Source organism: Variovorax sp. P4_B11, assembly GCF_056402355.1.
Map to the genome: position 1 here is coordinate 1 of NZ_JBFUHO010000003.1, position 337,586 is coordinate 337,586.

A 337,586-nucleotide genomic window follows, 5' to 3' on the forward strand; every position below is an offset into this window, starting at 1 on the left:
GGAGATCGAATCGGCGCTGGTGGCCAAGACCGACCTGGTGGCCGAGGCGGCGGTGGTGGGCCGGCCCGACGACCTGACCGGCGAGGCGGTCTGCGCCTTCGTCGTCCTGAAGCGCGGCCGCCCGGCCAGCGACGAGGAAGCGCGCAAGATCGCGGCCGAGCTGCGCAATTGGGTGGCGAAGGAGATCGGCCCCATTGCAAAACCGAAAGATATCCGCTTCGGAGAGAATCTTCCGAAGACACGCAGCGGCAAGATCATGCGTCGGCTGCTGCGCTCGATCGCCAAGGGCGAGGCCATCACGCAGGACACGTCGACCCTGGAGAACCCCGCGATCCTCGAACAATTGGGACAAGGATACTGACGACTCCTACCGGGCGGAGAGAGGAGCAGACCGCCGCCTCGATGCAGCGGCTCGCGAACATCATGGCCAGATCAGCCCACGATATCCGCGCCGCGCTCCGCCAGCAGCGCACGAAGGAAGGACCGATGGCAATGCGCCTCGTCCTCGCAGTAGCAGCCGACCGAGAACGCGCTCTGGTGCGACAGCGCGGCCAGCAGGTCCAGGCTGCGGCTGGCGTCGGCCTCGGCCATCTCGCTCTTGTACTTGCGCCCGAAGGCGGCCCATTGCGCGGGCACGCCCGATGCCACGGCGGCCTGCGCCTGCTTCATGGTTTCGACCGAGGGCGCCAGGTTCGGGTACCAGACGTCGTACCAGTTCTGCGAAGCGAACTCCGCTTTGGGGACGCCGCGCGGCGGCCGGCGAACCGTGCCGATGCGCAGGCCCTCGTCGGGCGCGCGCTCGCTGCCGAGGCGAACGATGCGGATGGCCATTTTCTTTTCCTCTCCTTTGACAATCAGGTGCCCACGATACCGCCATCCTGCCGCCGGACGACCACCGTCGCCGAGCGTGGCCGCGCGCTGCCGGGCACGGTGCCGTCGGGCCAGGCGCTGTTCGGCGTGCCGCTCGCGCCTTCGCGCGTCTCGCCCGGGTGCTGGATGTTGACGAACAGGCTGCGCCGGTCCGGGGTCAGCACGCAGCCCGTGATCTCGCAGCCGCTCGGGCCGACCAGGAAGCGCTTGATGACGCCGCTGGCCGGGTCGGCGCAGAGCATCTGGTTGTTGCCGAAGGCGGCCATCGGCGCCTTGCCGATCGCGCTCCCGCTCATGTCGGTCTGGATCCACAGCAGGCCGCCGCTGTCGAAATGCAGTCCGTCGGGGCAGCCGAAAGCGTCGGCGCCGGCGCTCGGGTAGCGCGCGCCGGCGCCCGGCACGGCGGGGTCGCCGGCCAGCACGAAATGGTCCCAGGCGAAGCCGGTGCTGGCGGCGTCGCGGCCGTCCTCGCGCCAGCGCAGGATGCCGCCGAAGACGTTGTCCGCGCGCGGGTTGGCGGCGTCTACCGGCGGCATGCCGGGCCGGCCGCGCGAGGCATTGTGGGTCAGCGTGGCGTAGACGTCGCCGCCCCTGGGGTCGACCGCGATCCATTCGGGCCGGTCCATCCGGGTCGCGCCGACGATGTCGGCCGCCCGCCGTGCATGGATCAGCACCTCGGCCTGGCCGGCGAAGCCGCTCGCGGCATCGACGCCGCCCAGGCCGTGCCGCAGTTCGAGCCATTGCCCGCGGCCGCCGTCGTCGTAGCGCGCCACGTACAGCGTGCCCTCGTCGAGCAGGTGGCGGTTGGCGGCCCGCGCGGCGGCATCGTTGCCGGGCCGCACCTTGTCGCGGCTCACGAACTTGTAGATGTACTCGAAGTTCGAGTCGTCGCCCATGTAGACCGCGAGCCGGCCGCCCTTCGTCAGCCTGCAGGTGGCGCTCTCCTGGGCCTTGCGGCCGAGCGCGGTGCGCTTGACCGGCGTGGACGCCGGATCGAAGGGGTCGATCTCGACCACCCAGCCGAAGCGGTTCGATTCGTTAGGATGCTTCGCGAGATCGAAGCGATCGTCGACGCGCCAGTAATCGACCCAGGATCCAGTGGCCAGGCCGTAGCGGCGCTGCGCCGCGGTGGCCTGCGCCAGCGCATCCTTCGGCGCGCCGAAGTAGACGTGGAAGTTCTCCTCGCAGCTCAGGTAGGTGCCCCAGGGCGTGACGCCCATGGCGCAGTTGGCGAAGGTGCCTGCCACATGCTCGCCGGCCGGGTCGGCCGCGGTGCGCAGCAGCGGGCTGCCCCTTGCAGGACCCGACAGGCGCATCGGCGTCTGCCCGTGGATGCGGCGGGCAAAGCGCGAGGGCAGCACCTGGCGCCAGCCCGATGCCGTGAGTTCGACCTCGATCACCGAGACACCCATCGCGTGCAGCGACTTGCGGGCCTTGTCGAGGGTCAGGGGCCTGGCGCCGTCCGGGTGCAGCAGCTGCTCGTCGGTGTACTCGTGGTTCATCACCAGCAGGCCGCGATCGGCGCGGCCGTCGAGCGTGAAGAAATGCATGCCGTCGTGGTGCATGCCGGCCTGCAGCGCCTGGTCGGCGGCGCTGTTCGATGCGTCGGGCGCGAAGGCCGGCATGGCGCCTGCGACGCCGGTCGGCGAGCCCCAGGGGTAGAGCACCTGCGCCTCGTAGCCGGGCGGCACCGTGACGGCATCGCGCAGCGTCGCTGGCACGGCGCCGAAACCCAGGCGCTCGTCGCCGGCTGGTCGCGCGCGGGCCTCGCCCAGCAGGGCGACGACGGCGGCAGCGGCCCCGGATCGAAGGAACTGGCGGCGGGCGATCGGCATGGTGGGTACTGTTGACTGGGCGACAGCGCCATCATCGCCGAGCATCGATACTGACTGCCACCGAACCTGAACCGAACACCAGGAGACATCCGTGAACGAACGCATCGAATCCATCCGCCACGCCGACGGCGTGGTCGAACTGCACATGGCGCGCGCCGACAAGATGAACGCGCTCGACCCGGCCATGTTCGACGCCCTGATCGACGCCGGCAGCCGCCTGCGCGATGACCCGGCCGTGCGCGCAGTGGTGCTGGCCGGCCGCGGCAAGGCCTTCTGCGCCGGGCTCGACATGAAATCCTTCGAGCGCATGGGGCAGGGCGCTGCCGGCTCGGTGCTCGGCGCCGGGGCCGCCGGCGCCGACATCTTGGCGCGCACCCACGGCATCGCCAACGCGGCGCAGCAGGTGGCCATGGTCTGGCGCCAGGTGCCGGTGCCGGTGATCGCCGCGGTGCATGGCGTGGCCTTCGGCGGCGGCTTCCAGGTGGCGCTCGGCGCCGACGTGCGGCTGGTCGCGCCGGACACCAAGATGTCGGTGATGGAGATCAAGTGGGGCCTGGTGCCCGACATGGGCGGCATCGTGCTGATGCGCGAACTGGCGCGCGACGACGTGGTGCGCGATGTGACTTTCACGGGGCGCATCTTCTCGGGCGAGGAGGCCGTGACGCTCGGCTTCGCGACGCGTGTCGCGGCCGATCCGTTGGCCGAGGCGCTGGCGATGGCGCACGAGATCGCGCAGAAGAACCCCGACGCGATCCGCGCCGGCAAGCGGCTGCTCAATGCGGCGATGGTGCCGGGTGCGGCCGAGCTGCTGCTGGCCGAGTCGCGCGAGCAGAAGGCCCTGATCGGCAGCCCGAACCAGACCGAGGCCGTGCGTGCGAATGTCGAGCGGCGGTCGCCGCGGTTCGGCGACGTGCCGCCGGCGGGCTGAGGCCGCGGCTCAGAGGCCGCGGAAATTCAGCCATTCGTGGGTCGGCGCGCGCTCGCTCACGAGGCCGTTGACCGCATGCTCGGGATCGCGGTGGCCGATCGACATGCCGCAGAACAGCATCCGCTCGGCCGGCAGGTCGATCGCCGCGCCGACGGTTCTGGGGTAGATCGCCCAGCATTCCTGCGCGCAGCTGTCGAGGCCCTCGCCGCGCAGCAGCAGCATCACGGTCTGCAGGTACATGCCCAGGTCCGACCATTGAGGTGGTCCCATGCTGCGATCGACCGAGCAGAACAGCGCCAGCGGGGCGCCGAAAAAATCGAAGTTGCGGGAGAACCAGCGGCGCCGCGCCACCTTGTCCTCGCGCGGAATGCCGAGCCGCGCATACATCGCCTCGCCGACCTGGAAGCGCCGGTCGCGCCAGGGCGCACGCAGGGCCGGCGGGTAGACGTCGTACTCGGTCGGCTCGGTTTCGCCGCCCTGGGCCAGCTTCTCGCGCATGCGCGCCCTCAGCGCCGCGAGCGCGTCGCCCGCGAGCACGTCGATGTGCCAGGGCTGCAGGTTGCCGCCCGAGGGCGCGCGCGCGGCCAGGATCAGTACCCGGCGGAGGGTCTCGCCGTCGACCGGCGTCGGCAGGAAGGCGCGGGTGGAGTGGCGGCTGGCGACGGCTTCCTGGATCTGCATGGCGTTCGATGCGGAGTGGGTCGGGCGAGTTTAAGCAGGGCGTCAGGCGCAGGCGGCATACTCTCGCCGTGCCCATGCATCTACTTCATCGTTTGGCAGCGGAAGAACTGCCTGTCGCCGTCGCCGGAGGCGCGGACGTCGACGCCGTGCGCGTGCTCAGCATGGCCGGGCACGTCAGGGCGACGATTCCCAAGCCGCTGCGGACGCTGGACGGCTACCAGCAGCCGCCGGCCATGGTCAACGAGATCACTTCGCTGGGCCGCACCATGCTGAAGCGCTTTCCGATTCGCTAGCAGCCGTGCGTCATCCACACTGAAGCGGCAGGCGAAGGCTTGAAGACCACAGTCGAAGAATTGCAGGCGTTCGCCGCCGTCGTCGATGGCGGCTCGATCACCGCCGCGGCCGAGCAGCTCGGCCAGACCGTCTCGGGCATCAGCCGGGCGCTGGGACGGCTGGAACGCAAGCTGGCCACCACCCTGCTGCGGCGGACCACGCGCCGGCTCGAGCTCACCGAAGAGGGCCGGGCCTTCCTGGCGCATGCGCGCGCCATCCTGATCGCGATTGACGACGCCGAGGAGCAGATGGCGGCGCGGCGCGAGAAGCCCGCCGGGCGGTTGCGCGTCAATGCCGCGTCGCCTTTCATGCTGCATGCCATCGTGCCGCTGGTGCCGGCGTTCCGCCTCGCCTATCCGCAGATCGCGCTCGAACTCGACAGCGACGAACTCAACATCGACCTGCTCGAGCGCCGTACCGACATCGCGATCCGCATCGGCGCGCTGCGCGATTCGACGCTGCACGCGCGCCCGATCGCCACCAGCCGGCTGCGGGTGCTGGCCAGCCCGGCCTACATCGCCGCGCACGGCCGGCCGAAGAGCCTGGCGGCCCTGGCGCGCCATACGCTGCTGGGCTTCACGCAACCCGAGTCGCTCAACCGCTGGCCGTTGCGCGGGCCGCACGGAGACGAATGGCCGATCGCGCCGGCGCTCACCGCATCGAGCGGCGAGACCTTGCGCCAGCTGGCGCTCGCGGGTGCGGGCATCGTCTGCCTGGCCGACTTCATGACCGCCGCCGACTGCGCCCGCGGCGACCTGGTGCAACTGCTGACCCGGGATACGGTGGAGGTGCGACAGCCGATCAACGCGGTGTACTACCGCAACACCCAGCTGTCGGCGCGGATCACGTGCTTTCTCGACTTCATCGCAGAGCGCCTGGGTTGAGGCGAGTCTCCTGGAAAACCCTGTATGAAATAAATCCAATCGTCTGAAAAAAAGACAACCTCATTGTTCTCATTTCAGTCGAAGCGATTGATTTTGAAGCGGATTTCCTCGAAACAGGGGCTCGGCGCGGATGGCATGAACTGTGCAAGTTCCAGCCATCGTTTTCAGGAGGTCTCGCCATGGATCCACGCAACCCTGCCTTTGCCGCCGCTTCGGACTCGATTCTCGACGCCGACATCGCGGTCTTGCGGCTGTGCGACCGCACCACCAATCTGCTGCGCGTCAATGAACTCAACACCGTCCGCGACCTGGTCCGGCTGCCGGCCCGCAAGCTGTTCGCGCTGTCGCGGCTGGGCCGCAATTCGCTGCGCGAGATCGTCGACAGCATCGACCGCCAAGGGCTGCGACTGGCGGATTAGATGATTGATTGCCCGACGGCCCGAGGGCCCGACGGCCCGGCGGTGAAGTGGAGCGGCTTCGGCGGCCGAGGCCTCAGCGACCCTGGTTGAGGCGCTCGAGGCCCTGCTCGGTCAGGAACTTGCCGCCTTGCCTGTCGCAGCCGACGAGGCCGTTCGACAGCAGGCGTTCGGAGACGCTGATCGAATCGGTGGGCGAGCGCCGCGTGCGGGCTTCCTGCAGGGCCTGCAGCGTGCGCCATTGTTCTTCATTGAGCTGAATCTTCTTGACCAAGTGGACCTCCTTCGACGCGCGCAAGTGTGGCGCAATCGGCGGCTCGCTTCCTCCCCATTACAGACGAGGCACGAAGCTGGTAAAACGGCACCCGACCTCGAATGAAACCAGCGTCCCACTCCTTTTCCTCCTCGTCGGCGCCGAAGCGCCCGATCCGCTTCGCGGCAACCCTGATCGTCCTGCGCGATGGCGCTGCCGGCCTCGAAGTGCTGATGCTGCGCCGGGCCGAAAAGGAGGGTGACCAGAACAGCGGCGCCAGCGTTTTCCCGGGCGGCGGCGTCGATCCCCAGGATCTCCTGCTGCATGCATGCTGCGCCGGGCTCGACGACGCCGCGGCCAGCCGGCGGCTGGCGCTGCCGGCCGGTGGCCTCGACTTCTACGTGGCGGCGGTCCGCGAGTGCTTCGAGGAGGCCGGCCTGTTGTTCGCCAGCGGTGCCGATGGGCGCCCGGTCGCCCTCGACCACCTGGCCGACGACGAGCTCTCGGCGCTGCGCACGGCCACGGAGGAGGGCGCCGAATCGCTGCGCGGGCTCTGCGACCGGCAGGGCTGGCGGCTGGCCGTCGACCGGCTGGCCTATTTCGCCCACTGGCTCACGCCGCCCGGCATGCCGCGGCGCTTCGACACCCGCTTCTTCGTCGCGCTGGCTCCGACCGGGCAGCAGGCCCGCCCCGACGGACGCGAAACGGTGGAGCACCTCTGGCTGCGGCCGGCCGAGGCCCTCGATCCGGCGCGCGGGTTGCGGCTCATGAACGTGCAACGCCGGATCCTGCAGCAGCTCGAGGCCTTCGACAGCGCCGAGGCCTGCCTGGCGCATGCCCGGGGGGTGCAGCAGATCCCGCTGGTCATGCCGCGCCGCGCGATGGCCGGGGACGGGCTGCAGGCCGTGAACCCCGACGAGCCGGCCTATGCGGAGATTGCCCGCATCGATCCGGACGGCGAGGGCCACGGCCGCTGCGAGTTGGCCGACGGGCTCGCGATGTTCCTGTCGCCACGGGTGCTGCGGGTCACCGCGCGCCGGGCCGGCGCACTGGTCAATGGCTACCTGGTCGGCGGCGACCGCAACGAGTGGGCGCTGATCGATTTCGAACCCGGCGACGAGCGGCATCGGTCCTTGTTGCTGGCGTCGGCGCCGGGCCCCGTGCGCTGGGCGCTGTCTCTGGACGCGATGCCGCCGGCCGGGAGCGACTGCATCGACCTCGGCGGCTGCAGGTTGCGCGCGCTGCCCCACGGCTTCCTGCTGGAAGAAGAAAGGATGCTGTTCGTCGCCGGGACGGCGCCGATGCCGGCCCTCGGCGGCGTCGACGTCGACGTCGAATGGCTGGCGCCGCGCAGCGGCTTCCTGCTGCGCGCTTGAGCGCATTCAGGCCGCGTTCTGGATCACGGCCATGATGTTGCCTTCGCTGTCCTTGAACCAGGCCGCCCTGGCGCCGCCCTGGGCCACGATGCCGTTGGCATCCTTGCCCGGCATGTCGTAGTCCTCGAAGACCACGCCGCGCGCCTTCAGTTCGACGACCTCGCGCTCGATGTCTTCGACCTGCCAGAAGGCCTGGCTGGCTTGCGACGTACCGGCGTTCGGGGTCGGATACAGGAAGCAGCCGGTGCCGCCGGCGAAGGCGTAGTGCACGCCCCCGGCGATCTCGGCCTGGGGCTTGAAGCCCAGCGTGTCCTCGTAGAAGCGGCGCGCCCGAGCCAGGTCACGGGCGGGAATGTAGGCGTACATGGGGGATTGCTGCAGCATCGATGTCTCCTTCGCGGGAATCACGTGCAATGGCGCGGCGGACAGGAATCGAACCCGTAACCCCCAGCTTAGAAGGCTGGTGCTCTATCCGGTTGAGCTACCGCCGCGCAGGAAAAAAGAGAATCGCGACCGGCGTGCGAACGCACGCGGGTGCGAGGATCGCGATTCTACGGTGGCTGCGAACCGGCGCTGGGCGCCGAGGTATCCCTCCGGCGCCGTTTGCCCGATGATCGGGCCAGCGCGCTCGCTGCGGTCCGCACCGTGGCCGCGACCCGGCGAAGCGTTGCTTCGCCCAGCTGGAGGCCCGCCATGGATACGTCTGGTTCTGACGCGATGTTCGCCGGCTCGATCCCGGAGCTGTACGACACCCGCCTGGTGCCGCTGATATTCGCGCCCTGCGCGGTCGATCTCGCGCGCCGGGCGGCGGCGCTGGCACCGCTTCGCGTGCTCGAGACGGCCGCCGGCACCGGCGTCGTCACCCGCGAATTGGCGAAGGTCTTGCCGCCAGCGGTCGAGCTGGTCGCGACCGACCTGAACCCGCCGATGCTGGCGCGCGCGGCTGCGGTTGGCGCCGCGCGTCCGGTGATCTGGCAGCAGGCGGACGCCATGCACCTGCCCTTCGACGACGCCGGATTCGATCTCGTGGTCTGCCAGTTCGGGGTCATGTTCTTTCCCGACAAGGCGGGCGCCTTCGCCGAGGCGCGGCGGGTACTTCGGCCCGGCGGTGCGCTGCTGTTCAATGTCTGGGACCGGATCGAGGAGAACGAGTTCGCGCAGGAGATCACTGCCGCGCTCGGCGCGCTCTACCCCGCAGATCCGCCACGGTTCCTGGCGCGCACGCCGCACGGCTACTTCGACCGCCAGGCGATCGCGCGCGATCTGTCCGACGCGGGCTTCATCGTGGCACCGGTGTTCGAGACCGTGACGGCGTGCAGTCGCGCCGCGTCGCCGCTGGGGCCGGCCATCGCCTACTGCCAGGGAACGCCGCTGCGCAACGAGATCGAGGCCCGCTCGCCGGACGGTCTTGGTGCTGCCACCACGGCGTGCGCGCAAGCCCTGGCGAAGCGCTTCGGCACCGGGGCGGTCGAGGGGAAGATCCAGGCCCATGTGGTGCTCGCGAGAATCTGAAGGGCGGCGGCCGGGCCCCGCAACGCAAAATGCCGGTAGCGACCTAAGTCACTACCGGCATTCACTTTTTCTTGGTCGGGGCGAAAGGATTCGAACCTTCGACCCTCTGGTCCCAAACCAGATGCGCTACCAGGCTGCGCTACACCCCGACGAGCCTTCTATTCTAACCTGCGAATCGGGGGCGAGCCGGTGGGCCCGCCTCATCGACGCTGATATTGCGTGTTGCCGAACAAGACCTCACGCTCCTTGTCGCCCGTGATCGGCTGCCGCAGGTCGGCCAGCACCTTGACGCCGCGCTGCACCGCCGGCCGCGCGGCGATCGCGTCGAACCATCGCTTGAGGTGCGGGTAGTCGGTGAGGACGATGCCCTGGTTCTCCCAGCTGCGCAGCCACGGAAAGATCGCGATGTCGGCGATCGAATAGCTCTTGCCGGCGATGAACTTGCTGCTCGACAGCTGCTTGTCGATCACGCCATAGAGGCGCCTGGCCTCGTTGCTGTAGCGGTCGATGGCGTAGCCGATCTTCTCGGGCGCATAGATGCGGAAGTGGTGCGCCTGGCCGAGCATCGGGCCGACGCTGCCCATCTGGAACATCAGCCACTGGAGCACCTCGTAGCGCTCGCGGTCGCCGGTCGGCAGGAGCTTGCCGGTCTTGCCGGCCAGGTAGACCAGGATTGCGCCCGACTCGAAGAGCGAGATCGGCTTGCCGTCCGGTCCGTCGGGATCGGTGATGGCCGGAATCTTGTTGTTCGGGCTGATCTTCAGGAAGGCGGGATCGAACTGGTCGCCCTTGCCGATGTTGACCGGATGGGCGCGGTAGGGGAGGCCGCACTCCTCCAGCATGATGTGAACCTTGTGGCCGTTGGGCGTGGGCCAGGAATAGACGTCGATGGGAGCTTTGGTCATGTCCGAGGAATCCAGGAGGGTGAACGAAAGGCCGGCCAGCATAGCCCCGGCCGCAATTTCGTGCAGGCGGACCCTGGCTTCGGCCTGCCCGACCTGGCGCCCGCGCGCATGGCACCCCGTCCGGTCCTCGCCCGGCTCCAGCTTTCCTTGCGAACGCGCGTCTCAGGCCGTTGTCGCGGTCGGCGCCAGGTGCTGATGGATCAGCGCGACGACCGCGGCGCCTTCGCCGATGGCGCCGCCGACCCGCTTGACCGAGCCCGAGCGCACGTCGCCGACCGCGAACACGCCGGGCACGCTGGACTCGAGCGCGGCCGCGGTCTTGGCCGGAAAGCCGCCGCGCGCCGCCTGTCCCGTGAGCACGAAGCCGTGCTTGTCGAGGGCGACGCCGCAGCCCTCTAGCCAGTCGGTCTCGGGCACCGCGCCGATGAAGAGGAAGATGTTGCGTGCCGGGCAGTCTTCCAGCTGGCCGCTGCGCCGGTCGCGCCAGGTCGCGCCGTTCAGGCCGCTGCCCGGCTCGCCGTGGAGCGCCACCAGCTCGGTGTACGGATGCAGCTCGATGTTGTTGCTGGCCTCGATGCGGTCGATCAGGTAGCGCGACATGGTCGCGGCCAGCGAGGGGCCGCGCACCAGCACGTTCACCTTGGCGGCATGCTGGGACAGGAACACCGCGGCCTGGCCGGCCGAGTTGCCGCCGCCCACCAGCGCCACCTCCTGCCGGGAGCACAGCTTGGCTTCCAGTGCCGAGGCCCAGTACCAGATGCCTCGGCCCTCGAAATCGGACAGCCGCGGCACCTCGGGCCGGCGGTAGCGCGCACCGCTGGCGATCACCAGCGTCCTCGACTTCAGGCGCCGGCCGTCGGTCAGCCGCACGGAGAGTTCTCCCCGCGTTTCGGCGGCCGTGCAGTCGAGCGATTCGACCTGCGCCGGGATCAGCATCTCGACGCCGAACTTCTGCGCCTGCACGTAGGCGCGGCCGGCCAGCGCGCCGCCCGAGATGCCGGTCGGGAAGCCCAGGTAGTTCTCGATCCGCGCGCTGGCGCCGGCCTGGCCGCCGAAGGAGCGGCAGTCGACCACGAGTACGCGCAGGCCCTCGGAGGCCGCATAGACCGCGGTCGCCAGGCCGGCCGGTCCGGCGCCGACCACCAGGACGTCGAACAGGTCGTCGTGCGCGATGCTGTCGACCATGCCCAGGCAGCGCGCCAGCGCGTGCTCGGTGGGATTCGGCATCACGGTGCCGTCGGGGCAGACCACCAGCAGCTCGGCTTCGCCGTACTGCTCGAGCAGCGCGGCAGCATCGACGTCCCGCGTGGCGTCGACCACCTGGTAGGGATGGCCGTTGCGGCCCAGGAAATTCTGCAGCCGCAGCACCTCGGCCGATTGCGGCGGCCCGATCAGCACCGGCCCGCTGGCACCCGATTCGATCAGCGCCACGCGGCGCAGGATCATCGCCCGCACCAGCCGCTCGCCCAGGTCGGCCTCGGCGATGATCAGCGCCCGCAGCTGGTCCGGCGGCACCAGCAGGGTCTCGACGTCTTCCTCGGCGTGGCCGTCGACCAGGGCCGGCCGGCCCGAGAGCTGGGCGACCTCTGCCAGGAACTGGCCCGGCCCCTGGTGCTCGATCGGCACCACGTGGCCGAGGCCGTCGCGCTGGGTGATCGCCACCACGCCCTCGAGTACCACGAACATCCCCGGCCCGGGCTCGCCGGCGCGGAACAGGCAGTCGCCGCGCGCGTAGCGCCGCACGCTGCCGAAGCGCCGGATGCGCCCGATGTCCGCGGCGCTCAGCACCGGAAACATCTGGTGGCGGCGGGTCTCGACTTCGATTCTTGTTTCGGTGGCCATCACAACTCCATGGAACGCATCTGCGGCATTAAACGCCGAAGCGGGCGAGACCGCGTGCCGTCATGCAATTGACTCCGAACCGACATGCCCGCTTCATCGCCGGTGACCAGACTGCGTCCGCAGAAAGGCTCCCCATGAAAGAACTGCCCACGCCGACTTTCCCGTTCTCCCAGCTGGGCCTGCGCGGCGCCCTGTGGCCCGTGCCCGACCCGGCACGCGGACCCGATGCAATACCCGTGCCTCGCGCGCCGACCGGCGCCGCCGACGCCGCCGGCGGCATCAGCGTGAGCTGGGCCCGCCATCAGGACGAGGTGCGCGCCGCCCAGCGCCTGCGCTACGAGGTGTTCGCGGGCGAAATGGGCGCGCGGCTGGCGACGCCGGTCGCCGGCCATGACGTCGATCTCTTCGACGACTTCTGCGAGCACCTGCTGGTGCGCGACGGCGCCAGCGGCCAGGTGATCGGCACCTACCGGGTGCTGACGCCGGCCCAGGCCCGGCGCGTCGGCAGCACCTACAGCGACATCGAGTTCGACCTGACCCGGCTGCGCGACCTGCGCGAGCGCATGGTCGAGCTGGGCCGCAGCTGCGTGCATGCCGATCATCGCCAGGGTGGCGTGATCCTGGCGCTGTGGGGCGCACTGGCCGGCTTCATGGCCCGCAACAAGCTCGACACCATGATCGGCTGCGCCAGCATCCCGATGTGGCACCACGGCGTGACCAGCGGCGACGCCGCAGCCAGCATCTGGCGCCAGCTGTCGGCGACGCACATGGCGCCGATCCAGTACCAGGTGCAGCCGCGGCTGCCGCTGCCGGTGCACCAGCTCGATGAGGCGCTCGAGGTCGAGCCGCCGGCGCTGATCAAGGGCTATCTCCGGCTTGGCGCCAAGGTGCTGGGCCCGCCGGCCTGGGATCCGGACTTCAACACCGCCGACCTGCCCATGCTGATGCGCATCGACGAACTGCCGCCCCGCTACAGGCGGCACTTCTCGGCACGCTGAGCGCGCGTGTCCGGTCGGGATTCCGTCACGCAACCGTCACAAAAATGTCATGTTCGTCCTCGACACTGGCATGCTGCGATCGTTGAGCATTCCTGCGACGGTTGTTACAGAATCCTTCTTCATGCCGCTAGCCACTTCCGAGACCACGCCTGTTATTGCCGAAGCCGAAGCTCCCCTGACCCTGCTCGATCGGGACCATGCGATCCTGGCCTTCAACGAGCGCGTGCTCGACTGGGCCTATCGCGCCGAGGTGCCGCTGATCGAGCGGCTGCGCTACCTCAGCATCGTGTCCGCCAACCTCGACGAATTCTTCGAGGTGCGGGCCGCGCCGCATCTGGCGGCAGGCGTGGCCGGCGAGCAGAAGGGCAGCTATACGGTCGAGTCCTTCGAGCGTCTCGCCGAGGCGGCCCATACGCTGGTGGGGCGCCAGTACGCGCTCTACAACGACGGCCTGATCCCGGCCTTCGCCGGCGTGGGAATCCACATCATCTCGCACGGCGAGCGCAATGCGGCCCAGCGCAAATGGGTGCATGAGTATTTCGAGCGCGAGGTTCGCCCGCTCCTGATCCCGGTCGGTCTCGATCCGGCCCATCCCTTTCCGCAGGTCGCCAACAAGTCGCTCAACTTCATCGTCCGGCTGGGTGGCAAGGACGCCTTCGGCCGCGAGAATCCGATCGCGATCCTGAAGGTTCCGCGCGTGCTGCCGCGGGTGATCCGCCTGCCGGCCAAGCTGTCGGGAGGCAAGACGCTCTTCATCGCGCTGTCCAGCGTGGTGCGGGCCCATCTGTCGAGCATGTTCCCGGGCCGCGAGGTGGGCGAGTTCTCCCAGTTCCGTGTGACGCGCCATTCCGACCTGGCGGTCGACGAGGAAGACGTGCGCAATCTGCGCACCGCGCTGCGCCAGGGCCTGCAGCACCGCCACTTCGGCCAGGCCGTCCGGCTCGAGGTGTCGGCCAGCTGTGCCGAGTCGCTGGCGAGCTTCCTGCTGGCGCAGTTCGAGCTGCCGCCGCAGGCGCTCTACCGCGTGCACGGCCCGGTCAACCTGGCGCGCCTGACGCAGCTGATCGACCTGCTCGACGAGCCGCAGCTGCGGTTTCCGCCGTACCTGCCGTCCTATCCGATCACGCTGTCGCCGGGCCAGTCCTTCTTCGACCGGCTGCAGCGCGGCGACGTGCTGATCCACCAGCCCTTCGAGAGCTTCGCCGGCGTGCTGGCCTTCCTGCGTGAAGCGGTGCAGGACCCCCAGGTGCTGGCGATCAAGCAGACCATCTACCGCACCGGCACCGATTCGGAGCTGATGGACCTGCTGCGCGAGGCCGTCCGACGCGGCAAGGAAGTGACGGTGGTGGTGGAGCTCAAGGCGCGCTTCGACGAAGAGGCCAACATCAACTGGGCCGAGATGCTCGAGTCGATCGGCGTCCAGGTGGTCTACGGCGTGGTCGGCCTGAAGACGCACGCCAAGATGCTGCTGGTGACGCGCCGCGAGGGCAAGCGCATGCAGCGTTACGGCCATTTGTCGACCGGCAACTACAACCCGCGCACCGCCGCGCTCTACACCGACATCAGCCACCTCACGGCCGACCCGCTGCTGACTTCCGACATGGAGGCGGTGTTCGTCCACCTGGCGGGCCAGAGCCGGCTGCCGAAGCTGCATCGCATGTGGCTGGCGCCCTTCGACCTGCACCGCAACCTGATTGCGCGCATCGATGCGCTCGGCGCCGCGGCGGCGGCCGGCGAAACCGCCCGCATCGTCGTCAAGATGAACGCGCTGACCGACGAGGCGCTGGTCGCCGCACTGGTTCGCGCGGGAAGGGCCGGCGTCAAGATCGATCTCATCGTGCGCGGCGCCTGCACCCTGCCGGCCCGGGTGCCGGGCCTGACCGACAACATCCGCGTGCGCTCGGTGATCGGCCGCTTTCTCGAGCACTCGCGGGTCTTCTATTTCCGCCACGGCGCAGACGAGGCGCTGTACCTGTCGAGCGCCGACTGGATGAACCGCAACATGCTGCGGCGCATCGAACTGGCCTGGCCGGTGACCGACCCGGTGCTGCGCCAGAGGCTCATCGACGAGTGCCTGGTGGCCTACCTGCACGATGGCCGGGACGCCTGGGACCTCGGCGCCGATGGTGCCTACCACCGGGTCGACCAGGACACGCATGCGGGCGAGGAGGGCGCGTCGCGGGCCATCGAGGTCCATGGCGCCCAGACCGCGCTCATGAACCGCTACGCATCGCGCGGGAGCAGCCGCGCGGTATCACTGGACTGAACCATGGACCTCATTTTCTGGCGCCATGCCGAGGCGGAAGACTGGACCGAAGGCTGCGACGACCTGCAGCGCTCGCTGACCGCCCGCGGCGAGAAGCAGGCCAAGCGGATGGCCGCCTGGCTCGACCGGCAACTGCCCGAGGGCACCCGCATCGTCTGCAGCCCGGCACGGCGCTGCGAGCAGACGGTGCAGGCGCTCGGGCGCAAGTTCAAGATGCGCGCCGAACTCGCGCCCGACACCACGCCCGACGCGCTGCTGGAGGCCGCCGGCTGGCCGAACGGGAAGTCGGTGGTGCTGATGGTCGGCCACCAGCCTTCATTCGGCCAGGCGATCTCGCGGCTGCTGGGGCTGCAGCAGGACAGCTGCCCGGTGCGCAAGGGCGCCGTCTGGTGGGTCCGCACGCGCGAGCGCGACGGCGACGTGCAGACCGTGCTGGTGACCGTGCAGGCGCCCGAGCTTCTGTAGCGTCGTCGGGGCGCAAGGCCCCTCAGAATCCCGCGAGCTCGACCCGCCACGGGGTCTTTTGCCAGGCCAGCACTTCTTCGCGCAACAGGTGCGCGGACTGCGGGAACAGGGCCGACCAGTCGGGCCGGCAGCCGATGACGAAGCGCCGCGCATCGGGGCGTTCGAGCGTGAAGCCCTGCAGGTCCGGGTCGCGGCGCGCGTGACAGAGGATCACGGCCAGCCGCAAGGCGACCAGCTGCGCGACGAAAGCCTCGTCGTCCAGGGCGCCTTCCAGTTTGCGCAGCTTGCCGCGATGCCCCAGCACCAGCTGGCTCAGCGCGTGCATCTCGTTGACCGCGAAGCCGGGTGCATCGGCGTTGTCCAGGATGTAGGCGCCGTGCTTGTGGTATTCGCTGTGGGAGATCTGGGCCCCGATCTCGTGCAGTTGCGCGGCCCAGCCCAGCTTGCGCAGCGCCCGGCCGGCGCGGCTGGTGGTGCTGCCGCCGCGCGCCGCCGGATTCAGCTGCACGTAGAGCGAGGCCGCGGTCTCGCCGACCCGCTTGACCTGGGTGGCATCGACCGGGAAGCGGTTTGCGAGCCGGGCCACGGTGGCGGTGCGCAGGTCGGCCACGGTGTCGTCGCGCTCCAGCAATTCATACAGCACGCCGTGGCGCAGTGCGCCCTGGGCGACCCGCATCTCCTCGATCTCGAGCAGGTCGAAAACCGCGCGCAACACGCTGACGCCGCCGCCGATCACCGCCTTGCGGTCTTCCCGCATGCCCTCGATGCGCAGCCGGTCGGCGCTGCCGGCCCGCAGCAGGCGATCGACCAGCCAGTCGAGGCCATCGCGCGTGATCAGGCCGGGCTCGTTGCCGGCCGCGGCCAGCACGTCGCCGACGGCGCCGATGGTGCCCGAGGCGCCGTACGCGACGTCCCAGCGGTCGGGCACGTAGGTGCCCAGGGCGTCGTCGAGCACCGCCTTGGCCGCCACCTCGGCGGCCTGGAAGGCCGACGGGGTGAACAGCCCCTGCTGGAAATGCTTCATCGACCAGGCGACGCTGCCGACCCGGTAGGACTCCATGACCTCGGCCTCGAGCGCGTGGCCGATGATCATCTCGGTCGAGCGGCCGCCGATGTCCACCACCAGCCGCCGCTCGCGGTTCGACGCATCGGTATGCGGCAGGGTGTGGGCCACGCCCTGATAGATCAGCCGGGCCTCCTCGCGGCCCGTGATGACGTCGATGCCGAAGCCCAGCACGGTGCGCGCGCGCAGCAGGAACTCGTCACGGTTGCGTGCTTCGCGCAGGGTCTGCGTGGCCACCGCTCGGACCTGGGAGCGGTCGAAGCCCGCCAGCCGCTCGCCGAATCGGGCCAGGGCGTCCCAGCCGCGCTGCATCGCCTCCGGCGTCAGGTTGCGGGCGCTGTCGAGACCGTTGCCCTGGCGGACGGTTTCCTTGAGGTATTCGGTGCGATGGATCTGGCCATGGTCGACCTGGCCGATCTCGAGCCGGTAGCTGTTCGAGCCGAGATCGACCGCGGCGAGGCGGGTTCCGTTTTTCATAAAGGGTTGGCGGTGTCGGGGCCCGATCGTAGCCGGGCAGGGTGGCAAGGCTAGGTGGACCGTGTGACGAATATGTGACAGCGACATGCCGGCAGCTGTCGCAACGGACGGTTTTCCCTCTGTACGAGGGTGTCACGACCTTGTCACACAAGCTTTCTAGAGTCGTTGCCAAGCCCCCCGAGGGGTCCTTGTTGCAGTTCAAAGGAAGCACATGAAAACGACGTTCAAATTCGCAGCCGCCGGCCTGATCGCCGCGGCCTTCGCCCAGGCTCCGGCGCTGGCCCAGGAAACCGCCACCGGGGCCGGCGCCAGCTTTCCGGCGCCGCTGTACTCGAAGTGGGCCGCCGATTTCAACAAGGCCACCGGCGCGAAGATCAACTACCAGTCGGTCGGCTCGGGCGCCGGCATCAAGCAGATCGATGCCAAGACGGTCGACTTCGGCGCCTCCGACATGCCGCTGTCCGACGACGAACTCAAGAGCAAGGGCCTGATCCAGTTCCCGACCGTCATCGGCGGCGTGATCCCGGTGGTCAACATCCAGGGCATCAAGCCCGGCGAGCTCAAGCTCAGCGGCCCCGTCATCGCCGACATCTACCTCGGCAAGATCACCAAGTGGAACGATCCGGCGATCAAGGCGCTGAACGGTTCGCTGGCGCTGCCGGATGCCGCCATCGCGCCGGTGCGCCGCGCCGACGGTTCTGGCACCACCTTCCTGTTCACCAACTACCTGAGCAAGGTCAACCCGGACTGGAAGGCCAAGGTCGGCGACGGCACCGCGGTCAACTGGCCCACCGGCGCGGGCGGCAAGGGCAACGAGGGCGTCGCGGCCTTCGTGAACCGGCTGCCGAACTCGATCGGCTATGTGGAGTACGCGTACGTCAAGCAGAACAAGATGACCTACGCCCAGATGCAGAACCAGGCCGGCAACTTCGTTTCGCCGGACGACGACGCCTTCAAGGCCGCGGCGGCCGGCGCCGACTGGTCGAAGAGCTTCTACCAGGTGCTGACCAACCAGCCGGGCAAGGATGCGTGGCCGATCACCGGCGCCACCTTCATCCTGATGCACAAGGCGCAGGACAAGCCGGCCCAGGCCACGACCACGCTGAAGTTCTTCGACTGGGCCTACAAGAACGGCGACAAGACCGCCGGCGAGCTCGACTACGTGCCGATGCCCGACAAGGTCAAGGGCGCGATCGCCACCGCCTGGGGCGAGATCAAGGACGCCTCGGGCAAGCCCGTCGCGATCAAGTAAGGCAACTCGGCGCGTATGAGCACACCGCTTGATCGCGCGCCGACTCCGGAGCGACACGTGTCATCCACATTCCCCGCCAGCGCCACGCCGCTCGAGCGCTCGCCCGAGCGCGCCCGTACCCAGGCCGGACCGCCGCCGGCCAAGCGGCCGCGCAGCGGCCCCACCACCGACCGCCTGTTCGGCTGGGCCGCCAAGGGTGCCGCGCTGCTGACGCTCGCGATGCTGATCGGCATCCTGCTGTCGCTGCTGTACGGTGCCTGGCCCGCCATTTCCAAGTTCGGACTCGGCTTCCTCACCAGCAGCGTCTGGGACCCGGTGCAGGACCAGTACGGCGGCCTGGTGATGATCTACGGCACGCTGGCCACCTCGCTGATCGCGCTGCTGATCGCGGTGCCGGTGAGCTTCGGCATCGCGTTGTTCCTGACCGAGATGTCGCCGGCCTGGCTCAAGCGGCCGCTCGGCACCGCGATCGAACTGTTGGCGGCGGTGCCGTCGATCGTCTACGGCATGTGGGGCCTGCTGGTGTTCGGCCCGATCCTCTCGACCTACGTGCAGCAGCCGTTGCAGAAGCTGTTCGAGGGCGTGCCTTACCTGGGCGCGCTGGTGGCGGGCCCGCCGGTGGGCATCGGCATCCTGTCGGCCGGCATCATCCTGGCGATCATGATCATCCCGTTCATCGCCTCGGTGATGCGCGACGTCTTCGAGGTCACGCCGCCGCTGCTCAAGGAGTCGGCCTACGGCCTCGGCTCCACCACCTGGGAAGTGGTGTCGAAGGTGGTGCTGCCCTATACCAAGGCCGGCGTCATCGGCGGCATCATGCTCGGCCTCGGCCGGGCGCTGGGCGAGACCATGGCGGTCACTTTCGTGATCGGCAACACCAACCAGCTCAATTCGCTGTCGGTCTTCGAACCGGCCAACAGCATCACCTCGGTACTGGCGAACGAGTTCGCCGAAGCCGGCGCCGGCCTGCACCAGGCCTCGCTGATGTACCTCGGCCTGGTACTGTTCTTCATCACCTTCGTGGTGCTGTCGCTGTCCAAGCTGCTGCTGCAGCGCATGAAGAAGAGCGAGGGCACCAAGTCATGACCACCACCGCGGAACGCCTCCTGAACGCCAAGACGCTGGACGAGACGCGCGCGGCCCGCTTCGCCGGCCGCAAGCGGGTCAACTTCATCGCACTGACCCTGTCGCTGGCGGCCATGGCCTTCGGCGTCTTCTGGCTGGTGTGGATCCTCTGGGAAACGCTGCGCCTGGGCGTCGGCGGCCTGGCGCTGAGCACCCTGACCGAGATGACGCCGCCGCCGAACGAGGCCGGCGGCATCGCCAACGCGATCTTCGGCTCGCTCGTGATGGTGCTGATGGCCACCTTCGTCGGCACGCCGATCGGGATCATGGCCGGTATCTACCTGGCGGAATACAACCCCAAGGGCTGGCTCTCGACCCTCGTGCGCTTCGTCAACGACATCCTGCTGTCGGCGCCCTCGATCGTGATCGGGCTGTTCGTCTATGCCGTCGTGGTGGCCTACTTCAAGTCCTTCTCGGGCCTGGCCGGCGCCCTGGCGCTGGCGCTGATCGTGATCCCGGTGGTGATCCGCACCACCGAGAACATGCTGCAGCTGGTGCCGCCGGGCCTGCGCGAAGCGGCCTACGCGCTGGGCGCGCCGAAGTGGAAGGTGATCCTCAGCATCACGCTGCGCGCCGCACGCGCCGGGGTGGTCACGGGGGTGCTGCTGGCCGTGGCCCGCATCGCCGGCGAGACCGCGCCGCTGCTGTTCACCGCGCTCAGCAACCAGTTCTGGACCTCCGACGTCACGCAGCCGATGGCCAGCCTGCCGGTGACCATCTTCAAGTTCGCGATGAGCCCGTACGAGAACTGGCAACAGCTGGCCTGGGCCGGCGTGTTCCTGATCACGGTCGCGGTGCTGGCACTCAACATCCTCGCGCGGGTTCTCACGCGCAACAAGCTCTGAAACACATCATGCCTACCTCTCTCGCACAGCCGACGCGTTCGAAGATCTCGGTCAAGGACCTGAATTTCTACTACGGCAAGTTCCACGCGCTCAAGGGCATCAATCTCGAGATTCCCGAGAACAAGGTGACGGCCTTCATCGGTCCGTCGGGCTGCGGCAAGTCGACCCTGCTGCGCACCTTCAACCGCATGTTCGAGCTCTATCCCGAGCAGCGCGCCGAGGGCACCATCGCGCTCGACGGCGAGAACCTGCTGACCTCCAAGCAGGACGTGGCGCTGATTCGCGCCAAGGTCGGCATGGTGTTCCAGAAGCCGACCCCGTTCCCGATGTCGATCTATGACAACATCGCCTTCGGCGTGAAGCTGTTCGAGAACCTCAGCGCCTCGGAAATGGACGACCGGGTCGAATGGGCGCTCAAGAAGGCGGCGCTCTGGACCGAAGTGCGCGACAAGCTGCAGCAAAGCGGCTCCGGGCTCTCGGGCGGCCAGCAGCAGCGCCTGTGCATCGCCCGCGGCATCGCGATCAAGCCCGAAGTGCTGCTGCTCGACGAACCCTGCTCGGCACTCGACCCGATCTCGACGGCGAAAATCGAGGAGTTGATTGCCGAGCTCAAAAGCGAGTACACCGTGGTCATCGTGACGCACAACATGCAGCAGGCGGCGCGCTGCAGCGACTACACCGCCTACATGTACCTGGGCGACCTGATCGAGTTCGGCGCCACCGAGGACCTGTTCTTCAAGCCGAAGCGCAAGGAGACCGAGGACTACATCACCGGCCGTTTCGGCTAAGGGGACAGACATGACCGAAAAGCATCTTTCCAGCCAGTTCGACAGTGAACTCAACACCGTGTCTTCGCGGGTGATGGAACTCGGCGGCATGGTCGAGGCCCAGATCCACCAGGCGGTCTATGCGCTGCAGGAGTTCGACGCCGACGCGGCCGAGCGGGTCGCCGAGACCGAGCACCGCGTCAACGCGATGGAGATCGAGATCGACCGCGAGCTGTCGTCGATCATCGCCCGCCGCCAGCCGACTGCGCGCGACCTGCGCCTCCTGATCGCGATTTCCAAGACCACCGCCAACCTGGAGCGCGTGGGCGACGAGGCCAACAAGATCGCGCGCATGGTCAAGTCGATCATCGAAAGCGGATCGGCCCGTGCGCTGCCCTCGACCGAGCTGCGGATCGCCGCCGACCTGGCCTCGGGTCTGCTGCGCAAGGCGCTCGACGCCTTCGCGCGGCTGGACACCGCGGCCGCGCTGTCGATCCTCAAGGACGACGACTTGATCGACAAGGAGTTCGACGGCTTCGTGCGCAAGCTGGTCACCTACATGATGGAAGACCCGCGCAAGATCTCCGCCAGCCTCGACCTGCTGTTCCTCGCCAAGGCGATCGAGCGCATCGGCGACCACGCCAAGAACATCGCCGAGTTCATCATCTACATCGTCAAGGGTGCCGATGTGCGGCACACTTCGATGGAAGCCATCGAGTCGGCATTGCAGTGACCGGCCAGCACTGAATTCATGAAGAAACCAAGGATCCTGATCGTCGAGGACGAGTCCTCGATCGCCGAGCTGATCGCCGTCAACCTGCGCCACAACGGCTTCGAGCCGATCTGGGCCGAGGACGGCGCGGCGGCGCAGCGCGAGATCGACGCCTTCCTGCCCGACCTGGTGCTGCTCGACTGGATGCTGCCGGGCCAGAGCGGCCTGCAACTGGCGCGCCACTGGCGCAAGGACTCGCGCACCAAGGCGATCCCGATCCTGATGCTGACCGCGCGCGGCGACGAGCCCGACAAGGTGGCCGGGCTCGACGCCGGCGCCGACGACTACATCACCAAACCCTTTTCGACGCAGGAGATGCTGGCGCGGATCCGTGCCGTGCTGCGCCGCCGGGCGCCGGAAGCCGCCGCCGAGCGGGTCGAGATCGGCGAACTGGTGCTCGACACCGCGACCCACCGCGTCACCTGGCAGGGCGCGCCGCTGAAGGTGGGGCCGACCGAATTCAAGCTGCTGGGCTTCCTGATGCGGCACGCAGAGCGCGTCCACAGCCGCGCCCAGCTGCTCGACAAGGTGTGGGGCGACCACGTCTACATCGAGGAGCGCACGGTCGACGTGCACGTCAAGCGCTTGCGCGAGTCGCTCGGCGCCGCCGCGCCGATGGTCGAGACCGTGCGCGGCGCCGGCTACCGGCTGACCGTCCAGGCGACCGTCTGAGAGTCCACCGCGCCACTGGCCCGGCCGGCTTCGACCGGGCGGGATAATCGTCCGGCATGCCGCTCCGTATCGCCACTTTCCTCACGGCTTCCGCCCTTGGCGGTGGCCTTGCCACGGCATTGCTGAGTTGGCACTACGCCTGGCTCGGCGCCTGGCTCGGCGCGCTCTTGTGGCTGCTGCTCGATGCCTGGCGAGCCCAGCGGCTGCTCAATGTGCTGCGCAGCGATGCCGCAGGGCTGCCCTCGCGCGGCCCGGGCGTCTGGGGCGAACTGTCCGAGCGCATCCGCAAGCTGCTGCGCGAGCGCGAGCAACAGACCCGCCAGGCCGAGGACCGGCTGCAGGAATTCCTTGCCGCCATCCAGGCGTCGCCGAACGGCGTCGTGCTGCTCGACGAGCACGGCCGCATCGAATGGTGCAACCAGACCGCCGCCGGGCAGTTCGGCATCGACGCCGAGCGCGACCTGCTGCAGCACATGGCGAACCTGGTGCGCGACCCGGCCTTCGTCGCCTACCTGGCGTCCTGGAACTACAGCCGCGACGTCGTGATCGATGCCCAGGGGCCGGCGCAGCGCAGCCATCCGGCGCGGCTGTCGGTGCAGGTGCATCCCTATGCCGGCAACCGGCGCATGCTGCTGACGCGCGACATCACCTCCCTCGAGCAGGCCGAGGCGATGCGGCGCGACTTCGTCGCCAACGTCTCGCACGAGATCCGCACGCCGCTCACCGTGCTGGCCGGCTTCGTCGAAACGCTGCAGAACCTGCCGCTCGACGCCAAGGAGCGCGCCCGCTATCTCGGCCTGATGGCGCAGCAGTCCCATCGGATGGAGACCCTGGTCAACGACCTCCTGACGCTCTCGCGGCTGGAGGGCAGCGCGGCCCCGCCGGCCAACCGCTGGACCCGCATGCGGGCCCTGATGGCGCAGTGCGAGGACGAGGGCAGGGGGCTGTCGAGCCGCCTGAGCTCGCAGGGCCACCGGCTGTCGTTCACGCTGGAGTCCGACTCGGAGATCGCCGGCGCGCCGACCGAGCTGCAAAGCGCGATGTCGAATCTCGTGAGCAATGCCATCCGCTACACGCCCGGCGGGGGCGAAGTCGCCGTCAGCTGGCGCCTGTTGCCCGACGGACGGGGCGAGTACGCGGTGCGCGACAGCGGCCCGGGCATCGCCGCCGAGCACCTGCCGCGCCTGACCGAGCGCTTCTACCGCATCGACCGCAGCCGCTCGCGCGAGACCGGCGGCACCGGCCTCGGCCTGGCGATCGTCAAGCACATCGCGCAGCGCCACGGCACCGAGCTGCGCATCGAGAGCACGCCCGGCAAGGGCTCGCGTTTTGCGCTCGTGTTTCCCGTGTCGCGGCTGCGGCAGGCCTCGCCGCTCAGCGTCGTCGCCTGAGGCCCCCACGCTCGTCACTTCGTGTGCTCGCTGCCCCCCGAGGGGGCACAGACCGCCTTGGGGCGGCCCGGCGCCGGTCTGAGCGTGGACAGCAGCAAGGCGATGAACAGGGCGGCGGTGAAAGCCAATGCCAGCGCGCCCATGAGCCAGAAGGCCAGCGGCGATTGCATCGCCGTCCAGGTCCCGATGCCGCGATAGGCCAGCAGGTAGCCGCCACCGAGCCCCACGCCCCACAGCAGGGCGCAGTAGAGCGCCAGCGGCGCCACGGTGACGCGGTAGCAGCGCAGCACGAAGACGCTCAGCGTCTGCAGGGCGTCTGCGAAATGATAGAGCGCGGTCGCCAGCAGCAGCGTCGCGCCGAGCGCCTCCACCGCCGGGTTGCCCGTATAGATGCCGGCGAGCTGCCAGCGCAGCACCGCCATGCCGCCTGCGATCAGCAGGGCGAAGCACACGGTCAGCTCGAAGCCCCGCCGGCAGGCGCGCCGCGCCAGCGCGGCCTGATCGGCGCCGAGCCAGAAGCTGACGCGCGCGCTGGTCGCGATCGACAGCGACAGCGGCGTCATGTAGGCGACGGCCGTGAGGTTGGCGGCGATCTGGTGCGCGGCCGAGGCCGCAGTCCCCAGGCGCGCGATGAACAGCGCCATCAAGGTGAACGAGGTCACTTCCACCAGCACCGACAGGCCGGCGGGCACGCCGAGCCGCGCAAACTGGCGCAGCTGCCGCCAGTCGGGCGGCTCGATCCGTTGCCAGAAGCGGTAGCCGGTGTAGAACGGGTCGCCGCGCAGCAGCCAGACGGCGGCTCCGAGCATCGTGTAGTTGACCGCCAGCGTGGCCCAGCCGCAGCCGACCAGCCCCATCGCCGGCAGCCCGGCGCCGCCGAAGGTGAACCAGATCGACAGCGGCAGCTTCAGGCCCAGCGACGCCAATTGCAGCCAGGTCACGAGCTGCGGCTTGCCCAGGCTCTGGTTGAGGGTGCTGAAGAGGCGGAACAGCAGCGCCGGCGCCAGCGCGAAGGCCAGCACCTGCAGGTAGGCTTCGACGGCGTCGCGCATCGCCGGCGGCACCTCGGTCCAGCGCAGCAGCGGCGCCGGGAACAACAGCAGCGCCATGCCGAGCGCGATGGCCCCGGCGCAGAGGTAGAGCGACTGCCGCACCGAGCGGCCGACCTCGGAGGTGCGCCGGGCGCCATGGAGTTCGGCCCACACCGGCAGCAGCGCCTGCAGCCCGCCCATCAGCGAGACGTAGACGCTGATGAAGATCGCCGAGCCGACCGACAAGGCCGCCAGCGCGCCTTCGGCATAGCGGCCGGCCACGATCGTGTCGGTGACGCCGAAGGCCATCACCGCGAGCTGGCCGACCAGCACCGTCGCGGCGTGGCGTGCGATCACCCGCCGCTCGCTAGGCACCGCCGGGCCGCTCCCACGGCTAGCCACCGTTGGGCGCGATGCGTTGGTAGAGCAGCAGGTCGTCGCTCGGGCTGGTGGGGCGACGCAGCGTGCCGATCAGGCGCCAGCCCTCGAGGTTCACGATGTTGTGCAGCCGCGCGATCGCGTCGGGGCTCACCAGCAGCCAGGGGCAGACCGGCTCGGTCCCGAGCGAACGCAGCTTGAAATTGCCGTGGTGGCGCAGCGCCGCGACGTGGGGCCGGCTGAGGGCGAGCTCGGAGATGCACTCGGGCTGGCCGATCTTGTCGGCGATTGCACTCACCTGGGGCCCATAGCTGCGCGCGTAGTCGAGCAGCGGCAGCCACAGCGTCATCAGCAGCATCCAGCACAGCGCGGCGCCGCCGGCCGGCAGCACCAGCGTTTTCCAGAGCGCGGCGCGATGGCGCCCGGTGCGCCAGCGCACCAGCCAGGCCCAGGCCAGGGTCGCGGTCAGCGCGAAGACGAAGGCCGTGGCGGAGAAATGAGGAACGAAGCCGGGCGCGAGCTTGGCGACGTTGGCCGCCGGCTTGGCCGGCACGCCGGTTTGCATCGCGACCCACATGACCCAGATGATGATGGCGAAACCGGTGAAGAACAGCAGCGTGAACCAGTCGATCAAGGCCGCCACGCTGCGCCGCAAGGTCGGCAGCGCGAAGGCGGCCAGCGTCGCGAAGGCCGGCAGGCCGAGCAGCAGGGAGCGCTCGGAGAAGTCCGTGGTCCAGGTGGCCAGCAGCGGCATCAGCGCGAACCACAGCGGCAGCGCCACGTGGCGCGCCAGCAGTTGGCGGCGCCAGCGCCAGAGGGTCCAGACAGCCAGCGGCCAGGTCGGCCAGGTGAACCACAGCAGCAGCTTGGCCTGGCTGCGCACGTCGGCGATCAGGCGCGTGTGGGGGTCGCTGCCGGGGAGGTCGATCTTCCACTGGAAGAGGCCGAGCCCGGCGGCGAGCGCAGCGACCAGCAGGGTCGCGCCGAGCACGGCGGCAATGGCCCCGAAGCTGTAGGTCGGTTCGGATTCGGAGGCTTCTTCGGCGCGGTGGCCCCAGCGCTCTGCTGCCAGAAGCCCGACGCAGCCAAGGCCCAGTCCGAGGCCGACCGTCGGACCGCCCGACAGCGTCAGGCCGACGCTGCCGATCAGCAGCGCGATGAAGGCGCCGACGCGGTGATAGGGCAGCGCCGCGACGCCGTAGAACAGCTGCGAGGCGAAGAACAGCTGGGCCAGTGCCGGGGTGGTTTCATGGCCCAGCTGCGCCAGGCCCAGCGAGGCGATCAGCGCCAGCACGGCGCCATCGGCGATGGCTCGGGCATAGTCGGTCGGCCGCGCCTCGCCGCCGAAGGCAAAAGCCACCGGCTGCGCGCGCGGGGTGCGCGCCAGGTAGTAGGCGGCGTACCAGGTGGCGCTGAAGGTGCCCCACAGCAGCAGCGCGAAGGCGATGCGCACCGCGAGGTCGGGGTTCATCCAGGCCGGCGCGATCTTGATCGCCCAGGCGCCGATCCAGTAGGGCAGCAGCGCAGCTGTCTCGGGCCTCAGGCTGAGCAACATCGGATCCAGCCAGCGCGCGATGCCGCCGCCAGCTTGTGCCAGCTCGGCCATGAAGCCGAAGGCTGCGATGTCGGCACTCTTCCAGGGCCCGCGCCCCACCAGCCCCGGCATCAGGTAGGCGGCGCAGAGCAGCAGCAACGCGATCCGCGGCAGGCGGCGCACGGCGCTCTGGGCAACGATCGCTGGCGTCGGCTGGTTCAAGGGGCGGGTTTGCGTGGGAGGGAGCGAAAGCAAAAAAAGGGCAGCGCGGTAAACCGGGCTGCCCTCGACGCGGAAGCGCCCGCCTTACTTGGAGGCGGCGCCGGTGGTCTTGCCGAAGCGGTTGCGGAACTTCTCGACGCGGCCACCCATGTTGTCGACCGACTTTTGCGTGCCGGTGTAGAAGGGGTGCGACTCGCTCGAGGTATCGAGCTTGAAGAGAGGCAGTTCGCGACCGTCGTCGGTCTTGCCCATTTCCTTGGTGTTCGCGCACGAACGGGTCACGAACTTGAAGCCGTTCGACAGGTCGACGAACAGAACTTCGCGGTAGTTGGGGTGAATGCCTGCTTTAGCCATGATCATTTCCTTGTGGGTCGATGCGAGAGCCACAGCGGGACACAACGTCCACGCAGCACTTTTCGCTAAGCCCTCAATTATCGCATACTGGGCCGTTTCAGCGCCAGAGGCCCGATCACCATGCCCATTCCCACCCTGAAAGCCGGCCTGGTCGGCTACGGATTCGCTGGCCAGACCTTCCACGCACCGGTGCTGTCGGCGGTTCCGGGGCTCGTCCTGGGCGCCGTGGCGAGTTCCCAGCCGAACAAGGTCCACGCCGACTGGCCCGGTGTTCCCGTGGTCCCGGACGTCGAGGCGCTGTTGCGCCGCGGCGACATCGACCTGGTGGTGGTGGCCGCGCCGAACGCGCAGCACCATCCGCTGGCCCGGGCGGCGCTGGAGGCCGGCAAGCACGTGGTGGTCGACAAGCCCTTCACGCTCGACGCGGCCCAGGCCCGTGATCTGACCGCGCTGGCGAAACGCCAGGGCCGGCTGCTGTCGGTCTACCAGAACCGGCGCTTCGACTCGGACTTCCTGAGCCTGCGCGGCCTGCTGGCAGGCCGCCAGCTCGGACGCCCGGTGTACTTCGAGTCGCATTTCGACCGCTTCCGGCCGCAGGTGCGCGAGCGCTGGCGCGAGCAACCGGTGCCCGGCGCGGGGCTGTGGGGCGACCTCGGCGCGCACCTGGTCGACCAGGCGCTGCAGCTCTTCGGCCGCCCCGACACGCTGCAGCTGGACACCGCGGCGCTGCGCGAGCGCGCGCTGGTCGAGGACTATTTCCATGCCGTGCTGCGCTACCAGAGCGGCGAGCATGCGCCCTTGCGGGTGGTGCTGCATGCGACCACGCTGGCGGCCTTTCCGGCGCCGCGCTTCATCGTCCACGGCACGCGAGGCAGCTATCTCAAGCGTGGCGTCGATCCACAGGAAGACGCGCTGCGCGCCGGCGGCAGGCCCGGCGATGCGCAGTGGGGCGCCGATCCGGTCGATGGCGAACTCACGCTGGTCGGCCTCGATGGCCGCGCGCAGACGCAGAAGCTGCCCACGCGGGCAGGCGACTACGTGAGCTACTACGCGGCAGTGCGCGATGCGATCTTGGAGAGGGGCCCGAATCCGGTCACGCCGGAGCAGGCGGTCGAGCTGATGGAACTGCTCGACCTGGGTCGCCAGAGCGCGGCGGAAGGCCGGGCCCTGGCGGCGCGCTGACGAGGTGTCGGCGCGCTGAAGGCGATTCTTCGTGGTACTTGGTCCGCCGCCGGGCCGCCCCAAGGCGGACCGCGCCCCCTCGGGGGGCAGCGAGTACACGAAGTGACCGAGCGTAGGGGCTCAACCTCCGCGACGCATCATGTCGAAGAACTCGACATTGGTCTTGGTCGCCTTCATGTTCTTGAGCATGAGCTCCATCGACTCGATCTCGTCCATGTTGTACATGAGCTGGCGAAGGATGCGGGTCTTCTGGAGGATCTCGGGTGCCAGCAGCAGTTCTTCGCGGCGGGTGCCGCTGCGGTTGAGCTGGATCGAGGGGAACACGCGCTTCTCGTAGAGCCGGCGGTCGAGGTGGATTTCGGAGTTGCCGGTGCCCTTGAACTCTTCGAAGATCACTTCGTCCATGCGGCTGCCGGTGTCGATCAGCGCGGTGCCGATGATGGTCAGCGAGCCGCCTTCTTCCACGTTGCGCGCGGCGCCCAGGAAACGCTTGGGACGCTGCAGCGCATTGGAGTCGACGCCGCCGGTCAGCACCTTGCCCGAGGAGGGCACGACGTTGTTGTAGGCGCGGGCCAGGCGGGTGATCGAGTCGAGCAGGATCACGACATCCTTCTTGAGCTCGACCAGGCGCTTGGCGCGTTCGATCACCATCTCGGCGACGTGCACGTGGCGCGCGGCGGGCTCGTCGAAGGTCGAGGCAATCACCTCGCCCTTCACGGTGCGCTGCATCTCGGTCACTTCTTCGGGCCGCTCGTCCACCAGCAGCACCATCATGTGCACTTCGGGGTAGTTGGCGCTGATCGCGTGCGCGATGTGCTGCATCATCACCGTCTTGCCGCTCTTGGGCGGGGCCACGAGCAGGGCACGCTGGCCCTTGCCGATCGGCGCGATGATGTCGATGATCCGGCCGGTGATGTTCTCTTCGCCCTTGAAGCCGTCGCGCTCGAGCTTCATCTGCTCCTTCGGGAACAGCGGCGTCAGGTTCTCGAACATCACCTTGTGCTTGTTGTTCTCGGGCAGCCCGTCGTTGACCTTGTCGAGCTTGGTCAGTGCGAAGTAGCGCTCCCCGTCCTTGGGCGTGCGCACCTCGCCTTCGATCATGTCGCCGGTGTGCAGGTTGAAGCGGCGCACCTGGCTCGGCGAGATGTAGATGTCGTCGGTGCTGGCGGTGAAGCTGGTGTCGGGGCTGCGCAGGAAGCCGAAGCCGTCCGGCAGGATCTCGAGCACGCCGTCGGCGAAGACCTGCTCGCCGGCCTTGGCGCGCTTCTTGATGATCGCGAACATCAGCTCCTGCTTGCGCATGCGGCCGACGTTTTCGATCTCAAGGGCTTCGGCCTGCTTGAGGACTTCGGACACGTGGAGTGCCTTGAGTTCGTTTAAGTGCATGGAATGACCCCGTGAGGGGAAATCGGTCTGGAACCAGGAGGGGGAGGTTTGGTGAGAGGCGAGAGATGCCTCACAAACCGGGGAACTCGAACCGGGTCCCTGGGAGGGCCGGTGATCTGCGGGAGATTATGACAGGAAAATCGGCGGCTGCCGGCGCATTGCGCGCGGGCAGCCGGAGAAGGCTTCAGGCGAGTTGCTGATCGATGAAGGCCGTGAGTTGCGCCTTGCTCATCGCGCCGACCTTGGTGGCGGCAAGCTGGCCGTCCTTGAACAGCATCAGGGTCGGGATGCCGCGGATGCCGAACTTGGCCGGGATGTCGCGGTTCTCGTCGACGTTCATCTTGGCGATCTGGAGCTTGCCCTCGTAGGTGTTGGACACCTCGTCGAGGATCGGCGCGATCATCTTGCAGGGCCCACACCATTCGGCCCAGTAGTCGACCAGAACGGGCTTGCCGGACTTGAGCACGTCGGCTTCGAAGGAGGAGTCGGAGATGTGTTTGATGAGGTCGCTGGCCATGGAGTTGTGTCCTTCTGCGCGGAGAGTTTTGGGTGCTGCCAAAGTGCAGGTCATTGTGACAGAAACCAAGTAGCGACGTGGTCGGCGCGGAAGCTATGGCATCGATAGCCAAAGCGGTGACACTCGACGCATGAATCAGACAAGAAAAGTGGCGGTGGTCGGTGGCGGTCCTGCCGGATTGATGGCGGCCGAAGTGCTGGCCGCCGAAGGCGTCGAGGTGCATCTCTACGACGCCATGCCCTCGGTCGGGCGCAAGTTCCTGCTCGCCGGGCGCGGCGGTCTCAACCTCACGCATTCCGAACCCTTCGAGCTCTTTGCCACTCGCTTCGGCGAGCGCAATGCGGCGCTCGCGCCGTTGCTGAAGGCCTTCGGTCCCGATCAACTGCGGGCCTGGGCGCACGGGCTGGGCATCGAGACCTTTGTGGGCACCTCGGGCCGTGTGTTCCCGAAGGACATGAAAGCCGCGCCGCTGCTGCGGGCCTGGCTGCATCGGCTGCGGCAGGCCGGCGTGCGCTTTCACATGCGCCATCGCTGGCTGGGTTGGCCGGACGCGGCGACGCCGGCCACCACGCTGCGCTTCGCTACGCCCGACGGCGAGGTCGCACAGGCGCACGACGCCGTCGTGCTGGCGCTCGGCGGCGCCAGCTGGTCGCGGCTGGGCTCCGATGGGGCCTGGGTGCCATGGGTGTCCGGTCGCGGCGTGGCGGTCGCGCCGCTGGTGCAGGCCAACTGCGGCTTCGACATCGGCTGGACACCGCATTTTGCGGAGCGCTTCGCAGGCATGCCCTTCAAGTCGGTGGCGATCGCATTCAGCGACGGGCACGGTCGCCGCTTCGCGCGCAAGGGCGAGTTCGTGGCAACCGCGACTGGCGTCGAAGGCAGCCTGATCTACGCGGCCTCGGCCTTGCTGCGCGACGAGATCGCGGCGCGCGGCTGCGCCATCCTGATGCTCGACCTGCTGCCCGATCGCAGCGCCGAGCAAGTGCGCGCCGCGGTGATGCATCCGCGCGGCGCACGTTCGCAGGCGAGTCATCTGAAGAGCCGCCTCGGCCTCGAGGGCATCAAGGCCGGCGTGTTGCACGAGGTGCTGACACGCGAGGAGATGCACGCTGCCGAGAAGCTGGCCGAGACCATCAAGGCGGTGCCGCTGCGCCTCTCGGCGGCGCGGCCGATCGACGAGGCCATCAGCACCGGCGGCGGCGTGCGCTTCGACGCGCTCGACGACCGGCTGATGGCCGTGGCGCTGCCGGACGTCTTCTTCGCCGGCGAGATGCTCGACTGGGAGGCGCCGACCGGGGGCTATCTGTTGACCGCCTCGATGGCGAGCGGCGCGGCCGCCGCGCGCGGCGCGCTGGAGCGTCTGAAGTAGGGCGCCGGCCTGGTTCGGCTCATGGCCGGCCGAGCCAATGGCGCGCGGTGGTGGCGACGACCTGTGCGGCCCGGGCCTTGACCTGCGACGCCGGTGCCGGCTCGCGGGCGGCGGGAAACGGCCAGGACGAACGCCTCTCGACCCGGGGCCGAGGCTCGAACGGCAGCACCCGGCCAGCGTTGGACGAGGGCGTGAGGAGGGTCATGGGTCTCGCCTTGGTCTTGTGATGGGATGATGCTCAGTTTACTCGAAACACTGTATGAAAATACAGTCAATCGAGCCCGTGATGCGCAGCCATCGCCTTAAGCCTGCCCTCAGCGAGTTCACCGAAGCTCGGGGCATGTCTACGCTTCGTTGCAATTTGCCCGGCCTGGGCGCCTCCAGCGCCAGGGCCCTTCGCTGGCCACCGTCCGGATCAGGTCCGGCGCGGATGATGCCGTCCATTCCGGCCCCCTTCACCCGCAGTCAGGTCGACAGGGTCCTCGAACTGGAGCAGGTCCGGCGGGAAACGCCGACCGGCGCCGCGCTCCTGCTGCAAGCGTGGATGCCCGCCCACTTCTCCGAGGCCCAAGCCGAGTGCGTCACGCGGATGCTGGGCCTCGACGCCAAGGATCTGCGCGCCACCCTGGCCGATGCCCTGGCGCCTGGTTCGCGGTGCGACCGCCTGACAGCATGAGTTCGAACCGCTCGACCACGGCCGCAGACCTGCTGGCGAATGGCGTTCGCGCGCAGGCGCAGGCCACGGCCCTGAGCCCGCAGATCTTGAACGCCTGCAAGCGTGCCGCGCGCGCCCTGACCGCGTACCTGGGCACTTGCGGCGAGCCGCCGCTGAGTTTTCCGCAGGTGAACCTGATCCGTGCCATGTACCTGGCCGAGACGGCGACGGGTCGCCCGTTGCGCAACGCCGATCAGGTCATGGGCGCGGTGGCCCGGTTCTTCATGCCGATGCAGATGGAATTCGCGGTCGAGCTGTTGACCGAAAGCCTCGAGGGCGAGGCGGGCGAAGGCTGGGCCATCCTGGACGAACTCGAGGTCATCGCCGCCGAGATGCTGCGCGCCGGCTGATGCGAGGCGGGTCCGCCAGGACGACGCCGCGCCGGGTGGAGATCGTGTTTTCCGCTCGTCGGTCCAGCCCTTGCCTCTGCTGGCGAAGCGCGTAGCATGCGCCGGGTCGCCCCTCGGTGAAGTCCCTTGCCGTCCTGCGCAAGGCCCCGCTCCATCATGCTGCGCTGCCGGCCAACGACGGGCAAGCCATTTCGCTGGGTGCGATCTCGGTCGACGGCAGGCGGCCGCGTCGGCCAGAGGCAGTTGGCACGGGCCGCCTACTTCAGCTCGAAGGAGGGTGACATGATCACCTACGTTGGCTTGATGAGCTTCACGGACAAGGGCATTCAATCGGTCAAGGACACGACCAAACGGTCGGTCGCCGCCAAGGAGGCTGCGAAAAAGGCCGGAGTCACCATGCGGGAGCTGTACTGGACCATGGGCAAGTACGACCTCGTTTGCGTGCTCGAGGCAGAGGACGAACATGCATTGGCGGCGTTCAGCATCGCGACGGCCAGCCAGGGAAATGTGCGCATCAACTCGATGCGTGCGTATTCGAGCCAGGAGATGGACAAGATACTGGCCAAGCTCCCGTAGCTTTTCGGCGGACCTCAAGCGGCCCTCGTGGCGACGCTTGGGGTCTTCGCTCGAAGGTGGCCGATCGGCCCGAGTCCGCCATTGATGTGAGGTTGACGAGCCTTACCCCCGGCACTGGCTACGCAGTTAGGGCTGCTTGGTTCCCCACCTGACCCGGTTGGCCGCTTCACCATGCGGGGAGGCCCGTCAACTCGGGATTGTAGGCGACGGCGAGCACCCCGGCTTTTCACCAGACCATCAACGCGGTTTCGAGCGCCGCATCGGCATAGTAGAGACGCACGCCGATCTGGTAGTGGCGGTCCTTCTGCAGCCGCATGCTGACCTTGGCGTTGAGGTCGGTGCCGCTGTCGTCGGCGCCCGCGATCTGCACGTTGCCTTTCGGCGTGACCTCGAACAGCACCAGCACCGTGTCCGAGGTGCCGAAGGTGCCGACGTTGTAGGTTCGCGTGCGCGGCGGCGTGAAATCGAAGGTGCGGGTCTCGCCGGCCTTGAGCTTCAGCAGCTGCGACACCCCGACTTTCAATGCAGCGGACGTGGGCGCCCTGACGCCCGGGTAGGACTCCACCACCCAGGCCTTGTCCGCATAGGACAGGCCGCCCTTGGGTTGCAGGCCCGACTGGTATTTTTCCGGCGCGACGATCAGCCCGGCATCGAACTGGTACTCCATGACCGAATCCGGATCCCAGGTGGTGCCCTTGATCTCCGACGCCGGGATCTTGCGCAGGATGTTCCATTCGATCTGCGAATCTTCCCAGTTGTTCGGCGGCCCCCTGAAATAGGCCAGCACCGCCTCGCGGTTCCACGAGATGCCGGCGTTCGGGTTCTGGTGCTCGTGTTCCAGCCCGAGCGTGTGGCCGATCTCGTGCAGGGCGGTGTCGTGGCCGTAGGCGGTGGTCAGTGCCCAGCCGAAGTTCATGGTGCGCTCCTGTGGCGACTTGGTGTTGAGCACGTCGCGTCCCACGTAGGACCAGGCGCCGTCCTGAGGATCGAAGCCGATGCGCACCATGGCGTCCTCGGGCGCCTCGACGCGCCGGAAGCTGATGCCGACGCCGAGCTTGGCCCAGGCTTCGAAAGAGGTGTCGACAACGCCGATGTCTGCGGTGTTCCCCTGCCATGCCGAAGGCACGCCATCTCCGCGCTTGAAGCAGTAGTACGTGAGCTGGGTGCCGTTCACCCACTTCTTGCTCGCGGCGATGATGGCACGGGCGCGGCCGGCGGCGACGCCGATATCGAACTGCCGGATCGGCTGCACCGGCTGCGAGCAATAGCGTCGCGGGCCGACGGCTTCGGGCGGGCTGGATTTGCTGGGCGCGGCCGGACGGGCCGCCTTGCGGGTCGCAGTGGGCATGTCGGTCTCCTCGAGGTTTTTTCATGCTAGGCGCGGGCGGCGCGAAATCTATCTGCAGGATGGCCTAGGCCGGCAGCCGAGTCGATCGCCGCGTCGACCTAAAATGCGCCGATGGCCTATCTCGTGCTCGCTCGCAAACACCGTCCCCGAACCTTCAGCGAGATGGTGGGCCAGGAGCATGTCGTGCAAGCGCTCGAGAACGCGCTGACCTCGCAGCGGCTGCACCACGCCTACCTCTTCACCGGCACCCGCGGCGTCGGCAAGACCACCGTGTCGCGGATCCTGGCGAAGTCGCTCAACTGCCAGGGGCCCGACGGGCAGGGCGGCATCACGGCCACGCCGTGCGGCCTATGCCAGGCGTGCAAGGACATCGACGCCGGCCGCTTCGTCGACTACACCGAACTCGACGCCGCCTCCAACCGCGGCGTCGACGAGGTGCAGGCCCTGCTGGAGCAGGCGGTCTACAAGCCGGTGCAGGGCCGCTTCAAGGTCTTCATGATCGACGAAGTTCACATGCTCACCGGGCACGCGTTCAACGCGATGCTGAAGACGCTCGAGGAGCCGCCCGAATACCTCAAGTTCGTGCTGGCCACCACCGATCCGCAGAAGGTGCCGGTCACGGTGCTGTCGCGCTGCCTGCAGTTCAACCTGCGGCCGATGGCGCCCGAGACCGTGCTCGAACACCTCACGCAGGTGCTGCAGGCCGAAGCCGTGCCGGCCGAGCCGCCCGCGCTGCGCCTGATTTCGCGCGCCGCTCGCGGCTCGATGCGCGACGCCCTGTCGCTGACCGACCAGGCGATCGCCTTCGGCAACGGCGAGCTGCTCGAGACCGGCGTGCGGCAGATGCTCGGCAGCGTCGACCGCGGCCATGTGTTCCGGCTGATCGAGGCGCTTGCGCAGGGCGATGGCAAGACGGTGGTCGAGACCTCCGAGGGGCTGCGCCGCGATGGTTTGTCGGCCGCCTCCACGCTGGAGGAAATGAGCACCGTGCTGCAGGCCATGGCGGTGCTGCAGGCCGTGCCCTCGCGGGCCGAGTCGCGCGACGCGGCCGATCCCGACGCGGCCGAGACCGCGCGCCTCGCGGCGCTGCTGCCGGCCGACGAGACCCAGTTGCTCTACAGCCTCTGCCTGCATGGCCGGGGCGAGCTCGGCCTGGCGCCCGACGAGTACGCGGCGCTCACGATGGTGCTGCTGCGCCTGCTGGCCTTCAAGCCCGCCGGCGCAGCCGGAGCGGAAAAAAAAACTCTGAATGAGGCTGGGCGCGCGGTTGCCGATGCGCCCCGGGCCGCGCCACCTGCCGAATCGCCCCCGCGACCCGTCGTGGCCGCCGAGCGCGCGCCGGCCCCGGTGCCTGCCGCATCGGTGGCAGCTGCCGCATCGCATGCGCCGCCCGGCCAGCGCCTGCCGGTGGTCGAGGCGCCTTCGTTGAGCGCGGCGCCGCCACCGAGGCCCGCGCCCGCCGCCGGCCCCGCGCCGGCACCGGCGAGGGTGATGGCGATGCCGGTGAGGGTGCAGCCGCCGCCAGGCGCCCGCGAGGCCGAATCCTCCGCGCCCTTGGCGCCTATACCGCCGAGCGAGGAGGGCGATTTCTGGTACGCCACCGTGACACAGATGGTGGTGGCCGAGGCCATCAGCGCGCTGGCGCGCGAGCTTGCGCTGCAATCGCAGCTGGTGGCGCGCGATGTCGACCAGTGGCTGCTGCGCGTCGAGCGCGAGTCGCTCAACCAGACCAGCAGCCGCGAGAAGCTGCAGGCCGCGTTGGCGGCCATGGGCCATGGCGTCAGAATCGCGATCGAGATCGGTGCCGTGGCCGACAGTCCGGCCCGGCGCAACAAGCAGGCGGCCGACGAGCGCCAGCGTGTCGCCGAGGAAGCGATCCGCAACGACCCCGAGGTGCAGTCGATGATGCGCGACTGGGACGCGAAGATCGTTCCGGGTACGCTGCGGCCCGCTTGATACCTTGCGGGACAGACCAAGAAACTGCGCAGCAGTTTTTGCTCTGTCCTCAACTGACTAGAACCTTGCGGGACAGACCAAGAAACTGCACAGCAGTTTTTGCTCTGTCCTCGACTGACTGATACCTTGCGGGACAGACCAAGAAACTGCGCAGCAGTTTTTGCTCTGTCCTCAACTGACTAAACTCCTTATTTCAACGATCGACAGGATCCACATGTTCAACAAAGGACAACTGGCCGGCCTCATGAAGCAGGCGCAGGCAATGCAGGACAACCTCAAGAAGGCCCAGGAAGAACTGGCCACCATCGAGGTCGAGGGTGAATCCGGCGCCGGGCTGGTCAAGGTCGTGATGACCTGCAAGCACGACGTCAAGCGGATCACCATCGATCCCAGCCTGCTGGCCGACGACAAGGACATGCTCGAGGACCTGGTGGCCGCCGCCTTCAATGCCGCCGTGCGCAAGGCCGAGGAAACCAGCGAGCAGAAGATGGGCAAGCTGACAGCCGGCATGCCTGGCCTGCCGCCCGGCATGAAGCTGCCGTTCTGAGCTTTCATCGGCCCTCGATGGCGGATTCCAGTTCGCTCGAAGCGCTGGTCGAAGCACTGCGCCGATTGCCCGGCGTCGGCGCCAAGTCGGCCTCGCGCATGGCCTTCCACATGCTGCAGCACGATCGCGAAGGCCTCCAGAAGCTCGCGCGCGCGTTGCAGCAGGCGGCCGCCAACGTGCGCCACTGCGAGCGCTGCAACACCTTCACCGAAGGCGTGGTCTGCAGCGTTTGCCAGGATGCGCGGCGCGACGCCAGCAAGCTCTGCGTGGTGGAGACGCCGGCCGACCAGGCTGCGCTCGAGCGCACCGGCGTGTTCCGCGGCTACTACTTCGTGCTGATGGGCAAGCTGAGCCCGCTCGACGGCATCGGGCCGAACGACATCGGACTCGCGAAGCTGTTCGAGCGCGCGCTCGACGGCACCGTGAGCGAGGTGATCCTCGCCACCAATTTCACTGCCGAGGGCGAGGCCACGGCCCATGTGATCGGCGATGCGCTCAAGCAGCGCGGGCTTTCGGTGACGCGGCTCGCGCGCGGCGTGCCGGCCGGCAGCGAGCTCGAATACGTCGACCTCGGCACCATCGCCCACGCGTTGGTGGACCGCCGCTGACCACATAGCCTGGCGGCCGCCTATGTGCTGCTGCGCATCGTCTGTGTCGCGCTGTACATCGCGGATCGCAGTTCGCTGCGCAGTGCGGTCTGGGCCCTCGGCTTCCTGGTGAACATCGCGATCCTGTTCTCCGGTCGATAGCGGCCTTCGTGTTTACGTAAAAACCCGCACGGGATGTTCCCGATGCAGGGGCAAGGGGGCGCCCCTAAGCTCGATTCGAATCACACGACAGAGAGCCCGAAGGTCCCACTCATGCTCAATCGCCGCACCTTCACCGTCGCCGCTGCGCTCGGCGCGGCTGCCATCGGGGTGCCGCTGGTCTACGGCCAGCCGAAGCTCGAGAAGTCCAAGGTTTCGATCGCGGTCGGCGGCAAGGCCGCGTTCTACTACCTCCCGCTCACGATCTCCGAGCAGCTCGGCTATTTCAAGGCCGAGGGGCTCGATGTCGAGATCTCCGATTTCTCGGGTGGCGCACGCGCACTGCAGGCGGTCGTCGGCGGCTCGGCCGACGTCTGCTCCGGGGCCTTCGAGCACACCATCAACCTGCAGGCCAAGAACCAGTTCTTCCAGGCCTTCGTGCTCCAGGGCCGCGCACCGCAGATCGCGATCGGGGTGTCGACCAAGAACATGCCCGCCTACGCGGGCATCGCCGACCTCAAAGGCCGCAAGATCGGTGTCTCGGCGCCGGGCTCCTCGACCAACATGGTGGTCAACCTGGTGCTGTCGCGCGGCGGCCTGAAGGCCAGCGACGTGAGCTTCATCGGCGTCGGCGTCGCCGCCGGCGCACTCACCGCGTTGCGCTCGGGCCAGATCGATGCGATCAGCAACACCGATCCCGTGATGACCATGCTCGAACAGAAGGGCGACGTGAAGATCATCAGCGACACCCGCACGCTCAAGGGCACGCAGGAGGTGTTCGGTGGACTGATGCCGGCCGCCTGCCTCTATGCCTCGTCGGAATTCATCCAGAAAAATCCGAACACCTGCCAGGCGCTCGCCAACGCCATCGTCCATGGCCTCAAGTGGCTGCAGACCGCCGGGCCGGGCGACATCATCAAGACCGTGCCCGAGACCTATCTGCTGGGCGACCGGGCCTTGTACCTCGCGTCATTCGACAAGGTGCGCGAAGCGATCGCCATCGATGGACTGGTGCCGGCCGATGGTCCCAAGACCGCACTCAACGCCATCGCGAGTTTCGATTCCTCGGTCAAGGCCGACAAGATCGATCTCGCCAAGCTCTATACCAACGACTTTGCGCGGCGCGCCAAGGACAGGTTCAAAGCCTGACCGCGGTGTCTCTGCAACCCGGCCTCGGCCGGGTTTTTTCTTTCAAGCCCATGGCCGACCACGCGCTCGAACTGATCGATATCCAATGCACCTTCCGCTCGAAGGACGACCACGGCCAGCGCTACACGGCGGTGGCCGACACCACGCTTCGGATCGGCGAGGGCGAGTTCGTCTCGGTGGTCGGTCCGACCGGCTGCGGCAAGTCGACGCTGTTGAACGTCGGCGCCGGCCTGCTCGAACCGTCGTCGGGCAGGGTGCGGGTGTTCGGCGAGCCGCTCTCGGGCATCAACACGCGCGCCGGCTACATGTTCCAGAGCGAGGCGCTGTTGCCTTGGCGCAGTACGTTCGACAACGTGATGCTGGGCTTGCAATACCGCGGCGTGTCTGATGCCGAGGCCGGGGCGCAGGCCGGGCAATGGCTGTCGCGGGTCGGGCTCTCCGGTTTCGGCGATCGCTATCCGCACCAGCTCTCGGGCGGCATGCGCAAGCGCGCCGCGCTGGCCCAGGTGCTGGCCCTGGATCCGGACATCATCCTGATGGACGAACCCTTCAGCGCACTCGACATACAGACGCGCCAGTTGATGGAGAACGAGGTGCTGGCGCTTTGGGCGGCGAAAAAGAAGGCGGTGCTGTTCATCACGCACGACCTCGACGAGGCGATTGCGATGAGCGATCGCGTGGTGGTTCTGTCGGCCGGGCCGGCCACGCATCCGATCGGCGAATTCGTGATCGATCTCGAACGCCCGCGTGACGTGGCCGAGATTCGCACGCATCCACGCTTCGTGGAGCTTCACACGCAGATCTGGAATGTGCTGCGCGACGAGGTGCTCAAGGGCTACGCGCAGCAACTGAAGAAGGTGGTGGAATGAACTCGCCCCCAGGTTGCCCGCACTTCGTGTCGGGCGCCCACCCCCTACCGGGGGCAACACCAGCGGACTGGCGAAGCCAGATCCGCGGTGTTTCACGAACGGGCCTGGCTGCGTCGGGCGGTGAATACGGGTGCAGTGTTTGTTCTTCGGCTGCGCGCAGCGCGCCTGTTGGTGGGCAGTCGCGGAACCGGCTTCGCCGGGCCGCTGACTGCGCCCCCGGCAGGGGGTGGGCGCCCGGACACGAAGTGCCGGGCAACCTGGGGGCGAGATGAATCTCCGACCCAGCGAAAGCAACGCGCGCTTCTGGCAGATGGCCGTGCTGATCGTGCTGCTGGTGGCCTGGCACGCTGCCTCGCGCAACCCGCAATTCGCCTTCTTTCTCGGTGAACCAATCGAGGTCGCGGGCCGCATCTGGAGCTGGTTCATGCCGTTCGCGATCCCGCCCAACCGGCTGTTCCCGGAGGGCCTGGCGGGCAACGCCGACATCTATCTCCACCTCGCAACCACGCTGCTCGAGACCGTGCTGGCCTTCGTGATCGGCACTGTGCTGGGCCTGGCCTGCGGCCTCTGGCTGGCGCTGGCGCCGACCGCGAGCCTGGTCTTCGACCCCTACATCAAGGCGGCGAACTCGATGCCGCGCGTGATCCTGGCGCCGATCTTCGCGCTCTGGTTCGGCCTCGGCATCTGGAGCAAGGTGGCGCTGGCGGTCACGCTGGTCTTCTTCATCGTCTTCTTCAATGTCTACCAGGGCGTGCGCGAAGTGAGCCCGGTGGTGCTGGCGAACGCGCGCATGCTCGGCGCCAGCCAGCGGCAGCTGCTGCGCACCGTGTACCTGCCGAGTGCGACCAGCTGGGTGTTCTCCAGCCTTCACACCTCGGTGGGGCTGGCGTTCGTGGGTGCGGTGGTCGGCGAGTACCTGGGTTCGGCGCGCGGCGTCGGCTACCTGATCCTGCAGGCCGAAGGCACCTTCGATGTCAACACGGTGTTCGCCGGCATCGTGGTGCTCACCGCCTTCGCGCTGCTGCTCGACGCCATCGTCGGCGTGCTCGAGAAGCGGCTCATGAAGTGGCAGCCGCGCAGCGGCGAGACCGAGAAGCTCTGAGCCCGCCGGGCGGGGGGCCGTCAGTGCTTCTTCTTCTTCGAAGGCGTGCCGCCGCGCGGCTCGCGCGCGACCTGCTTGCTGCTCGACGTCTTCGTCGTCGCCTTGGCAGGCACGGTCGTGGCCGCGGCCGCGTGGGCGCGGCTGTTGCCGGAACCCACACTGGCGGTCCGCGAGGCGCGCACGGGCAGGAACACCACCACCTCGTAGCCGCGCTGGAAGGTGTGGTTCGCCTTGACGTCGTTCCATTCGGCGACGCTGGCCGGGCTCAGCTTGTAGCGCCGGGCGATGCTGGCGACGCTGTCCAGGCGGCCGGCCTTGACCACGGTGCGGCGGGTCACGATCTCGGGCTGGAAGCTCAGCTGTCCGGTGTCTGCAACCACCGCCGCGACGTCTTCCTGGACCCGGGCGCTGCGCGGGACGATCAGTGTCGAGCCGGCCTTGATCAGCATTCGCGGCGGCACGTTGTTGACCGCGCGGAGGTCGGCCTCGCTCATTCCCGAGCGCTGCGCCGCATCGGCCACCGTCATGGTCGAGGGCACGGTCCAGGCGGTCCAGCTGGCGTACTGGCCCTGGCTGTAGGCCTCGAAGTTGCGCTGGAAGACCGCGGCGTTGTCCCAGGGCAGCAGGATCTCGGGCGTGCCCGCGGCCAGCAGCACCGGCTTGTGGGCCGAGGGATTGAGGGCGCGGAAGTCCTCGACCTGCACGTCGGCCAGCTTGGCCGCCAAGGCGACGTCGAGGTCGCGCTTGAGCGTGACGGTCTGGAAATAGGGGTGGTTGGCGATCAGCGGCAGGTCGACGTTGAAGCGCGCCGGATCGGCGACGATGTTCTTGACCGCCTGCAGCTTCGGCACGTAGAGCCGCGTTTCGGCCGGCATCGAGATGTCGCTGTAGGTGGCGGGCAGGCCGGCCCGCTGGTTCTTGGCGATGGCCTTGCCGACGTTGCCTTCGCCCCAGTTGTAGGCGGCCAGCGCGAGTTGCCAGTCGCCGAACATGCCATAGAGCCGCTGCAGGTAGTCGAGCGCCGCGCGGGTCGAGGCCACGACATCGCGCCGGTCGTCGCGGAAGATGTTCTGCTTCAGGTCGTAGTCGGTGCCGGTGGCCGGCATGAACTGCCACATGCCGGCGGCGCGCGCGCTCGACACGGCCTGCGGATTGAAGGCGCTCTCGATGTAGGGCAGCAGCGCGATCTCGGTCGGCATGTCGCGGCGTTCGAGTTCCTCGACGATGTGGAAGATGTAGCGGTTCGAGCGCTCGGTCATGCGCTGGATGTAGTCGGGCCGGCTGGCATACCACTGCTCGCGGTCTCGCACGAGCTCGCTGTCGAGGTTCGGCATCTTGAAGCCGCGGCGGATGCGATCCCACATGTCGGTGGGCGGGGCCAGCGTGACCACGGGCCGGGACTTGGTGTCGCCCGAGGTGATCGGCTTCAGGCTGCCACCCGGATACACCGGCGAGGCGCTGCCCGGCGATGAACCGGTGCCGGTGGCACAGCCCGCGAGGAACAAGGAGCCCGCGAGGCAGGCGGCTAGCAGGAATTTCATCGAAAGTCGTTCTTCCATTGGCGCAGCGCGGCGAACACTTCGGCGGGCGCCGCTGGTGCGGGCAGGCCGGCGTGAGCGTGGACCGCCCGGCTGACAGTGGCTTCGCGGCTGCGAAGAAAAGGATTGATCAGGCGCTCGATTGCCAGCTGCGAGGGCAGCGTGGGCTCGCCGCGCGCGCGCAATGCTTCGCAGTGCGCCGTGTACTGAGTGAGATCCGGGTTGCCGGGTTCCACGCTTTGCGCAAATCTCAGGTTAGCAAGTGTGTATTCGTGGCCGCAGCAGACGCGGGTATCGCCAGGCAGCGCCGCCAGGGCCTCGAGCGAGGCCAGCATCTGCGCCGGCGTGCCTTCGAACAGGCGTCCGCAGCCGCCCGAGAACAGGGTGTCGCCGCAGAACAGCAGCGGTGCCAGTTCGGCGGCCGCGGCGTTGCGCGGATCGGCCGGCAGGAAGTAGGCGATGTGGCCTGCGGTGTGGCCGGGAATGTCGATCACTTCGAAGCGCAGGCCCAGCGCTTCGGCGTGGCCGCCCTCGGCGAGGGGCGTGTACGGCTCGGGAATGCGCTCGCGGGCGGGGCCGAAGACCTTCGCGCCGGTCGCCGCGTGCAGCGCCGCCACGCCGCCGGTGTGATCGGCGTGGTGGTGCGTGACTAGAATCGCGGCCAGCTGCAGATTCCGGCGTCCGAGCGCATCGAACACGGGCCCGGCGTCCCCTGGGTCGACCACGATCGCGTGGTACCCATCCTGCAGCATCCAGATGTAGTTGTCGGCGAAGGCGGGCAGCGGAACGAGGGTCATGAGCGGTCAAATTATAGGTTTGCACGATTGGTTCGAGACCCCCCCGGGGCGCTATCTGCTGGCCTGGGAGCAGGCCCAGTTCGACCAGGCCGTGGCCGACATCTTCGGCTATCACGCGCTGCAGCTGGGCCTCGGCGAGGTGCAGGCGCTGCGCGCCAATCGCATGCCGCACCGGTGGCTGGCGCTGTCCGATCCGGCCCAGGCCGGTRCCGCGGCGCTGTTGACGGACTTCTCGGCCCTGCCTTTTCCGGCCGCCAGCCTCGACCTGGTGGTGCTGCCGCACGCGCTCGAACTCAGTCCCGATCCCCACGCGACCCTGCGCGAGGTCGAGCGGGTGCTGGTGCCCGAGGGCCGGGTCGTCATCTGCGGCCTGAACCCGGCCAGCCTCTGGGGCATGCGGCAGCGGCGGGCCCATCTGTACCGGCGACTCGGTTTCGGCGAGTTGTTCCTGCCCGAGGCCGGTGAATTCATCGGCCACCGGCGCATGCGCGACTGGCTGCGGCTGCTGAGCTTCGAAGTCGAGTCGGGCCGCTTCGGCGTCTACCGGCCGGCGGTCCGCAGCGACGCCTGGCTGGAGCGCTGCCGCTGGTTCGACGCGGCTGGCGAGCGCTGGTGGCCGATCTTCGGCGCCGTCTATTTCCTGGTGGCGGTGAAGAGGGTGCGTGGGCTGCGGCTGCTGAGCGCCGACTGGCGCCGTGCCGCCTCGCGCGCCAGTGCGCCGGTGCCGATTGCCGGCAAGATGCACCGGGGGCGCGACAATGGCGGCCAGCTAGAAGAAGGAAGCGGTTTTTGAACGAAGTACAGATCTACACCGACGGTGCCTGCAAGGGCAACCCCGGTCCCGGCGGCTGGGGCGCATGGCTCAAGTCGGGCGCCACCGAGAAAGAGCTTTTCGGCGGCGAACTCAACACCACCAACAACCGCATGGAACTGCAGGCGGTGATCGAGGGCCTCGGTGCGCTGAAGCGCCCGTGCAAGGTCGTCCTCTACCTGGACAGCCAATACGTGCGGATGGGCATCACCGAGTGGATCCGGGGCTGGAAGGCCAAGGGCTGGCGCACCTCGACCAAGCAGCCGGTGAAGAACGTCGAGCTCTGGCAGCAACTCGACAAGCTGGTGGCCGAAGGCGGCCACCAGATCGAATGGCGCTGGGTCAAGGGCCACTCGGGCGACCCGGGCAACGAGCGCGCGGATGCCCTCGCGAACAAGGGTGTTGACCGGGCACTTGGCAGGCTCTGAATTCCCTTCGCGAATCACCGCAGAACCGGCTTTGCCGGGCTGCTGGTGTTGCCCCCGGTAGGGGGTGGGCGGCTCACGAAGTGAGCCAACCTGGGGGGGGGTCATGCTCGCCCATCCGGGTCCGGAACAGCAGGTCGTCGGTGACCCGCAGGCGGCGGCTCATCTCGCGGGCGATGTTCATCTGGATCAGCGCGAACTGCTCGACATCGCGCTCGAACAGCCGGTACAGGTTCGCCGACGACAGCTCGATCGCGACGCAGTCGGCCTCGGCGCGGACCGAGGCGCTGCGCGGGAACAGGTCGAGCAGCGCCATTTCGCCGAAACAGTCGCCTTGCCCCAGGCGGCTCAGCAGCAGCTCGTGGGAGCGCCAGCTCTTGGACACGGTCACGCTGCCGGATTCGAGCACGAACATGCCGTGGCCCGGCTCGCCTTCGCGGAAGAAATAGCCCCCGCACGGCATTTCGATCACCGGCGCCGCCGCCAGCAGGAATTCGATGGTCTGCGCGCCGATGGCGCCGAAGATCGGCATCTGCTGCATCAGTTCGATTCTGGACGCTGCCATGCGCAACTCCCGTGATGCCCGAGGCGGGCCCAGACCTTACACCACGCCGTCGAAGATCATCACGTCGACCGGGTCGCCCGGCGCCACATTCGCCTGGTCGTGGTGCAGCACCACGAGGCCGTTGGCCTCGACCATCGAGCTCAGCACGCCCGAGCCCTGGTTGCCGGCGATGCGGACCTGGGGCAACGCGCCCGCCACCTGATCGACCCGCCCGCGCTGGTATTCGGTGCGCCCGGGCTTCTTTCGGATCGCCTCCACGCTGGTGGCACGCAGCAGCGGCGGCGGCGCAGCGCAGGCGGCGTTGCAGCCCATCATCTTCAGCAGCGCAGGGCGCACGAAGGCCAGGAAGGTGACCATCACCGCGACTGGATTGCCCGGGAGCCCGAACAGCACCGCCGGCCCGCGGCGATCGTCCGGCGCCGGGATCAGGCCGACCGCCATCGGCCGTCCGGGCCGCATGGCGACGCGCCAGAACGCCATGTCGCCGAGCCGCTGCATGACGGCGCGGGTGTGGTCGGCTTCGCCGACGCTGACGCCGCCGCTGGTGATGATCGCATCGGCCCCGGCGGCCGCGCGGCGCAGCGCCGATTCGAGCGCCGCCGGATCGTCCCGCACCAGGCCGAGGTCGATCACCTCGCAACCCAGCCGCGTGAGCAGGCCGAACACGGTGTAGCGGTTGCTGTCGTAGACCGCGCCTTCGCGTGGCAGCTCGCCCAGGCTCAGGATCTCGTCGCCGGTGGAGAAGTACGCCACGCGCAGGCGCCGCAGCACCGGCACCATCGGCAGGCCGAGGCTGGCGACCATGCCGAGCGCGGCCGGCGTGACGATCTGGCCGCGCCGCAGCGCCGGCTGACCCTGCATCAGGTCTTCGCCGGCGAAGCGGCGGTTGTCGCCGCGCCGCAGCGCCTTGGCGGGGAAGCTCACGCGATCGTCCTCGACCGTGCAGAACTCCTGAGGGATCACGGTGTCGAGGCCGGCCGGCATCACCGCGCCGGTCATGATCTTGAGTGCGTCGCCGGCGCCCAGCGTGCCGTGCCAGGCGGCACCGGCCAGGGCCGTCCCGACCACGCGAAGCGTCAGCGTGGCGTCGCCGGCCGCATCGAGCTGAGCGCCGTCGAAGGCGAAACCATCCATCGCCGAGTTGTCGTGCGGCGGCACGCTGACCGGCGAGACGATGTCCTCGGCCAGCACCCGCCCGAGCGCATCGCGCAGGGCCAGGCGCTCGACCTGGGTGACGATGGCGGGCTCGGTCAATTGCGCCAGGAAAGCCTGCACGGCATCGACGCCGAGGGCCTTGGGGTCGTAACCCGCCAACGCGGCGGCGATTTCGGCGATTCGGCTCATGGCAGGAAGGGAATCAGGAGCGCTGGCGTTCGAGACCGCGGAGCTCGGCCAGCGTGTTGGCGTTGAAGAACGCGTTGGAGGCATCGCCCGGCTGGTCGAAGGGCACCAGCACGGTGCGGTGCTGGCCGGTCCACTTGTCGATCTTGCGGCCGCCGTCCTGGGTGAAGCGCACCAGGCTTTCGAGCAGCGTGGCGCGCAGCAGGCAGAACACCGGCTGCGGGTGCAGCACCGGCGCGGTGTCCGGCGGGTCGGCGGCCTCGGGCGCGCTGACCATCGCGATGTCGGCGTCCTCGGCGGCCATGGCGGCCGCCAGGCGGCTTGCAAGGTCGAGCGGGAACAGCGGCGTGTCGCAGGGCACGGTGAGCAGGTAGGGGGTCTCGCAGCGTTCGAGCCCGGTCAGGAAGCCGGCCAGCGGGCCCGCGTAGTCGGCCAGGCCATCCGGCCAGACCGGCACGCCGAAGGATTCATAGGCGGCCAGGTTGCGGTTGGCATTCACCATCACTTCGCCGACCTGCATGCCCAGCCGCAGCACCGCATGCATCGCGAGCGGCGTGCCGTTGAAGTTCTGCAGGCCCTTGTCGACCCCGCCCATGCGTGAGCCGCGCCCCCCGGCGAGCACGAGGCCGGTGATTTCGCTGGCGGTGATCACGGTCGGGGCGCTCATCCGCCGATGTAGCTCATCTCGACCCGGCGCGGCGCGCCGGCATCGGTGTCGGGGACGCGCAGCGCACGCAGTTCGGAATAGCGGTCGCCGCGGCCCTGCCAGATGTGGCCGAGCGCGGAGGCGATCTGCGCGTCGTCGGCGTCGCCGCGCAGCAGCGGGCGCAGGTCGTGGCCCTGGCTCGCGAAGAGGCACAGGTAGAGCTTGCCTTCGGTCGACAGGCGTGCCCGGCTGCAATCGTGGCAGAAGGCCTGGGTGACGCTGCTGATGACGCCGATTTCGCCGCCGCCGTCCGCATAGGCCCAGCGCTGCGCGGTTTCGCCGGCGGTGGTGGCTTCCAGGGGCAGGAGCGGGTGCTCGGCGGCGACGCGGCTCACCACGTCGGCCGACGGCAGCACCTCGTCCATGCGCCAGCCGTTGGTGGCGCCGACGTCCATGTACTCGATGAAGCGCAGCACCACGCCGGTGCCGCGGAAATGGCGCGCCATCGGCAGGATTTCCTGCTCGTTGGTGCCGCGCTTGACCACCATGTTGACCTTGATCGGGCCCAGGCCCGCGGCTTTCGCGGCTTCGATCCCGGCCAGTACCTCGGCGACCGGGAAGTCGACGTCGTTCATGCGGCGAAATACCGTGTCGTCGAGGCCGTCGAGGCTCACGGTGACGCGCTGCAGGCCAGCGGCCTTCAGCGCCTGGGCCTTGCGGGTGAGCAGGGAGCCGTTGGTGGTCAGCGTGAGGTCCAGCGGCTGGCCGTCCGGGGTGCGCAGTGCCGCCAGCTGCTCGATCAGGATCTCGAGGTTCTTGCGCAGCAGCGGCTCGCCGCCGGTGAGCCGGATCTTGCGCACGCCGTGGCTGGCGAAAAGGCGTGCCAGCCGGGTGATCTCCTCGAAGCTCAGCAGCGCGCTGTGCGGCAGGTACTGGTGGTCCTTGTCGAACACTTCCTTCGGCATGCAGTAGCTGCAGCGGAAGTTGCAGCGGTCGGTCACGCTGATGCGCAGGTCCGTCAGCGGCCGGGCCAGCCGGTCGAGCAGCATGCCCGTGGCGGGCACGCCGGTTCCGACCGGGGGCACGCGGGGCGCGCGACCGATGTCGGAGAGTTTGACGACGTGCTGCTGGTTCATGGGAGAAGTGAATTTAACCCATCACCTGGACCGATATCCTCGCAAGGCCTCTGGGACCCCGGCCCTGCCGGCGATGGATGTGTCCTTGACGCGCACGGGTGCCTCCTGAAAGAAGGTGCGTCCGGGCGGAGTGTCGGCCCGGCGTTCGGGGTCAGCCGTGCTTGACGGCCACGGTCTTGAGGGTGGTGAAACCGTACAGCGCCTCGAAGCCTTTCTCGCGGCCGTAGCCCGAGGATTTGACGCCGCCGAAGGGCAGTTCGACGCCGCCGCCGGCGCCGTAGTTGTTGATGAACACCTGGCCGCTCCTGACGCGCTTGGCCATCCGGAACTGGCGCCCGCCGTCGTTCGTCCAGATGCCGGCGACCAGCCCGAACTGCGTCGCATTGGCCAGTGCCACGGCTTCGTCCTCGTCGCGGAAGGCCATCGCGGCCAGCACCGGACCGAACACTTCCTCCTGCGCCAGCCGGTGGTCCACCGGGACGTCGCGCAGCAGCGTGGGCGCCTGGTAGAAGCCGGCCTCGGGGGCCTCGTCGACCACCACGCCCTGCGCCACCATCGGGATGCCCGCAACCTGTGCGTCCGACAGGAAGTCCCAGACGCGCTGCTGCTGGGTCTGCCGGATCAGCGGACCGACGTCCAGGTCCATCGCGGCGGGACCGACGCGCAGCGCCTCGAAGGCATGGCCGAGCCGCTGCAGCAGCGGTTCGTAGATGGCCTGGTCGATCAACACGCGCGAGCCGGCCGAGCAGGTCTGGCCGGCGTTCTGCACGATGGCGTTGATCAGCACCGGAATCGCCGCGCTCAGGTCGGCATCGGCGAACACGATCTGGGGGCTCTTGCCGCCGAGTTCGAGCGTCACCGGGCAATGGCGTTCGGCCGCCACCTGCTGGATCAGCGTGCCCACCTTGGGGCTGCCGGTGAAGCTGATGTGGTCGATGCCCGGGTGCCGCGCCAGCGCGTCGCCGACCTCGTGACCATAGCCGGTCACGATGTTCAGCGCGCCGGGCGGGAAGCCGGCCTCGGCCGCCAACTGGGCGACCCGGATCAACGACAGGCAGGCGTCCTCGGACGGCTTGACCACGCAGACGTTGCCGGCGGCCAGGGCGCCGCCGACGCTGCGCCCGAAGATCTGCATCGGGTAGTTCCACGGAATGATGTGGCCCGTGACGCCGTGCGGCTCGCGCCAGGTGAAGACGCTGTAGCCGTCCTGGTAGGGGAGGGTTTCGCCATGCAGCTTGTCGCAGGCACCGGCGTAGAACTCGAAGTAGCGCACCAGCGCCACGGCATCGGCGCGGGCCTGCTTGACCGGCTTGCCGCAGTCGCGCTGCTCGATCAGCGCCAGCTCGTCGGCATGCTCGGCGATCTTCTGCGACAGCTTGTAGAGCAGCCGGCCGCGTTCGGCCGCGCTGACTTTGTGCCAGCCGGTCTCGAAGCAATGGCGCGCGGCCCGCACCGCGGCGTCGATGTCGGCGGCATTGCCGCGCTGCAGCTCGTCGAAGGGCTGGCCGTCGGACGGGTCGATCACCGGCAGCGTGCGGCCGGACGAGGAAGCAACGTTTTCGTTGCCGATGTAGTTGAATTGCATGGGGCGAAATCTTAAGGCGCCTGGCGGATCGGCGGATCGGCGGGGCCTCAGGGTCGCAGCGCCATCGTCGCCGGCAGGCGCGTCCAGGGCAGGTCCGCGGGGTCGGCGGCCATCGGTCCGGGCGCCTTGGCGACCAGGATCCGGCTGGCGATCGGCGCGAAGTCGGCGCGGAAATGCACCGAGCTCTTGGCGACCAGCAGCTTCATGGCCTCGGGCTCGATGCCGAGGAAGCGGAACAGTTCGCGGTCGAGCATCTGGCTCTTGCCGCTGGCCACGGCTACCCGCACGCCGTCGATCTCGAGGCAGGCGCTCGGGCCCAGGCAGAGCACGCCGCCGTGCGACATCGGCCCCTTGAGAGCGACCTGGCCGTCGCTGAGCGCGCGCACGGTGAAACGGCCCCGGACGACCGGATCGCTGCGCTGGCCGCCCCAGGTGGGCACCTCGGCGCCGAGATGGATGTCGAGCTCGGCACCGACGCCGGCCGCATGCGCGGCGGCGGCTGCTGCGGGGTCGAACATCAGGCCGAGTGCCACGCGGCCGGGAAAGCGCTGGCCGGCGCGCTCGGCCAGCAAGGCGCGCAGCATGCCGGTGGTGTTGCTGTCGCTGCCCGCGCCCGGGTTGTCCTGGGTGTCGGCAATGACCACCGGCCGATCGGCGCCTTCGGCGATGGACAGCGCTTGCGCGACCGCATCGCGGGGCGACAGGACCTCGAGCCGCCATTGCGAGCGCGGATGGTCGATGCGTGCGAACAGCGTCTCGACGGCGGCATCGGCGGCGTCGCCGTAACCCCACACCACCGGTCCGCACTCGGCGATGTCGGCGGCCGGGAAGCCGGTGGCGAAACTCAGCACCGTGCCGTGTCCTGCATCGAGCTCGCGCAGCAGTTGGTAGACCGAGGCCGCAGGCTCGACCATCGTGCATTGCACGTTGAGCGGCAGCAGGAATGCGAGCCGCCGCACCTGCAGCGGTTCGCGCGCGCCGCGGGCGATGCGGCGCGCCAGCAGTTGCGCGGCCAGCCGTCCGGTGTCGGCCGAGTCCACGTGCGGGTAGGTTCGGTAGGCCACCAGCGCATCGGCCTCGTCGAGCATGCGCCGGGTCACGTTGGCGTGCAGGTCGAGGCTGGCGACGATCGGCACGGCGGCGCCGACGATCGCCCGGATCCGCCCGAGCAATTCGCCTTCGAGGTCATCCAGGTGCTCGGCCACGGCCGCGCCGTGCAGGTCGAGGAAGACGGCGTGAACGCCGCCGTGCGCGAGCGCCTTCGACAGGTCCTCGACGATGACGCCCGCGATGCGTTCGAAGGCCTCCTGGGTGACGTGTGCCGAAGGGGTCGCACCGGCCCAGGCCGAAGGCAAGAGAGCCCATCCGCGCTCGCGCGCTGCGTCGATGAAGCCGCCGATCGGGATGTTCCGCCCGGCGTAGGCATCGATGATTTCGGGGCCGCGGCGGTAGGGCGGAAAGGCCTCGCCGCGCTGGAAGGCGGCCCAATCGGCCTTGCTGGGGGCGAAGGTGTTGGTCTCGTGCTGGAAACCGGCGATGAAGACGTTCAAGTTCGCTCCTGGAAAATGGGCTCAGCGCGAAGCCGCCGGCTTCGGCAGCGCCCGCAGCGCGTTCAGCATGCGCTCGACGTGCTTGTCCGGATTGAGGTTCTGGTAGAAGTAGGCGACCTTGCCGTTGGGGGCGATCACGTACGACAGGCGATTGGCGAAATCCGGCCGTGTCTGCATCAGGGCGTCGAAGCCCTCGATCACGGTCTTCGACTCGTCGGAGGCCACCGGGAAGCGGCTTTGGCAAGCCCTGACCGAGAACTTCGACAGCGTGTCGATGTCGTCGGCCGACACGCCGATCACCGTGGCGCCGAGGGCGGCGAACTGGTCGATGGCTTCGGCGAAGGCGTGGGCCTCGATCGAGCAGTCGCGAGAATCCGCGGCCGGGAAGAAGTACAGCACCACCGGCCCCTTGGCGAGCGCATCGGCCAGCGAATAGCGGAAGGTCTTGCCGCCCAGCGCCGCGGTGGCGATGAACTTCGGCGCCGGGTCGCCGATGTCGAGTGCGGCATGGGCGGGCGCGGTCAGGACCGCGGCCACGGCAATGAAAGCTGCGCGCACGGCGATCGAGTGCATCATCATGTAACTCCGGGTGGAAGCGTTTCGAATTCTAGGACTGCACGCCGTGTGGCGCCGCTTCGGCCTCCGTCCGTCGTCAAGGAGGAACACGACATGAAGATTGCCCTGGACCGCTGGATACGCCTGGCGCTGGCTTGCGCAGGCATCGCCCTGCTGGCTGCCTGCGGCTCGCTGCCGATTTCCCGCGACCGGCCGGCCGACTACGCCGCGGCGCCGGACCGCTCGACCCGGCTGGCAAAGATCGTCGCCGATTCGACGCCGCCCGACGAGCATTCCGGCTTCCGGCTGATGCCGCTGGGCGTCTATTCGCTCGATGCGCGGATCCAGCTCGCCCAGCGGGCCCAGCAGTCGCTGGTGGTGCAGTACTACCAGCTCGAAAACGACGCCACCGGGCGGCTCCTGATGCGCGCGCTGCGCGAGGCGGCGTCGCGCGGGGTCAAGGTGCGGGTGCTGGTGGACGACCTCTACACCGTCAAGAGCCAGCAGCCGCTGCTGGCACTGGCGCAGACGCCGAACGTGGAGGTGCGCCTGTTCAATCCCTTCTGCTGCGGCCGGGATGGATTTCTCTCGCGCTTCGTCGCGTCGCCGCAGGACATCGGGCGGCTCAACCATCGGATGCACAACAAGCTGTTCATCGCCGACGGCGTGGTGGCGGTGGTCGGCGGGCGCAACATCGCGGACGAGTATTTCGTCCTCAGCGAGGCGCAGAACTTCATCGACATGGATGCGCTGGTGGTCGGCAAGGTGGTGGCCGAGCTCGAGGCGATCTTCGACCAGTACTGGAACGCCGAGCAGGTCTGGCCGATCGACCAGATCGTACGCGGCCCGGGCGGCCGCAGGCCCGGGCCCGACGAGTTCGACGCCTGGATCGGCATGCGTTCGCCGCCCCCGAAAATCGTCTTGCCGCCCTCGGACGTGCTCGGCTACGGTCCGATCGCCGAGGAGCTGGACGGCGGACGCATGGGGCTGCTGTGGGGCGAGGCGCATGCCATCGCCGATCCGCCGACCAAGCCGGCCACCATGAGCGCCGACGAGGCGCTCGCCACCAGCGTGACGATGAAGGTCTGGACCCTGCTGCTCGATGCGAGGACCGAAGTGGACCTGACCTCGCCCTACCTGGTGCCCGGCGAGAAGGGGATGGCCGCGTTCGAGGACCTGTCGCGGCGCAAGGTCAAGCTGACGCTGCTCACCAATTCGCTGGCCGCCAACGACGAGCCGCTGGTCCACACCGGCTACGCCCGCTACCGCGAGCGCCTGCTGGCCAGCGGTGCCGACCTCTACGAACTGAGCCCCGCGCGCACCACGGCCAACAAGCGCTTCGACATGTTCGGCAACTCGCTCGGCCGGCTGCACGCCAAGACGGCGGCCATCGACCGGCGGCGGATCTTCATCGGATCGATGAACCTGGACCCGCGCTCGGCGACCCAGAACACGGAAATGGGCGTGGTGGTCGACAGCCCCCAGCTGGCGCGCGAGATGCTGCGGGTGATCAGCATCAGCAAGCTGCAGAACTCCTACCGGTTGCGGCTGGACAAGCGCACCGGCGCGCTCGAGTGGCTCACCACCGACGGTGAAAAGGAGATGATCCTGACCTCGGAGCCCGAATCCGGCTTTTTCAAGCGCTTCTACAACTCCCTGATCGCCCCGATCGTGCCGGAGATGCTGCTGTAGGCTCGGGGGATGGTCCATTTCCGCTCTTGCAATCCGCCGCCGCCGCCCCACATGCCGTGCATGAACGCTACCCACACCCCCGCGCACAAGGCCGACCTGGCCGTGACGCATGTCCTGGCCCAGCTCCTTGAGCGGCTGGAGCACAGCGCCGTGCCGGTAGGCCCCGAGCAATACCGGTCGGTGGTGATGCACCTGGTCGATCAGTTCCGAGATTCCGAGCCGGGCTTCGAGCTGGGCAAGCTTCTGGATGCCTATCCAGCCGCGTCGCAACTCTACGAAAACCTCAATTACCAGCACGCCGGCCTCTGCCGCTCGGCGCTCGACGCTTCGCTGGCGGCCGAGCTGGCCGCGAGGAAGGCGATCGAGCGTGCCATGCGTGCCACCGGCCCGGACGCCACCCATGAGTAAGAGCGAGGTGAAGACTGCGGTCGTGGCCGACGGGCTGCGCTACAAGGCCAAGGCGCCGGGTTCCCCGTTTCGTGCCTCGGCCTCGTTCAGCGGGGCGACCATGTCCTGCTTCATGTGCGGGAAGCATCGCGTGCGCTCGCAGATGCGCACCCGGCAGCTGCTGGGCAAGTCGCAGACGGTGTGCGCACCGTCCTGCAAGGCGCTCGACGAACTGATGGAAGCCTCCGGCGCGACCTGAGATCGCGCGCTTCTTCGGCTATCGCTGCAGAGCATTCAATTGATTGAATCTATTTAATACTTCGTGTTGCCTATCCATTGAGGGCAATTCGAACTACAGTTAGAAACAATTGGTGGAAGTGATTTCGCTAATACCTAAGTTCTAATTAAGTAGATTCAATGATCCCAATGAAGACCATTGCCTGTCATCGGTCGAATCCGGGTCGAATGCATGCGAAAGGACGGCCCTTGTGAGCCAACCGCGTCACGTCATCATGCAGGTCGTCAAGCGCTCGGGTGGCGCGACGCACCATGTGGAGTTCTGCATCGACGACAACTTCGCCGAGCGTTTGCGGCAATTGCGCTCGCTGGTTCCGCCGCTCAATGCGCTCAACAAGCAGCGCGACCTGGTGATCGACAAGGTGCGGGTCCGGCTGCCGACCGCCATCTGGCGCTGCGGCGGCGACATCGACAGTTCGGTCGAGGGCTCGTGCATCGTGATCGCCGCCGAAGGCTTCTTCAATTGCGGTGCCAAGGACCGCAAGACGAAGGAAAAGCTGGTCACCTACACCTTCTCGATCTCGCGGCTGATCGAGCTGCACATGGAGCGGCCGGCGGGCGAGACCTTCTACATCCGCGATGGCATCTTCACCAACGACGAGCCGGCCGAATCCGCAGCGGGCCGCTGGGTCGCCTCGCTGCACGAACTGGAAGAAATGCGCGTGCCCGAGGCACCGTCCGATTTCGACACTTTGCAGGGCGTGCCGCTGCGCAGCGAGCAAGGCGCGCTGCCGTCGCAGCGCATCAGCCTGAACTGAACGCAGTGCGCCGGACGGCGCCGAGCTCAGGCGCCGCTACTGCAGCTTCACTTCGACCCGGCGCGCCTCGGCCGGCGCCCCGTCGGCCTGGGTCTGGGTGGGCTTGGCGAGCTCGACCTTGTCTTCGGGGACGCCGGCGATCTTGAGCGCCGCGCCCACCGCGATCGCGCGCTGCTTGGCGAGCTCGGCGTTCTTCTCGGGGTCGCCGCTGGCGTCGTGATAGCCGCTCACCAGCACGCGGCCGCCGCTCTGCACGGATTTCACGATGTCGGCCAGCGCGGCGCTGGAACCGGCGGGGACTTCGGCGCTGTTGATGGCGAAGTAGAACTTGACCACACCACCCTCGGTCTTGATCGCCGTGCCGGTGTCGGCTGCGGCCACTGCTGCCGCGGCAGGTGCCGCAGCAGCGGGTGCCGTGGCCGGTGCGGCCGGCGCTGCCGGTGCGCTGACCGGGGGCGGGGCCACGGCCGGTGCCGTCATCGCGCCCGCGTCGCCGGCATGGAACTTGACCACCAGCGGCACGATCAGCAGGGCCACGATGTTGATGATCTTGATCAGCGGATTCACCGCCGGGCCGGCCGTGTCCTTGTAGGGATCGCCCACCGTGTCGCCGGTGACGGCCGCCTTGTGCGCTTCGGAGCCCTTGCCGCCGTGGTGCCCGTCCTCGATGTACTTCTTGGCGTTGTCCCAGGCGCCGCCGCCGGTGCACATCGAGATGGCGACGAACAGTCCGGTCACGATGGTGCCCATCAGCAGGCCGCCCAGCGCCTTCGGTCCGAGTAGCAGGCCGACCACGATCGGCACCACCACCGGCAGCAGCGAGGGGATCATCATTTCCTTGATCGCCGCGCCGGTCAGCATGCTCACGGCGCGGCCGTACTCGGGCTTGCCGGTGCCTTCCATGATGCCCGGGATCTCGCGGAACTGCCTGCGCACTTCCTCCACCACCGAGCCGGCAGCGCGGCCGACGGCCTCCATGGCCATGGCGCCGAAGAGGTAGGGGATCAAGCCGCCGATGAAGAGGCCGACGATCACCATCGGGTCGCTCAGGTTGAAGCTGATGTTGAGCCCGTAGCTCTCGAGCTTGTGGGTGTAGTCGGCGAACAGCACCAAGGCGGCGAGGCCGGCCGACCCGATCGCGTAGCCCTTGGTCACGGCCTTGGTGGTGTTGCCCACCGCGTCCAGCGGGTCGGTGACGGCGCGCACGCTGGCCGGCAGTTCGGACATCTCGGCGATGCCGCCGGCGTTGTCGGTGATCGGGCCGTAGGCGTCGAGCGCGACCACGATGCCGGCCATGCTCAGCATGGACGTTGCCGCCACGGCAATGCCGTAGAGGCCCGCCAGCGTATAGGAGGCCAGGATCGCGATGCAGACGCAGATCACCGGCCAGGCGGTGGAACGCATCGAAACGCCCAGGCCGGCGATGATGTTGGTTCCATGGCCCGTGGTCGAGGCCTGCGCGATGTGCTGCACCGGCTTGTACTGGGTGCCGGTGTAGAACTCGGTGATCCAGACCAGCGCCGCCGTGAGTGCCAGGCCGACGAAGCAGGCGCCGAACAGCTTGATCTGGCTGCCGCTGGCGGCGATCGCGTTGTCGGGAATCAGCCAGCTGGTCACGAACCAGAAGGCGATCAGCGACAGCAGGCCCGCCACCGCCAGCCCCTTGTAGAGCGCCGGCATCACGTTGACCATGCCCGGCGAAGCCTTGACGAAGAAGCAGCCGATGATCGACGCGATGATCGACACGGCGCCCAGCGCCAGCGGATACAGCACCGCGTTGACCGGCGCCGCCGCGACCATCAGCGCGCCCAGCACCATGGTGGCGATCAGCGTCACGGCGTAGGTCTCGAACAGGTCGGCCGCCATGCCGGCGCAGTCGCCGACGTTGTCGCCCACGTTGTCGGCGATCACCGCCGGGTTGCGCGGATCGTCCTCGGGGATGCCGGCCTCGACTTTGCCCACCAGGTCGGCGCCGACATCGGCGCCCTTGGTGAAGATGCCGCCGCCCAGGCGCGCGAAGATCGAGATCAGCGAGGAGCCGAAAGCGAAGCCGATCAGTGGATTCAGCAAGCTCGCGAGGCTCTTGTCCGGCGTCAGCTGGCCGTTGCCGGCGAGGAACCAGTAGAAGACCGAGACCCCGAGCAGGCCGAGGCCGACCACCAGCATGCCGGTGATGGCGCCGCCGCGGAAGGCGACGTCGAGTGCCGGGCCGATGCCCTGGGTCGCGGCCTGCGCGGTGCGCACGTTGGCGCGTACCGAGACGTTCATGCCGATGAAGCCGCAGGCGCCCGACAACACCGCGCCGATCACGAAGCCGATGGCCGTGGTGGCGTCGAGGAAGACAGCGATCAGGATCGCCAGCACCAGGCCGACCACCGCGATGGTGCGGTATTGCTTGGCGAGGTAGGCCGCCGCGCCGGTCTGGATCGCGGCCGCGATCTCCTGCATTCGGGCGTTGCCCGGGTCTTTCGAAAGTATCCAGCTGCGCGCCCAGAAGCCATACGCCACGGCCACCAGGCCGCAGACGATGGCCAGGACGATAGGGGTGTTGCCAGTCATGCCTTGCTTCTCCAGTCGTTCGTTGTAACTAGTGGAGACGAAAGCCAGACCCTGTGCGCAACGCGTACGGGACAGAGCTTCCGCCGCGTTGCTTCCTCGAAGCCCCGATGCCGCGAAGGGCAGGGACCGATTGGCCAACGGCGGCAATTTACAGGCAAAAACGCGTTTGTGTGCGACTGTGCTGTGACATGGAAAGTAAACTTCGGGTTTGTCCGCATCCCGATAACACTTTCAACTACTTCAAAGACAGACCATGTCCCTCGGCCAAGTTTCCCCTGGTAAAGACGCCCCCGAAGCCTTCAATGTCGTCATCGAGATCCCGATGAACGCCGACCCGATCAAGTACGAGGTCGACAAGGAATCGGGCGCGATCTTCGTCGACCGCTTCATGACCACCGCGATGCACTACCCGACCAACTACGGCTACGTGCCGCAGACGCTGTCGGGCGACGGCGACCCGGTCGACGTGCTGGTGATCACGCCCTGGGCACTGGTGCCGGGCGTGGTGGTGCCTTGCCGGCCGATCGGCATCCTGATGATGGAAGACGAGGCTGGCATCGACGGCAAGGTGCTGGCCGTGCCGACGACCAAGGTGTTGCCGATCTACAGCCACTGGAAGACGGTGGAAGACGTGAACCAGATGCGCCTGAAGGCCATCACGCATTTCTTCGAGCACTACAAGGACCTGGAAGCCGGCAAGTGGGTCAAGGTGCTGGGCTGGGAAGGCATCGATGCCGCCAAGAAGGAAATCATGGACGGCATCGCGAATTTCAAGAAGTAGTCGCTGCCGCAATGAACGACGCCTCGCGGTGATTTCCGCGAGGCGTTTTTCATTGGGGTTCGGCGTGGCGGAACGGACTGCGTTCGCCCAGGTGGTCGAGGTAGTTCTCGATGCCGGCGCCCTCGCGCTCGAGGAAGCGTTCCACCGCGTCGGCGAAGGCGGGATGCGCCAGCCAGTGCGCGCTGGTGGTGCGCACCGGCATCAGCGCGCGGGCCATCTTGTGCTCGCCCTGCGCGCCGCCTTCGAAGCGTCCGACACCATGTTCGATGCACCACTGCAGCGGCTGGTAGTAGCAGGCCTCGAAATGGAGGCAGTCGACGCGCTCGAGCGCGCCCCAATAGCGGCCGTAGGCAATCAGCGGCGCCGGCGAGTCGTCGGCGCCGCCGAGGCCGGCGGACAGCGCGATGAGGCTGCATGCGATCGGCTTGCCTTCGCGCTCGGCCACGAACAGCAGCCAGGCTTCGGGCATGCCGGCCGCCATGCGATGGAAGAAGTCGCGGTTCAGGTAGGGCGGATTGCCATGTTCGCGGTAGGTGCGGGCGTAGCAGCGATAGAAGAAATCCCAATCGGCCTCGCGGATGTCGGCGCCGCGCGACCAGCGGAACGTGACGCCCGCGTCATGCACCTTGCGGCGTTCCTGGCGGATCTTCTTGCGCTTGTCGTGCGCGAGGCTGGCGAGAAAGGCGTCGAAGTTCGGCCATCCGGTTCCGCCGCCGGGCCGCCCCGAGGCGGAACGCGCCCCCTCGGGGGGCAGCGAGGACACGCCAGTGCCGAGCGTGGGGGCCATGGTTCCGCCGCCGGGCCGCCCCAAGGCGGAACGCGCCCCCTCGGGGGGCAGCGAGGACACGCCAGTGCCGAGCGTGGGGGCCATGTTGTTCCAATGGAATTGCACGGTGTGGCGCAGCATCAGGCCGGCTTCGGAACAAGCCGCGATGTCCTCGTCGGCGCCGAACAGCAGGTGCAGCGAGGACAGTTCTTCTTCCTTGCACCAGGCGACCACGGCCTGCACCAGCAGGGTGCGGCTTTCGGCGTCGCGCGCCAGCAGGCGGGCCCCCGGCACAGGCGTGAAGGGCACCGCGCAAACCGCCTTCGGGTAGTAGGCCAGCCCATGCTGTTCGTAGGCGTTGGCCCAGGCCCAGTCGAAGACGTACTCGCCGTAGGAATGGTCCTTGATGTAAAGCGGGCAGGCCCCCATCAGCCGCTTCCCGTGCCACAGCGTGATGAACTGCGGCGTCCAGCCGCTGGCCGGCGAGGCGCTGCCGCTGGCGTCGAGCGCGGCCAGGTAGGCGTGGCGCATGAAGGGGGAGGGCGCGGGCTGGAGGGCCAGCAGCTCGTCCCAGGCGGCGGCGTCGATCTCGGACGGCGAACGGTGGATGCGGACGATCGGGGTGGTCAAGGGCGTGGGAGTCAGCGCTTGCCGGGTCCGAAGGACTCGGCGATGGTGATGCCGCCGAGTACCAGGGCCAACGCGAGCGCATGGTAGGCGGACAGCGGCTCGCCGAGGATCACGACAGCCAGCAGCGGCCCGAAGATCGGCACCAGGTTGAGGAACAGGCCGGCTCTCGCCGGGCCGATCGCGCCCACCGCCCGGATGAAGAAGATCTGCGAGACGAAGCTCGGCAGCAGGCCGATGAAGACGATCAGCGCGATGCCGGTGGCTGTCGGCATGAAGAACTGACCCATCGCCACTTCCGCCGCCAGCAGCGGCAGCGAGGTCAGGGCCGCAACCCCCGCGGTGGCGGCGAAGAAGACGATCGCCGGCACTTGCGGCCGGTTGCGCAGGCCAAGCGCATAGCCCGCATACAGCAGGCAGGCCACCACCATCCAGACGTCGCCGACATTGAAGGCGAGGTCGGCCAGCAGCGCGAATTGCCCGCGCGATGCGACGACCACGATACCGGCCAGCGTCAGCAACACGCCGGCGAGCTGCAGCGCACCGATCCGGCTGCGAAAGAAGATGAAGCTGCCGACCAGCACCAGCACCGGAATGGTGCCCTGGATGATCGCGATGTTGATCGCCGTGGTGTGGTGCGCCGCTGCGTAGAAGAGGGCGTTGAAACCGGTGAAGCCGAGCATGCCCATCAGTGTGATGAACAGCCAGGACGGCCGCAGGGCGCGCCAGTGGGCCGCGATCTCGCGACGCGAGCTCAGGGCCAGCGCGGCGCAGCAGACGATCCAGCGCGAGCAGGTCAGCATCATCGGCGATACCTCGCCCACCGCCAGGCGGGCCGCCACGGCATTGGCGCCCCAGGTCAGGGTCGCCAGCACGAGCAGCAGGTAGGCCTGGCCCTGGGGCCGTGGCAGAACGTCGGTGAAGCTGTCGGAGGAGGAACCTGTGCGCATCGCCCACCGAGGGTACCAGCCCGCGTCGCCGCGCGTGGCATGCGTCCTGCAAGACATGCCTGGCGAAGGCCGATGACATAATCGTCCAGCCCTTTCCTGAACCTGACATGACCCTGAAACTCGCCATCGCGCAGCTCAATTTCGTGGTGGGCGATCTCGCCGGCAACGCCCGCAAGATCGTCGATGCGGCGCGCGACGCCTACGGCCAGGGCGCGCGCCTGTTGCTCACCCCCGAGCTGTCGATCTGCGGCTATGCGGCCGAGGACCTGTTCCTGCGTCCGGCCTTCGTTGCCGCCTGCGACGACGCGGTGCGCGCCGTGGCGGCCGAGCTGGCCGACCTCGACGGCATGGTGGTGGTGGTGGGGCATCCGACCGGCCGCAGCATTCGCAGCCGTTCGGTCGCGGTGCAGTTGCGCCACAACGCCGCCAGCGTGCTCAGCGAGGGCCGCATCCTCGATACCTACGCCAAGCGCGAACTGCCGAACTACCAGGTTTTCGACGAGCGCCGCTATTTCACGCCGGGCGAGGGCGTCTGCGTGTTCGAGGCCGGCGGCGTCTCGGTCGGCCTGCTGATCTGCGAGGACGCGTGGTTCGACACACCGGCCCAGCTTGCCAAGGACGCGGGCGCCGAGATCCTGGCGGTCATCAATGCCTCGCCCTTCCATGTCGGCAAGGAAGGCGAGCGCAGCGTGCGCATGGCGGAGCGCGCCAGGGCGGTCGAACTGCCGCTGGTCTACGCGCACCTGGTCGGCGGCCAGGACGAGGTGGTGTTCGATGGCGCCTCCTTCGCTCTCGAGGCCGACGGCACAGCCGCGCTGCAGGCGGAGAGCTTCAAGGAGCGGCTGGTGTTCGCGCAGCTCGAACGCCGGGCTTCCGGCGTTGGATTCGTGCACGGCGCCGCCGCAGTGGCGCCGCCGCGCGAGGCCGAGGCCCAGCTCTGGGACGCGCTGGTGGTGGGCGTGCGCGACTACATCGGCAAGAACGGCTTTCCGGGCGCGATCCTCGGCTTGTCCGGTGGCATCGATTCGGCCCTGGTGCTCGCGATCGCGGTCGACGCGCTCGGCAAGGACCGGGTCCGCGCGGTCATGATGCCCTCGCCCTACACCGCGGACATCAGCTGGATCGATGCGCGCGAAATGGCCAAGCGGCTCGGCGTGCGCTATGACGAGATCTCGATCAAGCACACTTTCGAGTCGTTCCGGGGCGTGCTGGCGGAGGAATTCAAGGGCCTGGCCGAGGATGCGACCGAGGAGAACCTGCAGGCCCGCATCCGCGGCACGCTGCTGATGGCGCTGTCGAACAAGTTCGGATCGATCGTGCTGACCACCGGCAACAAGAGCGAGATGGCGACCGGCTACTGCACGCTGTACGGCGACATGGCGGGCGGCTTCGCGGTCATCAAGGACCTGCTGAAGACCACCGTGTTCGCACTGGCACGCTGGCGCAACGCCCACGATCCCTACGGTACCGGCGCCGAGCCGATCCCGGAGCGGATCATCACGCGGCCGCCCAGCGCCGAGCTGCGGCCCGACCAGACCGACCAGGACAGCCTGCCGCCCTACGACATCCTCGACGGCATCCTGGCCCGCTACATGGAAGACGACGAAGGCATCGACGAGATCATCGCGGCGGGCTACGAGCGCGCCGTGGTCGAGCGGGTGGCCCGCCTCATCAAGATCAACGAGTACAAAAGACGCCAGGCGCCGGTGGGTATCCGGGTGACCCATCGCAGTTTCGGCAAGGATTGGCGCTACCCTATCACCAGCAAATTCAACGACACCGCCGGAAGAAAGTCCCTATGAAGCAAATCACCGCCATCCTCAAACCGTTCAAGCTCGACGACGTGCGCGAGGCACTGGCCGAGGTCGGCGTCACCGGGCTCACCGTCACCGAGGTCAAGGGCTTCGGCCGCCAGAAGGGCCACACCGAGCTCTACCGCGGGGCCGAGTACGTGGTCGACTTCCTGCCGAAGATGCGCGTCGAGGTGGTGGTCAACGAGGCCGACGTCGAGCGCTGTGTCGATGCCATCGTGAGCGCGGCGCGCACCGGCAAGATCGGCGACGGCAAGATCTTCGTCACGAATGTCGAGCGCGTGGTCCGCATCCGTACCGGCGAAGAGGACGAGGCGGCTGTATAGGGCTCGCCCCCAGGTTGCCCGGCACTTCGTGTCCGGGCGCCCACCCCCTTCCGGGGGCGACACCAGCGGCCCGGCGGAGCCGGTTCCGCGGTGTCTCACCAACGAGGGCCTGGCTGCGCCGGCCCTGCGTTCGTTGTTCGTTTACAGGACTTCTGCGAGCTTGTCGCCGCCGGGGTGACGCCTGGCCTCTTCGGCCAGGGCTTCGAGGAGCGCGGGGGCATCGGTGCCGCTGCGCACCAGGTCCATCTGCCAGTCGTTCATGAAGCCTTCGCGCACGCTGTGGGCCAGGAAAGCCAGCATGCCGTCGTAGTAGCCGCCGGCGTTCAGGATGCCGACCGGCTTGTCGTGGTAGCCGAGCTGGCGCCAGGTCCAGATCTCGAACAGTTCCTCGAAGGTACCGATGCCGCCCGGCAGCGCCAGGAAAGCGTCGGCGCGCTCGCCCATCATGGCCTTGCGCTCGTGCATGGTGTCGACCACGTGCAGCTCGTCGCTCTGGCGATTTGCGAGTTCCTTGTCGACCAGGGCCTTCGGGATGATGCCGACCACGCGGCCGCCGGCGGCGCGCGTGGCCTCGGCCACGGTGCCCATCAGGCCGGAGCGGCCACCGCCATAGACCAGTTGGCCGCCGTGCTCGCCGATCCAGCGGCCAACCGCTTGCGCCACGGTCGTGAATTCGGGTCGCTCGCCGGGGCGCGAGCCGCAATAAACGCAAATCGAGAAATTGGAAGTCATGCCCCGATCATGCCGCGCCTAGATGACGCGTTGCCACAAGGCAGCTGTCCAGACGCCACCGCAGAGCAGGATGGACAGCAGCACCGCGGCGCTCCCGAGGTCCTTGGCGGTCTTCGACAGCGGATGCCATTCCGGGCCGATGCGGTCGATGGCATTCTCGATGGCGCTGTTGAGCAGCTCGACGATCAGCACCAGCATCACCGTGGAGATCAGCAGCGCCACTTCGACCCAGCTGCGGCCGACCCAGAAGGCGGCCGGGAGCATCACGACGGCGCAGATCACCTCTTCGCGGAAAGCGGCCTCGCGCCAGCCGGCGCGAAAGCCATTCAATGAGATCAGGGCGGCATGCCAGACACGGGTGAGGCCACGCCGCAAGGCCTGCGGGTTGGCCGGATCGGACCCGTTCATCGCCGGCTCATGGCTTTCGATGTGATCAGCCGGGTTCCGGCCCAGGCGTCATGCCAGAACTGGCGCTCCGGGTGGAAGCGGGCGAGCAGGGCCCAGACCGCGACCCAGCCGAGGACCAGCACTGCGGCTTCGCCGCCACCGAGCTTGAACGGCGCGATCAGGGCCAGCGGCGGCAGGAACCAGACCCAGCTCAGCAGATAGCGCGCCAGCGCGCGGCCCTGGCTCAGCGGCCGGCCTTGGAGGTCGACCACGCGGATGCCCCAGGTCTTCATCGCCAACGTCTGGCCTTTGGTCCAGAAGAAGACGAAATAGATGCCGAAGACGACAAAAAGGAAGGCTTGCAGCAAATGCCGGCGCGAGTCCATGGCGTCGCGCATCTGGCCCAGGGTGCTGAAAAGCCAGCCGGCGACGAACACCACCGCGAACAGCAGCATGCCTTCGTAGAGCCAGCAGGCCATGCGTCGCCAGAGGCCGGGCGTGGCGAGGGGCGAGGCGATGGGTTCTGCGGCCACGACCGGCTGCGGTCCGGCCTGGCCGGAGGAACGGGCTGCCATGCGTCGATCAGGGGGCCGAGGAGGGCTGCTCGCTCAGGCGAACCGGGGGCGTTGAAGCCAGGGGCGGTTCGGCGGCCGGTGCGTTCGTGGCGGGTGACGGCACTTGCGCCTCTGCGGACACGGGCGGCGGCGAGGGCGAGGGCGGCGCTGCCGGTGGGCGTGCGGCAGCCAGTGGAGCCGCCGGCGGCGGCGCGAGCTGGATGCGCGGCGTGTGTTGCGGATCGGACCCGACGGCGGGCGACGGCACCAGCTTCTGGGCCGGCACGGGCCGGATGGTGGCGGCTGCACCGGGCGACACGGTCGACGGGGCACGGGCCGCCAACCGGCTCTTTTCCTCGTCGCTGAGGGCCTGGTAAGCCTCCCATTTGGCCTTGCGCTCGTCGGCGGGCAGTCGCTTCGCATCGGCGAAATTGAGGCGAGCCTGGGCCCGTTCCCGATTGCTCAGCTTGGTCCACTCCTCCATGCGACTGTGCAGGATCTCCTGGTCTGCGGCTGACATCTCTGCGTAATCGCGCACGATCACCAGCCATTTGCGCTTATGAGGTTCGGTCAGCTCGTCCCAGGTCGACGCCAGCGGTGCCAGCGCGCGCTGCTGGCGGGTGCTCAACTCGCGCCATGCCGGCTTGGCGACCTTCGTCGTGGCCGGGCTCGGCGTCTTGGCGGGTGTTTGCGTCTCGGCGGACGCCGCGGCCGGGCTCCCGAGTCCTGCCAGCGTCAGCATGGCGGCGAGCCAGACGCCGGCCGCGGCTGCGCCGGCGCGTGCCGTACGCAGCGCCTGGGTGCAGGAGGAGGGAGAACGCAGCATTCGTGGCGGGGACTCAGGGCTCGGTTGCGTCGCTGGTCTTCAGGAATTGCGCGAAGCCAGGGTCGGTGTACGCGGCGGGCGGCAGGTCGTCGGTCAGCAGGGCCGAATCGACTTCCGCCAGTTCGTTGGTGCGGCGGTCCTCCTGGATCACGCTGATCGCCATCAGTCCCGCCACCAGCGCCACCAGCGGCAGCACCGAACCGATGCGGGTCCACCAGCCGCCGCCGAGCGCCGCTGCGCGGCCGCTGGACACCACCACCGGCGCCGGCCGGAGCTGCGGCACCGTCTTGCGGCGGGCTACCGCCTGCACCCGGGCCGCGCGCAGGCGCTCGCCGATCTCGTGCGGGAGTTCGACGTTGCCGGCAGACAGGCGCGCTGCGACCCGGCGACCGAATTGCTCTTCGAAGGCAACGGGGGTGCCTGGCGGGGCGGAGAATGTTGGTTTCATAGCGAAATTCCCTTGGCTTTGAGCGCCTTGCTCAAGGCATGAACGGCCCGCGAGCAATGGGTCTTGACGCTCCCTTCGGAGCATCCCATCGCGGCAGCCGTCTCGGCGACGTCCATTTCCTCCCAGTAACGCATCAGAAAGGCCTCGCGTTGACGCCCGGGCAGTGCGGCGATCTGTTCCTCGATCTCGCGGAAGACCTGGGCCCTCCGGGTACTGTCTTCGGCGCTCTCGCTCTCGCGTGTATCGGTCGGCGACTGGACATGCTCCAGCAGGTCGAAATCGCCGTCGTCGTCGATCGACTCGAAGTCGCTGAGGTTGGAGAACAGCGCCCGCCGCGTCTTCTGTCGTCGGAACCAGTCGAGCGTGCAGTTCGAAAGGATGCGCTGGAACAGCATCGGCAACTCATTGGCCGGCTTGTCACCGTAGTGTTCGGCCAGCTTCATCATGCTGTCCTGCACGATGTCGAGGGCCGCCTCCTCGTCCCGCACGTGGTAGACGGAACGCTTGAATGCCCGTCGTTCGACGCTCTTCAGGAAGTCGGAAAGTTCTTTTTCAGTGGCCAAGCGAATCTGGCGCCAAAAAAGTGCGCCGCGTGGGAAGTGTCTCTGGAAAGATGGTCTTTTTGTCGTCGCGAATTATGCCTCTGCGGTCGATGGGCCGTTTCCGGGGGCCATGGCGCCGTCTGCGCATGTCATAATCCGCCTTGCAAGTCAAAAGGCAAACGGGTCAAGGTCCGGCGGTATACAGATACGCCCATGGCTTTGGCCTCAAGTCCTGACGCGGCTTCACAAGAGCTGGCGAAGGGGCACCCAAGGTTTTTCGTTCCCGAAAAAACGCAAAGGTTCATCATGGAAATCTCGAAGGCGGAACTCGCTTCCGCAGCAGCCGCATCCGCAGGGATCGGCAATCAACCCCAAGAACTCATGGGCGCCGAAGTGCTGGTCAAGGCACTGCAGGCCGAAGGCGTCAAGTACGTCTGGGGCTACCCGGGTGGCGCGGTTCTCTATATCTACGACGCGTTCTACAAGCAGGACACCATCCAGCACGTGCTGGTGCGCCACGAACAGGCCGCTGTGCACGCGGCCGACGGCTACGCCCGGGCCACCGGCGATGTCGGCGTCGCGCTGGTCACCTCCGGGCCTGGCCTGACGAATGCCGTCACCGGTATTGCGACCGCCTACATGGATTCGATCCCGATGGTGATCATCTCGGGGCAGGTTCCGACCGCGGCGATCGGGCTCGATGCCTTCCAGGAATGCGACACTGTCGGCATCACGCGGCCGATCGTCAAGCACAACTTCCTCGTCAAGGATCCCAAGGACCTGGCGATGACGATGAAGAAGGCCTTCCACATCGCACGCACCGGCCGACCGGGTCCGGTGGTGGTCGACGTGCCGAAGGACGTTTCCTTCAAGAAGGTTCCCTACGCAGGCTATCCCGACAAGGTCGAGATGCGTTCGTACAACCCGGTGCGCAAGGGCCACGGCGGACAGATCCGCAAGGCGCTGCAGCTGCTGCTGACGGCGAAGCGGCCGTATATCTACACCGGCGGCGGCGTGCTGCTGAGCAACGCCACCAACGAGCTGCGCACCTTGGTCGACATGCTGGGCTACCCGGTCACCAACACGCTGATGGGCCTGGGCGCCTATCCGGCCAGCGACCGCAAGTTCCTCGGCATGCTCGGCATGCACGGCACCATCGAAGCCAACAACGCGATGCAGAACTGCGACGTGCTGCTGGCCGTGGGCGCGCGCTTCGACGACCGCGTGATCGGCAACCCGAAGCACTTCGCGCAGAACGAACGCAAGATCATCCACATCGACATCGACCCGTCGAGCATCTCGAAGCGCGTCAAGGTCGACATCCCGATCGTCGGCGACGTCAAGGACGTGCTGACGGAACTGATCTCGATGATCCGCGAGAGCACCATCCGGCCCGACGCCGGCGCGCTGGCCAGCTGGTGGCGCACCATCGAGGAGTGGCGCGGCAAGGACTGCCTCAAGTATGACCGCGGCAACAAGGACGTGATCAAGCCGCAGTACGTCGTCGAGACGCTGTGGAACATGACCAAGGACGCCGACACCTACATCACGTCCGACGTCGGCCAGCACCAGATGTGGGCCGCCCAGTACTACCGTTTCGACGAGCCGCGCCGCTGGATCAACTCGGGCGGCCTGGGCACCATGGGCGTGGGCATTCCGTACGCGATGGGCATCAAGCTGGCCAAGCCCGAATCCGAAGTGTTCTGCATCACGGGCGAAGGCTCGGTGCAGATGTGCATCCAGGAGCTTTCGACCTGCCTGCAGTACAACACGCCGATCAAGATCTGCTCGCTGAACAACCGCTACCTCGGCATGGTGCGGCAGTGGCAGGAGATCGAGTATTCGGGCCGCTACAGCCACAGCTACATGGACGCACTGCCGAATTTCGTCAAGCTGGCCGAGGCCTACGGCCACGTCGGCCTGCTGATCGAGCGACCGCAGGACGTGGAGCCGGCATTGCGCGAGGCGCGCAAGCTCAAGGATCGCACCGTGTTCATGGACTTCCGCACCGACCCGACCGAGAACGTGTTCCCGATGGTCAAGGCGGGCATGGGCATCACCGAGATGCTGCTGGGTTCCGAAGACCTCTAGCGCGAGCGAAAGCGAAGCCACAAGTCCCCGTGTCCGAAGGACCGGGTTTCAACCTTATTCGAGACGATTCAATCGCTTGTCGAGCCCGCGCATTACCGTGCACGGGGGAGGGCGGCGAAAAGAGGAGTCCTGCTGACATGAAACACATCATTGCCGTGCTGCTCGAGAACGAGCCCGGTGCACTCTCCCGCGTCGTCGGCCTGTTCTCGGCCCGCGGCTACAACATCGAATCGCTGACCGTCGCGCCGACCGAGGATGCAAGCCTGTCGCGCATGACGATCGTCACCGCCGGCTCGGACGACGTGATCGAGCAGATCACCAAGCACCTGAACCGGCTGATCGAGGTCGTCAAGGTCGTCGACCTGACCGAAGGCGCCTACACCGAGCGCGAGCTCATGATGGTGAAGGTGCGCGCGGTCGGCAAGGAGCGCGAAGAGATGATGCGGATGGCGGAAATCTTCCGCGGCCGCATCATCGACGTGACCGACAAGAGCTACACCATCGAGCTCACCGGCGACCACGGCAAGAACGACGCCTTCCTCGAAGCCATCGATCGCGGCGCGATCCTCGAGACCGTCCGCACCGGTGCCAGCGGCATCGGCCGCGGCGAGCGCGTCCTGCGCGTTTGACCCCTCTCATCCACACCCACCGAATCAACGAAGGAGCACTCTCATGAAAGTCTATTACGACAAGGACGCGGACCTCAGCCTGATCAAGGGCAAGACCGTCGCGATCATCGGCTACGGCAGCCAGGGCCATGCGCACGCGCAGAACCTCAACGACAGCGGCGTCAAGGTCGTCGTCGGCCTGCGCAAGGGCGGCGCTTCCTGGCCCAAGGTCGAGAAGGCCGGCCTCAAGGTCGCCGAAGTGGCCGACGCCGTGAAGTCCGCCGACGTGGTCATGATCCTGCTGCCCGACGAGCAGATCGCCAGCGTCTACAAGAACGACGTCGCGCCGAACATCAAGGAAGGCGCGTCGCTGGTCTTCGCGCACGGCTTCAACGTGCACTACGGTTTCGTGCAGCCGCGCGCCGACCTCGATGTCTGGATGGTGGCCCCGAAGGCGCCCGGCCACACGGTGCGCAGCACGTACGCCCAAGGCGGCGGCGTGCCGCACCTGATCGCCGTGCATGCCGACAAGAGCGGCAAGGCGCGCGACCTGGCGCTGTCCTACGCCACCGCCAACGGCGGCGGCAAGGCCGGCATCATCGAGACCAACTTCCGCGAAGAAACCGAGACCGACCTGTTCGGCGAACAGGCCGTGCTTTGCGGCGGTACCGTCGAGCTGATCAAGGCCGGTTTCGAGACGCTGGTGGAAGCCGGCTATGCGCCCGAAATGGCGTACTTCGAATGCCTGCACGAGCTCAAGCTGATCGTCGACCTGATCTATGAAGGCGGCATCGCCAACATGAACTACTCGATCTCGAACAACGCCGAGTACGGCGAGTACGTGACCGGCCCGCGCATCGTCACGGACGAGACCAAGAAGGTCATGAAGCAAGTACTGAAGGACATCCAGACCGGCGAATACGCCAAGAGCTTCGTGCTCGAGAACGCTGCCGGCGCGCCCACGCTGATCAGCCGCCGCCGCCTCAACGCCGAGCACCAGATCGAAGTGGTGGGCGAGAAGCTGCGGGCGATGATGCCGTGGATCAAGAAGAACAAGCTGGTCGACCAGACCCGCAACTGATCCGGATCGTTCCGACGCGACAAGGGCCACCACGCGGTGGCCCTTTTTCATGGAGCTGCGCATAGCGCCTGAACTACACTGCCACCGATGTCTTTTTTCGTCCGTCCTGCCCCGTACCCGAGTCCCTTCCGTGCTGGAGGCCGACCCCATGCATGACGACACGCTGCCCGACGATGCACCCATCCGCAAGCGCCGCAAGGGCATCTACATCCTGCCGAACCTGTTCACGCTGGCGGCGCTGTTCGGCGGCTTCTATTCGGTCGTGATGGCGATGAATGCGCGCTTCGACCTGGCAGCGCTCGGCGTCTTCGCCGCGATGATCCTCGACAGCCTCGACGGCCGCGTGGCCCGCATGACCAATACGCAGAGTGCCTTCGGCGAGCAGATGGATTCGCTGTCCGACATGGTGTCCTTCGGCGCCGCGCCGGCGCTGATCGCCTACGAATGGTCGCTCAAGGGCCTGGGCCGCTGGGGCTGGATCGCGGCCTTCGTCTACTGCGCCTGCGCGGCGCTGCGCCTGGCGCGCTTCAACGTCAACACCGGGGTGGTCGACAAGCGCTGGTTCCAGGGCCTGCCGTCGCCGGCCGCTGCGGCGCTGGTGGCCGGCTTCATCTGGCTGATGACCGAATGGGGCAAGCGCGGCGGCGAGGTGCTGTACCTCTCGTGGAACCAGATCACCTGGATCACCTTCGGCTTCACGCTGTATGCCGGGCTCTCGATGGTGACCAATGCGCCGTTCTACAGCTTCAAGGACGTCCAGATGAAGAAGAGCGTTCCCTTCGCGGTCATCGTGCTGATCGCGCTCGGCATCGCGGTGATCAACATCCATCCGCCGACCGTGCTGTTCGGTGTCTTCGTCGCCTACGGATTGAGCGGCTACGTGGTCTATGCCTGGCGCAAGGCCAAGGGCCAGCAGGTCAGCGTGATCAGCATCTCGACTGACGAGCCCGACGAACGCGGACTGCATAACTAGCTCGCCCCCAGGTTGGGCTCACTGCGTGTAGCCCGCCCACCCCCTACCGGGGGCAACACCGGCGGCCCGGCGAAGCCGGTTCCGCGGTGTTTCACGAACGGGCCTGGCTGCGCCGGCCACGACAAACGTCGCCGCTGCTTCGGCCTTTGGCGGCTGCGCGCAGCGCAGCACGCCTGTTGGTGGGCAGGCGCGGAACCGGCTTCGCCGGGCCGCTGCCTGCGCCCCCTGCAAGGGGGTGGGCGGCTACACGCAGTGAGCCAACCTGGGGGTGTGCTATATTCCTTTCTCCATGAACAAGATTTCGCTGGCCCTACTACTGATCCCCTTCGGGCGGAGACGGTAGAGCGCGCGCGCAAATCCCTCACCACGGCCCGTTCGCACCAGCAACGGGCCGTTTTGTTTGGGGTTGCTGGTGGACTCCCAACCACAGCGAGAAATCCAAGATGTTGAAGCAACCCGACCGCAAGTACCGCGCCTTCGCCCCGATCGCCTTGAAGAACCGCACCTGGCCCGACGCCGTGCTGACTCGCGCGCCGATCTGGCTGTCGACCGACCTGCGCGATGGCAACCAGGCGCTGGTGGAGCCGATGGACATCGCTCGCAAGATGAAGATGTTCGAGACGCTGGTGGCGATCGGCTTCAAGGAGATCGAGGTCGGCTTCCCCTCGGCCTCCCAGGTGGAGTTCGACTTCGTGCGCAAGCTGATCGAGGAAGACCGCATTCCCGACGACGTGACGATCCAGGTCCTGACGCAAGCCCGCGACCACCTTATCGAGCGCACCTTCGATGCCTTGCAAGGCGCGCCGCGCGCCATCGTCCATCTGTACAACGCCGTGGCGCCAATCATGCGGCGCGTTGTGCTCGGCATGGACGAGGACCAGATCGTCGAACTCGCGACCACGCATGCGCGCATGTTCAACGACTGTGCCGCGAAGCAGCCAGCCACCCAATGGACCTTCCAGTATTCGCCCGAGATGTTCTCGGGCACCGACCTCGCGTTCTCCAAGCGCGTGGTGGATTCGGTCACCGAAGTGTGGGCGCCGACGTCCGAGCGCAAGTGCATCGTCAACCTGCCGTCGACGGTCGAGCATTCGACGCCGAACATCTTCGCCGACATGGTCGAGTGGATGCACCGCCACCTCGCGCGCCGCGATTCGATCGTGCTGTCGGTGCACCCGCACAACGACCGCGGCACCGGCACCGCGGCCGGCGAATTCGCCTTGATGGCCGGGGCCGACCGCATCGAGGGCTGTCTGTTCGGCAACGGCGAGCGCACCGGCAACCTTGACCTCGTGAACGTCGCGCTCAACCTGTACACGCAGGGGGTGTCGCCCGAGCTCGACTTCTCGAACATCGACGAGATCCGGGCCACGGTCGAGCACTGCAACCAGTTGCCGGTCCATCCGCGCCACCCCTATGTCGGCGACCTGGTCTACACCTCGTTCTCGGGCTCGCACCAGGATGCGATCAGGAAGGCCTTCAGCGCCCGCAAGGACGGCGACATCTGGGACATGCCTTACCTGCCGATCGATCCGAAGGATGTTGGCCGCAGCTACGAAGCGGTGATCCGCGTCAACAGCCAGTCGGGCAAGGGCGGCATCGCCTACCTGCTCGAAAGCGAATTCGGGCTCGAACTGCCGCGCCGGCTGCAGATGGAATTCAGCCAGGCCGTGCAGCGCGTGATGGACGTCGCGGGCAAGGAGCTCACCGCGGCCGATCTCTATGCGCTGTTCGAGCGCGAATACGGCGTCCGCGAGGACAACGGCCCGCATCACCAGGTGCTCGAGGAGCAGGGGGAGGGCGCGGCCGCCACGGTGCTGCTGACCGCAAACCTGCCGTGGCAGGGCGACATTCGCCGCATCGAAGGCCGCGGCAACGGGCCGATCGACGCCTTCATCCATGCCCTGGCCGGCGCCACCGGACATGCGATCCGCGTGATCGACTACCACCAGCATGCGATCGGCGCCGGCGCCGATGCGCAGGCGGTGGCCTACCTCGAGCTGCGCGTCGACGAATCGATGACGCTGTTCGGGGTTGGCATCGACGCCAATATCATTTCCGCCTCGCTCAAGGCCATCGTTTCGGGGTTGACCCGGGCGCGGGCACGGGGCGCGCGCAGCGCACAATCCGTGGTTGCAGCCGCCTGAGGCGGCAGACGGGCGCGCCCCGTCGGGCGCATCCTCGACAAGGAGATCTCCGATGGCTGACAAACTGATCATTTTCGACACCACCCTGCGCGACGGCGAGCAGTCGCCCGGCGCCTCCATGACCAAGGACGAGAAGCTGCGCATCGCACGCCAGCTCGAGCGGCTGCGGGTGGACGTCATCGAGGCTGGCTTCCCGGCCAGCTCGAACGGCGACTTCGATGCCGTGAGTGCGATCGCCAGCGCGATCAAGGAGTCGACCGTGTGCGGCCTGTCGCGCGCCAACGACCGCGACATCTCGCGCGCGGCCGAGGCGCTCAAGGGGGCGGCCAACGCGCGCATCCACACCTTCATCGCGACCTCGCCGCTGCACATGGAGAAGAAGCTGCGCATGACGCCCGACGAGGTGTTCGAACAGGCGCGGCTGGCGGTGCGCTTCGCGCGCAACCTGGTGGCCGACGTCGAGTTCAGCCCCGAGGACGGCTACCGCAGCGATCCCGACTACCTGTGCCGGGTGCTCGAGGCCGTGATTCACGAGGGCGCCACCACGATCAACGTGCCGGACACCGTGGGCTATGCGGTTCCCGAGCTCTACGGCAACTTCATCAAGACCCTGCGTGAACGGATCCCGAACAGCGACAAGGCGATCTGGTCGGTGCATTGCCACAACGATCTGGGCATGGCGGTCGCCAATTCGCTGGCCGGCGTGAAGATCGGCGGCGCCCGGCAGGTCGAGTGCACCATCAACGGCCTGGGCGAGCGCGCCGGCAACTGCTCGCTCGAAGAGATCGTGATGGCGGTGAAGACCCGCAAGGACTATTTCGGCCTCGAGATGGGCATCGACACCCGCCATATCGTGGCCGCCAGCCGCATGGTGAGCCAGACCACCGGCTTCGTGGTGCAGCCCAACAAGGCGGTGGTCGGCGCCAATGCCTTCGCCCACGCGTCCGGCATCCACCAGGACGGCGTGCTCAAGGCGCGCGACACCTACGAGATCATGCGGGCCGAGGACGTGGGCTGGAGCGCCAACAAGATCGTGCTCGGCAAGCTCAGCGGCCGCAACGCCTTCAAGCAGCGCCTGCAGGACCTGGGCGTGACGATGGAGAGCGAGGCCGACATCAATGCCGCTTTCGCGCGCTTCAAGGAGCTGGCCGACAGAAAAAGCGAAATATTTGATGAAGACATCCTCGCGCTGGTCAGCGAAGGAGAGCTCTCGCACGTTGGTGAACGGTTCAGCTTTGTATCCTTGTCGCAACATAGTGAAACCGGTGAGCGGCCGCATGCCCGCATTGTCTTCACCGTGCAGGGCAAGGAGGTCACGGGCGAATCCGAGGGCAACGGGCCGGTGGATGCGTCCCTGAAGGCGATCGAGGCCCAGGTCAAGAGCGGGGCCGAGATGGTGCTCTACTCGGTCAATGCGATCAGCGGATCGACGGAGAGCCAGGGGGAAGTGACGGTGCGCTTGCAGAATGCCGGCCGCGTGGTGAACGGGGTCGGTGCCGATCCCGACATCGTGGTCGCGTCGGCAAAAGCGTACTTAAGTGCTCTCAACAAGTTGCAGAGCCAAGCTGAGAGAGTAGCTGCACAAGGTTAGGTTTTCCGTGCTCCTTGTATTCGATTTGAAGAAGAGGGTGCAAGTAACTGATATTGCGTGTCTTTTTCGATTTCGATACACTGCGGACACCTTTTTCGCCGCTGGAGAGTTTTTAATGTCTGAAGCCCGTTCCTACCGAGTTTCCAGCCAGCGGTTCCTTCCCGCCCTTCGCCTGGCCGCCGTGGTTCTTTGCGCCACGGCGTTTTTGTTGCCCGGCGCGCATGCTGCCGCGGCTTCGAAGAAGGGGGCAGGCACCAAGAAGGCTTCGGTGAGTTCAGACTCCAGCCCGAAGGCCTCTGCGGCGACGGCTTCGAAGCGCACGGCCTCCAAGCAGGTCGAAAAAGTTGACAAAGCCGACAAAGTTGTAACTGGTGGACGCAATGTGGTGGCGTCGATTCGCCAGAAGAACGGCAAGACGGTGGTGGCCGTGCAGCGGCGCTCGGTCGTTCGTGTGGCGGATGCCGCACCCGCGCGGCAATCCTTCGGCCAGATGGCCGGGCTGCACAGCACCGAGGATGCGCTCGACCTGAAGTCCAGCGTGGCGCTCGTGATCGACCAGGACACCCAGGAAGTGCTGTTCAGCAAGAACGACCATGCGGTGTTGCCGATCGCGTCGCTGACCAAGCTCATGACCGGGCTGCTGATCAGCGAGGCCAAGCTGCCCTCCGACGAACTGATCACCATCACCCAGGATGACATTGATACCGAGAAATTCAGCCGCTCGCGGCTTTATGTCGGCGCGACGCTGCCGCGGGGCGAGCTGCTGCATCTGGCGCTGATGTCGAGCGAAAACCGTGCGGCCCATGCGCTCGGTCGCACCTACCCCGGGGGACTGGCCACTTTTGTCAGCGTGATGAATGCCAAGGCCAAGATGCTCGGCATGAAGGACACCCGCTACGTCGAGCCGACCGGCCTGTCGAGCCGCAACCAGTCGAGCGCCCAGGACCTGGCCCTGCTGGTCAATGCCGCCTACGCCGACGCCACCGTGCGCCAGCTGTCGACCTCGCCCGAGTACCAGGTGGAAGTTGGAAACCGCACGCTGCAGTTCAACACGACGAACCGCCTCGTGAAGAGCCCGGATTGGGACATCGGGGTGCAGAAGACCGGTTACATCTCGGAGGCCGGCCAGTGCCTCGTCATGCAGGCCAAGATCGCCGGCCGCAAGCTGATCATGGTGTTCCTCGATTCCGCCGGCAAGTTCAGCCGCATCGGCGACGCCGAGCGCGTGCGCCGCTGGGTCGAGGCGACCCACATGGCCAATCCGGGTGGCGGCGTGCAGCAGGTGTACGCCCACGCAGCCAGCTGAGCTGGCCCCCACGCTCCCCCACTTCGTGTRGGTCGCTGCCCCCCGAGGGRGCCGCAGGCCGCCTTGGGGCGGCCCGGCGCCGGCCTGGCCCCCACGCTCCCCCACTTCGTGTGGGTCGCTGCCCCYCGAGGGGGCCGCAGGCCGCCTTGGGGCGTGACGTCAATTTCCGGTTGGTGGGCTGAAGTCTTAGGCGGCGGCGGGCTGGTCGGCCTTGTATCCCAGCGCGCCCGAGATCTCGTTGGCGGTGGCTTGCAGCTTCGGCAGCCAGCCCTCGTCGAGCCGGTCGGCCGGCGCCGAGATCGACAGACCCGCGACCAGCTTGCCCTGGTCGTCGTAGATGCCGGCGGCCATGCAGCGCACGCCGAGCTCGAGTTCCTCATTGTCGCGGGCGATGCCGTACTGGCGCGCCTTGGACAGCTCCCGCTCCAGTGCGGGCAGTTGCGTGATGCTGTTGCGCGTGTGGCCGGCCAGGCCGGTGCGCGTGGCGTAGCTTCGAATGCGCTGCGGTTCGTCGGCGGCGAGGAACAGCTTGCCGGTGGAGGTCAGGTGCAGTGGGGCGCGCCCGCCGATGGCCCGGACCACCTGCATCCCGGAACGTTCGCTGTAGGCGCGCTCGATGTAGACGATCTCGTCGCCCTGCCGCATGCTGAGGTTCACCGGCTGCTGGGTGAGCTTGTGCAACTCGCGCATCGGAGTCAGGGCCGCATCGCGGACGTTGAGCCGGCCCTTGACCAGATTGCCCAATTCGAGCAGGCGCATGCCCAGGCGGTAGCTGCCGGCCTCGGGGCGGTCGACGAATCGGCCCACCGCCAGGTCGTTGAGGATCCGGTGCGTGGTGGACGGATGCAAGCCCGTCTTCTCGCTGATTTCCTTGAGGGAGATCGCTTCTTCACGTGACGCCAGCACGTCGATGAGCGCGAACATTCGCTCGATGACCTGGATCACGGGCGTGGCGGGAACGTCTGATTGTGGTTTTCTCATGTGCAACACGGTGGGAGACCGGTCGCCATTTTACTTGGTGAAATGGGTTGGCGGCTGCCAGCGGCCGTCGATCAGCACTTCATGGGGTGCGTAGCGGGCCTTGTAGTTCATCTTGGAACTGCCTTCGATCCAGTAGCCGAGGTAGACGTGGGGCAGCGCGAGCTTGCGCGCCTGCTCGATCTGCCACAGCACGCTGTAGTTGCCATAGCCGGCACCCGGCTCGGGTTCATAGAAGGTGTAGACCGCCGACAGCCCGTCGTTCAGCACATCGAGGATCGAGACCATCTTGAGCGCACCGGCGCTGCCGTCGGCGAGTGTCTCGCGGAACTCCACCAGCCGCGAATTGACCCGGCTCTGCAGCAGGAACTGCGTGTACTGGTCGATGCTGTCGTGGTCCATGCCGCCACCCGCGTGGCGGCCGTTCTGGTAGCGCAGGTAGAGCTGGTAGTGCTCGGGCACGAAGCACAGCTTGAGCACCCGCGCCTGCAGGTTGCCATGGCGACTCAGGGCACGGCGCTGACTCCGGTTGGGCTTGAATTCGTTGGCCAGTACGCGCAGCGGCACGCAGGCGGTGCAGCCGTCGCAATAGGGCCGGTAGGTGAACATGCCGCTGCGCCGGAAGCCGCTCAGGACCAGGTCCGAATAGGCGTCGTTGTGGATCAGGTGGCTCGGCGTCGCGACTTGCGAGCGTGCCTGACGGTCCGGCAGGTAGCTGCACGGATAGGGGGCCGTAGCGTAGAACTGCAGCGTGTGGAGCGGGAGATCCTTGAGGTGCGTCACGTCGGGGTGGAGCTTCGCGCAGGCAGGAGTTCGCTCCAGTATACGGGCTCGAAGCGCCATTGAGGACCGCTCTCCCGCCTTGCGTGGGCGACGTGCGACACGAAGCGCGCCCGCGGCATTTCGCGGGCGCCGAGGCTGGCGAGATGGCTGGTCTTCTGCTGGCAGTCGATCATCGCGATGCCATGGCGGCGGCAGAACGCGACCAGCGCCGCCAGCGCGATCTTGGAGGCATCGGGGCGGCGCGTGAACATCGATTCGCCGAACACCGCGCGGCCGATGGCGACGCAATAGAGGCCGCCCGCGAGTTCGCCGTCGATCCAGGTCTCGACGCTGTGGGCATGGCCGGCGCGGTGCAGTGCGCGGTAGGCGGCCACCATCTCGGGCAGGATCCAGGTGCCGGACTGGCCGACGCGCGGCGCCTGCGAGCAGGCCGAGATCACGGCGGCGAAGCCGTGGTCGATGCGGATCTCGCAGGCCGGGGAGGCGCGGAACGCGGCCAGGGTCTTGCGCAGCGATCGGTGCAGCGTGAAATCGGCTGTCCGGAGGACCATGCGCGGATCGGGGCTCCACCAGAGGATCGGCTGGCCCTCGCTGAACCACGGAAAGATGCCGTTGCCGTAGGCCTGCAGCAGGCTGGCGACGTCGAGCCTTCCGCCGGCCGCCAGCAGGCCGGGCACGGGATCGGAGTCGCCCCAGGCCGACGCGGCTTCGGGCAGGGGGTCACCGGGATCGAGCCAGGGCAGTTGCATGGTCGGAGGTATACACGGCTTCGGGCAGAGTCGTTATGCGACAAGCCGAATGATCGCTAAAACCCTATAGTCGTTCCTGCGCCAGCGAAAAATGACCCGGACAAGAGCCAAAGGACCACGGTGACCACAGAAACGAACCCCCTGCGCTTCGGAAGCGGCCAGGCCGTCAGGCGGCTGGAAGACGAGAAACTGCTGGCCGGTGACGGCCGCTACACCGACGACGTCACGCCGCCTGGCCAGAGCTGGCTCTGCTTCGTGCGTTCCCCGTATCCGCACGCACGGCTGGCCTCGGTCGACACGTCGGCGGCCCTGGGGATGCCCGGCGTGCTCGGCATCTTCACCGGGGCCGACCTCGATCGAGCCGGCGTCAAGCCGATGCCCGGGGCCCCCTTCAAGCGTGCCGACGGCGGCGACTGCGCGACCCCCGCGCGCCGCGTGCTGGCGCTGGAGCGCGTGCGTTTTGTCGGCGAGCCGGTCGCCATCGTGGTCGCCGAGACGGCAGCGCAGGCCCGCGATGCGGCCGAGGCGGTCATGGTCGACTACGAAGAACTGCCGATGGTGGTCGACCTCGAGAGCGCGACCGCCGAAGGCGCGCCACTGATCTGCGACGAGGGCAACGGCAACATCGCGGCCGAGATGCGCCACGGCAGCGCCGAGGCGACCGCAGCCGCCTTCGCCAAGGCCAGCCACGTGGTCGCCCTCGACGTCGTCAACCAGCGGGTGGTCGCGCTCACGATCGAGCCGCGCACCGTGCTGGCCGAATTCGACGCGGCAACGGACCGGATCACGATCCGGATGAGCACGCAGATGCCTTCGGGCGTACGCGATTCCGTGTGCGACGCGATCGGCCTCGCGAAGGAAAAAGTGCGGGTGGTGGTGGGCGACGTGGGCGGCGGCTTCGGCATGAAGACCGGCGCCTATCCGGAGGACATCGCGGTCGCCTACGCCGCCCGAGCGCTCGGGCGCCCGGTGAAATGGGTGGCCGACCGCAGCGAGGAATTCCTCTCGACCTCCCATGGCCGCGACATCGAGGCGAACGCCGAACTCGCGCTCGACGCCCAGGGCAAGATCCTCGGCCTGCGCATCAAGACGCACGCCAATGTCGGCGCCTACGCGACCGCCACCGGGGTCGCGATCCAGCTGCTGATCGGCCCCTGGGTGCAGACCAGCGTCTACGACATCCAGACCATCGATTTCCATTTCAAGGCGGTGCTGACCAACACTGCCCCGACCGGTGCCTACCGCGGCGCCGGCCGGCCCGAGGCCATCTACACGATCGAGCGGCTGATGGACGAGGCGGCGCGCCAGACCGGCATCGACCGGATCGCGTTGCGCCGGCGCAACTTCATCAGCCCGGCCCAGATGCCGTTCAAGAACCCGATGCAGCAGGTCTACGACACCGGCAGCTTCGAGTCGGTCATGGACCAGGCGCTGGCACTGGCCGACTGGCAAGGCTTCGACGCCCGCGCGGCCGAATCGAAGCGCCGGGGCCGGATGCGCGGCCTCGGCATCGCCACCTTCCTCGAGTGGACCGGTGGCAACGTGTTCGAGGAGCGCGTGACCGTGGCGGTGCGCGCCGATGGCGTGATCGAGGTCTTCTCGGCCGTCAACGCGATGGGGCAGGGCATCGCGACCACCCTGGCGCAACTGGTGGTCGATGCCTTCGGCGTGCCGATCGAGCAGGTGCATATCGTGCTCGGCGACACCGACCGCGGCGACGGCTTCGGCAGCGCCGGTTCGCGCTCGCTGTTCACCGGCGGCTCGGCGGTCCGGGTGGGGGCCGAGCGCACCCTCGAGAAGGCCCGCGAACTCGCGGCCAAGGAACTCGAAGTGGCCGCCGCCGACATCGAATACGCCGCCGGCGTCTTCAAGGTCGCGGGCACCGATTTGAAGCTCGACCTGTTCACGCTGGCCGGCAAGCAGGCCGAACAGCAGATCTTCGTCGACTCGACCAGCACGGTGTCGGGGCCCACCTGGCCGAACGGCTGCCATATCACCGAGGTCGAGATCGATCCGCCGACCGGCGAGGTCAGCGTGCTGACCTATGCCTCGGTGAACGACGTCGGCCGGGTGGTCAACCCGCTGATCGTCCGCGGCCAGCTCGAGGGGGGGGCGGTGCAGGGCATCGGCCAGGCGCTGTGCGAGCGCGTGGTGTACGACCGCGAGACCGGCCAGCCGCTGACCGGCAGCCTGATGGACTACGCGGCGCCGCGCGCCGACATCGTCGCCACCATGTTCCGCATGGAGATGGACGAGTCGACGCCCTGCAAGAACAACCCGCTGGGCGTCAAGGGCGTCGGCGAGCTTGGCACCATCGGGGCCACGCCGGCGGTGGTGAACGCGGTCGCCGATGCGCTGGCGCGCAACGGCCTGGCCGGGCGCGCGCCGCACCTGGACATGCCGTTGACGCCGGACCGGGTCTGGCGGTTGATGCAGGCGCCGCCGGTCTAGTCAGTTGGGGACAGAGCAAAAACTGCTTCGCAGTTTCTTGGTCTGTCCCGCGACCTAGTCAGTTGAGGACAGAGCAAAAAACCGCTGCGCGGTTTCTTGGTCTGTCCCGCAAGGTCTAGAAACTCTCCATCGGCAGGCCGACATAGTTCTCGGCCAGCGAGGTCGAGGCGGCATGCGAGTGCACCAGGTAGTCGAGCTCGGCTTCCTGGATCTTCTGGCCGAAATCGCCGCTGTCCGGGAAGCGGTGCATCAGCGAAGTGAACCACCACGAAAAGCGCTCGGCCTTCCAGACCCGGCGCAGGCAGAGGTCGGAGTAGCGGTCGAGCGCCGAGGCCGACTTCTCGGTGTAGAAGATCTCCAGCGCGCGCGACAGGTAGCCGACGTCGGCGGTCGCCAGGTTCAAACCCTTGGCGCCGGTCGGCGGCACGATGTGGGCCGCGTCGCCGGCCAGGAACAGGCTGCCGAAGCGCATCGGCTCGGCCACGAAGCTGCGCAGCGGTGCGATGCTCTTCTCCAGCGAAGGCCCGGTCACGAGGTGTTCGCGCGCCTCGGGGTCGAGGCGCAGGCGCAGCTCGTTCCAGAACGCCTCGTCGCTCCAGTTCTCGACCTTCTCCTCGGTCGGCACCTGCACGTAATAGCGGCTGCGCTTTGCGCTGCGCATGCTGCACAGCGCAAAGCCGCGCGAGGTGTTGGCGTAGATCAGCTCGTGCGACAACGGCGGCACGTCGGCCAGTACGCCGAGCCAGCCGAAGGGATAGATCTTCTCGTAGGTGTGCAGCGCATCGGCCGGCACGCTGGCGCGGCTGACGCCGTGGTAGCCGTCGCAGCCGGCGATGAAGTCGCATTCGATCTCGTGCGTGGCGCCGTCCTTCTGGTAGCGCACGCGCGGCGAGGCGGTGTCGAAGTCGTGCAGGCTGACCGACGCGGCGCCGTAGATCGTGACGAGGCCTTCGGCTTCGCGGGCCTCCATCAGGTCGCGGGTGACCTCGGTCTGGCCATAGACCGTGACCTGCTTGCCGTCGGTCAGGCCATGCATGTCGATCCGGTGCCGGGCGCCCTTGAACAGCAGCTCGATGCCTCCGTGCGGCAGGCCCTCGGCCTTGGCGCGGGCGTCGACACCGGCACGGGCCAGCAGGTCCATCGTGATCTGCTCGAGCACGCCGGCACGGATGCGGCCCAGTACGTAGTCGCCGGTCTGGCGCTCGACGATGACGTTGTCGATGCCGGCCTTGTGCAGCAGCTGGCCGAGCAATAGGCCGGCGGGGCCTGCGCCGATGATGGCAACTTGTGTTCGCATGCGAGTCTCCTGGAGTTTGCGCAAGCGTAGGGCGCCTGTGCCGTTTTGGGGCAGCCGAATGGCACGCTGTGTGCGATCATGCAAGCAGTTGCGCGATGATCGCGCAAACAGTTTCGACCATGACCATCGCCAAACCAGACTTCATCGAGGGCATCGCCAAGGGCATGGCCGTGCTCGAGAGCTTCGACACCGAGCGCCAGCGGCTCAACGCCACCCTGGCCGCCGAGCGCGCCGGCCTGACGCGCGCCGCGGCCCGGCGCCACCTGCTGACCCTGGCGCACCTGGGCTACCTCGAAACCGACGGCAGCTACTTCTGGATGTCGCCCAAGGTGCTGCGCTTCTCGGGCAGCTACCTGGCTTCGTCGCGGCTGCCGCGGGCGCTGCAGCCGACCCTGAACCGGCTTGCCGCCCAGACCCAGGAATCGTTTTCCGCCGTGGTGCTCGATGGCGAGGAGGTGGTGATCGTCGCGCGCAGCGGCAGCTACGGCGCGCCGACGCGGGTGCTGGCCTACGGCCTGCATCTCGGGGCCCGGCTGCCGGCTCACGCGACGTCGACCGGCCGGGTGCTGCTGGCGGCGCTGAGCCCGACTCAGCTGACCGAGTGGTTCAAGGCCCGGCGGCTGTCGCGGCTCACGCCCCAGACCATCACCCAGGCGCGGGTGCTGCGCCAGCGGATCGTGCAGGCCCGCAAGGACGATTTCTGCTTCGCCAGCGAGGAGCACGAGCTCGGCGTGCAGGCGCTGGCCGTGCCGCTGCGCGACATGCAGGGACGCACCGTGGCGGCGCTCAACGTGGTGCTGTCCGGCGGCCGCTACCAGGAGGAGGCACTGCGCCGCGACCTGCTGCCGCTGCTGTTCGAAGCCGCCCGCGAGGTTCGTGCGCTCTTGTGAGTCGCTACCATCCGGACCAGTCCAACTGCGGATGACGGAACCATGCGACTGCTGCTGCTCGAAGACGACGTGATGATCGGCGAGGCCGTGCTCGACCTGCTGCGCGTGGAGCAGTACGCGGTCGACTGGGTCAAGGACGGCGATGCCGCCGACACCGCCCTGCGCACGCAGCAGTACGACCTGGTGCTGCTCGACCTCGGGGTGCCGCGCCGCGACGGGCTCGACGTGCTGCGCGCGCTGCGGGCCCGCAAGCAGCGCATGCCGGTGCTGATCGCCACCGCGCGCGACTCGGTGGCGCAGCGCATCGAGGGGCTCGATGCCGGCGCCGACGACTACGTGCTCAAGCCCTACGACCTCGACGAACTGCTGGCCCGCATCCGGGCGCTGCTGCGACGGGCCTCGGGTCGGGCCGAGCCGGTCTACGAGCACATGGGGGTGAGCGTCAATCCGGCCACCCGCGAAGTCACCGTGGCTGGCCAGCCGGTGATCCTGTCGGCGCGCGAATGGGCGGTGCTCGAGCCGCTGCTGGCCCGGCCCGGCATGGTGCTGTCGCGGGCCCAGCTCGAGGAGAAGCTCTACAGCTGGAAGGACGAGATCAGCAGCAATGCGGTCGAGGTCTACGTGCACGGGCTGCGCAAGAAGCTCGGCGCCGACCTGATCCGCAATGTGCGCGGGGTCGGCTACATGGTGCCCAAGGAATGAAGAGCGCAGCGCCGGGCCGCCCCGAGCAAGCTCGCGCCCCCTCGGGGGGCAGCGAGGACACGAAGTGCCGAGCGTGGGGGTCCAAGCGCGCAGCGCCGGGCCGCCCCGAGCAAGCTCGCGCCCCCTCGGGGGGCAGCGAGGACACGCAGTGCCGAGCGTGGGGGCTCTCGTGAAATCGCTCAGGGCGCGCCTGCTGTGGTTCCTGCTGGCGGCCATCGTGCTGGCGGCCGGCACCCAGGCCTTTGTCGCCTACCGCACGGTGCTGCAGGAGGCCGATGACATTTTCGACCACCACATGCAGCAGATGGCGCTGTCGCTGCGTGCCGGCCTGCCGCCCAGTTCCACGGTCGGCGGCCTCGGCGGCGGCGAGGAGAACTTCGAATTCATTGTCCAGGTCTGGACCCTGGACGGCATCCGGATCTTCGAGTCGGCGGCCCAGGCGGCACTGCCGCAGCGCGCGGTGCTGGGCTTCTCGAACGTGCAGGCGCGCGGCACCACCTACCGCGTGTTCTCGCTGGCGACCGGGGCGCTGGTGATCCAGGTGGCGCAGGACATGGCGGCGCGCCGCCGCATGGCGGGCACCCTGGCACTGCGCACCGTCGGGCCGATCGTGCTGGCGGCGCCGCTCCTGATGCTGGTGGTGTGGTGGGTGGTGAGCCGCTCGCTGGCGCCGGTCTCGCGGGTGCGCCGGCAGGTGGCGATCCGCCAGGCCGACGACCTGTCGCCGCTCAGCGAGTCCGAGCTGCCGGAGGAAGTGCGCCCGCTGGTGCACGAACTGAATCTGCTGTTCGTGCGGCTGCGGCAGGCCTTCGAGGCCCAGAAACACTTTGTCGCCGATGCGGCGCATGAACTGCGCTCGCCGCTGGCGGCGCTCAAGCTCCAGGTGCAGGGCCTGCAGCGGGCTTCCGACGATGCGACGCGCGAGCTCGCCGTGGCCCGGCTGGCAGCCGGCATCGACCGGGCGACCCGGCTGGTCGAGCAGATGCTGGCCCTGGCGCGCCATGAGGCCAGTGCGGCGGCCGGGGCGCGGCCGGAATCGGTCAGCCTGCCCGAGGTGGCGCGCCTGGCCATTTCCGACACCGTGGCCGCGGCCCAGTCGCGCGACATCGATATCGGCATCGCGCGGGCCGACCCGGCCACTGTGCAGGGCCAGCCCGAGGCGCTGCGCACGCTGTTGCGCAACCTGATCGACAACGCGGTCAAGTACACGCCTCCCGGTGGTCGCGTCGACATCGCCATCGCGGCTGGCGCGGGCGAGGTCGCACTCAGCGTGGACGACAGCGGACCCGGATTGCCCGAGAGCGAGCGCGAGCGGGTGCTCGATCGCTTCTACCGCGCCGGCGAAGCCCAGGCCCCCGGCAGCGGCCTGGGCCTGGCGATCGTCAAGTCGATCGCCGATCTCCACGGCGCCACCGTCGCCCTGGATCGCTCCCCCCTCGGCGGCCTGCGCGTGCAAGTGCGATTTGGGGGAGCTTTAAGCACTGCCTAAGCAACCGGCCCGACATTCCTTTCGTGCTCTCTTCCAACACTCGAAAGGATTCCTGATGAAAACCGGTTTGACCTCGCCCCGCGCGCTCGTGCTTTCGCTGGCCGCCGCCGGCGTGATCGGTGCCGTCGGCGCCGGCGCCTACACCAGCGCCCGTGCCGTGGCCGCGCCGCCGGCGCAGGCCATTGCCGTGGCCGGTTCCACCGCTCCCGTGGTGACCATGCCCGACTTCTCCACCATCACCGCCCGCGACGGCCAGGCGGTGGTCAACATCAGCGTCACGGGCACCACCAAGACCGCCGACGCGCAGGGCGGCCCCCAGATGGATCCGGACGATCCGATGTACGAGTTCTTCCGCCGCTTCGGCGGCGGCCAGGGCGGGCCGCGCGGCATGCAGCCGCAGCGCGAGACCCCGGTGCACGGCCAGGGCTCGGGCTTCATCCTGAGCGCCGACGGCATCATCCTGACCAACGCGCACGTGGTGAAGGACGCCAAGGAAGTCACGGTCAAGCTGACCGACCGCCGCGAATTCAGCGCCAAGGTGCTGGGCGCCGATCCGAAGACCGACGTCGCCGTGATCAAGATCGAGGCCAAGAACCTGCCGGTGCTGTCGGTGGGCAGCACCAAGGACCTGAAGGCCGGCGAATGGGTGCTGGCGATCGGCTCGCCTTTCGGCTTCGAGAACACGGTGACCGCGGGCGTCGTCAGCGCCAAGGGCCGTTCGCTGCCGGACGACGGCTACGTGCCCTTCATCCAGACCGACGTCGCGATCAACCCGGGCAACTCGGGCGGCCCGCTGCTCAACACGCGCGGCCAAGTGGTCGGCATCAACTCGCAGATCTACAGCCGCAGCGGCGGCTACCAGGGCGTGTCCTTCGCGATTCCGATCGAGGTCGCGATGCAGGTCAAGGACCAGATCGTCGCCACCGGCAAGGCCTCGCATGCCCGCCTCGGTGTCGCCGTGCAGGAAGTGAACCAGGCGTTTGCCGACTCGTTCAAGCTCGACAAGCCCGAGGGCGCACTGGTGTCGAACGTCGACAAGGGCGGACCGGCCGACCAGGCCGGCCTGCGGTCCGGCGACGTCATCCGCAAGGTCGATGGCGAACCCGTCGTCGCCTCGGGCGATCTGCCGGCGCTGATCGGCCAGAAGAAGCCCGGCAGCAAGATCACGCTCGAGATCTGGCGCCAGGGTGCCCGCGAGGAGATTTCCGCCAAGCTCGGCGATGCGGCCGAGAAGGGCACTGCCGTGGCCAAGAACGAGCAGGGCAGTGCCAACCAGGGCAAGCTCGGCCTCGCGCTGCGCCCCCTGCAGCCGCAGGAGCAGCGTGAGGCACAGGTCGACGGCGGCCTGCTGATCGCGGACGTCGGCGGCCCGGCGGCGATGGCCGGCGTGCAGACCGGCGACGTGCTGCTGGCCATCAACGGCACGCCGGCGAAGAGCATCGATCAGGTTCGCGAGGTGGTGGCCAAGGCCGACAAGTCGGTGGCCCTGCTGATCCAGCGCGACGGCAACAAGATCTTCGTGCCGGTGCGCCTCGGTTGAGGCGAGAGGGCCGCGGGACCGGCCGTTTGCGACTTAGTGCCGGTCTCGCGGCCCCTTCCTCAAAACAGCGTGCAATAGTGCCTTGGTATTCAAATTAACCCCGGGTAACAATAAGTACATTACTGATCGAAAGGTTTCCCGGTGGCACTTCGCGATATAGCGCTGACTGTTCTTGAACTGGAACCCAATGAATTCCATTGGGTCCTGATGGAGGCAGTCCAGGCCGAATCCGAGGACTGCCTGGGATTCCGGCCGATCGACTGTTCGACCCAGGGCGTGCCGGATTACTCGGAGGCCCTTATCCAGGGCGCCTCGGCACTTCGCGTGCTCCAGGGCCTCGCCCCTTTCGGCAAGCCGAAGACGCCGGTCGGCATCGGCGAAAGCGCCTCGGCCGACCTGCCCGAGGCGAGAACGGCAGCCTCGGGTTCCTCCGGCGACCAGGACTCCTGTCTCTTCACGACCGATCACTCGATCCTGTAGTTGCTGCAATCTGTCCTGCGGGCGCCTAGATGCTATGAAGGACTGCCCCGGGCGAGTCCTTCATAGCATCTAGCGTCCCTGGGCGTCGAAGTACATTGCCGTGACCGCGATGACCCGGGCCGCCTGCGAGCGGATCGTGCCTTGCTGCGACACGCCGCGCAGCACCAGCAGCGGCTGGGCCGGTGCGCCCCGGCAGGGGGCCAGGGATCTGCGATGCAAGCCGACCGCCGCGAACGGCAGCAGGAATCTGGCAGCGAGCGTCGTGGGATGTTGCATGATCTCGAAGTTACGCGGCCGCCGCGCTTTCGCCCATCTCTCCGAAGGAGGCTTGGCACCCCCAAAGCGACATAGACCGGAAGGGCGGCTGGCGCTTTCGGCGTCAACAAAGGAGAGGAAGGAACAATGACGAGACTGATCGTGCTGCAGAAGAATGGCTCGGCGAAGCAGGTCAACATGAGCCGCACGCCTTTCGTGGTCGGCCGTGCCGACAGCTGCGACCTGGTGCTGGACAATCCGCTCGTGAGCCGCTCCCACGCCGTGTTCGAGGCCGTGGGCGATGCGATGAACATCCGCGACCTTCAAAGCCACAACGGAACCTGCGTCAACGGCCAGCGGGTCGAAAATGCCGCCCTGTGCAGCGGCGATGAAATCAAGATCGGCGGCTGCCAGATCCGTTTCCTGGCGCAAGGCGGCCCGATCGCTCCGGCCGAGGCGCTCCGGCTGGTCACCGTGCCGGGCCGGCTGGCGGAAATCGACCTGCAACGACTCGGTGTCAAATCCTGATCGGAACCCTCCGAAGGATGGAAAACAAGGAACAAAGTCACAAGGCAGACACGCCGTTCGGCTGATTCCCGTTCGCACGTTGGTGGTGCAAAGTGGCGCTCCGACGATTCCGGGAGAACAGCATGGACTCAGAGGTCTTGACCCTTGGCGCATTGGCGATCCTGGTGGCCGGCGGCTGGCTGATCGATGTCCTCAGCCACCGGGAAGCGTCGCCGCTGCAGCGCCGGATGGTCCACCAGATCAAGAAGTCGGCCGACACGATTCGCGGCGCGCCGTTGCACCGACACTGACTGTCGACGTCCGGGAGGGACGCGGGACGGTTCGTTTTGAGTGAACAATAGCGTCCATGCCCATTCGCACCCTCGTCGGCCACCTCAAGATCTGCGATGGATTGATCCTCTGGGCCGACGACGACGCGCACACGCTGCTCGACTATCCGTCGGGCGCCCTCGCGGACATGCCCTTCAGCGACGTGCTGGCGCCGGCCGCGGCGCAGGCCGTGCAGTTGCCTGCGCGCGGCGCGGTCGATGGCCGCCGGGTCGTGTTGCGGGGCGGTCACGGGAACAGCATCCTGGCCGATGTGCGCGGCGAGCGGATGGAAGACCGCTGCGCGCTGTGGTCCTTCACGCTGACCGCGCGCGGCGTGCGCGGCGAGCGGCTCGATCTGCTGTCGCGGCATGACGCGCTGACGCGCTTGCCCAACCGAGTGCCTTCGGCCGACGAACTGACGCCGGCCCCGGTGCGCGATGGCGACCCCGAGCGCCTGCTGGCGGTCTGCTTGCTCGACCTCGACCGCTTCCGAGACGTCAACGACAACTTCGGCCCGCAAGGAGGCGACGCCGTGCTGCGCGAGGTGGCCCGCCGTCTCAAGGCCGCGGTGCCGCACGCTGCGAGCGTCGCCCGGGTCGGTGGCGACGAGTTCGCGCTGCTGCTGTTCGTCAACGACGCTGCGGATTGCGAGGCGCTGCTCGAGCAGATCCTGGCGCGGCTGGCGCATCCCTTCCGGCTGCAGGACCGCTCGGCGCGCCTGCGCACCAGCGTCGGCGTGTCGCTGATGCGCCGTGGCGAGCAGCCGACCGAAGTGATGCTCCAGCATGCGCAGCACGCGGTGTTCTTCGCCAAGCGGGCCGGCGGCAGCCAGGTTCATTTCTTCGACGCCGGCCATGCGCTCGAGGAACAGCAGGAACTGCAGATCCGACAGCGCATCCAGACCGGGCTGGCGAACCACGAGTTCCTGCTGGCCTACCAGCCCAAGGTGGACATGCGCTGCGGCCGGGTGATCGGCTTCGAGGCGCTGGTGCGCTGGCAGCATCCCGAGCGCGGGTTGCTGCAGCCCTCCGCCTTCGTGCCGATGATCGAGGATCACGAACTGGTGGAGCAGCTCGGCGACTGGGCCATCGGCGAGGCGGTGCGGCAGGCGGCCGAATGGCTGGCCGCGGGCATCAAGACCTCGGTCAGTGTCAACATCAGTCCGCGCCACCTGCTGCGGCCGGATTTCATCGAGCGGCTTTCCGTCCACCTGGGCCGCTTTCCGGCGCTGCACGAAGGCGTGCTGGAACTCGAGATCCTCGAGACCACCGCGATCAAGGACTTCGCGGCGGTGGCCGAATTCATCGGTGCCTGCAAGGCCCTGGGGGTACCGGTGGTGATGGACGACTTCGGCACCGGCTATTCATCGCTCACCTACCTTCGGCGCCTGCCCGTGGCCGCGCTCAAGCTCGACCAGTCCTTCGTGCGCGGCATGCTCGAAGACCCGGAGGACGAGGGCATCATCCGCGGCATCCTCGTGATGGCGCGCGCCTTCGGGCGCAAGACCATCGCCGAGGGCGTGGAGTCGGTGGCCCATGGCGATGCGCTGCTGGCGCTCGGCTGCACGCTCGGCCAGGGCTATGGCATCGCCAAGCCCTTGCCGGCTGCAGAGGTTCCCGCGTGGATCGCCGGATTCGAGCGTGCGCCGCCCTGGGGCAGGGCGGCGGATTGCGTGACCTGGCGACTTTCAGGCGAGTTGAGTGGCAGGGCATAGCAGCCTCCAATGGGTTTGCAGCTGCCCCGTGCGGCTGAACGCGAAGCGGCCATCGAGCCAGGCTTGTCCGAAAAGAAGCAGCATGCGCTCGTCGTAGGGTAGGGGCGTGGACGCCGGCTGCCCCGGTCCGCCGACGCGGGCGCGGACCCGCGCAAGCTCGGCGTCGAGTTGAGGCGTGGGGCCCTGTGCCTTCAGGTAGGGCAGCAGGGCGCCCGAAAAGCCGACCGGACCGGTGCCGCGCGTGGCGCCGGTTTCCGCGTCGACGAACTCCGCCATGGGCTTGTGTTGCTCCAGCAGCCGACGCGGTCCGAAGAGCGAATTGAGCAGCGGCTGGCGCGCCGGATCGGCGGCGTTGAGCATGCCGGCCCAGAGGTAGACGCGGATCGCGTCGTAGCTGCCGACCGCGCCTTTCTCGGGGTCGGCGACAAAGGACTTCTCGGTGGTCGACCAGGCGCACCAATCGGGCGCGAAGCCGTGCGGCGCGACCTCGGCCAGCATGCGCACCGTGTTGTCGGCGATCTCGCCCCAAGGACCCTTGCCGTCCTGCTGCTGGAAGCGGCGCAGCAATTGCAGCGGGAGGTAGCTCGGGTTGAGGCGCCAGGCCGGTCCCTTGGCGATCGCTCGGGGCCAGGGGAGCAGCATGCGGCCAAGCCCCGAGAGCGTCGCGACTTCTTCGCTCGCGGCCACTGTCAGGACGGCGCGGCCCAGGCTCTGGTAGCGCGGCTCGTTCCAGAGCCGGCCGGCTTCCAGCAGCGAATAGGCGATCCAGAGGTCCGCGTCCGAGGCCGGGTTGTCGTCGAGCACGCCCCAGCTGTCATCGGGCCGGCGGCCCCATTGCCAGGCCGGCAGGCGCTTGGCCAGGTTGCCCGCGGCCAGGTTCGTCTCGGTCCATTCGAGGATGCGGGCGAAGGCGGCGCGGTCGTTGTGGACCAGCGCGAAAAACAGGCCGTAGGACTGGCCTTCGGAAGTCGAATGCCGCTCTGGCGCGTCGGGATCGACGATGCGACCATCGGCCTGGAGGTGGCGCGCCGCGAAGGCGCTCCAGTCGGTTGCCGGCAGACAGGCCCCGTTGATCTGTTGCGCAGCGGCCGGCAGGGTCGATGCCAGCGGCATCAGCGCCAGGCCGGCGAGCCAGCGGCGACGGTCTATGGCGGTGGGATCGCGCGGGTCGGGCGAGGGAGTTCGTGTCATGGACGGGCCGATTTCGAGCTTGGTCAGCGTTTCCATGGCGAGATTCCGAGGCTGATATTCGATGAATGCTTGTCGATGATTCCGGTCATTGTGGGTTATTCGTCGATCCGGGCCGGCAACCGCGAGGACGCTGCGCGCGCGGACCTGGTCCTGGTGGCGGTCAACGGGTCGAAGCTGCCGGCGCCCTGATCGAGGAGCTCGGCTTCTTCGGGCTGGACCTCGGGTCCTTGGCGCCCGCCTGGGGCAGTTTCCTGGAGGCCCGCTGCCGAACCACAACCTGGTGAAGTTCGGCTGACCCTGCTATCCGCCGCGCTCCGCTTTCCGCCACGACCACGGCGGCACCGGCTGCGGATCTCGCCACAGTCCGGCGCGCCTGGCCTTCGCCTCGAACTCGGCGAATTCGTACTGCCCCCGCTCCTCGGGCGATTGATCGCCCGCATAGCTCCGGTACCACCATGCCATGCCGACGGTCACCATCGCCAGGCCGGCGTCGAGGGTCTTGGGGCCGTCGGGCGCCGATGCCGGCGCGACCATCACCTTGCAGACGCTGCGCGCGTACCGGTCGGTGCCGACGCAATCGAGCCGGGCCGATTTTCCGAACACCATGCCGGACAAGGCCTGCTTCGCGCGCATGCCGAAGGCCTGGCGCCTCTCCGGCGCGTCGATGCCCTGGAGGCGCACGTGGAGGGGGGCGCGGCCCTTGCGGCCAACGCAGCGGGCGGTAACGGTATCGCCGTCGACCACGCCGACGACCCTGCAGGATTCAGCGTGCTGCCCGGCCTGCGAGGCGATCGGGAAAAGAAGACAGAGGAGGGCGAGAAGGAGATGCATGCGCAGTGCGGTCGGCGGATTCGGGGAGGCACCGATATTAGTGTCTGCAGCCGAGCCAATGGCCCCGCGTGCGGGGGCTTCGCCTGGTTCCGCTCTTGGGATGAAGGGACGGAAGAGGCCGTGCTGCCCGGCTGACGCTCAGAGCGCGGCGGCAGCGATTTCAAGTTGCGTGAGGCGCCGGGCCATGCGGCCGACGAAGTTCTGCGTGACATGCGGCAAGACGCGCTGCGTCGGCACCAGGATGCCCACCTGCAGCTTGTTCAACGCCGGCAGTTCGAAGGGCCGCCAGAGCAGGTCCCCATGCCGGAGCTCTTCGATGAAGGCGATCTTCGAGAAGCAGGAAATGCCCTTGCCGCCCATGATCAGTCGCTTGAGCAGGGGGGTCGAGTTGCAGGTCGCGGCGGGCTCCATGTCGTCCCAGAAGGCGGCGAATTCGGCTGAAAGCGAGGCGCTCAGCACCGGGTGCGAGCTCGAGCGCAGGAACGGATATTTGGCGCAGTCCTTCAGCGACACGCTCGCGTGCTTCGACAGCGGATGCCCCGGCGGCATGACCACGCCGATCGGCAGGCTGGCCGTGGCGATCGCCTCGATGCCGCCGGGCAACCGGCTCACGAAGGTGAGTCCGACGTCGGCCTGGCCCGACATCACGAGTTGGGGAATCTCCATCGGCTGGGTCGAGGTGATGGTGTAGGTGACCGCAGGGAAGATCTGCAGGAACTCCTCGACCGCCGACGGCAGCAGTTCCTCGAAGAACGAGTCCATTGCCGCGACCTTGACGTGGCCCGTGCGTTCGCCCTTGAGCGCATCGAGCTCGGTGCGCATCACCTGGAACTGGTGCAGGGTCTCCTGCGCGTGCTTGAGCAGCCGTTCGCCGGCGGCATTGAGGCGCAGGCCATTGGGCAGGCGATCGAACAACTCGACGCCCAATTCGTCCTCGAGCTTGTGGATCTGCCGGTTGACGGCACTCGCCGCCACATAGAGCCGCTCGGAGGCCTTGCGGACCGAGCCGGCGCTCGCCACTTCGATGAAATACTTCAGAACGATGGCGTGCATCAGCCAGCCCTCCCGAAGGAGCCGGCGTCATCCCGCCGCCCGGGTGCTCGGTGCTTCCTGCGCGATGCGCGGATGGTCGCAGGCCAGGCGCCGTCCGTCGGCGCCGCCCGGTGAGCCCAGGGCGCTGATCTCGATGCCGAAGAACTCGCGGTTGATGGCCGTGTAGTGCTGTAGTTCGGGCGGCAGCCGAAACTCCTCGTAGATCGCCTCCGTGGGGCAGGCGGACACGCAAACGCCGCAGTCGATGCATTCATCCGGGTGAATGTACAGAGTACGCGCGCCCTCGTAGATGCAATCGACGGGACAGCACAGCACGCAGGCGCCATCCTTGCAGTCGATGCAGGCCGTGGTGATGACGTGGGCCATGGCCGTTGTTCGCGTCGGCGATGGCCGGCCTAGCGGCCCTGCCACTGGGGCTTGCGCTTCTGCTGGAACGCCAGCACGCCTTCGTCCGAGTCCTCGGACTGCAGCGCCGTCACCAGCGCCGGCAGGCGCATGCCGTGGGCCTGGGCCGGCGACATCGTGCCCGTGAGCCGCACCACCTGCTTGAGGGCCTTGAGCGACAGCGGCGCACAGGCCAGGATCTGCTGCACCCAGCGCTCGACGGCGCCGTCGAGCTCGGGGCGCGCCACGACTTCGTTGATCAACCCCATCTCGAGCGCGCGCCGCGCCTTGACCCGCTGCCCGGTCAGCATCATGGCCATGGCCTGGCGGTACGGGATCTGGCGCTGCAGCAGCAACATGCCGCCGTCCAGCGGCAGGCGCCCGACCAGCGGCTCGGGGAGGCCGAAGCTGGCGTCCTCGCAGGCCACCACCAGGTCGCAGCCCAGCACCATCTCGAAGCCACCGCCGAGCGCGAAGCCATTGACTCTCGCGATCACCGGCACGTTGAGCGTCTCGCGCAGCGCGATCCCGCCGAAGCCGCCGGGGCGCGATGCCGCCCAGTAGTCGACGCCCTTGAGGTTGGACGTGTTCTTGAGGTCGGCGCCGGCGCAGAACGAACGTTCGCCGGAACCGGTCAGCACCACGACGCGGATGTCGTCGCTGCGTTCGATGTCGTCCCAGATGCGCACCAGTTCGGCTTCGGTGGCGAGGTCGACCGCGTTGAGCACCTCCGGGCGGTCGATCGTGACCGTCGCCACGTGGTTCGCGACTTCGAAGAGAACGCTCATACGCCGGCCTCTTCGATCAAGGCACGCGCTTCGGCCAGCACCTCTTCGGTGTGTTGCCCGAGCTTCGGCGGCTCGCGCCGCAGGCCGGTCCGGGCGCCGGACATCTGGATCGGGCTGGCGATGAACTTCAGCGGCCGGCTGGCCGAGGCCTCGCCTTCGAGGATCATTTCGTTGTGCAGGGTCTGCGCATCGACCAGGGCCTCGCGCATGTCGCGCACCGGCGCCGAGAGCAGGTCCTGCGCCTCGAGCCGGGCCAGCCAATAGGCGCGCGTGTTGCTCGCGAAGCGCTCCCTGAAGATCGCATGCAGCTCGGCCTTGTGCCTGAACTGCGCGGCCAGGTCGACGAAGCGCTCGTCCTGCGAGAGGTCGTCGATTTCCAGCGCAGTGCAGATGTCGCGCAGCGGATTCGCCTTGAACGCGCCGACCAGCACCAGCGACCCGTCCTGCGTATCGAAGACGCCCGACAGCGGCATCGCGGCCCAGTTGACCTCCGAGTCCTCCATCATGATCATCGCGGCCTCCTGCATCTGCATCGACAGCATCGAGTCGTACAGCGAGACCGCGATCTTCTGGCCTTCGCCGCTGCGTTCGCGCTGCAGCAGCGCGAACAGGATGCCCTGCACCATGTGCATGCCGGCCGTGTAGTCGGCCAGCGCGGTCGGGTAGATCGAGATCGGCACCGCGGCGTCGGCGCGCCGCGCCATCACACCCGACAGCGCCTGGGCGAGCACGTCCTGGCCGCCCTTGTGCGCATAGGGGCCGGTCTCGCCGAAGCCCGTGCCCACGGCGTACACGATCCGCGGGTTGATGCGCCGGCAATCCTCGTAGCCCAGCCCCAGCCGCTCCATGACACCGGCGCGGAAGTTGTTGGTGACGACGTCGGCATCGGCGATCAGGGCCTTGACCAGGTCGACCTGGGCCGGGTCGCGCAAGTCGATCTCGACACTGCGCTTGTTCCGGTTCAGGCTGCAGAAGATCGGGTTGTCGTTGCCGGCGACCGGCGCGAAGGTCGAGCGGCTCAGGTCGCCCGCGCCCTTGCGCTCGATCTTGATCACGTCGGCGCCGTGGTCGGCCAGCATCTGCGTGCAGACCGGGCCCATCATGACTTGCGTGAAGTCGATCACGCGGATGCCGTGCAGCGGCAGGTGTTGGGTGATCGTGCTCATGCGGCCTCCGCGAACGAACGGGCGATGGCCGGGATGTCGGCATTCGGGCCCTTCTGGTCGCCGGGGTCGGCGCCCTGTGCGCGCAGCGTGCGCTGCAGCTTGCCGATGTCGACGTTGCGCACCGACACGCCCGCGTTCACTGCCAGCGCCGCGGCGACGCCAGTGGCCTCGCCCATCGCCATGCAGGGCGGGATCTCGCGCGAGACCTTCTGGGCCGCCGAGGTCGCCGAGTAGTGGCGGCCGGCCACCAGCAGGTTCTCCACGCTGCGGGGCAGCAGGGTGCGGTAGGGGTAGCAGTAGTCGCGCCCGCGCGCCACGCTGTCTTCGAAACGCACGCGGTGGGCCACGTCGTCCTTGGTCATCACGTACTCGCCTTCGAGCAGGCGCGTCTGGCGGATGCCGGTCTGGGGCGCCATGTCGATCATGTAGCAGTTGCGGAAGCCGGGGAGGCGGTCGCGCACGAACTCGATCACCTTGTGGATCGTGTTGCGGCCCTGCACCTCGGCGCGCGTCAGGTCGGCGACCTTCAGGCCGTCGAGCCCCGCCATGTGCGGGCAGTTGCACCAGACCACGCCCGGCAGCGGGGTCTTGAGCCACCAGTATTCCCAGGCGCCGCCCAGCAGGTGCTTGACCTCCCGGTCGATGGCCTGGAAGGCCTGCGGCTCCTCGTTCTCGAAGCGCTCGGCCTCGTCGGTGTCGACGCCGCCGAGGCGGAACACCGTGGTCACGATGTAGGCGCCGCTGGTATGCGGAGCGCCCGCCGAGGCCGCGACGTCGAGGTCGCCCGTGGCGTCGATGACCACCTTGCCGAGAATCGCCTCGCGACCACTCTTGGTCTCGCAGACCACGCCCTTGACCTGGCCGTCTTCGACCAGCGTGCGCGAGAACCACGAATGCAGGCGCAGCTCGATCCCGGCCTGCTGCACCATCTCGAGCGAGGCGCGCTTGAAGGCGTCCGGATCGAAGGCCGCGGCGAAGCAGATCGGATGCGGCTTCTCCTTGCTGTGGAAGTCGAAGGTGCCCCAGCGCTTCCAGCGCCGCACCGCGTCGGGCAGGCTGCCCCATTCGTGCTGCTTCGGGTACTCGGCCAGGCCGGTCGCGGCCATGCGCTCGATCATCTCGAGGCAGATGCCGCGCACCGAGATTTCCTGCAGGTGGCTGTCCCACATGTCGTCCAGCACCAGCACCATGCCGCCCGAGGCGAGGCCGCCGAGGTGGTTGTAGCGCTCCAGCAGCGTGACGCTCGCACCGTTGCGTGCAGCGGCGAGGGCCGCGGCCTGGCCGGCCGGCCCGCCACCGACCACCACCACATCCGATTCGGCTGCCACGCGAATGTCGTGCGCAGACTCATGCATCCAGTCGCCAATACGGCTCATAACGATTCTCCTGATTGAATTTCGAGGGGCGGCGGCGCGCTGGCCGCCGGGTCGCACTGCGAGGTGCGAGGTTCAGTGCGTGCTCTCCGGATGCCATCGGATGATCCAGCGCTCGGCCAGCGTGACCAGCAGGAAGAACAGGCCGGACAGGCTCGCGCTCATGACGATCGCGGCGTACAGCAGGGGCGAGTCGAAGTTGAAGGTGGCCTGGAGGATCATGGCGCCGATGCCGACCGTGGCACCCACCCATTCGCCGACCACCGCGCCGATCACGCACATCGATGCCGCGATGCGCAGGGCCGAGAACAGATAGGGCAGGGCGTTCAGCAACCGCAGGCGGAAGAAGATCTCCATCTTGCTCGCCGACAGCACGCGCATCAGCTCCATGGCCTGCGGATTGACCGATTCGAGGCCGCGCACCATGTTCACGAGCGTCGGGAAGAAGCACACCAGCGCCGCGATCGTGATCTTCGGCTCCATGCCATTGCCCATGATGAGCACCAGCACGGGGGCCTTGGCCACGAGCGGGACGGCATTGAACATCAGCACGACCGGAAAGAAGATGTCCTGCAGCGTCTTGTTGTGGACAAACACCGTGGCCACCGCGATCGCCGCGAGGTTGCCGATCAGGAAGCCGCCGGCCGCCTCGAGCGCCGTGGGGATCAGGTTGTCCAGCAGAACGGCGCGCTTGGCATAGAGCGTCTCGACGACCGCCCAGGGCGTCGGTGCGATGAAGGGCTTGACATCGAAGAGAACGATGACGGCCCACCACAACACGATCAGGCCGCCGATGCCGAGCGCCGGCAGGATGCGGCGGCGCCACAACCGGCGACGGCGTGCCGCCGCCCAGGCGAGGTATTCGGAGTCGGCCGGCATGACTGCCAGGCCGGGCACCGGCGTATCGATGGAACTGGTGGTCATGGCAGTCTCAGCAGGTTTCCAGCACGCGCCGCAGGTGGGCGGTGAGCCGGACGAATTCGGGTGTTTCGCGGATCTCGAGCGTCCGGTCCTCGGGCAGGTCGACCGGCACGATCTCGCGGACGCGGCCCGGGTTGGCCGCGAGCATCAACACGCGCTGGCCGAGGTAGGCCGCCTCGTGGATGCTGTGGGTGACGAACAGGATGGTCACGCCGGTGTCTTTCCAGACCCGGCGGATCTCCTCGTTGAGCCGGTCGCGCGTGATCTCGTCGAGCGCGCCGAAGGGCTCGTCCATCAGCAGGATCTTCGGATCGCTGGCCAGCGCGCGCGCGATCGACACGCGCTGGCGCTGGCCGCCCGACATCTCGTGGGGCCAGGCGTGCGCCCGGTCCTTGAGGCCGACCAGTTCGAGCAGTTCCTGCGGCGAACGGCGGCCCTTGCGGCTGGCGCCGCCACCCACCTGCAGCGGCAACTGGACGTTCTGCAGCGCCGTGCGCCACGGCAGCAGCGCCGCGTCCTGGAACACGAAGCCGATGTCGCGGTTCTTGCGCGCGGCCTGCGGCGAGGTGGAGAGCACATCGATCTTCCCGCGGCTCGGCGCCAGCAGGTCGGCCACCACGCGCAGGAAGGTCGACTTGCCGCAGCCCGAGGGGCCCAGCAGCGTCAGGAACTCGCCCTGCGCGACGTCGAGGTCCAGGCTCTTGATCGCGGTGACATCGCGGCGCTCGGTGAAGAAGCGCATGCCGATGTCGCGGCACGAGATCGCCGGCGCGGCGTTCAGTACGGCAGCCATGGCCTCAGGCCTTCATGCGGTAGGCGGCGGTCGACTTCAGTGCGTCGAGCCAGATGACGTCGTCCACCTTCGGCGTGCGCGCGGTGAACTGGCCGAGGTCCGAATACATCGAGATCTGCGCCTGCCAGACGGCGGGGTCCATCGCGCCCCAGCCCTGCGTCTGCGCGAGGCCGCCGAAGGCGTACTCGAGCATGACGTCGACCGCGACGCGCTCGTCCTCGCGCTTGAGGTTCGGATATTCCTTCACCAGCAGGTCGACCGCCTGGTCGCGGTTGGCCTTCACGTGCTGCCAGCCGCGCGATGTCGCACGCACGAAGGCATCGATGACCTTCGGCTGCGTCTCGAGCGTCTTGGTCGTCGCGTAGTAGGGCAGTGCATAGAGCTGCACGCCGCCGTCCCACAGCGTCAGGTCGGCGCGGTCCGGACCCAGTGCCTTGAGCGCCGTCGTGCTGGTGAGCCAGCCCGTGACCACGTCGACCTGGCCGGTCAGCAGCGGCGCCATGTCGGAACCGACGGTCATGACGGTGACGTCCTTCTCGGCGATCTTGTTCTTTGCCAGGAGTGCGCGCAGCAGGATGGCCGCGGTCGAGGGGATGCCGACCTTCTTGCCGACCAGGTCCGCGGGCTTGCGCACCGGATTCTTGGCCAGCGAGAAGAAGGTGAACGGATGTTTCTGCGCGCCGACGGCGAAGCACTTGATCGGCAGGCCCTGCGAGACCGCCAGCATCACCGAGGGGCTGGACGAAACCTGGCCCACCTCGTAGCGGCCCGAGGCCACGATGGCCACACCATCAATGTTCGGCCCGCCGGGCTGGATCGCGAACTCGATGCCTTCCTGGTCGTAGAAGCCCAGGCGCTTGGCCACCACTTCGCCGATCTGGTTGACGCCGGGGATCCACCCGAGCTGCATGTTGATGCGCGCCTTGCCCTGCGCGAGGGCGTCGATCGACAGCATGCCGCCGAACGAAAGGCCCCCGGCGATGAGCGAGGTCTTGAGAAGGCTTCGGCGACCGGGGTCCCGGAGATTGGCCATGGCAGATTCCTTTTTTGAATGCAACAGGATGAACGCGGAGACCTTGGCCCTGTGTGTGTCCACGTCATGTCGAGGGCCAGTGCAGGGAATACTAGGAGTCGCGAGCGTTGCCTCCAAGCATCGTTTTTCGTGCCGGGCTAGCTAAAAGTTAGGTCGCCAACCGCGCCGGTCATCGGCCGGAAAGTCGCAGTGAAGCGGTGCGAGAGGCGGCGCTCCACCCGCCTTGCTGGCGTCAGGATCGCGCTGCTAAGCTCGCGTCCGGCCCGCGACTGTCGGCCACGACTTGGACCCGGGTCTGTCTGTCCTCTGAAAGGAGCCCCGATGTTCGCTGGTCACCTGGGTGTCGGCTTGGCCTTGGGACGGGCCGAGCGACGGGTGAATGTGGGCGTGTTCATTGCAGCCGGGCTGCTTCTTGACGTGGTGTTGTGGCTCTTCGTGCTGCTGGGCTGGGAGTCCGTCACGCTGCCTGCCGACTTCGCCCGCACACACCAGGCGGCATTCGTGTTTCCCTGCTCGCATGGATTGTTGGCCGCCATCGGCTGGTCCGCCTTGGCGGGAGCGGCGGCCTTCGTCTCGTATGGGCGCCTCGGACCTTCGAAGATGCGCGTCGCCGTACTCGTTGCCGCGGCTGTCTTCTCGCATTGGCTCCTGGACGCCCTGGTTCACAGGCCCGAAATGCCCCTGGTCGGTGCCGATTCGGCGAAAGTGGGCGTTGGCCTTTGGCAGAACATGCCTGCAGCCCTGGTCGTCGAGGCCGCCATCGTGGTGCTCGGCCTTTGCCTGTTCATCCCTGGATGCCACTTGTCTCGCGGCAGGCGGGTCGCACTCACCGTGCTGTCGCTGGTCGTTCTCGTGTTCACGATCGTCGGCATGACGATGGCGCCGCCCCCGCCTTCTCCGCAGGCCATGGCGGCCAGTTCATGGGTGGTACTCGTCCTGGTTTGCGCGCTGGCAGGGTGGTTGGCGAGGCTGCCTCGAGGAGCGCCTGGATGAGCCCTGCGGGCAAGTCAATGGGCAGTGCGGAAGACTATCGTGGCTGGCGACCGTACGCGATGGACTGCACCACGCCCGAGCGCAGGTAGACGGTGGCCAGCATCTCGCCCGGTCCGCGCTCGTACAGCCACTCTTCGATCTGCTGGCACGGCACCACAGCGGATGCGAAAGGCTCGGGAACCACATTGAGCGTGCCGCCGTAGTACACGGGTGCACAGTAAGTATCGGTGAGCACCGGCTGACCGCACTTGTAGATGACCGACAGGCGGGAGTCACCCTCCGCGACGATGCCTCCAGCGCACCGCAGCGACTCCGCAGGTGCCAGGCATGGCAACCCGACCAAGACCGAAAGGCCCGCGAGCTTCAGAAGATTCATTGCCCTTCTTTCCATTGCGCCTTGCCATTTTGCGCCCCAGCCGCACCCGCTGCACTGCTCGCCGGGATATGCAGTGCAGCACGCTGGCGTGTGGGAGAAGAGGCACGGCGAGCTCGCATCGACCCGCAGGAGTCACTTCATTTACCCGTCGACGAAGAAGCTTCGGCATGCACCGCGGGTCGATGATGGTGCCTGCTCGCCATCTGGATTGCCGCGAAGACGCCGACCATCACCAGCGCCAGCAGCAGCCCGGCGGCGATGTCGGACGGAAAGTGCAGGCCGACGTAGATTCGCGCCCATCCGGTCGCCAAGGTCACTGCCATCAAGCCGGCACCCAGCTTTCGCAGACCCGGACGCAGAAGGCAGACCAGCGCGACCGTGAACATCACGCTCGCGTGCGCGCTGGGCATCGAGCCGCGGTCGCCGTGATGGACGTAGGCCGGACTCAAGCCGAGCATGAAGGGCCGTGGCGTGCCGAGCGCCTGGGCGATCGCGTGGGCGATGATGGCCATTGCGGCCGCGGCGACCAGTACGGCCATCAGGTAGCTGCGCTCGGACGGCCTGTGCCAGGCCGCCCATCCTGCAAGGACGACGCAAATCCAGGGGCCGCCGACCGCGATGGCCGACATCAGCGGCAGCAACCAGGCGATGGGGTGGTAGCCGGCGGCAATCCAGTCGAAAAGGGCGAGGTCGAGCGCCTTCATGCCGGCCTCCCGAAGCGGGGAGGCGGCGCGATGATGAATGTGAACACAACTGAACCTTTCGAGTCACGAAATGAAGAACCGGCCGCGCGGCGCGCAGCGGGCCTCGACGCCATCCCGGGCGTCGTGATTCAGTTCGGACAGGGCGGCGCAGTCTCGGGCGGCAGACGGTGCCAGGGGGCCGTGGGTGGGGGTGGCGAAGCCCCGCTGTTGTTGAGGGGCCGGTGGCGAGCGGCGCTCCGGAAAGCGCTCAGAAAGGGCGCGATCAACACCAGCAGCGGCAGCAGGAGCAGAACCAGGGTCAGCAGGTGGTCGATGCCTTGCTGGAACGCCTGTGGAAGATCGATGCTGGCGGCGGAAGGAACATAGACGGTGATCTCGACGTCGCCGGGAAGGCCGTCGTCGTCGGCCTCCAATTCGACCGACATGGCCGCGCTGTGAACGTGGATCTCGCCTTCGTCCTCGAGGCCATCGCGGGAGAAGTGGGCGCCGATCAGCGGCTGTGCGGCGACCAGCAACAGGCCGACGATGCACCACCACGTGCATTGCCTTGCAACCAGACCACGAATCCGAGCGAGCATCGCTTCACTCTATGTGGACCTTCATGACGGGAAGCTGAATAGCCGTGCCCGGGGTCTTTCGCCTGCACAACCCTGGGTGCCAACGCCCCCGGCGACCCGACAATCGCGATGCTGCAACTTCGAATGCGTCCATGCACCTCACGAACAACCGTTGGCGATCGATACCGGAGGCGCGCCATTCCATTGCCATCCTGATCGGTGGCGTCACCTTGCTGCGTTTGCTGCTGGCCGCCGTGCTGCCGCTGCTGCCTCAGGAGGCCTATTACTGGAGCTGGAGCCGGCACCTCGACTGGTCCTACTTCGATCATCCGCCGCTCACCACCTACAGCATCGCGATCACCACGGCGGTGTTCGGCCAGACTGCGTTCGCCATCAAGGCCGCGGCCGTGCTCTGGTCGCTGGGCTGGAACCTGATGTGGGTCCGGCTCATCCTCGACATGTACGCCGATCGTCGCCTGGCTTTCTGGTCGCTGGCCGCGCTCAACCTGAGCCTGCTGTACGAGGCCTACGGCGTGGGGCCGACGCCCGACGCTCCCTTGCTCTTTGCCTGGGTCGCAACGATCTGGTCCGTCTGGCGCCTGAGCGAGAGCGGCGATGGCCGGTGGTGGTTCGCTGCCGGCGCCTTCATGGGGCTGTCCTGGCTGGGCAAGTACGCCGGCGTGCTGCTGCTGCCTGTGGTGTTGCTGTACCTGCTGAGTTCTCGCGAACAGCGGCATTGGCTGCTGAAGCCGCAGCCTTATCTGGCCGTGCTGTTGGCCGGCCTCATCTTCATGCCGGCGATCTACTGGAACTCACAGCACGCGTGGGTGTCGTTCGCCTTCCAGAGCAGCCGGCGCCTCGGCGAACTGGGTGGGCTGAAGCCTCGCTACTTTCTTGGCTTGGTGGCGTCGCAGTTCCTGCTGCTGACGCCCTACCTGTTCGTCATGGCGATGGCGGTGCTGGGTCGCGGGGCGCGTGCGGCGTTGGCGGGCAAGCTCGACGACCGCGGCCGGCTGCTGCTGCTGAGCGGGGCGATTCCGATCGTGCTCTTCACTTTCATCAGCTTTCGTTCGCTGGTCAAGGTCAACTGGCTGGTGCCGGCCTTCTGGTCGCTGGTGATACTCGGCGTGCAGCACCTGCTCGCGCGCGAGGATGGCCAGAAGCGGCTGCTGCGCGGCCTGGCGAGCTCGGCCGCCGTCTTGCTGATCGCCGGCGTCGTGCTGACGGTGCCCAACTTCCCGCTGGCCGGCGACATGAACAACTGGAGCGGCATCGATCGGGCCGCGGCGCGAGTCGACCAGATCGGCGGCGCGTTGCGCGCCGAGGGCACGGAGACCTTCGTGTTCTCGCCGAACTACAAGATCAGCTCGTTGCTGCGCTTCTATCTGCCCGGCCAGCCGCGCACCTATGCGGAAGACATCTACGGCGAAGCGGCGCTGCAGTTCGACTACTTCCCGCTCACTACGCAATTGAAGGGCGCGACCGGTCTCTTCGTTTCGGACCAGGCCTGGTCTCCACTGGACAATGAACGACTGAAGTCGAGCTTCGACAGGATCGAGCTCGTGGACGTCATCGAGGCCAAGGCCTTCGGCAAGGTCGCGCGACGCATCGCGATCTATCGGGGCATCAACTACAAGGGTCATCCGCGTTGGCGCGCGGCGACAGAATGAAAAAGCCCGCTACCAAATTGGTAGCGGGCTTTCCAGGGGCCTTGCGGCTTTGATTGGCTCCTCGACCTGGGCTCGAACCAGGGACCTACGGATTAACAGTCCGGCGCTCTACCGACTGAGCTATCGAGGAACAAGCCTCGGATTATATATTCACCGGATGGGCCGAAATCGCGCACGCGCACCGGTCTCCCGGGAGACAGGCGAGGGTGCCAGAGCTGCTGGCGACCATCGAGGCCGAGACGAAAAAAAACGCGCCTGCATGGGCGCGTTCCTGGGAAGCATCCGAGTGGAGATCGGATGCAGAGCCGAAGCTCTTCTTGAGATTGCCGCTGTGAACAGTGTTCACAGCGGCTTGAGTTTGGCTCCTCGACCTGGGCTCGAACCAGGGACCTACGGATTAACAGTCCGGCGCTCTACCGACTGAGCTATCGAGGAACAAGCCTTAAATTATAGCGTGGTTTTTGGGGCTCTCCGGCTGCCGCCCGCCAAAGCGATATTTTTCTTCAGCCCGAGACATCAGGCGGCGCGCTTGCAGATCGCCATCAACCGCTGCGCCGCCACCTCGGGCTGCAGGTCGGCGACCAGCGCGCGCACCACGGCCACCGAACCGACGCCGGTCGCCAGCACCTCGGGCATGCGTTGCTCGTCGACGCCGCCGATGCCGACCTGCGGGTAGCCGCGCATGAGTCGCGCATACGCCGCCAGGCGCGCGACGCCTTGCGGCGCGGTGGCCATTCGCTTCAGCGTGGTCGGGTAGACCGCGCCCATGGCGATGTAGCTCGGGCTCGCGAGGTCGGCGCGCAGCATCTCCGCGTAGCCATGGGTGCTGACGCCAAGGCGAATGCCGGAGCCGCGGATAGTCTGCAGTTCCGCGGGCGTCAGGGCGTCGAGGTCTTCCTGCCCCAGGTGCAGCCCGTAGGCGCGCGCCGCGATGGCACTCTGCCAGTGGTCGTTGATGAACAGCAGGGCGCCGGTGCCGCGCACCGCCTCGACCGCCGCCTGCACCTCGCGATCGATGGCCGCCGCATCGTCCGACTTGAAGCGCAGCTGCACCGTCGGAACGCCCGCGCGCGCCATGCGGCCGACCCATTGCGCATCGGGCAGCACCGCATACAGGCCCAGCTTCTCGGGGCAGGGCGGAAAGGCGTCGTCGCGGCTTGTCGGTGGAAAGGGGCGCAGGCCGAAATCGGCCGGCGTGTCGGGCCAGGCCTCGGCGTCGAAGCGGCCGTTGCGCTCGGTCTGGGCGCGCCAGGCGCGTGCCAGGCATTCGGCATCGATGTCGATGAAACCCAGCGTCGCGCAGGCCTGCTTCGCGCCACGGTAGAGCGGGTCGTCCGACGAGAACGACGCGGCGGTGTTCGCCGTTTCGCCGAAGCGCGCGGCATGGGCCGCGACGATGGCCCGCGCGATGGCGGAAGCGTCGGTGATGGCAGTCATTGGGACCCCGCGTGATGCCAGAAGGGCGTGCCGAGCACCGGCGTGCTCGGCTGGGCCGAATCCTGCGCCGCCATGGCGCCCGCGTGGTGCGCGCTGCGGCCGGCCCGGACCGCATCGGCAAAGGCGCCGGCCATCGCGACCGGGTCCTGGGCCAGCGCCACCGCGGTGTTCAGCAGCACGCCGTCGTAGCCCCATTCCATGACCTGGCAGGCATGCGAAGGCAGGCCGAGCCCGGCATCGACCAGCAGCGGCACGGCGAGCCGTTCGCGCAGCACCTGCAGCGCGTAGGGGTTGACCGGCCCGCGCCCGGTGCCGATCGGCGCCGCCCAGGGCATGACGGCCTGGCAGCCGACATCGACCAGGCGCTGGCACAGCACCAGGTCCTCGGTGCAGTAGGGCAGCACCTGGAAGCCGTCGCGGATCAACTGCGAGGCGGCATCGACTAGGTTCAGCGTGTCGGGCTGCAGCGTGTAGTCGTCGCCGATCAGCTCGAGCTTGATCCAGGGCGTGTCGAACAGTTCGCGCGCCATCTGCGCCGTGGCGATCGCCTCCTGCACGCTGTGGCAGCCGGCCGTGTTGGGCAGCACCGGAACGCCGAGGCGGCGCAGCAGATCCCAGAAGCCGTTGTCGCTGCCCGATGCATTCGGCGTGGCGGTCTGGCGGCGCAGCGAGGCCGTCAGCATCGCGGGCCGCGCGCGCCGCACCGCCGCCTCGAGCACATCGGGCGACGGGTAGCGCGCGGTGCCGAGCAGCAGGCGGCTGTCGAAGTGCTGGCCGTAGAGGACGAGCGGGTCGTTGTCGGGCAGGGAGGTCATGGGATTTCCTTCAGCCGCCCGTCACGGGGCGGATCACTTCGATGCGGTCGTCGGCCTGCAGCACCTGCGAGCCGTAGTTGGAGCGCGGCACGAACTGCCGGTTGACGGCGACCGCGAACGGCGGCTTGGCATCGACGAGCACGAGCGCGTCCGCGAGCTTCGCGCCGGACGGCAGCGTGTGGGGGATGTCGTTGATCAGGAGGTTCATGGGTTCGATGCGAGGCCGAAACGGCCGGCGAGCGCAGAGCGGCCGGCCGCGAGCAATTCCATCGCCACATCGAGGATCGCCGGCGCGATCATGAAGCCGTGGCGATAGAGGCCGTTGATCTGCATCACCTGCGGGCGCAGTTGGCGCAGCGCCGGCAGGTTGTCGGGCAGGGTCGGGCGGCACTGGGTCGCGATCTCGACGATGCGCGCTTCCGCGAAGCCGCTGTGCACCGCGTAGGCCGCGCTCAGCAGCTCGAGCGTGGAGCGCACGCTGGCCGGCGACATGTCGTCCGATTCGATTTCGGTCGCGCCGATGACGAACAGCCGGTCGGGCTTGGGCGCGATGTAGATCGGATAGCGCGGATGCACCAGGCGGGTCGGCCGCCGCAGCGTCACTTCGGGGGCGTGGACGCGGATCACTTCGCCGCGCACGCCGCGCAGCGCGTTCCATTGCGGCCTGGCACCGAGGCCTCGGCAGTCGATCACCCGTTCGGGCTGGCCGGCCTCGCCGGGCGCGAAGTCGTCGACGGTGCGCGGCGCATGCCAGTGCAGGCGCACCCGGGGCAGCGCCTGCAGCGTGGCGAGCAGCGAGGCCAGCAAGGCGCGGTTGTCGAGCTGGCCCTCGTCGGGCAACAGCAGCGCCTGCGCGAAGCGCCGGCCCAGCGAAGGCTCGAGGGCCTCGATGCCGGCACCGTCGAGCGTCTGCATCGCGGGCAGCTCGGGCACCACCTCGCCGGTGTGCGCGAGCACGCGCTTGAGCCGCGCCGCCTCGGCCGCATCCTGCCGGTGCCACAGCACCAGCGTGCCTTCGCGCTGGAAGAACACCGGCAGCGCGAGCGAGGCGATCAGCGTCGGCCAGCGATCGAGCCCGTAATGGCCCATGCGGACCACCGACGCCGGTGCCACGGCCGATTCGGCCAGCGGCGCGAGCATCGCGGCGGCGACCCGGGCGGCGGCGCCCTCGGCGTCCGGGCCGCCGGCCTCGAACAGGTCGACCTCGCAGCCGGCTCGTGCCAGCGCCAGCGCCAGCAGGCGGCCCATGAGCCCGGCGCCGAGCACGGCGGCGGAGCGGAAAGGAAGTTCGGTGTGCGGGTTCATCGGGATCTCAGGCGGGGCCAGGGCGCGCGTGGCCCATAATTTTCAACATGACGACCACTGCATTCTCCCGCTACGCACGCGTGCTCTCGATCGCCGGCTCCGACAGCGGCGGCGGCGCCGGCATCCAGGCCGACCTGAAGACCTTCTCGGCGCTGGGCTGCTACGGGATGACCGCGATCACCGCGCTGACGGCGCAGAACACGCTCGGCGTGTCGGGCATCCACGGCGTGCCGCCGGCCTTCCTGAAGGCGCAGATCCAGGCGGTGGTCGAGGACATCGGCGTCGACGCGGTCAAGCTCGGCATGCTGCATGCGCCCGAGATCGTCGAGGTGGTGGCCTGGGCCATCGACCACTACAAGCTGCCCAACGTGGTGCTCGATCCGGTCATGGTCGCCACCAGCGGCGACCGGCTCATCGCGGCCGAGACGGTGGCCGTGCTGGTGCGCGAACTGTTCCCGCGGGCAGTGGTCGTCACGCCCAACCTGGACGAGGCCGCGCTGCTGATCGGCCATGCCATCGATGGCGTCGATGCGCTCGACGATGCGGCCACCGAGCTGCTCGCGCTCGGCGCCCATGCCGTCCTGCTCAAGGGCGGCCACCTGCCGGGCGACGACGTGGTCGACCTGCTGGCGGAGGCCGACGGCGAACGCCTGCGGCTTTCTTCCAACCGCATCCAGAGCCGTAACCTGCATGGCACGGGCTGCACGCTGTCGTCGGCCATCGCATCGCATCTGGCGCTCGGTTACGCGCTGCCCGAAGCGGTGGAACGCGCACGCGGCTACGTGGTCGCGGCCATGGCGGCCGGGGCGGACTTCAAGGTCGGTTCGGGTCACGGCCCCCTCAACCATGGCTTCGCGCCAGTGCCGAGCGTTCGCCTGCCGGCGCCGGACGCGTGAGCCAGACGCGGCCGGACTCGCCGAGCGGCGTCAGGGTCTCGTTGGCACCGGCCGAGCTCGTTTCATGGGTTGTGTTTGCCATCCATTTGCTCCCGTGCAAAGTGTTTGGCAGGTGGGCAAGGCCGGCAGCCCGACCGCCGCGCGAGACAACGTGGCGGCCGCCGGACCAGCTTCCCTGCGCGAGGATTGCCTCAAGACCCAAAGATAAACTTTGTGGTCCCTGGCGGTTCAGGGCGAGCGGTCCGACTTCCGCGTCACCTTGTCCCACCAGCAGGTTCAAAGGGTTTTCTCTCAGCCGGGCCGGCGAGCCGACACAGCACCCCTAGCGAATGGCCATTGTAGGCGGCACGGATGATCGAGGGCACGTGTTCAAGAAGCTGCGCGGCACGTTCGACCAGCGGCGCGCACCTGTACAGCAGCGAGCCCGAGAAGAACGGGTTGAGCTACTTCATGGATGCCGCGCAGTACCTTCGCCTGCCGTTCGCCCGGGTGGTGTGCGAGGCTGAGCTACGCTGGCCGCCGCCGAAGGTTCGCGGTCGTCGAGTGATGTAAATCATCGACCAGGTGCGCGTCGCCCGAGGGTACTTAAAAAATGAAAAGTAGTTTTTTTTCTGAAAAGAGAAACTTTCAGACAAATCTCATGGACGCACAGAATATGAATGGAGAAGCTTTGCCGGTCTAAAAAACTGGAGAAGAAGTGAATTCTTCTGTACGTTGGTTGTTCGCGGTCGCTTTGCTCTGCATGGCGAATTTGAGTAGCGCCGCCAATCTACCGCCGGGCTATTCTCTATATCCGGGTCAAGGAATCTATTCGGACGATCGCCAATATGTCCTCATCATGCAGGGTGATGGAAATCTTGTGTACTACAGGACTTCCGACTGGGCCGTCCGCTGGGCCTCCTACACCAATGGTAAGGGCGGGTATGTTGCTCCGATGCAGGGGGACGGAAATTTCGTCGCGTACAACAGTGGATGGGGCGCGCTTTGGAATGCAGCCACTCAAAATCATCCTGGCGCCTATCTCTCGGCCCAGAATGATGGCAATCTCGTAATTTACTGGAACGGGCAGGCGCTTTGGAATATCGGCCAGGACCCGGATTTGATTAAGCCGGAGCCGAGACAGGCGGGTGACGTGGTAGGCCGCACCCTCGCAAGCTTCGTTGCCTTTCCTGGGCATCTCGGTTTCTTCGATGGAGGCAACATCTATCAAGTGATGAATGAGCCGCAAGTCGTTCAGTATGTGACGGTCGATAACTTCAAGGCAACAGTGGCATATCAGGGGCCTACCGGTTACTGGGGTGCGGGCTATCCGAACATTCCAAATTACTATGTCAAGGGGTGCTTCGACACGGTTTGCTATAACACCGGTCAGGTGTGGAGCAGCCGTAGCGCTATGGTTATGCGCGCGTTCCAGACATGGCAACTGGGTGCCAAGTACACGCTGGTGTTCACGGCGACCCCCGCCCTGCCGAGAACAGCAACTGAGGGTGCGCAACAGGGCTTGTATCGCTGTGACACATACGTTCTCGATATCTATAGTATCTACAACGCTGGCGGTCAAACGGATATAAAAGGAAATCCAGTTCAGTCGATCGATGGGCTTCCTTCGTAAACTACACCTTGCGACAAACTGTCCTTCCGACAGTCGTGTTCCAGCTTCTAAAGACATACGCGGGATAAGCCAGATGAAAAAATTTCATTGGATACTGCTCGCCATATTTTGTGCAACCGGGGTAGCCTTTGCCCTTTATCGCAATGACCAGTCGCAGACCGACCTCTCAGCGACGAAGCAGTTTGGCGCTCCGTTCGCTGGCACGAGCGCCCCTCGGCCAGACGGCGCCGCCGAATATCAAACCAACGTAGCAATTGCGGCCTCAAAAATCGACGATCAGAATCCCTTGCGCTCCTATAAACCGATGCCGGGAATCGCTGGACGCATTGCGTTGGAGGAAATGTTCTCGAAGGGCATTCCCGCGACCCCTCAATCAGCAAGATTAGTCCTTGGGCTCTTGCACGGCGGTCAATTGAGTGACGAAGAAAAGATCGCAATGGTTTCCATTCTTTCCGCGATTCATAACCGGGAGAACACATCTGGCGCGAATCTGGAAATCGCGCTTGAATTGAAAAAACTCGCTGCCGATCCGAACAAGCAGATTGCAGCCTATGCCGCGACGGACTACGCAAGATTGGAATATCTGCCGGACACCGAGTACGTGTTGAAAGATGCCCTGAAAAGCGGCGCTTTAGACGCCGACTCGTATTTTCGCGAAATGGCACATCTAATCACCAGCGCGCCACCCGAGAAGCAAAAGGAGTTCCTGGCGGAAATTGGGGCGTCGAAGAATCCGCTCGCCTCCTCGATTCTGGCGAATGCGCTCAATAGCGGCCAGGACTTCAACGCCGCGCCGTTCCTGCAGTCTTCCGCCGACATGGCGAAGCTACTGCGAGACACCGAACCCCAATTTGACAATGCGGTCGGGAAGTTTGGGGGGGTGGATGGCTTGCGCTATAACGACTGGCTGCGCGCGAGCGCCGCCATCGAAAGCCAAAAGACCGGGCAAAGCATGGATGACATCATCGTCGCCAAGTTGAGCGAGCCGAGCACCGATGCGCGCAAGGTGCTGTCCTATCTGTCGTCACCCGAGGCGATGCCGTTGCTTGCGGAGGCGGCGCCAGATTCGCAGGTGCAGAAGTTGGCAGCGACTGCCCGGCTCCAGTCCAACCAGAACCCGGGCAACACCTACATGGCGCAACTCGCGGACCAGATCGAGGCGCGCATGACGAACCCGCCGCCTGCGGTCACCAAGCCCGTATTCACCCCGCCCACCGGGCCGGTGATGCCTCCAACGCTAACACCCCAAGCGCCGCAGACCATGCCTCGACGCTAGGGCTCACGCCAGTCTGATCAACCAAGAAAATGAAAGTCCGAGGTGCTCAACGCCTTGGGTTTTTCTGGCCTGCGGATGGCGGCATGTAGGAATAGAGGTTGACGGGATTGCCCTGAGCTACCACGCTTGAACTTTGTGTTGACGTTGCGTAGAGAAGGAGTTTCCATGACGCGCCAAGTCCCGTATCCCCATCCCGGCGAGATCCTTGCCGAGGAGTTTTTGAAGCCCGCCGGCATCACGGCGTACCGGCTCGCGAAGTCGATCCATGTGCCACTCACGCGCGTTGCCGCCATCTTGGACGGTGCGCGCGGAATTTCTGCCGATACCGCGTTGCGACTGTCACGCTTTTTCGGCCTGAGCGACTGTTTCTGGACGAACCTCCAGGCCGCATACGACACGGCGATGGCAAAGGATGAACTCGGCGACGAATTGGCGACGATCGAGCAATTCGATTTCGCTTGAACATTACCTCAGTCAGGTTCAAAGGGACTCTCTCAGCCGGCTTGCGACAGTCGGTCGCGGGCCGGCACCCCTAGCGTTGCTTCCGTCAGGCGAAGCAGCTTGGATTGTAGAGCCGGCGGCGGCCGGCGGTCGGCCCGGCGCTAGACGCCAAAGGTGCTCGCGGCAGGCGCCGTGCGCGGATCGTCGGGCGCGACCAGCGGCCCGATGAAGCGCCGAACCCCGATCGAGACCCCCCAGAACAGCGCCGTGATCAGGGCCGCCAAGGCCAGCCCGGCCGGGATGTCGAGCGGAAAATGCACGCCGACGTCGATGCGCGCCCAGCCCGTGACGCGCGCGATCGCGAAGACCGCCAGTCCCGCCCACCGCAGGCCGGGCCAGCATGAACACCGCGTTCATGCCAGGTTCAGGGTCGAAAGCCATGCGTGTGCAGGGCCACGCAAAGCGGATGCGGGGATCAATGCGCGACGCCGAGGAGCGTGTGCAGCCTGGTGCTGGTGGTCGTGTATTGCAGCGGAATCGCCTTGTCGGGAAACACGATGGCCGTCGCTCCCCAGGCCGCCAGGGTGGCTTCGTGGAAGCCGCAGACGATCAGCTTCTTCTTGCCGGGGTAGGTGTTGATGTCGCCGACGGCGAACACGCCGCGCTCCCGCGTCTCGTACTTCTCGGTGTCGACAGGAACCTGCTTGCGTTCGAGGGCGAGGCCCCAGTCGGCGATCGGTCCCAGGCGCGGCGAGATTCCGAGGCAGCCGACCAGGGTGTCGAAGGGCAGTGCCACGGTCTGGGCGTCCGGCGTCGCGACCCGGAGCTGCGTGTCGTCGAAGCCCACGGGCTGCCCGACCTGCAGGCGAATGGCGCCGGCCGCGATGCGCTCGCGCACCGCGGCGACGGTGGCCTCGTCGGCCTGGAAGACGTCGCGGCGGTGGAGCAGCGTGACGCTCTTCGCGAGCGGCGCCAGCGCCAGCGCGGTATCCAGCGCGGCGTCGTCGCCGCCATGCACGATCACCGATTGCCCGGCAAAGCGATCGAGTGCGTCCGGGTGGTAGAAGAGCTTCGAGCCTTCCAGGCTATCGATGCCGTCGACCGCGATCCGCCGGGGCACGAAAGCGCCGACACCGGCCGCGATGAAGACGGTCCTGCAGAGGAACGTGCTGCCGCGCGACGTGCCCAGCAGCAGCCGGCCGTCGTCCTGGCGCGCCAGCGTCGCGACCTGTTCGCCGAAATGGAATTGCGGCTTGAACGGCGCGATCTGCTGCAGCAGCGATTCGACCAGCCCGCGGCCGGTCGTCACGGGCGTGCCGGGAATGTCGTAGATCGGCTTGTCGCCATAGAGCGTGACGCATTGCCCGCCGGCCTGGGACTGGGCATCGACGATGTGGCAGGCGATTTCGAGCAGTCCGAGCTGAAAGGCCTGGAACAGCCCGACCGGGCCCGCGCCGATGATCAGCGCATCGGTTTCGATGGGGAGCGCGGCAGCCACTTCCCTCAGCGGATCAGCTCACCGATCTTGTCGGTCTTGTCTTTCCACTCTTCGGCATCAGGCAGCGCCGGCTTGCGCTTGGTGATGCTCTTCCAGCCGTCGGCCAGGGCCAGTTCGGCGTTGAGCTTGATGAAGGCCAGTTGATTCGCCGGCAGGTCCTCCTCGGCGTAGATCGCGTTGACCGGGCATTCGGGGATGCAGACCGCGCAGTCGATGCACTCGTCGGGGTCGATCACCAGCATGTTCGGCCCTTCACGGAAGCAGTCGACCGGACAGACGTCGACGCAATCGGTGTATTTGCAGCGGATGCAGGATTCGGAGACGACGTGGGTCATGGTCTTGGCTAACGGGAGGAATGATCGGGGAAACCCGGAATTTTAGGCCTTTGCGGCGGCGGGCCGCACCAGCACGGCGGCGGAGGTCCGGTGCGAGGCGGTATCGACCAAGATCAGCGAACCCAGGGCGCGCGATTGCGTGAAGGGCAGCACGGCCAGCGGCTGCTGCAGCGACAGCACGACGTCGCCGATCGCATTGGCCTCCAGTTGGTCGGTCGGCTCGGCGTCGAGGGTCGTGATGTTGACCCGGTCGACGATCCGCGCCACCTTGGCCTTGACCCAGCGATGGCCCTGCAGCGCCCAGTAGACCCGGCCGGCCACCAGCGGCTCGTCGTCGAGCCAGGCGACCGTGGCGGTGATCTCGCGCACCGGTTCGAAGGCGTCGGGCGCCAGCAGCCAGTCGCCGCGCGAGACGTCGAGTTCACGGTCGAGCACGATGCCGGCGCTGTGGCCCGCATGCACCGCCTTGGGCGCGCGCGTGTGGCTCAGCACCTGCGCCACGGTGGCGTGCTGGTTGCTCGGCAGCACCGTGATGCGCTGGCCGGGCTCGATGTGCCCGCTGGCGACCCGGCCCCAGAACACGCGGCGCCCGCGCGAGGTGTCGGCCGAGGCCGAGAACTTCTCGACCCACTGCACCGGGAAAGCGAAGGGAACGGCCTCGTCCTGCGCGGTGACCGGCAGTTGCTCGAGCAGTTCGAGCAGGCTCGGGCCTTGGTAGCCGGCCCAGGCGGGGTGGCGCGAAGCCACGTTCCAGCCCTTGAGCGCCGAGATCGGCACCGTGGCGGCGACCTGCACGCCGGCGGCTTCGGCAAAGTCCCTGAGCGCCGCCGAGATGCGCTCGAAGGCGAGCTCGGCATCGTCGATGGCATCGAGCTTGTTGACCGCGAAGACGATCGACTGGACGCGCAGCAGGTGGCACAGCAGCGTGTGGCGGCGGGTCTGCGGCAGCAGCTCGCGCTTGACCACTTCGCCATCGCCGACTTCGGCGGCCCAGGCCAGCTTGGTGGCGTCGACCAGCACCACGGCGGCGTCGGCGCTGGAGGCGGCCGTGACCATGTTGCGGGTGTATTGCTCGTGGCCCGGTGCGTCGCCGATCACGAACTTGCGATGGGCGGTCGAGAAATAGCGGTAGGCGACATCGATGGTGATGCCCTGCTCGCGCTCGGCCGAGAGGCCGTCGGTGAGCAGCGCGAGATCGGTCTCGCCGCCGCGCTGGACGCCGGCCAGCTGGTCCTGCAACACGGTCTTGCTGTCGACCAGCAGGCGGCCGATCAGCGTGCTCTTGCCGTCGTCGACGCTGCCGCAGGTGATGAAGCGCAGGGCGGCGCCGGTCTCGGCTTGCGGCTTGATGGAGGAAATCGTCGCGTTCATATTCGTTCTCCGCACGTGGCGCTGTCTTTTCGTGAAACACCGCGGAACCGGCTTTGCCGGGCCGCTGGTGTTGCCCCCGGCAGGGGGTGGGCGCCCGACACGAAGTGCGGGCAACCTGGGGGCGAGCTAAAAATACCCGTCTTTCTTGCGCTTTTCCATGGACGCTTCGGACGTCTTGTCGTCCATCCGCGTGGCACCGCGTTCGCTGACATCGGCGGCCAGCGTCTCGATCACCACGTCGCCGGCGTCGGCCGCGAGGCTGTCGACCGGGCAGGTGCAGGTGATGTCGCCGACGGTGCGGAAGCGCACGTCGCGCACTTCGACCTGCTCGCCGTCGCGCGGCGGCGTGAGTTCGGTCACCGGCACCAGCAGGCCGCGGCGCTCGACCACTTCGCGCTTGTGCGTGTAGTAGATCGAGGGCAGGGCGATATGCTCGCGCTCGATGTACTGCCAGACGTCGAGTTCGGTCCAGTTCGAGATCGGGAACACGCGGAAGTGCTCGCCCGGTGCCAGGCGGGTGTTGAACAGCGTCCACAACTCGGGCCGCTGGTCCTTCGGCTGCCATTGGCCGAAGCTGTCGCGGTGCGAGAAGATCCGTTCCTTGGCGCGCGCCTTTTCTTCGTCGCGGCGGGCGCCGCCGATCAGCGCGTCGAAGCGGAATTCCTCGATCGCCTCGAGCAGCGTGACCGACTGGTGCACGTTGCGCGATTCGCCCGGATGGGCGAGGCGCACCGTGCCGCGCTTCATCGAATCCTCGACGTTGCGCACGATCAGCTCGGCACCGAGCTCCTTGGCGCGGGCGTCGCGGAAGGCCGTCACTTCGGGGAAGTTGTGGCCGGTGTCGATCATCAGCAGCGGGTAGGGGATGCGGCCGATGCCGAAGGCCTTCTCGGCGCACTTCAGCAGCACCAGCGAATCCTTGCCGCCCGAGAACAGCAAGGTCGGCCGCTCGAACGAGGCCGCGACCTCGCGCAGGATGAAGATGGTTTCTTCCTCGAGCGCGTCGAGTTGCGTGTTGGACAGGCGCGAGAGCGACTGCGCGGTTTGCAGCAACAGCTCGGAATCGGTACGGGCGTTCATGGAATCGGGGCGCTCAGAGAATGGATCGGATGCGGCGTGGAACATCAGTGCGCGAGGTGCAGGCCGCATTCACGGCTGTCCTCGCCCTTGGTCGGATCCAGGTAGTCGAAGTTGTTGGGCAGGCCATGCGCCTGGCAATAGGCGTGCAGATCCTTCGACGACCAGTGCAGCAGCGGCGCGACCTTGATCAGGCCGTCGGGGTTGATGCTGACCGGCTCCATTTGTGCGCGCACGGCGGTGTCGGTGGCCCGCAGCGCGGTGAACCAGACCTGCGGCGCCATCTCGCGCAGGGCGCGCGCGAAGGGCTCCAGTTTCACCTCCTCGGTGAAGGCGGCGTGGCGCGGATCGTCGAGCGCCGGCGTCGGGCCTTCCACGGCTTCGCGATGCGCCCGCGAACGCCGAGGCACGAAAATGCGCAGATCCAGGTCCAGCAGCTTCGTCACCTCGTCGGCGAAGCGGTAGGTGGCGTCGGTGTTGTAGCCGTTGTCCATCCAGACCACGGGCACGTCGGGCTTCGCGCGCGTGACCATGTGCAGGATCACCGCCTCGAAGGGCCGGAAGTTGGTGGTGATGATCGCCGGCCGGCCCAGGCCGACGGCCCAGTCCACGAGGCCCTCGGCGTTGCGGCCGAACTTGGCGTTGATTTGTGCGAGATCGATGCTCATGGGGCGAGGTTTCCAGTGGGGGCAGGGGCGTGCCGACGGCCCGCTCAGGTACGCGTGAACAACGGCGTGGCTTGCACGGCGTCGCCTTGGTAGAACGCGGCGAAGCGGTCGAACTGGCGCTGGGCCGCGGAGGCGTCGACGCCTTCCCTCAGCACCGCGCTCGAAAAGCCCATGCGCTGCATCTGCACCAGCTGGTCGATCAGGACGTCGCCGGTGGCGCGGATGTCGCCCTTGAAACCGAGGCGCCGGCGCAGCAGGAAAGCCTGGCTGTAGGCGCGGCCGTCGGTGAACTTCGGGAACTCGAGGTCGATGCGATCGACGTCGTCGAGGCAGACCTCGATCGCCAGCGGATCGGCATCGTTGGTCAACTGCAGCACGTTCGGGTCGCCGTTGTCGACGTGGTCTTCGGCGGCGATGAGTGTCAGGGTGCGGGTCATGCGGCCACCTCGACCTTGAAGCGGGCGCCGTTGGCGGCGGCCTTGAAGGGTTCGATGCCGACCCGGCGCAGCGCGTCGATGAAGGTCTCGCCGGCTTCGCGGCTGTCGCGGTAGGTGTTGAGCACGGCCTCGATCACGTCCGGCACTTCGGCCGCCGAAAACGACGGGCCGACCACCTTGCCGGGCTGCGGCGCGCCGCTGAGCGCGGAGCCGTCGGAGCCGCCGAGCGTCACCTGGTACCACTCCTTGCCGTCCTTGTCGACGCCGAGGATGCCGATGTGACCGCTGTGGTGGTGGCCGCACGAGTTGATGCAGCCGCTGATGTGGAGGTCGATCTCGCCGAGGTCGTCGAGCTCGTCGAGGTCCTGGTAGCGCTCGGTGATCGCTTCGGCGATCGGGATCGAGCGCGCATTGGCCAGGGCGCAGAAGTCACCGCCGGGGCAGGCGATCATGTCGGTCAGCAGGTGCACGTTGGCGCTGGCGAAGCCGGCCTCGCGGGCGGCGAGCCACAGCGCGTGCAGGTCTTCGGCATGGACCCAGGGCAAGAGCAGGTTCTGGTCGTGGGTGACGCGAGCCTCGCCGGCGCTGAAGCGGTCGGCCAGGCGGGCGGCGGCGTCGAGCTGCTCGGCCGAGGCATCGCCGGGCGCCTGCAGGCGGCGCTTGAACGACAGCGTGACCGCGCGCAGCGCGGGGTTCTGGTGCGGCGCCACGTTGCGCTGCAGCCAGCGCGCGAACATCACGTCGTCGGCGGCCTGCGCGCGCAGGTCGGCGTCGGTGGCCTCGGCGCTGCGGAACACGCGGGTGGCGAGCGTCGGCGGCACGAAGGAGGCGCTCACGCGGTCGAGCTCGGCCTGCGTGATGGTGTGCGGCGCGCCGTCGTTCTCGATGACCTGCTGGTATTCGGCCTCGACGTCGTCGATGTAGCGCTGGCCCTCGGCCTTGACCAGGATCTTGATGCGCGCCTTGTAGATGTTGTCGCGCCGGCCGTAGCGGTTGTAGACCCGGATCACCGCCTCGAGGTAGTTCATGATCTGGTTCCACGGCAGGAACTCGCGCAGCACGGTGCCGATGATCGGCGTGCGGCCCATGCCGCCGCCCACCTGCACGCGGAAGCCCAGCTCGCCGGCTTCGTTCTTCAGCAGGTGCAGGCCGACGTCATGCCAGCCGGTGGCGGCGCGGTCTTCCTTCGAGCCTGTGATCGCGATCTTGAACTTGCGCGGCAGGAAGGCGAACTCGGGGTGCAGCGTGCTCCACTGGCGCATGATTTCCGCGAACGGGCGCGGGTCGGCGATCTCGTCGACCGCGATGCCGGCACGCTCGTCGCTCGTGATGTTGCGGATGCAGTTGCCGCTGGTCTGGATGCCGTGCATGTCGACCGTGGCCAGCAGGTCCATCACGTCGGCCGACTTGGCGAGCGGGATCCAGTTGTACTGGACGTTCTGGCGCGTCGTGAAGTGGGCGTAGTGGGTCGGCAGCTTGTGCGTGCCGAGCTTGCCCTGCGTCGCCAGCGCGTGCTTGTAGACCTCGGCCTCGGGCTCGTCGTACTCGCGGGCGATCTTCGCCAGCACGCGCAGCTGGCGGCTGGACAGTTCGCCATAGGGCACGGCCACGCGCAGCATCGGCGCGTAGCGCTGCACGTACCAGCCGTTCTGCAGCCGCAGCGGACGGAACTCGTCTTCGGCGAGCTTGCCGCTCTGCCAGCGCTCGAGCTGGTCGCGGAATTGCGCGGCACGCAGGTGCACGAACTGGCGGTCGAAATCTGTGTATTGGTACATCGTGTGTCAGTGGCTGGAAGGCGACGCGTCCACCGCCCGTCAAAGCGAGCGTGGAATGTAAAAGCCAGCCTTATGGAAACAAACTATTTTTTGGTTCGCGCCTTATGCGGATAAGCTTATTTGCCAGTCCCCATGCGGGTTGGCGGGCGATTCGAGGGCTTTTCCGGATAAGGCGGAACCGGTGGGGGAGCGCCGATTCTAGGAAAAGCCGGGTGTCGCGATGCATTGCTCGGCGCCTGCGGCTCCGGCGCAATCTGAAACGGATTGCAACTGAGCTTGTCGGATAGGGCCTAAGCCATATGGACCGCGGGCCGCGAAGGCCTTATCGTTTGCTAATACCTAAGTACTCCAAATGGCAAACGGGGAGTTGACGTGCATCGGTCGAAAAGAGGCGAGCTGGCGAAGCTGCGGGGCGAGATGGTGCGCCGCCGCCTGGCCGTGGCTGCCGCGCGCGAAGCATTGGTCGAGCAGCTCGGCGACTTCATGTGCGGGGGCGGAACGCCGCCGGAGCAGCAGGATGTGCGGGCGCTGGACCTGCTTTGCGAAGCCCTGGAGGAAGCCGAGGCCGCCTATGCGCGCCGCCTCGCAGCGCCCCCGGAGCCTCACTTCGCCGGCTTCCGGCACCGGGTGCGCTGAGCCGGCGGCTCAGAACGAGCCGACGGCCGAACCGATCACGATCACGGCCACCAGCGCGATCAGCGCACCCACGATGCCGACCATCACGATGTCGAAGTAGCTGTCGCGGTGCTTGGTGCCGCAGACCGCCAGCAAGGTGACGACCGCGCCGTTGTGCGGCAGGCTGTCGAGGGTGCCGGCACCGATCACTGCCACCCGGTGCATCAAGGCCGGATCGAGGCCCGTGGTGGCGGCCAGTTCCATGAAGGTGCCGCCCAGCGCGTCGAGTGCGATCGTCAGGCCGCCCGAGGCCGAGCCGGTGAGGGCGGCCAGGATGTTGGTCGACAGTGCCAGCGACACCAGCGGCCCGCCGCCGATGCCCAGCACCCATTCGCGGACGACCTCGAAGGCCGGCATCGCCGCCACCACCGCACCGAAGCCCACCAGGCTGGCGACACAGACCACCGGCAGCACCGAGGCATTGGCCCCGGCATCGACCGTGGCGCGCAGCGCGGGCAGGCGTTTCCAGTTCAGCGCCACCAGCACCGCCATCGCCGCGGCCAGCGCCACCAGCACTGCCCAGACGCCGCCGACGTTGGCCAGGCTGATGCTGCCGAAGCGGACGTCGGCGAGGTAATCGGTGTCCATGCGCGGCAGCACGACCAGCGCCATCAGCAGGTTGACCACCACCACCACCACCAGCGGCAGCAGCGCCACCACGATGCCGGGCTGGCCGCCGCTGTGCTGGCCATGCTGCACCTCGGCCGGGTCGAAGCTGCCGGCGGTGGTGGCGCGCTCGCGCACCATCGGATCTTCGGCGGCGTCGACGTGGGCGTCCGAATTCAGGATGCCGAAGCTCTCGCCGGCCGCGCGGGCCTTCGACTCCGCGCGCCGCAGCCACCACATGCCGAAGCCCAGCATGATGGCCGAGGCGATCACGCCGAGCCCCGGCGCCGCGAAGGCGGTGGTGCCGAAGAAGGGCATCGGGATCGCGTTCTGGATGGCCGGCGTTCCGGGCAGCGCCGACATCGTGAAGGTCGAGGTGCCCAGCGCGATCGCGGCCGGCATCAGGCGGGCCGGTATGTTGGCGGCGCGGAACAGGGCCTGTGCCATCGGCGCCAGCACGAAGAAGGCGACGAACAGGCTGACCCCGCCATAGGTGACCAGCGCGCCGGCCAGCACCACCGCCAGCATCGCCCGCTTCGGACCCAGCTTCTCGGTCATGAATTGGGCGATGGTCTGCACCGAGCCGCTGTCGTCCATCAGCTTGCCGAACACCGCACCCAGTAGGAACAGTGGGAAGAACTGGGCCAGGAAGCCGGCCGCCGACCCCATGAAGGTCTGGGTCCAGTGGGCCAGCAGCGGCTCGCCGGCGAACAGCGCGGCGATCATCGCCGCGGCCGGCGCCAGCACCAGCACGCTCCAGCCCCGGTAGGAGAGCCAGATCAGGAGGCCGAGGCCGAGGAAGATGCCTGCGAGTCCCATGGCTCAGACTCCTTCGAGGAGGGCGTCGAGATCGAGCGTCGAGCGCTTGCCGATGTCGCTCTGGTGGGCATCGAGGAAAGCCTGTGCCGAGCGCCGGCCTTCATCGCGCAGCTGGCACAGGAAGGGCCACTCCGAGATCATCTTCGACGAGGCGCCGAGCGCGAGCATGGCGTCGGTGGCGATGCGGTGGATGCGCATGCGGGCCCAGGCGGCGCCTTCGCCGCGTCCCGGATCGGCCACCTGGTGCAGCAGCGCGATCATGCGCAGTTCCTTCAGCAGCGGCGAGTTGAAGGACAGCTCGTTGAGGCGGTTGTTGATCTCGCTCGCGCTGCGTGGCACGCCGGCGCGTTCCACCGGATTGATCTGGATCAGGATGGTGTCGCTCGACTGGCATTCGCGGATCAGCGGCGTCATCGTCGGGTTGCCGGCATAGCCGCCGTCCCAGTACGGATCGCCTTCGATCTCGACCGCGTGGAACATGGTCGGCAGGCAGGCCGACGCCAGCAGCACGTCGGGCGTGAGTTCGGCGTTGCGAAAGACCCGTCCGCGGCCGGTGCGAACGTTGGTCGCAGTCACGAAGAGCTTGATCGGCGAAACCGTCAGGCGCTCGAAGTCGATCAGTTCGGCCAGGATGCCGCGCAGCGGATTCATGCCGCGCGGATTGAGATCGTAGGGCGACCACAGGCGCGTCGCCAGGTCGGCCGCCATGAAGGCCGGCGAATTGTCGAGCGTCCAGGTCCCGGTCAGCATGTCGATCCAGCTGCGCTTGAACGGGCTGTACTTGGCGGCATCGGAAACCCCGCGCCAGAAGGCGTCGAGCGACTCGCGGGCACCCTCGGCGCCGCCCACCGCATGGCCCGAGGCCAGGGCCGCGGCGTTCATGGCGCCGGCCGAGGTGCCCGAGATGCCCTCGAGGCGCAGCCAGGGCTCCTCGAGCAGGCGGTCGAGGACGCCCCAAGTGAAGGCGCCGTGCGAACCACCTCCCTGCAATGCGAGATCAATGGGAAAAGTCTTCAATCAGAACCTCCGATGGCGTAGCGAAGCCGCTGCCTGGCGAGAGTGTCCAGCCGCGCCGTGTCGGCACGGTGTCAGCTGCAAGAATTGCGCCCAGGCGGGCGCAGCGCACGACTTTAAGGGCGTGCTGGTCATTGCGGCAACGTCTTCGTTTGGCTTGCGCAAGCGCGCTTTTCGGCGCCTGAATCAGCGAACTGCAGCGCCAGGGATCGCGCGGAACCGGCTTCGCCGGGCCGCTGGTATCGCCCCTTGAGCGGGAGGCGCCGCAGGCGCTTCGGGGGAGCTTCAATTCAGTGCTCCACCACGTGATCGCGTGACCCGCGACGCATGAGACTGGCGCAGCCAAATGCCAGGGATACCGCGGAACCGGCTTTGCCGGGCCGCTGGTATCGCCCCCTCGAGGGGGCGGCGCCGCAGGCGCTTCGGGGGAGCTTCAATTCAGTCCGGCAGCCGGCGCACCACCACGGTCGCCTCCAGCCCTTCATAGGCCTCGGGGTCGCCGTACCAGCTGCCCGAGATCGGCGCCGCCAGGGCCGGATCGCGCGCCACGCCGACGCGGATCAGCTGCGAACTGGCCATCAGGTTGTTGGTGGGATCGAAGGCGACCCAGCCGGCGCCCGGCAGGTAGGCGTGAAGCCAGGCGTGCGTGCTGCCCGAGCCGGTGATCGCCTGCCCCGGCTCCGCTTCGCCGGTGTCGAGGGCGGCGTCGTAGAGATAGCCGGAGACGAAACGCGTCGCGACGCCGAGGCGGCGGGCGGCCTCCATCATGAGCAGCGCGTAGTCGCGGCAGCTGCCGCTGCCGAGCGTCAGCGTCTGCAGCGGCGTCTGGGTGCCTTCCTCGTCGCGCGCGGCGTAGCGCAGGCTCTGCCCGATGTGGGCGTTCATGCGCGTCAGCACGTCGCGCGTGCTGTTGGGCTGGTCGGTGTGCAGGAACTGGTGGGCCCAACGGATCAGCGTGCCGCCCGGATCGTCGTGGTGCGGGCGCAGGTAGTGTTCGAGGTCCAGCCGTTCCGCCAGCGAATAGGCGAAGGGCAGCACTTCCGCGGCGGGGTCCAGCGCCAGTTCGTCCGGCGGCGTCGGCACGTGCTCGATCGTGAACGAGCAGACGATGCGCAGCTCGGTCGCCTCGCCCATCGGCTGCACCAGCGCGACCGAGTTGGAGTGCGGGTCCTGGATCATCCGCACGTAGGCCTGCGGGCTGACCTGCAGATCGGTGGCGAGCACCCGCAGGTCGTGGCTGTCGCGCGGCCTGAACATCACGCGGTGCAGTCCGAAGGTGACGGGCGTCCTGTAGCGGTAGACGGTGGTGTGGGTGATGTCGTAGCGAATGGCCATGCGGCATTGTGGCCGCGCCGGCGTTCCGTCCTGTTTGGGGATGCATCCGACCGCGTTCGGAACTCCATGAGGGCGCCTTTGCGCCGTTCGGGCAGCAGCCGCTGCTGAAGGCCGTGCTGCTGCCTTTCGCGACGCTCGGGGGGTCGACCCTGCTCGACTACATGGCGCTGGCCAACCTTTGACCGGCCGCCCTGGCGCTGTCCAGCGTCCGCGCGAGCTTGACCGGCAGCGGCAAGGGTTCGCCGTGCCATTGGGCCGCCAGCAGCTCGGCACACAGGGCGGCGAAGCTGAGGCCACGCGAGCCGAGTGCGGTGCAGAGCCAGAGGCCGTCGGGCTGCCCGGGCCACAGCGGGCCGACCAGCGGGCGGCGGTCCGCCGAGGCGCAGCGCACGCCGGTCCAGGCGCGGGTCGCGCCGTCGTCGAACGCGCGGCCGAGCTGCACGGCGGCGTCGGGAAGCAGGCGGGCCAGGCGCGCGCGATTGAAGGCGGTGTCCTCGGCCCGCGGCCGGGCGTCGCGGCTGTCGCGGTCGAAGGTGGCACCGACGAACCACTCCAGCCCGCCGGCCGCAGGCACGCCGGCGATCAGATGGCCGTCGCCGTTCACCGGCGCCGCGGGCAGTCGCATGCCGTCCGTCATGCGGCCGCCCTCGACCTGGCCGCGCACGGCTTGCAGGGGGTAGGCGGGCGCCAGCGCATGGCTCTCGAAACCGGCGGCGATGACCACCCGGTCGGCCTCGGCCAGCTGCTGGCCGTCGGCGTCCCGCAGCGCCCATGGCGCCTGCCCGGTGCCCTGGCGCTCGATCCGGGCCACGCGGCAGCCGGTCCGTACGCGGATGCCGGGCTGCGCCAGCCAGGCCTCGACCAGCCGGGCCGGCCGCACCCAGCCGGCCCGCGCATGCCAGATGGCCGCCGAAGCGGCCGGCAGGCCCGACGCGCGGACCCGATCCGGGTCCGCATGCCACGATTCGTTGGGCCCCTCGGCCGACCAGTCGGCCGGCAGGCGATCGTCGCCGTCGGCCCGCCATTCGAGCACGCCGCTGGCGCGCCAGTCTTCACCTTCGACCAGCCACTGTTCCAACTGCTGCCAGGTGGCGCGGATGCCGGCGCGCGTCAGGCGCGAGAGCAGGGCGTCATCGGGCGACACATGCGGCGCCAGCAGCCCGGCCGGCAGGCTGGAGGCGCCGGCCGCCGGGCGTCCGGCGGCATCCAGCACCTCGACCTCCCAGCCCCTGCGTGCCAGGCTGGCCGCGACCGCAGCGCCGGCCAGGCCGGCGCCGATGACCGCGCAGCGGCGGCCCGGTGGCAGCGGCGCCGCCGCGGGGGCGCGCTGCCGCACCGCCCAGGCCGGCTCGAAGATGCCTTGCAGGCAGTCGCGCTTGGGCGGCAGTCCGGGTGCCCTGGTGAGCTGGAAGCCGTTCTGCGCCAGCGCATCGCAGACCGCGCGCGCGATCGTCCAGGTGGCGAGCCGCGTGCCGCGCCGGGCGAAGCGCGACACCGCCTTGAGCGTGTCGGGCGACCACATGGCTGGATTGCGCTGCGGGCTGAAACCGTCGAGGAAGATGCTGTCGGCCTCGAAACGCTGCGCACGCAGCATCGCCTGCACGTCGCCGATGCAGAGCGTGAGCAGCACCTTTCCTTGATCGAAAGCGAGGCGATGGAAGCCCGGCAGCAGGCCGTGCCACTGTGCCGCCAGCATCTCGGCCAGGGGATGCAACTCAGGATAGGCGCCGGCGGCGCGCAGCAGATCGTCGCGCGACACCGGGAAGGCCTCGATCGAAACAAAATGCAGCAGGCGCGGCCGCCGCGGGTCCTCGCGCCAGGCGCGCCAGACTGTCAGGAAATTGAGGCCGAAGCCGAATCCGGTTTCGAGAATCCGCCATTGCGGCTGCCCGGCCCAGGTGGCGGGCAGGCCGCAGCCGCCCAGGAACACGTGGCGGGCCTGCGCCGGCGCGCCGCTTTCGGAGTGGTAGATGTCATCGAAGCGCGCGCTGCGCGGGATGCCGTCGGCGCGCCAGGCTACGGGCTCGGCCATGGCACGCAAAGACCCGGAACTCAGGCTGCGGGCGGTGGCACGTAGCCCTGCGCGACGTCGGCGCCTTCGCCGAAGAAATGCTTTTCCATCTGCCGCGCCAGGTATTGCCGGGCCCGTGCATCGGCAAGGTTGAGGCGGTTCTCGTTGACCAGCATCGTCTGCTGCTTGAGCCAGGCGGCCCAGGCCTCCTTGCTGACGTTCTCCCACAGGCGCTTGCCGAGTTCGCCGGGGTAGGGCGGGAAGTCGAGGCCTTCGGCCTCTTTGCCGAGCTTGATGCACTGGACCATGCGTGCCATTTGGATGCCTTTGTGGGTGTCTTAGTTGATTTCGTTATTTAGAACTGAGAACTTGGTTGTTCTCGATTCCATATGCCGTATTCAGAATACGTGGCTTCAGCGTTATGCCTATTACGAGCACAAGACCATGAGCCTCCGTCGCGACTTTATCAAGCTTTCTCTCGGCGCCGCCGCCGCAGCCAGCATCGCCCTGACGGCAATGCCGTCGTTTGCCCAAGGCGTGACCTTGCTCAACGTCTCCTACGACCCGACGCGCGAGCTCTACGTCGACTACAACCAGGCCTTCGCCAAGTACTGGAAGGCCAAGACCGGCCAGGACGTGACGATCAAGCAGTCGCACGGCGGCTCGGGCAAGCAGGCGCGGTCGATCATCGACGGCATCGACGCCGACGTCGCGACCCTGGCGCTGGCCGGCGACACGGAGGCCCTCGTCACCCATGGCGGCCAGGTCAAGCCCGACTGGCAGAAGCGGCTGCCGCACAACTCGGCCCCCTACACCTCGACCATCGTCTTCCTCGTGAAGAAGGGCAATCCCAAGGGCCTGAAGGACTGGGACGACCTGGTCAAGCCCGGCGTGCAGGTGATCACGCCGAACCCCAAGACCTCGGGCGGCGCCCGGTGGAACTACCTGGCGGCCTGGGAATTCGCCAAGCGCAAGTACGGCGGCGACGACAAGGCCAAGGAATTCGTCGGCAAGCTCTACAGGAACGTGCCGGTGCTCGACGCTGGCGCCCGCGGCTCGACCATCACCTTCGTGCAGCGCGGCGTCGGCGACGTGCTGCTGGCCTGGGAGAACGAGGCCTTCCTGGCGCTGAAGGAATTCGGTCCCGACAAGTTCGACATCGTCGTGCCCTCGATCAGCATCCTGGCCGAGCCCACCGTGACCGTGGTCGACAAGGTGGTCGACAAGAAGGGCACCCGCGCCGTGGCCGAGGAATACCTGAAGTACCTGTACTCCGACGAAGGCCAGGACGTGGCGGGCCGCAACTACTACCGCCCGACCTCCGACAAGGCCAAGTCCAAGTACGCCAGCCAGTTCCCCAAGCTCACGTTGTTCACGATCGACGACGCCTTCGGCGGCTGGGCCAAGGCCGACAAGGCGCACTTCGCCGATGGCGGCTCCTTCGACCAGATCTACCTGGCGAAGCAGAAGTAACAGCAGGCAAGGTCAGCGATGTCCGTTCTCCTGATTGCCGGCAGTCCTTCCGCGCCCTCGCGTTCGGCGGTGCTGCTCGATGCGGTGGCGGCGCGGCTCGCCGCGCGCGCGGTGCCGGTCCAGCGGCTCGCGATCCGCGAACTGGCGGCGCATGCCCTGCTGCTTGGCGAGGCCTCGCACCCGTCGGTGCAGCATGCGGTCGAGCAACTGCAGCGCGCCGACGTGATCGTGATCGCCACCCCGGTCTACAAGGCCGCCTACAGCGGCGTGCTGAAGGTCTTCCTCGACCTGCTGCCGCAGTCGGCGCTCAAGGGCAAGACCGTGCTGCCGCTGGCCACCGGCGGCAGTCCGCACCATATGCTGGCGCTCGACTATGCGCTGCGCCCGGTGCTGCAATCGCTGGCGGCACGGCATATCCTGCCGGGCGTCTATGCCACCGATGGCCAGGTCACGCTGCAGCCCGAGGGCGCCTACCAGTTGCAGGCCGAACTCGCGCAGCGGCTCGACGACGCGGTCGAGACGCTGGCCAGCGAAGGCCTCAGGCTGCCGCCGGCCTGGGGCTTCGAGGCGGTCGACTTCTCGCGCGTGCGATGTAGCGTCTGAGCCGCCTGGCGTCCGTCGCGGCGCCGCCTCCCTTCCAGAACCCCGTTCCCGATTCGAAACGCCGCCCTTGCGGCGCGGGACTTCCTTTGCCCGAAAGAAACGCATCACCATGAACTCGCATTCATCGATTCGTCGACGGCTCCTTCAAGTCAGCGCCGCTGCGCTGGCGCTGCCGGCGCTTTCCGCCTTCGCCCAAGCCCCGGCGCGCACCCTGCGCATCGGCAATCAGAAGGGCAACCTGAGCCTGCTCAAGGGCCGCGGCACGCTCGAGAAACGCCTCGCACCGCTGGGCGTCAGCGTCAAGTGGACCGAGTTCACGGCCGGGCCGGTGCAACTCGAGGCGCTCAACGTCGGCTCGATCGACTTCGGCGACGTCGGCGAAGCGCCGCCGATCTTCGCGCAGGCCGCCGGTGCGCCGCTGGCCTACGTGGCGGCGACCGTGCCGCGGCCGCAGTCCGAGGCGGTGCTGGTGCCGAAGGCCTCAACGATCCAGTCGGTCAAGGACCTGAAGGGCAAGAAGGTCGCGCTCAACAAGGGCAGCAACGTCCATTATTTCCTGGTCAGGCTGCTCGAGAAGAACGGCCTGGCGTACGGCGATGTCAAGCTCATCTTCCTGCCGCCGGCCGATGCCCGTGCCGCCTTCGAGAAGGGCTCGATCGACGCCTGGGCGATCTGGGATCCGTTCCTGGCCGCGGCGCAGAAGACGCTCGACGCCAGGCTCCTTGCGGACGCCACCGGCGTGGTCGGCAACCGGGCCTTCTATTTCTCGTCGCTCGACTACGCGAGCAAGAACGTCGACGTGATCAAGGTCCTGATCGAGGAGCTCGACAAGGTCGACCAATGGGCCCAGGCCAACCGCGCAGCCTTCGCGGCCGAACTCGCGGGCCTGTGGGGCCTGCCGCAACCGGTGGTCGAGCTGTCGGTGTCGCGCACCCAGTTCGGAATCGGCCCGATCACCAAGGCGATCCTCGGCGAGCAGCAGCAGATCGCCGACGCCTTCCTTGCGCTCGGGCTGATCCCGAAGCAGATCAACCTGCTCGAAGCCGCCGTCTGAGGTGCCTCCTGAGACCTTGCGGGACAGATCAAGAAACTGCGCAGCAGTTTTTGCTCTGTCCTCAACTGATTGAGAATTCTCATGCAACTTTTTTGGTTCCTTCCCACGCACGGCGACAGCCGCTACCTCGGCACCACCGAGGGCGCGCGCCCGGTCGATCTCGCCTACCTGCAACAGATCGCCGGCGCGGCCGATTCGCTCGGCTATGAAGGCGTCCTGATCCCCACCGGCCGCTCGTGCGAGGACCCGTGGGTCATCGCGTCGAGCCTGATCGGCGCGACGCGGCGCCTCAAGTTCCTGGTCGCGGTGCGGCCCGGGCTGCACCAGCCCAGCCTGGCCGCGCGCATGGCGGCGACCTTCGACCGGCTCTCGGGCGGGCGGCTGCTGGTGAACCTGGTGACCGGCGGCGACCAGGGCGAACTCGAAGGCGATGGCGTGTCGCTCGGCCATGCCGAGCGCTACGAGCAATCGGCCGAGTTCATCCGCATCTGGCGCGAGATCATCGCCAGGAGCCACGACAACCAGAGCTTCGACTACGACGGCAAGCACCTGAGCGTGAAGGGCGCCAAGCTGTTGTTCCCGCCGACGCAGAAGCCGCACCCACCGGTGTGGTTCGGCGGCTCGTCGGCCGCGGCCCACGATCTTGCCGCCGAGCAGGTCGATGCCTACCTGACCTGGGGCGAGCCGCCGGCCGACGTGGCGAAGAAGATCGCCGACGTGCGCCAGCGCGCCGAGAAGTACGCAGACCCCCACGCTTCGCTGCCCCCCGAGGGGGCGCCCGCCGCCTTGGGGCGGCCCGGCGGCGCCGGCGGCAGGGCGCTGAAGTTCGGCATCCGGCTGCACGTGATCGTGCGCGAGACCGAGGACGAGGCGTGGCGCGCCGCCGAATCGCTGATCAGCCGGGTCGACGACGAGACCGTGATCCGTGCCCAGGCCGCCTTCGCGCGCATGGACTCCGAGGGCCAGCGGCGCATGGCCGCGCTGCATGCCGGCGGTGCCAGGCGGACGCGCGAAGAGCTCGAGATCAGCCCCAACCTGTGGGCCGGCGTCGGCCTGGTGCGCGGCGGCGCCGGCACGGCGCTGGTCGGCGATGCGAAGACCGTCGCGGCGCGCCTCGAGGCGTACGCCTCGCTCGGGATCGACAACTTCATCCTCTCGGGCTATCCGCATCTGGAAGAGTCCTATCGCTTCGCCGAACTGGTGTTCCCGCTGCTGCCGCGCAAGCAGCGTCCGGGCCTGCCGGGCCCGGTGCTGAGCGGTCCCTTCGGCGAAGTCGTCGCCAATCTCGACGCGCCCTCGCGGCTCGCCTCCCAGAGCTGAAAGACTCTCCATGAATCAACAAGTACAGGCCTTGCCGGTGGCAGCGCCCTCGCTGGCCGCGGCCAGGCGCTTCACGCTCGGCGTCGCCCGGCGACTGGTGCCGTGGCTGGTGCCCGTCGGGCTGATCGTCGCCTGGCAGATCGCCTCGTCGCTCGGCTGGCTGTCGACGCGGGTCTTGCCGGCCCCGGTCGACGTGGTGAAGGCCACGTGGCGGCTCACCGCTTCGGGCGAACTCTGGACCCATGTCAGGGTGAGCGCGGCGCGGGCGCTGACCGGACTGGCGATCGGCGGCGGGCTCGGACTCGCGCTCGGTCTCCTGACCGGCTCGGTGAAGGTGGCCGAGACGCTGCTCGACTCGACGCTGCAGATGGTGCGCAATATTCCTGCACTGGCGCTGATCCCGCTGGTGATCCTGTGGTTCGGCATCGACGAGTCGGCCAAGCTGTTCCTGATCTCGGTGTCGGTGTTCTTCCCGATCTATCTCAACACCTTCCACGGCATCCGCAACGTCGACCCGCAGCTGATCGAGATGGGGCGCACCTACGGACTGACGCGCTGGCAGCTCTACAAGGAAGTGATCCTGCCCGGCGCGATGTCCTCGATCCTGGTCGGCCTGCGCTTTTCGCTCGGCCTCATGTGGGTCATCCTGATCGTGGCCGAGACCATCTCGGCGCAGTCGGGTATCGGCTACCTCACGATGAATGCGCGCGAGTTCCTGCAGACCGACATCGTGCTGGTCGGCATCCTGCTGTACGCGCTACTCGGCAAGCTGGCCGACCTGCTGGCGCGCGGACTCGAGCGATGGTGGCTGCGCTGGCATCCGGCGTATGGAGCGGCCCAATGAGCGGCGGCGTGCGGCTCGACATCCGCGGCCTGTCGAAGCGCTATGGCGAGCGCGAAGTGCTGCGCAACACGCAACTGGCCATCGAACCCGGACAGTTCATCGCGATCGTGGGCCGCAGCGGCTGCGGCAAGAGCACCTTGCTGCGGCTGGTCGCGGGCCTCGAACAGGCCTCCGAGGGCGCGCTCTTCACCGACGGCAAGGCTGTCGACGGACTGCACGACGACACCCGGATCATGTTCCAGGAGGCGCGCCTGCTGCCATGGCGCCGGGTGATCGACAACGTCGCGCTGGGCCTGCCCGAAGCGGACCGCACCCGTGGCAGGGAGGTGCTGGCGCAGGTCGGCCTGGCCGAGCGCGGCGGCGAATGGCCGGCGCGCCTGTCGGGCGGCCAGCGCCAGCGGGTCGCGCTGGCCCGGGCGCTGGTGCACCAGCCGCGGCTGCTGCTGCTCGACGAGCCGCTGGGTGCGCTCGACGCGCTGACGCGCATCGAGATGCACCGGCTGATCGAGAGCCTGTGGCTGCGCCATCGCTTCACCGCGCTGCTGGTCACGCACGACGTGCAGGAGGCGGTGGCGCTGGCCGATCGCGTGGTCCTGATCGAGGACGGCCGGATCGCGCTCGACGAGAACATCGCGCTCGCCCGGCCGCGCTCGCAGGGCGACCCGGCCTTCGCGGCGATCGAGAAACGCATTCTCGACCGCGTGCTGCAGAAGCCCGACGCCACCGGGTCCGAGCCTGCCAACGACACCCGCTGGACCGACGGTCCGGCGCATGTGCTGCGCTGGGCGGTGTGAGTTCAATTTTTTTCAACCCGAAGGAGTTTTCATGTCCATCCAGGCCATCAACGTTCGCAACCAGTTCAAGGGCAAGGTGCGCGAGATCATTCGCGGCGACGTCGTCTCCGAAGTCGACGTCGAAACCGCGTGGGGCATCGTGACCTCGGTGATCACCACGCGCTCGGTCGACGAACTGCAGCTCAAGCCCGGCTCCGACGTCGTCGCGCTGGTGAAGTCGACGGAGGTGTCGATCGCGAAGCTGTGAGCCGGCGCTTGACCCTGGCGCGGTGGGGTTTTGTACGATGGTGCATGGTCGGTGCCCGGCCTCACCCTCGAAGGAAGCTCCATGCCCCCACTGGACGTCAGCGACATCGTCCGCGCCCTGCACCTTGCCCGTGACGAGTGGCGCGATTCGCAGCAGCGCTCGCGCGAGCCCGGCAGCCGCGAGTTCCCCTCGCGCGAGGCGCTGGCCGGGATCGTTGAATCGCTCAAGGGCGCGCTGTTCCCGATGCGCCTCGGGCCGCCCGAGCTGCGGCACGACAGCGAGGATTTCTATGTCGGCTACACGCTCGATTCGGCCCTGCAATCGCTGCGGGCCCAGGCCCGGCTCGAGCTGCTCTACACGGCACGCCATCAGCCGCGCGCGTCCGAGGACATCGAGGCGGAAGCGGCCACTGCGGTGCAGCAGTTCGCGACGGCGCTGCCGTCGATCCGGCGCCTGCTCGACGGCGACGTGCTGGCCGCCTTCCAGGGCGATCCGGCGGCGCGCAGCGTCGACGAGGTGCTGCTCTGCTACCCGGGCATCCTGGCCATGATTCACCACCGCCTTGGCCACCAGCTCTACGGGCTCGGCCTGCCGCTGCTGGCGCGCATCGTGGCCGAATTGGCCCATGGGCAGACCGGCATCGACATCCACCCGGGCGCGACGATCGACGCCGGCTTCTTCATCGACCACGGCACGGGCGTGGTGATCGGCGAGACGGCCGTGATCGGCAAGCGGGTGCGCATCTACCAGGCCGTGACGCTGGGTGCCAAGCGCTTTCCGACGGACGCCGAGGGCAACCTGCAGAAGGGGCTGCCGCGCCACCCGGTGGTCGAGGACGATGTCGTGATCTACGCCGGCGCGACCATTCTCGGGCGCGTCACGCTGGGCAAGGGCGCCACCATCGGCGGCAATGTCTGGATCACCGACGACGTGCCCCCCGGCGCCAACGTGTCGCAGGCCAGCCTGCAGAACGCGCCGCAGAGGCGCCGTGCCTGAGCTATCGTTTCCTTTTCCTCAACCCGTTTCAAGGAGTCTTCATGGCCCAGAAAAAGATTGCCGTCGTCATCGGCAGCCTGCGCAAGGATTCGCTGAACCGCAAGCTTGCGCTCGCGATCGCCCATCTCGCACCGGAGGACTTCACCTTCGAGCATGTGCGCATCGATGACCTTCCGCTCTACAACCAGGACGACGACGGCAACCAGGCGCCCTCGGTGCGGCGCCTGAAGACCGAGGTCGCCGCGGCGGACGGCCTGCTGTTCGTCACGCCCGAATACAACCGCTCGATTCCGGGCGTCCTCAAGAACGCGCTCGACAACGCCTCGCGGCCCTACGGCCAGAGCGCCTGGGCCGGCAAACCGGCGGGCGTGGTCGGTGTGTCGGTCGGCGCCGTCGGTACCGCCGTCGCGCAACAGCATTTGCGCGGCATCCTGGCCTACCTGGATGTGCCGGCGCTCGGCCAGCCCGAAGTCTTCCTGCAGAACAAGGAAGGCTTGTTCGACGACAAGGGCCACATCGCCGAGGGCAGCAAGCAGTTCCTGCAAGGCTGGGTCGACAAGTACGTGGCCTGGATCAAAGCACATTGAGCTCGCCCCCAGGTTGGGCTCACTGCGTGTAGCCCGCCCACCCCTGCCGGGGGCAACACCAGCGGCCCGGCGAAGCCGGTTCCGCAGTGTTTCACGAAGGGCCCGGCTTCGCGGGCGAAAAAAAAGCGGGTCGCGTCGAGCGACCCGCCTTGCGTCTACGCTCAGGCCGCCAGGGTGGCCTGGTCCTGGTTCGCGGCCTTGCCGGTCGTCGCGACAGCGATATCGGACCGTGCGGCGGTCAGCGCGGCAGACTTGGCCGCATCGCCCATCGCCACGCCTTCGGCGCGGACGATCCGCACGTCGGTGATGCCGAAGAAGCCGAAGACCACCTTGAGGTAGCTTTCCTGGTGTTCCATCGCCTGGCCGCCTTCGCTGGTCGAATACATGCCGCCGCGGGTCGAGGCCACGATCACCGTCTTGCCGCCGGCCAGGCCGACCGGCCCCTTGTCGGTGTACTTGAAGGTACGGCCGATCTGCGCCAAGCGGTCGATCCAGGCCTTCAGCTGGGTCGGCACCGTGAAGTTGTAGAGCGGGGCGCCCACGACGATCACGTCGGCGGCCAGGAACTGGCTCACGAGGCGCTCGGAGACTTCGTTCTCGCGGCGCTGCGCTTCGGTCGGTTCGGCCTGGACACCGACCTTGATGCCCATTGCATCGGCGCTGAAATGGTTGGGGGTGTCCACCGCGAGGTCGAGGTAGTCGACGGTCGTGTCCGGGTGGGCGCGGCGCCAGTCGGCCACGATTTCGGCGGTCAGTTGACGGGAGACGGAATTGGTTCCGAGGACGCTGGAATCGACGTGCAGGAGTTTCATGATCAATGCTTTCTTTGAAAGCGCCGGCACTGAAATCGGTCGGCGTGGGATGAATTCTATTTTTGTAGCGATTGATTGATAAGTCTGCAAAAATGGCTTAGTTCGTTCCAAAAATAGGACAGTGGCTCGATGCAAGATCTCAACGACATGGTGTTCTTTGCCGAAGTGGCCGAGCGAGGGGGCTTCGCGGCCGCCAGCCGGGCGCTCGGCATCCCGAAGTCCCGCCTGTCGCGCCGGGTGGCCGACCTCGAAGTGCAACTCGGCGTCCAGTTGATGCAGCGCAGCACCCGGCGCTTGTCGCTGACACCGGCCGGCGAGATCTACCTCAAGCACTGCGCTGCGATGCGCGATGCCGCGCAGGCGGCGTCCGAGGCGGTAGCGCAGATCCAGACCGAGCCGAGCGGCACCGTGCGGCTGAGTTGTCCGGTGACGCTGGCGCACAGCAGCGTCGGCCCGCTGCTGCCCGAGTTCATGCGGCGCTATCCGCAGGTCCGGGTCGAGATGCGGGTTCTGAACCGGCCGGTCGACCCGGTCGAGGAGGGCGTGGACCTGGCCCTGCGCGTGCGCCCGACGATCGAGGACAGCGCCACGCTGGTGGCCAAGAATTTCGGTGGCAGCCGCGGCATCCTGGTGGCGAGCCCCGACCTGCTGCAGCGCCAGGGACCGGTCTCGACGCCGGCGGATCTCGGCAGGCTCGACTCCGTCGCCATGTCGACCGGCGATGGCCGCGCCAACTGGCGGCTCGAAGGTCCCGGCGGCAAGGTGGTGGTCCACACCCACGCGCCACGCTATGTCGCCGACGACCTGCTGACGCTGAAGTTCGCGGTGGTCCAGGGCATCGGGGCGTCGGTGCTGCCGGACTACATGTGCCGCAGGGACATCAGCGCCGGCAAGCTGCTCGAGGTGCTGCCGGGCTGGGGACCGGAACCCGGCATCTGCCACGCCATGTTCCCCGCCCGGCGGGCCCTGGTGCCGGCGGTACGCCGATTGATCGACTTCCTGGCCGAGAACCTCGACGGGGCCGAACCGCACCACCTGGCGGAATAAGGCGCTTATGTCGAAAAACTCATAACCAAACAAGTAGATATTCGTTTGCGGTTTAAGCGATGGTTTGCAGAATGGCGGCCATGACCGGCTCTCCCATCACCTGCCCAGCGCGACTTCGCCGGGATCCCGCGCGTCATGCCGGCGCCGAGCGAGCGGGCGGCGCGTGAGCAGACCGACGATCATCATCGTTCCAGGCTGGCGTGATTCCGGACCCGGACACTGGCAGAGCCTGTGGGCCGAGCGCATGCAGGGCGCCGTGCGGGTGGTGCAGGACGACTGGATCACGCCGAGCCGCGCCGCCTGGGTGGCCACGCTCGAGAAACTGGTGCTCGAGAGCCCGCAGCCAGTGGTGATCGCTGCCCACAGCCTCGGCTGCATCGCGACCACGCACCTGCCGGAGGCGGCGGCCGCGCGCATCAGCGGCGCCTTGCTGGTGGCGCCGGCAGACCCCGAGCGGCGCGCCGTGCTGACCGATTTCGCGCCTGTGCCCTTCGCCCGGCTGCCGTACCGCAGCGTCGTGGTGGCGAGCAGCAACGACCCCTTCTGCCCGGTGCGGCTGGCCGGTGCCTATGCCCGCGCCTGGGGCAGCGAATTCGTTCGCATGCAGAATGCCGGCCACATCAACATCGAATCCGGACACGGCGACTGGCCCCTGGGCCTGGCGCTGCTGCAATCGCTGACGGACGAGCCGACCCCCCTGATGGCCGGCCACAAGAATCCAGAAACCTTGGCAACCCTATGACTTCCAGAATCAAGACCTTCTTCGCCGCCGTGGTCTTCGCCGCCAGCGGCGCGGCCTCTGCCCAGACGCTGCTCAATGCGTCGTACGACGTGGCGCGCGAGTTCTACAAGGACTACAACGCCGCTTTCGTCGCCAACTACAAGAAGACGACGGGCAAGGAGGTCAGGATCGACCAGTCGCATGGCGGCTCGAGCGCCCAGGCGCGGGCGGTGGCCGACGGCCTCGACGCCGATGTCGTGACGATGAACACCACGACCGACATCGATTTCCTGGCCAATGCCGGCGTGGTCGCCAAGGACTGGCCCAAGCGCTTCCCGTACAACGCATCGCCGACCACCTCGACGATGCTGTTCCTGACCCGCAACGGCAATCCGAAGGGCATCAAGGACTGGGACGACCTGATCAAGCCCGGCGTGCAGGTGGTGGTCGTGAATCCGAAGACCGGCGGCAACGGCCGCTACGCCTACCTGGCGGCCTGGGGCTACGTGAAGAAGAAGGGCGGCACCGACGCCCAGGCGGCCGAGTTCGTCGGCAAGCTGTTCAAGAACGTGCCGATCCTGGCCCGCGGCGGCCGTGATGCGACCACCGCCTTCCTGCAGCGCAACATCGGCGACGCGCTGATCACCTTCGAATCGGAAGTGGTCTCGATCGACCGCGAATTCGGCTCGGGCAAGGTGGATGCGGTGTACCCGTCGATCAGCATCCTGGCCGAGAACCCGGTCGCGATCGTCGAGCGCACGGTCAACAAGAAGGGCACCGGCGAACTCGCCAAGGCCTACCTCGACTACCTCTACTCGGAAGAGGCGCAGGAAATCGCCGCCAAGCATGCGCTGCGCCCGCGCTCGGAAGCGGTTCTCAAGAGGAACGCCGCGACCTTCAAGCCGCTGCAGCTGTTCACGGTGCAGGAATTGTTCGGCAGCCTGTCCGAAGCGCAGAAGGTGCACTTCAATGACGGTGGGCAGTTCGACAAGCTGTACACGCCTGGTGCGAAGTAAATGAGCGGTGCTGCTTCATCGGCGCTGTCGTCCGCGGCAGCGCCGCTGGCGTCCGGGGGCGGGCGCGGCGTGTCGCGGCGCGTGCTGCCGGGCTTCCACATCACGCTCGGCTACGCGGTGCTCTACCTGAGCCTGATCGTGCTGATCCCGCTGTCGGCGCTGGTCTTCAAGACCTTCACCATGAGCTGGGAGCAGTTCTGGGTGGCGGTCACGGCGCCACGCGTGATGGCCTCGTACCGGCTGACCTTCGGCGCCTCGCTGATCGCCGCGCTGGTCAACCTGGTGTTCGGGCTGCTCGTGGCCTGGGTGCTGGTGCGCTACAAGTTCCCGGGCAAGCGGATCGTCGACGCGCTGGTCGATCTGCCCTTTGCCCTGCCCACCGCCGTCGCCGGCATCTCGCTGACCGCGCTGCTGGCCGGCAACGGCTGGGTCGGCCAGTTCCTCGAGCCGCTGGGCATCAAGCTGGCCTTCACGCCCGCGGGCATCGTGATCGCCCTGATCTTCATCGGCCTGCCCTTCGTGGTGCGCACGGTGCAGCCGGTGCTCGAAGACACCGAGAAGGAGCTCGAGGAGGCCGCGACCAGCCTCGGCGCGACCCGGCTGCAGACCTTCACCAAGGTGATCCTGCCGTCGATCATGCCGGCGCTGCTGACCGGCTTCGCGATGGCCTTCGCGCGCGCGATCGGCGAGTACGGCTCGGTGATCTTCATCGCCGGCAACATGCCGATGATCTCGGAGATCACGCCCTTGATCATCATCGGCAAGCTGGAGCAGTACGACTTCGCGGGCGCCACCGCGGTCGCGCTGGTGATGCTGGTGATCTCCTTCGTGCTGCTGCTGGTGATCAACGGCCTGCAGGGCTGGAAGCGGCGCCGCTCGGAGGCCAGCCAATGAGCGCGGCTTCGAGAACCCTTCGCCGCGCCCAGGCCGGCACCACCGAGTCGGCCTGGGTCCGGCGCACGCTGATCGGCATCGCGCTGGCCTTCATGTTCCTGTTCCTGGTGCTGCCGTTGGCCGCGGTCGCGGCCGAGGCGCTGCGCAAGGGCTTCGGCGCCTACCTCGAAGCGCTCAAGGAGCCCGACGCCTGGGCCGCGATCCGCCTGACCCTGCTGACGGCCGCGATCGCGGTGCCGTTGAACCTGGTCTTCGGCATCGCCGCGGCCTGGGCCATCGCCAAGTTCGAGTTCCGCGGCAAGGCCGTCCTGACGACCCTGGTCGACCTGCCGTTCGCGGTCTCGCCGGTGGTGGCGGGCCTGATCTACGTGCTGGTGTTCGGCGCCCAGGGCTGGTTCGGGCCCTGGCTGCAGGCGCACGACATCAAGATCATCTTTGCCGTGCCCGGCATCGTGCTGGCCACCGTGTTCGTGACCTTCCCGTTCATCGCGCGCGAACTGATCCCGCTGATGCAGGCCCAGGGCACCGACGAAGAGCAGGCCGCCATCGTGCTCGGCGCGACCGGCTGGCAGACCTTCTGGCGTGTGACCTTGCCCAACATCAAGTGGGGCCTGCTGTACGGCGTGATCCTGTGCAATGCGCGCGCGATGGGCGAGTTCGGCGCGGTGTCGGTGGTCTCGGGCCACATCCGCGGCCAGACCAACACCATGCCGCTGCACGTCGAAGTGCTCTACAACGAATACCAGTCGGTGGCCGCCTTCGCGGTGGCCTCGCTGCTGGCCATCCTGGCGCTGGTCACGCTGGTGATCAAGTCGGTCATCGAATGGCGCCACGAGCGCGAGATGAAGGCGATCGCCGAGCTGCCGCCCGAGCGCCCGACGCCGGCGACCTGAGAAAGAGAAACCATGAGCATCGAAATCAGAAACGTCAGCAAGCAATTTGGCGATTTCCACGCCCTGCGCGATGTCAGCCTGGATGTGGCGTCGGGCGAGCTGGTCGCGCTGCTGGGCCCCTCGGGCTGCGGCAAGACCACGCTGCTGCGCATCATCGCGGGCCTCGAGACGGCCGGTGCCGGCAGCATCCTGTTCGCGGGCGAGGACACCACCGACGTGCATGTGCGCGAGCGACAGGTCGGCTTCGTCTTCCAGCACTACGCGCTGTTCCGCCACATGACGGTGTTCGAGAACGTGGCCTTCGGCCTGCGCGTCAAGCCGCGCGGCCTGCGCCCGAGCGAGGCGCAGATCAAGTCCAAGGTGCACGACCTGCTCAAGCTGGTGCAGCTGGACTGGCTGGCCGACCGCTATCCGGCGCAGCTGTCGGGCGGCCAGCGCCAGCGCATCGCGCTGGCCCGTGCGCTGGCGGTCGAACCCAAGGTGCTGCTGCTCGACGAGCCTTTCGGCGCGCTCGACGCCAAGGTGCGCAAGGAGTTGCGCCGCTGGCTGCGCCGGCTGCACGACGAGCTGCACGTGACCAGCATCTTCGTCACCCACGATCAGGAAGAGGCGCTTGAAGTGGCCGACCGCGTGGTGCTGATGAACAGCGGCCGCATCGAGCAGGTCGGCTCGCCGCAGCAGGTGTGGGACCATCCGGCCAGCCCCTTCGTCTACGGCTTCCTGGGCGACGTGAACCTGTTCCACGGCCGTTCACTCGAGGGCGAGGTTCAGGTCGAAGGCATTCGTCTCGACACCCGCGACCAGCAGGGGCTGCGCGACGGCAAGGCGCTGGCCTATGTGCGGCCGCACGACCTCAGCGTCGAGCGTTACGCGCCGGGCGCCAGCGGCATCGTTGCGACCCTGAGCCGGGCGATCGTGGTCGGACCGATCGCGCGGCTGGAACTCGAACCGGTCGAATCGAATCCAGATAATCCGGGCTCCGGAACCATCATCGAGGCGCAACTCCCTGCGCAACAGTTCCGGGACCTCGCATTGCGCGAGGGCGACAAGGTGGTCGCCACGCCGCGCAAAGCGAGGGTGTTCGTAGAGGATTGGGTTTCACCTTGAATGTGATCGACTGGTATTTCGGTGCGCCGCGGCGCGCCCTGGCTTTGATCAGCCTGGCTTGCATCGCGATGCTCGCCTTCGGCATGTACCTGCAGCACGTGGTCGGCCTCGAGCCGTGCCCGATGTGCGTCGTGCAGCGCTATGCGCTGGTGCTGGTGGCCGTCTTCACCGGGCTTGGCGCGGCCAGCGGCGGCAAGGCGTTGCGGGTCGTCGGCATCTTGCTGGCCGGGGTCGCGGCGCTGGGCGGCGCCTACACGGCGGCGAGCCAGAGCTGGCTCCAGTGGTACCCGCCCGAGGTCGTCTCGTGCGGCCGCGATATCTACGGAATGATCGAGACCTTTCCGCTGCAGCGCGCGCTGCCGATGATCTTCCGCGGCGCCGGCGACTGCTCGCAGGTCGACTGGACCTTCCTCGGCCTGTCGATCGCCAACTGGTCCTTCATCGCATTCGCCGTTTTCACCGTCCTGCTGCTGGTCCTGCTGTTCCGCCGCGCTCCAGCCCGGTCCGCCTTCAGAAGCGCATACTGACCGCCGCGGCCGCAGACGCCGGCGGCCGGCGCAGCCAGGCCCGTTGGTGAAACACCGCGGAACTGGCTCTGCCAGGCCGCTGGTGTTGCCCCCGGTAGGGGGTGGGCGCCCCGACACGAAGTGCGGGGCAACCTGGGGGCGAGCCTATAGCGGCAAGGTGTCGAAGGCCGCGTAAGCCGTTGCCAGCCAGGTCTTCACGCGCTGGCGCTCGAGCAGCCCGAGCGCGTGCGGGCCTTCGCGGTCGTTGACCGCCTTCCAGAAGCTCGTGTTGCGCGCGTCGATCTTGCGCATGCTGGCATCGTGCAGCCGGGGCAGGGCGATGACGCGGGCACCATGGACGGTCGCCTTGCTCAGAGACTGCGATGCGAGCAGCAGGCCGAAGTCGTTGCCGCGGCCGTAGTTCTGCACCACGATGTAGTTCGGCTGGTCGCCGAAGGTGTCGATCAGCGTCCCCAGCAGGTCGCTCGAATCCTTGCCGTCGTCGAGCACATGCCAGAAATTGACCGCCACCCCGAGTTCGGCGAAGACGTCGAACAGGTCGGATTCCTTGATCCAGCGCGACAGGGGGGCCAGCGTCTGGGCCGCCAGGTCGACGATCACGCTCTGCTGCGGGTTGGTTTCGAATCCGTTGACCACGGTGTCCAGACCCTCGAAGCTGTCGACCACCACCGGCGAGGCAAAGCCTTCATAGAAGCGGGTGAAAGAGCTGTGCGAACGGTCTGTGTCGAAGCCCACGAAGGGCCGGCTGTGGTCGATGAAGTGCTGCGCCAGGACCCGCGCCGTGACCGATTTGCCGACACCGCCTTTTTCGCCGCCGATGAAATTGATGGAGCTCATGAGGTTCCTGCCAGAGTGGGGTGAAAACTGCGAATCATTCTAGGGGGCCGGATTGCGCGCAGCGCCACGCGGCCGAGTCGCGGGAAAGCAGTTGGTTTGCACAATTTATTATGCAAATAGGAAAATTGCTCATTTAATAGATCAAAATTTGATTTTTGGCCCGGTATCGCACAAAATGCTTAGCATATGGAAGATATGCACAACATAGTGCGCATGACGACCTTGGCCAGCATCGGCGGATTCCTGCGCCAGGCGCGCAAGGATCGCGCCATGACCGTGTCGGAACTGGCGACCCGGGCTGGAATCTCCCGAAACACCCTGGGTGCACTGGAGGCAGGGCGGGGCAACGTCGAGCTGAACACGCTGCTGGCACTGCTCCGGTGCCTGGAACTCGAGATGCAGTTCCTTCCGCTGTCGGTGGCCGACCTGGCCCGATTCGGGGCCGACACCAAGCCCACGGGTCTGCAGGACGAGGTGAGCCGCCTGATGCAGACACCGCCGCGGCGGCGCCTGCCATGAGCGCCGCCCGGCCGCCCGAAGGCGCTCGCACCGCAGTGCGAAGCACGGAGGTTGCCTTATGAGCGCCGCCCGGCCGCCCGAAGGCGCTCGCACCGCAGTGCGAAGCACGGAGGTTGCCTTATGAGCGCCGCCCGGCCGCCCGAAGGCGCTCGCACCGCAGTGCGAAGCACGGAGGTTGCCTTATGAGCGTCGTCCGTTCGCTGCGCATCCGGCTTGGCAAGACCGACGTCGGCTCCCTGTTCGGACTCGACGACGGCCGGGTGTACTTCAGGTTCGACGATGCCTATGCGAAGAATCCGTCGCGACCCGTGCTGTCGCAGCTCTACGTGATGGCGCCGGCCACCGAGGGCAGCGCCGAAAGGGTGTCACACGCCCTTGCCGAGGCCGAGGCCGAGGCCGCCACGGTGGCCCAGTTGCTGGACCCGGCGCTCGACGTCAACCGCGGCGATGGCAAATTCGGTCTGCCGCCCTTCTTCCAGAACCTGCTGCCCGAAGGGCCGCTGCGCAAGCAGCTGATCGCCGACCTCGGCCTGCAGGTCGACGACGAACTGGGGCTGCTCGCGGCCTGTGGCGGCGACCTGCCGGGCGATGTCCGCGCAGACGCGGAAACACTCGACGAGCCGGCCCTGGGCCGATTGATCGGCCAGAGCCGCGACAGCTACGAAATGAGTTCCGGCCAGATCCCGACGCCGCAGCAGACCTCGATTTCGGGTGTCCAGCCCAAGGTGGCGCTGGTGGCGGGCGGCGGCCCGGGTCGCTATGTGATGCGTTCGAGGCAGTCGGACCGCAGGCATTTCATCGGCAAGCTGCCGGCCGGCGAATACGACCGGCTCCCCGAAGTGGAATTCAGCGCGCTGACGCTGGCGGCAGCGGCGGGCGTGAACACCTGCGAGTTCTCGCTCGAACCTTTGTCCGCGATTGCCGACCGGCTTCCCTATGCGCTGCAGAACGACGAGCGCAAGTTCCTGCTGGTGTCGCGTTTCGACCGCGACGCGCCCACCGACACGGGGCGCCTCCACATGGAGGATTTCGCCCAGGTCACGGGCACGCCGTCGGAATACAAGTACGCCGGCACCTACGCCGCGATCGGCCTGCTGCTCAAGCGCCGCTCGGCCAGGGGCGAGGCCGACGTGGCTGAGGTTCTGCGCCGCATCAAGGTCTCGGAGCTGCTGGGCAACTACGACGCGCATCTGAAGAACTTCAGCCTGATCTATCCGGCCGGGCAAGCCAGGCCCGAGCTGTCGAAAGCCTACGACATCGTTGCCTACGGTGCGTACTTCATGGGCTCGGGGCACGGCCTGAAGTTCTTCCCGCAGCAGGCACCGCGCACGCTGCTGACACCCAAGACGCTGCGCGAGCTCGCCAACATCTGGGACATTCCGGAAAAGCAGTTGCGCGAGGTGGTGGCGCACTGCGTCGACCGGGCGATGCGCAGCTGGCCAGGCCTGCTGCGCACGCTGCCGTTGTCCGCCGCGCATCGCGCGCGGCTGGTCGAGCACATCCAGGCCGACGCGAGTGTCGTGGCCTGGCGTCGGCGCCACCCGGACGCGGACGGGTTCGACCCCGCCCCCACGCTGCCTTGGGGCGGGCCGGCGCCGGCCTGATTAGGGCCTGTTCACACTATTTCCGGGGATCGCGTTGCCGGGCCAAGGGGCTGGATGCAAGGCGCCCGCGCGCAGCAAGGCTTTCGCCTTGCAAGCGSGGGCAACGCCGCAGACGGCCCCTTGGCCCGGCGACCCGCAGGCCTTCGCGACCCCGGAAATAGTGTGAACAGGCCCTACTTCGGCACCATCGAAAAGAACGGCCCGAGGCTCCCCAGGAACCAGTTCTGGCTGAAGTCGAGCGCGGCGCGGCGGTACCGCTCGTCGGCCTGCGCCGCCAGCAAGTCCAGCCGGGCCACCACCTTCGACAGTTCGCGGTCGACCAGCAGGTTGCGGCCGCGCTCGCTGATCTCGGTGGCCAGCAGCAGCGGCTGGCCGTCGGGGCCGGTCTTCGAGCCGATCAGCCAGAGCGAGATCTCGAAGTTGCGCGCCGCCCGGAAGCTGTTCTCGGCGCTGACCGCGTCGAGCATGTTCTGCTCCCAGGTGTTGCCGTTGGCCTGCTTGAGCAGCGCCGCCCAGCCGACCACCAGCGCCGCGACACGGTCGCCTTCGAAAGGCTTGGGCGCGGTCTCGAAAGCCAGCCGGATGGCGTCGATGCCGTAGGCGCCCTGCAGCTGGGGCAGCGGCGTGTTGTTCGAGATCGCGTCCCAGGTGCGCTGGATCGCCTCGTCGGCGCTGCCGCACCATTTGCGCCATTCGCGCGGGTTGCGGCGGTAGAGCGAGAGCTGCACCCGCCGCACCGACTGCAGGTTGTCGCGCAACGCGAGGTTGGCGATGCGATTGGCGCCGGTCTGGAGCCATTCCTTGTTGGCGTAGGGCTCGGCGCGATCGGTCGAGGCGCAGCCCGCCAGCGCCAGGACCGCCACCCCACCGCCGATGAGCCACGCGCGGCGGCCGAGGGGCGGGGAAGGAGGGGAAACGCGCATGGTCTGCACGTTATCATCCTCGCCTCAGGTGGCGGCTTGGCCTGGGGGTGTCAGCCGCCGGAATCTGCTTACAAATCAACACCTTGGCACCCAACCTTGGCAAAACAACTGGCTTAGGGCCGACCTGACGTGCGTCTCAATTCCATCAAGCTCTCGGGCTTCAAGTCTTTCGCCGAACCCACCAATTTCCTTCTGCCCGGCCAGCTGGTCGGGGTGGTCGGTCCCAACGGCTGCGGCAAGTCGAACATCATGGACGCCGTGCGCTGGGTGCTCGGCGAATCGCGTGCCTCCGAATTGCGCGGCGAGTCGATGCAGGACGTCATCTTCAACGGCACGACCACGCGCAAGCAGGCCAGCCGGTCGAGCGTCGAGCTGGTGTTCGACAACGCCGACCACCGGGCCGGCGGCCAGTGGGCCCAGTTCGCCGAGATCGCGGTCAAGCGGGTGCTGACGCGCGACGGCAATTCGAGCTACTACATCAACAATCAGCCGGTGCGCCGCCGCGACGTGCAGGACGTGTTCCTCGGCACCGGCCTCGGTCCGCGCGCCTACGCGATCATCGGCCAGGGCACCATCAGCCGGATCATCGAATCCAAGCCCGAGGAACTGCGCCTGTTCCTCGAGGAAGCCGCCGGCGTCTCGAAGTACAAGGAACGCCGCCGCGAGACCGAGAACCGGCTCGGCGACACGCGCGAGAACCTGACGCGCGTCGAGGACATCCTGCGCGAGCTCAACAGCAACCTCGAGCGGCTCGAGAAGCAGGCCGAGGTGGCGGCGCGCTACAACCAGCTGACCGGCGACGCGACGCGCAAGCAGCACCAGCTGTGGTTCCTGAAGCGCAGCGAAAGCGAGGCCGACCAGGCCAAGGTCAAGGCCGATGCCGAGAAGGCCATCAACGACCTCGAGTCGCGCACCGCCGACCTGCGCCACATCGAGGCCGAGCTCGAGACCATCCGCCAGGCCCACTACGCGGCCGGCGACCACGTCAACCAGGCCCAGGGCAAGCTGTACGAGGCCAGTGCCGAAGTCGGCCGGCTCGAGGGCGAGATCCGCTTCGTGGTCGAGGGCCGCCAGCGGGTCGAGCAGCGGTTGGTGCAGCTGCGCGAGCAGATGGCGCAATGGAACGCGCGCCGCGAGGATGCCGAAGCCGAGATCGAGACGCTGGCCGGACAGGGCGTGAACGCCGAGGAGCAGTCCGAATTGCTGGCCGCCCAGATCGAGGAGCACGACGCCCGCATGCCCGAGCTCGAGGACGCGCAGCAGCGCGCCCAGGACGAGGCCAACGCGCAGCGCGCCACGGTGGTCCAGGTGCAGCAGCAGATCCAGGTGCTGGCCGCCGATCAGCGCAACATCGAGGAACAGAGCCGCCAGCTCAACCAGCGCGCCGAGCGGCTGCGCACCGACCAGAACGCGCTCGCGGCGCCCGACGAGGCCCGCCTGCGCGACCAGCAGGAGCAGCTGGCCATGGCGCAGGAGGCCGCCGCCGAATCCGATGCCCGCCTGCAGGAACTGCAGGAAGCGGTGCCGCAGCTGGACGACGACCGGCGCACGCGGCAGCAGGCCGTGAACACCGAAGGTGCCCGGCATGCGGAACTCTCGGCCCGGCTGGAGGCGCTCAAGGCGCTGCAGGAAAAGGTCAAGACCGACGGCAAGCTCGCGCCCTGGCTGGCCAAGCACGGACTCGAGAGCCTGCAGGGCCTCTGGAGCCGGATCCACATCGAGCAGGGCTGGGAGAACGCGCTCGAATCCGCGCTGCGCGAACGCCTGGGCGCGCTCGAAGTCAGCCGGCTCGACATGGTCCGGGCTTTCGGTGGCGATGCGCCGCCCGCCAAGCTGGCCTTCTACTCGCCGCCGATGGCGGCCGTGCCGCAGGGTCCGTCGACGCTGCCGCGCCTCGCGGACCTGCTGCGCCTTGGCGATGCCGGCCAGCAGGCGCTGCTGGCCGAATGGCTGCACGGCTGCTTCACCGCCGCGACGCTCGAGGAGGCACTGGCGCAGCGCGACAAGCTGCAGCCCGGTGAAGTGATCTACGTGCAGAGCGGCCATGCGGTCACGGCCCACAGCGTCAGCTTCTACGCCCCCGATTCGGAACAGGCCGGCTTGCTGGCGCGCCAGCAGGAAATGGAGAACCTGGAGCGCCAACTGCGCGCCCAGACCCTGATCGCCGACGAGTCGCGCACCGCGCTGGCGCGCGCCGAGGCGGCGTACGGCGATGCCGCGCAGCGGCTGGTCACGGCGCGGCGCGAGGCCGCCGAGACGCAATCGCGCGCGCACGAACTGCAGGTCGAGACGCTGCGCCTGTCGCAGCTGGCCGAACAGACGCGGGCCCGCAGCGAGCAACTGTCCAACGACCTCGGCGAGGTGACGGCCCAGCTCGAGGAACTGCAGGAAAGGCGCGTCGCCGCCGAGTCGCGCTTCGAAGAGCTCGACATGCAGCTGGCCGACAGCCAGGAGCGCCACGCCCAATTGGACGAACGGGTCATCGAGGCCGGCCGCGCGCTGACGGCCAGCCGCGAACAGCACCGCAGCCTGGAACGCCAGGCCCAGGAGGCGACCTTCGCGCAGCGCACCCTCGAAGCCCGCCGCGCCGAGCTGAGCCGCGCGATCGAGACCGCCACGCAGCAGACCGTCGCCTTGACCGACGAAGACGAGCGCGCACGCGCCGAACTCGGACGCCTGTCCGACGCCGCGGCACAGGCCGGCCTGCAGGATGCGCTGTCGCTCAAGCTCGAGCGCGAGACCGCGCTGGGCGCGGCGCGCAGCCAGTACGACGACCTGACCCTCAAGCTGCGCGCCAGCGACGAACGCCGGCTGCAGCTCGAGCGCGAGCTCGACCCGCTGCGCCAGCGCATCACCGATTTCCAGCTCAAGGAGCAGGCCGCCCGGCTGGGCTTCGAGCAATACCAGCAGCTGCTGGCGGACGCCGAGGCCGATCTCGAGGCGGTCGCGCTGTCGATCGAGACCGACAAGGTGCGGCTGACCGGCCTGCAGAGCGAGATCGATCGGCTCAACCGCGAAGTGGCGGCGCTCGGCGCGGTCAACCTCGCAGCGCTCGACGAACTGGCGGTGGCCAGCGAGCGCAAGACCTTCCTCGATGCCCAGTCGGCCGACCTCAACGAGGCCATCGGCACGCTCGAGGACGCGATCCGCAAGATCGACGCCGAGACCCGCGACCTGCTGGGCGGCACCTTCAAGATCGTCAACGAGCATTTCAGCCGGATGTTCCCGGAGCTGTTCGGCGGCGGCAACGCCAGGCTCATGATGACCGGCGACGAGATCCTCGACTCCGGCGTCCAGGTGATGGCGCAGCCGCCGGGCAAGAAGAACCAGACCATCCACCTGCTGTCGGGCGGCGAGAAGGCGCTGACCGCGATCGCGCTGGTGTTCGCCATCTTCCAGCTGAACCCCGCGCCGTTCTGCCTGCTGGACGAAGTGGACGCGCCGCTGGACGACGCCAACACCGAGCGCTATGCCAAACTGGTCACAGCCATGAGCCGCGAAACCCAGTTCCTCTTCATCAGCCACAACAAGATCGCGATGGAAATGGCCGAGCAGCTGATCGGCGTGACCATGCAGGAGCAGGGCGTCTCGCGGATCGTCGCGGTCGACATGGAATCGGCCGTGTCGATGGTCGAGGCGGCTTGATGACCCCCACGCTCCTCACTTCGTGTGTCGCTGCCCCCCGAGGGGGCCGCAGGCCGCCTTGGGGCGGCCCGGCGCCGGCCTGGATGCCCCCCACGCTCCTCACTTCGTGTGTCGCTGCCCCCCGAGGGGGCCGCAGGCCGCCTTGGGGCGGCCCGGCGCCGGCCTGGCCCCCCACGCTCYTCACTTCGTGTGTCGCTGCCCCCCGAGGGGGCCTCAGCCGCCTTGGGGCGGCCCGGCGGCGTCTGAGCCGGTGCGGTCCATGAGCAATCTCACCGTCGCCCTCGCCATCCTCGGTGGACTGGTTCTTGCCACCGTGGTCGGCTACAACACCTGGATGTCGCGCCGCAATGCGCCGAAGCAGCCCGATGCGCCCGACAGCGCGCCGGCCGAGGCCGAAGCCGGGCCCCAGGGCGAACTCGAACCCGTGCTGCACATCGATCCGCACCAGGTGCCTGGCCACGAACGGCATGAGCCCCTGTTCGACCCCGATCTGCCGGCGCCGACCGCGCTGGCCACGCCCTCGTCCGAGCGGCGTGGCGGCCTCGATCCGCTGATCGATGTGATCGCCCCCGTGTCGCTCGATGGCCTGGCCTCCGGCGACGCCGCGATCGCGGCCATGCCTGCGACCCGGCGTGCCGGCAGCAAGCCGGTGGCGGTCGAGGGGCTCAACGAGTTCACCGGCGAATGGGAGCCGGCGGTGGCCGGCCAGCGTTACGGCGCTTTCCAGGTCGGTGTCCAAATGGCCAACCGCACCGGTGCGCTTAACGAGATCGAGTACTCCGAGTTCGTGGTCAAGGCCCAGGCCTTCGCCGACGCGGTCAATGGCGCGCCGGAGTTTCCGGAGATGCTCGACGAGGTGGCGCGGGCCCGCGAGCTCGACCAGTTCGCCAGTTCGCACGATGCGCAACTGAGCTTCGTGCTGCGCGCGCGCCATGCGGCCTGGAGCCCGGGCTACGTGCAGCAGAACGCCGCGCGTCTCGGCTTCGTGGCTGGCCTGATTCCGGGCCGCATGGTGCTGCCGGCGGGCGAGCACGGGCTGCCGCCGATCCTCGGACTGTCCTTCGACACCCAGGCCGCGCTGGCCGACGATCCGGCGCAGTCGGCGATCCGCGAGCTGACGCTGAGCCTCGATGTGCCGCAGGTCGACCGCACCGAGCGGCCCTTCGAGCGGATGCGCGAGGCGGCGGCTGCGCTGGTGCGCGAGATGGACGGCGTCGTCACCGACAGCGACGGCCAGCTGCTGCGCGATGAAACCATGGACGTGATCGGCGTCGACCTCGAACAGCTCTACGACACGCTCGATTCGCGCGATCTGTCGGCCGGCTCGCCGCTGGCGCGTCGATTGTTCAGCTAGCCGGAGATTCCCATGACGACGCGTGAAGACGCGGTGAAGGAAGCCGCCGCGCTGAGCGAGCAGCTGCACCGCCATGCCCATCTCTACTACGTGCTCGATGCGCCCGAACTGCCGGACGCCGAGTACGACAGGCTGTTCCGGCGCCTGCAGGCCCTGGAGGACGAATTCCCCGCGCTGCGCACGCCCGATTCGCCGACCCAGCGCGTCGGCGGCAAGCCGCTCGACGGCTTCGCCAAGGTGCGCCACAAGGTGCCGATGCTGTCGATCCGCACCGAGACCGACATCACGCCCGCCGGCGCCAGCGCCTTCGACGCGCGGGTGCGCAAGGAGCTGGGGCTGGCCGAGGACGGGCCCCAGGTCGCGTACGTCTGCGAACTCAAGTTCGATGGACTGGCGCTCAACCTTCGCTACGAGAACGGCGTGCTGGTGCAGGCCGCGACCCGTGGCGACGGCGAGATCGGCGAGGAGGTGACGCAGAACATCCGCACGGTGCAGCAGATTCCGCTGCGCCTGCGCGGCGAGGCATCTGCGATTCCCCCGGTGGTCGAGGTGCGCGGAGAGGTCTACATGCGGCGCGATGATTTCGACGCCCTCAACGAACGCCAGCGCGAGAAGATCGCCGCCGGCCAGAAGAACGAGAAGGTCTTCGTCAATCCGCGCAACGCAGCGGCCGGTGCGGTGCGCCAGCTCGATCCGGCGATCGCCGCCCGGCGGCCCCTGAGCTTCTTCGCCTACGGCCTGGGCGAGGTGACGCCGCCCGAGCAGGGCGGGCCGGTGCGCCCGACCCAGTTCGATTGGCTGCAGCAGTTCAGCGCCTGGGGCTTTCCGGTGGCGGCGCAGACCGCGCGGGCCCGCGGCGCGATCGAGCTGATCGCCTTTCACGAGACCATCGGCCGCCAGCGCGACGCCTTGCCCTACGACATCGATGGCGTGGTCTACAAGGTCGACAGCCTCGAGCTGCAGCGGCAGCTGGGCTTCGTCTCGCGCGAGCCGCGCTGGGCCGTGGCGCACAAGTACCCGGCGCAGGAGCAGCTCACCGAGGTGCTGGCGATCGAGGTCCAGGTCGGACGCACCGGCAAGCTGACGCCGGTGGCCAAGCTGGCGCCGGTGTTCGTCGGCGGCGTCACGGTGACCAACGCCACCCTGCACAACGAGGACGAGACCCGGCGCAAGGACGTGCGCGTGGGCGACACCGTGATCGTGCGGCGCGCCGGCGACGTGATCCCCGAGGTGGTCGGCGTGCTGCCCGAGAGCGCGGCCCGGCCCGAGGCCGAGCGCGGCCCGGTCTTCACGATGCCGCACCAGTGCCCGGTCTGCGGCTCGGATGCGCTGCGCGAGGAGGGCGAGGTCGACTACCGCTGCACCGGCGGCCTGTTCTGCGCCGCGCAGCGCAAGGAGGCGATCCTGCATTTCGCGGCCCGGCGCGCGCTCGACATCGAGGGCCTGGGCGACAAGCTGGTCGAGCAGCTGGTCGACGCCGACCTGATCCGCACGCTGCCCGATCTGTACAAGCTCGGCTTCACGACGCTGGCCGGCCTGGAGCGCATGGCCGACAAATCCGCCAACAACATCGTCAAGGCGCTCGAGGCGTCGAAAAAGACCACGCTGCCGCGCTTCCTGTTCGGCCTCGGCATCCGCCACGTCGGCGAAAGCACGGCCAAGGACCTGGCGAAGCATTTCGGCAAGCTCGACGCGATCATGGATGCGAGCGAGGAGCAGCTGCTCGAAGTCAACGACGTCGGGCCGGTGGTGGCGACCAGCCTGCGGACCTTCTTCCATCAGCCCCACAACCGCGAGGTGGTCGAACAGCTGCGCGCCTGCGGCGTGCACTGGGAAGAGGGCGAGCCCGCCGTCCGCGCACCCCGGCCACTGGCGGGAAAGACCTTCGTCATCACCGGCACGCTTCCTACGCTGAGCCGTGACGAAGCGAAGGAAAAACTGGAGGAAGCCGGCGCCAAGGTGGCCGGTTCGGTGAGCAAGAAGACCGACTACGTGGTGGCCGGCGCCGAGGCCGGCAGCAAGCTCGACAAGGCGCGCGAGCTGGGGGTGGCCGTGATCGACGAGGCTCGGATGCTGGAGATCCTCGCGCAGGGTCTATCCTGAGCTTTCGCGTTTCCCCGGTCAACAGCCGAGCTCGGCGGCCGTTGAAAGGCCAGATTGCTCAGGAGGTCCAGATGAAGCGATTTCGTTCTGTGTCGGCCGCCATCGCCGGGGGCGTCACCGTCATGCTGGGCGGCTGCGTGGTGCCTGGGCCTTACTACACCGGCTACACCGGCGCGACCTATCCGTACTACGTCGAACCGGGTCCGGTCGTCGTGTCGCCGTCGCTGTACGTCGGGGCCGGCTACGGCTGGGGCGGCTACTACGGCTGGGGCGGCTACTATGGGCGCCCGGCCTACTACGGCGGCTACCGCTACAACGGCTGGCCCGGCTACTACGGCCACGGGGGCTCCTACGGTCGTCCAGGGTATTACGGCCGTCCTGGCTATTACGGCCGCGCCGGCGTTTACGGTCGCCGATAGGGCCGACTCGGCGCATCCTCGGATCCCGGCCGCCACGATAATCCCGCGATGGCCCTCCGCGAAATTCTCAAGATGGGCGACCCCCGGCTGCTGCGCGTCGCACAGCCGGTCGCCGCCTTCGACACCGACGAGCTGCACCTGCTGGTGCGCGACATGTTCGAGACCATGCACACGGTCAATGGCGCCGGCCTCGCGGCGCCGCAGATCGGCGTCGACCTGCAGCTCGTCATCTTCGGCACCGACACGGTGAACCCGCGCTACCCGGATGCGCCGGTCGTGCCGCGCACGGTGCTCTTGAACCCCGTCGTCACGCCGATCGGCGACGAGGAAGAGGAGGGCTGGGAAGGCTGCCTGTCGGTGCCGGGCCTGCGCGGCGTGGTGCCGCGCTTCGCCAGCATCCGCTACACCGGCTTCGATCCCTATGGCGATCCGATCGATCGCAGCGTGAGCGGATTCCATGCCCGCGTGGTCCAGCACGAGGTCGACCACTTGCTGGGCAAGCTGTATCCGATGCGGATGCGCGATTTCTCGCGTTTCGGCTTTACGGAGGTCCTGTTTCCAGGCCTCGATGCGGGCGAAGACGACTGAGTCAGTTGTACTTGCCGCTGGTGCCGCCGACGCTGAAGCGGCCGGCGCCCAGGAAGGCCACAGCGAGCGCGGCGAACAGGAACATGCCTTGCAGTTCCAGCGCCCAGCCGCCGGTCTTGCCGATGACCCAGAAGTCCTTGAAATGCACGAGCCAGATGGCGACCAGCATGTTGATGACCGTGATCCAGGCGGCAGGGCGCGTGTAGATGCCGGCGATCAGCAGCACCGGCGCCAGGATCTCGCCGATGTAGACCAGGTAGGCGAGCGCGCTCGGGAGACCGTGTGCGCTCAGCATGCTGGCGACGAAGCCGACACCGCTGCTGAGCTTGGAAATGCCATGGAGCAGGATCAGGATGCCCAGGGCCAGTCGCAGCACGAGCTTGCCGGTGTCATCGGAACGGATCATTTGAAATACCTTTCGTTGCTAAAAACAGGCGCGATTGTGGTCGATCCGAAAGTCGATTTGGGGAATGTGCGCCCGACGAGCGGTTCTTTGGCAGACTTGCGCGCCGCCCCGTAAACTGCCCGCTGCCGTCATTTCGAAGACAGAAGAAGAGGATCACCGCATGAATTCACGCATCCGCCCGGCGCTCGCCGCCGTCGCCGCCACCCTGGTTTTCGCTGCCGCCCCGGCCCTGGCCGGCAAGACGCTCGACGCCGTCAAGCAGCGTGGGACCGTCAAGTGCGGCGTGACCAATGGCGTGGCCGGTTTTTCGGCGCCCGACACGCAGGGCAACTGGTCGGGCCTGGACGTCGACACCTGCCGCGCCATCGCCGCCGCCGTGCTCGGCGACAGCAAGAAGGTCGAGTTCGTGCCGCTCAATTCGCAGCAGCGCTTCTCGGCGCTGCAGGCCGGCGAGATCGACATCCTGGCGCGCAACACCACCTGGACGATGACCCGCGATGCCTCGCTTGGCTTCCACTTCACGACCATCACCTACTACGACGGCCAGGGCTTCCTGGTGCCGAAGAAGATCAAGGTGACCAGCGCCAAGCAGCTCAAGAACGCCACCATCTGCACCCAGGCGGGCACCACCAACGAAAAGAACGTGGCCGACTGGTTCAAGGCCCAGAACATCCCGGTCAAGACGGTGGTGTTCGAGAGCTTCGAGGCCTCGTTCAAGGCCTTCTTCGCGGGTCGCTGCCAGGCCTTCACGACCGACACCTCGGCGCTCGCGGGCCTGCGCAACAAGGAGGCGCCGAACCCCGACGACTACGTGATCCTGCCCGAGCTGATCTCCAAGGAGCCGCTGGCGCCGCTGGTGCGCCGCGGCGATGACGAATGGTTCGCGATCGCCAAGTGGGTGCCCAACGCGCTGATCGAGGCCGAGGAGTTCGGCATCACCCAGGCCAACATCGACGAGCTCAAGGCCTCCAGCAAGGACCCGGCGCAGCAGCGCCTGGTCGGCAGCGGCGACGATCTCGGCAAGCTGCTGGGCCTCGACAAGGACTGGTCGTACCGCGCGATCAAGGCGGTGGGCAACTATGGCGAAGTGTTCGAGCGCAACGTCGGGCCGAAGTCGGTGCTCCAGCTGCCGCGCGGCTCGAACAACCTCTGGAACAAGGGCGGATTGATGTACGGATTGCCGGTGCGGTGAGGGCTGCGCGTCGGGCCGCTCCCAAGCAAGCTCGCACCGCAGTGCCGAACGCGGAGCTTGTCCCGTGAGCGCCGCACAGCCGCCCGGGCGGCGCCGTGCCGTCTGGCTGGCCTGGGCCCTGCAGGCCCTGCTGATCGCGGCGATCGCGTTCGGCGTCATCTGGCTGGTCCTCCATGCGCTCGAAACGCTGCGCAGCCGCGGCGTGCATTCGGGCTTCGATTTCCTGCTGCAGCCGGCCGGCTTCGAGATCTCCGAAGGCTGGCTCGATTTCGATGCCGGCCAGCCCTTCTGGCGCGCCTTTCTCGCCGGCCTGATCAACACCGTGCGGGCGGCGGTGCCGGCCGCGGCGATCGCGGTCGCGCTCGGCACGCTGATCGGCATCGGCCGAATGGCGCCGCACGTGCTGGTGCGCGGCCTCTGCGGCGCCTATGTCCAGACGCTGCGCAACGTGCCGCTGCTGGTTCAGTTGCTGATGCTGTACTTCGCGCTGACCCAGTTGCTGCCCGATTCGACCGAGCCGCTCGAACTGCTGCCGGATGTCTGGCTCAGCAAGGGCGGGCTCGCGCTGCCCTGGCCGGTGCGGGAAGAGGGCGCCTTCTGGCCCAGCCGGCTCGAATGGCCGGAGCGCGGCGGCTTCAACGTCAGCGGCGGCGCGGCGCTGAGCCCCGAATACCTGGCGGTGGTGATCGCGCTCGCGCTGTACACGGCCTCCTTCGTCGCCGAGATCGTGCGCGCCGGCATCGCCTCCGTCGCGCAGGGCCAGAAGCTGGCGGCCCAGGCGCTCGGCCTCACGGGATGGCAGCAGTTGCGCATCGTGGTGCTGCCGCAGGCACTGCGCGTGATCGTCCCGGCACTCACCAACCAGTTGCTGAGCCTGACCAAGAACTCCTCGCTGGCGGTGGCCGTGGGTTACCCGGAACTGGTCTCGGTTGCCAACACCTCGCTCAACTCGACCGGCCGCGCCTTCGAGTGCATCGCGGTGATCATGGCCGTGTACCTCGGGCTCTCGCTCGCGATCTCGTGGGCCATGAACCGCTACAACGCGCGCGTCGCGCTCAGGGGCTGGCGATGAGCGGCGTGGCGCGGCCGACGACCGCCTGGCGCAAGGAGCTGTGGGGTTCGCCGCTGCGCGCCGCCTTCACCCTGGCGCTGCTGCTGCTGTTCGCCTGGGCCGGCTTCCATGCCCTGGAGTGGGCCGTCCTGCAGGCCGTCTTCCGTCCGGAAGCGCAGGCTTGCCGCGCCGTGCCCCATGGCGCCTGCTGGGGCGTGATCGCCGAGAAATGGCGGCCCATCCTGTTCGGCCGCTATCCCTACGAGGACCAGTGGCGACCGGCGGTCGCGGTCATGCTGCTGTCGCTGACCACGCTGCTGAGCGCCTGGCCGCGCAGCTGGCGCTGGTGGCTGCTGCCGCTGTGGGTCGTGTCTCTGGGCCTGTTCGTGGTGCTGATGCGCGGCGGCGTCCTGGGGCTCGAGGCGGTCGCCACCAACCGCTGGGGCGGCCTGCCGCTGACCATCGGCCTGGCGGTGGTCGGCCTGGCGCTGGCCTTTCCGCTCGCGCTGCTGCTCGCGCTGGGCCGGCGCTCGCAGTGGCCGCTGATCCGCACGCTCTGCGCCACCTACATCGAGCTGGTGCGCGGCGTGCCGTTGATCTCGGTGCTCTTCATGGCCTCGTTCCTGCTGCCGCTGCTGTGGCCCGCGGGCTGGCAGCCGGACGTGCTGGTGCGGGTGCTGGCCGGCCTGACCCTGTTTGTCGCCGCCTACCTGGCCGAGATCATCCGCGGCGGACTGCAGGCGGTGCCGCACGGGCAGGTCGACGCCGCGATGGCGCTCGGCTTCGGCCGCTGGCCGGTGCAGCGCGACATCGTGCTGCCGCAGGCGCTGCGGCTGGTGGTGCCGGCCTTGACCAACAACGTGGTCGGCACCTTGAAGGACACCTCGCTCGTCACCGTGGTGGGGCTGTTCGAGCTGACCGGCGCGCTGGGCCTGGCGCTGGGCGGCGACCCGACCTGGCGGCCGTTCTACCTCGAGGGCTACCTGTTCATCGCCGCGGTGTACTGGGTGCTGTGCTTCGGGCTGTCGCGCTACAGCGGCTGGCTGGAGCGGCGGCTCTCGAGCGGGCACTGAGCCGTCTCGTCGACAGCTCCGAGATTGCATTTGTGCGTCTGTTGTACTAACATGACGCACGTTTCAAGGGGACCGCCATGACCACTGCCGCTCGTTCTTCCAGGCTTGGGCTGCGAGCCACCCCGCAGCAGGAGACCGTCCTGCGCCGCGCCGCGGAGGTCAGCAACAAGTCGATGACGGAGTTCATCCTCGACAGCGCCTACCAGGCGGCCGAACGGACCCTGCTCGACCAGCGCTTGTTTCTGGCCACGAGCAGTCAGTCGCAGGCCTTGCTGTCGATGCTGGATCGGCCCGAACAGGACAACCCCGGCCTGAAGGACCTGCTCTCGCGACGCGCTCCCTGGGACACCTGATGGCATTCGGTGCTCCGCAGGCGCTGGACGCGAGCCATCGCCTGGAAGCGTTCGACTGCGGCAAGCCTTCGCTCAACGATTGGCTGGTACGACACGCGCGCCAAGCGCAGGCCAGCGGCTCTGCCAAGACCTACGTGGTCGCGCAGGGCGCACGGGTCGCCGGCTACTTCAGCCTGACGGTGGGACAGATCGACACGCTGGATGCGCCTGATCGTGTGCGCAAGGGCATGGGGGCCTTCCCGATCCCGGTGATCATCCTGGCCAGGCTTGCCGTTTGTGCGTCCGATCAAGGACGGGGCGTTGGCGTCGGCATGCTCCAGGACGCCATCCGACGCACGCTCCTCATCGCCGATCAGGCCGGCGTCCGGGCCATGCTGACCCACCCCATCGACGAAGAAGCCGAGCGCTTCTATCTTCGATTCGGTTTCGAGCCGTCGCCGGTTCGTGAGCAGCAGTTGCTGCTGCTCCTCAAGGACGCGCGCCGATGGATATCGAATGCCAACCAGATCTGAGCCCGGCGCCCTGAGGCTCAAGGTGTCGAATGGGTCCCGAACGGGTTCGACGCACCGATCGCCGGAAAGTCGACGAAGGCCTGGCTGCAGTCGAGGATCTTCGACGGATCCTCGGTGCGTGCGGAGGCGCCGCTGACGACGATGTTGTTGGCCGTCGACGCGGCGATCGGCAGGTTCACGTCGCTGAGCGTCAGGTTCGCATCCGAGGCGATCACCGAGATCAGCGCCGGGTCGTCCGCCAGCACGTCGGTCATCGTCATGCCCAGCGGGTGGCCCGGCAGATAGCCCGTCGGAATGGCCGGGGTCGGCGTGAAGTAGCCGCCGGTGCCGGCCGCGAAGCCCTGCAGCTTGACCATCGCGCTGCCCATGATGCGCACGTTGGCGAGCGAGATGTCGTGGAAGTTCGGCACCTTCGGCCCGGTGCCCGGCAGCGCCTTGGTGCTGTAGTAGGGGGTGAACAGCAGGGCGTTCTGCGCATCCTTGATGCAGATGTTGCTGTAGTCGATGTTGCTGACCTCGCCGCCGCGCGCGTAGTCCGACTTGATGCGCAGGCCTTCTTCCGAATCCTGGAAAGAGTTGTCGTAGACATGGACGTTGGTGACGCCGGCATTGGTCTCGCTGCCGATCGAGATGCCGTGGCCCCAGTAGATGTGGTTGTGCGCGATCACGATGCCGTGGGCGCGGTCGCTTCGCTTGTCGCGGTTGCCGTCGATGCCGAAGCCGACCGGGTTGGGGTTGTTGCTGCCCTTGAGGGCGATGTCGTCGTCGCCGGTGCTCACGTAGTTGTAGGCGAAGACGAAGTTCTTCAGATAGCCGTCGAACGAGACCTTGGCGGCCGAGGTCGTCTTGCTGCCGGTCGTCAGCGCGCTGGCCTTGGCGCTGGCGGCGGAGCCCGGGTCGAAGGCGTCGGTGTTCTTGACGTTGTCGGCGTTGTAGGTGGCCCCGGTATAGAGCGGATTGCCGTTGCCCGCCGGATTGGCGAAGGCGGCGAGCGAGGGTGTCTGCACCTTGACGCCCCAGACGGTCAGGCCGTCGACGCCGCTCGGCACGACGTGGAAGTTGGCGCTGTTGTTCAGGCTGATCTTGTAGAGCGTCAGGTTCTTCGCGTAGTTGAACACCATCATGCGGAAGTTCGATTGCGAGCCGTAGCCGGTGGTCCCGTTCTGCACCATGTTGCCGAGGTAGGCGAGGTCCCACCAGGTCATGTTGCGCGTCGACGACTTGGAGTCGACGAAGGTGCCGCCGTTGTCGCACGGCGTGCCGTCCGCGGCCTGGCGGTTGCTGGCCTGGGCATAGGCGGCGTAGGTGTTGGAACAGCTCTGGTCCACCTTCATCAGCGGATACAGCGGGTCGGAGGTGACGATTTCGGCGTAGGCGCGGCTGTCGATCGCGCCTTCGCCCACCACGGCCGAGTTGATCAGGTAGTCGCCGCCGATGAGCGGGAGGCAATTGCCCGAACTGCCGGCCTGCGTCGCGCTGACGGCGGTGTTGGCGCAGTACTTGGCCGGCGTGGTCTTGGGCAGGTAGGCCATGACGTCACGGGTGGCGTACAGGGTGGCACCCTTGTCTATCCAGAGGGTCACGCCGGAGGGCAGGGTCAGCGGACCGGAGATGAAGCCGTTGCCGGCCCCGCTGCGGTTGACCACCAGGCGGACGGCGAATTGCGGCGCCTTGTAGGCCGGCTTGGCCAGTTCTTCGCCGGAGACGCCCGCGATATTGATGTTCGGCAGCGCGGCGGCTTTCTGGCTCGCGGTGGCGCTGGCGTCTGCGGCGGCGATGGCCGCGCCGACGGCCGCATCGACCGCGGCACCGCAGGCATCGAGCGCGGCCTGGATCCGCGCCTGGTCCGGGTTGGCGCTGGCGACGTTGACCGCCACGCCGACGCCGGCGGTGGACGGATCGGCCTCCGGCGGCAGGGCGCCGTCGGGGCGCCGGACCAGGTTGTTGCTGGCCTCGAGCGTGGCGCAGACCTGGGCGTCGGTGGGCAGGGCCGGTTCGGGCGGCAGCGCGGGGTCGAAGGTCGTGGTGCCGACCTGGAACACGCTGGGCTTCGGCGTCGACGCCGAGGCCTGCGCTGTCGAAGCCGCGGCCTGGCTCGCGGCCGGCGCCTGGCTCTGGCCGGCGGCGGGGGTGCCGAGCGCGGCGGCGCCGTTGCTGCTGCCGCCGCCGCCGCAGGCTGAAAGCAGTGCCGCCGTGAGCAGCGGCAGCGCGAGAACGGTGGCGCCATGGCGCCGGATCGATGCTTGTCTCATGGTCTTCTTTCCTTTCGTCGTGGGATGCAATTCGATGGGCGCTGCTCAGCGCGGGTCGGCGACCGTGGTGTTGAGCGTCTGGCCTGCGATCAAGGTGTTCACGAGCGTGACGTCGTGCACGTTGTAGGCATAGATGGGCCCGGCCACGGTGGCGCTGGCGGGGCCGCTGGCGATCGGGCTGCCGAAATCGCAGTCGACGATGCGGACCGCCTCGATGGCCGGCACCGCCGGTGTCGGCGCCGGGCCGTTGTAGTCGAAGGCCACCGGACCCTGCGCCACGATCGCCTGGAAGCAGGAGCCGGTCTTTCCGGCCAGGGTCACGTTCTTCGCGACCACGTTGGAGATGTTGATGTTCTGCAGCAGTGCCGGACGGGTCCGGATGGCGTCCTTCGAAGGCTGGTAGTCGCAGTCGAAGGTGATGATGCCGCCCTGCGACGCCGACGGGTTGCTGTCCGCCGCGCTGCTGACGCCGATCGGTACGTTGGCGTTGACCGGACTGCCCGGCAGCATGCTGCTGCCGTAGCCCGCGCCGCTCAGGCTGACGCCGTTGGGCAGGGTCACGCCGTTGACATGGAAGTCCTTGACGTAGCCGCCGCGGTTCATGTTGGTCTTGATCCGGATCGCGATGTTCAGCGAATTCGTGGCCCAGAACTGATTCAGCATGGCCAGGTTGCGGCAGTAGACCTTCTCGATGCCGCCACCCATTTCGCTGCCCAGCGTGATGCCGCCGTGGCCGCTGTTCATGGTGCAGTTCTGGACCACGTGGCGGATCGCCGGGCCGTATTCGTTGTCGAGGTTCTTGCCCGACTTGACGGCGATGCAGTCATCGCCGGTGTTGAACACCACGTCCTCGCAAAGCACGTTGTCGCAGGCGTCGGGATCGAAGCCGTCGTTGTTGGGGCCGATGCTGTTCACCGTGACCTTGCGGATCACCACGTTCTTGCAGTCGGTCGGATGGTGTTGCCAGAACGGCGTGTTCTGCGTCTGGTAGCCCTCCATCAGCACGCCGGTGCAGCCCAGGAACTCGACCATGCATGGCCGCAGGTAGTGGCCTTTGCCGAAGATCCGCTGTTCGATCGGCACACCGGCTTCCGACAGCGCCGGCAGGTAGTTCTGATCCTGCTGCCAGGGCGTGACCGGATTGGTCAGCAGCGCGTAGAGCGCGTCGGAAATGCCGGGCGCGGCGGTGCGCAGGTCGACATTGGCCGCATTGCTGCTGGCTTGCGAGGGCGTGCTCGCGTTGACCACGCCGTAGACGCCGGTGTTGCCCTTGAAGGTCCACCAGCAGGTGCTGGTGTTGCCGGTGCCGGCGAAGGGCGTCATCGCCTGGCCGTTGAAGACCGAGCTGTCGCCCTCGCCGGTGACGGCGATGCAGCTCTGGTTGCGGGCATAGATGGGCGCGCCGTAGTTGAGGCAGTCGTTGGCCTGCCAGCGGCCGTAGTAGAGCTTGCCGTTGGCGCCGCAATCGATCGGGCCGTCCTTGGCATAGTCGGCCGGGTCGGGGCTGAAGTAGATGGTGCAGTTCTGGCTCAGGTGGAAGTTGACGTTGCTGAGCAGGACGATCGGGCCGGCGCAATACCAGTTGCCCGGCGGGACCACCACCCGGCCGCCGCCCGCGGCATTGCAGGCGGCGATCGCCGCCAGGAATGCCGGGCGGGAATCGAAGGAACCCGGCGCATGGGTGGTGTCGGCGCCGACGCTCAGGGGCGACTTGCTCGGGTCGGTGTACGGATTCGGTGCCGCCACCGTGCCGCAGGTCTGGGCGCCATATCGGGTGACCGGGAAATCGACGGCCGCGAACATCGAGGTGTTGATGCCTTTGAGGGAGTCGATGATCTGCGTGCCCAGGCCGGAAGGGCCCCAGATCGGATCCTCGGCCGGCGCCACCGGTGCCGGGGCGACTGGCGCGGGTGCCGGGGCTGGGGATGGGGCCGGGGCCGGGGCTGCGCTCGCCGGAATGAATGCCGATCCGTTGCCGCCGCCGCATGCGCTCAGGAGCGTGCTGCCGGTGGAGGCTGCGGCCAGCGCGATGAAGGCCCGTCGCTGGGGGGAGGGCAGGCCCGGCGCCGGGCACGGGGTCGATCCGATTTCTTCGATGCGTGTGTTTTTCATGGGGTGTCTCTCTGGGAAGTTGCGCGAGGGCGGCCCGCGCGAGCGCGCTGCCGCCGCGATGAGGATGAAGAAGAAGGACGCCTCGCCTGTGTGGCCGCAGGCGTGCCCGGCGTCTCAGGCGGTGCGACCGGATGCCGTTGCCGTGCGCGTGGCCAGCCAGCGCGCATCGCTCGGGCGGCTGTCACCGCTGCGGGCCAGCACGCACACCACGAAGGCGGCGACGATGTCGAACACCGCCAGCACCACGAACAGCGGGCTGTAGCCGACCTGCGTCACCAGCACGCCGAACAGCGCGGTGAAGGCCGCGGCGCCCAGGTAGCCCGCCATGCCGCCCATGCCGGTGGCGGTCGCGACCTCGTTCTTGCCGAACATGTCCGAGGTGATGGAATACAGCGCGCCCGAGAGGGTCTGGTGCGCGAAGCCGCCCACGCACAGCAGCGCGATCGCCATGTAGGGGCTGGCGACGAAACCGACGCTGGCCGGTCCGACCATGAAGAGCGCACCGACCACGAAGACCATCTTGCGCGAGGTGAACAGCGACACCTTGAAGTGCTTGTGGAAGAAGGGGCTCAGGTAGCCGCCGAGCACGCAGCCGATGTCGGCCGCCAGGAACGGCATCCAGGCGAACATCGCCACTTCCTTCAGGTTCATGTGCCGCTCGGTCATCATGTAGAGCGGAATCCAGGCGTTGAAGGTCTGCCAAGCGGGCTCGGAGAGCATGCGCGGGATGCCGATGGCCCAGAAGTCGCGGCTGCGCAGCATCTCGATCCAGCTGCGCCGGGGGCTCGCGGCCTGGCTGTGCTTGGCCTCCTGGCCCGACAGGATGAAGTCGCGCTCGGCGTCCGACAACAGCGTCTGGTCGCGCGGGTGGCGGTACACCAGCATCCAGACCAGGCTCCAGGCGATGCCCAGTGCGCCGACGATCAGGAAGGCCCATTGCCATTGCCCGTGCAGCAGCGCCCAGACGACCAGCGGCGGGGCCAGCAGGGCGCCGATCGACGAGCCGATATTGAACCAGCCGATCGCCACCGAACGTTCCTTGGCCGGGAACCACTCGGTCGTGGCCTTGACGCCGGCCGGTATGCCGGCCGCCTCGGTGAGACCGAGCAGCCCGCGGAAGAAGGCCAGGCTTTGCCAGCCGGTCGACCAGGCCGCCGCCGCGCAGGCCAGCGACCAGGCGAGCGCGAAGGCGGCGAAGCCGATCTTGGTGCCGATGGTGTCGAGCAGGTAGCCCGCCACCGGCTGCATGAAGGCATAGCAGAGCTGCCAGGCGACCACGATGTACGAATACTGCTCGACGCTGAAGTCGAGGTCCTTCATCAGCGTGGGCGCCGCCACCGACAGCGTGTTGCGCGCGAGGTAGTTGACGATCAGCCCGGTCGTCACCAGCCCGACCATCCACCACCGGATGCCCTTGATTTTCATGATTCCGTGTCTCCCGTGAAGGTGTTGCGCTGAAGATGCGATGCCAGATGTCATAGGTTGTCAGACAACATGGAGGACTATCTTTCAGGATCCTGACGCCGTTTATTCGTAGTTACCCTTGGAAATCAACATCTATACACAGAAAATTGGCGAATAGATACCTTTCTACTTATAGGATGTCCGATAACTAGAGGCGCGGGAGTCCTGTGGCTGGGTGGGGCCCGCCGGATGGCGGGTCCTATCATCGGCACATGGCAGACATTTCCTCGACCCTCCCCGAAACCCCTGGGCTCACCGCGTCGGACTTCGCGCCGGCTGCGGGGCGTCCGGCGGTGCGCGGCAGGGGGCTGACGCACGGACTGGTCGAGGCGCTGGGGGCGCAGTTGGCGGCCGGACAGATCAAGCCGGGTGACAAGCTGCCGACCGAATCCGAAATCATGGAGCGCTTCGGCGTCGGCCGGGGCGTGGTGCGCGAGGCGCTGTCCCGGCTCCAGGCTGCCGGGCTGGTGCAGACGCATCACGGGGTCGGCACCTTCGCGCTCGAGCCGGCCTCCGAGGGGCGCTTCCAGTTCGGACGGCCGGCCGCCGGCGGCATTGCCGACATGCTGAAGATGCTCGAACTGCGCACCAGCGTCGAGTCGGAAGCCGCCGCCCTCGCGGCCATGCGGCGCAGCGACGAGCAGCTGCGGGAAATGCAAGGCGCACTCGAGGATTTCGAGCGCCATCTGACGGCGGTCGGCGAGACCGTCCCACCCGATTTCCGCTTCCACCTGGCGATCGCGCAGGCGACCGGCAACCGGTACTTCAGCGACCTGATGGCGCATCTGGGCCTGGAGGTGATTCCGCGCACGCGGGTCTCGTCGTCATGGCTGAACGTCGAGCAGCGCGCCCAGCACCTGCGCAAGGTCCACCAGGAGCATCAGGACATCTTCGGCGCCATCGAGCGCCGCGACCCCGAGGCGGCGCGCGCGGCCATGCGGATCCACCTGGTCAACAGCCGCGAGCGCCAGCGGCTGGCGCACGCGGACCCATCGTCCGGCGGTGTCGCCGCGGCCAGCTAGAGGTCCGGTGTCGTCATCAGGTCTTGCGGATCGCCAACTCGGCAAAGCCGGTCGCAGGGTCGAGCTCGCGGGTGAACTGCCACCCCGGGAGCCATGCGACCAGAAGCTCGACGGTCGTGCGAACGATGCAGCCCGGGGCAACATGGCCCCCGCGGACCCGGCCTTCGGCATCGGAGACGCTCATGTGCAGGTGCGAGCCGGTGGGCGAGAGGGTGCCCGCCAGCGTGAGGATCTCCAGATCGCCGGCCAGTGTCGCCGTGGTCTCGATGCCGGCGTAGCGCAGGCGCGCGGCACCCAGGCTGCCGATCCCCGAGAGCACGAACGCGGCCGCGCCGCCGCGCGCGGCCAGCGCCGCATCCAGGGCGCCGCGCAGGTCGTCGCCGGGGTGGAGGCGCAGCGGCGTCGCTTCCAAGCCCGGCTCCTCAGGCGGACAGCGCCTCGAGCAGCTCGGTCTCGATCGCCAGCTGCGCCCGCTGCCCCTGCAACTCGGGCCCGCTGATCAGGAAGGTGTCCTCGACGCGCTCGCCCAGGGTCGTGACCTTGGCCAACTGCAGGTTCAGGTGGTGGCGCGCCAGCACGCGCGCCACCGAATAAAGCAGCCCCGCGCGGTCGCTGGCCGAGATGCTGAGCAGCCAGCGCTGCGCCTTTTCGTCGGGCAGCAGGCTGACGCGCGGCTTGATCGGGAAGCTGCGCACCCGGCGCGAGACCCGGCCCTTGCTCGGTGCCGGCAGGGGACCGGCCTCGCTGAGCGTCTTGGCCAGGCCGGTCTCGACCATGCTGATCAGGTCACGGTAGTGCTCGGGAACGAAAGTGGTCACGACCTGGAAGGTGTCGAGCGCGAAGCCGTTGCTCGCGGTGTGCACCTTGGCGTCCAGGATGCTGAAGGACGAGTGGTCGAAATAGCCGCAGATGCGCACGAACAGGTCGGGCTGGTCGGGCGTGTAGACCACCACCTGCAGCCCTTCTCCGACCGGCGACAGGCGGGCCCGCACGATCGGCGGCGTGTGCGGATCGATCGGCACGCCGGCATGCGGCACGTGGCGCGACAGCTGCTTGGCGTGCCAGGCGATCTCCGAACCGTCGTGGCGCATGAAATAGCCGACATCGAGCGTTTCCCACAGCGACTTGTGGGCCTCGAAGGGCTCGGCATGCAGCGCCAGCAGGACCAGCGCCTCGCGCTTGCGGGCCTCGATCTCGGCGCCGGGGTCGGGCATGCGGCCGCCCAGGACGCGCGAACTCAGCCGGTACAGGTCCTCGAGCAGCTTGCCTTTCCAGGCATTCCAGACCCGTGGCGAGGTGCCGCGGATGTCGGCGATGGTCAGCAGGTACAGGGCCGTGAGATAGCGCTCGTTGCCGACGCGTCGGGCGAAGGCACCGATCACCTCGGGGTCGCTCAGGTCCTGCTTCTGCGCCACCTGGCTCATCACGAGGTGCTCGGCGACCAGGAACTCGATCAGCTTGGCGTCCTCGCGCGAGATCTCGTGCTGGCGGCAGAAGCGCCGCACATCGCGCGCACCCAGCGTCGAATGGTCGCCTCCGCGGCCCTTGGCGATGTCGTGGAACAGCGCCGCGATGTAGAGGATCCAGGGCTTGTCCCAGCCGGCCGCGAGCTGCGAACAGAAGGGGTATTCGTGCGCATGCTCGGCGATGAAGAAGCGGCGCACGTTGCGCAGCACCATCAGGATGTGCTGGTCGACCGTGTAGACATGGAACAGGTCATGCTGCATCTGGCCCACGATGCTGCGGAAGACGCGCAGGTAGCGCCCCAGCACCGAGGTCTGGTTCATCAGCCGCAGCGCATGCGTGATGCCGCGCGGCTCCAGCAGCATGCGCATGAAGGTCGCGTGATTCACGGGGTCGTTGCGGAACTTGCTGTCCATGACGTGGCGCGCGTTGTAGAGCGCGCGCAGCGTGCGCGCCGACAGGCCGTTGACGCCGATGGTCTTCTGGTAGAGCAGGAAGGTCTCGAGGATCGCGTGCGGATCCTTCAGGTAGAGGTCGTCGCTCGCGACCTCGATCAGGCCGCCCTTCTCGAAGAAGCGCTCGTTGATCGGGGTCGGCTCGTCGGCCTGCGGCTGCAGCTTCTCGGCGATGTTGAGGAGCAGGATCTGGTTCAGCTGGGTGACCGCCTTGGCGGCCCAGTAGTAGCGCCGCATCAGCGCCTCGCTGGCCAAGCGCCGCGACTCGCCGACATAACCGAAAGTGGCGGCCACCGCGGTCTGCAGGTCGAACACCAGCCGGTCCTCGCGCCGGTTGGCGGTGACGTGGAGGCGGGCACGGATCAGGCCCAGCAGCGCCTCGTTGCGCTTGATCTGCTGAATCTCGAAAGCGGTTGCCAGGCCGTTCTTCGCCAGGTCGTCCCAGCGGTTGCCGAAACCCGCGGCCTTGGTCATCCAGAGGATGGTCTGGAGGTCGCGCAGGCCGCCCGGGGATTCCTTGCAGTTCGGCTCGAGCGCGTACGGCGTGTTGTCGAACTTCTGGTGGCGGTGCCGCATCTCCTGCGACTTGGCCGCAAAGAAGGCCTGCGGGTCGATGACCGCGAAGAAACGCTTGCGGAAGGCGGTGTAGAGCTTCTTGTCGCCGATCACCAGCCGGGCTTCGAGCAGCGACGTTTGGACCGTGACGTCCTTGGCCGCCTCGCCCAGGCATTCGGCGACCGTGCGCACGCTGGAGCCGATCTCCAGGCCGGCGTCCCAGCAGCGGCCGATGAAAGCCTCGAGACGAGCGGGCTCGATGTCCGTGCCGTCGCCCTCGGGCAGCAGCAGCAGGACGTCGACATCGGAATAGGGGAACAGCTCGCCGCGCCCGAAACCGCCGACCGCCACCAGCGCCAGCTGCTGGCCGAAGCCGGCGTCCTGCCAGAGCGCACCGAGGGTCTCGTCGGCCAGCGCCGCCAGTTGCCGCAGCACGGTGTGGACGCTGCGCGTGGGGGCACGCGCGCTGCGCAGCTGGTCGAACAGCGCCAGCTTGTGCGTGCGATAGGCGTCGCGCAGCGATGTGATGTCCACGATCGGCGCCCGGAGAAGCGGCCGCTTCAAGCCGCGGCGGCGACGAAAGCCGGCGGCGGCGGGCTGCCCGCAGAGAGCGTGAGCACGTCGTAGCCGGTCTCGGTGACCAGCACCGTATGTTCCCATTGGGCCGACAGGGAGTGGTCGCGGGTGACGATGGTCCAGCCGTCGTACTGGCCGCCCTTGGCGTCTTCCTTGATCTCGCGCTTGCCGGCATTGATCATCGGCTCGATCGTGAAGGTCATGCCGGGCTTGAGCTCCTCGAGCGTGCCGGGCCGGCCGTAATGCAGCACCTGGGGTTCCTCGTGGAAGCCGCGGCCGATGCCGTGGCCGCAGAATTCGCGCACCACCGAGAAGCCGTTGCTCTCGGCGAAGCGCTGGATCGCGAAGCCGATGTCGCCCAGGCGAGCGCCCGGCTTGACCTTCACGATGCCGTGCCACATGGCGTCATAGGTGAAGGCGCACAGCCGCTTGGCCGCGATCGAGGCGTCGCCGACCACGAACATCCGGCTGGTGTCGCCGTGCCAGCCGTCCTTGATGACGGTGATGTCGCAGTTGATGATGTCGCCCTTCTTGAGCGGCTTCTCGTTCGGGATGCCGTGGCAGACCACGTGGTTGACCGAGGTGCAGATCGACTTGGGGTAGGGCGTGCTGCTGGCGCCCATGTAGTTGAGCGGCGCCGGAATGGCGCCCTGCACCTGGGTGATGTAGTCGTGGGCGAGCTTGTCGATCTGGTTGGTGGTCGCGCCGGGCACGATGTGGGGCGTCAGGAAGTCCAGCACCTCGGAGGCGAGTCGGCACGCCACGCGCATGCCGGCCACGCCCTCGGCGTCTTTGTAGGTAATGCTCATGGCCGGAATTATCCCATCCGAGGCCAAAATTCGCCCCGAGCTCGGCACTTCGTGTCCTCGCGACCCCCGAGGGGTTGGCGGCCACCTTGGGGGCGGCCCGGCGGTGGCCTAAAATTCAGGGTTAGCGCGGATGGCCCCAGTCAGCGGCCGCTGCCTCATTCTCATGAATCCCAACGCGGCCCTTGCGGCCGACCCGAACGTGACGCTGCCCGTGAACCCGCCTTCCCATCGTGCTGTCCATGCCGCCCCCGTGGTGAGCTTCTTCGAGGGCGGCAGCGCCCTCAGCGATTTCCGGGCCCGGCAGCTGCTGCCTCGCCTGCAGGCCGTCGAGCCGCGGATCGAGGGCCTGAGCGCCCGTTTCGTCCATCTCGTGGTCACCGACGATGCCCTCGACAGCGTCGCGAGAGAGCGCTTCGCCGCCTTGCTGGGCTACGGCGAGCCCTTCGCGGCGCCGGCCAAGGCCGGGCCGACCGTGATCGTCACGCCGCGGCTCGGCACCGTGTCGCCCTGGGCCTCCAAGGCCACCGACATCGCCCACAACTGCGGCCTGGCGCTGCGCCGGGTCGAGCGGGTGACCGAATACCACCTGGTGCTCAAGGCGCCGCTGCTGGGCAAGGCCCCCGCCCTGGAAGGCGACAAGCTGGCTGCGGTGGCCGACCTGCTGCACGACCGCATGACCGAATCGGTGCTGGGCCGGATCGACCAGGCGGCCGAGCTGTTCGCCGAACTGCCGCCGCAGCCGATGGCGCAGGTCGACGTGCTCGGGGGCGGGCGCGCCGCACTGGTGGATGCCAACAAGCGCTTCGGCCTGGCGCTGGCCGAGGACGAGATCGACTACCTGGTCGAAGCCTTCACCCGGCTCGGGCGCAACCCGAGCGACGTTGAGCTCATGATGTTCGCGCAGGCCAACAGCGAGCACTGCCGCCACAAGATCTTCAACGCCGACTTCGTGATCGACGGCGCGGCGCAGCCGCAGAGCCTGTTCTCGATGATCCGCAACACCGAGCGCCTGAATCCGCAGCACACGGTGGTCGCCTATGCCGACAACGCCTCGGTCATGGAAGGCACGCGGATCGAGCGTTTCGTGGCGGCGTCCGAATCGGGCAGCTACCGCAAGCAGGACGCACTGAGCCACGTGCTCATGAAAGTCGAGACCCACAACCATCCGACCGCGATCTCGCCGTTCCCGGGCGCCTCCACCGGCGCCGGCGGCGAGATCCGCGACGAGGGCGCCACCGGCCGGGGCTCCAAGCCGAAGGCCGGCCTGACCGGCTTCACGGTGTCGACGCTGTGGCCGGCCGACGGCAGCTACGGCAAGCCCGGCCATATCGCGAGCCCGCTGCAGATCATGACCGAGGGCCCGCTGGGCGGCGCCGCCTTCAACAACGAGTTCGGCCGGCCCAACCTGCTGGGCTACTTCCGCGAATACGAACAGGCGATCGACAGCGACCAGGGCACGGTGCAGCGCGGCTATCACAAGCCGATCATGATCGCCGGCGGCCTCGGCAGCATCGATGCCGGCCAGACCAAGAAGATCCGCTTCCCGGCCGGCGCGCTGCTGATCCAGCTCGGCGGGCCGGGCATGCGCATCGGCATGGGCGGCAGCGCCGCGAGCTCGATGGCGACCGGCGCCAACGCGGCCGAACTCGACTTCGACTCGGTCCAGCGCGGCAATCCCGAGATCGAGCGCCGGGCGCAGGAAGTCATCAACCATTGCTGGCAGCAGGGCGACGCCAACCCGATCCTGGCGATCCACGACGTCGGCGCCGGTGGCTTGAGCAACGCCTTCCCCGAGCTGACCAACGACGCCGGCCGCGGTGCGCGCTTCGACCTGGGGGCGGTGCCGCTCGAGGAGTCGGGCATGGCGCCGAAGGAGATCTGGTGCAACGAGAGCCAGGAGCGCTATGTGCTGGCGATCGCGCCCGAGTCGCTGGCGCAGTTCCGCGCCTTCTGCGAGCGCGAGCGCTGCCCGTTCTCCGTCGTCGGCGTGGCGACCGAAGAGCGCCAGTTGCTGGTGGCCGATGAAGGCGCCGAGGCGCAGCCGGTCGACATGCCGATGGACGTGCTGCTGGGCAAGCCGCCCAAGATGCTGCGCGACGTCAAGACCGTGGCGCGCCGCTTCAAGCCGCTGGACCTCACGGGCGTCGACCTGCAGAAGGCCGCGATCGAGGTGCTGTCGCATCCGACCGTGGCCTCGAAACGCTTCCTGATCACCATCGGCGACCGCAGCGTGGGGGGCTTGAGCCACCGCGACCAGATGGTCGGCCCCTGGCAGGTGCCGGTGGCCGACTGCGCGGTCACGCTGGCCGATTACCGCGGCTTCGCCGGCGAGGCGATGAGCCTGGGCGAACGCACGCCGCTGGCCGCGCTCGACGCCCCGGCCTCGGGCCGGATGGCGGTCGCCGAAGCCATCACCAACCTGCTGGCGGCGCCGATCGAACTGTCGCGGGTCAAGCTGTCGGCCAACTGGATGGCCGCCTGCGGCGAACCCGGCGAGGATGCGGCGCTGTACGAGACCGTCAAGGCCGTTGGCCTCGAGCTCTGCCCGGCGCTCGGCATCTCGATCCCGGTGGGCAAGGATTCGCTGTCGATGCGCACCCAGTGGCAGGAGGGCGGCGAGGCGAAGAAGGTCACGTCGCCCGTGAGTCTGATCGTCACCGCCTTCGCGACGCTGGCCGACGTGCGCGGCACGCTGACGCCGCAGCTCGACGCCGACGAGCCCGACAGCACGCTGGTGCTGGTCGACCTGGGCCGCGGCAAGCATCGCATGGCCGGCAGCATCCTGGCGCAGACGCTGGGGCAGAGCGGCGACACGGTGCCCGACCTCGACGATCCGCAGGACCTGGTGAAGCTGGTCGCCGCCGTCAATGCGCTGCGCGCCGAGGGCAGGATCCTCGCGCTGCACGACCGCAGCGATGGCGGCCTGTTCGCCGCGGCCTGCGAAATGGCCGTTGCCGGCCATGTCGGGGTCGCGCTCAACGTCGACCTGCTGGTCACCGAGGGCGACGGCATCAGCGACAGCCGCGCCGAATACGGCGATGCCAAGAACTGGGCTGGCCAGGTCAGCGCGCGGCGCGAAGAACTCACGCTCAAGGCGCTCTTCAACGAGGAACTGGGCCTGCTGCTGCAGGTGCGCACCGCCGAGCGCAACGAGGTCATGCAGACCCTTCGCGCCCACGGCCTCAGCGCCCACAGCCATTTCGTCGGCAAGACCCGGCCTGCCGGCTCGACCATGGATGCCGGCAAGGGCAAGATCGAGGTCTGGCGCGACGCCAAGGCGGTCTTCAGCGCCGCGCTCGCCGACTTGCACCAGGTCTGGGATGCCGTCAGCTGGAAGATCTGCCGCGAGCGCGACAACCCCGACTGCGCCGATGCCGAGCATGCCGCGGCCGGCGACCCGCAAGACCCGGGCGCGCATGTGCTGCTGGCACCGGGCGCGACCGACAACGTGGCTGCGCCCTTCCTGAACCTGGCCAAGCCGAAGGTCGCGATCCTGCGGGAGCAGGGCGTCAACTCGCATGTCGAGATGGCCTACGCCTTCACCGAGGCGGGTTTCGAGGCCTTCGACGTCCACATGACCGACCTGCAGACCGGCAGGGCGGACCTGGCCGACTTCAAGGGCGTGGTCGCCTGCGGTGGCTTCAGCTATGGCGACACGCTGGGCGCCGGCATCGGTTGGGCCCGCAGCATCACCTTCAACCCGAAGCTGTCCGAGCAGTTCAAGGGCTTCTTCGGCCGCGCCGACACCTTCGGCCTGGGCGTCTGCAACGGCTGCCAGATGTTCGCCGAGCTGGCCGACATCATTCCGGGCGCCGAAGCCTGGCCCCGCTTCACGACCAACCAGAGCGAGCGTTTCGAGGCCCGGCTGTCGATGGTCGAGGTGCTCGATTCGCCCAGCCTGTTCTTCGCCGGCATGGCCGGCAGCCGCCTGCCGATCGCGGTCGCCCATGGCGAGGGCTTTGCCAACTTCAAGCACCGCGGCGACCCCGCGAAGGCCATCGCCGCGATGCGCTTCGTCGACAACCACGGCGAAGCGACCGAGCGCTACCCGTTCAATCCCAACGGCAGCGCCGGCGGCCTGACCTCGGTGACCACCGCCGATGGCCGTTTCACGGCGCTGATGCCGCATCCCGAGCGGGTGTTCCGCAACATCCAGATGAGCTGGACCTCGGGCAATCCGAGCGATCTCAGCCCGTGGATGCGGATCTGGCGCAACGCGCGCAAGTGGGTGGGCTGAGCCCCTCGCTGCGCGTCGACTCCCGCGGCGCGGGAGTTCCTGTAGACCGATAACCAGCCCCGGCCGTCCAGGCGGCCCGCGGGTCGGCGCGCGCCTCCAGCCCCAAGCAACCGTTGTTCGTCGGACCGCGAGGCCCGGCGGGTCTAGCCGCGCCTGCGGGCTCGCGCGGGTGATTCGCTGCGCCAGTCGTTGGTGGAGTTTCAGACCATTCTCATGTCAATAGTGGTGAATTCTTATTAATATTAACCTGTTTTCAAATTGATCAATGCAATTGACCAAGCGCTGCGATTCGAGTTGAAATTCGAGAAAAGTCTGCAATTGAACGATTGTTCGGAATGTGTGGATTTTTCCCTGGCAGTAAATTGATGGCAATTGGATAATAAAGTCATCAAAGAAATCAACCTATTTACATTCACAAGGTATTCATCATGAACAAGTCCATCCTTTTCGCCGCCCTCGCCGCAGTTCCCTTTTTCTCGTTCGCGCAAAGCGCCAATACGATCACTTTCCGCGGTGAAGTCACCGAGCAGACCTGCTCGGTCGCGGTGAACGGCAATGCCAGCAGCCCGGTCGTGCTGCTGCCCACGGTCAGCACCTCGGATCTCGGCGCGGCAGGTTCGACGGCCGGCCAGACCGAATTCACGGTCTCGGTGAGTGGTTGCACCGCCAGCGTGACGCCGCAAGCGGTCAGCACGGTCTTCCTGCCGAACAACACCACCGTCGGCGGCAATATCGCCAACACCGGCACGGCCACGAATGTCAGCCTGCAACTGCTGGACCCGGCGGCCCCCGCGGCGGCCTTTCCTCTGACCGGCGGCTATGCGGCGCCTGGCCTGCAGGTGGCCGCCAACGAAACCTCGGCTTCGCACAACTTCGCGGTTCGCTACTTCGCCGAAGGCGCTGCCGCCACGGCCGGCACGGTGGTCGGTGCCGTCCAGTATTCGGTTGCCTACCCTTAAATGACCCTGGCATCATCACGGTCTCAGTCAGCGCGTGACCGGCCAACGAGGAGAAATCGATGTTGAAGAGCGTGCGGTGTCTGTTGGTGTTTCTGGCCGTTCTCGGCTGTGCGATTCCCTCGCTCGCGAGCGTCGTCATGACCGGCACCCGGGTGATCTACCCGGGTGGCGCCAAGGAGCGCAGCATCCAGTTCAGCAACCAGGACGATGCGCCCAGCGTGGTCCAGATCTGGATCGACAGCGGCAATGCCGACTCGACGCCCGAGACCGCGGATGCACCCTTCGTGGTCACGCCGCCGGTCTTTCGCATCGAGCCCAAGTCCGGGCAGACCGCCCGCCTCATCTTCACGGGCAAGGATTTGCCGCAGGACCGCGAATCGGTCTTCTTCATCAACACGGTGCAGATTCCGGCGATGAATACGGCCGATGCGGAGCGCAACAAGATGTTGTTGCTGCTGCGCAACCGGGTCAAACTTTTTTACCGTCCGACCGGAATTGCCGGAGACCCCGAACACGCGGCCGACAAGCTGCGCTTCAGCGTGGAGCGCGATGGCGCGGAATGGAAGATCACCGCCACCAACGACTCGGCCTTTCATATCTCGCTGATCGACGCGAGGATCACCGGGGCGGGAGAGGACATCGTCCTCGCACCCGACATGATTGCGCCGAAAGCCACCTTCGACTGGCGCATCAAGAGCAACGCCAACCTGGCATCGGCGGGTCGCAGCATCACATTCAAATTTGTCAACGACTACGGCGGCGAAAACAAGGGGGAATTGCCTTTGGCCGCGCGTCGATAGACTCCAAAAAAAAGAGGGCTTCAATCGGTGGATGCTGCAAGGCAAGCGCAAGCGCGTTTCTTCGAATGCCGGGTGCGACGCGTTCACAGGTCAACAAAGCTCTCCGCAGTGGTCATCGGGATCGCCCTTTTCTCGGCCCTCCTGCAGGCCGCTCCGGCCGATGAGGCGCCGACCTATCAATTCGACAGCGGATTCCTGATGGGGTCCTCGCTCGGGGCCGGTGGTCTCGAGCGCTTCAACAAGGCCAGCGCCATCGATCCGGGCGTCTACCAGGTCGACGTTTTCGTCAATGGCGCCTTTCGCAGCCGAAAGGCCGTCGAGTTCCGCGCCGTTGGCAAGGAGGTCGTTCCCTGCCTGGAAAGCTCGTTCCTGGTCGGCGCCGGCGTGCTCGCCAGCAACATTTCGTCCGACGGCGTCGAGCCGGGTGCTGCCCAGGACGCCTCCGCCGCCGTCTGCCTGTCGCTCGGCCAGCGCATCGCCGGCGCCCGAGCGGCCTTCGACCTGCCGCGCCTGCGGCTGGACCTGTCGATCCCGCAAGCGCTGATGAAGCGCGCGGTGCGTGGCGCGGTCGACAAAGCCGACCTCGACCCGGGCGTGCCCGTGGGCTTCCTCAACTACGACACCAATTACTTTCGCGCCAGCAACTCCGGCAGCACCAGCGAATCCATGTACCTCGGCATGAATTTCGGCGCCAACGCGGGGATGTGGCGCTTTCGCCAGCAGTCGAGCTACAACTACCAGAACGGGCCGGGCTATGGCGGGGGCCACTGGAACTCGATCCGGGCCTACGCGCAGCGCGCCTTGCCTTTGCTCAACAGCGAACTCACCATCGGCCAGAGCTACACCAGCGGCACGCTGTTCAGCTCGGTCGGCTTCGAAGGTGCCCAGCTGGCCACCGACGAGCGCATGCTGCCGGATTCCCAGCGCGGCTTCGCCCCGGTGGTGCGTGGCATCGCCTCGACCAACGCGCGGGTGGTGGTGCGCCAGGGCAACAACGAGATCTACCAGACCACGGTCGCACCCGGGCCTTTCGTCATCGACGACCTGTACCCGACCAGCTTCCAGGGCGACCTGCAGGTCATCGTCACGGAGGCCGATGGCCGCGTGTCGAGCTTCACGGTGCCTTTCTCCGCAGTGCCGGATTCGATGCGCCCGGGTGCTTCGCGCTATGCCGCCACGGTAGGCCGCGTGCGCAATGTTGCCGACAGCCGGGCCGCCTTCGGCGAACTGACCTACCAGCGCGGTCTCACCAATTCGCTGACCGCGAACGCAGGCGTCCGCGCGGCCGGCGACTACCAGGCGCTGCTGGCCGGTGTCGTGACGGGAACGCCGATCGGCGCGCTCGGCGCCAATGCGACCTACTCGATCGCCAAGGACCCGGCCGGCGGGAGCAACCTGACCGGCTGGCGCACGGAGCTGACCTACAGCCAGTCCTTCCAGCCCACGGGCACCAACTTCGCTCTCGCGGGCTACCGCTACTCGACCGGCGGATTCCGCGAGATGGCCGATGCGCTCGGTTCGCTCAGCGCCCATGACAGCGGACAGGTCTGGCAGTCGAGCACCTTCCAGCTGCGCAACCAGATCGTCGCCAACCTCAGCCAGAGCCTCGGCGACTACGGCCAGCTGTTCCTGACGGCGGGCGTCAGCGACTATCACGGCGACAACAAGGGCCGCGACACGCAGTTCCAGTTCAGCTACAACAACAGCTACCGTGCCGTCAGCTATGGCGTGAGCATCGGACGGCAGCGCACCGGCGCGTTGTTCGGCCTGGGCTCCTCGCAGCCGCTGGGCGGCCCGGCCCAGAACGCCACGATGGCCAACATCGTGATGTTCACGGTCTCCGTCCCGTTGGGCACAGGGCCGCGGGCCGCATCGGCATCGGCCTCGGTGGCGCGGCGCAGCGACGGCGGCACCAGCTACCAGACCTCGGTGGCCGGCATGGCGGACGAAGCGCAGACACTCAGCTACGGCGTGAGCGCCGGCCACGAGACGCCGGATGGCGTCACCAACGTGAGCGGCAACCTGCAGAAGCGGTTGCCGGTCGCGACCGTCGGCGCCAGTGTTTCACAGGGCCAGGGCTTCTGGCAGGCGGGGGCCAGCGCCCGCGGGGCGGCGGTCGTGCATGCGGGCGGCCTGACCTTCGGGCCCTACGTCAGCGACACCTTCGGCCTGGTCGAGGCCCAGGGCGCGAGCGGGGCCGGCGTGCGCAACGGGCTGGGAGCCCGGGTCGACGGCGCCGGCTTCGCGATCGTTCCCTCGCTCTCGCCGTACCGCTACAACGACGTGGCGCTCGATTCGCAAGGCATCAACCGCAACGCCGAGCTGGACGGAAGCCAGCAGCGCGTTGCGCCTTCGGCCGGCGCCGTGGTCCGCCTGAAATTCGCCACCCGGACCGGCCATGCCTTGCTGGTGCGCGCGGCGATGGACGATGGCAAGCAGCTTCCGTTGGGTGCCACGGTGTATGGCAGCGACGGCGCCAGCATCGGCATGGTGGGGCAGGGCGGCCAGGTCTACGCGCGGGTGGCCGATCGCGAGGGCCGGCTGACCGTCAAATGGGGCGATTCGCCAGCCGAGCGCTGCGAAATTCCCTTCCAGCTCAGCGAGCAGGCCGCTGAAGAAGTGCTCTACAGGTTCGACGCCACCTGCCGGCCGGTCGGCCCCTGAACGCAACGTATCCTCGCACCCGGAACCCACGATGTCTTTTCGCCGTTTCTTCACCACCCTGCGCCTGCCGCGATCGCTGCCGGCCTGGGCCGTGCTCGCTGCCGCCCTGGCGGGTGTGCCGGCGCAGGCCTGGGCCACCTGCACGCGGATCAGCTATGCGCCGGCCACCACGTATCCGACGACCTCGGTCTACTACGTGGATCCGGCCTTCGGCACGCACAACACCTGGACCGGCGCGACCGACACCGCGGGCGCCAGCGGGGTGCCGGCATCGGTGAATATCAACACCAGCACCTTCCAGCCTGACGGCACCCTGCTGGCCAGCGGCAGCGCCAGCATCCTCACGCTGGGGCTCGAGGCGTACACGGCGGACCAGGTGCTGTTCCGTTGCGATGCGACGGACGAGGGAAGCCTCTTCGAGTTCTACGCGACCAATGGCGATTCCACCTGGGGGGGCATGCACGAGGACGGCGTTGCCTTCGGCTTGCCGGGGGCGTATCGAACCTCCTTCAACGGCATGCTGATCCGCGTGACCCACTCGGCGAGCGGCAACTACTTCCTGCGAAATTGGCAGGCGCGGCAACTGACGAACCTGGAAAAGGACGGACAAGGCAAGATCCTGGTGAAGGCCAAGAATTTCAGCGACGTCCGTGTCGAACTGTTTCGGGTCAGCAACGAGGCCACCGCAGGGGGGTGGAACACCTCCGGCAACTACACGAACTCCCAACCCGCCGCCTACATCGCGTTCAAGGGTGGAGGGCAGTCGCCCGCTTTGGCCGTGGGCCTGGATTCCCTGTCCTACTACTCCGGCTGGTACAACGCCTGGCCGGGCGCCGTCAGTCTCTACAACCGGCTCACGGTGCGCCGCTCGGCGACCTGCTCGGTGAGCAACGTGACGCCGAACGTTCAGTTCCCGGTCATCAGCATCGCCGAGCTCAACAGTGGCGCCAACCGGCAACTGCCGGTCGACATCGCGTTCCAGTGCCAGACCGGCGCGCCCGCGAACACCGGGCTCGCCGCCTTCGCGAGCGGGACGGAGGCCGGGCGCACCGCGATGGGTGTGCTGGTGCCGGCAGCCAACTACCAGAGCGCCGTCGCCCAGGGCCTGACCACCGGTGGCAGCGGTGTCACCTTCCTGCTGTCCGACGACTACGGCCAGGCCGGAGTGGCCGGCGGGGTCGGCGTCGCGCTCACGCAGGCCGACGGCACGCCCCTCAACTTCCTCGGCAATGACCAGGTGACCGGAGGCGGCACCGCCGCGGGCTGGTACCCGGTGCTGCAGGGCGCCAGCAGCACGGGCGTGACGGGCGGCGTCACCTCCTACACCAAGCGCCTGAACGCGACCCTGACCAAGATCCCCGGCCGCAGCGTGACGCCGGGCCGGCTCAATGCGCGCGCCCAGGTCGTGATTCGCATCCAATAGGGAGTTTGTTTCTCATGACGGTCCGCAGCGCCAAGTTGTTCTCTCCCCGAGGTCGCGCGAGGGCGTTCGCCGGTGCCGGCCTTCTGGTGTCGGTCTTTGTGCTGGCCGCGGCCCAGGCCATGGCTGGCGTGATGGCCGAGTCGACCCGCGTGATCTTCCCGCCCGATGCGAGGGAGCAATCGCTGCAACTGGTCAACCTCAACACCTACCCGGTGGTGGTCGAGGCCTGGGTGGACGATGGGGAGCTGAAATCGGCGCCCGAGAACTCCACCGCGCCGGTCATTCCGCTGCCGCCGATTTTCCGCATGAACGCCGGCGACCAGCTGAGCCTGCGGCTGCTCTACACGGGGGCGCCGCTGGCCAAGGATCGCGAGTCGCTGTTCTGGCTCAACCTCTACGAGATCCCGCCCCGGCCGCTCGACCTGCCGCCGGACAGCGCGACCCTGACCGTGGCGGTCCGAACCCAGATGAAGGTCTTCTTGCGGCCCCAAGGCTTGCCGATGGCGGCCGGCGAGGTGGCCGACAAGCTCGTGTTGTCGCTTCAGGCCGAGCCCGGGCGGCCCGCGCTCAAGATCGACAACCCGACGCCCTATTACGCATCGATCGCCGCGGTCCAGTATGCGAACGCGCCGGCGGCCGAGCAGGTGGAGGCGCTGATGGTGCCCCCCTTCGGCAGCCTCGACGTGGACCTCAAGCCGCCGGCCAACGCGGCGGGAGACGCGGAGATCGCCTTCACGCTGATCGACGACGAGGGCAACGCCATCGTCCAGAGGCGGTCGATCAAATCGGCTCCCTTGCGCTAGTTCGAAGCCTCAGTCGTAGGCAACGGTCAAGATGGCGCCACGCGCCACACCGGCTGTGGCGGTGGGCATCGCGGCGATCGAAAGTGCACCGCCCCGAGGGCCAAGATGGCAGCCACCCGCGGGCATCGGTGTCGCTCCGGTGCAACGGACGGCGACGGGCAATGGGCCCAGGCCGTCGGCGTGCACGCTCGCGCTCAGGTTGCTGCTGCTCGAGAAACTGATTTCTGCCTCCGGCTTCGAAATGGAAGTGGCGTACGTGGAGGAAGGCGCCGCGGCAGTCACCCGAACCTCATAGGGGGGCTCGACGATCGCGCCCAAGAAGGTGATGGTGCCATCGGCGGCGCGGGAAACAGCAGGAAGCGCACAGATCGAGCAAGCGGCGAGCACTGCCAGCCGAGAGGAAACCGCGCTAAGTCGGGTCATATCGAGCTCCTTTTGAAACCGGCGCCGCAACAGCCGACACGGCCATCGATCGACAAATTGTTTCATCTAGTTACTCTATACGTAATCTGAAACGTTTGTGTGGAATATGTGCGGTCGCTGCAGAGTGATAGGCCTGGGTACCTCTGCGGAAATGCCCTTTCGTTTCTGTTTCGTGCAAAAACGTCTGCGGTTTTTCACACCTGATCGCCTTGGCTGACAACTGGGTGCGAGCAATTTCCGTTTTTGCTGAGTGAAATTTCCCAATTCGAATTTTGTAAATTCCGGATTTAAAGCGCGGTCGTTTTATTGGGCTGAAGGGGTACTAAAGTTCGATTCGCCCCATACAGGGGTTAATCACTACGTAATTTTATAAATACTCAGGAAGAAACATGAAGAAATCCAATATCGCCAAGCTCGCAGCTCTCGCCTTCGCCGGTGTGTTGTCGCAAGGTGCTTTCGCAGCTGACGGCACGATCAATTTCAACGGCCAGATCGTTGACGCGCCTTGCTCGATCTCGCCCGCCAGCCAGAACATGACCGTGCCGCTCGGCAATGTCGCGCGCGACTACTTCACCGCCCTGGGCAAGAAAGCGACCCCGGCCAAGTTCAACATCGAACTGCTGAACTGCGGCGCCACCGCCAAGGGCGCCACCGTGACCTTCACCGGCACGCCGGACGCCAACGTGACCGACGACCTGCGCATCGGCGTGGGTGAAGTGGCTGGCGCTGCCGCCACCGGCGTTGCGATCGAGCTGGGTGACTCCGCCGGCACCAAGATCGGCCTCGGTTCGGAATCGGGCGAGTACACCCTCGTTGTCGGCGACAACCCGCTCAAGTTCCAGGCTGTGTACGTGCAGACCCTGCCCGCGGTGACGGTCGGTACGGCCAACGCTGTTTCGCAGTTCACGGTCAACTACAAGTAAGTAGACCGGTCCGCGGTATCCGCGGCTGGCAGGGGCGCTTGGCGCTTCGAGCTGCCGCGTGATGTTCACCAAGGTTCGGCGCTGTGCCCGAGGCTGCGCGCCTCCGGTCGGTGTCGGACTTTCCCAAAGTTTTCTGTTTTCCCGATGACGCATCGATATCGAGGCGCCGTCGTGCCTGGGCCTGTGTGCCCCGCGCGCTCGATGCGCGCCGAGGAATATTGTGATGCACAAAAAGAACTGCTTTCGGTGGGCCATCGGCGCGTTGCTGATGCTCAGCCTCCAGTGGCCAGCCAGCGCTGGCGTGATGCTCGGCGGCACCCGTGTGATCCTCGGCGAGAAGGATCGCGAAGCCTCCATCTCGGTGAAGAACACCGGCACATCGCCCTACGTGGTCCAGACCTGGATCGACGCCGGCGAAGGCAACACCAAGACCCCGCTGCTCGTGACGCCGCCGTTGTCGCGCCTCGACCCGGGCATGGAAAACATCCTGCGGATCATGCGCGTGGGCGGCGGGCTGCCGGCCGACCGCGAGTCGGTCTTTCGGCTCAACGTCAAGGAGATCCCCGAGAAGGCCGACACCAAAGAGAACACGCTGCAGATCGCGGTGCGCACCCGCATCAAGCTGTTCTACCGGCCCGCGAACCTGCCCGGCAAGCCGTGGGACGCCCGCACGCATCTCAAGTGGGCTGTGAGCGCGGGCGAGGGTGGCCAGGGCGCTGTGCTCAGGATCGGCAATGACTCGGCCTATCACGTGACATTCACCGGTCTGACGATCAACGGCGGCAAGCAGGAGATCAATGCCGACATGGTGCCGCCGTTCGGCGAAATGTCGTATCCGCTCGATGCCGTCAAGACGCCGCAGGCGATCGAGGTTTCGTTCACCACGCTCAACGACTACGGTGGCGAATCGCCGCGCGAGATGGTCCGGGTGCCTGTCGGCACCGAGCCTGTGGCCGTCAAGGCCGAGCCGGTCGCGCCGCCCGCGGACGCCGCCAAGCCGTGAGAGGCCGGACCGTGCACCACCACCAATTCGCCTTGTCCCGCGCGCCGTTCCGGCTGACGCTGTGCGCCGCGCTGCTGGCGGCGCTGGGCGCGCCGGGCCATGCACAGCAGAAATTCGCCGCCTCGACCTTCAACCAGGAGTTTCTCGGCATCGGCGGCGACCAGCCCACCGCGGACCTGTCGCTGTTCGCCTTCGGCAACCGCGTGACGGCCGGCACCTACCTGGTCGACGTGACGCTGAACGAACGCGGCGTCGGGCAAAGCGAAGTCCGCTTCGTCGAGCAGGAAGGCAAGAACGACGCCGTGCCCTGCCTGACGCGCGGCCTGCTCGAGGCCTGGGGCGTCAACGTGCCGGTGTTCCCCGCGCTCGCCACCGCCTCGGACGAGGCCTGCATCGACCTGGGCAGCGTCATTCCCGACTCGGCGGTGAGCTACGACGGCGGCAAGCAGCGGCTGTATGTCAGCATCCCGCAAGCCGCGCTGAAGCGCTCGGCACGCGGTGCCGTGGGGCCGGAGAAGTGGGACAAGGGCATCACCGCCGGCATGCTCGACTACCAGCTCAGCTACGGCCACAACACCGGCAGCAACTACAACAACAACCTGTCGATCCAGCAGCAGTTGCAGGTGCAGCAGAACATCCTCGATGGGAATGCGGCGCTCAACAACAACCTGACTGGCAACCAGATCCAGCGCGAAACCTTCTTCGCTGGCCTGCGCGCCGGCTTCAATGCCGGCGACTGGCGCTTTCGCAACTACTCGACCTACAACAGCAACGTCGCCGGCCAGGGCCGCTGGCAGTCCATCAACTCCTACGTCCAGCGCGACCTGGCGTCCATCAAGGGCCAGCTGCTGGTCGGTGAAGGCGCCACGCCCGGCAACTTCTTCGACAGCGTGCAGTTTCGTGGCGCGCAGATTGCGTCCGACGACGCGATGCTGCCCGACAGCATGCAAGGCTATGCTCCGACGATTCGCGGCGTGGCGCAGACCAATGCGCGGGTCACCGTGCGGCAGAACGGCTACGTCGTATACAGCACCTTCGTGGCCCCCGGGGCCTTCGTGCTCGACGACCTCTATCCCACCGCGTCGAGCGGCGACCTCGAGGTGACCATCACCGAGGCCGACGGCCGGCAGACCCGGTACATCCAGGCCTTTTCCGCCGTGCCGACGCTGCTGCGCGAAGGCACCTGGCGCTATGCGGCCACCGCGGGCAAGTACCGCAATGGCTACAGCGACCTCGACACCTCGTACGGCGGCTCGCGTCCGGCGCTGTCGCAGCCTTACTTCGCCCAGGGCACGCTGGCGCGCGGCATGGGCAACGAGTTCTCGCTCTATGGCGGCCTGACGGCCGCGAACATGTACCAGGCGGTGCTGGCCGGCGTCGGCAAGAACCTGCGCGACTTCGGCGCCGTGTCGGTCGACCTGACGAGCGCGCGCACCACCGATCGCAACGACGACAGCTCCACCGGGGAGTCGCTGCGCTTTCTCTATGCCAAGTCGTTCATCTCGTCGGGCACCAACTTCCGGGTCGCGGGCTACCGCTATTCGACCAGCGGCTACCGCACCTTCCAGGAAGCCGTGCAGGTGCAGGACCTGTCGTCCGCGGCCCCGTTCAACAACCGCCGCAACGAACTGCGCCTGGACCTGTCGCAGCAGATCGCCGACAAGGGCAGCGTGTTCGTTTCGGCCCGGCAGCAAAGCTACTGGGGCACCAGCGCCACCGATCGCCTGGTGCAGGTCGGCTACTCGGGCAACTACAAGCAGTTCGGCTACAGCGTGTTCTACAACTACAGCACCAACCTGAACGCGCCGTCGAACCGGCAGATCACGGTGATGCTGACCATCCCGCTGGGCAACTCGCGCGCCAACGCGCAGTACTCGGTGACCCACGACAACAACGGCCGCGTCAACCAGCAGGTCGGCCTCTATGGCTCCGCCTTCGACGACAGCCGCCTGACCTACAACGTGATGGCCGGCGACTCGAACCAGCAAGGTGCCAACGGCAGCGCGAGCGCCAGCTACCTGTCGCCGGTGGGCCGCTTCGACCTCGGCCAATCGCAGGGCCGTGGCTACGGCCAGACCACCTTCGGCATGTCGGGGGGGCTGCTGGTGCATGGCGGCGGTGCCACGCTGTCGCAGCCGCTCGGCGAAACCATGGCGCTGGTGCGGGTGCCAAAGGCGCAGGGCGTCGGCCTCGAGTCGCAGGCGGGCGTGATGACCGACGGGCAGGGCCAGGCCGTCATTGCCAACCTGAGCCCCTACCGCATCAACCGCGTCGCCCTTCGCACCGGCGACCTGGGCGACACGGTGGAGGTGAAGAACGCCGCCATGGACGTGGTGCCGACGCGCGGCGCGGTCGTGCTGGCGAAGTTCGAGACCTCGGTGGGCTTGCGCCTGTTGATGACGCTGACCGGCCCGAACGGCAAGGTGCTGCCCCTGGGCTCGAAGATCGAGAACGAGGCGGGCCAGGAGGTCGGCATCGTCGGCCCGGACGGCCAGGCCTTCGTCACCGGCGCGGCCAGCTCAGGCCAGCTGAAGGTGATCTGGGGCCATGGCGACAGCGACCAGTGCACCGTGCCCTACAGCCTGCCCGACGAAGAGCAGCCGCCGCCGATCCGCCAGCTGGACGGTCAGTGCGCCGCGCCTGCCGCACCGGACGCACCGGGCGCACTCGCCACGCCTGTCGCTTCGGGCGAAGCCAAACCTAAGGAATGAAATGAGCAACCACCGATTCGCAACGATGAAGAACCTGTCGCGCGGCCGCGTGCGCCTGGCCCTGCTGGCCCTGTGCCTGCTGGGTGGCGCGCAGGGCGCGATGGCGGTCTGCAAGCGATACACCGGCACCCCCGCCGGTACCCCCCCCTTCTTTGCCGAGCGCAGCATCGACATGGCCATGGGCACCGTCGTCATTTCACCGAACACAGCGGTGGGCGAACTAATCAAGTCTCAGCCGTTTTCGATCAGCGGCGGGACTGAACACATGTTCGACTGCATGACCGGCAACGCCAACGGCGTCGGCGGGATGGTGCACGGCGTTATGTTGCAAGGGACGCTGGTGCCCGGCTACACCGACCGCTATACGACGGCGGTGCCGGGCGTCGGCATTAGGCTGACGCGCTTGATCGCGGGCCCGGACACGGGCTCGGGCCCCACCAGCACCAAGGCGACCTATCCACACGATATCTCGGTGCCCTACGGCTACGGTGAGCTGTATGCCGGCTCTTCATTCTTGGTGGAACTGTTCAAGACGGCGCCCGTCACCGGCAACGGCCCGCTCGCGGCGGGTACCTACACCCGCTACTACGGCGATGGCGATCCCGGCAATTCGGCAATCACTACCTATCTCAGTGGCAACGGCATCACGATCATCACGCCTTCGTGCACCGTGGACACGGGCTCTCGCAGCTTTTCGGTGCAGCTCGGCAACGTGGCGCTCAGCCGCTTCGGGGGCATGGGGACCACCGCCGGCGACAAGCCGTTCAAGATCCAGCTGAACTGTCAACCGGGCCAGAACGCGCAGAACCTCGTCTATCTGCAGATGGACGCGACGCAGGATCCGACAACCAGCGCGCCGGGCGTGCTGAAGATCACGGGCGGCACGGACATCGCCAGCGGCGTCGGGATCCAGGTACTGGACAAGGATGCCGCGCCTGTTCCGTTCGGCGACGATGTGTTGGTGGGACCGTCGAAGGATGGCGCTTATGTGCTGCCTTATACCGCGCGCTATTACCAGACGGGCAGCACCGTGACGCCGGGTCGCGCCGACGGCACGGCAACTTTCACCCTCAATTACAAATAGCGTTCGGGGAAAACCTGTAGACAGGGCAGAGAGGTGCAATGCCTTCGGATCAATACGCAGCGGTGCTTGGAAAATTCTGAAAATAAAATCTGGACGTGAAACCGCACTACGGCGCTGGTACATTCACTCTGCAGTCACTTGACGACTGTTTTTTTAAACTCAAAATTGAAAGTATTGAAAATGCAAAAGATTGAACGAAGCGAACTGGCCAAGTCGATGATCGCAGGCGGCTGCTGCAAGACGGACAAGCCTGTTGTGACCCCGACCGACGTGACGTCGACCAGCGTCGTGGTCCCCAAGGCCTAAATCGCTTGAAAACGGACCGCGAAGTCCGTTTTTATTTGAGCTTAAAGAGTTGTCAATGCGAGTATTCAAGGCGCCGCTGCTGAATTGGGTGAGGATCGCCCAATACCATCTGAGCGGTGCATGGATGGCTCGCATCCCCCGTGTGCTCTTGGGGCCGCTGGCAGCGATGGGCTGGCGGATCGGAAGTCTTTTCAATCTCCGGGTCCGGGCCAAAGGTGTCGCGCGGGCTGAAATCGGCCGCGAGGTGCTGGGCGTGTCGCCAGCGCAAGCGCGGCGAGCGCGTTCGGTCGATCGACTGGAAAGCCTGATCGACCAGCGAATCTATTTTGGCCGGCGCGCCCGCGGCAGCGAGGCCTGGCCCGACCTGCAGGCGGTGGCCGCCCGGCTTGCCCATGAGATTTCCAGGTTGAAGGCCGCGTGGCCGGGGCGTCCGGTCATTGTTTCGCCGTTCCACTATGTGTCCCAGTACGCGAACATCTACGTCATCGATGAGTTGAGAGCGCTGCTGGGCATCGAGTCCATGGCCGTGGTGTCCGGCGTGCCGCGGAACATCTATGGCGACGACGATGCGCAAATACCCGGCGTGAAGGTGCTGTACACCTTCGGCGACGGCGATGTCGAACGCAATCGCCTGGGCTTGCGCGTGGCCCGGGCGCTGAAGCGCCACGGTGTCGCCGTGCTGTTTTCCGATGTGCCGCCATTTGCGTTCCAACGCTTCCCGATGCAGACGGTCAATGTGTCGATGTTCGGGCGCCATGCACGCGTTCACAACGGCGTCTTTCGCCTGGGTGCGCCGCTGGACGCCATGCTGCTCCCGTTCTATCTGCGCTTCGAGAACGGGCGATTCGATGCCGAACTGCTCAGCCCGCTGCCACTCGCCGCCGCCGATGCACCGCAGCAGCTGGCGCAGCACATCGAGACCGCGCTGATCGGCAATTATTCGAGCTGGCTTCCCGCCGGGCATCCGTCCATGTATGCCTTCGCTTCCGTCAAATGACAAGGGAGTGACCGGATTCGGTCGTGGTCCGGGCCTTTGAATTTAGCGTGAATAGGCGTGGCCATTCCTTATTAGTAATTTGAAACGCCGACTGCATCGGCGTCATTGTTTTCATGGAACCGACCCATCTTCCGAACTTCAAGGATGTTTCCTGGCGCTGGATCGCCTATGCCACATCGACGGTTGTCATTGCCGCCACGGCTTTCGCATTCGTGCACGAGATCGAACTCAAGCAGGACGTGCAGGGCGAAGTCATCTCTCCTTCCGACGTCAAGATCCAGGGCCTGAGCGGGCTGGTTTCGAAGATCCATGTCCAGGAATCGGAGCGGGTCGAGCCCGGCACGCCGCTGTTCACGCTCGACCGGAACCTGTCGCTCTCCAGCGATGGCCGCCAGCGCCCGGTGTTCGACGAGCAGATGCGCAGCGACCAGATCCGGACCATGGAGCGCCAGTACGGCCAGCGAAAGAGCGGATTGCAATCCCAACTGGAGGCCGCGCGGCTGATGCAGAAAGCCCGGCAGGCCGAACTGGCGGCGCTCGGCGAACAGAGCGCGCAAAACGGCCATCTGGTGAATGAATCGGAGCAAAAGCTCTCGCGGCTGGAGTCCATTTCCGACTACTTGCCGGCCGACCGGATCGAGCAGGCGCGGGCCGAAACGCGCCAGGGCAGGGTGGCCGTGGCGCAGAGTGCGGCGCGGCGCCAGCAGTTGCTCGGGGAACTGGCCACGGTCCGGAGTTCGCAAACCGAGCTCGAGACGCAGATCGAGGCGCTTGCTTCGCAGCACGCCCGCGAACGCCAGGACTTCGACGTGCGCTTCGAACAGCAACGGCAGACCCTCACCATCTCCGCGCCCAAGGCGGGTGTCGTGAGCTTCTCGAACCTGGTGCAGGGGCATTCGCTGGAGCCGGGCGATGTGGCCCTGGTCATCGGCACGGGCGAAGCCGGGCCGTTGCGCGCCGCCTTGCGCATTCCGTCGCGGCGGCGCGGCTTCGTACACCTTGGGCAGACCGTGCGGCTGAAGTTCGATGCCTTCCCCTACGAGCGCTTCGGCAGCCACGAGGCGCGCATCGACTCGATTTCGGGCACCACGGTCCAGTCCCCGATGTCCTCGCCGGCCGCCTCCGACCCGAAGGACAAGGAGAAGCCGCCGGAGGGCGGCGACGACTACATGGCATGGGCCACGCTGAGCGGCGATGTCTTCCACTTCGAGCGGCAGACATTCAAGATCCTGCCCGGCATGCGCGCGACCGCGAGCATCGCCGTCGAGCGCCGGACGATCGCCGAGTGGATCCTGGCGCCGTTGTTCCGGATGGTGCGGGGATGACGATGCGTGTGCTCTATCAGAACGAAGTCGCCGAATGCGGCTATGCGTGCCTGGCCATGGTGCTGTCGTCCCTGGGCCGGTCGACGCAGGTGCGCGAGTTGTCGCTCCACCGCCCGATCTCGGCCAACGGCCTGTCGCTCATGGACCTGTACGACGTGGCGGTCGAATTCGGCCTGTCGGTGCAGGCCTATCGCTTCGATCCGGCCGACCTGTCGGGCATCGCGCGGGGATCGATCATTCACTTCGGCGGGGCGCATTTCATCGTCTTCGAGAAGGTGCGCGGCGGCTATGTCCACATCATCGATCCGGCGTCGGGCCGCCGACGCGTGGCGATGGACACCTTCAGGAGCAATGTGTCGGGCTACCTGCTCGAATGCGCGCCGACGCCGGGCATGCCGCGCATCCGGGCCCGCTCGGGCGTGCCGGCGGCGCTGGCCCGCGTGCGCGCGAGCAATCCGCAGCTCGGCGGGCAGATCGCGAAGCTCATGTTCGTCGCGATCGGCAGCCAGTTCGCGATTCTGGCCATGCCCTACCTGGGCAACCTGGTGCTCGACCAGGTCGTGGCCACGGACAACCTGAACCTGTTGAATGTCCTGGCGCTGACCTTCGGCAGCATCTTCGTCATCGGCGCCTTGAGCCAATACGTGCAGAGTTACCTGGTCGAGCTGCTGCATGGCCTGACCCGGGCCCACATGACGGAAGGGCTGCTGGCCCACCTGCTGCGCAGCCCCATGCCGTGGTTCGAGAAGCGCAACGTGGGCGACCTGTTCGCCCGGGTCAAGGCGCAGGACGAGATCAGCGCGTTCGCCACGCGCACGCGGATCGCGCTGTACATCGACCTGTCGGTGGCCGGCCTGGCGCTGGCGCTGATGGGGGTGCAAAGCGGGCTGCTCACGCTGGTGGCCCTGCTGATCTTCATGTTCTACGTGGCGGTCTCGTTCGCCTTGTTCACGCGCATGCGCGACACGCACGCGCTGGTGATGGAGCACTCGGCGCGTTGCGACGACGCGCTGATCGAAACCATCCGCGCTGCGTCGCTGATCAAGCTGTCCCAGGGCGAGACCCGGCGTTGCGCGATCTTCATGGCGAAGTACCGGGCGTTCATCGCCGCCTCGCTGCAAGGCAGCCGGCTGGGCAGCCTGCGCGACGCGATCCTCAAGCTGATCGACTATGCCGACATGATCGTCATCACCTGGCTCGCGGCCCAGTTGATGCTCAGCGGCACCGTCTCGGTCGGCGTCTTCTATTCGTTCCTGATCTACAAGACCCTGATGTCCGAGCGGCTGGCCCGCTCGATCAATTCGGCGTTCGGGTACTTCATGCTGAGCGTGCCGGTCAGCCGGGTCGACGACATCGCCAAGGGCGAGGGAGAGCGCTATACGCCGCTCGGTGACGTCCTCAAGACCGTCGAGGTGCGGGACTTCCAGCGCATCGAGATGCACGAGGTGACCTTCCGCTATGGCGTCTCCGACCAGCCGGTCTTCAAGGGGGCGAGCATCGACATCCGCCGGGGCGAGAAGATCGCCATCACGGGGCCGTCCGGCAGCGGCAAATCGACGCTGTTCAAGTTGCTGGCGGCGGCCGAGCCGCTGCAGGAGGGCCGCATCGCCCTGAACGGCATCCTCTGGCCCAATCTCACGGTCGACGAGATTCGCCGCCATGCGGTTCACATGCGGCAGGGCGACATCATCCTGCACGGCTCGATTGCCGACAACGTCTCCCTGTTCGAGGCCAACGCGGACGAAGCGCGCATTCATGCGCTGCTCGACGAGGTGGGCCTGCTGGAGGACATCATGCGGCTGCCGATGCGCACGCGCACCATGGTCAGCGACACCATGGCCAACATCTCGGCCGGCCAGCGGCAGCGCCTGCTGCTGGCCCGTGCGCTCTATCAGAAGCGGGAGCTGTTGCTGCTCGACGAGCCTACTTCCAACCTGGACCCGGTGTCGGTGCGGCGCATCGCGGCGCTGCTCGCGCGCCTGGACCGCACGGTGGTCGTCATCACGCACGACATGTTCCTGGCATCGGCCTTCGAGACCCGCTACCGGTTGATCGACGGTCGGCTGGTGCGCGAGGCATCGACCGATGAACCCACGGCCGGTGTGCTTCTCCGTGCATAGCCGTCGCCTGCTGGTGGGGATCCTGCTCGGCCTTGTCGCGCACGCGGGTCGCGCGCAGACGGCGGACCTGATGACGGTGGTCGCGCAGGCGGTGGAACACGATGCCGAACTTAGCCAGGCCCGTGCCGGCTACGAGGCGGCCCAGCAGGCGCTTCCCAAGGCGCGCGCGGCCTTGCTGCCGAGGATCGACGGCGGCTGGGGACGTGCCTTCAACCGGATCGCCAGCGAGAACTCGCTCACCACCAGCTACTGGCAGAACGGCTGGACCGTCAACCTGACGCAGCCCCTGTTCGACTGGAGCCGGTGGGCGAGCTACCAGCAGGCCGACTTCGTCGCGGCGCGCGGTGCGGTCGAACTTGCCGGCGCCCGGCAGGCGTTGATCGTGCGCGCCGCGCGCGCCTACTTCGATGTGCTGGCCGCCGAGGACGAGCGCGCACGGGCCACCGACTACGCGGCCGCGATCGCCACCCACCTCGAGGAGCTTCGCCTCCGGAAGACCGCGGGCGAGGCCACGCTGATCGATTTGCGCGAGGCCGACACGCTCAGCGAGCAGGCGCTGTTGCAGAAGATGGATGCGCGCAATGACCTGGCGCTCAAGTACCGCGCGATCGAGCAACTGACCGGCCGGCGGTTCTCCTCGCTTTCGCGCCTGTCGGACGCGGCGGTGCGGCCGCGCGTCGTGCCTGAGGATGCCGAAGGCTGGGCGACGCAGGCGCGGGCGCAGGGCTATCCGGTACAGCTGGGGCAGATCGAATGGGAGATCGCCAAACTCGACGTCAGCAAGGTGCGTGGAGAGCGCTATCCCGTCGTCAACCTGACGGCCGGCTATACGCCTGCCGGCGCGGCTTCCGGCTATGCCAGGCCGACCACGACGGCGACGGCGATGGTGAGCGTCACCGTGCCGCTCTTCACGGGCGGCGCGGCGCCGGCACGGCTCAAGGAATCGCTCGCGCTGGAGGACCAGGCGGAAGGCAAATGGCGGTCGGCGTCCCGGCAGGCGGAAGCCGAGGCGCGCGAGAACTTCTCGCGCTTCCAGTGGGGCGTGCAGCGGATCGACCTGTTGACGGGCCTGGTGAAAACCTCGGCCGAGTCCTTGTCCGCCATCCAGATCGGCTACAAGGTGGGCAGCCGCACGAGCGTGGACGTGCTCCGGGCCTTCGATTCGCTCTACGCAAGCCGGCGCGACCTGCTGCGCGCCAGGTACGAAACCCTGGTCGCGCTGCTGCGGCTCAAGGCGGCGACAGGGGCGCTGGACACCGGGGAAGTGGCGCAAATCAATGCGCAATTGAAGGTCGGGGCGCCTTCGTGAAACAAGAAAGCGGCCCGCGGGCCGCTTTTTTTGTTTGCAGGCGAGGCTTCTCGCCTGGCTCGATTACTCGACCTTCGCCTTCGCCCGCAGGTCTTCCTGGTACTTCTGCAGCCGTTGCTGCTGCAGCTGCTGCGTGACCTGCGGCTTGACTTCCTCGAGCTTCGGCAGTTGCGCCTGGCGGACGTCGTCGACCCGGATGATGTGGTAGCCGAACTGCGACTTGACCGGCACGGCCGTGGTCTCGCCCTTCTTGAGCTTGATCATCGCTTCCGAGAATTCGGGCACGAAGCTGGCCGGCGCCGCCCAGTCGAGGTCGCCGCCGTTGGCGCCCGATCCCGGGTCCTTGCTCTGCTTCTTGGCAATGTCCTCGAACTTGGCGCCCTTCTTGAGGTCGGCCAGGATCTTGTTGGCCTGGTCCTCGGTCTCGACCAGGATGTGGCGCGCCTTGTATTCCTTGCCGGAATTGGCCGCGACGAACTTGTCGTACTCGGCTTGCACCTCGGCGTCGGTGACCGGGTTCGTCTTGCGGTAGTTCTCGAACAGCTGGCGGATCAGGATCGCCTGGCGCGCCAGCTCGAGCTGGGCCTTGTAGTCGTCGCTGGCGTCGAGGCCCTGCTTCTGGGCTTCCTGCATGAAGATCTCGCGCGCGATCACTTCCTCGCGCAGCTGGCCCTGCATCTCGGGCGTCACCGGCCGGCCGGCCGCGGCCAGTTGCTGGGCCAGCACGTCCATGCGTGCCTTCGGCACGGCCTTGCCATTCACGATGGCGGCGTTCTGCGCGAGGGCGGCGAACGGAATGGCGCCGACCAGGGTGGCGAACGCGACGGCCTTCAGGATGTTTTTCTTCATAAGGGAGAGGAGTTGTCGCCGCACGACCGTGCGGGTGATGGAATCGACGCCCTAAAGCGTCTCTATGGCAAGCGCGTGGAGGCCCTGTGCGATGAAAAGTTGCAGCGCATCATACACAAGCCGATGGCGCGCCACACGCGGCTTGCCGGCGAACAGCGGCGAGGCGATGCGGACCCGGAAATGCGTGCCGTAGCCCTCGGCGCCGGCGCCCGCATGGCCGGCGTGGGCCGCGCTTTCGTCGATCACCTCGAGTTCGGTCGGCTGGAGCACCTCGCGCAGCCGCGTTTCGAGGTCCTGGGCGGTCGGAAGGCTCATGCTGCGGGCTTGTCCGATTTGAGATGGGGCGAGATGTAGAGGCCCTGCGCGATCAGGAACACGATCGGGAAGACGTAGCCCCAGAGCTTGAAATCGACCCAGGCCTCGGTCGTGAAATAGGCCGCGACGTAGCCGTTGAGGACGGCCATGAAGAGGCAGTAGGCGATCCAGGCGACATTGAGCTTGCCCCAGACCTGCACCGGCAGCTCCAGCTGGGCGCCCAGCAGCATCTTCAGGAAGTTCTTCTTGTAGCCCCACAGCGCGACCGCGAGCGCGATGGCCATGGCGCCGTACAGCACGGTCGGCTTCCACTTGATGAAGCGGTCGTCGTGCAGCGCCAGTGTCAGCGAGCCGAACAGCAGGATCAGCACCAGCGTGGCTTTCTGGATCGGCTGCAGCCGGCGTTCCATGAACCAGATGATCGCCATCTGCAGCACCGTGGCGGCCATCAGCACGCCGGTCGCCACGTAGATGTCGTAGAGCTTGAAGGCGCCGAAGAACAGCAGGATCGGGAAAAAATCGAGGACGAATTTCATGGCGCGCGCTCAGTCGGTCTCTTTCTTCTGGAACTCCAGCGAGGCCGAGTTCATGCAGTAGCGCAGCCCGGTGTCGGTCGGCCCGTCGGGAAACACATGGCCCAGGTGCGCGCCGCAGCTGGCGCAGACGTTCTCGGTGCGCACCATGCCATGCGAGCGGTCGACGATGTTGCGGATCGCGCCGGGCACGGCCTCCTGCGAGAAGCTGGGCCAGCCGCAGCCGGCGTCGAACTTGGTGGCCGAGTCGAAGAGCTTGGCGCCGCAGCAGATGCAGTGGTAGCTGCCGTCTTCCCAGTGGGCTTCGTACTTGCCGGTGAAGGGGCGCTCGGTGGCGGCGTGCCGGGTGATTTCGAAAGCGCCGCGCTCGGCGCCTTTCTCGGCCAGCAGGGCTTTCCATTCGGCGTCGGTTTTCTGGACGGGTGAAGTCATGATGAGCAGCTGATTTCGATCGTGGAGGCCCAGTCGGGCGGGAAGCCGGCGGCGTCGTCGTGGCCGGGATGTTCTTCAAATGGGGTTTCGAGCAGGCTCAGCAAGGTGGCGACGCCGGAGAAGTCCTTTTGCCCGGCGGCTTCGATCGCCTGCTGGCCCAGGTGGTTCCGCAGGACGAACTTGGGATTGTTACGGAACATCCGCTCGGCGACCGTTTCGGCCGGCATGCCGCCACGGCGCCCGGCGTAGGTCTCGAGCCAGGCGTCGATCCCGGGGCGGTCGACGAACAGGTCGCGCACCGGCTCGGCATTGCCGCTTGCCACGCAGTGCGACAACCGCCGCCAGAAGATCGTGTAGTCGACCTTCTCCTGCGCCAGCAGCTTGAGCACGCCCTCGATCAGGGCGCGGTCGCCAAGCTCGGCCTCGCCGAGGCCGAGCTTGGCCCGCATGCGAGCCTCGAACGCGCTCGGAAACACGGTCTTGTACGACGCCAGCGCGGCGACCGCGATTTCCTGGTCGCCGATCAACGACAACAGGGCCTGGGCCAGGCAAAACAGGTTCCAGTAGGCGACGTTGGGCTGCTGGTTGAAGGCGTAGCGGCCGGCCGTGTCGCTGTGGTTGCAGATGTGGCGCGGGTCGAAGCCGTCCAGGAACTGGAACGGCCCGTAGTCGATCGTGAGCCCGAGGATGCTCATGTTGTCGGTGTTCATCACGCCATGGCAGAAGCCGACCGCCTGCCATTGGGCCAGCAGGGCCGCCGTGCGTTCGCTGACCGCCTCGAGCAGCGCGGCGTAGGCGTTGCCGCCGAAGCGCGAGCCAGCGCGGCAGTCCGGGTAGTAGCGGCCGATCACGTAGTCGGCCAGGGCGCGCAGTTCGGCGTCGCGCTGGTTGGCGGCGAAATGCTCGAAGTGGCCGAAGCGGACGAAGCTGGGCGCGACGCGGGTCACGACGGCGGCAGTTTCGAGCTCCTCGCGCCGCACCCGGGCATCGGAGCCGGTCACGCACAGGGCCCGCGTGGTCGGGATGCCCAGCCCGTGCATGGCCTCGCTGCAGAGGAACTCGCGGATGCTGGAGCGCAGCACGGCGCGGCCGTCGCCCATGCGGGAATAGGGGGTCTGGCCGGTGCCCTTGAACTGGACTTCGAGGCCGCCCTCGGTTTCCCCGAGCAGGATGGCGCGCCCGTCGCCGAGCTGCCCGGCCCAGACGCCGAACTGATGGCCGCTGTAGACGCTAGCCAGCGGGCGCGTTCCAGCGATGGGCGAGTTGCCGATGAAAGCGGCCAGGCCTTCGTCGGAATGCAGCCAGGAAGGATCCAGTCCGAGTTCGGCCGCCATGCGCGCGCTGCGGCCGACCCAGTAGGGATCGGGCAGGGGGCGGGGTTGGAGTTCGGTGAAGAAGGCGGGACCCAAGGCCGAAAAGCCGGGGGCCCAGCGCAGGCCCAGGTCGACCAGGTCCGCTTCGTCTGCAAGCATGCTCATGGGGGCGATTGTCCCGCAGCGGGCGGAGACCCCGGGCGGGAGGGGCCATCGCGCTGGCGATGCTGGCGTCTTTGACGCAGGCGCGAGGATTCAGAGGGCGGCCGGCACGGTCGGCATGGGCACTTCGCCGCTCTCTCACAGCCGCATCCGGTACTGCGCCGGCGGCAGCCCGAACCAGCGCTTGCAGGCGCGAAAGAAGTTGCTGCTGTCGACGAAGCCGAGCAGGTCGGCGACCTCCGTCAGCGTGTGGCGCCGGTCGGCCAGATACTGCTGGGCCAGCTCGCGGCGGGTGTGGTCGAGCAGTAACTGGTAGGAACTGGCCTCGGCCTGCAGCCGGCGCTGGAGCGTGCGCTCGGTGACGCCGAGGCCGGCCGCGACCTCCTGCCGGCGCGGCTCGCCGCCGGGCAGGCGGCGCGTGATCTCGGCGCAGACCCGGCGGCTGATCGTGCTGTCGGCCAGCTGGTTCAGCTGTTCGTCGAGCAGGCGCTCGTGCAATGCCGCCAGCGCCGGATGCTGCGAAGGGATCGCCGCGCGCATGTCGGCCTCGGCCAGCAGCAAGCGGTTGGCCGGGGCGCCGAAGCGGATCGTGCAACCGAAAGCGGTCCGATGGGCCGCGTCGTTCGGTGGTGCCGCGAAGACGAACTCGACCGCCAGCGGATGCAGCTCGCGTCGCGTCAGCCAGCCGCACAGCACCAGCATGGTCAGCATCCCGTACTCGACGCGCTGGCGCGGCACTGGCCGGCGGCTGCCGACATGGCCGAGCACCAGCCAATGGCCGCGAGGGTCGGCTTCGAGTTCGAAGGTGGCGGCATCCGAGACCACGGCCAGATAGCGCGCCAGGCGCTCCAGGCCCGCCTGCAGATGCGGGCTGCAGGTCATCGCGTGGCCCAGCATGTCGAGGTTGCCGTGGCGCGCCGCCAGTTCGCGCGAGAGACCCAGCGCGGCCTTGCCGGACCGGGCCACGGCCAGTTGCCACAGCTGGCTGATGTCGTCGGCCGGAAAGCGGGCATCTGGCCGGTCGAGCCCGGTGGCATCGAAGCCGCAGTCGCGCAGCAGCGCCGGCACGTCCAGCCCTTCGGCCGCGAACATGTCGAGCACGCCTCGGAGCCAGGCGCCCGAACTGGTGCGCAGCGGGGCCGGCGATGGGGCAGGGCGCACCGATTCAGGTGCTTGCGTCTCTGAAGTCACTGATTTGGCGTGCTTGCGATAGCGGGCATGGGAGGGGTCGTTCCTAGTATCGAGGCCGGCCCCGACGGAGGGCATTCCGAATAACCCGACAAGGAGACAAACATGACCCTGACAACCCGGAAATGGGGCGCGGGAATGGTGCTACTGTGCGCCATGATCGCCGCCTGCGGCGGATCGTCCGATCCCTCCTTTCCCGTTCTGCCGCCCGCGGCGGCCACTCCTGCGACCATGAACCCGACGCCCGTGACTGCCGTTCCCGAGACCCCGACGCCCGATGCACCCACGGTGCGTGCCACCGCCCAGGGCAAGGTCGAGGGCATCGACGACAGTGCCCGCACGGGCACCTGGTGGTGGAAGGGCCTGCCTTTCGCCCAGCCGCCGGTCGGCGCGCTGCGCTGGCGGGCCCCGGCCGAGCCCCAAGCCTGGACCGGCGTCCGCCCGGCCAAGCAGTTCGGCAACCCCTGCCTGCAGATCGGCCGCATCTACGGCCCCGGCGCCAACAACACCTACGACGCCACGATCGCCAGCACGCTGAACACGCCGGTCGGCAGCGAGGACTGCCTGACGCTCAACATCTGGCGTCCGGCGACCCTCGACGAGAAGCTGCCGGTGATGCTGTTCATCCACGGCGGCAGCAACATCTCGGGCTACACCGCCGACCCGGTCTACGACGGCGCGAACCTGGCGAAGAAGGCCAACGCAGTGATCGTCACGGCCAACTACCGCCTGGGTGTGCTGGGCTTCCTGAACCTGCCGCAGCTGCACGTCGGCGGCAGCGAGGGCGACGACTCCGGCAACTTCGCGCTGCTCGACAACCTGGCGGCGCTGCGCTACATCCAGAAGAACATCGCCGGCTTCGGCGGCGACGCCGCCAACGTCACGGTGATGGGACAGTCGGCCGGTGCGATCAACCTGCTGGCGCTGATGGCGTCGCCGATGGCCCAGGGCCTGTTCCACAAGGCGATGCCGCTGTCCGGCGGCATTTCGCTGGCGAGCAACCTGCCGCCCGGCAGCCTGCCGACGCTGAATCCGGCCTCGGCCTACCTGGCGCAGGGCAACGGCCTGCTGCTGAACCTGCTGGTGGCGGACGGCAAGGCGGCCGACCTGGCCGGTGCCGCGACCTACGCCGCCGGGCTGAGCAGCGCCGATGTTGCCGACTACCTGCGGGCCAAGGACGCCAAGGCCATCCTCAGCACCGTGCTGGCCAAGGGCCTGACCGGCTCGGGACCGATCCCGGACGGCACCGTGCTGCCGACCGACCCGATCGCAGCGATCGCGGCCGGCCGCTACCTGAAGGTGCCGACCGTGGTGGGCGTCACGCGCGACGAGGGCAAGCTCTTCACGCCCTTCCTGCCGCTGGTCGGCGGCCCCAAGCCCGGCATCAAGATCGACGATGCGACGCGCTTCGCGATGATGCAGAACTTCGACCCCGACGTGGCCACCACCCTGAGCTCAGCCGACATCATCGACCCGGTCTACCTGCCGGTGACGACGCCGGTCACCGGCTACGACGCCATGACCGCGCGGATCACCAACGCCTTCATGGTGCCGAGCCGCGACAACCTGCTGAACACGATGAAGACGCAGCAGTCGGATCTGTGGCACTACCAGTTCGACTGGGCGCAGCTGCCGGCCCCATGGAACGAGGTCTACGGCGCCGCGCATGCCTTCGACCTGGGCTTCGTATTCGGCAATTTCGGCCCGTCGCTGTTCTCGAATGCGACCAACAGCGCGGCCAATCGGCCGGGCAGGGAAGCGCTGTCGGACGCGATGATGGGCAGCATCGCCGCCTTCATGCACACCGGGGATCCGAACACCGCCGCCCTGGGCACGGCCTGGGCGCCGTGGCCCTCCCGGCTCCTGCTCGACGCCACGCCCAGCGCGGCCAGCATCTCGACCCAGTAGGCGGCCGCCCGCAGCCGGTCTCCTGGGCGACCGACTGCGGGTTTGCGGCATTGCCCGCGACCCCGAACATGGGGGAATCTCGGGGGCGTCGGGCCGCCGGTGGTTACATTGGCTTTCCCCCCTGAATTACCAAGAATGTTTATGCAAGGAGCTGATCGATGCTGGGTTTGATGCAGGACCAACCGTTGCTGATCTCGTCGCTGATCGAGTTCGCCGAACGCCACCACGGCGACGCCGAAATCGTCTCGCGGCGGGTCGAAGGCGACATCCACCGCACGACGTGGCGCGAGATCGCCTCGCGGTCGCGCCAGGTCGCCAATGCGCTCGACGACGAGCAACTGCTCTTCAGCGACCGCGTCGCCACGCTGGCCTGGAACGGCTATCGGCACCTGGAGCTCTACTACGGCGTGAGCGGCTCGGGCCGCGTGCTGCACACCCTCAACCCGCGGCTGCATCCCGACCAGATCGCCTGGATCGCGAACCACGCCGAGGACCAGATCCTCTGCTTCGACCTCTCGTTCCTGCCGCTGGTGCAGGCGGTCCATGCCAAATGCACCACGATCCGGAAATGGATTGCACTGTGTGATGCCGACAAGCTGCCGCCCGACAGCGGCGTCCCCAACCTCGTGAGCTACGAGGCCTGGATGGGCCAGCGCTCGAAGGTCTACCCATGGCCGTCCTTCGACGAGAACTCGGCCTCGAGCATGTGCTACACGAGCGGCACCACGGGCAATCCCAAGGCGGCCCTGTACAGCCACCGATCGACCTTGCTGCATGCCTATGCCGCGGCGCTGCCCGACGTCATGTGCATCTCGGCGCGCGATTCGGTGCTGCCGGTGGTGCCGATGTTCCACGTCAACGCCTGGGGCATCCCTTACTCGGCCGCGCTGGTCGGTGCCAAGCTGGTGTTTCCCGGCCCGGCGCTGGACGGCAAGTCGGTCTACGAACTGATCGAGGCCGAGAAGGTGAGCTTCGCCGCCGGCGTGCCGACCGTCTGGCAGATGCTGCTGGGGCACCTGCAGGCCAACGGCCTCAAGTTCTCGACCCTGAAGCGCACCGTGATCGGCGGCTCGGCCTGCCCGCCGACCATGATCCACGCCTTCCAGGAGCTCTACGGCGTCGACGTGCTGCATGCCTGGGGCATGACCGAGATGTCGCCGCTGGGCACACTGTGCACGCTCAAGAACAAGCACCTTGCCCAGACGCCCGAGCAGCAGACCGCGATCCGCATGAAGCAGGGGCGCGCGATCTTCGGCGTCGACATGAAGATCGTCGATGGCAACGGCGAGGAGCTGCCCTGGGACGGCAAGGCCTACGGCGACCTGCTGGTCAAGGGGCCGTGGGTGGTCAAGGCGTACTTCAAGGGCGAGGGCGGCGACCCGCTGGTGCCCGATGCCGAGGGCCGGGGCTGGTTCCCGACCGGCGACGTCGCGACCATCGACGCCGACGGCTTCCTGCAGATCACCGACCGCAGCAAGGACGTGATCAAGTCGGGCGGCGAATGGATCAGCTCGATCGACATCGAGAACATCGCGGTCGCCCATCCGGCGATCGCGATGGCCGCCTGCATCGGCGTGGCGCATCCCAAGTGGGACGAGCGGCCGATCGTGGTGGTGGTGAAGAAGCCCGGCGCCGAGGTCTCGCGCGACGAACTGATCGCCTTCTATCAAGGCAAGACTGCCAAGTGGCAGATTCCCGACGACGTGGTGTTCGTGGAGGCGATTCCGATCGGCGCCACCGGCAAGATCCTGAAAACCCGTCTGCGCGAAGTGCTGCGCGACTACAGGCTGCCGGGCCTTTGAGGGAAGCTACCGACGGGTAGGATTTCCGTCGGACGCGTGTCGCATGGGTGATAGTTTGAGAGCCTGCGCGCGCCTCGTTACGGGCATTCCCTGAGGGGTGCTACTGCAAAGACTTGTACGCTCATCCCGTGTTTGAACGACCACCGATCCAGGAGACGACTTCCATGAAATTTGCACTCAAGTTCCTCGCTGCGAGCGTGATGCTGGCCGCTGCCGCGGGGGCCTTTGCCCAGAAGGGCGAAACCGTCAAGATCGCCATGATCGAAGGCCTTTCGGGGCCTTTCGCCAACGTCGGTCAGAACCAGCTCAAGAGCTGGCAGTTCGTGGCCGAGCACCTCACGCCCGAGGAGAATCCGGCCGGGGTCAAGTTCGAGATCACCGGCATGGACAGCAAGAGTTCTCCGCAGGAGGCGCTGAATCTGCTGAAGTCCGCCAGCGACCAGGGTTACCGCTACATCACGCAGGGCAACGGCTCGAACGTCGCGGTGCCGCTGTCCGACGCGGTCGGCAAGGCCAACGAACGCAATCCCGGCAAGGAAATCATCTATCTGAACTACGCGGCGGTCGACCCGGTCCTGACCAACGACAAGTGCAACTACTGGCACTTTCGCCTCGATGCCGACACCTCGATGAAGATGGAGGCGCTGACCACCTTCATGAAGGACCAGCCGAACGTCAAGAAGGTCTACCTGATCAACCAGAACTACTCGCACGGCCAGCAGGTCGCCAAGTACTTCAAGGAGGGGCTGGCGCGCAAGCGGCCGGACGTCCAGATCGTGGGCGATGACCTGCACCCCCTCGGGCAGGTCAAGGACTTCGCACCCTACGTGGCCAAGATCAAGCAGTCGGGCGCCGACACGATCGTCACCGGCAACTGGGGCCAGGACATGACCCTGCTGATCAAGGCGCTGAACGATGCCGGCCTGAAGGTGCCGGTGTATGCCTACTATGCCGGCGTCTCGGGCACCCCGACGGCGCTGGCTTCGGGTGGGGAACTCGAGGTCTACCAGATCGCCTACAACCACTCCAACTATCCGGGTCGCCTGGGCACCTTGACGAACGAGTTCCAGCAGAAGTTCAACGACGACCTGTACACCTTCTCGGTCTACAACGCGCTGGTGATGCTGAGCAACGCGATGGCCAAGGCGAAATCCACCGACCCGATCAAGGTGGCGGCGGCACTGGAAGGCCTGAAGTTCAAGGGCTTCAACGGCGAGAGCGAAATGCGCAAGACCGACCACCAGTTGCAGCAGGGCCTCTGGATCTCCAAGTGGCAGAAAGTCGATGCAAAGAACAAGTACAGCGTGGAAAAGACCGGCTACACCTTCGCACCGGTGAAGTACCTCGAGCCCTACATCGCCAGCACCCCGACGTCCTGCCAGATGAAGCGCCCGGGCGCCGCATCCTCCTAGGACGAATTTCCGAAACCACGCGCCGGGAGGTGATTGCGATCTCTCCCGGCGTCGTTTTTTTCCGGCGTCCGGCGAGGCGCTCGACCACCACCCCAGACCTCATGGAATTCTTCACCATCTCCCTGCTGAACGGGCTCAGCTACGGGCTGCTGCTGTTCATGCTGAGCTCGGGCCTCACGCTGATCTTCAGCATGATGGGCGTGCTCAATTTTGCGCACACCAGCTTCTACATGCTGGGCGCCTATTTCGCCTACTCGATCTCGAGCGTCATCGGCTTCTGGCCGGCCCTGGTCATCGCGCCTCTGCTCGTCTTCGCGCTGGGCGCCGGGTTCGAGCGCTACAGCCTGCGGCGCGTCCACAAGTTCGGTCATGTGCCGGAACTGCTCGTGACCTTCGGTCTTTCCTACCTGATCCTCGAAGTGGTGCAGTTGGTCTGGGGCCGATCGGTCGTCCCCTATGCCCTGCCGCCTGCGCTCGAAGGGCCGCTGTTCACCATCTACGGCACCCAGTTTCCCAAGTCCAGGTCCTTCATCATGCTGATCGCCTTGCTGATGCTCGTGTCGGTGTGGCTGCTGCTGACGCGCACGCGCATCGGGCTGGTCATTCAGGCCGCGCTCAAGCACCCGGAAATGGTCGAAGCGCTCGGTCACAACGTGCCGCGCGTCTTCATGCTGGTGTTCGGCGGGGGCGCCGCGCTGGCCGCCCTGGCCGGCGTGATCGGCGGCAACACCTACGTGACGGAACCGGGCATGGCGGCTTCTGTCGGCTCGATCATCTTCGTGGTCGTGGTGGTCGGCGGCATGGGTTCCCTGGCCGGCGCGTTCCTGGCATCCCTGCTCATTGGCGTGGTGCAGACCTTCGCGGTCGCGTTGGACCAGTCGTTCGCAGGCGGACTTCAGTCGCTGGGCATGAGCGTCACCAGCCAGACCTTCGGCTACGAGTTCCTCAGTCTCAAGATTTCGCAGGTTGCGCCCATCCTGCCGTACCTGTTCCTGGTGCTGATCCTGATTTTCCGGCCCAAGGGCCTGCTCGGCACCCGGGAGGATTGACGCATGACGACGTCTACTGTTTCCTACTATCGCTTCACGCCCTGGAATGTGGGCCGCGCCATCGTGTGGACGCTGTTCGCGCTCCTGTTGCTGCTGGCGCCGATCCTGTTTCGCAGCAGCCTTGCGCTGACCATGCTGTCGCAGATGGGGTATGTGGTCATCATCTGTCTGAGCTACAACATCCTGTTCGGACAGGGCGGAATGCTGAGCTTCGGACACGCCGTGTACACGGGCATGGGGGCTTTCATCGCCATTCATGCAATGAATCTGGCGACACAGGGCACCCTTCCCGTGCCGCTGGTGCTGATCCCGCTGGTCGGCGGACTGGGGGGCATGTTCTTCGCGGTCCTGCTGGGCTTCGTGACGACAAAGAAGTCCGGCACCACCTTCGCCATGATCACGCTGGGCATCGGTGAACTGGTGGCGTCGATGGCCCTCATGTTTCCGGGATTCTTCGGTGGCGAAGGCGGTGTGACGACCAACCGGGTCTACGGGACCGCGTTTCTGGGATTGACCTTCGGACCCCAGCTGCAGGTGTACTACCTGATCGCTGCCTACTGCTTCGTCTGCACGGCGCTGATGTTCGCCTTCACCGGCACGCCGCTGGGGCGGATCCTGAACGCGGTGCGTGACAACCCGGAGCGGGTCGAATTCATCGGCTACAACACCCAGCGCGTGCGCTACTTTGCCTTCATCATCGCCGGCTTCTTCGCGGGGATCGGCGGCGGCTTGTCGGCCATCAACTTCGAGATCGTGAATGCCAGCGACAGCCTCAGCGGCGCGCGTTCCGGAGGCTACCTGCTTTTCACCTTCCTCGGCGGGGCCGGCTTCTTCTTCGGCCCGATCATCGGCGCGGTGCTGCTCGTGTTCGCGTCGGTCATGCTGTCCGAGCTCACCAAGGCCTGGTTGCTGTATCTGGGCCTGGTCTTCCTCTTCATGGTCATGTTCGCGCCGGGGGGTGTCGCGAGCCTCGTCATGATGAACCTGCGGGTCGCGAAGTTCGGCCTGTTCAAGCCCTTCTGGGCGCTCTACGCCGGACTCATTGCAACCGGCGCACTGCTGGTGGTGGGCGCGGCAGCCCTGGTGGAGATGGTCTATCACATCCAGCTGAACTCGGCGCTGGGGCCGGAGGTTCCATTTGCCGGGCTCACGCTGGATACTTCGAGCACCGGCAGTTGGCTCGGCGCTGCGGCACTGGCCCTGGTGGGCCTGGGCCTGCTCGAATGGGTGCGCCGCCGCTTCGCCCGCGCCTGGGGCGCGGCGCAGGAGCAGATCGAAGTCGAGAACAAACGCCGGGCGGTCGCATGAGCGAAACGAATTCAGGAATGGGTTGTGCACTCGAACTCAAGGACCTGCGCAAGAGCTTCGGCAAGACGGACATCATCCGCGGCGTCGATCTGGCGGTGCAGGCCGGCGAGCGCATCGCGATCATCGGCCCCAATGGCGCCGGCAAGTCGACGCTGTTCAACCTGATCAGCGGACGGCTCGCGCCCAGCAGCGGCGAAGTGCTGCTCAACGGGCAGCGCATCGACGGCAAGAAGCCATTCGAGATCAACCGGCTGGGCCTGTCGCGCAGCTTCCAGATCACCAACATCTTCCCGAAACTCAGCGTCTTCGAGAACCTGCGCTGCGGGGTGTTGTGGAGCCTGGGCTACCGCTACAGCTTCCTGCGCTTTCTGTCGAAGCTCGACGACGCCAATGAGCGCACCGAAGAATTGGTTCATCAGGTCGGCCTCGACAAGAAGCGCGACGTGCTGGCGGTCAACCTCACTTACGCCGAGCAGCGGGCGCTGGAAATCGGCGTGACCATCGCCGGCGGTGCCGACGTGATTCTTCTCGACGAGCCCACGGCGGGCATGAGCAAGACCGAGACCGCACATTTCATCGCCTTGATCAAACAAGTCACCGTGGGCAAGACGCTGCTCACGGTCGAGCACGACATGGGCGTGGTGTTCGGCCTCGCGGACAAGATCGCGGTGGTGGTCTATGGCGAGGTCATTGCCTTCGACACGCCGGCCGCGGTGCGCGCCAATCCGCGCGTCCAGGAAGCCTACCTCGGCTCATCGGTCGCCGATGCCCAGGGTGCAGGACACTGACATGCTCAAGCTACAAGACATCCACGCCTATTACGGCAAGAGCCATGTGTTGCATGGTGTTTCGTTCGACGTCGGCCCCGGCGAGATCGTCGCGCTGCTGGGCCGCAACGGCTCGGGCCGCTCGACCACCGCCAAGGCCATCATGGGCCTGGTGCACGCCGAGGGCACGCTGCGCTGGAAGGAGCAGGACATCCTGCGCCGCAAGGCCTATGAAATCGCCCACCTGGGCATCGGCTACGTGCCCGAGAACCGGGACGTCTTCCCCAAGCTCACGGTGCACCAGAACCTGCTGCTGGGGCAGAAGGGCAAAGGAAAGGGTAGCCGCTGGTCCTTCGACGACATGTACGGCATGTTCCCGCGCCTCAAGGAGCGCCAGCACACCGAGGCCGGGGTGCTGTCGGGCGGCGAGCAGCAGATGCTGACGCTGTGCCGCACGCTGATGGGCGACCCCGACCTGATCATCATCGACGAGCCCACCGAGGGCCTGGCGCCGAAGATCGTCGAACTGGTCGGCCAGTACCTGCGCACCCTCAAGGACAAGGGCATCTCGGTGCTGCTGATCGAGCAGAAGCTGACCATCGCGATGCAGATCTCCGACCGCGCGCTGGTGATGGGGCACGGCAGCATCGTCTTCGACGGCACCCCCGACAGCCTGCGGGCCGATGCCACTACCCGCAAGGAATGGTTGGAGGTTTAATCACCTTCCCACTCTTGTCCCGGCAGCGACTTGGCCGGGTTGCCCGGTCATCCGAAACGCCTAGAATTCGGTAAAAAAGAACACTCGTGCTTTTTATATGCGAGGGCAGGGCGCCTGAGGGGCGCCATGCCCGCGAACCCGTTTTTTTCGATCCTCTCCCATCCCAAAGGAACGCAGCATGACGGCTGAATACAAAGTGCTCGGCGACGTCGCCGTGATCACCCTGAACAATCCCCCGGTCAATGGCCTCGGGTTCTCGACCCGCGTCGGCATCACCGACGGTCTCTCCAAGGCCATCGACGACCCGGCCGTCAAGTCGATCGTCATCACCGGCGAGGGCAAGGCCTTCTCGGGCGGCGCCGACATCAAGGAATTCGGCACGCCGAAGGCGCTGCAGGAGCCGAACCTGCTGAGCGTCATCCTGGCGCTGGAGGCTTCCACCAAGCCGATCGTCGCGGCGATCCATTCGGTCTGCATGGGCGGCGGCCTCGAACTGGCCCTGGGCTGCCACTACCGGGTGGCCGCACCGGGCACCAGCATCGCGCTGCCCGAAGTCAAGCTGGGCCTGCTGCCCGGCGCCGGCGGCACGCAGCGCCTGCCGCGCGTGCTGGGCGTGGAGACCGCGCTCAACATGATCGTCAGCGGCGAGGCCGTCAAGAGCGAACTGCTGGCATCGCTACCCGGCCAGAAGCTGTTCGACAAGCTCTCGGGATCGGCCGAATCGCTGTTCGACGAAGCGCTCGAATTCGCCAAGTCGGTGGCCGCCAAGACCGGCGATGCGCTGCCGCTGGTGCGCAACCTGCCGTGCAAGCATCCGCAGGGCGACGCCTACTTCCAGTTCGCCAGGAACATGGTGGGCGGCATGTCGAAGAACTACCCGGCGCCGCTCAAGTGCGTCGATGCGGTCCAGGCCGCCACCCAGATGAAGTTCGCCGACGGCATGGCCGAGGAGCGGCGTCTCTTCACCGCGCTGATGTTCACGCCCGAATCGGCGGCGCTGCGCCACCTGTTCATGGCCGAGCGCGCGGCTTCGCGCATTCCCGACGTCGCCGACGACACGCCCCAGCGCACGATCAAGGCGGTCGGCGTGATCGGTGCCGGCACGATGGGCGGCGGCATCTCGATGAATTTCCTGAACGCGGGCATCCCGGTCAAGATCCTCGAGATGAAGCAGGAGGCGCTCGACCGCGGCATCGCCACGATCAAGAAGAACTACGAGGCCCAGGTCAAGAAGGGCAAGCTCAAGCAGGACAAGTACGAGCAGCGCATGGCCTTGCTGAGCACCACGCTGAGCTACGACGACCTGAAGGACGTCGACCTGGTCATCGAGGCCGTGTTCGAGGAACTGGGCGTCAAGGAGAAGGTGTTCAAGGAACTCGACCGCGTGGCCAAGCCCGGCGCCATCCTGGCCTCCAACACCTCGACCCTGGACGTCGACAAGATCGCGGCCTTCACGAAGCGTCCGCAGGACGTGGTCGGCATGCACTTCTTCAGCCCGGCCAACGTGATGAAGCTGCTCGAAGTGGTGCGCGGCAAGCAGACCGCCAAGGACGTGCTGGCCACCGTGATGTCGACGGCCAAGAAGATCAAGAAGACCGCGGTGGTCTCGGGCGTTTGCGACGGCTTCATCGGCAACCGCATGATCGAGCAGTACTCGCGCCAGGCGGGCTTCCTGCTCGACGAAGGCGCGACGCCGCAGCAGGTCGACCGCGCGATCGAGAAGTTCGGCTTCGCGATGGGTCCGTTCCGCATGGGCGACCTGGCCGGCAACGACATCGGCTGGGCGATCCGCAAGCGTCGCGCGACCGAAGTCGCCGACATGAAGTACAGCCGTACCGCCGACAAGCTGTGCGAACTGGGCCGCTTCGGACAGAAGACCGGGGCCGGGTGGTACGACTACCAGGCCGGCAAGCGCGATGCGATCCCCTCGGAGCTGGTCAACAGGATGATCGAGGACCACCGCAAGGAACTCGGCATCACGCCGCGCAAGATCTCCGACGAGGAAATCGTGCAGCGCCTGGTCTACGCGCTGGTCAACGAAGGCGCGCACATCCTCGAGGACGGCATCGCCTCGAAGTCGGGCGACATCGACATGGTCTACCTCACGGGCTACGGCTTCCCGATCTGGCGCGGCGGCCCGATGCACTACGCATCGCAAGTCGGCCTCTTCAACGTGGCCGAGTCGATGAAGCGCTTCGCGAAGAACCCGCACGACGATGCCAAGTTCTGGCAGCCGGCCGAGCTGATCCGCAAGCTGGTGGCCGAAGGCAAGAGCTTCGGCTGAAGACGGAAGGCGACCGCTCATGGTGAAACGCGTCTTCCTGGCGTTGCTGCTGGTGCTGCTGGTGCTGGCGGCGGCCGTGGCGGTCAATACCTGGCGCACGCCGTCGCGGCAGCTCGCCGTGGCGCCGGCGCCCAAACTGGCGATCGATGTGCAGGCAGCGGCCAAGCGGCTGGCCGGCGCGATCCCGCTGCGCACGGTGTCCAGCCTCGACGATCCGGCCGGCAACGCAGCCGAGTTCGACAAGCTGCATGCCTACCTGGCCGAGCAGTTCCCCAAGGTCCACGCCACCCTCAGGAAAGAGGTGGTGGGCCAGAAGGCGCTGCTCTACACCTGGACCGGCAGCGACCCCGCCGCCAAGCCGATCGCGCTGATGGCGCACCAGGACATGGTGCCGATCGCGCCGGGCACCGAGAAAGCCTGGTCGGTCGACCCCTTCAGCGGTGCCATTCAAGATGGCTTCGTCTGGGGCCGCGGCACGCTCGACAACAAGGGCAACCTGTTCGCGCAGATGGAAGCCATCGAGCTGCTGATCGCGCAAGGATTCAAGCCGACGCAGACCGTCTATCTCGTGATGGGCGACGACGAGGAGGTCAGCGGCCTGCGCGGCGCGCTGCCGATCGCCGAGCTGCTCAAGTCGCGCGGCGTGCGCCTCGACTGGGTGCTCGACGAGGGCCTGCTGGTGCTGGACGGCGTGCTGCCGGGCCTGTCGAAGCCGGCGGCGCTGATCGGGCTGGCCGAGAAGGGCTACGGCACCTTCTTCCTCTCGCTCGACACGGCGCCCGGCCACTCGTCGATGCCGCCGCAGCACAGTGCGATCGGACGCATGAGCGCGGCGCTGGCACGGCTCGAGGCGACTCCGATGCCGGGTGGCATCCAGGGTGTGGCGGCGCAGATGTTCGGTACCCTGGCGCCCGAGATGAGCGGCCTCAACCGCGTGCTGCTGTCCAACCTGTGGCTCACCGGGCCACTGGTGCAGGGCCAGCTCGAGAAGAGCCCGAGCAGCAACGCGATGCTGCGCACCACCACCGCGCTGACCATCGTGCGCGCCGGCAACAAGGACAACGTGCTGCCGGGCCGCGCCGAGGCCGCGGTCAATTTCCGCATCCTGCCGGGCGACAGCATCGACAGCGTCGAGAAGCACCTGAAGAGCGCGCTCGGCGACGACGCGATCCAGGTCAAGCGCTACCCCGGCAATTCCGAACCGTCGCCGGTGTCGCCGACCGACAGCACGGGTTATCGCTCGATCGAACACGCGGTGCGCCAGAGCTTCCCGGATGCGGTCGTCGCGCCGGGCCTCATGACGGCCGCCACCGATTCGCGCCATTTCAGCCTGGTGAGCGATTCGGTGTATCGCTTCTCGCCGTTCCGCGCCAAGGCCGAAGACCTGCCGCGCTTCCACGGCACCAACGAGCGCCTGTCGATCTCGAACTACGGCGAGATGATCCAGTTCTATCAGCAGCTGCTGCGCAACACGCAACAGCCCCAGTAAGTCTCATTCCTCTTTCTCAAAGGACCCCACCATGACCCGCGCCGTCATCGTCTCCACCGCCCGCACGCCGCTCGCCAAGAGCTGGAAGGGTGCCTTCAACATGACGCACGGCGCCACGCTCGGCGGCCACGCGGTGCAGCATGCGGTGCAGCGCGCCGGCATCGATCCGGCCTCGGTCGACGACGTGATCATGGGCTGCGCGACACCCGAAGGCGCCACCGGCTCGAACATCGCGCGCCAGATCGCACTGCGCGCCGGCCTCCCGATCACGACCTCGGGCATGACCATCAACCGCTTCTGCTCGTCGGGCCTGCAGACCATTGCCACGGCCGCCCAGCGCATCATCGCGGGCGAGGGCGAGGTCTACGTGGCCGGCGGCGTCGAGAGCATCTCCTGCGTGCAGAACGAGGCCAACAAGCACATGCTGGCCGACCCCTGGCTGGTGAAGCACAAGCCCGAGATCTACTGGAACATGCTGCAGACCGCCGAGCAGGTCGCCAAGCGCTACAACATCGGCCGCGACGCGATGGACGAATACGGCGCCGCCAGCCAGCAGAAGGCCGCGGCCGCGCTCGAGGCCGGCCGCTTCAAGGACGAGATCGCCCCGATCACCGTGCTGGCCGGCGTGGCCGACCCCGTGATGGGCCTGCGCACCAAGGAGGTCACGATCGAGAACGACGAAGGCATCCGCGCCGGCACCACCAAGGAAGGCATCAGCGGCATCCGCCCGGCGATCCCCGGCGGCCTGATCTCGGCCGGCAATGCCAGCCAGTTCTCCGACGGCGGTGGCGCCTGCGTGCTGGTCGACGAGAAGTACGCCGAGCAGAAAGGCCTGAAGCCGCTGGGCCGCTTCCTCGGCTTCGCAGTCGCGGGCTGCGAGCCCGACGAAATGGGTATCGGCCCGGTGTTCGCGATCCCGAAGGTGCTGAACCGGCTCGGCCTGAAGGTCGGCGACATCGACCTGTGGGAACTCAACGAAGCCTTCGCGGTGCAGGTGATCTACTGCCGCGACAAGCTCGGCATCCCGGGCGACCGGCTGAACGTCGATGGTGGTGCGATCGCGGTCGGCCACCCCTACGGCGTCAGCGGCCAGCGCCTCACCGGCCATGCGCTGATCGAAGGCAAGCGCCGCGGCGCCAAGAAGGTGGTCGTCACGATGTGCATCGGCGGCGGCATGGGCGCGGCCGGCGTGTTCGAAGTCCTCTGACGCGGGAGCCCCGCATGCGCCGCCCGGCGGTCGGCGAGCATCTGATCGCTGGCGCCCGGGCGGTGCATGTCGGCCGCGCGCAGGCGGCCTGTACCAGCGAGGTCTTCACGGTCAAGGACGGCGAAGAGAAGCTCTGCCCGCTCGCCCAGGGCACCATTGCACATCTGCCATCGGCACCGGATGCTGCGGCAGAATCGAAATCCAAACCCCTAGCCCAGCGATCCTCTCCATGAGCCTTCGTCCCACCCTCGACTTTCTTCTCTACGACTGGCTCCACGCCGAGTCGCTCGCCGAGCGCGAGCGCTTCGCCGACCATTCGCGCGAGACCTTCGACGCCGTGCTCGACACCTGCGAGCGCATCGCACGCGAGAAGTACGCGCCGAACAACCGCATCGTCGACACCCAGGAGCCGCACTTCGACGGCGAAAAGGTGATCCTGCCGCAGGCCACGCACGACGCCCACAAGGCCTTCGTCGAATCGGGCATGCTGAGCGCGGCCCAGGACTACGACATCGGCGGCATGCAGCTGCCCTACACCTTGTCGGCGGCGGCCAACAGCTTCTTCGCGATGGCCTCGGTCAGCATCGGTGCGAACATGCTCACCAGCGGCAACGCCAACCTGCTGATGGTGCACGGCACCGAGATGCAGAAGGAGGTGTTCGCGAAGAACGAGTTCGCCGGCCGCTGGTCGGGCACCATGTGCCTGTCGGAGCCGCAGGCCGGCTCCAGCCTCAGCGACGTCGCCACGCGGGCCGTGCCCGACGGTGCCGACTTCCAGGGCGACCCGCTGGGCCAACGCTACCGGCTCACCGGCAACAAGATGTGGATCTCGGCCGGCGACCACGAGCTGACCGAGAACATCGTCCACATCGTACTGGCCAAGATCCCCGACGAGAACGGCAAACTGATTCCGGGCACGCGCGGCATCTCGCTGTTCATCGTGCCGAAGAAGATGGTCGGCACCGACGGGCAATTGACCGGCGAGCGAAACGACGTCGCGCTGGCCGGCCTGAACCACAAGCTGGGCTGGCGCGGCACCACCAACACGCTGCTCAATTTCGGCGAAGGCAAGTTCCCGGTCGGCGGCAAGGCCGGCGCCGTGGGCTACCTGGTCGGCCAGCCCGGGAAGGGCCTGTTCTGCATGTTCCACATGATGAACGAGGCCCGCATCGGCGTCGGCACGGCGGCCACGATGCTCGGCATGGCAGGCTACATCGCCTCGCTCGAGTATGCAAAGAACCGGCCCCAGGGCCGGCCCGCGGGCCCGGCCGGCAAGGATTCGGCCAAGCCGCAGGTGCGCATCATCGAGCACGCCGACGTGCGCCGCATGCTGCTGGCGCAGAAGGCGTATTGCGAAGGCGCGCTGGCGCTCGAGCTCTATTGCGCCCGGCTGGTCGACGAGCAGAAGACCGGCGACGCGCAGGCGGCCGACGACGCCCGGCTGCTGCTCGAAGTGCTGACGCCGATCGCCAAGAGCTGGCCCAGCGAGTGGTGCCTGGAAGCCAATTCGCTGGCGATCCAGATCCACGGCGGCTACGGCTACACGCGCGACTTCCCGGTCGAGCAGTACTGGCGCGACAACCGGCTCAACATGATCCACGAGGGCACGCACGGCATCCAGGCGGCCGACCTGCTCGGGCGCAAGGTGCTGATGGAGGACGGACGCGGCCTGCAACTGCTGGCCGGACGCATCGCCACGACGATGGCGCGTGCCGCCAAGGTACCGGCGCTGGCGGCGCATGCCGAGGCGCTCGGCGAGGCCCTGCAGCGCATCGGCACGGCGACCAAGAAGGCCTGGGCGACCGGCAATCCGCAGGAGGCGCTGGCCAATGCGGTGCCCTACATGCAGGCCTTCGGCCACGTGGTGCTGGCCTGGATCTGGCTCGATGTCGCACAGTGCGCGCTGGAGCGCGATCCGGCCAAGGCATCGCCCGCCACCGCCGGGCGTGTCGGCGCCACCGATTTCTTCTTTCACTACGAGCTGCCCAAGATCGGCGCCTGGCTCAACGTGGTCGAGCGCCGCGATCCGACCTGCGCCGCGCTGCCCGAGGAGGCCTTCTGATGCCCGGCACGCCACAGACGAAGCCGCATGCGACGCTGGAGAAATGGATCTGGATCCTGATCTACGGCGGCCTCTTCGCCATCATTCTCGGCATCGCGACGGGCCGCACCGAGGAAGCGCTCGGCTGGGCCATGGCAGTTCCCGGCGCGGTGCTGGTGGTGGTCGGCACCGTGCTCATTTACGTGCGCTCCCGACTCAAGGACAGCAAGGACTCGCCATGATCAAGCACATCGTGATGTGGAAGCTCAAGAACCCCAAGGACGCCGCTGCCTTCAAGGCCAGGCTCGACACCTGCCAGGGCCTGGTGCCAGGCATGCGCCAGTTCGAGGTGGCGGTGCGCACGCCGGGCCTCGAGGCGAATTGCGATGTCGTGCTGTGCTCGGCCTTCGACGACGAGGCGGCGCTCAAGGACTACCTCGAGCACCCGAAGCACGTCGAGGTCTCGGCTTACCTCGGCAGCCTGCGCGAGGCGCGCAGCGTGCTCGACTACCAAACACCCTGAAATCCCCGGAGACACCATGACTGCACGAAGCGTCCAGCAACTTTTCGACCTCGGCGGCAAGACCGCACTGATCACCGGCGGCTCCCGCGGCCTGGGCCTGCAGATGGCGCATGCGCTCGGCGAGGCCGGCGCGAGGATCATGCTGAGCTCGCGCAAGGCCGACGACCTCGAGGAGGCGACGGCCGAGCTGCAGGCGGCCGGCATCGACACCCGCTGGATCGCGGCCGACTGCTCGAAGGAGGAGGACACCCGCCGCCTCGCCACCCAGACGCTCGAGCGCATGGGCGCGATCGATATCCTGGTCAACAACGCCGGTGCCAGCTGGGGCGCCCCGGCCGAAGACCACCCGGTCGAGGCCTGGGACAAGATCATGAATCTCAATGTGCGCGGCTATTTCATCCTGGCGCAGCAGGTCGCACGCGCCTACATGATCCCGAAGAAGGCCGGCCGGATCATCAACATCGCCTCGATCGCAGGCCTCAACGGCAATCCGCCCGAGATGCAGACCCTGGCCTACAACACCTCCAAGAGCGCGGTGATCGGCTTCACCCACACGCTGGCGGCCGAATGGGGCAAGTACAACATCAACGTCAACGCGATCTGCCCGGGCTTCTTCATGACCAAGATGGCGGCGGGCCTGATCAAGTCGATCGGCGAGGAAAAGATGGCCTCGCACGCGCCGCTCGGCCGGCTCGGCGACGACGAGGACCTGAAGGGCATCACGCTGCTGTACGCGAGCGATGCCGGCAAGCACATCACGGGCCAATGGCTGGCCGTCGACGGTGGCGTCAGCGTGGTCCTTGGCGCCTGAAATGAAACACCCCCCGAAGCGCCTGCGGCGCCCCGAGTCGCTGCCAGAGGCAGCGGCTCTTCGGGTCCGTCCAAGCCTGCGCAGGCAGGCTTGGAGCCGCGGACCTCAGCCCCCTCAAGGGGGGCGATACCGGCGGCCCGGCAAAGCCGGTTCCGCGGTATCCCTGGTATCGGACTGCGCCGGTTTCATGCGTCGCGGGTTACGTGATCGCGTGGTGGAACACTGAAATGACCGATTCCGACGACAGCATCAACCTTCGCTCCTACACGGACCGCATCCCGTTCGCGCGCCATCTCGGCTTCGAGATCACGAAGTTCGAGGGCGGCGAGTCCGAGCTGCGCTACACCGCCAAGCCCGAGCACCTGAACACCTTCGACGTGACGCACGGCGGCGCCGTCATGACCATGCTCGACATCGCGATGGCCGCCGCCGCGCGCAGCGAGACGCCGGAGACCGGCGTCGTCACGATCGAGATGAAGACCACCTTCATGGCGCCTTCGGTCGGCCCGCTGATCGCGCGCGGCAGCCTGCTGCACCGCACCGCGACGATGGGCTTCACCGAGGCGAAGATCTACGACGCCCAGGAACGCGTCTGCGCCCACGCCACCGGGACCTTCAAGTACGTGAAGCGCCGCCTGCCCACGGGGCCGGCCAGCGCCAACGCGATGCGCCCGCCTTCGACCGACTGACCCCTTTTCCCCGGAGACCTCCATGCCCACCAACAGACAACAGATTCTCGACAACCGCCCCGAGGGCGAAGCCGTCGCCAGCAACTTCAAGCTCGTCAGCGCCGAGACGCCGGCGCTGCAGGACAACCAGGTGCTGGTGCGCCACCACTACATGAGCCTCGATCCCTACATGCGCGGCCGCATGAACGACGCCAAGAGCTACGCCCAGCCGCAACCGCTGGGCCAGGTGATGCAGGGCGGCACGGTCGGCGAGGTGGTCGAGAGCAAGCACCCCAAGTACGCCGTGGGCGACAAGGTGGTCGGCTTCGGCGGCTGGCAGGAATACAGCGTGGTCGATGCCTCGCAGCCCGGCGCGCTCAAGAAGGTCGACACCACGCAGGTGCCGCTGTCGCACTACCTGGGCGCGGTCGGCATGCCCGGCGTGACCGCCTGGTACGGGCTGGTGAAGATCATCGCGCCGAAGGCCGGCGAGACCGTGGTCATCACCGCCGCCAGCGGCGCGGTCGGCAGCGCCTTCGGTGCGCTGGCGAAGGCCCGCGGCTGCCGCGTGGTTGGCATTGCGGGCGGGCCCGACAAGTGCAAGTACGTCACCGACGAACTCGGCTTCGATGCCTGCATCGACTACCGCCAGCATCCCGACGTCAAGCGCATGAGCGCGGCACTCAAGGACGCCTGCCCGAAGGGCATCGACGGCTACTTCGAGAACGTCGGCGGCTACATCTTCGATGCGGTGCTGCTGCGCACCAACGCCTTTGCACGGATCGCGCTGTGCGGCATGATCGCCGGCTACGACGGCCAGCCGCTGCCGCTGGCCAATCCGGCGCTGTTCCTGGTCAACCGGCTCAAGCTCGAGGGCTTCATCGTCAGCGAGCACATGGAAGTCTGGCCCGAGGCGCTGGCCGAATTGGGCGCGTTGGTCGCCAGCGGCAGGCTCAGGCCGCGCGAGTCGATCGCCCTGGGCATCGAATCGGCGCCCGAAGCCTTCCTCGGCCTGCTCAAGGGCAAGAATTTCGGCAAGCAACTGGTCAAGCTCATCTGACGGCTGATACGCACAGGAGGCTGGCATGGACACCACGCACGAGGTCTTCAACCAGCCGGCGCCGCTCGCCGGCTACAACCTGTTCGAAACCAACCGCCCGCTGCGCGACGCGCTGAAGCACAACGCGCCGCAGCTGCAGCTGGCGCCGCTCCAGAGCCTCGGCGCCGAGATCGGCAGCGTGGAGATGCAGACCCATGCGCGGCTCGCCAACATCCACACGCCGGTGCTGCACACCCACGACCGCTTCGGCCGCCGGATCGACGAGGTCGAGTTTCATCCGAGCTACCACGCGCTGATGGCGGCCGCGGTCGGCGCCGGCCTGCACGGCACGCCCTGGGCCGGCGAGTCGCAGTCGCCCCATGTGCAGCGCGCGGCCGGCTTCATGCTGTTCACCGAGCTCGAGCCGTCGATGCTATGTCCGATCTCGATGAGCTACGCCGTCACGCCAGCGCTGCGCAGCAACGCCGGCGTGTACGCCGACTGGGGGCCGAAACTCGCGAGCCGCTGGTACGACCCGGCGCTCAAGCCCTGGCGCGACAAGCCCGGCGTGACGATGGGCATGGGCATGACCGAGAAGCAGGGCGGCTCCGACGTCCGCGCCAACACCACGCAGGCGGTGCGCGCCGGCAGCGACGGCTGGGGCGAGCGCTACGAGATCACGGGCCACAAGTGGTTCTTCTCGGCGCCGATGTGCGACGCCTTCCTGATCCTCGCGCAGGCGCCGGCCGGGCTGTCCTGCTTCTTCCTGCCGCGCGTGCTGCCCGACGGCAGCCGCAATGCGATCCGCATCCAGCGCCTGAAGGACAAGCTCGGCAACAAGGCCAACGCCAGCGCCGAGGTCGAGTTCCATGGCGCCAGCGCCTGGCGGGTCGGCGAGGAGGGCCGCGGCGTGCCGCAGATCCTCGAGATGGGCACCATGACCCGGCTCGATTGCGCGCTCGGCACCAGCGGGCTGATGCGGCAGGCCCTCAGCCTGGCGCTGAATCACACGGCGCAACGGCAGGCGTTCGGCCGGCCGCTGATCGCGCAGCCGCTGATGAAGAACGTGTTGGCCGACCTGGCGCTCGAAAGCGAAGCCGCGACCGCGCTGGCGATCCGCCTCGCGCGTGCCTTCGATCACCCCGCCGACGAACACGAGCGCGCGATGGCCCGGCTGCTGACGCCGGTGGCGAAGTTCTGGATCTGCAAGCGCGGCAGCCATTTCGCCCAGGAGGCGATGGAATGCCTCGGCGGCAACGGCTATGTCGAAGAGGGCGGCGAGGGCGTGATGGCCCGGGTCTACCGCGAGATGCCGCTCAACTCGATCTGGGAAGGCGCCGGCAACATCATGGCGATCGACCTGCTGCGGGGCCTGCGCAAGGGCGATGCGGTGGCTGCGCTGGCGAAGGAACTGGCACCGGCGCGCGGCAGCGACGCCGCGCTCGACCGCCTGGCCGCCGCACTGCCCGCGCGCATCGAGGCGATGGCGACCGAGATCGAGGCGCGCCGGCTGGCGCAGGACGTGGCGCTGGCGGTGCAGGCGGCGCTGCTGGTGCAGACCGCGCCGCCGGCGGTGGTCGGCGGCTTCTGCGCCTCGCGACTGGGCGGCGACTGGGGCCATGCCTTCGGTACGCTCGGCGCCGGCGTCGGCCTCGACACGATCATTTCCCGCGCGCAGCCGCAGTGACCCTCCACCTTCGAAAGATCCCATGGCAGACCTGATCCTTCACCACTACGCGACCTCGCCCTTCTCGGAAAAGCTGCGTCTGATCCTCGGCTACAAGAAGCTGGCCTGGAAGTCCGTGATCATTCCGCAGATCGCGCCGAAGCCCGATCTGGTCGCGCTCACGGGCGGCTACCGCCGCACGCCGGTGTTGCAGATCGGCGCCGACGTCTATTGCGACACGGCGCTGATCTGCGACGTGCTCGAGCACCTGGTGCCGCTGCCATCGATCTACCCCGAGCCCGGCAAGGGCCTGTCGCGCCTGGTCGCGCAGTGGGCCGACAGCACGCTCTTCGGGGCCGCGATGGCCTACAGCTTCAGCGCGAAGGGCGCGGCCGACCTCTTCGGCAAGGCGCCGCCCGAGCTGGCCAAGGCCTTTGCCGACGATCGCCGCGCCATGAGCGCCAACATGGTGCGGCTGCGACCGCCCGATGCCGCCGCGGCTTACAAGTCGTACCTGCGCCGGCTGTCCGACATGCTCGACGACACCGACTACCTGCTCGGCGCATTTCCGACGGTGGCCGACTTCGCCTGCTACCACCCGCTGTGGTTCACCCGCAAGCGCACACCCTCGATGGCCGGCATCCTGCAGCTGACGCCGGCGGTGGGTGACTGGATGGACCGCATGGCGGCCATCGGCCACGGCACGACCGAGGTCTTCGATGCCGCCCGCGCCATCGAGGTGGCGGCCGCGTCGACGCCGCACACGCTGCTGGCCGACAGCACCTTCCAGGACGAGCACGGCATCGCGCTCGGTGCGCGGGTCACGGTCACGCCCGAGGCCTTCGGCCCCGAGCCGACCGAAGGCGAACTGGTCGCGGCCACGCGCACCCACTACACGCTGCGCCGCAGCGACCCGCGGGCCGGCACGGTGCATGTGCATTTCCCGCGCATCGGGTATGTGTTGAGGGCCTCCTGAGACCTTGCGGGACAGACCAAGAAACTGCAAAGCAGTTTTTGCTCTGTCCCCAACTGATCAAGAAGCACCTTCGCGACTGTGATCTCGCAGGTTTCGTATTTCAATAGGGCCTCACGCCAAACACAAGAGACGAAAGGACACGCGCAAATGATTCAGGACTTCAAGGGCAGGACGGCCGTTCTCACCGGTGCCGGTTCCGGCTTCGGCCTCGAATGCGCGCGCATCGGCGCGGCGCGCGGCATGAACCTCGTGCTGGTCGACGTGCAACAGGATGCGCTCGACAAGGCACAGGCCGAGATGGAGGCCGCCGGTGCCCAGGTTCTGGCCCGCAAGGTCGACGTCGCCAACGCGGCGCAGATGGACGAGCTCGCCCGCGCGGTGCAGCAGCGCTTCGGCGCGCCGCACTTCGTCTTCAACAACGCCGGCGTCGGCGCCGGCGGCCTGGTGTGGGAGAACAGCGTTGCCGACTGGGAGTGGGTGCTGGGCGTCGACCTGATGGGCGTGGTGCACGGGGTGCGCCTGTTCACGCCGATGATGCTCGAAGCCGCCGCAAAAGACCCGGCGTACCGGGGCCACATCGTCAACACCGCCAGCATGGCGGGCCTGCTGACGCCGCCCAACATGGGCATCTACAACGCCGCCAAGGCGGCCGTCGTGAGCCTCACCGAGACGCTCTACCAGGACCTGAGGCTGGTCACCGACCAGATCGGCGCCAGCCTGCTGTGCCCGTACTTCGTGCCCACCGGCATCACGCAGAGCGAACGCAATCGCCCTGGCGCGCTGGCCGGCGGCGAGCTCACCAAGAGCCAGCTGATCGGCCAGGCGATGAGCAACAAGGCGGTCAGCAGCGGCAAGGTGAGCGCCGCCGAAGTCGCGCAGATGGTGTTCGATGCGATCAGCGCCAACCAGTTCTATGTCTTCAGCCATCCCAAGGCCCTCGGCAACGTGAAGAGCCGGATGGAGAACATCGTGTCGATCACGAACCCCGCCGATCCATTCCTGGAACGGCCCGAGATCGGTGCCAAGCTGCGCGCCCAGTTGCGCGCGAACTGACGCCGGCCGGCGCAGCGAGGCCTGTTCGGGGAACCCCGCAGAACCGTGGTTCTTCCGCATCCAATGCCTGCGTGCGCTGTCGGGACTTGGGGCCGGCGATGCGACTGCATATACTGAACCGCTCAGTTCGGTGTGCTCGATTCGCATCTAGGAGACCTGCATGGCCTATGTCGATGGATACGTGCTGCCCCTCAAGAAAGACAAGATCGAGGCGTACCGCCAGATGGCGGCCCGCGCCGGCGCCGTCTGGCGCGAGCATGGCGCGCTCGAGTACCGCGAGTGGATCGCCGAGGACGTCAAGCCCGGCGTGCATACGTCGTTTCCGCAGGCCGTACAGCTCAAGGACGACGAAATCGTGGTGTTCTCCTGGATCGTGTTCGAATCGCGCGGCCAGCGCGACGAGGTCAACGCCAAGGCGATGAGCGACCCGCGCCTGGCCGACATGATGGACCCGGCCCAGATGCCGTTCGACGGCAAGCGGATGTTCTGGGGCGGCTTCGAGCCCTTGGTCGCGTTCTGAGTCCTCGACGCCCGGAGGGCGGCTCAGCGCAGCGAAACGGCGACCGGACTGCGCTCCGCGAACTGTCCGTTCCAGTAAGGGTAGTAGGGGTACGGCGGCGTCACCGCGCTCGCTGCGTCGAGGCGCGCGATCTGCTCGGCCGTCAGCTCCCAGCCCAGCGCACCGAGGTTCTGCACGAGTTGCGCTTCGTCGCGGGCGCCGATCAGCACACTGGCCACGGTCGGGCGCCGAAGCAGCCAGTTGAGCGCGATCTGCGGCAGCGTCCTGCCGGTCTCCTCGGCCACCTGGTCCATCGCGTCGACCACGCGGTAGAGCCGCTCGTCGTCCACCGGCGGCGCGAAACCGGCGGTGTCGTGCAGCCGGCTGCCGGCCGGCAGCGGCTGGCCGCGCCGTATCTTGCCGGTCAGGCGGCCCCAGCCGAGCGGGCTCCAGACGATCGCGCCGATGCCCTGGTCGAGTCCGAGCGGCATCAGCTCCCATTCGTAGTCGCGGCCGACCAGCGAGTAGTAGGCCTGGTTGGCGACATAGCGCGAGAGCCCGAGCCGATCGGACGCCGCCAGCGATTTCATCAATTGCCAGCCGGAGAAATTCGACGCGCCGATGTAGCGCACCTTGCCGGCGCGGACCAGGTCGTCGAGGGTGCGCAGCACCTGCTCGACCGGCGTCATGGCATCGAAGGCATGCAACTGCAGCAGGTCGATGGTGTCGGTGCCCAGGCGCCGGAGCGCGGCATCGACGCCCTGGACCAGATGATGGCGCGAGGCGCCGACATCGTTCGGTCCATTGCCCGCGCGCAGCGCGAGCTTGGTCGACAGGATGACCTTGTCGCGCCGGCCCTGGATGGCCGCGCCCAGGATCGATTCGGAAGCGCCGCTCGAGTACACATCGGCGCTGTCGAACAGGTTGACGCCGGCGTCGAGGCAGATGTCGACGATGCGGCGCGCCCCGGCGACATCGGTGTTGCCCCAGGCGCTGAACAGCGGGCCTTCGCCGCCGAAGGTGCCGGCGCCGAAGCCGAGGGCCGGGACCTTGAAGCCCGAGTGGCCGAGATAGCGGTATTCCATGGTGGGTCCTTGTTTGCGTGTGTGAACGGGTGGGGCGCTTCAGGCGCAGGCGGTGGCCACGGCCGCCGGAAGCCGTCGATCGAGTGCCCGGCTCCAGAGAGCGATCGCGAGCCCGGCCAGCGTCAGCAGCGCCGCCACCCAGCCCAGCGCCTGCAGGCCGGGCCCGCGCTCGATGACGACGCCGCCGACCCAGGCCCCCAGCGCGTTGCCGAGATTGAAGGCCGCGATGTTGAGGCTGGCGGCCAGGTTCTGTCCCGCGCCCGCCGCCTTGTCGAGCACCCGCAGCTGCAGCGGGGCGACGGTGGCGAAGGCGGCGATGCCCAGCAGCAGCACGAACACCACCGCGGTCCAGGGCGTGCGGACCAGCCACTGCATCGCGCCGAGCACCGCGGCCAGCGCCACCAGCGAGCCCAGCAGGGACGGCATCAGCGCGCGGTCGGCCAGCCGGCCGCCCAGCAGGTTGCCGACGGCCAGTCCGCCGCCGAACAGCAGCAGGATCGGCGACACCGCGGCCTCCGTGACACCGGTGACGCGGGTCAGCAGCGGCTGGATGTAGGTGAAGACGGCGAACACGCCGGCGAAGCCCAGCACCGTCATCGCGAGCCCGAGCAGCACCTGCGGGCGGGCCAGCACGGCGAGTTCGTCGCGCAGCGGGGACGGTGCGGCATCGACCCGGCCGCGCGGCACGAACAGCGCCAGCACGGTGAAGGCGGCGACCCCGATCAGCGCCACCGCCCAGAAGGTCGAGCGCCAGCCGAAGTGCAGGCCGAGCCAGGCGCCGGCCGGCACGCCGAGCAGCGTCGCCGCGGTGAGCCCGGTGAACATGATGGCGATCGCCGAGGCGCGGCGCTCCGGCGGCACCAGGCCGGTGGCGACCACCGCGCCGACGCCGAAGAAGGTGCCGTGCGCCAGCGAGGTGACGACCCGCGCGGCCATCAGCAGCTCGTAGCTGCCGGCCATGGCGCAGGCGATGTTGCCGAGCGTGAAGATGGCCATCAGCCCGAGCAGCACGGTCTTGCGCGGCAGGCGGCGGGTGGCGATGGTCAGCAGGGGCGCGCCGACCGCGACGCCGAGCGCGTAGCCCGAGATCAGCAGGCCGGCGGTCGCGATCGAGACCTGGAGATCGGCGGACACCTGCAGCAGCAGGCCCATGATGACGAATTCGGTGGTCCCTATTCCGAAGGCACCGGCGGTGAGGGCGAGGAGGGCGATGGGCATGATGGCCATGACTGTGCCGGCTTCGCGGGAGCATGAATAGAATGCCGGACCGACATAATCTTGTGAATTGAAGTCACAAATGCCCCGCTCCGAGATCAACCGTTCCGGCGAGATGGAAGCCTTCGTGCAAGTGGTCGAGCGCGGCAGCTTCTCGGCCGGTGCCCGCGCCCAGGGAATGACGCCCTCGGCGGTCAGCAAGCTGATCGGCCGCCTCGAGGCGCGGCTCGGCGCCCAACTCGTGCACCGCTCCACGCGCAAGCTGCAGCTCACGGCCGAAGGCCAGCTCTTCTACGAGCGCAGCGTGCGCGTTCTGGCCGACATGGACGAGGCCGAGCGCTGTGCGGCAGCGGGCGCGGCGCCGAGCGGTCAGGTCAGCATCAACGCGAGCGTTCCCTTCGGGCAGCAGGTGCTGATCCCGTTGGTGCCGCGCTTTCTCGAACTGCACCCACAGATCACGCTCAACATCGTGCTGACCGACCGCGTTGTCGATCTGATGGAGGAGCGTGCCGACGTCGCGATTCGCTGGGGCACATTGCCGCCGTCCGATCTGGTGGCCCGGCGGCTCGGCGCCACCGGACAGGCGATCGTCGGCGCACCCGCCTATCTCGCCCGATATGGCACGCCCTACACGCCGGAGGAGCTCGAAGCGCACAACCGGCTCGGCTTCACCTACCGGCGCAGCGTCCCCGATTGGCCGCTCTCGGTCGACGGCCGGGTGATCGACATGCCAGTCAACGGCAACGTTCGAGCCGGCGATGGCGAGGCCCTGCGCGCGCTGCTGCTGGCGGGCGTCGGCCTGGGGCGGTTGTCGTTGTACCAGGTGCAGGCCGACATCGATGCCGGCCGGCTGGTGCCGGTGCTGGAGGCTTTCAACCCCGGCGACTTCGCGCCGATCCATGCGGTCTACCTCGGCAAGCCCGGGCGCTTGCCGGCGCGCGTGCGGGCGCTTCTGGACTTCCTGGCGGCGCACGTGGGGGAGGATGGGCGTCCGCGCCTCTAGCACCCAGCGGTGGCCCACGCTCGCGCCGCGATCGCGAGCCGGATCTGCTTGCACGAGATCGTGCGCGTCAGGAACGTCAAGTCCAACGCCCAGGTGTACCCGACCGCAAATGCACGAGGAGGACGACGCCGCACCTGAGTGTCGTGAGGGCGGAAGTTTCCCTCGAAACGAAAGGAGGGGTCGCTAGCCGCTCTTCCCGGAGCGGGATTGCGCCGGTTCGAAAATCTCGCGGCGCTACGGCGCCTGCGCTCCACTTCCGGAGGTCGCAGTCATTCACGACAGTTGCAAACTCCCATGCCCAGCCTCTCTCGCCCCGCACTCGCGGGGCCTTTCGCTTTCAGTCTCTGCGCCGCTGCCTCGGCGCTCGAACACGCGCACGGGTCCTATGGCGGCAAGACCGGTCCCGCCGAGTGGGCTGCGCTGGCACCCGACAACGTGATCTGCAAGACCGGACAGCAGCAGTCGCCGGTCGACCTGCCTGCGGCCAAGGCCAAGGCGCTGGCACAGCACGATGCCGATATCCGCTACGGCAAGGCCGCGGGTCGGCTCGTCAACAACGGCCACACCCTCGAACTGGATCTGGAAGGCGCAGCGGGCAACAAGGTCGTCCATCAAGGCGTCGAGCATCGCCTGGCGCGGTTCCATTTCCACGCGCCCATGCTGTACGCCGGCTCGCTGACCACCCCGCCGTGCACCGAGCGGGTGCATTGGGTGGTGCTGGAGCGCCCGATCGAGATGTCGCGGGCGCAGATCGATGGCTTCCGCCGCTTGTTTCGGGACAATCATCGCCCGATCCAGCCGCTGAACGGCCGCGAGCCGGTGGAAGAAACCGCCGGCGAATAGGTCGCAGCAGCAGCTTTGCGCTTGCCTGACAATAGCTGCACAAATCCATGAAAGAAGTCCCCGACGCCATCGTTTGCGAAGGCTGCGACGCGGTCTACCGCCGCGTGCGGCTGCGCCGCCGCGAGGTGTCTCATTGCCCGCGCTGCAGCACCGAACTCGACCGCCACCCTGGCGACCAGAGCGCCCGCGTGCTGCCGCTCACCGTGGCCTGCCTGATCCTGTTCGCCATCGCCAACCTGTTCCCGATCGTCGAGATCGAGCTCCAGGGCATCAGCAGCCAGACCACGCTGGTCGGCGCGGTGGTGGCGCTCAGCATGGAAGGCATGTCGCCAGTGGCGCTGCTGGTGCTGGCGACCACGCTGCTGTTCCCGCTGCTGCAGCTGTGCATCCTGTTCTACCTGCTGGTGCCGCTGCGCTACGAGCGCCGGCCGGCGGGTTTCGACGTGCTGGTCAACGCCCTGGTGGCGCTGCGGCCCTGGGGCATGATCGAGGTGTTCCTGCTCGGCGTGCTGGTGGCGATCATCAAGCTCGGCAGCCTGGCCCAGGTGATCGCGGGCCCGGCGCTCTGGGCCTTCATGGGGCTCACCGTGCTGCTGACCGCAGTGCTGTCGTTCAACCCTCGGACCTTCTGGGAAATGGCCTTCGAGCCGCGGCCGGGGCAGGACGAATGAGCCGCCGGGCCATTCCCCGGGCCATTCCCAAGGCCATTGCCAAGGCACTGCGGCGCGAGGGTCCTGCGCCAAGTGATGACGTGACCGTCGAGACCGCGGGATCGCAGGGGCTGATGGCCTGCCACCATTGCGGCACCACCTGGCGAGGCGCGGTCGAGGGCGAGCCCTGCGCCCGCTGCGGCACCCACTTGCACGCGCGCAAGCCCGGCAGCATCCAGCGCACCTGGGCCTACTTGGTCGCCGCCGCGATCCTCTACCTGCCGGCCAACCTGCTGCCGGTGATGATCACCAAGAGCCTGCTGGGCACCCAGCAGGACACCATCCTGAGCGGCGTCATCTATTTCTGGGTGACCGGCGCCTACGGGCTGGCGGCGCTGATCTTCATCGCCAGCTTCCTGGTGCCGCTGTTCAAGCTCAGCGCGCTGATCCTGCTGAACATCACGGCCCAGCGCCGCAGCACCTGGCGCCAGCTCGAGCGGGCCAAGCTCTATCGCATGCTCGAGGTGATCGGCCGCTGGTCGATGCTCGACGTCTTCGTGGTGGCGCTGCTGGCCGGACTGGTGCGCATCCATGGCTTCGCCGAGATCACGGCCGGCGTCGGCATTGCGGCCTTCGGCGCGGTGGTGGTGCTGACCATGATGGCCTCGCTGAGCTTCGATCCGCGGCTGACCTGGGACGCCGCCGAGGCCGCTGCGGGTCCTGAAGAAACAACAATGGACAATGAACCGATATGAGTGACGAAGCCATCCGACCCGAGCCCCCGCCGCCGCGGTCCGCGCCGAGGGTCGTCAGGCGGCGCAACTGGCTGCCTTCGCTGATCTGGCTGATCCCGATCGTGGCCGCGATGGTCGGCGTGGCGCTGGTCGCCCGGATCCTGATGGACCGCGGTCCCGAGATCGTGCTGACCTTCAAGAGCGCCGAGGGCCTCGAGGCCAACAAGACCGCGGTCAAGTACAAGGACGTGCAGATCGGCACCGTGCAGAGCATCCGCCTGGCCTCCGACCGCTCGCATGTGCGGGTGCTGGTGCAACTCAAGAAGGAGGCCAGCGCCTTCACCGCGCAGGACACCCGCTTCTGGGTGGTGCGCCCGCGGCTCGACACCACGGGCATCTCCGGGCTCGGAACCTTGCTCTCGGGCGCCTACATCGGCGCCGACGCGGGCACCTCGGACGAGACCGCCGGCGAATTCGCCGGCCTCGAGACCCCGCCGATCGTCACGCGCGATGCCTCGGGCCGGCAGTTCCTGCTCAAGTCACGCGACATCGGCTCGCTCGACATCGGTTCGCCGGTGTACTTCCGGCGCATCAAGGTGGGGCAGGTCGCGGCCTACGAGCTCGATGGCGATGGCCGCGCCGTCACGCTGCGGGTCTTCGTGAACGCGCCCTACGACAAGTTCGTCGGCGTCAACACCCGGTTCTGGCATGCCAGCGGCTTCGATGTCGACCTCAATGCGAGCGGCCTCAAGGTGCGGACCCAATCGCTGGTCACGGTGCTGCTGGGCGGCATCGCCTTCCAGTCGCCCGACGACCAGAACGGACCGGTGGCGCAGGAGAACGCAGCCTTCATGCTGGCGGGTGACGAAACCACGGCAATGAAGGAGCCGGACGGTCCGTCGCGCACCATGCTGCTGTATTTCAACCAGTCGCTGCGCGGGCTGTCGCCCGGGGCGCCGGTCGACTTCCGCGGCGTCGTGATCGGCGAGGTCAAGTCGATCGGGGTCGAGTTCGACCGCACCGAGCGCGAGTTCAAGATGCCGGTGGTGGTGCAGATCTACCCCGACCGCCTGCGGCGCCGGGGCTCCGATCCGGGCAAGGAAGGCCAGTTGTCGCAACTCGAGCGCTGGCGCTTCCTGGTCAGCAAGGGGCTGCGCGCGCAACTGCGCACCGGCAGCCTCCTGACCGGGCAGGTCTATGTGGCGATCGACTTCTTCCCCGACGCCAAGCCGGCCACGCTGGACATCGAACGCACGCCGCTGGAGCTGCCGACGACGCCCAACAGCCTGGACGAACTGCAGGCGCAGGTGTCGGACATCGCGCGCAAGCTCAACAAGGTGCCGTTCGATGAGATCAGCAACGATCTGCGCAAGGCGATCGGCACGCTCAACAAGACGTTGGGCAGCGCCGAACAGCTGGTCAGGCGCATCCACGACGACCTGACGCCCGAGATGGCCGCGGCCATGAAGGATGTGCGGCGGACGCTGAACTCGGCCGAGAAGACGATCGCCGACGACGCGCCGCTGCAGCAGGATCTGCGCCAGACGCTGCAGGAGGTCACGCGGGCCGCGGGCTCGCTGCGCGTCCTGACCGACTACCTAGAGCGCCATCCCGAATCCCTGATCCGCGGCAAGCCGGAGGACAAGCAGAAATGAGATCGACGACGTTGCGCCCGGGCGCATGGCTTTTCACGGCGGCGATGCTGGCGGCGGCGGGCTGCGGCAGTACGCGCACCCAGTTCTACAGCCTGGCGGAGACCGCCGCGCCGGCTGCGCGGGCGCCGGCCGCCGCAGCCGCGCCGCTCTACATCGAACTCGCGCCGATCGCCATGCCCGAGCGATTCGTCCGGCCGCAACTGGTGGTGCGGCAGAAGGATGCGGCCGCCGGGCCGCAGGTCGAGATCCTCGAGCAGCATCGCTGGTCTTCCTCGTTCGAGAGCGAATTGCACGATGCGCTGGGCAGCGCGGTGGCCGCGCGGCTCGGAGCGGTCGACGTCAGCAAGTCCGGCCGCCCCCGCGGCCAGCCGGCGATCCGCATCGCGGTGCAGATGGGCCAGTTCGATGCCGTCGAGGGCAGCCGGGTCGATGCGGCCTTCAGCTGGACCCTGCGCCGGACCGACGAGGGGCCGGGCGTCGGCTGCCGGATCTCGGTGTCGGAGCCGGTGGGGGGCGGTATCGATGCGCTGGCGCAGGGTGCGCAGCGCGTCGCCTCGCAACTGGCCGATGCGATCGCGGCCAGCGTTGCCGCGCTGCCGGGACAGCCGGCGGCTTCGTGCACGGCGTGAGGCGGGCCACCGGCGATGCATCCGAACGGCTTCGCACTCTTCGACACGGCCATCGGCGCCTGTGGCATCGCCTGGGGCCCGCGCGGCATCGTCGGCGTCCAGCTGCCCGAGGGCGAGGAGGGCGCTACCCGCGCGCGCATGAGGCGGCGTTTTCCGGGGCTGGCGGAGGCCGAGGCGCCATCGGCGGTGGCGCCCGCGATCGCGGGCATCCGTGCGATGCTCGCCGGCCAGCCGCTGGCCCTCGATGACATCGTGCTCGACATGGAGGGCATCAGCGAGTTCCACCAGCGCGTTTACGCGATCGCGCGCCGCATTCCGCCCGGACGCACCCGCAGCTACGGCGACATTGCGGCCGAACTCGGCGACAAGGGCCTGGCGCGCGCGGTCGGTCAGGCGCTCGGCCTCAACCCCTTCGCGCCGGTCGTCCCTTGCCACCGAGTGCTGGCGGCGGGCGGCAAGTGGGGCGGTTTCTCGGCCCATGGCGGCGCGGTGTCGAAGCTGCGCATGCTGGCCATCGAGGGTGCCCGGCCGGAGAGCGACAGCGGGCATCTCTTCTGACGTCCAGGGCCTGTTCATAGTGTGAACAGGCCCTAACACAGGCTGGCTCGCTTCGCTGCCGACGGTCCATCGCCGCCTTGGCGACAATCGGTCCATGACTTCCTCGCGCTTCTTCAAGATCGCGATCGTGCTGGGCCTGTTGTCGGCCATCGGCCCGTTCGCGATCGACATGTACCTGCCGGCCCTGCCCGAGATCGGCAGCAGCCTGCACGCCGGCATCGGGCCGGTGCAGATGAGCCTGACCGCCTTCTTCATCTCGCTCGGCGTCGGGCAATTGCTCTACGGCCCGGTGTCCGACATGGTGGGCCGCAAGCCGCCGCTCTATGTCGGCCTCGGCCTGTTCGCGCTGGCGAGCATCGGCTGTGCGCTGGCCACCCGCATCGAGACGCTGATCGCGCTTCGCTTCGTCCAGGGCCTGGGCGCCGCAGCCGGCATGGCGATCCCGCGTGCCGTGGTGCGCGACCTGCACACCGGGACCGACGCGGCGCGGCTGATGTCGCTGCTGATGCTGGTCTTCAGCGTGTCGCCGATCCTGGCGCCGCTGGCCGGCAGCGCGGTGATCGCCTTCACCGGCTGGCGCGGCGTGTTCTGGTCTGTCACGCTGGCGGCCGTGATCGGCCTGGCGACCGTCGCCATGGTGCTCAAGGAGACGCGGCCGGCCGAGGAGCGGGTCGAAAGCAGCCTGGGCAGCGCGTTCTCGGCCTACGGCGTGCTGCTGCGCGACAGGCACTACCTCGGGCTGGTCTTCATCGGCGCCTTCGCCATGGCCGGCTTCTTCACCTACCTGGCGAACTCCTCTTTCGTGATGATCGACCACTACGGCCTGTCGCCGGTGTTGTACAGCGTGGCCTTCGGCGTCAACGCAGCGGCCTTCTTCGCCGCCGCGCAGCTCAACGGCCCGTTGTGCGAGCGCTTCGGGATCGAGCGCGTAGTGAAGACCAGCGTCTGCGCCTGCGGCGCGGTGATGCTCGCGATGTTCGCCTACTTCGCCAGCGGCGGCGACCGGCTGGCGGTGCTGATCGTGCTGTACTTCATCGCCAGCGGCCTGATGGGCCTGGTGATTCCCACCACCTCGGTGCTGGCCCTCGAGCAGCATGGTGCCATCGCCGGCACGGCGTCGGCCCTGCTCGGCACGCTGCAGATGCTGACCGGCGCGCTGGTGATGGCGGTGGTCGGGCTGTTCACCGACGGCCGGCCGCTGCCGATGGTGACCGGCATGGCGGGCGGCGCGCTGATCGCGGTCGTCCTGACCTGGCTCACCCTGGACGGCCGGCGCCCGGCCGCCTGCCAGGCGGGCTGAGGCGGTGTCGGCCATCGCCGCGGCCCCGGCCGCCCGCGTCGCCCGCGACGGCTTGCCGCAGCCGCAGCGCCGGCACGCCATGGTGGTGGTCATCCTCGGCATCGCGGTGGCGGTGCTCGACGGCACCATCGTCAACCTCGCGCTGCCGGGCATCGCGCGCGAGCTGCGGGCCGATCCGGCGCATGCCATCTGGGTCGTCAACGCCTACCAGATCGCCACGCTGGTGATGTTGCTGCCGCTGGCCTCGCTGGGCGACCGGATCGGCTTTCGGCGCGTCTATCTCACCGGCATGGCGCTGTTCGCGTCGGCGTCGCTGATCGCGACGCTGTCGAACTCGCTCGGCATGCTGATCGCCGGCCGTGCGCTGCAGGGGCTGGGTGCCGCCGGCATCATGAGCGTCAATGCCGCCTTGGTCCGGCTCATCTATCCGTCGGCCCAGCTCGGGCGCGGCATGGCCATCAATTCGATGGTGGTGGCGACCGCCTCGGTGGCCGGCCCGTCGGTGGCGGCCGGGATCCTGTCGGTGGCATCGTGGCCCTGGTTGTTCGCGCTCAACGTGCCGCTTGGGGCGCTGGTGCTGGTGCTCGGACTGAGGGCACTGCCGGTCAATGCCGCGAAGTCGTCCGGCGTTCGCTTTTCTCTCGTCGATGTCGCGCTCAACGTGGCGATGTTCGCGCTGATCTTCATCGGTGCCGACCGCCTGGGCGTGCGCGGCGAAACGGGGCAGGGCGGCGGGCCGTTGGCCTGGGCGCTGCTGCTGGCCGGCGTGGCGGTCGGCGTCGTCTACCTGCGACGGCAGGCCGCGCTCGCGCTGCCGCTGTTCCCGGTCGACCTGCTGCGCATCCCGGTATTCGCGCTCTCGATGGGCACCTCGGTCGGCGCCTTCTGTGCCCAGATGCTGTCTTTCATCGCGCTGCCCTTCCTGCTGCTCGACACCTACGGGCGCTCGCACTTCGAGGCCGGCCTGCTGATCACCGCCTGGCCGCTGGCGATCGTCGTGATGGCGCCGATCGCGGGTCGGCTGATCGGTCGATATCCGGACGGCTTGCTCGGCGGCATCGGGCTGGCCCTGCTGGCCACCGGCCTGGCGCTGCTGGCGACACTGCCGGCCCAGCCGGGCAACGGCGACATCGTCTGGCGCATGGCGCTGTGCGGGCTGGGCTTCGGACTGTTCCAGTCGCCCAACAACCACACCATCGTGACCACGCCACCGCCGCACCGCAGCGGCGCGGCGAGCGGTATGCTGGGCACCGCGCGGCTCACGGGCCAGACCCTGGGGGCGGTGCTGCTGGCCGGCATCTTCAGCTTCTGGAGCCCGCACGACGGCAAGGGGCAGGTGATCGCCCTCGCGCTCGCCGCCTGCTGCGCCGCGGTGGCGGCGGTCTGCAGTACGCTGAGGACCCGCCAGGCGGCCGCCCGCCACGCCTGAACCGCCCCTATCTCCGACGGCCGATTGCCGGCCGCGGGGCGGGCTCCTATCGTCGGGCCCTGCGCAGCGCAAGGGGGGCCCATGCCTGATCGTTCGGACATCCTGTGGTTCAAGACCGAGTTCCAGCCGCGGATCGTTCCGCTGCTGGCCGGCACCCCGATGACGGTGGACATGATCGCCGCCATCGCCTGCCAGGAGACCGGCCACATCTGGCCACTGCTGCGCCGCAAGAACCTGCCGACGGCGCGAATCCTCGCGCTCTGCGTCGGCGACACGCTCGACGCGGACAAGGGACGCCGGGCCTTCCCGACCACCAAGGCAGAGCTGCTGGCGCGGCCGAACGGCGACCGGATGTTCGCGATCGCGCACCAGGCGCTGGTCGACATGGCGGCGCAGGTGCCGGGCTACACGGCGGTGGCGGCGCGGCCCGACAAGTTCTGCCATGGCTACGGCATGTTTCAGCGCGACCTGCAGTTCTTCGTGTCCGACCCGGACTACTTTCTCGAGCGGCGTTACGAGCAGTTCGAGCAGACGCTGGGCCAATGCCTGGACGAGCTGCTCCATGCGCTTCGGAAGCTGGGTTTTCAGAACCGCTCCTCGCTCGGCGACCTCGAACTCGCCGCGGTGGGCATCGCCTACAACACCGGCGGCTTCAAGCCGGCCAAGGGCCTCAAGCAGGGTTACTTCAACGGCACCAGCTTCTATGGCGAGCTGCTGTTCGACTTCATCCAGCTCTCGCGCAGCGTCGCGCTGGCCGGCGACTCGGCGCCGGCGGTCGATGTCCCGCCGGGCGTTGCCATCGTTCCACCGCCCGCGCCGCCGAGCGCCCGGGGCCAGGCGATGGTGGTGACCACGACCGACGGCATGCTGCGCCTGCGCAGCGCGCCGGTCATCAGCGCGCCGCCGCAGGCCAACGTGGTCGCGAACCTGCCGAGCGGGCACACGGTGCGCGCCGTGACGGGCACCGCGGTCAAAGGCTTCATGGAGGTCGAGACGGCGCTGTCCGGTGCGCTGCTGCGCGGCTTCGCGTCGATGAAGTTCCTGGCGCCGGCACCCGTGCCCGGGCGCGCAGCAGCGGCCAAGAGCGCCCGGGCGACGGCGTTGACGGCAGCCTTCACGCCGCCGGCCGTGGGCATGCCGCGGGCACCCGGCAGCGTGACCCGGCGCCGCGAGCTGGCCAACGCCCATTCGCTGAACGAAGCAAAGCAGCCGGGCCGGCAGGGCCGCAGTGCCGAGGCGCTGCGCGGCGAACTCGGCGCCATCGTCGAATGGCTGGCGGTCGAGAATCCGGCGCACAAGCGCTACCAGCCTCGCGCGGGTCTGACCTTCTGCAACATCTACAGCCACGATTACTGCCACCTCGCGGGCGTCTACCTGCCGCGTGTCTGGTGGACCACGCCGGCCATTCTTTCGCTGGCGGGCGGGACGCAGGTGGCGCCACTGATCGGCCATACGATCACCGAGATGCGCGCCAACGACCTGTTCCGCTGGCTGCGCGACTTCGGCCAGGGTTTCGGCTGGCGCCGCAGCGCCACCGTGACTGAATTGCAGCAGGCCGCCAACCAGGGCGCCATCGGTCTGATCGTCGCGCGGCGCAAGGAAGACGGCCGCTCGGGCCACATCGTGGCCGTGGTGCCGGAGACCGGCACCACGAGCGCACGCCGCAATGCCGCGGGCGACGTCGTCGCGCCACTGCAGAGCCAGGCCGGTGCGCGCAACTTCAGCCGCGGCACCGGCAAGGCCGGCTGGTGGAATGGCGAGGAATTCGCGGAGAGCGCGTTCTGGATGCATGCATAGCTCGCCCCCAGGTTGCCCGGCACTTCGTGTCCGGGCGCCCACCCCCTACCGGGGGCGCAGTCAGCGGCCCGGCGAAGCCGGTTCCGCGACTGCCCACGAACAGGCGCGCTGCGCGCAGCCGTAGAAAATCCACAGCGCCGAATGCTTTGGCCGGCGCAGCCACGCCCGTTGGTGAAACACCGCGGAACCGGCTTCGCCGGGCCGCTGGTGTTGCCCCCGGTAGGGGGTGGGCGGGCTACACGAAGTGAGCCCAACCTGGGGGCGAGCAACAGTGCCACCGCGGAACCGGCTTCGCCGGGCCGCTGGTGTTGCCCCCGGCAGGGGGTGGGCGGGCTACACGCAGTGAGCCCGACCTGGGGGCGAGTCACTTGATCACAGCCCCAATGCGCTCGGCCATGAACTCGTAGAACGGGTTCGAGGACAGCCGGGTCAGCGAATCCAGGCTGACGATCAGGCCGCCGCGCTCGCCGCGCACGGCCAGGGCGCCGAGGTTGACGCCGAAGTCGTCGCTGTCGTCGGGCCGGATGCCGTACAACGGGTCGCTGATCGGGAAGGGCAGGGCCAGGTGCGAGAGCGAGAACACCTCGAGCGGGAACTCGAGCCCGATCGGCCGCGTCTGGACCGTGGTCGCTCCGGCCTCGGTCACTTGTTCGACGACCTCCCGGCTGTGGATGTCGGCATTGGTGACCAGCGTCGTGCGGAAGCGCCGCGGGGCCGGCGGCAACACCCGGTCGGGCCGCAGGTCGCTGCCGGAGCGCAGCAGCGGTCCGAACTTGACGCTGCGGTTGAGGTCGAACAGCACCAGTTCGCTGCCGTTGGCCGGCAGCCGCGCATAGAGGCCGGTGACGATGGCACGGGTGCTGACCGTGAAGTCGATCAGCGACTGGAACGTCAGGATCGGCGGCAGCTGGTCGAGCCGGCCGTCGCGCTCCTCGCGCGCCACATGGGCCTGCAGGTCGCGCGTCAGCAGCGAGGACTGGCGGGCGCCGTTGACCGGGAACGAGTTGTACTTGAAGGGATTGAACTCGGGCACGATGCCGAGCCAGGCCGCCTTGGCAAAAGCCGGGAAGATCGCCGGCCAGCCGAACACTCCGGCGAAGCGCGACAACTCGGTGATGCCGATCATCGGTGCGATCAGGATCAACCGGTCGGGCCGCGCGAGCTTCGGGTCGTCGATGGCATCGAGCGCGTACTTGGTCGCCAAGGCACCGCCGTTGGAGAAGCCGACGACGTGCAGCGGCAGCGGCGCCGGCACGCGGCGGCGGGCTTCGCGCACCGCGAGCCGGGTCGCGGCGGACCAGTCTTCCCACTGCACATGGGTCAGCCCCGCGGGCACCGTGCCGTGGCCCGGCATCCGGATGGCCACGACCACGAAGCCGCGGTCGCGGTACAGCGTGGCCACGTGGCGCAGGCTGTAGGGGGAATCGGTCAGGCCGTGCAGCAGCACCACCGCACCCTTCGGCGGACCTTGCGGATCGAGGACGTAGGAGCGGTTCCAGTCCTGGCGGAAGTGGCCCGGGTAGATCGGGCTGCCGTCGAAATAGCGGTTGGAGGGCGTCTTCAGCTCGGGCGGCAGCTTCTCGCTGACCTGTTGCCGGACCTCGTCGAAGGCCGCGTTCTCGGCCGCCAGCCAGGCCGGCCAGTCGGCCTTCCGGATCTCGTCGCCGGACAATTCGCGCGGCACGTGCGTGTGCCAGGGTTCGAGCGGCGGACCGCGCTGCACATCGTAGGTGCGCACCGCGAGCAGGGTGACGAAAACGATGCCCAGCAGCAGCACGATGCGCTTCAGCATCCTGGTCAGCCAGGGTCCCATTCCGATCCTTTTCCGTTCTTTTCGAGCACGCCGGCCCGGGAGACTTCCCGGCGCGCAATCTATCACGAGGCTCGAGGCGGACCCGTGGCCGGCGCTCGGCCCCGGGCCCCCGGCCGACGCCGCCCGCGAGCCGATTCGGCGACCTCGGTGGCCAGGGCGTCGCAGCGTGTCATGCGCCGGTGATTGTCCGCCACCGCATGGGGCCGCATACTGCCGCATGCCTCAGATCGGCAAACCACCCGGGGACGACAGCCTGATCCGCTACGGCTGCGAGGCGGCCGATTGCCCGCCGGCCTCCAGGCCCTGGGTGCTCGCCGCGGCCATCGTCGGCTCGAGCATGGCCTTCATCGACGGCACCGTGGTCAATGTCGCGCTGCCGGCGATCCAGGCCGACCTGCGTGCGAGCGCGTTCCAGGCGCAATGGGTGGTCGAGTCCTATGCCCTGTTCCTGGCTGCGCTGCTGCTGGTCGGCGGCTCGCTCGGCGACCATTTCGGCCGCCGCAGGATCTTCGCGCTCGGGGTGGCGTTGTTCGCGCTGGCCTCGGTGGGCTGCGCGCTGGCAGGCACGGTGCAGCAGCTGATCGCGGCGCGTGCAATGCAGGGCGTCGGCGGCGCCTTGCTGGTGCCCGGCAGCCTGGCGCTCATCAGCGCCTCCTATCCCGAGAAGGAGCGCGGCCGGGCGATCGGCACCTGGTCGGGCGCGAGCGGCATCACGGCCGCGTTCGGGCCGGTGCTGGGCGGCTTCCTGGTCGATCGCTACTCGTGGATCTGGGCCTTCCTGGTCAACCTGCCGATGGCCGCCGTGGTGCTGTGGATCGTCTGGCGCCACGTGCCCGAGAGCCGCGGCGGCGCGGCAGCCGGCGAGCGGCTCGATCTCCGGGGCGCGGCGCTGGCGACGCTCGCGCTCGGCGGCATCGTCTATGCGTTCATCGAGTCGCCGACCCAGGGCTGGGATGCCACCGCCGTGCGGGCTGCGTTGCTCGGCGGCATGGCGGCGAGCGTGGCCTTCGTCGCCGTCGAGCTGCGGGTTCGCTCGCCGATGCTGCCCCTGTCGCTGCTGCGGATCGGCAATTTCGGCGGCGCCAACCTGCTCACGCTGCTGCTCTATGCGGCGCTCGGGGGCGGCCTCTACTTCTTTCCGCTCAACCTGATCCAGGTGCAGGGCTACTCGGCCACCGTGGCCGGTGCGGCGCTGCTGCCGTTCATTCTGATCATGTTCGCGCTGTCGGCCTGGGCCGGACAACTGGTCGACCGCTTCGGTCCGCGCCTGCCGCTGGTGGTCGGGCCCGGCATCGCGGCCCTGGGCTTCGCGCTGTTCGCGCTGCCGGGCGTCGGCGCCGGCTACTGGACCTCCTTCTTCCCGGCGGTGGTGGTGCTCGGATTCGGCATGACGGTGACCGTCGCGCCGCTCACCACCACCGTGATGAACGCCGTCGGCCCGGATCTCGCGGGCATCGCCTCGGGCGTCAACAACGCGGTCTCGCGCGCCGCCGCGGTGCTGGCGATCGCGGTCTTCGGCCTCGTCATGGCCTGGGCCTTCGACGCCCGCCTGGGAGCCGGCCTGCGCGACATCGGCGCCTCGCCCGAGGCCGTGGCCTTCATGCAGGCCCAGCGCAGCCAGTTGGCCGGCGCCGCGCTGCCGCCGGGCGCCGATGCAAGCGCCGCCGCGGCGCTCAGGCACACGGTCCATGCCGCCTTCGTGTCCGGCTTCCGCTGGGTGATGGGCCTGTGCGCCGCCCTCGCGCTGCTGAGTGCGCTGAGCGCCTGGCTGCTCATCGGCGGTGCGCGTACGGGCGACACGCAGAAAGCCCAACCCGGGGCGAGCGATAGCCATACGTCGCATGGCCGATAGGCAATGCCTGGAGCCCCCTCCACACTGCGCTCTCGAAAGGCCCGTTCACCCAAGCGCTGGCCGCAGGAGGAATGGCAATGAATCAGGGTATCCGCCGCGGCGCTCGATGGCTGCCGCTGCTCGTCGGCGTGCTGCTTGCGGCCTGCTCGAAGGGCCCGCAGCCCGGCGAGGTGCAGGACGAGGCGAAGATCGCCGGCCGCGACGCGGCCTCGTTCCCGCACGCCGGCGAGGACTACTTCCACGACATGGACAACGGCATCGCGCTGAGTCCCGAGGAAGTCAAGGGCCGCAACATGTGGCTGGTCTGGAGCGGCGGCAACGACCGCTTCTGGACCCAGATGACCGACTACACCTTCGGTGCCTTCGACCTGCTGAAGGTGATCAGCTCGCACCCCAGCCTGGGCTATTCGCGGACCAATCGCTGGCAGTACTTCGGCCTGGTCAACGAACCCTGCTTCGGCAACGCCGCGGGGCCCGACAAGGCGCGCCGCGGCCTCTGGCTCGACGTCCGCAGCAAGGACTGCGCGCCCGATCCCTTCGAGAACGAGAGCAAGTACCCGGGCGTCGCGACCGGCTCGCGCGGCAAGCCGCTGGGCGACGGCACGACGCAGTCGGTGGGCTCCTTCTACGGCTGGGCCACCGGCATCGCGGGGCTGCGCCTGTTTCCGAATCCGGCCTTCGACGAGAAGGCCGCCAAGGCCTGGGATGCCGAGAAGTACTACACCGATCCGAGCTACTACAACCGCCAGGACCTGGTGCGCCCCTACCGGGTCGGCATGTCCTGCGGCTTCTGCCACCTCGGCCCCAGCCCGGTGAAGCCGCCGGCCGATCCGAACAATCCGAAGTTCGAGAACCTGAGTTCCTCGGTGGGCGCACAGTACATGTGGGTCGACCGGCTCTTCATCTTCAATGCCAACAAGGCCGAGGGGCGGACCAACTACATGTACCAGCTGGCCCACACCTACCGGCCGGGCGCAATGGACACCTCGCTGGTCTCGACCGACGGCATCAACAATCCGCGCACCATGAACGCGGTCTACGACTTTCCGTCGCGAATGGAGATGGCGCGGCGCATCGGCCGCGAGAAGCTGGCGGGCGGCGAGCTCGACAACAAGCAGTTCAACGACTTCATCGCCAGCGGGCCGCTGACCGAGTTCTTCTCGAAGGCCGATTCGGTGGTCTACACGCCGCACGTGCTCAAGGACGGCGCCGATTCGGTCGGACTGCTGGGCGCGCTGAACCGCGTCTACCTCAACATCGGCCTGTTCAGCGAGGAATGGCTGCTGCATTTCAATCCGGTGATCGGCGGCAAGACCATCACGCCGATCAGGATCGCCTCGGCGCAGAAGAACTCGAGCTACTGGCAGGCGACCGAAGCCGGGACGCCGAACACCGCGCTGTTCTTCCTCAAGGCTGCCCAGCCCGACCGCCTGAAGGACGCACCCGGCGGCGACACCTACCTGGGCGCGGACGCCGCCACGCTGCAGCGCGGCAAGCTGGCCTTCGCCAACACCTGTGCGCGCTGCCATTCGAGCAAGGCGCCGCCGCTGCCGGCCTCGCTCGAGCTGAATCCGGCGCGCTGCGCGGGCCCGGGCTATGTCGATTGCTTCAAGCGCTACTGGGGCTGGACCCAGACCGAGGACTACAAGGCGCAGATGCGCAAGATCGTGCAGGCGCCGGACTTCCTCAAGAACAACTACCTGTCGACCGAGACGCGGATCCCCGTCACCTTGCTGCGCACCAATGCCTGCAGCCCGCTGGCGACCAATGCGCTGGAGGGCAACATCTGGGACAACTTCTCGTCGCAGACCTACAAGAGCCTGCCCTCGGTCGGCACCGTGACCTTGAGCGATCCGTTCACGGGCGAGCCCAGGCCTTACGCGATGCCGGCGGGCGGGCGCGGCTATACGCGCGTGCCGTCGCTGATCAGCGTCTGGTCGACCGCGCCTTTCCTGCTCAACAACACCGTCGGCGATGCCAACGGCGACCCCTCGGTCGCAGGCCGCATGAAGGTCTTCGACGAGGCGATCGAGCAGATGCTGTGGCCCGACAGGCGCAAGCCCGATGCGGTGCTGGGTGCCAAGGTCGGCGGCACCATCGACCGCACCACTGAACGCAGCGTCGTGACGATCCCGGCCGGCTACGTGCCCGAGGCGCTGCGGCCGCTCCAGGGCGCCTTGCACCGCTGGCTGCCCTGGCTGGTGCAGAAGGACGGCGACATCGTCCTCGGCCCGATCCCCGAGGGCGTGCCGGTGAACCTGCTGGCCAATCTCAAGCTGCGCGCCGAAAGCAACGACCTGGGCGACAAGGCCTCGCATGTGAAGGACGTCGGCGAACTGCTGGTCAAGCTCAAGCTGGCGCTCGCAAGCGCGCCCGCCGGTGCCAGCGACGAAGAACTGCGCAAGCACTTCGCGGCGCTGCGCGAGCCGATGCTCGAACTCAGCAAGTGCCGCGATTTCGTGATCAACCGCGGCCACTATTTCGGCACCGCCGAGTTCAACCGGCAGGAGGGCTTGAGCGCCGACGAAAAGGCTTTCGGCCGCGAGCCCGAACTGAGCGACGACGACAAGCGGGCGCTGATCGCCTTCCTGAAGACCTTCTGAGCCCCATCGAAACGCCACGCATGCCCGGAGCCGACGCGAGTGACTGGGACTACGTGATCGTCGGTTCGGGAGCGGGCGGCGGCACCCTGGCGGCCCGCCTGGCCGAGGCCGGCATGCGGGTCTTCCTGCTCGATGCCGGCGGCGATCCGCGCAGCGGCGATGCCCGCCTGCCAGACGACTACGACGTGCCGGCCTTCCATGCCTTCGCCTGCGAGAACCCGGCGCTGCGCTGGGACTTCCGCGTGCGCCACTACGCCGACGAGGCGCAGCAGGCCAGGGACTGGAAGCACCGGGCGGGGCAGGGCGTGCTCTATCCGCGCGCCGCCGGCCTCGGCGGCTGCACCTCGCACAACGCGATGATCTTCATGCTGCCGCACGCCTCGGACTGGAATCGCATCGCCCGGCTCACCGGCGACCCCTCGTGGCGCGCGACCGCCATGCGCCGCTACGCGCAGCGCGTCGAGGACTGCCGGCACCGGCCGGTCTGGCGCGCGCTGCGGCATGTCGGGCTGGACCCGACCGGCCATGGCTGGAGCGGCTGGCTGCGGACCGAGAAGTCGATCCCGCTGTCGGTGCTCGGCGACGACGGCCTGCTGCGGGTGCTGCGCGAGACCGCGAGCAGCTTCACCCGCAGCCTGCCGACCCCGCTGCGCAGCGCGCTGCGCTGGTTGCGCGGCGGCCTGGGCGATCCGAATTCCCGGCGCTCGCGGCCCGGCAGCTTCGAAGGGATCTGCTACACGCCGCTCGCAACCTCCGGCCACCGCCGCAGCGGCGTGCGCGAGCGGCTGCTGGAGGTCGCGGCGCGCTGTCCCGACCGGCTGCACATCGAACTCGATGCGCTCGCCACGCGGGTGCTCTTCGATGCCGATGGCGAGGCCTGCGGCGTCGAGTACCTGAAGGGCGCGCGGCTCTACCGCGCCCATGCGGCGCCGAACGAGGACGCCGGCACCCGGCGCGAAGTGCGCGCCCGGCGCGAGGTGGTCCTGTGCGGCGGCGCCTTCAACACGCCGCAACTGCTGATGCTGTCGGGCATCGGGCCGGCTCCCGAGCTGCAGGCGCACGGCATTCCCGTGCGGGTCGACCTGCCGGGTGTCGGCCGCAACCTGCAGGATCGCTACGAGATCGCCGTCACGCACCGCATGCCGGCACCGTGGGGGGTGCTGCAGGGCGCACGCTTCGATCGCGGCGACCCGCTGTGGCGCCAGTGGCAGCGCAGCCGCAGCGGCATGTATGCGTCCAACGGCGCCGCGCTCGGCGTGGTCCAGCGCTCGCGTGCCGCGTCGGTCCAGGAGGAGGAGCCCGATCTCTTCTGCATGGCGCTGCTGGCGCGCTTCGAAGGCTACTTCAGCGGCTTCTCGAAGTGGATCCGCGACCAGCCCGACCAGTTGACCTGGGCCGTGCTCAAGGCCCATACGCGCAATCGCGCCGGCACCGTGCGCCTGCGTTCGGCCGATCCGCGCGACACGCCGCTGGTGAACTTCCACTATTTCGAGGAAGGCAGCGATCACGCCGGCGAGGACCTGAAGGCCGTGGTGGAGGCGATCCGCTTCGTGCGCCGCATGAGCGCGCCGCTGCTGAAGAGCGGATGGATCGCCGAGGAGCTGGCACCCGGCGCGTCGGTCGAAAGCGACGAAGGCCTGGCCGACTATGTGCGCAACACCGCGTGGGGGCACCATGCCTCGTGCTCCTGCGCGATCGGCGCCGCCGGCGAGGGCGGCGTGCTCGACCGCGCCTTCAAGGTGCATGGCGTGCAGCGGCTGCGCGTCGTGGATGCCTCGGTGTTCCCGCGGATCCCGGGCTTCTTCGTCGCCGCGGCGATCTACATGATCGCGGAGAAGGCGGCCGATGCCTTGCTGGACGAGGCGCGGCGCACACCTCTTTCGGCAAATTGACGAAGCCCGCCGAAGGACTGAAACTTTGTGAACGACGGGGCTTCCCCGCAGGAGTGAGCACATGGCCTATGACGTGCAGCAACTGCTCGACATGTCGCAGCAGCAACTCGACGACCTGTTCCGCGCCAGCCCGCCGGGAGAGATTCCGAACGGCGAGGCCGAGGGCACCGCGATCATCTCGCCCGGCACCCGCTATACCGAGTCGATCGCGAGGATCATCAATTTCTTCGGCTGGCAGGGGAAGGTGTTCGATGCCCAGAAGGGCCTGTTGAAGAACAAGGTCAGCATCCTCGGCGTGCAGGCCATCGTCGCCAGGGTCTACCTGGGCGAGAGCTGGCTCGACGGCAAGCCGTGCATCGTGCTCGACTATTCCGACACCTCCATCGTGGCGCAGTGGATCCGGGACGAGATCCGGCTCATCGGGCCCGGCTTGTACCTCGGCAAAGTCTATTGGAGCAAGGAGCGGCTGATCGACTTCTGCCTCAAGTTCTGATGCGGTGACGCCCCAGTCCCATTTCATGGTGATCGCAGCGGTCACCGATGGCCGCGAGTCCAGCCTGCGCAAGCTGCTGGACACCATGAACCTGAAGCCCGGCATGGCCGACCCCGGCAACGCGCTGATTCCGTTCGGCCGTTTCGAGCGACTGCACTTCGCGCGTTTCGCGCTGCTCACCGACGGCACGCTCGGCGACCTCGAGGCCTTCGACCTGCCGCGGCCCCGCGTGCCGCCGCTGTACATCAGCTTCCTCGGCGAATGCGATGGTCCGGCCAGCACCCAGCTGGCCGAGTTCGCGCAGGTTGCGGACGACGGCCTGCGACGCATCTTCGCGCACTGCGAGGGTTTCGACGCCGACGGCAACCTGCTCGCGTGGCTCAAGTCGCATTCGGTGTCGGCGGCCGCGGGCTACGTCAACCGCATCGGCCGCACCGTGCGGCAGGTCCGCGAGGACAGTGCGCTGCAGCGTGCGCTGGCCTCGCAGGTGCCGCGCGACATCGCGGGCGAGGCGGAAGACCCGCAGGCGTTGCGGCACCGGCTGCTGGCCTTCGTGCAGGCCGAGCAGCTCGAGGGGCGGCTGCTGCTGAGCTCGCCCGAGCGCACGCCCTCGGGCTGGCTGCTGCGCAACTTCCTGCATGCGATCGCGCCGCTGTTCGCACTCCTGGTGCTCGTGCTGCTGGTGCTGCAGCTTCCGCTCCTGCTGCCGCTGCTGCTCCTGACGGCCGCGTACCTGGTCTGGCAACTGCGCCGCCACGAAAAGACCGACCCCGAGTTCTGCCCGCGGCCGGACCGCGCCGCGGTTGTCGAGATGCAGGGACTGGAGGACCATGACCTCACCAACAGCTTCACGGCGCTCGGTGCGGTCAAGCCCGGGCTGTTCCGGCGCTGGCTCACGCAGTTCATCCTGTACGCGATCGACTACGCCTGCCGCCATGTCTTCGGGCACGGCCACCTGGCGCGGGTGCAGACCATCCACTTCGCGCGCTGGGTGTTCCTCGACGGCAAGTCGCGCGTGCTGTTCGCCAGCAACTACGACGGCAGCCACGAGAGCTACATGGACGACTTCATCAACAAGGCGGCCTGGGGCCTGAACCTGATCTTCAGCAACGGCTTCGGCTGGCCGCGCACCGACTGGCTGCTGAAGGGCGGGGCGCGGCACGAGCTGCGCTTCAAGTACTACCAGCGCCGGCACCAGCTCCCGACCCAGGTCTGGTACAAGGCCTATCCGGGCCTGACACTGACCGACCTCGAGCGCAATCGGCGCATCCGCGAAGGTTTCGAGATGCACACGATGACCGACGACCAGGCACTGGCCTGGCTGAGGCTGCTATGAGCGCCGCGCCGGGCCGCCCCAAGCAAGCTCGCACCGCAGTGCGAAGCACGGAGGTTGCCTTGTGAGCCCGCAAGCGGTCGAGTTCGACGACATCCAGGGGCTGGTGCGCTTCGGCTACAAGCGCCTGACCCAGGCCTGCTTCCTGCTGTTGCGCGTGACCGATCCGGTGGCCGCACGCGCCTGGATGGCGCAGGCGCCGGTCAGCAGCGCGAAGCTGCAGCAGCCGCCACCGGCCACCGCGCTGCAGATCGCCTTCACCAGCACCGGCCTGCAGGCGCTGGGCGTTCGGCAGGACATCGTCGAGGGCTTCTCGCATGAATTCATCGTCGGCATGGCGAGCGATGCCAGCCGCGCCCGGCGCCTCGGCGACCTCGGACCGAACGACCCCGCTTCATGGCAATGGGGCGGGACGCCGGAGCAGCTGCCGCACGCGCTGCTGATGCTCTACGCGGTGCCGGGCGGCCTCGAGGACTGGCAGCGCAGCGTGCTGTCCCAGTGCGAACTTGGCTTCGAGCTGATCGCCTGCCTCGATACCTCCGACATGGACGGCGTCGAGCCCTTCGGATTCGTCGACGGCATCTCGGAGCCGGCCATCGACTGGCAGCGCCAGCGACCGGTGCGCGACGAGGAGCGCGCTGACTACAGCAATGTCTCGTGCCTGGGCGAATACCTGCTCGGCTACCCGAACGAATACGGCGGCTACACCGATCGGCCCTTGCTCGATACCCATCGCGACCCGGAGGCGATCCTGGCGCGGGCCGAGGATGCACCGGACAAGGCCGACCTGGGCCGCAACGGCAGTTACCTCGTGCTGCGCCAGCTGCAGCAGGACGTCGCCGGCTTCTGGCGCTTCATGGACGCCCAGGTCGAGGGCGATCCCGTGCTTCGAAAGCAGCTGGCCGAGACGATGGTGGGGCGGACGATGGAAGGCGAGCCGCTGATCGGCGATACCGGCGAGCGCATCCCTGGCGAGGATGACCCGCGCAACAGCTTCACCTACGCCCGCGACGGCGAGGGCCTGCGCTGCCCGATCGGGGCTCACATCCGGCGCAGCAATCCGCGCAACGCCGACTTGCCGCCGGGCCCTCCGGGCCTCGTTTCCTGGGCTCGGCGGACGCTCGGCTTCGACGCCCCGGCGCTGGCGGCCGACAAGGTCTCGTCGACCCGTTTCCACCGGCTGCTGCGGCGCGGCCGCGAATATGGCGCCGGGGTGTCGATCGAACAGGCCCTGTCGTCGGCAGCCCTGAACAGCGTCGACGCCACCGGCCTGCACTTCGTCTGCCTGGGCGCCAACATCGCGCGCCAGTTCGAGTTCGTGCAGTCGGCCTGGCTCGCGGGCCTGCGCTTCGAGGGCCTGCCCGACGAAAGCGACCCGCTGACGGCCACCCACCTGCCGCGCGACGACGGCACGGCGACCGATGGCTTCTCGATCCCGCTCGACTCCGGCTCCGATCGCCGCGTCTGCGGCCTGCCGCAGTTCGTGACGGTGCGCGGCGGCGCCTACTTCTTCCTGCCCGGCCTGCGGGCCTTGCGCTACCTGTCGAAGGTGCAGCCATGAACTCGAATGCCAGCCGCCCGACGCCGAGGGCCAACACCGGCTCCGTCTGGCGCAATGTCGTGAGCGACACGGGCATGGTGCTGATCCGGCTGGAGCGCCGCTTCGATCCCTTGCTGCGGCCGGCCTTCGATGCCTTCCTGCGCGATCCGCTGGCCCGCTTCACGACCGCGCTGATCAACAGCCGGCGCAGCGACGAAGGGCTGGCGATCGCCGAGGAACGGCTCTTGCCCGACGAGGAGAGCTTCACCGACTCAATCGTCAAGAGCTTCACGCGCCAGATGACCGACCTCTGGAAGCCCGGCGGCTTCGAGCGCGGCGGCAACACCAAGACCCAGGGCATCGTGCGCGGGGAGTTCACGGTGCACGAGGACATCCCCGCGCACATGAAGCGCGGCATCTACGCCACGCCGCAGACCTTTCGCTGCTGGGTCCGGTTCTCGGGGCCCGGGCCCTACATCACGCCGGACATCGACGATGTCGGCTTCATGAGCATCAGCATCAAGCTGATGGGCGTGCCGGGGCCGAAGCTGATGGAGGACGAGCAGCACACGCTCGACATGTTCGCGGTCTCGACGCCGACCTTCGTCACGCCCGACGCCAAGTGCAATGCGGCGCTGCAGCGCGAGAGCGTGAAGAACGCGCAGATCTTCTACTTCGTGAACCTGCACGATTCGCACGTGCTCGACCTCGTGATGCAGTCGCTCTTCATCAAGACCCAGAGCAGCCCTTTCGAGGCGCCGTACTTCAGCTGCGTGCCCTACCTGATGGGGGAGGGCCAGGCGATGCAGTACTCGGTCTGGCCGAAGACGACGAAGCGCACGCCGATCCCGCGCCTGCCGCTGCGCCCGCCCGACGACTACCTGCGGCAGGCGATGGTGTCGGCGCTGGCCAACGACGATGTCGAGTTCGACATCCGGCTGCAGATGCAGACCGACCCGCACCTGATGCCGATCGAGAACGCCGGCGTGCTGTGGCCCGAGGAACGCTCGCCGCGCATCACGGTGGCGACCCTGCGGCTGCCACGGCAGCGCTTCGATTCGCCGGCGCAGATGGAATTCGCCAAGCGGCTGTCCTACAACCCGTGGCACACGATCGCCGAGCACCGGCCGCTCGGCAACCAGAGCCGGGCGCGCAAGCGGATGTACTGGGAGCTGGCGAAGCTGCGGCACACGATGAACGCGGTGCCGCACTTCGAGCCGACGGGGGACGAGGTGTTCGAGTAGCTGCGAGAGCGACCGTCCTTTTCTTGTCCCCGCTTGCGAGTCCGCGCGTTCCCGAGCCCAATGACCTCGGTTGCGGCGTCGCCCCTTGGGCGTTGCGAACGTCGCCGCAGGTCCGACATCCGAAAGGTGGCCACCGATGAAGCACTTCCTCATCAAGTATCAATTCAAGAACGGCACGGCCGAGGCATGGCATGAACACATCCGCCAGTTCATCGCTTGGCTGGACACCGAGCCCACCGTGAAAGGCAAGATATCGTACCGCTGCCTGAAAGAGCGGGATGGCTCGGGCTACTACCATCTTGCCGCCGCGTCGGACGAGCAGGCGATCAAGGCATTGCAGAGCCAGGATTTCTTCAAGCGCTATACCGAGGAAAGCAAGCGCGTGGCCGGCGGAGAGGTCGAGGTCGTGCCGCTGGAGTTGATCGCGCAGACATCCTGAGGTGTTCGGTCAGGCAGGAAAATCGACGCCGCGCTGGCCGGCGCGCCAGGGCGGGAACTTGTGCATCACGCGCGCAAAGGCCGGTGCCTCGAGCCGTGCGGCCAGCCAGGCGCGCAGGCGCGGCCAGGCCTCCTGCGCTTCGAACCAGGCCGCATCGACCTGCGCGAACTGCCGCACAAATGGCGCAATCGCGATATCGGCGAGCGCGGGCGTGTCGCCGTGCAGACAGGACCGGGTCTGCAGCAGCGTCTCAAGCCGCGCGAGGAAGAGGGCGCCTCGTGCGCGATGTGATTCGGCACCAGCCTCGGCCTCGGCCACGGGTTGCCGCTCCGGATACTTGTAGCCGTCCAGGTGCCGCTTGAAATCACCGTCGCATTCGGCGATCAGCGCCAGCATCTCGTCCAGCGTCGCGTGAGCGGGCCTCAGCCAGTGCGTCGGGTCGTTGCGCCTCAGCGCCCACAGCATGATGTCGAGGCTCTGGTCGATCACGCGGCCATCCACGTCCACCAGCACCGGCACCGTGCCCTTCGGCGACGCGGCCAGCAGTTCGACCGGCTTGTCGCGCAGCACGACCTCCCGCAGTTCGCAGAACTGGCCGCTGACGGCGATCGCCATCCGCGCCCGCATCGCATAGGGGCAACGCCGGAACGAGTAGAGGATCGGCCGCGCGGCTGCGCTCAGATCAGCCGCTGGATCGCCTTCTTGCGCCATACGAAGCGGTAGTAACAAGCTTGCAGCGTCAGCATCGCGGTGAAGGCCACCGGATAGGAGATCCAGATGCCGTTCAGGCCCAGCTGGTGGCTCATCCACCACGCCACCGGCACCTCGATCAGCGCAATGCAGAAGACCGAGATCGCGGTCGGCACCAGCACCGAGCCGCTGGCCCGCATGATGCCCGACAGCGCCGCGCCCATGCCGAAGATCACGGTGCTCCACAGCATGATGTGCAGCAGCGTCTGCGCGACCTCGATCACCGGCTCGCTGGTGATGAAGAAGCCCATCAGCGGCCGCGAGAACAGGTAGCCCAGCACCACCAGCGAGCCGGTCAGCACCAGGTTCATCACCAGTGCCGTGCGCGTGATCGCCCCGAGGCGCTGCACCTGGCCGGCGCCGATCGCCTGGGCGCCCAGGATCGAGGCCGTGATCGCGATCGAGATCGCCGGGAACTGCACGTAGGCCACCACCTGGTTCACGGCGCCGTAGGCCGCGGTGGCGTTCGAGCCGTAGGCATTGACGAAGGACAGCAGCGCGATCTCGGCCAGCGAGACGACGATCATCTGTACGCCCGTCGGCACGCCGACCTTGAGCACCGCCTTGAGCAGCGCCGGACGCACGCGCAGGTGCCGTATGAAGTCGGCATCCGGCGCCAGCGGACTCTTCTTGCGCCGCAGGTGGAAGGCCAGCCAGGCGGTCGCGACCACGAAGGAAACCACGGTGGCCCAGGCGCCGCTTGCCACGCCGAGCTGAGGCAGGCCGAACCAGCCCCTGATCAGCGCGGGCGTGATGATCAGGCCGAGCCCGGTCGAGATCATCAGCGTGTAGAGCGGCGTCACCGTGTCGCCGACGCCGCGCAGCATCGCGGTCGACAGCAGGAAGACGAACAACCCGGGCATTGCGATCAGGATGATCCGGGCGTAGCGCGTGGCATCGGGCAGGATGTCCGGCGGCGTGCCCAGCAGGCGCAGCATCGGCTCGGTGAAAGCGCCGCCGAAGATCGCCACGCAGAGGCCGAACAGCACGCCCACCGTGAGCGTGGTGCCGGCCACCGCCCGCGCCTTGTCGGGCTCGCGCGCGCCCCAGGCCTGGCCGATCAGCACCGAGGCGCCGGCGCCCAGGCCGATCGTGAAGGCGATGAAGAAGAACATGATCGGGAAGAAGCCCGACACCGCCGCCAAGGCGCCGACGCCGATCATCTGGCCCAGGTAGACGTTGTTGAGCGTGCCCGACAACGACTGCAGCACGTTGCTCAGCAGCATCGGCGCCAGGAACAGCAGGAACACCTTCCACAGCGGCTTCGAGGCCATGGCAGCCATGCGCGGGTTGACGGGTGGGGCGACCGGCGGCTGCACCGGGTCGGCGGCGCTCATTGCTCGCTCCAGGCCGACGCGGCGAGTTTGTGGAGATGGGCGCCGACGTCCTCGGGCCATTGCGCGACGCGTTGCCCGAAGCGCTCGCGGTCACCGGCGAACAGCGCGCGCGCGGCTTCCTCGAAACCGGGCAGGGAGCCGGCGATCACGGTCATGAAACGATAGGCGGCTTCGCGCGCCGCACGCACGGCATCACGGTCGGCGTTGACGCGACTGGCCTCCTGGACCAGGCGCCGCAGCGCCACGGAGGCGCCGCCGGGCTGGCGATTGAGCCAGTCCCAGTGGCGCGGAAGCAAGGTCACCTCGCGCGCCACGACACCGAGCTTGGGACGACCCACGCTGCGCGGCGGCTCCGCGAGAGCCTCGGCGCCGGCTGCCGTCGTCGTTGCGCCGGCCCTTTGATGGACGTCGAAGTCGAGCAGTTCGCCGGTCTGTTCGTTGAACACGAGATAGGGCGTGTCGTCTTCGCGCTCCCGCAGGCGCGCCAGCACTTCGGACTCGCTGCCCTGGGCGATGCGCTTCAGGTCGGCAAAGACGATCAGGTGGAGGGGGGCTGAATCGCGGGTTTCCTGTGGCAAGTTCATGGCTGCGATATTACCCGGGTAAATATGGATTTCCAATATACCCGGGTAAAAATAAGGCACTCAGCCGGCCCGCAGGCGCCGCCAGCCGCGCCGGACGCGTCGTGTCAGCGCCCGCACCAGGCGCCATGCGCGGCTCTCGTGAACGCGCGTCAGCACCCCGTCCTTCCAGCTTTTCCAGCGCGGATAGAAACGCCCGAACCATGGGATGCGCATCAGCGCCGGCTCGACCAGCTGGAACAGCCGTGCCAGGACCGCGGTGCCCACCAGCTTGGCGGCCAGCAGCAGCAGCAGGGCGCTCACTGCGTGCCCTTCGCCGAGCAGGAAGAGTCCGAAAAGCTTGACCGGCAGCAGCATCAGCGCCGGCAGAAAGAAGGCCAGCACCGCGCCCCAGGGCGGCAGCGCGCGCACCGCGGCCTCGATGCGCGCCCAGACGCGCAGCCGCGCCAGCCGGGCTGCGCCGCGGGCCAGCGGCTCCCAGCCCCACTCCTCGAACAGCAGCACCGGCACCAGCAGGGCCATGCCGAGCAGGCTCAGGAATTTCTTCAAGATACGCATTCGTCGCCATTGTCCCCCTGGGGCCTATGGCAAACTTCCGCGCTTTATCCGCCAGGCGCCAAGGGCGCCGCCGTCCCTGGGACTTTCCTCCTCATCCATGCAGAAAATCATTCGCCAGCTCGCGGCCGAGATCAAGGTCGGCGAGCACCAGGTGAAGGCTGCCGTCGAGCTGCTCGACGGCGGCGCCACCGTGCCTTTCATTGCCCGCTACCGCAAGGAGGCCACCGACGGCCTCGACGACATCCAGCTGCGTGAACTCGAGGCCCGCCTGTCCTATCTGCGCGAGCTCGAGGATCGCCGCGCGGCGGTACTGAAGAGCATCGACGAGCAGGGCAAGCTGACGCCCGCGCTGCGTGCCGCGATCGATGCCGCGCCGACCAAGCAGGAACTGGAAGACCTCTACCTGCCCTTCAAGCAGAAGCGCCGCACGAAGGGCCAGATCGCGCGCGAATTCGGCATCGAGCCGCTGGCCGACAAGCTGCTGGCCGATCCGACGCTGGATCCGGCCGTCGAGGCGCAAGCCTTCCTGCAGCCGGCCACGACGCTGGACGACGGCAAGCCGGGCCCGGACTTCTCGAGCGTCCCGGCCGTGCTCGATGGCGTGCGCGACGTCCTGTCCGAGCGCTGGGCCGAGGATGCGGCGCTGGTGCAGCGCCTGCGCGAATGGCTCTGGGCCGAGGGCCTGCTCAAGTCCAGCCTGATGGCGGGCAAGGACGAGAACAACGCCGACATCGCCAAGTTCCGCGACTACTTCGACTACGACGAGCCGATCGGCCGCGTGCCCTCGCACCGTGCGCTCGCGGTGTTCCGCGGCCGCGCGCAGGAGATCCTCGACGCCAAGCTGGTGCTGCCGGTCGAGCCCGAGCCGGGCAAGCCCTCGATCGCCGAAGGCAAGATCGCGCTGCACCTCGGATGGAGCCATGCGGGCCGCCCGGCCGACGACCTGATCCGCAAGTGCGTGGCCTGGACCTGGCGGGTCAAGCTGGCGCTGTCGACCGAGCGCGACCTCTTCACGCGGCTGCGCGAGGATGCCGAGAAGACCGCGATCAAGGTCTTCGCCGACAACTTGCGCGACCTGCTGCTGGCCGCGCCGGCCGGCCCGCGCGTCGTGATGGGCCTGGACCCGGGCATCCGCACCGGCGTCAAGGTGGCGGTGGTCGATTCGACCGGCAAGCTGGTCGAGACCGCGACCGTGTTTCCGCACGAACCGCGCCGCGACTGGGAAGGCTCGCTGCACACGCTCGGCAAGCTGTGCGCCAAGCATGGCGTGAACCTGATCGCGATCGGCAACGGCACGGCCAGCCGCGAGACCGACAAGCTGGCGGCCGACCTGATCAAGCTGCTGGCCAAGATGACGGCGCAGGCCGGCGCGCCCGACGTCAACGTCGACAAGGTGGTGGTCAGCGAGGCCGGCGCCTCGGTCTATTCGGCCAGCGAGTTCGCCTCGCAGGAAATGCCCGATGTCGACGTCAGCCTGCGCGGCGCTGCGAGCATCGCACGGCGGCTGCAGGACCCATTGGCCGAACTCGTGAAGATCGATCCGAAGTCGATCGGCGTCGGCCAGTACCAGCACGACGTGAACCAGAGCGAACTCGCACGCACGCTGCATGCGGTGGTGGAGGATTGCGTGAACTCGGTCGGCGTCGACCTCAACACGGCCAGCGTGCCGCTGCTGTCGCGGGTCTCGGGCCTGTCGGCCAGCGTCGCCAAGGCGGTGGTGCGCTGGCGCGAGGCCAACGGCGCCTTCGCCAGCCGCCAGCAGCTGCTGGACGTCAGCGGCTTCGGTGCCAAGACCTTCGAGCAGAGCGCGGGCTTCCTGCGCATCCGCGGCGGCAGCAACCCGCTCGACATGACCGGCGTGCATCCGGAAACCTATCCGGTGGTCGAGCAGATGATGGAGAAGACCGGCAAGCCCGTGGCCGAGCTGATGGGCCGCGCCGAGATGCTCAAGACCCTCAAGCCCGAGCAGTTCGCCAACGAGAAGTTCGGCGTCATCACGGTCAAGGACATCTTCGGCGAGCTCGAGAAGCCGGGCCGCGACCCGCGCCCGGACTTCAAGGTGGCGCGCTTCAACGACGGCGTCGACGACATCAAGGACCTGGTCGAGGGCATGGTGCTCGAGGGCACGGTGAGCAACGTGGCGCAGTTCGGCGCCTTCGTCGACCTCGGCGTGCACCAGGACGGCCTGGTGCACGTGAGCCAGCTCTCGCACAAGTTCGTCAACGATGCGCGCGAGGTCGTGAAGACCGGCGACATCGTCAAGGTCAAGGTGATGGAAGTGGACGTGGCGCGCAAGCGCATCGGCCTGTCGATGAAGCTCGACGCCGCGCCGGCGCGCCGCGATGGTCCGCGCGACAACCGCTTCGAAGGGGCAGGGCGCGGACAACAGGGTCCGCGCCGCGACAATTCGCCGCAGCCGGCCGGCCAGATGGCCTCCGCCTTCGCCAAGCTGCAGGGGCTGCGCAAGTAGGTGGCGGCCGCGGGAGCGAGCGCAACATTCTTGCCGGCAAGCATTGCATGAAGGCGCTTCGCATCTACGCCGGCCCGGCCGCGCGCGCGCACATCGCCGCCCACGGCCTGCGTCCGCAGGATGTGCGCTCGGTTCCGGGCGCGGCCGGCGGCCCCAAGGGGCTGGTGCTCGGTCCGCTCGACCGCTTCCTGTTCGGCGACTGGCTGCCGCAAAGCGCGCAGCCGATCGACCTGGTCGGCGCCTCGATCGGCGCCTGGCGGCTGGCGAACGCCTGCCTGGGCGACACGAAGACCGCCTTCGAAGAATTCGAGAAGGGCTACATCCACCAGCATTTCGAGCTGCCGCCGGGCCAGAAGCGGCTGAGCGCGAAGCAGGTCAGCGCGCAGTTCGGCGAGGGGCTGCGCAGCTTCTACGGCGGCCGGACGGCGGAAGTCCTCGGGCATCCACGGTACCGCCTGCATGTCATCACGGCGCGCGGCCGGCACATCCTCGGACGCGAGGGCCCGGCCCGCACGCCGGTGGGCTACCTGGGGGCCTTCCTCACCAACAGCGTGCACCGCAAGAGCCTGGGCGCATGGCTGGAGCGCGTGGTGTTCTCGACCCCCGGCGCGGCGCTGCCCTTCGGTACGCGGGATTTCCGCACCCGCCAGGTGGACCTGGTCGAGGCCAATTTCGAGCTCGCGCTGCAGGCCTCGTGCTCGATCCCGTTCATGCTCGAGGCGGTGCACGACATCCCGGGCGCGCCGCCCGGCGCCTACTGGGACGGCGGCATCACCGACTACCACCTGCACCTCGACTACGGCAATGCCGAGGGCATCGTGCTGTACCCGCATTTCCAGCAGGCCGTGGTGCCGGGCTGGCTCGACAAGGGCCTCAAGTGGCGCCACAAGCCGACCGGCTTCCTCGACCGCATGGTGGTGCTGGCGCCGGACCCGGAATGGGTGCGGTCATTGCCCAATGGCAAGCTGCCCGACCGCAACGACTTCATCCGCTATGGCAACGACCTGCCGGGGCGCATCAGGACCTGGAGCACGGCGGCGCGCGAATCGCAGCGGCTGGCGGACGAATTCAGGCAGTGGCTCGATAGCGATTGCAGCGCGCGGGATGTGCGCCCGCTCTAGAGGCGCAGAAGGCTTGCGTCTGGGGGCGCGGAGCAGCCCTGTGCGCCGATTGCGTGCGCCCCGGTGTAGCGCAGCTGCATCAACGCATTGTCAAGCGCGATTTGATGGAAAAGCTTGTCTACGTGTGCGTCGACAAACAGTCCGTCACCCCTCATATTGCCGCCAGGGGAGTGACACGAGACGCCAGCAGACCCAGGAAGCGAGGTCGCAGCGCCTTCGCAGGAGGCGTCTCATGAACAGAGTATTCAGCGCGCTCTGGAACGTGCATCGCGGCCAGGTCGTCGTCGCATCAGAACACGCAAGAAGAGGCAAGGGAGGATCGGGCAGTGGCACGGGTGGTGTCCGCTCGCTGCGCAGGCGCGGCGCAGCGCCTGGAACCGGCCATGCCGCGATGGTCTCGTGGACGGCGCTTGCCATCGGACTGGCGCTGGCCCCAGTGGCATTCGGCCAGGTCACCATTCCCGCGGGAACGAACGTCGGCGCCTATCTGAACACCAACCTGAACGCGACCAACAACAGCTTCGTTCTGGGCGGCGACGCGGTCTGGAACACCAGCGTTGCCCAAACGGCGCCGCGCGCACTGCTGACGCTGGACGGCGCGGGCTACACGATCACCACAGGGGGGATCACCAACAGTTTCCTGCATCCCTCCTCGAGCGTCACGCCGACGGCGGTCACGCTCTCGAACCTGAGGTTCCAGGGCACCTCGTCGACGGGGTATCCGCTGTTCTATTACAACGGCACCAACGGCTACACGGTCAATCTGAACCTGAACGATGTGACGTTCAACAACTTCACCGGCGGCTCGGGCGTCGAGGGCAGCGTCATGTACATGAACGTGTCCTCGACGACGTCCTCGACGGTGAACGTCACGGCGGGGGGCGCGAACGGCATCACGTTCTCCAACAATGTCGGTGCCGGCGACGCCGCAGGTGCGCTCGCGATGTATGTCGGCACGATGAATTTCGATGGCCGGGTCGCCTTCGATTCCAACACCACGGACAACTACGGCGGCGCCGTATCGATGTACCAGGGACAGGGCGTCCTGAACTTCAACGGCCCGGTGACCTTCACCAACAACCGCGCCGCCAACTATTTTGGCGGTGCGATCGACCTCTGGGGCGGCGACTCGAGATTGATCTTCAACGGGCCGACGGTTTTCTCAGGGAACTACGTCAGCAGCGTCCAGACGGGCGCGGGCGATCCGCGCGGCGGCGCCATCAACATCGGCTACCTGAGCCCCGGTTCGGGCGCCACCATTGCCCAGTTCAATGACACCGTCACATTCGACGGCAACTACATCAACTCGACGGGTGGCAACGGCAATGCGCGGGGCGGTGCGATCAGCGCGTTCGGAAACGGAAGTTCGTACGACTATCGCTACGTCTTCACGGCCCCGGCGATCTTCACCAACAACTTCGCCGTCAAGTCCGGCAGCGGGTCGGGCGGCGGCTACGGCGGCGCCATCTTCTACGACTCGGCCAACGCGACGGCGAGCCTGGCTTCGGGCTCGCAGTTCCTGAACAATTCGGCGTCGACCAGCGGCGGGGCGATCTATCTGCAATCGGGCACGATCACGTTCAACGCGCTGACGGACAACATCCGGTTCGAGGGCAATCGGCAAGGCGTTTCCGTTTCGGGCGGCCGGCCGGTGGCAGGTTCCGGCGAACCGAACGCCATCTATCTGGGGACCTCGGGCAACCTCAACCTGAACGTCAACGCGGGGCAGCAGATCCAGTTCTATGATCCGATCGGCTCGACGGCCGGCTCCACCGTCACCGTGACCCAGACCGGAGACGGGGAGGTCATCCTGCATGGCGACAACGGCGCGACGGCGCTGTTCGACTCGACCATCCGGGCGAACACCACGGTCAGGGGGGGCGACTTCACGCTCGCGGACAGCGTGAATTACGGGACCGTGGGGGCAGGCACTTTCCTCGTGACCACCGGCTCCGGCACCGCAGGGACCGTGCGGGGCGGCGCCAATTCGAACCTGCGCGCCCAGGCTGTCACCGTGGCCGATGGTGGAACGGTGGCCGTGACCGGCGGCACGCTGACACTCGACGCGACAACCATCAACTTTCAGAACGGCGCCCGGTTCGGCGGCAACGGCATCCTGGCCGCGACCAACAACATGATCCTGGCGGGAACGGTCATCGCGACCCCCGATGCGGGGAACACGCTGAACGTCTCGGGGCGCTTCACCGGCGCGGGCGGACTCTCGGTGCAGGGCAGCGGCAGGCTGGTGCTCTCGACTCCGGCCAACGCCTACACGGGTACCACGGCGGTGGGTGCGGGCGCCACGCTGATGGGCGGCGTCACTGGCGCATTCGGCCTGAGTTCCGGCATGACGGTCGAGGGCACGCTGGATCTCGGCCAGAACAACCTGAACCAGACCGTCGCCAACCTGGCAGGCTCGGGCACGATCCTGCTGGGCTCGGCCACCTTGACCGACAACAGCACGGCGGCCACGACCTATTCCGGCAGCATCGCGGGCTCGGGCAGCTTCATCAAGTCCGGCACCGGCAACCTGACGCTCTCGGGCGCGGCGAACAGCTACACCGGCGGGACGACGATCCAGGCCGGCGGCGGCACGCTGACGGCGACCCACGGCAATGCGCTCGGCACGGGCGCGGTGGCGAACGGCGCCACCTTCGAGCTCGACTTCGCCGCCGACAGCACGTTCGCGAACCTGCTGACGGGCACTGGCGCCTTGCAGAAGACCGGTGCAGGCAAGGCGACGTTGACAGCTGCGAGTTCGAGCGCCGGCACCGTGACCGTGAGTGCCGGCACGCTGGACTTCGCGCAGACCGGGGTGTTCACCGCGTCGAGCCTGACCACCGGCGCCGGCGCCACGACGCAGATCGGCGCGAACGCGCAGTTGAGCCTCTCGGGGACCCTGGCTCAGGCGGCGGGGGCGACCCTGAACGTCGATGTGGGGGCGGCGAATCCGCCGCTCGTCACGGCCAACGCGGCGACGCTGAACGGGACCCTGAATGTCACCGGCTTCTCGGGTGTGGTGCCGGCCCTGGCGAGCGCACTGTCCGCGAACGCCTACACGATCATCCACACGACGGGCGGCGGCATCAGCGGCAACTTCACGTCCTTCAACCCGGCCGGTTCGTCGAGCCCGGTCGACTACCTCACGATCCTCGGTCAGCAGAGCGGCGCCGACTACAACGTGGGCTTCGGCCTGGCCTGGCTCGGCGGAGCGGGCGGCGGCAACGGCACCTTCACGCTGGTGAATCCCGGTGATACCTTCAATGTCGACGTGGCCCTGGGCAACCAGGTGGCCTCGGCGACGGGCTGGAACGGCCAGACCTTGACGAAGAACGGCGCTGGCCTGCTCGTGCTCTCGGCCGACAACACCTACACCGGCCCCACGACGATCAACGCGGGCACGCTGCAGCTCGGCAATGGCGGCACGACCGGCTCGATCCTCGGCGATGTGGTGGACAACGGCACGTTGACGCTCAACCGCTCGAACGCGCTGACCCTCGCCGGCGCAATCAGCGGCACGGGCGCGGTGAGCCAGATCGGCGGCGGCACCACGACGCTGACAGGCACGAACACCTACACGGGCATCACGACGATCGCGGCGGGCACCTTGCAGATCGGCGACGGCGGCGCCACCGGTTCGATCGCGGGCGACGTGGTGAACGACAGCGCGTTGCTCATCAATCGGTCGGGCACGGTGGCCTTCGGCGGCGCGATCAGTGGCACCGGTTCGGTCAGCCAGATCGGCGCGGGCGTCGCCGCGCTGAGCGGCACGAATACCTACACGGGCGGCACGACGATCGCGGCCGGCACCTTGCAGCTCGGTGCCGGCGGCGCGACGGGCTCGATCGTCGGCGATGTGGCGGACAACGGCACGTTGGCCTTCAACCGTTCGGACGTCGCGGTTTTCGGCGGGGTGATCAGCGGCACGGGCGCCGTCGAGCAGTCGGGTGCCGGGACCACGGTGCTGACCGCCGCCAACACCTACGGCGGCGGCACCACGATTGGCGCCGGCACGCTGCAGATCGGCAACAACAACTTCACGGGCAGCATCGTCGGAGACGTGGTGAACAACGGCACACTGACGTTCGCCCGCACGAACTTCATCACCTTCGACGGCGAGATCAGCGGCAGCGGCACGCTCTCGCAGATCAGCGGCGGCACCACGACGCTGACGGGCGCGAACACCTACGGCGGCGGCACGACGATCGCAGCCGGTACGCTACAGCTCGGTAGCGGCGGCACCACCGGCTCAATCGTCGGCAACGTGGTCGACAACGGCACGCTGGTGTTCAACCGTTCCGACGCAGTGAGCTTCGACGGCGTTGTCAGCGGCGGTGGGGCGGTGGCGCAGAACGGCGCGGGCACGACCACGCTGACTGGCGCGAACACCTATACGGGCGCCACCACGATCACTGCAGGTACCTTGCAGATTGGCAACGGCGGCACCACCGGCTCGATCGTCGGCAACGTGGTCGACAACGGCACGCTGGCGTTCAACCGATCCGACACCCTGACCCTCGCGGGCTCGATCGGCGGCGGCGGCAGCCTCCAGCAGATCGGCACGGGCACCACGCTGCTCACGGGCGACAGCAGCGCTTTCACCGGCACCACCAGCGTCACCAGCGGCAGGCTGCTGGTCGACGGCACCCTGGGTTCGGTGGCAAGCACGCTGTCCGTGTCTTCCGGCGGCACGCTCGGCGGCCACGGCACCATCGGGGGCAATGTGAGCATCGCCGATGGCGTGCTGTCCCCCGGCGCCTCCCCCGGCACCCTCACCATCGGCGGCAATCTCGCTTTCACCAGCGCCTCGATCCTGAACTACGAGTTCGGCCAGGCCGGCGTGCCCGGCGGCACGCTCAACGATCTCACCATCGTCGGCGGCAACCTCACGCTCGACGGCACGCTCAACGTCACCGTTCCCACAGGCGGCAGCTTTGGTGCGGGTGTCTATCGCGTCTTCAACTACAGCGGTACGTTGACCGACAACGGTCTCGCGCTCGGCACGATGCCGGCCGGCAGCGCCACCTTCGTGCAGACCGGGTTCGCGGGCCAAGTCAACCTGGTCAACACGGCGGGCGTGACACTCAACTACTGGGACGGCACCGGACCCAAGTTCGACGGCGTGATCAATGGCGGCAGCGGAATCTGGCAGGCTGCGGGAGGCAACGACAACTGGACCGATTCGACCGGCGCGCTCAATGCCGCGTACACGGATGGCGCCTTTTCGGTCTTCGCCGGTGCGGCCGGCACGGTGACCGTGGACACCGGCCTCGGCGCGGTCACGTCGTCGGGCATGCAGTTCGCGGTCAACGGGTACGTGGTGCAGGGCGGTCCGATCACCTTGCTCGCAGGCGGCAACACCTTGCGCGTGGGCGACGGAACCGGTGCGGGCGCCGGCTACGTGGCCACCATCGCCTCGGCGCTGGACGGCACCGGCGGCGTGGTCAAGACCGACCTCGGCACGCTGGTGCTGACGGGCGCGAACGGCTATACGGGCGGCACGACGATCTCCGCGGGCACGCTGCAGATCGGCAATGGCGGCACCAGCGGTTCGATCGTGGGCGACGTCGTGGACAACGGCGGCCTGGCCTTCAATCGCTCGGACACGGTGAGCTTCGCGGGGACGATCGGCGGCACCGGTAGCGTCGCGCAGATCGGCACCGGCACCACTGTGCTGACCGCCGACAACACCTACAGCGGCGGCACGACCATTTCCGCGGGCACGCTGCAGATCGGCGATGGCGGCACCACCGGTTCGATCGCCGGCGACGTGGCCGACAACGGCACGCTGGCGTTCAATCGTTCCGACGCGGTGAGCTTTGGCGGCATCGTCAGTGGCAGCGGGGTGGTGGCGCAGAACGGCGCGGGCACGACCACGCTGACCGGCGCGAACAGCTACACGGGCGGCACCACGATCACCGCGGGCACGCTGCAACTGGGCAACGGCGGCACCACCGGATCGATCGTCGGCAACGTGGTCGACAACGGCACGCTGTTGTTCAACCGTTCCGACACCTTGACCCTCGCCGGGGCGATCAGCGGCACGGGCGCGGTGAATCAGATCGGCGGCGGGACCACGGTGCTGACGGGCACGAACAGCTACACCGGGGGCACCACGATCGCCGCCGGCGCCTTGCAGCTCGGCGCCGGGGGCACCACGGGCTCGATCGTCGGCGACGTGGCCAACAGCGGCACGCTGGTGTTCGACCGGTCGGACGTCGCAAGCTTCGGCGGCCTCATCAGCGGCACCGGGTCAGTCACGCAAGCCGGCGCGGGAACGACCGTCCTGACGGCCGCCAACACCTACGGCGGCGGAACCACGATCACGGCGGGAACGCTGCAACTCGGCGCCGGCGGCACCAGCGGTTCGATCGTCGGCAGCGTCGTGGACAACGGGACGCTGGCGTTCAACCGTTCCGATGCGGTGACCTTCGGCAGCGTCATCAGCGGCAGCGGCGCGGCCTCGCAGATCGGCGCAGGCGTGACGACGCTGACGGGCACGAACACCTACACGGGCGGCACCACGATCACGGCCGGCACCTTGCAGCTCGGCGCCGGCGGCACCACGGGCTCGATCGTCGGCAACGTGGTCGACAACGGCACCCTGGCGTTCAACCGTTCCGACGCGGTGGCCTTCGGCGGCGTGATCAGCGGCAGCGGGGCGGTGGCGCAGAACGGCACGGGCACGACCACGCTGACCGGCGCCAACAGCTACACGGGCGGCACCACTATCACGGCCGGCACCTTGCAGATTGGCAACGGCGGCACCACCGGCTCGATCGTCGGCAACGTGGTGGACAACGGCACGCTGGTGTTCAACCGTTCCGATGCCTTGACCCTCGCGGGCTCGATCGGCGGCGGCGGCAGCCTCCAGCAGATTGGCACGGGCACCACGCTGCTCACGGGCGACAGCAGCGCTTTCACTGGCGCCACGGCGGTCACCAACGGCACGCTGCGGGTCAACGGCACCCTGGGCTCGCCGACGAGCACGATGTCCGTGTCCTCCGGCGGAACGATCGCCGGCCACGGCACGATCGGCGGCAGCGTGGCCATTGCCGACGGCGTGCTGTCGCCCGGCGGCTCCGTCGGCACGCTGACCATCGGCGGCAACCTGTCCCTCGCCAGCGCCTCGGTCCTGAACTACGAGTTCGGCCAGGCCGGCGTGCCCGGCGGCACGCTCAACGATCTCACCATCGTCGGCGGCAACCTGACGCTCGACGGCACACTGAACGTTTCGGCCGCAGGCGCCGGCAGCTTCGGCCCGGGGCTCTACCGCGTCATCAGCTACGGCGGTACGCTGACTGACAACGGCCTCGTCCTCGGCACGGTGCCGGCGGCCAGCGTCGATATCGTCCAGACCGGCTTCGCGGGCCAGGTCAACCTGGTCAACACCGCCGGCCTGACACTCAACTATTGGGACGGCACCGGACCCAAGTTCGACGGCGTGGTCAACGGTGGCAGCGGCGTCTGGCAGGCAGGGGCCGGCAATGACAACTGGACCGAGTCCAGCGGCATGATCAATGCGGGCTACTCGAACGGCGCTTTCGCCGTTTTCGGCGGCACGCCCGGCACGGTGACGGTGGACAACAGCCTTGGTCCCGTCACCTCGTCGGGCATGCAGTTCGCTACCGGCGGGTACCTGGTGCAGGGCGGTCCGATCACGCTGCAGCCCGGCGCCCAGGTCTTCCGTGTCGGGGACGGCACTTCGGCGGGGGCCGGCTACGTCGCCGCGATCGACGCCGAGTTGACCGGCACCGGCGGACTGATCAAGACCGATCTGGGTACCTTGGCGCTGACCGGCACCAACACCTACACCGGCGGCACGACGATCACCACAGGCACCTTGCAGCTCGGCAACGGCGGTACCACGGGTTCCATCCTGGGCGACGTGGTCAACCAGGGCCGGCTGGTCTTCAATCGCTCGGACACCGCGGTCTTCGGCGGCGAGATCAGCGGGAGCGGCGTGGTGGTGCAAGCCGGTCCCGGCACCACCGTGCTGACTGCCGACAACAGCTACCTTGGCGGCACGACGATTGCCGGCGGCACGCTGCAACTGGGCAACAACGGCGCCACGGGCTCGATCCTCGGGGACGTCACGAACAATGGCTCGCTGGCCTTCAAGCACGCGAACGACATCACCTTCGACGGCGTGATCAGCGGCAGCGGCTCGGTGGTGCAGGCCGGCAACAACGTGACCACGCTGACGCGCTCGAACACTTATTCGGGCGGCACGCTCATCTCGGCGGGCACGCTGGCCGGCTCGGCGGCGAGCTTCGGCAGCGGGCCGATCCAGAACAACGCCGCGCTGAACATCGACCAGCCGGTCGATGCCAGCTTCGCCAACGCCATCAACGGCCCGGGCAGCTTCGCCAAATTCGGGGCGGGGGCGCTCAACCTCACGGGCGTCAGCGGGCTGACCGGGCCCACAACCGTGGCGGGCGGACTGCTCGCCGTCAACGGCTCGCTGGCCAACTCGGCGGTGCAGGTGCTGGCCGACGGGACGCTGGGCGGAAACGGCGTGGTCGGCAGCACCGTGATTCGCGCGGGCGGCAAGATCACGCCCGGCAACTCCATCGGCACGCTCACGATCAACGGCAACTTCACGCAGGCGGCCGGTTCCACCTACCGCGTGGAGGTGAATCCGGGCAGCACCGCCTCCGACCTCGTGAAGGTCAACGGCACGGCGACGCTGGAGAACAACCCCTTTCTCTACGTCGTCAAGGTCAGTCCCGGCGAATACTCGCTGAACTCGCGCTACACCGTGCTCACCGCCACGAATGGCGTGACCGGCACCTACGCCCTGACCGGCGAGACCGCCGGCGCTTTCTACAGCCTGGTCGACTCCTACGATGCCAACAACGTCTACCTCACGCCGGTGCAGATGCGCACCTTCCCGAGCGCGGCGCTGACGCGCAACGAAATCGCCACCTCGTTCGCCTTGCAGAGCCTGCCCGACGGCAATGCACTGAAAGATGCGGTGGGCCTGCTTGCCAACGACATCGAGGCGCGCGATGCCTTCAACAAGCTGTCCGGTGAACTCCACGCCTCGGCCAAGACGCAGATGATCGAGGACAGCCGCTTCGCGCGTGAGGCGGCGACGGACCGCACGCGTCAGGCGCTGTGTGCGGTCGGCGGCACCGACTCGCGCATCGGCACCCAGCCGGGCGGCGCTGGGGCCACGCCTTTCGCGGACTCGGAGTGCAACCCGTCGCGTCCGGTGGTCTGGGCCCGGGCCTTCGGCTCCTGGGGCAGCACCGACGGGGATGGCAATGCAGCGAAGCTGAGCAGTTCGATCGGCGGCCTGTTCGCCGGTACCGACGCGCGGGTGTCCGACAACTGGCGCCTGGGCGTGCTGGCGGGCTACAGCCGATCGACCTTCGATGTAGACGATCGCCATTCCTCGGGCACCAGCGACAACTACGATCTCGGCGTGTACGGCGGCACGCAATGGGGCGATCTCGGCCTGCGGCTGGGCGCGGCCTACACCTGGCACAGCCTGGACACCCGCCGCTCCGTGGTCTTCCCCGGCTACGCCGACCAACTCAATGGCGGCTACGACGCCAGCACTGCCCAGGCTTTTGGCGAACTGGGCTGGCGCATCGATGCCGGACAGGTCCAGCTCGAACCGTTCGCGAGTCTGGCCTACGTGAGACAGTCGACCGACGGCTTCGCGGAGCGCGGGGGGCTCGCCGCCCTGACCGGGCGAAGCGACGACACCAGCACCACGTTCTCGACGCTGGGTCTGCGCGCCGCATCCACCTTCGCGATGGGCGGCACCGACTGGACCGCCCGCGGCATGCTGGGCTGGCGCCATGCCTTCAGCGGCACGGTGCCGACCAGCGCGCTGTCTTTCAACGGCTCCAGCGCGTTCGTCGTGGCCGGCGTGCCGATCGCGAAAGACACGGCCGTGCTCGAACTCGGCGTCGATGCGCCGATCGCACGGAATGCGCTCGCCAGCCTGTCCTATGCGGGGCAGGTCGGCAGCGGCAGGCGGGACAACGGCATCCGCGCCAGCGTGAGCTGGAAGTTCTGAGGCACCTGCACGCGGAGCGTCGGGGTTGCCGGTTCCGGCTGCCGCTGTTCGGTGTTTGCAGCGCGCTCGACGTGCGCCCGCTCTAGCGACGTGGTTGCTAGAGTGAGCGTGCGCCCGTCCGGCGCCCGTCTCAGAAGTAACCCCGTCCCTGCCGCCTCTGGTGCCATTTGCATCCATGATCAACATTCGTGACATCTATGCCTTTCTCGAACTGGTCGAGCAACGCAACTTCAATGCGGCCGCCGAAAGCCTGCACCTGACGCAATCCGGACTGTCCCGGAAGATCGCCCGGATCGAAGCCCAGGTCACGCAGCGGCTCTTCGATCGGACGACGCGCTTCGTGCGACCCACGCCCGCGTGCCTGCTGCTGGCGCGCCATTGGAGAGAGGCCTTGCAGGGCTATCAAGCCGGCCTCGATGCGATCCGCGGCACGGACGACGAGCTCGCGGGGTCGCTGGTGATTGGCGTCAGCGCAACATCTCGCCATGGCGTCTGGCAAGGCCTGGGCGAGCGCTTTGCCCAGCGCTATCCCAAGGTCAGCATCCGGATCGAATCGATTCCTTCGCAGGATGTGATCCACCACGTCAAGAACGGCGATCTGGAGGCCGGGTTCTGCGGTGGCCCGGTCGACGACCCCTCGCTGGGCGTGATCCGCATCGAGACGGTTCGCTACCAGGCGCTCGTGCCCGCGGGCCATCGCTTCGCTCGCAGGAAGGGGTTGAAGCTGGCCGACCTCCAGGAAGAGCCGCTCGTGCTGGTGAACCGCCGGACATGGCCGCGCGTGCGGACGCCGATCGATGCCATCCTGGAGCCGCTCGGCCTGCTTGATCACGTCGTCTTCGAGCCTCACCTTTCCGAGGTGCTGCTCAGGCACGTCGTGCAGGATGGTCTGCTCGCCATCCACCCGGTGGGCGCCTGTCAGCTGCTGCCGAGCGGGATGAAGGCGATGGCGATCCGCGATCTGGCCCTGTCGCTGGACAACTCGTTCATCTGGCGCAGGTCCACCACGTCGCCTGTCGTGCGAACGTTGGTGAACGTGGTGGAAGGCATGGACCGGCCGATACCTGCCGAATCCTCGCGCGCCTTGCGGACCGGCAGCGAGCGCGCGTCTTAGAACCTGTTTGCGACCCCAGGGAGATCGCAAACAGGTTCTTAGAGGGTCGGCAGCTTGGCGAAGCGGACCGCTTCGCGCCAGGCCGCGAGCTGCGCTTTGAGGAGCCTCTCCAGTGCGTCAGGCGAACTGCCCGCCAGGATGTTGCCGTTCTGCGAGAAGATCTCCCTCAGCTCGGGACGTTCGAAAACCATGACCATCCCGCGCGACAGGCGCGCCACGACCGGCGCCGGTGTTCTGGCCGGTGCGAAGAAGCCGGTCCATGGCAGCAGATTGACTTGCGGCAAGCCGACCTCCGAGAAGGTCGGCAGATCCGGCGCGCGAATGCTTCGCTCAGGCAGCAGAACGGCCAATGGCTTGCCCTGGCCGCGAAACTTGTCGATCAGGTCGATGGTTCCGATCGTGAGGTGGACACGGCCTGCCATGAAGTCGTTCACGATCTGCGCGCCGCCCTTGTAGGGCACATGGATCATTTCGATGCCCGCGTGCATCTGGACCTGCGCCATGGCGATGATGCTGGTGGAATCTCCGGTGCCATAGGCCAACTGCCGAGGATGGGCCCTGGCGTAGTCGATCAGTTGCTGCATGCTGTCGACCGGAACGCTCTGGTGCACGAACAGGAAGTACGTGAACGACGTAAAGCGCGAGACCGGCAGGAAATCCTTCAGCGGGTCGTAGGGCGGTCTGGTGACATGGATCGCCGGCACGTAGTTGAGTGCACTGGGCGTGGCGAGCAACAGCGTGTGGCCATCGGGCGCCGCCCGCGCAACCTCCAGGGCCGCAATCGATCCGTCGCCACCCGGGCGGTTGTCCACCAGCACCGGCTGGCCGAGTGCTTCGGTGAGCGGCTGCGCAACGATCCGGGCCGCACTGTCGGCCGGGCCGCCGGCCGTGAATGGAACGATCAGGCGAATCGCCTTGGTTGGAAAATCGACTGCCGCGGCGGACTCTTTGAGCGAGCCCCCCGCGGCGCAGATTGCGGCGGCCTTGAGCAGCAGGCGGCGGGTGACGGTGATTGGGTGGTTCATGCCAGTTCGCCGCGCAGGCGCCGTCTTGCCGTCGCGTACTCGTGCCGGAGTCTTGCGACATAGTCCTCGGTCGCCAGGACTTCGCTGACGGCGCCGATGCCTTGGCCGCAGCCCCAGACGTCCTTCCAGGCCTTGGCCGCCGAATCGGGGGGCGCGGTCGGGGCGGCTTCATTGCCAGGCTGCGCCTCGTCCAGCGATTGCCACTTGTGCTGCTGGCGTTCGGTATCGAAAGCCAGCAGGCGCGACGTGCGCTGCGGCAGGTTCTCGGGGTCGAGACCGGCCCGGAGGATCGATGGCTTCAGGTAATTGCCATGGACGCCGGTGAACAGGTTGGTGTAGACGATGTCCGTCGAAGCGCCGTCCACGATGGCCTGCTTGTAGGCCTCCTTGGCGCGCGCCTCCAGGGTCGCAATGAACGCCGAGCCGATGTAGGCGAAGTCGGCGCCCATGACTTGCGCGGCCAGCACCGCGGAGCCGGTCGCGATGGCGCCGCCCAGCGCCAGCGGGCCGTCGAACCAGCGCCGGATTTCCTGCACCAGCGCGAACGGACTCGTCGTGCCCGCATGGCCGCCGGCGCCGCACGCGACGGCAATCAGGCCATCGGCGCCTTTCTCGATCGCCTTGCGGGCAAAGCCGTCGTTGACGACGTCATGCAGCACCACGCCGCCGTAGCCTCGAATGGCCTCGTTGACTTCGGTGCGGGCGCCGAGCGAGGTGATCACGACCGGAACCCTGTGCCGGACGACCGTGGCCAGATCCGCATCGAGCCGGTCATTGCTCCTGTGCACGATCAGATTGACGCCGAAGGGCGCTGCCGGACGCTCGGGCTGGCCGCGATCGCAGGCGGCCAGAGTTTCCGCGACCTCGCCCAGCCACTCGTCGAGTTGCGCGGTCGGCCTGGCGTTGAGCGTGGGCATCGTGCCCAGGACACCGGCCTTGCACTGCGCGATCACCGTGGCAGGCGTGCTCACGATGAACAAGGGCGATCCGATGACCGGGAGCGGCAGCTTTCGCAAAAGAGGGGGTAGGGTTGACATGGGTCGGTCCTGTCGTGGGTTGAGACTCAAGCGCCCTTGAAACGGGCCGGACGCTTGTCGCGCAGCGCCTGCAAGCCTTCGGCGCGGTCTTCACTGCGGGAGATCCGGTCGAGCATCTGCAATTGCGCGAAATGCGCTTCGACCGGCCCCTTGGGCAAGGTCTGCATGGCGATCGCCTTCATCGACTGAACGACCAGCGGCGCGTTCAGCGCGATGCGCTCGGCAATGGCCATGGCGCGCTCGAAGGCCGTGCCGTCGGCGACCACTTCGTTCACCATGCCGATCTCGTGGGCGCGCTGGGCGGACATCGCGTCGCCGGTCATGATCCATTGCAGGCCGGGCCGGAACATGAACCGCCCCGGGAAGCCGGCCATCAGGCCGCCGTACAAGCCCATGCGGGCCTCCAGATAGGCGAAGCTGGCGCTCTGTCCTGCGATGACGATGTCGCACATCAGCACGAAGGAGCAGGCCATGCCCAGGCAGGCGCCTTCGGTGGCAACGAGGATGGGCTTGTTGCAGGGGACGGAGGTGTTGGGCATCGCACCCGCATCCGTCTCGGGCGGGTTCTTGATGTCGACGCCGGCCGAGAAGCACGGTCCCATGGCATGGACCACACTGACCCTGGCGTCCGATGCAGCGAATGCCTTCCACGCGAGATGCATGCCTTCGCACATCGCCTGGTTCCAGGCGTTGCGGGCCTCGGGTCGGTTCATCCGGATGACGAACACTGCGCCGATCTGTTCGGTGATCACGGGGTTCATGGAGGGCACTCCTGCGGGTCCGGGTGTGCACCGGATACTGTTCGATCAGGGGAAAGGAAGCGATGCAAGATCGCCTCGGTGTCGGCGCCCAGGCGGGGCGGGGGTCGTGCCTGCAGCGGCGTCTTGGAGAATCGCAGCGGATTGGCGACGACGCGGATGCTGCCCGCATCGGACAGGTGCAGTTCCTGGACCAGTTGCCGATGAATGACCTGGGGTTCGTCGAAGGCCTCGGCAATCGTGTTGACGACGGCACATGGCACCCCCGCACCGGCAATGCGGGAGACCCATTCGGCCTTCGGACGCCGCAGCGTGATCTCCGCGACCAGTGCATCGAGTTGCGCGCCGTTCTTCAGGCGGTCTGCCAGCGTCGCGAAGCGCGGGTCGGACAGCCACGCCTCTCGTTGCAGGACCGAGCACAAGACAGGCCAGTGCCGTGCATTGGACTGGATGATCACGAAGCCGTCCGAGCAGGGATAGACACCCGACGGCGCTGCCGCGATGCCGGAGTTGCCTACACGCCCCTGCGGATGTCCCGAAGCCAGATAGTTGCCGGCGATGTAGGCATTGCCCGCTACCGCGACATCGAGCAAGGCGAGGTCGATGTACTGCCCCTCGCCGGTCGCGCGGCGATGCAGCAGGGCCGCCAGGATGCCGGTGCATGCATACATGCCGGTCAGCACATCGGTATGCGGGACCAGCGTTCGCATCGGGCCGCCGCCCGGCTGGTCGTCGGGCAGGCCACAGGTGCTCATGGCACCCGACAAGCCCTGGAACAGGAGGTCATAGCCGGGGTAGGCCGACAAGGGGCCCGTCTGACCATATCCGGTGATGGAGCAGTAGACCAGCGCGGGGTTCGAGGCCGACAGCGACGCATAGTCCAATCCATACCGCGCCAGATTGCCGGCCTTGAAGTTCTCGACCACCACGTCGCTGTTCTTGGCGAGTTCGCGGATGGACGCCTGACCGCCGGCACTGCGGATGTCCACGACGACCGATTTCTTTCCCCGATTGCAGCAGGCGAAGAATCCGGACATTCCTTGCGCCGAGGCGCCCGACGTCGTCGATGGCAGTTCGGTGCCGGGATAGTGCGGCGGAAAGCTCCGCGCTTCGTCGCCGCCCTGCGGGCTTTCGATCTTGATCACCTCCGCCCCCATGTCCGCGAGCACCTGCGTGCACCAGGGCCCCGCGAGAACCCGGGTGAGATCGAGCACTCGGATGTTGTCGAGTATGTTTGCCATGAATCCAGTCCTTCGAAAAGGAAAATTGGTCTAGAACGCGCTGCGGACACCGAACGCGATGCCCTGTGGCGCAGCGCCCGGTCCACCTGCCGAAACCACGGGGTCGCCCGCTGCCAGCGGAAAGCTGGCTTTCGCACCGTTCTTTACCTTTCCGGCCGTGGCATACAAGCCGCTCCGCTTGGACAGCGAATACACGTAGCCGATCCCGTAGGAGGTGCCCGCGTGCCCCGCGCTGCACGAGGCATGGCAGAGCCTCTGGACCAGCAGCGACACTTTGCTTGCGCCGCTGGTCCAGGTGCCACCAATCCAGATGTCTTGGCCGTCGGCATGCGGCGTTGGATGGCTGACCTTGAAATACCCTCCTGAGAAGGACATGGAACCTGTCGTGTAGGTTGCGCCGACGATCAGGTCCTTGCGTGTAGCCAGACCTTCGAATGCGCCGGCGCGCACCAGGGGCAGCTTGAGCCGCTGGTGCGCCCCGGCCAGAAGCCAGGGGCCGCTCTTGTATTGAAGGCCGACTGCCACGAGTTCATTGGCGCCCTTGGGCGGTGCCGGGTCGACGCCGCTGCTCTCCGAGCCGAGGCTGTACACCAGCCGCGCCGTGAACCCGCTGCTGGTCGGCGAGGTGTAGAAGATGCCGTTGCTGACTCGCCCGAAGCGCTCGATGCCGGTGCCCGATCGCGCGCCGATGGCCTGCAGATTGCCGTAGAGGCTGAAGTTCATCGGATCTGTGGCGGCGCCGGTCCAGAACAATGGCGTGTAGTCTCGTCCAGCCAACAAGGTTCCGAAGGCGCCGCTGAGCCCGATGTGAGAGCGTCGATTGAATCCACTCGGTGTCAGTGCGCCGCCGGGCAACGCGGGCGACGCACTGGCAGGGTTGCCTGCGTAGGCCTTGGGGTTTCCGGTGTCCAGGTCGAAGCCGGATTCGAGCGTGAAGACCGATCTGAGCCCCCCGCCGAGATCTTCCGAGCCCATGAATCCGAGGCGGCTTCCGCTGCCGTATCCGGACGCCAGCCTCGTGACTTTCGCCCCGCCCGGGCCGCCACTCTTCTCGAATCCAATGCCGACGTCTGCGATGCCGTACACGCTGACGCTGGCCTGCGCCAAAGTGGGCGCCCAAAGCGCGCTGAAAATCGTCCGCAGGCGTTGCGCCTGCTGGCGGTTCTTGATCATGTCTCGCTCCCCGTCTTTCTTGTCCCGGCGATTCGCCGACACGCGGCGTTTCGTCCAGGGAAGACGATAGGGAGGTCGGCGATGCGGGTCCAATGCGGCGTGTGACTTTATTCATGACCGCCCGTCATCGAAGACCGGCATCGATATCGCAATCGCGCCCGCGCGCTGCGGTGCGTCGCCTGAAAGACTAAGAGGAGGCTATCGCCCTCTGGGCGGAGCCACGCACCCAGCCAATTCGGCCATGCGCCGAACCCTTGTCGCCATCCATCAGCGAAATCTCCCACAGCACATTGCGCCCCGTCTTTCCCTTGGGTGAATCAGTATCCAAGGCTCACTGCCCGCGGCTCATGCATGACACGTCGGGCATCCAGGAACAATGATCGAGGGGGATCGCTGACATGTTCGGCACATTGCATCAGCGAGTTGGATGGCGCGTTGCTTCGGCTGGGTGCGTGGTCCTGGCGACCCCGAGCCTGCGGAGAGCGCATGGCCCGTGCTGATGATGTCGAGTGGGAGGGCACCGTCCTCGCCGGACCCGGGACCGCATCGATCGTTCGCATCCCGGCGCCCGGAACCAACGGACTGTGCATTCAACTCGATGCCCCCGGTGGGTACAAAGGGTCCACATCGACCTTGTTCATTGTGGAGGACGCGAGCCAGAAGTTCGGACGGCAGTTGCGCCTGGACTACGGACCCAGGCCCACCACGGTCAATGGTCAAAAGGTGACCGTGATCGACTACCACTGGAACCAGAAGGGAACGATGGGCGACTTCGGCATTCCCGACCACTCGCCAGCATCGCCCGCGGGCCGCTATGTGCACGGGGCCGCAAAGTACTTCAGGTACGGTGGCCGGATCCTGCTCGTGGCGGGAGCGACATTCGATGCCATTTCGATCGTGAAGGCCGACAAGCCGCTGCGGCGCGCGTCCGAGGTCGTCGCAGGTTGGGCCGGCGCGTGGCTGGGCTGCAGAGTCGTCGGAGCGGGCGGCGCGTATGCGGGCGGCGTGGCGGGGTCCGCCGCGCCCGTGGTGGGCAACGCGGCCGGCGCGGCGATCGGCGGCATGGGGGGCTGCATCGTTGGGGGCCTGGGGGGCTAATGGGCCGGCAGCGAGGTGGCAGGCGTCGTCTATGACTGGGCCGAGGACACCTCGTTCTCGCCCCTGATGCGCGTCACCGAAAACGAAGTCCATCTCTGGCTGCGCGAGCGTGGGCTTTGATGCGATGAATCCCTTGATCACGCTGGCGAGGGCCGAAGTCTCGTCGCCGATCACGGCATGTGAGTTGTTCTGGTCGATCACGCCAGAGCCGCAGGACGAGGGCATGGACGCACGCGTCATCGATTGCCTCAGCGATGCCTTCTGCGCCCATGGAGGCATCGCCTTCGTATCCGACATGCCGCAATCTGGCGATCGCTTCATCGATCGCGCCAAGAGCTTGTTCCGATCGTCGCAGTCCGTGGTTCAGAAGGACGGCTACAGCTTTCGTCGATTGCGCATGCCGCGCGTGCGTTCCCGATCGCTGTGGCTGGTCGATACCGAGCGTGCCGACATCGCCAGAAGCTTTTTCCTTCTACAGGCTTGGTATTACGCCCCTTGCCAGATCGCCTTCTTTCGCGAGCCGGGCAGCCATCGCGTTGCGCTCGCCGATGTGGACCTTCAGGCGGCGATCCTCGATGGCGGCTGGCAGGCATTGACCACCGTCTTGCATGCATCTTCCTCCGTGGCCGTCTGCACGCCGGGCCACGACGGCGCCTGGTTGAAGTTTGTCTTCGCAGATGCACACGCCATGCGTCGCTTCGGCGAAACCCTCGAGGCCCGCTGCATCGCTCTTCAGATGCCCTACACCAGCGCGCTTTGAGCGAGCGCCCCTTTTCAAGAACGAACCCGAGGACTGCCTGATTCCATGAGCCGCACCGTCACCGTTTCCAGCCCCGCCATGCCCAGCCTGCTGGACGCACCAGCCCTGGAGTTCCGAAGCCTGGAAGGCGACGAAGGCCTGGGCCGGCTGTTCCGCTACGCGATCGAACTGCAGACCCCCGACAACGCCTCATTGAGCGACTACGTCACGGCCAACGTCCCCGTCAAGGACCTGGTGGGCAAGGAGTTCTCGGTCGCGATCGAACTCGACGGCATGGGCTTCGGACTCGGTGTGGGCGCAGGCACGCGCGAGATCAATGGCTTCGTCACGAGCGCACGCTTCGTGCGCAGCGAGGAACGCCGCTCGATCTACGAAGTGGTGATCGAGCCCTGGCTGGTCTTGGCGACTCGCACCAGCGACTACAAGATTTTCCAGAACAAGACGCCGCTGGAGATCGTGCGGGAGGTGCTGGCCGACTACGGATTCCCGGTCGATGTCCGGGTGAGCCACAGCTACCCGCAGCGGATCTTCCAGGTGCAGTATGGGGAGCGAGACTTCTCGTTCGTCAGCCGCCTGATGGAAGAGTTCGGAATTTATTACTTCTTCGAACACTCGGGTGGCGCCCACCGCCTGGTGCTGGTCGACGATGCCGGCGCCCACCAGCCCTTCGCGAGCGCCGCCTATCAGACGATCCGCTTCCAGGCCGAACGCGTCAAGATCGACGAGGAGTACTGCCACCACTTCGACGTCACCGACACCCTGGCCTCGGGCGCCTGGGTCACCGATGACTTCGACTTCACCAGGCCCAAGGCCAGGCTGCAGGCGGTGAACAAGATGCCGCGCAAGACCGGCAACAACGCCCAGGAGATGTACCGCTGGCCCGGCGACTACGCCGATCCCGAGGAAGGCCGCACGCTCGCGCGCATCCGCATGGAAGAAGCCGGCGCCGCGGGCAAGCGCGCCAACGGCAGCGGCAACCTGCGCGCGATGGTGCCGGGCTGCACCTTCAGGCTCCAGCACCACCCGCAGGCCAGCAGCAACCGCGAGTGGCTGATCATCGGGGCCACCCTGTCGCTGCATGAATCGGGCGCGGCCTCCGGCCGGGCCAGCTACCGCTGCGAGACCCACTTCTACGTCCAGCCGGCCAACGACACCTACCGCAGCCCGCAGCGCCACCCGAAGCCCCGCACCACGGGCCCGCAGACGGCCATCGTCACCGGCCCGCCCGGCCAGGAGATCTGGACCAACGAATACGGCCAGGTCAAGCTGGGCTTCCACTGGAACCGCTACTGCACGAAGGACCAAAATTCTTCCTGCTGGGTGCGCGTGTCCTACCCGTGGGCGGGCAACGGCTTCGGCAGCATCGCCATCCCGCGCATCGGCCAGGAAGTCATCGTCGACTTCGAGAACGGCGACCCGGACCGCCCGATCGTGAGCGGGCGGGTCTACAACGCGCTGAACATGCCGCCGTGGGCGTTGCCCGCCAACGCCACGCAAAGCGGTGTGCTGACCCGCTCCAGCATGGAGGGCGCCCGCGGCGCGGGACAGAAGAACGGCCCGGGCGACGCCAACGCCCTGCGCTTCGAAGACAAGAAGGGCCAGGAGCAACTCTGGCTGCACGCCCAGAAGGACCAACTGACCGAAGTCGAGCACGACGAAGACAAGTGGGTCGGCAACGACCGGCGCAAGACCATCGAGCGCGACGAGACCAGCGTCATCCATCGCGACCGCACCGAGACGGTGGACCATGACGAGACCATCACCATCCACAACGACCGCCACGAGCGGGTCGATGGCAATGAGGATGTCAGCATCGGCGGCAACCAGGAGCTGACGGTCGAGAAAACCAAGACGGAGACCATTCAAAGATTCTCGATCCAGAACGTCTGGCTTGCGCGCATGGAGAACGTGGGGCTGGCCTACAACCGCAACGTCGGCGCCGCGATGGCCACCACGGTCGGGCTCGGCCGTACGGATATCGTGGGCCTGAGCTGGAGCCAGAGCATCGGGCGGAACTACGAGATCACGGTGGCGGACCAGTACAGCGTGACCTGTGGCAAGGCCAGCTTCCTGATGAACAAGGATGGCCTTGTGGAAATCAAGGGCGACAAGATCCGCGTGAACGGTCAGACCCTGTTGGATGTCACGGGCGGCAAGAGTGGCACGAAGTGGGAAGACGCGGGCATCACGCACGAGACGCCGGGCCGCTCGCGCACGCACGCGGCGCAGCACAGCCTGGTGGGGCCGGCAGCCAGGCCCTCGGCGCTGGCGCCGGCCGAGCAGGACTGCCAGGAGTGCAAGAACGCCGCCCAGACCGGCAGCACCGGCAGCATCAGCTTCGCGCGCGGCACAGAGCGCCTCGCGCACACCGACTTCGTGCTCCAGGCACCGCTGCCGATCACGTGGACGCGGCACTACAACTCAGGGTTCGTCGGCTACGACAGCGCAGGCGAACTCGGCGCACGCTGGGTCACGCCCTACACAGTGGCGCTTCATACCTTGGGCCTCGACAAGGTACGCTACCTCGCCAGCGATGGCCGCACCCGCGACTACCCGCTGCCGGCGGTCGGCGAGGTCCATGTGGACCCGATCGAGGAACTGCTGCTGCGCCGAACGAGTGCGACCGAGGTGGTGATCGAGCGCGGTCCCGACTGGCATGAGGTGTTCGAGTGGGCGCGCTCGTGGTGGCGCCCGATCGCCTACCGCACGCCGCAGGGCAAGCGCATCGAGATGCGCTACAGCGAGGAACGCGAGAGCGCGCAGCCCCAGCACGACATCATCCCGGAGCGGCCCGACGCGCACGGGCTACCCGCGCCGGTCGCGTTGCCCAAGAGCCTGCTAAGCGACGTCCTGAGCTACCAGGGCGAGATGCTGATCGCTCATGCGCAAGTCGAGTTCAAAGACGGTCGCATCGCCTTTGTGTGGGAGGTCCGGGACGGCGAGCGCACGCGCCGGCTGGCGGCCTACCGGTACGACGAGGCCGGTAACCTGGTCCAGGCCCTGGACGAGCACGCCTTGACCCGCGAGGCGCCCCTGGAGGCCGCATGGAGCTACACCTACGGCAACCATCTGCTCACGCGCTACACCGACCGCACGGGCCGGGCGATGAACCTGCAGTGGACCGGCACGGTGGAAGACGCCAAGGCGGGCAAGGCCCGCGCGGTGCGCGAATGGGCCGACGACGGAAGCTTCGACACCCGGCTCGCGTGGTCGGCGACCGGCGCGGCCACCGTCACCGATGCACTCGGCCACGCCACCGTGCACCACGTCGACCGCCTGGGCTACACGCGCCAGATCGATCACCCCGACGGCACCATCGAGCGCCTGGAGCGCGACGCGGCGTACAACGTCACGGCCCACCACCACCCGGATGGGAGCGTCGAGCACTTCAGCTACCAGGCGGGCGCCGATGGGCGCAGCCATCTGGTCGAACATATTCGTGCGGACGGCGGCAAGATCGCCTATGCCTGGGACGCCCAGGGCCGGCTCGCGAGCATCGTCGATCCGCTCGGCGGGCGCTGGAGCCGCACCTATACGGCAGCCGGCCTGCTCGCGACCCAGACCGATGCGCTGGCCCGGGTGACGCGCCATGTCTACGACGACAAGAACCAACTCATCGAGATCATCGACCCCAAGGGCGCCAGCAAGAAGCTGGTTTACACCGCAGACGGCCAACTGGCCAGCTTCACCGACTGCTCGGGCCACACCAGCCGCTGGGCCTACGACGCGCAGGGCCGCCAGCAGGCCGCGACCGATGCGGCGGGGCGCCAGACCGAATACGTCTACGAGCACGGCCAACTGGCCGTCATCGTCCATCCCGACAAGACGCAGACGCGCCTGGAGCGCGATGCCGAGGGCCGCTTGCTGGCGCACATCGATCCGATGGAGCGCAGGACCGAGTACCGCTACAACAAGGCCGGCCTGATCGAGCAGCGTGTCCAGGGCAGCGAGCGGGACCGGCAGATCCTGCGCTATGAGTGGGACAAGCTCGCTCGCCTGTCGGCGCTGGTCAACGAGAACGGCGCGCGCTACGGCTTCAGCTACGACCCGATGGGCCGTCTGGTCGAGGAACGCGACTTCGACCAGCAAGTGACGCGCTACCTGCACAAGCCCCGAGCGGTGCGCCAGCACACGGGCCACTGGTTCGTGCACCACGAGTACGACCCGATGGGGCGCCTGCTGCGCCGAAAGGCCGAAGAGCTGCGCGACTGCGACGATGGCTACCTGCGCCCGATCCCCGACCAGCGGGAACAGATCGAGAGCTTCCAGTACGACCCTGCGGGCCGCCTGGTCGCGGCCAACAACAGCGACGCCCGGCTGCAGTGGTTCTACGACCCGGTGGGCAACGTGGTGCGCGAGCACCAGCACTACGACTTCCTGCGCAAGCCGCCATGCCATGTGTGGCAGCACGAATACGACGAACTGGACCAGCGCATCGCCACCGTGCGCTCGAACGGCAGCCGCCAGCAGTGGCTCACCTACGGCGCGGGCCATGTGCACGGCCTGATGCTCGACGGCGAGGAAATGGTGGGCTTCGAGCGCGACCCATTGCACCGGGAAACCGCACGCATCCAGGGCAATGGCCTGACCCAGCACAGCGCCTATGACCCGGCCGGGCGCTTGAAGCTGCAGCGCTTCGCAGCGACGACCAGCGCCAAGACGCAAGACGGCACGGCGCAAGCCATCAACCTGAATCTGCGCAGCATCACCCGCGAGTACGCCTACGACCCGGGCGGGCAGCTGCAGACGATCAACGACGCGCGCCGTGGGCTGCTGGCCTACCGGTACGACCCGGTGGGCCGATTGGTGGAGGCACGCACCGGCCTGGGGGTTGAAAGCTTCGAGTTCGACCCTGCGGGCAACCTGCTGGGCGAGCCGCAGCGCGTGGCCGAGGACCTGGCGAAGGCGCAGGCCAAGGCCCAGGAGTGGGGCTTGCTGCGCACCGTGCCCACGCCGACGTCCACTCTGATGGACAACCTGCTGCGCAAAGTTGGCGACGCCAGCGTCACGCATGACGAGCGCGGCCAATGGGCCCGAGTCGACCACCCGAGCGAACCCAGCCGGCTCTTCGAGTGGGATGGCTTCGGACGGCTGCGGCGCTTCGAGAACCTGCACGACTCCGAGATGCGCTACTTCTACGACCCGCTGGGTCGTCGCCTGGGCAAGTACAGCCAAGCGATCGTCTACCCGAACTCCAGCCACGGCTCGGGCTGGCGCGCTGCGGAACTCCATCGCATCAACACCGAGCGTGGCTACGGCATGACCACCTTCGGCTGGGATGGCGATGCCCTGGCCTGGGAGCGCAGCGCACGCACGTTGTTTCACTACCTGTATGAACCGGGAGCGAGCTTCGTGCCGATGGTGCAGTTGCGCCGCGAGGCGCAAGGGGATCAATGGGGGCCGCTGCGCAAGGCCTGGTACCAGTGCGATCACCTCGGAACACCGATGGAACTGACCGACGAGAAGGGAAAGATCGTCTGGGAAGGGGACTACAAGGCCTTCGGCCATGCGAAAGCGACGAGCTTCGACGGGTTCATGAACAACATCCGGTTCCAGGGGCAGTACTGGGATGAGGAGTCAGGGCTGCATTACAACCGGTATCGGTATTACGACCCGCAGGCGGGGAGGTACATCTCCAAAGATCCGATCGGATTGGAAGGCGGAGCCAATCAATTCGAGTATCCAGCAAATCCAACGAAAAATATTGACCCACTGGGCCTGGACGAAACAATCTATTCACCGGGAGAAGGGAGGTCCTTCTCCGATGGCCCAAGGAATGGAAACTGGTGCGGTGGAAAATGGAGTGGAGGCAGGGCCGGAGGCGGCATTGGAACTGCCCCGCCAGTGGACAGCCTCGATGCGATTTGCAAAGAGCATGATCTCTGTTATGACCAAGGAACGTCAAAAACCGTCTGCGACTCCACATTGGTCAAAGAGTTGCGGGCACTGGATGATGACCCCAAAAAATGGTCTGCGCCACCGCGAGCTGGAACTGAATTTAGCTCAAAAGGCTATCGAAGGGCTGCAATTGCGATTTTCGATAAATAAAATGGCAATAAATAAATACTTTTTCTTGGCACTTTATGCGGTGGCTGCTGCGGCCACCATTTTCATTGGCAACCATTTGCTCGGCCTTGAAGATGTCTATTTTTTCCCAATCCTTTCTCTAATCGCGACGGTCGCCTTATTTTCTGGAATGGCGCTCATGATTGCCGCTCCAAATAATTTGCTCTTCAAGGCGTCAGTACTTTTAATTTTTTTTATTGGCCAAGCGCGAGCCCTTGAATTTGCCTTGCTGCTGGCTTACATGTCATTCGCAAGCCATTTCGGGAAGTTTGCCCCGTAACTGGCATCAACTTAGAAGGCCGCCTCCTTCGACTTCGCCCTGCTCTGTATGCACGCAAACGGGGCATTGCTTGAAAATTAGAAAATGAGCGCAATCAGCGGACAACAAGCATGACAAAACCGATTGACCAACCCAATGAGTGGAGAATTCTGTTGCTCAAGGTGTTGGAAAGATTGAAAAGAGACGGACAAACTCTCGAGCCCACCATTCGCCATGCCTCGATTGAAGAAGGCAAAGAATTAATTATCAATACGAGCGATATAAAGCCCGGCGATCCGCCCCAAATCACGGTGACGAGCATTGGCATCGTCGTGGCCGACCAGCAGGGCTTGGCCATCCACCGCCTCGACGGCAGCATCACGACTGCCAGTGGCGGCAGTATCGAAACGACCAAGCCCGCCATCAGCCGCATCGAAGTGCACGATCTCCGACTGGTGACGGGCCATGCAATCACGACCGTCCATGAGACCGTTTCCCACCACATTCAGTTTGTGGGCGGCGGCAGCTTCTCCTTCATGATGGACGGCAACGGAAAGGTCCTCGAAACCGTCAATCGGGACATCCACATTCGCAGCGACGGTGAAGGCGTGATCCGCCTTCTTGGCTCCGCGACTGGCGCAGACGACACCGGCCCCGACCCCGACTGACGCGGAGCGCTCCCCCAGCGGTCCCGACGCCGCTCAGGAAGACAGCCTCCGTCTTCGAAAGAACGCTTCCTTGACTACTCCCATCATCCAACTCAAGCCCGAATTTAAGCGCCTGCTGGAAGGCGGCGCCTCCGCCATGACGATCGCAAACGCCGACATGGCTGGAAGCAGCTTCGCGGGCGTTTGGCAAAACCTCAGCTTCACCGGCTGCGACTTTGCCGGCTCCAGGAACATCCAGCTCAGCGCGATGAGCAATTGCCGCTTCGTCAACTGCAACTTTCTGGCGCCTGTGCACGACTTCGGCAAGATGACGAACGTCAGCTTCACGCAGTGCAAGTCGGCGGGCCGCTCGATCTTCGGCGGAGGCGATGGCAGCACGGGCGTGGTGTTCGAACAGTGCACGTTCTCAGGCGGCGCTGCCGCGCCTCAATCCTTCGAGGGCATCGGCTGCACGGGCGAGATCACGTTCCGGGGCTGCACCGGTCAGGGCGAAGTCCTCGTCTCGGGCACGCGGCTGACCGTGGAGAACTGCCAGTTCGGCAGCATGACCTTCGTCGTCGGACGGCCGCGCAAGCGTGGCGCTCCGCTGTCGGCCACCGTGCTGTTCGACGGCTGCCAGGGAACGGGCGTCTGGCGCATGGCCGATGGCCGCATGCAGGACAGCGACATCCGTAACAGCACCTTCGAGGAAATCACCTATGACGGCATGGAAGGCGGCAGCGAGTGACGGGCCAAGGCGCGACTTTCGGTCGCCCTTGCGTATGCATGAGGGCACGCGCACGCCGACCCTTGGCGCGGTGCTGACGACGATCCAGCACAGGCGGTAGCGCCGGCACACACCAGGCACAGAGACACTGCAATCCAGCGCCATCGGTTCCCCGAAAGTCGCTGGCCCATACCAGTTGGATCTGGCGCGGATTGGCCGCGGACACGCTCGCCCTGATCGAGGCCTGCGACGCCAGGCGGTCGCCGCCCAAGGCGTCGTCGACGCGGTCCGAGCAGCAGAGGAGAATCGGCTGTGGGCATGCTCCCGGGTTCAGCGAAAGCCGACACGACGTGCCAGCGCTCGAGAGAGGCACGGCCGGGCCCTCGACGGCTCGTCCCGAGGCATCCACTGCGGCTGCTCGAGCGCGTTACAGTCGCCGCATTCCGCGTTGCTTTGAGGAACCATGAACCCGCTTCGAATTCTCGGCCTCATCCTGATCTTCGCCGGCATCCTGTCGCTCGCGCTGGGCCATGTCAGCTTCACCAAGTCGACCCACCAGATCAAGATCGGACCGGTCGAGCTGGCGGTCAAGGAGAAGCAGGACATCGAGCTGCCGGTCTGGGCCGGCATCGGCGCGATCGTGGTGGGTGGGGTGCTGGTGGTGCTGGGCGGACGCAAACGCTGACCTCACCCGAAATCCCGCTCGTGCAACGCGATGGCGCGCCCATGCGGCGTGCGATCCGCCGCCCGGTCCCAGGCCTGCCGGTAGCGTTCGAGTTCTGCCGTCGAGCTTGCGCCCTTGGTGGCGACCAGCGTTTCCAATGCGGCCAGCCAATGGCGGTAATACGTGTCACCCAGGTCGGCGTCGCCGGCAGCCTGGGCCGCAGCGATCTGCCGCGCCAGCGCCTCGGCCCATTCCGGCCAGGTGAACAGGCCGCGCTGGTGCAGCGAAACGGCCAAGGCGAAGGCATGCGCCTCCCAGGGCTCGCGGAACACCGGTTCGGCGCCGTCGTCGTGCGGCATGCCGGGCAGCAAGGGGATGGCTGCGTTCATGCGGCCGGCTCGAGGTAGCTTTCCCAGGCGTCGACCGAGACGCTGAGCCCGGGCTCGGCGCTCTCGCCCCACAACGCCACGCCGTCGAAGACGACCGTGTAGAGCCATTGCGGCTGTTCGCCCAGCCCTTGTGCATGCGTGTCGGCGAACACGTGCATGCCGTGCAGGTGCTCGATGACTCCGACCTTGCCCTGCACGTAGCCGGGCAGGCGGGTGTGGTGCTCGACAGCGCCGCTGCGGGTGCGCACGCGCTCGCCGCGCGCGAAGCGAGCCGGTACGGTGGCGGGGCGCTCGGTGGCCGTGCCCCGGGCGAGGGCGGCCGGCACGTCGGCGACCTGCAGCACGCGCTTGACCGGTTGCGGTGCGTGCAGCATCCGGCCTGCCGCGAGTTCGTCGGGCAGCAACTGCAGGCGCTCGGCCATCAGTTTTTCGAGCGCCGCGAGCCAGATCTGGTAGTAGCTCAACTGGGCGTAGGCGGGCAGGGTCTCGCGCGCGCTGCGGCTGGCATCGATGTTCCACGAGCCGGTGCCGCCCATCGCCAGGGTCAGGGCCAGCGCGCGCGCCTCCCATCGGGCGTGGAAAGGCTCGCCCTCGGGCTCGCGGACGATCTGGCCGGGCAGGTCCCGGCCGCCGAGATCGGCGTGGGAGACGTAGCTCATGGCGCGGCCTCCGGCGTGCGGGCCAGCCCGGTGCCGATCATCGAATCCCGCGTCACGAGGTCGGCCAGGGCTTGCTCGCTCCACCCTTCGGTGCCGGCCGGGCGCTGCGGGATCACGAGGTAGCGCACCTCGGCGGTGGAGTCCCAGACACGGATCGCGGTCGATGCGGGCAGCTTCACGTCGAATTCGGCCAGCACGCCGCGCGGATCCTTGACGGCCCGCGAGCGGTAGGGCGCGCTCTTGTACCAGGTGGGCGGCAGGCCCAGCACCGGCCACGGATAGCAGCTGCACAAGGTGCACACGACCATGTGGTGCTGGCTGTCGGTGTTGGCGACCGCGACCATGTGCTCGCCCTGGCGGCCGCTGTAGCCGAGCGAGGCGATCGCCGCGGTGGCGTCCTTCAGCAGCCAGTCGCGGAAGGCCGGGTCGACCCAGGCCCGCGCCACCACGCGGGCGCCGTTGCGCGGACCGATCCGGGTCTGGTACGTGTCGATCAGGGCGTCGAGCGCGGCCGGGTCGATGTAGCCCTTCTGCGTGAGCACGGTCTCGAGCGCGCGCACCCGCAGGTCCATCTCGCCGAGTTCGCTGTGGTCGTCGGAATGCGCGTGGTCATGTTCGTGATCGTGTGCCATGCCCGCATGCTAGCGCGCGGCCTGTCGCTGCAACAAGCCTTGCGCGTCCGCATTCAGGCCAGGAAGCGCTCGACCAGCTTGACCCAGTAGCTCGCGCCGATCGGCAGGATCGCGTCGTTGAAGTCATACCCGGGGTTGTGCACCATGCAGCCGCCCGCGCCTTCGCCATTGCCGATCGTGAAGTAGCAGCCAGGCTTCTGCTCGAGCATGTAGGCGAAGTCCTCGCTGCCGGTCAGTGGCTTCATGTCGGCGATCAGGCAGTCGGTACCGAAATGGTCGACCGCCACCTGGCGCGCGAAATCGGTCATCGCGGGCTCGTTCTGCAGCGGTGGGTAGCCCCACTGGTAGTCGACCTCGGCGGTCGCGCCGAGCGCCTCGGCCTGGGTCGCCACGAGCCGGGTGATGCGCTCGCGCAGCAGTGCGCGCACCTGAGGGCTGAAGGCCCGCACCGTGAGCCGCATCTCGGCCGTCTCCGCGATCACGTTGGGCGCGTTGCCCGCATGGACCGCGCCGACGCTGATGATCGCCATCTCGCGCGGATCGACATTGCGCGAGACGATGGTCTGCAGCGCGACCACGATGTAAGACGCCACCACCACGGCGTCGACCGTGCCGGCCGGCATCGCCCCATGGCCGCCGACGCCCTTGACCTTGATGGTCACGGCGTCGGAAGAGGCCATGAAGCCACCGGCGAGGAAGCCGAAGCTGCCGACCGCAAAGCCCGGCATGTTGTGGAAGGCAAAGACCGCATCGCATGGAAACTTGTCGAACAGGCCGTCTTCCATCATCTTGCGGGCGCCCGCGAAGCCTTCCTCGGCGGGCTGGAAGATCAGGTTCAGCGTGCCATTGAAGCTGCCGTGCTGCGCCAGGTGGCGCGCAGCGGCCAGCAAGGTGGCGGTGTGGCCATCGTGGCCGCAGGCATGCATCTTTCCGGCAATCTTGCTGGCATAGGGCAGGCCGGTCGATTCGTGGATCGGCAGCGCGTCCATGTCGGCGCGCACGCCGATCGACTTGCCGCCCTTGCCCTTCTCGAGCGTGGCGACCACGCCGGTGCCGCCCAGGCCGCGGTGGGTGGAATAGCCCCAGGCCGCGAGCTTCTCGGCGATCAGATCGCTGGTCGCGAACTCCTCGTAGGCCAGCTCCGGATGGGCGTGGATGCGGTGCCGCAGCACCAGCATCTCGGGCAGATTTTCGGCAATGCCGGGCAGGACCGTGTCGTCGATTTCCATGGTGTCGTTCTCCCTTCGGGTTGAAAAAATCAGTCCTCGAGCACGTGGTCGCGCGTTTCCGGCAGCGCCGCCATGGCGAGGACCGTGATCACGCTGGTGCCGGTCACGTACCAGGCCGGCGCGGCGGAATTGCCCGTGACCTCGATCAGCCAGGTGATGACGAACTGCGTGGTGCCGCCGAACAGCGAGACCCCGATCGCGTAGGCGATCGACAGGCCGGTCGCGCGGATGCCGCGGGGCAGCAGTTCGGGAATGGCCACGATCGAAGCGCCGCCGCTGATGGCGGTCAGCGCGGCCAGCAAGGCCGTCACAGCGAGCAGCAGCGGGACGCTCGGATGGTCGATCAGCAGCAGGAACAGCGGCACCGTGATCACGGCCGTGGCGATCCGCGGCCACAGCATCATCGGCTTGCGGCCGTAGCGGTCGGACAGCCAGCCGCCGACCAGCGAGAACACCAGCGTGGCGAGGCCGACCGTGACGGTGGCGACCATCGCGGTCGCGGGCGGGAACTTCAGCGTCGTGATCGCGTAGGTGGTCATGTAGGCGCCGACATAGGTCGACACCGTGCCGCCCAGCACCACCAGCACCGCCAGGGTGAGGATGCGCTTGTGGCGGGCGAGCCCCTGGAGGCCGACGTTCTCGGATTTCTGCGCGGCATCGTGCAAGGTCTCGGGCATGGCGCGGCGCAGGTAGAGCGCGACCGGCAGCAGCAGCAGCCCGACCACGAAAGGCGCGCGCCAGCCCCAGGCCTGGACCTGGTCGGGCGACAGCGTGCCGATGACCAGCACGCCGAACAGGCCGGCCACCAGCGTGGCGATGCCCTGGCTGGCGAGTTGCCAACTGGCGTAGAGCGCGCGCTTGTGCTGCGGCGCGGCCTCGATCAGGAAAGCCGTTGCGGGGCCGACTTCACCGCCGAGCGCCAGGCCCTGGATCAGCCGGCAGACCACGACGATGACTGGCGCCGCCATGCCGATGCTGGCGTAGGAGGGCGTCACCGCCAGGCCCAACGTGCCGAGGGTGATCAGCGCGATGGTCAGCAGCATCGCCGGCTTGCGGCCGGCGCGGTCGGCGAAGGCGCCGATCAGGATGCCGCCCAGCGGCCGCGCCACGAAGCCCACGCCGAACACCGCCACCGAGAGCAGCAGGCTGCCCATCGGCGTCGCGGCAGGGAAGAAGGCGCGCCCGATGTAGACCGCGAAGAAGGCGTAGGTGACGAAGTCGTAGAACTCGAGCGCATTGCCCGCCACGCTGGCGGCGATGACCTGCTTCGGGACGCGGAGCGGCTGCGTATCGGTCGCTGGGACGGCCTTCGGATCGGCGGGGGAGATGGCGATGGAACTCATGATGTGGTCTTTCGCTGGGTGGGGTGAAGGACGGGCAGGGGAAATCGGTCGAAGCGCCGGCGCATGGACGCGGCGATCGAGAACGAGTCGGCCGACCGGCCGCTCAGCGCCGGAACAAGTCCTTGTGCTGGCCGCGGATCAGGTGCTTCTGCAGCTTCCCGGTGCCGGTGCGCGGGAACTCGGCCACGAAGACGATCGCCTTCGGTGTCTTGAAGCCGGCCAGGCGCGCGCCGCAGTGCGCCATCAGCGCCGCCTCGTCGAGTTCCGATCCGGGCCGGCGGACGACGACGCCGGTGATCGCCTCGCCCCAGTGCGGATGCGGCAGCCCGACCGCCGCGGCCTCCGCCACTTCGGGGTGTTCCATCAGGCAGCGCTCGACTTCGACCGAGGCGACGTTCTCGCCGCCGGTCTTGATCACGTCCTTGAAGCGATCCTCGAACCAGATCGCGCCGTCGGCGTCGATGTGCGCCACGTCGCCGCTGTGGAACCAGCCGTGGCGCAGGCAGGCGCGGCTTTCCTCGGGCATGTTCAGGTAGCCGTTCATGACCTGCGGCCCGCGGTAGACCAGTTCGCCGGGCTGGCCGCGCGGCAGCAGGCGGCCCTGTTCGTCCATCACGGCCACGCGGGTCATGGCGGTGGCGGTGCCCCAGGTCGCCGACTTGCTCCACTGGTGCTCGGGGCGCTGCACACAGGTCGCCGGCGTGAACTCGGTCTGGCCCGAGCCGAGGACCACGTCGGCGTTCGGGAACATCGCGTGGATGGCCGCCAGCCGCTCCTGCGGCATCGGCGCCATCGCGTACATCGCGCGGCGCATCGCAGGAAAACTCCGTCCTCGCAACTCGGGATGCCCAAGCAGCAGGCCATACATCATCGGCAGCAGGACCACCAGGTGCACGCCCTCGGCCTCGAACAGCGTCGCCACCTGTTGCGGTTCGAAACCCTGGGTCAGCACCAGCGTGCCGCCGATGATCATCAGCGGCAGCACCACGCCGTTGAGCATCGCGCAATGGAACAGCGGCAGTGCGACCAGCGAGGTGTAGCCTGGGCCGCCGTGCAGCGACAGCGCACCGGTCAGGCCCGCCATCGTGACCGCGAGGTGGCTGGTCAGCACGCCCTTGGGGTTCGCGGTGGTGCCGCTGGTGTAGAGCAGTTGCACGACGTCGCGGTCCTGGATCTCGACTTCGAGCGGCTTACGGCTTCCGCTGGCCAGCAGCGCCTCGAACTCGTCGCCCGTATGGAAGCGATGCGCGAGCGATGGAAGGTCTTCGGCCAGCACGCCCCGGGCCATGTCGCGCAACGCGTCCTCGACCACCAGCACGCGGGCGGCGGCATCGCGCAGGCACCAGGCGATCTCGGCGGGGCGCAGCCCGAGGTTGACCGGCGCACAGACCAGGCCGGCGCGGGCGCAGGCGAAGTAGGTCAACAGCAGTTCGGTGCCATTGCGCGCCATCACCGCCACCACGTCCTGGTGCGCGAGCCCGAGGCCGAGCAGGGCGTGGCCGAGCTGGTCGACCTGGCGATCGAATTCTGCGTAGCGCAGTCGTCGTGGACCGTCGACGATGGCCACCCGGTCCGGGTGAAGGTCGGCGCTGCGGGCGAGCACGTCGCCCACACAGACCCGTTCGATGAGGTTGCGCTCGAGCGCGCTCGGCGAGGCGAACTCTTGTTCAAGCATTGCTTGTCTCCCTGTCTTTTGTGCCGAGAAGATAAGGAAGACGCCATGCCTCGTCTTGCGTGAACTGGCTACCCCCGCGCTGGCGGGCAAACCCTGACCCTCGGCCCGTCTGCCGCCTTTGAGAATGGTTCGAACATCCTGGAGAGCCTTTTCATGCTGCAAGCCCGCCTGTCCCGCCGCGTCTTCAACCTCTCTGCCGCCGCCGCCGCGGTCTCGGTCGCGGCGCCTTCGCTGGCGCAATCGGCGTGGCCCGCCAAGCCGATCCGCATCGTCGTGCCCTACACGCCGGGCGGCTTCACCGACCAGATGGCGCGGCTGATCCAGCCCGGCCTGCAGAGCCGGCTCGGCCAAGCCGTCATCATCGACAACAAGCCCGGCGCCAACAGCCTGATCGGCGTCGACGCGGTCGCCAAGGCCACGCCCGACGGCAGCACCTTCGGCGTCGTGATCGCGGCCTATGCCGCCAACACCACGCTCTACCCCAAGCTGCCCTACGATCCGCGCCGCGACCTGGTCGGCGTGTCGCTGATGGGCGTGTCGCCGCTGCTCGCGGCGGTCAACAACGACGCCCCCTTCAGGACGGCGAAGGAACTGATCGACTACGCGCGCGCGAACCCGGGCAAGGTGAGCTTCGGCTCGTCGGGCAACGGCTCGGCGGCGCACCTCACGAGCGAGCTGTGGAAGTCGCTCACCAAGACCTACATGATCCACATCCCGTACCGCGGCGCGGTGCCGGCGCTGACCGACCTGATGGGCGGGCAGATCCAGCTCTTCTTCGATGCGCCCACGGGGCTCATCAACCAGGGCAAGGCCGGCAAGGTGCGGCTGATCGGCGTCGCCAGCGAACGGCGGCTGCCGGTGCTGCCGGATGTGCCGACTTTCATCGAGCAGGGCTTCGCCGGTTTCACCGGCAGCACCTGGGCCGGCATGCTGGCCCCTGCCGGCACGCCGCGCGAGATCGTCAAGCGCATGTCGGAAGAGGTGGCGCGCATCATCAAGAGCGACGAGACCAAGGCCAAGCTCGAGGCCATGGGCACCTTCCCGGCCGGCAGCGCGCCCGAGGAGTTCGATGCCTTCATCGCCGCCGAGACCGCCAAGTGGGCCCAGGTCATCAAGACGGCCAACGTGAAGCCGGACTGAGCGAACGCGTTCAGGCGGCCCGTGCGATCGCGGCCCCCACCGAGGCCAGCGTCGCATTGCGGGCCTCCATCGAGGCCGTGCTCTGGGTGAGGTAGACCGCGGCCAGGATCGGCGCGCGGCCAGGCGGCCGCAGGATCGCGATGTCGTTGGCGGTGCCCTGGTCGCCGGAGCCGGTCTTGTCGCCGACCGACCAATCCGGCGGCACGCCCGCGCGCAGCCGCTGGTCGCCGGTCTGGTTGGCGGCCAGCCAGCGTTCCATCTGTGCGCGCGACGGCGGCGAGAGCGCATCTCCCAAGAGAATCTGGTGCATGTCGTCCAGCATCGCGCCCGGCGTCGTGGTGTCGCGCAAATCGCCGGGACGGGCCTCGTTGAGCGCGGTCTCGATGCGGTCGAGCCGCGTCTTGGCGTCGCCCAGCGAACGGGCATAGCGCGTCAGGCCGGGCGGTCCGCCCAGGCTCGCGAGCATCAGGTTGCCGGCCGTGTTGTCGCTGCGGGTGATGGCGGCCTCGCACAGCTGCGCCATCGTCATGCCGGCGCCGCCGACTCGCTTTTCGGTCACGGGCGAGTAGGTCGCGAGCTCGGCGGCGGTGAAGACGATGCGGCGGTCCAGCCGCTCCTGCCGCTGGTCGACGCGAGCCAGGATCGCCGCGGCAGCCAGGAACTTGAAGGTGCTGCACATCGGAAATCGCTCGGCCTCGCGATGCCCGGCGCGGGCGCCGCTGCCGGTGTCGAGCACCGAGACGCCGAGGCGGGCGCCGCTGGATTGCTCGATCTCGGCGAATCGCGCCGAAAGGGCCGCCTGGCCGTCCGCGCGGGCAAGGGAAGAGGCGCCGGCCAGGGAGGCCAGCAGGCCGGCGGAAAAGTGTCGTCGCTGAATCATTCGTTCTCCTGAAAGCAGGCTACTTTCGGCGTTCGCGGACGACGGCGCAAACGATGGTATTTTGCAGATTGCACAAGAAAATCTATCGCCTCCAATGACGCGCCCCCATCTTCCTCTCAACGCGCTGCGGGCCTTCGAATGCGCCGCCCGTCACCTCAGCTTCACGCTCGCGGCGGCGGAGCTCCACGTGACGCAGGCGGCGGTGAGCCAGCAGGTGCGCGGTCTCGAATCGCGCCTCGGCGTGTCGCTGTTCCGCCGCTTGCCCCGCGGTCTGGTGCTGACCGACGAAGGCCATGCGCTGCTGCCGGTGCTGGTCGATGCCTTCGGCCGCATCGAGGCGGTGATCCAGCAATTCGACAACGGCCATTTCTTCGAGGTCCTGAGCATCGGCGTGGTCGGCACCTTCGCGGTCGGCTGGCTGATGCCGCGGCTTCGGCTGTTCCGCGAAAGCTGCCCCTTCATCGACCTGCGCCTGATGACGCACAACAACGTGGTCGACCTGGCGGCCGAAGGGCTGGACTTCGCGATCCGCTTCGGCGACGGCGGCTGGCCGGGTCTGCTGGCCGACCCCTTGCTGCCCGCGCCGCTGAGCGTGCTGTGCGCCCCTGCGGTCGCGGCCCGCGTGCGCCGGCCGCAGGACCTGGCGCACGAGACCCTTTTGCGCTCCTATCGCGCGGAAGACTGGCCCGGCTGGTTTGCCGCCGCGGGCCTGGACTGCCCGGCCATTCGCGGGCCGGTGTTCGACTCGTCGCGGCTGATGGTCGAGGCGGCCGTGCAGGGCGCGGGCGTCGCGCTGGCGCCGGCCTCGATGTTCGAGCGCGAACTGAAAGACGGCCGGTTGATGCGGCCCCTGGCCATCGAGGTGATGACCGGCAGCTACTGGCTCACCCGCCTGCGGTCGCGGCCGCCGAGTCCGCCGATGGCGCTGTTCCGCAACTGGCTGCTGGCCGAGGCCGGCGCACCCTACATCGACGCTTCGAGCATTTGCCGGTAGTCGTCGCGGGTCGCGAGCCGCGGGTTGGTCTTGTGGCAGTGGTCGGCCATCGCGCCATCGATCACGGCCTCGAAGACGGCCGGCGTGACCCCGACCTCGGCCAGGCCCCGGGGCAGGCCCAGGCGGGCGCTCATGTCGCGGATCGCGTCGCCGAGGTCGCCGGCCGAATCGAGGTGCATGGCCTGCGCCATGCGCTGCAGGCGCTGCTCTTTCTGCACCGATTCGGCGCCGGCGTTGAAGTGGATCACCGCCGGCAGGAAGAGGGCGTTGAGGGTGCCGTGGTGCAGCCGCGGATCGATGCCGCCCAGGCTGTGGCTCAGCGAGTGCACGCAGCCCAGCCCTTTCTGGAAGGCCATCGCACCCTCCATCGAAGCGCTCATGAGGTTGAGCCGGGCCTCACGGTCGCTGCCGTCGCGGGTGGCGCGCTCGATGTGGGCCCAGGCGCGCTCCAGGCCGTCGAGGCCGATGCCGTCGGCCGGCGGGTTGAAGGCCGCCGACATGAAGGTCTCCATGCAGTGCGCGATCGCGTCCATGCCGGTGGCGGCGGTCAGCCGGGGCGGCAGGCCGAGCGTCAGCTCGGGATCGCAGATGGCAGCCTTCGGCATCAGGAACCAGCTGTGGAAGCCGAGCTTGCGGTGGTCGTCGACGATCACGATGGCGCCGCGCGCCACCTCGCTGCCGGTGCCGCTGGTGGTCGGCACCGCGATCAGCGGCGCCACGCGCTCGGTGATCTTCGGCGAGCCGCCCTCGATGGTGGCGTAGGTCTTGAGCGGGCCCTCGTGCGTGGCGGCGATCGCGACCCCCTTGGCGCAGTCGATGGCGGAGCCGCCGCCGACCGCGATCAGGCCGTCGCAGCGTGCCTCGCGGTACTGGGCCGCAGCCAGCCGCACCGCGGCCTCGGTCGGATTCGAGGGCGTCTGGTCGAACACCGCGGCCGGCAGGTCGCCGAGCGCGTCGAGCGCCTTCTGCAGGATGCCGGCGGCGCGCACGCCGGCGTCGGTCACGACCAGCGGCCGCGCGATGCCGATGCGCTGGCACTCGCTGCGCAGCAGCTGGATGGCGCCGAAGTCGAACTGGATCTGGGTCAGGTACTGGATGAGGGCCATGGGAGGGATGCCGGTGTGTCGGGCGGTACGATGCGATCCTTCGAATCTAACAAGCACCGACGCCCTTGGACACGAAAAAAACCCTTGCGCTTGTCACCCGCAGTACAGACCGCAGACCGGCCATGGCAGCGCTGACCCCCAAGATGGCCGGCGTCATCGATCGCATGGCCCGCGCCGGACGGCCCGCGCTGCATGCGCTGACGCCGGACGAGGCCAAGGCCGCCTACGAAAAGGGGGCCGGCGTGCTCGAAGTCCCGAAGCCGCAGCTGGCGCGCGTCGAGGATCTCAGCGTCCCGGCGCGCGACGGCCATGCGCTGCCGGTGCGCCTGTATGCGCCGTCGTGCGACCTGCTGCCCTTGCTGGTGTTCTTCCACGGCGGCGGCTTCACGGTCGGCAGCATCGCGACCCACGACACGCTGTGCCGCGTGCTGAGCGAGCGCAGCGGCTGCGCCGTGGTCTCGGTCGACTACCGGCTGGCGCCGGCGCACAAATTCCCGACCGCCGCCAACGACGCCTGGGATGCGCTCGCCCAGATCGCGCGGAACGCCGCGCATTGGGGCCTCGACGGCAGCCGGATCGCGGTCGGCGGCGACAGCGCCGGCGGCACGCTGGCCGCGGTCTGCGCCATCCTGGCGCGCGACGCCGGGCTGCCGCTCGCGCTGCAGCTGCTGATCTATCCCGGCACCGCGGCCCACCAGGACACGGGCTCGCACCGCCGCTATGCCGAGGGCCCGCTGCTCGGCGAGGCGCTGATCAGCTGGTTTTTCAGCCTCTACGTGAACGCGAGCGCCGAGCGCGACGACTGGCGCTTCGCACCCCTGCACGCGGACGACGTCGAAGGCGTCGCCCCGGCCTGGATCGGCCTCGCGGAGATCGACCCGGTGGTCGACGAAGGCATCGCCTACGCCGACAAGCTGCGCGCCGCGGGCGTCGCGGTCGACCTTGAAATCTACCGCGGCGTGATCCATGAATTCGTCAAGATGGGCCGCGCCATTCCCGAGGCGCTGCAGGCCCACGCCGATGCCGCCCTGGCCCTCCGACAAGCCCTGCAACCCTGATCGCCATGACCGAACTCCACCGCAAATCCGACTTCCGCTTCTTCCACCGACTGCGCGTGCGCTGGGCCGAGGTGGACATGCAGAAGATCGTCTTCAATGCCCACTACCTCATGTACTTCGACACCGCGATCGCCGACTACTGGCGTGCGATGGCGCTGCCCTACGAGGAGGCGATGCAGGCGCTCGAAGGCGATCTGTATGTGCGCAAGGCGACCATCGAGTTCAATGCCTCGGCGCGGGTCGACGACGTGATCGACGTCGGCATGAAGAGCGTGCGCGTGGGCAACTCCTCGATCGTGTTCCATGGCGGACTGTTCCGCGGCGAGGAGCTGCTGGTGAGCTGTGAACTGGTCTATGTGTTCGCCGACCCGGCGACGCAGACCTCGAAGCCGGTGCCGCCGCTGCTGCGCGAGATCCTCGCCGGCTACGAGGCCGGCGAGCCGATGCGCGAGGTCGCGACCGGCGACTGGGCGCAGTGGGGCGACGGCGCCGGCAAGCTGCGGCGCGAGGTCTTCATCGAGGAGCAGCGCATTCCCAAGGAACTGGAATGGGACGCGCATGACGCGACCGCGCTCCACGCCGTGGCGCGCAACCGGCTGGGCCAGGTGATCGCGACCGGGCGCCTGGCGGCCGAGGCGCCGGGGCTCGCGCGCGTCGGGCGCATGGCGGTGCATCGCGCGCTGCGCGGTGGCGGCCATGGCGAAGCGGTGCTGCGCGCACTCGAGGCGGCGGCCGCGGCGCGCGGCGACAGCGAGGTGATGCTGCATGCGCAGCGCAGCGCCGAGGCCTTCTACCGGCGGCTGGGCTACGCGCCGCACGGCGAGCCTTTCGACGAGGCGGGCATCACCCACATCGAGATGCGAAGAAGGATTTGACTCGCCCCCAGGTTGGCCTCACTGCGTGTCGGGCGCCTCGAGTCGCTGCCAGAGGCAGCGGCCCCGGCAGCGCGGGCGAGTTCGCGCCGGGAATACCCGGTGGCACGCGGCATGGACGCCGCTGAAGATGGCCGCTCCCAATTTTCCGGAGACACATCGATGGCCAATTTCGTTCTGGTTCATGGCGCCTGGCATGGCGGCTGGTGCTACAGGGAAACCGCGGCGGCGCTGCGGGCGGCAGGGCACACGGTGTTCACGCCGACCCACACGGGCGTCGGCGAGCGCTTTCACCAATCGTCCGGGAACATCACGCTCGAGACCCACATCCGCGACGTCTGCGGCTGCATCGAATGGGAAGAACTGAGCGACGTGATCCTGGTCGGCCATTCCTACGGCGGCATGGTGATCACCGGCGTCGCCGACCGCATGAGCGACAGGATCCGCTCGCTGGTGTACCTCGACGCCTTCCTGCCCGGGCATGGCGACTCGCTGATCGGACTGCTTTCGAAGGCGCTGGCGCCGGAGGTGGCGGCGCAGTTCATCGGCGCCTTCCGCGGCACCGCGCTGCAGGACCACAGCGGGCTGATGCAGCCCATTCCGGCCGAGATGTTCAACATCGCGCAAGCCAACCGCGAGCGGGTCGACCGCCTGTGCCGGCCGCAGGCGCTGGCGACTTTCGAGATGCCGCTGCTGCTGACCGGCGCAGGGGACAAGATCGCCAACCGGCTCTACATCCTGGCCGACGGCTGGGACCCGAGCCCGTTTCGCCACTTCGCGGCCAAGGCCGAGGGCACGGCCGGCTGGCGCGTCGTGAAGCTGCCGTCCAGCCACGATGTGATGGTCGACATGCCGAAGGAACTGGCTGCGGAGCTGCTCAAGCTGGTTGCCTGAGTCTTGGGGGCGAGTGGAAGGGCCAGGGGGCGGCGACGGGCGGTATGCCCCGGGCCGACCGACGTCACCGGCCGCTTCGCGGCTGCCCTGCGCTGCTCGCGGCACGCGGGGTCTCGCTCAAACTCGCTTCGCTCAAACAGTCGCGAGCCCTGATCCGCGCACCGCTGCGCGGCTCGGCGGTGCCTCAACGGCCGACCCGGGGCACACCACCCACCGCCGCAGACACGCTGGGGGTGAATCCCTCGCCTCCACAGCTTCGCTTGCGCGCAGGTCTGCAACGTTGGAGGCGCACTCGTTTCTCGCTTACCCACGGAGCCCGGTATGCGGTGCGGGACGGGCGATCCCCTCTGCACCGCAAGGGAGCCCGAAGGGCCGGCGCAGTGGGGTCGACTGGCCCGCACCGCATGCCGGGCGGCCCCAACGAAGGGAGCCGCCCAACGAAGGGAGCCGCCGAACGAGGGGCGCCGCAAATGTTAGTCTTGCCGCCCCATGAACCTGAGGACCAAGATCGTCGCGCTCGCGGTGGCGCCGTTGCTGGTCGCGCTGATGCTGGTGGCCTTCGCGGTGCGCCACCAGGAGCGCGACCTGGCACAGCGCGAGCGCGCGCTGATCGAGAAGACCTACATGGCGCAGCGGCGCAGCGAACTGCGCAGTTACGTCGACCTGGCGGTCAGCACCGTGCGGCCGCTGTACGACGCCGGACTCGACGACGAGGCCACGCGCGCCGAAGCCCTGCGCCGGCTGGCCGCGCTCGACTACGGCGACGACGGCTATTTCTTCGTCTACGACCTGCAGGGCCGCTCGCTGATGCATTCGCGCCAGCCCGAGCTGGTCGGCCAGTCGCTCTGGGCGCTGCGCGATTCCCAGGGGCGCCTCACCATCCAGGACCTGATCGCCCGGGCCCGCGAGGGCGGCGGCTATGTCGAGTACCAGTGGCGCAAGCCCTCGAGCGCGCAACTCGCTCCCAAGCTTGGCTACGTCACGGCGCTGCCGCGCTGGAACTGGATGGTCGGCACCGGTCTCTACCTCGACGACATCGAGGCCGCGATGCAGGCGCTCGACCGGCAGATGAACACCAACGTCACGACCACGATGCTGTGGATCGCCGGCATCGCCGCACTGTGCCTGGCCGTGGTCAGCGCCACCGGCCTGCTGCTGAACCTCAGCGAGCACCGCATCGCCGAGGCCCGGCTGCGGCTGCTGGCGCGCCAGGTCGTGCAATCGCAGGAGGACGAGCGCGCCCACCTGGCGCGCGAACTGCACGACGGCACCAGCCAGACGCTGGTGTCGGCCAAGCTGCTGATCGAATCCGCGGTCGATGCGCTGGAGCGCGCCCGCGAGCAGGTGCCGCCGGCGCTCGGCAAGGCGCTGCAGCGGCTCAATGAATCGCTGGTCGAGGTGCGGCGCATCTCGCACCGGTTGCGGCCGGCGCTGCTCGATACGCTGGGCCTGCCGGCGGCCCTCGAACGGCTGGGCGCGGAGTTCGGCGAGGAGGGCGGCGTCGCCGCCTCGGTCACGCTCCAGGGTCGGCCTCGCGAACTGCCGCAAGAGGCGAAGACAGCGCTGTTCCGCGTCGCGCAAGAGGCGCTGACCAACGTGCGCAAGCACGCGCGGGCGCGGCAGGTGCGCATCGTGCTGGCCTTCGAGGAGCGGGCGGTGCAGCTCGAGATCGGCGATGACGGCACCGGCTTCGACCCCGCCGCGCTCGAGCTCGACCCGAAGCGGGGCATCGGCCTGCGCAACATGCGTGAACGGGTGGAGGCCATCGGCGGCTCGCTCGGCGTGCGCTCCGACGGCGACGGCACCTCGATCCTGGCCGAGGTGCCGGTGGCGAAAGAGACCCGCGCATGACAGCGCCCGGGGTGATCCGCCTGTTCCTGGTCGACGACCATCCGCTGGTGCGCGACGGCCTCAGGGCCCGGCTGGGTCCGCTGCCGGGACTCGAGATCGTCGGCGAGGCCGGAAGCGCCGCCGAAGCGCTGGAAGGGATCGCCGAGGTCCGGCCGGACCTGGTGCTGGCCGACGTCGGCATGAAGGGCATGAGCGGCATCGAGCTGGCATCGCACTTGCATGCGAGCCAGCCGGACGTGCGGGTGCTGATGCTCAGCATGTACGACAACCCGGAGTACGTGCAGCAGGCGCTCCAGGCGGGCGCCCGCGGCTACGTGCTGAAGGACGCGCCGGCGGCCGAGATCGTCGCCGCGATCGAGGCGGTGGCGGCGGGCGGCACCTTCCTGAGTTCGGCGGTGTCGCATCGCTTGTTCGCCAACCAGCAGCCGCGGCCGCTGCTGACGCCGCGCGAAAGCGAGATCCTGTCGGCGCTGGGCCGCGGCGACTCGAGCAAGCAGATCGCGCGCGACCTCGGCCTCAGCGTGCGCACGGTCGAGGCGCATCGGCAGAGCATCAAGCGGCGCCTTGGGCTCGAGGGGCAGTCGGCGCTGATCAAGTACGCGGTCGAGCACGCCCGCGAATTCAAGAACAGTCGAGATCAGCATTAAGGGTTACCCCTTAAGTGATGCCGCGCATGCCATTCGCGCGGTGCAACCGATGCAGCCGCGCCGCCGGCTCGCCAAACTCCCGGGGGTTCACTTCCCGGAGACATTCCCAATGCACAGCATCCGTCGCCACCTGGTGTGGCTCGTCGTGGCCGTGGTCGGCGCCTTTGCGCTGGGCACCGTGGCCCTGTCGCGCGGCGAAGCCATCAACGCGCTCTGGATCGTGGTCGCCGCGATCTGCACCTACCTGATCGCCTACCGCTACTACAGCCTGTTCATCGCCACCCGCGTGCTCGGCCTCGACGGCACTCGCAAGACGCCGGCGCACCGCCACAACGACGGCCTGGACTACGTGCCGACCGACAAGAACGTGCTGTTCGGCCACCACTTCGCGGCCATCGCCGGCGCCGGCCCGCTGGTCGGACCGGTGCTCGCGGCGCAGATGGGCTACCTGCCGGGGCTCTTGTGGATCCTGGCCGGCGTGGTGTTCGCGGGCGCGGTGCAGGACTTCATCGTGCTGTTCATCTCGACCCGCCGCGACGGCCGCTCGCTGGGCGACCTGATCAAGCAGGAAATGGGCACGGTGCCCGGCATGATCGCGCTGTTCGGCACCTTCATGATCATGATCATCATCCTCGCGGTGCTGGCGCTGATCGTGGTCAAGGCGCTGGCCGAATCGCCGTGGGGCACTTTCACGGTGGCGGCGACGATTCCGGTGGCGGTCTTCATGGGCCTCTACCTGCGCTATATCCGTCCGGGCCGCATCGGCGAGGTGTCGGTGATCGGCTTCGTGCTGCTGATGGCGGCGATCTTCGGCGGCCAGGCCGTCAGCATGAGCCCGACCTGGGGCCCGATGTTCACCTTCGACGGCAAGGCCCTGACCTGGATGCTGATCGGCTACGGCTTCGTCGCCGCCAGCCTGCCGGTGTGGCTGCTGCTGGCGCCGCGCGACTACCTGTCGACCTTCCTGAAGATCGGCACCATCATCGCGCTGGCGATCGGCATCGTCTTCGTCGCGCCGACCTTGCAGATGCCGGCCGTGACCCAGTTCGCGCAAGGCAACGGCCCGGTGTGGTCGGGCAACCTGTTCCCCTTCCTGTTCATCACCATCGCCTGCGGTGCGGTGTCGGGCTTCCACGCGCTGATCTCCTCCGGCACGACGCCGAAGATGCTCGACAACGAGCTCAACGCGCGCTTCATCGGCTACGGCGGCATGCTGGCCGAGTCCTTCGTCGCCGTGATGGCGCTGGTGGCCGCGGCCTGCATCGACCCGGGCGTCTACTTCGCGATGAACAGCCCGGCCGCGCTGGTCGGCAGCACCCCCGAAGCGGTGGCGCAGACCATCTCGGGCTGGGGCTTCGCCGTCACGCCCGACATGCTGTTGCAGACCGCCAGGGACGTCGGCGAAAGCACCATCCTCGGCCGTGCCGGCGGCGCGCCGACCCTGGCGGTCGGCATGGCGCACATCCTGCACCAGGTGATCGGCGGCCAGGCCATGATGGCCTTCTGGTACCACTTCGCGATCTTGTTCGAGGCGCTCTTCATCCTGACCGCGGTGGACGCGGGCACCCGCGCCGGGCGCTTCATGCTGCAGGACCTGATGGGCAGCTTCGTGCCGGCCCTCAAGCGCACCGACTCGCTGCCGGCCAACCTGACCGCGACCTTCCTGTGCGTCGCGGCCTGGGGCTACTTCCTGTACCAGGGCGTGGTCGATCCGCTGGGCGGCATCAACACGCTGTGGCCGCTGTTCGGCATCTCGAACCAGATGCTGGCCGCCGTGGCACTGATGCTCGGCACCGTCGTGCTGTTCCGCATGAAGCGCGAGCGCTACGCCTGGGTGGCGGCGGCGCCGGCGACCTGGCTGCTGATCTGCACGCTGACGGCCGGCTGGCAGAAGATCTTCTCGGCCGATCCGAAGGTGGGCTTCCTGGCGCATGCCTCGAAGTACGCCGACGGCCTGGCGCAAGGCGTGCTGATCGCGCCGGCGAAGACGCCCGAGGCCATGGCACGGATCGTCTTCAACGACCGGCTGGACGCCGGGCTGTGCGCGCTGTTCATCTTCGTGGTGCTGAGCGTGCTGGTCTACAGCGTGCGCGCCGCACTGGCTGCGCGTCGCGCCAACCATCCGACCGCTCGCGAGACTCCCTTCGAGCCGATGGCCGTCGCATGAGAAGCAGCGGCGCCAGCCTGGCCGAAACCGGGCGCTACCTGACCCGCTCGCTGGCGCAGTCGCTGCGCCTGATGGTGGGCCTGCCGGACTACGACGCCTACCTGAGCCACATGGCGCGCACCCATCCGGGGCAGGAAGCGATGAGCTACGAGGCGTTCTTCAGGGAGCGGCTGGAGGCGCGCTATGGGGGCGGAAAGGGGCGCTGCTGCTGAGCGTACGCGCCCATCTTCGCGCTGGTGCCGAAGAAGCCCGATCATGGGTCGAAGTCGCTTGAAAGCTACGATCTTCTCGGTCGCCCGGAGCGCCCTCACGCCACCGCGCACTTCCTCACCGTCTCCCAGGTCCTCGTCGTCAGACCGGACCCGAAGGTCTTCTCGATCAGCGTCATGAAGACCGGGCCGCGCGGACTCGGAACGTAGGCGGTGAAGACCTCCATGCCGTCGATGGCGAGGATGCGCGCGCCGTCGACCTCGATCGGAAGCGAGAGCTTCGCGTCAGGCGGCGTGCGCAGGAAGGTCACGACGCGCTTGGCACCGGCCGGCAGTTCGTGCGCCGCGTACGGATCCGCCGCGAGCAGTTCACGCAAGGCATCGGCGGAGCGCACGAGCGTCGAGAAACTGCGCCCGAGTTCCTTCGTCATCGCCGCCTCGGCCCGTCGCTCGAGCGTCGCGCGCGCCGCGGCGCGCGCGTTGAACACCACGTTGCCGCTCGACAGCACCGTCTTGACTTCCGTGAAGCCCGCGCTTTCGAAGCAGCGCTTGAGCTCGGGCATCCTGGCGTTCATCGGACTGACGCCGCGGAGGAAAGCCACGTAGCGGGGCACGTCGTCAGATGTCCTCGAGCAGCGGGTACGGCAGCGGCTCCACCGTCAGCGCCGGCCCGTCGGCTGCGCGCGCATGCAGCCCGCCGGCGTCGATGGCCGCGATCTGGATCGAGATCAGCGCCGCCCACCCGCCTCCGGGCGCCGGCGCGGCCTGGGCCACGGTGCCGACCGGCTGCTCGGGATCGTTGGCGGCGAAGACATCTTCGCCGGCGGCAATTTCGTCGCCGGCCTGTACGAGATAGGTTCGGCGCTTCAGGGTGCCCCGGAACTGGCTGCGGGCGACGATCTCCTGGCCCGGATAGCAGCCCTTCTTGAAGTTCACGCCACCCACCGATTCGTAGTTGATCATCTGCGGCACGAAAGCCTCGACCACCGGCGCGCTGAGGGTCACGATGCCGCTTCGCACCTCGCTCCATTGCCAGGTCGCAAGGTCGATCTCGGTGCCCTGGGGCGCGGGGCTGCCGGCGGGAGCGATCCATAGCGCACGCGGCACGCCGTCGGACGGGTAGAGCGTGACCGCGTGCGCCTCGCCGACCGTGCTGGCACGGCCCGGCAACGCGCCGGCGTCGAGCCCGTTGGCGGCCAGTGCGGTGCCGGTCAACCCGTAGAGCGCGAACTCGGCGCTGGCATCGCTGAGCTTGGCCTTGGCCCGCAGCACATACATCGACAGCCGCTTGAGGCTCGCGGCCAGGATGTCGCGGCTGCAGACGAGCACGATGCGATCGGGTTCGGGCCGGATGCCGATGAAGCTCGCGATCACGCGGCCCTTGGCCGTGCACAGTGCGGCAAGTCGGGCCTCGGAGGCCTCGAGCAATGCAAAATCCTGGGTCAGCTGGCCATGCAGGAAGCTCGCGGCATCGGGGCCCTCGACGCGGATCACGCCGAGGTGGGAGAGGGCGGTGACGCCATTCGGTACGACAGAGGTCATGGCTGAATTATCATGGCCGGCCAAGTTCCGTTCGGCCCGCAGGGCTTAGCCGTTCTTGCTACCGTCTTCCGTTCGCCTCCCTTCCCGGAACCCGTGCGCCGTTTCTTCCTCACTCTTTTCCTGCTGGCCGCCCTGACCGTGCTGGGCGCCGGTGCCGCGGGCCTCTGGTGGGTCAACCAGCCCCTCAAGCTGCCCGCGCCCAGCGTCGACCTGTCGGTCGAGCCCGGCACCACGCCGCGCGGCATCGCGCAGGCCGTGGCCGATGCGGGCGTCGACGTGCCGCCGCAGCTGCTCTACCTGTGGTTCCGCTTCTCGGGCCAGGACCGCCAGATGCGCGCCGGCAGCTACGAGCTCGAGCGCGGCGTCACGCCGCGCCTGCTGCTCAACATCCTGGTGCGCGGCGAGGAAGCCACGCGCAGTCTGGTGCTCGTCGAGGGCTGGAACTTCCGCCAGGTGCGCGCGGCGCTGGCCAAGGCCGAGCAGTTGAAGCCCGAGACGGTCGGGCGCAGCGACGAGGAACTGATGGCCCTGCTGGGCCGGCCGGGCGTGCATCCCGAGGGGCGCTTTTTCCCCGACACCTACACCTACTCCAAGGGCTCGACCGACGTTGCGCTGCTGCAGCGCGCGATGCGCGCCATGGACAAGAAGCTCGATGCCGCCTGGGCCGCCAGGGCCTCGGATTTGCCGCTCAAGACGCCCGACGAGGCGCTGATCCTGGCCAGCATTGTCGAAAAGGAGACAGGCAAGGCCCAGGACCGCGCCGAGATCGCCGCCGTCTTCGCCAACCGGCTGCGCCTCGGGATGCCGCTGCAGACCGACCCGACCGTGATCTACGGCCTCGGCACGCGCTACGACGGCAATCTGCGCAAGCGCGACCTGCAGGCCGACACGCCCTGGAACACCTACACCCGCAACGGCCTGCCGCCGACGCCGATCGCGATGCCCGGCAAGGCGGCGCTGCTGGCGGCGGTGCAGCCGGCGCAGAGCAAGTCGCTGTACTTCGTCTCCCGAGGCGACGGCAGCAGCCAGTTCAGCGGTTCGCTGGACGAGCACAACCGGGCCGTGAACCGCTACCAGCGCGGCGGCGGCACCGAACCCAACCAGCGGAGCGGCCAATGAAGGGACTTTTCCTGACCCTCGAGGGCATCGACGGTGCCGGCAAGTCGAGCCACATCGACGCGCTCGAGGCGCTGTTCAGGGCCCGGGGCCGCGCGGTCACGCGCACCCGCGAGCCCGGCGGCACGCCGCTGGCCGAGAGCCTGCGCAGCATGATCCTCGAACAGCCGATGGATCCGCTGACCGAGTCGCTGCTGGTTTTCGCGGCCCGTCGCGACCATGTGGTGCGGGTCATCGAGCCGGCGCTGGCGCGCGGCGACGTGCTGCTGTGCGACCGCTTCACCGATGCCACCTTCGCCTACCAGGGCGCCGGCCGCGGTTTCGACACGGCCGTGCTCGAAACGCTCGAAGGCTGGGTGCAGGCCGCCCCGGACGGGCTGCTGCAGCCCGACATCACGCTCTGGTTCGACCTGCCGCCCGAGACCGCGGCCGAGCGTCTGGCCGGCGCCCGGCTGCCGGACAAGTTCGAGTCGCAGCCGGTGGATTTCTTTCGCCGCGTGGCGGCCGGCTATGCCGCCCGGGCGGCGGCCGCGCCACGCTTCGCCCGCATCGATGCGAACCGCTCGCGCGAACAGGTCTGGCAGCAGGTCGAGGCCGTGCTGGCCGAACGCGGCCTGGTCGAAAGGGCGCGCCCATGACCGCCGATTCGCTCCCCCCCTGGCTGCGCCAGCCGCTGGCCGAACTGCTGCGCCAGCGCGGCCACGCCTGGCTGCTGCAGGGGCCCTCGGGCCTGGGCCAGTATGAACTGGGCCTGGCACTGGCGGCCGCCTGGCTGTGCGAGCAGCCGGACGAGGCCAAGGCGCACGGCGCCTGCGGCCATTGCCCGAGCTGCCATGCCATCCAGGTCCGGACCCACGCCGACCTCTGCGTGTTGATGCCCGAGGCCGCGATGCAGGCCCTGGGATGGCCGCTGGACGAGAAGTCACAGGCCGACATCGACGACAAGAAGCGCAAGCCCAGCCGCGAGATCCGGGTCGAGGCGATGCGCGACGCCATCGGTTTCGCCCAGCGCACCAGTGCCCGCGGCCGCGGCAAGGCGGTGCTGGTCTATCCGGCCGAGCGCATGAACAACATCACCGCCAATGCGTTGCTGAAGACGCTCGAGGAGCCGGTCGGCGACGTTCGCTTCGTGCTCGCCAGCGAAGCCGCCTGGCAACTGCTGCCGACCATCCGCAGCCGCTGTCTCGGCTTCACGCTGCCCTGGCCCGAGGACGCCCAGGCACAGGACTGGCTGGTGGGGCAGGGCGTGCCCGCGGCCGATGCGCCGGACCTGCTGCGGGCGGCCGGCGGCCGGCCCAGCGACGCCTTGAGGCTCGCCGGCCAGGGCCAGTCGCCCAAGGCCTGGGCGCTGCTGCCCAAGGCGATGTCGCGCGGCGAGGTCGGGGCGCTGTCCGACCAGGCGCCGGCGCAGGCCATCGGCGCACTACAGAAGCTTTGCCACGACCTGATGGCGATCGACTGCGGTGCCGCGCCGCGTTTCTTCGAGCCCGCCGACCTGCCGGCCGCACCGCCGCGGGCCGCGCTGGCGCGCTGGTCGCGATCGCTCGCGAGCGCGGCAAAAACCGCAGAACATCCCTTCAATGCGGGCCTGATGCTCGAAGCGCTTGTGAGCGAGGCGAGAAGCACCCTAAACTCGGGACGCCGCCGCCCATGAACACACCTGCCGCTCCCACCCCCTCCGCGCCCGTCCGGCCCAGCGTCATCCAGTTGGCGATCAAGGAAAAGGGCGCGCTCTATGCAGCGTACATCCCGCTGTTCGCCGAAGGCGGGATCTTCATCCCGACCTCGCGCGAATACCGGCTGGGCGACGACGTCTACGTGCTCTTGACCCTGCCCGACGACCCGCAGCGCTATCCGGTGGCCGGCAAGGTCGCCTGGATCACGCCGGCCCGCGCCGCGGGCAACCGCGCACCGGGCGTCGGCATCCGCTTTCCTTCCGACGAGAAGTCGCGCCAGCTCAAGGCGCGCATCGAAGAGGCGCTGGGCGCCACCCTGGCCTCCGACCGCCCGACCCAGACAATTTGAGCCCCCACGCTCCTCACTTCGTGTGTCGCTGCCCCCCGAGGGGGCCGCAGGCCGCCTTGGGGCGGCCCGGCGCCGGCCTGAGGTCCGTTGCTCCACCAGGCACGACGCCACCTGTCTCGGTGGCCGTGCCGTTCCGACGACGTTTCCTGCGATGTTCACCGACTCCCACTGCCACCTGACCTTTCCCGAGTTCGCGAACCAGATGCCGCAGATCCGCGCCGCGATGGCGGCCGCCCAGGTCGACCGGGCGCTGTGCATCTGCACCACGCTAGAGGAGTTTCCCGAGGTTCAGGCCCTGGCCGAGCGCTACGACAACTTCTGGGCCAGCGTCGGCGTGCATCCGGACAACGAGGACATCCTCGAGCCCACGGTCGAGGGCCTGGTGCAGCGCGCCGCGCTGCCCAAGGTGATCGCCATCGGCGAGACCGGGCTCGACTACTACCAGATGGAAGAGCGCAAGGGCGGCCGCAGCATTGCCGACATGGAATGGCAGCGCGACCGCTTCCGGGTCCACATCCGGGCTGCCCAGCACACCTGCAAGCCGCTGGTGATCCACACCCGCGAAGCTTCGGCCGACACGCTGGCGATCCTCAAGGAAGAGGGTGAGACCGGCAGTGGCCAAGCGGCCGGCGGCGTGTTCCACTGCTTCACCGAGACCGCCGAAGTGGCCCGGGCAGCGCTCGACCTCGGCTTCTACATCTCGTTCTCGGGCATCCTGACCTTCAAGAAGGCGCAGGACCTGCGCGACGTGGCGGCCTTCGTGCCGCTGGACCGCATGCTGATCGAGACCGACAGTCCCTACCTGGCGCCGGTGCCCTATCGCGGCAAGGTCAACAATCCGTCCTATGTGCCCTTCGTCGCGCAGCAGATCGCCCAGCTGCGCCAACTGCCGGTCGAGGCGATCGCCAAGGCGACAAGTGACAATTTCGAGACCCTCTTCAGCGGGGCCAAAGCATGAACAAATACTTTAAAAATATCGCCTATCTTATTGTTCTTGCTGCTTCTTTTTCGGTACACGCAAGCGACTACGACGATTTCTTCCGCGCCGCCCGTGCCGACAACGCCAGCAGCATGAAAAGCTTGCTGGCCAAGGGTTTCGACCCCAACACGCGCGACGAGAAGGGCCAGACCGCGCTCTTGATCGCGATGCGCGAGCCTTCGCCGAAGGTGATCGACGTGCTGATCGCGTTCCCGAAGACCAATGTCGAGGCCCGCAATTCGAAAGACGAGAGCCCGCTGATGCTGGCCGCCATCAAGGGCCAGCAGGACCTGGTGACCAAGCTGATTGCGCGCGACGCCGACATCAACAAGCCGGGCTGGACGCCGCTGCACTACGCGGCCACCAGCGGGCAGATCGCCATCATGAAGCAGCTGCTCGACAAGGATGCCTTCATCAACGCCCAGTCGCCGAACGGCACCACGCCGCTGATGATGGCCGCGATGTACGGCTCGGCCGCCGCGGTGCAATTGCTGCTCGACGAAGGCGCCGATGTGGCGATGAAGAACGAACAGGGCATGACGGCCGCCGACTTCGCCGAGCGCGGCAAGCGGCCCGACGCGCTGCAGATGCTGAATGCGGCCGCGCAACCCCAGCAGCCGAAGCGGCCCGCCGACGGCAAGTGGTGAAGTCGACGCCGCATGCCGGACCGACAGGCGAGGGCGGCTTTCAGCCGGCGCCGCACGCCTCAGTCGCGGAGATTCCGATTCGGCCCCTCTCTTTCCGGCCAAGCACCGACCTGCTCCACGACCCAGCGCGCGTCGTCCAGCGGAAGGTCGTGACCCGCAGTGGGGTGCTCGGCGATTCTCGCGCGCCATTCATGCGCGAGGCGCCGCGAGCAACGTGCGTCGACCAGCGCATCGCGCTCGCTCGCGAGCACCAGCAAGGGCACGGCGGGTGCCCGCGACGGCGCGCGGTAGCACATCGCAGCGAGTAGCTGCCTCAGCGCATTGGCGCCGCGGACCGGCCGCTGTTCGCGAATGGCGGCCCATCGGTCGATCAATTCGACGACCTCCGCCCCGGAGCCCGGATGTCGGCTGGTCAGGCGCAGGATCATTTGCTCGCGGCGGCGGGGATCGGCGTTCATCAGCAGACCCAGCAGGGCGCCGTAGTTGGCCGGCCGCAGGCGTTGGTACCAGGGGCTGAAGACGCGCAGGCTGGTATTGATCAGCACGCAGCCCGCGAGTTCGCCCGGATGCCTGTCGGCCCAATCCACGGCCATCATCGCCCCGAGCGACATCGCGAGCAGGCGATACGGCGGCTGAACACCCAGGGCCTGCAGTTGCTGCCGGCAGTTGTCGGTCGCGGCTTCGATGCGGGTGGGACTCGCCAGCTGCCTCAAGCGGCCGTTTCCGGGGATGTCGATTGCCAGCACGCTGGCGCCGGGCGGCAGCCGCTCTTGCAGCAGCTCGGGGAAGCGGCCCCAGTGCGCGCTTTCGCGCGTCAGGCCGCGCAGCAGGATCCAGGTGTCCATCGCCGCATCAGGCCCGCGCGCCGTACCACCGGACCAGGGCGCTCGCCCGGTGCCGCGCGCGCTGTGCGTTGGCCGGCATCCAGCGCGCGTGGCTGCACACCGCGCGGGCGATGAAGTCCAGCCATCCGACATGGCGCCGCAAGACGCGCTGGCGCCGGTGCTCGACCACCGGGTTGAAGATGCCGCTGCGCGAGAAGAGCTGCCGCGGATTCTTCAGCACCCAGCGCCACGATCCCATCTCGAGCGTCATGGGCAAGAACACGCTGTCGGCCCGCTGGGACGCGCTCAGGTAGAGATGGTCCCAGAGGTCGCCATGGGTGAGGTATTGCCGGCTCTGCGGCTCGACCACGTAGCGGTGGTGCGGCAGGGACTGGTCGAGGATCTCGGCGAAGGCGTGCATCTCGGGGAGATGCACGATCGGGCGTCCGGTGTGGGCGAAGGGGAACCAGACGCGATCGGTCATGCCGAAACCGGAATGACAGTCCACCGAGATGCTGAGCGGCCGGTCGAGCAGTTCGGCTTCGACGATGCGGCACAGGGCCGCACTCTCGCACTCCATTCGGGCCTTCTTGGCGCCTCGGTACCACGGCAAGGCGGCGCTGATCCGATGCCCGCCGATCAGATAGGGGACTCCTTCGCTGGATTCGATGGGCGCATTGCGCATCAGGTCGACGCCCTGGGGGTTGGCGCGCGTGCCCAGCCAGAGCCCGCCCGGATTGACCAGCGGCACGAACACCAGCCGCATCGTCTCCAGCATCCGGTGCAGCGACACATCCCACTGCAGCCGCATCACGATGCTGCGCAGGTAGGCGATCGCGACCTCGGCGCCGATCCGCTCCAGGCCATGGACCCCGCCGACGATGCCGACGGCCGGCGCGTCCTTGCGGGTGCTGCCCAGCAGGTAGGCGTGGACGGGAAAGCGTCGTTCGCCGGCGTCCACCTCGCAGAGCAGGCGCCGTTCCATCCAGGGTGCGCCGAGTTCGGTGAGCCTTTGCAGTTCATCGAGTTCCGGCAGCTCCGTGGGCGTCACGGACGGCAAGGCCTGAAAGGCGATCACGAACGGGCATCCATCATGGATCGCCTAGACGGCTGCTCGCTTGGGGCGGCCCGCCTTCAAGGGCGTCAGCGAATCGAGCGCCGCGCGCAAGGCGGGTGCCGGCAATGCCTGGAGCGCGTGCAGACCGGCGCGCAGCAGTTCGCTCTTCTTCGCCGGTCGCTTGAACTTCAGCGCGCGGTCCTTCAGGCTGGCGATCAGTGCGTAGTCGTCCTGCGGCATGGTGAAGCTGTCGCGCACCAGCTTCTCCTTGGGCTTGAGCGCCTTCTTGCCGACGGTCGCTGACTTCTCGGCAGCCTTGGCCGAGAGCTTCTTGGCGGTGCCGTTCGATTTCTCCTCGGACTGGAACTTCGCTGCGTGCTTGTGTTCCTGCTGGAGTGCCTTCTCAGGCACCACCGCCTCGCGTGCCGGCGTTCCAGCCCTTTTCGTTGCGGGCTTCGCGCCCGTCTTCGAAGGCGGCGGTGCGGCCGCGGGAAGAGCCTCTGTGTGGGCGGGGGGCGTTTGGCCGGATGTGATGATCAGAAGCGTCATGAGTGCGAGCTAATGGTGTAAACGATTTATACCGTATCGCTTGCATGGCGTCATGTCTTTCTTGATGCGCTCGATCCAATCTGGCGTCAGGGGGCGCTTCCTCCTGTCGACACCTGCGGCGCACGCCGCTGGAACTTCCGACCGCGCTTCGTCGAAGTGCGCCCCTGGGCCGCGTGGTGGTTTCTAAAACATAGGGTCAAGTGTCAAGTGGCGTGCGATAGCATCCCGATCGCTTCCACCGTCAGACAACACAATGTTGATTATGTTAAATCAATGAGACGGCAACCAAGGGCCGAAGCCCCTTGCCCTCAACCGGCGGCAATCCGACCCACCACGGCCTTCGCGAAAGCCGCCGTTCCGGCGCTCCCGCCCAGGTCACCGGTACGCACCTTGTCGATGTTGAGGGCCTCGTCGATCGCCCGGCGCAGGCGCGTTGCCAGATCCGGCAGCTTGCAGTGGTCGAGCATCAGCGCCGCGGCCAGCATCAGCGCGGTCGGGTTGGCGATGCCTTTGCCGGCAATGTCGGGCGCCGAGCCATGGACCGCCTCGAAGATGGCGGCGTCGGCACCGATGTTGGCCCCCGGCGCCATGCCCAGGCCGCCCACGAGTCCTGCTACCAGGTCCGACAGGATGTCGCCGAACAGGTTGGTCGTCACCAGCATGTCGAACTGCCACGGGTTCAGCACCAGCTTCATGGCGCAGGCATCGATGATCACCGTGTCGAGCTCGAACTTGCCCTTGTACTTGCGTTCGTAGAGGTCGAGCCCGGTCTCCAGAAAGATGCCGGTCAGGGCCTTCATGATGTTGGCCTTGTGCACGATCGTGACCTTCTTGCGGCCGGTCTCGATCGCCGTCTCGAAGGCATATTGGAGCAGCCGCCGGCTGCCCTGCCGCGTGTTGATCCCGGTCGCCATCGCCACCGCATGCGGATCGCCGTCGATCGGCACGTAGTGCTCATGGCCGATGTAGAGGCCTTCGAGGTTCTCGCGCACCACCACCAGGTCGATGTTGTCGAAGCGGCCGCCGGGAATCAGGGTGCGTGCCGGCCGCAGGTTGGCATAGAGCCCGAATTCCTCGCGCAGTCGCACGTTCGAGGATCGGTAGCCACCGCCCGATGGCGTCTCCAGCGGCCCTTTCAAGGCCAGTCGGGTTCGTCGGATGCTGTCCAGGGTGGCCGAAGGCAGCGGATCGCCGGCCGCCTGCACGCCGGCCAGCCCGCCGAGTTGGCGGTCCCATTCGAAAGGCGCCCCAAGGGCGTCGAGGGCAGCGAGCGTGGCATCGACGATCTCGGGGCCGATACCGTCGCCGGGAATCAGGGTGGCGGGGATGACAGTGGACATTCGGGTTGATTCCAAAAATGAAGGAGGGACCTGGACCGGCTGATTATGGATTCCCGGTCCCTGAAGCCGGCGCCGGGCCAGCGCAAATCAAGCCGCTTCGGTGCATGATGACTCGCCTCGTGCGTCGACCAGCGGCTTTCGTCCGCGCCTTCGAGAACGCCCTTCTTTGAACCCAAGGACATCAAGCATGCAACTCGGAATGATCGGCCTCGGCCGCATGGGATCGAACATGGTCCGCCGACTGCTTCGCGCCGGCCATCGATGCACCGTGTTCGACAACGCGGCGCAGGCGGTCGCAGCGCTGGTCGAGGAAGGTGCCACGGGCGCCTCGTCGCCGGCCGAACTGGCGGCACGGCTCGAGCGGCCGCGCGCCATCTGGCTCATGGTGCCGGCCGCAGTGGTCGACCAGGCCATCGCCACCCTGCTGCCCCACCTCGACCCCGGCGACACGCTGATCGACGGCGGCAACTCCTATTACGTCGACGACATCCGCCGCGCGAAGGAGCTGGCGGCGAAGAGGATCGACTACGTCGACGTCGGCACCAGCGGCGGGGTCTGGGGGCTCGAACGGGGCTATTGCATGATGATCGGCGGTCCGCTGGCGTCGGTGCAGCGGCTCGACCCGATCTTCCGGACGCTGGCGCCGGGTGCCGGCACCATCGATCGCACGCCCGGCCGCGAAGCGGACCGCGGCACGGCCGAGGACGGCTACCTGCGCTGCGGCGAGAACGGTGCCGGCCACTTCGTGAAGATGGTCCACAACGGCATCGAGTACGGCATCATGGCCGCCTACGCCGAGGGCATGGGCATCCTGAAAGCGGCCAACATCGGCAAGGCCCGGCACGACATCGACGCCGAGACCACGCCGCTGCGCAACCCCGAGCACTACCAGTACGACCTCGACCTGCCCGACATTGCCGAGGTCTGGCGGCGCGGCAGCGTCATTGCCTCCTGGCTGCTTGACCTGACGGCCACCGCGTTGGTCGAGGACCCGGCGCTTTCGGGCTTTGCGGGCCGCGTGTCGGACTCCGGCGAAGGCCGCTGGACCCTCAAGGCGGCGATCGACGAGGCGGTGCCCGCGCCGGTGCTCACGGCGGCCCTCTACGAGCGCTTCGCATCGCGCGGCGAGGCCGACTTCCAGAACAGGCTGCTGTCGGCGATGCGCTTCCAGTTCGGCGGCCATGTCGAAAAGACCGGCGGCCACTGACACCCACACGGAGTCCTCGATGACCGACGCCGAACTCGACACGCTGTGCATCAACACCATCCGCACCCTGTCGATCGACGCCGTGCAGGCGGCCAACTCGGGCCATCCGGGCACGCCCATGGCGTTGGCGCCCCTGGTCTACACGCTGTGGAACCGGGTGCTGCGCTTCGACCCGCTGGACCCGATCTGGCCCGGCCGCGACCGCTTCGTGCTTTCCAACGGCCATGCCTCGATGCTGCTGTGGTCGGTGCTGCACCTGAGCGGCACGGTGGCGGTGAATGCCGAGTACGAACTGCTCGGCGGACCCGCCGTGACGCTGGACGACATCCGGCGTTTCCGCCAGTTCGGCAGCAAGGCGCCTGGCCACCCCGAGTACCACTGGGTGTCGGGGGTCGAGAGCACCACCGGCCCGCTCGGCCAGGGCGTCGCCACCAGCGTCGGCATGGCGATGGCCCAGCGCTGGCTCGCCAACCGCTATGACCTGGGGGGCCCCACCCTGTTCGACTACGACATCTACGCGGTCTGTGGCGATGGCTGCCTGATGGAAGGCGTGTCATCCGAAGCCGCCTCGCTGGCCGGCCATCTCGGGCTCGACCGGCTCTGCTGGATCTACGACAACAACCACATCACGATCGAAGGCAGCACCCGGATCACCTTCACCGAGGACGTGGCGATGCGCTTCGCGGCCTATGGCTGGGCGGTGCTGCGGGTCGGCGACGCCAACGACATCGGTCAGATCGAAGCAGCGCTGGCGACGTTTCGCCAGACCCGAGGCCGGCCGACGCTGATCATCCTGGACAGCCACATCGGCTGGGGCTCGCCGCACCGCCAAGACAGCGCCGCCGCGCATGGCGAACCGCTCGGCGATGAAGAACTGCGCCTCGTCAAGCGCGCCTACGGCTGGCCGGAAGACGCGAAGTTCCGGGTGCCCGATGGCGTGCGGGCCCATTTCGACCATGGCATCGGCGTCCGCGGCGCGGCAGCGCGAAGCGCCTGGAACCAGGCCTACGCCGCCCTGCGCGCCCACTCCCCTGCCCTTGCACTCGAGATCGACCAGGCGCAGCGCCGCGAACTGCCGGCCGGCTGGGACCACGCCCTGCCGGTTTTTCCGGCCGACCCGAAGGGCCTGTCCGGACGCGACGCTTCGGGCCAGGTGCTCAACGTGCTGGCGCAGAGCGTGCCCTGGTTCATCGGCGGCTCGGCCGATCTCGGCCCGTCGAACAAGACCACGCTCAACTATCCGGGCGCCGGCGAATTCCAGCCCGCAAGCCCGGGCGGAAAGAACCTGCACTTCGGCATCCGCGAGCATGCGATGGCGGCGGCGGTCAACGGCATGGCACTGTCCAAGCTGCGGCCCTTCGGCGCCACCTTCTTCATCTTCAGCGACTATGCGCGGCCGGCGATTCGCCTGGCGGCGCTGATGGAACTGCCGTCGCTGTTCGTCTTCACCCACGATGCGATGGGCGACGGCGAAGACGGGCCGACCCACCAGCCGATCGAGCAGCTGGCGTCGCTGCGCGCCATGCCCGGCCTCACGGTGCTGCGTCCGGGCGATGCCAACGAGGTGGTCGAGGCCTATCGTGTGGCGCTGCAGTCGCCGCATCGGCCGACCGCGATGGTGCTGTCGCGCCAGCCACTGCCGATCCTCGACCGCAGCCGGCTCGCATCGGCCTCGGGCGTCGCCAAGGGCGCCTATGTACTGGCTGAAGCGCCGGGCACAGGCGACCCCGAGCTGATCCTGATCGCCAGCGGCAGCGAAGTGGCGCTGGCCCTGCAGGCGCACGAGACGCTGCTGGCCCAGGGCCTGCGCTCGCGCCTGGTCTCGATGCCCTCCTGGGACTTGTTCGAGCAGCAAACACCGGCCTACCGCGCCAGCGTGCTGCCGCCCGGCGTGACCGCGCGCGTGGCCGTGGAGCAAGCCTCGGCCTTCGGCTGGGAACGCTACGTCGGCGCCATCGGCAAGGTGGTCGGCATGCAGACCTTCGGCGCCTCGGCACCGCTCGCGGCGCTGCAGAGGGAGTTCGGCTTCACGGCCGAGCACGTGGTGGCTGTCGCGCTGTCGGTGCACGCGGCCGCCGGGAACTGATGAAGGTCGTGGCCGGCTCGGCAGCCCGGCGACGGGAAGGTCAGTGGCTACCCTCTCGCGCCGCTGAGCGTTCGCGGGAATAATCCTCTGTCCATGGGACAAGCACTTTCAGACCGCGAGACTTTCACCGGCGTGCTGATCACGCTGGTGCGCCAGCGCTCGGCCGTCTCGGGTGGCAGCAAGACGTCGCGCACCGGGCTGCAGGCCAGCGTGCCGGTGAACGAGCGGCCCGCAGTGCGGCGCGGCCTCGAGGCCCTGCTGGAGCATGGCCTTCTCGCCATGAGCGGCGAGGACATCGGCCTCTCCGCCAAGGGCAAGCTCTTCATGGCCCATGTGCAGCGGGCCCGCGGCGAGACCCCGACCTCCGATGAGCATGACGACAAGAGCCAGGCCATCCTGTCGGCCATCCTGGGCGCCATCGAGGCCGACGACCGCTTGCGCCCGCAAGGTTCGATGGACGACGTGCGCACCCTCCCGGCCCGTCTCGACGGCTATCGGGCCAACCGCGCACCGCGTTTTTCCAAGGCCCTGCTGGTGATGGGCGGCCTCGCCGCAGCGGCCGCCGCCTTCGTGCTGCTGCGCTGAGCCGGCACGGGCCGGGCGTCATCCGATGGCCCGGCCGACAGACGCCCCTCTCCTACGCGCGCTCGGGCCGTCGGCAGACGTGCAGCGGCCGCCGATGCCCGCATGCTCGTCACACCCAAAATTCGAGGAGAAATCGATGATCAAGATCGGAATCGTGGATGACCATGCCATCGTTCGCTCGGGCCTGCGCGAATTCTTTTCGCAGCACGTGGACCTGCGCGTCGTCGGCGAGGCCGCCAGCGGGCGCGAAGCCATCGACCTGGTGCGCAACCACGAGGTCGACGTGCTGGTCATGGACCTGTCGATGCCGGGCCAGAGCGGCATCGATGCCATCGCGATGGTGCGCGCCAAGTCGCCCGACACCGGCATCCTGATCCTGAGCGGCTACCCCGAGGAGCATTACGCGATGAGCCTGATCCGCCAGGGCGCGAGCGGCTACCTCAACAAGGAATGCGAGCCGAAGGAGATCGTCGAAGCGATCCGCACGATCTCGCTCGGTCGGCGCTACATCACTCCGGTCGTGGCCGAACTGCTGGCCCGCCAACTCGACCGCAACACCGACGCAGCCCCGCACGAGCAGCTCTCCGAGCGTGAATTCCAGGTTTTCCTGAAGCTGGCGACCGGCGAGACCGCCGGCAGCATCGCCGAGCACCTGTCCTTGTCGGTGAAGACCGTGAGCACCTACCGCAGCCGGCTCATGGAGAAGATGAACCTGGCCTCCAACAGCGATCTCACCTACTACGCGCTGAAGAACCAGTTGATCAGCTGAGGCCGTGGCTGCCGGACTTGTTCCGGCTTTCTGTGGACAACACTGTGGGAAGTGCCGGGACGGCCGTGCGCGAAGCGTGGCCCCATGCGGGATGCCACCCCGTTGCCTCAGAAACAGGCAGCGCCGGTCTGCTTGATGCCCGCGGCCGGGCCGTTAAGCTAGGCGGCCTCTTCAACGGCCGAAAATCACTCCCATGACGACCATCCAGTCCCGACGCAAGCTCATCGTGATCATCCTGCTGTGCGTGGCCGTCGGCGGGGCGATCATGCGCCACCTGGCGGTGCCGGGCTCGACGACGCGAGACATCGGCACCTTGCTGATGCTGCTGTGGATCCCGATCATCGGCAACGTCATCTCATGGCTTATCGCGCGCCTTCGACGCCCCACCCCGACCGCAGCGGGGTCTCCCTTCGAGAGCCGGACCGTGTTCATGCCGCAGTTGCTGGTCGAGCTGACACTGCGTCCTCCGATGCTGCCGGCCGAAGACCTGCCCATGCCCGCCGGGGAGCATCGCTGCGCGCTGGTGATTGGCAACGAGGCTTTCTCGGCCCGCTGGTGGGTGCAGCCCGAGCGCAGCTTTCGCCGCGGCAGCACGCAGGCGCTTGAAATGGAGTTTCTTGCGCCGCAGCTGGCGCTGCCCAGGTTTCAGCCCGGCGCCAGCTTCAAGATGCTGGTCGGCGAGTCGTTCATCGGGGATGGCCGCGTATTGCGCCCCGTCGAGGCGGCACGGGCCGGCGGCTAGCGCAGGTCGCGGCGCGCCAGCAGCACGTTGCCGCCGGTCGTATTGAACGAGATGGTCGGTGCGCTGAAGTCGCTGAGCGGCGCGCCCAATCCGATCTCGCCGCTGCCGTGCAGCACGCATTCGTCGCGCCGCAGCGCAATCTCGCCGCTGGCCCCGGCGGTGCCGTGAAAACGAACCCAGGTCCCGTAGGTGCTGACATCGACCAGCACGCAACTGCCCTGGCGGGCCTCGATCCGCGCGTGCAGCCGCGACACCCGCGGGTCGTTGACCACGAATTGCGCCTCGTCGACCCGGCCCAGGTGGATCGGCAGTTCGGAGGCGCTGAACATCGAGCGGACATCGAGCCAGGCCAGTTCGATCTGGCCAAAGGATGAATCGGGGCCGCGCGGCTGCTGCACCAGCGACGCCGGCATGGTGAGGAACTCGGACACCTCGTCCTGCCAGTCGACCCGGTGCACCACCGGCATCTCGTTCTTGCCTCGGATGTTGATCGGTCCGAGGCTGCGATGGCGAACCTCGCCGCCATGCAACTGCTCGATGACCGACTCGGTGGCCCAGATCTGTCCCGGCCCGGCCAGGTCGCTGAGGCGCGAAGCCAGGTTGACCGCATCGCCATAGCAATCGCCATCGACCTCGACGACCTCGCCGCTGGCCACGCCGATCTGCAGCTCCATGCGCAAGGGCGCCGGCCAGGTCTGGAGCCGCTTCTGGTGGTTGCGCTGCATTTCAACGACGGCGCGGGTCGCACTCATCCCCTCCGCGAATATCGCAAACACGCCATCACCCAGTGATTTCACGACACGGCCACCGTGGGATTCGCACACGCCGCCAATCCATTGCGTCAACCGCGTCACCGTTTCGGTGGCGCGCGCGTTCCCCATAGCCTCGAAGACTCTGGTACTTCCCGTCAGATCGGCAAATACGACAGTGGAATTGGCGCCCATGTTGTGCAGTTTTTGGTAGCTCTCGCTGTTCGATTATGGCAAAGCAGCGCCCAAACACGGTCCCGAACGCTCAAAACAGGGCGCCCGCGCGCCAAGCTGTTGCTTTTTCATTTCGACACACCACGCAAGCCTCATTTTTTCTTAAAGATTAGAACTAAGGTATCAATTGTTAAACCAGTGCTTGAGCAGATTCGTGAAGTATGTTGTTTTTGAACATGAAATGATGTTTCTCCGCTTGTGTGGCTCAGGGGCCAGCCTTAACGTAGCACCTGTCAAGGTTTTGGCAACACGCCTTCCTCTCATGGTGTCACCCAGCAGTCTTCTTCGATTTCTGTCCTTCCCCGGCTTCGGCTTGCGCCGTTCCGCGGATCGCCAGATGGGGCAGATCCGTACCGCCATGCTGTCGCTCCTGCAGGTGCACGGCGGCCACGCGATGCAGCGCGTCGCCCAACGCGTGCGTTTCGCCGGCGACCTCGAAGCCCTCTGGTACCTGCGCCAGGATGTGATGACCGCACTCAGTGCAGTCGATGGCGAAGTCGCCGCCCGGCGGCAGATGCGCCAGATCAATCGCCTGTTCAAGGGCGGACTTCCCGGCTCGATGGAACCCCGCACCCACCACCGGGTTCATGGCTGACCCCCAGGTTGCCCGCACTTCGTGTCGGGCGCCCACCCCCTTCCAGGGGGCAACACCAGCGGCCCGGCGAAGCCGGATCCGCGGTGTTTCACCAACGGGCCTGGCTGCGCCGGCCGAGAAGTACACCCACTTCGTACCTGCTTGTGTCGGCGGCGCGTAGCGCACGCCCGTTCGTGGGCTGCCGCGGAACCGGCTTTGCCGGGCCGCTGGCAGCGCCCCCGGCAGGGGGTGGGCGGCTACACGCAGTGAGCCAACCTGGGGGCGAGCCTAATGCCCATGACCCCAGACCATGAAGACGTCTCGGGCGTCGGCGGCCAGTTCCACCTTGGCGCCGACGGGCAGCAGCACCTTGGTCTGCACATGGCCGAAGGGCAGTCCGGTCAATACCGGGGCCTTGATCAAGCCTCGCAGGCGGGCGGCCACGGTCTGCATGCCGAAGCCGCGGTCGTGCGGGACCTTCCGGATGCCGGTGAACTGCCCGAGAAGAACCGCCTTCTGCCGCCCGAGCACACCGGCATGACGCAGTTGGTCGAGCATGCGCTCGACCCGGTAGGGATGCTCGTTGACGTCCTCGAGGAACAGCACGCCCTTGTCGATGGCAGGAAACCACGGCGTGCCCAGCAGGCTGGCCAGTACGCAGAGATTGCCGCCCCACAGCACCGCGCCGTGGATGCTGCGCAAGGCCGGCAGGTCGACGCTGTCGCGCGCCGGCATGCGCCAGCCGGTGCCCTCGCCCTGTCCTGACAGCAAATCGTCGAAGCAGGCCTCCATGATGTCGTCGGCGCCCCCCTCGGCGCCGAAGTCTTCGCCCACCGCAGGGCCGGCCCAGCTCACCGCGCCGGTCTTGGCCAGCAGCGCCAGCTGGAAGGCCGTGAAATCGCTGAGTCCGACGAACTGGGTGCCGCGATGGATCGCCTTGGCCACGGCCTTGTAGGGAATCGCATCGAGGATACGGGTCAGGCCGTAGCCGCCGCGCGAGATCAGCGCCACGTCGGCGCCGCTGGCCGCGGCGCGCGAGATCGCCGCCAGCCGCGTGGCGTCGTCGCCAGCGAAACGCTGGTGCGTGGCGAGCGCCGCCTCGTCGACTTCGACCTCGTGGCCCAGGGACTGAAGGCGCTTGACGCCACGCTTGAAGGCCGCCTTGTCGCGCACGGCGCTGGAGGGCGAATAGATGTAGATGTGCTTTTTCACGGGGCGAAGTATCCCATTGCCTCGCGTGCCCGCCGTGCCAGCGTCGCCGCTTGTTCGGGGGGCGGGCCGCCCACGCCCTTCGGGATCGGGCCCAGCGCCCGCAGCGCAGCCTCGTAGCCGCGGTCGGGGAACGGAGCGCACCAGGCCTCGCTCGCCGGCCCGGCGCCATCCGGAACCGGCAACACGCAAACGAAGCGCCCGGGCGCGGCAGCGGCCAGCCCGGCGGCCCAGGGCGCGGCACCGGCACTGTGCAGCAATGCCAACCGCCCGGGCGCGAGTTGCTGCTGCGCGAGTCGCTCCAGCCAGTCGAGCAGCAGGTCGCGGTGCCAGTCGAGCCGGTGCACCGCTTCGCGCTTGGGCTTGTCGCTCTTGCCGAATCCGATCAGGTCGGGCGCCAGGATGCGCAGCCCCGGCGTGCCCGCGAGGTGCCGGAAGAAGTAGCTCCACTCGCCCGGTCCGTGAAGGCACAGGCAGGTACAGGGCGCGTCTTGCGGACCCTCGTCGATGTAGTGCATGCGCCAGCCGTGCTGGCTCGGCAGGTCGCTGACGTAATGCGGCTCGAACCGACAGTCGAGCAGCCCGGCGAAGCGCTCGGCCGGCGTGCGCAGGGCATCGTCGCGCAAGGGCTCGGCCGCCACGCGGGCGGCGCTGCGACGCCGCTGGAAGAACCCTTGCAGGAGCGCCCGGCATTCGGAAGCCAGCACGCCGCCCTGCACTGCCGTGCGGTGGTTGAGCCGGGTCTCGCGAAACAGGTCGACCACCGACCCGGCGGCGCCGGCCTTCGGGTCCGCGGCGCCGAACACGACCCGGGCCAGCCGCGCATGCAGCATGGCGCCCGCGCACATCGCGCAGGGCTCGAGCGTCACGAACAGTTCGCAGCCGTCGAGCCGGTAGTTGCCGAGCGCGGCCCCGCCCGCCCGCAACGCGTTGATCTCGGCATGCGCGCTCGGGTCGTGCAGCGCGATCGGCGCGTTGCGTCCGCTGGCCACGACCCGGCCCTCCTTGACCAGCACAGCGCCTATAGGCACCTCGCCGGCCTCGGCAGCCTGCCGCGCCTCGGCCAGCGCGAGCGCCATCCAGTCGGCGTCAGTTGTCATCGGGCACCGGCCGTGCCTGCACCGCGGCATCGAGCGACTGCTTGATCTGCTGCTGGATCTGCCGGCTTTGCGCGCGCGCATCGCCCGCCGGCGCGGCGCCTGCCGCGCTCGTGCCAGCCGGCAGCACCGGCGCCGCGACACCGGCCAGCTGCTTCTTGACCAGCAGCCCGACGATGACCAAGGCGAGCAGCAATCCGACCAGTCCGAACATCCGCATCTCAAGCCTCCCCGGCGATGCCGAGCCGCTGCATCCAGCCGGCGAGCGCGCGCTCGTCGGCAGTGCCTTCGCGGTAGGTATCGAACATCGCGGCGTGCGATTCCTTGCGGTGCTGGTTGAGCTTGACCTTGCACTGCAGCGCAATCACCTTGAGCGCGAAGCCGACGATGCCGTTGAGCATCTTGTGCTGGAACGCCTGCCCCAGGTCGCGCCATTGCTGCGCGTAGGCCGGTTCGTGCTGGCCGATCAGGCGCTTGAGCAGCGCGTCTTTCTCGTCGGCGCCCTCGATCAGGCGAGCCTCGACCGTGCAATGCACGGCCAGGTAGTTCCAGGTCGGCACCCGCGCCAGGTCCGGGTAGACCGAGGGCGAGAGGTAGGCGTGCGGCCCCAGGAAACTCACCAGCGCCCGCGGCCGGGCCTGCAGGTAGCGCCAGTGGGCATTGGGCTTGGCGCAGTGGCCGAAGAGCACCAGCCCGTCCGGGTCGCTCTCGTCCAGGACCAGCGGCAGGTGCGTCAGGTAGGGCAGGCCCTCGTCGTCGTTGGAGATCAGGGTGGCGAAGGGATGGTCGTGCATGAGCCGCGCGGCGATGGCGCGGTCGCTGACGTTGAACTGCGGCGGCATGTACATGGGGCGTGATCCTGCGATCCTTCAATAGGACCGCCCGATTGTCCCCGAGCCGCCGCTACCTGGCGCCTGCCGCACGCAGCTTTTCGACCATCGGCGCGTAGCCGCGGGCGGTCGCGAGCTCCAGCGGCGTCTGGCCCTGGCGATCCGCGAGCTGCAGGTTGGCGCCGGCGTCGACCAGCGCGATGAGCGTGCGCTGGTGGCGCGGCCCGCCGTCGCCGAGCACGATGGCCTCGATCAGCGCGGTCCAGTGCAGATTGTTGACGTGGTCCAGCGGCGCACCGGCGGCGATCAGCCGGCGCACCACCTCGTCATGGCCCAGATGGGCCGCCGCGATCAACGCCGTGCCGTCGTAGCGGCTGGTGGTCTGGCCCGGCTTGGCGCCCAGGGACAGCAGCAGCGCCAGCGTCGGCACATCGTCGGCCACCGCGGCGATGGTCACGGCGTCGTAGCGCTCGTTCTCGAACGCGTCGAGCCTGGCACCCGCTCCGGCCAGAACGCTGATGGCGTCTCGCTGCCGCGCGTGGGTCGCCACGTGCAGCGGCGTGCGGCCCAGGCCGTCGCGCGCCTCGAGGTCGGCGCCGCCGGCGATCAGCGCCCTCAGTTGCGGCAGGTCGCCGCGCCAGGCCGCGCGATGCAGGCCCTTGTAGGCCTGCGCCTCGGCGGCGCTCGGCGCCACCTGGGCCGCCACCGGGGCGGCCACCCAGGGGCCGACAAGCGCGAGGGCCAGCAGAACGGCCTTCATCCGAATCAGCCGAGCTGGCCCTTGACCTTGTCGAGCGCCGCGTTGGCGCACTGCTCGTCGAGGTGGCCTCCCGGCGCACCGCCGACACCGACCGCGCCGATGACCTCGCTGCCCGCCTTGACCGGCACCCCGCCGCCGAGCAGCAGGAAGCCCGGAATGTTCACGAGGTTGGCGGCCGCCGGGTTCTTCTGCGCGTTCTCCATCATCGCCAGGGTCGGCGTCTTGGCCGAGGCCGAGGTCCAGGCCTTGCGCTCGCTGGCGCCCAGCGTGTGCGAACCGGCGTTGTTGGCGCGCTGGACCGCACGCACGGTGCCGGACCGGTCGACCACGGTGGCGGCGACCGCGTAACCGTTGGCGGCGCAGGCAGCGACGGCCGCACCGGCGATCTCGTTCGCCAGTTCGAGCGATATGTTCTTCTCGGCGCGCACGGACGGGCTCGGCGCCGCGGTCTGGGCCTGTGCGCCCAGGGCGGAAGCGGCGAGCAGGACGGCGAGGCTGCCGAGGCGAAGGGACGATTGCATGGAGTTCTCCGAAGGGGTTTTGGAAAGTGGCGCCGGCATGTCGCCGACGGCTCCGCCACTGTAGGAATCGCCGCGCCCGCCGGCCATTCGTACGGTTACCCGCGCGGCTCCGTAGAACTACGGAGCGCGCACCGAAGGCCCCATCAGCCCGCGGCGTCGACCAGGCCGGCGTAGCGCCGGATCAGCTGCGCCAGCGAATCGCATTCGAGCTTGGCGAACAGGTTGGCACGGTGCGTCTCCACGGTGCGCGGCGAGAGGGCCAGCGCGCGCGCGATCTCCTTGTTGGTCAGGCCGGCGACGATGAAGCCCAGCACCTCGTGCTCGCGCTCGGACAGCTGCTGGAAGCGCTCGCGCGCCGCCTGGTCGGCCTGCGTGCGCTCGCGCGAATCGACGTGCTTGCGCACCGCCTGCTGCAGCGCCTCGAGCAACTGCTCGTCGTCGACCGGCTTCTCGAGGAACTCCGCCGCCCCGGCCTTGAACGCACGCCGGCACATCTCGACCGTGCCGTGGCCGGTGAGCATGATCACCGGCTGGTCGACCCCTTGCGCCACCAGCATGTCGAGCAACGCCAGCCCGCCGATGCCGGGCATGCGGACGTCGAGCACGATGGCACCGATGCTCGCGCGGTCGAAGCCGTCGAGGAAGGCGCGGGGATCGGCCCAGGTCTGGGTCCGGAGGCCGACGGTTCCGATCAGCAGCGCCAGGCTCTCGCGCACCGCCTGGTCGTCGTCGATCAGCTGGATCAGCGGAGACAGCGGGCCGCTCATTCGGATACCTTCGCGCTACGCGCTGCGGTCTTCGCCTTGGGTGCGGCCCGGCGGCTCATAAGGCAACCTCCGTGCTGCGCACTGCGGTGCGAGCGCCTTCGGGCGGCCGGGCGGCGCTCATGCTTTCCCCTCCTGGCCGCTGCGGCTCGCGAGCGGCAGCCGCAGCGTGAAGCGGGCGCCGCGCGGCGCGGCATGCGCCGCCTCGAGCGATCCGCCCATGCCGCTGGCCAGCGTCTCGGACAGGCTCAGGCCGAGCCCGAGCCCGCCCTCCCGCGTGCTGAAGAAAGGCTCGAAGACGCGCGGCAGGGCTTCGGCCGACAGCCCGGCGCCGTTGTCGCTCACGCCGAGCACGCCGCGGCCGGCCTCGACGCCGAGCGAGAGCTTCAGACGGCGCTCGCCGGGCGGCAACGGGTCGAGCGCCTGCAGCGCGTTCATCAACAGGTTGTGGACGATCTGCTCGAGCGCGACCGGATCGGCCTGCACCATCACGGGCGCCTGCGCCGCATCTTCGACGGCCGGCGAGACCGAGCGCCGGGCCATCTCGGGGGCCAGCAGATGCAGCGCGCTGCGCAGCGCCTCCTGCAGCGCCACCGGCCGCATCCCGGCCTGCCGGTCGGGCCGTTCGATCACTCGCCGCAGCCGACCCACCACGTCGGCCGCGCGCCGCGCCTGCTCGGCAGCCTGCTTCATCGCCGAACGGGCGGTGCCCAGCTCGGGCGGCTCCTCGGCGAGCAGGCGCTGGGCCGCCTGGGTGTTGGCCAGCACCGCGGTCAGCGGCTGGTTCAGCTCATGGGCCATGCCGGCCGCCAGTTCGCCGAGCGCGTTGAGCCGCGCGACCTGCCCCAGCCGCAGCAGTTCCTCGGCGCGGCGGCGCTCGATGCGCTGGCGCCGCAGCGCATAGGCGCCGCCGAGCGCCAGGGCCATCGCGACCGACCAGGCGCCCATCGCGGCCCAGGGCAATTCGGCCCAGGAGACCCGCCGCTCGGCCACCAGTTCGAAGGCCTGGCTTTCCGAGGCCAGCACTTTGCGGAAATCGAAGCGCCAGCCGCCATCGGCGGCCGGAGCGCCCGGCTGCATCACGAAGCGCTGGCCCGCATGCTCGAGCGTCACGCGCACCGGGCTGCGCTTCGGATCCATCGGCCAGTCGCGCCACGGCACCGCGGTCGCCAGGTCGATGTCGAGCGCATAGCTGATCGGCTGCGCGCCGATCACGAGCCGGTAGCGGCCGCTGGCGAAGTCGTCGGCGACGAACTCGGGGCGCTGCAGTTGGCGCGAACGGGCCTCGGCCGGCGCCAGGGCGGGCTCCGGCCACGCGGCATCCGCCTCGCGCCGCTCGACATCGCGGATCGAGGGGTACACCGAAGGCAGCCGGCGCTCGGAGCGGGCGGCGCCCGGCACCGGCTCGAGCAGCGCCAGGGTCGCCAGTACGGCGTCGTACTGCACCACCTGCTGGCTCATGAGCCGATGGGCAATGCGGCCGTTGACCTCGAAATCCTCGCGCAACTGCCGAAGCTCGCCGCGCGCGAGCCAGACCGCGCCGGTGCCGGCGGCCAGCAGCCATGCGAGCCACCAGCCCCCCTGCGTACGCAACCATTGCCTCATGGCGCGGATTGTGCCCGGGTCACCAAAGAGGACGAGCCCGATGCTTGCGTTGGCTGCGCGCCTAAGTTCACAATCCCCTGACTTTGAGAGTCGCCCCACTCACCAGCCCTCCGCATGTCAACGCCACTACCCACAGAAGCGCCGGCTGCCACTGACCCCCTGCAGCACTCGGCCACCCGGGCCGCCAGGCATGCGGCAAAAGCGCAGGGCCAGGACATGACGCGCCTGGTGCTCGGCCTGGTCAAGCCCTACCGAGGCTGGCTGGCCATCGTGCTGACCGCGATGGTGGTGGAAGTGCTGATGAGCCTGGCGGCGCCCTGGCCCTTGAAACTGGTGCTGGACGACGCCCTCGGCACCCACCACCTGCCGCACTGGCTCGAATGGGTGCATCAGCTCGGCATCGGCCGCCACACGCTGGGCGTGGCGCTGTTCGCCGGTATCGCGACCCTGGCGATCGCGGTCATCGGCGGAATTGCGACCTACATCGACAACTACTACACCACCAGCATCGGGCAATGGGTCGCCAACGACCTGCGGCTGCGCATCTACGAGCACCTGCACCGGCTCTCGCTGGCCTTCTACGACAGCGCCAAGACCGGCACCCTGATGTCGACCATCACCAGCGATGTCTCGACGGTGCAGGCCTTCGCCTCCTCGTCGACCCTGTCGATCCTCGTGGACATCGTCACGATCGTCTTCATGCTCGGCCTGATGATCTGGCTGGACTGGGACTTCACGCTGATCGCGATTGCGGTGATGCCCTTCCTGCTGCTGTTCGTGTTCCGCTTCAAGAAGGCGGTGAAGGACGTCACGCGCGAAGTGCGGGTACGCCAGAGCGAGATCGTCGCGGTGGTCCAGGAAGGCCTGGGCTCGGTGCGTGCGATCAAGGCCTTCGGCCGCCAGGACCTCGAGGTGCAACACATGGAAGCCGCCAGCCATGCCAGCACCGAGGCCGCGCTGCGGGCGCGCAAGATCAAGTCGCTGCTGTCGCCGGTGGTGGCCGTGGTGGTGGCGCTGTGCACCGGCATCGTGCTCTGGAAGGGCACCGCGCTGATCATCGCCGGCACCATGACGGCCGGCGCCCTCACCGTCTACCTCGCCTACCTGAGCAAGTTCTTCAAGCCCGTCAAGGACCTGGCCGGGATGGCCAGCACCATCGCCCAGACCACCGTGGCGCTCGAGCGGATCCAGAAGATCCTCGGTGCCGACGACATCATCCACGAGCATCAGGACGCCATCGATCCCGGTCGCGCCAAGGGAGAAATCACCTTCGAGCACGTCGCCTTCGGCTATGGCGACGAAGCCCCGGTGCTGCGCGACGTCTGCTTCACGATCAAGCCGGGCCAGGTGGTCGGCATCGTCGGGCCGACCGGCAGCGGCAAGTCGACGGTGGTCAGCCTGATGCCGCGCTTCTACGATCCGACCGCCGGACGGGTGCTGATCGACGGCGTCGACATCAGCCGGCAGAAGCTGCCTTCGCTGCGCGCGCAGATCGGTTTCGTGCTGCAGGAAACGGTGCTGTTCCGCGGCACCATCGGCGAGAACATCGCCTACGGCAAGCCCGGCGCCAGCCGGGAGGAGATCGTGGCCGCGGCCAAGCTCGCCAATGCCGACGAGTTCATCAGCCGCATGCCGCATGGCTACGACTCGCTGGTCGGCGAACGCGGCGACACGCTCTCGGGCGGCCAGCGCCAGCGCATCGGCATCGCGCGCGCGGTGATCCGCAACAGCCCGATCATGATCCTCGACGAACCGACGGCGGCACTCGACACCGAGTCCGAACGCCTGGTCATCGAAGGCCTGGAGCGGCTGATGCAGGGCCGCACCGTGATCATGATCGCGCACCGCCTGAGCACGCTTCGCAACGCCGACAAGATCATCGTGCTGAAGGACGGCATCGTGGTCGAGGAAGGCACCAACGACGAGCTGGTCGCGCTCGGCGGCGTCTATGCCGAGCTGCATCGCATCCAGTTTGACAATCCGACGGCCACAGTGGCCGCGCCCGCCTGAGGAAATCATGTCGCACCGATTGATCGTTCTGCCCGATGACACCGCCAAGCCGATCCTGGACGCGATCAACGCGGCCAAGCTCGCCCTGAACATCCGGATGTTCCTGTTCACCGACGAGACGCTGCTCGGCGCGGTCATTGCCGCCAAGCAGCGCGGCGTCAAGGTCCGCGTGATGCTGAACCCGGCGCGGCGCACCGGCGAAGCCGAAAACGAGGCCTCGCGGCAAGCCCTGGTCGACGCCGGCATCGAGGTCCGCGACAGCAATCCGAAGTTCGACCTGACGCACCAGAAATCGATGGTGATCGATGACCAGGTCGGCTTCGTCGAATCGCTGAACTGGGAGCCCAAGGACCTGACCGAGACGCGCGACTACGCGGTCGTCACGACGCACGACCTCGAGACCCGCGAGATGGTCGCCTGCTTCGATGCCGACTGGGCGCACGAGGACTTCTCGCCGCATCCCGAGTCGCGCCTGATCTGGTGCCCCGACAACGGCCGCCGGCGCGTGGCCGCCTTCATCGACGGCGCGCAGCATTCGCTGTGGGTGCAGAACGAGCGCTACCAGGACACCGTGATCATCGAGCGCCTGGTGCGGGCCGCGACCCGTGGCGTCAAGGTCCACATCCTGACCAAGCCGCCCCATTCGCTCAAGGCCGAGAAGCTGATCGAGGGCGTGGGCGGGCTGCGGATCCTGCAGGATGTCGGCGCCAAGGTGCACACCATGAAGCACCTGAAGCTGCACGCGAAGATGATGCTGGCCGACGGCACGCGGGCCATCGTGGGCTCGATCAACCTGGCGCCGGGCAGCTTCGACGGCCGCCGCGAGCTGGCGATCGAGACCGACGAATCCGGCACGGTGCAGCGGCTGGAGGAAACCGCACAACGCGACTGGGAGTTTTCCCACAAGATCGACCTCAGCGATGCGGGCCTGCTGCACGACCTGCAGAAGCGCCAGCTCGACCCGAGCAAGCTGGTGCTCGACGGCGACGCCGAAGCGGCGGCCGACAAGCCGAAGAAGCACAAGGACAAGGCGAAAGGTTGACCCCCGTGAAGCGCATCGGGCTCGCGGCGGCGTGCCTGCTGGCGGCCAGCGCGGCGTTGGCGGCGGCCGATGCCGAGTTCGCGATCCGCTGGGACCCGGCGGACGGCGGCCCCGCCTCGATCGAGGCGATCGCCGAGTCGCTGCACCTTCCCGAAGGCAAGCGCAAGAACTTCGAGGTCCGCTATTTCAGCATCAAGCAGCCCACGGATGCGCCCGCGGGCGCCAGTGCGATCGCCCGCGAGCGGCTCTCGGGGGGCGAGATGGAATCGATGTACAAGTTGCGAAGCCCCGCCGCCTTCCCGTCCCGCGGGCCCCAGGCCGACTGGCGCTGTCCCTTCCAGGTCGACGCCAAGCGGAAGAACGAAGTCGACGTCGGCTGGAGCGCGGACGGCGTCTGGAAGAAGAACTACTCGCGCAGTTGCGAGGCCGACGGCCACATCGCCGAATTGCTGCCGGCGCGCTTCATGGCCAAGCCGCTGGACTGCACCAGCAGCATGCTGCGGATGAGCTCGGGACAGCTCAAGATCGAACACTGGAGCCTGTCCGGCGGCAGGCAGGCCTTCGAGGTGTCGGCGAACGGCAAGGACAGCGACGCCGAACGCGAGGCATTCGCCCGCCGGGTGGTGCATCCGTTGATCGCGCGTGGCGTCAAGCCGCTCCAGCAGAGCAAGACCCAATTGGGAAGCAGCTGTTGAACTCCCTGTACCGCGTCCGCCGGACGACCTGAAGGCCGCGATCGGGCGTTACAAGGCGGCCGGCAACAAGTACGTGCCGCAACCCCGACCCGTCAGGTCAGCCCGCCGGTTGCCGCGCCGTGGCGCCCAGGGTGCCGGCCATGTCGCTCACGATCCGGCGCAGCAGCTCGGTCGCCGCGGGCGCCAGCATGCGGCCGTGGCGGGAGATCACGTGCGAGCGGCCCTGGTGCAGCAGCGGGTTCTTCATCGGCAGCTCGACCACCGCGGTCGTGTCCAAGTGCGGCGGCAGCGACATCCGTGTGCTCAGCGCATAGCCCAGACCGGCGACGACGAAATAGCCGAGCGCGCTGAACGAGGTCGTGGTCAGCAGGGTCGGCAGCCGCACGCCCTCGCCGATCTCGGCCGCCTCGATGTGCTGGCGCACCCCGAAGCTGCGCTGAAGCGTGGCGCCGGGATAAGGCAGCAGATCGGCCAGCTTGAGCGGCCGGCCCAGGCGCGCCAGCGGATGGGTCTCGAGCACCAGCGCCTGGATCGGCTGCGGGTGCGAGTGATGCGAGCGCAGCCGCTCGTCCCGGGGCGGCTGGAACAGCAGCCCGATGTGGGCCCGCTCGTCGATCACGCGGCGCACGATCTCGTCGCTGCTGCCGACCTCGAGCGACACCGTGATCGCCGGATGCGAGCGCATGAAGGCCTGCAGGCTGTGGCGCATCAGCCAGTCGATGTAGCCCTCGCCGGCGACGATGTCGATGTGGCCGCGCTCGACCTTTCGGATGGCGTCCATCTGCGCCAGCAAGTGCTGCTTCTGGCTCTCCTGGCGCCGCAGGTAGACCGCGAGCAGCTCGCCGGCATCGGTGGGCGCCACACCGCGCCCGTGCCGCTCGAGCAGCACCGTGCCGCATTCCTTCTCGAGCAGGCCGACGGCCCGGCTGACCGCCGACGGGTCCATGTCGAGCACCTCGGCGGCGCCGCGGACCGAGCCGCTTTCCAGCACCTGCATGAAGTAGCGCAAGCGCCGCGTGTCCAGCTTGTCATCCATGTCCTCACCCCGCGAGCGTTGCATTCAATGCAACAAAGATCCTGAATTTTAGTCATTGATGCAAGGACTTCTTTCTTTGAGACTCGCTGCATCCCATCCCAGAAGAGATCGAAGCCCCATGACTTCCGCCACCGCCGCGCTCGCGCCTGAAGCGCTGGACGCCTCCGCCCTCGGCAAGCTCAAGCTCGTTGCCGTGGCCCTGATCGTCGTCACCGTCGCCGAGCTGATCGGTGCCGCGCAGTTCAAGCTGGGCCCCGGCAAGGTGGTGCTGCTGCCGATGCTGTGGGCGCTGCTGCTGGCTGCGGCGTGGGGCGTCGCCGCGCGCCACACGCCCTCGGGGGTCCGCATCCACACCGGGCTTCAGTCCTACGCGGGCGGCCTGCTCAACGTCGGCCTGCTGCTGTTCATCGTCAAGCTCGGCCTCACGGTCGGCGCCGCCCTGCCCTATGTGCGCCAGGCCGGCTGGGCGCTGGTGTTCCAGGAATTCGGCCATGCCTTCGGCACCCTGGCGCTGGGCCTGCCGCTGGCCCTGCTGCTCGGCATCAAGCGCGAGGCGGTGGGCGCCACCTTCTCGGTCGGCCGCGAGGGCAACCTGGCGATCATCGGCGAGAAGTACGGCATGGCCTCGGCCGAGGGCCGCGGCGTGCTGGCCGAGTACATCACCGGCACGGTGCTCGGCGCCCTCTTCATCGCGGTGCTCGCGGGCTTCATCACCAGCCTCGGCATCTTCGATCCGCGCTCGCTCGCGATGGGCGCCGGCGTCGGCTCGGGCAGCCTGATGGCCGCAGCCATCGGCGCCATCAGCGCGCAGCAGCCGCCCGAGATGGTCGAGCAGCTGACCGCCATCGCGGCCGCCTCGAACCTGCTGACCACGGTGGTCGGTTTCTACTTCACGCTGTTCCTGTCGCTGCCGCTGTGTTCGTGGCTGTACGGCAAGCTCGAGCCGGTGCTCGGTCGTTTCTCGAAGCGCCAGCCGGCAGACACCGCGGCGCTCGCCGGCATGACGGGCGTGGCCGCACCGGAGCTCCGCTTCGCCGACAACCTGGTCGCCTGGATCGTGATGGCGGGCGGCGTGATGATCGGCAACCTGCTGTCCTTCAAGGTGCCGATGCTGCAGTCGCTGGCCGGCATGCTCGCCATCATCGCCGTGGTGGGGGTGGTCGGGCTGGTCAAGCGCCTGGTGCCGAAGATGCCGATGGTGCTGGTGCTCTCGATGGTGGCCACGGTGGCCGGCATTCCGGGCCTGCTGCCGTTCTCCGACGCGCTGATCGCGGTCACCGCCAAGCTCAATTTCATGGCCTTCACCACGCCGGTGCTGGCGCTGGCCGGCTTCTCGGTCGCCAAGGACCTGCCGATGTTCCGCCAGCTCGGCTGGCGCATCGTGGTGGTCTCGCTGACCGCCACCGCTGGCACCTTCCTCGGCGCGACGCTGATCGCCGAATTCTTCCACTGACCCTGTCGAGACCGAACGCTCCATGTACCGCGAACCCGAGATCGCCGAAGACACCCGCCAGCGCATGCTGGCCTGGCGCCGCGACATCCACGCCAACCCCGAGACCGCCTTCGAGGAGCACCGCACGGCCAACGTCGTCGCCAATGCGCTGAAGCTGATGGGCATTCCGGTGCACCGGGGCCTGGCCGGCACCGGCGTGGTCGGCACGCTGAAGAGCGGCGAAGGCCCGCGCATCGCGCTGCGCGCCGACCTCGACGCCCTGAACATGACCGAGCTCGGCGAGCGCGCCCACAAGTCGACCTGCGCGGGCAAGATGCACGGCTGCGGCCACGACGGCCACACCGCCATGCTGCTCGGCGCGGCCGATCACCTGGCGCGGCACAGGCCCTTCCAGGGCACGGTCCATTTCGTCTTCCAGCCGGCCGAGGAGAACGAAGGCGGCGGCCGCAGGATGGTCGAGGAAGGCCTGTTCGACCGGTTCCCGGCCGACGCGGTCTACGGCATGCACAACTTCCCGGGCATGCCGCGCGGCCAGTTCGGCATCCGCACCGGCACCATGACCGCCTACCTCGACACCTTCGAGATCGTGATCACCGGCAAGGGCTGCCACGGCGCGATGCCCGAGACCGGCATCGACCCCGTGATGGTCTCGGCCCAGCTCGTCAACGCGCTGCAGACCATCGTCAGCCGCCGCATCGGCGCCACCGATTCCGCGGTGGTCAGCGTGACCCAGATCCACGGCGGCGACACCTGGAACGTGGTGCCCGAGACGGTGGTGCTGCGCGGCACCGCGCGCGCGCTCGACGCCGCCATCCAGGACCGGGTCGAGCGTTCGATGAACCAGATCTGCACCGGCATGGCGCAGACCCATGGCGCCACGGTGGCGCTCAAGTACATGCGCGGCTACCCCGGCGTGGTCAACACCGCCGCCGAGACCGCGGCCGCGGTCGCCGCGGCCGCCAGCCTGGTCGGCGAGGCGCAGGTCCACACCGACATCCCGCCCGCGATGGGTTCGGAGGACTTCGCCTTCATGCTGCAGAAGCGGCCCGGCGCCTACATCGGCATCGGCGCCGGCGAAGGCCCGAACGACCCGCCGGTGCACAACCCTTATTACGACTTCAACGACCGGATCCTGCCGCTCGGCGCCGCCTACTGGGTGGCGCTTGTCAAGCAGCAACTGGCGGCCGCATAGTCGGGCGATGCTGTCCGTCTTCGACATTTTCAAGATCGGCATCGGGCCGTCGAGCTCGCACACCGTCGGTCCGATGCGGGCGGCGCTGATGTTCGCGGGCGCGCTCGAGCGCGATGGCCTGCTGGCGCGCACGGCGCGGGTGCGGGTCGACCTGCACGGCTCGCTCGGCGCCACCGGGCGCGGCCACGCGACCGACGTGGGTGTGATCCTCGGGCTCTTCGGCGAGGCGCCGGACAGCGTCGACCCCGCCGCGGTGCAGCCCCGGATCGAGGCCTTGCGGCGTTCCGGCACGTTGCTGCTGCTGGGCCGCCATCCGATCGGCTTCGACCCGTTGCGCGACATTCTCTTCATCGGCGAACAGTCCCTGGCCGAGCATCCCAACGGCATGCGGATGGTCGCGCTGGATGCGGCCGGAACCGTGTTGGTCGATCGCTGCTATTTCTCGGTCGGCGGCGGCTTCGTGGTCGAGGGCGGTGCCGAGCCGGCGCCGGCCGAGGCCTGCGGCGCTCTGGTCTGGCCGCACCCTTTCCGCACCGGCGACGAGCTGATCTCCCACGCGGTGCAGCGCGGCCTGTCGGTCGCCCAGCTGATGCGGGCCAACGAGAGCGTCTGGCGCCCGCCCGCCGAGGTGCGCGCGGGCGTGCTGCGCATCTGGGCCGCGATGCGGCAGTGCGTGCAACGCGGCTTCGGCATCGACAATCCGAGCGCCGCCGGACGCCTGCCCGGCACCCTGAACATCCGTCGCCGGGCCCCGCAGCTTCACCGCGAACTGCTGGCGCGCGACGCCGGCGCCGGAGCGGCCGACCCGCTCGCCGCCATGGATTGGGTCAACGCGTTCGCGATGGCGGTCAACGAGGAGAACGCGGCCGGCGGCCGCGTGGTGACCGCGCCGACCAACGGCGCGGCGGGCGTGATTCCCGCGGTGCTGCACTACTACGAGAAGTTCTGCCCCGGCGCCTCGGACGACGGCATCGTCGACTTCCTGCTCACCGCCGCCGCGATCGGCATGCTCTACAAGGCCAACGCGTCGATCTCGGGCGCCGAGGTCGGTTGCCAGGGCGAGGTCGGTGTGGCCTGCTCGATGGCGGCCGGCGCGCTGGCCGCCGCGCTCGGCGGCACGCCGGCCCAGGTCGAGAACGCGGCCGAGATCGGCATGGAGCACAACCTCGGCCTGACCTGCGATCCGGTCGGCGGGCTGGTGCAGATCCCGTGCATCGAGCGCAACGCGATGGGCGCGGTCAAGGCCATCAACGCGGCGCGGCTGGCGCTGCGCGGCGACGGTAACCACTATGTATCGCTCGACGCCGTCATCAAGACCATGATGCAGACCGGCGAGGACATGAAGTCGACCTACAAGGAGACGTCGCTCGGCGGGCTGGCGGTGAACGTGGTGGAGTGCTGAGGCGCCGCGGCGCTCAGCCGTGCAAGGGCCAGCGTCCGAGCACCATCTGCCGACCCTTGCCGATGAGGCTCCGGATCAGGACGAACTCGCGCGCCTGCCAGACGATGGGTGCCACCGGCAGGTCCGGCACGACCCGCATGTCGCGCAGCAGGGTCATGTGCGGCGTGAAGGCGCCCTGCTCAGCCGCCACGCCGTACAGGCGCAGCGCCGCGCCCAGCTCAATGCGAAAGGCCTGCAGGGCCGGCATCGCTTCGCGCCCCACCAGTACCAGCGGGTGCTTTCTTGCTCTCGATTGGAAACTCGTGACGCCATCGAAGCACAGCTCGAAGGCCGCGCATTGACAGCTTGCCGCCGCCTGTCGGGCTTTCGTCACCAGGTCTTCCGGCAACTCGGGCCAGGAGCCCAGGTGGTGCAAGGTCACATGCAGCCGCTCAGCCATGGTCGCGAGGGCCTCGAGGCCGTGATCGGCACGCAGGCGCAGGGCCAGTTCCGCGGCCTGGGCAGCGGTCGCTGGATCCGGCTGCAGCGCGAAGAAGAGGCCGTTCACCGCTCATCCCACTCAATGGTTTCCGAGGACCGGAAACTACTCCAGCGCATCAATCGTCAACGATCGCCGAGGTTCGCAACAGCATTCTGCACGTCTTCTGCTTCCGTTTCCGGAACTTCTGGACGCTGTTCCGCCGAGGCTGGCAGACCGCCTGATCAGCCAGCGAGTCGAAACGCCGCAGCCATCCGCTCCTGCTCCCGAGCACGAACTTTCAGGCTGTCGGCGATCTTTGGCCACTGCCTCACGACGGACTGGCTGCGCGCGACGATCTCGTCGGCCAGCTTCTTGGAGACCCGAAAGTACGGCGCCACCGAACGCGCCAGGTCGAGGTCCATCGCGTTGTCGGCCTCGCTGACGTTGAGCTTCAGGCCTTGCGACTCGGGCACTGGATTCATGTCGTAGGCATCGGACAGGCGCCAGCCCTTGCCGGGCGCGAGGATGAAACCGTGGTTGCGCAGGTGATCATCGGTGTTGGAGACCAGCATGTTGAACACGATGCGCGACCACAGCTCACGCAGGTCTGCGATGGTGTTCGCACCGTGGTCGATCAGCACGCGGGCGATCTCCAGATAGCTCGCACCTGTCGATGCATCATCGCCATCCAGGCGTCCCGTGAGCGTCATCGCCGAGGCGAAGTGAAGCCTGCCCGCTGGCGTTCGGTCGAAGCGCCTCACCAGGAAGGTGTGCTGTTGGCTCGCGAACTTGCGGGCCAGGCTTTGCGGCACGGCGAGGCCGCAGCCCTTCGCGAGGGTCTGCACTACCAGTTCCCAGGCGCCCACGTCGTGCTCGTCGCGCACGCTGGGGAACTTGGCGATCCACAAGTGCCCCTGCGGATCAACGACGCTGGCTTTGGGCCGCGCACCACCGAGCGAACCGCCAGGTGCGATCAGCATGCGCAGCCAGTCGTCGCCCGCCGCCGAGGTGTTGTCCTCATCGCGCTCCAGCGCCAGGCTGGCCGCTTCCAGTTCGCGCAGCTGCACGAATGGCGGCGCTTCCGCGCCGTGCTGGTTGTCCAGGAAGTCGCCGGCGTCATCGCGCCGCAAGCGCAACGCCCCGGAACGATAGCCGTCGTGCACGCCCAGCAGGTAGTCTGATTCATGCAGGCGCACGGCCTTGCCCACCTGCCCTGCCCGCTGCGCGCGCTCCAGCCGGCGGCGCATCAGCAACCGGCCCCAACGATCCGGGCTCGCATCCGCGAACACGCCGAAGGTCTCGTGCCCCTGCGGCGGGTGCTGCCGACCTTCGAAGAGGCCCAGCCGGGAATCCAGGTGCAAGTTCCCGGTGGCGTGGTGGGCCAGCGCCGCGGCGTCGAACTCAAACTCGAAAACTTCCCGGCCTGCTCCTCGCCCGGCATGCAGCCACCCCAGCCGCAGCGGCTCTGCGAGGCCGACCCAGTCTGCATAGACGGCGATAGTTGCGGCCATCGGCTCAACGCCCCTTCTTCTTCAGCGACGCCAAGGGCTCGATCAAGCCAGCAAGTGCATCGGCACTGGCGAAGCCGCTCTTCTTGATCCAGTCGCGAGCGTCCTCCGCAGGCTTGAGCAGCTTCTTGATTTGCCTGTTGGGGGCATCCAGCCGGTCCACGGCTTCACGCAGCTGCACGGACGGCATGGCGGCCAGCGCCTTGCGCATCTGCGTTTCCGGCAGTGCTTCGAGTGCCTTGCGCATTTGCTCGCTGGGCAGGGAATCGAACATCTTGCGCAGTTGGTCCTGCGGCGAGTTTTCGATGGCATGGCGAAGCGCCGCCGCGGCGCCAGCAACCGGCACCAGCCTCTTGGCCGTCGCCGGCCGTTTGGCTGACGGCGGCATGCTTGGTCGTGTCGTCTTGGTGTGCGCGGGCAGTTGCGCATCCTGGAGCTCGCGGCCCACAGGGTCGGCCTTGCCGAGCAAGTCGAGGTCCTTTTCGATGCCCAGCACCTGCATGACGGCGAGGTAGGCGCCCATGGTCACCCCCGACCCACCGCGCTCCAGGCTGCGCAGTGTCATGGGCGCCATCCCGGCTCGCTCTGCAACCTGCTTGGCCGAGAGCCGACGGCGCAGCCGCGCCAAGCGCAGGCGGTCGCCGAACTGACGCAGCAGTTCGTCGGTGATTGGGAGCAATGCGGCTGTCTTCTTGGCCATAATGCCGATATTTTAGGCATTCGTGGTCAATAGCGCCATAATATTTCCATCGCGATATTGGATTTGAGCCAATTTTCCATCAGATAACGCCAATATATTGGCGTTCTTGTCATGGAAAGGCCATAATTTTGGCCTTCTTGGCCTATTCGACCGACACTAGAGAACATGGACCACGTCGGCCGCGTGCGACCCGTGCACGCGATTGAGGTTGGTGGTGTCGATGGTGTCGTTGTCGATCCTGATCGTGCTGCTGCCGATCGCGGAAATCGAGCACGCGCGGGCAGGCCTGCGCGACGAGATTGGCAAACTCATCGAGCATTTGCCACTATCGGCATTACGCGCCTCGGACTCTTCCATGAGGCCGGGCATGCTCCATCCTGGAGGGCAGAAGCAAAGGGGCCGTGCCGTGAACGATTGGAGATGTTCGGCACTTCGGCAACATTTAGGTCGCCTTCACCGTCGCGCCGGGCTGGGTGACCACCCCGGCGGCTGATGCGCCTGATCGGCTTGAGGCAAGCCAGAGCGTCCAGACTTGCTGGCAACAGTGCGCGCATCGGCCGCCCGCTACATCAGAGCTTGAGCCCGCCTGTGCGCGGTGTCGCAAACTCAGCTTGTTCCTGGCCGAGCGGAAACGCGACCACATACAGAATCGTGGCTGGCATCGGCTTGGCCTCCGCGACAGTGATCCGACTCCCTGCACGGCCAGCACCTCAGCAGCCAGATCGACGTCCAGCGACTTGCAGACATGACCCGCTGCAGCTTGTCGGGCTCATCGGCCGTGGTGCAGGCGCCTTAGCAATAGCGGTCGAATGTCCGCGAAGTGCGGCAAATCACTCCCACTCGATCGTCGCCGGCGGCTTGCTGCTCACGTCGTAGGTCACGCGGTTGATCCCGCGCACCTCGTTGATGATCCGCCCCGACACCTTCTTGAGCAGCGCATAGGGCAGCTCGGCCCAGTCGGCGGTCATGAAGTCGCTGGTCTGCACCGCGCGCAGCGCGACCACGTAGTCGTAGGTGCGGCCGTCGCCCATCACGCCGACGCTCTTCACCGGCAGGAACACCGTGAACGCCTGGCTCGTGAGGTCGTACCAGCTCTTGCCGCTCGAGGGGTCGATGAAGTTGCGCAGTTCCTCGATGAAGATCGCGTCCGCACGGCGCAGCAAGTCGGCGTAGTCCTTCTTGACCTCGCCGAGGATGCGCACGCCCAGGCCCGGGCCCGGGAAGGGATGGCGATAGACCATCTCGGGCGGCAGGCCCAACGCCACACCCAGCTCGCGCACCTCGTCCTTGAACAGGTCGCGCAGCGGCTCGAGCAGCTTCAGGCCCAGCTCGGCGGGCAGCCCACCGACGTTGTGGTGGCTCTTGATCGTGACCGCCTTCTTGCTCTTGGCGCCGCCCGACTCGATCACGTCGGGATAGATGGTGCCCTGCGCCAGCCACTTGGCGCCCTTGACGGCCGGCAGGCCGTCAACTCCGAGTCTTCCGCCGGCGCTGGCCTTGAGCTTGGCCGCTTCCTGCTTGAACACGGTGACGAATTCGCCGCCGATGATCTTGCGCTTGGCCTCCGGGTCGCTGACGCCCGCCAGCTTGCCGAGGAACAGCTCGCTGGCATCGACGCGAATCACCTTGGCATGCAACTGGCCGACGAACATTTCCATCACCATGTCGCCTTCGTTCAGCCGCAGCAGGCCGTGGTCGACGAAGACGCAGGTCAGCTGGTCGCCGATGGCGCGATGGATCAGCGCCGCAGCGACGGACGAATCGACGCCGCCCGAAAGGCCGAGGATCACCTCCTCATCGCCCACCTGCTGGCGGATCGCCTCCACGGCCTCCGCGATGTGGTCGCGCATCACCCAGTCGGGCCGCGCGCCACAGATGCCGAGCACGAAGCGCTCGAGGATCGGCTTGCCCTGCTGGGTGTGCGTGACTTCGGGATGGAACTGCACGGCGTAGAAGTGCCGCGCCTCGTCCGCCATGCCGGCGATCGGGCAGCTGTCGGTCGACGCCATCAGCTTGAAGCCCGGCGGCAGCTCGGTGACCTTGTCGCCATGGCTCATCCAGACGTTGAGCATGCCGTGGCCCTCGTCGGTCGTGAAGTCGGCAATGTCGCGCAGCAGCTCGGTGTGGCCGCGCGCCCGCACGGCCGCGAAGCCGAATTCGCGCTTGTGGCCGCCCTCGACCTTGCCGCCCAGCTGGTGCGCCATGGTCTGCATGCCGTAGCAGATGCCCAGCACCGGCACGCCGAGCTCGAACACCGCCTGCGGCGCCTTGTCGGTGGTCTCCTCGTAGACGCTGGCGTGGCTGCCGGAAAGGATCACGCCCTTGAGCTTGCCGTCCTTGGCGAACTCGCGCACCCATTCGTCGCTGACGTCGCAGGGATGGACCTCGGAGAACACATGCGCCTCGCGCACGCGGCGCGCGATCAGCTGGGTGACTTGCGAGCCGAAGTCGAGGATGAGGATCTTGTCGTGTTGCATGAAGCAGACTCAGAGCGTTGAAATGTCGAAGAGGCGGACGCCCGCTTGCGGCGCCGCCTGGATGAGTTGCGCGTCGAAAGTGGCGAGCGGAAGATCGAGCGAGCGTGCCAGCCAGAGGTAGCCCGCGTCGTAGAGCGACACATCGGCGTCGATGGCCACGGCGAGCACCGCCTTGTGCTGGGCCGGGGCCAGCTCGTGCAGCTCGACGCGATGCCGGATGGCGTCCAGCACGCTCCACAGCCCTTCGACCGCGGAGGAGGGAATGCGGCCGCTTCGCACGCCATTGACGAGGATGTTGGCGCACTCCCATTGCCAGGCGTTGGGCGCCTGCGGCTCGACCTCGTCGCGGCGGATCGCGGCATAGAGTTTGCGGGTGTGTTCGCTGGCCTGGTCCGGCAGCAGCCAGGCCGAGGTGACCGAAGCATCCATGACGAAGGCCGTCACGACTGCCGCCCTTCGTCACGCAGGGCCCGCACCGCGGGACCCGGCTTGATCGCGGCGTGCAGGGCATCGATCTGCCCCAGCTCGCGCGCGATCTGCTCGTCGGTGATGACCGGCTTGCGCCGCACCGGCAGCATGCGCACGACCTCCTTGCCGTGGCGGGTGATGCGCACTTCCTCGCCCTTCTCGACCAAGTCGATCAGGGCCGAGAAGTTGTTCTTGGCTTCCGCGATGCCGAGGGTTTGCATTTGGGCCAGAAAAATTTAATCTGGCCCAAATTCTAACGTCGATCTGGCCTGATTTTCAATGTCTGGCCAGAAGCACGCCTATTCGGCCCGGTAATTCGGCGCTTCCTTGGTGATCTGCACGTCGTGCACATGGCTCTCGCGAATGCCCGCCGTGGTGATCTCGACGAACTCGGCCTTGTTCTTCATGTCTTCGATCGTCGCGCAGCCACAGTAGCCCATGCTGGCGCGCAGGCCGCCGGACATCTGGTAGACGATCGAGACCATCGAACCCTTGTAGGGCACACGGCCCTCGATGCCCTCGGGCACCAGCTTGTCCGCGTTCGGGTTGCCGGTGGTCGACTCCTGGAAGTAGCGGTCGGCGCTGCCCTGCTGCATCGCGCCGATCGAGCCCATGCCGCGGTAGCTCTTGTAGCTGCGGCCCTGGAACAGCACGATCTCGCCCGGCGCCTCTTCGGTGCCGGCGAACATGCCGCCCATCATCACGGTGCTGGCGCCGGCGGCGATCGCCTTGGCGATGTCGCCCGAATAGCGGATGCCGCCGTCGGCGATCAGCGGCACGCCGGTGCCCTGCAGCGCCGTGGCGACGTTGTCGATCGCCATGATCTGCGGCACGCCCACGCCGGCCACGATGCGGGTGGTGCAGATCGAGCCTGGGCCGATGCCCACCTTGACCGCGTCGGCGCCGGCATCGGCCAGCGCGCGGGCGGCGTCGCCGGTGGCGATGTTGCCGCCGATCACCTCGACCTGCGGATAGTTCTGCTTGACCCAGCGCACGCGCTCGATCACGCCGGCGCTGTGGCCGTGCGCGGTATCGACCACGATGGCGTCGACGCCGGCCTTGACCAGCGCCTCGACGCGTTCTTCGGTGCCCTCGCCCACGCCGACCGCCGCGCCCACCCGCAGGCGGCCGCTGGCGTCGCGCGCGGCATTCGGAAAGCTGGTCTGCTTGGTGATGTCCTTCACCGTGATCAGGCCCTTGAGCTCCCAGGCTTCGTTGATCACCAGCAGTCGCTCGAGCTTGTGCTTGTTGAGCAGCGCTTTGGCGTCGGCCAGCGTGGTGCCGTCAGGCACCGTGATGAGCCGGTCGCGCCGGGTCATGATCTCGCTCACCGGCACGTCATAGCGGCTCTCGAAGCGCAGGTCGCGGCCGGTGACGATGCCGACCACTTTGCCGGCGTCGCAGACCGGGAAGCCCGAGATGCCGAGTTGGTCCGACAGCGCCATCACCTCCCGCACGGTGTGGCTTGGCGTGATCACGACCGGGTCGCGAAGCACGCCGGATTCGTAGCGCTTCACCTTGGCCACCTGGGCGGCCTGCTCGGCCGGGGTGAGGTTCTTGTGGACGATGCCGATGCCGCCCTCCTGCGCGATGGCGATCGCGAGGCGCGCTTCGGTCACGGTGTCCATCGCGGCCGAGACCAGCGGCAGATTGAGCGTGATGTTGCGGGAGAGCCGGGTGGCGAGGGAAGTGTCCTTGGGCAGGACCTGGGAGAACGCTGGCACCAGCAACACGTCGTCGAAGGTGAGCGCTTTGCCGAGAAGGCGCATGGGTGAAGCTCCAAAAGACGGATTGTAACGATGCCTCGCGGCCCGGGCCGACGCAGGGATTAGCGCTTTCTGCCTCGCATTCGGACCGAGTTGCATCCAAATGCCGTCCGAGCGTTGCAAAAACACCAGCGAGCAAGTTGCCAAACGTAAGGCGGCGCTAAACTTCCGGCCATGAAGCTCGTCCAGTTGCTCCTCGTCGGGTCCGTGTTCCTGCTGCCCCTGGGCGCGCAAGCCCAATGGCAGTGGCTGGACAAGGACAACAAGAAGGTCTTCAGCGATCAGGCGCCGCCGCCCGACGTGCCCGAGAAGAACATCCTGCGCCGGCCCGGCGGGCCGGCCAAGCGGTTGAACTACAGTGCGCCGCCCGTTGCCGAGGATGTGGCGGCCGCCCCCGCGCCCCTTTCCCAGCCACCGGCCGCCCCCAAAGCCGCCGGCGTCGACAAGGAGCTCGAGGAGAAGGCGCGCAAGGCCGAAGAGGCCGAAAAGACCAGGCAGGCCGCCGAGACGCAGAAGATCGCTCAAGCCAGGAAGGAAAATTGCAGCCGGGCGCGCGAGGGCAAAGCGACCATGGACAGCGGCATCCGCGTCGCGCGCCTGAATGCCCAGGGCGAGCGCGAGATCATCGACGACGCCACGCGCGCGAGCGAGCAGAAGCGGCTGCAGGCGGTCATCGACTCCGAATGCAAGTGAGCTAGGGCCTGTTCACACTACTTCCGGGGTCGCGAAGGCCTGCCAGGACGGGCCAATCAAGGCGCGCGACGCGGCATGTGCGTTGGCACATGCAAGGAGTGCAACGCCGGGTGGCTCGTCCTGGCAGGCCTTCCCTGCGGGTTGCCGGGCCAAGGGGCCGTCTGCGGCGTTGCCCGCGCTTGCAAGGCGAAAGCCTTGCTGCGCGCGGGCGCCTTGCATCCAGCCCCTTGGCCCGGCAACGCGATCCCCGGAAGTAGTGTGAACAGGCCCTAGTACCCCGCCTTGCCGCCCGAGCGCCGGTTCGCGAACAATCCGGTCCCGCGCGCGCCCTGCTGGCGGAATCGCTCGCGCCGCGCCACCTTCGGGTCCACGGCGAGCGGACGGCACAGCTCGACGCGGTCGAGGTCGCTCACGCAGCGGGTCCATGCGAC

Annotated in this window: 315 protein-coding genes, 4 tRNA genes, 1 other RNA gene and 1 pseudogene; 186 read left to right on the forward strand and 135 right to left on the reverse strand. The window is 67.8% G+C overall.

Annotated elements, in window-relative coordinates:
* Positions 1-361, forward strand: a 361-nt coding sequence (locus AC1DYD_RS03935; RefSeq protein ID WP_478171445.1) for an AMP-binding enzyme, incomplete at its 5' end; no start/stop codon positions are given.
* Between the two features lie 71 nt (positions 362-432).
* On the opposite strand, the gene AC1DYD_RS03940 is transcribed toward AC1DYD_RS03935, so the two are convergent.
* Positions 433-831 (reverse strand): DUF488 domain-containing protein, encoded by a 399-nt coding sequence (locus tag AC1DYD_RS03940; RefSeq protein WP_478171446.1) that lies wholly within the window; start codon positions 829-831, stop codon positions 433-435.
* A gap of 23 nt (positions 832-854) precedes the next feature.
* Positions 855-2,705: a PhoX family protein gene (locus AC1DYD_RS03945; RefSeq protein ID WP_478171447.1), complete on the reverse strand. Its 1,851-nt coding sequence runs from the start codon at positions 2,703-2,705 to the stop codon at positions 855-857.
* A gap of 91 nt (positions 2,706-2,796) precedes the next feature.
* On the opposite strand from AC1DYD_RS03945, the gene AC1DYD_RS03950 reads away from it, so the two are divergent.
* Positions 2,797-3,633 (forward strand): crotonase/enoyl-CoA hydratase family protein, encoded by an 837-nt coding sequence (locus AC1DYD_RS03950; RefSeq protein WP_478171448.1) that lies wholly within the window; start codon positions 2,797-2,799, stop codon positions 3,631-3,633.
* A gap of 9 nt (positions 3,634-3,642) precedes the next feature.
* Here AC1DYD_RS03950 and AC1DYD_RS03955 read toward each other — a convergent pair whose 3' ends face one another.
* Positions 3,643-4,314 (reverse strand): nitroreductase, encoded by a 672-nt coding sequence (locus AC1DYD_RS03955; RefSeq protein ID WP_478171449.1) that lies wholly within the window; start codon positions 4,312-4,314, stop codon positions 3,643-3,645.
* Positions 4,315-4,388: 74 nt separating this feature from the next.
* Between AC1DYD_RS03955 and AC1DYD_RS03960 the strand changes: the two genes are divergently transcribed.
* The 3 genes from AC1DYD_RS03960 to AC1DYD_RS03970 all read left to right on the forward strand — a co-directional run bounded on the left by AC1DYD_RS03960 (position 4,389) and on the right by AC1DYD_RS03970 (position 5,950).
* Positions 4,389-4,607 carry a hypothetical protein gene (locus AC1DYD_RS03960; protein WP_478171450.1) on the forward strand — a complete coding sequence of 73 codons (219 nt, stop codon included), beginning with the start codon at positions 4,389-4,391 and terminating at the stop codon, positions 4,605-4,607.
* A gap of 39 nt (positions 4,608-4,646) precedes the next feature.
* Positions 4,647-5,531 carry a LysR substrate-binding domain-containing protein gene (locus AC1DYD_RS03965; protein WP_478171451.1) on the forward strand — a complete coding sequence of 295 codons (885 nt, stop codon included), beginning with the start codon at positions 4,647-4,649 and terminating at the stop codon, positions 5,529-5,531.
* A 179-nt stretch (positions 5,532-5,710) separates the two neighbouring features.
* Entirely contained in the window at positions 5,711-5,950 is a 240-nt protein-coding gene (locus AC1DYD_RS03970) for a DNA-directed RNA polymerase subunit alpha C-terminal domain-containing protein (protein ID WP_478171452.1), read from the forward strand.
* A 73-nt stretch (positions 5,951-6,023) separates the two neighbouring features.
* On the opposite strand, the gene AC1DYD_RS03975 is transcribed toward AC1DYD_RS03970, so the two are convergent.
* Positions 6,024-6,221 carry a hypothetical protein gene (locus AC1DYD_RS03975; protein WP_478171453.1) on the reverse strand — a complete coding sequence of 66 codons (198 nt, stop codon included), beginning with the start codon at positions 6,219-6,221 and terminating at the stop codon, positions 6,024-6,026.
* 101 nt (positions 6,222-6,322) lie between these two features.
* Between AC1DYD_RS03975 and AC1DYD_RS03980 the strand changes: the two genes are divergently transcribed.
* On the forward strand, positions 6,323-7,576 hold the full coding sequence (locus AC1DYD_RS03980) for an NUDIX hydrolase (protein ID WP_478171454.1): 1,254 nt from the start codon (positions 6,323-6,325) through the stop codon (positions 7,574-7,576).
* A gap of 6 nt (positions 7,577-7,582) precedes the next feature.
* Here the strand turns inward: AC1DYD_RS03980 and AC1DYD_RS03985 are convergent, their stop codons facing one another.
* Both AC1DYD_RS03985 and AC1DYD_RS03990 read right to left on the reverse strand, forming a co-directional pair.
* A complete protein-coding gene (locus AC1DYD_RS03985; RefSeq protein ID WP_478171455.1) occupies positions 7,583-7,960 on the reverse strand; it encodes a VOC family protein in 378 nt (125 codons plus the stop codon).
* A 30-nt stretch (positions 7,961-7,990) separates the two neighbouring features.
* Positions 7,991-8,067: transfer RNA gene (locus AC1DYD_RS03990), tRNA-Arg, on the reverse strand.
* Positions 8,068-8,269: 202 nt separating this feature from the next.
* On the opposite strand from AC1DYD_RS03990, the gene AC1DYD_RS03995 reads away from it, so the two are divergent.
* Positions 8,270-9,088, forward strand: coding sequence for a class I SAM-dependent methyltransferase (locus AC1DYD_RS03995; protein WP_478171456.1), 819 nt, complete (start codon positions 8,270-8,272; stop codon positions 9,086-9,088).
* 72 nt (positions 9,089-9,160) lie between these two features.
* On the opposite strand, the gene AC1DYD_RS04000 is transcribed toward AC1DYD_RS03995, so the two are convergent.
* The 3 genes from AC1DYD_RS04000 to AC1DYD_RS04010 form a co-directional block, all read right to left on the reverse strand.
* Positions 9,161-9,237: transfer RNA gene (locus AC1DYD_RS04000), tRNA-Pro, on the reverse strand.
* 51 nt (positions 9,238-9,288) lie between these two features.
* Positions 9,289-9,993, reverse strand: a complete 705-nt coding sequence (locus AC1DYD_RS04005) for a glutathione binding-like protein (protein ID WP_478171457.1) — start codon at positions 9,991-9,993, stop codon at positions 9,289-9,291.
* A gap of 162 nt (positions 9,994-10,155) precedes the next feature.
* Positions 10,156-11,835: an FAD-dependent oxidoreductase gene (locus AC1DYD_RS04010; RefSeq protein ID WP_478171458.1), complete on the reverse strand. Its 1,680-nt coding sequence runs from the start codon at positions 11,833-11,835 to the stop codon at positions 10,156-10,158.
* Between the two features lie 134 nt (positions 11,836-11,969).
* On the opposite strand from AC1DYD_RS04010, the gene AC1DYD_RS04015 reads away from it, so the two are divergent.
* From AC1DYD_RS04015 to AC1DYD_RS04025, 3 genes are all read left to right on the forward strand, one after another.
* A complete protein-coding gene (locus tag AC1DYD_RS04015) occupies positions 11,970-12,833 on the forward strand; it encodes a GNAT family N-acetyltransferase (protein WP_478171459.1) in 864 nt (287 codons plus the stop codon).
* Positions 12,834-12,954: 121 nt separating this feature from the next.
* Positions 12,955-15,099: a polyphosphate kinase 1 gene (gene ppk1, locus AC1DYD_RS04020; RefSeq protein WP_478171460.1), complete on the forward strand. Its 2,145-nt coding sequence runs from the start codon at positions 12,955-12,957 to the stop codon at positions 15,097-15,099.
* Between the two features lie 3 nt (positions 15,100-15,102).
* The gene (locus tag AC1DYD_RS04025) at positions 15,103-15,564 is read left to right on the forward strand and encodes a SixA phosphatase family protein (RefSeq protein WP_478171461.1); all 462 of its coding nucleotides are present in this window, start codon (positions 15,103-15,105) and stop codon (positions 15,562-15,564) included.
* Between the two features lie 22 nt (positions 15,565-15,586).
* On the opposite strand, the gene AC1DYD_RS04030 is transcribed toward AC1DYD_RS04025, so the two are convergent.
* Positions 15,587-17,104, reverse strand: a complete 1,518-nt coding sequence (locus AC1DYD_RS04030) for a Ppx/GppA phosphatase family protein (protein WP_478171462.1) — start codon at positions 17,102-17,104, stop codon at positions 15,587-15,589.
* A 211-nt stretch (positions 17,105-17,315) separates the two neighbouring features.
* On the opposite strand from AC1DYD_RS04030, the gene pstS reads away from it, so the two are divergent.
* Genes pstS through phoR form a run of 7 tightly spaced genes read left to right on the forward strand, consistent with a single transcriptional unit; the run spans position 17,316 to position 23,928 of the window.
* The gene (pstS, locus tag AC1DYD_RS04035; protein WP_478171463.1) at positions 17,316-18,356 is read left to right on the forward strand and encodes a phosphate ABC transporter substrate-binding protein PstS; all 1,041 of its coding nucleotides are present in this window, start codon (positions 17,316-17,318) and stop codon (positions 18,354-18,356) included.
* A 15-nt stretch (positions 18,357-18,371) separates the two neighbouring features.
* Positions 18,372-19,442 (forward strand): phosphate ABC transporter permease subunit PstC, encoded by a 1,071-nt coding sequence (pstC, locus tag AC1DYD_RS04040; protein ID WP_478171464.1) that lies wholly within the window; start codon positions 18,372-18,374, stop codon positions 19,440-19,442.
* Complete coding sequence (pstA, locus tag AC1DYD_RS04045; protein WP_478171465.1) at positions 19,439-20,326, forward strand: phosphate ABC transporter permease PstA; 888 nt, start codon at positions 19,439-19,441, stop codon at positions 20,324-20,326. The genes pstC and pstA overlap by 4 nt, the downstream gene beginning before the upstream one ends.
* 8 nt (positions 20,327-20,334) lie before the next feature.
* Positions 20,335-21,114 carry a phosphate ABC transporter ATP-binding protein PstB gene (gene pstB / locus AC1DYD_RS04050; protein WP_478171466.1) on the forward strand — a complete coding sequence of 260 codons (780 nt, stop codon included), beginning with the start codon at positions 20,335-20,337 and terminating at the stop codon, positions 21,112-21,114.
* A 10-nt stretch (positions 21,115-21,124) separates the two neighbouring features.
* Positions 21,125-21,826 (forward strand): phosphate signaling complex protein PhoU, encoded by a 702-nt coding sequence (gene phoU / locus AC1DYD_RS04055; protein ID WP_478171467.1) that lies wholly within the window; start codon positions 21,125-21,127, stop codon positions 21,824-21,826.
* Between the two features lie 18 nt (positions 21,827-21,844).
* Positions 21,845-22,537, forward strand: a complete 693-nt coding sequence (gene phoB, locus AC1DYD_RS04060) for a phosphate regulon transcriptional regulator PhoB (protein WP_478171468.1) — start codon at positions 21,845-21,847, stop codon at positions 22,535-22,537.
* A gap of 56 nt (positions 22,538-22,593) precedes the next feature.
* Positions 22,594-23,928 (forward strand): phosphate regulon sensor histidine kinase PhoR, encoded by a 1,335-nt coding sequence (phoR, locus tag AC1DYD_RS04065; protein ID WP_478171469.1) that lies wholly within the window; start codon positions 22,594-22,596, stop codon positions 23,926-23,928.
* 14 nt (positions 23,929-23,942) lie between these two features.
* Here phoR and AC1DYD_RS04070 read toward each other — a convergent pair whose 3' ends face one another.
* From AC1DYD_RS04070 to AC1DYD_RS04080, 3 genes are all read right to left on the reverse strand, one after another.
* Positions 23,943-25,334 carry an MATE family efflux transporter gene (locus tag AC1DYD_RS04070; RefSeq protein WP_478171470.1) on the reverse strand — a complete coding sequence of 464 codons (1,392 nt, stop codon included), beginning with the start codon at positions 25,332-25,334 and terminating at the stop codon, positions 23,943-23,945.
* 19 nt (positions 25,335-25,353) lie between these two features.
* Positions 25,354-27,093 carry a hypothetical protein gene (locus AC1DYD_RS04075; RefSeq protein ID WP_478171471.1) on the reverse strand — a complete coding sequence of 580 codons (1,740 nt, stop codon included), beginning with the start codon at positions 27,091-27,093 and terminating at the stop codon, positions 25,354-25,356.
* 84 nt (positions 27,094-27,177) lie between these two features.
* Complete coding sequence (locus AC1DYD_RS04080; RefSeq protein ID WP_478171472.1) at positions 27,178-27,447, reverse strand: type B 50S ribosomal protein L31; 270 nt, start codon at positions 27,445-27,447, stop codon at positions 27,178-27,180.
* A 120-nt stretch (positions 27,448-27,567) separates the two neighbouring features.
* Here AC1DYD_RS04080 and AC1DYD_RS04085 point away from each other — a divergent pair, with 120 nt between their 5' ends.
* A complete protein-coding gene (locus tag AC1DYD_RS04085) occupies positions 27,568-28,629 on the forward strand; it encodes an oxidoreductase (RefSeq protein ID WP_478171473.1) in 1,062 nt (353 codons plus the stop codon).
* Between the two features lie 120 nt (positions 28,630-28,749).
* On the opposite strand, the gene rho is transcribed toward AC1DYD_RS04085, so the two are convergent.
* Together rho and trxA are read right to left on the reverse strand one after the other, a co-directional pair.
* Positions 28,750-30,015 (reverse strand): transcription termination factor Rho, encoded by a 1,266-nt coding sequence (rho, locus tag AC1DYD_RS04090; protein ID WP_158722484.1) that lies wholly within the window; start codon positions 30,013-30,015, stop codon positions 28,750-28,752.
* A gap of 184 nt (positions 30,016-30,199) precedes the next feature.
* Positions 30,200-30,532 carry a thioredoxin TrxA gene (gene trxA, locus AC1DYD_RS04095; RefSeq protein ID WP_028253873.1) on the reverse strand — a complete coding sequence of 111 codons (333 nt, stop codon included), beginning with the start codon at positions 30,530-30,532 and terminating at the stop codon, positions 30,200-30,202.
* 130 nt (positions 30,533-30,662) lie between these two features.
* Here trxA and AC1DYD_RS04100 point away from each other — a divergent pair, with 130 nt between their 5' ends.
* Positions 30,663-31,901: a TIGR03862 family flavoprotein gene (locus AC1DYD_RS04100; RefSeq protein ID WP_478171474.1), complete on the forward strand. Its 1,239-nt coding sequence runs from the start codon at positions 30,663-30,665 to the stop codon at positions 31,899-31,901.
* Between the two features lie 19 nt (positions 31,902-31,920).
* Here AC1DYD_RS04100 and AC1DYD_RS04105 read toward each other — a convergent pair whose 3' ends face one another.
* Positions 31,921-32,106, reverse strand: a complete 186-nt coding sequence (locus tag AC1DYD_RS04105) for a hypothetical protein (protein ID WP_478171475.1) — start codon at positions 32,104-32,106, stop codon at positions 31,921-31,923.
* Between the two features lie 225 nt (positions 32,107-32,331).
* Here AC1DYD_RS04105 and AC1DYD_RS04110 point away from each other — a divergent pair, with 225 nt between their 5' ends.
* The 3 genes from AC1DYD_RS04110 (at position 32,332) to AC1DYD_RS04120 (ending at position 33,542) form a co-directional block, all read left to right on the forward strand.
* A complete protein-coding gene (locus AC1DYD_RS04110; protein ID WP_478171476.1) occupies positions 32,332-32,577 on the forward strand; it encodes a hypothetical protein in 246 nt (81 codons plus the stop codon).
* On the forward strand, positions 32,574-32,966 hold the full coding sequence (locus tag AC1DYD_RS04115; protein ID WP_478171477.1) for a hypothetical protein: 393 nt from the start codon (positions 32,574-32,576) through the stop codon (positions 32,964-32,966). Before AC1DYD_RS04110 ends, AC1DYD_RS04115 begins: the two co-directional genes overlap by 4 nt.
* A gap of 282 nt (positions 32,967-33,248) precedes the next feature.
* Complete coding sequence (locus AC1DYD_RS04120) at positions 33,249-33,542, forward strand: GYD domain-containing protein (RefSeq protein WP_478171478.1); 294 nt, start codon at positions 33,249-33,251, stop codon at positions 33,540-33,542.
* A 91-nt stretch (positions 33,543-33,633) separates the two neighbouring features.
* Here AC1DYD_RS04120 and ffs read toward each other — a convergent pair.
* Positions 33,634-33,730: signal recognition particle sRNA small type (gene ffs, locus AC1DYD_RS04125), an RNA gene on the reverse strand.
* A 38-nt stretch (positions 33,731-33,768) separates the two neighbouring features.
* On the reverse strand, positions 33,769-34,890 hold the full coding sequence (locus AC1DYD_RS04130; protein WP_478171479.1) for a M12 family metallopeptidase: 1,122 nt from the start codon (positions 34,888-34,890) through the stop codon (positions 33,769-33,771).
* A gap of 111 nt (positions 34,891-35,001) precedes the next feature.
* Between AC1DYD_RS04130 and dnaX the strand changes: the two genes are divergently transcribed.
* The 7 genes from dnaX to AC1DYD_RS04165 all read left to right on the forward strand — a co-directional run bounded on the left by dnaX (position 35,002) and on the right by AC1DYD_RS04165 (position 41,259).
* Positions 35,002-36,846, forward strand: a complete 1,845-nt coding sequence (gene dnaX, locus AC1DYD_RS04135; protein WP_478171480.1) for a DNA polymerase III subunit gamma/tau — start codon at positions 35,002-35,004, stop codon at positions 36,844-36,846.
* Positions 36,847-37,060: 214 nt separating this feature from the next.
* Positions 37,061-37,393, forward strand: coding sequence for a YbaB/EbfC family nucleoid-associated protein (locus AC1DYD_RS04140; protein WP_012747441.1), 333 nt, complete (start codon positions 37,061-37,063; stop codon positions 37,391-37,393).
* Positions 37,394-37,410: 17 nt separating this feature from the next.
* Positions 37,411-38,001, forward strand: coding sequence for a recombination mediator RecR (recR, locus tag AC1DYD_RS04145; protein WP_478171481.1), 591 nt, complete (start codon positions 37,411-37,413; stop codon positions 37,999-38,001).
* A gap of 9 nt (positions 38,002-38,010) precedes the next feature.
* The gene (locus AC1DYD_RS04150) at positions 38,011-38,142 is read left to right on the forward strand and encodes an MAPEG family protein (RefSeq protein WP_478171733.1); all 132 of its coding nucleotides are present in this window, start codon (positions 38,011-38,013) and stop codon (positions 38,140-38,142) included.
* 111 nt (positions 38,143-38,253) lie between these two features.
* Positions 38,254-39,288, forward strand: coding sequence for an ABC transporter substrate-binding protein (locus AC1DYD_RS04155; protein WP_478171482.1), 1,035 nt, complete (start codon positions 38,254-38,256; stop codon positions 39,286-39,288).
* Positions 39,289-39,338: 50 nt separating this feature from the next.
* A complete protein-coding gene (locus tag AC1DYD_RS04160; protein ID WP_478171483.1) occupies positions 39,339-40,157 on the forward strand; it encodes an ABC transporter ATP-binding protein in 819 nt (272 codons plus the stop codon).
* Between the two features lie 268 nt (positions 40,158-40,425).
* Positions 40,426-41,259 (forward strand): ABC transporter permease, encoded by an 834-nt coding sequence (locus AC1DYD_RS04165; RefSeq protein ID WP_478171484.1) that lies wholly within the window; start codon positions 40,426-40,428, stop codon positions 41,257-41,259.
* Positions 41,260-41,279: 20 nt separating this feature from the next.
* Here AC1DYD_RS04165 and AC1DYD_RS04170 read toward each other — a convergent pair whose 3' ends face one another.
* Both AC1DYD_RS04170 and gloB read right to left on the reverse strand, forming a co-directional pair.
* The gene (locus AC1DYD_RS04170) at positions 41,280-42,800 is read right to left on the reverse strand and encodes a transglycosylase SLT domain-containing protein (RefSeq protein ID WP_478171485.1); all 1,521 of its coding nucleotides are present in this window, start codon (positions 42,798-42,800) and stop codon (positions 41,280-41,282) included.
* Positions 42,797-43,594: a hydroxyacylglutathione hydrolase gene (gloB, locus tag AC1DYD_RS04175; protein ID WP_478171486.1), complete on the reverse strand. Its 798-nt coding sequence runs from the start codon at positions 43,592-43,594 to the stop codon at positions 42,797-42,799. The genes AC1DYD_RS04170 and gloB overlap by 4 nt, the downstream gene beginning before the upstream one ends.
* Between gloB and AC1DYD_RS04180 the strand changes: the two genes are divergently transcribed.
* Positions 43,593-44,387: a class I SAM-dependent methyltransferase gene (locus AC1DYD_RS04180; RefSeq protein ID WP_478171487.1), complete on the forward strand. Its 795-nt coding sequence runs from the start codon at positions 43,593-43,595 to the stop codon at positions 44,385-44,387. The two genes, gloB and AC1DYD_RS04180, sit on opposite strands and share 2 nt — an antisense overlap.
* The gene (gene rnhA, locus AC1DYD_RS04185; protein ID WP_478171488.1) at positions 44,384-44,833 is read left to right on the forward strand and encodes a ribonuclease HI; all 450 of its coding nucleotides are present in this window, start codon (positions 44,384-44,386) and stop codon (positions 44,831-44,833) included. The genes AC1DYD_RS04180 and rnhA overlap by 4 nt, the downstream gene beginning before the upstream one ends.
* A 73-nt stretch (positions 44,834-44,906) precedes the next feature.
* Here rnhA and AC1DYD_RS04190 read toward each other — a convergent pair whose 3' ends face one another.
* From AC1DYD_RS04190 to AC1DYD_RS04220, 7 genes are all read right to left on the reverse strand, one after another.
* A complete protein-coding gene (locus AC1DYD_RS04190) occupies positions 44,907-45,395 on the reverse strand; it encodes a Crp/Fnr family transcriptional regulator (protein ID WP_478171489.1) in 489 nt (162 codons plus the stop codon).
* A 36-nt stretch (positions 45,396-45,431) separates the two neighbouring features.
* Positions 45,432-46,739, reverse strand: coding sequence for a molybdopterin molybdotransferase MoeA (gene moeA, locus AC1DYD_RS04195; protein ID WP_478171490.1), 1,308 nt, complete (start codon positions 46,737-46,739; stop codon positions 45,432-45,434).
* 13 nt (positions 46,740-46,752) lie between these two features.
* Positions 46,753-47,403 carry a molybdenum cofactor guanylyltransferase MobA gene (gene mobA / locus AC1DYD_RS04200; RefSeq protein ID WP_478171491.1) on the reverse strand — a complete coding sequence of 217 codons (651 nt, stop codon included), beginning with the start codon at positions 47,401-47,403 and terminating at the stop codon, positions 46,753-46,755.
* A complete protein-coding gene (gene moaA, locus AC1DYD_RS04205) occupies positions 47,400-48,518 on the reverse strand; it encodes a GTP 3',8-cyclase MoaA (RefSeq protein ID WP_478171492.1) in 1,119 nt (372 codons plus the stop codon). Before moaA ends, mobA begins: the two co-directional genes overlap by 4 nt.
* A gap of 151 nt (positions 48,519-48,669) precedes the next feature.
* The gene (locus tag AC1DYD_RS04210) at positions 48,670-50,103 is read right to left on the reverse strand and encodes an aldehyde dehydrogenase family protein (RefSeq protein ID WP_478171493.1); all 1,434 of its coding nucleotides are present in this window, start codon (positions 50,101-50,103) and stop codon (positions 48,670-48,672) included.
* A 47-nt stretch (positions 50,104-50,150) separates the two neighbouring features.
* Positions 50,151-51,653 carry a M81 family metallopeptidase gene (locus AC1DYD_RS04215; RefSeq protein ID WP_478171494.1) on the reverse strand — a complete coding sequence of 501 codons (1,503 nt, stop codon included), beginning with the start codon at positions 51,651-51,653 and terminating at the stop codon, positions 50,151-50,153.
* Positions 51,654-51,674: 21 nt separating this feature from the next.
* The gene (locus tag AC1DYD_RS04220; protein WP_478171734.1) at positions 51,675-52,229 is read right to left on the reverse strand and encodes a peroxiredoxin; all 555 of its coding nucleotides are present in this window, start codon (positions 52,227-52,229) and stop codon (positions 51,675-51,677) included.
* 93 nt (positions 52,230-52,322) lie between these two features.
* Here AC1DYD_RS04220 and AC1DYD_RS04225 point away from each other — a divergent pair, with 93 nt between their 5' ends.
* The 4 genes from AC1DYD_RS04225 to AC1DYD_RS04240 all read left to right on the forward strand — a co-directional run bounded on the left by AC1DYD_RS04225 (position 52,323) and on the right by AC1DYD_RS04240 (position 55,342).
* Positions 52,323-53,900, forward strand: a complete 1,578-nt coding sequence (locus tag AC1DYD_RS04225) for a phospholipase D-like domain-containing protein (protein WP_478171495.1) — start codon at positions 52,323-52,325, stop codon at positions 53,898-53,900.
* Positions 53,901-53,960: 60 nt separating this feature from the next.
* Positions 53,961-54,308 carry a hypothetical protein gene (locus AC1DYD_RS04230; protein WP_478171496.1) on the forward strand — a complete coding sequence of 116 codons (348 nt, stop codon included), beginning with the start codon at positions 53,961-53,963 and terminating at the stop codon, positions 54,306-54,308.
* On the forward strand, positions 54,301-54,546 hold the full coding sequence (locus tag AC1DYD_RS04235) for a hypothetical protein (RefSeq protein ID WP_478171497.1): 246 nt from the start codon (positions 54,301-54,303) through the stop codon (positions 54,544-54,546). Before AC1DYD_RS04230 ends, AC1DYD_RS04235 begins: the two co-directional genes overlap by 8 nt.
* Positions 54,547-54,775: 229 nt before the next feature.
* Positions 54,776-55,342, forward strand: a complete 567-nt coding sequence (locus AC1DYD_RS04240) for a hypothetical protein (protein ID WP_478171498.1) — start codon at positions 54,776-54,778, stop codon at positions 55,340-55,342.
* A gap of 36 nt (positions 55,343-55,378) precedes the next feature.
* Here AC1DYD_RS04240 and AC1DYD_RS04245 read toward each other — a convergent pair whose 3' ends face one another.
* On the reverse strand, positions 55,379-57,901 hold the full coding sequence (locus tag AC1DYD_RS04245) for a sodium-translocating pyrophosphatase (protein ID WP_478171499.1): 2,523 nt from the start codon (positions 57,899-57,901) through the stop codon (positions 55,379-55,381).
* A gap of 253 nt (positions 57,902-58,154) precedes the next feature.
* Between AC1DYD_RS04245 and ppa the strand changes: the two genes are divergently transcribed.
* Positions 58,155-58,682, forward strand: coding sequence for an inorganic diphosphatase (gene ppa, locus AC1DYD_RS04250; protein ID WP_478171500.1), 528 nt, complete (start codon positions 58,155-58,157; stop codon positions 58,680-58,682).
* Between the two features lie 49 nt (positions 58,683-58,731).
* Here the strand turns inward: ppa and AC1DYD_RS04255 are convergent, their stop codons facing one another.
* Positions 58,732-60,078: a GNAT family N-acetyltransferase gene (locus tag AC1DYD_RS04255; protein WP_478171501.1), complete on the reverse strand. Its 1,347-nt coding sequence runs from the start codon at positions 60,076-60,078 to the stop codon at positions 58,732-58,734.
* Between the two features lie 11 nt (positions 60,079-60,089).
* Positions 60,090-61,025 carry a DMT family transporter gene (locus AC1DYD_RS04260; protein ID WP_478171502.1) on the reverse strand — a complete coding sequence of 312 codons (936 nt, stop codon included), beginning with the start codon at positions 61,023-61,025 and terminating at the stop codon, positions 60,090-60,092.
* A gap of 107 nt (positions 61,026-61,132) precedes the next feature.
* Between AC1DYD_RS04260 and AC1DYD_RS04265 the strand changes: the two genes are divergently transcribed.
* Positions 61,133-62,827, forward strand: a complete 1,695-nt coding sequence (locus AC1DYD_RS04265; RefSeq protein ID WP_478171503.1) for an NAD+ synthase — start codon at positions 61,133-61,135, stop codon at positions 62,825-62,827.
* Complete coding sequence (locus AC1DYD_RS04270; protein WP_286368035.1) at positions 62,824-63,162, forward strand: P-II family nitrogen regulator; 339 nt, start codon at positions 62,824-62,826, stop codon at positions 63,160-63,162. Before AC1DYD_RS04265 ends, AC1DYD_RS04270 begins: the two co-directional genes overlap by 4 nt.
* Positions 63,163-63,303: 141 nt before the next feature.
* On the opposite strand, the gene AC1DYD_RS04275 is transcribed toward AC1DYD_RS04270, so the two are convergent.
* The 6 genes from AC1DYD_RS04275 to AC1DYD_RS04300 all read right to left on the reverse strand — a co-directional run bounded on the left by AC1DYD_RS04275 (position 63,304) and on the right by AC1DYD_RS04300 (position 66,672).
* Positions 63,304-63,894 carry an LOG family protein gene (locus tag AC1DYD_RS04275; RefSeq protein WP_478171504.1) on the reverse strand — a complete coding sequence of 197 codons (591 nt, stop codon included), beginning with the start codon at positions 63,892-63,894 and terminating at the stop codon, positions 63,304-63,306.
* Positions 63,895-63,912: 18 nt separating this feature from the next.
* Positions 63,913-64,302 carry a diacylglycerol kinase gene (locus AC1DYD_RS04280; RefSeq protein ID WP_478171505.1) on the reverse strand — a complete coding sequence of 130 codons (390 nt, stop codon included), beginning with the start codon at positions 64,300-64,302 and terminating at the stop codon, positions 63,913-63,915.
* A complete protein-coding gene (locus AC1DYD_RS04285) occupies positions 64,299-64,760 on the reverse strand; it encodes an RDD family protein (protein WP_478171735.1) in 462 nt (153 codons plus the stop codon). The genes AC1DYD_RS04280 and AC1DYD_RS04285 overlap by 4 nt, the downstream gene beginning before the upstream one ends.
* Before the next feature lie 103 nt (positions 64,761-64,863).
* Complete coding sequence (locus tag AC1DYD_RS04290; protein ID WP_478171506.1) at positions 64,864-65,661, reverse strand: DUF3106 domain-containing protein; 798 nt, start codon at positions 65,659-65,661, stop codon at positions 64,864-64,866.
* A gap of 13 nt (positions 65,662-65,674) precedes the next feature.
* A complete protein-coding gene (locus AC1DYD_RS04295) occupies positions 65,675-66,109 on the reverse strand; it encodes a DUF3619 family protein (RefSeq protein ID WP_478171507.1) in 435 nt (144 codons plus the stop codon).
* On the reverse strand, positions 66,106-66,672 hold the full coding sequence (locus AC1DYD_RS04300) for an RNA polymerase sigma factor (protein WP_478171508.1): 567 nt from the start codon (positions 66,670-66,672) through the stop codon (positions 66,106-66,108). The genes AC1DYD_RS04295 and AC1DYD_RS04300 overlap by 4 nt, the downstream gene beginning before the upstream one ends.
* Before the next feature lie 285 nt (positions 66,673-66,957).
* Here AC1DYD_RS04300 and AC1DYD_RS04305 point away from each other — a divergent pair, with 285 nt between their 5' ends.
* The 7 genes from AC1DYD_RS04305 to AC1DYD_RS04335 all read left to right on the forward strand — a co-directional run bounded on the left by AC1DYD_RS04305 (position 66,958) and on the right by AC1DYD_RS04335 (position 76,448).
* Complete coding sequence (locus AC1DYD_RS04305; protein ID WP_478171509.1) at positions 66,958-68,742, forward strand: acetolactate synthase 3 catalytic subunit; 1,785 nt, start codon at positions 66,958-66,960, stop codon at positions 68,740-68,742.
* A 137-nt stretch (positions 68,743-68,879) separates the two neighbouring features.
* Positions 68,880-69,371: an acetolactate synthase small subunit gene (gene ilvN / locus AC1DYD_RS04310; RefSeq protein WP_093108829.1), complete on the forward strand. Its 492-nt coding sequence runs from the start codon at positions 68,880-68,882 to the stop codon at positions 69,369-69,371.
* A gap of 43 nt (positions 69,372-69,414) precedes the next feature.
* The gene (ilvC, locus tag AC1DYD_RS04315; protein ID WP_478171510.1) at positions 69,415-70,431 is read left to right on the forward strand and encodes a ketol-acid reductoisomerase; all 1,017 of its coding nucleotides are present in this window, start codon (positions 69,415-69,417) and stop codon (positions 70,429-70,431) included.
* A 148-nt stretch (positions 70,432-70,579) separates the two neighbouring features.
* Positions 70,580-71,404, forward strand: coding sequence for a CDP-diacylglycerol--serine O-phosphatidyltransferase (gene pssA / locus AC1DYD_RS04320; protein ID WP_478171511.1), 825 nt, complete (start codon positions 70,580-70,582; stop codon positions 71,402-71,404).
* A gap of 443 nt (positions 71,405-71,847) precedes the next feature.
* On the forward strand, positions 71,848-73,551 hold the full coding sequence (leuA, locus tag AC1DYD_RS04325) for a 2-isopropylmalate synthase (protein ID WP_478171512.1): 1,704 nt from the start codon (positions 71,848-71,850) through the stop codon (positions 73,549-73,551).
* A 52-nt stretch (positions 73,552-73,603) separates the two neighbouring features.
* On the forward strand, positions 73,604-75,142 hold the full coding sequence (locus AC1DYD_RS04330; RefSeq protein ID WP_478171513.1) for a 2-isopropylmalate synthase: 1,539 nt from the start codon (positions 73,604-73,606) through the stop codon (positions 75,140-75,142).
* A 115-nt stretch (positions 75,143-75,257) separates the two neighbouring features.
* Positions 75,258-76,448 (forward strand): serine hydrolase, encoded by a 1,191-nt coding sequence (locus tag AC1DYD_RS04335; RefSeq protein WP_478171736.1) that lies wholly within the window; start codon positions 75,258-75,260, stop codon positions 76,446-76,448.
* A 186-nt stretch (positions 76,449-76,634) separates the two neighbouring features.
* Here AC1DYD_RS04335 and AC1DYD_RS04340 read toward each other — a convergent pair whose 3' ends face one another.
* Genes AC1DYD_RS04340 through aat form a run of 3 tightly spaced genes read right to left on the reverse strand, consistent with a single transcriptional unit; the run spans position 76,635 to position 78,958 of the window.
* Entirely contained in the window at positions 76,635-77,429 is a 795-nt protein-coding gene (locus tag AC1DYD_RS04340; protein WP_478121924.1) for an IclR family transcriptional regulator, read from the reverse strand.
* A gap of 30 nt (positions 77,430-77,459) precedes the next feature.
* Positions 77,460-78,209: an arginyltransferase gene (locus AC1DYD_RS04345; protein WP_478171514.1), complete on the reverse strand. Its 750-nt coding sequence runs from the start codon at positions 78,207-78,209 to the stop codon at positions 77,460-77,462.
* On the reverse strand, positions 78,206-78,958 hold the full coding sequence (gene aat / locus AC1DYD_RS04350) for a leucyl/phenylalanyl-tRNA--protein transferase (RefSeq protein ID WP_478171515.1): 753 nt from the start codon (positions 78,956-78,958) through the stop codon (positions 78,206-78,208). Before aat ends, AC1DYD_RS04345 begins: the two co-directional genes overlap by 4 nt.
* Before the next feature lie 120 nt (positions 78,959-79,078).
* On the opposite strand from aat, the gene AC1DYD_RS04355 reads away from it, so the two are divergent.
* Positions 79,079-81,409 (forward strand): xanthine dehydrogenase family protein molybdopterin-binding subunit, encoded by a 2,331-nt coding sequence (locus AC1DYD_RS04355; protein WP_478171516.1) that lies wholly within the window; start codon positions 79,079-79,081, stop codon positions 81,407-81,409.
* Between the two features lie 115 nt (positions 81,410-81,524).
* Here AC1DYD_RS04355 and pobA read toward each other — a convergent pair whose 3' ends face one another.
* Positions 81,525-82,706, reverse strand: coding sequence for a 4-hydroxybenzoate 3-monooxygenase (gene pobA / locus AC1DYD_RS04360; protein WP_478171517.1), 1,182 nt, complete (start codon positions 82,704-82,706; stop codon positions 81,525-81,527).
* A 119-nt stretch (positions 82,707-82,825) separates the two neighbouring features.
* Between pobA and AC1DYD_RS04365 the strand changes: the two genes are divergently transcribed.
* From AC1DYD_RS04365 to AC1DYD_RS04385, 5 genes are all read left to right on the forward strand, one after another.
* Positions 82,826-83,596 (forward strand): IclR family transcriptional regulator domain-containing protein, encoded by a 771-nt coding sequence (locus AC1DYD_RS04365; protein WP_478171737.1) that lies wholly within the window; start codon positions 82,826-82,828, stop codon positions 83,594-83,596.
* A gap of 42 nt (positions 83,597-83,638) precedes the next feature.
* The gene (locus AC1DYD_RS04370) at positions 83,639-84,298 is read left to right on the forward strand and encodes a response regulator (protein WP_478171518.1); all 660 of its coding nucleotides are present in this window, start codon (positions 83,639-83,641) and stop codon (positions 84,296-84,298) included.
* Positions 84,299-84,467: 169 nt separating this feature from the next.
* Complete coding sequence (locus AC1DYD_RS04375) at positions 84,468-85,787, forward strand: ATP-binding protein (RefSeq protein ID WP_478171519.1); 1,320 nt, start codon at positions 84,468-84,470, stop codon at positions 85,785-85,787.
* Between the two features lie 55 nt (positions 85,788-85,842).
* Entirely contained in the window at positions 85,843-87,327 is a 1,485-nt protein-coding gene (locus AC1DYD_RS04380) for a Do family serine endopeptidase (RefSeq protein WP_478171520.1), read from the forward strand.
* A gap of 207 nt (positions 87,328-87,534) precedes the next feature.
* Complete coding sequence (locus AC1DYD_RS04385) at positions 87,535-87,807, forward strand: hypothetical protein (protein WP_478171521.1); 273 nt, start codon at positions 87,535-87,537, stop codon at positions 87,805-87,807.
* 69 nt (positions 87,808-87,876) lie between these two features.
* Here the strand turns inward: AC1DYD_RS04385 and AC1DYD_RS04390 are convergent, their stop codons facing one another.
* Positions 87,877-88,083, reverse strand: coding sequence for a hypothetical protein (locus AC1DYD_RS04390; protein WP_478171522.1), 207 nt, complete (start codon positions 88,081-88,083; stop codon positions 87,877-87,879).
* A gap of 126 nt (positions 88,084-88,209) precedes the next feature.
* Here AC1DYD_RS04390 and AC1DYD_RS04395 point away from each other — a divergent pair, with 126 nt between their 5' ends.
* The 3 genes from AC1DYD_RS04395 to AC1DYD_RS04405 all read left to right on the forward strand — a co-directional run bounded on the left by AC1DYD_RS04395 (position 88,210) and on the right by AC1DYD_RS04405 (position 90,613).
* The gene (locus AC1DYD_RS04395) at positions 88,210-88,590 is read left to right on the forward strand and encodes an FHA domain-containing protein (RefSeq protein ID WP_478171523.1); all 381 of its coding nucleotides are present in this window, start codon (positions 88,210-88,212) and stop codon (positions 88,588-88,590) included.
* Between the two features lie 122 nt (positions 88,591-88,712).
* Positions 88,713-88,880: a hypothetical protein gene (locus AC1DYD_RS04400; protein WP_478171524.1), complete on the forward strand. Its 168-nt coding sequence runs from the start codon at positions 88,713-88,715 to the stop codon at positions 88,878-88,880.
* A gap of 56 nt (positions 88,881-88,936) precedes the next feature.
* The gene (locus tag AC1DYD_RS04405) at positions 88,937-90,613 is read left to right on the forward strand and encodes a putative bifunctional diguanylate cyclase/phosphodiesterase (RefSeq protein ID WP_478171525.1); all 1,677 of its coding nucleotides are present in this window, start codon (positions 88,937-88,939) and stop codon (positions 90,611-90,613) included.
* On the opposite strand, the gene bcsZ is transcribed toward AC1DYD_RS04405, so the two are convergent.
* The 10 genes from bcsZ to AC1DYD_RS04455 form a co-directional block, all read right to left on the reverse strand.
* Positions 90,587-91,840, reverse strand: a complete 1,254-nt coding sequence (bcsZ, locus tag AC1DYD_RS04410; protein ID WP_478171526.1) for a cellulose synthase complex periplasmic endoglucanase BcsZ — start codon at positions 91,838-91,840, stop codon at positions 90,587-90,589. The genes AC1DYD_RS04405 and bcsZ overlap by 27 nt on opposite strands.
* Before the next feature lie 264 nt (positions 91,841-92,104).
* Positions 92,105-92,635: a thermonuclease family protein gene (locus tag AC1DYD_RS04415; protein ID WP_478171527.1), complete on the reverse strand. Its 531-nt coding sequence runs from the start codon at positions 92,633-92,635 to the stop codon at positions 92,105-92,107.
* 138 nt (positions 92,636-92,773) lie between these two features.
* Positions 92,774-93,688, reverse strand: coding sequence for a LysR family transcriptional regulator (locus tag AC1DYD_RS04420; protein WP_478171528.1), 915 nt, complete (start codon positions 93,686-93,688; stop codon positions 92,774-92,776).
* 27 nt (positions 93,689-93,715) lie between these two features.
* Positions 93,716-94,054 carry a ferredoxin gene (gene fdxA / locus AC1DYD_RS04425; protein ID WP_478171529.1) on the reverse strand — a complete coding sequence of 113 codons (339 nt, stop codon included), beginning with the start codon at positions 94,052-94,054 and terminating at the stop codon, positions 93,716-93,718.
* 29 nt (positions 94,055-94,083) lie between these two features.
* Positions 94,084-94,860, reverse strand: a complete 777-nt coding sequence (locus AC1DYD_RS04430; protein ID WP_478171530.1) for an enoyl-CoA hydratase-related protein — start codon at positions 94,858-94,860, stop codon at positions 94,084-94,086.
* Entirely contained in the window at positions 94,857-96,026 is a 1,170-nt protein-coding gene (locus tag AC1DYD_RS04435; RefSeq protein WP_478171531.1) for a CaiB/BaiF CoA transferase family protein, read from the reverse strand. Before AC1DYD_RS04435 ends, AC1DYD_RS04430 begins: the two co-directional genes overlap by 4 nt.
* Positions 96,023-97,402 (reverse strand): FAD-dependent oxidoreductase, encoded by a 1,380-nt coding sequence (locus AC1DYD_RS04440; RefSeq protein WP_478171532.1) that lies wholly within the window; start codon positions 97,400-97,402, stop codon positions 96,023-96,025. The genes AC1DYD_RS04435 and AC1DYD_RS04440 overlap by 4 nt, the downstream gene beginning before the upstream one ends.
* A gap of 72 nt (positions 97,403-97,474) precedes the next feature.
* Positions 97,475-98,323: an ABC transporter permease gene (locus AC1DYD_RS04445; protein ID WP_478171533.1), complete on the reverse strand. Its 849-nt coding sequence runs from the start codon at positions 98,321-98,323 to the stop codon at positions 97,475-97,477.
* 7 nt (positions 98,324-98,330) lie between these two features.
* Positions 98,331-99,113, reverse strand: coding sequence for an ABC transporter ATP-binding protein (locus AC1DYD_RS04450; RefSeq protein ID WP_478171534.1), 783 nt, complete (start codon positions 99,111-99,113; stop codon positions 98,331-98,333).
* A 4-nt stretch (positions 99,114-99,117) separates the two neighbouring features.
* Positions 99,118-100,146 carry an ABC transporter substrate-binding protein gene (locus AC1DYD_RS04455; protein WP_478171535.1) on the reverse strand — a complete coding sequence of 343 codons (1,029 nt, stop codon included), beginning with the start codon at positions 100,144-100,146 and terminating at the stop codon, positions 99,118-99,120.
* 321 nt (positions 100,147-100,467) lie between these two features.
* Here AC1DYD_RS04455 and AC1DYD_RS04460 point away from each other — a divergent pair, with 321 nt between their 5' ends.
* Positions 100,468-101,139: a hypothetical protein gene (locus AC1DYD_RS04460; RefSeq protein WP_478171536.1), complete on the forward strand. Its 672-nt coding sequence runs from the start codon at positions 100,468-100,470 to the stop codon at positions 101,137-101,139.
* A 34-nt stretch (positions 101,140-101,173) separates the two neighbouring features.
* Here AC1DYD_RS04460 and AC1DYD_RS04465 read toward each other — a convergent pair whose 3' ends face one another.
* From AC1DYD_RS04465 to AC1DYD_RS04475, 3 genes are all read right to left on the reverse strand, one after another.
* Positions 101,174-101,515, reverse strand: coding sequence for a DUF2845 domain-containing protein (locus AC1DYD_RS04465; protein WP_478171537.1), 342 nt, complete (start codon positions 101,513-101,515; stop codon positions 101,174-101,176).
* A 137-nt stretch (positions 101,516-101,652) separates the two neighbouring features.
* The gene (locus AC1DYD_RS04470) at positions 101,653-102,219 is read right to left on the reverse strand and encodes a phosphatase PAP2 family protein (RefSeq protein ID WP_478171538.1); all 567 of its coding nucleotides are present in this window, start codon (positions 102,217-102,219) and stop codon (positions 101,653-101,655) included.
* Between the two features lie 128 nt (positions 102,220-102,347).
* Positions 102,348-102,797 carry a hypothetical protein gene (locus AC1DYD_RS04475; protein WP_478171539.1) on the reverse strand — a complete coding sequence of 150 codons (450 nt, stop codon included), beginning with the start codon at positions 102,795-102,797 and terminating at the stop codon, positions 102,348-102,350.
* Between the two features lie 131 nt (positions 102,798-102,928).
* Between AC1DYD_RS04475 and AC1DYD_RS04480 the strand changes: the two genes are divergently transcribed.
* Positions 102,929-104,446: an ArnT family glycosyltransferase gene (locus tag AC1DYD_RS04480; RefSeq protein ID WP_478171540.1), complete on the forward strand. Its 1,518-nt coding sequence runs from the start codon at positions 102,929-102,931 to the stop codon at positions 104,444-104,446.
* A gap of 54 nt (positions 104,447-104,500) precedes the next feature.
* Here the strand turns inward: AC1DYD_RS04480 and AC1DYD_RS04485 are convergent.
* The 6 genes from AC1DYD_RS04485 to AC1DYD_RS04510 all read right to left on the reverse strand — a co-directional run bounded on the left by AC1DYD_RS04485 (position 104,501) and on the right by AC1DYD_RS04510 (position 108,003).
* A tRNA-Asn gene (locus tag AC1DYD_RS04485) sits at positions 104,501-104,576 on the reverse strand.
* A 229-nt stretch (positions 104,577-104,805) separates the two neighbouring features.
* Positions 104,806-104,881, reverse strand: a tRNA-Asn gene (locus AC1DYD_RS04490).
* Positions 104,882-104,962: 81 nt separating this feature from the next.
* Positions 104,963-105,883 (reverse strand): thiamine phosphate synthase, encoded by a 921-nt coding sequence (locus tag AC1DYD_RS04495; protein ID WP_478171541.1) that lies wholly within the window; start codon positions 105,881-105,883, stop codon positions 104,963-104,965.
* Positions 105,880-106,698, reverse strand: a complete 819-nt coding sequence (locus AC1DYD_RS04500; RefSeq protein WP_478171542.1) for a thiazole synthase — start codon at positions 106,696-106,698, stop codon at positions 105,880-105,882. Before AC1DYD_RS04500 ends, AC1DYD_RS04495 begins: the two co-directional genes overlap by 4 nt.
* A gap of 10 nt (positions 106,699-106,708) precedes the next feature.
* On the reverse strand, positions 106,709-106,906 hold the full coding sequence (thiS, locus tag AC1DYD_RS04505) for a sulfur carrier protein ThiS (protein ID WP_478171543.1): 198 nt from the start codon (positions 106,904-106,906) through the stop codon (positions 106,709-106,711).
* A complete protein-coding gene (locus AC1DYD_RS04510; RefSeq protein WP_478171544.1) occupies positions 106,903-108,003 on the reverse strand; it encodes an FAD-dependent oxidoreductase in 1,101 nt (366 codons plus the stop codon). The genes thiS and AC1DYD_RS04510 overlap by 4 nt, the downstream gene beginning before the upstream one ends.
* A gap of 47 nt (positions 108,004-108,050) precedes the next feature.
* On the opposite strand from AC1DYD_RS04510, the gene thiD reads away from it, so the two are divergent.
* The 5 genes from thiD to AC1DYD_RS04535 all read left to right on the forward strand — a co-directional run bounded on the left by thiD (position 108,051) and on the right by AC1DYD_RS04535 (position 112,249).
* Positions 108,051-108,899 (forward strand): bifunctional hydroxymethylpyrimidine kinase/phosphomethylpyrimidine kinase, encoded by an 849-nt coding sequence (thiD, locus tag AC1DYD_RS04515; RefSeq protein WP_478171545.1) that lies wholly within the window; start codon positions 108,051-108,053, stop codon positions 108,897-108,899.
* 351 nt (positions 108,900-109,250) lie between these two features.
* Positions 109,251-109,451: a hypothetical protein gene (locus AC1DYD_RS04520; RefSeq protein ID WP_478171546.1), complete on the forward strand. Its 201-nt coding sequence runs from the start codon at positions 109,251-109,253 to the stop codon at positions 109,449-109,451.
* Between the two features lie 145 nt (positions 109,452-109,596).
* Entirely contained in the window at positions 109,597-110,511 is a 915-nt protein-coding gene (locus tag AC1DYD_RS04525; RefSeq protein WP_478171547.1) for a hypothetical protein, read from the forward strand.
* Between the two features lie 73 nt (positions 110,512-110,584).
* Positions 110,585-111,787, forward strand: coding sequence for a hypothetical protein (locus AC1DYD_RS04530; RefSeq protein ID WP_478171548.1), 1,203 nt, complete (start codon positions 110,585-110,587; stop codon positions 111,785-111,787).
* Between the two features lie 165 nt (positions 111,788-111,952).
* Positions 111,953-112,249 (forward strand): HigA family addiction module antitoxin, encoded by a 297-nt coding sequence (locus AC1DYD_RS04535; protein ID WP_478171549.1) that lies wholly within the window; start codon positions 111,953-111,955, stop codon positions 112,247-112,249.
* A 140-nt stretch (positions 112,250-112,389) separates the two neighbouring features.
* Here AC1DYD_RS04535 and AC1DYD_RS04540 read toward each other — a convergent pair whose 3' ends face one another.
* The 8 genes from AC1DYD_RS04540 to AC1DYD_RS04575 all read right to left on the reverse strand — a co-directional run bounded on the left by AC1DYD_RS04540 (position 112,390) and on the right by AC1DYD_RS04575 (position 119,389).
* Positions 112,390-112,548, reverse strand: a complete 159-nt coding sequence (locus AC1DYD_RS04540; protein WP_478171550.1) for a hypothetical protein — start codon at positions 112,546-112,548, stop codon at positions 112,390-112,392.
* A gap of 155 nt (positions 112,549-112,703) precedes the next feature.
* Complete coding sequence (locus AC1DYD_RS04545) at positions 112,704-113,726, reverse strand: NAD(P)/FAD-dependent oxidoreductase (protein ID WP_478171551.1); 1,023 nt, start codon at positions 113,724-113,726, stop codon at positions 112,704-112,706.
* A gap of 5 nt (positions 113,727-113,731) precedes the next feature.
* Positions 113,732-114,061 (reverse strand): ferredoxin FdxA, encoded by a 330-nt coding sequence (fdxA, locus tag AC1DYD_RS04550; protein ID WP_478171552.1) that lies wholly within the window; start codon positions 114,059-114,061, stop codon positions 113,732-113,734.
* Positions 114,062-114,103: 42 nt separating this feature from the next.
* Positions 114,104-115,432, reverse strand: coding sequence for a sulfate adenylyltransferase subunit 1 (locus AC1DYD_RS04555; RefSeq protein WP_478171553.1), 1,329 nt, complete (start codon positions 115,430-115,432; stop codon positions 114,104-114,106).
* 126 nt (positions 115,433-115,558) lie between these two features.
* Positions 115,559-116,512, reverse strand: a complete 954-nt coding sequence (gene cysD / locus AC1DYD_RS04560) for a sulfate adenylyltransferase subunit CysD (RefSeq protein ID WP_478171554.1) — start codon at positions 116,510-116,512, stop codon at positions 115,559-115,561.
* 44 nt (positions 116,513-116,556) lie between these two features.
* Positions 116,557-117,177, reverse strand: a complete 621-nt coding sequence (locus AC1DYD_RS04565) for a phosphoadenosine phosphosulfate reductase domain-containing protein (RefSeq protein ID WP_478171555.1) — start codon at positions 117,175-117,177, stop codon at positions 116,557-116,559.
* A 44-nt stretch (positions 117,178-117,221) separates the two neighbouring features.
* Positions 117,222-117,614 carry a DUF934 domain-containing protein gene (locus AC1DYD_RS04570; protein WP_478171556.1) on the reverse strand — a complete coding sequence of 131 codons (393 nt, stop codon included), beginning with the start codon at positions 117,612-117,614 and terminating at the stop codon, positions 117,222-117,224.
* Positions 117,611-119,389 (reverse strand): nitrite/sulfite reductase, encoded by a 1,779-nt coding sequence (locus AC1DYD_RS04575; RefSeq protein ID WP_478171557.1) that lies wholly within the window; start codon positions 119,387-119,389, stop codon positions 117,611-117,613. Before AC1DYD_RS04575 ends, AC1DYD_RS04570 begins: the two co-directional genes overlap by 4 nt.
* Positions 119,390-119,761: 372 nt before the next feature.
* Here AC1DYD_RS04575 and AC1DYD_RS04580 point away from each other — a divergent pair, with 372 nt between their 5' ends.
* On the forward strand, positions 119,762-120,025 hold the full coding sequence (locus AC1DYD_RS04580; RefSeq protein WP_478171558.1) for a hypothetical protein: 264 nt from the start codon (positions 119,762-119,764) through the stop codon (positions 120,023-120,025).
* Positions 120,026-120,034: 9 nt separating this feature from the next.
* Here the strand turns inward: AC1DYD_RS04580 and AC1DYD_RS04585 are convergent, their stop codons facing one another.
* The 5 genes from AC1DYD_RS04585 to AC1DYD_RS04605 all read right to left on the reverse strand — a co-directional run bounded on the left by AC1DYD_RS04585 (position 120,035) and on the right by AC1DYD_RS04605 (position 126,166).
* Positions 120,035-121,489, reverse strand: a complete 1,455-nt coding sequence (locus tag AC1DYD_RS04585; protein ID WP_478171559.1) for a GntP family permease — start codon at positions 121,487-121,489, stop codon at positions 120,035-120,037.
* A 3-nt stretch (positions 121,490-121,492) separates the two neighbouring features.
* Entirely contained in the window at positions 121,493-122,506 is a 1,014-nt protein-coding gene (locus AC1DYD_RS04590) for a patatin-like phospholipase family protein (protein ID WP_478171560.1), read from the reverse strand.
* Positions 122,507-122,941: 435 nt separating this feature from the next.
* Positions 122,942-123,838 carry a transglutaminase family protein gene (locus AC1DYD_RS04595; RefSeq protein ID WP_478171561.1) on the reverse strand — a complete coding sequence of 299 codons (897 nt, stop codon included), beginning with the start codon at positions 123,836-123,838 and terminating at the stop codon, positions 122,942-122,944.
* A 157-nt stretch (positions 123,839-123,995) separates the two neighbouring features.
* Positions 123,996-125,870, reverse strand: coding sequence for a bifunctional tRNA (5-methylaminomethyl-2-thiouridine)(34)-methyltransferase MnmC2/FAD-dependent 5-carboxymethylaminomethyl-2-thiouridine(34) oxidoreductase MnmC1 (mnmC, locus tag AC1DYD_RS04600; RefSeq protein ID WP_478171562.1), 1,875 nt, complete (start codon positions 125,868-125,870; stop codon positions 123,996-123,998).
* 20 nt (positions 125,871-125,890) lie between these two features.
* Complete coding sequence (locus AC1DYD_RS04605; RefSeq protein WP_478156751.1) at positions 125,891-126,166, reverse strand: oxidative damage protection protein; 276 nt, start codon at positions 126,164-126,166, stop codon at positions 125,891-125,893.
* Positions 126,167-126,293: 127 nt separating this feature from the next.
* Here AC1DYD_RS04605 and AC1DYD_RS04610 point away from each other — a divergent pair, with 127 nt between their 5' ends.
* The 9 genes from AC1DYD_RS04610 to AC1DYD_RS04650 all read left to right on the forward strand — a co-directional run bounded on the left by AC1DYD_RS04610 (position 126,294) and on the right by AC1DYD_RS04650 (position 133,767).
* Positions 126,294-127,322 carry a sulfate ABC transporter substrate-binding protein gene (locus AC1DYD_RS04610; RefSeq protein ID WP_478171563.1) on the forward strand — a complete coding sequence of 343 codons (1,029 nt, stop codon included), beginning with the start codon at positions 126,294-126,296 and terminating at the stop codon, positions 127,320-127,322.
* Between the two features lie 18 nt (positions 127,323-127,340).
* On the forward strand, positions 127,341-127,925 hold the full coding sequence (gene ssuE / locus AC1DYD_RS04615) for an NADPH-dependent FMN reductase (RefSeq protein WP_478171564.1): 585 nt from the start codon (positions 127,341-127,343) through the stop codon (positions 127,923-127,925).
* Positions 127,926-128,034: 109 nt separating this feature from the next.
* Positions 128,035-128,979 carry a sulfonate ABC transporter substrate-binding protein gene (locus AC1DYD_RS04620; RefSeq protein ID WP_478171565.1) on the forward strand — a complete coding sequence of 315 codons (945 nt, stop codon included), beginning with the start codon at positions 128,035-128,037 and terminating at the stop codon, positions 128,977-128,979.
* Between the two features lie 81 nt (positions 128,980-129,060).
* Positions 129,061-130,299: an FMNH2-dependent alkanesulfonate monooxygenase gene (locus AC1DYD_RS04625; protein ID WP_478171566.1), complete on the forward strand. Its 1,239-nt coding sequence runs from the start codon at positions 129,061-129,063 to the stop codon at positions 130,297-130,299.
* A gap of 10 nt (positions 130,300-130,309) precedes the next feature.
* Positions 130,310-131,143 (forward strand): aliphatic sulfonate ABC transporter permease SsuC, encoded by an 834-nt coding sequence (ssuC, locus tag AC1DYD_RS04630; protein ID WP_478171567.1) that lies wholly within the window; start codon positions 130,310-130,312, stop codon positions 131,141-131,143.
* A complete protein-coding gene (locus AC1DYD_RS04635) occupies positions 131,101-131,937 on the forward strand; it encodes an ATP-binding cassette domain-containing protein (protein WP_478171568.1) in 837 nt (278 codons plus the stop codon). The genes ssuC and AC1DYD_RS04635 overlap by 43 nt, the downstream gene beginning before the upstream one ends.
* Before the next feature lie 31 nt (positions 131,938-131,968).
* A complete protein-coding gene (locus AC1DYD_RS04640; protein ID WP_028250350.1) occupies positions 131,969-132,184 on the forward strand; it encodes a TOBE domain-containing protein in 216 nt (71 codons plus the stop codon).
* 81 nt (positions 132,185-132,265) lie between these two features.
* Complete coding sequence (gene epsC / locus AC1DYD_RS04645) at positions 132,266-133,180, forward strand: serine O-acetyltransferase EpsC (RefSeq protein WP_478171569.1); 915 nt, start codon at positions 132,266-132,268, stop codon at positions 133,178-133,180.
* Between the two features lie 41 nt (positions 133,181-133,221).
* Positions 133,222-133,767, forward strand: a complete 546-nt coding sequence (locus tag AC1DYD_RS04650; protein ID WP_478171570.1) for an NADPH-dependent FMN reductase — start codon at positions 133,222-133,224, stop codon at positions 133,765-133,767.
* 161 nt (positions 133,768-133,928) lie between these two features.
* Here AC1DYD_RS04650 and AC1DYD_RS04655 read toward each other — a convergent pair whose 3' ends face one another.
* The gene (locus tag AC1DYD_RS04655; RefSeq protein WP_478171571.1) at positions 133,929-134,579 is read right to left on the reverse strand and encodes an FMN-dependent NADH-azoreductase; all 651 of its coding nucleotides are present in this window, start codon (positions 134,577-134,579) and stop codon (positions 133,929-133,931) included.
* Between the two features lie 129 nt (positions 134,580-134,708).
* Here AC1DYD_RS04655 and AC1DYD_RS04660 point away from each other — a divergent pair, with 129 nt between their 5' ends.
* The 7 genes from AC1DYD_RS04660 (at position 134,709) to AC1DYD_RS04690 (ending at position 140,784) form a co-directional block, all read left to right on the forward strand.
* Positions 134,709-135,626 carry a LysR family transcriptional regulator gene (locus AC1DYD_RS04660; protein WP_478171572.1) on the forward strand — a complete coding sequence of 306 codons (918 nt, stop codon included), beginning with the start codon at positions 134,709-134,711 and terminating at the stop codon, positions 135,624-135,626.
* A gap of 163 nt (positions 135,627-135,789) precedes the next feature.
* Positions 135,790-136,368 (forward strand): RBBP9/YdeN family alpha/beta hydrolase, encoded by a 579-nt coding sequence (locus AC1DYD_RS04665; protein ID WP_478171573.1) that lies wholly within the window; start codon positions 135,790-135,792, stop codon positions 136,366-136,368.
* Positions 136,365-137,363 carry a sulfate ABC transporter substrate-binding protein gene (locus AC1DYD_RS04670; protein ID WP_478171574.1) on the forward strand — a complete coding sequence of 333 codons (999 nt, stop codon included), beginning with the start codon at positions 136,365-136,367 and terminating at the stop codon, positions 137,361-137,363. The genes AC1DYD_RS04665 and AC1DYD_RS04670 overlap by 4 nt, the downstream gene beginning before the upstream one ends.
* Complete coding sequence (gene cysT, locus AC1DYD_RS04675; protein ID WP_478171575.1) at positions 137,364-138,257, forward strand: sulfate ABC transporter permease subunit CysT; 894 nt, start codon at positions 137,364-137,366, stop codon at positions 138,255-138,257.
* Positions 138,254-139,150 (forward strand): sulfate ABC transporter permease subunit CysW, encoded by an 897-nt coding sequence (gene cysW / locus AC1DYD_RS04680; RefSeq protein WP_478171576.1) that lies wholly within the window; start codon positions 138,254-138,256, stop codon positions 139,148-139,150. Before cysT ends, cysW begins: the two co-directional genes overlap by 4 nt.
* A gap of 12 nt (positions 139,151-139,162) precedes the next feature.
* Positions 139,163-140,257, forward strand: a complete 1,095-nt coding sequence (locus AC1DYD_RS04685) for a sulfate/molybdate ABC transporter ATP-binding protein (RefSeq protein ID WP_478171577.1) — start codon at positions 139,163-139,165, stop codon at positions 140,255-140,257.
* 2 nt (positions 140,258-140,259) lie between these two features.
* Positions 140,260-140,784 carry a disulfide bond formation protein B gene (locus tag AC1DYD_RS04690; protein WP_478171738.1) on the forward strand — a complete coding sequence of 175 codons (525 nt, stop codon included), beginning with the start codon at positions 140,260-140,262 and terminating at the stop codon, positions 140,782-140,784.
* 144 nt (positions 140,785-140,928) lie between these two features.
* On the opposite strand, the gene AC1DYD_RS04695 is transcribed toward AC1DYD_RS04690, so the two are convergent.
* Positions 140,929-141,621, reverse strand: coding sequence for a P-loop NTPase family protein (locus AC1DYD_RS04695; RefSeq protein ID WP_478171578.1), 693 nt, complete (start codon positions 141,619-141,621; stop codon positions 140,929-140,931).
* 213 nt (positions 141,622-141,834) lie between these two features.
* On the opposite strand from AC1DYD_RS04695, the gene AC1DYD_RS04700 reads away from it, so the two are divergent.
* Together AC1DYD_RS04700 and AC1DYD_RS04705 are read left to right on the forward strand one after the other, a co-directional pair.
* Positions 141,835-142,140, forward strand: coding sequence for a helix-turn-helix domain-containing protein (locus AC1DYD_RS04700; RefSeq protein WP_478171579.1), 306 nt, complete (start codon positions 141,835-141,837; stop codon positions 142,138-142,140).
* 182 nt (positions 142,141-142,322) lie between these two features.
* Positions 142,323-143,744, forward strand: a complete 1,422-nt coding sequence (locus tag AC1DYD_RS04705) for a type II toxin-antitoxin system HipA family toxin (protein WP_478171580.1) — start codon at positions 142,323-142,325, stop codon at positions 143,742-143,744.
* 173 nt (positions 143,745-143,917) lie between these two features.
* Here the strand turns inward: AC1DYD_RS04705 and AC1DYD_RS04710 are convergent, their stop codons facing one another.
* Entirely contained in the window at positions 143,918-144,667 is a 750-nt protein-coding gene (locus AC1DYD_RS04710) for a hypothetical protein (protein WP_478171739.1), read from the reverse strand.
* A gap of 129 nt (positions 144,668-144,796) precedes the next feature.
* Between AC1DYD_RS04710 and smc the strand changes: the two genes are divergently transcribed.
* The 5 genes from smc (at position 144,797) to def (ending at position 152,776) form a co-directional block, all read left to right on the forward strand.
* Entirely contained in the window at positions 144,797-148,312 is a 3,516-nt protein-coding gene (gene smc, locus AC1DYD_RS04715) for a chromosome segregation protein SMC (protein WP_478171581.1), read from the forward strand.
* Between the two features lie 259 nt (positions 148,313-148,571).
* Positions 148,572-149,666 carry a cell division protein ZipA C-terminal FtsZ-binding domain-containing protein gene (locus AC1DYD_RS04720; RefSeq protein ID WP_478171582.1) on the forward strand — a complete coding sequence of 365 codons (1,095 nt, stop codon included), beginning with the start codon at positions 148,572-148,574 and terminating at the stop codon, positions 149,664-149,666.
* A 12-nt stretch (positions 149,667-149,678) separates the two neighbouring features.
* On the forward strand, positions 149,679-151,769 hold the full coding sequence (gene ligA / locus AC1DYD_RS04725; RefSeq protein WP_478171583.1) for an NAD-dependent DNA ligase LigA: 2,091 nt from the start codon (positions 149,679-149,681) through the stop codon (positions 151,767-151,769).
* A gap of 71 nt (positions 151,770-151,840) precedes the next feature.
* A complete protein-coding gene (locus AC1DYD_RS04730) occupies positions 151,841-152,188 on the forward strand; it encodes a hypothetical protein (protein ID WP_478171584.1) in 348 nt (115 codons plus the stop codon).
* Between the two features lie 48 nt (positions 152,189-152,236).
* Positions 152,237-152,776 (forward strand): peptide deformylase, encoded by a 540-nt coding sequence (def, locus tag AC1DYD_RS04735; RefSeq protein ID WP_478171585.1) that lies wholly within the window; start codon positions 152,237-152,239, stop codon positions 152,774-152,776.
* Between the two features lies 1 nt (position 152,777).
* On the opposite strand, the gene AC1DYD_RS04740 is transcribed toward def, so the two are convergent.
* Complete coding sequence (locus AC1DYD_RS04740; protein WP_478171586.1) at positions 152,778-153,182, reverse strand: DoxX family protein; 405 nt, start codon at positions 153,180-153,182, stop codon at positions 152,778-152,780.
* A 160-nt stretch (positions 153,183-153,342) separates the two neighbouring features.
* Between AC1DYD_RS04740 and AC1DYD_RS04745 the strand changes: the two genes are divergently transcribed.
* The 5 genes from AC1DYD_RS04745 (at position 153,343) to AC1DYD_RS04765 (ending at position 157,363) form a co-directional block, all read left to right on the forward strand.
* Complete coding sequence (locus AC1DYD_RS04745; protein WP_478171587.1) at positions 153,343-154,374, forward strand: amino acid ABC transporter substrate-binding protein; 1,032 nt, start codon at positions 153,343-153,345, stop codon at positions 154,372-154,374.
* Positions 154,375-154,438: 64 nt separating this feature from the next.
* Positions 154,439-155,446 carry an amino acid ABC transporter permease gene (locus AC1DYD_RS04750; protein ID WP_478171588.1) on the forward strand — a complete coding sequence of 336 codons (1,008 nt, stop codon included), beginning with the start codon at positions 154,439-154,441 and terminating at the stop codon, positions 155,444-155,446.
* A complete protein-coding gene (locus tag AC1DYD_RS04755; protein WP_478171589.1) occupies positions 155,443-156,498 on the forward strand; it encodes an amino acid ABC transporter permease in 1,056 nt (351 codons plus the stop codon). The genes AC1DYD_RS04750 and AC1DYD_RS04755 overlap by 4 nt, the downstream gene beginning before the upstream one ends.
* 77 nt (positions 156,499-156,575) lie before the next feature.
* Positions 156,576-156,851, forward strand: coding sequence for a type II toxin-antitoxin system TacA family antitoxin (locus AC1DYD_RS04760; protein WP_478171590.1), 276 nt, complete (start codon positions 156,576-156,578; stop codon positions 156,849-156,851).
* Positions 156,851-157,363 carry a GNAT family N-acetyltransferase gene (locus AC1DYD_RS04765; RefSeq protein ID WP_478171591.1) on the forward strand — a complete coding sequence of 171 codons (513 nt, stop codon included), beginning with the start codon at positions 156,851-156,853 and terminating at the stop codon, positions 157,361-157,363. Before AC1DYD_RS04760 ends, AC1DYD_RS04765 begins: the two co-directional genes overlap by 1 nt.
* Before the next feature lie 17 nt (positions 157,364-157,380).
* On the opposite strand, the gene AC1DYD_RS04770 is transcribed toward AC1DYD_RS04765, so the two are convergent.
* The 3 genes from AC1DYD_RS04770 to AC1DYD_RS04780 all read right to left on the reverse strand — a co-directional run bounded on the left by AC1DYD_RS04770 (position 157,381) and on the right by AC1DYD_RS04780 (position 163,152).
* Entirely contained in the window at positions 157,381-159,615 is a 2,235-nt protein-coding gene (locus AC1DYD_RS04770; RefSeq protein WP_478171592.1) for a glycoside hydrolase family 28 protein, read from the reverse strand.
* Positions 159,616-159,660: 45 nt separating this feature from the next.
* Positions 159,661-161,727 carry a glycoside hydrolase family 28 protein gene (locus AC1DYD_RS04775; RefSeq protein ID WP_478171593.1) on the reverse strand — a complete coding sequence of 689 codons (2,067 nt, stop codon included), beginning with the start codon at positions 161,725-161,727 and terminating at the stop codon, positions 159,661-159,663.
* A 114-nt stretch (positions 161,728-161,841) separates the two neighbouring features.
* Positions 161,842-163,152: an MFS transporter gene (locus tag AC1DYD_RS04780; RefSeq protein ID WP_478171594.1), complete on the reverse strand. Its 1,311-nt coding sequence runs from the start codon at positions 163,150-163,152 to the stop codon at positions 161,842-161,844.
* Positions 163,153-163,403: 251 nt separating this feature from the next.
* On the opposite strand from AC1DYD_RS04780, the gene AC1DYD_RS04785 reads away from it, so the two are divergent.
* Entirely contained in the window at positions 163,404-164,213 is an 810-nt protein-coding gene (locus AC1DYD_RS04785; RefSeq protein WP_478171595.1) for a FadR/GntR family transcriptional regulator, read from the forward strand.
* Positions 164,214-164,229: 16 nt separating this feature from the next.
* Here AC1DYD_RS04785 and AC1DYD_RS04790 read toward each other — a convergent pair whose 3' ends face one another.
* The 3 genes from AC1DYD_RS04790 to map are packed head-to-tail and all read right to left on the reverse strand — an operon-like array spanning position 164,230 to position 168,072.
* Positions 164,230-164,625 (reverse strand): PPC domain-containing DNA-binding protein, encoded by a 396-nt coding sequence (locus AC1DYD_RS04790; RefSeq protein WP_478171596.1) that lies wholly within the window; start codon positions 164,623-164,625, stop codon positions 164,230-164,232.
* A gap of 10 nt (positions 164,626-164,635) precedes the next feature.
* Positions 164,636-167,224, reverse strand: a complete 2,589-nt coding sequence (locus AC1DYD_RS04795; RefSeq protein ID WP_478171740.1) for a [protein-PII] uridylyltransferase — start codon at positions 167,222-167,224, stop codon at positions 164,636-164,638.
* Positions 167,225-167,247: 23 nt separating this feature from the next.
* Positions 167,248-168,072, reverse strand: a complete 825-nt coding sequence (gene map, locus AC1DYD_RS04800) for a type I methionyl aminopeptidase (protein ID WP_478171597.1) — start codon at positions 168,070-168,072, stop codon at positions 167,248-167,250.
* Positions 168,073-168,235: 163 nt separating this feature from the next.
* Here map and purL point away from each other — a divergent pair, with 163 nt between their 5' ends.
* The 6 genes from purL (at position 168,236) to AC1DYD_RS04830 (ending at position 178,958) form a co-directional block, all read left to right on the forward strand.
* Positions 168,236-172,309: a phosphoribosylformylglycinamidine synthase gene (purL, locus tag AC1DYD_RS04805; protein WP_478171598.1), complete on the forward strand. Its 4,074-nt coding sequence runs from the start codon at positions 168,236-168,238 to the stop codon at positions 172,307-172,309.
* Positions 172,310-172,737: 428 nt separating this feature from the next.
* Positions 172,738-173,268, forward strand: coding sequence for a fimbrial protein (locus AC1DYD_RS04810; protein ID WP_478171599.1), 531 nt, complete (start codon positions 172,738-172,740; stop codon positions 173,266-173,268).
* A 59-nt stretch (positions 173,269-173,327) separates the two neighbouring features.
* A complete protein-coding gene (locus tag AC1DYD_RS04815; RefSeq protein WP_478171600.1) occupies positions 173,328-174,068 on the forward strand; it encodes a fimbrial biogenesis chaperone in 741 nt (246 codons plus the stop codon).
* A 108-nt stretch (positions 174,069-174,176) separates the two neighbouring features.
* Positions 174,177-176,732 (forward strand): fimbria/pilus outer membrane usher protein, encoded by a 2,556-nt coding sequence (locus AC1DYD_RS04820; protein WP_478171601.1) that lies wholly within the window; start codon positions 174,177-174,179, stop codon positions 176,730-176,732.
* Between the two features lie 31 nt (positions 176,733-176,763).
* Positions 176,764-178,155, forward strand: a complete 1,392-nt coding sequence (locus tag AC1DYD_RS04825; protein ID WP_478171602.1) for a fimbrial protein — start codon at positions 176,764-176,766, stop codon at positions 178,153-178,155.
* A gap of 14 nt (positions 178,156-178,169) precedes the next feature.
* Complete coding sequence (locus AC1DYD_RS04830; RefSeq protein ID WP_478171603.1) at positions 178,170-178,958, forward strand: fimbrial biogenesis chaperone; 789 nt, start codon at positions 178,170-178,172, stop codon at positions 178,956-178,958.
* Positions 178,959-178,967: 9 nt separating this feature from the next.
* Here the strand turns inward: AC1DYD_RS04830 and AC1DYD_RS04835 are convergent, their stop codons facing one another.
* On the reverse strand, positions 178,968-179,447 hold the full coding sequence (locus tag AC1DYD_RS04835; RefSeq protein ID WP_478171604.1) for a hypothetical protein: 480 nt from the start codon (positions 179,445-179,447) through the stop codon (positions 178,968-178,970).
* A gap of 323 nt (positions 179,448-179,770) precedes the next feature.
* On the opposite strand from AC1DYD_RS04835, the gene AC1DYD_RS04840 reads away from it, so the two are divergent.
* The 10 genes and pseudogenes from AC1DYD_RS04840 to AC1DYD_RS04885 all read left to right on the forward strand — a co-directional run bounded on the left by AC1DYD_RS04840 (position 179,771) and on the right by AC1DYD_RS04885 (position 191,159).
* Entirely contained in the window at positions 179,771-180,304 is a 534-nt protein-coding gene (locus AC1DYD_RS04840; RefSeq protein ID WP_478171605.1) for a fimbrial protein, read from the forward strand.
* Positions 180,305-180,527: 223 nt separating this feature from the next.
* A complete protein-coding gene (locus tag AC1DYD_RS04845; protein ID WP_478171606.1) occupies positions 180,528-181,307 on the forward strand; it encodes a fimbrial biogenesis chaperone in 780 nt (259 codons plus the stop codon).
* 11 nt (positions 181,308-181,318) lie between these two features.
* Positions 181,319-184,018, forward strand: coding sequence for a fimbria/pilus outer membrane usher protein (locus AC1DYD_RS04850; RefSeq protein ID WP_478171607.1), 2,700 nt, complete (start codon positions 181,319-181,321; stop codon positions 184,016-184,018).
* 178 nt (positions 184,019-184,196) lie between these two features.
* Positions 184,197-184,646: pseudogene (locus AC1DYD_RS04855) on the forward strand (fimbrial protein); the annotation flags it as partial.
* 24 nt (positions 184,647-184,670) lie between these two features.
* Positions 184,671-185,102: a fimbrial protein gene (locus tag AC1DYD_RS04860; protein ID WP_478171741.1), complete on the forward strand. Its 432-nt coding sequence runs from the start codon at positions 184,671-184,673 to the stop codon at positions 185,100-185,102.
* A 180-nt stretch (positions 185,103-185,282) separates the two neighbouring features.
* A complete protein-coding gene (locus AC1DYD_RS04865) occupies positions 185,283-185,408 on the forward strand; it encodes a hypothetical protein (protein ID WP_478171608.1) in 126 nt (41 codons plus the stop codon).
* 55 nt (positions 185,409-185,463) lie between these two features.
* On the forward strand, positions 185,464-186,405 hold the full coding sequence (locus AC1DYD_RS04870; RefSeq protein WP_478171609.1) for a lysophospholipid acyltransferase family protein: 942 nt from the start codon (positions 185,464-185,466) through the stop codon (positions 186,403-186,405).
* A 113-nt stretch (positions 186,406-186,518) separates the two neighbouring features.
* Positions 186,519-187,730, forward strand: a complete 1,212-nt coding sequence (locus AC1DYD_RS04875; RefSeq protein WP_478171610.1) for an HlyD family efflux transporter periplasmic adaptor subunit — start codon at positions 186,519-186,521, stop codon at positions 187,728-187,730.
* 2 nt (positions 187,731-187,732) lie between these two features.
* The gene (locus tag AC1DYD_RS04880) at positions 187,733-189,850 is read left to right on the forward strand and encodes a peptidase domain-containing ABC transporter (RefSeq protein WP_478171742.1); all 2,118 of its coding nucleotides are present in this window, start codon (positions 187,733-187,735) and stop codon (positions 189,848-189,850) included.
* Complete coding sequence (locus AC1DYD_RS04885; RefSeq protein ID WP_478171611.1) at positions 189,843-191,159, forward strand: TolC family outer membrane protein; 1,317 nt, start codon at positions 189,843-189,845, stop codon at positions 191,157-191,159. Before AC1DYD_RS04880 ends, AC1DYD_RS04885 begins: the two co-directional genes overlap by 8 nt.
* A 63-nt stretch (positions 191,160-191,222) precedes the next feature.
* Here AC1DYD_RS04885 and AC1DYD_RS04890 read toward each other — a convergent pair whose 3' ends face one another.
* From AC1DYD_RS04890 to AC1DYD_RS04915, 6 genes are all read right to left on the reverse strand, one after another.
* Positions 191,223-192,008, reverse strand: a complete 786-nt coding sequence (locus AC1DYD_RS04890; protein WP_478171612.1) for a foldase protein PrsA — start codon at positions 192,006-192,008, stop codon at positions 191,223-191,225.
* Positions 192,009-192,059: 51 nt separating this feature from the next.
* Positions 192,060-192,323: a BolA family protein gene (locus tag AC1DYD_RS04895; protein WP_478171613.1), complete on the reverse strand. Its 264-nt coding sequence runs from the start codon at positions 192,321-192,323 to the stop codon at positions 192,060-192,062.
* Positions 192,320-192,859 (reverse strand): septation protein A, encoded by a 540-nt coding sequence (locus tag AC1DYD_RS04900; protein ID WP_478171614.1) that lies wholly within the window; start codon positions 192,857-192,859, stop codon positions 192,320-192,322. Before AC1DYD_RS04900 ends, AC1DYD_RS04895 begins: the two co-directional genes overlap by 4 nt.
* A 9-nt stretch (positions 192,860-192,868) precedes the next feature.
* Positions 192,869-193,288 (reverse strand): peptide-methionine (R)-S-oxide reductase MsrB, encoded by a 420-nt coding sequence (gene msrB / locus AC1DYD_RS04905; protein WP_478171615.1) that lies wholly within the window; start codon positions 193,286-193,288, stop codon positions 192,869-192,871.
* Positions 193,285-194,766, reverse strand: a complete 1,482-nt coding sequence (locus tag AC1DYD_RS04910) for a protein adenylyltransferase SelO (protein ID WP_478171616.1) — start codon at positions 194,764-194,766, stop codon at positions 193,285-193,287. Before AC1DYD_RS04910 ends, msrB begins: the two co-directional genes overlap by 4 nt.
* A 135-nt stretch (positions 194,767-194,901) precedes the next feature.
* Entirely contained in the window at positions 194,902-195,855 is a 954-nt protein-coding gene (locus AC1DYD_RS04915) for an AraC family transcriptional regulator (protein ID WP_478171743.1), read from the reverse strand.
* A 201-nt stretch (positions 195,856-196,056) separates the two neighbouring features.
* Between AC1DYD_RS04915 and AC1DYD_RS04920 the strand changes: the two genes are divergently transcribed.
* The 21 genes from AC1DYD_RS04920 to AC1DYD_RS05020 all read left to right on the forward strand — a co-directional run bounded on the left by AC1DYD_RS04920 (position 196,057) and on the right by AC1DYD_RS05020 (position 219,192).
* A complete protein-coding gene (locus AC1DYD_RS04920; protein ID WP_478171617.1) occupies positions 196,057-197,859 on the forward strand; it encodes a carboxylesterase/lipase family protein in 1,803 nt (600 codons plus the stop codon).
* Between the two features lie 158 nt (positions 197,860-198,017).
* Entirely contained in the window at positions 198,018-199,661 is a 1,644-nt protein-coding gene (locus tag AC1DYD_RS04925) for a 3-(methylthio)propionyl-CoA ligase (protein ID WP_478171618.1), read from the forward strand.
* A gap of 164 nt (positions 199,662-199,825) precedes the next feature.
* Entirely contained in the window at positions 199,826-201,073 is a 1,248-nt protein-coding gene (locus tag AC1DYD_RS04930; RefSeq protein WP_478171619.1) for a branched-chain amino acid ABC transporter substrate-binding protein, read from the forward strand.
* 101 nt (positions 201,074-201,174) lie between these two features.
* Positions 201,175-202,122 (forward strand): branched-chain amino acid ABC transporter permease, encoded by a 948-nt coding sequence (locus tag AC1DYD_RS04935; RefSeq protein ID WP_478171620.1) that lies wholly within the window; start codon positions 201,175-201,177, stop codon positions 202,120-202,122.
* A 3-nt stretch (positions 202,123-202,125) separates the two neighbouring features.
* Positions 202,126-203,430, forward strand: coding sequence for a branched-chain amino acid ABC transporter permease (locus tag AC1DYD_RS04940; protein ID WP_478171621.1), 1,305 nt, complete (start codon positions 202,126-202,128; stop codon positions 203,428-203,430).
* A gap of 17 nt (positions 203,431-203,447) precedes the next feature.
* Positions 203,448-204,218, forward strand: coding sequence for an ABC transporter ATP-binding protein (locus tag AC1DYD_RS04945; protein ID WP_478171622.1), 771 nt, complete (start codon positions 203,448-203,450; stop codon positions 204,216-204,218).
* A gap of 1 nt (position 204,219) precedes the next feature.
* The gene (locus AC1DYD_RS04950; RefSeq protein ID WP_478171623.1) at positions 204,220-204,915 is read left to right on the forward strand and encodes an ABC transporter ATP-binding protein; all 696 of its coding nucleotides are present in this window, start codon (positions 204,220-204,222) and stop codon (positions 204,913-204,915) included.
* Positions 204,916-205,093: 178 nt separating this feature from the next.
* A complete protein-coding gene (locus tag AC1DYD_RS04955) occupies positions 205,094-207,199 on the forward strand; it encodes a 3-hydroxyacyl-CoA dehydrogenase NAD-binding domain-containing protein (RefSeq protein WP_478171624.1) in 2,106 nt (701 codons plus the stop codon).
* A gap of 19 nt (positions 207,200-207,218) precedes the next feature.
* A complete protein-coding gene (locus AC1DYD_RS04960) occupies positions 207,219-208,688 on the forward strand; it encodes a M20 family peptidase (RefSeq protein ID WP_478171625.1) in 1,470 nt (489 codons plus the stop codon).
* Positions 208,689-208,719: 31 nt separating this feature from the next.
* Complete coding sequence (locus tag AC1DYD_RS04965; RefSeq protein ID WP_478171626.1) at positions 208,720-209,895, forward strand: acetyl-CoA C-acyltransferase; 1,176 nt, start codon at positions 208,720-208,722, stop codon at positions 209,893-209,895.
* Positions 209,896-209,909: 14 nt separating this feature from the next.
* Positions 209,910-210,128 (forward strand): hotdog family protein, encoded by a 219-nt coding sequence (locus AC1DYD_RS04970; RefSeq protein WP_478171627.1) that lies wholly within the window; start codon positions 209,910-209,912, stop codon positions 210,126-210,128.
* Entirely contained in the window at positions 210,125-211,957 is a 1,833-nt protein-coding gene (locus AC1DYD_RS04975; protein WP_478171628.1) for an acyl-CoA dehydrogenase, read from the forward strand. Before AC1DYD_RS04970 ends, AC1DYD_RS04975 begins: the two co-directional genes overlap by 4 nt.
* Positions 211,957-212,178 (forward strand): hypothetical protein, encoded by a 222-nt coding sequence (locus AC1DYD_RS04980; RefSeq protein ID WP_478171629.1) that lies wholly within the window; start codon positions 211,957-211,959, stop codon positions 212,176-212,178. The genes AC1DYD_RS04975 and AC1DYD_RS04980 overlap by 1 nt, the downstream gene beginning before the upstream one ends.
* Positions 212,175-212,459, forward strand: coding sequence for a Dabb family protein (locus AC1DYD_RS04985; RefSeq protein ID WP_478171630.1), 285 nt, complete (start codon positions 212,175-212,177; stop codon positions 212,457-212,459). Before AC1DYD_RS04980 ends, AC1DYD_RS04985 begins: the two co-directional genes overlap by 4 nt.
* 16 nt (positions 212,460-212,475) lie before the next feature.
* Positions 212,476-213,270, forward strand: a complete 795-nt coding sequence (locus AC1DYD_RS04990; RefSeq protein ID WP_478171631.1) for an SDR family oxidoreductase — start codon at positions 212,476-212,478, stop codon at positions 213,268-213,270.
* 227 nt (positions 213,271-213,497) lie between these two features.
* Entirely contained in the window at positions 213,498-213,959 is a 462-nt protein-coding gene (locus tag AC1DYD_RS04995; protein WP_478171632.1) for a PaaI family thioesterase, read from the forward strand.
* Positions 213,960-213,981: 22 nt separating this feature from the next.
* Positions 213,982-214,998, forward strand: coding sequence for an NADP-dependent oxidoreductase (locus tag AC1DYD_RS05000; RefSeq protein WP_478171633.1), 1,017 nt, complete (start codon positions 213,982-213,984; stop codon positions 214,996-214,998).
* A gap of 25 nt (positions 214,999-215,023) precedes the next feature.
* Positions 215,024-216,664: an isovaleryl-CoA dehydrogenase gene (locus tag AC1DYD_RS05005; protein ID WP_478171634.1), complete on the forward strand. Its 1,641-nt coding sequence runs from the start codon at positions 215,024-215,026 to the stop codon at positions 216,662-216,664.
* 22 nt (positions 216,665-216,686) lie between these two features.
* A complete protein-coding gene (locus AC1DYD_RS05010; protein WP_478171635.1) occupies positions 216,687-217,619 on the forward strand; it encodes a glutathione S-transferase family protein in 933 nt (310 codons plus the stop codon).
* Between the two features lie 147 nt (positions 217,620-217,766).
* Entirely contained in the window at positions 217,767-218,672 is a 906-nt protein-coding gene (locus AC1DYD_RS05015; protein ID WP_478171636.1) for an SDR family oxidoreductase, read from the forward strand.
* 160 nt (positions 218,673-218,832) lie between these two features.
* Complete coding sequence (locus AC1DYD_RS05020; protein WP_478171637.1) at positions 218,833-219,192, forward strand: DUF1428 domain-containing protein; 360 nt, start codon at positions 218,833-218,835, stop codon at positions 219,190-219,192.
* Positions 219,193-219,215: 23 nt separating this feature from the next.
* Here AC1DYD_RS05020 and AC1DYD_RS05025 read toward each other — a convergent pair whose 3' ends face one another.
* Together AC1DYD_RS05025 and AC1DYD_RS05030 are read right to left on the reverse strand one after the other, a co-directional pair.
* A complete protein-coding gene (locus AC1DYD_RS05025) occupies positions 219,216-220,256 on the reverse strand; it encodes an aldo/keto reductase (RefSeq protein ID WP_478171638.1) in 1,041 nt (346 codons plus the stop codon).
* A gap of 39 nt (positions 220,257-220,295) precedes the next feature.
* Entirely contained in the window at positions 220,296-221,474 is a 1,179-nt protein-coding gene (locus tag AC1DYD_RS05030; protein WP_478171744.1) for an MFS transporter, read from the reverse strand.
* 79 nt (positions 221,475-221,553) lie between these two features.
* On the opposite strand from AC1DYD_RS05030, the gene AC1DYD_RS05035 reads away from it, so the two are divergent.
* From AC1DYD_RS05035 to AC1DYD_RS05080, 10 genes are all read left to right on the forward strand, one after another.
* Positions 221,554-222,474 (forward strand): LysR family transcriptional regulator, encoded by a 921-nt coding sequence (locus AC1DYD_RS05035; RefSeq protein ID WP_478171639.1) that lies wholly within the window; start codon positions 221,554-221,556, stop codon positions 222,472-222,474.
* A gap of 294 nt (positions 222,475-222,768) precedes the next feature.
* Positions 222,769-223,317, forward strand: coding sequence for a carbonic anhydrase family protein (locus AC1DYD_RS05040; RefSeq protein ID WP_478171640.1), 549 nt, complete (start codon positions 222,769-222,771; stop codon positions 223,315-223,317).
* Between the two features lie 47 nt (positions 223,318-223,364).
* Entirely contained in the window at positions 223,365-223,988 is a 624-nt protein-coding gene (locus AC1DYD_RS05045) for a paraquat-inducible protein A (protein ID WP_478171641.1), read from the forward strand.
* Complete coding sequence (locus tag AC1DYD_RS05050; RefSeq protein WP_478171642.1) at positions 223,985-224,722, forward strand: paraquat-inducible protein A; 738 nt, start codon at positions 223,985-223,987, stop codon at positions 224,720-224,722. The genes AC1DYD_RS05045 and AC1DYD_RS05050 overlap by 4 nt, the downstream gene beginning before the upstream one ends.
* The gene (locus tag AC1DYD_RS05055) at positions 224,719-226,356 is read left to right on the forward strand and encodes a PqiB family protein (RefSeq protein ID WP_478171643.1); all 1,638 of its coding nucleotides are present in this window, start codon (positions 224,719-224,721) and stop codon (positions 226,354-226,356) included. The genes AC1DYD_RS05050 and AC1DYD_RS05055 overlap by 4 nt, the downstream gene beginning before the upstream one ends.
* Positions 226,353-226,985 carry a PqiC family protein gene (locus tag AC1DYD_RS05060; RefSeq protein WP_478171644.1) on the forward strand — a complete coding sequence of 211 codons (633 nt, stop codon included), beginning with the start codon at positions 226,353-226,355 and terminating at the stop codon, positions 226,983-226,985. Before AC1DYD_RS05055 ends, AC1DYD_RS05060 begins: the two co-directional genes overlap by 4 nt.
* Positions 226,986-227,000: 15 nt before the next feature.
* The gene (locus AC1DYD_RS05065) at positions 227,001-227,543 is read left to right on the forward strand and encodes a methylated-DNA--[protein]-cysteine S-methyltransferase (RefSeq protein ID WP_478171645.1); all 543 of its coding nucleotides are present in this window, start codon (positions 227,001-227,003) and stop codon (positions 227,541-227,543) included.
* Positions 227,544-227,637: 94 nt separating this feature from the next.
* Positions 227,638-228,843 (forward strand): multidrug effflux MFS transporter, encoded by a 1,206-nt coding sequence (locus AC1DYD_RS05070; RefSeq protein ID WP_478171646.1) that lies wholly within the window; start codon positions 227,638-227,640, stop codon positions 228,841-228,843.
* Between the two features lie 13 nt (positions 228,844-228,856).
* Positions 228,857-230,272, forward strand: a complete 1,416-nt coding sequence (locus AC1DYD_RS05075; RefSeq protein ID WP_478171745.1) for an MFS transporter — start codon at positions 228,857-228,859, stop codon at positions 230,270-230,272.
* Between the two features lie 81 nt (positions 230,273-230,353).
* Complete coding sequence (locus AC1DYD_RS05080; protein ID WP_478171647.1) at positions 230,354-232,069, forward strand: hypothetical protein; 1,716 nt, start codon at positions 230,354-230,356, stop codon at positions 232,067-232,069.
* Positions 232,070-232,433: 364 nt separating this feature from the next.
* Here the strand turns inward: AC1DYD_RS05080 and AC1DYD_RS05085 are convergent, their stop codons facing one another.
* A complete protein-coding gene (locus AC1DYD_RS05085) occupies positions 232,434-233,882 on the reverse strand; it encodes an alpha/beta hydrolase (protein WP_478171648.1) in 1,449 nt (482 codons plus the stop codon).
* A 217-nt stretch (positions 233,883-234,099) separates the two neighbouring features.
* Here AC1DYD_RS05085 and AC1DYD_RS05090 point away from each other — a divergent pair, with 217 nt between their 5' ends.
* The 8 genes from AC1DYD_RS05090 (at position 234,100) to AC1DYD_RS05125 (ending at position 245,278) form a co-directional block, all read left to right on the forward strand.
* A complete protein-coding gene (locus AC1DYD_RS05090) occupies positions 234,100-235,734 on the forward strand; it encodes an MFS transporter (RefSeq protein ID WP_478171649.1) in 1,635 nt (544 codons plus the stop codon).
* A gap of 77 nt (positions 235,735-235,811) precedes the next feature.
* Positions 235,812-238,337, forward strand: a complete 2,526-nt coding sequence (locus AC1DYD_RS05095) for a hypothetical protein (protein WP_478171650.1) — start codon at positions 235,812-235,814, stop codon at positions 238,335-238,337.
* Positions 238,338-238,357: 20 nt separating this feature from the next.
* Positions 238,358-240,229, forward strand: a complete 1,872-nt coding sequence (locus tag AC1DYD_RS05100; protein ID WP_478171651.1) for a GMC family oxidoreductase — start codon at positions 238,358-238,360, stop codon at positions 240,227-240,229.
* A gap of 61 nt (positions 240,230-240,290) precedes the next feature.
* A complete protein-coding gene (locus tag AC1DYD_RS05105; RefSeq protein WP_478171652.1) occupies positions 240,291-240,722 on the forward strand; it encodes a hypothetical protein in 432 nt (143 codons plus the stop codon).
* 4 nt (positions 240,723-240,726) lie between these two features.
* Positions 240,727-242,058: a hypothetical protein gene (locus AC1DYD_RS05110; protein WP_478171653.1), complete on the forward strand. Its 1,332-nt coding sequence runs from the start codon at positions 240,727-240,729 to the stop codon at positions 242,056-242,058.
* Between the two features lie 61 nt (positions 242,059-242,119).
* Positions 242,120-243,616, forward strand: a complete 1,497-nt coding sequence (locus AC1DYD_RS05115) for a Dyp-type peroxidase (RefSeq protein WP_478171654.1) — start codon at positions 242,120-242,122, stop codon at positions 243,614-243,616.
* A complete protein-coding gene (locus tag AC1DYD_RS05120) occupies positions 243,613-244,839 on the forward strand; it encodes a catalase family protein (protein ID WP_478171655.1) in 1,227 nt (408 codons plus the stop codon). The genes AC1DYD_RS05115 and AC1DYD_RS05120 overlap by 4 nt, the downstream gene beginning before the upstream one ends.
* Before the next feature lie 136 nt (positions 244,840-244,975).
* The gene (locus tag AC1DYD_RS05125; RefSeq protein WP_478171656.1) at positions 244,976-245,278 is read left to right on the forward strand and encodes a hypothetical protein; all 303 of its coding nucleotides are present in this window, start codon (positions 244,976-244,978) and stop codon (positions 245,276-245,278) included.
* A 9-nt stretch (positions 245,279-245,287) separates the two neighbouring features.
* Here AC1DYD_RS05125 and AC1DYD_RS05130 read toward each other — a convergent pair whose 3' ends face one another.
* The 4 genes from AC1DYD_RS05130 to AC1DYD_RS05145 all read right to left on the reverse strand — a co-directional run bounded on the left by AC1DYD_RS05130 (position 245,288) and on the right by AC1DYD_RS05145 (position 248,504).
* The gene (locus AC1DYD_RS05130; protein WP_478171657.1) at positions 245,288-245,893 is read right to left on the reverse strand and encodes a glutathione S-transferase; all 606 of its coding nucleotides are present in this window, start codon (positions 245,891-245,893) and stop codon (positions 245,288-245,290) included.
* 62 nt (positions 245,894-245,955) lie between these two features.
* Positions 245,956-247,311 carry an MATE family efflux transporter gene (locus AC1DYD_RS05135; protein WP_478171746.1) on the reverse strand — a complete coding sequence of 452 codons (1,356 nt, stop codon included), beginning with the start codon at positions 247,309-247,311 and terminating at the stop codon, positions 245,956-245,958.
* Between the two features lie 50 nt (positions 247,312-247,361).
* A complete protein-coding gene (locus AC1DYD_RS05140) occupies positions 247,362-247,949 on the reverse strand; it encodes a DUF2239 family protein (protein ID WP_478171747.1) in 588 nt (195 codons plus the stop codon).
* A 60-nt stretch (positions 247,950-248,009) separates the two neighbouring features.
* Complete coding sequence (locus tag AC1DYD_RS05145) at positions 248,010-248,504, reverse strand: hypothetical protein (RefSeq protein WP_478171658.1); 495 nt, start codon at positions 248,502-248,504, stop codon at positions 248,010-248,012.
* A 97-nt stretch (positions 248,505-248,601) separates the two neighbouring features.
* On the opposite strand from AC1DYD_RS05145, the gene AC1DYD_RS05150 reads away from it, so the two are divergent.
* The 4 genes from AC1DYD_RS05150 (at position 248,602) to AC1DYD_RS05165 (ending at position 263,242) form a co-directional block, all read left to right on the forward strand.
* Positions 248,602-250,974: a Tex family protein gene (locus AC1DYD_RS05150; RefSeq protein ID WP_478171659.1), complete on the forward strand. Its 2,373-nt coding sequence runs from the start codon at positions 248,602-248,604 to the stop codon at positions 250,972-250,974.
* A gap of 47 nt (positions 250,975-251,021) precedes the next feature.
* The gene (locus AC1DYD_RS05155; protein WP_478171660.1) at positions 251,022-252,095 is read left to right on the forward strand and encodes a patatin-like phospholipase domain-containing protein; all 1,074 of its coding nucleotides are present in this window, start codon (positions 251,022-251,024) and stop codon (positions 252,093-252,095) included.
* A gap of 232 nt (positions 252,096-252,327) precedes the next feature.
* Positions 252,328-262,128 (forward strand): autotransporter-associated beta strand repeat-containing protein, encoded by a 9,801-nt coding sequence (locus tag AC1DYD_RS05160; RefSeq protein WP_478171661.1) that lies wholly within the window; start codon positions 252,328-252,330, stop codon positions 262,126-262,128.
* Positions 262,129-262,303: 175 nt separating this feature from the next.
* Complete coding sequence (locus AC1DYD_RS05165) at positions 262,304-263,242, forward strand: LysR family transcriptional regulator (protein ID WP_478171662.1); 939 nt, start codon at positions 262,304-262,306, stop codon at positions 263,240-263,242.
* A 38-nt stretch (positions 263,243-263,280) separates the two neighbouring features.
* On the opposite strand, the gene AC1DYD_RS05170 is transcribed toward AC1DYD_RS05165, so the two are convergent.
* From AC1DYD_RS05170 to AC1DYD_RS05190, 5 genes are read right to left on the reverse strand one after another with little or no spacing between them, the layout of a single operon-like run.
* Positions 263,281-264,267, reverse strand: coding sequence for a Bug family tripartite tricarboxylate transporter substrate binding protein (locus AC1DYD_RS05170; protein WP_478171663.1), 987 nt, complete (start codon positions 264,265-264,267; stop codon positions 263,281-263,283).
* Complete coding sequence (locus AC1DYD_RS05175; RefSeq protein ID WP_478171664.1) at positions 264,264-265,304, reverse strand: NAD(P)H-dependent flavin oxidoreductase; 1,041 nt, start codon at positions 265,302-265,304, stop codon at positions 264,264-264,266. The genes AC1DYD_RS05170 and AC1DYD_RS05175 overlap by 4 nt, the downstream gene beginning before the upstream one ends.
* 26 nt (positions 265,305-265,330) lie before the next feature.
* Positions 265,331-266,065 carry an enoyl-CoA hydratase-related protein gene (locus tag AC1DYD_RS05180; RefSeq protein ID WP_478171665.1) on the reverse strand — a complete coding sequence of 245 codons (735 nt, stop codon included), beginning with the start codon at positions 266,063-266,065 and terminating at the stop codon, positions 265,331-265,333.
* Positions 266,062-267,303, reverse strand: coding sequence for a CaiB/BaiF CoA transferase family protein (locus AC1DYD_RS05185; RefSeq protein WP_478171666.1), 1,242 nt, complete (start codon positions 267,301-267,303; stop codon positions 266,062-266,064). The genes AC1DYD_RS05180 and AC1DYD_RS05185 overlap by 4 nt, the downstream gene beginning before the upstream one ends.
* Before the next feature lie 30 nt (positions 267,304-267,333).
* Positions 267,334-268,476 carry a porin gene (locus AC1DYD_RS05190; protein ID WP_478171667.1) on the reverse strand — a complete coding sequence of 381 codons (1,143 nt, stop codon included), beginning with the start codon at positions 268,474-268,476 and terminating at the stop codon, positions 267,334-267,336.
* Positions 268,477-268,962: 486 nt separating this feature from the next.
* On the opposite strand from AC1DYD_RS05190, the gene AC1DYD_RS05195 reads away from it, so the two are divergent.
* From AC1DYD_RS05195 to AC1DYD_RS05225, 7 genes are all read left to right on the forward strand, one after another.
* Positions 268,963-269,574 carry a hypothetical protein gene (locus AC1DYD_RS05195; protein WP_478171668.1) on the forward strand — a complete coding sequence of 204 codons (612 nt, stop codon included), beginning with the start codon at positions 268,963-268,965 and terminating at the stop codon, positions 269,572-269,574.
* Positions 269,575-269,707: 133 nt separating this feature from the next.
* Positions 269,708-270,334 carry a hypothetical protein gene (locus AC1DYD_RS05200; RefSeq protein ID WP_478171669.1) on the forward strand — a complete coding sequence of 209 codons (627 nt, stop codon included), beginning with the start codon at positions 269,708-269,710 and terminating at the stop codon, positions 270,332-270,334.
* A gap of 45 nt (positions 270,335-270,379) precedes the next feature.
* On the forward strand, positions 270,380-276,382 hold the full coding sequence (gene tssI / locus AC1DYD_RS05205; RefSeq protein ID WP_478171670.1) for a type VI secretion system tip protein TssI/VgrG: 6,003 nt from the start codon (positions 270,380-270,382) through the stop codon (positions 276,380-276,382).
* 1 nt (position 276,383) lies between these two features.
* Complete coding sequence (locus AC1DYD_RS05210) at positions 276,384-276,680, forward strand: hypothetical protein (RefSeq protein ID WP_478171671.1); 297 nt, start codon at positions 276,384-276,386, stop codon at positions 276,678-276,680.
* Between the two features lie 110 nt (positions 276,681-276,790).
* A complete protein-coding gene (locus AC1DYD_RS05215; protein ID WP_478171672.1) occupies positions 276,791-277,327 on the forward strand; it encodes a hypothetical protein in 537 nt (178 codons plus the stop codon).
* A 70-nt stretch (positions 277,328-277,397) separates the two neighbouring features.
* On the forward strand, positions 277,398-278,054 hold the full coding sequence (locus tag AC1DYD_RS05220; protein ID WP_478171673.1) for a hypothetical protein: 657 nt from the start codon (positions 277,398-277,400) through the stop codon (positions 278,052-278,054).
* A 442-nt stretch (positions 278,055-278,496) separates the two neighbouring features.
* Complete coding sequence (locus AC1DYD_RS05225; RefSeq protein ID WP_478171674.1) at positions 278,497-278,718, forward strand: hypothetical protein; 222 nt, start codon at positions 278,497-278,499, stop codon at positions 278,716-278,718.
* Between the two features lie 2 nt (positions 278,719-278,720).
* Here the strand turns inward: AC1DYD_RS05225 and AC1DYD_RS05230 are convergent, their stop codons facing one another.
* From AC1DYD_RS05230 to AC1DYD_RS05255, 6 genes are all read right to left on the reverse strand, one after another.
* Entirely contained in the window at positions 278,721-279,086 is a 366-nt protein-coding gene (locus AC1DYD_RS05230) for a nitrile hydratase accessory protein (protein WP_478171675.1), read from the reverse strand.
* Entirely contained in the window at positions 279,083-279,745 is a 663-nt protein-coding gene (gene nthB / locus AC1DYD_RS05235) for a nitrile hydratase subunit beta (protein ID WP_478171676.1), read from the reverse strand. The genes AC1DYD_RS05230 and nthB overlap by 4 nt, the downstream gene beginning before the upstream one ends.
* A complete protein-coding gene (gene nthA / locus AC1DYD_RS05240; protein ID WP_478171677.1) occupies positions 279,742-280,377 on the reverse strand; it encodes a nitrile hydratase subunit alpha in 636 nt (211 codons plus the stop codon). Before nthA ends, nthB begins: the two co-directional genes overlap by 4 nt.
* A 53-nt stretch (positions 280,378-280,430) precedes the next feature.
* Positions 280,431-281,600: a M20 aminoacylase family protein gene (locus AC1DYD_RS05245; protein WP_478171748.1), complete on the reverse strand. Its 1,170-nt coding sequence runs from the start codon at positions 281,598-281,600 to the stop codon at positions 280,431-280,433.
* Positions 281,601-281,635: 35 nt separating this feature from the next.
* Positions 281,636-282,949, reverse strand: coding sequence for an MFS transporter (locus AC1DYD_RS05250; protein WP_478171678.1), 1,314 nt, complete (start codon positions 282,947-282,949; stop codon positions 281,636-281,638).
* Between the two features lie 103 nt (positions 282,950-283,052).
* Positions 283,053-284,624 (reverse strand): AMP-binding protein, encoded by a 1,572-nt coding sequence (locus AC1DYD_RS05255; protein WP_478171679.1) that lies wholly within the window; start codon positions 284,622-284,624, stop codon positions 283,053-283,055.
* Between the two features lie 153 nt (positions 284,625-284,777).
* Between AC1DYD_RS05255 and AC1DYD_RS05260 the strand changes: the two genes are divergently transcribed.
* Positions 284,778-285,764: a tripartite tricarboxylate transporter substrate binding protein gene (locus tag AC1DYD_RS05260; RefSeq protein WP_478171680.1), complete on the forward strand. Its 987-nt coding sequence runs from the start codon at positions 284,778-284,780 to the stop codon at positions 285,762-285,764.
* 10 nt (positions 285,765-285,774) lie between these two features.
* Here AC1DYD_RS05260 and bla read toward each other — a convergent pair whose 3' ends face one another.
* Positions 285,775-286,644 carry a class A beta-lactamase gene (bla, locus tag AC1DYD_RS05265; RefSeq protein ID WP_478171681.1) on the reverse strand — a complete coding sequence of 290 codons (870 nt, stop codon included), beginning with the start codon at positions 286,642-286,644 and terminating at the stop codon, positions 285,775-285,777.
* Between the two features lie 94 nt (positions 286,645-286,738).
* On the opposite strand from bla, the gene AC1DYD_RS05270 reads away from it, so the two are divergent.
* Entirely contained in the window at positions 286,739-287,638 is a 900-nt protein-coding gene (locus AC1DYD_RS05270; protein ID WP_478171682.1) for a LysR family transcriptional regulator, read from the forward strand.
* Here AC1DYD_RS05270 and AC1DYD_RS05275 read toward each other — a convergent pair.
* The gene (locus AC1DYD_RS05275; protein WP_478171683.1) at positions 287,608-288,744 is read right to left on the reverse strand and encodes an iron-containing alcohol dehydrogenase; all 1,137 of its coding nucleotides are present in this window, start codon (positions 288,742-288,744) and stop codon (positions 287,608-287,610) included. The two genes, AC1DYD_RS05270 and AC1DYD_RS05275, sit on opposite strands and share 31 nt — an antisense overlap.
* 122 nt (positions 288,745-288,866) lie before the next feature.
* On the opposite strand from AC1DYD_RS05275, the gene AC1DYD_RS05280 reads away from it, so the two are divergent.
* The 7 genes from AC1DYD_RS05280 to AC1DYD_RS05310 all read left to right on the forward strand — a co-directional run bounded on the left by AC1DYD_RS05280 (position 288,867) and on the right by AC1DYD_RS05310 (position 296,445).
* Positions 288,867-289,802 (forward strand): alpha/beta hydrolase, encoded by a 936-nt coding sequence (locus AC1DYD_RS05280; protein WP_478171684.1) that lies wholly within the window; start codon positions 288,867-288,869, stop codon positions 289,800-289,802.
* A gap of 5 nt (positions 289,803-289,807) precedes the next feature.
* Positions 289,808-290,677 (forward strand): YbgC/FadM family acyl-CoA thioesterase, encoded by an 870-nt coding sequence (locus AC1DYD_RS05285; RefSeq protein WP_478171685.1) that lies wholly within the window; start codon positions 289,808-289,810, stop codon positions 290,675-290,677.
* A 159-nt stretch (positions 290,678-290,836) separates the two neighbouring features.
* Complete coding sequence (locus AC1DYD_RS05290; protein WP_478171686.1) at positions 290,837-291,568, forward strand: alpha/beta fold hydrolase; 732 nt, start codon at positions 290,837-290,839, stop codon at positions 291,566-291,568.
* Positions 291,569-292,057: 489 nt separating this feature from the next.
* Positions 292,058-293,419, forward strand: coding sequence for a cache domain-containing protein (locus tag AC1DYD_RS05295; RefSeq protein WP_478171687.1), 1,362 nt, complete (start codon positions 292,058-292,060; stop codon positions 293,417-293,419).
* The gene (locus tag AC1DYD_RS05300; protein ID WP_478171688.1) at positions 293,416-294,066 is read left to right on the forward strand and encodes a response regulator; all 651 of its coding nucleotides are present in this window, start codon (positions 293,416-293,418) and stop codon (positions 294,064-294,066) included. The genes AC1DYD_RS05295 and AC1DYD_RS05300 overlap by 4 nt, the downstream gene beginning before the upstream one ends.
* Positions 294,067-294,175: 109 nt before the next feature.
* Positions 294,176-296,233 carry a carbon starvation CstA family protein gene (locus AC1DYD_RS05305; RefSeq protein WP_478171689.1) on the forward strand — a complete coding sequence of 686 codons (2,058 nt, stop codon included), beginning with the start codon at positions 294,176-294,178 and terminating at the stop codon, positions 296,231-296,233.
* Positions 296,230-296,445 carry a YbdD/YjiX family protein gene (locus AC1DYD_RS05310; RefSeq protein ID WP_478171690.1) on the forward strand — a complete coding sequence of 72 codons (216 nt, stop codon included), beginning with the start codon at positions 296,230-296,232 and terminating at the stop codon, positions 296,443-296,445. Before AC1DYD_RS05305 ends, AC1DYD_RS05310 begins: the two co-directional genes overlap by 4 nt.
* Before the next feature lie 95 nt (positions 296,446-296,540).
* On the opposite strand, the gene AC1DYD_RS05315 is transcribed toward AC1DYD_RS05310, so the two are convergent.
* Together AC1DYD_RS05315 and ygfZ are read right to left on the reverse strand one after the other, a co-directional pair.
* A complete protein-coding gene (locus AC1DYD_RS05315) occupies positions 296,541-297,056 on the reverse strand; it encodes a DUF1697 domain-containing protein (RefSeq protein ID WP_478171691.1) in 516 nt (171 codons plus the stop codon).
* A 4-nt stretch (positions 297,057-297,060) separates the two neighbouring features.
* Entirely contained in the window at positions 297,061-297,984 is a 924-nt protein-coding gene (gene ygfZ, locus AC1DYD_RS05320) for a CAF17-like 4Fe-4S cluster assembly/insertion protein YgfZ (protein WP_478171692.1), read from the reverse strand.
* A gap of 93 nt (positions 297,985-298,077) precedes the next feature.
* On the opposite strand from ygfZ, the gene mltG reads away from it, so the two are divergent.
* From mltG to AC1DYD_RS05350, 6 genes are all read left to right on the forward strand, one after another.
* Complete coding sequence (gene mltG / locus AC1DYD_RS05325; protein ID WP_478171693.1) at positions 298,078-299,103, forward strand: endolytic transglycosylase MltG; 1,026 nt, start codon at positions 298,078-298,080, stop codon at positions 299,101-299,103.
* Positions 299,100-299,738 (forward strand): dTMP kinase, encoded by a 639-nt coding sequence (tmk, locus tag AC1DYD_RS05330; protein WP_478171694.1) that lies wholly within the window; start codon positions 299,100-299,102, stop codon positions 299,736-299,738. Before mltG ends, tmk begins: the two co-directional genes overlap by 4 nt.
* Positions 299,735-300,754, forward strand: coding sequence for a DNA polymerase III subunit delta' (locus tag AC1DYD_RS05335; RefSeq protein ID WP_478171695.1), 1,020 nt, complete (start codon positions 299,735-299,737; stop codon positions 300,752-300,754). The genes tmk and AC1DYD_RS05335 overlap by 4 nt, the downstream gene beginning before the upstream one ends.
* Positions 300,751-301,125, forward strand: coding sequence for a PilZ domain-containing protein (locus AC1DYD_RS05340; RefSeq protein WP_478171696.1), 375 nt, complete (start codon positions 300,751-300,753; stop codon positions 301,123-301,125). The genes AC1DYD_RS05335 and AC1DYD_RS05340 overlap by 4 nt, the downstream gene beginning before the upstream one ends.
* A gap of 151 nt (positions 301,126-301,276) precedes the next feature.
* The gene (locus AC1DYD_RS05345) at positions 301,277-302,083 is read left to right on the forward strand and encodes a TatD family hydrolase (RefSeq protein ID WP_478171697.1); all 807 of its coding nucleotides are present in this window, start codon (positions 301,277-301,279) and stop codon (positions 302,081-302,083) included.
* Complete coding sequence (locus AC1DYD_RS05350; RefSeq protein ID WP_478171698.1) at positions 302,080-302,751, forward strand: ankyrin repeat domain-containing protein; 672 nt, start codon at positions 302,080-302,082, stop codon at positions 302,749-302,751. The genes AC1DYD_RS05345 and AC1DYD_RS05350 overlap by 4 nt, the downstream gene beginning before the upstream one ends.
* Before the next feature lie 59 nt (positions 302,752-302,810).
* Here AC1DYD_RS05350 and AC1DYD_RS05355 read toward each other — a convergent pair whose 3' ends face one another.
* From AC1DYD_RS05355 to AC1DYD_RS05370, 4 genes are all read right to left on the reverse strand, one after another.
* The gene (locus AC1DYD_RS05355; RefSeq protein WP_478171699.1) at positions 302,811-303,596 is read right to left on the reverse strand and encodes an alpha/beta fold hydrolase; all 786 of its coding nucleotides are present in this window, start codon (positions 303,594-303,596) and stop codon (positions 302,811-302,813) included.
* Between the two features lie 7 nt (positions 303,597-303,603).
* Entirely contained in the window at positions 303,604-304,653 is a 1,050-nt protein-coding gene (locus AC1DYD_RS05360) for a M14 family zinc carboxypeptidase (protein ID WP_478171700.1), read from the reverse strand.
* A 24-nt stretch (positions 304,654-304,677) separates the two neighbouring features.
* Positions 304,678-305,043, reverse strand: coding sequence for a hypothetical protein (locus AC1DYD_RS05365; RefSeq protein ID WP_478171701.1), 366 nt, complete (start codon positions 305,041-305,043; stop codon positions 304,678-304,680).
* A 446-nt stretch (positions 305,044-305,489) separates the two neighbouring features.
* Positions 305,490-306,521: an isocitrate/isopropylmalate dehydrogenase family protein gene (locus tag AC1DYD_RS05370; protein ID WP_478171702.1), complete on the reverse strand. Its 1,032-nt coding sequence runs from the start codon at positions 306,519-306,521 to the stop codon at positions 305,490-305,492.
* 187 nt (positions 306,522-306,708) lie between these two features.
* Between AC1DYD_RS05370 and gnd the strand changes: the two genes are divergently transcribed.
* From gnd to AC1DYD_RS05395, 5 genes are all read left to right on the forward strand, one after another.
* Positions 306,709-307,728, forward strand: a complete 1,020-nt coding sequence (gene gnd, locus AC1DYD_RS05375) for a phosphogluconate dehydrogenase (NAD(+)-dependent, decarboxylating) (RefSeq protein ID WP_478171703.1) — start codon at positions 306,709-306,711, stop codon at positions 307,726-307,728.
* Between the two features lie 19 nt (positions 307,729-307,747).
* Positions 307,748-309,814, forward strand: a complete 2,067-nt coding sequence (gene tkt, locus AC1DYD_RS05380) for a transketolase (RefSeq protein ID WP_478171704.1) — start codon at positions 307,748-307,750, stop codon at positions 309,812-309,814.
* 93 nt (positions 309,815-309,907) lie between these two features.
* Positions 309,908-310,399 carry a hypothetical protein gene (locus tag AC1DYD_RS05385; protein ID WP_478171705.1) on the forward strand — a complete coding sequence of 164 codons (492 nt, stop codon included), beginning with the start codon at positions 309,908-309,910 and terminating at the stop codon, positions 310,397-310,399.
* 136 nt (positions 310,400-310,535) lie between these two features.
* The gene (locus AC1DYD_RS05390; protein WP_478171706.1) at positions 310,536-311,168 is read left to right on the forward strand and encodes a response regulator; all 633 of its coding nucleotides are present in this window, start codon (positions 310,536-310,538) and stop codon (positions 311,166-311,168) included.
* 193 nt (positions 311,169-311,361) lie between these two features.
* Positions 311,362-311,910: a hypothetical protein gene (locus AC1DYD_RS05395; protein WP_478171707.1), complete on the forward strand. Its 549-nt coding sequence runs from the start codon at positions 311,362-311,364 to the stop codon at positions 311,908-311,910.
* Here AC1DYD_RS05395 and AC1DYD_RS05400 read toward each other — a convergent pair.
* Entirely contained in the window at positions 311,907-312,791 is an 885-nt protein-coding gene (locus AC1DYD_RS05400) for an adenylate/guanylate cyclase domain-containing protein (protein WP_478171708.1), read from the reverse strand. The two genes, AC1DYD_RS05395 and AC1DYD_RS05400, sit on opposite strands and share 4 nt — an antisense overlap.
* Between AC1DYD_RS05400 and AC1DYD_RS05405 the strand changes: the two genes are divergently transcribed.
* Positions 312,720-313,067 carry a hypothetical protein gene (locus tag AC1DYD_RS05405; protein WP_478171751.1) on the forward strand — a complete coding sequence of 116 codons (348 nt, stop codon included), beginning with the start codon at positions 312,720-312,722 and terminating at the stop codon, positions 313,065-313,067. The two genes, AC1DYD_RS05400 and AC1DYD_RS05405, sit on opposite strands and share 72 nt — an antisense overlap.
* Positions 313,048-313,488 carry a hypothetical protein gene (locus AC1DYD_RS05410; protein ID WP_478171709.1) on the forward strand — a complete coding sequence of 147 codons (441 nt, stop codon included), beginning with the start codon at positions 313,048-313,050 and terminating at the stop codon, positions 313,486-313,488. Before AC1DYD_RS05405 ends, AC1DYD_RS05410 begins: the two co-directional genes overlap by 20 nt.
* Before the next feature lie 267 nt (positions 313,489-313,755).
* Here AC1DYD_RS05410 and AC1DYD_RS05415 read toward each other — a convergent pair whose 3' ends face one another.
* From AC1DYD_RS05415 to AC1DYD_RS05450, 8 genes are all read right to left on the reverse strand, one after another.
* Positions 313,756-314,679 (reverse strand): LD-carboxypeptidase, encoded by a 924-nt coding sequence (locus AC1DYD_RS05415; RefSeq protein WP_478171710.1) that lies wholly within the window; start codon positions 314,677-314,679, stop codon positions 313,756-313,758.
* Entirely contained in the window at positions 314,676-315,776 is a 1,101-nt protein-coding gene (tadA, locus tag AC1DYD_RS05420) for a tRNA adenosine(34) deaminase TadA (RefSeq protein WP_478171711.1), read from the reverse strand. Before tadA ends, AC1DYD_RS05415 begins: the two co-directional genes overlap by 4 nt.
* On the reverse strand, positions 315,766-315,987 hold the full coding sequence (locus AC1DYD_RS05425; RefSeq protein WP_478171712.1) for a hypothetical protein: 222 nt from the start codon (positions 315,985-315,987) through the stop codon (positions 315,766-315,768). The genes tadA and AC1DYD_RS05425 overlap by 11 nt, the downstream gene beginning before the upstream one ends.
* Positions 315,988-315,994: 7 nt before the next feature.
* Positions 315,995-316,621: an FMN-binding negative transcriptional regulator gene (locus tag AC1DYD_RS05430; RefSeq protein WP_478171713.1), complete on the reverse strand. Its 627-nt coding sequence runs from the start codon at positions 316,619-316,621 to the stop codon at positions 315,995-315,997.
* A 55-nt stretch (positions 316,622-316,676) separates the two neighbouring features.
* Positions 316,677-317,363 carry an ankyrin repeat domain-containing protein gene (locus AC1DYD_RS05435; protein ID WP_478171714.1) on the reverse strand — a complete coding sequence of 229 codons (687 nt, stop codon included), beginning with the start codon at positions 317,361-317,363 and terminating at the stop codon, positions 316,677-316,679.
* A gap of 5 nt (positions 317,364-317,368) precedes the next feature.
* A complete protein-coding gene (locus tag AC1DYD_RS05440) occupies positions 317,369-317,884 on the reverse strand; it encodes a GlcG/HbpS family heme-binding protein (protein WP_478171715.1) in 516 nt (171 codons plus the stop codon).
* 143 nt (positions 317,885-318,027) lie between these two features.
* Entirely contained in the window at positions 318,028-318,651 is a 624-nt protein-coding gene (locus tag AC1DYD_RS05445) for a response regulator transcription factor (protein WP_478171716.1), read from the reverse strand.
* 117 nt (positions 318,652-318,768) lie between these two features.
* Complete coding sequence (locus AC1DYD_RS05450; protein ID WP_478171717.1) at positions 318,769-320,253, reverse strand: sensor histidine kinase; 1,485 nt, start codon at positions 320,251-320,253, stop codon at positions 318,769-318,771.
* Between the two features lie 114 nt (positions 320,254-320,367).
* Between AC1DYD_RS05450 and AC1DYD_RS05455 the strand changes: the two genes are divergently transcribed.
* From AC1DYD_RS05455 to AC1DYD_RS05465, 3 genes are read left to right on the forward strand one after another with little or no spacing between them, the layout of a single operon-like run.
* The gene (locus tag AC1DYD_RS05455) at positions 320,368-322,263 is read left to right on the forward strand and encodes an ABC transporter ATP-binding protein (RefSeq protein ID WP_478171718.1); all 1,896 of its coding nucleotides are present in this window, start codon (positions 320,368-320,370) and stop codon (positions 322,261-322,263) included.
* Positions 322,264-322,270: 7 nt separating this feature from the next.
* Entirely contained in the window at positions 322,271-323,305 is a 1,035-nt protein-coding gene (locus tag AC1DYD_RS05460; RefSeq protein WP_478171719.1) for a phospholipase D-like domain-containing protein, read from the forward strand.
* The gene (locus AC1DYD_RS05465; RefSeq protein ID WP_478171720.1) at positions 323,302-324,000 is read left to right on the forward strand and encodes a hypothetical protein; all 699 of its coding nucleotides are present in this window, start codon (positions 323,302-323,304) and stop codon (positions 323,998-324,000) included. The genes AC1DYD_RS05460 and AC1DYD_RS05465 overlap by 4 nt, the downstream gene beginning before the upstream one ends.
* A 97-nt stretch (positions 324,001-324,097) precedes the next feature.
* Here the strand turns inward: AC1DYD_RS05465 and AC1DYD_RS05470 are convergent, their stop codons facing one another.
* Positions 324,098-325,036 (reverse strand): LysR family transcriptional regulator, encoded by a 939-nt coding sequence (locus tag AC1DYD_RS05470; RefSeq protein ID WP_478171721.1) that lies wholly within the window; start codon positions 325,034-325,036, stop codon positions 324,098-324,100.
* Between the two features lie 118 nt (positions 325,037-325,154).
* Here AC1DYD_RS05470 and AC1DYD_RS05475 point away from each other — a divergent pair, with 118 nt between their 5' ends.
* From AC1DYD_RS05475 to AC1DYD_RS05485, 3 genes are read left to right on the forward strand one after another with little or no spacing between them, the layout of a single operon-like run.
* Positions 325,155-326,489: a DUF3100 domain-containing protein gene (locus AC1DYD_RS05475; RefSeq protein ID WP_478171722.1), complete on the forward strand. Its 1,335-nt coding sequence runs from the start codon at positions 325,155-325,157 to the stop codon at positions 326,487-326,489.
* Between the two features lie 22 nt (positions 326,490-326,511).
* Positions 326,512-327,681 (forward strand): M20 aminoacylase family protein, encoded by a 1,170-nt coding sequence (locus AC1DYD_RS05480; RefSeq protein ID WP_478171723.1) that lies wholly within the window; start codon positions 326,512-326,514, stop codon positions 327,679-327,681.
* 7 nt (positions 327,682-327,688) lie between these two features.
* The gene (locus AC1DYD_RS05485) at positions 327,689-329,083 is read left to right on the forward strand and encodes an L-serine ammonia-lyase (RefSeq protein WP_478171724.1); all 1,395 of its coding nucleotides are present in this window, start codon (positions 327,689-327,691) and stop codon (positions 329,081-329,083) included.
* A 13-nt stretch (positions 329,084-329,096) separates the two neighbouring features.
* On the opposite strand, the gene AC1DYD_RS05490 is transcribed toward AC1DYD_RS05485, so the two are convergent.
* From AC1DYD_RS05490 to guaB, 8 genes are all read right to left on the reverse strand, one after another.
* Positions 329,097-329,630 (reverse strand): 2'-5' RNA ligase family protein, encoded by a 534-nt coding sequence (locus tag AC1DYD_RS05490; RefSeq protein ID WP_478171725.1) that lies wholly within the window; start codon positions 329,628-329,630, stop codon positions 329,097-329,099.
* Positions 329,631-329,785: 155 nt separating this feature from the next.
* Positions 329,786-331,054 carry a type II toxin-antitoxin system HipA family toxin gene (locus AC1DYD_RS05495; RefSeq protein ID WP_478171726.1) on the reverse strand — a complete coding sequence of 423 codons (1,269 nt, stop codon included), beginning with the start codon at positions 331,052-331,054 and terminating at the stop codon, positions 329,786-329,788.
* 4 nt (positions 331,055-331,058) lie between these two features.
* Complete coding sequence (locus tag AC1DYD_RS05500) at positions 331,059-331,751, reverse strand: helix-turn-helix domain-containing protein (RefSeq protein WP_478171727.1); 693 nt, start codon at positions 331,749-331,751, stop codon at positions 331,059-331,061.
* A gap of 156 nt (positions 331,752-331,907) precedes the next feature.
* Entirely contained in the window at positions 331,908-332,120 is a 213-nt protein-coding gene (locus AC1DYD_RS05505; RefSeq protein ID WP_478171728.1) for a hypothetical protein, read from the reverse strand.
* Positions 332,121-332,581: 461 nt separating this feature from the next.
* Positions 332,582-334,228 carry a glutamine-hydrolyzing GMP synthase gene (guaA, locus tag AC1DYD_RS05510; RefSeq protein WP_478171729.1) on the reverse strand — a complete coding sequence of 549 codons (1,647 nt, stop codon included), beginning with the start codon at positions 334,226-334,228 and terminating at the stop codon, positions 332,582-332,584.
* Positions 334,229-334,237: 9 nt separating this feature from the next.
* Complete coding sequence (locus AC1DYD_RS05515; protein ID WP_478171749.1) at positions 334,238-334,657, reverse strand: type II toxin-antitoxin system VapC family toxin; 420 nt, start codon at positions 334,655-334,657, stop codon at positions 334,238-334,240.
* 11 nt (positions 334,658-334,668) lie between these two features.
* Positions 334,669-334,917 (reverse strand): type II toxin-antitoxin system Phd/YefM family antitoxin, encoded by a 249-nt coding sequence (locus tag AC1DYD_RS05520; protein WP_478171730.1) that lies wholly within the window; start codon positions 334,915-334,917, stop codon positions 334,669-334,671.
* Between the two features lie 78 nt (positions 334,918-334,995).
* Positions 334,996-336,465 (reverse strand): IMP dehydrogenase, encoded by a 1,470-nt coding sequence (gene guaB / locus AC1DYD_RS05525; protein WP_478171731.1) that lies wholly within the window; start codon positions 336,463-336,465, stop codon positions 334,996-334,998.
* A gap of 171 nt (positions 336,466-336,636) precedes the next feature.
* On the opposite strand from guaB, the gene AC1DYD_RS05530 reads away from it, so the two are divergent.
* On the forward strand, positions 336,637-337,155 hold the full coding sequence (locus tag AC1DYD_RS05530; protein WP_478171732.1) for a DUF4124 domain-containing protein: 519 nt from the start codon (positions 336,637-336,639) through the stop codon (positions 337,153-337,155).
* Positions 337,156-337,424: 269 nt separating this feature from the next.
* Here the strand turns inward: AC1DYD_RS05530 and AC1DYD_RS05535 are convergent.
* Positions 337,425-337,586: RnfH family protein (locus AC1DYD_RS05535; RefSeq protein WP_478171750.1), on the reverse strand; the 162-nt coding region annotated here is incomplete at its 5' end.

Bases quoted from the DNA above. Each gene is read 5' to 3' on its own strand.
- AC1DYD_RS04220 (WP_478171734.1), bottom strand. From the start codon at position 52,229: ATGATGCACTCGATCGCCGTGCGCGCAGCTTTCATTGCCGTGGCCGCG.
- AC1DYD_RS05250 (WP_478171678.1), bottom strand. From the start codon at position 282,949: ATGAGTTCCATCGCCATCTCCCCCGCCGATCCGAAGGCCGTCCCAGCG.
- AC1DYD_RS05310 (WP_478171690.1), top strand. From the start codon at position 296,230: ATGAGAAGCAGCGGCGCCAGCCTGGCCGAAACCGGGCGCTACCTGACC.
- AC1DYD_RS03940 (WP_478171446.1), bottom strand. From the start codon at position 831: ATGGCCATCCGCATCGTTCGCCTCGGCAGCGAGCGCGCGCCCGACGAG.
- AC1DYD_RS04920 (WP_478171617.1), top strand. From the start codon at position 196,057: ATGACCCTGACAACCCGGAAATGGGGCGCGGGAATGGTGCTACTGTGC.
- AC1DYD_RS05425 (WP_478171712.1), bottom strand. From the start codon at position 315,987: ATGTTCGGACTGGTCGGATTGCTGCTCGCCTTGGTCATCGTCGGGCTG.
- AC1DYD_RS04995 (WP_478171632.1), top strand. From the start codon at position 213,498: ATGACCGATTCCGACGACAGCATCAACCTTCGCTCCTACACGGACCGC.
- AC1DYD_RS05130 (WP_478171657.1), bottom strand. From the start codon at position 245,893: ATGGCGATCGCCGTCAGCGGCCAGTTCTGCGAACTGCGGGAGGTCGTG.
- AC1DYD_RS04755 (WP_478171589.1), top strand. From the start codon at position 155,443: ATGAGCGGCGTGGCGCGGCCGACGACCGCCTGGCGCAAGGAGCTGTGG.
- AC1DYD_RS03995 (WP_478171456.1), top strand. From the start codon at position 8,270: ATGGATACGTCTGGTTCTGACGCGATGTTCGCCGGCTCGATCCCGGAG.
- pstC (WP_478171464.1), top strand. From the start codon at position 18,372: ATGAGCACACCGCTTGATCGCGCGCCGACTCCGGAGCGACACGTGTCA.
- AC1DYD_RS04390 (WP_478171522.1), bottom strand. From the start codon at position 88,083: ATGCAACATCCCACGACGCTCGCTGCCAGATTCCTGCTGCCGTTCGCG.
- ssuC (WP_478171567.1), top strand. From the start codon at position 130,310: ATGAATCAACAAGTACAGGCCTTGCCGGTGGCAGCGCCCTCGCTGGCC.
- AC1DYD_RS05105 (WP_478171652.1), top strand. From the start codon at position 240,291: ATGGCCTATGACGTGCAGCAACTGCTCGACATGTCGCAGCAGCAACTC.
- AC1DYD_RS05340 (WP_478171696.1), top strand. From the start codon at position 300,751: ATGAACACACCTGCCGCTCCCACCCCCTCCGCGCCCGTCCGGCCCAGC.
- tadA (WP_478171711.1), bottom strand. From the start codon at position 315,776: ATGACAACTGACGCCGACTGGATGGCGCTCGCGCTGGCCGAGGCGCGG.
- AC1DYD_RS05495 (WP_478171726.1), bottom strand. From the start codon at position 331,054: ATGGCCGCAACTATCGCCGTCTATGCAGACTGGGTCGGCCTCGCAGAG.
- AC1DYD_RS05020 (WP_478171637.1), top strand. From the start codon at position 218,833: ATGGCCTATGTCGATGGATACGTGCTGCCCCTCAAGAAAGACAAGATC.
- aat (WP_478171515.1), bottom strand. From the start codon at position 78,958: ATGCAACTGCCCTGGCTCGATCCCGGTGACCCCCTGCCCGAAGCCGCG.
- AC1DYD_RS04025 (WP_478171461.1), top strand. From the start codon at position 15,103: ATGGACCTCATTTTCTGGCGCCATGCCGAGGCGGAAGACTGGACCGAA.
- AC1DYD_RS05400 (WP_478171708.1), bottom strand. From the start codon at position 312,791: ATGGGGAACGCGCGCGCCACCGAAACGGTGACGCGGTTGACGCAATGG.
- AC1DYD_RS05455 (WP_478171718.1), top strand. From the start codon at position 320,368: ATGTCAACGCCACTACCCACAGAAGCGCCGGCTGCCACTGACCCCCTG.
- AC1DYD_RS04270 (WP_286368035.1), top strand. From the start codon at position 62,824: ATGAAGCAAATCACCGCCATCCTCAAACCGTTCAAGCTCGACGACGTG.
- AC1DYD_RS04480 (WP_478171540.1), top strand. From the start codon at position 102,929: ATGCACCTCACGAACAACCGTTGGCGATCGATACCGGAGGCGCGCCAT.
- pobA (WP_478171517.1), bottom strand. From the start codon at position 82,706: ATGCGAACACAAGTTGCCATCATCGGCGCAGGCCCCGCCGGCCTATTG.
- AC1DYD_RS05390 (WP_478171706.1), top strand. From the start codon at position 310,536: ATGATCAAGATCGGAATCGTGGATGACCATGCCATCGTTCGCTCGGGC.
- AC1DYD_RS05040 (WP_478171640.1), top strand. From the start codon at position 222,769: ATGCCCAGCCTCTCTCGCCCCGCACTCGCGGGGCCTTTCGCTTTCAGT.
- bcsZ (WP_478171526.1), bottom strand. From the start codon at position 91,840: ATGGAAACGCTGACCAAGCTCGAAATCGGCCCGTCCATGACACGAACT.
- AC1DYD_RS05005 (WP_478171634.1), top strand. From the start codon at position 215,024: ATGGACACCACGCACGAGGTCTTCAACCAGCCGGCGCCGCTCGCCGGC.
- AC1DYD_RS05090 (WP_478171649.1), top strand. From the start codon at position 234,100: ATGCCTCAGATCGGCAAACCACCCGGGGACGACAGCCTGATCCGCTAC.
- cysT (WP_478171575.1), top strand. From the start codon at position 137,364: ATGAGCGGTGCTGCTTCATCGGCGCTGTCGTCCGCGGCAGCGCCGCTG.
- AC1DYD_RS05160 (WP_478171661.1), top strand. From the start codon at position 252,328: ATGAACAGAGTATTCAGCGCGCTCTGGAACGTGCATCGCGGCCAGGTC.
- tmk (WP_478171694.1), top strand. From the start codon at position 299,100: ATGAAGGGACTTTTCCTGACCCTCGAGGGCATCGACGGTGCCGGCAAG.
- pstA (WP_478171465.1), top strand. From the start codon at position 19,439: ATGACCACCACCGCGGAACGCCTCCTGAACGCCAAGACGCTGGACGAG.
- ligA (WP_478171583.1), top strand. From the start codon at position 149,679: ATGACGACGCGTGAAGACGCGGTGAAGGAAGCCGCCGCGCTGAGCGAG.
- AC1DYD_RS04430 (WP_478171530.1), bottom strand. From the start codon at position 94,860: ATGAGCGTTCTCTTCGAAGTCGCGAACCACGTGGCGACGGTCACGATC.
- AC1DYD_RS04670 (WP_478171574.1), top strand. From the start codon at position 136,365: ATGACTTCCAGAATCAAGACCTTCTTCGCCGCCGTGGTCTTCGCCGCC.
- AC1DYD_RS04155 (WP_478171482.1), top strand. From the start codon at position 38,254: ATGCTCAATCGCCGCACCTTCACCGTCGCCGCTGCGCTCGGCGCGGCT.
- AC1DYD_RS05385 (WP_478171705.1), top strand. From the start codon at position 309,908: ATGGGACAAGCACTTTCAGACCGCGAGACTTTCACCGGCGTGCTGATC.
- AC1DYD_RS05135 (WP_478171746.1), bottom strand. From the start codon at position 247,311: ATGGCTGCCATGGCCTCGAAGCCGCTGTGGAAGGTGTTCCTGCTGTTC.
- AC1DYD_RS04970 (WP_478171627.1), top strand. From the start codon at position 209,910: ATGCGCCGCCCGGCGGTCGGCGAGCATCTGATCGCTGGCGCCCGGGCG.
- AC1DYD_RS04895 (WP_478171613.1), bottom strand. From the start codon at position 192,323: ATGAGCCTTCCGACCGCCCAGGACCTCGAAACGCGGCTGCGCGAGGTG.
- AC1DYD_RS05275 (WP_478171683.1), bottom strand. From the start codon at position 288,744: ATGGCCCTCATCCAGTACCTGACCCAGATCCAGTTCGACTTCGGCGCC.
- phoU (WP_478171467.1), top strand. From the start codon at position 21,125: ATGACCGAAAAGCATCTTTCCAGCCAGTTCGACAGTGAACTCAACACC.
- def (WP_478171585.1), top strand. From the start codon at position 152,237: ATGGCCCTCCGCGAAATTCTCAAGATGGGCGACCCCCGGCTGCTGCGC.
- AC1DYD_RS05215 (WP_478171672.1), top strand. From the start codon at position 276,791: ATGACAAAACCGATTGACCAACCCAATGAGTGGAGAATTCTGTTGCTC.
- AC1DYD_RS05440 (WP_478171715.1), bottom strand. From the start codon at position 317,884: ATGCAATCGTCCCTTCGCCTCGGCAGCCTCGCCGTCCTGCTCGCCGCT.
- AC1DYD_RS04785 (WP_478171595.1), top strand. From the start codon at position 163,404: ATGGCAGACATTTCCTCGACCCTCCCCGAAACCCCTGGGCTCACCGCG.
- AC1DYD_RS04440 (WP_478171532.1), bottom strand. From the start codon at position 97,402: ATGAGCCGTATTGGCGACTGGATGCATGAGTCTGCGCACGACATTCGC.
- guaB (WP_478171731.1), bottom strand. From the start codon at position 336,465: ATGCGCCTTCTCGGCAAAGCGCTCACCTTCGACGACGTGTTGCTGGTG.
- AC1DYD_RS04120 (WP_478171478.1), top strand. From the start codon at position 33,249: ATGATCACCTACGTTGGCTTGATGAGCTTCACGGACAAGGGCATTCAA.
- AC1DYD_RS04635 (WP_478171568.1), top strand. From the start codon at position 131,101: ATGGTGGCTGCGCTGGCATCCGGCGTATGGAGCGGCCCAATGAGCGGC.
- AC1DYD_RS05230 (WP_478171675.1), bottom strand. From the start codon at position 279,086: ATGAACGCAGCCATCCCCTTGCTGCCCGGCATGCCGCACGACGACGGC.
- gnd (WP_478171703.1), top strand. From the start codon at position 306,709: ATGCAACTCGGAATGATCGGCCTCGGCCGCATGGGATCGAACATGGTC.
- AC1DYD_RS05085 (WP_478171648.1), bottom strand. From the start codon at position 233,882: ATGGGACCCTGGCTGACCAGGATGCTGAAGCGCATCGTGCTGCTGCTG.
- AC1DYD_RS04445 (WP_478171533.1), bottom strand. From the start codon at position 98,323: ATGACCACCAGTTCCATCGATACGCCGGTGCCCGGCCTGGCAGTCATG.
- AC1DYD_RS05335 (WP_478171695.1), top strand. From the start codon at position 299,735: ATGACCGCCGATTCGCTCCCCCCCTGGCTGCGCCAGCCGCTGGCCGAA.
- AC1DYD_RS04235 (WP_478171497.1), top strand. From the start codon at position 54,301: ATGAGTAAGAGCGAGGTGAAGACTGCGGTCGTGGCCGACGGGCTGCGC.
- AC1DYD_RS04830 (WP_478171603.1), top strand. From the start codon at position 178,170: ATGACGGTCCGCAGCGCCAAGTTGTTCTCTCCCCGAGGTCGCGCGAGG.
- AC1DYD_RS04295 (WP_478171507.1), bottom strand. From the start codon at position 66,109: ATGAAACCAACATTCTCCGCCCCGCCAGGCACCCCCGTTGCCTTCGAA.
- AC1DYD_RS04110 (WP_478171476.1), top strand. From the start codon at position 32,332: ATGATGCCGTCCATTCCGGCCCCCTTCACCCGCAGTCAGGTCGACAGG.
- AC1DYD_RS05095 (WP_478171650.1), top strand. From the start codon at position 235,812: ATGAATCAGGGTATCCGCCGCGGCGCTCGATGGCTGCCGCTGCTCGTC.
- AC1DYD_RS05125 (WP_478171656.1), top strand. From the start codon at position 244,976: ATGAAGCACTTCCTCATCAAGTATCAATTCAAGAACGGCACGGCCGAG.
- AC1DYD_RS05285 (WP_478171685.1), top strand. From the start codon at position 289,808: ATGACCGAACTCCACCGCAAATCCGACTTCCGCTTCTTCCACCGACTG.
- pstS (WP_478171463.1), top strand. From the start codon at position 17,316: ATGAAAACGACGTTCAAATTCGCAGCCGCCGGCCTGATCGCCGCGGCC.
- gloB (WP_478171486.1), bottom strand. From the start codon at position 43,594: ATGACCCTCGTTCCGCTGCCCGCCTTCGCCGACAACTACATCTGGATG.
- ssuE (WP_478171564.1), top strand. From the start codon at position 127,341: ATGTCCGTTCTCCTGATTGCCGGCAGTCCTTCCGCGCCCTCGCGTTCG.
- AC1DYD_RS05430 (WP_478171713.1), bottom strand. From the start codon at position 316,621: ATGTACATGCCGCCGCAGTTCAACGTCAGCGACCGCGCCATCGCCGCG.
- pstB (WP_478171466.1), top strand. From the start codon at position 20,335: ATGCCTACCTCTCTCGCACAGCCGACGCGTTCGAAGATCTCGGTCAAG.
- moaA (WP_478171492.1), bottom strand. From the start codon at position 48,518: ATGAACCAGCAGCACGTCGTCAAACTCTCCGACATCGGTCGCGCGCCC.
- AC1DYD_RS04845 (WP_478171606.1), top strand. From the start codon at position 180,528: ATGCACAAAAAGAACTGCTTTCGGTGGGCCATCGGCGCGTTGCTGATG.
- AC1DYD_RS04210 (WP_478171493.1), bottom strand. From the start codon at position 50,103: ATGCAATTCAACTACATCGGCAACGAAAACGTTGCTTCCTCGTCCGGC.
- cysD (WP_478171554.1), bottom strand. From the start codon at position 116,512: ATGAACGCCCGTACCGATTCCGAGCTGTTGCTGCAAACCGCGCAGTCG.
- ilvC (WP_478171510.1), top strand. From the start codon at position 69,415: ATGAAAGTCTATTACGACAAGGACGCGGACCTCAGCCTGATCAAGGGC.
- AC1DYD_RS04500 (WP_478171542.1), bottom strand. From the start codon at position 106,698: ATGACCTCCCTGCCCGACAACGACCCGCTCGTCCTCTACGGCCAGCAC.
- AC1DYD_RS03945 (WP_478171447.1), bottom strand. From the start codon at position 2,705: ATGCCGATCGCCCGCCGCCAGTTCCTTCGATCCGGGGCCGCTGCCGCC.
- AC1DYD_RS03980 (WP_478171454.1), top strand. From the start codon at position 6,323: ATGAAACCAGCGTCCCACTCCTTTTCCTCCTCGTCGGCGCCGAAGCGC.
- AC1DYD_RS05345 (WP_478171697.1), top strand. From the start codon at position 301,277: ATGTTCACCGACTCCCACTGCCACCTGACCTTTCCCGAGTTCGCGAAC.
- AC1DYD_RS04010 (WP_478171458.1), bottom strand. From the start codon at position 11,835: ATGGCCACCGAAACAAGAATCGAAGTCGAGACCCGCCGCCACCAGATG.
- AC1DYD_RS05175 (WP_478171664.1), bottom strand. From the start codon at position 265,304: ATGTCAACCCTACCCCCTCTTTTGCGAAAGCTGCCGCTCCCGGTCATC.
- trxA (WP_028253873.1), bottom strand. From the start codon at position 30,532: ATGGCCAGCGACCTCATCAAACACATCTCCGACTCCTCCTTCGAAGCC.
- AC1DYD_RS04810 (WP_478171599.1), top strand. From the start codon at position 172,738: ATGAACAAGTCCATCCTTTTCGCCGCCCTCGCCGCAGTTCCCTTTTTC.
- nthA (WP_478171677.1), bottom strand. From the start codon at position 280,377: ATGGCACACGATCACGAACATGACCACGCGCATTCCGACGACCACAGC.
- AC1DYD_RS05505 (WP_478171728.1), bottom strand. From the start codon at position 332,120: ATGCCCGGCCTCATGGAAGAGTCCGAGGCGCGTAATGCCGATAGTGGC.
- AC1DYD_RS04530 (WP_478171548.1), top strand. From the start codon at position 110,585: ATGAAAAAATTTCATTGGATACTGCTCGCCATATTTTGTGCAACCGGG.
- AC1DYD_RS05290 (WP_478171686.1), top strand. From the start codon at position 290,837: ATGGCCAATTTCGTTCTGGTTCATGGCGCCTGGCATGGCGGCTGGTGC.
- AC1DYD_RS04140 (WP_012747441.1), top strand. From the start codon at position 37,061: ATGTTCAACAAAGGACAACTGGCCGGCCTCATGAAGCAGGCGCAGGCA.
- AC1DYD_RS04495 (WP_478171541.1), bottom strand. From the start codon at position 105,883: ATGACTGCCATCACCGACGCTTCCGCCATCGCGCGGGCCATCGTCGCG.
- AC1DYD_RS05270 (WP_478171682.1), top strand. From the start codon at position 286,739: ATGACGCGCCCCCATCTTCCTCTCAACGCGCTGCGGGCCTTCGAATGC.
- AC1DYD_RS04925 (WP_478171618.1), top strand. From the start codon at position 198,018: ATGCTGGGTTTGATGCAGGACCAACCGTTGCTGATCTCGTCGCTGATC.
- ppk1 (WP_478171460.1), top strand. From the start codon at position 12,955: ATGCCGCTAGCCACTTCCGAGACCACGCCTGTTATTGCCGAAGCCGAA.
- AC1DYD_RS04230 (WP_478171496.1), top strand. From the start codon at position 53,961: ATGAACGCTACCCACACCCCCGCGCACAAGGCCGACCTGGCCGTGACG.
- AC1DYD_RS04825 (WP_478171602.1), top strand. From the start codon at position 176,764: ATGTCTTTTCGCCGTTTCTTCACCACCCTGCGCCTGCCGCGATCGCTG.
- AC1DYD_RS04780 (WP_478171594.1), bottom strand. From the start codon at position 163,152: ATGAAAATCAAGGGCATCCGGTGGTGGATGGTCGGGCTGGTGACGACC.
- AC1DYD_RS04260 (WP_478171502.1), bottom strand. From the start codon at position 61,025: ATGCGCACAGGTTCCTCCTCCGACAGCTTCACCGACGTTCTGCCACGG.
- AC1DYD_RS05210 (WP_478171671.1), top strand. From the start codon at position 276,384: ATGGCAATAAATAAATACTTTTTCTTGGCACTTTATGCGGTGGCTGCT.
- AC1DYD_RS04015 (WP_478171459.1), top strand. From the start codon at position 11,970: ATGAAAGAACTGCCCACGCCGACTTTCCCGTTCTCCCAGCTGGGCCTG.
- AC1DYD_RS04980 (WP_478171629.1), top strand. From the start codon at position 211,957: ATGCCCGGCACGCCACAGACGAAGCCGCATGCGACGCTGGAGAAATGG.
- AC1DYD_RS04775 (WP_478171593.1), bottom strand. From the start codon at position 161,727: ATGAAAAACACACGCATCGAAGAAATCGGATCGACCCCGTGCCCGGCG.
- AC1DYD_RS04415 (WP_478171527.1), bottom strand. From the start codon at position 92,635: ATGCATCTCCTTCTCGCCCTCCTCTGTCTTCTTTTCCCGATCGCCTCG.
- AC1DYD_RS05450 (WP_478171717.1), bottom strand. From the start codon at position 320,253: ATGAGGCAATGGTTGCGTACGCAGGGGGGCTGGTGGCTCGCATGGCTG.
- AC1DYD_RS04620 (WP_478171565.1), top strand. From the start codon at position 128,035: ATGAACTCGCATTCATCGATTCGTCGACGGCTCCTTCAAGTCAGCGCC.
- AC1DYD_RS05080 (WP_478171647.1), top strand. From the start codon at position 230,354: ATGCCTGATCGTTCGGACATCCTGTGGTTCAAGACCGAGTTCCAGCCG.
- AC1DYD_RS04625 (WP_478171566.1), top strand. From the start codon at position 129,061: ATGCAACTTTTTTGGTTCCTTCCCACGCACGGCGACAGCCGCTACCTC.
- AC1DYD_RS05065 (WP_478171645.1), top strand. From the start codon at position 227,001: ATGCATCCGAACGGCTTCGCACTCTTCGACACGGCCATCGGCGCCTGT.
- AC1DYD_RS04085 (WP_478171473.1), top strand. From the start codon at position 27,568: ATGCCCATTCCCACCCTGAAAGCCGGCCTGGTCGGCTACGGATTCGCT.
- AC1DYD_RS04290 (WP_478171506.1), bottom strand. From the start codon at position 65,661: ATGCTGCGTTCTCCCTCCTCCTGCACCCAGGCGCTGCGTACGGCACGC.
- AC1DYD_RS04080 (WP_478171472.1), bottom strand. From the start codon at position 27,447: ATGGCTAAAGCAGGCATTCACCCCAACTACCGCGAAGTTCTGTTCGTC.
- AC1DYD_RS04115 (WP_478171477.1), top strand. From the start codon at position 32,574: ATGAGTTCGAACCGCTCGACCACGGCCGCAGACCTGCTGGCGAATGGC.
- AC1DYD_RS04655 (WP_478171571.1), bottom strand. From the start codon at position 134,579: ATGAAACTCCTGCACGTCGATTCCAGCGTCCTCGGAACCAATTCCGTC.
- AC1DYD_RS05355 (WP_478171699.1), bottom strand. From the start codon at position 303,596: ATGGACACCTGGATCCTGCTGCGCGGCCTGACGCGCGAAAGCGCGCAC.
- AC1DYD_RS05140 (WP_478171747.1), bottom strand. From the start codon at position 247,949: ATGAACTTGCCACAGGAAACCCGCGATTCAGCCCCCCTCCACCTGATC.
- AC1DYD_RS04940 (WP_478171621.1), top strand. From the start codon at position 202,126: ATGACGACGTCTACTGTTTCCTACTATCGCTTCACGCCCTGGAATGTG.
- AC1DYD_RS04965 (WP_478171626.1), top strand. From the start codon at position 208,720: ATGACCCGCGCCGTCATCGTCTCCACCGCCCGCACGCCGCTCGCCAAG.
- AC1DYD_RS03985 (WP_478171455.1), bottom strand. From the start codon at position 7,960: ATGCTGCAGCAATCCCCCATGTACGCCTACATTCCCGCCCGTGACCTG.
- AC1DYD_RS05370 (WP_478171702.1), bottom strand. From the start codon at position 306,521: ATGTCCACTGTCATCCCCGCCACCCTGATTCCCGGCGACGGTATCGGC.
- AC1DYD_RS04225 (WP_478171495.1), top strand. From the start codon at position 52,323: ATGAAGATTGCCCTGGACCGCTGGATACGCCTGGCGCTGGCTTGCGCA.
- AC1DYD_RS05295 (WP_478171687.1), top strand. From the start codon at position 292,058: ATGAACCTGAGGACCAAGATCGTCGCGCTCGCGGTGGCGCCGTTGCTG.
- AC1DYD_RS04380 (WP_478171520.1), top strand. From the start codon at position 85,843: ATGAAAACCGGTTTGACCTCGCCCCGCGCGCTCGTGCTTTCGCTGGCC.
- AC1DYD_RS04730 (WP_478171584.1), top strand. From the start codon at position 151,841: ATGAAGCGATTTCGTTCTGTGTCGGCCGCCATCGCCGGGGGCGTCACC.
- AC1DYD_RS05035 (WP_478171639.1), top strand. From the start codon at position 221,554: ATGCCCCGCTCCGAGATCAACCGTTCCGGCGAGATGGAAGCCTTCGTG.
- AC1DYD_RS04720 (WP_478171582.1), top strand. From the start codon at position 148,572: ATGAGCAATCTCACCGTCGCCCTCGCCATCCTCGGTGGACTGGTTCTT.
- purL (WP_478171598.1), top strand. From the start codon at position 168,236: ATGAATCCCAACGCGGCCCTTGCGGCCGACCCGAACGTGACGCTGCCC.
- msrB (WP_478171615.1), bottom strand. From the start codon at position 193,288: ATGACTTCACCCGTCCAGAAAACCGACGCCGAATGGAAAGCCCTGCTG.
- AC1DYD_RS05445 (WP_478171716.1), bottom strand. From the start codon at position 318,651: ATGAGCGGCCCGCTGTCTCCGCTGATCCAGCTGATCGACGACGACCAG.
- dnaX (WP_478171480.1), top strand. From the start codon at position 35,002: ATGGCCTATCTCGTGCTCGCTCGCAAACACCGTCCCCGAACCTTCAGC.
- leuA (WP_478171512.1), top strand. From the start codon at position 71,848: ATGTTGAAGCAACCCGACCGCAAGTACCGCGCCTTCGCCCCGATCGCC.
- epsC (WP_478171569.1), top strand. From the start codon at position 132,266: ATGCCCCCACTGGACGTCAGCGACATCGTCCGCGCCCTGCACCTTGCC.
- AC1DYD_RS04460 (WP_478171536.1), top strand. From the start codon at position 100,468: ATGTTCGCTGGTCACCTGGGTGTCGGCTTGGCCTTGGGACGGGCCGAG.
- AC1DYD_RS04595 (WP_478171561.1), bottom strand. From the start codon at position 123,838: ATGGCCATTCGCTACGACATCACCCACACCACCGTCTACCGCTACAGG.
- AC1DYD_RS05060 (WP_478171644.1), top strand. From the start codon at position 226,353: ATGAGATCGACGACGTTGCGCCCGGGCGCATGGCTTTTCACGGCGGCG.
- AC1DYD_RS04265 (WP_478171503.1), top strand. From the start codon at position 61,133: ATGACCCTGAAACTCGCCATCGCGCAGCTCAATTTCGTGGTGGGCGAT.
- ilvN (WP_093108829.1), top strand. From the start codon at position 68,880: ATGAAACACATCATTGCCGTGCTGCTCGAGAACGAGCCCGGTGCACTC.
- AC1DYD_RS04740 (WP_478171586.1), bottom strand. From the start codon at position 153,182: ATGATCCGTTCCGATGACACCGGCAAGCTCGTGCTGCGACTGGCCCTG.
- AC1DYD_RS04760 (WP_478171590.1), top strand. From the start codon at position 156,576: ATGACCACTGCCGCTCGTTCTTCCAGGCTTGGGCTGCGAGCCACCCCG.
- AC1DYD_RS04900 (WP_478171614.1), bottom strand. From the start codon at position 192,859: ATGAAATTCGTCCTCGATTTTTTCCCGATCCTGCTGTTCTTCGGCGCC.
- AC1DYD_RS04405 (WP_478171525.1), top strand. From the start codon at position 88,937: ATGCCCATTCGCACCCTCGTCGGCCACCTCAAGATCTGCGATGGATTG.
- AC1DYD_RS04985 (WP_478171630.1), top strand. From the start codon at position 212,175: ATGATCAAGCACATCGTGATGTGGAAGCTCAAGAACCCCAAGGACGCC.
- AC1DYD_RS04610 (WP_478171563.1), top strand. From the start codon at position 126,294: ATGAGCCTCCGTCGCGACTTTATCAAGCTTTCTCTCGGCGCCGCCGCC.
- AC1DYD_RS05225 (WP_478171674.1), top strand. From the start codon at position 278,497: ATGAACCCGCTTCGAATTCTCGGCCTCATCCTGATCTTCGCCGGCATC.
- AC1DYD_RS04910 (WP_478171616.1), bottom strand. From the start codon at position 194,766: ATGAGCATGCTTGCAGACGAAGCGGACCTGGTCGACCTGGGCCTGCGC.
- AC1DYD_RS04385 (WP_478171521.1), top strand. From the start codon at position 87,535: ATGGAGGCAGTCCAGGCCGAATCCGAGGACTGCCTGGGATTCCGGCCG.
- AC1DYD_RS04420 (WP_478171528.1), bottom strand. From the start codon at position 93,688: ATGCACGCCATCGTTCTGAAGTATTTCATCGAAGTGGCGAGCGCCGGC.
- AC1DYD_RS04960 (WP_478171625.1), top strand. From the start codon at position 207,219: ATGGTGAAACGCGTCTTCCTGGCGTTGCTGCTGGTGCTGCTGGTGCTG.
- AC1DYD_RS04575 (WP_478171557.1), bottom strand. From the start codon at position 119,389: ATGTACCAATACACAGATTTCGACCGCCAGTTCGTGCACCTGCGTGCC.
- AC1DYD_RS05055 (WP_478171643.1), top strand. From the start codon at position 224,719: ATGAGTGACGAAGCCATCCGACCCGAGCCCCCGCCGCCGCGGTCCGCG.
- AC1DYD_RS04555 (WP_478171553.1), bottom strand. From the start codon at position 115,432: ATGAACGCGACGATTTCCTCCATCAAGCCGCAAGCCGAGACCGGCGCC.
- pssA (WP_478171511.1), top strand. From the start codon at position 70,580: ATGCATGACGACACGCTGCCCGACGATGCACCCATCCGCAAGCGCCGC.
- AC1DYD_RS04745 (WP_478171587.1), top strand. From the start codon at position 153,343: ATGAATTCACGCATCCGCCCGGCGCTCGCCGCCGTCGCCGCCACCCTG.
- AC1DYD_RS04475 (WP_478171539.1), bottom strand. From the start codon at position 102,797: ATGCTCGCTCGGATTCGTGGTCTGGTTGCAAGGCAATGCACGTGGTGG.
- recR (WP_478171481.1), top strand. From the start codon at position 37,411: ATGGCGGATTCCAGTTCGCTCGAAGCGCTGGTCGAAGCACTGCGCCGA.
- AC1DYD_RS04710 (WP_478171739.1), bottom strand. From the start codon at position 144,667: ATGCGCGTTTCCCCTCCTTCCCCGCCCCTCGGCCGCCGCGCGTGGCTC.
- AC1DYD_RS04815 (WP_478171600.1), top strand. From the start codon at position 173,328: ATGTTGAAGAGCGTGCGGTGTCTGTTGGTGTTTCTGGCCGTTCTCGGC.
- AC1DYD_RS04245 (WP_478171499.1), bottom strand. From the start codon at position 57,901: ATGACTGGCAACACCCCTATCGTCCTGGCCATCGTCTGCGGCCTGGTG.
- AC1DYD_RS04190 (WP_478171489.1), bottom strand. From the start codon at position 45,395: ATGGCAGCGTCCAGAATCGAACTGATGCAGCAGATGCCGATCTTCGGC.
- AC1DYD_RS05255 (WP_478171679.1), bottom strand. From the start codon at position 284,624: ATGCTTGAACAAGAGTTCGCCTCGCCGAGCGCGCTCGAGCGCAACCTC.
- AC1DYD_RS05150 (WP_478171659.1), top strand. From the start codon at position 248,602: ATGCAGAAAATCATTCGCCAGCTCGCGGCCGAGATCAAGGTCGGCGAG.
- AC1DYD_RS05460 (WP_478171719.1), top strand. From the start codon at position 322,271: ATGTCGCACCGATTGATCGTTCTGCCCGATGACACCGCCAAGCCGATC.
- AC1DYD_RS05435 (WP_478171714.1), bottom strand. From the start codon at position 317,363: ATGAAGGCCGTTCTGCTGGCCCTCGCGCTTGTCGGCCCCTGGGTGGCC.
- AC1DYD_RS05305 (WP_478171689.1), top strand. From the start codon at position 294,176: ATGCACAGCATCCGTCGCCACCTGGTGTGGCTCGTCGTGGCCGTGGTC.
- AC1DYD_RS05280 (WP_478171684.1), top strand. From the start codon at position 288,867: ATGGCAGCGCTGACCCCCAAGATGGCCGGCGTCATCGATCGCATGGCC.
- AC1DYD_RS04650 (WP_478171570.1), top strand. From the start codon at position 133,222: ATGGCCCAGAAAAAGATTGCCGTCGTCATCGGCAGCCTGCGCAAGGAT.
- AC1DYD_RS05145 (WP_478171658.1), bottom strand. From the start codon at position 248,504: ATGCGTATCTTGAAGAAATTCCTGAGCCTGCTCGGCATGGCCCTGCTG.
- AC1DYD_RS04765 (WP_478171591.1), top strand. From the start codon at position 156,851: ATGGCATTCGGTGCTCCGCAGGCGCTGGACGCGAGCCATCGCCTGGAA.
- AC1DYD_RS04275 (WP_478171504.1), bottom strand. From the start codon at position 63,894: ATGACTTCCAATTTCTCGATTTGCGTTTATTGCGGCTCGCGCCCCGGC.
- AC1DYD_RS04770 (WP_478171592.1), bottom strand. From the start codon at position 159,615: ATGAGACAAGCATCGATCCGGCGCCATGGCGCCACCGTTCTCGCGCTG.
- AC1DYD_RS04685 (WP_478171577.1), top strand. From the start codon at position 139,163: ATGAGCATCGAAATCAGAAACGTCAGCAAGCAATTTGGCGATTTCCAC.
- thiS (WP_478171543.1), bottom strand. From the start codon at position 106,906: ATGAACCTCCTGATCAACGACATCCCCCACACGCTGCCGTCCGGCGCG.
- AC1DYD_RS04870 (WP_478171609.1), top strand. From the start codon at position 185,464: ATGCGAGTATTCAAGGCGCCGCTGCTGAATTGGGTGAGGATCGCCCAA.
- AC1DYD_RS04330 (WP_478171513.1), top strand. From the start codon at position 73,604: ATGGCTGACAAACTGATCATTTTCGACACCACCCTGCGCGACGGCGAG.
- AC1DYD_RS05120 (WP_478171655.1), top strand. From the start codon at position 243,613: ATGAACTCGAATGCCAGCCGCCCGACGCCGAGGGCCAACACCGGCTCC.
- map (WP_478171597.1), bottom strand. From the start codon at position 168,072: ATGAGCATTACCTACAAAGACGCCGAGGGCGTGGCCGGCATGCGCGTG.
- guaA (WP_478171729.1), bottom strand. From the start codon at position 334,228: ATGCAACACGACAAGATCCTCATCCTCGACTTCGGCTCGCAAGTCACC.
- AC1DYD_RS05100 (WP_478171651.1), top strand. From the start codon at position 238,358: ATGCCCGGAGCCGACGCGAGTGACTGGGACTACGTGATCGTCGGTTCG.
- AC1DYD_RS05015 (WP_478171636.1), top strand. From the start codon at position 217,767: ATGATTCAGGACTTCAAGGGCAGGACGGCCGTTCTCACCGGTGCCGGT.
- AC1DYD_RS04695 (WP_478171578.1), bottom strand. From the start codon at position 141,621: ATGAGCTCCATCAATTTCATCGGCGGCGAAAAAGGCGGTGTCGGCAAA.
- fdxA (WP_478171529.1), bottom strand. From the start codon at position 94,054: ATGGCCCACGTCATCACCACGGCCTGCATCGACTGCAAGGATGGCGCC.
- AC1DYD_RS05070 (WP_478171646.1), top strand. From the start codon at position 227,638: ATGACTTCCTCGCGCTTCTTCAAGATCGCGATCGTGCTGGGCCTGTTG.
- rho (WP_158722484.1), bottom strand. From the start codon at position 30,015: ATGCACTTAAACGAACTCAAGGCACTCCACGTGTCCGAAGTCCTCAAG.
- AC1DYD_RS03960 (WP_478171450.1), top strand. From the start codon at position 4,389: ATGCATCTACTTCATCGTTTGGCAGCGGAAGAACTGCCTGTCGCCGTC.
- AC1DYD_RS04510 (WP_478171544.1), bottom strand. From the start codon at position 108,003: ATGAACCCGCACACCGAACTTCCTTTCCGCTCCGCCGCCGTGCTCGGC.
- AC1DYD_RS04930 (WP_478171619.1), top strand. From the start codon at position 199,826: ATGAAATTTGCACTCAAGTTCCTCGCTGCGAGCGTGATGCTGGCCGCT.
- AC1DYD_RS05180 (WP_478171665.1), bottom strand. From the start codon at position 266,065: ATGAACCCCGTGATCACCGAACAGATCGGCGCAGTGTTCGTCATCCGG.
- AC1DYD_RS04835 (WP_478171604.1), bottom strand. From the start codon at position 179,447: ATGAAACAATTTGTCGATCGATGGCCGTGTCGGCTGTTGCGGCGCCGG.
- AC1DYD_RS04395 (WP_478171523.1), top strand. From the start codon at position 88,210: ATGACGAGACTGATCGTGCTGCAGAAGAATGGCTCGGCGAAGCAGGTC.
- AC1DYD_RS04640 (WP_028250350.1), top strand. From the start codon at position 131,969: ATGTCCATCCAGGCCATCAACGTTCGCAACCAGTTCAAGGGCAAGGTG.
- AC1DYD_RS05500 (WP_478171727.1), bottom strand. From the start codon at position 331,751: ATGGCCAAGAAGACAGCCGCATTGCTCCCAATCACCGACGAACTGCTG.
- AC1DYD_RS04890 (WP_478171612.1), bottom strand. From the start codon at position 192,008: ATGAAGAAAAACATCCTGAAGGCCGTCGCGTTCGCCACCCTGGTCGGC.
- AC1DYD_RS04915 (WP_478171743.1), bottom strand. From the start codon at position 195,855: ATGTTCGCGGCCGAAGGGCTGGACGTGCCGGCGCTGCTGCGCGACTGC.
- AC1DYD_RS05300 (WP_478171688.1), top strand. From the start codon at position 293,416: ATGACAGCGCCCGGGGTGATCCGCCTGTTCCTGGTCGACGACCATCCG.
- thiD (WP_478171545.1), top strand. From the start codon at position 108,051: ATGACGACCACTGCATTCTCCCGCTACGCACGCGTGCTCTCGATCGCC.
- AC1DYD_RS04160 (WP_478171483.1), top strand. From the start codon at position 39,339: ATGGCCGACCACGCGCTCGAACTGATCGATATCCAATGCACCTTCCGC.
- AC1DYD_RS05350 (WP_478171698.1), top strand. From the start codon at position 302,080: ATGAACAAATACTTTAAAAATATCGCCTATCTTATTGTTCTTGCTGCT.
- AC1DYD_RS05530 (WP_478171732.1), top strand. From the start codon at position 336,637: ATGAAGCTCGTCCAGTTGCTCCTCGTCGGGTCCGTGTTCCTGCTGCCC.
- ygfZ (WP_478171692.1), bottom strand. From the start codon at position 297,984: ATGACCTCTGTCGTACCGAATGGCGTCACCGCCCTCTCCCACCTCGGC.
- AC1DYD_RS04975 (WP_478171628.1), top strand. From the start codon at position 210,125: ATGAGCCTTCGTCCCACCCTCGACTTTCTTCTCTACGACTGGCTCCAC.
- AC1DYD_RS04280 (WP_478171505.1), bottom strand. From the start codon at position 64,302: ATGAACGGGTCCGATCCGGCCAACCCGCAGGCCTTGCGGCGTGGCCTC.
- AC1DYD_RS05000 (WP_478171633.1), top strand. From the start codon at position 213,982: ATGCCCACCAACAGACAACAGATTCTCGACAACCGCCCCGAGGGCGAA.
- AC1DYD_RS04105 (WP_478171475.1), bottom strand. From the start codon at position 32,106: ATGACCCTCCTCACGCCCTCGTCCAACGCTGGCCGGGTGCTGCCGTTC.
- AC1DYD_RS04340 (WP_478121924.1), bottom strand. From the start codon at position 77,429: ATGAGAAAACCACAATCAGACGTTCCCGCCACGCCCGTGATCCAGGTC.
- tssI (WP_478171670.1), top strand. From the start codon at position 270,380: ATGAGCCGCACCGTCACCGTTTCCAGCCCCGCCATGCCCAGCCTGCTG.
- fdxA (WP_478171552.1), bottom strand. From the start codon at position 114,061: ATGACCCACGTCGTCTCCGAATCCTGCATCCGCTGCAAATACACCGAT.
- AC1DYD_RS04955 (WP_478171624.1), top strand. From the start codon at position 205,094: ATGACGGCTGAATACAAAGTGCTCGGCGACGTCGCCGTGATCACCCTG.
- AC1DYD_RS04535 (WP_478171549.1), top strand. From the start codon at position 111,953: ATGACGCGCCAAGTCCCGTATCCCCATCCCGGCGAGATCCTTGCCGAG.
- AC1DYD_RS05480 (WP_478171723.1), top strand. From the start codon at position 326,512: ATGTACCGCGAACCCGAGATCGCCGAAGACACCCGCCAGCGCATGCTG.
- AC1DYD_RS04700 (WP_478171579.1), top strand. From the start codon at position 141,835: ATGACGACCTTGGCCAGCATCGGCGGATTCCTGCGCCAGGCGCGCAAG.
- tkt (WP_478171704.1), top strand. From the start codon at position 307,748: ATGACCGACGCCGAACTCGACACGCTGTGCATCAACACCATCCGCACC.
- AC1DYD_RS04455 (WP_478171535.1), bottom strand. From the start codon at position 100,146: ATGGCCAATCTCCGGGACCCCGGTCGCCGAAGCCTTCTCAAGACCTCG.
- AC1DYD_RS04585 (WP_478171559.1), bottom strand. From the start codon at position 121,489: ATGGGACTCGCAGGCATCTTCCTCGGCCTCGGCCTCCTGATCTGGCTC.
- AC1DYD_RS04865 (WP_478171608.1), top strand. From the start codon at position 185,283: ATGCAAAAGATTGAACGAAGCGAACTGGCCAAGTCGATGATCGCAGGC.
- AC1DYD_RS05155 (WP_478171660.1), top strand. From the start codon at position 251,022: ATGAAGGCGCTTCGCATCTACGCCGGCCCGGCCGCGCGCGCGCACATC.
- AC1DYD_RS03970 (WP_478171452.1), top strand. From the start codon at position 5,711: ATGGATCCACGCAACCCTGCCTTTGCCGCCGCTTCGGACTCGATTCTC.
- AC1DYD_RS05165 (WP_478171662.1), top strand. From the start codon at position 262,304: ATGATCAACATTCGTGACATCTATGCCTTTCTCGAACTGGTCGAGCAA.
- AC1DYD_RS05185 (WP_478171666.1), bottom strand. From the start codon at position 267,303: ATGGCAAACATACTCGACAACATCCGAGTGCTCGATCTCACCCGGGTT.
- AC1DYD_RS05030 (WP_478171744.1), bottom strand. From the start codon at position 221,474: ATGCCCATCGCCCTCCTCGCCCTCACCGCCGGTGCCTTCGGAATAGGG.
- AC1DYD_RS05485 (WP_478171724.1), top strand. From the start codon at position 327,689: ATGCTGTCCGTCTTCGACATTTTCAAGATCGGCATCGGGCCGTCGAGC.
- AC1DYD_RS04165 (WP_478171484.1), top strand. From the start codon at position 40,426: ATGAATCTCCGACCCAGCGAAAGCAACGCGCGCTTCTGGCAGATGGCC.
- AC1DYD_RS04130 (WP_478171479.1), bottom strand. From the start codon at position 34,890: ATGCCCACTGCGACCCGCAAGGCGGCCCGTCCGGCCGCGCCCAGCAAA.
- AC1DYD_RS04880 (WP_478171742.1), top strand. From the start codon at position 187,733: ATGCGTGTGCTCTATCAGAACGAAGTCGCCGAATGCGGCTATGCGTGC.
- mobA (WP_478171491.1), bottom strand. From the start codon at position 47,403: ATGAGCGCCCCGACCGTGATCACCGCCAGCGAAATCACCGGCCTCGTG.
- AC1DYD_RS04935 (WP_478171620.1), top strand. From the start codon at position 201,175: ATGGAATTCTTCACCATCTCCCTGCTGAACGGGCTCAGCTACGGGCTG.
- AC1DYD_RS04465 (WP_478171537.1), bottom strand. From the start codon at position 101,515: ATGAATCTTCTGAAGCTCGCGGGCCTTTCGGTCTTGGTCGGGTTGCCA.
- AC1DYD_RS04945 (WP_478171622.1), top strand. From the start codon at position 203,448: ATGGGTTGTGCACTCGAACTCAAGGACCTGCGCAAGAGCTTCGGCAAG.
- bla (WP_478171681.1), bottom strand. From the start codon at position 286,644: ATGATTCAGCGACGACACTTTTCCGCCGGCCTGCTGGCCTCCCTGGCC.
- moeA (WP_478171490.1), bottom strand. From the start codon at position 46,739: ATGAGCCGAATCGCCGAAATCGCCGCCGCGTTGGCGGGTTACGACCCC.
- AC1DYD_RS05470 (WP_478171721.1), bottom strand. From the start codon at position 325,036: ATGGATGACAAGCTGGACACGCGGCGCTTGCGCTACTTCATGCAGGTG.
- AC1DYD_RS04365 (WP_478171737.1), top strand. From the start codon at position 82,826: ATGACCATCGCCAAACCAGACTTCATCGAGGGCATCGCCAAGGGCATG.
- AC1DYD_RS04305 (WP_478171509.1), top strand. From the start codon at position 66,958: ATGGAAATCTCGAAGGCGGAACTCGCTTCCGCAGCAGCCGCATCCGCA.
- AC1DYD_RS05195 (WP_478171668.1), top strand. From the start codon at position 268,963: ATGGCCCGTGCTGATGATGTCGAGTGGGAGGGCACCGTCCTCGCCGGA.
- AC1DYD_RS05050 (WP_478171642.1), top strand. From the start codon at position 223,985: ATGAGCCGCCGGGCCATTCCCCGGGCCATTCCCAAGGCCATTGCCAAG.
- AC1DYD_RS04565 (WP_478171555.1), bottom strand. From the start codon at position 117,177: ATGAGCATCGATCTCGCACAAATCAACGCCAAGTTCGGCCGCAACGCC.
- AC1DYD_RS04520 (WP_478171546.1), top strand. From the start codon at position 109,251: ATGATCGAGGGCACGTGTTCAAGAAGCTGCGCGGCACGTTCGACCAGC.
- AC1DYD_RS04660 (WP_478171572.1), top strand. From the start codon at position 134,709: ATGCAAGATCTCAACGACATGGTGTTCTTTGCCGAAGTGGCCGAGCGA.
- cysW (WP_478171576.1), top strand. From the start codon at position 138,254: ATGAGCGCGGCTTCGAGAACCCTTCGCCGCGCCCAGGCCGGCACCACC.
- AC1DYD_RS04570 (WP_478171556.1), bottom strand. From the start codon at position 117,614: ATGACCCGCACCCTGACACTCATCGCCGCCGAAGACCACGTCGACAAC.
- AC1DYD_RS04450 (WP_478171534.1), bottom strand. From the start codon at position 99,113: ATGGCTGCCGTACTGAACGCCGCGCCGGCGATCTCGTGCCGCGACATC.
- AC1DYD_RS04950 (WP_478171623.1), top strand. From the start codon at position 204,220: ATGCTCAAGCTACAAGACATCCACGCCTATTACGGCAAGAGCCATGTG.
- AC1DYD_RS04030 (WP_478171462.1), bottom strand. From the start codon at position 17,104: ATGAAAAACGGAACCCGCCTCGCCGCGGTCGATCTCGGCTCGAACAGC.
- AC1DYD_RS04400 (WP_478171524.1), top strand. From the start codon at position 88,713: ATGGACTCAGAGGTCTTGACCCTTGGCGCATTGGCGATCCTGGTGGCC.
- AC1DYD_RS04285 (WP_478171735.1), bottom strand. From the start codon at position 64,760: ATGGCCTGCTGGCTCTACGAAGGCATGCTGCTGTTCGCGGTGGTGTTC.
- AC1DYD_RS04840 (WP_478171605.1), top strand. From the start codon at position 179,771: ATGAAGAAATCCAATATCGCCAAGCTCGCAGCTCTCGCCTTCGCCGGT.
- AC1DYD_RS05025 (WP_478171638.1), bottom strand. From the start codon at position 220,256: ATGGAATACCGCTATCTCGGCCACTCGGGCTTCAAGGTCCCGGCCCTC.
- AC1DYD_RS04875 (WP_478171610.1), top strand. From the start codon at position 186,519: ATGGAACCGACCCATCTTCCGAACTTCAAGGATGTTTCCTGGCGCTGG.
- AC1DYD_RS05170 (WP_478171663.1), bottom strand. From the start codon at position 264,267: ATGAACCACCCAATCACCGTCACCCGCCGCCTGCTGCTCAAGGCCGCC.
- AC1DYD_RS05515 (WP_478171749.1), bottom strand. From the start codon at position 334,657: ATGGATGCTTCGGTCACCTCGGCCTGGCTGCTGCCGGACCAGGCCAGC.
- AC1DYD_RS03955 (WP_478171449.1), bottom strand. From the start codon at position 4,314: ATGCAGATCCAGGAAGCCGTCGCCAGCCGCCACTCCACCCGCGCCTTC.
- phoR (WP_478171469.1), top strand. From the start codon at position 22,594: ATGCCGCTCCGTATCGCCACTTTCCTCACGGCTTCCGCCCTTGGCGGT.
- AC1DYD_RS04605 (WP_478156751.1), bottom strand. From the start codon at position 126,166: ATGGCACGCATGGTCCAGTGCATCAAGCTCGGCAAAGAGGCCGAAGGC.
- phoB (WP_478171468.1), top strand. From the start codon at position 21,845: ATGAAGAAACCAAGGATCCTGATCGTCGAGGACGAGTCCTCGATCGCC.
- AC1DYD_RS04370 (WP_478171518.1), top strand. From the start codon at position 83,639: ATGCGACTGCTGCTGCTCGAAGACGACGTGATGATCGGCGAGGCCGTG.
- AC1DYD_RS04990 (WP_478171631.1), top strand. From the start codon at position 212,476: ATGACTGCACGAAGCGTCCAGCAACTTTTCGACCTCGGCGGCAAGACC.
- AC1DYD_RS05045 (WP_478171641.1), top strand. From the start codon at position 223,365: ATGAAAGAAGTCCCCGACGCCATCGTTTGCGAAGGCTGCGACGCGGTC.
- AC1DYD_RS05520 (WP_478171730.1), bottom strand. From the start codon at position 334,917: ATGCAAACCCTCGGCATCGCGGAAGCCAAGAACAACTTCTCGGCCCTG.
- AC1DYD_RS04170 (WP_478171485.1), bottom strand. From the start codon at position 42,800: ATGAAATTCCTGCTAGCCGCCTGCCTCGCGGGCTCCTTGTTCCTCGCG.
- AC1DYD_RS04100 (WP_478171474.1), top strand. From the start codon at position 30,663: ATGAATCAGACAAGAAAAGTGGCGGTGGTCGGTGGCGGTCCTGCCGGA.
- AC1DYD_RS05010 (WP_478171635.1), top strand. From the start codon at position 216,687: ATGGCAGACCTGATCCTTCACCACTACGCGACCTCGCCCTTCTCGGAA.
- AC1DYD_RS05260 (WP_478171680.1), top strand. From the start codon at position 284,778: ATGCTGCAAGCCCGCCTGTCCCGCCGCGTCTTCAACCTCTCTGCCGCC.
- ppa (WP_478171500.1), top strand. From the start codon at position 58,155: ATGTCCCTCGGCCAAGTTTCCCCTGGTAAAGACGCCCCCGAAGCCTTC.
- AC1DYD_RS05190 (WP_478171667.1), bottom strand. From the start codon at position 268,476: ATGATCAAGAACCGCCAGCAGGCGCAACGCCTGCGGACGATTTTCAGC.
- mnmC (WP_478171562.1), bottom strand. From the start codon at position 125,870: ATGGCCGAGCCCGTAGCCTGGCGCGCCGACGGCATCCCGCGCAGCGCG.
- AC1DYD_RS04470 (WP_478171538.1), bottom strand. From the start codon at position 102,219: ATGAAGGCGCTCGACCTCGCCCTTTTCGACTGGATTGCCGCCGGCTAC.
- AC1DYD_RS04005 (WP_478171457.1), bottom strand. From the start codon at position 9,993: ATGACCAAAGCTCCCATCGACGTCTATTCCTGGCCCACGCCCAACGGC.
- AC1DYD_RS05475 (WP_478171722.1), top strand. From the start codon at position 325,155: ATGACTTCCGCCACCGCCGCGCTCGCGCCTGAAGCGCTGGACGCCTCC.
- AC1DYD_RS04435 (WP_478171531.1), bottom strand. From the start codon at position 96,026: ATGAGCACGATCACCCAACACCTGCCGCTGCACGGCATCCGCGTGATC.
- AC1DYD_RS04705 (WP_478171580.1), top strand. From the start codon at position 142,323: ATGAGCGTCGTCCGTTCGCTGCGCATCCGGCTTGGCAAGACCGACGTC.
- AC1DYD_RS05395 (WP_478171707.1), top strand. From the start codon at position 311,362: ATGACGACCATCCAGTCCCGACGCAAGCTCATCGTGATCATCCTGCTG.
- nthB (WP_478171676.1), bottom strand. From the start codon at position 279,745: ATGAGCTACGTCTCCCACGCCGATCTCGGCGGCCGGGACCTGCCCGGC.
- AC1DYD_RS04335 (WP_478171736.1), top strand. From the start codon at position 75,258: ATGTCTGAAGCCCGTTCCTACCGAGTTTCCAGCCAGCGGTTCCTTCCC.